This window comes from Nocardia acididurans (assembly GCF_016741815.1).
Lineage (GTDB): Bacteria > Actinomycetota > Actinomycetes > Mycobacteriales > Mycobacteriaceae > Nocardia > Nocardia acididurans.
In genome coordinates this window covers 1-461373 of sequence record NZ_JAERRJ010000001.1, presented here as the reverse complement: position 1 = coordinate 461373, position 461373 = coordinate 1, and the positions used below count along the sequence as shown (strand labels likewise).

The following is a 461373-nucleotide window of genomic DNA, read 5'->3' as shown; positions in this document are numbered from 1 at the left end:
TGTCGACACAGATGCTCGCCATCTTCTCGGCGCGGGCGGGGATGAAGCCCTGGAAGCCGAACCGCTTGCCGTCGCCGGAGAAGATGGGCAGCACCTGCACGCGCCGGGGCAGGTACGGATACAGGATCTCCAGGCCCGGAATCCGGATGCCGCGGAAGTAGACCGGCCAGAACAGCATGAGCACGCCGGTCCAGTTGGTGAGCAGGCCGGCGATCGCGCTGAAGACCGGAAATGTGATCAGATCTACGACGAGTTGCGGCTGTCCGGTGAGTTGTTCCCAGTCCAGGAACGTTCCCGACGCCACTGTCGTCATAGCTGGTCCCCCTGAGGCCGAACGATGGTGAGAAATAAGGCACCCTAATGTCTCATATCGTGCGCGGTTTCTCCCGAGCGGCAATACTGGTCAACCGACCAACATGGAAGGGTGAGGACATCCCGATGAACGTCGACCGCCGTGGCTTTCTCGCAGGTGCGGCAGCCGCCGCGAGCATCACGACCCTGGCCGCCGCCGGACCCGCATGGGCGCAGCCCGCGCCCGCCCCGGCCGTGCCGAAGTTCCCCTTCCCGAACACCGCGGATCTGCGCATCCTGGTGACCGGCGATGCGGGCACCGGCGCCCGCCCGCAGTGGGCGGTGGCCGACGCGGCCCGCGCCCTGCACGCCCAGCGCCCCTTCTCCCTCGCCGTCGGCCTCGGCGACAACGTCTACGAGTCCGGCCCCTGGGCCGACGACGACGCCCAGTTCAAGGCCAAGTTCGAAGACCCCAACAACGGCCTCGACTTCCCCTGGGTGATGGTCCAGGGCAACCACGACAACAGCTCGCTCTTCCCCGGCGACGGCGGCTGGCTGCTGCGCGGCGACCACGAGGTGGCCTACCACGCCCGCTCCGCCCGCTGGTGGATGCCGTCGCGCTACTACTCCGTCCGCATCCCGCACGAGCAGCCCCTCGTCGAGTTCTTCGTCCTCGACCTGAACCCGATCGCCGCCTACCTGCCGCCCCTGTTCAACGAATACTGGTCCGCCACCGGCACTTTCATGACCGAACAGGCCGCGTGGCTGGACCGTGCCATCGCCGAGTCCCCCGCCAAGTGGAAGATCGCCCTCACCCACCACCCCTACCTGAGCAACGGCCCGCACGGCAACGCCGGCGAATACGACGGCATCCCGGTGGATCTCGTCAACGGCAGTGAGGTGAAGAAGTTCCTGGAGGTCCACGTGCTGGGCAAGTGCCAGTTCCTGCTGTCCGGCCACGACCACAACCTCCAGGTCCTGGACCCCACCACCGACTGCAAGGGCACCCGCCAGATCATCTCCGGCGCGGCCGCCAAAACCACGAACAAGGGTGTGCCCGACCGCAATCCGGCCCAGTACCAGACCTACACCGACCTGGGCTTCATGGTCCTGGACCTGACCGCGTCCTCGGCCGACCTGGGGGTCTACACGGTGGACCCGTCGAACCCCCAGCCCGTCAACGTCTTCCAGCGCCGCCTGGCCTGAACCCGTTGCGCTGGTTGCTCAAGGCTTCAGGACGATCCGAATCGGATTGCCCTCCTTGGCATCCAGCGCATGCACCGCCTTCGCCGCGTCGGCCAACGGCATCACCGCGCTGACCGACCGCGAGAACTCCACCCGATGCAGCCCCTGCAACTTCACCAGCTGCGTCACATCCTCCGGCTGCGACCCGTAGTGCCCCCGCAACTGCTGCTGGAAGTAACTGAACGAGGTCCCCCCGGTAATGGTGATCGGCTTGTCCGTGAGCCCCACCAACACCAACCGCCCTTCCGGCGCGAGACACACGATGGCCTGTTCCCGCACAGCGGCCACCCCCGCGAAATCGAACGCGGCGGCCAACCCGCCACCCGTGGCCTTGAAAATCTTCTTCCGCAGATCCGGCTCGGCCGGATCGAACGCCAGATCCGCCCCGAACTCCAACGCCCGCTCCCGCGCCGCGGGCAGTGGATCGACGGCGATGATCGGCGCGGCCCCCACCATCCGCAGCAACTGCACCCCGTGCGCCCCGAGCCCGCCGACCCCCCAAACGCCCACAGCCTCACCAGCTTTCACCTGCCCGGTAGCCGTAATGGCAGCCCAGGGGGTGGACACCGCATCCGGAATGAAGCACGCCTGCTCGAACGGCAGATCATCCGGAATCGGCACCAGCGTGTCCACCCGGGCCAACGTGTACTCCGCCCACCCCCCGTCGTAATCCACCCCCCGCGTCAGCACCGCCCCGCCCGTGGTCTCCCCCGCCTGCAACACCACCCGATCCCCCACCTGCCACCCGGTAACCCCCGCCCCGAGCGCCTCGATGGTCCCCGCCACCTCATGCCCCAGCGTCACCACATCCCCCTTCAGGTACCGCGGCGTCAACGTCCCATCGATCAAATGCACATCCGACAGGCAAACCCCCGCCGCCTCCACCTTCACCAGCACATACCCGTCCCCCGGCTCCGGCACCGGCACCTCATCCAGTTCCAGTCGTCGTTCCGTCCCCAGATGCAGTCGCGCAGCCAGCATGTCCATCGACTCCTCACGGTATTCGGCACAGCCTTTTCCCCGCGCCATCGTATGTTCGCCCCCGGCGAACGGGGTCGCGGAATGAGATCAACGGGTCGAGGGTTGAGTGGGGAAAGCTCAACCTTGGAAGGGGTCGAAGAGTGACTACATCTCAGAACCTGCCGGTCCTGTTCCTGACCGATCCGATCGTGCTTCCGGGCATGGTGGTGCCGGTCGAACTGGACGAGTCCGCGCAGGCCGCTATCGATGCCGCGCGTGCCGGGAAGGTCAACCAGGTGTTGGTCGCGCCTCGGCTCGACGAGGGGTATGCCACCTACGGGGTGGTGGCCACCATTGATCAGGTCGGGCGGATGCGCGGTGGCGCGCCGGCGGCCGTGCTGAAGGCCGAGGAGCGCGCGAAGATCGGGCACGGGGTTACCGGGCCGGGTGCGGCGCTGTGGGTCGAGGCCGAGTCGGTGGAGGTTCCGCCTGCTGACGGGAAGACGAAAGAGCTTGCCGCGGAGTACAAGAAGCTGGTTGTCGCGGTGTTGCAGCGCCGGGAGGCGTGGCAGGTCATCGACGCGGTGAATCAGCTGCAGGATCCGTCCGCGCTGGCCGATGCGGCCGGGTGGGCGTCGTACCTGAGCAATACCGAGAAGCGGGAGCTGCTCGAAACCGTCGATACGGCAACCCGTTTGGGGAAGCTGATCGAGTGGACCAAGCAGCACATCGCCGAGACGGAGATCTCGGAGAAGATCAGTGAGGATGTGCGCGAGGGCGTCGAGAAGACGCAGCGGGAATTCCTGCTGCGCCAGCAGTTGAACGCCATTCGCAAGGAGCTGGGTGAGGACGAGCCCGACGGGGCCGAGGATTACCGCACCCGGGTCGAGAACGCCGATCTGCCCGACGACATCCGCGAGGCTGCCCTGCGTGAGGTCGGTCGCCTGGAGCGTTCCAGTGATCAGAGCCCGGAGTCCGGCTGGATCCGGACCTGGCTGGATACCGTCCTGGAACTGCCGTGGTCGGTGAAAACCGAGGACAGCACCGATGTTTCGGCCGCGCGAGCCGTGCTCGACGCCGATCACCACGGGCTGGACGAGGTGAAGGACCGCATGGTCGAGTACCTGGCCGTGCGTGCCCGCCGGGCCGCCCGCAACCTGGAGGTCGTGGGCGGGCGCGGTTCCGGCGCGGTGCTGGTGCTGGTCGGCCCGCCCGGTGTGGGCAAGACCTCGCTGGGCGAGTCCGTGGCGCGGGCGCTGGGCCGCAAGTTCGTTCGCGTCGCCCTGGGCGGCGTGCGCGACGAGGCCGAGATCCGCGGTCACCGGCGCACCTATGTGGGCGCGCTGCCGGGTCGTATCGTCCGCGCCATGAAGGAGGCGGGTTCGATGAATCCCGTTGTCCTGCTGGACGAGATCGACAAGGTGGGCTCCGATTTCCGCGGCGATCCGGCGGCGGCGCTGCTCGAGGTCCTGGATCCCGCGCAGAACCACACTTTCCGCGATCACTACCTGGATCTGGACCTGGATCTGTCGGATGTGCTGTTCATCGCGACCGCGAACGTCATGGAGACGATTCCCGGCCCGCTGCTGGACCGCATGGAGCTGATCACGGTCGACGGCTACACCGAGGACGACAAGGTGGCCATCGCCCGCGACTTCCTGGTCCCGCGTCAGCTGGAGCGCAATGCCCTGACCGCACAGGAGGTCTCGGTCACCGACGAGGCCCTGCGCGAGATCGCCGCCAACTACACCCGGGAAGCCGGGGTGCGGCAGATGGAGCGTCTGGTCGCGAAGGCGCTGCGCAAGGCGGCGACCAAGCTGTCGGAGCAGGCGACCCTCGGGTACGCGCCGGAGCTGGGCTACGACGAGGCGATCGAGTTCGACAAGCCCGCAACGGAATTGGTCATCGACAAGCCGGATCTGAAAGACTACCTGGGCCGTCCGCGGTTCACCCCGGATTCGGTGGAGCGCACCGCGGTCCCCGGTGTGGCGACGGGTTTGGCGGTGACGGGTGCCGGCGGTGACGTCCTCTACATCGAGGCCAATGCCGCCGAGGGTGATCGTTCCCTGACCCTGACCGGTCAGCTGGGCGATGTCATGAAGGAGTCGGCGCAGATCGCCCTGACCTACGTCCGCTCCCACCTGGAGGAGATCGGCCTCGAGCCGAAGGTGCTGGATCGCAATATCCACATCCACTTCCCGGCGGGCGCGGTGCCGAAGGATGGTCCGTCGGCGGGCGTCACCATGGTCACGGCGCTGGTGTCGCTGGCGCTGGGCCGGCAGGTCCGCTCGGATGTCGGCATGACCGGTGAGGTCACGCTGAACGGCCGGGTGCTGCCGATCGGCGGCGTGAAGCAGAAGCTGCTGGCCGCGCAGCGCGCGGGTTTGAAGACCGTGTTCATCCCCGCCCGCAACGAACCCGATCTGGACGAGGTGCCCGCCGAGGTGCTGGCGGCCCTGGATGTGCGTCCGGTCGCGGATGTGGCCGAGATCCTGGCCTACGCCATCGAGCCGGTCGCCGAACCGGCCTACGACGGCCCGGCCCTGAGCGCCACCGCCTGATCTCAGAGGTGGTCAGCAACTGAACAGCGAACGGACCGTGCATGTTTCACATGAAACGAAACATGCACGGTCCCTGCGTATCTCGTAGGGTGGCTATCGTGATCACCGTCGCCACCTGGAATGTTCTGCACAGAGTACATGCCGAGAAATGGTCCAGTGAGATCATCACGCACTGGCCCGACGAGTCGAAGCGCATCGCGGCCATCACCGCAGCAATCAGCCAGCGCACCGAGCGGGTGATCGCCCTGCAGGAGGTCAGCGGCGATCAGCTGATCAGCCTGCGGGACGCCCTGCCCGGCAAGACCTTCCATATGGTCGGTTACCCGCGCATCCCCGCGCCCCGGGTGCTGCCGCCCACCCTGAAGGACCGCACCGAACTGCTCGTCCTGATCATCGACGGCCCCGCCCGCGAGGTGACCGGCGGCGCGTTCCACAACGACAACGGCAACGGCGCGCTCGTCGTCGATGTGGACGGCATCGCGGTCATCGCCACCCATGTGAGCGGCGACGGCCGCCGCGGGGAACAGTTCATGCAGCTCTCGGGTCTGAGCGAATACCGCAGGCAGGCGGTGCTGCTCGGCGACTTCAACACCGACCGCGCCACGGTCGCCGCCGCACTGGGCCCGAATTTCACGGTGGGCCGCTTCGCCCCGGACGCTCTGCCCACCCGTCCGCGCGACTCGGCCGCCACCAAATCGCAGCACATCGATCACGTGGTGGGCAGGTCCATCGCCGTGCGCAATGTGGTGGTGGAGGATGTGGCCGGCCTGTCCGACCACAACCTGGTGCGCGCCGTCGTCGGCTAGAACTCGCCCGCGACACCCAGCACGGTGCGCCCGGAGTGCGTGCCCTCCAGGATCGACCGCAGCACCGCTTCCGCCTCGGTGATCGGCGCGTAGTTCTCCAGCAGCGAAAGATGCTGTGGTTTCAGGTCTTTGGCGAGCCGCGCCCACAGGTCGCGACGCCGCGCGATGGGGAAGTGCGCCGAGTCGATGCCGAGCAGCGAGACGCCGCGCAGGATGAACGGCATGACGGTGGTGGGCACCGTGGTTCCGCCGGTGAGCCCGGAAACCGCCACCGCGCCGCCGTATTTCACGGTGGACAGAATGTGCGCGAGCGATTCGCCGCCCACGCTGTCGACGGCCGCCGCCCACTGCGCCTTGCCGAGCGCGCGCGGTTTCTCGCCTTCGCCGGGCAGCCGCCCGATGACCGTTTTCGCGCCGAGGGTCTCCAGGAGTTCGGTCGCGCCGATCTTGCCGGTGGAGGCGACCACCTCGAAGCCGAGTCCGGCGAGGATGTCCACGGCGACGGTGCCGACGCCGCCGGTCGCTCCGGTGACCAGCACCGGCCCGTCGCCGGGGGTGACCTCGTGGTCGAGCAGGGCCTGCACGCTCATGGCCGCGGTGAATCCGGCGGTGCCGAGCGCGGCCGCCTCGCGCGGGGTCAGCCCGTCGAGTTTCACCACCCATTCCCCTGGGACCCTGGCGTATTCGGTGAATCCGCCGTGGTGCGCGACGCCGATGTCGTAGCCGTGCGCGACGACCAGGTCACCGGGTGCGAAGCCGGGGTCCTCGGAGCTCACCACCTCGCCGGTGAGGTCGATGCCGGGGATGATCGGGTATTCGCGCACCACGCCGCCGCGCGGGGTGATGGCGAGGCCGTCCTTGTAGTTGGCGCTCGAGAAGTGAACCTTGATCGTCACATTGCCGGGGCCGAGGAAGTCGTCGCCGACCGTCTCGCGGACGAGTGTGATCCCGTTGTCGGTTTCGTGTGCCACCATCGCCTGGAACTCCATGGACCGAGCATAGGTCTCGCATCGCTGGTCAGGGTCGTCTTCGCCGGTGCGCCGAGGCATTACCTCACGCGTAATCGCTTTCTTTCACCTCCGCTGCGAAGGTTGTTTCCAGCAGCGAAAAGCGAAGGAGCGCAGCGGATATGAGTACTTTCCGGACGAACGACGGCACCACTCTCGCCTACGAGGACTACGGCACCGGAGCCCCGATGGTGTTCGTGGCCGGCTGGTCGCTGAACGCCGATATGTGGGAGTACCAGGTGGCCTTCTTCCTGGACCAGGGCTTCCGCTGCGTCCTGCTGGACCGCCGCGGGCACGGCCGCTCGGATCGCCCGTCCACCGGCTACGACATCGACACCCGCGCCGACGATCTGGCCGCCCTGCTGGATCACCTGGATCTGCGGGACGTCACGCTGGTGGCGCATTCGGCGGGCGGCGGCGAGGCGGTCCGCTACCTGACCCGGCACGGCTCGGACCGGATCACCAGGATCGCTCTGCTGGCCCCGGCGATTCCGTTCCTGTGCCAGACCGAGGACAACCCGGTCGGGGTGCCGCTGTACCTGCTGGAAGCCTCACTGGCGCAGCTGAACACCGACAGCGCCAAGTGGTTCGCCGATCGCGCGCAGGGCTATTTCGCCACGCATCTGGGCACCGGCGTCTCCCCGGCGGCCATCGATCTGGAGATGCGCCGCTGCCTGTCGGCCTCCCCGTACGCGATCCGAGTGCTGCAGCGCGAGCTGTTCACCACCGATCACCGCGCCGACTGCGCGGCGCTGAAGATTCCGGTGCTGCTGCTGCACGGCATCCCGGATCAGTCGATCCCGATCGATGTCGCGAGCCGCCAGCTGATCACACTGGTGCCGCATGCCGTCTACAAGGAGTACCCGGACGCCGGGCACGGCCTCTACCTCAGTCATGCGGCCCAGGTGAACGCCGATATCCTGGAGTTCGTGAAGGGCTGAAACCCGTTCGCTCAGGCGAACTTCGGGGCCCGCTTGCCCACGAACGCGGCAATGCCCTCCTGCCCGTCGGCGGATTTCGCGCAGCCGGTGATGAAGGTGGCCTCGGTGTTGAGCTGCTCCTCCAGGGTGTGCTGGGAGGACACCAGGAGCAGCTTCTTCACATGGGCGTTGGACAGTTTCGGCCCGGCGGCGAACTGCTGGGCCAGGCCGTCCACGGTGGCGGCGAGGTCCGCGTCCGGCACGACGCGGTGCAGCAGTCCCCAGTCGAGGGCCTCGGCGGCGGTGAGCACGCGGTTGGTGAGCATGAGGTCCTGCGTCTTGCGCAGGCCGATGAGCCGCGGCAGGTAGTAGGACGCGCCGCCGTCGGGGTTCAGGCCGACCTTGGTGTAGGCCATGGTGAAGGAGGCGGATTCGGCCGCGACCACCAGGTCACCGGCCACCGCGAGGCTGAATCCGGCCCCGGCGGCGGTGCCGTTCACGCCCACGATGAGCAGGGCGTCCATCCGCGCCAGCGAGGACACGGCGTGGTGCAGGGTGCTCGCCAGCTTCTCGATGAACTCGCCGGTGTCGGGGCTCTCGGCCATGGCGCGCACGTCGCCGCCCGCGGAGAAGAACCGCCCGGCCCCGGTCAGCACGACCACCTTGATCGCCGGATCCTCGGAGCAGTACGCGGCGGCGCGCGCCAGTTCGTCGGCCAGCGCCTGGTCGATGCCGTTCGCGGCGGTGGGCCGGTTCAGGGTGATGCGGGCGATGGGCCCGTCGTGCTCGAACAGGATGTTCTCGTAGTCGCTCATCCGCGAGTGCCTTCCGTTGCGATGTCTCGCCCCACTGTGCCAAATTCCACCCGGACCCCGAGCAGCCGGATGGGCCGGTCGAGGTCGAAAGCGTGCAGCACGGTCAGCGCGGTCTGCACGATCTCGTCCACATCCGTGGTGGGCGCGGGCAGTTTCCTCTGTTTGGTGCGGGTGAAGAAGCTCTTGGTGCGCACGGTGACCCCGACCCGCCCGATGCTGCGCCCGTCGGCGAAGGTCTCCTCGGCGACCTGGGTGGCGAGCCGGACGATGGCGGCGTCGAGGTCGGCGCGTTCGGTGAGGTCGGCCGGAAAGGTCTCGGAGCGGCTGTGCCCCACCGGTTCTCGCGGTTCGGAGATATCGGTGTCGCCCGCGCCGTGCCCGAGTACCCACAGGTAGGGGCCGGTATTGGGGCCGAATTCGGCCGCCAGTACCTCCCGGTCGGCGGCGGCGAGGTCGCCGATGGTCTCGATTCCCAAGGCGCTCATACGTTTCGCGATGCGCGCGCCGACGCCCCATAACGCCGAGGTGGGCCGGTGCGCCATGAGTTCGGTCCAGTTGTCCTGGGTGAGCCGGAAGATTCCGGTGCCGCCGTCATCCTGTTCCGCGGCGTCGCCACTCTTGCCCACGGCTTTGGCGAAGCCGGTGGCCAGCTTGGCCCGGGTCTTGTTGTCTCCGATGCCGACCGCGCAGGTGAGATCCAATTCCGCGATGGCGCCACGGATCTCGCGTGCGAGCTGCTCGGGGTCGTCGGTGTCCACCGCCAGGAAGGCCTCGTCGAAGCCGAGCACCTCGACCCGTCCGGGGAAGGTGCGCAGCAGATCCATGATCTCCTCGGACGCATCGGCGTAGGTGGCGAGGTCCTGGGCGAGGAATACTCCGTCCGGACACACGCGGGCGGCCGTCCGCAGCGGCATGCCCGCGCGCACGCCGAAGGCGCGCGCCGGATACGACGCGCAGGACACGACCTTGCGGGGTTCGGTGGGGTCGCCGTTCCCGCCCACGATGACGGGCTGTCCGCGCAGCTCGGGATGCCGCCGGAATTCGACCGCGGCCTGGAATTGGTCGAGGTCGACGTGCAGCAGCCAGCGCGTCACCCCTCAGTCATACCGCATGGTCTGTGTTCGGTGTCGGATCTCAGCGGGAATGCGACCGGCGCAGCCAGGCCCACGGCGACCGGTACCGGTACCGCGCCTTGACCACCCCGGACTTCACCCGGCCCTCGACCCGCAGCACCGGTGCGCCCGGAAAATGCGGCAGCCGTACGCGATTCACCACGCTGCCGCTGCCGCACTTGACCCGGTCGAGGTCGACCCGCCACCCGCGCGGCACGATCAGCACCAGCGCGCCGGACCCGACGTCCGCGGTGATGGTGAGTTGCCGTCGCGCGCAGTAGGCATTGTTGAAGTCGATGTGAATGGTGCCGGAACCGCATTCGGCCGTGACCTTCTCCGGCACCTCCCACTGCCCGTCGACCCGCTTGGTACCGCTCCCCACGCGCAGTTCCAGGCTTTCGGTGGCGGTGTGATCGGGCAGATCGGCTGTGACGGCGGACAATTCGGCGCTGGTGCGGGCCGCGTAGACCGCGCCCAGCCGCCGATCCAGTTCCATGAGGTCCAGCCGGCCCTCACCGACCGCGTGCTGTAGTCGTCGTGCCGTGAGCGTCCGCTCGAGGTCGTCGATGCGCACGGCAGCCGTCGACCGCTTGTCCTTGGACTGGGACACCAGAGCTCCTCCCCTGAAAACAACCAGGCAATCAACGACAGGATTGCCACGGGGAGTTGAATTATGTCTGACCACAGGATAATTCGGACGTTCGCACTCTAACGGTACGGTCACATTTGGACACTCGGTCAGTGACGTCCCAGAAACACGGTGGTCGCGCCCAGCAGGTAAACGTCTTCGCGCGCACCGACATACGCGTCCGAGGACGGATCCAGCAACGTTTCGATCGCGGCCGCGTCGTCGGCGTCGAGCCGGTCGTGGGTGCGATCCTGCGCCCAGGTGAGCCATTTGGCAACTGCCGCGCGAACATCCGCCGATGCCGGGGCGGGATGGTCGATGAGCACGCTGAACGAGCTCACCTCGCGCAGCCCGGCCCGGGTCAGCGCGATATTCCAGCCGTAGCGCATGCGCACCGCGCCGTCGATCTCGGCGCGCATCTGCGCGAATCCGGCGTCCCGGGCGGCCATCAGGCGATCCTGCAGGCCCGGCTTGCCGATGCCGAGATCCCAAGGCAGGCAACGGGTCTGCAAACCGCCCTCGGCCAGGGCGAGCAGACCGCCCGGCCGGACCAGGGTGGCGAGCCGGGTGGTGCCCGCCTGCTCGTCGGGCAGGTGATGCACCATGCGCGAGGCCCACACCAGATCCGCCCGCGGCACCAGATCGAACACCTCGTCGGAGGCGGCATCCACGCGCACGGTCTCGACCTTCACCCGGTCGTCACCGGCGAGCGCGGTGAGTACTGCCTCCCGCGCCGCCTCGAACAGCTCGGGCACCGCGTCGGCGATGACGAGCCGCCCGCCGCCGCGCGCGGCCAGCTCCTTGGCGAAGGCCACGCTCTGACCCCCGGCTCCGGCTCCGATGTCCACGAGGACGGGCTGATCGATGTCGGCAGCCAGCAATCCGACCAGTCGTTGCGCGATCTGCGCATTGGTGGCCGCGCTGATGGCGTCGTCGCGGCGCAGGTGATCGATCATGGCCGCCCAGTCGACGCCGTCGTGCGTATGGCCGTGGCCGTGCCCATGGCTGTGGCCGTGACCGTGCTCGTGACCCTGCGACTGTCCGTGTTCGTGACCCTGCGACTGTCCGTGTTCGTGACCCTGCGACTGTCCGTGCGAGTGCGTTCCCATACTCACGAAGCTAGCCCGGCCCACCACCGTGCTGACAAGTTCTTTTGCCGGATCGGCAAACGTGTCGCCCTACTCGGCCTGCAGATGCCCGAGCAGCAGTTTCACCATCAGCACCGGAGTCACCCAGGCCAGCGCGAGCGGCAGCCCGACCGGAATCAGCAGGGCGAGGGTGACCCAAGCGAACGCCACCGGTTTGCGCATTCGCTGCGGCGCACCGAGCACGGCGACCGCGCCGGTGAGCGCCAGCCCGTACACGAGTGCCGCACTGCCCCAGCCGAATCCGGGAACCACCAGCGCGAGCACGAAGGGCTGCACGTGCACCGCGACGAAACCCAGGTGATGCCAGTGCGTCCGGCCCGGCCGATGGAAGTGCCGCTTGGCCGCCAGACTCGAATTCACCACCGCGCCACCACACAGGTCGAAGGCCACCAGCGCGATCACCGCCACAGCGAGCCCGGGGAACCCGGCGTCCAGCGCCAGCAGTACCGCCCCGGTCGACCCCGCGGCAGCCGTGAGATAGCAGAGCGCGCTCTCGGCCGCGGTGGCATCGGGTGCTACGAGGCGATCGTTGATGGTTCGGGCGTTCATGCTCGCTCCAGCAGCTGTCGAGGCAGATACTCGGAATCTGTTGCGCCAATACACCGATGAAGACGCCACAGCCGGCGTCTCCACCAATGTACTGTCCTCCGGTTCAGGCCGCCGCGGGCTCGCTGTCGTCGGCGAACTGGGTGCGGTACAGCTCCGCGTACCGGCCGCCCGCCGCCAGCAGTTGGGTGTGCGTGCCGCGCTCCACCACGCGCCCGTGCTCGAGCACCACGATCTGATCGGCGTTCCGGATGGTCGACAGCCGGTGTGCGATCACCAGGGCGGTCCGGCCGTCCAGGGCCTCGGCCAGCGCCTCCTGCACGGCCGCCTCCGACGTCGAGTCCAGCGAAGCCGTGGCCTCGTCCAGGATCACCACGCGCGGCTGCTTGAGCAGCAGGCGGGCGATGGTCAGCCGCTGGCGTTCACCACCGGAGAGCCGGTAGCCGCGCTCGCCGACCACGGTGTCCAACCCGTCGGGCAGCGAGGCGATGAGATCGCCGAGCCGGGCCCGGCGCAGCGCGTCCCACAGGTCGTCCTCGCTCGCCTCGGGGCGGGCCAGCAGCAGGTTGGCGCGAATGGTGTCGTGGAAGAGGTGGCCGTCCTGGGTGACCAGGCCGACGGTGTCCTGAATCGAGCGCCCGGTCAGCTCGCGTACGTCCTGGCCGCCGAGCCGTACCGACCCGGAATCCACGTCGTAGAGCCGCGAAACCAATTGGGCGATGGTCGATTTGCCCGCTCCGGAGGAGCCGACCAGGGCCACCAGCTGCCCGGGTTCGGCGCGCAGCGACACATTGTGCAGCACCTCCTCGCCGCCGCGGGTGTCCAGTGTCGCCACGTCCTCCAGCGAGGCCAGCGACACCTTGTCGGCGGAGGGGTAGCCGAAGCGCACATGGTCGAGCTCCACCGCGACCGGCCCGTCCGGCACGGCCTTCGCGTCGGGCGCGTCCTGGATGAGCGGGGTCAGGTCGAGGATCTCGAAGACCCGCTCGAAGCTCACCATGGCCGACATGATGTCGACCCGCGCACTGGCCAGCGCCGTCAGCGGCGAGTACAGCCGGGTCAGCAGCAGCGAAAGCGCCACCACCGCACCGGGATCCAGCTGCCCCCGCAGCGCCAGGTAGCCGCCCAGCCCGTACACCAGCGCCAGTGCCAGCGCCGACACCAGCGTGAGCGCGGTGACGAACACCGTCTGCAGCATGGCCGTGCGCACCCCGATATCGCGCACCCGCCCGGCCCGCGTACCGAATTCGGTGGATTCCTGCTGCGGCCGCCCGAACAGTTTCACCAGCGTCGCGCCCGGCGCGGAGAACCGCTCGGTCATCTGCGTGCTCATGGCCGCGTTCAGCCCGGCCGCCTCGCGCTGGATCCCCGCCAGCCGCTCGCCCATGCGCCGGGCGGGCACCACGAACACCGGCAGCAGCACCAGCGCGAGCAGCGTGATCTGCCACGACAACCGCATCATGACCACGAGCGTGAGCAGTAGCGTCACCACATTGGTGACCACACCCGAGAGGGTCGAACTGAATGCCCGCTGCGCCCCGATGACGTCATTGTTCAACCGGCTCACCAGTGCGCCGGTCCGGGTGCGCGTGAAGAACGCCACCGGCATCTTCTGCACATGATCGAAAACAGCCGTCCGTAGATCGAAGATCAACCCCTCGCCGATCCGCGACGACAACCACCGGATCACGATCCCCAGCAGGGCATCCAGCACCGCCACCACCGCGATGACCACCGCGAGCACCACCACGGTCCGCACCGGACCGCCCCCGACGATGGTGTCCACCACCCGCCCCGCGAGCACCGGCGTCGCCACCGCCAGCAGCGCCGACCCGATGCTCAGCACCAGAAACAGCCCCAGTCGCCGATGATGCGCGTGCGCGAACGCCAGAATCCGCTTGGCCGTGGCCAACCGCAGTGGACGCTGCTCGGTGGGCCCGTTCATCTGCCGGTACAGCTGACTCCACGCCACGGATTCCATACTCATCGCGTACTCCTCACCGTCGGAGTTCCATCGAACCCCACGCCACCGACACTAAGACCTCAACAAAGGTTCAGATCAAGCTCTTCCGGGCGGTCCATCGGTTCGCTGTCGGTGAACGATCGGTCCGCCGGCTGTGCGGGTCGGCTGATCCGGTGTCGCGGGCGCTGCGCCTAGGGTTGGGGGATGCGCGGGTCATGGGAGCGGGCGCTGCGCGGTGCGATCGAAGGTGAGGTCGATACCGACGCGCGCCGCCGGGCGGAGTACGCGTCGGATGCCTCGAACTATCGGGTGCTGCCGACCGCCGTCGTGTACCCGCGCACCGAAGCCGATGTGGCGGCGGCACTTTCGCTCGCGCGCGCCGAAGGTCTGGCGGTCACGGCCCGGGGCGCGGGCACCTCGGTGGCGGGCAATGCCATCGGCCCCGGGCTGGTGCTGGACTTCAGCCGCCATATGAACCGGATACTCGAGCTGGATCCGCGGCGCCGGATCGCGCGGGTCCAGCCGGGCGTCGTGCTGGGCGCGCTGCAGCGGGAGGCCGCGCCGCACGGGCTGCGCTTCGGCCCCGACCCGTCGACGCAGAACCGCTGCACGCTCGGCGGGATGATCGGCAACAACGCCTGCGGACCGCACGCGGTGGCCTGGGGACGAACCTCCGATACGGTGCGCGAACTGCGCATACTCGACGGCACCGGTGTCGAGCGGCGCCTGGGCGGCGACCCGGCGGCGGTACCCGGACTCGCCGAGTTCACCCGTGCGAATCTGGCCGTCCTCCGCACCGAGCTGGGTCGCTTCGAACGACAGGCGTCCGGCTACGCGCTGGAACATCTACTGCCGGAACGCGGTTCGAACGTGGCCAGGGCCTTCGTCGGCACCGAGGGCACCTGCGGGCTGCTGCTGGACGCGACGGTCGACCTGGTGCCGGTACCGGCCGCCACGCTGCTGGTGGTGCTCGGCTACCCCGATATGCCGACGGCCGCGGACGATATCAAGGCCATCATGGCCGCCGGGCCGATCGCGGTGGAGGGTATGGACGCCCGCCTGGTCGATGTGGTGCGCGCGCACCGGGGCCGGGTGCCGGAGTTGCCGCGCGGCGGTGGCTGGCTGCTGGTCGAGGTCGCGGCCGACACCGATGACCGGGCTCGCGACATCGCCGAATCGCTGCGCACCTCGGTGCGCGCACTCGAGTCCCGTGTCGTCACGAACAAGGCCGAGGCGCGGGCACTCTGGGCCATCCGTGCCGATGGAGCCGGCCTGTCCGGCCGTACCCCGGACGGCAATCCGGCCTGGCCGGGCTGGGAGGACGCCGCCGTCCCGCCCGACCGCTTGGGCGCGTACCTGCGCGAATTCACCGACCTCACCCGCGAGCACGGCGTCGACGGCCTGCTCTACGGCCACTTCGGCGACGGCTGCGTGCACGTCCGCCTCGATCTTCCGATAGCCGATGCGCCGCAACGCTTCCGCGCCTTCCTGGAGGACGCGGCTCGCCAGGTGGTCCGCTTCGGCGGCTCCCTCTCCGGCGAGCACGGTGACGGCCGCGCCCGCTCGGAACTGTTGCGCTACATGTACTCCGACCAGGCTCTGAAAGCCTTCGCAGCCTTCAAGACCCTCTTCGACCCCGGCGATGTCCTGAATCCCGGTGTGGCAGTGCGCCCGAGCCCCATCGACGCCGACCTGCGTCTGGCCGGACTGCGACCCCTCCCGCAGGCGGACGGCTTCGCCTTCCCCGAGGACGGCGACCTCGGCACCGCCGTCCACCGCTGCGTGGGCGTGGGCAAATGCCGCGCCGACACCCGCGCCTCCGGCGGCTTCATGTGCCCCTCCTACCTGGCCACCGCCGACGAGAAGGACAGCACCCGAGGCCGAGCCCGAGTCCTCCAGGAAGTGGTTCGCGGCGAACTGGATTGGCGCTCCGACGCCGTGGCCGAATCCCTGGACCTCTGCCTGTCCTGCAGGGCCTGCCACTCCGACTGCCCCGCGGGCGTCGACATGGCCACCTACAAATCCGAAACCCTGCACCGCCGCTACCGGAACCGGCTGCGCCCGCGCGACCATTACGCCCTGGGCCGCCTGCCGCAGTGGCTGTCGGTCGCGAGCAAAGCTCCCCGCCTTGCCAATGCGCTGGCGGCGATCGATCCGCTGCGGCGCATAGGGTTACGTGTGGCCGGGATGGATCCGCGCCGCCCGGTGCCGGTGCTGGCTGCCAGAAGCTTCCGCGATGCCTGGCGAGCCGGCCGCCGTCCTGCCGTGCCGGGGGCCGCCGAGCACGAGGCCGGCCGAGCTGGGTCTGAGCTTGTCGCGGATGACCTCCACCCTCGGAACCGGGAACGTGGGACGCGAAGTGACCACGGGGACGATTCAGCCGGAAGCGGCGCGGCGAGCGGTGCCGGGGTCCTGCTGTGGGTCGATACCTTCACCGACGCATTCGATCCTGAGATCGCCCGAGCAGCAGTCGAATTGATCGAATCGACCGGCCATGGAGTGCGCCTTCCGGGCCGCCGCGTGTGCTGCGGACTCACCTGGATCAGTACCGGCCAGTTGGATGGAGCGCGAAAGCGCCTACGCGCCACCGTGGATGCGCTGTCCGGTCACGTCCGTGCCGGTGGGGTGGTGGTGGGTATGGAACCGTCGTGCACCGCCGCTCTCCGCGATGATCTGCCGCGGCTTCTTCCGGACGACCCGCGCGCGGGCGAGGTGGCCCGCGCGGTGCGCACGCTCGCGGAGTTCCTCGACGCGCAGCCGAACTGGCAGCCACCGGACCGCACTGGAACCACGGTTCTGGTCCAGCCGCACTGCCACCAACACGCCGTGTTCGGTTTCGCCGCCGATCGCCGGATTCTCGAGCGCACCGGAGCGACGGTCACCGAGCTGGCGGGCTGCTGTGGGCTGGCGGGGAACTTCGGTATGCAGCGAGGCCACTATGAGACCTCGGTGGCGGTGGCGGAGACCAGCTTGCTCCCCGCGCTGCGCGCCACCTCGGCCGGCGTCGTTCTGCTCGCGGACGGGTTCTCCTGCCGAACCCAGGCCGAGCAGTTGGCCGGCCGCACCTTCCGCCACCTGGCGCAATTTCTGCTGGAACCCTGAGACCGGGGGGTACCGGTCACGCCGTGCTGCGATGGCAATCCTCAGGTCAGTGCGTGGCGTCGGCTCGATCCGGACCCTCGACAAATCGGGGTGACCGTGCGCGGGTGGGGGGCGAGGCGACGACCGGCCGGGTGTGGACGGCCACTTCCGTGCGGGCGCTGGACGGACCCGGGTGCTCGTCGAGCAGAATGTGGCGGGTGACCTCCGCTACGACCGCTGCCGCGCATTCGCGGACCGTGCGGTCCGAGCGGCCCGTCGATCTCGCCGCCACCGTCACGCCGCTGCGGCGTGGGTTCGGGGATCCCTGCCACCGGGAGACGGCGGACGGGGCGCACTGGCATGCGTCGCGGATGCGGAGCGGGGTCGTCACCTATCGGCTGCGGCAGGTGGACAGGTGTGCCGTCGAGGCGACGGCGTGGGGGCCGGGGGCGGAGGAGTTTCTCGCGGGGCTCGAGTCCATGCTGTGCCTGGACGAGGATCTAGGGGATTTCGCGCCGGAGCATCCCAAGGTGGTGGAGGCGCATCGGCGGAATCCGGGGTTGCGGATGTTGCGCACCGGGCTGGTGTGGGAGGCGCTGGTCCCTGCTGTGCTGGAGCAGAAGGTGCACACCCGCACCGCACATGCGTCCTGGCGGAAGTTGGTGTGGCAGTATGGTACTCCCGCACCCGGACCCGCACCGGACGGCTTGCGGGTGATGCCCGACGCGGAGACCTGGCGGCATATCCCGTCGTGGGCTTATCACCGCGCGAATGTGGGGCCGCAGCGGTCGAAAGCCATTGTGCTGGCGGCGCGGATCGCCCCGAAGCTGGAGGAAGCGGCGGAGTTGAGTCACGCGGACGCCGCGCGCCGATTGCAGACGGTGCCCGGGATCGGGGTGTGGACCGCGGCCGAGATCGCGCAGCGGGCATTCGGTGATCCGGATGCGTTGTCGGTCGGGGATTTTCACCTCGCCGCCGTGGTCGGCTGGACGTTGCTCGGCCGCCCCGTCGACGACGACGCCATGGTCGAGTATCTGGAACCCCTACGGCCGCACCGGTATCGGGCGGTGCGGTTGCTGGAGCTCGCGGGGTTCGCGCACAAGCCGAAGTTCGGCCCGCGCACGCCGTTCACCGATCACAGCCGCATCTGATCACCGCCGGTCGATGATCTCGTCGCCCACGGCCTGCGCGCGGTCGAGTGCCTCGTCTACCGGAACACGGCCGAGGAACATTTCGTCGAAGACGGGCAGGATCGCCCGGATGGCGGCCTGGAATCCGGCCCCGCCGCCGGCGGCGATCTGCCCGCCGCGCAGCACATCGAAGAACGGGGACACATCCACGCCGCGCCGCGCCCAGTAGTCGCGGTAGACCTGCTGCTCGGACACCACGGCGGGAATCGTGTTGCCGTCCGCCGCGAGATACCGATTGCCCGCCGCGCTGCCCAGCCAGGCCAGGACCCGGCGCACGGCCTCGGGGTGCCGGGCGGCGGTGTTCCCGGCCAGTCCGATCGCATTGCCGGCGCTCACCCGCCCCGCCGGGCCCGCGGGGATCATCGCCACGCCCCACCGGAATCCGGCGCTCTGCTGCACGGTGGCGAGGTTGAACGTGCCGGACTGGAACAGCGCCATCCGTCCCTGCAGGAAGGCGTTCTTCGCGAAGTCGCTGGAACCGCCGGTGTCGGCCGCCGACGGCGACAACCCGTCCGAGATCAACCGCACCAGATATCCGAAGGCCGTGCGCCCCTGCGCATTCGCGAAGTCGAATCGCCCGTCGCGCTGGAACTGTCCGCCCGCCGAGCCCAGATACGGCAGCAGCAGTGACTGAAAGTCGTTGGCCGCGTTGTACGGCCACGAGGCGACCCCGCCGAGCCGCTGGAGAATCGGCCGGAAGGTGTCGGTCGCATCGCCGCTCCATCGCGCGGCGGACAGCGTCTCGGGAGCGACCCCGGCTCGCTCCAGCAGCTCCCGGTTGTAGTACACCGCCGTCCCGCCGTCCACGAATTGCGGTACAGCCCAGAGTTTTCCATCCCGGGTGAACTGGGTGACCGCCGCCGGATCCCACGCGCGCATGGCGTCTCCGCCGAGCGCCGCGCCGATATCGGTCAGGTGCCCGCTGTCGGCGTAGTCCTCGTAGAGGCTGGTCCAGAACAGGTCGTCGGCGATCCCGCCCGCCACGTCCAGCCGCAGTTTGCGGGCGTAGGAAGCCCACGGCACCAGCGTGATTCGCACGTCGATATCCGGATTGGCGCGCTGGAACTCGTCCAGCGACGCCCGGTAGGCCGCCTCGAAACTCTGATCCCAGATCCGCATCCGCAGCACGGTGCGCCCGCTGTCGCCGCTGTCGCGCCCCAGCCACAGCGCCGCTCCGATCAGCAGCGCGAACGCCACCACGATCCCGAGTGCGGCCCGGGTCGATTCCTTGATCCTCATTTCAGCCCCGTCCACGCGATGGACCGCAGTACCTGCCGTTGGAACACCACGAACACCACCACCAGCGGTGCGATGGCCAGCGTGGTCGCCGCCATGATCAGCGGCCATTGCGCGTTGTACTGGGTCTGCATGGTCGCGGTGCCCACCGTGAGCACCTGCCATCGCGGCCCGCTGGCCGCGACGAGCGGCCACATGAAGCTGTTCCACTGCGTCACCACGGTGATCACGGTGAGCGTCGCCAGGATCGGCCTGCTCATGGGCACGACGACGTGCACCAGGATGTCGAGGGTGTTCGCGCCGTCCATCCGGGCCGCGTCGATCAGTTCACCGGGGATGGCCCGGAAGTACTGCCGCAGCAGGAACACCGCGTACGGCGACCCGAATACGAAGGGCAGCACCAGCGCCCAGAAGGTGTTGAGCCAGCCCAGTTTCGCGAACATCAGATACAGCGGGACGAGGGTCACCGCGGGCGGCACCATCATGGTCCCGAGGTACACCCAGAACAGCGTCTCGCGTCCGGGAAATTCGGTGCGCGCGAACGCGTACGCGGCGAGTATCGAGGTGAGCAGCTGTCCGCAGGTGATGAACACGGTCATGAGCGCGGTGACGGCCACGGCCCGCCCCAGCCCCTGCTCGAGCACGGTGCGGAAGTTGTCGACGGTGATGGGATGCGGTGGGGCGAGCGCGGATTCGCTTGCGAACTGCCCCGGAGTCTTGACCGCGGTGAACGCACTGAGCACCAGCGGCGCGACGGTGAGCAGCGCACCGGCCACCAGGATCAGGTAGGCGGCAGCGGAACGCCCTGTCCGCCCGAGTGTTCCGTTCTCAGTACTCATATGCGGTCCGATCCCGGAAGTACCGGTACTGCGCCACCGTGATCACGAACATCACCGCGAACACGACGACCGCCATGACGGCGGCCCGACCCGGCTGCGCGGCTTCGAACGCCTCCGAATACATCCGCATGGCAACGACATCCGTCCGATGATCCGGTCCGCCCCGGGTCAGCGCATACACGATGTCGAAGGTCTGGAACGCGCTCAGCACCCCCGTCACCAGCACGAAGAAGGTGGTCGGCCGCAGCAGCGGCAGGATCAGCCACCGCACCCGCCGCCACCCCGTGGCCCCGTCCAAGGCTCCCGCATCGAGTATTTCGCCCGGAATCGCCCGAATCCCCGCCACAAAGAACAGCGCGACATATCCGACATTCATCCACACGATGACCGCCACCACCGCCGGCAACGCCAGCCCCGGATCGCTCAGCCACTCGATCCGCCTCCCCAGCACCGCATTCAACGCCCCGTCGGTGGGCGCGAAGATCCACTGCCACACCACCCCCACCGCCACCGGCGCGCACATCCACGGCAGCGCGTACACCACCCGCAGCACACTCCCGCCGCGCCCGCGCCGGGCCAGCAGCGCCGCCACCGCGAACCCCAGCGCCGTCTGAATCGGCACCACCAGCGCCGTCAGCCCCAGCGTCACCAGGATCGAATGCCCGAACTCCCGGTCCGACAGCACCGACCGCCAGTTCGCCCATCCGGTGAATTCCATGGGGCCCAACAGATTCCAGCTGTGTACGCTCAGCCACAGGACGATCACGATGGGGACGAGAAGGAAGCCTCCGACACCCACGAGGCTCGGCAGCAGCAGGGCGTAACTGGTCGCGGCACGGCGAACCCTCCGGTTCATGAAATGCGACGCTACCGGCACTTCCGTTCCACTCGGCGCACCGACTGACGCATGATAGTTTGTGCCGCGCTTGTTCTTATCCATGCCGGTGGCCGGGGTCCCGGGCCGGCGAGGCGGCGACGATACGCAGGGACGGCATCGATGAGAATTCAGCCCCGGGAGCAGATTCTCGGCGTGTGGCGGTCGATGTTGACCGCCTGCTATCAGGGCGGTGAATGGAAGTGGGGCGGCACCGCCGGATCCAACTCCATCAGTGATGCCGAACAGCTGCTGTGCCTGCTGTATCCCTCCACCGAGATCGACGGTTTCGGGCTCGCCGATCCGGACAATATGGCCAAGGACATTCGCGAGGTGCTGGCCGCGCTGGGCGATCGGCCGGTGCGCATCACCACCGCCGTGCTGGGACTGATCGACGACTATCTCACCCGCTATACCGAATCCGTCGAGATCGACGGTGTGAAGCAGGACATTCCGGTCTTTTCGGCGGGCAGCTACTTCACCGGTATGGAGGACGCGGAACCGACCGCCGTCCAGCGCCGCCTCGATGTCGTCGACTCCTACTCCATGTCGCTGACCCTGTGCCTGTCCGCCCTGAAATTCCTTCGCTCCCTGGACATCTTCACCACCAAGCAGCCGATACGACAGCTCGTCGCCCGCAAGGAAGGCCTGGTGGAGCGGGTGAGCAGTCGCCTCACCGCCGCCATGGTCGGGCTGGTCCGCAGCTTCGTGGTGAATACCGTGAAACCCGAATCGGATTCGGGCCGCGCCATGCTGTCCATGCTCAATCAGACCGGCACGCCGAACGCCACCGTGGTGGACGCCGTGCTGACCAGGCTGGACCGGGTGCGCACCCGACTACTCAACGACGTGACCTTGAGCCAGACGCCGGGCGTCAAGCTCGAGGACGAGGGCATGCTGTTCGAATGCGGCTGGAGCTGGGGCCTGGTCCGCGGCGGCGCGCCCATCGAATTCGTGGAGCTGCCGATCGCCTCCGGCCCGGGTTTCGCCGTGGCACGCCCCTACCTGTATTTCACCGTCGTCGCCCTGGACGGCATCAACGACCTGACCTCGGTTCGCACCCGAGAGCTGGATCTGCTCAACCCGCAGCAGCGCCGCCTGGCCGAGGCCCTGCAGCTGCGCTGGGATCTGGCGCAGCGCTACTGGTCGGCCGTCGCGCGTTTCGGGCCGGGCCGCTGGCCGCTGGAGGACATCCCCTGGCGCACCTCCGACGGCGAGGAGTCGGAGTACTTCAGCCTCATCGTATCCGCGGCGCTCATCCAGGACCTGCTCAATCGGGAAGCAAACGACGACGATTTGAACAGGGCCGCACCGATTTTCGACGAGCTGGCGCGCCGCGGGCGGATCACCCGCCGCCTCACCGTGAACGATCCGGCGCGCGCCATGCACACCCCCGGTGTCGCCCTGCGCCTGTTCGGCAGCGAGGACGCGGATCCGGGTCCGCTGCTGGTGTGGACCGTATCCGATTACGCCACAGTGCTTTTGAAGCGGTCACTGCAGGCCGCGCGGGTCTCGGACACCATGGAGACCCGCGATCAGCTGATGCGGCTGGCCGAGGACGCCATGGAGCATCTGGATCAGCGCGCCTTCCGGATCGGCCCGGCCACCGGTCTGTGGGACGACCCCTCCCGGCTGTTCGGCGGCCCGGACCGCCGCGAGCCCTCCTGGTACCTCACCGAGCGCGTGGTGGAGTGCCTGGTCGCGGCCGCGGGCATGTATCGGGAACCGCCGCTGCGCTCGCCGAGCCTGGTGCAGCGGGCCATGGAGCTGCTCACCGAGGCCGAGCACCTGCTCAACCGCGAACTGCTGGAATCCGGCCTGGAGCTGGTGTCCCCCAACCGCGCCCGGCTCTCCCGCGCGGTGCAGCGGCTGGAGCGGGCGCGGCAGCTGATCGAGGAGCGTCCCGGCACCGCGCTCAGCCTCACCACCCAAACCCTGCTGGAACTGGACGAATTGGATTACGCCCGGTCCGACGCGACGAGAGGGGGCATGTGACGTGCTCGTCTTCGCCGCATCCGACAAGGGTGGCACCGGCCGCTCGGTGACCAGCTGCAATATGGCCTACTGGCTCAGCATGCGCGGCAAGAAGGTCGCCTACCTGGACTTCGACTTCGGATCACCCACCGCCGGAGGCACTTTCGAGATCAGCCGCGTCGATCGCGGCGTCACCGACGGCACCGGCCTGCACGAATACCTGCTGGGCCACAACGGCAGCGTGGAACGCCTGAGCGTGCGCTCGGAAACCGATCGGGTGGCGCTGCGCCAGTCCCGGCATCCGTCCGGCCGTCTGGTGATGTTCCCCGGCGACCGCGACGGGGGCGAGTTCACCAGTACGCCCGACCGGGCCATGGTCGGCCGGTGCGCCGCCCTGCTGGCCGCCTGCGAGCAGGAATTCGACGTCACCTTCGTGGATCTGAGCTCGGGCCGCTCGGTCGCGCTGGCCCTGGTGCTCGAGGCCACCCAGCGTCCGCAGCTGGCCCATGCCACCGCGCGCTGGCTGGTCTTCCACCGCTGGACCCGCCAGCATCTGATCGCCGCGCACGGCCTGGTGCGCGGCGACCACGGCATCATCAAGACCGGCGAGGCGTGTGGACACAAGCCCGACGACCTGCTGAACTCGCTGCGATACGTGCGGACCGCCGTGCCGAATATCGAGTCGGCCACGGGGATGCGTCCCGCGCAGGCGGAATGGTTGCAGGAACAGAACGACACCCTGCATCGCGCGGCCGTCCGATACCTGTTGGGCGACAGCGTGGTCATGGGCAGCACCCCGGTGGAGCCCATGCTGCAGTGCCGGGAACAGGTGATCCTGGATGTGGACGTCTCGGCCAGTATCGCCAATGTGGAAACCGTAGACGCTTTCCGCCAACTCGCGCTCCGGCTCACCACCGAGGCGTTCTGGGAAAGGCTGGACGACCAACCGTGACCACAACCGATTACAGCGAGGCCGGGGAACGGCACCGGGTGGCCGGGCAGGAGCTGTCGCATCTATCCATCGAGGTCGGCCACTTCTACATGGACCAGATCGCCAACGGCACCGTGCGCGAGGACCGCATCCGGGCCCAGTTCCAGCGCGTCGCGCCGCTGCTGCGCAAATTCACGGAGATCGCGCAGGAGGAACGCGACGGGCGGGCGCGGGTGAGCACCTGCTTCCTGGTCGACGACTATTTCAAGAGCGACACCGACCCCACCCGGGTGCTGGACAAGGTGCTCGAGCTGGCCGAGGAATGCGACGTCCGCATCGACTATCTCGCCCGCGAGGCCGGCTGCGCGGAGGTGCCGACCTTCATCGGCGAGGAGCCCGTGGGCGAACCGATCCGCCTGGCGGAGATGATGGTTTCGCGCCTGATCGCGCAGCCCGACGAGGAATCCAATGGCCGCAGGCCGCCGACCCTGGAGGGCGGCTGGCTGTGCAACGGCCGCCGCTCCTCCGACGACGAACGCGAGCAGGCCATGCGGGTCGGACCGTACCGCCCGCCGGAGGAATACAACGCCCGCAACCATTCGATCTTCCTGGATGTGCAGCTGTGGAGCACCGAGCGCCGCAACGGCGTCGACCGCACGCTGTGGTCCTGCCCGTTCCTGGCCTCGATCTGGCAGTTGTTGCGGCTGGGCATGATTCGCAACGACGGCGCGGTGGTGGCCGCCCCGCGCGAGCGCCCGGCACGCTGGCCCGACCACTGGAACAAGATGCCGGCGGTCATGCAGTTGAATCCGGATGCCGCGCCGTTCGCGGCCTACCGGGCGCTGTCGCTGCTGCCGTACCACTATCTCGGCATCGAGCACGCGGTGCGGGTGATCCTGGCGCATCTGCGGCCCGACGACGAGGTGTACGAGAAACTCGTGGAAAGGGCTGCGCGCGAACGGATCACCATGCCGCGCGAGGTCACGCAGCGGCTGAGCCACGTGTTCATCGGCGACGTGTGAGGCGGCCGTGAGCGATCCGCTGGTTCTGCTGGGGGAGGTGCGCACCACGCTGCTGCCGCATTCGGTCGCGCTCTCGGCGCGGGAGGTGGAGCGGCTGCTGGCGCTGCTGCCCGGTCAGCGCGTCTCGATGCGGGAAAGGCCACTGCCCCTGGGTGTTTCGCCCACGGCCGCGGAGGGCGTGGACTGCAATCTGGCCACCGTCTCGTCCTCGAAGAGCCGGGCCGTCGGAACCGTCGCCTCACATGCCGTGGTGACGGGCGGCCGGGTCGGGCAGAGTTCGGCGTGCACCCGGGTGGTGTGGGCGGAGAAGACCAATCGACTCGCCTGGTCGCACTATCTGGCCCGGCTGGGATCGGTCGAACTGATCCACCGGATCGGGGACGACACCGTGGCCGCGGTCGATCTGACCGAGGGCTTCCTGGAGGCGTCCAGCGCCACCACCCTCGATATGGGTTCGATCAGCGAACGCCTGCTCGCCCAGGTGCGCATGTCCGATCTGCTGGACCAGCAGCCGCGGCTGCGGACCGCGCCGACCAGACTGCGCTGGGCCGCGCGGGTGGCTCCGCCGGTGGCGGGCGAGGTGCGCGGGCGCACCCTGTTCGCCTTCCGGCTGGAGGACGAGGCCACCCGGTCCGTGCGGATCATGGTGCCGACCGTGCGGGATCTGGCTGGGGCGCAACGCTTCTGCGAGGATCTGGCACTGCACGACTGGCTGCTGACCACGCTCGGCAACGCCCTCGCCGACGCGGATGCGGCGGGACCGGAACGCGATACGGTGCCGGGCCTGTTGCCGTTGCTGGAAGACCTTGTGCACCTGTGGATGCCCGGGGCGTACACGCCACCACGCCTGCGCGAGTTGTGGATTCGGCTGGAAACCGATCCCGGCTTCACCAAGCAGTGGACCGCGCAGGTCGGCCGACTCCGGGACCGGCTGGCCGTGGCGACCCTGGAAGCCCTGCGGACAGCGAAGATCAGCACCGCGAAGTGGTGAATACCCACTCCCGGACCCTCAGGGGCTGACGCCCCTGAAACCCCTGGGTGTGGTGAATGCCCACTGCTGGGCGTAGGGCTGGTCAGAGCCGGAACCAGCGGCGCACGAGCAGCGCGAAGAACACCGACAGGGTGACCGTGCCGAGGATGGACTCGAGAACGAACAGCACCCGGCCGCCCTTGTCCAAACCCTCGGTGTCTCCCGGCCCGAGCGGATTCAGATAGCTGACCATCACCTTGTAGATCGTGGTGGCGACCGCCTCGTGCGACAGCAGGGCGATGGCGACGCTGAAGATGATCAGCTGCACGGCCATCACCGCCAGCATGCGGAACGGCCGGTACCCGTACCCGCACACCAGATCCGGGAACAGGCCGCCGACACGTTTCCACGCCACCGGCTGCGCGAGTCGGCGCGCACGGGCCAGCGCCAGGCCGCAGCGGTCCTCGGCGTCGGTGTCCTCGTCCATGCGGTACAGCCCGCTCGCGCGGCGCAGCGCGAGGGCGGCGTGGGCGGGCAGCCCGGCCGTCACGAGCGGTTTGCCCAGGCGCTCATAGGTTTCCGCGAGTTGCCGGTTCTGCGTGCGGCTCAACCGCAGCGGCCCGCGGAACTCCACCTCGGCGGCGAGCAGCGCGGTGAGCAGGTCCGTCGCCCGGGGTGCGGGCTGCCCGGCGGCGGGGCGCAGCACCGCCGTATAGATGTGTTCGAAGACCAGGCTGTCCCCGGCGCGCCGGATGCCGGGCGGATCGTAGGTGGCGACCACGGCTTCGACGTGATGGGTGAAGAGGTCGAGCAGTGGTTGTTCGGTGGCGTGCCGCCGGATGCGATGCGGCTGCTGGAGGAAGGTGTGGACATCCTGCTCGGCGTACACGGCGGCGTGGCGTTCGATGCGCATGCCCATGGCGGCGACGAACTCCGAGGACGGCGAGCTCTTTTCGAGCATGATCAATGATATAGCCTGCGCACCAGTACATCTCGGGGCTCGTTCGCGCCGAAGTACCGTTTGTCCTGATCGGCCCAGACGAAGCCGACCTCTTTGTACAGGTGGTAGGCGGCCTTGTTGTCGGGGCGCACGGTGACGAACACCTGGTCCACGCGGGCGCGGCGGCAGTGGTCGAGTGCGGCCTCGAGCAGTTTGCGGCCGAATCCGCGACCCCGGCAGTAGCGGGCGACCGCGATGCCCATGAACCACGCGCACCCGGTGGGGCCGATGGCGGTGAGGACGTATCCGCAGACCTCGCTCTGATATTCGGCGATCGTCCAGTCCGCGCCGTGCAGTTCGAACAGCTGCCGCAGTACGAAGTACGGATATCCCAGCTGCGCGAATTCGCTGGTCTCCAGTGCGTGGATGGCCTCGAGGTCGGCCAGTGACGCCGGACGGAATATCGGCACCGTCGAATCTCCGAAGGCTGCGAATACTGCCACGACGTCCCCTCGCCGGCGCGGGTGCGATAGCTCCAGGGTAGGCGTCGGAGAAGGAGGTTCGGGTGCGGTTCGGCCCGGCCGTCGTCTGTGGAACGGGCGGGCCGAACCGCGCTGCGGCACGCGGTTGGGACCGTGCCGCGGTACCCGGAGGGAGGTATCGCGGCACTCGAAGGCGCTGTGCGGCAGCCGTTCATCGGTCGAGGGGCCTTCCCCGGGTCGCCCTCCGGCCGTTTCCCGTCAGGGCAGCGCGCGCTCGTCGAGTACGCAGCGGCCCTCTTCCACCAGCGTGGTCCGCGCCTTGCGCCGCACCGAACATGTCTCCACCGTGCAATCGAGGTGCAATTGCATTGCGGCATGGGCTTGTTCGACTGTCAGCGCGCCCGGATCGTTGCGACACTGCAGCAAACCGGCCACGTGCATGTTCAGTGAAGTCAGTTGCATCTCAACGCCTCCCACGACATTCCTGAAGTGCCCGGAGGATTTCAGGAAAGGAAAGGGGCCTAGCAACACCTCTCCGGGCACACATCTAGCACACCATGGGCAGACGCCCGGCGGGCGAAAATCGGCGATGAGAACGCAAAATTGCGCGAATCCCCAGCAGCGAATCCGCCTGGGGGAGCAGGATTATCCAAGTTGGACGAACTACCCCTGATGAAGTGTGTACCGAGATGTGTGTCCGGGCGGGAGCCGGTGGATCGCAGCGTAGCGCACCGGTGCCGGTCGTCCCGCTCGCGCCGCGACCGAGAACGGAGCGCGCTGTGTCCGAAGTCCCCGGGTCGACACTCCCCCGCCGCCAGTTGGGGCGCTATTTGCGCGACTGGCGCATACAGGCGGGGTTGACCATCGCCGAGGCCGCCAAACTCATGGAATGGGGAGCCAGCACGCTACAGCGGCTCGAGAAGGGCAATGCCGATCGCATCCGCACCATCGACATCCAGGAGCTGTGCCGCATATACGGCATACCGGGCGAAATCGCCGACGGGCTCAAGGGTTTGGCGCAGCAGGCGGCCGTCAAGAGCTGGTGGCATTCCTACGGCGATCTCATTCCGGAGAACTTCGACGTCTATGTCGGGCTCGAGGCATCCGCGCAGCAGCTGTCCTGCTACCAGAGCGAACTCGTGCCCGGACTGCTGCAGACGCCCGACTACGCCAGGGCCCTGAACCGCCTCGGATATCCGGAAGACGGTCCGGCGGAACTGAATCGGCGCGTTCAGCTGCGTCTGCAGCGGCAGGCTTTGATCATGCGCCGCACTCGCCCGGCGACCGTCGCCATGGTGTTGCACGAATCGGTATTGCGCCGGTCGGTGGGAGGTGCAAGGGTGATGGCCACGCAGGTGCGGCACTTGGCGGAGCTCAGCACCCGACCCAATGTCGCTTTGCGCATCCTGCCCTTCGAAGCCGGTGTCCCCCTGGGACTTTCGACGGGCCCGTTCGTGATACTCGAGTTCGGGACCGACGGCAGAGGGCAACCGGTGGAGCCGCCCGTGGTCTACGTGGAGGGCTTCACGGGAGATCTGTATCTGGAAAGACAGGGCGATGTCCAGCGCTATCGCCAGGCTCAGGAGAGCCTGGAACGCTGTGCGCTGGATACCGATGACAGCAGAATCCTGCTGCGGCAGGTGTCGAAAGGGTACTCAGCATGAGCGTGGATCTGGCCGGAGCCGTGTGGTTCAAGAGCAGCCGCAGCGGCGCCGGCAAGGAGTGCGTGGAGGTGGCGTTCCTGTCCGGTGACGCAGTGGGCGTGCGGGACAGCAAGAATCCCGAGGGGCCCGCATTGGTGTTCGGGGCGCGGGAGTGGGATTCATTCACATCCGGTATCGAACGCGGCGCATTCGAACGGTGATCGATCGGCGCGGCGATTCTTCGCCGCGCCACCCTCCCCCTGGATATCCCTCGTGAGAGATCACGACTCGATCGCTGTTTCGCAACAAAAACATGTTTGCCCAGGCTAAGCATGGGTAACCCTGAATACGTGGACCGAGGATTGAGAAACTATCGTCCCCGGTACCGGAAAATGGGTCCCGACGACTGGGTGGAACGGCTGATCGTAGGGATGCTCTTCGCGGTATCGGCGATGGGCGTATACGTACTGACCGGAGCATTTCTGCCGGCACTCGCCGTGGGCGTGCTGGTGGGCGCGGTGGCGATCGGCGTGGTCGCCATCCTATGACGCCACGCCGACCGCCCGGTCGGATCAGCCGCTCTAGCGGCGGAAAAGCTTGTTACCCAACCAGACCAGCGGGTCGTACCTGTTGTCCACGACCCGCTCCTTCAACGGGATCAGGGCGTTGTCCGTGATCTTGATGTGCTCGGGGCACACCTCCGTGCAGCATTTGGTGATATTGCACAGGCCCAGACCCGCGTCGTCCTGCGCGAGTTCACGCCGATCCGCCACATCGAGCGGATGCATTTCCAGTTCCGCGATACGCATCAGGTATCGCGGACCCGAGAACGCTTCCTTGTTCTCGTCGTGATCACGCACCACGTGACAGGTGTTCTGGCACAGGAAGCATTCGATGCACTTGCGGAATTCCTGCGACCGTTCCACATCCGCCTGCTGCATCCGGTAATCACCCGGCTTCAGATCCACCGGCGGGGTGAAGGACGGGATCTCGCGCGCCTTCTGGTAATTGAAGGAAACGTCCGTGACCAGGTCACGGATCACCGGGAAGGTGCGCATCGGCGTCACCGTCACCACCTCGTCCGGCGTGAACGTCGACATGCGCGTCATGCACAGCAGCCGCGGCCGCCCGTTCACCTCCGCCGAGCACGAACCGCACTTGCCCGCCTTGCAGTTCCACCGCACCGCCAGATCCGGCGCCTGCGTGGCCTGCAGCCGGTGGATGATGTCGAGCACCACCTCGCCCTCGTTCACCTCCACGGTGAAGTCCTGCAGATCACCGCCGTCGGTGTCGCCACGCCACACCTTGAACTTCGCTTCGTAACCCATGGCTACGCGTTCCCTTCGATATCGGCCGAGCCGCTCGGCGGTGCGACGGTCTTCTCGGCCTCACCGTGCAGGGCTTCGAGATCAGCAGGGCCGTAATACTTTTCGAGTTCCGAGAGATCGAACAGCTCCAGCAGTTCGCGGCGCATGGGCGGCTGCTCCTCCGGCGTCACCGTCACCGACGGCACCGAGAAGCCGATCTCGTCCTGGTCGATGCGGCACACCAGCAGCTTGTTACGCCAGGTGGAGTCCATCATCGGGAAGTCGTCGCGGGTGTGGCCGCCGCGACTCTCGGTGCGCTGCAACGCCGCCTGCGCCACGCACTCGCTGATGAGCAGCATGTTCTTCAGGTCGATGGCCAGATGCCAGCCCGGGTTGAACTGGCGGTGCCCCTCGACCTGAACGTGGTCGTAGCGCTCGCGCAGTTCCGACAGCCGCTCGATGGCCTGCTTCAGCTCGTGTTCCTTGCGGATGATGCCGACCAGATCGTTCATGGTCTGCTGCAGATCCATGTGCAGCGTGTACGGATTCTCCGACGGGCCCTCCGAGGGTGGATCGAACGCCGCCACAGCGCTTTTCGCCGCCGCCGCCAGATCCGTGTCGGAGATCTTGGGCCGTCCCGGCAGCTGCTCCACATAGGTGGCCGCGCCCAATCCGGCCCGCCGCCCGAACACCAGCAGATCCGACAACGAGTTGCCGCCGAGCCGGTTGGAGCCGTGCATACCGCCGGAACACTCACCGGCGGCGAACAATCCTGGCACGGTGGCCGCACCGGTATCCGGATCCACCTCGATGCCGCCCATGACGTAGTGGCAGGTCGGCCCGACCTCCATGGGCTCCTTGGTGATGTCCACATCCGCCAGCTCCTTGAACTGGTGGTGCATGGACGGCAGCCGCTTCACGATCTCCGCGGCGGGCAGGCGCGAGGCGATGTCCAGGTACACGCCGCCGTGCGGGGTGCCGCGACCCGCCTTCACCTCCTCGTTGATGGCGCGGGCGACCTCGTCGCGCGGCAGCAGATCCGGTGTGCGCCTTGCGGAGTCGTTGTCCTTCAGCCACTGATCGGCTTCCTCGATGCTCTCGGCGTACTGGCCCTTGAACACCGCGGGGATGTAGTTGAACATGAACCGCTCGCCCTCGGAGTTCTTGAGCACTCCGCCGTCACCGCGCACGCCCTCGGTGACGAGAATGCCCTTCACGCTGGGCGGCCAGACCATGCCGGTCGGATGGAACTGCAGGAACTCCATATTGATGAGCGAGGCCCCGGCGCGCAGCGCCAGCGCGTGGCCGTCACCGGTGTACTCCCAGGAGTTGGAGGTGACCTTGTAGGACTTGCCGATTCCGCCCGTGGCCAGCACGACGGCGGGCGTCTCGAAGAGGATGAACCGCCCCGACTCGCGCCAGTAGCCGAACGCGCCGGAGATCTTGTCGCCGTCCTTGAGCAATTCGGTGATGGTGCACTCGGCGAACACCTTGATGCGCGCCTCGTAATCGCCGGTCTGCTGGAAATCCTCCTGCTGCAGCGACACGATCTTCTGCTGCATGGTGCGGATGATCTCCAGCCCCGTGCGGTCGCCGACGTGCGCGAGCCGCGGGTAGGTGTGACCACCGAAGTTGCGCTGGCTGATCCGGCCGTCCTTGGTCCGATCGAACAGCGCCCCATAGGTTTCCAGTTCCCACACCCGGTCGGGAGCCTCCTGCGCGTGCAGCTCGGCCATGCGCCAGTTGTTGAGGAACTTGCCGCCCCGCATGGTGTCCTTGAAGTGGGTCTGCCAGCTGTCCTTCTCGTTGGCATTGCCCATGGCGGCCGCGCAGCCGCCCTCCGCCATGACGGTGTGCGCCTTTCCGAACAACGACTTGCACACCACCGCCACCGACAGCCCGTGCTCCCGGGCCTCGATGACCGCACGCAGGCCGGCGCCACCGGCGCCGATCACGACCACGTCGTACTTGTGCCGCTCGACTTCAGGCATGGAACCGAATACTCCTGACAGACAGTGTTTCTCGAAACACGGGAATTGAGGGTCAGCCGATGAACCGGAGGTCGCTGAGCTTGCCCGCCGCGACCAGTGCCACGTAGAGGTCGGTGAGCATCAGCGTGGCGAGGGTGGTCCAGGCCAACTGCATGTGGCGCGTGTTCAGCTTCGACACCACGGTCCAGAACCGGTAGCGCACCGGATGCTGCGAGAAGTGCTTGAGCCGCCCGCCCGCGATATGCCGGCAGGAGTGGCACGACAGCGTGTAAGCCCACAGCAACAGGACGTTGACGGTGATGATCAGCGAGCCGAGACCCATGCCGAATCCGCCGTCCTTGGCGTGGAAGGTGAGCGCCGCGTCGTAGGTGTTGATCACCGCGATGACGCACGCCGCGTAGAAGAAGTACCGGTGCGCGTTCTGGATGATCAGCGGAAGTTTGGTCTCCCCGGTGTATTTCGCGTGCGGCTCGGCCACCGCGCAGGCCGGCGGCGAGAACCAGACCGACCGGTAGTAGGCCTTGCGGTAGTAGTAGCAGGTGAGCCGGAACAGCAGCAGGAACGGCAACACCAGGAAGCCCAGCGGAATCCAGCTGGGCAGCTTGGGAATCGGCGTGCCGAAATGGCTCGAACCCGGGACGCACGAATCGCTCAGGCAGGGCGAATAGAACGGCGTCAGATAGTGGTAGTCGTTCACCCAGTAGTAGTCGCGCTGAAAGGATCTGACGGTCGCGTAGATCACGAACACGGCCAGTCCCAGCACCGTGATCAGCGGTGGCACCCACCACCGATCGGTGCGCAGCGTCTTGGCCGCGATCGCCGCGCGGCTCTTGCTGAATACCCCTGTGGCACCCGATTCGGGAGCCCTGGTCGGTGCGGCGCTCACTGGATGCCTCGCTGCTCTTTTCCGTGGTACGTCATCGTTACCTCCGGCATCGAATGTGATGGTGAGCACCTTACGACAGGGCAGCTATTACCCGACCCCGGTACCGCATTTTCGTAATCCAGTGATTTGCGCCACATGTGCGGCGGGTTGCTGTCGTTTGGTTTCCGTGGCGTACGGCTGGCAACACTCGGCATTCGAGACAATTGGGAGTGTCTACGTCAATCCGCTTGTGATCGAACGTATTTGCGATACGTGTGGCTAGTATTCGGCGTCATGGTCCGAAGCGATGACAGCCAGGTTGTTCGCTACACCTACCGTCTGCGCTGCTCCGTCACGGCGAGGGCGCGGTTGCTGGCTGAGTGGGACCGGTGCCGGTGGGTGTGGAACCGATGTGTTGCTGAATCTCGCGAGGCGTACCTGGCGTGCCAGCCCTGTGGGCCTGCTGGCTTGGACAAGAAGCTGACCAACTGGCGTGGTGAGCACGAATGGTTGCGTGCGGGGGCGTCGGTGCCGCAACAGCAGGCCATCCGGGACTTTGCGAAGTCCCGGGCAAAAGCGCTGGCGGACATCAAGTCTCAGCGTCCGACGCAGCAACGCGCGGGAATGCCGAAGTTCAAGAAGAAGGACTTGGCACCGCCTAGTTTGAATTACACGAAGCGCGGATTCCGGATAACGAACGGCCGCCTTCACTTGGCTGGAGGAATCGAGTTGGGACCGATCTGGTCTCGGGCGCTTCCTGCCCACCCGTCAAGTGCGCGCGTATACCGTGACACGCTCGGGGACTGGTACGTGTCGTTTGTCATCTCGGTGTCTGCAGACCGGCTGCCGGAGACCGGACGTGCGATCGGGATCGACTGGGGCGTAACAGAAACCGCGACGACGACCAGTCATATGCACGATCTTCCGCACTCGGAGCACGGCAAGAAGGCTGCGGTGGAACTGGCCCGCTACCAGCGGATGATGGCGCGCCGACGACCACCCAAGGGCCGCCCAGCGTCTAACCGATACAAGTATGCCAAGCGCTGTGCCGCTCAGGCGTACGCAAAGGTCGCGCGACAGCGTGCAGACGATGCTCGCAAATGGGCGAAACGTGTCGTGCGCGACTTCGACCGGATCGCTGTTGAGGATTTTCGACCGAAGTTCCTGACCAAGACGACCATGGCACGAAAGGCAGCGGATGCGGCAATCGCAGTTACGAAGACCGCTCTGATCGCGATGGGGCGTAAGCACGCGCGCGAGGTGAAGCTCGTGCATCCTGCGCACACGACCATGGACTGCGGCAAGTGCCTCGCGAGAACCAAGCACCGCTTACCGCTGTCCCAGCGCATATACAGCTGCACCGCATGCGGTTTCGTGTCCCCAAGGGACAAGAACTCCGCGCATGTGGTTCTGGCCAGGGCTGGTTTCAACCCTGCTGGTGTTGATTGCGGAAGTCCTGACCGCTCGCCGAGCGGCCAGGCGGCATGAGCCAGAAATCCCGGACCTTGCGCCGGGAGGATTCAATGCTGGATGCCTCGCTATCAGATGGCGTGGATTGACCAGCAGCCGAGACGAATACGGCCTCGCCGCGCTCCTACCCACACGCACCCGCTTCCACGGCTCCCGCCCGCCCCGCCGCTTCGGCCGCCACCGCGCCTGAAACGCGACCCGCCCCTGAACATGGACGAGAGGACAGGTGGCCGGGCCACCCGCCCTCTCGGGGGTGTAGGAGCCGAAGCTCCTGAGTTCGTGGTGCGGGCCACCCGCCACCCTCCACGGGGTTCGGCGCGCCCGCCCTTCTCGCTGCTGGGGGTTCGGGGGCGAAGCCCCTGAGAACCCCACAGAGTCTGGAGTTCTTACTTGGTGCGCGGCTTCGAGTGGAAGCCGAGGCCCTCGTCCTGGGCGCCCATCCAGGCGGCCTCGTCGGACTTGGAGTCGGGGACGTAGATGGTCTGCTGCTGCTTGCCGGGGGCGGCGGGTGGCGGGGTGTTCTCGAACTCGTCGGCGTCGATGACGAGCCGTTCGAGGTCGTTCTCCAAGCGGCGGACCGAATTCGCCTCGCCGTAGTGCGACCGCAGTGCGCTGACGCACTGCCGGAGCTGGCCGACCGCGTAGCGGAGTTCCGCAATCTCGCTGCGTGTCATCGAAACCTCCTCGAGCCGTGTGACAGACCACACATCGTGATCTACAACACAGTACGTGATCAGATCGGATCCGTCTCGTCCGAAATGAAATTGCGCTGGTAGAGGGCCTGTCCCTCAGGCTACTCGCGAGTCTTGCGACCCGCTTCCGATGCGCTTCTAGCCCGCGATCGCGTACTCCGGACCGCAGTCCGGGTCATGCCCCCGCAATCGCGCCAGCGCCCGGTCGACGAGGGAAACCACGGCCGCCGCGACCTCCTCGGCACGTTCGGCGATGACGCTGTGCCCGGCCCCGTCCAGCCGCACCAGCTCGGCGTCGTCGAGCTGCGAGGCCAGCACCACCGAATGCGCGAACGGGATCACGATGTCGGCCGACCCGTGCAGCACCAGTGCCGGAATCGCGCCCAGCCGGTGCAGGGTCGCCATCTCGTCGAAGCGGATGAGCGAGTCCAGGAACATGGCCATGGTCAGCAGTGAGGTGTCGTTGAGCAGGGTGGTCGCCACCGCCGCCAGCCGCGGGCTCACCTTGCGGGTGCCCTCCTCCACCTCCCGCATGAGCGGTTCGAAGATGCGGCGGCTGAGGTGCTTCGAGGCCTGCATGGCCCGCGGTGCGCGCCGCACCGCCATTTGCAGCGAGGTCACCGCGGGTGCGCTGAGGAAACGCCCGAGCCCGACCCGGGTCACGCTGTTGGCCGCGCCCGCGAGCAGGCCGACGCCGATCACCCGGCAGCCGATGGTCTCGGGGAAGAGCCGCGCGTAGGCCAGGATGGTCATCGCGCCCATCGAATGCCCGATCAGCACAACGGGTCCGGTGGGTGCGACGGCCCGCAGTACGGCGTCCATATCGTGGGCGAGGTGGTCGATGGTGTAGGTGGCGGGGTCGGCCGCGCCCGAATCCCCGTGTCCGCGATGGTCGTAGAAGACCAGGTGGATGTCGTCGCCCCAGTACCGGGTGAGGTGCCGCCGCAGCAGCTCCCAGGACTCGGTGCGCAGGCAGTGGCCGTGTGCGAAAACCACCGTGAGAGGCGCTTCGGGGGAACCGAATTCGCGTACCGCGATGGGGACACCGTCGTCCGCGAGGACGGTCCGGTGGGGATCGTTGTGGTCGGCAGGTCGGCGCATAGGCGTGGACATGACGTGCTCCTAGGAGTCCGTTCTTGCCCGGTTGTCGATTGATATTGCCACCGCGTTAACACCTCACACCTGCTGTTATGCACAAGTTGCGTAACTGGTGCCGGTGATCGATGTGCGGATCGTCAGCGGATTCTCGGGATGTCTCGCCACGGGGCTAGATGCCGCTAGATGTTTACGACAACGCGGCCATCTCGGTATTTCTAGCGAAATCTAGCGATTAAGCTAGAGACAAATAGATGTTGCTGACAACGGCGTCACGACACGGATCTGCCCCTGTCTAGCGTGACAGCTAGACAGGGGCAGATTTCGTCAGAGGCTAATCGGCGCGGGTCGACGGCAGGAACGGCCGCAGCAGGTTGTCCTCCTTGGACGGCCCGAACTCCCACTCCGAGATCCACGGCCCGGTGCCCTCACTCGGATCGAGCGCACCCTCCTCCAGGAACCGGTACCGCCCGTCGAGCACGCCGCGCGTCAGCTGCGTGTCGTATTCATCGGTATTGGCCCACAATCCGTCGAACAGCTGCTGCACCCGCAGCCGCGACTGCCGGCAGAACACCTCGGCCAGCTCTTCGGCGGCGATGCCGTCCGGACCGCCCTCGACCCGAAGCTGTTGCGCCCGAACGCAGGTCGCGGCCATGGCGAACAACTCCGCGCCGATGTCCACGATGCGGCCCAGGAAGCCCTGCTTGTACTCCAGCTTGGCCTGCCAGCGCGCCATGCCGTACATGAGCGCCCGCGCCTGCTTGCGCGACATCCGCTCCACGTAGCGCATATGCCGTGCGAGCGGGCCGAATTCGCTGTAGGTGACGGGTGCGGTGCCCGCGCCGACGGTCAACTGCGGGAACCACTTGGCGTAGAAGCCACTCGCGCCGACCGCCGCCTTGGCCTTGTCCTTGAGTTCGGCATTGCGATCCACCAGCGCACCGGCCGCGGACATGTGGGCATCGGCCATCTCGCGCGCGATGAGCAGTCGCATGATCTCGCTGGAGCCCTCGAAGATGCGGTTGATCCGCAGATCCCGCACCATCTGCTCGGCGCCGACGGCCCGTTCGCCGCGCGCCGCCAGGGAGGCCGCCGTCTCGTAACCCCGGCCGCCGCGCACCTGCACCAGCTCGTCGGCGATGGCGCAGGCCATCTCCGAGGCCCACAGTTTCGCCAGGGCGGCCTCGATCCGGATGTCGTTGCGGTTCTCGTCGCACATGGTGGCGGAGAGATCCAGCACCGACTCCAGCGCGAAAGTCGTTGCGGCGATGAAGGACAGCTTCGCGGCGACGGCCCCGTGCTCGCCGACCGGACGTCCCCACTGCACGCGGGTCGCGCTCCACTCGCGGCCGATCTTGAGCGACCACTTGGCCGCCGCCGTGCACATGGCCGGAATCGCGAGGCGTCCGGCATTGAGGGTGGTGAGCGCGATCTTCAGGCCGTCCCCTTCACGGCCCACCAGATTGCGCTTGGGCACGCGCACGTTGTGCATGCGGGTGACGCCGTTCTCGATTCCGCGCAGACCCATGAAGGCATTGCGGCGCTCCACCGTGATGCCGGGACTGTCGGCCTCGACGATGAAGGCGGAGATGCCGCCGCGATGGCCCTCGCTCTTGGGCACCCGCGCCATGACGACGAGCAGTTCGGCGACCACGCCGTTGGTGGTCCACAGCTTCACGCCGTTGAGTTCGTAGGCCTCGCCGTCGGCGGTCGGTGTCGCGGTGGAGGCCATGCGCGCCGGATCGGAACCCACATCGGGTTCGGTGAGCAGGAAGGCGCTCACCGCGCCTTTCGCGCAGCGCGGCAGGAACTCTCGCTTCTGCTCCGCGGTGCCGGCCAGTTTGAGCGGTTCCGGGACGCCGATGGACTGGTGCGCCGACAGCAGTACGCCGAGGCTGGCGTGTGCGGAGCCGACCAGCATGAGCGCCTTGTTGTAGCCGACCTGGGACAGGCCCACGCCGCCGTATTCGGGCGGGATCTTCAGGCCGAAGCAGCCGAGTTCGGCCAGGCCCTTGACGTATTCGTCGGGGATGCGGCCCTCGGCCTCGATGCGCTGGCCGTCGATGGTCTCGCAGAAGGAGCGCAGCTGGGTCAGGTACGCCTCGGTTGTGGCGGCATCCTCGGCGCTGGGGCGTGGGAAGGGATGGATGAGGTCGAGCCGGAAGCGGCCGAGGAACATCTCCTTCGCGAAGGATGGCTTGGCCCAAGTGGTTTCGCGGGATTCCTCTACCAGTGCCCGGGCCTGCTCTTCGGTGGCGTCGACTTTCGCGGTGGTCGCCATGGTGCTCCTCCTCGGAGGTGATGAGAATCACATTCGAGTGTAGGAGTCTTTGTTACCCATCGGTAGATGCTGGTCAAGATCGAAAAACATTGACAGCCAATGATCTTGGACCCCGCGGGTGCGACAGAATGGGGTCATGACACTGTTGCCCGGAGACACATTCGCGGGGTACACGATCTTGGATCGGCTGGCTTCCGGCGGGCTGAGCACCGTGTACAAGGCAGAGCGCCCGCGCGCGTCCGAGCCCGTCGCCCTCGAGGTGCTCGGCGAGAAATACAGCGCCGACCCGGAGTACCGGAAATACTTCGAACAGGTCGCCGACCGCCTTCGCGAACTGTCGCACCCGAATATCGTCACCGTGACCGACGCCGGATACGAAGCCGGATCGCTGTGGCTGGAAATGCGGCTCGTGGACGGGACCGATGTGGCGAGCGTGCTCGCGGGCTCCGGGCACGGCATGCGGGTCGAACGCGCGGCGCGCATCGTCAGCGAGGCCGCGACCGCACTGCACCACCTGCACGAAATCGGCGTGCTGCACGGCAATCTGACGCCCGCGCACATCCTCGTCACCGGGTCCGGCCCGACCGAGCAGGTGCGCGTCACCGATATCGGAATGCTCGGCGGCGCGGTCGACGGGGTCGAAACCCACTGGGCCACCGAGAATTCCGGCTACACCGCGCCGGAGGTGCTGGCCGGTGCGCCGCTCAGCGCGCGTTCGGACGTGTACTCGCTGGGCGCGATCTTCCACGCCCTGCTCTCCGGCCGCACCCCGCCGCCGCCCGCGCCCCGGCCCGATGTCGCGCCGCCGCCTCCGCCGCCCGGCGCGCCCTCGGGTGATCCGCTCAGTGGCTACGCCCCGGTTATCGCCAGGGCGCAAGCCGAGGATCCCGCGCAGCGCTACGCCACCCCGCGCGACTTCTCCGAGGCGATCCGGCTCAGCCTGCCCGGCCAGGGCGCGCCCACGGGTGGAAAGAAGGCGGGCGGCAAGGGAATTCGCGGCTGGTTCAAGCGCTCCTAGCTGACGCTGCGCAGATAGCGGCCGAAATGCGGGACGGTGAAACCGATCGTCCCGCGTTCGGCCGAGTAGATCAGGCCCTTCTTGATCAGGCCGTCGCGCGCGGGTGAGAGCGACGCCGGTTTGCGGCCGAGTTCGTTCGCGACGGCGGAGGTGGCGACGGGTCCGTCGTCACCGGACAGATCCGCCATGGCGCGCATGTACTCGCGTTCGGCCGGGGTCGCGCGCTCGTAGCGGGAGCCGAAGAATCCGACAGCCAGCTCTTCTTCGGCAACCGGCGCGGCGAGCTCCACGTCCTCGACCGTGATGGGGCTCTGCGCCGCCATGTCCCAGGTCGCCTTCCCGTACGCCTGCACGAAATACGGGTAGCCGTCGGCCTTTCGGTAGAGCGCCTGCAGCGCCTCCTCGCTGTACTTCACGTTCTCCCGGTCGGCCGGGGCGATGAGCGCCTGATCCGCCGAGCCGCGATCCAGGCGGTCGATGCGGTGGTAGGAGAACAGCCGCTCGGAGTAGGACTTGGAGGCCGACAGCACGGCGGGCAGATGCGGCAGGCCCGCACCCACCACGATGAGCGGCGCGGCGTCCTGGCTGAGTTCGTGGCAGGCGCCGCAGATGGCCGAGATGTCGGCCGCGCCCAGATCCTGCATCTCGTCGATGAACAGCGCGATCCCGACGCCGCCGCCCCGCGCCACCTGCGCGGCCTCCATGAGCAGCTCCACCAGATCGATCTCGATATCGCCGGAGTCGGCGCGGCCGGTCACCGCGGGTACGTCGATACCCGGGTTCCAGCGCTCCCGCATGCCCTTGTCCGCGGTGGCGCGCAACGCGAAAGCCTTGAGGATCCCCAGGAAATCGTCCACCTGCTCCGGATTGCGGTGTGCCACAGCGAGGGAGCGCACCGCCATGTGCAGCGCCGAGGCCAGCGGACGGCGCAGGTCCTGATCCGGGCGCGCCTCCAGCTTCCCGGTGCCCCAGCCCGCCGACCGGGCCGCGGAGCGAAGCTGATTGAGCAGCACGGTCTTTCCGACGCCGCGCAGGCCGGTGAGCATGACGCTGCGTTCCGGGCGGCTGCGCGCGATCCGCTCCAGCACGATGTCGAACGCGTCGAGCTGCTTGTCGCGGCCCGCGAGTTCGGGCGGACGCTGGCCGGCGCCGGGGGCGTACGGATTCCTCACGGGGTCCATGCAGGACAACCGTAGCGGGAGAATCGGGGATTATCAGGGCATCTACCGAGAGCCCTAGACAGGGTTATGGACAGCAATCAGTGGGCATACATGTCTGTTGTGTCCCTTGGGTTCTCTACCCTTATGTCGGGTTCGCGATTGTCGCCAGCGGAGGAGGGTCATGTCGGAGGAAGCTGCTGTGCCCACCGTCGCGGAGGTGGTCGAATCCTGGAACGTGCCGGACGAGGCGATCGTCGCCGCACGGATTCGCAACAACATCCTCGTCGCGATAGAACGCGGCTACGACGATCCGCAATTGGTAGCAGACCTGGCGGTCGGTCCTTTGGTAATGGCCCTGGGCAAGCTCGAGGTCGAACTCGCCGATGCCCGGCGGCGCATCGAGGAGCTGGAGCGTACGGTCGCCGGACCCGCCTGATCAGGCATTACCGCCCCGGGCGGCCTGGCGTGCGCGGATGCGAAGGTCTGGTTTCATAACGCTGAGATCGCCCACGTATACCGTCTCGTGATCCACCGTGCGGGACCGGATTTCGAGGGTCTGCCGGGCAGTTTGTGCCACGCCGCGACACACCCGCGCTGTGGGGTGGACAACATAGCGCCGTAGCCGTAATCTTCTCGTGACTTAGCGGAGTCTGTTGCTTCATCGGAGAGGCAGCCCGCGACGTTACCGCCTAATCGGAAGTGAGCAGCAAACTCGCTCCGAGCCGGGGACCCACTGTTCGTTGGGGTGAATCTCCCACGGCCACCTGGTCGTTGGAGTAGGGCCTACTTCCTGGCCCGAACCCGTCAGCTAACCCGGTCGGTGGTCAGGACAGGAAGATGGAGATAGGCGCGGTGGGTAAGCACAGCTTGCAAAAGGAATCTCGGCTCCCGAATTCCGTGAAGGGCGCCATCGTCATGGGTGCGATGGCCGCAACGACGACAGGCGCGTTCCCGGCGGTCACCGCCACGGCCGCGACCGTCGACATCCCGGGCATCGGCAAGTTCGACGTGCCCGACCAGTTCGCCCCGCAGGTCGACCAGTTCAACCAGGCGGTCAAGAACGTCGCCCCCAACGGCTTCCAGGCCGGCAACCCGGGCAACCAGTGGCAGCTGCCGGAAATCCAGAACCCGTTCGAGCAGAAGCCCTCCGGCCCCGCCAACATCGCGCTCGCCGCCGCCGAGACCAAGGTCGGCGCACAGTACTCCTGGGGCGCCTCCGGCCCCTACTCCTTCGACTGCTCCGGCCTCGTTCAGTGGGCCTACAAGCAGGCCGGAGTCGAGTTGCCCCGCACCAGCTTCGAGCAGTCGCACGTGGGCGCTCCCGTCGCCTTCGAGGACCTGCAGCCCGGCGACATCGTCATCACCAACGGCGGCGGTCACGTCGGCATCTACGCCGGCGACAACCAGCTGCTGAACGCCGTCCAGTCCGGCACCCCCGTCTCCTACACCCCGCTCCGCCCCGACCAGGTCGTCACCGCCCGCCGCGTCGTGTAGTCAGGTCCGAGCGCGCCCTGCGAGGGGTTGCACCTATAGTTGGGCGGTGGCTTCCGCCCCGCAGAACTTCCCATCTTCCAGCCAACCGGCCCAGGCCCGCGTCGATTCGTGGGTGTGGGCCGTTCGGCTTTTCAAGACCAGATCCGCCGCCGCCACGGCCTGCCGGGCCGGACATGTGCGGGTCAACGGGGTCGCGGTGAAAGCCGCGCACAGTCTCAAGCCGGGTGACGAAATCCGGGTCCGCGTCAACGGATTGGAACGCATCGTCATCGTCGAGCGGCTGATCACCAAGCGCGTCGGCGCGCCCGTGGCCGCCCAGTGCATGATCGACAAGAGCCCGCCGCCACCCGACCCGCAGCTGGTCGCCGCGCAACCGCGGCGCGATCGCGGCTCGGGCCGCCCCACCAAACGCGAACGCCGCGAAACCGATCGCCTGCTGGGCCGTGACGGGGACTGAATCCGCGTCCTCGGCCGAATCCGGCACGCGCCGTGGATGATCCGGTCAGGCGTTCGCCTTCGCGGCCCGGGTCGTGGCCCAGGCCGTCGCCGCCACGGTGACCAGCGCGCCCAGCATAAGCGCCGCCGGTTCGCCCGGCTCCAGCACGTGCAGCTGGGTGCCCACGGTGACCGCCGCGACCGGAACGCCGATCTGCGCGGACGCCATGACACCGTAGGCAATCGGCTGTCGGGTGAACCGCATCAGGATGTGGGCCAGCACCGCCGCCGCACCGAGCGCCACGCCCAGCAGCATCAGCCACGGATGCTCGCCGAACTCGCGCAGGTTCAGCCGCGCGCCCAGCCACACGAAGAACAGCGGCGCGAGGAATCCGTCACTGATGGCGAACAGCTGCTTGGCCACCCGGCGCGGCTCCCCGACCGCCGCCACCGCCAGCCCGAAGGCGAAGCCCGCCAGCATGATCGACACATGGGTGGTGGTGGCCAACGCCACCAGGGCGAACAGCAGCGCGAGACTGATCCGCAGCTCCAGCGCGAAGTTCCGCTCCTCGGAGATCCGGTGCGCCCGCTGCCGCAAGCCGGACGAATTCAGGTAGTGCAGCACGAAATACAGTCCGGCCGCCGCGGCCGTGACGGCCACCGCGCCCAGCGCGGCCCGCGCCGCGTTGCCGGGATCGATCACCAGCGGCAGTGCCACCACACACGCGGTATCCGCGATCGCGACCTGAGCGGTCAACTGCAGCACGGACTTTCCGCTCAATCCCTGCCCGTCGATGATCGGCAGCACCAGCGCCGCCGACGACGAGGCGATCAGCACCGCGTACAGCGCCCCGTGCCCGGTTCCGAAGGCCACGGCCAGCGCCTGCCCCAGTACCATCGCCAGCACGCCCACCACCGCCGCGCGGATCGCCCCGATCCCCAGCGCCGCCCGGATCGACGCGTCCCGGATCGGCACGTGCGTGCCCGCCACGAACATGACCACCGCGAACCCGACATCCGCCAGAAAGGTGAACGTCGGATCCTCCGGATGCAGAATCCCGAATCCGGTGCTGCCGAACACGATTCCCGCAACCAGCTCACCCAGGATGACGGGCAGATGCCAGGACTGCCGCCAGGCCAGCAGCGGCCCGAGCAGTCCCAGCGCGACGATCAGCGCGAGCGTACCGAAACTCACGGCAGCGCAGCGATTTTCACCGGAATCTGAATGTTCTCATCCGCGTAGTGGATGGCGCACACCCGGTGGTACCCGTCCGCGATGGTCGCGGGCACCCCCGTCCGGAAATCGCCCCGCACCACCAGGATCGGCGACAGCGCCTTCCCCGCGACGATCTTCTCCAGATCCCGCCGCACATAGGGATTGTTCGCATCGGCGAGCGCCAGCCCCGAGGCCCGCAGAATATCCTTCGCCTTCTTCTTCACCACCGGAGCCTTCAACAGCTCCTCCACCACCGTATTCGCCACATCCGGCCCGGCGAGCAACTCCAGATAATCCTTGGCGGCCGGATAGTCGTGCGCGTCCGGCTCGTCCTTCCACTTCACCTCGACCTTGGGATCCGCCATCCCGCAAGCATGACCGCCCCGGCGGACCGCGCGGTCCCGACACGCGCACTCACGGCTCCACCACCGCGAAGTCCAGCGCATCGACCGAGGTCAGCTCGACGAGGGCGGCCGACGTCCCGGGTGACGGCTCGTCGTCGGCGTACACGACCCCTCGGATATCCGACCCGCAATCGCGAATATCCTGCAGCGCCTCGGCCAGATCGAGCGCATCGGCGATATCGCACCGCACCAGCACGATCCGATCCTCCATACCGTCCAGCGGCGGCGGCAGCGGCCGGAGCGTGCGCGTCAGCACCACGATGTCCTGCGCGCCCGCGTCGATCAGCCAGCGCACGGCGAGCGCGGCGCGCGAACCCAGATCTCCCGCGACCACGTAGGTGCACTCCGCGCGAATCGACACCTTCGGGAACTTCGGCAGCGGCAGGTCACGCCGCCAGCGCCGCGGCGGGGGCGCGGCGGTCAACGGGCCGAGCGCCGTCCAGTCGATGTCCCGCCCCGCCAGGTAGAGCCGCCCCACCGCGCGCAGGAAGGTCGCCGCCTCGTCGGTGCGGGAGGACGCCGCGCAGGTGGTTTCCCGGAAGCCGATGTGCTCGCGCACCATCCGGGTGAGGACCGGATGCGGGGCGATCTCCAGCACCGTCGAAATGCCTTCCACCGCAGCGAGTTCCAGGGCCGCCGACAACTCCACCGGTCCGGCCGCGTTCGCGCCCCAGTACGCCGCGTCGAACACCGTCGGCCGGTGTCCGTTGGTCGGCGGGCTCATCGGAGAATCACCGTTGCGGGCGGGTGCGAGCACCATGCTGCGGTGCGTGGTGGAGTAAACCGGAATATCCGGGGTGTCCGGTGAAATGCCCTGCAGCTCTTCGATCAATGTCGGCGCGAGGGCGCGAATCGTGGGGAGATGCGGCATCGTGGCGGTGGTCCCCGGGGCCGCGTCGGCTACCCGCTGGGCGAAGATGGCCCGGCGGTGCGCGCGGCGGACCAGGGCGTCGATGTAGCGGGGCTCGCCCGAGACCGTGACCGAGCGGGGCCCGTCGATGGCCGCCACGCCCACGGCGGACCGCATGGGTTCGACCAGTCGCATGGCCTCGGCCGGGGTGGCCTCCAGCACGGCGGCCGCGCCGCGTTCGCGCACCCGGGTGAGCATGACGCCGCGCGCCACCACGATTCGCGCGCCGTCGGCCGGCGACAGCGCGCCGCTCACGACCGCGCCCGCGATCTCGCCGACACCGTGGCCGGCGATTCCGTCGGGCCGGATCCCCCACGAACCCAGTAGCTCCGCCAGCGCCACCTGGAAGGCGAACAGCGCGGGCTGCGTGAAATCCGCGCCGCCGTCGAGCGGACCGAATCCGTTGCGGGGCGTCCAGACTCGCGGGCCGCCCGCCTCCGCGATCGCATCCGCCGCCGTTGTCAGTGCCGCCGCGAACACCGGATACCGTGCGGCCAGCGCACGCCCCATCCGCGGATGCTCCCCGCCGCCGGAGAACAGGAACAGCACCCGCCCGCCACCATTCGCGGTGACCACCTCGTCTGCCGACAGCGCACGCAATTGCCTTGCGGCGTCGGCACGATCGCGCGCCAGCACGGTGGCCCGCGCCGCCTCCGGCACCAGTCTGCCGACGGCCGCGGCGAACTCACGCAGGTTCCGAAACTCATGGAGCCGCCCGGCCCAGTCGGCCGCGAGTTCCCGCACCGCCCCGGCGTCGCGGCCGCTGATCGGGATCAGGACCGGCGGCTCGTCGCCACGGTCGCCCGGGGGGCCGACACCGCCCGCCCTGCCAGACCGATCGGTGGCACATGCGCCGCGCGCACCATTTCGCGACGGATCCGTTCCGTTCTGTTCGGCGCTCTCGCGATTCCGTGGTGAGTTCTGACCGGCCCATTCGGCGCTGTTGTCCGGATGTGCGCGATTGCCGGGATGTGGGTCCGCGGCGCGGCGGTCCGAGGTGGCGCGCAGCGGGATGTGGAGGTGGGCCGGGGTGCCGAAACCGAGGCCCTGGCCGTCGATTTCGGCGTAGGCGCGGGTGCGGGTGCGGGCGATGTCGGAGGTGCGCTGCAGGATGAGGATCGTGCAGGTGCCGTCGACGGCAGCCAGCTCGATGCCTGAAATGTCCGGGGGGAGAGTCAGATCGGCGCCACCGGCCAGGGCGAAGGGGATGGATCGGTCGGCCAGCAGGCGGACGGCGGTGTCCACCGCGGTCAGCGGGGAGGTGCGGCCGCTGTCCACCAGCAGGCTGGGGCCGTGCAGGTCGAGGGCGCGGGACAGATGCTGGGCGGGGTTCGCGGCGCCGGCGCCGGAGGCGGCGAAGACCACGGCCGCGTGCGAACCGCGGGCCAGGCAGCCCAGGCCGGAGTCGTCCAGGGCCTGCACCGCCAGTTCGAGACTGGTGCGCTGGCGGGTGTCCAGGTCGGCTGCCTGACGGTCGGTGAGACCGAACCAGGCGTTGTCGAAGACCGTCGCGCCCGGGTGGCGGCAGGCGGCACCGACGATCGACACACGCGGGAAGGGTGTGGGATCGGTCGATGAGGTCGTACTCTGCCGCACAGGAAAGCCCTCCCGTGTCCAGCGCCGCCGGTTCGCCGAGGTACCTCCGGCGATTCTGCCAAGATTTCGGCTCGGCCAGAAGGGCTTTCGCGCGGCGGGGTCGCGACCCGCCGCTCCGGGCTACGACGCGGCCGTGCGCGCGTGCAGCGGGACGTCGTAATCGGCGGAGGTCGCGTGCGCGGTGAAGAACCGCAATGCGAGATTCACTGCGTCCTGTTCGCTGTGAACTCCGGAGATGGCCATGGTCCGCCGCAGCGCCGCATCGTCGAGATAGATTCGAGTGATTGCCATTTCGGCCACCTCCGCCACGTTCTCGGTAGGGCAAGCATGACGGATGCGGCGCGGCGCGCGGGCGGAATCGATAACCGACCTCACAACTTCCGGACGAATACGGTGAAAACGCCCCGATACCAGAGGTATTGGGGCGCTTTACGTCCGGTTTACCGGAATTTGGCTTCTCAGACGAGCATGTCGCCCAGGCGCGACTTGATGATCGCCTCGGCCTCGGACACCATGCGCGACACCAGTTCCGCACAGGTCGGGATGTCGTCGATCAGACCCTGGACCTGACCCGCCGACCAGATGCCCGCGTCCAGATCGCCCTCTTCGAACACGCGGCGACCGCGCGCACCGGCGACCAGATCCTTCACGTCCTCGAACGTGCCGCCCGCCTTCTCGATCTCGACGACCTTGCGGCTGATCTCGTTGTCCGCCACGCGCGCCGTGTTGTGCAGGGTGCGGAAGATGAGCTGGGTGGCACGCTCGGTGTTCGCGACGATCTGCTCCTTGACCGTCTGGTGGATCGCCGACTCCTGGGTGCACATGAAGCGGGTGCCCATGTTCACGCCGTCCGCGCCCAGCGCCAGCGCGGCCACCAGGCCGCGCGCGTCGGCGATACCGCCGGAGGCGATCACCGGGATGTCGAGCACCTGGGTGGCGGCCGGGATCAGGATCAGGCCGGGGACGTCGTCCTCGCCCGGGTGGCCGGCGCATTCGAAGCCGTCGATGCTGACGCCGTCGACGCCGATCTTCTGCGCCTTCAGCGCGTGCCGGACCGAGGTGCACTTGTGCAGCACCTTGATTCCGGCCTCCTTGTAGTACGGGAGGAACGGCTCGGGGTTGCTGCCCGCGGTCTCGACGATCTTCACGCCGGAGTCGATGATCGCCTTGGCGTACTCCTGGTACGGCGGCGGGTTGATCGACGGCAGGATCGTCACGTTCACGCCGAACGGCTTGTCGGTGAGCTCGCGCGCCTTGTCGATCTCGCGGCGCAGATCGTCCGGGGTGGGCTGGGTGAGGGCGGTGATGATGCCCAGACCGCCGGCCTCGGAGACGGCGGCGGCGAGCTCGGCGCGGCCGACCCACATCATGCCGCCCTGCACGATCGGGTGCTCGACCCCGAACGCCTCGGTGAACCTGGTACGCAGCGCCATCGCCTGCCCCTTTCCCTTCCCTTGGAACTGGGCTCGATACTCGCATAGTTGCATATGGGGTTCAACCCTCATGTGAGCCGGAGTTTGCACCTGTGGGAGCGGCGTCACCACCGTTCTGGGGATAACTTCGCGTGGTCCGGACCAGTCGGAAGATCGTTTTGCGCCCTCTGAACTGGGATGTGAATGAATGACAAAAACTGGGCAGAACCTTCTCTGTAACCCTTGTCACCATAAAAAGTTAGTTGGTATTCTCGCGCTCAACCAGCATTGCCGCTCGAGAGGACACCGCATGTTCCAGCCGCTTGACGAGCCGATCCGCTCGCGGCGCAACCACTGGGTCAACCAGATCGCCACGCATGCGGCCATGCGGCCGGACACCGTCGCCTTCCGATACAAGGGCGTCGACACCACCTGGAAGCAGCTGCACGACCGCTCGGAGAAGTTCGCCGACGCGCTGTCCCGCCGAGGGGTCGGGTTCGGCGATCGGGTGGCGATTCTCGCGCTCAACCACGTCGAGTACATCGAGGCCGTCATGGGCGCGAACGCCCTCGGCGCCATCGCGGTCCCGGTGAACTTCCGGCTCACCCCGCCCGAGGTCGGCTACATCCTGACCGACTCCGGTGCGAAGGCGATCGTCACCGACTCGCTGCTGCAGCCGCTGGCCGTCGGCGTCTCCGCGCAGGTGCCGGGCCTGGACACCGTCATCGTCATCAACGGGCAGACCGGCGACGGCGTCCTCGGCTACGACGACCTCCTCGCCGAGGACGGCGAAGCCCATGCGCCGCTGGACATTCCGGAGGACACCCCCTGCCTGATCATGTACACCTCGGGCACCACCGGCAGCCCCAAGGGCGCGGTGCTCTCGCACGCGAACATGACCGCCCAGGGCCTCACCTGTATCCGCGCCATGGAGATCACCCCCGACTCCGTCGGCTTCTGCACCTCGCCGCTGTTCCACATCGCGGGCCTGGGCAGCCTCACCCCGTACTTCCTGCTCGGCGGCACCACCGTCCTGCATCCGCTGGGCGCGTTCAACGCCACCGAATGGCTCGACGCCGTGGAGGCCGAGCAGGCCACCACCGCGTTCTGCGTACCCGCGCAGTGGCAGATGATCTGCGAGGACCCGACCGTCAAGACCCGCAAGCTGGCCCTGCGCTCACTGTGCTGGGGTGCGGCCCCGGCCTCGGACAGCGTGCTGCGCGCCATGGCGGAGTGCTTCCCCGAGGCGTTCAACGTCGCCGTGTTCGGGCAGACCGAACTCTCGCCCATCACCTGCGTTCTGGAGGGCAAGGACGCGCTGGCCAAGCTCGGCTCGGTCGGCAAGCCCATCCCGACCCTGCAGGTGCGGGTCGTCGACGACGAGATGAACGATGTCGCGCCCGGCGAGGTCGGCGAGATCGTCTACCGCGGACCGACTCTCATGCAGGGCTACTGGAACAAGCCCGAGGCCACCGCGGAGGCTTTCGCGGGCGGCTGGTTCCACTCCGGCGACCTGGTGAAGCAGGATGCCGACGGCTTCGTGTGGGTGGTGGACCGCAAGAAGGACATGATCATCTCCGGCGGTGAGAACATCTACTGCGCCGAGGTGGAGAACGTGCTGTTCTCGCACCCCAAGATTCACGAGGCCGCCGTCATCGGCCGCGCGCACGAGAAGTGGGGCGAGGTCCCGGTCGCCGTGGTCGCGCTGCTGCCCGGCGAGGAGCTCACCCTCGCGGAGCTCGAACCGTTCCTCAACGAGAGCCTGGCCCGCTACAAGCACCCCAAGGAGCTGGTCGTGGTGAGCGAACTGCCGCGCAACGCCAGCGGCAAGGTGCTGAAGGTGGACCTGCGCAAGGACTTCGCCGTCTCCTGAACCGGTTCCCGCCGCGAAACCGCCCGTCGCACCCTGCATGCGGCGGGTGGTTTCGTCGAAATGCCGTGTGGGCGAGCGGTTCCAGAGCAGGATGAGGCCATGAGTTCCGAGCGCAGTGCCGTTCTCGCCTTGCACTGGCAGGTCAATGTCGTCCGGCCCGAAGGATTCTTCGGGCCCATGCTCGCCGCACCCGTCGCCGCGAGCGGCGTGGTGGGGCGAGCGGTCACGTTCCACGAGCAGATGCTGGCCGCCGGGGTGCCGGTGATCTTCACGCGCTTCACCGTCCCGGAGGGTGAGGGCGCACTGGTCCGCAATACCGGCTTCATGCGCGCGGTCGCCGAGTCGCAGGCCGCCTTCCGGCCGGATTCCCCCGGCGCGCAGATCATTCCGGAGATGGCCGGGCAGGCCGCGGCGGGTCTGGTGTTCGACAATCAGCGGCTGTCCGGTCTGGCCGGGTCGGCGCTGCCCGACTGGCTGCACGGGCACGGCATCGACACCCTGCTGATCACCGGGGTGGCCACCCATCTCACCGTCGAGCAGACCGCGCGCCACGGCACCGATCTCGGCTTCTACGTGCATCCGATCACCGACTGCGTGGCGACCGTCAGCGAGCAGGTGCAGGAAGCCGCCCTCGCCAACCTCGAATTGACCACCGAGGGTTGCCTTTTCGCGAAGCAGGCGGTCGAACGGCGGTAGCGCTCAGATCATGTCCTTGCGGGTCAGCCAGCGCATGATCGGCCAGCCGCAGAACACCGGCAGCCAGCAGGTCAGCACCCGGTAGAGCAGCACCGCGGGCACCGCGATGCTCGCGGCCACGCCGAACGCGGCCAGACCACCGATGAGCGCCGCCTCCACCGCGCCCACGCCACCCGGTGTCGGCGCGGCCGAGGCCAGCGTGCCGCCGATCATGGTGACAATGGTGACGGTCACGAAAGTCGCACTGCTGCCGAAGGCTTCGATACTCGCCCACAGCGCGAGGGCCTTGCCCAGGGTGGTGATGGCGCAGCCGCCGACGATCATGGCCAGCCGTCCCGGGCTGCGGCCCAGGTCCTTCAGCTGGCCGAGCACGTCGGCCAGCTGCGGGCGCACCTCGGTGAGCAGCCACTTGCGCACCTTCGGAATGAACATGGTCGCGCCCGCCAGACCGACCACCAGGCCCACGACGAGGTACAGCACGGTCGCATTCGGCACGAAATGCGACAGGTCGGTCGAAACACCCGCTGCCACACTGAAGAACAGCAGCAGCACCAGGTGCGTGACCACCTGCACCGTCTGCTGCAGCGCCACCGCCGCCGTGGCCCGCACCGCGCCCAGCCCCGACTTCTGCAGGAAGCGCACGCTCAGTGCCAGACCGCCGACGCCGGCCGGCGTGGTGGTCGCGGCGAAGGTGTTCGCCACCTGCATGTACAGCAGATTCTTGAAGTTCACCAACTCGGAGGCGCACGCCCACAACGCCATTGCCGCACCGACATACGTCAGTGCCGACACCGCCAGTCCGAGCAGCGCGTACCACCAGTTGGCGGTGCGCAATTCGGTGAAGAAGGTCGGCACCGCGCTGATGTACGGGTACGCCACGTACACCAGGCCGATCAGCAGCACCAGCTGGATGATCTGATTGCGCGAGAACCGGGTGATCTGCGCGGCCTCGATCTTGTCCTGACCGGTCTGCGCCGCCACCTCCGCGCGCGTGGCCTTCATCAGGTCGCCCGCGTCGGGCACCGAATTGCGCACGGCCGCGGGGATGGCCGATTTGGTGAGCCGCCGGGACGCGGCCAGCACCGACTGCCTCCCCAGGACCTCGATGGCCGTGCGCACCGCCGTCGACGTTCCGAACAGCGCCGCCGTCGACAGCAGCAACTGCGCGATATCGGACTCGAAACGCGTGTCGTAGGAACCGAATTCGGATTGGATGAACCCGCCGAACCGGGCCTCGCCGTCCACGATCCGAATCTCCTCGGCCCGCAGTTCGCCGTGCGAGATCTGCGCCTGGTGCATGGCGTGCACGGACCGCCACACCTGTTCCAGTTCCGGCTCGCCGTCCTGGGCCGACAGCGGCCGGCCCTGGGGCACGGTGTGCGCGTACAGCATCCAGCCGCGATTCAGCGCCGCGACGGTGAGCGGTTTGTTGCTGCTCAGCCCCAGATCACTGATGGCGATGCCCATCAGCGCGCGATGCTCCACCGCGCGGCGCATGGACGCGAACAGGGCCGGATACTCGCCGCTGCGAATGGTCAGCCAGCGCCGCAGGGCCTGCAGCGCACCGCGACTGCGCTGATTCGCGCCGTACAGTTCGACGATCAGCTCGTCCTCGGGCGGCGTGATGGGCGCGAGATCGATGGGGCCGGAAGGGTGTTCGGATTCCGGCGGCCCGCCGTCCCCGGTTTTCAGCAGCGCCACGGGCCGGGCCGAACCCGGCACGGGCTGCGCCTGTTTCGTTCCGGCCGAACCGCTCGCGCGTACCGCCGAGGCGGGGACGCTCGCGCCGACCGGTTCCCGGGCTCCGCCCCCGTTCGCCGTCCCGGCGGCGTGCTCCCGCGCCTTCGACGGCGCGGCGCCCGCTTCGGGATCCACCCGCTGCGTCGGGGTGGTGCTGGCCGAAAGGGTCAGCGGCCCACGGCCACCCGGGCGCACCACGCGGAAGGCATTGACCCGGTAGCCGCGCTTGGCCAGTACGCGCACCGCCGCGTCGAGCGGAACCTCCAGCGCGGGCGTGCCGACCACGAGCACGATGACCGCGCCCACGAACCAGCCCGCCACCAGGCCCAGCAGGGCGCGGGCGGGCACCACGAGACTCACCACGAGATGGATGGGCACGAAGGCCAGCAGCAGCGTCCACCACCAGCGTCGCCAGCGCGCGGGCAGCCACGGGCTGGCCACGGTCAGCATGGCCGCCAGCATGGCGATCCAGCGCGGATCGTCCAGGAACTGCGACAGAAAGGTGTTGACCTGCTGTGGCTCCGACAGATGCCAGCGCGGCGCGTTCAATCCGGCCGGGGTGATGGAGAACAGCAGCACGGCGATCAGGCCCGCCGCGAGGAAGCCGCCCAGCAGCTTCCACTGCCGCTCCCACACCGTGCGCACCAGGATGGCGAACGGCAGGGCCAGGATGCCGATGCCGTACAGGATGTACACCAGGTTGGACTGTTCGGGCGTCAGGAATCCGACGATGTCGGACACCGACTTCTCCAGGGCCTCCCACTGCGGGCGGGTGATCAGCGAACCGGCGATCACGATCGCGACCATGAGCGCGGACAGCACGACACGCAGAATGTCGCTGGTCCGCCTGATCCGCGGCTGCAGCAGACTGCCGGAGACGGGGATCTCCCGTCCGTCGACTCGCATGTCCTATGGGCGCTTTCGGATCGTGGGAACGGGAACGGTCCCATGCTCGGTTCGGAAGTGGTACGCCGGTTACCGTAACCCGTCTCGGCCGGACAGTGGGACGAGCCTGCCTCCGTGCGCTGTCCGGCGTGTCCTCCCATGATTGTGCGAGGATCGGAACGTGGTGCTCGATCTGCGTGTTTGCTTTCTGGGGGAGTCGTTCGTCGCGGGGGTGGGCGATCAGCAGTGTCTCGGCTGGGCCGGGCGGCTCGCTCAGCGGGCGGTGGCGGCCGGCCAGCCGATGAACTATTACAACCTGGGGATTCGCCGCGAGACCAGCACCGAGCTACGCGGGCGCTGGGAGGCCGAGTGCGCGCCCCGGCTGCCCGCGGGCGTCGACGGGCGGGTGGTGCTCTCGACCGGCGTCAACGACACCATGGTCGAGAACGACCGGCTCCGAGTGGAATCCGACCAGTCGGTGGAGAACCTGGCCGCCATCCTCGACGGCATCCGCGCCCGCGGCTGGACCGCCCTCGTGGTCTCCCCGCCCCCGAACATCCACGACGACCACAACCGGCGCATCGCCGACCTCGACGAACGCTTCGCCGAACTGTGCGACAAGACCGGCGTCCCCTACGTGCGGGCACACCGGGCCCTGCGCGAGAACAGCACCTGGATGCGCGATATCCGCGCCGGCGACGGCTACCACCCCAGCGCCGTCGGCTACGACGAATTCGCCGACTCGCTCGTCCCCAACTGGCTGCTCTGGCTGGTCGACCCCGGCGCGGATCTACCCGTCGTGCGCTGATCGGCCTTCGTCAGGCTCACCTTCGGCGGCGGCAGCAGCCAATCCACCATCGACGCGGTCCCCGGCTTGCGCGTATTCGTCAGTCCCGAACCCACCAGCACACCCAGCGCGATGGCCAGCACCGACAGCAGCACGTTCACCAGCACCTGTAAACCGTTGCCGCCCTTACTGGTCACCAGCTCCGACACCGCCGTCAACCCCATGCCGCCGGGCACCAGCATCCAGAACGCGGGCAGGAACGCCACCTGCGTCGGCGGCGCGTTCCTGTTGCGCTGCACCAGATACGCGGCGGGCACCGCTATCAGCCCGCCCAGGAACGCGCCCAGCAGCGCGCCGCCGGTCTGAATCCCGAACCGCTGCGCGGCATAGGTCACGTACAGCACCAGCAGCAGCCAGAACAGCGACTTCGGCGGCGCGCTCGATCGCCAGGAATGCCCGAATCCGATGAGCAGCACACCCACCAGCGGCGCCCACCAGCCCAAAACGCTCTGCGGCGCGGCATCCGGCGGCTGCGGACCCAGGAACTGCAATCCGACGAAGATCCCGAAGGCCAGCAGCAGCAGTTTGTTCAACCCCGCGATGGTGCGGCTCGCACCCGCCACCATCGATCCGGTCGCCAATTCGATCGAGCCGTTGGTGAGCATCGCGCCCGGCAGCAGACTCGCCACCGCCGGAACCAGCAGCTGTGAGGGCTGGCCGCCGCCGAGCGCGTGCGGAAAACCGAAGGCCAGCAACGTGACCACCGCGCCCGCGGTCACCGGCAGCGCCAGCGACAGCAGCGGAATCCGGTCCGCCAGCAGGATCAGCAGCTGCACCACCAGGCCCAGCACCGCGTACCCGACCAGGGCGTGCACGGACGGATTCAGCATCAGGCCCAGTCCGATGGTCAGCACCATGCTGCCCAGCAGCATGAGCCACACCGCGGTCGGCCGCTTCGACGCCACGATCCGTTCCAGTTCCTCGGTCACCTCGGTCGGCGGCGGCAGCTCGTGCTTCATGGTGTCGAGCACCCGATAGAGCGCCGCGATCTGATCCAGCCGCAGCGTGTCGGTGAACGCGGCCTGCAGATCCACCGCCGACCCCCGCGAATCCTGTACGCGCACGAACACTCCCGTGGGCAGCACGAAGAACTGCACCTCGGTCGCGCCGTAGCGGTGCGCGGTGTCGTCGAGGATCTCCTGCACCCGGCCCGTGGTCTCACCGGACCCGATGAGCATCACGCCCAGCAGGCGCAGCAGATTCAGCAGATCCGCGGAGACCGGCGGTTCCTCCGGCGGCGGCGGATCATGCGCCTCGGGCGCGCCGGTGCGATTCACCACACGCCGCACCAGCCAGTCGTCGAACACCCCGCTCGCTCGTCTGGCCGTATGGCTCAGACGTTTGCCGACCGAGGCCACACTCGCCCCCGCGGGCCGGGGCTGCGTGCGCAGATGCCGTGGTCCGGTCGTACTCATCGCGCCTCTCGCCTCCGTTCGCCCGCTTCCGTTCTACTCGCTCGCCGAGAAACAGCAACTGTGTGGCAACCCAAACCCTAATGTCCGACCAGCCCGATCCCGGGGCCGCGCGGCCAGTTTCCGCCACACCGGATCAGCGAACACACCCTCACATTCGTCCCGGCGACCGATCACAGCTATGCCTAGGGGTTGCGGCATTTCTAACCTGGTGGCATGGATATCGACACGCGACTGCTGCGTTACTTCCTGGCAGTCGCGGAAACCGAACATCTGCCGCTCGCGGCGCAACGGCTGCACGTGGCGCAGCCGGCGCTCGCGACGCAGATCAAACAGCTGGAACAGCAGCTGGGGGTGGAACTGTTCATCCGGTCCCGAGCCGGTATGACCCTCACCGCACCGGGCAAAGTACTGGCCGCCACCGTGCCCGGCCTGCTCGCCGCCTGGGACCGTATCCTGCGCGACACCAAGAGCGACGCCAGCCGCACCGCCCGCGTCCTGCGCCTGGGCTGCGTGCACAGCGCCGCCGACGACCACATCGCCGAACTCATCCGCGTCTTCCACCGCCTGCACCCCGACTGGCAGGTCGATATCCATCAGGGCGGCTGGACCGACCCCACCGCGGGCCTCGACGAAGGCGACGTGGACGTGGCGCTGCTGCGACTACCGTTCCCGCGTCAGGACGAATACCACGTGCGCGAGCTGTACGCCGAGCCACGCTGGATCGCCCTGCCCGCCGACCACCCCCTCGCCGAACGCGACGACATCGCCTTCCGCGAACTGTGGGACGAACCCTACGTCGCCTCCCCCGCCGAAACCGGCTGGTGGCGCGACTACTGGATGGGCCTGGACTCCCGCCCGGCCGACACCGCCATCATCGGGGCCATCGCCCGCAACACCGAGGAATGGCTGCGCGCCATCGCCAACGGCTTCGGCGTCAGCTTCACCCCCGTGTCGACGGCGCGCACCAACGCCTACCCGGGCGTGGTGTTCCGGCCCGTGCACGGCATCGGACCCACCCGGATCGCGCTGGTGTGGCCCGACGCCTCCGAATCCGACGCCGTACTGCGGTATTTCATCCGCTGCTGCACCGACATCATGGGCCATCAGACCGGCGACGGCCGGCGCACCTCGTAGCGTGACGGTATGGACACCCGTCGTAGCGTGACGGCATGGACATCGACACGCGACTACTGCGCTACTTCGTCGCCGTCGCCGAGGAGGGCCACCTCACCCGCGCCGCCCGACGCCTCTACGTGTCCCAGCCCGCGCTGACCAAACAGATCAAACTGCTGGAACAGCAACTGGGCGTGGAACTGTTCATCCGCTCCCGCACCGGCATGACCCTCACCGAACCCGGCCGCATCTTCGCCGCCCACGCCCCGCACCTGCTGACCGGCTGGGACCGCATGCTGCGCGAGACCAAGAGCGGGGCCAGCCACGCCGCTCGCGTGCTACGCGTCGGGTTCATCGCCAGCGCCGCAATCGAATTCACGCCGCGCATCGTCGAAGCCTTCCACGCCGCGCAGCCCGGCTGGCGACTCGAACTGCGCGAATTCGGCTGGCTCGACCCCACCGCCGGGCTGGCCGACGGCGACGTGGACGCCGCCCTGGTCCGCTACCCCTTCCCCGGGCACGAGAACTACCGCAGCGAAATACTTTTCACCGAACCCCGCTGGATCGCGCTACCGGAAACCCACCCCCTCGCCGGCCGCGCGGAAATCGAATTCCGCGACCTGTGGGACCAGCCCTTCGTCGCCGCACCCGCGGAAAGCGGCTGGTGGCGCGACTTCTGGATGGGACTCGACGAACGACCGGCCGACACCGCCGTCATCGGAGCCATCAGCCACAGCACCGACGAATGGCTCACCGCCATCGGCAACGGCTTCGGCATCAGCTTCACCCCCGCCTCCTCCGCGCGGTTCTACCCGCGACCCGGCATCGCGTACCGCCCGGTGCGCGGCATCGGCCCCAGCCGGGCGGCCGTCGCCTGGCCGTCCGGAAGCGAACCGGGCGCGGCCGTGCGCACCTTCATCGACTGCTGCCTGCGCGTCTGCGCCACCGGCCGCGACGAGGACACCTCCACCCGATGAGCATCGCGCCGGGGCGACGCCCTGCGGCTCGGGACGGCGACTTCGCCGCTGCTGCCCTAACTTTCGAGGACCGCCATGGCGGCATTGTGGCCGCCGACACCGCTGACGCCACCCCCGCGCACCGCACCCGCACCACACAGGAAGATGTTCGCGTGTGCGGTGGCGACGCCCCAGCGGGCGGCGGGGGTGCCGGAACCTTCCTCATCGCGATAGGGAAAAGCCAAGTCCGCGTGGAAGATATGGCCGCCGGGCATCCCCACCTCCGCCTCCAGGTCGACCGGCGACATGGCCTCCAGGCAGGGATTGCCGTCGGCATCGTGGGCCAGGCAGTCGCGGATGGGTGCGGACAGGACCGAATCCAGCTGGGCCAGTGTGGCATCGACGAGCCGGTCTTTCGCAGCTCGCGGATCATCGGTGAAAAGTCTTGCGGGAGTGTGTAAACCGAACAGGGTCAGGGTGTGCATGCCCGCGTCGATCAGCTCCGGAGCCAGGATCGAAGGATCGGTGAGCGTGTGGCAGTAGATCTCCGACGGAGGCGCGGCGGGGAGAACGCCTGATTCGGCCTCCCGGTAGGCGCGCTCGAGCTCGGTCGCGGATTCGGCGATGTGGAACGTGCCGGCGAATGCCGTACGCGGGTCCACCGACGTGTCGCGCAGGCCGGGCAGGCGGCGCAGCAGCATATTGATTTTCAGCTGGGAGCCTTCGGGTTTCGCCGTGGGCTCGCCCAGCAGCCCGGCCAGCACGTAGGGTGCCGCGTTCACCAGCACATGACCGGCCGCGACCCGGCCCGCGCCCGAACGGTCGTGGAAGGTGACTTCAGCTGTGCCGCCGTCGGTTTCGAGCTTCGTCACCGTGTGCCCGGTGCGCAGCTCCGCACCCGCCGCGCGCGCCGCCCCGGCCAATGCGTCGGTGAGCGCGCCCATACCGCCCACCGGGACATCCCAGTCGCCGGTGCCGCCGCCGATCACGTGATAGAGGAAGCAGCGGTTCTGCAGCAGCGACGGATCATGGGCGTGGGTGAAGGTGCCGATCAGCGCGTCGGTGAGCACCACGCCGCGCACGGTGTCGTCGGCGAACGCGGCCTCCACGGTTTCGCCGAGCGGGCGCTCGAAGACCGCCTCCCACACGGCCGGATCGTCCACGATGCCGCGCAGTTCCGCGCGCGACGGGAGCGGCTGGGTCAGGGTCGGGAACACGCGCTGCGCGAGACGGCCGGTGCGCTCGTAGAAGCGTTGCCAGGCAACGTAATCGCGCTCCGAACCGGTCACCCGCGCGAAGCTCGCCCGGGTTACCGGCTCGGAGGCGTTGTCCACCAGCAGGCCGTGATCAGCCACCGGCGTATACGAGGAGATCCGGCGCTTGCGCGTCGCGAACCGCAGGCCCAGATCCGCGACGATCCGATCCGGCAGCAGGCTCACCAGGTACGAGAACCGCGACAACCGCGCGTCCACCCCCGCGAACACCCGCTCCGACACCGCCGCGCCACCGGTGTGCGGCTCCCGCTCCAGCACCAGCACCGAGCGGCCCGCCCGCGCCAGATAGGCCGCCGCGACCAGGCCGTTGTGACCGCCGCCGACGATCACCACGTCGTAGCGGTCCCGGAGCAGATCGGCTCGACTCATGCACCGACTCTAGAAGCGAGCCGCCATATCCACTGCGGCGAGGTGGCTGAACAGGACCGATGCGCCGATCGGATTGCCACCGCCGGGATAGACGGTGCCGCTCACGGCGGCCATCGTATTGCCCGCCGCGTACAGGCCGGGAATGACATTGCCGTCCGCGTCGAGCACCCGGGCCGCGGTGTCGGTGCGCAGACCGCCCTTGGTGCCCAGATCCGAGATGCCGAAGGCGGCGGCGTGGAACGGGCCCTTCACGATCGGGGTGAGCGGCGATTCTCCGTTGGAGAAGGCACGGTCATAGGCTTCGTCGCCGCGGCCGAAATCCGGGTCGATCCCCGCGGCCGCGTGCTCGTTGAAGCGGGCGACGGTCGCCGTCAGCGCATCGGCCGGGACGCCGATCTTCGTCGCGAGCTCCGCCAGGGTGTCGGCGGAGTGCCGAAGCCCCGCCGCCACATACTCTTCCGCGTCGACCATGGGCACATTGCTGGCTTTGATCGGCGGCACCCCGCCCTCGGCGTCGTCGTAGATCATCCAGAACGGCAGGGAGACAGCGCCTTCCGTCATTCGATCGATGATGTCGCGGCCCAGGCGGTCATAGGCGGCCGACTCGTTGACGAAGCGCTCACCGGCCTGATTCACGAAAATTCCGCCGGTGAACCACAATGCGAACGCCGCCCGGCCGTCCGGATGGATCAGGCCCGGCGACCACCACGCCTGATCCATGAGATCCACCGCGGCTCCGGCGGCGATACCCGCCTCGTGCGCGCGTCCGGTATTTCCCCACGGCCCCATGGTGTCTCGCGCCCGACCGGGCACACCGTAGCGGGCGCGCAGCTCGTCATTGCCTTCGAAACCACCGGCCGCCAACAGCACTCCCCGGCGGGCGCGGATCGCCACCCGTTCACCGTCCCGCTCCACGATCGCCCCGGTGACCGCGCCGTCCGCCACGACCAGCTCCACCAGCGGAGCGTTCCGATACAGGGAAACGTCGGGGTACTTGGCAATTCCCAGCAGGAAACGGCCGATCAGCGCGCGCCCGCCGATCAGATACTCCGGCTGCGGTGCGCCCTGCCGATCGGTGCTCAACGGGCCGCGCACCGATCCGCTCAACTCACCGAGCGCGGCGGCAGGCAACGGCGTGGGGATGATGTGGCGCTTCCCGTCCAGCCGCGCCTTCGGAGCCCTACCGAAATAGTCCGGCCACGGGAACATCTGGAAGGAGAACGCCTCGTCCTGCTCCAGGTACTCGATCACCCGCGCGCCGCCGCGCACATAGGTTTCCTGCAGCTCGGCCGGAGTCCGATCACCCACCACCGCACGGAAATAGGTGAGCGCGTCCTCGAAACTGTCGTCCACCCCGGCGCGGGCCAGCACCGGATTGCACGGGAACCAGACACCGCCGCCACCCGAATACGCGGTGGTGCCGCCGAACAGGTCGGTGGCCTCCACCACCGCCACCGTCAAGCCCTCCCGTGCCGCCGTGTACGCACCGGCCAGGCCGCCGCCCGAACCGGCCACCAGCACATCGACTTCTTCGTTCCAGTCCGTCACCACAACTCCCTGAACTCGTCTGCGACCGACGGTAACCGCGCCGACTGCGGTTCGGGGGCGCAGTCCCGGTAACCAGGAAATACCCGGCGGCGGTCAGAGACGCTCCGCCAGCACCGCACCCTGCGGCGAGTTCTCCGAGTTCTCGCCCGTGCGCGCCTCCCGCGACAGCCGAGCCGTGGTGCGGAAACCATTGGCGTCCAACACCTCCGCCACCGCGTCGGCCGACCAGCGGTAGCCGGTCGTCACCTTGTGATCGAACCGCTGCACCGATACCGGCTCCGTGGGCGACTGGAAGGCCAGCAGCAGCTGACCGCCGGGCCGCAGCACCCGCGCGAATTCGGCGAACACCGCCGGAACCCGCTCCGGCGGCGTGTGAATGATGGAGTACCAGGCCACAATTCCCGCCAGCGAGGCATCGGCCAGCTCCAGTCGCTCCATCGAACCCACCTCGAAACCGATCTGCGGCAGATCCCGGCGCGCCAGGCGGATCATCTCCGGCGACAGATCGATCCCGGAGACCCGCAGCCCCGCCGCATGCAGATAGCCGGTGATCCGGCCCGGACCACAGCCGATATCCACGACCGCACCGGAATCACCCACCAGATCCGCGAAGATGTCCAGCATGGCGCGGTCGAACGGGTTCTCCGCCAGACTCCGCTTGAAAACATCGGTGTACAGCTCGGCCACCGCGTCGTAGCCCTCGCGCGTGGCGCGCACATCGTCAACCTCGGTCACCGCATCGACTGTAGGCGCGCGCACCCGCCCCGGAGGTCAGGGACCGCTCGCGCCGATCGACGGGGTGCGCAAACCCTGGTCCCAGCCGTCCACGCGCACATGCAGTTCCGTCTCCGGCGTCATCTCGGTGCGCAGCGGCCACAGCACCAACTCCATGAACCAGCGGAAGTCACGGCGCAGCGCGGGCAGGCGCAGGGCGTTGCGCCAGCGCGGGCGTTGCTCGTCGGGATGCCGCCAGCCGTCGCGCACCATCACCTCCGCCACCCGCGGCTGCGGTTGCGGGCCGGTCACACCCACCAGCTCCACGGCGAGTTCCCGCTCGGTGCGGTTCAGGCGGGCGAAGCCGTGCTCGCGACTGTCGATGATCAACTGCGCGCCCTCGGCCAGACCGGCGGCCACCGCCGCCAGATCATCGATGAACTGCCGCCACTCCCGATCCTCGGCGCGATGCGCGAAGCGCTGCTGCTCGATGATCAACCGGCGGGCCCGCTCGGCCGGATTCACCAGGAACAGATCGACCGTATCGGTATCGGCCACCAGACCGAGCATCAGATTCGGCGACGACCACACCGGACCGTGCGCGTGCCACAGCACACCGTGCACCGGCTGCCCCAGATCACTGCGGAAACCATCGGTGAGCCGGGCGAACGCGGCCGACAACTGCGCCCGCACATCCTCGGGCAGACCGTCCTCGTACAGATGGGATTCGATGCTGTCGCTGAGGGTTACGCAGATCGACTCCAGACGGTCGCCGTCGAATGTGCACACCGCGGTGGGAGTGTCCACGCGCATACCGGTCTGCACCCAGGTGGTGCGGCCGTCCGGTTTCGGGGCGCGCTGCGGCTTCCAGCCCGTCTGATCGGCGAACCGCTCGGCATCGGCGCGCGTCCACGACCACTCGAAAGCCTGTGCGGCACGGGCGATCTCGATACCGCCCGGCACATCGGTGCGCAGCGGCTCGGAATCGAAGGGATAGGCGGCATTGTGCAGCAGGTACTCGGCGCGCTTGGACCGCGACGTCGAATTCAACGGGATGCCCAGCGGCGCGATATCCAGATCGTCGCCGCCCTCCACCCAGGCATCGGCGAACAGGTCCGCGGGCGACTCCACGCCCAGCGCCCGCAGGCCCGCCACCGCGCACACCGCGAACCGACTCGCGGCCGGGGTGCCCGCGCGCCGGGGCTGCGTCCGCCACCAGTTCGATTCGCGCGGCGGAGTCCAGCCCGCCGCCATCAGCACCGACTCCACCTCCGGGCCGAAATGCCACAGCGGGTCCACGAATTCGCTGCGACTCAACTCGCCCAGCAGCTGCTCCTCCGTCGTGGCGAACTGGACATAGCGGCCGCCCAGCGCACCGAGCACCAGAATCGACTCATCCGGCAGCGTCTCCAGGAAATCCGCCAGATCCTCGGTGAACCGGCCCCACGGACCGGCATCCGTGCGCGCGCGAGCCGCATCGTATTTCCGGCCCCGCCAGTACGCCTGCTCCGCCGGGCTCACCAGCAGCAGATCCACCGTGGTCGGGCCCAGCGCCAAACCGGCCACCACACTCGGAAACACCCACGCCGGACCGGATTCCGGGCCCGCGCCGCCGCTCTCCGGCTCCCCCCATAGCTCGGTGAACCTGGCCGCCACCTTCGCCAGCGCGCCGTCGAGCAGCGGGGCCGAACCGAACTCGCCGGGGGCCAGGCAATCCGAAATGGTCACGCGCACATGGCCGAGACCGTCACCCGTCCCCCAGAACATCGCCGAATCCCACCACACGCCCAACCCGGTGCGCGAGAACAGCGCGCCCCGGCGCATGGTGCCCACCGGCTGCGGTGCGGCCCACCCCAGCTGCCGTGCGAAGCCCCGGACATCCTCGGAGTCCCACCGCCACCCGAATCTCGCCGCGGTCTTCACAATCCGGACCGCTCCCGCAATATCCACGCGCACCGCGAAACTCACTCCGCGACCCTAGCTCCACCCGGCGGGGCGGCGCGCCGCCTTCCGCGCGCGGAGTGCCGCTCAGGCCCCCGCGGCCTGCCGTTCGGCCAGGAACTCGCGGATCGCGGCCACCGTCTCGGCCGGTTTCTCCACATTCGGGGAATGGCCCGCGCCCTCGACAATCCGCACCATCGCGCCCGCGTCCCGGTAGCGGGCAGCGGTTTTCGCGCAGTCGTACATCTGATCGGCGGCGCCGTGGATCACCAGGGTCGGCAGGCCGGACTCGCGGATCCGGCGATCCAGCGGGCGGGCCGCCAGCGCCTTGCGGCGATCACCCGAAACCACCCGGTACACACCGGGATTCGTCAGGGCGTGATCCAGCATCGCCTGGCGTGGATCGTCGAAACCCCGCTCCATCGGGAAGCCGCGCGCGAATCCGGCGCGCAGGGCCTGCCGCACCGCGACCGCCGGCGCCATCCGATGCACCGCCTGCGCCACGAACGGCAGCGTGAACAGGGCATCCACCTTCGGCAGGTTCGCGTAGCTGTAATCGGGGGCCTGGCCGATGACCACCAGCTCCGATACCCGATCCGACACCCGGGACAGTTCGATGGCGATATCCGCGCCCATCGAATGACCCACTGCCACAGCGCTGTTCACTTCCAGGCGGGCCAGCACCGACTCCACCAGGCGGGCCTGGGCGTCCGGGTCGAAGCTGCCGCGGGAGCGGGTCAGGCCGTGCCCCGCCAAGTCGATACGGACCACTCGGTACTGGTCGATCAGCAGCGGCGTCATCCGCTCGAACCAGTGCACCGAACCGCAGAAACCGTGCAGCAGCACGAGCGCCTTCCGCGTCGGATCGCCCTCATCGCACACCCGCACCCGGGCACCGGGCACCACCACAAATTCGCTCATCCGCGCATCAGCTCCCGTCGGTCGATCGAGTTCACACCCAATCCTCCCCGACCGGGCCGTCAGCTCTCCGCGCGAGGGGAACGCGCCACCCAGGTCGCCATCGAACCGATCACCCGGATCTGAACGTCCGCGAACGCGTCCCGCAACGCCAGTTCCAAACCGGCCAGATCATCGTCCGCATTGTGGAAAGTCCCGGAACGGTTGTAGAAGCTGATCAGGCGGCGCGCCAGAAAGTTGTGCCGCACCCCGTGCGCCAGCACCGTACTGCCGAAGAACACGCCGTCCGCGGCCGTCACACCCGCGATGTGCTTGAACGCCGCACCCTTGTCCGTCCAGCCGCCGGGCACACAGTGCATGAGCAGATTCGCCGCCACCGACCCGAACCGGCGATCCACCTGCAGTGGCTGCAGCACACTCGCCACCCGGCACTGCGGTTCGACACCCCGGGCCAGCAGACGCTGCGTCGTCATCTCCAGCGACGCCGGATTCAGATCCACCAGCGTCACCCGCGGATCCGCCACCGGGAACCGGGTCGCCCGCAGGAACCAGCCCGAACCCGGACCGATATCGAGATGATCCGCCGACGTGTACGCGTCGTAATTCGCCAGCAGCTTCCGGGTGGAACACCGCCAGATCAGCGAATTCGACAGTCGCAGAACATAGAAGTCATAGAGGGGAAGCAACCGGGCGCTGTAGACCGCTGCACCGGCCTTCTCCGCCTCGGTAACGCTGGTGCTGGTCACGCTGTCCTTCTTCGGCACATTCGACGACGGGCGCGCCCTCGCCCCTCCCATCCGAGGCACCGCGACCCGCCAGGCTCTTACGCCAGCATGCTAGCCAATCCGGGCCCCGTGCCGCCCCTCCCGTCCGAGAACCGCGACGCAACTCACCCAACTGTCTTGACCTGCTGATCATCGGCAGCCGCCGACGCGCGGACGGCCTCGGCGACCGCACGGAAATCCTTGCGCAGCAGATGCGAATGATTGCTCGGCACCCGCGCGCTCACCACGATGCGCGGATTGTGCTCCAGCACCGGGTCCAGCGACGCCCGCACCGCCGCCATCACCTCCTCGCTGCCACCCAGATTCGAACCGGTGGCCAGCACATAGCGCACCGGGTGCGACGCCCGCTCCAGCAGCGGGGCCAGCGCGGCGTGCAGCTCGTTCGCCTCGATATTGATCTCGGCGTGCTGATCGGCGCTCATCCGCGCCGCCAAACCCAGCGGACGCGCCACCGGCATCAGGAAACGCATGCGGCGGAACAGCTTCCGGATCTGCTCGCGACCCTCCTCGCCCGTCAGGCCGTACGGCATCGCGCCGTCCACCGACACCACCCCGATCACCCGATCCGGATTGCGATCCGCCCAGTGCACCGCCAGCAGCGCGCCATAGGACCAGCCCACGATGATCGCCCGCCGCACACCGGTGGCCTCCAGCACGGCATCGATGTCGCGCAGGCAGGCTTCGAACGAGTAGTCCGCCGACTTCTTCGACTTGCCGCGGGCCCGCTCGTCGAACGTGATGTGCCGGAACTCCGGGCCCAGCTCGGCGATCACATGCCGCCAGTGCTTCGTATCGGCGTAGGAACCGTTCAGGTAGATCACCGGCGTGCCGGAGCCGCCGGTATCGGTGACGGCCAGGGCCGTGTCGTCCACGGGCAGCAGGTACGAGGTGGCGGTGTTGCGGGTCATGACTTCCTCCAAATTTCGTTCGCTAATGTCTGAAGCAATGACCAAAGACTAGATTGCGTTTAGAACTCTGTCAACAAATCGGATGCAAGAAAACTGGTCTCCAACTCGGAAGTATGTCGATTTTGCAATGACATTGAGAGTGAACGCAAAGCGCAATCCGTTCGATGCGTTGCAATGAGATGGGTTCCGGGGCATACTGTCGGGCACGGCCGCCAGGCCGCCGACCGACAGACTCAGGAGGGCCACCGCCGATGCCCGGAGGCAGACTGACCAGCGAGGACCGGCAACACATAGCCACCGGCCTGGCCCAAGGACTCGGCTACACCGAAATCGGCGACCGCCTCGGCCGCCCCGCCTCCACCATCATGCGAGAGGTCACCCGCAACGGCGGCCCCCACGACTACCACCCCGACCGAGCCCAGGAAGCCACCACCCAGCGCGCCCGCCGCACCAAACCCGACCGCCCCACCCCCCGGCCCCCCGCCGACCCCGGCACCGGCCGAGACCCGAAAGCCGTCCAGGACTTCACCGACACCTACACCGACCTCCTGGTCCAATCAGGTCTCCCCCACATGATGGCCAAGGTGATGGCAGCCCTCTTCATCACCGACTCCGGCGCCCTCACCGCCGCCGAACTCGTCCACCGCCTACAGGTCAGCCCCGCCTCCATCTCCCACGCCATCACCTTCCTCGAACAACAAGGCATGCTCACCCGCGACCGCCCCCCCGGCGAACGCCGCGAACGCTACATAGTCGACGACGGCATCTGGCTCCGCTCCACCCTCGCCGCCCGAGACATGAACAACATCCTCTCCGCCGCCTCCCACCGCGGCGCCACCCTCCTCGGCCCCACCACCCCCGCCGGCACCCGCCTCACCTCCACCGCCGAATTCTTCGACCTGGTCAGCGAACACCTCGGCCGAGCCATGGACGAATGGCGTCAACGCACCGCGGCCACCGACGAATCATGAACCAGCACACCATCGGCCACGTAGTTGTGCGTGCCGTCCACGGTCACGCTGTAGACGTCTTGCTCACCAGCAGAAGAGATTTCGACGATGCGATCCCAGAAGACATCGCTCCTGGCCAGCAGGATGAGTTCAGGCTCTTCCAGGATTGCCGCCGCTCGGGCAAGCCGGTAGCGGCTAGGCGAGTTCTTCCACATGGCGGAACCGCAGAAGCGACTTCCCATCGCGGACTGAAACTCTCGGAGGGGCATACTCTGGGCGGCAATCGAACTGCGGACCGTGTTCCACACTTCTTTGGGGACGGTGTCCACATTCGGGTTGGGCTCCAGTTGGACGATCTCGGCCAATACAGCTTCACCGGCGATCCCACGGGCTCCGTGCGCACTGATGTCTTCCAGGAATGTTCGCTGATTCTCGGATCCAGCGATTCTGAGGTGCCAGCAATCTCGGTAGCCGGGTTTGCGAGCCTGTGTGATACGTCCATGGACCTCCAGCCGAAGTAGCAACTGAGCTACGTCGCGGATGAGCTGGAGGCTGGTCGACGCGTAGTAGATCTGGGCTTGGCGGCCACGCACATCCCAGCGAATCGAGCCATCGGTCGCCCACAAATGGCGGAGGAACAGGGCAACCTGATCGGTGGGCATCGCGAAAACAGGCGCGGGAATGAACTTCTCGTAGCTCCGCAATCCGAAGAGCCCAAGCTCGTCGAGCCAAGCTGCGATGGGATTTCGCCGTCCATGTGTGAGCCGGTAAGGAGCCGGAAGCCGCAGTGTTGTCACCCTGGCGGCGGCATACTCGTCGCGGATTGCAGTAATACCGAAGTGCGCTGCTGCCTCCGTCACCGCAGCGAGGTTTGCTTCGTCAATGCTGGCATACCGAATCGGTTGTCGCTTCACGCATGAGCCATCGCCGATCATATGGGCCAGCATGACGATCTCGGCGTAATCGAGCTCCTTGCTGTGGGCGGGCGCTGGTATCCAGCGTGGCGTGGCAACGCGATCATCGATCGCGAGATCGTCCAGCGAGACCCAGCCACCAAGGGTCAGCAGCGGCGAGCTTCGGGCCAACCGGGTTTCGAGGCCCGAAGCGAGCCGCACCAGTAAGGTCTCCGCCCGGCCGACGTCTGACACCGCGACAGGTTGGGCAATTATCCGCATTCGGGTGTTCAGCGACCACGCCAAAGATCGCTCGCCACTGTTCGACAGTGTGTCGATGGTGACTTCATTTCCTGTGCTTGCCAGCAGAATTCGATTCGAAATCACATACTGAGAATAACAAGCGCCGCAAGCGATTTCGCTATCCTCGAGCCATATCGACGAATCGACTCAGATGCAGCTGATGCGCCACAGTAATCGTGGCGGTTGGTCCATTTCGATGCTTGCCTACAATAATGTCCGCTTCACCAGCGCGAGGATCATCTCTTTCAAAAGCATCAGGCCTATGAAGTAGAATGACCATATCAGCATCTTGTTCAAGCGATCCCGATTCGCGCAAATCGGACACCATAGGTCGCTTATCAGTTCGCTGCTCAGGACCACGGTTGAGCTGCGAAATCGCGATAACAGGAACCTCAAGCTCCTTAGCAAGCAGTTTCAAACTTCGAGAGAACTCCGAAACTTCCTGCTGACGCGATTCGACTTTCTTACCAGAGGTCATCAGCTGCAAGTAGTCAACCACCACAAGCCGCAAATCATGCCGCTGTTTCAACCTCCGGGCTTTTGCCCGAATTTCCATCATCGTAAGGTTAGGCGAGTCATCCACAAAAAGCGGAGCCTCACTGATCTCACTCATCCGACGGGCCAGTTTGCTCCAGTCATCATCACTCATCCGCCCCGACCGCATATCGCCCAGTTTGATTTTCGCCTCCGCTGATAGCAGACGCATGACAATTTCGGTCCGGCTCATTTCGAGAGAGAAGATGACGCTCGCGAGCCCATGCTTGATGGAGCAGCTGCGCATGAAATCCATACCAAGCGTGCTCTTTCCAACACCCGGTCGGGCCGCGACGATGATCATCTGGCCCGCGTGCAGACCGTTGGTGAGTTCGTCGAGTTCGGTGAAACCCGTTGGGACGCCGAGGGAGATGCCGCCTCGGGAGGCGATGGAGTCGAGTTCGTCCATGGTGGGCTGGAGGATTTCCTCCAGGGGGACGAAGTCTTCGCTGGAGCGGCGTTCGGTGACCTCGTAGATTTCGGCCTGGGCTCGGTCTACGACTTCGGCTACGTCTTGACCGTCCGCGCCCGCGTAGCCGAACTGGACGATTCGGGTTCCGGCTTCCACCAGGCGGCGGAGGATGGCTTTTTCGGCGACGATTTCGGCGTAGTAGCCGGCGTTGGCCGCGGTGGGGACCGTTTGGGTCAGGGTGACGAGGTAGGGCGGGCCGCCGATGCGCTTGAGTTCGCCCTTGCGATCCAGGGCGGCGGATACGGTGACCGGGTCGGCGGGCTCGCCGCGGCCGTAGAGGTCCAGGATGGCGTCGTAGACGGCCTGGTGGGCGGGGCGGTAGAAGTCGCCGGGGCGGACCACCTCGATGACGTCGGCGATGGCGTCCTTGGACAGCAGCATGCCGCCCAGCACCGATTGTTCGGCGGCCATGTCGTGCGGGGGTTGGCGGCCGAAGTCTTCGCCGGGGGCGTCGGGGTAGTCGGTGGGGCCTTGATCGTCGTGGCCGCGATCATCGATGACTGCCATCCGGCTCGACCGTCCTCTCTTCTCGCGCCCGGTCCGACGTTCTGTTTGTACGCCAGTGCACCGACAGGTTCGGGCAGCCACGCGGCGCGGAATCCGGTTGCGGCACAGGGGTCGGCAAACCCGTCATGCGAACCTAGGCGACGGTGCGAGGACCCGCCAAACCGTGCTGTGCACACATCTGTGGACAAACTGGGTGTTGTTCACCCACTGTTGTGCACCCCCTGTGAATAGCTTGGGGACAACAGTGGATTCGGTTCGTCGAGCAGCAGGTAGTGGGCTATTTCTCACTGTGCGTAACTGTGGATCAATCTGCTGCGGCGTGTCGCTGGACATGCCGGTTCCGGCGTGTTGGGTGAACGGGGCCGCACCAGCAGGTGACATCGCACACAGCGGGAGTGCTTGATCTACTTCGTAATCCACAACCCGCGGCCAACACTCCGGCAAACGCAAGCGGAGGCCATCCCCGCGGACGAGGACGGCCTCCGAGGCAACCGAATTACTCGGCCGCGTTGACCTGCAGGTCGAACTTGGCGACCACATCGGGGTGCAGATGCACCACGACACCGTGCTTGCCGGTGCTCTTGATGTGCGCCTTCGGCAGCTCGATGCTGCGCTTGTCGACGACCGGGCCGCCGGCAGCCTTGAGGGCGGCCGCGACGTCGGCGGTGGTGACGGAACCGAAGAGCTTGCCGGTGCCCGCGGTCTTCACCGACAGGGAGACCGACTCCAGGCCCTGGATGGCCTGCTTCAGCTCGTTGGCGTGGTCGAGGTCGCGCACCTTGCGGGCGTCCTGCGCCCGGCGGATGCCCTCGACCTGCTTCTGCGCGCCACGGGTGGCAACGATCGCCAGACCGCGGGGCAGCAGGAAGTTACGGCCGTAGCCGTCCTTGACCTCCACGGTGTCGCCGGGCGCACCGAGGTTGTCGACATCAGCGGTGAGGATGAGCTTCATTGCTGTGCCTTCCCTTCTCAGCGAGCGGTGGACACGTAGGGCAGCAGGGCCACCTCACGCGAGTTCTTGACGGCCACGGCGATGTCGCGCTGGTGCTGAACGCAGTTGCCGGTCACCCGGCGAGCGCGGATCTTGCCACGATCGGACACGTACTTACGCAGCAGCGTGGTGTCCTTGTAATCGATCTTGGCGCCAGCCGTGTTGTTCTTCTTGCCGGCCTTGTCTTCCTTGCAGAAGGTGCAGGCCTTCTTCTTGAGCACCTTTTCGCGTGCCGGTGCCTTGGGCATGGTCTTACTCCGTAATTTCGCGAGCCCAGCCTGGAGGAGAGCTCATATGAAAGCCGTTGTCTAGAACGGCGGTTCGTCGTCCATTTGGCCGCCCCCGAAGGAGCCGGCCGCGGGTGCGCTGCCCCACGGGTCGTCGCCGGCGCTCTGGCCGCCACGACCTCCGCCACTTCCGCCACCGGAGAAGTTGCCGCCGCCCTGCTGGGCGCCGCCACCACCGCCACCGCCGAAGCCTCCGCCGCCCCCACCGCCACGGGTGGTCTTGGCGATCTTCGCGGTCGCGTACTTCAGGGAGGGACCGACCTCGTCGACCTCGAGTTCGACGACCGTGCGCTTCTCACCCTCGCGGGTTTCGTAGGAGCGCTGCTTCAGTCGTCCGCTCACGATGACTCGCGAGCCCCGGGTCAGGCTTTCAGCGACATTCTCCGCAGCTTCTCGCCAGATGTTGCAGCGCAAGAAAAGCGCTTCGCCGTCTTTCCATTCATTCGAATTACGGTCGAACACACGGGGAGTGGATGCGACGGTGAAGTTCGCAACCGCTGCGCCCGCGGGCGTGAATCGAAGCTCGGGGTCGGCCGTCAAGTTTCCGATGACGGTGATGACCGTGTCGCCTGCTGCCATGGTTCCTCCTGCTACTCCGGTGCAGTCCGCAGTGCACGCGTCTGTTGCCAGTCAGCCTAGAGACAGGGACCGACGTTCGACGTGCGCACGTGCGGGAGAACTGGACTTACTTCTTGTCGAGGCGCAGCACCTTGGTGCGCAGCACCGACTCGTTCAGACCCAGCTGGCGATCGAGCTCGCTGACGGTCGCGGACTCGGCGGTCAGCGTGACGACCGCGTAGATGCCCTCGGCCTGCTTGTTGATCTCGTAAGCCAGACGACGGCGGCCCCAGATGTCGACGTTGTCGACCTTGCCGCCCTCGGTCCCGACAACACCAAGCATGTTGTTCAGGTTCGGGCCGACGGTGCGCTCGTCCAGGCTCGGATCGAGAATAACCATCACTTCATAATGACGCACGGACCTCATCACCTCCTGTGGACTGTGAACGGCCCACGGACGTTCCGTGGGCAGGAGGGTTCGTTGCGTCAGCAACCCGACAAGACTACCCGGGCCGGTGACCAGGGGTGAAAACGCCCCCACCCCAGGGCTGGAATCCGTCGACCGACCAGGCAAAGGCAGCCACGACTCGGGGATGCCGCCTAGGGTGGTGCGCATGCCGAACCGACCCGTCGCCAGCGAGCTGGTAGCGCAGCGGCGCGCGGGCACGGCGGCCGGATATGTGGCGATCTGCATCGTCACGCTGTTCCTCGCCTACGTGAACAAGGCGCGCTGCGCGGGCGCCCCGTTCGACAGCGACGGGCGCAGCCTGAAATTCGATGTCATCAAGGATTCCAGCGTCTGCTACTCGGATATCCAGTACCTCTGGCTGGGCCGCGGCATCAACGAGCACATCTTCCCGTACCTGACCGGCGGCATCACCCCCGACGGCTACCTGACCGGCGGCGTCGTCGAATATCCGGTGCTCAGTGGGCTTTTCATGTGGGTCGGCGCGCTCGGGGCGCACAACGACGCGGTCTTCCTCTTCAACTCGGCGCTGCTGCTGGCCCCGTTCGCGCTGCTGACCGCGTGGATGCTGGGAAAGATGGCGGGCCGGGCCGCGCTGCTGTGGGCGGCCGGACCGCCGCTGGTGCTCTACGCCTTCCACAACTGGGAGCTCCCCGTGGTCTGCACGGCGGTCGGCGCGTTCTACGTGATGACCGCGCTCACCCGATACTCGTTGCGCGCCAGGGGAATCGCCGCCGCGATCCTGCTGGGGATCGGTTTCTGCCTGAAGCTGTATCCGGGCATCTTCGTCCTCCCGCTGCTCGTCTACGTGTTCGTCGGCGAACAGCGCGAATATCCGCGTGCGGAACGGCGTTTCGATGCCGCCGGCGCGCTCGCGGTGCTGGCCGCGGCCTGCACCACGGTGGTGGCGATCAACCTGCCGTTCGCGATCGCCGGATACGACGGCTGGCGCGCGTCGATCACCTTCCAGCAGCTGCGGCAGGCCGACATCACCACGAATTCCATCTGGTACTGGGGTTTGCGGCCGATGTTCGACGCCTCCCAGAACGGCGAGAACGCCTTCCAGAGCACCGTGTCGCTGGCCTCGCCGCTGCTGGTGGTGGCCGCCTTCGCGCTGGCCGTCTGGCTCGGCTGGAAGCGCTGCACCGAGACCGGGACCTATCCGTGGATCGGCGTCAGCGGCGCCATGCTGTGTGGATTCCTGTTGTTCCACAAGGTGCATTCCCCGCAGTACACGCTGTGGCTGATCCCGTTCCTGGTGCTGCTGCGCGTGCGCTGGCCGCTGATCGCGGTCTACCTGCTGGCCGACGCCGCCATCGGCATCGGCGTGTTCCGGTACTTCTACGCCCTGGGTTCCGGCTATACCGCCGAGCTGGAGGAGAACATCGTGCTGTTCGGCGTGTGGGGCCGGGCCGCGCTGCTGGTGGTGTTCTACTTCGTGTTCCTGTGGGCGGAGCCGCGCCTGCGCGGATTCGGTACGCCGCGAACGGAATTCCACCCGATCTACCCGGAGAACGCGCTCGCGGGCATCGCCCGGGATGCGACATCAGCGCCCGTCGGCGGGCGATAGCGCTCCGGCGCGGCGCGGGCACGGCACACTTACCGGCATGCTGCACCTGCGGATCATGGCCCCGGACACGATGACCGAGGCCATCCTCGAAATTCTCGACTGTGAAGAGGCGGTATCCGGTCTCGCGGTATTCCGTGGCGTCGGCGTCTGTCCACCCGGAGACATGGTGACCGCGCAGGTCGCCCGGGAGGGCGCGAACGACATCGTGCAGAAGCTGCGCGCGATGCGGGTGCATCAGGTGGGCAGCATCGAACTCGAACAGGTGAACACCTGGTTGTCGCGCAGGGGTTTCCAGGCCGAGATCCGCACGCCGGGCAGCAGTGCGGATTCGGTGGTGTGGGCGGAGGTGGCGCAGCGCGCCTACGACGACACCGAACTCAATTGGACCTACCTGAGTTTCATGACGATGGCGACCATCATCGCGAGTATCGCCATCATCACCGACGCGCCGATCCTGGTGGTGGGCGCGATGGTGCTCGGCCCCGAGTTCGGGCCGATCGCCGCGCTGGGCGTGGCGCTGGTGCGGCGGCGATACAACCTGCTGCAACTGGCCTTGCGCACGCTGACACTGGGTTTCGTGATCGCCATCGCGATCACGCTGCTGCTGGCGATCGCCGGGCGGGCATTGGGGTGGATCACGCTGGAGGACATCGACGGACCGCGGCCGGGTACCGCGTTCATCTACACGCCGGACAAATGGTCGTTCATCGTCGCGGTGGTCGCGGGGGCGGCGGGCGTGCTGGCCATCACCTCGGCCAAAGCCCTGGGTCTCGCGGGCGTATTCATCTCGGTGACAACGGTGCCCGCCGCCGGCAATATCGCGCTCGGCGTGGCCTTCCTGGACGGCCACACCGTGTGGGGCAGCGTCGCGCAGCTGTTCCTGAACATCGCCGGTATGACGCTGGCGGGCTGGGGCACGCTGGCGCTGCAGCAGGCGGTGTGGTCGCGAGTGTCGGTGTGGCGGGCCAGGCACGCCGCCACGCCACGCCGCATGCTGTGAGCGGCTACTTGCGGCCGGGGGTCCAGTTCAACCCCCAGTTGTAGGCCTTGTCGATGGCGCTCTGACTGCCGTTGATGTACTGCACTTCGCGTCGCACCTGCAGCCCGCCGCCGATGTTCTCGAGGAGCGCGACCGCGCAGGAGCGGGCGTCGTTGACCGGTGAGTCCAGGCGCACCTCGACCTGCGGCCCGGCGGTCGGGTACAGCGTGACCACGCCGTCGGCCGACGCCCAGTTCGGTACGCCCTCATAGATGTAGGCGAAGATGAGCACGCGGCGGAAGATGCCGGGCTGATCCAGATTGATGTGCATGTTCTCGCCGCCGGCGGCCTGGCCGGTGCGGTCGTCGCCGTCGAGCAGGATGAACGGCGGCTGCTGCAGTTGCCCGAAACTGTTGCCCAGGGCCTGGATCACGCCCTTGCGGCCGTCGGTGAGCTCCCACAGACAGCCCAGATCCAGGTCGACGGCATTGGAGCGGCGGAACAGCCCGCGTTTGACGCCCTGGGACCAGTTCAGATTGACCCGCATAACCCCTTGCCGGTCACCGGGTTTCGTGAGGCTGACCGACGGTTCGGCTTTGGACAGCGTCACCTTGCCGAGATTCACGCCGCCACCGGGCTGCTGATAGGTCATGGTCGAACTCCCTCCCCAGGGTTCTGCGCGTACGTGCCGAAACGAACCGCGCCCGCCGCGAATTCTCGTGGCGGGCGCGGGAAGTCGGCGTATCTGCCGACCACACTACCGGGATGTTCAGCCGACCGGCGTGGTTTCCTTCTCCAGTGCGACCGGCTCGTCGTTGTCGCCCTCGCGCTTGTTGCGGATGATCGAGGTGATGAAGGCCGCGCCGATGAAGGCGACGCCCACCAGACCGGTGACGAGCTCGTTGACGTGTGGGCCGATCGACACCAGCAGGATGATGGCCAGCGCGCCGATGGCCCAGTGTGCGCCGTGCTCGAGGTACACGTACTCGTTGAGCGTGCCCTTGCGCACCAGGTAGACGGTGATGGACCGGACGAACATGGCGCCGATCAGGCCGAGGCCCAGCGCGATGATGATCGGGTCGGAGGTGATGGCGAACGCGCCGATGACACCGTCGAAGGAGAACGAGGCGTCGAGGACCTCGAGGTACAGGAACAGGAAGAAGCCCGCCTTACCGGTGGCCTTCGCGAGTTCCGACGGCCCGGTGTGCTCGGACTCCTCGATCATCTCCTCGGTGTGGAACAAGGATCCGAGACCGTCGACCACGACGTAGGTGACCAGGCCCAGGATGCCGGCGAGCAGCACGGTGGAGCGTTCGTCCTCGGAGGCGGCGAACTCGGCGGCCAGCACGATGCCGACCAGGGTGAGCACCACAGCCAGCATGTCCAGCTTGCCGAGCTTGGCCAGCGGCTTCTCCAGCCAGGTCAGCCACTTGATCTCGTGGTCTTCCAGGATGAAGTTCAGGAACAGCAGCAGCAGGAACGCGCCACCGAAGGCGGCGATCTGCGGGTGCGCCGCGGTGAGCAGGCTTTCGTAGGTCGGGCTGCCGTCGGTGGGCGGGTTCAGCGCCAGGTCGAGGGCTTCCTTCGGGTTCAGGCCCGCGGTGATCCACACGATGGCCAGCGGGAAGACCAGGCGCATACCGAAGACGGCGATCAGGATGCCGACGGTGAGGAAGATCTTCTGCCAGAACTCGCTCATCCGCTGCAGGACGGTCGCGTTGATGACTGCGTTGTCGAAGGACAGCGACACCTCGAGGATGCCCAGGATGGCGCACAGTGCGAGCGCCTTCAGTGCGCCCATGGAGCCTTGAGCGCCATACGCGAACGCCACGATCAAGGACATGATCGTGACGACTATGGAGAGGCCGAATATTCGCACCGGCTGTGGGCCTTTCATGAGTGTGTCGGGCGACGGTTGTCGGTGGTGAGTATGCCGAAGGGGGCCCGGTCGAACCGAGCCCCCTCGGTGTGGAGCGAAACTGCTAGACGTTCACGCCGTAGTCGCGTGCAATGCCCGACAGGCCGGAGGCGTAGCCCTGGCCGATGGCCCGGAACTTCCATTCGGCGCCGTTGCGGTACAGCTCGCCGAAGACCATGGCGGTCTCGGTGGAGGCGTCCTCCGAGAGGTCGTAGCGGGCGAGCTCGTTGCCGTTGGACGAGTCGACGACGCGGATGTACGCGTTGCGGACCTGGCCGAAGCTCTGGCTGCGCGACTCGGCGTCGTAGATCGAGACCGGGAAGAAGATGGACTCGATGGTCGGCGGCGTGTTGGCGAGGTTGACGTTGATGACCTCGTCGTCGCCTTCGCCCTCACCGGTGAGGTTGTCACCGGCGTGCACGATGCTGCCTTCCGGGGAGGACAGGTTGTTGAAGAAGACGAAATGCTTGTCCGACACGACCTTCTTGTCGGCGCCGGTGGCGATCGCGCTCGCGTCGAGGTCGAAGTCGGTTCCGGTGGTGGTCCGCACATCCCAGCCCAGACCGACCGCGACCGCCGTCAGGTTCGGGGCCGCCTTCGTCAGCGAGACATTGCCGCCCTTGGCCAAACTGACACCCATGCGGGATTCCCTTCCGTTGGAAAGTGGTTCAAAAACACTCTTGTATCGCGGCATGTCCGAATTGCCGGGGTCCGCTTACCACGACCCTAGTAGCTTTCGCGGACCTTGTGCAGGAACAAACCCAGGACATCCCCCGGCACAATCCTGTCACGCGACATGTCACCGGATGAATCGCCACAGTCGCCGAGCGCGTGAACAGTCTCCTAACATCGGGGCGTGGCAGGCCGTAGACGCGGATGGTTCCGGGGGAGCGCGCGGAACAACGAATGGGTGCAGCAGGCCCGGCAGACGCTGACGGCCGCATTCCTGGACATGGATACGCGGCAGAGCATCGCCGAGACTGCTGTGGCGGCCTCCGCTCAGATGTTTCCGGAGCGGGGGATGGCGGCGCAGTGGGAGCCGGTGCGGGCCCGCTGCTATGACGCCGCGGGGGCCTATCTGGCCTTGAACGAACGGCTGGACCAGGCCGAACGCGAGGGTGGCACGGTTCCGCAGCAGGAGATCGACACGCAGGTGCGGCGGCTCGCCGACGCGGCGTCGGGGGTGGACCGGTTCTATCGCGGTAATCAGGCGCACCTGGAGAACGCGGTCGCCGTGTACAACACGGTGCCGCAGCTGGTGGCCCAGGTGCGGGCCGCGGCGGGTGCGGCGCGGCAGGCGGCGAACGATTCGCCGCACGCGAGTTATCCGTCCATCCGGCGCGCGGCGGCGGCCGTGGATGAGGGACTGATCACACTCGAGGGTGCGGTCGCGGGGGGTGCGACGGGGGCGGTGCGGGACGCCGCGACCAAGCTCGAGGCGCATACCCGCGAGTTGTCAAGGGCCCTGGAAGACGCACCGGGCAAACAGCATTCGGCTACCACCGCGCTGGCCTCGGCGGCCACGCGACTATCGGCGGCGCGGCACCGCCTCGACCGCATCCCACCCGCCATGTCCACCCTGCTCCGGGAGTTCAACGCTGCGAGTTCGGCGGATTTGGCCAACAATGGGCGGGAAGCCCACCGAGCCGTGGACGCCGCCGACGCGGAGCTGTCCCGGGCCCGGGCCGCATTGCAGAACAACGACCCGGAGCAAACTCTCGAGCTGACCACATCCGCCCGCGCGCACCTCGCCGTCGCCGAGGAGCAGGCCGACGCCGTCACGGACCGGCTCAGCCTCCTGCGAGAGGTGCGCGACAAACCGCAAGACAAAGCCAAAGCCGTTCGATTCAAACTGCGCGACGCGCAGATGCTGGCCGTGAACAACGGCCTGGTCGCCGAATGGGGTTCGGTACTGGACGCCCAGGCCGAACGCCTCGACCGGGTGTCGGGCAGTCTCGGTGACGCCCGGCATCCGGACTACTGGGCCTACGTGTCCGAGCTGGACCTCATCGCGAATTTCGTCGCCGGTGTTGTCGATCGGATGCGCAATACAGATAGATAAACCGACCAACTAGTCAGGAAGGATGGGGGCCGATGACCGGAGTTATCACCACCGATCCGGGCCTCTTCGCCCCCGTATCGCTGCACAAGCGCCTACCCATGCGCCACCATCGGCACGTCACCGGCCCCGAACTACGCGAACTGTTCCACCGCGTCCCCGAACCCCTCTCCGACCTCACCGACCGCGATCTGGTCGCCATGGCGCTCGGCGCGACCCTGTACGTGCCCGCCACCCGCGACGACCTCACCGCCACCATCGTGCGCCGGGCGGAACGCGGCGTCTGCTCCATGGTCATCGACCTCGAGGACGCCGTCGCCGACCACGACCTCGAATTCGGAAAACGCCAGGCCGCAGCCACATTGAACGAACTCGGCGCGGGCACCGACCTGTACCCGCTGCTGTTCGTGCGCGTCCGCGACGCCGACACCATCGCCGAGATCATCGACTGGCTCGGCCCCGGCGGCCGCGTCCTCACCGGCTTCGTCTTCCCCAAATTCGACAGCGTCTCCGGCGCGAAATACCTCGACGCCCTCGACGCCGCCTCGGAACGCCTGGGCCGCACCGTCTTCGGCATGCCGGTGCTGGAATCGCCCTCGCTGGTGCACCGGCAGACCCGCGACCTGGAACTGCACCGCATCCAGGACATGCTCACCGAACGCCGCGACGCCATCCTGGCCGTGCGCATCGGCGCCACCGACATGTGCTCCACCTTCGGCATCCGCCGCGACCGCGACCTCACCATCTACGACGTGCGAGTGGTCGCCGACGTCATCGCCGACATCGTCAACTATCTGGGGCGCACCGACGGCACCGGCTTCACCATCACCGGCCCGGTCTGGGAGTACTTCGCCGACCACGAGCGCATGTTCCGGCCCATGCTGCGCGCCTCGCCGTTCGCCGAGTCGGACGCCGTGCCGTTTCGCGAATACCTGGTCAGCCGGGACCTCGACGGCCTGCTGCGCGAGATCGCCCTGGACCGGGCCAACGGCATCCAGGGCAAGACGGTCATCCACCCGTCACACGTCTCGGTCGTGCACGCCATGTCGGTGGTGACGCACGAGGAATACTCCGACGCCCTGGACATCCTGGGCGGGGAGGCCGGGGGCGTCGCAGCCTCCGAATACCGCAACAAGATGAACGAGATGAAGCCGCATCGCAGCTGGGCCCGGCAGACCATCCTGCGCGCAAGGGTTTTCGGTGTGACCAACAAGGGAGTGTCGTTCGTGGATCTGCTGAAAGCGCTGGTGGCGTCGTGACCGAATACCCGGGCGGCACGGCCGCGGGCTACGGGAACGACAGCGGCAGCGGTTCGGGCGGCACCGCGATCACCGAACCCTGGGCGACCCGGGAGCTGGGTCTCGGTCTCCGCCACGAGAATTCGTACGTGGGCGCGGACGAGTGGGATATCGCCGCCCTCATCGAACCCGGCCTGCGCCGCAACCCGCGCCGGGCGCACCTGCTGGTGTCCACGGTGCTCGGCAAACACCTGCCCACCGATCCGCACCGTGTGCTCGACGCGGGCAACCGCCTGGGCGATCTGGTGCGCGAGGTCGTGGCCGGTCCGGTCGTCGTCCTCGGATTCGCCGAGACCGCAACGGGACTCGGCCACTGTGTGGCCGCGCGCATCGCCGCCGAGTGCTACCTGCACTCGACGCGGCGCGACGTGCCCACCGCCGAAACCCTCACCGGATTCGAAGAGGGCCACTCGCACGCCACCTCGCACCTGCTGCAACCCGCGCCCGCCGCGATCTTCCTCAACGACCTGCCCATGGTGCTGGTCGATGACGAGATCTCCACCGGCGCAACAGCGATCGACGCCATCCGGGCTTTGAACGAGTTCATGCCCCGCTCGCACTACGTGCTGGCATCGCTGGTGGACATGCGCACCGAGGCGGACAAGGCGGCGTTCGACGCCGCCGCCGCCGAACTCGGCGCGCGCATCGACACCGTCTGCCTCGCCTCCGGTGCGACCCTGTTGCCCGAAGGTCTCGTGGATTCGGTTGCCGCACTGCCCGATCCGGAGCTGAACCCGGTCGCCGCCGTGCGCGGCGAGTTCGCGCGCATCGAACTCCCCTGGCCCGCCGATGTTCCCGAGGGCGGCCGCCACGGCATCCTGGACGCTGACGCGGCGGCCTTCGAGTCGGCGGTGGCACAGACCACCGAAGCCCTGTGGCGCGAACTCGACGCACTCCCCTGGGGCAGCGTCGCGGTGACGCGCGCGAACGGCTTCGAGTCCGGGCGCGCCGATGGCAATGCCCCGCACGCAGGGCGGTTCCCGGCCGCATCCGCTGTCGCGGACAGGTCTGCCGGCGCGGACGTATCCGGCAGTGCGGCCGCGAGCGATGTCGCGGATGGTCCGACCGTGCCGCGCCCGGTGATCGTGGTGGGGCACGAGGAGTTCATGTACCTGCCGCTGCGACTGGCCGCGGCGCTCGCGGACAGTGGCGTGGCGACGCGGTATCAGACCACGACCCGTTCCCCTGCCTACGTGCTGGACGAACCCGGGTACCCGCTGCGGCGCGGATTCCGTTTCACCGCACCGGAGTTCGATGACGAGGCCCCGCGCTTCGTCTACAACGCGCACTGGCCGGAGCCGAGCGCGGTCGATCCGATTCTGCTCGTCGTGGTGGACGAGCCCGCCGACACCGATCGGCTCACCGCCGCCGGTGGGCTCATCGACGTCCTGACCGCTTCCGGCGCGGACGTCGTGCTCGCCGTGCTGCCCGGCGCGGATCCCCGGGAACTCCACGCCGACCGCGCGGGCGCCGGTATCGCAAACAGGGGAGGAGCCGCCATGTCGCGGGATGAGAACGCGCCGCACCGCGCTGCGGATCTGCCCGCTCCGTTGCGCGGACCCGAATTCGGGTCGTACGCGCCGGACGAGGTGGCGTGGCTGCTGAAGGATCTCTCCTACGCGGACCTGGAAGCCGATGTGGCCGAACGGGAACAGCGGATCCAGGCCGGTGAGGCGCACTACGCGGAGTCGCTGCCGATCGAGTATCAGCCGGACGCGGCGTATCGCGAGCTGTTCGACAAGGTGCTCGCGGAGAGCGCCGAGCGGCTGGCGCTCGCGGTGGCCACGGTTTCCGAAATTGTTGTGGCCGAACGCGGTGAGAACGTCGTGCTGGTGTCGCTGGCGCGGGCCGGGACGCCGGTCGGCGTGCTCATGCGGCGATGGCTGGCCACCCGTGGGCTGGATGTGCCGCACTACGCGGTGTCCATCGTGCGGGATCGGGGCATCGATCCGGTGGCGCTCGATTACCTTGCGCGCCACCATGATGCGGCCGATATCGTGTTCGTGGACGGCTGGACCGGCAAGGGCGCGATCACCCGGGAGCTCACCGAGGCGCTCGACGCCTACCACGCCGCCGGCGGCGCACGCTTCAACGACGAGCTGGCGGTGCTGGCCGATCCGGGCAGTTGCGTGCGCGTCTACGGCACCCGCGACGATTTCCTGATCGCCTCGGCCTGCCTGAATTCCACTGTGTCCGGCCTGGTTTCGCGGACAGTGCTGAACGACACCCTGATCGGTCCGGGCGATTTCCACGGCGCGAAGTTCTACCGCGAGCTGGCCTCCGACGACGTCTCCGGCCGCCTGCTCGACGCGGTGCGCGACCGGTTCGACGCCGTCCGCCCGTTCGTCGCCGAACATGTTGCCGCCGTGCGGGATTCCGACCGCTCCCCCACCTGGGCGGGCTGGAAGTCGGTGGAGGCCGTGCGCGCCGAATACGGCATCTCCAGCGTGAACTTCGTGAAACCCGGTGTGGGCGAGACGACTCGCGTGCTGCTGCGCCGCGTGCCGTGGAAGGTGCTGGTGCGCGACGCCGACGCCCCCGAGCACGCCCACATCCGCATGCTGGCCGCCGCCCGCGGCGTGCCGGTGGAAGTCGTGCCCGACCTGGCCTACGCCTGCATGGGACTGATCAAGGACGTGAAGAACTGATGCTCGACCGAAGACGACTATCGCGAAGACGAACCCTCATCGCGACGGATCTCGACCGCACCATGATCTACTCCCGCAATGCCATCGGCGCCGACACCGAACTTCCCACGGTCTGCGTGGAACATCTCGAGGGCGCTCCCCTGTCGTTCATGACGACCATCGCGGCCGACCGCATGCGCTCGCTCACCGAGCCCGCCGCCGTCATCCCCACCACCACGCGAACCATCAAGCAGTTCAACCGGATCCGGCTACCCGGTGCGCCCTGGCGCTACGCCGTCACCAGCAATGGCGGCAATATCCTGGTCAACGGCATCCCGGATATGCGCTGGCGCATCGACCTCGACGCCGAGGTGCGCTCCACCTCCGCGACGCTGTCCGAGGTGAGCGCCGAACTCCGTTCCCGCATAGACGATTCCTTCGTCACCAAGTTCCGCATCGCCGATCACCTGTTCTGCTACCTGGTGGTCAAACCGAAGGCGGTCCCCGCCGACTTCCTCGCCGAATGGGATGCCTGGTGCCGCCCGCGCGGCTGGTCCGCCTCCCAGCAGGGCCGCAAGATCTACACCATGCCGCTCGCGGTCTGCAAATCCCGCGCGGTCGCCGAAGTCCGCCGCCGCCTGACGGATTCGGCCGAACTGGCCGCCGACGCGCGCCTGCTGGCCGCCGGTGACGGAGCCCTCGACGCGGAAATGCTCCGCACCGCCGACTCCGCCATCCGCCCCCGCCACGGCGAACTCGAACAGCTCAACTGGACCAGCCCCAACCTGACGATCACCCGCACCTCCGGCATCCTGGCCGGCGAGGAGATCATCGACTGGTTCATGCGATCCACCCCCGAATCGGACCAGGACTCAGCGCCGGTTCGCCCCTAATCCATCCGTCCCGACACGCCGTGCGGGACACACGACCATTCACCGTGCGAATTTTCAATCGCCCACCAGCGATAATACCGAGGTATTATGGTCACGACCCGTGGATTCCGGCATGTACGAATGGTGGTTCGGGTCGCGTGCTCTGCTCGACGAGGTAGGAATCGAGCGGTGGGAAGTGATGGAGGTGCTGTTCTCGCCGCGACGCTGGTCACGCCCGGCAACCAGCCGTGAGGGATTGGCCGTGCTGACCGTGTGGGGGCGCACCGACGAAGGTCGTGCGCTGCTCGTGCTGCTCCGCTGGCTGCGGGTTGTCGGCCGCTGGCAGATCCTCTTCGCCGCGCCGATGACTTCGATGCAGCTCGCCGAATACACCGCTTGGGAGGTAACCGGAGATGAATAGCCGACCGGACCAGAGCTACCCGCGTAGTGCTCAGGAGGCGAAGGTTTTCCTGGACGGGTTGACCTTCGATGATGCTGTGTCGATGCCGGCGTTGCCGCCCGCGACCGACGAGATCGAACGCGGGATGGTCACCACTTCGCTGAAACTGCCGCAGCAGACGCGCGACCGGGTGCGGGAGCTTGCCGCTGAACACGGCATCACGTCGTCGATGCTCATCCGCCAGTACATCGAGATGGGTCTTGCCAGTGAGGCTCCCGACAAGATGATCTCCCTGTCGGACGCGATCCGCGTGCTCTCCACACTGCGGCCCAGCGCCTGACCACACGCTGATTCCGCGTCGAGTGGGCGGTCGTGAGCGGCTCCGGTCAATGGTTGGTTGCCACTGTGCGGACGTATTCCACGGCGGCGGCGGAATCGGGGCCGGTGGCGGAGACCTCCAGCCGATGGCCGGGCAGGATGCCGAGGGTGAGGACCCGGGTGAGGCTGTTGCCGGGTACCGGTCCCGCGCCGGTGCTGGCATTGCGAAGCCGCACCTCGGCGTCGAGTTTGCCCAGGGCGGAAACCAATTCGGCGGCGGGCCGGGCGTGCAGGCCGTGCGCGTTCGTCACTTCGACGATGGCGGTCATCGGTTCGGGTCGACGGATTTCCGGGACATCGATTGGGGGAGCGGAGAGTTCGCTGACCGGGTGTGCTTCGGCCGGGGGAGTGTTGATTCCGGCGGCACCGGGCTCTTCCGTTGGAGGAGTGGCGATTACGGCGGTTGTGGGCTCATCCGGTGGGGGAGTGGGGGTTTCGCCGAGCTGGGCGCGTTTGCCGTCCAGGGCGTGGTCGGCCTCGTGGGCTGCCTTGTCCAGGTCCGCGCCACCGTCGGCGGCGGCCAGGGCGGCGACCAGTCCCTCCACCAGCGGTGCCGCGCACAGTCGCACCCGGTGCGGGGATTCGAGCAGGTCGAGGGCGGTTTCGGCGGACAGGACCGCGCTGCCGAGGTCCATCAGCACCAGCACGCCGTCACCGGAGTCGGCGGCCTGGATGGCGGTGGCCACCGCGACGGCGTCGGTGCCGTACTCGGTTTCGGTCAGGCCCGCGGCAATCACTATGCGGGCCTGTGGTTTCGGCAGCAGCGCGGTGGCCAGGTCCACGGCCGCGCTCGCCAGGGCGCGGCCGTGCGACACGACCACCAGGCCGATCAACGCAGCGCCTGCCGGGCCGCCCGGACCAGCAGGACGGCGCTCGTCGCGCCCGGATCTATATGGCCGATACTGCGTTCGCCCAGGTAGGAGGCGCGGCCCTTGCGGGCCTGCAGGGGTTGGGTGGCGCGGCGGCCCTTGTCGGCGGCGGCGACCGCGGCCTCCAGCGCGGTGACGGGGGAGGAGCCGACGGCCACCTGCCGGTCGAGGCAGGCCGCGGCGGGCAGCAGGGCGTCGATCATGGTCTTGTCGCCGGGGACGGCCCTACCGCGTTCGGCCACCGCCTCCACTCCGGTCCGGAACGCCTTCGCGAATGTGGCTATGTCCGTGCCGTTTTCGAGCAGCGGCGCGCAGCGCAGGAAGAATGTGCCGTAGAGCGGTCCGCTGGCCCCGCCGATGGTGCTGACCAGCACGGTGCCGGTCTGCTTGCAGATGGCAGCGGGCCCACCGGCGGTGGAATCCTTCAGCGCCGCGACGGCCGCGTCCAGGCCCCGCTTCATATTCGTGCCGTGGTCGGCGTCGCCGATGGCCGAATCGAGTGCGGTGAGCTCCGCGACGCGTTCGGTTACCAGGGCGGCGAAGGCGCGGATCCAGGCCGCGGCATCGATGGTCGTCATCACATTCCCCATCGCAGGGCCGGGGTACGCACGGGCGCGTCCCACAGCGTGGTCAGTTCTTCGTCGAGCCGGGTGAGAGTCACCGAGCAGCCGGCCATCTCCAGCGAGGTGATGTAGGGGCCGACCAGAGCGCGTTCGATCGCGACGCCGTGCCCGCGCAGGATGCGGGACACCTCGTCGACCATGAGATACAGCTCGAGCAGCGGGGTGCCGCCCATGCCGTTGAGGAAGCAGAGCACCCGATCCCCGTGGGAGAACGGCAGATCCGCGAGGATCGGTTCGACCAGCATGGCCGCCACCTCGTGCGCCGGGGCGAGCGGGACGCGCATGCGGCCGGGCTCGCCGTGGATGCCGATGCCGATCTCCATCTCGGATTCGCCCAGTTCGAAGGTGGGGTGTCCGGCCGCGGGCACGGTGCAGGAGGTGAGCGCCATGCCCATGCTGCGGGATTCGTCGTTCACCCTGGTGGCGATGCGGGCGACCGCGTCCAGCGGCATCCCGCGCTGGGCGGCCGCTCCGGCCATCTTCTCCAGGATCACTGTCGCGCCGACGCCGCGGCGGCCCGCCGTATACGTGCTGTCCTGTACCGCCACATCGTCGTTCACGATGACGGGCACGACTTCGACGCCGGTGTCGGCGGCCAGTTCCGCCGCCATCTCGAAGTTCATGACGTCGCCGGTGAAGTTCTTCACGATGTGCAGCACCCCCGCACCAGCGTCCACGGCGGTGGTCGCGGCGAGGATCTGATCCGGTACCGGGGAGGTGAAGATTTCTCCCGGGCAGGCGGCGTCCAGCATGCCGAATCCGACGAATCCGGCATGGAGGGGTTCGTGTCCGGAGCCGCCGCCGGACACCAGTCCGACCTTCCCCGCGACCGGTGCGTCGCCCCGCACGACGATCCGCGCTTTGGCGTCGACCCGCAGCTCGGGATGTGCCGCCGCCATGCCCGCCAGGGCGGCATCCACCACCTCGCCCGGATCGTTGATCAGCTTTTTCACCGAGAACTCCCCTCGCAAGGCCGTAAGGGTTCACAGGTCAGAGTCCCACTCCCGTCCCCGATCCGCCCTGGATTTCGGACTTTTCGGGTACGGCGGCCTGGTGAGCGCAGTGGAGTTCGGGCAACGCGGTCCCGGTGTTATTCGGGAGCGCCGTCCTCCAGGGATCGGGCCAATTCGATATCGGTGACGAGCTGAACCATGAGCTCCCGCAGCTCACCGTCGGGCAGATGCCCCGCCGCGAACTCGAACGGCTCGGAAATATCGAGGCCACCCTGCGTGGCCTCCAGAATCACCCACGGAATGCCCACATCGGCCACGCCGAGCCGCTCCCGCACCAGATCGGTCGTATCGTCGACGAGCTCGACCCGCCGGGTCACCGCGGCGGTCATCTGCTCGTCCAATTCGGCGCGCCGCAATTCCAGCGCGCCCAGATCCGCGCCCGCCTCCTGCATGGGCGTGGTCCGCACCGAGCCGTCGTCGAACACCTGGAAGCCCTCGTTGACAGCGGTTGTGCCCAGCGAGATCTCGGCCTCGGCCAGATCGGGCAGGGTGCGCAGGCAGTCCAGCACCGCGTCCAGCGCGGCCACCAGCCGGTCGCGAATCTCGCGGCGGTGCACCACCTCCCGGTCCGCGGCCTCCCGTTCGGCCAGCACCTGTTCGACGGCGCGCCCGATCTGGAAGGCCATGGCCGTGGACTCGGGCGCCCAGCCGCCGTTCGGGACGAACTCGCCCTCTTTGGGCGTGATGGTGTCGAGGAAGCCGTTGACCGCGTCGAGCAGGTGTTTCAGCTGGTCGCGGGACACGGCCGGATGCCGGAAGGCTCGAAGGTACTGTTCGTGCGCTTCCGCGGGATCGACCTCACCGTCGCTCACATCGCCGATCCTGCCACGGCCGCGGCGCGGACCGGCGAATCCCGGCCATCTGATGGCGTGCCCTGTGCAGTGGTGCCACTCAGTAGTTCTGTTGACCCTGCAACTGCTGCATGATCGTGGCCTGCAACCGCTGCAGACCCGACGGCGTGATGCCGGTCTGCAACTGGCCCTCGATGGTGCGCACCAGATGCGAATCGTCGAGCACCTTCTCACTCGACTGGATCAGCACCGTGCCCGCGCCGGTGAAATCGAACTGCCGCTCCTCACCGGAGTTCACGCCGAACCGGGCGGCGCCCGCCGCCAGGAAGCTCGACACCCAGCGCTGATCGAAATGATGGCTCGGCGACGGGCAATCCGCCCACCCCACCAGCGATTCCGGATCCACCCGCAGCGGCGGCTCGGCGAAGATGACCGGGCCGTTGGAGGAGGCCAGGAACTTGCCGGTGCCGATCAGCGTCAGAAAGCCGGGCACGATCGACTGCTTCAACGCCAGCTCCGGCTCGAACGCGAGCAGATTCGCCGCGCGCACGGTCAGATTGCCGTCGTCGAGATCGAAGGAGTTGATGTTGTAGCCGCGGTCGCCGATGATCAGCTTCCCCTGGCCCTCGGCCACCACGTAGTCACCGGAGAACAGCGGAGCCGAGAACTGCTGCGACACCATATGCATCAGCCCGCCGTGCAGCCCGTGCGACAGCGTATTGAACTGCATCTGCCCGTAGTAGGCGATCATCGCGCCCTTGCGCATGAACCACGGCTTCCGCAGGTCGATGCAGAACGCGTAGTCGTTGCCCGGAACATTGTCGCTGTCACCGAGATTCATCGGATTCAGGAGCTCGGTCACAGCTTCTCCTCGCTGGCCTGCACGTACACCACACCCTGACCGATACAGTGCAGCTGCATCGCCTCACCGGAGCCCTTGCCCACGGCGTCCCGCCAGCTCATGGCCGACTTCAGCTCGGTCTGCACATTCCCGTACGCGGCCACGAACGCCTGCGGATCGACGACCACCGGATATTGGCCGCCCACCTGCAACTCGATGAACCCGCCGTGCCCCAGCAGCACCGCACTGCCCTGCCCGGACAGCTGCGTGGTGAACATGCCCGCGCCCGTGAGCACTCCGGCCGCCGCGCCGCGCAGCGCGCCCATCAGGCCGCCGCCGCGTCCGCCCTGCCCGCCGCCCGAACTGGCGACGGACACGATCGAACTCTGCAGCTGCGCCGTATTGGCAAGCAGCCGTGAGGCTTCCACGCGCAGCACCGCGCCGGGCTGCATATGCACCACATGGGTCTCCAGACCCGCGAATCCGTAGTGCACCTCGCCCATGCCGGTGGCCAGCATGGTGGCCTCGTGCTCACCGGCCATCATGCGACCGGCCATGCGCGCCAGCCCGCCCATGCCGCCCATCTGCGACGCGCCCGGCACCTGATGCGGTGCGAAGGACACGTCACCGGTGTAGAAGAGCATCGCGCCGGTGCGTGCCACCACGCCGCCCGCGTGCCCCACGTTGATCTTGACGACCTTGCCGTTGACCTGCTCGAACACGCGCGCCCCTACCGTTCCGCCGGCTGGATGAGCACGACGCCCTGGCCGTCCCAGCGCAGCGAGAACGCCTCGCCCGCGCCCTGACCCATGGCGTCCCGCCACGAAACATCGGTCACGAAGGACTGATTCAGGTTGCCGCGCGCGGCCACGAACGCATCCGGGTCCACCACCAGCGGATACTGCGGCGACACCTCCAGATGGATCAGCGGCCCGCCCGCGGACAGCAACGCCACCTGCCCGACACCGGTCACCGTGGTGGTGAACAGGCCCGCACCCGTGGTCGCGCCGCGCAGACCCGCGAAAGTCACGCTGCTGCGCAGGTTTCCGGCGAAAGCCAGCAACTGCTGCGATTCGACCTGCAGGGTCTCGTTGTTCAGGTTCACCACGGTGACGTTCTGGCCGTTGACCGCGAAGTACACCTTGCCCTGGCCGCCGCACTCCATCAGCGACAGCGATTCACCGGTGGCGCGGCGCTTCAGCCCCGCCAGCACCCCGTCGCCCCCGCCGAAACCAGCGCTCTTGAACTGGACATTGCCTTCGTAGGCGACCATCGATCCGGAGATCGCGCGGACACTTGTCCCCGCGAGCTGGGCCTCGATCACCTTCTTCGATTTCTCGAACAGCTGCGCCATCTGTTCCCTTGTGCTCGAACTTTGCCGTCACCCTAACCGATGCGGGCGTCCGCTGCTGCCGTTGTTTTCTCGTAGAGTGGGCGGCGACAGCACCGGCGAGAGTGAAGGGTCAATCTTGTCCGCAGCACTGGTGAAGGGCCAGAACGGCCCGGTGAACGTCAACGACGTGGTGATCAGCGTGGAGATCGCCGCCCCGGCGGATATCTCGGCGCTTCTGGTCACGGAGAACGGCAAGGTTCGCTCGGACGCCGACTTCGTGTTCTTCAACCAGCCCAGCGGTCCGGGCGTGAACCTGCAGCCCGCGCCGGGCGGTCCGGCCGCACTGGCCATTTCGCTGCCCGCGGTGCCCGCCGAGATCGCGCAGATCCGCGCCGTCATCACCCTCGACGATCCGGGCAACAACTTCGGTCGCATCCCGGCCCCGACCGCACGTGTCTCCGACGCGGGCGGCAATGTGCTCTTCGAATACCGGGTCGAGGGTCTGAGCAGTGAATCCATCGTGATCGCGCTCGAGGTGTACCGGCGGCAGGGCGCCTGGAAGGTGCGCGCGGTCGGCCAGGGCTACGCGGGCGGATTCGCGGCCCTGGTCACCGACCACGGCGTCCGCGTGGACCAGCCCGCCCAGTCCGCCGCCCCGCAACAGGCCCCACCGCCCGCACCCCCGCAGCCGACCGGCGGCTACCCACCCCCGGGAGCCGGATATCCGCCGCCCGCACCGGGCCAGCAGTACGCACCGACCGGCGGCTACCCGCCCCCGAATCAGCCTGGCGGACAGGGTTATCCGCCGCCGCCCGGTGGCCAGTACCCGCCGCAGGCCGGATATCCGCCCGCCGGCGGCGGTTTCGCGCCGCCGGGGCCCGCGCCGGATCGGGATCTGCCCGCGAGCGGTCAGACGGTCAGCCTGCTCAAGGGACAGCGCGTCAATCTCCGCAAGGAGGACGGCAACCAGCTCACCTACGTGAAGATGGGCCTGGGCTGGGATCCGGTCAAGCGCGGCGGCATGTTCGGCAACCGCGCCGTGGACATCGACCTCGACGCCTCGGTGGCGATGTTCGCCGATATGAACCCGGTGGATGTCGTCTACTACGGCAGCCTTTCCTCCAAGGACGGCTCGGTCCGCCATCAGGGCGACAATCTGACCGGTGAGGGCGCGGGCGACGACGAGGTCATCCTCGTCGACCTCACCCGCATCCCCTCGCACGTCACGACCCTGCTGTTCATGGTCACCTCGTACAAGGGCCACACCTTCCAGCAGGTCGCCAACGCCTTCTGCCGCCTGGTCGACGGCGGCAGCAATGCCGAGCTGGCCCGCTACACCCTCGACGGTGGCACCCCCACCACCGCCATGGCGATGGCCAAGCTCTATCGCGACGGCCAGGGCGGCGTCTGGAAGATGGAGGCCCTGGGCGAGGGCTTCCAGGCCAAGCACCCCGGCGAGGCGCTACCCCAGCTCGGCCGCTTCGTCTGACCCGGTCCCGCCGGACGGAATTCTCGGACAGCGAACGGCCCCACACTCGAGAGAGTGTGGGGCCGTTCGACTTTCGCTATCAGGTGCCTGCGGTAGCCCGCGTGCGGGGGCGCAGCACGGCTGGGAGCCAAGGCTGTTCGGGATCAGGCGCGTGGTCGAGGACGCCACCGGAGGGATCGTCCTGGCCGTCGCGCCGCACCACGTCCTCGGCGGGCCGGTATATCTGCCGAATCACCAAGACGCACAAGGCGATCACCGCGATATCGCGCAGCACGACGGTGCCGGTGAACCACTGCTCCGGCACCCCCTTGCGGTCGGTGCCGAGGTAGTAGTACATGCGCGGCACCCACACCAGCGCGTCGATTGTCATCCACGCCAACAGGATTCGGCGCTGGGGGAGTGCCAGCACCGCCAGCGGCACCAGCCACAGCGAATACTGCGGGCTCCACACCTTGTTGGTGAGCAGGAATGCCGCCACGACCAGAAATGCCAACTGCGCCAGGCGCGGTCGTCGCGCGGCGGTCAGCCCGATCCAGCCGATTCCGGCGCAGGCGGCCAGGAACAGCAGCAGTGACACCAGGTTCAGCATGGACGGCGTCTGCCCGGTGGTCAGCGGCCCGTCGAAGCCGGTCCACCCGGTGAAGGAGGTGATCACGTTGTAGATGGAATCCGGGTCGGCGTGCCGTTCGGTGTTGAGCCGGAAGAACTCCCACCACCCGTTCGGGTACAGGATGGCGATGGGCGCGTTCACCGCCAGCCAGGTCAGTGCCGCCGCCCCGGCCGTCATGCCGAAGCTGCGCAGCGGCCCCGTCCGTCCGAACGTCCACCGGTCCTCGCCGAATCGCGCGGTGCGCAGGCACAGGATGAGGATCGGTCCGAGCAGCAGCAGCGGATACAGTTTCGCGGCCCCGCCCAACCCGAGCAGAATGCCCGCCAGCACCGGTTTGCGCCGCGCCCACGCCAGCAGCCCGCCGGCCGCGAAAGCCGTTGCGAGCGCGTCGAAGTTGGTGAAAGCGTGCACCGCGACCAGCGGCGACAGCGCGATGAGCGCGGCATCCCACACCCGCCGCCCGGCCAGCTGCGCGGACGCCCACACCGTCACCAGCCACGCCATGGCCAGACCGACGGCCACCACATTGAAGTAGATGACGACTTCGAGCCCGCCCGGCAGCGGAGAAGCCTTCCACGCCTTGGCGATTCCCATGGCCCCGTACTGGTAGAGCCCGGACAGCACCGGATACTCCATGTACCGGGCCTGCGGCCGGCCGTCGCCGTCCACGTCGAACCACTGCTTCTTGTACGGGAACGCGCCCTCGTTGAGGTGTTCGGCCCCGTACAGCGGCACCGTGTCCGAGTAGCACATGGCCACGTATTGGCGGCCGTTGTTCCAGTCCAGTCCGAGCAGTCCGTCCGCGTCGCGGGTCTGTTGGATGCAGCCCGCCTTGCCGAACCAGCCGAGGGCCAGGAACAGCAGTGCGAACACGAACATGACGCGCAGCGGCGTCCAGAATCGGACCCGTCCGATCAGGGCGTGATCGCCGACCGGCCCGCCGACGAGCGTGCACAGCTGTGCGGTGAGGGTGTCGGTGCGGCTGGGTTCGTCGCGGTCGTCGAGGGACCGCTGATCGGTCGCGAGCGGTGCGGGTGATTCGTAGAGTTCACCCGGATCGCGCCGTGCGCGAGCGTCTTCGGTCACGGGTTCCCCGCCTGTCCCCACCGTGGCACCGGCCGGCTCGCCCGAGGCGGCCGGCCGGTTGTCCAGTTCCTGCTCGATCACGGCAGAAGGCTACCGAGACCGTGTCGGCCCGGTGCCGTTGCCATTCCCGTTGCCGCCGCCGTTGCCTGTCCCGCCGCCGCTGTTCGCCGTGGTGGGCGCGCTGCGCGTGGTGGTCAGCGGGGAGCCGTCGGAGGGCGCGACCGGTTGTCCCGGCATCGGCCCGCTGTCGTTCTCCTCGGTCTGCTGGGAGCGCTGCTGGTTCTGCGGGTTGGGCGCGAGACCCGGTACCGGGATGGTGATACCCGGCAGGATCTCCACCTGGCTCTGCGTGATGACCGGCGGCGCGATGGGGTTGTCACTGGTCGACGGCGCGGTGTACGGCGCGGACCAGGACGGCACACCGGCCTGACCGGCGATGGCGCCCGGCTTCGGGAAGGACTCGTTCGGCGTGCCCGAGAGCGTGCCGTCCATGGTGCCCTTCCAGATGTCGGAGGGCAGGCCGGAACCGTAGATCATGCCGCCGTTGGCGTTTCGCAGTTTCTCGCCCTGTTCGGTGCCGACCCAGACCGCGGTGGCCAGCGACGGCGTGTAGCCGACCATCCAGGCGTCGCGGTTCTCGCCGGTGTCGCCGAGCTGGTTGGTGCCGGTCTTGGAGGCCGAGTCGCGGCCGCCCGCCAGGTTGTGGTTGCGCGACCAGGCGGCGATGGGCTTCATGGCGGCGGTGACGTTGTCGGCCACGGCGGCCGAGACGCGCTGCTCACCGGCGACGTCGCCGCGGTCCAGCAGCACGCTGCCGTCGGAGGCCACGACCTTGGTCACGAAGTGCGGCGCGTGATAGACGCCGGACGCCGCGAGGGTCGCGTACGCGGAGGCCATGTCGAGCACGCGCACCTGGTACTGGCCGAGCACGATGCCGTTGTTGGGGCCGGAGCCGTCCGGTTCGGTGAGCGTCTTGCCCACGCCCGGAATGGATTCCGGGATGCCCAGCTTGTGCGCCATGTCGGCGATCTTCTGCGGGCCGTTGCCCGGCATGTCCAGCATCATGCGGTAGAAGCTGGTGTTCAGCGACCGCTTGAGCGCCTCGGCGATGGTGCACATGCCGCACTGTTCGCCTTCGACGTTCGTGATCTTGATGCCGTTCACGGTGACCGGCGACGAGTCGTACAGAGTGGACAGCGACTTGCCCAGTTCCAGGTTCTCGGCCAGGCCGAACACTTTGAACGAGGAGCCCGCCGGCAGACCGGCATTGGCGAAGTCGAAGCCCTGGCCGTCGGTGCCGCCGTAGTAGGCGAGCACCGCGCCGTTCTTCGGATCCACCGAGACCACCGCGGTGCGCAGGTTCTCGGGTTCACCGTCCATGTACTTGTTCACCGAGTCGATGGCCGCCTGCTGGGCGACCGGATCGATGGTGGTGGTGATGGTCAGGCCCTCGGTGTTGAGCTGACGCTCGGAGATGCCCGCCGCCGTCAGCTCCTTGAGCACCTGCGACTTGATCAGACCCGCCGGGCCGTCGTCGGTGGTGTTCTCACCGGCGGCCTGCGCGGCCGGAATCACCGGCGGGAACTGGGTGCTCGCCTTTTCCTGCGAGGTCAGGTTGCCCATGTCCACCATGCCGGAGAGCACGTAGTCCCAGCGGGCTTTCGCGCCCGTCGGATTCTTCTCCGGGTCCAGGTTGGACGGCTGCTGGATGACCGCCGCGAGCACCGCGCCCTCGGCGGTGTTCAGCTCGGTGACCGGCTTGCCGAAGTAGGCCTTGGACGCCGCGTCGATGCCGTACGCGCCGCGACCGAAGTAGATGGTGTTCAGGTAGGCGGTGAGGATCTCGTCCTTGGACCACTGCCTGGCCATCTTCGCCGAGATCACCAGCTCCTTGAGCTTTCGGTTCAGCGAGTGCTCGTTGCCGACCATGGCGTTCTTGACGTACTGCTGGGTGATCGTCGAACCACCGCCCGCGTCCGCCACGCCGGTGGCATTGCGCCACAGCGCGCGGATGAAGCCGGTGATGGAGAAGCCCGGGTTGGTGTAGAAGGACCGGTCCTCGGCCGCGATCACGGCATTGCGCACCGTCGGCGGGATCTGGTCGATGGTGACGTCGGTCCGGTTGCCTTCCGGCGGAATGATTTTCGACAGCACGGTGCTGCCGTCGGCCGCCACGATGGTGGCCACCTGATTGGTCTTCAGGTCGCCCGGCTTCGGCACGGTGGCCGTCGAGTAGGCGATCAGGAACGCGGTGCTCGGCAGGATGACGAACAGCGCCAGCATGACGTAGCAGACCCGGCGGATGATCTTCCAGACCGAGCGCTTCTTCTTCGCGCCCGCGCCCCGGCCCGGACCGCCCGAGCCGCCGGAACCACCGGAGCCGGGACGGCGCGGCGGCGGACCCGACGGGGTGCCGCCGTTCTGCGCCCGCCGCGTGGCGGGCTGTGCGCCCGAGGGCGGGCGGGTGCGGTCGTCGGCCGGACGCGGTCGGGTCGCGGTGCCCGCGCGGCGGCCGGATTCGGCGGCGCGCTGGGCGCGGTCGGAGGTCGCGGCACGCTGGATGTGTTCCGGAACAGCCTGTCGCCCACCGGTATTCGCGGCCGGGTGGGGTAGCTTGCGGGTGCCGCCGGGGCCTACGCCACCGGCCGGATTGCCCTGCGGAGTGGGACGTCGCTGCGCATCCGCGCCGCGCGCGGGACCGCCCTGCGGCGCCGCCGGACCGCGGCCGGGCTGGGGGTTTCGCGGCGGCATCCCGCCGGGACCGCCGTTGGGTACCGGGCCGCGCCGCTGCGCGTTCCCCGGGCCGGGGCCCTGGGCGGGGCGGGGCTGGCCGTTCGGCTGCCGTGCGCCGGGCGGCGGGCCTGCCGGTCGAGGCGGCGGGTAGCCGCCGGGGCCGGGTTGCGAACCGCCACGGGGGCGGCCGCCGTGCGGTCCGTCGTCATAGGGCGATGTCACAGCCTGGCTCTCCAATAGCTACTCGAAATACGGTCCTGTGGCTCGATGCGGTCACGTTCACCGCGGCGGGCACGCTCGTGCCCGCGGATCAGCAGTCGGCGTGGCCTTTCATTCGGCGGCGCGCCGGGTCCCGGTGCGGCGGCGGCCCGAGGGCACCGGCGGGTGGCCCAGCACATAGGACTGCACCAAATGGTTCCAACTGCAGGTCCGGCACACCTCGACGACATGAACCGAGAACTCCTCACGAGCCTCGGCCATCCGTACCAATTCCTCCGGTGTGCGGGCGGAGCCGGCGGCGGGCCCCAGCCCGTCGCCGAAGACCCAGGATACGAGGGTCAGCTGCTCTTTCCTGCAGATCGGGCATGTGACCTCGCTCCCCCGCCCGTGAAACTTTGCCGCACGCAACAGGTAGGGATTCGCATCGCACACCTCGGCCACGGCTACCCGCCCCGCATAGACATCAGCCAGCAGCGACCGGCGCCGGAGCGCATAGTCCACCACCTGCCGCTGTATTCGCACGCGACCCAGAGTACTTGCGACGGCGCACCTGCCGCACTCCCCGGATGAACTCTCAGGGTTCACCTGGGTGATCGAAAGGCGACAACTGATTTCGTGCGGGCCGGGTAACTCGCCGGGGACGTCCAGAGTCGGAGCGGCTCTCAACCGGCGGCACGCGTGCTCGACGGTCGACGGCTCTCAGCCGGGCGCCGAAGATTCGGGGAGGCGGAATGGTGGCGCTTTTATATCGGGCCGATATAGTTTGGAGCTGCATCCATCGGTTAGGTCTGAAGAGAACAAGTCAGGGAGGTGAGGCCCGGTGCTCGAGTTGGCAATCCTCGGGCTGCTCCTCGAATCTCCGATGCACGGCTACGAACTGCGCAAACGCCTCACCGGCCTGCTCGGTCCGTTCCGTGCCTTCTCCTACGGGTCGCTGTATCCGACCCTGCGGCGCATGCAGGCCGACGGTCTCATCGCCGAAGAAGCCCCGCTCGGTCTGGCCACGCGCCGGGCACGGCGGGTCTACAACCTCACAGACACGGGCCGGGAGCGGTTCAACGAACTGCTCGCAGACACCGGCCCGCAGAACTACACCGACGACGGCTTCGGCGTTCATCTCGCCTTCTTCAGCCGCACCCCCGCGGAAGCGAGGATGCGAATCCTGGAGGGCAGGCGGCGACAGGTCGAGGAGCGCCGAGAAGGACTGCGGGAGGCGATCAAACGAGCCAGCGGGCAGCTGGATCGCTACACCCGCCAGCTCCATCAACTCGGTCTCGAATCAAGCGAGCGCGAAGTGCGCTGGCTCAACGAGTTGATTGCTGCGGAGCAATCGACGAAGGCGGCACCACAGAAAGAGGGAAATATCGGCCATGAGTGACATCAACACCGAAGTACGGGTGGCCATTGTCGGCGTTGGTAACTGCGCTTCTTCCCTGGTCCAGGGCGTGCAGTACTACAAGGACGCCGACGCTGACTCGACCGTACCGGGTCTCATGCACGTCAAGTTCGGTCCCTACCACGTCCGCGACGTCAAGTTCGTCGCCGCGTTCGACGTCGACGCCAAGAAGGTCGGTTTCGACCTGGCCGACGCGATCTTCGCCAGCGAGAACAACACCATCAAGATCTCCGACGTGCCGCCGTCGGGCATCTCCGTGCAGCGTGGTCCGACGCTGGACGGCATCGGCAAGTACTACGCGCAGACCATCGAGCTGTCGGATGCCGAGCCGGTCGACGTCGTGCAGGCGCTGAAGGATGCCAAGGTCGACGTGCTCGTGTCCTACCTGCCGGTGGGTTCCGAGGAGGCCGACAAGTTCTACGCGCAGTGCGCGATCGACGCGGGCGTGGCCTTCGTCAACGCGCTGCCGGTGTTCATCGCCTCGGATCCGGTGTGGGCGCAGAAGTTCGTCGACGCCGGTGTCCCGATCGTCGGTGACGACATCAAGTCGCAGGTCGGCGCGACCATCACGCACCGCGTGATGGCCAAGCTGTTCGAGGACCGCGGCGTCACGCTGGACCGCACCTACCAGCTGAACGTCGGCGGCAACATGGACTTCAAGAACATGCTCGAGCGTGATCGCCTGGAGTCCAAGAAGGTCTCCAAGACCCAGGCCGTGACCTCGAACCTCGAGGGTCCGCTGGCGGGCAAGGTGCACGACCGCAACGTGCACATCGGCCCGTCGGACTACGTCGAGTGGCTCGACGACCGCAAGTGGGCCTACGTCCGGCTGGAGGGTCGCGCCTTCGGTGACGTGCCGCTGAACCTGGAGTACAAGCTCGAGGTGTGGGACTCGCCGAACTCGGCCGGCATCATCATCGACGCGGTGCGCGCCGCGAAGATCGCCAAGGACCGCGGCATCGGCGGACCGGTCATCCCGGCCTCGGCGTACCTGATGAAGTCGCCGCCGAAGCAGATCGCCGACGATGTCGCCCGCGCGCAGCTGGAAGCGTTCATCATCGACGCCGAGTAATTCGGACGCAGCACAAGGGCGGCCCCGCAATTCGATTGCGGGGCCGCTCTTGGCAATTCGGGGGTCGGGCGCGCAGCCCGGCCCGTCAGTCGAGGGAGACGTACACCTCGACCGAGGTCGGCCCGGTGTAGCGCTCGATCTCCGCGGTGTGCGAGCGCGTGATGGTGCCCGCGTTCTCCGCCTTGGCGACCTTCGCCCACGCGGTGCGCAGCAGGTCGTAAGGCTTGTCGGACACAACGAATTTCGCGTAGCGCCCGGACGGAATCCGCGTCACCACGTCACCGGTGTCCAGATCGTCGAGTCCGGATAGTTCGTAGCCGAGCACCGCGACCGCGTGGTCGTTCTGCCCGATGTAGGCGGCCACCCGCTCGGCCTTCTTCTCCCGCGCCAGGTAGCGGTCCCAGGTGAAGTTGACCAGGTCGAGGTCACGCGCGGTGACCTCGCGCCCGGCGAGCGGGATGGTCAGGCCGCCGACCAGGAACGGATCCAGGGTGACGATTTCGAAGTCCACTGTGCCCCTACCCCTCCGCGCTCGTATCCAGCGCGACGAAAACCTCCACTGTCCGGGAATCCGGGTACCGCTCGAAATCCCCGGTGTAGGCGCGCCGCAGCGTGCCCGATGCCTCCAGATCCCACACCGTGCGCCAGATGGAGGCGATGGTGTCGCCCAGGTTGTCCCCGCTGCGGGTGAACAGGGCGAATCTTCCGGCCGGGATGCGCGCGAGCACGTCGCCCGGTTGCAGGTCGTCCAGCGTGCGGCAGCGGTACCCGACGATGTGGGTCAGGTATGAGCCGATCTCCGGTGCGTGATCGACGTACGCCGTCGCGGGTGGCCCGGGGAGGGTGCGCGACAGATTGCGCTTCCAGGCCTCCTCGACCTTCACGCGGCGTGGTCCTTCGACCGCGAGTGCCGGACTGCGTAGCACCGTTCCGGCCACCAGCGTCTCGTGGCGTTCAACGACATTGAAATCCACCGGCGTCGCCCCTAAGTCTCGTGCTGTCTCCGACCCCACCCTGCTCTCCACCCGCATCCTGCCACCGTTGCCCGGAGTCGCTGGCATCGGTGGCGGATTCCACAATATCCACAGCCGGGCGCGGATGGGTCGGGTAGTGCTGATTCATGATCAACAGCTCTCGTTCCGCTAACCCGGAACCGGAATGGAAAGGCCGGGGAAGATCTCCACCTGTTTCGGTTCGGGCGCGGGCGGAATCACCACGACGGGATCCTGCTGCGCGCCATTGCCGGGATTCAGTATGTCCCAATTCCCGTCGGCGGGCGGCGCCCCCGCAACCGGCGCCGGATTCGGGAACTGTTCCACCGGCGTGCCGTCCAGTGCGCCGTCCATGGTGGCCTTCCAGATATCCGCGGGCAGGCCGGATCCGTAGATGGCGGAGCCGCGCGATGTCGTAATCGGTTGGGACTGTTCGGTTCCCACCCATACGGCGGTGGACAGCGACGGCGTGAAGCCGACCATCCAGGCGTCCTTGTTGTCGCCGGTGTCGCTGAGCTGGGTGGTGCCGGTCTTGGCCGCCGACGGCCGGTTTCCGGCCAGCCCGTGCCCGTTGGAGTAGGCGGCGATGGGCTGCATGGCGGAGGTGACGGTATCGGCCACCGAGGATTGGATGCGCTGTTCGCCGGGCGGCGGATCGCCGCCCCGGTCGAGCAGCACCCGGCCGTCGCCGGTCACCACCTTCTGCACGAAATACGGTGCGTGATAGGTCCCGGACGCGGCAATGGTGGCATACGCCGAGGCCATGTCTATCGGCCGCACGGAATACGCGCCGAGCACGATGGCGGGCAGCGGCGGCCCGCCCTCTTCGGTGAGGGTCTCGCCGATGCCCGGAATCGATTCCGGGATTCCGGCCAGGTGCGCGGCGTTGGCGATGGCCTTGGGGCCTTCGAACAGGGCCTGGCTGAGGCGGTAGAAGCTGGTGTTGAGCGAGCGCTTGAACGCTTCGGACAGCGGGCAGGTGCCGCAGGTCTCGCCGCCGACGTTCTGGATCTTCTCGCCGTTGACGGTGATGGGCGCGCTGTCGATTCGATAGGACAGCGAGATGCCCTGCTGCAGTGCGGCCAGCACCGCGAAAGTCTTGAAGGCCGAACCGGTTTGCAAAGGGGCCTGGGCGAAGTCGAAGCCGATGCCGTCCGGTCCGCCGTAGTAGGCGCGCACCGCGCCGCTGCGCGGGTCGATGGACACCACGGCGGTGCGCAATTCGGACGGTTGCCCGTTCAGGCCATTGTTCACGGCGTCGAGCGCGGCCTGCTGGGCGCGGGCGTCGATGGTCGTGAAGATCTGCAGCGCACCGGTGTTGAGTTCGTGTTCGCTGATGCCGGAGGAGCGCAGTTCGCGCAGCACCTGGGCGCGGATGAGGCCCTCGGGGCCGCGCGGCGTGTCGTCGACCTCGGTGACGGGCACGATGACGGGGAACACGGTGGCGGCCCGCTCGCTGCGGTTGAGCACGCCCATCTGGATCATGCCGTCCAGCACGTAGTTCCAGCGGTCGGTGAGGGCGTCCAGGTGGGTTTCCGGGTCCAGGATGGACGGTGTGCGCACCACGGCGGCCAGGACCGCGCCCTCGGCGAGGGTGAGTTCGGGAACGCTCTTGGCGAAGTAGGCGCGCGCGGCGGCGGAGATGCCGTACGCGCCGCGCCCGTAGTAGATGGTGTTGAAGTAGGCCTCGAGGATCTCGTCCTTGCTCCACTGCCGCGCCATCTTCGCGGAGATGATGAGTTCGCGCATCTTGCGGCTCATGGTGCGTTCGGAGCTGAGGAAGGCGTTCTTCACGTACTGCTGCGTGATGGTGGAGCCGCCGCCGGCGTCTTCCTTGCCGAGCAGGTTGTCGCGCGCGGCGCGGACGAAGGCCGAGGCGGAGTAGCCGGGGTTGGTGTAGAAGTTGCGGTCCTCGGCCGACAGCATGGCCAGCCGCACCGGTTCGGGGACGTCGCTGAGCGGGACGGGGATCCGATTGCCCTCGGGCGGTACGACTTTCGCGATGACCGACTGCCCGTCGGCGGTGAGGATGGTGGCGATCTGATTGGTCTGCACGGCATTCGGGTCGGGAATTTCCGCGCTCCAGTACGCCAATCCGATGAGCAGTGAGGGGATCACCGCGAAGATCACGAACAGCGTGGTCAGCACGCGCAGGACGCGTCGCCCCCGGGAGGCGCGCGGTCGTCGCGAACTATCCTGCCGTTTCGGTGTTTTGGGCGGTTTGGCGCGGCGTCGGGGCCTGCTGTGCGACGGCTGCTGCCGCCGGAACTGGTCTGTCGGGAGCTCATTCCACCCGGCCATGGTGGCGTACGGCGGTGGTTCGCCACGGCGCCGCTTACGGGATGAGCTCACGAGCATCTCCTTCTGGAGCGTTCGATAAAGCTTTGCGTACAGGTGAATGCCGCGTCCCGAATGCGGCGTGGCCCATGCTAATGGACGCATGGGCCACGGCCGGAAATTTAGCTCTTTACGCCACCGGCGGTGAGACCGGAGATGATGCGGCGCTGGAAGAGCAACACCATGATCACCAGTGGAATGGTGACGATCGTTCCCGCCGCCATGATGGCCGCGTACGGCTGCACCAGCGGGTTGTTGCCGGAGAACCGCGCGACCGCGACGGTCACGGGCTCGGTCTTGTCACTGGAAAGCAGTCGCGCCAGCAGATATTCGTTCACCGACGCGATGAAAGCCAGAATGGCCGTGGTGAATACGGCCGGCGCGGCCAGCGGCAGCATGATCAGCCGGAAGGCCTGGAAGCGCGACGCGCCGTCGATGCGCGCGGCCTCCTCGAGTTCCCACGGCAGTTCGGTGAAGAACGAGGCCAGGATGTACACGGTCATGGGCAGCACGAACGAGATGTTCGGGATGATCATGGCCTGGTACTGCCCGATCCAGCCGAGGTTGGTGAACAGCTGGAACAGCGGCGTCACCAGCACGACCACCGGGAACATGGAGGCGCTCAGGATGAGCCCCGACACCACGTAGCGGCCCTTGAAGGTGAGCCGCGCCAGCGCGTACGCCGCCATGACGCCGATGAGCAGCGCCACGATCGTGGTGAGCGATCCGATGATGACGCTGTTGACCAGCGCCTTCCCGAAGTCGTTGCCGCGGCTGGTGTCGAAGGCGTTCTGGAAGTTCTCGAACGTGACGTGCGTGAACCACGGCGTGTTGTCGAACTGGTAGTCCGGATCGCGGAAGGCGGTGACGACCATCCAGTAGAACGGCCCGAGTCCCCAGACGAGCACGATCAGCGCGCCCAGGTAGACCCGGGCGCTCGCGAGCCGTTTGGTCCACGGAACCGCCTGCGGCACGACGTTTTTCGTCGGCTGCGCGGGCGGCGTCGGGCGAGCTTTGTCCATGTCGATACTCATCAGTGCGCCTCCCGCTGCTCTTCCTGGGTGCGAACGGCGTTGGCCCCCAGCACCTTCACCAGCAGGAACGCCACGGTGAAGATGAGCAGGAAGGTGATCACCGACAGTGCCGAGGCGCTGTTGGGTCCCTGCCGGACCTGATCGACGACCAGCATCGAGATGGTGCGGGTGTTCGGATTGGACTGCGTCATGATGGCCGGCAGGTCGTACATGCGCAGCGCGTCCATGGTGCGGAAGAGCACGGCCACCAGCAGCGCGGGTTTCAGCAGCGGCATGGTGATGTGCCAGAACCGCTGCCACGCGGACGCGCCGTCCACGCGCGCGGCTTCGTACACGTCGCCCGGAATCACCTGCAGCCCGGCCAGAATCAGCAGCGCCATGAACGGGGTGGTCTTCCACACGTCCGCGGCGATGACGGCGAAACGGGCGGGCCATTCGTCGGCGGTCCACAGGATGTGTGTGCCGAGCACCCGGTTCACGACGCCGTCGTACTGGAACATGAACTCCCACAGCCGCGCGGTGACGGCGGTGGGGATGGCCCACGGGATCAGTACGGCGGCGCGCAGCAGGGCGCGGCCCTTGAAGGTCTTGCCCATGATCACGGCCATGCCGAGGCCGATGGTGGCCTCCAGCGCGACCGTGATCACGGTGAAGAACAGGGTGACGCCGATGGCGAGCCAGAACTGCGAACCCAGGTTGCCGGTGGGGCAGCTGACGGTCTCACCGAGCGAGTTGGTGCACTGCTGCAGCAGCCAGTGCTTGAAGTTGTCGAACCCGGCGCTGCCGCCCTCGACGAACATGCCGGTGGCGGGGTCGAGTCCGGCGTCCTTCTGGAAGGACATGTACAGCGCTCGCGCGACCGGATATCCGATCACCACGGCCAGTGCGATGAGCACCGGCGTGACGAACAGCCAGCCCTTGGCCGTGTCGCTGAGGGGCGCACGGCGCTTGGCGGGCGAGGACTTCGGTTTCATGGCGGTCGGTTCGGGTGGCGCGAGCTCGGTCGCTCCCGAAGGACGTGACACCTTTTTCTCTCCTACGGGATGGACAACGGCGGGCGTTCCGTCGGGCTACGATCCGGCGGTTTCGATGCCCTTCTGCATCCCGACGATGGCGTCGTCGACGGACTTCGTGCCTGTCAGGGCAGCATAGGCGTTGTCCGTCACGGCTTTCGAGACGGCGTCGTAGAACGGGGTGACCGGTCGCGGCACCGCGGAGGCGATGGATTCCTTGAGCGCGGGCAGGTACGGCATCTTGGCGATCAGCGCGGGATCGTCGTAGACCGAGGCGCGGACCGACGGCAGCGCGCCGGAGGCGACGATGTGCTGGGCGTCTTCGCTGATCAGGAAGCGCAGGAAGTCCAGCGCGGTGGCCTTGTTCTTGGAGTAGGCGCTGATGGCCGCGTTGTAGCCACCGAGGGTGGACGCGCCGATGCCGTCCTTGCCGGGCAGCGGGGCCACGGCGAAACGGTCCTTGACCGCGGAGGCGTCGGATCCGGCGTCACCGTAGGAGGACGGCCAGCCGCGCATGAACATGAGCTTGCCGCTCACGAACGCGTTCTGCGACTCGGGCTCCTTGAAGGAAATGGCTTCCTTCGGGATGTCGCCGTTCTTGTAGGCGTCGACCAGCGTCGACAGGCCGGCGCGGGCCTGCGGCGAGTTCACGGTCGGGGTCTTGCCGTCGGGGCCGACGAAGCTGCCGCCGAAGGCGTTGATGACCTCGGCGGTGTTCACGGTCAGACCCTCGTAGGGCGCGAACTGGCCCGCGTAGCAGCCGATTCCGGCCTCGGTGGCCTTCGGGCACTGGGCAAGCAGCTCGGTCCAGGTCTTGGGGGCCTCGGTGACCAGGTCCTTGCGGTAGAACAGCAGGCCGCCGTTGGTGTTGCGCGGGGCGGCGTACAGCGTGCCGTTGTAGGTGGCGCTGGCGACCGGCGGGGACAGCAGGGTGGAGGTGTCCAGCGCGAAGGAGTCCTTCAGCGGCTGGATCCAGCCCTTGGCCGCGAATTCGGCGGTCCACGGGACGTCCATGGCGAACACGTCGTAGTCCGTGGACTTCGCGTTCAGGTGCTGTTTGAGGTCGTCGTACTGCTGGGAGGCGTCGTTGGACTGCTCCTTGAACGTGACCTTCTCATCCGGATGCGCGGCGTTCCACCGTTCGATGAGCTGTTTGACCGCACCGGTTTCGGTGGTGTCCTTGCCCTCGACGTAGGTGATCGGCCCGCGCCCGGTCAGGTTCTGCGAAATGGCATTGCTGCCACTGTCACTCGAACACGCGGTAGCGAACGTCGCTGTCAGCAGCGCCACGGAGGCGGCCGCGAAGGCCGCTCGCGGCACCAGCGACGATCGTAGGGACGACACCTTCTTCAAAGCCATCGCGGAAACTCCAGGGTCGAGACGTGAGCGGCGGCACACTCAGCCGTTTGCACACAGGAAGATACATGGTGGAAGTTCCCCGCGCCCCAACTACCTCGCCGAGTCCCGGCTAACCTCATGGTTCGCGGCCGGCTCGGTCTGGACTGACGGAGCGGGGGAGCGAAGCGGAGGAGCGGAGGAGGGAAGACCGAGCTTGCAGGCCGCGAACCCGCCCGGAGCGAAGCGGAGGGCAATTGAGCACAGACAAGATGCTGACCCGCATCGGGGGACTGCTGCGGCAGGCGGAGTCGACCGACAACGAGCACGAAGCCGAGGCGTTCCTGGCGGCCGCCCAGCGGCTGGCGACGCGATCCTCCGTCGATCTGGCGGTGGCGCGCTCGCACATAGCCAATCGGGAGAAACGCCCGGTTCCGGTGCAGCGTGTCGTTCCCATCGGCGAGCCCGGCAAGAAGGGCCTGCGCACCTACGTGCAGCTCTTCGTCGCCATCGCTTCCGCCAATGACGTCCGCTGCGATGTCGCCCGCACCTCCACGACGGTGTACGCCTACGGCTTCGACACCGATATCGACACCTGTGAGGCGTTGTACGCGAGCCTGCTCGTCCAGATGGTGCGAGCCTCGGATCACTACATCAAATCCGGTTCCTACAAATCGGCCACCACTCCGAAACTGGTGACCGAAACCCGCTGGGGTCGAAAGGTGGAGCGCAAGGTGCAGGCCCCGGTGGCCGCAGTGACCGCGCGCCTGAACTTCCAGATGGCGTTCGCCGCCCGCATCGGCACCCGTCTCGCCGAGGTCAAGGCCGATGTGGAGGCCGAGGCGGTGCGCACCGAATCCGGTGAGAACACCGCCACGGGAACAGCTCTCGCGCTGCGCGACAAGGAACTCGCGTTGAAGGATTTCTACACCAGTACTTCCGAAGCGCGCGGCACTTGGCGCGGCCCACAGGCCTCCGCGGGCTACTCCGCGGCCGCTCGCCGCGCCGGTGACCGCGCGGGCCGCAATGCCCGGCTCGGCAATTCTCCCGAATTGCCCGCCGCGCGTGGGAAGTTGACCGGATCCGGATCGTGACCCCGCGCGATACCCAACGCGCCAAGGTGTACGACGCCGAGGGGCTGGTGCGCGGAATGTTCGACCGCGCGGACGAATTGGGCGTGCGGACGGTCGAGGTGCACGGCTCCCGGCTGACGCTGCCGGTCGAACGCCGGTTCGCCTCGGTGGAGTCGGTGCAGACCTATGTGGACCGGGTGCTGGCCTTGAATTGGGTTCGCGCGCAGTGGAAAAAGGCGAGCAGTCCTGTTTCTGTGCGTTCCCGGGCCGGAGCGAAGGCCGCGCATTACGAATCCGAGGGCGCGGTGCTCGCCGTTCCCCTGCACGTGCGCGGAACCGCGTGGGCATTACGGGAATTGGTGATCCTGCACGAGATCGCGCATCATCTGGACCCCGCGCCGGCCGATTCCGCCCCGCACGGGCCGGAATTCTGCGAACGCTATCTGGAACTGCTCGACGGCGTGATCGGTCCCGAGGCGGCACTGCTCATGCGGACCACCATGTTCGGTTGCGGCGTCCGGACCGGATAACAGTTTCGAGGCACTGACCAGCGAGTTCCCCGGTATCGCCGAAGCCGTTGCCGGGCAGCGCCCCTAGCGTCGTCTTCGAAGCGACACGGGCAGCCGGCCCGAGTCCGGACGGGTGGGGAAACCGATGATCAAGAAAATTCTGCTGGCGACAGTGGTGCTCGGAACCGTGCTGGGGATCGTGGCCGGACCGGCGCGAGCCGATACCTTCAGCAGTTCCCGCTCCGGAAGTTGCTCCGGGACGGTGGGCAGCTGGGGCTATTTCTACGCCTACACCTATCAATACGCGTATATCGCCGGGCGCACCATAGAAAGCGAGAGCCACAGTTTCAGCTTCTCCGGATTCCTGTCCGGGGCCGAGAACGCCGAATTGCTGAAGGGTGAGGACCGCAAGTGGATCATCTACCGGTCGGGTGATTTCGACATCGCCGTGCCGTACGTCTCCGGCGCGGGTTTGTTCGTCCAGGACAACCGTCGCGTCGATCGTGACTGGATCAAGCTCTGCTCCTACTGAACCAGTCTGCGGACGCGATCGAGGCGCTGCCGCCACCAGGCGACGCGCTCCGGGTCGGGGTGCCGGTAGCGGTCGAGGAGTTCGGGGTCCGGGGTCGGAGGGGTCTTCGGGACCGGGAGCCCGCCGTCGACCGGACGGAGAGGTTCGGCGACGACGTCGCCGGTGAAGAGGGCGAGGGTGCCGAGGCCGCACGCATAGTCCAGTTCGGGAAGTGTTGCGGCCAAGGCGATCTGGGCTGAGAGACCGATGCTGGTTTCGAGGGCGGAGGAGACGACGCAGGGGAGTCCGGCGGCTTCGGCCACCTGAAGTGCACGGCGCACGCCACCGAGGGGAGTGCATTTCAGGATGGCGAGGTCGGCGGCTCCGGCGACGGCCACTCGCAGCGGATCCTCGGCGCGCCGGATGGATTCATCGGCGGCGATGGGCACATCCACCCGTCGCCGTACGGCGGCCAGTTCTTCGATGGTGCGGCAGGGTTGTTCGACGTATTGCAATCCGCCTGCGGCTCTGTCGATTCGCGTGATGCGGTCGACGGCGGTATCCACATCCCACACCGCGTTGGCGTCTACCCGGACGAATCCGTCGTTGCCCAGGGCGTCCCGCACGGCGGCCACCCGTTCGAGATCCTCGCCGAGCGAATCGGGATGGTCGGCGACCTTCACCTTGGCGGTGCGGCAGCCGGAGGCGGCGACGATCTCCCGTGCCCGTTCCGGGCCGACCGCGGGCACGATGCAGTTCACCGGTATCCGATCCCGCACGGGTCCCGGCCAACCGATGGTGGCCTGTTCGACGGCGGTGGCCAGCCAGCCCGCGGCTTCCCGATCGTCGTATTCGGGAAACGCGCAGAACTCTCCCCACCCCGCGGGTCCGGGAATGAGCATCCCCTCCCGCACGGTGATCCCCCGGAACCGCGTCCGCAGGGGAATGGCGTACACAACGGCGGATTCGTAGTCCGGGGCCTCGATGCGCTCGCTCACACCCGCGACCCTACTCACCAGCCGCCCGGTATTCGGAGTGGCAATGGATCTCGCACCCGGTCAGAATTCGGAGAAAGCACCGAACGATCCGGGGGGAGCCCAGCGCCATGAACTCGCAAGACCAACCCCGCCGCCCTGCCCTCGACCCCGATCGCCGCCCCGGCCCCCCGCAGCCCGCCGGCGGAATGACGCAGACCTGGAACATGGTGCCGCCGAACGATTCCGATGATGCCGCGCGGGCGGTTGGACAGGGGAGCACAGTGCCACCGGCACCCGACGATTCAGAAAAGCCCACCGTTTCCTCGGGCTCGAGCTCAGGCCAACTCCGCAACCCGATCCCCCCGCAGCGCCCCCCGGCTCCGCCCCAGGCGGCAGCCGGTGCCGGCCAGCCGCCTGCTCCGGGCGCCTCCGTGCCATCGCGAAATCCCACGCCACCACCGGGATCCGGTCCTCCGGGACAGTCACCGAACCTCGGAGCGCGGGCGGCTGGGCACGGGCAGCAGCTGCCACCGTCCCCCTCGGGCGAGTCGGAGAAACCCACCGTTTCCTCAGGCTCCAGTCGGCCGCCCACGCCACCCCCCATCCCTCCGCAACGCCCTCTCGCCCCTGCCGCTCCACCGGCGCCGAGTGGTGTCGGTCAGCCGCCCGCCTCGAACTCTCCGGCGCAATCCCGAAACCTCACGCCACCAACGGGATCCGGCCCGCCGAACGCCGGAGCTCCCCAGCCGCCGCGCGACGCCGGAGGCTCGCCGCAACCGCCGCGCGGCCCCGCTTCGCTGGGGCATCCCCAGGGGCCGGGTGGCCCACGCCATCCCCAGGGCGCGGGTGGTCCCGCGCACCCGCCGAGTTCGGGTGGTCCCGCACAGGGACAGGGTGGCCCGGCTCAGTCGTATGGTCCAGGCGGTCCGTCCCGTCCCGCCCCGGCCGCTCCGGGGCAGTCGCGAGATTCGGGTGGTCCCGCGCAGCCTCATGGGCCCGCACGCCCCGGGCAATCGCCCGGCTCCGCCGGTCCTGCGCAGCAATTCGGTTCCGGTGGGCCCGCGCAGTCGCCTGGTTCCGATGGTGCTCAGCACCCGTATGGACCAGGACCGGGTGGTCCCGGGCAGTCGCGTGATTCCGGATCGAATCGCCAGGCTGCGCCGTCCGGGCCGGGCAGGCCCGGGGGCGTTGATCAGCCGCCGCGTCCGGGCGCGCCGGGTCGATCGGCGGGGCCGATGACACCGCCGCCGTTCCCTCCGGGTTCACCTGGGCCACACTATGATTCGGGTGCCTCGGCATTGCCGGGGCAGGGGTGGTCGCCGGGTGCGCCGGAGCAGGTCGCGCCTGCCGGTGCGCCCAACACCGCGGGCAGGGGGATGCCCGCGCAGCCGTATCGGCCCGCGCCGCCCGGTCCGGGTGCACCGGCCCGGCCGTACGATTCGGGTGAATTCGGCGCGGTGGCACAGTCGTTCGGCCCGGACGGGTCGATGCGGTCCGTGGGGCTGGAGAAGCCGGGCGCGGCCGGTGTCGAGGGCACGTCGGTTCTGAGCGAGGACGAGGTGGAGACGGCGAAGCGGCCGCTGTCGTCGTTCGGTGATCTTGCCGCCGAGGGTGATTCGAGCCGGCAGTCCGCCGCTGGGCTGGGCGCTCTACCGCTGCGCCGGAAGAATGTGCTCATGGCGGCGGGCGTCTACGGCCTGGATATTGTGCTGGCCTTCGTATTCGGATATCTGCTGCTGGGCAAGCTGTCCGGGCTGATCTCCAATCGCTGCACGGCCAAGCGGGATTTCTCCGTGCAGTGCGATGTGATCCAGCCGCCGACCTCGGGTCTGCTCGGCCTGCTGCTCGCGGGCGGCGGAATCTCGCTCGCGCTCATGGGCGCGCTGATCCTGGCGTCGATCGCCGCGGTGACCCGTCGCAATGCCCTGTTGTGGACGGCCATCGCGCTGCCGGTGATCGTGGTGTCCGGATTCGGCGGCTATCTGCTGGTGAGCAGCGCGGCCGCCTGACCTCCGCGACGTGTGACCGGCGGCCGCCGTGGGCATTCCACCGATGTGGTGGAGTGGTGGCGGCCGCCGGGTCGCCCGTTGGATCTCGTACTCGCCGCACTGGTCTACGTGCTGGCGTGTGGCACAGCCTGGTTCGTCGCCCTGATCGTGCCCGAGTACGAGTTCTTGGTGAGCGACAGGGGCGGCAGCAGCTACCTTCCGCTGGCCTTCACCGTGGCCTGGTTCGGCCTCATCGCCACACTCATGTTCATACCGCTGTGGACCCTGCACGCAATCCGGCTCGGCCAGCGGGCCTGGCCCACCACTCTGTTGGCGTTCCCGCTGATCGCCCTGTCCTGGGTAGCGGGATTGCTCATCGCGATGGTGGGAGTGTCGTAGCTCCGGTCCACCGTCACCCGGCAGTTGTTCCGGTTCACAGTCGTTCGTAGATGGTGGCGTTGGCCAATCCGCCTGCCTCGCACATGGTTTGGAGTGCATAGCGCCCGCCGCGTTCCTGGAGGGCGTGGACGAGGGTGGTGGCCAGCCGGGCGCCGGATGCGCCGAGGGGGTGGCCCAGGGCGATCGCGCCGCCGTTGACATTCACCTTGGCGAGGTCGGCTCCGGTGTCGTGCGCCCAGGCCAGTACGACCGAGGAGAAGGCCTCGTTCACCTCGAAGAGATCGATGTCGGACAGCTGAAGTCCGGCGCGCTGCAATACTTTTCGAGTGGCGGGGATGACGGCGGTGAGCATGAGCAGCGGATCGTCTCCCGCTACCGCGAAGCTGTGTACTCGGGCCAGCGGGCGCAGGCCCAGTTGCGCGGCGCGTTCGCTGGTCATGATGAGGACGGCGGAGCTGCCGTCGTTGATCTGGCTGGCGTTGGCGGCGGTGATGTTCCAGCCGATCTGCGGGAAGCGGGCCGCCATCTCGTCGCTGTAGTAGGCGGGGCGCAGTCCGCCGAGGGTTTCCAGGGTGCTGCCGACGCGGATGCCCTCGTCGACGGTGACGCCCGCGAGGGGCGCGAGCTGCGCTTCGAACGACCCGTCTTTCGTTGCGCGGGCGGCCTTTTCGTGGCTGGACAGCGCGAACTCGTCGAGCTGGGTGCGGGTGAGATTCCATTTCGCCGCGATGAGTTCGGCGCTGATGCCCTGCGGGACGAGTCCGTCCGGATAGCGTTCGGCGAACCCGACCCCGGCGATGTCCTGAGCGCCGATCATGTTGGCTCCCATGGGAACCCGGCTCATGGATTCCACGCCCGCCGCGACCACGATGTCGTAGGCCCCGGCGATGACGCCCTGTGCGGCGAAGTGGATCGCCTGCTGGCTGCTGCCGCACTGCCGGTCCACGGTGGTGGCGGGCACGGATTCCGGGTATCCGGCGGCGAGGGCGGCGCGCCGGGTGAGGTTGCTGCCCTGTTCGCCGACGGCGGTGACGACTCCGCCGATCACGTCGTCGATGAGTGCGGCGTCGATCCCGCTGCGGCGCACGACTTCGCGCAGGCTGTGCGCGAGCAGGTCGGCGGGGTGGACGCCGTGCAGGGCGCCGGTGGGCTTGCCCTTGCCGATGGGGGTGCGGACGGCTTCGACGATGACTGCGTCTCTCATGACTGAACCCTTCTCGCTGCTGCCCACCCGATCGGGGGTTCGGGGGCGGAGCCCCTGAGGGTCCCGGGAGTGGGAACATCTGGCTTCGTTGCTCTGAAGCCAGGTTATGCCCTAGCCATAGTGGACGCAAGTCAGCATCTGTATGATTGTCGGCATGTCATTCGTGCTGGAAGGAACGCTCAGCGATCTGAGCTCGTGGAAGCCCGAGGGATGCTCGATCGCCAAGGCGATGGATATTGTCGGCACCCGCTCGGCGATCCTCGTCCTGCGCGAGGCCTACTACGGCACCACGCGCTTCGACGGTTTCGCCGCCCGCGTGGGCGTCACCGACGCCGCCGCCTCGAGCGCGCTACGCAAACTCACCGAAGCGGGCCTGCTGGAGAAACGCCCCTACCAGGAGGAGGGCAAGCGAACCCGCAACGAGTACATCCTCACCGAGATGGGCCGCGACCTGATCCCCGTGGTCGTCGGCCTCTGGCAGTGGGGCGACAAATACCTCCAGGACGGCGTCCCCCCGCTCGAGCGCCTGGAAGATTCGACCGGCGACCCGGTCCGCGTCGAACTCCGCAGTGCCTCCGGGGCCGAGGTCGCCCCGGAGAACCTGCGCGTCCGCGTCAACGACGACTGGCTGGACCGCAAACGCCGTCGCAAGAAGCCCTGAACCTCAGTTCAGCCGTCGCCCGTCCTCGGGCGCGAAGAAATAGATGTGCTCGGTATCGGCGGTGAGCGTCAACCGCGATCCCTTGGCCGGCGGGTTACGCCAATCCGCCCGCGCCACAATGGTTTCCTGCCCGCTCTTGTCCAGCGCCCGCCCGTACACGTACGCGTCGGACCCGAGCTCCTCCACCACGTCGACCTCCATGGTGATGCCGACCGGCTCCTTGCTGAGCCCGTTCCCGCCGGCATTCCCGGTGATCTCGAAGTGCTCCGGCCGAATGCCCACGACGACGGACCCGTTGCTCGCGTCCGCGACCGACCGCGGCAACGCCAGCCGGTACCCGCCGAGGTTCACGGCCCCCTGATCGACGGTGAGCGTGAACAGATTCATGGCAGGCGACCCCATGAACCCGGCCACGAACAGATTGGCCGGATTCCGATACAGATCCCGCGGCGACGCACACTGCTGCAGCAGCCCGTCCTTCAGCACCGCGACCCGATCACCCATGGTCATGGCCTCGACCTGATCGTGCGTCACATACACGGTGGTGGTCCCCAACCGCCGCTGCAACTGCGCGATCTGCGTCCGAGTCTGCACCCGCAGCTTCGCATCGAGATTCGACAGCGGCTCATCCATCAAAAACACCTGCGGCTGCCGCACGATCGCCCGCCCCATGGCCACGCGCTGCCGCTGTCCACCCGACAGCGCCTTGGGCTTGCGCTCCAAATACTGCTCGAGATCGAGCAGCTTCGCGGCCTCCCGCACCCGCTCCTCCCGCTCAGCCTTGGCCACCTTCGCCATCTTGAGCGCGAACCCCATATTCTCGGCCACGCTCATATGCGGGTACAGCGCATAGTTCTGGAACACCATCGCGATATCGCGTTCCTTGGGTTCCGCGTGCGTGACATCCTTGTCGCCGATGAGAATCCGCCCGGTGCTCACCTCCTCGAGCCCAGCGAGCATCCGCAGCGACGTGGACTTCCCACATCCGGAAGGTCCGACGAGGACCAAGAATTCGCCATCCTGAATCTCCAGATTCAGGGCATCGACAGCCGGTTTCACAGACCCCGGGTAAAGCCGGGTCGCACTGTCGAAAGTAACCGTAGCCATGCTGAATACATCCCTTCACCGGCAGGAACGTGCCGGACGATCCGAGTAGAGGGTTTCGCACATCCTAAGCAGGATGCGGCCACTCCGCAGCGCCCGGGTACACAGGGATCACCTCCACCCGCCGCCCCAGCCCCTCCGGCACCCGCCCACCCTCGAAATGCCCGAGCCCAGGAACGATGACGGCCTCCGCATCCAGCCGAGTGATCTGCGCCCGCAGCCTGGCCAACGGTGGCCGCCCCGACCCCGGGTCGTAAACCACCATCCCGGAAAAGTCATACCCCAGCCGCCCAGCCAACCGCCGAATCTCACTCTCGTCCCACAACTGCCCGATCCCGGAAACATCGGTCCGCAGATACCCGAGACACGTTGGCCGGTAACGCATGTCGTCCTCCCGATGTCCGTCTTGCTTCGGCTCGCCAGGTGGGCGGTACTCCAGGTAGATTCCCGGGCCGCCGTCGTCCTCGTCCCCATAGCCGTTCAGCTCCACCAGGCCACCGGGAAACTCCGCGATCCTTGTCCGCCTGGTCATTTCGCCCCTGTCAACGGTGGAGTGGTGCGCTTCCTTTCGACGCTAAGCGGGCGATCGGTGGCAACGCCATGAACTTGCTCGAGTTTGCGAGTTGAGGTCTGTTCTGGCCCGAAATGGTCGTGAGCGGAGGAACATTGCGACTGGGGGCAGGAAGCTCGCGCACAATTGTCAACAACTAGGACTGATCATGTTGGAGTCGTTGCGTTTGCTGGGCCGGAACGGATCACCATCTGGTGCGTGTCCAGCCCTGTACGAAGCTGGTCCCGATGTCTTCCTGATAGTGGGCTGGTTGACAGATACGGTGGCGACCGTCGAAATCCCGCACGGGTTGCTCGGATTCGCTGAGCACGACCGGTTCATCGGTGCCCCGCTTACCGATACGGGGCGAGGTACGTTCATCTTGAAGGGCGAGCCGGTGACCGATCAGGAGACCATCGCCGTACTCGCGCTCGAAGGGAACGAGACTGCGGTTGTGGTTCCCCGTTGCAAGAGGACGTATTTCGGTGCAGCTGCTTGATATCGAGGGTGTCAACAACCTGGTCGGCAATAGCGAGAAGGAGGCCTTCCATCTCGAACTGCTGGACGATTACGAATCGCCCGGGGGTGATGCGCCGTACCGCAACTGGCTTGCTGGAGGCCCGGAGGACGACTACGCCTGGTTTCAGGATTGGCTGAGTCTGGTGCGTGGGATGACCTCTCGAGGTGCGGTGATGCGACGGGTTCGTGTCGCCACGGTCCCCCTCAGCGACTACCAGCGATGGATGCTGGAAGTCACCTTCAACAACATCGATGCCGGTGAGGACATCAGGTATCTGCCGAGGCATCTGGCCGACGCGCATCGGCTCGGCACCGATGACTGGTGGTTGGTGGATGACGCGATTGTGTCGTTCACCCTGTTCGACCCGGCCGGAAACTGGGTCGGCGGGGCGGTGACCACCGACCCGCGAATCGTGGATCTCTGCAGGCAGACTCGGGACTACGTGTGGCCGATGGCCATCCGGTACGGCGAGTTCCAGAAGTCGGTTTCGGAGTGACTCACGGCGGCGCCGCGCACGAACAACGGCAGGCTCTCGGGGCGCGTCTCCGGGAGCTTCGCCGTGACGCCGGACTGACCGGCCGCAAGCTGGCCGAGTCGGCAGGCTGGCACGAGTCCAAGACAAGCAAAATCGAATACGGCAAACAAACTCCCTCGGAGGTCGACCTCCGAACCTGGTGCAGGCTTACCGGCCGCCTGGATCAGCTCCCGGATCTGATCGCCTCCCTGCGCAATATCGAGGCCGCGTACCTGGAATTCCGGAGGGTCCTGGGTACCGGAACGCGGCGTCGTCAGCGGATGATCTCCCATATCGAGCACGAGACCAAGGTCATGCGATGGTTCGAGCCTTTGCTCATCCCGGGACTCCTGCAGACCCCCGGTTACATCGCGTGGGTTCTGGGCAGGGTGATCCGGTTCTACGATGTCCCCGACGACCTCGAAGCAGGTATGACGGCGCGGATCGAGCGCCAGCAGGTGCTGTATCGCGGAACCCGCCGCTTCTCATTCTTGATCGCCGAGCAGGCGCTCTATACAACAGCCGGGGACGATTCGGTCATGGTCGAGCAACTCGATCGGCTTCTCACCGTAATGGCTTTGCCTCGAGTGCAATTGGGCATCATCCCGCGCACCGCCGTCTGGGAAACGGTGACGAACAACTTCGTCCTCTACGACAACCGGCTGGTCCTCGTCGAGACGACGACCGCCGAGCTCACTATCACTCAGCCGCGCGAGATCACCCTGTACGGAAGGCTTTTCGATGTTCTTGCGGGGCAGGCGCTTACCGGCGGCGCAGCGCGCGAGCTGATCGCTCGCGCGCTGGAATCACGCCGTAGCGGGTGATCAGGCTCCGGGGCGGGATTCGTGTTCTATGCCTTCGTGTTCGGCGCCGCGGCGGAAGCGGAGGAGGCGGAGGGCGTTGAAGACGACCAGGAGGGTGGAGCCTTCGTGGATGAAGACCGCGGGGCCGATGGGGAGGCCGAGGAGGGTGGCGGGGACCAGGCCCGCGACGATTATCAAAGCCACTGTGAGGTTTTGGCGGATGATCGTGGCGGTTCGACGGCTCAGGGCGACCGCGAAGGGGAGGCGGCCGATGTCGTCGGTCATGAGGGCTACGTCGGCGGTTTCGAGGGCTACGGCGGAACCGCTTGCGCCCATGGCGATTCCGACGGAGGAGTTGACCATGGCGGGGGCGTCGTTGACGCCGTCGCCGACCATGGCGGTGCCACCCTTGGCCGTCAGGCGGCCGATCATTTCGACTTTGTCTTCGGGGAGGAGGCTGCCGTGGGCGGCGTCGAGGCCGAGGCCGTCGGCTACCGCGTCGGCTACTCGTTGGTTGTCGCCGGAGATGACTACCAGGTCGGTGATGCCAAGGGCGCGTAGGCGTTCCATGACGGCGGCGGCTTCGGCGCGGGGGGTGTCCATGACGCCGACGACGCCGAGGTAGACGCCGCCGGAGCGGACGATCATGGTGGTGCGGCCCGCCGCGTGCAGGCGTTCGACGGTGGTGAGGATGCCGGTGGGGAGGCCGTCGGAGTCGAGTTCGTTGAACATGGTGGTGTTGCCGATTTCGGTGGGGACACCGTCGACCAGGGCGGTGACGCCTCGGCCGGTTACCGAATTGACCTGGGTGGCGGTGGTTTCCGTGTCGGCGGGGACCAGTAGAGCGAGGTCGCGGGTGATGGCCGAGGCCAGGGGGTGATCACTGTAGGACTCGACCGCGTAGAGCGTATCGATCAACTGTTCGCGCAGTTCGGGGCGGCTGGGTTCGATATCGGTGACGCGGGGCTGGCCCCAGGTGAGGGTGCCGGTTTTGTCGAAGGCGATGGATTTCACGCGGCCGAGGGATTCCAGTGGGCCGCCGCCCTTGGCGAGGATGCCGGCCTGGGCGGCACGGGCCACACCGGCGAGCACGGCGCTGGGGGTGGCGATGGCCAGCGCGCAGGGGCTGGCGGCGACCAGGACGACCATGCCGCGGTAGAAGCTGTCGGTGAAGGGTTCGGTGAGAACCCAGGTGCCGAAGGCGATTACGGCGAGCACGCCGAGGATGACGGCGGGGACGTAGAACAGCTGGAAGCGGTCGATGAAGCGCTGGGTGGGGGATTTCTGGGTTTCGGCGTCGCGGACCATGGCTATCACCCGGGCGAGGATGCTGTCCTCGGCGCGGTTGGTGACCATGACCTCCAGCACTCCGGAGCCGTTGAGCGTGCCCGCGAAGACGCGCTGTGATTCGGGGATCGGGGTGCGCGCGTTCAGTGCCGCGCTGGGATCGGCGACGGGTTGTTTCTCGACGGGGATGCTCTCGCCGGTGACGGCGGATTCGTCGACGGCGCTGACGCCCGCGACCACGACGCCGTCCGCGCTGAGCCGCGAATTGGGCCGCACCACAATGACATCGCCGATACGGAGGTCATCCACATCGACTTCGTCGATCTGATCGGGCCCGCGTCGCACGAGGGCGATGCGCGGGGCCAGTTCGGCGAGTGCCGCGATGGAGCGCTGCGCCCGGCCCATGGCGTATTCCTCCAGGGCGTGGCCGAGGCTGAACAGGAACAGCAGGACCGAGCCCTCGGCCCATTTGCCGACCGCCGCCGCGCCGACGGCGGCGACGAGCATGAGGAAGTCGACTTCGAAGCGTCCGCGCCGGACCGTGTCGATCGCGGTGCGCACGGTGAAGAAGCCGCCGAAGACGTAGGTGGCCAGGAAGAGTCCGGTGGACAGCCAGGACGGGCTGTCGAAGACGTAGCGCGCGAGCATGCCGCCCGCGTAGGTCACGCCGGAGGCGATGGCGAAGGCCATCTCGGCGCGGGGGCCGAGCAGGCCGCCGTGCCCATGTCCGTGTCCGTCGTCCGCGCTGTGGCGGGTGGGGCCCGCGCTGCCGGACCGTTCTTTCGCCGTTGTGCTCATACGGACACCGTAGCATCAATACATGCGAATGTATGCATGTGTTTCTTCGGGAGTGAACGCGACCGAGCCCCATCCGGCGGCGGTTCCTCCGGATCGGTAGCCTCGAATCGAGCCGGGAATCCCCTTCGTGCCGAGGAGCGCCAGATGAGCCGTCCCGTTCGCATCGGAGTTCAACTCCAGCCACAGCATGCCCCCGAGTACGGATTGATCCGTGACGCGGTGCGCCGCGCGGAGGACATCGGGGTGGACATCGTCTTCAACTGGGACCACTTCTATCCGCTCTACGGCGATCCCGAGGGCGCGCATTTCGAATCCTGGACCATGCTCGGCGCGATCGCCGAACAGACCGATCGCGTGGAACTCGGCGCGCTGGTGACCGGCGGCGGCTACCGCAATCCGGACCTGCTGGCCGATATGGCGCGCACGGTCGACCACATCAGCGGTGGCCGCCTGATCCTCGGTATCGGCGCGGGCTGGTTCCAGAAGGACTACGACCAGTACGGCTACGAATTCGGTACGCCCGGAAAGCGTTTGGCGCTGCTCAAGGAGTACATGGCGCGCATCACCGATCGCCTGGCGAAGCTGAATCCGCAACCGGTGCGGGATATTCCGATCCTCATCGGCGGTGGCGGCGAGCAGAAGACGCTGCGCCTGGTCGCCCAGTACGCCGACATCTGGCACAGCTTCGCCGATCTCGAAGTGCTGCAACGCAAGTCGGGCATTCTCGCCGATCACTGTGCGGAGGTGGGCACCGATCCGGCGGGTATCGAGAAGTCGGTGAGCTGGCCGGGCGCGGCCGAGGCTCCCGCCTTCGTCGCGGCGGGCGCGACCCTGTTCACCGTCGGCGTCGGCGGCCCGGACTACGACCTGAGCACCGTCGCCGAGGCGATCGCCTGGCGTGACAGCTTCAACCCGGAGTCGGTCGTCGGCATCTCCTGACCGCAAGTCCGGATCCGCGCACCCGTCCCATTAGGCTCATTTGCCATGGTTTGCTTGCGCACGGCCACGGCCCGCCGATCAGGGCGGCGACCCCGCTTTTCGGCCATCGCGGGGTTGTTGCTGGTCACCCTGGTGGGATCGCTGACCCTCGGAACGGGGGCGGCCGTCGCCGCACCCGACAGCGGTGATCAGTGTTCCCCGCCCGGCCTGTCGGCCACCTCCGCGCTGCCGCCGAATCTCGCGACCGGGAATTCGGCGGCCTCGTCGGACAAGTACACGACGGCCACCACCGAGCCCCTGGATCGCATCGACGCCGGCAAGCTCGGCCTCATCACGCCCGGCAAGCTCACCGTTGGCACGATCTCGGACGCCCCGCCGAGCATCTGCATCAATTCCAAGGGCGTGTTCACCGGTTTCGACAACGAGCTGCTGCGTGCCATGGCCGCGAAGCTCGGCCTGCAGATCGAATTCGTGGGCACCGAGTTCTCGGGCCTGCTGGCGCAGGTGGCCAACGGCCGCTTCGACGCCGGCTCGTCCAACATCACCACCACCGACGCGCGCCGTCAGCTGGTCGGCTTCACCAACGGCTACGACTTCGGCTATTTCTCGCTGGTCGTGCCGGACGGCAGTGCGATCGAGGGTTTCTCGGATCTGAACCGCGGCACCCGGATCGGCGTGGTGCAGGGCACCGTGCAGGACGACTACGTGGTCAACGAACTGCACCTGGATCCGGTGAAGTTCCCGGACTACAACACCGCCTACGCGAATCTGAAGACCGGTCAGATCGACGCCTGGGTGGCCCCGTCCGCGCAGGCGCAGGGCGCGATCAAGCCGGGTGACGGCACCTCGATCGTGCAGAACACCTTCAGCCTCAACAACTTCGTGGGTTACGCCACCCGCAAGGACAATCAGCCGCTCATCAACGCGCTGAACTCGGCGCTGGACGCGGTGATCGCGGACGGCACCTACGCGAAACTGTACGAGGACTGGGTGCCGCGGGAGGTCCCGCCGGGCTGGAAGCCGGGTTCGAAGGCCGCGCCCGCGCCGGTGTTCCCGGATTTCGCGCGGATCGCGGCGGAGAACGCCGCCAACCGTCCGGCGGAAGCCACTGTGGTGCAACCGAAATCGACGCTGCAGCAGTTGAAGGACACCTTCTTCGACTGGTCCCTGTACAAGAAGGCGTTCCCGGATCTGATCAAGACAGGTTTGCCGAATACCCTTGTCCTGGCGCTGGTCTCAGGTGTGCTGGGCACGATTCTCGGCATGCTGCTCGCGGTCGCGGGCATCTCCCGCACTCGCTGGTTGCGCTGGCCCGCACGGGTTTACACCGATATCTTCCGTGGTCTGCCCGCCGTGGTGATCATCCTGTTGATCGGCCTGGGCGTCGGCCCGGTGGTCAAGGGCATCACCGGCAACAACCCGTACTGGCTGGGCGCGGTGGCGCTGGCCCTGCTGGCGGCCGCCTACATCGGTGAGATCTTCCGTTCCGGCATCCAGTCCGTGGAGGCGGGGCAGCTGGAAGCGGCCCGCGCCATCGGCTTCGGCTACCGCCAGGCTATGACCCTGGTGGTCATTCCGCAGGGTGTGCGCCGGGTGCTGCCCGCACTCATGAACCAGTTCATCGCGCTCATCAAGGATTCCTCGCTCATCTACTTCCTGGGACTCCTCGCCACACAACGCGAATTGTTCGCGGTGGGCCGGGATCTCAACGCGCAGACCGGAAATCTGTCCCCGCTGGTGGCGGCGGGCCTGATGTACCTGCTGCTGACGGTGCCGCTCACGCACCTGGTGAACTACATCGACAAGCGGCTGCGCACGGGCCGCGAGGAGCGGCCGATCGACCCCGTCGAGCAGGCTGTGATCACGGAAGGTCGTGGCGCATGAGCGCATCACTCACCGGTACCGGACTGCATCTGACACTGGGCCGCAATCACGTACTGCGCGGCGTGGACATCCATGTGGACGCGGGTAGGACGACGACGGTGATCGGCCCGTCGGGTTCGGGAAAGTCCACGCTGCTGCGGGTTTTGAACCGCCTGCACGAACCCGACGAGGGTGACATCCTGCTGGACGGCACATCCGTGCGCACCGAGAATCCGGATGTGCTGCGGCAGCGCATCGGCATGGTGTTCCAGCACTTCAACCTGTTCCCGCATATGACGGTCGCGGACAATATCGCGCTGGGTCCGCGCAAGCTGCACAAGCTGTCGAAGGAGCAGGGCCGCACGCTCGCGCTGGAGCAGTTGGAGGCGGTGGGCCTGGCGGGCAAGGCCGATGCCCGGCCCGCGAATCTGTCCGGCGGGCAGCAGCAGCGGGTCGCGATCGCCCGCGCGCTGGCCATGAAGCCGCAGCTCATGTTCTTCGACGAGGCCACCTCGGCGCTGGATCCGGAGTTGGTGAAGGGCGTGCTGGCGCTTATGGCGGATCTGGCGAAGGGCGGTATGTCCATGATCGTCGTTACGCACGAAATGGGTTTCGCCCGTTCGGTTTCCGATCGAGTCGTGTTCATGGATCATGGGCAGGTGGTCGAAACCGGTACGCCCGACGCCCTGTTCGACAATGCGGAAACCCCGCGCCTGCGCCAGTTCCTCTCGCAGGTCCTGTGACCGAGCTACTGATTTCGTGAGATCCGGGTAACTCGCCGGGGACGTCCAGAATCGGGTCGGCTCCCCACCGCCGGCACGCGTCTGTGCCGGTCGACGGCTCTCAGCCGGGCGCAAAAGGCGCGGAGAGGCGGGTTAGCCGGATGTTCACCTCCAGCTTGCCTACGGCTTTCCTGAGCTGTTTACCGTGCGCCCGACGACCAGAAACGGGAGCATGCAGTGAGCCTCAAACCCCTCGCCCTCTTCGTGAAGCACGACGGCGCCTCGTCGCGCTCCGCCGTGACCTGCCAATACAAGTGCGGCAACGCGTGCTTCCACGAGGTGCCCAACACCTCCAAGGGCGAATACTTCGGCGATATCGTCGCCGCCATCTCGCGCCGTCGCCTGTTCCAGGGCAGCGCCGCCGTCGTGATCGGGGTCGGCGCGGGCAGCGTGCTCGCCGCCTGCGGTGACGACTCCACCGAGAACACCGCCGTCGAGAAGAACCCGGGCACCGGCGTCGGCACCACCTTCGACGTGGTCGCGCCGAACAAGGAAGACGCCCTGGTGGTTCCGAAGGGCTACGAGCAGAACGTGGTCATCCGCTGGGGCGACCCGGTGCTGCCGGACGCGCCGGCCTTCGATATCGCCAAGCAGTCGGCCGCCGCGCAGGCCAAGCAGTTCGGCTACAACAACGACTACGCGGCGCTGCTGCCCATCGCGGGCAAGGACAATGCCTTCCTGCTGGTGGTCAGCCACGAGTACACCACCGAGACGCACATGTTCCTGGGCTACAACCCGGACGCGCCGACCCGCGAGCAGTTCGAGACCGCCCTTGCCGCGCACGGCCTTTCGGTGGTCGAGCTGAAGGGCGAGCAGGGCACCGGCAAGCTCACCCCGGTCATGGGCCAGTACAACCGCCGCCTCACCGGCACCAGCGAGTTCAAGCTCACCGGTCCGGCCGCGGGCACCGACTTCGTGAAGACCTCGGTGGACCCGTCCGGCACCAAGGTGCTGGGCACCCTCAACAACTGCTCCGGCGGCGTGACCCCGTGGGGCACCGTGCTTTCCGGTGAGGAGAACTTCAACCAGTACTTCGCGGGCGTGCTCGCCGACCCGACCGCCCAGGAGCGCGGCAAGCGCTACGGCCTCGGCCACCCGGGCGCCGGCCAGGGCGAGGTCTCGCGGCGCTGGGAGACCTTCGACAAGCGTTTCGACGTCGCGCAGGAGCCGAACGAGTCCAACCGTTTCGGCTACATCGTCGAGGTCGACCCGTGGGATCCCACCGGCACGCCGGTGAAGCATTCGGCCATGGGCCGTTTCAAGCACGAGTCCGCGAACATCTACGTCACCTCCGACGGCACCGTCGTCGCGTACTCGGGTGACGACGAGCGGTTCGAGTACATGTACAAGTTCGTCTCCAGCAAGAAGATCCAGCCCGGCGACACCGCCGCGGCCCGCAAGGCGAACATGACCATCCTCGACGAGGGCACCCTCTACGTCGCGAAACTGACCGGGGATCACCCGGATCAGATCGACGGCACCGGAAAGCTCCCCTCCGACAAGGGTTTCACCGGTAAGGGTCAGTGGATTCCGCTGCTGGAGACCGCCGCCGACGGCAAGGGCCGCTCACTGGTGGACGGTATGACCGCCGCCGAGGTCGCGGTGTTCACTCGCCAGGCCGGTGACAAGGTCGGCGCGACCAAGATGGACCGTCCCGAGGACTTCGAGCCGAACCCGCTCACCGGCAAGGTGTACGTGGCGCTGACCAACAACAGCAACCGCGGCGCCGAGGGCAAGGCCGGCGTGGACGAGGCGAACCCGCGCAAGTCGAACAAGAACGGCCAGGTCCTCGAACTCGTCGACGATCACAAGGGCACCTCGTTCACCTGGTCCCTGCTGCTGGTCTGCGGTGACCCGGCCACCGCCGACACCTACTTCGCCGGTTACGACAAGACCAAGGTCAGCCCGATCTCCTGCCCCGACAACCTGGCCTTCGACCCGCACGGCAACCTGTGGATCTCCACCGACGGCAACGCCCTCAAATCCAATGACGGCCTGTTCGCGGTGGTGCTCGAGGGCGACAAGCGCGGCGAGACCAAGCAGTTCCTCACCGTCCCGCTCGGTGCGGAGACCTGCGGCCCGATCGTGACCAAGGACCGCGTCCTGGTAGCCGTCCAGCACCCGGGCGAACTGGAGGGCGCCAGCGCCGACAAGCCCGGCTCGCACTGGCCAGACGGCGGCGCCTCCGTCCCGCGCCCGGCCGTGGCCGTGGTGTGGAAGTCCGGCGGCGGCGAGATCGGCGTCTAGCCAACCGCTTTCGTGTGATGAGCCGACCCGGGACCAGGTCCCGGGTCGGCTTTCCTATCTCCGGTGGTGGTGAAGTGATCTGATCGGTGCTCGCCGAACAACTGCTCGAACTGGCCGGAAAGTGAATCAGCTGCTGCCCGCGCTGCCGGTGCTGGGCATATTGGCGAACCGGGCGAGATCGCCCTGGGCTCCGCTGTACACGTTGATGTCGGTCGCGCCGGGGATGCCGGGGATGCTGCCGGAGTCGGTGTACTGCCAGAACGTCCAGGCGGGCCAGCCGCCGGGAACCTCCGGGTCGTCATTCCCGCGATAGTCGGCGATCCACAGCGGGTAGCGGGTGAACTGGTCGGAGTTCGCCATGGCGGTCTTCCAGAAGTTCACGCCCGTGTAGATGATCGGAACGCGGCCGGTCAACGCCTGCACCGTATTCAGGTACCGATGGGTCCAGTCGATGAGCGCCGGAGCCGGTAGCCCGCCGGAGTCCTCCAGGTCCAGGACCGGTGGGAGGTCGAGCGGGCCGTTCTGGCCGAGCACGATCGCCGAATAGAAGGCGGCCTGCGCTTCGGGCAGCAGGCCGGGGCGCGCGAAATGGTATGTGCCCCGGGCGACTCCGGCCGCCCGCATGAGCAGGCTGTCCTGCACGAAGAACGGGTTGATGTAGTTGAGGCCCTCGGTGGCCTTGACCATGGCGAAGCGGTGGCCCGCGCCGCGCACCGCGAACCAGTTGATGCCGCTGCCGCCGGGATGCTGCCAGGAGGAGACATCCGGGCCCTCCTCGGCGACAGCCGTGCCGGTGCCGGTAGCGGTGAGGATGCCCACCGCCGCGACCGTCATGCCGATGAAATACCTGCGCCGAGCCTTCGATCCCGAAATCCCGCTTTGGTACATGTCATTGGACAGTAAGGGGGTTCGGGTGATCCGCGTTGCATTGGCGCAGTGGTGTTCGCTATGAAGTTGCAATCATTATGATGATGGTCATCCGAGCCAGTCCAGCACCGAGGCGGCCGTCCACGACTGCTGCATGCTGCCCAGCGGTTCACCGGTGAACGGCTCGTAGTACTCGGCGAAGGTGCCGTCACTGGCCTGCCGCAGGCCCTCCGCGCGCAGCATGAACGAACGCTCGGCCCAGCCGCGGCGCGCGAAAACCCAGGAGAACAGCCAGCTCATCACCGGCCACACCGGGCCGCGCCAGTACTCGCGCGGCCGGAAGTCCTTGGCGACGGGCGAGGTCGACGGCGGCAGCGCGTAGCGCAGATCCGGATGTCCGCACCAGCGCGGTCCCTCGAACAGCCGCAGCAGCCGGCGTTCGGCGTCGCGGGTGAGCCCGCCGCACAGCAGCGGCGCGAAACAGGCGAGGGTCTCGGTGTCGATCCACTTGTCCGCGCGCACATCGAAATCCCGCGCCGCGCCGCTGCGCGCGTCGGTCGTCGCGATGACGCCCGCGCGGAAGTAGTCGGCCCACTGGTACAGCTCGCGCACATCGGCCAGCGGTTGCTTGTAGTCCTCGCCGATATTGGCGAGCACATCGCACGCCAGCGCGAAGATGGCGGTGACGAAGACGTCCTCGACGGCGAAGCTCATGGTGGAGGCGAGCTGATAGTCGTCGTAGCCGGCGCGGCGCATCTGCTCGACCAGCCACATGTAGCGGTCGTATTCGCGGTCGCTGGGCCGCTGCGTGGCGTCACCGACCACGTGCAGATCCTCCCGCTCGTAGGGCGGCAGGTCGGGGCCGGGGATCACGTTCGCGTAGGCGCGATCCCAGCGCGGCGAATTGTCCATCCCGGATTCCCACCCGTGATAGAGGGTGATGCGCCCGTTCTGCTTGGGGTCGCGGGCGTAGGCGAGCCAGCGATGCCAGCGCATCAGGTCGGGCCAGCGGCGATTCAGGAAATCCTCGGCGACCGCACGCGTGGACCGGCCGTGCCGCCGGGAATGATCCAGAATCCGTTGCACCGCAATGGCGTGCACGGGCGGCTGGGTGATGCCGGAGGTGTCGGGTCCGTCGGGCGCGTCGGCGGCGAGGCGGCGACACTCCCAGCGCGACGGCCCGGGGAAGTACCCGTCCACGCCATTGGCGAACACGATGTGCGGGATCATCCCGTTGCGCCACTGCGCCGACAGCAGCGTGTCCAATTCCAGTGCGGCGCGTTCCACGCTCAGGGGCGCCAGGCCCACCGCCACGAATGCCGCGTCCCAGCTCCACATGTGCGGATACAGCTTGGGCGCGGCGCTGGTCATGGTCCCCAGATCGTTGCCGCGCAGCAGGTAGGCCGCGCGGGCCGCGAGCTGGGTGGGCGTGAATCCGGGTTGCGTCATCGCCCTATTTTGCGCCGGAACCGGAAGGTACGCGCGCTGGGCACGGCTGGTGGACCGCGTGATGATCGGCATGGTGGAGACGGTTCCGGCATAGCCGCCCGCGGTCAGCGGGTCGGTGGGTAACGGGTGCGGCGTGGCGAGACCGTGGTGTGTCTCGCAGGTGGAGGGCTCGGTGTAGCTGGGGGACGGCTCCTGGTCGCCAGATCGCACTCTGTTCGCCTTCTTCGTGAATCCGCTGTGTCGATAACCACGTACGTGCCTCGCCCGGAGCATCGCCGCGATACCGCGCCCGGTTACGGTGATCACATGCCGAATTCCGCGGAGTCCAGCAACGTTGCACCCACCGCGCTCGTCACGGGTGCGAGCCGTGGTCTCGGGGCCGCCATCGCGCGGGAACTCGCGCCTTCGCATCGCCTGCTGCTGGGGGCGCGCACACCGGAGGCGCTCGACCCGATTCTGGGTGAATTGCCCGGTGCCACAGGGTGGCCGGTGGAGCTGACCGACTACGCGGCGGTGGCCCGCGCGGTCGAGCCGATCGACCGATTGGACGTGTTGGTGCACAATGCCGGGATCGCCGACCTGGGCACCATAGCGGATTCCACCGTCGAACAGTGGCGGAATACCTTGGAAGCCAACCTGATAGCCGTGTCGGAGCTGACACGCCTGCTGCTGCCCGCCCTGCGCGCCGCCAACGGCCATGTGGTGCTGATCAATTCGGGTGCGGGACTGCGCGCCAACGCCGGGTGGGGCGTGTACGCGGCCAGCAAATTCGGTCTGCGCGCCTTCGCCGACGCGCTGCGCCTGGAGGAGCCGAGCCTGCGCGTCACCTCCGTGCACCCCGGCCGCATCGACACCGATATGCAGCGCGCCATCGTCGCCGACGAACAGCGCGACTACCAGCCGGATGAATTCCTCACCGCCGGCACCGTGGCCCGCGCCGTCCGCAACGCGGTGGAGACGCCGCGTGACGCCCACCCCACCGAGATTGTGCTGCGTCCCATCCCCCGCTGACCGCCGCGCGCAATTACGATCTTCTCCGGCAGCACGTCGCCTATTCGGAGTGAACGACACCCATGATGGACAGAAGAGGTCTGCTCACCCTGCTCGCGGCCGGCACCGCGGCGGTATTGACCGGTTGCAGCCAGGCGCACAGCGATCCGCTGGAGAGCGGCTCCGGCGGCGGCCAGCCGTTCGGGCTGCCGGACAACTTCCCGTCGGGTTCGGGCGCCGGCGCGAAGTCGCTGCCCGCGCCGCCGACCGGTCCGAAGACCCGCATTCCCGCCGGCACCATCACCGCGCTGCCGGGTGCGGGCAACAGCATGGCGCTCACCGTCGACGACGGGGCGAGCCCCGAGGTGGTCGGTGCGTACATCAAGTTCGCGAAGGACACCGGCGCGCGCTTCACCTTCTTCGTGACCGCGTACTACGACTCGTGGACCACGCACCGCGATGCGCTGCGGCCGCTGGTGGACTCGGGTCAGATCCAGCTGGCCAACCACACCTGGGATCACGCCGACCTGACGGCGATCTCCTCGGCGGCCGTCGCGGATCAGCTGAGCCGTTCGAAGACCTTCCTGCGCAACAACTTCGGCGTGGACGGCACACCGTATTTCCGTCCGCCGTTCGGCAGGCACAACGGCACGGTGGACAAGATCGCCGCCGATCAGGGGTACACGGTGCCGACCATGTGGTACGGCTCGCTCTCGGACTCCGGCGTCATCACCGAGGAATACCTGTTGCAGTGCGCGAGAGAGTATTTCAACCCGCAGACCATCGTCATCGGGCACGCCAACGCCCCGGCGGTCACGCACTGCTACGACCAGCTCGCCGACATCATCCGGGAACGCAACCTGTCGATGGTGACGCTCAACGACGTCCTGCTGCCGCCCGCCTAGCCGGATACACCCGGTCGCGCGGGCATGGAATGCTCTATCCCATGGCTGTGGACAGGGCGGAAGTGGCGGGTGGTCGCTGGGGCGATCACAATGCCGAACGCCGTCGCGCCGTCATCGCCGCGTACATCGAGCTGATCGAGGAATCCGAGCCGGGCGCGGACATCCCGCTGCAGTTGATCGCCGACCGTGCCGGGCTGAAGCGATCGGTCGTGTACCGGCATTTCAGTGACCGCGGGGATCTGGACGCCAAAACCCGCGAGTTCGCGGTGGACAGCGTGGTCGAGCTGGTGATGCCGGACTTCGATCCGGCGGAAAGCCTGTGGGACACCGTCTTCCGGATCGTCGATACCTATGTGGGGTGGGTGTCGGTGCACGCCCGGCTGCACGACTGGGTCGAACGCGGGCCCGGCAGCGGTGACCTCGCGGGCAGAGCCGTCGTGACGGGCACGAAAGCCGCTATCGGGCAGCGTGTTTCGGATCTGTTCACGATGGCGGCGGCGGTGGTGGATCTGGAGCACGCGGGTATCGACGCCGCCTCCTTCGGGATCGTCTCGCTGGTCGACGGGGCGGTGACCCGCTGGCTCGACACCAGGCCGCCGGGTCTGGACGCGGCCGAGGTGACGCGGGTGCTCACCGACTCGATCTGGTACCTGGTGGACGGGCACGCGCGCAGCCGGGGCTTCGTCGTCGATCCGAACCTGCCCATCGCGGAACTGCTGGCCGCGCCGCCCGCCCGATTCGACGCCTGATCTCCAGGTATCCCTTTGTTTGCGACATCGTGTCGCGATCACCCTTGTTTTCGCATGTCCACAGCTGTACCTTCGGCATGAGTGCGACATGATGTCGCGATCAAAGGTTAGGGAGAACCTGATGAAGGCACTCACGCCCTCCGACGACTACACCGAAACGCTGAGCACCCTCTCGTACGGATCCGTGCACAAGCGCTTCGACCCGTACATCGACATCGACTGGGACCATCCGGACTTCGCGGTACGGCGTGACGACGACCGCTGGATCCTGCCGCCCACCGACCCGTTCGGCGCCCACCCCTGGTACCAGGCCCTGCCGCGGGAACGGCAGATCCACATCGGCATGTGGCGACAGGCCAATGTGGCCAAGGTCGGCCTGCAATTCGAGAACCTGCTCATCCGCGGGCTCATGCAGTACGTGTTCGCGCTGCCCAACGGCTCACCCGAATTCCGGTACTGCACACACGAAGCCGTCGAAGAGTGCAACCACACCATGATGTTCCAGGAGGTCGTGAACCGCATGGGCATGGATACGCCCGGCATGCGGCCCTGGGTCCGGGTGGTCGGGCCGCTCGTGCCCTTCCTGGCGTCCTTCTTCCCGGAATGGTTCTTCGTCATGGTGCTGGCCGGTGAGGAACCCATCGACCACGCGCAGAAAACCGTCCTGCGCGGCGGCGAACGCACCCACCCCATGCTCGAGCGCGTCATGTCCATTCACGTCGCCGAGGAAGCCCGGCACATCAGCTTCGCGCACCGCTACCTCGAACAGCACGTGCCCGAACTCGGACCCGTTCACAAACTGATCCTGTCCGTGGTCTTCGCGCCGACCATGCGCATCATCTGCGACCTCATCGCCGTACCCACCCGCAGATTCCGGCAGGACTGCGACGTGCCCCGCTGGGTGGTCCGCGACGTCTTCTGGCGCAGCCCGGAAGCACGAAAGACGCTGCGCGGCTTCTTCGCCGACGTGCGCATGCTCGCCGGAGAACTGAAACTGATGAACCCGCCGGCCAAGCTGCTGTGGAAGATCTGCCGCATCGACGGCCCCGCCTCCCGCTACCGCAGCGAACCGGCCCGCGCTGTATGACGAACGATCGGGCCCGGTGCGTACCCGCGTACCGGGCCCGAATTCTGTTGTCGCGCAGTGTGGGTCAGTAGACGCGGGTGCCGCCGACGCCGTAGGAGAACCCGTGGCCCTTGGAGTCGCAGGTGATGCGGTATTCGGGGGCGGGGCTGTTGACGCAGGTGGCGCCCGCGTAGTTGATCATCGAGGTTTCGTTCATGGGCATGCCCTTGGCGCCGGGACGCGAGTAGCGGCCGAAAGCGCCGAAGGTGGGGTGCGCGGGGAGGAAGGCGACGTCGATGGCGAGATCTTTGACCGGGATGAAGTACCAGGTTCCGGTGCCGTTCAGATCGCAGCCGACATCACCGTTCGGTTTGATCGTGCAGCCGCCCATGGTGCCCGCGAAATACACGGTGTCGCCGACCAGGTATTCGGCGGGATCGACCCAGGTGGAGGCGGACGCGGTGCCGGAACCCGACACCACGGCCGCCGCGCTGAGCAGGGCCGCGCCGAGGAAAGTGCCTGCTTTTCTCATGTCTCCGAAGCTAATTCGCGCACCGGCGGACCACTATCGGGCGGGTGCCCTAATCTTCCGCCGGTGCGTAGCCGGATGGGTCAGGCGACGATGTTCACCAGGCGGCCGGGCACCACGATGATCTTGCGCGGGTCCTTGCCGCCCAGCAGTTCGGCGATCTTCTCGTCGGCCAGGGCGGCGGCCTGTACCGCGGCCTGGTCGGCGTCGGCGGGGACGCTCACCCGGCTGCGGACCTTGCCGTTGACCTGAATCGGGTACTCGACCGAATCCGCCACCAGCAGAGCCGGATCCGCGACCGGGAACGGGCCGTGGGCCAGGGCGGTGGTGTGGCCCAGGCGCTCCCACAGTTCCTCCGCGATATGCGGGGACATGGGGGCCAGCATCAGGACCAGCGGCTCCACCACCGAGCGCGGCGCGCCCGCCGGGTAGGCCTTGGTCAGGTGGTTGGTCAGCTCGATCAGCTTCGCGCCCGCGGTGTTGTCGCGCAGGTTGGCGTAGTCGTCGTCCACGCCGGCGATCGTCTTGTGCAGCAGGCGCAGGGTTTCCGGCGTGGGCTCCTCGTCGGTCACCTTGATCGCGCCGGACTCCTCGTCCACCGCCAGCCGCCAGGCCCGCTGCAGGAAGCGGTGCGCGCCCACGACATCCTTGGTGGACCACGGACGTGAGGTGTCCAGCGGGCCCATCGACATCTCGTAGAAGCGGAAGGTGTCCGCGCCGTACAGATCGCACATCTCGTCGGGGGAGATGGCGTTCTTCAGCGACTTGCCGATCTTGCCGTACTCCTGGAAGACCTCGATCTCCGTGCCGGAGGTGTTGGTCCAGAAGAACTTTCCGTCGCGCTCGACGACCTCGGCGGCCGGGATGTACGCGCCGCGCTCGTCGGTGTAGGCGAAGGCCTGGATGTAGCCCTGGTTGAACAGGCGGCGATACGGCTCGTAGCCGGACACGTCACCCAGGTCGAACAGGACCTTCTGCCAGAAGCGGGCGTACAGCAGGTGCAGCACCGCGTGCTCGACACCGCCGACGTACAGATCGACGCCGCCCGGATCCTTCGGGCCGTGCTCGGCCGGGCGCGGGCCCAGCCAGTACTGCTCGTTCTCCGGCGCGCAGAACGCCTCGGTATTGGTCGGATCCGCGTAGCGCAGCTGATACCAGGAGCTGCCCGCCCAGTTGGGCATGACATTGGTGTCGCGGCGGTACTTCTTGGGGCCGTCGCCCAGATCCAGTTCCACGTGCACCCAGTCGGTGGCCTTCGCCAGCGGCGGGGACGGCTCGGAGTTCGCGTCGTCCGGGTCGAAGGTGACCGGGGCGAAGTCCTCCATCTCCGGCAGCAGCACCGGCAGCATGGATTCGGGCAGGGCGTGCGGCGCGCCGTCCTCGTCGTAGACGATCGGGAAGGGCTCGCCCCAGTAGCGCTGGCGGGCGAACAGCCAGTCGCGCAGCTTGTACTGGATCTTGCCGAAACCGTGGCCGTCGGCTTCCAGCTGGGTGATGATGCGCGCCTTGGCGGCCTCGACATCCATGCCGTCCAGGAAACCGGAGTTCACCAGTGCGCCGTCGCCGGAGTAGGCGGACTCCGAGATGTCGCCGCCCGCGATGACTTCCACGATCGGCAGGCCGAAGGCGGTGGCGAACTCCCAGTCGCGCTGATCGTGACCGGGGACGGCCATGATCGCGCCGGTGCCGTAGCCGCTCAGCACGTAGTCGGCGATGAAGATGGGCAGGCGCGCGCCGTTGATCGGATTGGTGGCGTGGGAGCCCAGGAAGACGCCGGTCTTCTCCTTGCTCTCCTGGCGCTCCAGATCGGACTTGGCCGCGATCGACTTGCGGTAGGCCGCAACGGCTTCCGCCGGCGTGCCGCCCTCGCCGATCCAGCGGGCATCGGTGCCCGCCGCGTATTCGGCGGCGGTCAGCTTGTCGACCAGGTCGTGCTCGGGGGCCAGCACCACGTAGGTGGCGCCGAACAGGGTATCGGGGCGGGTGGTGAAGACCTCGATGGTGTCGCTGCCCGCCTCGAAGCGCACCTGCGCGCCGCGCGAACGGCCGATCCAGTTGCGCTGCATGGCCTTCACGTTCTCCGGCCAGTCCAGCTCGTCCAGGTCGTCGACCAGGCGGTCGGAGTAGGCGGTGATGCGCATCATCCACTGCCACAGGCGCTTGCGGAACACCGGGAAGTTGCCGCGCTCGGAGCGGCCGTCGGCGGTGACCTCCTCGTTGGACAGCACCGTGCCCAGCCCCGGGCACCAGTTGACCATCGAATCCGTCTGGTAGACCAGGCGATACGAGTCGATCAGCGTGGTGCGCTCGGAGGGGGACATCTCCGACCAGGCGCGGCCCTTGTCGCTGCGCTTGCCGGATTCGAACTCGCTGATCAGTTCGGTGATCGGCCGGGCCTTGCCCTGGCCCTCGTCGAACCAGGCGTTGTAGATGCGCAGGAAGATCCACTGCGTCCACCGGTAGTACTCGGGATCGGTGGTCGCGAAGGAGCGGCGGCGATCGTGGCCCAGGCCCAGACGATCCAGCTGCCGCTGCATGGTGGCGATATTCGACTCGGTGGTCACGCGCGGGTGCGCGCCGGTTTGCACCGCGTACTGCTCGGCGGGCAGGCCGAAGGCGTCATAACCCAGGGCGTGCAGCACATTTCGGCCGTGCATGCGGTGGTACCGCGCGAACACGTCGGTGGCGATATAGCCCAGCGGATGCCCGACGTGCAGGCCCGCGCCCGACGGGTACGGGAACATGTCCTGGATGAACAGCTTGTCGGCGGGCGTGGCACCGGCCAGCGGGCCGACCGGATTCGGCGCGTAGAACGTGCCGCGCTCCTGCCAGTTCCGCTGCCACTTCTGCTCGACGCGTCCGGCGAGGTCGGCGTTGTAGCGGTGTGCCGGGACATCATTGGCCCCCGCCGCGCCCGCGGTGGGTGTGTCGGTTGCACGAATGTCCTGCACGGTCCTGCCTTCTGCTTGCCGATCCCCGATAAGGTCGCTCACCAGGGTAAAGCGTCGCCCACCCAGGCCCCAAAAAGGGTCGGAACCTCGCACCCCCACCGCCGTCGTGTCGCCCGCGCGCCGCGCGCGGGTTGCCGCCGGCGGCGGATGCGCGGTGTGCCGCAGCCCACTTCGCGGGGCGGGGCCGGTCGGTCGCCGCCGGGCGGTGCAGTAGCTTGTAGGAGTGATCGTGGTGGCCTTGATTCTCTTCGCGCTGTCGGCGGTGGCCGTGGTCACCGGGGTACTCGGATTCACCGGGACGCTGCCGCCCAACCGCTTCGTGGGCGTGCACACCGACGACGTGATGCGCTCCGAGGAGTCCTACCGGCTAGCAAACAAGGTCGCCGCCCCGACCTCGATCGTCGCGGGCATCCTGCTGGCCGCCAGTGCCGCGGTCGCCCTGATCTCCTCCGGCTTCGTCGCCCTCCTCGTGCCCGCCCTGGCCGTCGTGGTCGCCGTCTTCACCCTCGGCGCGGGCGCGGCCGCGGCGGGCAACGCGGTGGCGAAGGCCTTCCCGGCCCCCGCCGCCGTCGGCGGTTGCGGCAGCGCCTGTGGCGGCTGCTCACTCCGCAGCACCTGCGAAACCCCCGCGCACTGATCTTTCAGTCGCCGTCGAGCGCCTTGCGCATCCAGATGTGCGGGATGCCCGCGTCCATGCCGATCTCCCCGTAGGCCGCGTAGCCGAGGCGTTCGTAGAAACCCTGGGCGTGGGTCTGCGAGTGCAGTTCGACGGTGGCCAGGCCCCGTTCGCGGACGCGATTCTCGATGGCGCGAACCAGCGCCACGCCGAGGCCGGTTCCGCGGGCTTCCTTCAGTACGGCCAGGCGGCCGAGGATTCCCACCTCGTCGCGGACGATCATGCGACCGGCTCCGGCGGGCTTGCCGTCCAGGCTGGCGAGGAAGTGGTCGGCGGTCGCGTCGAGGGCGTCGAGCTCCTCTTCCTCCGGGACGCCCTGCTCGTCCACGAAAACCCGCACGCGGACGGCGTAGGCGTCGGACAGTTCCTGTTCGGTGGTTACCGTGACGACCTCGATCATCAGGCCAGCATGCCTCAGCGGTCGGGGTCGCTCCTGCTCGGCTCGGCTGCGCACGGTGGCGGGGCGACCGGACGGGACAGTGGGCTGCCGGCCGGATTGACGTAGAAGACGGTCAGTGTCAAGGGTTTCCGGCCACTGTTGCGGGCCAGGTGGGCGTGCTCGCGGCCACGCGGCTCCCGGAAGATCCGCCACGGGCGCTTGACCACCGGCGCACAGTTCATGCCGGGGTGATCGAGGGCGCTTCCGGTGACCAGGACCCACAGCGTGCCGTCGTGAAAATGCCAGCCACTGTCGCCACCCGGTTCGATGACGGTCTGCCGGAGCACGAACTCACGCCCGGCGACGGTGAATCGGAACAGCACCCTACTCGCGGTACCCAGGGCGGGCGCGGCATTCGCGCGGAATCCGCGCTGCGGATCATGGCGGAGGAACGGCATATTCATATCCTCGCGTTCACGAACTCGCGCGGCGTAACCCGTCGCTCCGGCTCGCTTCGCGGCCCGGATCCGCCCCGTCGTTCCGGCCACAAGTATGCCGGAACGACAGGGCGGATCCGCCGGATCAGTGGTCGTCGTAGTGACCGTCGTGGGCGGCGTGGCGGTGGCCGTCGTGGATGTAGTCGACGTGGTCGCCGTGCTGGACAGCTACATGGCCGCAATCAGCGCCGTGGGTGTGGTCGGCGTGGTCGTGAGTGACGTGGCCGGTGGTCTCGCACTCGTCGAAGTGGCCGTCGTGCTCGCGGTGGATGTGGCCGTCGTGGATGTAGTCGGTGTGGTCGCCGTGGGTGAAGGCGTCGTGACCGCAGGACGGGCCGTGGATATGGTCGTGACCTGCGTGAACCCGGTGCTCGGTGGTCGTCATCGGACTTCCTTTCGAGTGGTCTGGAAACATCGCGGCAAACTCATCGCGACATTAGCACTCGCGCATGAATCGTCCGCCAGGCAACTGCGGAGTTACCGGGTTCGGGTCAGCGAAACAGGTCGCGCAGGCGGCGGCGCGGTCTGTGGGAAGCCAGATCGTGATCGGCGGCGAAGGCCTCGGCGTCGGCGGCCGTACTGATCTTCGGGCGAGCGTGCGCCCAGGCCGTGTACTTCGCGGCGAAGCCGGGCCCGCACTCGTGGGCCAGCAGGGGGTACCGGGCGGCGACCTCCTCGGCCCGCTTGTGCAGCAGCGCCTTCACGGTGGCCGTGATGTCGGCCCGGTCGAACCCGGGCGGAATCTCCCCGCCCGCCACCAGGGCTCGCACCAGCGCCGCCTGCTGCTGTGCCAGCATGCCCGGGGCCGTCGGGCCGGGAGGGTCGCTCATACCGGCGGCATCGCTGGTACCAATGGTGTCGCTCATGCCGATAGCGCACCTGCCCGCAGCGTCACCTCGGGCCGCCCCGCTGCCGCGGCGATGGCGGCCAACTCCGCCACGAGTTCGCCTGCGGGCGGATAGTTTCCATCCCGCTCCAGCATGAGCGGCACCGGATTGCGTGCCGTGAACTCCGAGACCAGCTCCAGTACCGCCGCGGGCACCGCGTGCACATGCGTGTCGTGATATCGCCCGCCTACCTCGCGGCCTCCGGCCACATGGCAGTACGCGATCCGCTCGGTCGGCAGGCTGAGCAACTCCGTCAGCGGATCACGAGACCTGTTGCGCGCGTTGGCGTACACGTTCGCGATATCGACCAGTAGATACACGCCGGTCCGATCCACCAGCTCCCGCAGGAACTCCGCCTCCGTGAACTCCGCGTCCGGCCACTCGAACAGCGCCGCGATGTTCTCGACCGCCAGCGGCACTTCGAGCTCCGCCTGCGTACGAGAGATGTTGCGCGCCAGCACATCCAGCGCCTCCCGGGTGCGCGGCACCGGCAGCAGATGCCCCGCCTCGATCCCGCCCGCCCGCACGAAGGCGATGTGCTCGCTCACCAGCGGCGACCCGAGCGCTCGCGCACAATCGGCCAAATGCTCGACCCGGTGCGCATCGACTCCTTCGGCTCCACCGAGTGACAGTGAAATTCCATGCGGCACAACAGCTACCCCGGTCGCACGCAGCGCCTCCAGTTCCTCCGGCACGGGTACGCCCGGCTGTCGTGGCGCGGATGCGTTGCGTCCGCGCGGCGTCCACCCGCTCGTCCGCCGGACGAGCGCGGACCAACCCTCCGATGGTCGGCGCCGTCCCGGCGCCCGCCCGGCATACGGCAGCGACTCCGCGATCACCTCGCAGAATCCGATGCCTTCCAAACCCGCTATGACGCCGCAGATTTCACGCCGCCAGCCGACACCGATCCCGCCGTTCGGCAGCAGGCCGCCGCCCATCAGCGGGCCGCCATCTGACAGCGAGCCGCCTGCTCCAGATTGTGGCGTGCCGGTCGAGCCGGGCTGCGGGGTCGCGCTCATCCGCCACAGCCTCCTCCACCGCCGCCACAGCCTCCGCCGCCTCCCCCTCCGCCACCGTCGCCCCCGCTGCCGCCGCCGGAGCAGCTGCTGCCGGAGCCGCTGTAACCGCCGGATCCGCTCGCGGAGATGGTTCCGGTGTTGCCCGCGAGTTCGGGATCGAGCTGCCAGATGACGGCGGCGCCGAAGAGGGCGGCGGCCAGCGCGGCGCTGTCCGTGCCGTAGGAGGTGTAGGCGGGCGAGTTGCCGGGGCGCAGATGGCTGTTGCGCTGCATGGTTTCCTGCCGGGTCCGGCGGCCCTGCTGGGTCAGGCGGACCGGGCGCATCACGAGCACGGTCAGGATGAAGACGCCGATCATGGCCAGAATCAGGAAGACGACCGGCTTGTGGTTGGCCGAGCCCGCCACGATCCGGATGATGCCGAGCACCAGCAGTGCGTCCAACGGCAGCGCGGCCAGGAACAGGCTCCGCTGTTGCGCGGGGCTGAGCAGGTAGCCGCGGTCGACCAGCGACTTGCGCAGGGTCTTCAGCGGACCGGTCGACGCGCCGGACATGGCCAGCACGTGTTTCTTGTGCCCGGTGCGCAGGTAGGCGAGCAGCGCCTTGGAGAAGCTGTCGAGCGGCTGTTCGGTGATGCGGTCGGGGCCGCGGGTGGGTGTGCCCGCCGAACTGATCAGGCCGTGCCCGCGCAGTTGCGCCAGCCCCGCGAGCACCGGCCGGCGGTCGTCGAACAGCATGGCCGTCTCGGTGACGGTGAGCGGATGCGCGTGCGGGCGGGTGTGCGAGGTGTCGCGAATGATTCTGGCCCGCTGGGTGAATCCGTACACCGCGGCGGCCAGGGCCGTGAGCAGGTAGAAGCCGAGAAATGCCGGTCCGGAAATCCCCCACGTGTCCGCGGCGGCCGGGACTGCGGCCTGGATGGTCACTGTGACCATGGCGATCCCCCCTCGGGAGTCGTCTGGACGTCGATCACCCCCAGTATCGCCGTCGTACGGGTCCGGTGTTAATCCAAATAAATTGGGGTGTTTAAGTTGGGCGGGTGCGATTTCTCAGCAAGTTCTATATCGACGGATTCATTCTGTCGATCATCGGCGCTGTCGTCGTGGCCAGCATTTTCCCGGCCCGGGGTGACGCGGCGACGGTGGTGGACTGGCTGACGAAAATAGCCATCGCATTGCTGTTTCTGCTGTACGGCACCCGGCTGTCCCCGCAGGAGGCGCTGGCGGGCCTGAAGCACTGGCGACTCCATCTCACCGTGCTGGCCTGCACATTCGTCCTGTTCCCGATCATCGGCCTGGCCGCGCGACTACTGGTGCCGCACGTGCTGACCGACGACCTGTACACCGGTGTGCTGTTCCTGTGCCTGATCCCGTCCACGGTGCAGTCCTCGATCGCGTTCACCTCCATCGCCAAGGGCAATGTGGCGGGCGCGATCGTGAGCGCCACGGTGTCGAATCTGCTGGGCGTCTTCCTGACTCCCGCCCTGGTGATCCTGTTGATGAACACCACCGGGCAGGCGAGGGTGGACCCCTCGGCCATCCTCGACATCGTGCTGCAGCTGCTGGTCCCGTTCTTCGTCGGACAGTTGCTGCGGCCCAAGGTGATCGGCTTCCTGCGCCGCTACGCGGAGCCGACGAAACTGGTGGATCGCGGATCCATCGTGCTGGTCGTGTACGCGGCGTTCAGCGCGGGCATGGTGGAGGGCATCTGGAACACCCTGTCGCCGTGGCGGATTCTGGCCGTGGTCGCCGTGTGCTGTGTAATCCTGGCCCTCGTGCTGGCCGCCACGGCCTTCCTCGGCGAGGCGCTGGGCTTCGAGCGGGCCGACCGGATCGTGGTGGTGTTCTGCGGATCCAAGAAGAGCCTCGCCACCGGCCTGCCCATGGCCACCGTGCTGTTCGCGGGCTCCCCGGTCGGCCTGATCGTGCTGCCGCTCATGATCTTCCATCAGATCCAGCTGATCACCTGTGCCGCGATCGCACAGCGCTGGGCTCGGACCGCACCGTGACGGACAGCATCCGGCTGTCCTCGCCCCGCAGCGCATCGTGCGGCCCGGCCAGGGCGCGCAGCACCGCGCGATCGGCATCCGGATCGCCGACCGCGATGCGCGCGCTCCCGTCGGGATAGCGTTTCACCGCGATCCCGGCATGTGTGAGCGTGGCCGCGATATCGCTGCCCGGCAGGAACAGGAAGTTGCCGCTGCTGCGCGGCACCCGGATACCGTGCCGCCGCAACGCGTTCCGCAGCAGCTCCCGCTGCGTGGTGATGCGCAGAATGCGTTCGCCCAGTTCGGCTTCCGCGGCATAGGAGGCGCGCACGGCCGCCACCGCCGTCTCCGGCATGCCGAACGGCAGTTGCAGCCGCCGCACCCGCGCCAGCAGTTCCGCCGACCCGAAGCCGTACCCGATGCGCAGCCCGGCCAGCCCGTACGCCTTGGAGAAGGTGCGCAGCACGATCACATTGGGGTGCCTGCGTACCAGCTCCACCACATCGAGAGTGTCACTCGCGCCGAGGAATTCGACGTACGCCTCATCCAGGATCACGGGGACGTGCGCGGGAATCGAATACAGGAAGCCCTTCAGCTCACTGGCCGGGACCACGGTGCCGGTCGGATTGTGCGGCCGGCACACCGCGATCAGCCCGGTGCGCTCGTCCACCGCCCGCGCCATGGACCACAGGTTCTGGCGGCCCGCCGAATCCAGTGGCACCTGAATTGTGCTCAGCCCCAGCTGATTCGCCATGATCGGATACCCGTCGAAGGTGGGCGTCGCGAAGATGAACCGATCACCCCGGGCGGGCAGCGTCTGCATGATCTGCATGGCCACCCCGGTCGCGCCGGAGCCCACCACGATCTGCTCGGCGTCCACCCCGAGATGATCGGCGACGACACGCGGCAGCACTCGCGGCAGGAACTCCGGATACCGGTTCGCCCGCGACAGGCATTCCTCCACCGCGTCGCTCACGGAAGGCAGTGGCGGAAACGGGTTTTCACTCAGCGTCAGGTCGAAGCGCACCGCGTCGAAGCGCGGTGCCTGCGAGAGTGACGCCTCCTGCGGTGCGGCGGGGTGCGCACTCATACCGCCGCGCCCCACCGTACGGCCGCCGCGCCCGCGAAGTCCCCGGCATGGGCGAAGGCCGACATCAGCACGATCGACCCGTTGCGCAACCGGCCCGCCCGGTTCTCGGTGTCGAGGGTGACGGGAATGCCTGCCGCGAACAGGTTTCCGCATTCGTCGAAGGTGTCGGGGTGTCGTTCGGCGGGCAGCTCCAGCGCATCGTGCCAGTTGCGCAGGAACAGCCGGTTGGGCTGATTGGTGACGAAGGTGTCGATGTCGCGGCCCTTCACGCCGATCCGATCGCAGACCGCCAGCGCGACCTCCGGCACCAGCCGGTTGCCGCGCGAGAACACCTTGGCCACTTTGGATTCGGTGAAGGAGACGCAGCCCTGGCCTTCGCCCGGCTCCCAGTACCTGCGCTCGGACCCGGTGCTGAACTCCATGTCGCCGGCGAACTCGGGATAGGTGCGGCATTCCACATCGAGAATGGGCGCGGCATTGTTCTTCACGAGAAGCCCTGCGCCACAACCATCCCCGGGCACGGGTGCCTGGGCGAGCCCGCGGATCTCGGACTGGGTGAACACCGGCCCCGCGCAGTTCTGCGTGGCCAAGATGAGCGCGGTGCGCGCGTCGGTGGAGCGCAGGATGGTGCGGGCCAGCTCCATCATGTGCACGAAGGCCGCGCAGCCGCCGTTGTGCACGTCGAACACCCAGCGCGGCCGCATGTTCAGCCGCCGGGCCACCTCCGCGCCGCAGCCCATCACCGGATTGTCCGGCAGCTGGGTGTGGGTCAGCAGCACATCGATGGTCGAAAGCTCCTGTGCGCCATGGCGGTCGATCAACGGTGCGACCGCACGCTCCACCATGTCGACCGCCGTCTCGTCACGCTGCACGTGGTGGCGAGCCTTCGGGGCGCGGAACATGACGTTCTTGGCCATCCGCTCGGAACGCGAGAACTGCGTGAAGTACTCCGTGCCCACCGGATCGCCGGGCAGATAGCTGGAGACGTCCACCAGGCTGACGGGTACGGTCCGCAGGTTCGGGTCGGTGAAATCCATGCTCTGTCCTCAGTCCATCCAGGCGGGCTTGACCGGCAGCCCGTGCGACACGCGGTATTCGGCAATGGCTTTGAGGTTGTCCAGCTCCAGCTGGTGCCCGGCCGAGAACATCTCCCAGAAGTCGCCGACCCACACCTTGCGACCCGCGGGCGCGGTGTCCGCGTACGGGTTCTTGTCGTAGAACGGGTGGTGACAGTTGTTCCACAGCACCACCGACCCGGGCTTGTCGAACACCACCTGCGCGTCCACCACCCGCATCAGGTAGATCATCCACAGGTGTTCGCCCTGATCCCAGGCGCAGTGGTAGTCCACCGTCATGGCCTCGGGATTGGCGACCGTGCGGGTGTAGATGCGGGTGTCGGTGCCCAGCCGGTCGTAGGCCAGCCACAGTCCCGGCTGCTCGGTCTCGTCGAAGCCGCGCAGGCTGTAGGTCCACTCCTCCAGAGACCTGGTGTCCGCGAGGTATTCGTACAGGTCACGCGGCGGCGCGTCGATATACCCCTGGACGGGGCAGAATTCGCCGAACACCTGATCGTGCGGATACACCGACCGCAGCATGTCGAGAATGATCGGGGTGGTGGCGTCGCGATCGGAATTCTCGATCCGCAGCACGCCGGGCACCACCTCCTCGGGAATGTCGCTGAGTGCGGGCAGGGCACTGGTGGTCACGGTTACCTCCTGGGGGCCGTCAGAAACGGTGTGAAGGGCGGGATCTCGTCGGGATCGCAGTCGATGGCGATGAACGACGGACCGGGACGGCCGACGCAGTGCCGCAGCGACGCGGACAGTTCGGCGAGGGTGGTGGGTGCGTGGGCGCACATATCCGGGAACATGGCGGCGACCCCGGCGCCCGGATACGCCGGCCGGAACCTGTTGAAGCTGTACCGATCTCCGTAAAAGATCTGTTCACGAGTTATGCACATGGCGTGGGCGTTGTTGTTGAAGACGAGGAACGTGATGGGCAGGTTGTGCTCGATCGCGGTGTGGATCTCCATGCCGTGCATGAAGAACGCGCCGTCACCGGCGATGACGAAGGTGCGGCGGGTGTCGCCGCCCGGCGGTCCGCAGCAGGCGAAGGCCGAGCCGATCCCGGCCCCGAAGGCGTAACCCATGCCGCCCATCCCCAGGGCCACGGTGAATCGGCCGTCGCGGGGGAGCCGCAGGTGATGCACCACCGCCGCGCCGGTGTTTCCCGCATCGGCGAAAACATCGGAGCCGTCCGGCAATTCGGCGTTGATCGTCTCGACGACCTCGCGATACCGCAGGCCGGGTCCGTTCGCGGCGGGCACATCGAGCGGTGTGAGGCTGTGGATACTCGGCGTGCGCTGCGGGGGGTGGGGTTCGGAAGTTCCTGTGGGAAGGGATGATTCGCTGACCATCTCGGTGAGCGTGGTCGCGAGGTCGGTCGTGTGCGCGTGGATCGAAGGCAGGAACGGCGACTCGGCCCCCACGCTGGCGATGGTCACCCCCGCCAGGGATTGCTCCAGCCCCGCCCGCGCGGTGACCGGCATGCGGGTGCCGACGAGCAGGCACAGCGCCGCATTGTGCAGGGCGTCGACCAGTTCGGGGTGCCCCATACTGCCGGCCACGCCGCAGAATCCGGGATCGGCGTGGTGGTAGGCGTCCTTGGCGTCAGGCGCGACGCCCACGGCGGCGTCCAGTACGGCCGCGAGTTCGGCCAGTTCGTCGCGGGCATCGTCGCGGGCCACCTGATCACCGGCGATGATCACGATCTTGCCGGTGGCGCGGGCCGTGCGGACGGTGTCGAGCACCCGCCACAGGCTCGCGATATCGCGGTGGTAGCGCCGCACCGGTGGCACGAAGGCCGGCGCGATCAGATCGGCCTGCTGAACATCCTTGGGCAGCAGCAGCACCGAGGGCCCGCCCCGGTAGGCCGCGGCGACCGCGCATTCCAGGTGAGCGGGCAGGCGGGAGGCGTTCTCCACGCGGGCGCAGTACTGCGAGATCGGCGAGAACAGCCGAACCGCGTCGAACGCGCCCGCCCGCCCGCTCGAGTCCTGGAAGGCGCCCTTGCCCTCCAGGACGGTCGGCGGCTGCCCGACGAGGGCCAGCACGGGCACCCGGGAGGCGAAGGATTCGGCGAGCCCGGCCACCAGATTCATGGCCCCGCCACCGGACGTGGCCACCACGACTCCGATTCCGGAGGTGGATCGCGCGTACCCGTCGGCCATCGTCGCGGCCGAGAATTCGTGTTTGGCCACCACCGCCGTGACGGTTTGCCGGTGGTCGAACGCGGCGTCGTAGAGATCTTCGATATTGGCGCCGTCCACGCCGAAGATGTGCCGTACGCCCAGTGCCGAAACGGCTCTGACCAGGTAGTCTGCTGCCCTAGAACTGCTGTGCATGGGCGGTCCTTCCGGTGCCTGACACAGGATTGCCCGAGTCTCGTTACCCGGGATACGAATGTGAGCAGTCGACGGTTCAACGACTCTCACGGACGCTGGATACCCGGGGGTTCGGGGGCGAAGCCCCTGCGAGTCCCGCGAGTTGGTCCCACACTCTTGCCATGTATGTATACGTCTACGTATAGTGGTGTCATGCCGAACAAGACGATCTACGTATCCGATGAAGACCTCAAGCTGTTTCAGCGCGCGCAGGAACTGGTGGGGGGAAATCTGTCGGGCGCGATCGTGACGGCGCTGCGGCGCTACATCGAGCTCGAAGAGGGCCGCATCGAGGGTTACGACGAGGTGATCCTCAAGGTCGGCAAGGACGGCGTGCGGCAGGTCCGCTTCTCCGGCAAACTCCTCGCCGAACTGCACGAAGTCACCGACAAGCAGGTCGAGGACTATCGCGTGTACCGCACCCGCAAAGGCGCGTATGCGGTACACACCCACTTCTCGCTGTGGTCGGAGTACCCGACCGACGGCTTCCTCAAGGACGTGAAGAACTGGCGCCGGATGTTCGGGCTCGGCGAACAGGAATGGGGCGACTACAAACTCGACGTCGTCGACAACCTCGAGGATGTGAAGGACCTGGTGCCGTCCCGCCTCTACGCCCGCGTCGCGGATATGGCCGGCGGCCCGAACATCGAAGATCTCGATATCTGACATTCCGATAGCACTGCCGCGCAACTGAATACATAACTCGCTTCGACCACCGCCTCGGGTCGACGCCTTGATAAGTCATGCATACATGCATATTCATTGATGAGAGGGACTCATGAACCCCGACTACCGCCAGTCGGCCATCTCGGTCACCGGCCTCAACAAATCCTTCGGCGAGCAGATCGTCCTCGACCGCATCGACTTCGAAGTCAAAGAGGGCAGCATCTTCTCGCTGCTGGGCCCCAACGGCGCGGGCAAAACCACCACCGTGCAGATCCTTTCGACCCTGCTACGCCCGGACGGCGGTGAAATAACCGTCGGCGGTTACGATCTCGCCACCGCGCCGGAGGGCGTGCGCTCCTCGATCGGCGTCACCGGCCAGTTCTCCGCGGTGGACGAACTGCTCACCGGCCGCGAGAACCTCATCCTCATGGGCGACCTGCACCACCTTCCGCGCCGCGAAAGCGTCGCTCTCGCCACGGATCTGCTGGAGAAGTTCGACCTGGTCGACGCCGCCGACAAGCCCGCGAGCAGCTACTCCGGCGGTATGACCCGCCGCCTCGACCTGGCCATGACCCTGGTCGGCGGCCCGCGCATCATCTTCCTCGACGAGCCCACCACCGGCCTCGACCCGCGCAGCCGCCGCGTGGTCTGGGACATCGTCCGCGACCTGGTCGCGGGCGGGGTCACCATCTTCCTCACCACCCAGTATCTGGAGGAGGCCGATCAGCTGGCCGACCACATCGCGGTCCTCCACGGCGGCCGCATCGTCGCCGAAGGCACCGCCGACCAGCTGAAACGACTCGTCCCCGGCGGTTACATCCGCCTCGACTTCATCGAGCGCGACACGCTTGCCGCCGCCGCGACGGCGTTCGGCGGGGCCGCGCAGGTCAACGGCGACCTGACGCTGGCCATCCCCAGCGACGGCGGCGTGCACGCCGTCCGCGACGTGCTCGACCGCCTCGACAGCCTGCGCATCGAGCCCGCCGGGCTGTCCGTGCACACCCCCGACCTGGATGACGTATTCCTCGCCCTCACCGGTGGCGAGACCGTGAAGGAGACCGTGCGATGAGCACCCTGACCCACTCGTTCGCCGACTCGAAGACGATGCTGCGGCGAAACCTGTTGCACGCCAAGCGGTATCCGGCCATGACCTTCGGGCTCATCATCATGCCGATCCTGCTGCTCCTGCTGTTCAACTACGTGTTCGGCGGCGCGCTCGGCGGATCCACAGGCGAGAAGTACATCAACTACCTGACGCCCGGCATGATGCTCATGATCCCGGCGTACATGGTTGCGGGCGTAGCGGTTTCGATCTCCTCGGATATGACCAAGGGCATCGTCAACCGGTTCCGCACCATGCACATCGCACAGTCCGCCATGCTGACCGGCGAGGTGCTCGGCGCCTGGATCCAGGGCATGCTCGGCGTGACCGCCATGACCCTGGTGGCCGTGCTGGTCGGCTTCCGGCCCGACGCCAACGCGCTGGAGTGGCTGGCCGCCTTCGGCCTCATCGGCCTGGTGATCTTCGCGCTGACCTGGCTCGGCGTCGCCTTCGGCCTGATCGCGCAGTCGCCGGAGAGCGCCAGCAACCTGCCCACCCCGATCATCTTCCTGCCCTTCCTGGGCAGCGGCCTGGTGCCCACCGACACCATGTCCGCGGGTGTGAAGCAGTTCGCCGAATACCAGCCCTTCACGCCCATCACCGAAACCCTGCGCGGGCTGCTGATGGGCACCGAGATCGGGAACAACGGAGTCCTCGCCCTCGTCTGGTGCCTGGCCATCGCGATCGTCGGATACGTCTGGTCGAATTCGCTGTTCCGCAAGAAGGTCAAGTAGTCCCTGCGAGAGAACGGCGCACCCGCCACCGGGTGCGCCGTTTTCGTGTCTCAAAGTCCCGCTGTCAGAACGACTTTCCCGGCCGCATTGCGGACCTCGACCACCTTCAGATCCTCCGGCGGGGCGGAGGTGGTGCCGTCCGGGGTGTACACCTCGCCCGGTTTCGCCGTCCATTCCGCGAGTTTCGACTGCGTGCCGTCCTGCCGGACCACCCACATCGACAGTTGCCAGGCGTAGATGCTGTCCGACGGCGGATAGCTGCACCACATGTCGACGCGCGTCTGACCGTCCACCACAAGGACTTTGAACGTGGCCACGATGGTCGTGTCGACCTGCGGCGCGAAGGAGCCCTCCGCCACCACCTCCTGCGCGGGCGGGCGGTGACTCACGATCTCGGCGGTCACCGGCACCGCGATGGCCACCGCGGCGGCCACGGCCGCGACCGCGCCGCCGAGCGCGGTCAGCCGACTGCGTCGCCGCTTGCGGTCGGCCCGGTCGGCCAGTGCGGGCAGCAGCCGTTCCGGGGGCGGCGGCACATTCGCCGGGGGATCCTCCTGTGCGGCAAGCGAATCCGCGGTCTCGGCGTCCACCAGCGCGAGCAGGCCCGGCAGGCCCGCCAGTTCCGTCACCTCCGACCGGCAGCGTTCGCAACCGGCCAGATGGTCCTCGTACTCTCGGCGCTCGTCGCGGGCGAGAGCGCCGAGCACGTACGCACCGTCCCACGTCGCATAGGCGTCGCAGAGCTCCTGGCTTTCGGTCACTTCGTCACCCCCATCTCCTGCAGCACCAAACGCAAGGCCCGCATGCCGTAGTGCATCCGGGATTTCACCGTGCCCTCCGGGATATCCAGTTCCGCCGCGATCTGATGCGTGGACAGGCCCCGGTAGTAGGCGCGGACGATGACAGCGCGGTGATCCATGCTCAGCCGCGCGAGCGCGTCCGCGACCAGCCAGCCGTCCAACGCCCGATCGGCCTGATCGGGTTGCGGTTGTTCGGGCGGATGGTCGGTACGGTATTCGCGACGGTTGCGCGCACTGCGATGTTCGTCCACCGCCAGGTTACGGGCGACCGTGAACAGCCACGCCCGCGCGGAGGTCGTCGACTGATCCAGGATGGCCGGACGCTGCCAGGCCCGCAGCAGGGTCTCCTGCACGATGTCCTCCGCCCGGCCCGGATCACCCACCAGCCCGAACGTATAGCGCCACAGTGCGGCCGCATGCTCCTCGTAGATCGCGCGGAGCAAGGCCGCCTGATCATCCGGCATCGGTCACCTCCGCATCACTTCACGACACAGAGCGTGCCGCGGTTCAGTTTCGTTCGAGTTCGATCGGATGCGTCGCGAGCAGGGACAACGGGAGCGGTTGGCGGCGCAGCACGGCGGCCCAGAGATCGGCGCGGCCGGCCAGGGGGTCGGTGGGGAGGGCGGACAGGACGATCCAGTCGCCGCGGTCCAGTTCGCCCTCGAGCTGGCCGAAGGTCCAGCCGGCGTAGCCGGCGAAGATGCGCAGGCCCTCGACGAGGGGTTCGATGGTGTCGGGGTCGGAGTCCAGATCGACCAGGGCGACTCTGCCGTCGACCCGTCTGAGGCCGGGGACTCCGTCGAAGGAGGCGCCCACCTTGACGGTCGCGAGGCACAGGGCCGCATCACGTTTCACCGGGCCGCCGATGTAGAGCGCACGGGGTGCGGCGGCCAGATCGGCCCAGTTGGGGAGCACGTCGTGGACGGCGGTGTCACTGGGACGGTTCAGTACCACGCCCAGGCTGCCCGCGTCGTTGTGCTCGATGATGTACACGACGGTGCGCCGGAAAGAGGGTTCCGTGAGATCGGTTGCGGACACCAGCAGAGTTCCAGGACGTACCACCTGGTCCTCGCGCCGGAATTCGCGTCGAGAACGGTCACCGTGTTCCTCTGCGCGTGCCACTCCGCCATCATCGCACTGGCACAAGCCATTTGCTGTACTTAATTGGTCATGCTGCTCAATTGCGCCGTTTGCGTGGTGAGCACACGGGGGACTCGGGCGAGTGCCGCCCGAACCGAACTGTCCCAGACGGACTGGATTCGGCCGCGCGGAAGGTTAGCGGCGGGGTTAGGGTGGCGTCATGGAACCGCCCGAGGTGATCCTCGAGAACAACGAAGCCGTGTACGACTTCTACCGCGACCATCAGCAGAACCAGGTGAAGGCCAAGGCCGCCTACTGGTTGCTGAGCCGCCGATTCCAGCCGCGGATCGGCTACGCGCCCGGCGCGCGGGAGAAGCTGCGGGAGTACATCTCTCAGGGGCGGGCCCTGCTCATCTCCATCAACCATCTGTCCCAGCAGGACCCCTACACCGTCGCGGCCGCCGCCTGGCGCAGCGCGCTGCGGCCCGCCATCGGCCGCACCCGGGTACTCGCCAAGGACGAGCTGTTCCTCGAACCCGAACAGCGCCGCAAGATCGACATGATGGGCGGGATCCCGGTCTTCCGCGGCAAGGACCACGGCATTCGCGCGGTCAACGCGGCCGGGCAGCGCATGATCGACATCTGCGCCGAACGCATGGCGCGCGGCGACGGGGTCGCGGTGTTCCCCGAGGGTACCTGCAACGACGTCGACCCCACCCAGGTGCAGACCGTGGGAACGGGTATCGGGCACATCGCCTTCCGCGCCAAGAAGCTCGGCGCGGACCCGGTGCTGGTGAGCCTCGGCCTCAGCTACGGGCCGCGCCCGGACCCGAAGGTCGAGCCCACCAAGGAGGAGGCCAAGTCGGCCAGCTTCTACTTCGGCGTGCCCGTGGGCGAACTGCCGCTGAAGCCCGCCGAGATCACCCGCGTGGTGCGCGACGAACTCCAGGTCGCGCTCGACGGGGCGGTAGCCGCCTACTAGCCGATCACTGCTGCGGCAGGTTCAACCGCTCTCTCGACCAGTTCGGCACCAGCGCGAGGTATTCGGGCCGGGATTCCACGAAGTGATGCACCATCGGGCACATCGGCAGGATCCCGAGCCCCTCGTCGCGGGTCTGGTCGAGCGCGCCCTGCACCAGCTTGCGGCCGTAGCCCCGGCCCTCGTGCTGGGGATAGATCTCGGTGTGCACGAAGGCCCGCTCGTTCGCGGTGTCCTGATACGAGGCGACCCCGGCCTGATAGCCGTCGACGTACAGCTCGAACCGATCGAGAGCGGAGTTCTTGCGGACCTCAATCGTTTCACTCGACATGCCCACGACGCTAACGCTCTGACGACGGCTAATTGTCCGTATTGCCGAAGGAATCACCCGGCGTGTCGTTCTTGCGCGTCAAGGCCGGTCGGCCGTCGAGTTGCCGCCCGGCGGACTGCGCTCACACTGGGTGGATGACCGCCGCGCAACCCCGCCGAGTGATCCTCGCCCCGGACAAGTTCAAGGGCTCGCTGACCGCCGCCCAGGTGGCCGCCGCGCTCGCCGCCGGAATCACCCGCGCCGCACCCGGAACCGAGGTGCGCCAACTGCCCGTCGCCGACGGGGGAGACGGGACGGTGGACGCCTTCCTCGCGGCAGGCTGGGAGCGCGTCGAGGTGGCCGCGGTCGGCCCGACCCTCGCACCCGTCACCACCGCGTACGCGGTGCGCGGGGACACCGCCGTCATCGAACTCGCGGCCGTGGTCGGGCTCGTGAAACTGCCCGGTGGACAACCGGATCCGCTGCACGCCTGCACCTACGGCCTGGGGACGGTCATCGCCCACGCGCTGGATCGCGGTATCCGCGCGATCGTGCTCGGCCTCGGCGGCAGCGCATCCACCGACGGCGGCGCGGGACTGCTGCAGGCGCTGGGGCTACGGATCTACGACGCGGACGGCGGCGAACTCGGCCGGGCGATTCCGGGTTCCGGTGAATTCGCCTGCGGCGGAGCGGATCTGGCGGACGCTGCCCGCATCGACCGCACCGGGCTGCACCCGGCGCTCGCGGAGACCACCTTCACCCTCGCCAGCGATGTGGACAACCCCCTCCTCGGCCCCGAAGGCGCGGCGGCCGTCTACGCGCCGCAGAAGGGCGCGACACCCGGCGATATCGCGACACTCGAAGCGGCCCTGAAGAACTGGGCCGCCCTGATCGGCCCGGAATGGGCGGACGAACCCGGCGCCGGCGCGGCGGGCGGCACCGGCTTCGGCGCGATGGCGGTACTCGGCGCGGTCGAACGCTCCGGTATCGACGTGGTCCTCGACCTCGTCGGCTTTCCGGCCCAGCTCGCGGGCGCGGACCTGGTGGTCACCGGCGAAGGCTCGATGGACACCCAGAGTCTGAACGGCAAGGCCCCCATGGGCGTTGCCGCCGCAGCACACGACGCGGGCATTCCGGTGGTGGCCGTGGTGGGGCGACTCCAGCTCACGCCCGAGCAGCTCCATGCGGCCGGATTCGCCGGTGCCTACGCGCTCGCCGACCTCGAGCCGGACCCGGCGCGCAGCATCGCCGATGCCGCCACGCTGCTGGAGCGGATCGGCGAGCAACTGCCGACCCGTTTCTGACGCACCGCCCACGCCGGAATGACGGGTTTCAGCTCGCGACGGCGGCCAGGTGGGTCAGGACCTGGCGGCGGTTGCGGTCGCCCCAGCGCTCCAATGGGGCCAGCGCCACATTGAGCTCCTCGCCCAGCGGGGTGAGCGAATACTCCACGCGCGGCGGCACTTCCGGGTAGATCTCGCGGTGCACGACGCCGCTGGCCTCCAGTTGGCGCAGGTTCTCGGCCAGCACCTTCTCGCTGACGCCGTCCAGCAGGCGGCGGATCTGGCTGAACCGCTGCGGGCCCTCGCCCAGCACCCACATCAGGTGCAGTTTCCACTTCCCGCCGACCACGTCGATGGCGACGGACATGCCGCACACGTCGTGATCCGCGTCACTGCCGAACTCCATCGCGGCCTCCTGACCATTTTCCAAACCTCGAGGTAAGCAACCCCACGCGAACGTGCGGTCTTCCCCGAATCTACCGATCGGAGCACTCTCGTATCCGGCGCCGCAATCGAAAACCCACGATCAACAGCAAGGACGAAACATGTCTCAGCAGAAGCGTTCCGTATCCGTCATCGGTCTCGGCCCGATGGGACAGTCGATGGTGAAGGCTTTCCTGAAGGCAGGCGTCGAGGTCACGGTGTGGAACCGCAGCGCCGACAAGGCCGACGCCATGGTGGAACTCGGAGCCAAGAAGGCGGCTACCGTCGCCGAGGCGTTGAACGCCAACGAGGTGACCGTACTCAGCCTCACCCATTACGCCGCCATGTACAGCGTGCTGGAGCAGGCCGCCGATCAGCTGAACGGGAAGGTGATCTTCAACCTCTCCTCCGATTCGCCGGAGAAGGCGCGGGCGGGCGGCAAGTGGGTGCGTGAGCACGGGGCCGAATTCGTCTCCGGCGGAGTGATGTCCGCGGGAGACAATATCGAGCACCCGGCCTCGTACATCTTCTACAGCGGTCCGAAGGAGATCTTCGAGGCGCACGCCGAACTGCTGCGGCCGCTCTCCCCGCAGGAGTACCTGGGCGTGGACGACGGTCTGGCGCAGGTCTTCTACCAGGCGCTGCTCACCACCTTCCATCCCTGGCTGCTGGCCTTCGACCAGGCGACGGCGATGATCAGCAAGGCCGGGCACGATATCGCGCAGTTCGTTCCGTTCGCGATCCGTTCCAGTCAGGCGTACCCCTACTTCATGGAGGAGTTCTCGGTCGCCAACCAGAACGGCGGCTGGGCCGACCTGGCCTCCCTGAAGATGATGGTCGCCGGTGCGCAGCACATCATCGACGCCAGCGAGGAGGTCGGTGTCGACGCCACCCTCTCGCATGCTTCGCAGGAGTTCTGGAACAAGGCCGTCGCCGCCAGCGAGGAGGCGGGTCGCGCCGTCTCCACCTACGAACTGATGCGCGGCGCCGCGGAATCGAAGTAGGCACAACAGAATACGAGTAAGCGCAAGGCTCCGCTGTCGACGAGGACGGCGGAGCCTGCTCGCGTTCTACGCGGTTTCGGAGCCGATGCGCGGGAACGGCGCGGTGGAGAAGATCACCTCGACGGTCACCTCGAAGTACTGCGCGATCCGCAGTGCCAGATGCAGGCTCGGGCTGTACTCGCCCCGCTCCAGGTAGCCGATGGTCTGATAGTGCACGCCCAGCGCCTCGGCCAGTTCCCGGCGCGAGATGCCGCGCTCGGCGCGCAGCATCGCGATCCGGTTGTAGATGACCTCAGTAGGCACGCTGCATCGCCTTCTCGCGGCGCACCGCCAGATTCGCCCCGGATTCCCGACGTGCCATGCGCCGCAACACGATCGGCGCGATCACCAGCCCGATGACGGTCCAGACACCCAGCACCGCAACGGTTTCCAGCTGCCGCCAGGATCCCTCGAGCTCCACCGCGACCGCCGAATCGGGCAGCATGGCCGAACGCATCCCGAGCCCCAGCCAGTAGATCGGGAACACCTGCGCCAGACCCTGCAACCAGCCCGGCATGGAGGTGATCGGATAGAAGATGCCGGAGATCGCCACCAGGCCCATGATCGGGAAGGAGATGAACCCCATGGTGCGCGGGCTCTCGAACACCGATCCGATGATCGCGCCCAGCGGCAGGGTGGCCAGCGTGCCCAGCACAAGCACCCAGAGGAAGGTCGTCCAGGCCGTCACCGAATCCAGGTGCACGCCGCCCACCAGGAGCGCGCCGCCGCCCAGCACCAGCACCACCTGGATCCCGATCAGTCCGGCGGTGGTGGTGATCTTGCCGACCAGGTAGCCCACCATGCCGTTGGGGGTCGCCTTGGCGCGCAACAGGGTTCCGTCCTCCCGATCCAGGGCCAGGTACTGGGCGATGCCGAACATGCCGGTGAAGGCGATCAGCATACCGACCACGCCCGGCAGGGCCAGGGAACCCAGGCCCACACCGCTGGCCTCGAAGGTGCCGTTGCGCATGAAGAACAGCGCTACCAGCGTGAGCAGCGGCCAGAAGAACTGGCCGAACAGGTCCATGCCGTTGGTGAGCGACTGCCGCAGTTCGATCCAGCCGCGCCGGAACCCGGCCTGCACGGCCACACTCATCGGATTCATCGGGTCACCTCCTCGAGGGTGTGGAAATCGGTTTCGCCCTGGCCGGATTCGAAGCGCTGCACGAGCGTCATGTAGGTGTCCTCGAGGGAGGCGCGGTGCACCTCCAGTTCGCCGATCTCCGTGCCGTGCTGCTGGAAGAGTTCGTAGACGAACTTGGTGGATTCGGGTGTGGTGTGCACGAATCGCTGTCCGTCGCGGGTCCACTTCACCTCGGCCTCACCGGCGATGCGGCGGGAGAGTTGATCGGCGGAACCGTCGGCGATGATGCGGCCGCCGGCCAGGATGAGGATGCGGTCGGCCAGTTTCTCGGCCTCGTCGAGATCGTGCGTGGTGAGCAGGATCGTGGTGTGGTCGTCGTCGGCGAGCCGGTGCACCAGATCGTGGAATTCGCGGCGGGCCTGCGGATCGAAGCCCGCAGTGGGCTCGTCCAGGAACAGCAGCTCCGGGCGGCCGACGATGCCGATGGCCACGTCGAGGCGACGGCGCTGACCGCCGGACAGGGTGAGCACCTTGGCATCGGCGTGCTCGGTGAGCCCGACCGCCGCGATGAGTTCGTCTGTGTCCCAGGGCCGCCGGATATCGGCCGTCGAGTAGGGCGCGTAGAACCTGCCCAGGTAGTCGAGCAGTTCGCGCACCCGCCATTTGCTGTGGTCGCGCCAGGACTGCAGGACCACGCCGAGCCGGGCCCGCCAGGCTTCGTCGCCGTGCGCCGGATCCGCGCCGAGTACTTCGACCCGGCCCGCCGAGCGCATGCGGAAGCCCTCGAGGATTTCGATGGTGGTGGTCTTGCCCGCGCCGTTGGGGCCGAGCAGGACCAGAACTTCGCCCCGGTGGGCCTGAAAGGTGACGTCTCGCAGGACGTCCCGGGTGCCGTAGCGCATTCGTAGTTGGTCGACGTCGAGTACGACGCCGTCGCCGGAAGCCATGTCGCCCCTCCGTAGTAAGAACCGGATGATATGTAGCATACCTACTACATTTCGAGGCGGACAAGCTATTTGTCGACCATAGAAAAGGCCCGGCTCCGCCGGAGCCGGGCCTTTGATCTCAAGCGTGACAACTGATTTCGGGCGGGCCGGGTAACTCGCCGGGTACGACCGTGATCGGGTTGGCGCCCGACCGGCGGCACGCGTGCCCAGCGGTCGACGGCTCTCAGCCGTGCGCCGAAGTCGCGGAGAGGCGGCAGCAGTACTCGACCGCGGCCGCGTAGCCCTGGATGCCCATCCCCGCCACGACGGCGGTCGCGATCGGCGAGACGAAGGAGTGGTGCCGGAACTCCTCGCGGGCATGCACATTGCTGATGTGCACCTCCACGATCGGCACCTCCGGGATCACCAGGGCATCACGCAGCGCCACCGAGGTGTGCGTGAGGCCGCCCGGGTTGATCACGATGGCGGAGTTGACGCCGCGCGCCGCGTGGATCCGGTCGATCAGCGCGCCTTCGTGATTGGACTGGAACGCCTCGACCTCGCGGCCGAACCGCGCCGCGGACTTGCGGCACAGTTCGACCACGTCGTCGAGGGTGTCCGCGCCGTACACCTCCGGCTGGCGGGTGCCGAGCATGTTCAGGTTCGGGCCGTTGAGGACGAGGATCGGACCTGCGGTGTCAGCCATGGGGCCAACTGTATTAGAGCCCGCGCGGGCCCTCCGAGCGCAGGTCGTCGACTTTCCGCATGGCCGAGCGCAATTCCTCGAGCCATTCCTCGGCGTGTTTGCCGGCCAGCTTCACCGTCCAGGCCAGGGCGTCGGAGCGGGAGCGCGCCACGCCCGCGTCGATCAGCGTGTCGAGCACCTTGCGTTCCGGCTGGCGCAGTCGCGTCATGACCGGAACGGCCAGGTGGGTGAACATGATTCGCTCACCGGCCACCGACACGCCCCAGGCCACATTGCGCCCGTAGCGTCCCTGCGCCTCCTGGGCGATCTGCATGCGGGCGGGCCGGGTGGATTCGCGGAAGCGGGCGACGAGGCCCTCGCGGGTGGCCTTGGGGACCTCGCCGGGGGTGGCGTCCTGGGGTTCGCCGGACTCCTCGGCGGGGGCGGGTTCGGGTGCGGGGAGGGGGAGTTCGCCGACCACGACGATTTCGTCGCGATCGATCTCGAGGGTTGCCGGGCCGGTGAACCAGTCGGCGGGCAATCTTCCGGCGAACCAGTCGTCGGCGTCGGCGGCGTCGGGGAGGTCGGCCTGCTGCCAGCCTCCGGGGCGGCCGAATTGGCGTCCGTGATGTCCGTGTCGCATGGCGGTCACACTCACTTACTGCATGGAGTTGTAATACTGATTACAACGTTACGGCCTTTTGGGGCGGATGGATTGTGCTCTGGGAGAACAGGGTTGGCCGGGCTGGCGACGGGTACGGCGCAGGGACGCCACCGGTACGGACTGGACGGTTCTAAACCTTCTCGAATGCGCCAGGGGATGTAACCGACCGGTGATCATGTAACTGTCCACTCCGGGCCGAAACGGGCACTATGGTGGGTCTCGGATGGAGTACGCCTGGTGGAAAGGTGGAACCGCGGGCAATTGATTCGCGGTACCGTGGTCCTGTTGCTGATGTGGCAAGAGTGAAGAGTGGGCGATATGGATGTGTGGGGATCCCGCCGCTTCCGGGTACGGGGCGCAATCGCGCTCGCTGGGGTGGCAGCCCTCGCGATTGCGATGGGATCATGCGCGTTTCGAGAACGCGCGAACAGTGCTGAGTCGATCGTCGAACGGTTCACGAACCTGCTCGACGAACGGGACTACGAGGGCGCCGCGCGCCTCACGTCCTACCCGAACGGTGCCTCGGCAACGTTGAAGCAAGTCTTCAGCGGACTCGAACCCGGAAAACCCGACTACGAACTCACCCAGTTCATCGGCCTCGACGGCAGCACCGGTCTGTTCAGCATGACCGGATCCTGGAACTTCGGCGAGAACAAGAACTGGAAATACGACCTGCAGGGCACCGTCCGCAAACTCAGTGTCGGATGGCGCATCTCGTGGGATCCCACCCTGGTCATGCCGCAGCTCGACAGCACCCGCAGCGCCAAACTCGTACGCACGTACGCCGCACCGTCACCGCGGGTCAACGACATCGTCGGCGCGCCGCTCATGACCGAGCAGACCATCAACGTCATCAAGGTCGACCCGGCCAAGACCGGCGACCTCGTCGGCACCACCAACGCGCTCGCCGACGCCATCGAACCCGTCGCGCCGCTCATCACCGGCGACACCCTGCGGCAACAGCTTTCGACCTCACAGGGCAAGCCGATCGTCGCCGTGCAGCTGCGCGACGGCGACTTCAACATCCTGGAACCGCGGATGGCCGTCATCCCCGGCGTGGTGATGGTGAAGGAGAACCGGCTGATCTCCGCCGACCGGCGGGTCTGGTCGCCCATGCTGGACGCGCTACGCAAGGTCTGGCAGGACAGCAACGACCAGCACTCCGGCTGGGGCGTGCAATTGTTCGGGCCGGAAGGCGGATTCATCACCCAGCTCGCCGGCGAACAGGGTCCACCCGGACCCGACATCCCCGCCACCATGGACCAGCGGCTGCAGCGCGCCGCCGAGGACGCCGTCGTGAGCGTCGGCACGCCCGCCTCCATCGTGGCCATCCAACCCTCCAGCGGCGCGCTGGTCGCGGTCGCGCAGAACAGTCAGGCCAGTGCGCACGGTGCGGTCGCCTTCACCGGGCTGTACCCGGTCGGCGGCATGATCGAGCTGTTCAAGAACCTTGCCGCCGTCACCAAGGGCAAAGCGCCCCAGGACGTCTCGGTCAACGACGCGGCCGAGGCCGCCACCCGGCTCGGCGTCGGCATCGACTTCACCGTGCCCGGCCTCGACGAGACCACCGGCCGCCTGCCCACCGGCAAGAACGGCGCGGAGAACGTCGGCCGCGGCGGAGCAGCCGACAACCTGCTCGCCAGCCCATGGGGGATGGCCATCGCGGCCGCCGCCATCGCGCACGGCCAGGTGCCCAAGCCGATGATCGCCATCGGCAGCCCCGCCACCACCGAGGCCGACCTGTCGGCGCTGCCCGGCGAGGCCACCGAGAAACTGCGCGCCATGCTCCGCGACGGCTCCGCCGCCCCGGAACTGGTGACCCTCAACCGGTATCGCGATGTCAGCGCGTACGCCTCCACCTCCGGCAGCAACGGCTGGCTCATCGCCACCATGGGTGACCTCGCGTTCGCCATCCACATCGACGACGTGGACAGCGGCGACGCCACCGCCCGCATGGCGGCGCGCATGCTCCAGTCCCTCTCCAGCCCGGACGACTGACCCGTGAAAACGCCCGGCCCCCGTCCCTTCGGACGGGGGCCGGGCTGTTTAGTGGTGGCGGGTTCAGCGGATGAAACGCAGGGCGGCACGCCAGCCGACCAGGAACAGACCCAGGAAACCGGTCGCCACCAGAATGAAGCTGAACGCGGTCCCCTGACCGCTCACCCCCCGCAGCAGCATGCCGCCCACCAGGGTGCTCACCCAGATGATCACGCCGGTGGGCCACGCCGCCCGCGCATCGAAACGCTTTGCCGCACTCGCGCCTTCACGACCCGAGGCCACCGCCACCGCGATCACCCACCCCAGCAGCAGCCCGGTGCCGAACGGCCAGAACGTCCGCCCCAGCCCCGCCAGCACGGACTCCCCGTGACTGTTGCGACCCAGCATGCAGAACACGACCACCAGAACGACGTCGACGGCGAACGGCACCAGTTTCTTCACGTGCCACAGGGTATCGACCGGGACGAACCCGACCGCGCAGGCACACCCGGGCGAGCTTGCGAGGCCGCCTGATGGGCGAAGGCATGAGAGTCCCGAGTGGCTGCTCCTGGGGGTTCGGGGGCGAAGCCCCTGAGAAGCCCCCTGGCAGTGGGGGCCTCCCTCAGTTCTCCTGGGCCGTGGGCGGATTGGGGCGACGCCGCTCGGCCAGGGGCGGGGCGATGCGGCTCTCCTCGAACTCCTGCTCGTATTTGGCGTCATCGGCCTGCGGCTTGCGGTACAGGAACAGGAAGACGATCCAGCCGACGATGGCCACCAGGATGAAGCTCACCAGGCGGTAGACGAAGGCCGCCGCGACGGCCTGCGAGAAGGGCAGGCCCGCGAAGGTCGCGAGGCTCGCCCAGAGCGTCGCGTCCACATAGACGATGCCGCCCGGCGCGAAAGGTATGGTGCCCACGGCTTTTCCGGCCGCGAACGCCAGCATGAGCCCGGTCAGCCGGGGCTCCGCGCCCACCGCGTAGCAGGCCGCGCCCAGGCACGCGACATCGGAGAGCCGGTGCACCACCGCCCACACCGTGACCCACGCGCCGTCCCGCTTACCCAGGTCGACGGACTCCAGCTGGCCCAGGAGCTCGGCCACCTTGTCCATTCCCGCGTCCACCGGCTTGTGCCGAATCCTGTTGACCAGCCGCAGAATTCGCCGCACCAGCCCCTCGATGGCCCCGGGATGCGAGGACACGTGGTTGCCCGCCCACACCAGCAGCACCACCGCGCCCAGCGACAGGATCACCTTCCCCGGCCCGATCCGATCCCCCGCCAGCACCGCGCCGAACACGCCCAGCAGCGCCAGCCCGGCCGCCGCGACCACACCCGACATCACCAGCTGCCAGGACGCCACGATCGGGCTCGCGCCCCACCGCCGCGTCTGCCGGTAGGTGAACGCCGTCGAGAACACCTGTCCGGCGGGCAGCGTCAACGCCATTCCGGTGGACCCGTACACCACGGAAACGGATTTCCGCTGACTGACTTCCACACCCCCGGCCCGCAGCAGCTGTTTCTGGATGCGGCCGTATCCGCTCATGGAAATCGCCTGCATCCAGATGCAGGCGACAACCCACCCCCAATGGATTTCGGTGAGGTTCTTCCAGGAATCGTGCAGACGCGGATATAGATACGCGCCCTCGGCGATCAGCAGCGCCAGCAGTCCGACACCGAGAACCCATTTGGCCCACCAGAATCTGCTACGGCGCGAGTTCTCCGCAGGCGGCGCGGGTTCGCCGGCCAGGTCGCGATGGGCCTTCACGTTGGTCAGCCTAACGAACTCGCCTCGGCCTCGTCTGCATCCGCTGGGTCACCGCTTTCTTTCGGCCAGGCCAGGCGGGTTTTCCGGCGCCGTCCACGCAGCTGGACCTCCTCGCCGGTGGCCCAATGCAGCTGCTCGGATTCATCGGCGAAAAATAGTGCGCTGCTCGATGTCAGCACGCGTTCCGGGCGTTCCTTCGCCAGTTCGGTGAGCCGGGCCGCCTCGTTCACCGGATCGCCGATCACGGTGTACTCGAAACGATTCGCGCCGCCGATATTCCCGGCGACCGCCAGGCCCGCCGAGACGCCGATTCCGATATCCAGCCCGGGCACGTCGCGCAGGGCTTCGCGCAGCTCACGGGCGGCGGTGAGGGCCGCGGTGGGCGCGTCCGGGCGGTCCAGGGGCGCGCCGAAGATCGCCAATGCGGCATCGCCCATGAATTTGTTGATCAAACCGTGGTGGCGGTCGATCACATCCACCACGATGCGGAAGAACTCGTTGAGCAGCGAGACGACTTCGGTGGGCGGGCGTTCCGCGGCGGTCGCGGTGGAACCGACCATATCCACGAACAACACCGCCACGAATCGGGTTTCACCACCGAGTTCCGTGCCGTACTCGAGAGCCCGCCGCGCCACATCCTCGCCGACGTGCTGACCGAACAATTCCTGAAGTTCCCGGCGTTTGGCCGCTTCATCCATCATTCGGTTGAAGCCAACCTGCAGCAGACCGATTTCCGAACCGTCGAAAACCTCGACCTGAACATCGCGCGCACCCTCCTGCACGCGATCGATCGCCTGGCTGAGCTGGCGCACCGGATCCGAGATACTGGACGCCGTAAGCATGGAAAGCGCCAGCGCTTGCATGATCACCACACCGCACAGCAGCAGAATCGACACCGCCAGCGACTGCGCGGAAAACTGAACGCGCGAAGAAATCTGGGTGACGCACAGCAGCACAATGGCGATGGTCGGGGCGAAAGTGCCCATTCCCCACGTCATCGCCATCCGGGTGCCGACGCCCGGGGTCAGGGTGTGGTCGAACGCGCCGACGGTCAGCGCCTCCGCCGCGACCGGCCGCAGAATCCGCTCGCCCAGCATGTAGGTGAAGCCGAAAACGATGGTGGCGGCCATACATTCGGTGACGATCACCGCCGCCGCCAGCTCCGGCGCGCGGATGATGATCAGCGAGGCCAGCACGCCGCCACCCAGCAGCCACAGGATCAGGTGCACGATGGCCTGCCGCAGCGGTGCGTGCAGCGCCGCCATCTGCTCCTGCCGGCTCGGCGGGCCGCCGCGCATCTGCCAGCGCATGACCGGCCGCAGCATGAGCGCCGACGCCGTCACGCTCAGCATGCCCGCGACGGCGATGACGACCAGCGGAATCAGCAGCCCGGTCTGCCGCGTCGCACTCGTGCTGCCCTCCGGAACGGGCAGCCCGTACTGGATGAACGCCCACACGAGCACAGCGCCGAACGCATTGGCCGCCAGCATCGAAGCGAGGTACAGCGGCCAGCGGGTTCGCATGGTCTGTTTGACCGCTTCCAGTGGCGCTGACACACCAAACAATCTAGCGGTCCGATCATGAACACAGCGTTGCGGAGTTCGACGCGAAGGGGGTGCGAGGCCGCGCGGAGCACGACGACGGCATATTCCACACAGTAGGCTCGCGGAGGTGAGTCAGGCGCAGGCTGGGGAGACACCGAACTCGACGCCGAAGAAGGCACGTGGGCGCGATGCCGAGGCGGTGCATCCCCTCGTCCGTGAGGCCGCGGAGTGGTCGTGGCGGCTGCTGCTGATTCTGGCCGCGATCCTGGCGGTCGCCTATGTCGCGCACCGGTTGTCGGCGGTGATGATCCCGCTGTCCATCGCGCTGCTGGCGGCGGCGCTGCTCAACCCGCTGGTCGACATGATGCAGCGGTTCGGGGTGCCGCGCTCGCTCAGCGTGTTCGTGGCGCTGGTGGGATCCATCGGGTTGATGGCCGGGATCATGACCTTCGTCGTGGAACAGTTCGTGGTCGGCGTGCCGCAGCTGTCCGACGAGTTCAAGACCAGCGTGCACGAGATCCAGGACTGGCTGATCAACGGCCCGCTGCACATGAGCAACGAGCAGATCCGCAACGCCGGCGACACCATCGTCAAGACCATCGAGTCGAATCAGGACACGCTCACCAGCGGGGCGCTCACCACCGCCACCGTGATCGGCGAGTTCTTCACCGGCACCTTCCTGACGCTGTTCATCCTCATCTTCTTCCTCTACGGCGGCGACCAGATCTGGGAGTTCATCACCCGGATCATCCCCACCCAGAAGCGTGAACAGGTGCGCGTCGCCGGGCGGCTCGGCTTCGGCACCCTCACCGGGTTCGTGCGCGCCACCGTGATGGTGGCCGCCGTCGACGCCATCGGCATCGGCGCGGGCCTGGCGATCCTGAGCGTGCCGCTGGCGCTACCCCTGGCCTCACTGGTGTTCATCGGCGCGTTCATCCCGATCATCGGCTCCTTCATCGCCGGCTCGGTCGCGGTGTTCATCGCGCTCATGACCAAGGGCCTGGTGACGGCACTCATCGTGCTCGGCATCACCGTCGCGGTCATGCAGTTGGAAGGCCATGTGCTGCAACCGCTTCTGATGGGCCGCGCGGTGCGCATCCATCCGCTGGCCGTGGTGCTCGCCATCGCCGCGGGCGTGGTGCTTGCCGGTATCGCGGGCGGCCTGCTCGCCGTGCCGTTCGTGGCGGTGCTCAATACCGCCATCCGTTCCTTGCTGGCCGACACGCCCGAAGAGCTGTACCAGGATCTGCACACCGACGATCCGAGCAAACCCATGTACAGCGCCCGGCCCGACGACCCGGACGACGACTTCGACGAGGTCGCCTACCTGGCGGGCCGCCCGCAACCGGTCGGAAACGCGAAGTCGCCCGGTGCGTCCGGCGCGACCGAGCCCACCGGGAACGCCGCGCCCGACACCACGAAGCACGCCGGTGACGACACGGACTGAACCCGACCCCGCCACCATCGCGACCGCGCCGCTGTGGCGGGCCGCGCAGGCGCTGCGGCTGGTCACCCTGCTCTACGCGCTCGGGCAGCAGATCGCCTCGGTGCAGTACTACACCAATCAGCGTTTGAGCTGGGCGCTCATCGCGGTCATGGCGGTGTGGTCGGGGGCCTCGGCGATCCTGTTGTCGCAGTGGAACATCCGGCAGCATCCGTGGCTGCGGGTGTGCGTGGTCATCGGCGACCACATGGTCACCATCGCGCTCATCTTCGCCACCCGGCTCGTCGCCGACTACGAGTGGTATCACGGGCATCAGACGCTGCCGACCACCCTGTGGTGCGCGAACGCCGTCATCTCCGCGGCGATCCTGTGGGGGCCGTTCGGGGGCATCGGCTCCGGGCTGCTCATCTCCATGGCCATCATCACCGCGAGATCCCAATGGGAACTGGATGTCTGGCGCGACGCCACCCTGCCGGTGCTGCTGTCCGTCGGATTGGCGCTCGGCCTGGCCACCAACACCGCCAAGCGCGCACAGGAGCAGCTGCAACGGGCCGTGCGGCTCACGGCCGCCGCCGAGGAACGCGAACGCCTCGCACGCGAGGTGCACGACGGGGTACTCCAGGTGCTCAGCTACATCAAACGGCGCGGCAACGAAATCGGCGGTCCCACCGCCGAACTGGCGCAGCGGGCCGGGGAGCAGGAGGTCGCGCTGCGGGTGCTCATCTCCGAACAGGGCACTCGTACCGACACCGACGCCGGGGGAGCCGAGGAAGATCTGCGCCCGCTGCTCACCGCACAGGCCACCCCCTCGGTCTTCGTCTCCACGCCCGGTGAGCCCGTCCTCATCGGGCGCTTCGAAGCCCGCGAGATCACCGCCGCCGTCGCCGCCGCCCTCGTCAATGTCGCCCTGCACGCCGGTCCGGGCGCGAAAGCCTATGTGCTGCTGGAGGATACCGGCGACGAACTCATCGTCAGCGTGCGCGACGACGGCCCCGGCATCCCGCCCGGCCGCCTCGAACAGGCCGAACAGCAAGGGCGCATGGGAGTCTCACGCTCCATCATCGGCCGTATCGCCGCCATCGGCGGCACCGCCCACCTGCTGTTCGAAGCCGCCGCCGCCGACAACGACGAGGAGAACCCCGGGGCGGAATGGGAATTCCGGATCCCGCGCGAGACGTGACAATGGTGAGGATGCGGGCGCGACCCGCCCCGGAACGACGATGGCAGGCGACACGGGAGGTGGAGATGGCCGACAGTGCGGCCGAACGGATCTCGATCATGGTGGTCGACGACCATCCGATCTGGCGGGACGGCGTCGCCCGTGACCTCCAGGAACAGGGTTTCGACGTGGTCGCCACCGCCGACAGCGTCGCCGCCGCGGGCCGCCGGGCCGCGGCCGTGCAGCCCGCCGTCGTCCTGATGGATATGCAGCTCCCGGACGGGAACGGCGCGGACGCCACCGCCGAGGTGCTGCGCGTCTCCCCGCGCACGCACGTGCTGGTGCTGTCCGCCTCCGCCGAACGGGACGACGTACTCGAGGCCATCAAGGCCGGGGCCATCGGCTACCTGGTGAAAAGCGCCTCCGCCACCGAACTGCTGGAGGCCGTGCGGGCCACCGCCGCCGGGCAGGCCGTGTTCACGCCCGGACTCGCGGGGCTCGTACTCGGGGAGTACCGGCGCATCGCCAACACGCCGCCCGACCGCGACGAACCACACCGGCCCGCCCTCACCGACCGGGAGACCGAGGTGCTGCGCATGGTCGCGAAGGGCCTGTCCGCCAAGCAGATCGCCACCCGGCTCAGCCTCTCGCATCGCACGGTGGAGAACCATGTGCAGTCCACGCTGCGCAAACTGCAGCTGGGTAATCGGGTCGAGCTCACCCGCTACGCCATCGAACAGGGCCTCGACGGCGACGAATAGGGGCGGATTCAGGGATTGCCCTGATGCGGGAGCCGGTGCCCGCTGGCTAGCCTCGGAGTATGGGGTCTGAAGCTATGTCCGGCGCCGAACCCGCGCCCGTGGTCGGTGAGCGCGATCTACGGGTGTCCGACAGCGAACGCGAGCACGTGGGACGGCTGCTGCAGCGCGCGGTCGGACTCGGCATGCTCTCCCTCGGCGAATTCACCGAACGCATGGATACCGCGCTCGCCGCCAAAACCCGCGGTGAACTGAACGCGGTCCTCGTCGACCTGCCCGGCATCCGGCTGGTGGGGCAGCCCGCGCAGCCGCAGCAGGCGCCGCCGCGCTACGTGCACACGCCGCAGCAGCCGCGCATGCCGCAGTTCGCGCCAAGCTCGGTGCATCCGGTCATGCCCGGCAATGTGATTCGCACACGCATGTCGGCGGTGACCCGCAAGGGCAAGTGGCAGGTGCCGCCGGTGCTGATCATCGACAGCAATATGGCCGCCGTGGAGCTGGACTTCACTCAGGCCATCATGTCCACCCAGGTGGTGGAGATCCGGGTGCGCCATCAGCTCGGCTCGCTCGAGCTGATCGTGCCGTCCGAGGCCACCGTGGATATGAACGGGCTGCAACTGCTCGGCGCGAGCGTCAACAACAAGGTGCGCACCGGGCCGCCGCTGGGCCCGCTGCACCTGATCATCCACGGGCAGATGCGGTTGGGATCGATCACCGCGCGGCATCCCTTCAGTGCGCACTGGAAGCGGTTCCTGGAAGGGTTCTGACGGATCGGGCTGTCCCGCAGCGGGTTCCGCCCCCGCCGCCGAAAACCGCTCCGGCAGCGGTCCCGCGCGATCGGTATCGTCACCTGCATGGTGCAAGTCGTTCCCACCGGATCCACTCCGGAACCCCAGCTCCGGACCGGTCGCGGCGAACCGCTCCTGCTCCTGCACGGCGCGCTGCTCACCTGGGAATCCTGGATCCCGGCGCTCGACGACCTGGCCGCTGATCACGACCTGCTCGCCCTCACCCTGCCCGGCCATCACGGCGGACCCGACGCCGCACGGCCCGCCACCATCGTCTCCCTCGCCGACCACGCCGAACGGGCCCTGGACGCCGCGGGCTGGGACACCGCGCACCTGGCCGGAAACTCGCTGGGCGGCTGGCTCGCCCTCGAACTCGCAGCTCGCGGCCGTGCCCGCACCGTCACCGCCATCGCACCGGCCGGACTCTGGCGCACCCCCGACGCCGCCGACTCCCTGCTCCGCAAATTCCGCACCTTCGGACCACTCATCGGTCTCGACACCGACGCCCCGCCCGCGCGCCCCTCGCTCATCCGCAGCCTGCTGCTACCCCTACTGGCGCATCGCCCGGGCACCGTCCCCAATCACGTCGCCAAGGCCATGGCCGCCGCCCCCGCCAACTGCACCATCGTCGAGGAGATCGCCGAAGACCCGGATCTACCAACGGGATTCACCGGCTTGGACACCCTCACCGTCCCCGTCACGATCCTGCTCCCCGAACACGACCGCGTCCTGCCGCCCCACATCTACGCACCTCTCGCGCCGACCCCTACCCGCGAAATCCGCCACCTCCCCGGTGTGGGTCACATCCCCATGCTCGAAGCCCCCGCCCTCATCACCGCCGAAATCCGCGCCACCGTCACCCGCGCCGCCGCCGCCCGAACCGCCTGACCTGCACGAGCGGACCACTACCCGCCCGAATTCGGGTAGGAATCGACCATCGCCCCGGGTGTTTCTACTCATGCCCCGCCCCGCGCCCGGCCGAGAGTATGACTGGCATGAACACCGCCATCGATCCCCGGCTGATCGCACGACTGTCGAGTGAGTTCGCGGCGCTCGGACAGCACATGGGTGTCCTCGGCCGAGACCTCGAAACCCTGCACTGCCAGGTCCTCGCCGAGCACCGGCAGCACACCGCCCCCATCCCCGACCCGCCCGTCACCGCGCAGGTGCCGGGCGCTTCTTCGCGCGCGGCAGACCTATCGGAGCGGCAAGCCGCAGCCCCCGGTACACCCCACCGCGCAGCGGAAGTTCCCGGCGCAGCGCCGATCTCGCCGCCCGGCACCGCCCCGGTCGAAGGCTCCACCGGTGCGGTCCATCCGGCAGCGCAAACCGCAGACCCAAGCGGCGGAGCGGGTTCACCTGCGGAGCACGGAGATTCGCCGATCCGCGCGGCGGTGCACGCCCCGTCCACACCGCCGGTAGTCGTTCCGCCTGCCGGAGTGCTTCCGCACCAGATGCCCGGCGCGTTCCCGGGCGGATACGCCGCCGCTGCCGGATCGGTACCTCCCGGTGCGCACGGTACTTCTGCCGCAGGGCAGGGCTATGCGTCGCCGTGGGCGGCTGCCGCCGCCGCGGACACCTCCTCCCCGAGTGTGGCTCAGGGGTCGGAGGCGGCGTTCATTCCGCCTGCGGCGCAGGGCTATTCGCAGTCGGCCGGTGGCGGTGCGCCGGGTGGGATGCGACCGGGGTGGCAGGGGGTTGCGCCGTATCAGGGCTACCCCGCGATGCCGGGGCCGCAGCGGGTGCGGAATCGGGAGCCGCGGACGCCGTGGTGGCAGCGGGAAGGTGTGATCAGCCGGGTGCTGGCGGTGGCCGGGGTGGGGGTCACGCTGATCGGCGTGATGATGCTGCTGGTGCTGGCGGCGCAGGCGGGGTTCTTCGGGCCGGTGCCGAGAGTTGTTGCGGGAGCTGTGTTCTCGGGAGCGCTCGTGGCCGCGGCCGTGCGGGTGCACGGGCGGGCCGGAGGATATGTGGGGGCGGTGGCGCTGGCGGCTACGGGTATCGCAGGGGGATATCTGGATGTCGTCGCGGTGACCAGTGTTTACGACTGGTTGCACCCGGTGGTGGGATACCTGGCCGCGTTCGGGATCGCGGCGGGCGGCGTGGCGCTGGCGGTGCAGTGGCGGTCGCAGGCGCTGGCCGTGCTGGTGGTGGCGGGGGCGGCTGTGCTGTCGCCGTTCATCACCACCGAGATCGCTCTGCTCGTCTTCCTCATCGTGCTGCAAATCGCCGCTGTGCCGGTGCAATTGGTGCGGGACTGGCCGTATCTGCACATTGTGCGGACACTGCCGGCGGCGTTCGCGACGCTGATCGCGGTCACCCTGCAGGGGATCGACGCGGCCGACGGGCATCGGGGACAGCTGCTCGTCGCGGCCGTGGCCGTTGCCACCACGGGGCTGATCGGGGCGGTGCTCGTGGTGCGACGCCGGGCCGGTGACGTCACCGCGAGCATGACCTTCGCGGTCGCCGCCATTACGCTGCTCGTGGCTCCGGCCATGTTCTCGCGGCCGCTGTCGACCATGGTGGCGGTGGGATTCGCGGTGGTGCTGTACGCGGTGGCCGTGACACCCTGGCTGCCGAAACTCGCTGCGCGAGTTCCCGTTCCGGGCCATCTCGCGGCGGTGTCGGCGGTGGCGGGCGCGTGCGCGCTGTTCGTGGCGGCCTTCTCGGCCACCACCGTGAAGACGTTGCCGGTGGTGCTGTTCATGATGGCGCTGGGCTTCCTCGCGGTCGGTGGTCAGCAGCGGTCGAAGTTCGCCGCCTGGATCGGCGCGGTGTTCGCCGGGCTCGGTGCGGCCGTGTTCATCGATATCGCGGCCCCGCGCATGCTGTCCTCGCAGCGTTCCGCCGAACTGCACCTCGGCATTTCGACCGCACTCGCGGCCGTCGTCGCGCTGGGCGTGGTGGCCATGGCGCTGTGGTGCGCCCGCCGGGTGGGGCTGCTCGGCAGTGAGAACACCACCTCCACGGCGGCCGTCCTCGCCGGACTGCTCGGCCTCTACGCGGTCACCGTGCTCACGGTCTCGCTCGGCGTCGCCACCGGCAACCCCGACGGGTTCCTGGCCGGGCACGGTATCGCCACCATCGTCTGGATGGTGACCGCCACCGCCGCCCTGCTGTTCGGCCTGCGCCGCCTCGCACACACCCCGCAGCAGGCGAAGGTCGCGCTGGCGGGCGGGCTGCTGGTCACCGCCGCGGCGCTGGCCAAACTGTTCCTCTTCGACCTGGCCACGCTGGACGGCCTGGTGCGGGCGGCGGCCTTCCTGGCAGTCGGCGTCCTGCTGCTGCTGGTGGGCACGCGGTACGCGCGCACCTTTGCTGAAGCGGCCGACCGGGGAGCGCCGTCGCACTGACATCGACGGTTGGCGGCCCCGCATCCGACAGGATGCGGGGCCCACCGCTGTCGTCCGAATCAGTGTGCGGTGAACCGGGTTTCGCCGGAAATGCGGAAGGCCCGGCCGGATGATGTCCGGCCGGGCCTTCGCGTGTTCGGTCAGTCGCGGTTCTGGCGGCGTAGTAGTTCGTTGACGCTCACCGTGCGGCCCTCGCCGCCGCGGTGTTTGCCCTCGTCGTCCTGCTCGCCACCACGTCGGCGCGCGGAGCGGAGGTCGGACATCCACTGCTCGATGCTGTTGCGGCCATCGCCCTGGGCCTCGTCATCCGCCGCGTGGTGGGTCGGATGCGGTTCCGTGGCAGCGGTTTCCGCGGGCTGCGCCGGTTCGGGGGGCTGGGGCTGGTACAGCTGGGCGCGGGTCGCCGGGTGCGGCGGCACCTTGAGCGACGGCGGCGGGAGCACCCGCTCCGCACCCGCGACCGGTTGCGCCGGAGGCTGCGGATCCGACTGCGGCGCAGCCGAATCCGGCCTGCCGGTCGCGGCGCCCGCCTGCAGCATCTCCGAGAAGGTCAGCGACCCGCCGGAACCTGCCTGCGGTGCGGCCGAACCTGCCTGCGGCGGAACGGAACCCGCTGCTGGTGGCACCGAACCTGCTGCCGGTGGGATCGAACCCGCTGCCGGTGGGATCGAACCCGCTGCCGGTGGCACCGAACCTGCTGCTGGTGGCACCGAACCTGCTGCTGGTCGGATCGAGCCTGCCGGGGGCGGGACCGAACCCTGTTGCGGCGCATCCGGACCCGGCTGCGACACCGACGGGACCGATCCGGCCGTGCCCGGCTTCTGCGCGAACGCCCCGTCCTGGCCGCGGGACGCGGCCTGCTCGGTCACGCCGGTACCGGGCCGCGCGCCGGAGTTTCCGGGCGCGTTGAAGGCCGACTGCGTGAACGAGCCGTCGGCGGTGCGATCCGACTGCGAAGCCGCACCCGCGGCCGAATTGCCCTTGCCCGGCGTACCGGGTTGCGCAGGGGCGGAAGGCGTTCCGGGCTTTGCGGTGCCTGCCGACGGCTGCACGGCGACGGGTTTGGTCGCCACCTCGTCGAGGGCCTGGGTGGGCGCCTCGCTGTCGACGTCGATCGTGCGGGCCGTGCGGCGCGGCTTGCGCGGGGAGCGCGGGAGCGAGCCGTCGGCCAGCGCCGGGATCTGCATGGTGACCGGGTCGGTGATGGGCGTGGTCTTGACCAGGTCGACCACTTCCTCACCGCCGGGGCGCTCGTCGTCGAGGATGGGTTCGCCCAGGCCGATCTTCTGCTGGATCTTCTTCATCCAGGCCGGAGCCCACCAGCAGTCGTCACCGAGCAGCTTCATGGTGGCGGGCACCAGCAGCATGCGCAGCACGGTGGCGTCGATGAGCAGCGCCGCCACCATGCCGTAGGCGATGTACTGCATCATCACCAGGTCGGAGAAGGCGAACGCACCTGTCACCACGAGCAGGATCAGTGCCGCCGCGGTGATGATGCGGCCGGTCTGCGCGGTGCCGATGCGGACGGCCTCGGTGGTCGACGCGCCCTGGGTGCGCGCTTCGACCATGCGGGACAGCAGGAATACCTCGTAGTCGATGGACAGGCCGTAGATGATCGCGATGATCAGCACCAGCACCGGCGACATGATCGGCTGTGGCGTGAAGTTCAGCAGTGACGCGCCGTGCCCGTCGATGAAGATCCACGTCAGGATGCCCAGTGTGGAGCCGAGGCCGAGCGCGCTCATGAGCGCGGCCTTCAGCGGCAGCACGAGTGACCCGAAGGTCAGGAACATCAGCACGGTGGTGATCAGCAGGACCAGTGCGATCATGATCGGCATCCGGTCCAGCAGCGAGTTGACGCTGTCCATCATCAGCACCGGTTGCCCGGTGACGAAGACCTCCGCGTCCTCGGGCACCTCCATGGACCGCAGATAGTCGACGGTGTCCTCGGGATGCGCGCTGTCCTCGACGGTCGCCTCGGTGACCCACACGTTGGAACCGTTGGGCGGCTTGGACGGAACGCCGAACACCGAGTTCTTCACCAGTCCGGGCGCCTGATTCGCCTGCGAGAGAATCTGCCCGATATTGCGCGAGTTGTCGGTGACGATCACCAGCTGCACCGGGTCGGCCTTGCGCAGCGGGAAGATCTCGTCGAAGTGCTCCTGCGCCACACGCGTCGGATTGTCCGGCGGCAGATAGGTTTCCGAGATACCGCCGAACTGCAGGTTCTTCACCGGAATGATGAGCAGCAGCAGCACGATCACCAGCGGGATCGCGACCTTGAGCGGATGCTTCATCACCCATGCGGTGAGCTTGCCCCAGAAGCCGTTCTCGATCTCGTCCGCGGTCTTGGTCTTGTTGATCCACTTCAGGCTCAGGCTGTCCACGCGCCGGCCGAGGATGGCGAGGATGGCGGGCAGCACGGTGAGCGAGGACACCATGGCCAGCAGTACGGCGGCGATGGTTCCGTAGGCGACCGATTTCAGGAAGCCCTGTGGGAACAGCAGCATGCCCGCACTGGCCGCGATGATCATGGTCGCCGAGGAGGTGACGGTGCGCCCGGCCGTCATCACCGTCCGGCGCACGGCGGCCTTGGTGTCGTAGCCCTCGGCCAGCTCCTCACGGAAGCGGCTCACGATGAACAGGCCGTAGTCGATGGCCAGGCCGAGGCCGATCATCGACACCACGGCGCTGACGAACGAGTTCACCTCGGCGAACTTGGTCAGCGCCATGACGATGCCGTTGGCGGCGATGATGGTCAGACCGCCGATGATGAGCGGCAGCGAGGCCGCGACGACACCGCCGAAGATGAAGAACAGCAGTACCGCGACCGCGGGCAGCGCGATCAACTCCATGCGCTTCACATCGCTGGCGATGGTGTCGTTCAGCGTGAAGGCCACCGGCTGCAGACCGGCGACCTCGGTCTTGATGCCCGGAACAGCGAAGACGTTCTGAACCGCCTTGTAGTTGTTCAGCATCTCGGTGTCGCTGTTGCCGTTCAGCGCGATGGACGCGAAGGCGTACTTCTTGTCCTTGCTGCCGAACACATTCGGGGCCCACTCGCCGGTATCGGTTTTGTAGTAGGCGCCGTTGATCTTCGCGATCTGCGGATACTTCTCCGGCAGGCTGTTGAGGCTGTCGGTGATTTCCTTGCTGACCTGCGGATCGTCGATGGTCTTGCCGTCGGGTGCGGTGTACAGCACCAGGACGTCGGCATTGTGGTCGCGACCGTATGCCTGATCCTTGACGACGGCGGCCTTGACCGATTCCGAGGTGGGGTCGAACCATCCGCTGGAGCTGAGATGATCTGCCAGCCCAAGCCCGTAGCCACCGAGGGCGAGGAACGCGGCGACGGCGACACCTAGAACAGTGAAGCGCAGCTTGTAGACCAGGTCGCCCCAGCGGGTGAACACTAAGCGACTCCTTGAGCGGGGCGGGAGGTGAGCAGCGCGGACAGCGGCCGGAACGGCTGCAGCCAGGCTCCCTCGTCGGGCAGCGAGTCGAGGCTGACCCTGGGCAGCGGTTCACGGAACACGCCCGGGATGTCCTCGAGGTCGATGAACTCGAGAATATCCGACGTGACGGCCCAACTCGCGTGCTCGCGGAATCCCAGTACTTGGACAGGGACGCCGCTGTGCGCGATTTCCTCCAGGGGCGCGCGGAAGGCCTGGCCATCGGCCGAGGCCACCATGATGCCCGCGAGTCCCGCGCCGCGACGGCGTAGCTCGATGTGTCCGAGCATGTCGCTGTCGACATCGGAATCTTCGTCGATCTTGGGTTTGGCGAAGACGGCGTAGCCGACATTGCGCAGCGCCTCGACCCACGGTCGCACCACGTCGGCGGTGCCGGGGGCGATATTGGTGAAGACGGTGGCCTCGGGTTCGACCCGGGTCGGGCTGCCGACGGACAGTTCGGCGGTGCGGGCCAGCAGCCAGCGGCCGAGCGCGTCGAAGCGCGGGCGGTACGCGGCCGTGGGCCGGCCGCCGAGTATCGCGCCCAGACCCATATCGAGGTTGGGTGCGTCCCACACCAGCAGTACCCGGCGCACATCCGGGACGCTACTGGACAAGCTCGTGGTGCCCGTTAGTTCGGTCGACGAGGTGCCGTGCATTATTTCGGCAACATCCGCGACGTCGCGGGCCATCTCACTGACGCTCATGATTCGATCTTCCCCCAGATGAACTCCGTGATGGCGCTACCCGCGCTGAGTCCTTTGTTTTCGAATTTGGTAATCGGGCGTTCAAAACCGATCGGTGCGGTTTCTCGCCAGTCCTCCGAACGCCCCCCGGTCGTTTCATTCAGGCCGATGAGCTGGGGTTCTCCCGCTCCGACCTCCGCAATCTGTTCCGCGTAATCGGCGTGATCAGTTGCGACATGCAGCACACCGCCCGGCTTCAGGCGACTTGCGATAAGTGTCAGGGTCGCGGGCTGCAACAGCCGTCGCTTGTGATGGCGCGCCTTCGGCCACGGGTCCGGAAAGAACACGCGAACACCGGTCAGCGATTCGGGAGCAACCATATTTTCCAGAACATCCACCGCATCACCGCGCAGCAACCGGAGATTGGTGATGTTCTCGCGCTCGATGCGCTGCACCAGCTGGGCCAGGCCCGGCTTGTACACCTCGATGCCGATCAGATTGAACTGCGGCTCGGCCTGCGCCATGGCCGCGGTGGCCGTGCCGGTGCCGCAGCCGATCTCGATGATCAGCGGTGCGGACCGGCCGAACCACGCGTCGGCGTTCAGCGGCTCGTCGGCGACGTCACGGCCGATTTCCGGCCACAGCCGATCCCAGGCGTCCTGCCGCGTCGGGGAGATGGCCCCGCGGCGCATGCGGAAGCTGGTCACCCGGGGGTACAGACGGTTGCCGCTGGGACGGGCTGCATCGGCGTCGTTCACGGCGTCCATTGTCCAGTATTGGATGATTAGCGCAGCAATCGGTTACGCCTACCGGTCCGGGCGCTCGGTCAGGCCGCCAGGCCGGCCGCGGTATCGGCGGGCTGCTCGGCCTGCCTGGTCAGGGGCAGTCCGAGCGTGACTCGCATTGCGGCAGTTGCCATTTCCACCATGCTGCGCCAGTGCGCCGAGGCAAATGCGACCGACCAGACGGTCTTTGTCGTGGGGGCTTGCAGCGGCTTGCCGTCGATCCGGTCGGCCAGCCAATCCAGGCTGATCGGCGTCGACAGCGGCAGCAGCGAGAAATGCTCACTCAGGCGATCCCGGACGTACCAGACCGCCGCGCCGGAATCCCGGTAGCGGCCCACCTGACCATCGATGCCGTCGATATGAATGACCTGGTCGTTCACCGGCGTCACCACCAGCACCGGACAGGCCGGGGCCGAATTGCCCAGGCGGATATCGTCGAAGACGTCCTCCAGCTGCGGCAGGATCTCGTCGAGCGGGCGGTGCAGGAAGCGATCCATCGGACGGCCCACCAGCAACGGCAGCGCCGCGATCGGTCCCAGACCGGCCATCCGATCGAGCATGCGGCGGCCGTCGGGGGTGAGATCGTTGTCCACCACCTCCGCCAGCGCGGGATACACATTGCGCAGCGCCGCGAACACGATCGCCGGGAAACCCGAGAACAGGCCGCCGTTCAGACGCAGCAGCACCTGTTTGGGATCGCCGACCGGCGCGCCCAGCACCGCGCCGACGATATGCAGTTCCGGCGCGTACTCAGGTGCCATCTCGATCGCCCAGGAACTGGCCATGCCGCCGCCCGAATAGCCCCACACCGCCACCTTGGTGTCGGAACGCAGGCCCATCGGGGCGAAGCGCAGGGCCGCGCGCACGCCGTCCAGGGCGCGGTAGCCGGGTTCGCGGGCCGCGCCGAAGGCGCCCTGCGGGCCCTCGTGATCGGCGATGCTCACCGCCCAGCCGCGCCGCAGCGCATTGGCCACCAGCAGCCACTCCAGCTGCGTGATCGAGCCCGGCGCGACCGCGCCCCTGCGCAGCGCGTAGGAGGGCGCACAGCGGTCGGTCACCGCGTCCATGGCGGACTGGAAGGCCAGCAGTGGCCGATCACCGTCCGGCGCAGCGCCTTTCGGCAGCAGCACGGTGGTGACGGCGACCTCGGGCTGTCCGTTGAGATCGGTGCTGCGGTAGAGCAGCTGCCAGGCCGTCACCTGCTGCGGGATGATCCCGAACAGGGCGAGTTCGACCGTGCGGCTGCGCAGGATCGTGCCCGGCGTGTGCATGGCGAACCCGGAGGGCGCGCGGAAGAAGGGATCCCGGCTCGGTGGCACCGGCCGGTCCGCGGCGGCCGGTCTGCCGCTGGGCTCCGCATTTCCGATGACGTCGGCGGTGACGGCCATCGCAACCTCCTCACGAGTTCCGGCACGGGGCCGGACCCGATCGAGTCGCACCACCACACCGCACAATCGACCGCATGGTCGACCGGATCGAAACAGTAGGTGAATGACGAGTTCCTGTGAAGAGGAGTCGCACCGAATTGTGCTGTGGCACAGGTAGACCCAAATACCGGGGGCACGGTCGATCCCGCTCACCGGACACCGTGGCGGTGGCGTGCCCGAACTTCCGGCGCCCTACCGGGCCGCGCACTAGGCTGCCCCTGTGTCGGCAGGGCGACCCCCGCGCATCCAGATCACCGGCCGCTCCCGGGCCGGCAAATCCACCCTGCGAAATGCATTGTCGCTCTTGACGGCCGAGGAAACCCGACCGGTCGATCACCCCTGGCAAACCACCCCGGTCCTCCACGGTGACCTGGTCGTCTATGTACTCACCGGACCTCCCGGGCCAACGGACAGACAACTCACAGCGGCGTTAACACCCCGGCGAACAATTGTGGTTCTCAACAAGGCCGAAACCATAGGGACCCGTTGGTCCGATGCGGCGGCAGAGGCGGACCGCAGCGCCGAGGTTCTCGGCCTGCCCGTCTTCCCGGTCGTGGCCGCGCTCGCCGCGCGCACCCGCACCACCACGATCACACCGGCCGACCTCGACACCCTGCGACGTCATCGGCATCGCACGGATCCGGCCTGCACACTCCTCGCCGACCGCTTCCTCTCCGCCGAACTCGGGGCCGACATCGCCGATCGCCGCGCCCTGCTGGAGCGCTGGGATCTCTACGGTGTGGCCTGCGCACTCACCGCCCTTCGCCATGATCCGGCGCTGACGGCTCGGCAACTGCTGCAGATCCTGCACTGCGCCAGTGGAATCGACCCGCTCCACCACGAAATCCACCGCCGCTATCGGCGGCTGTAGGACGGGCGACGGGCTCATCTACGGCCGCGAGCACGCCCTCGGACCCGAGCACCCCGACACCCTTCGGAGGAGCGTGCCCGTCGCCGCGATGCGGAAGCGACCGCTTCGAATTCCCCTTCGGCCCAGCCGTTCCCATGCTCGGAAACGAATGATCAGTGGTGGACAACGAAGACCCGCTCGCATCGCGCCCGGTCGCCGCTCCCGCGGCCGGGTCCGGCGAGCCACGCAAGACGGCCGTGCCGCAACAGATTTCGACGACGCAGGACGCCGAGGATGTGAGAGCGCGGGCAGCGAGACCTGGATCCACCCTGCGATTGCCCGAGGTCGAGCGCTGCGCGATCAGTTCGACCGTTCCACCCGCGCCGGGGGATGACCCGCGAACGATCGCCCTTTCCCCCGATGCGGAAGCTGTTGTCACCCGCTGGAATCCACACGGCCTGGCGCTGCTGCGCGCCATGCGATGGGACGGCGCAGCGCCACCGCGCACGGTGGCACTGATCAGCGCGGGCGACATCAACAGCGTCATGCTGCGGGTGGAGCTGGCCCGCTTCGAACCGCATGTAGATGTAGAGGAGCGTGCGGCACAGCGGAATCCGCACGACGGCCCGGTCGATCCCGGCGGCGGCGCGCCCTGCTGCCCCGCCGCGGGCGAGGCCCACGGCACGGCGGAGCGACCGGTGCCGGTGGCGCTCGTGGTCCTGGACGCCGGATCACCTATAGGTGGCGACATGCTGCGCGTGGTGCGGGAACTGTGGGCGGACGGAACCCGGATCGTATTCGCGCTGGACGGGATTCACGCCCACCGGGAATGGCGGATGATTCTGCGGCAGGACGCCGAGCTGCTGAGCGCACTGCGCCGGGAGCTGGAAGCCGCCGTCCCACCGGAGGCCGAAGCGACCACTGCCGCACCGCAGAACAGCCCGGCCGCCGCCGCGTCCGAGGTCGAGATCGTGCCGGTGTCGGCGCGGGTGGCGGCGGTGGCGCGCGCGGGTTCGGATGCGGCGCTGCTGGATCGGTCGGGGCTGGGGTGGTTGCACGCGCTGTTGGTGGCGGCGGCGGGGGCGGGGCCGGAGGGGGATCAGGCGGCGATCGTGCGGGACCGGGTGGTGGGCGAGACGCGGGTGCGGATCGAGCGGCAGTTGGCCAAGCTGCGCGGCGGCGGCGATGTGACCGCGCTGCGGGAGGAGCGGGCGACGCTGCTCGCGGTGAGCGACGGCGGGCGCGGGACCGCTATGGCCACGCTGCGCAATCGCATGCAGTTGGCCCGTGTGGATCTCGTGCACGAGGTGGGTTCGCGGGTGCGCGCCTTGAACGCGGGCATCCGCGCGGAGATAGAAGGTCTGCCGTGCACCGCGGAGGCCGACACGCCGGAGCGGTTGGCCGGCGCAGTGGAAGATCTCACACGTGAGATGGATCGCGCGGTGCGGAATCGGCTGCTGGAGCTGACCTCTCAGGTGGAGCAGGCGGCCGGGGCCGCGGATTGGGAGGTCGCGGAGGCCGCGGTGAAGGCGGCTCGGGCGGTGCCGGTGCGGCCGGGTTCGGGGCCGGAGCGGCGGCGGCGCGGTCTGGAGGATCGGCTGATGCTGTTGGTGGGCGCGTCGGCGGGGTTCGGTCTGGGCCGTTTCGTGGTCGCGCCGCTGGCGGTGTGGGAGTCGTTCGAGTGGGCGATCGTGCCGGTCGGCCTGGTGCTGGGGTTGGCCGTGGCGGCGTGGGTGGTGCGTGCGCGCGGGCAGCTCGCTGAGCGCGCTCATCTTCAGCAGTGGGTGTCGGACACGCTGGTGAATGTGAAGGCGCAGTCGGAGCAGCGGGTGGCGACGGCGCTGGTGGAGGCGGAGGAGCGGCTCGCGGAAGAGGTGGTGGGTGCCACGACCGAGCGCATGGTCGAAACAGACCGTCGGGTAGGGGAATTGGAGGCGCAGTTGCGTCAGGCGGCGCACCGGCGACCCGCCTTGACGGCCGCCTGTGAACGTGACCTTGCCGTGCTCGCCGACCGATAGTCGCAGGTCCGGCGTTTCAACCCGGTACCGACTGGACAACCCGATTCCATACGTCGGGATATATGGCGTTAACCTCTATGGCAGGAACCTGGGCGTCCGCTTGGTCCTTGTACGCCGTCCAGCCGGGACGTGCTAACGGCAAGCCGGGTGGGTGCCTTGCCGCATATTGGTGGCACCCGGTGTCGCGAGCCGCCGAGAGCCACCCACATCAGGAGAGTTTTCATGACCTCAGCGACCATTCCTGGTCTTCACGATGGCACCGCGCCCACCGAGCACAAGGAACTGCTTGCCTGGGTGCAGGAGGTCGCAGAACTGACCCAGCCCGACCGCGTGGTCTGGGCCGACGGGTCGGACGAGGAATGGGACCGCCTCACCGAGCAGCTGGTCGCCGCGGGCACCTTCCGAAAGCTCAACGAGCAGAAGAAGCCCAACTCGTTCCTGGCTCTCTCCGATCCCTCCGACGTCGCTCGCGTCGAGTCTCGCACCTACATCTGCTCGCGCTCCGAGGCCGACGCCGGCCCCACCAACAACTGGGTCGATCCGGCCGAGATGCGCGCCACCATGACCGACCTGTACCGCGGTTCCATGAAGGGCCGCACCATGTACGTGGTGCCCTTCTGCATGGGCCCGCTCGGCGCGGCCGACCCCAAGCTGGGCGTCGAGCTCACCGACTCCGAGTACGTGGTCGTCTCCATGCGCGTCATGACCCGCATGGGCAAGGCCGCCCTGGAGAAGCTCGGCACCGACCGCGCCTTCGTGAAGTGCCTGCACTCCGTCGGCGCGCCGCTCGCCGAGGGCCAGGCCGACGTGCCGTGGCCGTGCAACGACACCAAGTACATCACCCACTTCCCCGAGGATCGTGAGATCTGGTCCTACGGTTCGGGTTACGGCGGCAACGCGCTGCTGGGCAAGAAGTGCTACTCGCTGCGTATCGCCTCCGCGATGGCGCACGACGAGGGCTGGCTGGCCGAGCACATGCTGATCCTCAAGCTGATCTCGCCGGAGAACAAGAACTACTACGTGGCCGCCGCCTTCCCGTCGGCCTGCGGCAAGACCAACCTCGCCATGATCCAGCCGACCATCCCGGGCTGGCGCGCCGAAACCCTCGGCGACGACATCGCGTGGATGCGCTTCGGTGAAGACGGCCGCCTCTACGCCGTGAACCCCGAGTTCGGTTTCTTCGGCGTCGCGCCGGGCACCAACCACAGCTCCAACCCGAACGCGATGGCCACCATCGACGCCGGAAACACCGTGTACACCAACGTCGCCCGCACCGACGACAACGATGTGTGGTGGGAGGGCCTGGAGGGCCAGCCCGACCACCTCATCGACTGGAAGGGCAACGACTGGTACGAGCGCGAGTCGGAAACGCTTGCCGCGCACCCGAACTCCCGCTACTGCACGCCGATGTCGCAGTGCCCCACCCTGGCTCCCGAATGGGACGACCCGCAGGGCGTGCCGATCTCGGCCATCCTGTTCGGCGGTCGCCGCAAGACCACCGTCCCGCTGGTGACCGAGTCCTTCGACTGGCAGCACGGCGTCTTCATGGGCGCGACCATGTCGTCCGAGCAGACCGCCGCCGCCGAGGGCAAGGTCGGCACCGTGCGCCGCGACCCGATGGCCATGCTGCCGTTCCTGGGCTACCACGTGGGCGACTACATGAACCACTGGATCTCGCTCGGCAAGAACGCCGACGCGGACAAGCTGCCGAAGATCTTCTACGTCAACTGGTTTCGTCGCGGCGAGGACGGCCGCTTCCTGTGGCCCGGATTCGGTGAGAACTCCCGCGTGCTGGAGTGGATCGTCGGCCGCATCGAAGGCACCGCCGAGGGCGAGGCCACCCCGATCGGCACCGTCCCGCACGCCGCCAACCTCGACCTCGAGGGCCTGGACGTGAACCCCGCCGACGTCGACGAGGCGCTCGTGGTGAACGTCGAGGAGTGGAAGCGCGAGATCCCGATGATCGAGGAGTGGTTCGAGTTCGTCGGCGACAAGCTGCCCTCCGGCGTGCGCGACGAGTTCGAGGCCCTCAAGGAGCGCCTGGGCTAGCCCGCCTCTCCGCGCCTTTTGCGCACGGCTGAGAGCCGTCGCGGGTTGTGCACGCGTGCCGACGGTCGTGTGCACAACCGATTTCGGTCGTACCCGGTGAGTTACCCGGACCTCACGAAATCAGTTGTTCTGTCTCGCAACAACGGCCCGCCCGCACCTGAAATCGGTGTGGGCGGGCCTTTCGTGTGCTCAGGCCAGGGTCGTGCTCAGGATGCGCAGGCCCTCAACGGTTTCGGTGGTCTCGGAGCCCATGGCCGAGGCGACGCCGACGATGACGCCGATGACCGTCCAGATCACGGCGATCACCATGCCCCAGATCGCCATGCCGCGCCCCTTCTCGCCGGACTTCTTGATCTGGCCCAGCGAGATGAACCCCAGAATCCACGGGATCAGGCAGAGCCCGAGGATTCCGGTGACCAGGGTGACGATGGCCAGAGTGTTCGTCTTCTGCTGCGGGGCGGCGTGGTACGCGTTCATGGCGAACAGGGTCGCCGACGGATCATGAACGAATGATGATGCGGGCGAGCCTTGTTCGCTCGCGGGTGTCAACTCCCCATGGGCATGAGGACGGATTTCTGCTCGCAGTAGGCGTCCAGTCCCTCGGGGCCGTTCTCGCGGCCGATGCCGGAGGTCTTGTAGCCGCCGAACGGTGCGCACGGGTCGAAGGCGTACCAGTTGATGGCGTAGGTGCCGGTGCGCACCCGGGAGGCGATGGTCAGGCCGCGGTCGATGTCGGTGGTCCAGACGGAGCCGGCGAGGCCGTAGTCGCTGTCGTTGGCGATGGCGACGGCTTCGTCCTCGGTGTCGTAGGGGAGGACCGACAGCACCGGGCCGAAGATCTCCTCGCGCGCGATGGTCATGGTGTTCGAGACGTCCGCGAAGACGGTCGGGTTCACGTACCAGCCGGGCAGTCCGTCGGGGCGGTCGCCGCCCGTGATCAGCCGTGCCCCTTCGGCTTTGCCCTGCTCGATGTAGCCTTCGACCCGCTCGCGCTGGCGTTCGGAGATGAGCGGTCCGAGTTGTGCGGCCGGATCGCTGGGGAGTCCCACGGGCAGTGTGCCGATGGATTCGGTGAGCGCGCCGAGGATTTCGTCATAGCGCGAGCGCGGGGCGAGTATGCGGGTTTGGGCCACGCATGCTTGGCCGCTGTTCATCAGGCCGGAGAATGCGAGCTTCGGGATATCCGCGATGTCCATATCCGGAAGCAGGATTGCTGCGGACTTGCCACCCAATTCGAGAGAGCAGCGTTTCAGTTGAGTTCCGGCAATGGCGGCGATCTTGCGGCCCACCGCCGTACTACCTGTGAACGTCACCTTGTCCACATCGGGATGCGAGATGAGATATTCCGACACTTCGGCATCCGCGGGCAATACCGACAGCACGCCCTCGGGCAGGCCCGCCTCCGCGAACAACTCCGCGACCAGGTTCGCCGACAGCGGTGTCAGCGGCGCGGGCTTGAGCACCACGGTGCACCCGGCCAGCAGCGCGGGCGCGAGCTTGTTGACGGCCAGGAACAAAGGAACGTTCCAGGCGATCACCGCGGCCACCACGCCCACGGGTTCGCGCGACACCCGCGAGGTGCCGAACATGCCCGCGCGGGTCTCGGTCCAGGGGAAGGATTTTCCTAGCCCGGCGAAGAAGTCGAGCGTCGCCTTCGCGGGGAAGTAGTTGAGGGTGTTGGCGGCCAGGGCGGGCGCGCCCATCTCCGCGGACAGGGCCGCGACCAGGTCGCCGACCTTCTGGTCGAGCAGCTGGGAGACGCGGCCGAGGACTTCGGCGCGTTCCTCCGGCGGGGTGGACGGCCAGGGTCCGCGGTCGAAGGCGTGCCGGGCGGCGGCCACCGCGGCGTCCACGTCGGCGTGCGTCACGGCGGGCACGCTGCCGACGGTTTCGAGGGTGGCGGGTGAGACGACGGTGACGCGGTCGGCGCTCGCGGGCGCGGTCCAGCGGCCGCCGATGAACAGGCTCGGGTACTCCATGAGAACACGTTACAGTTTTGGCCCCGGCCCGTTCGTGGCATCTTCCGGACAGATCCCGGCCAACGGGACCCGGATGGAAACCGGACTCATCGGTTTGCAATGTGCTTCGCAGATCCCGCATTCGGGAACGCGGTTCGCAATTCGGTTTGCCTATCGGTGGCCTATGCTCGGCATGGTTTCGTCTCACCGCCGATCTCGGCTGGTTGCTCTGAGTTAGCTGTTGGTATGTTAATGATCGCGGCCACTGCTTCGCGTTTTTCCGGCCGACGGTCGACGTGCTGGTTCGAAACGCGAAAGGCAGGCGAATGGCATGACCGAGGTGGACCTCGACGCCTTCATTCTCCCGGAGTTGACCGAACTCGGGCCCATGCCCGTCAGTACTCCCATGCGCCGGGCTGCGAGCCAGTTGCAGAAGGTGCTCCCGCCCGGCTGGCGGGTGGAGGTCGTCGCCGTGCCGCCGCGCCCCGGCCGAGGTGATCTGCCGGCCCTGCGTCTGGTCGTGCCGGAACTCTGAGCGTGCCGGATATGCGGGGCCGCAAGCGATTCCGCATACCGGTGGCTATCCTCGGGCATTCTGGAAAATCGAATTCCAACCTGTCGGTTCGCTTTTCGCGGAACGCACTATTGCATTCGGCACCCGTAGCGAGCATGCTTTATAGCTACCGTGGATAGCTCGCTCGATAATTGAATCCGTTCCGCACAGGGGAGTCAGAGTCATGGCGGTGCAAGTGGTCGGTCTGTCGCTGATAACCAGCGATCTCACCCCGCATCAGGCGAAAAGCGTTGGCACAGGCGGTTGGGTGGTCTCCTTCCTGCCGGGCCGCACCCTCACCACCGAGCAGGCGACAGCCGCCATCCAGGCCGCGGAAGCGGTAGCTGCGGTGAATGCTCTGTCCATTCAAGTCGGACTGACCGCAATGGAGACCGTCGGGTTGGCTACCCAGGAGTCACCCTGGAGCGACCCCGTGCGCTCCAACGGATTGCTCACCCGCCTCTCCGCGTTTTTGGCGGGCGGCTGAGAGCCGTCACCGACAAGCACTCGTGCCGCCGGTTGGGAGCCGATCCGATTCTGGTCGTCCCCGACGAGTTACCCGGCCCTCACGAAATCAGTTGTCTCGCAAGCGCTGTGCGGAGTTCGCTTGGTAGCGACCACGACGAGGTTGCTCACCAGCAGCTCCCGCAGCCCCGGCACCCGCACCAGCCACCACGCCCAGCGCGGGTGATAGCGCGGAAAAACCGCCAGCACCTCGACATTCTCCGGCGTCCGCCGCGCCCACTCCAGACCGTCCGCCGCCCGCACCGCGAACAACGACTTCCCGAATCGGTTCTTCGGCTCCCGGCCCTGCTTGCGCCGATACCGGCGGGCGGCGTATTCGCCACCCAGGTAATGCCACGGCCCGGTCTCGTGCCCGCCGAACGGGCCCAGCCACACCGTGTACGAAAACACCATCAGGCCACCGGGTTTCGTGACACGCAGCATTTCGTCGGCCATCACCCACGGGCGCGGCACATGCTCGGCCACGTTCGACGAGATGCAGACGTCGACCGCGTCGTCGCGGAACGGCAGGGCCATACCCGACCCGCGCACCGCGCCCGCGACCTTCAACCCGGCCGCGTGCATTTCCGACGGGTCCGGTTCGACCGGGAGATAGCGCGAATCGAGTTTTCCGAACTCGTCGGCGAAATAACCGGGGCCGCCACCCACATCGAGCACGATGGTGCCGCGCAGCGACCGACCGGTCAGGTCGCGATAGAAGTCCTTGACCAGATCGGCGGTATCCGCGGCCACCCCGCCGTAGAAGATCGCCGGATCGGTCTGCTCGTACTTGAAGCTGCCCAACAGCCGTAGCGACCGTCGCAACGTGGCACGACGGGCGAATCGCGGGCGGTTCACCGCCCGGCGTGAAGGGGTCTGCTCGGCTCGAAGCACGGGCGAAAGTCTTACACAGTGCTTGATCCGCCTCCGCTTCGCTCCGGCTGTTCGCGGCCCTGTGACCCCGATTCTTCCCTCCTTCCCTCCTCCGATTCGCTCCCCCGCTCCGTCAGTCCAGAATCGGGGGCGGGCCGCGAACCTGGGGGTTGTGGAGCAGGTCATGTGACCACTGCTGGCCCCGGAACGGGGTTCTGCCTATATGGTGGAGCCCATTGTCCGCCCGCCCCTGTTTGTGAACCTTTGGAGATCCGCCCGTGCGTGAAGTGCTGCTGCTGTGCTGGCGCGACACCGGGCATCCGCAGGGCGGGGGCAGTGAGCGGTATCTGGAGCAGGTCGGCGCGCAGCTGGCCGCCCGGGGCGTGAAGGTCACCCTGCGGACCGCGCGGTATCCGGGAGCGGCCCGGCGGGAACGCATCGACGGCATCGACATCAGCCGGGCGGGTGGGCGCTACACGGTCTACCCGCGGGCGCTGGCGGCCATCGCCCTCGGCCGGCTCGGTCTCGGACCGCTCAGGGGCATCCGGCCCGACGCGGTGATCGACACCCAGAACGGCATCCCCTTCTTCGCGCGCGCCGCCGCGGACGCACCGACCGTCGTGCTGGTGCACCACGGGCATCGCGAGCAGTGGCCCGTGGCCGGACGGCTCGTCGGGCGCATCGGCTGGTGGATCGAATCCCGGCTGTCCCCGCGCGTGCACCGCGACAACCAGTACCTGACGGTCTCGCTGCCGTCCGCCGAGGAACTCACCGCGCTCGGGGTGGAGGGCGCGCGCATCGCCGTCGTCCGCAACGGCGCCGAGTCCGTGCCCGCGCGGGTGCCCGCGGGCGACGACAGCACCCGCACCGCACACCCCAGCATCGTGGTGCTCTCCCGCCTGGTGCCGCACAAGCAGATCGAGGACGCCATGGCGGTGGCCGCCGGACTGCGCGCCCGCATCCCCGGCCTGCACCTGGACGTGATCGGCGACGGCTGGTGGGCCGACAACCTGCGCGCCCACGCGGACGAACTCGGCATCGCCGACGCCGTCACCTTCCACGGCCACGTCGACGAACACCGCAAACACGAACTGCTCTCCCGCGCCTGGGTGCACGTCATGCCCTCCCGCAAGGAAGGTTGGGGGCTCGCTGTCATCGAGGCCGCCCAGCACGGCGTGCCCACCGTCGGCTACCGCAGCTCGCGAGGTCTCACGGACTCCATCGTCGACGGCGTCACCGGCCTGCTCGTGGATGATCCGGTCCAGCTGGTCGAAGCCGTCGGCGATCTTCTCGCCGACCACGAGGCCCGCACCGTTCTCGGCGAGAAGGCCCGCGCGCGCTCCCGCGAATTCTCCTGGGAGCAGACCGGAAACGGTGTGTACGAGGTGCTTTCGGCCGTCGCCCGCGGGGAACGCGTCTCCGGCCTGGTCGCCCCCGCCCTGGTCGAACCGTAGTCGGCAGCCGCCCGGCGGAACAGCAGAAAATCTCCGGGCTCAATTGCCGCACAAGCCTTTTCACATCATCGTAGGCTCACCGCATGTGGATCATCGCGGTCATCTCCGTCGTCAGCATCATCCCTATCGCGTACGGATTCGCCGTCGGCTTCCCGAAGGAATGACCCCGCTCGCGCTCACTGCGGCGAGGATCAATCCACCGAAAAGCACTGCTCCCCACAGTAAGTGAGCCATCCCGGCAATCCGCCGGCTGCCCGCCGACGCATCGTGCCCCACGATATCCCCAGGCACCCGGTACAACTCGAGATCCGCGTCCGAATAGACGGAACTCAACTGCTCCAGGCTGGTCTTCGAATCACCGACGGGCCCCGGCGTGCGCTTCTCCACCAGCACCCACCCCACCCCCAGCCCGGCCAGCTCCGGCGCCGAACCACCGTGCAGCAGTAGCAGTTCCACCGCGCGCGCCCGAGTCCCCTCCCCGGCCACGCTCCCGCCTCTGACTGGAAGCTCGCCCGTCTGCAACACATCCCGGGGCAGCACCCGAGGCGCTGGATCCAACACCGGATCACTCCCCGCCCACCGGAACTTCCGGAACATCCCACCCGGCAACACAGCCACATCCCCGGGCCCTTCGACCAAGCCCGCCACCCGCTCCCACCCAGCCGGATACCGCACCGCCCGAACCTGATTCCCCACACCCCACGCCAGATCCGGCAGAGCCACCACCAGCAGCGCGATGAAAACCGCTGCGACACCGGCACTCCACCGCCGGCCGGCGGCCGCACCGTCGGGCGTCCCCGCTGCCCCGCGCGCACCCACCGCCCGCAGGCGCGCCGCCACCACACCGCATCCCGCCGCCGCACACAGCGCATACGCGGGCAACGCCAGCGCGACGAACTTCTGCGTATCCCGCAGCAGCCCCGCCCCCGGCACCGTTTCGACCAGCCACTCACCCACCGAAATTCCCCACCCGGTAGCCCCGAGCGCGGGCCACACCACAGCCACCACCGCGAGTCCCAGCAGCGCCCGACGGGCATGCCGCGCAACAACTTCGACATGGTCGCCACCCTCGGAGTCCGCCGGTCCCTCGTGATCGCCGGGGCGGCCGATCACCGCGCGAATGCCGGTGGCGACGAGGGTCAGCAGGATCGCGGTGCCGATCACCGCGAAGAACGTTGTGCGCGTTCCGGGTACGGCGGTGCTGTTCCAGATGCCACCCGAACCGGCCAGGCTGCCGAGGGTTCCGAGGCCGGGTTCGGCGCGGGCCGCGAAAGCTGCCACGCCCGCGGGGTCCGAGGTGGCGGAGCCCGCACCGGAGAGGGCGGTGGCGACCAACCAGGGGGCCGAGGTCAACAGCCAAAGGGCCGCTACCGCAGGGAGTTTCCGCAAACCCACGAGAAGGGCCGCGACGCATCCCGCGAGGAGGGATCCGGTGGGCGTGAGGCCCGCCGCGGCGAGGCAGGCGGCCAGGGCCGCCCAAGTTCCCAGCGCGGCAGGCAATGCCCTTCGGGATGCGGCTGACGGTGTCCTGAGCGACGGTGCGCTCGCTGTGGATGAGTCCGGCTCGGCGGCAGGCCATGGTGAATTCGCGTCGGGTCCGGCCGAAGTCGTTGTGGATGGCGGTGCTGTGGATGGGGCAGCCGCTGCGACGCCGTGAGGCGCTGTGGGGGCGTGCGGCGTTGCGGTGGCGTGAGACGGTGCGGGGGAGGCGGGTGAAGGGTGGCTCGCGGCGCGTAAGCGGGTGGCCAGCACGGCGATCCAGGGCAGGGCCGCGTAGCCGGTGAGCAGGCTCCAGTGGCCTTGCAGGAGGCGTTCGGCGATGTAGGGGTTCCAGATCGCCACCGTCGCGGCGACGAGCTGCGGGGCGGTAGAGGCGTGCAGGAGTTCCCGGGCCAGTGCGGCCGCACCCCAACCCGCGAGCCAGATCGCCGCCACCAGAATGGTTTTGACGAGTATTCCGCCGTCGATGATCGGCGAGAGGGTGGCGATCAGGGCGTCCTGGGGGACGGCACGCGGGGCCGCGTCGCCGAGGCCGAGCGCCGAATCCGTCAGATACGAGCGCGGGGTGCTGACCGCATCGCGCAGCAGCAGGTAGCCGGAACCCAGGAGTGGCCCGGCCACCAGAAGTGCCAGCAGCAGGCTGTATCCGGCGGGCACCATGCCGATCCACCGGCGCTTCCGAACGTCCGCGCTCACCCGGGCACCCTACGTTCCATCCGGTGTGGAACCGGGGATGCTCGATTTGCTGTTGTCGCTGCTGCCGCCGTTGCTGTCGTCGCGGGCCGTGCGGACCGCGATCGCCGCGATCACGGCCGTGGTGACGGCGGATGTGGCGGTCGCGATGGCGATCAGGCCGAGGACCGTGTGGGCGCAGGCGAGCATGACGCCTACACCCACGGCCAGTCCGATCCAGGTGACGGCCGCCGGCGCGGTGCGGTCGGCGGCGATGGCCGAGAGCAGGGCACCCTGCAGGACCGCGAGCAGCGCGCCGTTCAGCGCGAAGAGCCACAGGAGTTCCTGCACCGGCGCGTAGTCCTGCCCGGCCAGCAGCGGCGCGAGCGGTGCGGCCAGGGCTGCCACGGCTACCGCCGTCGCTCCCACGCCGGTCAGCACCGCGAGCGCGGCCCGCACCGCCCTGGCCGAATGCCGCACCTGCGCCATCTGCGGGTACAGCACCATCCCGACGGCCTGCGGCAGCCAGAACGCGATCTTCGCCGCGATGGAGCCCAGCGCGTACAGCCCGGCATCGTTCTCGCTGAGCACGATTCGCGACACGATCAGATCGGCCGAGGACAGTGCGATCAGCGCCGCCTGCACCTGCCCGGCGCGCGCCACCGGCCCCACGCTCGCCGCGATCTCCCGGATCCGGTCGGCGACCCCTCCGCCCGGCGTGCGCGCCGTCGCGGAGATCGCTTCGTCGGCAAGGGAATCGAATCCGCGCGGAAGGGGTGCGGTCCCGTCCGGCGCCGGGACCGCGCTGTCATCGGCAGGCGCGGACCCTGCTGCGGCGCCGGAGACCTTCCGGCCGACCGCGTCCGCCGTGCGGCGGGCCGCGAAGGTGGCGGCGGCCAAACCGGCTGCGGCGGCGGTCAGGGCCGGGGTGATTCCGAGTCCTGCGGCGAGCAGCGCGACAGCGGGTGTCACGCGCGCGATGGTCGCGCCGCCGAGGACCCAGGCGAGTTCGCGGAAGTGGCTGCGGCCCTGCAGGACTCCCTGTTCACCGGAGAGCAGGACCAGGATGGGCGCGACGCAGAGGGCGGCGGCCGCGGGCGCGACGCCGACCTCGAGGATTGCCGCGACCGCCGGAATCAAGAGCGCCGCCACCACGGTCACCAGGGCCGCGCAGCGGAGGGTGAGCTGCCGTGCCGCCGCGACGGTCGCACCACGCACGAGTTCGCGGGCGACCACGTTCTGTAGCGCGATGGCGGGCACGGTGCACAGGGACTGCACCGCCATGAGGCTCGCGAATTCGCTGTACCCCGCGACGCCGAGCCAGCGGCTGGCGAGCAGTTGCAGCAGGTAGCCCGCGACGTTCGCGGTCATGGCCCCGGCCGTCACCAGCGTCAGATCCGCGACAACTGGCAGACGGCGTACAACGGACACGCCGCAATGCTCCCACCCCGTGCGAGCGGCGGACCGCGCACCCCTCGGGTGGGGCGGGCCGCCGCCTTCGTTCCCCGGAAACGCGAGCGGCCCCGCACCTCGAAAGGTGCGGGGCCGCTTGTCGACCGGGTGGACTACTTGTCCTTGCCCATGTCGATCTGCTGTGTCTTGCTGATGTCGATCTGCTCGGTGGGAGCGTCGGCATTACCGGGCCGGGGCGCGCCGCCCTCGGGCCGGTACGGGGCGCCGCCCGCCGGAGCCACGCGACGGACCGGGGCGTCGCCGCCGCGGCCGCCGAGGATGCCGAGCACGACACCGGCGATCAGGGCGATGGCGCCCAGCACGCCGAGGATGATCGGCATGATGCGGCCGTACAGCGACAGCTTGTCGATGTTCTCCTTGGCGACCGCGATCTGCGACTCGATGGTGTTCTCGTCGAAGACGATGTTCGCCTTGAGCGCGGTCACGTCGGGCTTGCTGCCCTCGCGGGCGTAGTACAGGTGAATCTGCTCGCCGCCCTTGATGACCGTGCCGGTCTCCGGCTCCACCCACACGTCGCGGGTGTTGGTGTAGAAGCGGGTCATGGTGACGGTCTCGTCGCCTTCCAGACCCCACTTGGCGGCCGGCAGGGCCAGCTTGTTGGTGGGGGTGTTGACGACGGCCGACATGTCGGTGACCGGGATCGACTGCTGGAAGTGGTAGACCTTCATGCTGTTGATTTCGGTCTCTTCGACAAAGTTGATGTCGTAGGTCTTGCGCGCGTTGAGATCGAAGTACGGGTACGACTTCTTCTCGGTGCCGATCGGGAAGCGGTACTGCAGGCCGGTGTGCTGCACCGGATCCATGACCGTCTGACCCTGCTTGTCGACGGTGACGGCGATGGAGCCGTTCGGGCCGCCGTCGACCTCGTCGACCGGCTCGCCGGTCTTGCGGTCGATGGTCACGCGGTCGATGGTGGCGGTGAGCAGACCGGTGTCGCCCTGCTTGTCGGTGCGCCGCAGGGTCTGACCGGCTTGCACGGTCATCTCCTCGGCGTTCGCCGGGTTCTCGACGGTGAGGAAGCGCTGCGAGACGAGCGGGACATTCTGATCGACCTTCGCCGAACCGGTCGGAGAGGTCAGCGACTTGCTGTCCAGCACCTCACTGGGCGTACCCGGGGTGTTGGTCGCGATGGTCGTGATCTCCAGGTCCAGCGGGGTCTTCGCGAGTCTGCCCACCGTGTAGGTGGGGATCAGGATCGCGGCGACGAGCAGCATCGCACCAAGCCCCACGAGCAGGCAGGCCACCGTCCTTCTGGTACCGGCACTGAGTGCCATGCAAGTTCTCCTCGTCGTCGAACAGGTAGTTCCGTTGAGTGCTGCGGTCGCCGCGCCGCACTCGTGAGCCCCGACACTAACAGTCCAGGCCCGTGAAGCGTCTCGCTGAGGCAGGAAAACATCGCGAAACGCCCGTAAGTCAAACATGGAATGCTCACTTCGGGGAGGTGCAAGGCACACTGGATCCGATGACAACGACCGTGCAACCGCCCATCGACCCGGCTTCCGAGCCCAGGTCGGACGCGTCACCGGCGGCTCGACTCGGCCGTTTCGTGCCCTCCCTCGAAGGGATGCGAGCCCTCGCGGCACTCGGCGTCGTCCTCACCCACGTGGCCTTCCAAACCGGCGCCACCGGCCACCCCGTCCTCGGCCGGGTGTGGGAGCGATTCGATATGGCCGTCGCCGTGTTCTTCGCGCTCTCCGGATTCCTGCTGTGGCGACCGCACGCCGCCGCCGCACGCGGCCTCGGCACCGCGCCGACGGCCCGCCGCTATCTGCTGCACCGCGCCGCCCGCATCCTGCCGGCGTACTGGGTGGTGGTGTGCGCGGTGCTGATCCTGCTCCCGAGCGCGGCCAATACGGCGGGCCTGCGCGTGTGGCTCGCGAATCTCGGCCTGGCGCAGGTGTTCGTGTCGTACACGCTCACCGACGGGCTCACGCAAATGTGGAGCCTGTCGGTGGAAGTCGCCTTCTACCTTGTGCTTCCGCTGCTGGCCTTCGCGTTCGTGTGGCTGCGCGGGGAGCGGGCCCGCTGGCGGGTGCCCGCCGTGCTGACGCTCGGACTGGTGTTCCTCACCTGGAATTTCCTGCCCGTGCCGACCCCGGAGGCCACGCACGCCGACAACTGGCTGCCCGGTTATCTGCCGTGGTTCGCGATGGGCATGCTGCTGGCCGAACTCGCGGATCTGGAAGCGCCGCGGGTCCGGCGTATCGCGGGCAACCAGTGGCTGATGTGGCCGATCGCGCTGACGGCCATGCTGCTGTCGGCCACGAATCTGGCCGGGCTGCCCGGTCTCACGCGCGGCGAACCGTGGCAGTACGTCATGAAGATGGTGTTCGGCGCGATCATCGGATTCACCCTGCTGGCCCCGCTGGTGCTGCGGCCGGAGACCCGGCACCGCTTCCTGGAGAGCCGCGTCGCAGCGACCCTGGGCCGCTGGTCCTACGGAATCTTCATCTGGCACCTGGCCGTGCTGTCGATCATCTTCCCGGTATTCGGCATCGTCCCGTTCCGCGGGCACTTCGTGATCGTCTACCTCCTGACGATCGCCTTCACCCTCCCGCTGGCCGCGGCGAGCTTCGCCCTCATCGAGGAACCGATCCGGCAGTGGACGCGCCGCCGCTTCGGCTGAGCGCGTCAGGGGTCGCTTAGGGGGTGTGGCCGCTTTCGTTCCACCGGGGTCAGCGTGTGCGGCGGGGCAACGCTGCGATGCCGACCGCGACGATCGCCACCAGCGCCGGGAACTGCACCCACAGCGACCCGCCCAGATATCCCGCCGGGGATCGCCACGGGCCGGTGGACAGCGCCGCCGCGCAGACCGAGGTGCCGATCCCGGCGGTCCAGACGAAGAGGCGGGACCAGGCGGGCGGACGGAAGTGATCGGCCAGCAATCCCGCTGCCGTCAGGGCGAGCCCGACCGGACCGGCGATCAACCCCGCCGCGGCGGCCAGCCCGGCCGCGCCCAAGGTCCGGCTCCGCCACGTGCGCGGCGCGGGGCCGGGATCGCCGGTCGGGCGCAGCGCACCCCGGATCGCAAGCGCCACCAGCGGGATCAACAGCAGCAGGCCGCCGAAGATGGCCAGCCGGTACCAGCGGTCGGCCGGGAACGAGATGGTGACCGGCCCCTTGGCGTCCGCGGGTACCAGCCACGCCTGCTGCCACCCGTCGATCACGACCGGCTCGAGTTGATGCCCGTCGGCTGTCTCCGCCCGCCACCCGACGTTGGTGCTCAGCGGCAGCACCAGCAGCTGGGTGCCCGCCGGTGCTTGGACGGCTGCGGGGGAGAGTGTCGCGAGCTGCGAATTCGCCTGCGCGTCTGTCGTGGAATCGCTCTGTGCGGGGCCGATATTCGTATCCGCCGCCGGGTCGGCGGTGGGGCGCCGCAGGCGGAGTTCGTCGACGGAGAACAGCTCGGTGGGTGCGACCGTGACATCGATTCGGCCGGACGGCATATCGAACGCGGCGTCGGCGGGGATCGCGGCGCTGCCGGCCGGACTCGCGGTGTCACCCCGCGTCTCGCACACCGTCGCGGGTAGGGGTGCGCCGGAACGGAATTCGGCGGCGGTGGCGGTGACCGTGGTGCGGAGGGTGCGGCCGGCGGCGGCGATGGTGGGGCCGTGCGCGCAGTCGATGGTGATCAGGCGGTCGGGGGCGGCGGGGACCGGATAGTCGGGGCCGAGGACGTTGATCTCGGCGAGGCCGGGCGGCTGATCCTGGGCGAAACCCAGTGCGGTGCGGTCGAGTACGGCTTTCCAGGATTCGATGCTGAGCTCGATGCGGTCCGTGACGTGGGGGTACAGCTCGATGCGGGTGGGTTTGCCCGACTCGGTGTCGACTTCGCGGACTTGCGGGCCCGCACCGAGGTTCACCATGACCGAGGTGGGGTGCGCGGGGAGGTCGCCCAGGGACGGTGTGAGTTCGAGGCCGGTGACCAGTGTCGGCTCCGGGAGTTCGATGACCAGGGTGGGTTTGCCCGCAGCGGGGTTGCGGACGGTGGTCTCGGGGGCGGTCCAGGTGGTGCGCGGGTCTCCGTCGGTGGCGGCGAGAGCGGAGCCGCGCGGGTCGGCGGTGTCGGCCTGGCCGCGGGCGATCGGACGATCCGGGTCGGTGATCAGTGCTTCCAGCGCGGGGCCGGGACGGGCGCGCACGGTGAGCTCGGGGGTGACGGTAACCGGCTGCGGCACCGACAGGGTGCGTTCGAAGACACCCGGCTCCTCGGCGGACAGCGCCAGGGCCTTGCTGCATCGCACGCGATCGGGTGCGTCGAAACACGCACTGCGCCCGGGGAATTCCTGCCCGAGATCCCAGCCGAGCACCTGCGCGCCCGCAGGGGTGGGTGGAAGTACGGTGCGATGCCGGATATCCACCGGCACCGGATTCTCGCGGTCGGCGTAGTCGAAAACCTGCAGTTCGCTGATTCCGAACTGTCCACCGGCGCTGCCGTTCTCGGTGCGCGACGCGGTGATCTTGATCCACCTGGTGGACCCCGGCGGCAGCGAGATCGACACCGGCTTACCGGGTTCCGCGATCCGCGCCGACACCGTGCCCTTGGAGGTCTCCACCTCCACCCACTTCACCGGAGTGCCGATGGCGGCGGCGCTGGTGGTCAGCGACAGCACCGCCGAGGTGACCGGCTTGTCGAGATCCAGCCGAAGCCATTGTCCGCGCGCATATTCCGTGCCGTTGCTGATCCACGCCGTCGACGGATCACCGTCCACCACCGCTGCGGTGGAGCTGCCGGGTGCGGCCCCGCCGAGCTGGGTGGCGTCGCCCGCCGCACTGGAAACGGTGACAGTCGCCCCGGACCATTCACCCTCGACCAGCTGCGCCCCGGGCACCGGATAGTCGGGCACCAGATTGTGCGTCCGCCGGGCGTCGCTGGGTGCCCGCAGCGCCGAATTGTGATTGTCCACCCGCCCGAAATCGGCCTCCCGATCCATGGGAGTGTCGGTGACGGTGAGCGATTCGACCGGCAACCCGGCCGCCGCCGCATCCGCCGCCAGCAGCGTCGGCCCACTCGAAGCACCCGCGCCGCGCCGCAGTCGCTCCAGCACCTCCGGACCGCCTTCGACCACCGGCACGCTGTCGAGCGGCACCGTGTACGCGCCGGGGAAGGACGCGGGCGCACCGACGCCGCTGCGCACCTCGAGCGCGCTGGTGGAGCCGCCGTCGGTTCCCGCCGCGCTCCCGTCTGTGCTGGGCGAGCCCTCGCGATCCGTGGCGTCGTCAGGTCTGCCGACTGCACCGTCGCCGACCGGTGTGCCGGGCGACGCCGCATCGACGCGGTAGATCTCGATCGCCGGATACGCGGGTCGCAGGTCGCCGTCGGAGACGAGCCCTTCGACCTGACCGATCTCCACGGGCTCGCCGAATTCGGTGACCTTGGTCAGCCCCGGTGATCCTTCGATCGCCCGGTGCGCCAGCATCGGGCGCGTGGAGCGGGAGGTGTCCGGGTCGAGGTCATTGCGCAGCACCAGGATTCCGATGCCCTGTGCGGCGAGCGTCGGCGCGAGTCCCGTGGAGGGGCGCCCGTCGGCGATGAGCCGCTGCACGGAATCCATGGCCCGGATCGCGCCGGGCGGGTTGAGCGGCACGGCGTCTCGCACGGCCCACGGCGTGCTCGCCAGCGCCTGCAGCGGTTCGTCGCGGGTGAGTCCCCACACCTGACTGCCGAACGGCGCACCCGGCACGATCAACGCGCGGGTATCGGATGCGTTGTGCTCCAGCCATTCCGCCGTCTGATGCCAGTAGTCCGGCACCTTGTCGTAATCGCCGCGCGGCGCGAGCTTCCCCGTCCAGGCGAGCGAGGTGGACAGCGCCAGCGCGGTCAGGATCAGCGCGGCGGCGGCCACCATGCGATCACGTTCGGGATGCGCGAATGCCCTGCGCCACTGCGGCATCGGCACCGAGGCGGGCAGGGGAACCCGGCTCAGCAGCTGTGCGAGACCGAGCACGAGCGGCAGCCGGATGAGCGGTTCGAGCTTGTGCACATTGCGCAGGGGCGCGCCGCCGGAGTCCAGGAACAGTCGCACCTGTTCGGCGAACGGCCCGCCGAGTTGTCCCGCGTATCCGGCGCAGATGCCCACGAGCCCGACGCACAGGATCAGCACGAGCCGCCCCCGGCACGGCATGGACCGCATGGCCAGCCCCGCCATGCCCGCTGCCGCCAGCATTCCGGTGGCCAGCACGGCGGCGGGCTGGGTTACCAGCACCGCGCCCGCGATGCGTTCCGGCGATACGAACGGCGTCCAGCTGTCGGTCCCGCGCAGCACCTCACCGAGGGAGGCCCACTGCGTGGTCACCCCCGACGATTCGATGAAGTCCAGGAACGGCGGGCTCACCTTGCCGAGCAGCAGCAGCGGCACCACCCACCAGAACGTGGCGAGCACGAGCAGCGGAATCCAGGCCCGGGTGAACTGCCACCAGCGCCGGTTGGGTCGCATCGAGATCCACCACAGCGCGGCGGGCAGGAAGGCGGCCGCGGTGGCGACCGCGTTCACCGACCCCATCAGCGCGAGCGCGAGCGCGCTCCCGGCAGGGGTCGCCATGCCCCAGCGGCGTGCGGGGCTCGTGGCGTCGCATCCCGCTTCGCCGGAATTCGTGCCGTCCGCGGTGGAATCCGAGTCGTCGGAGTGAGAGGCGGAATTCGCGTCGTGGTCGTCGCCGGTGTCCTGGTCGGCCTCCCCGGTTCGCCGCCGTCGCAGCGCGATCCCGAGTGCGGCGGGTCCGAGCAGCACCCAGGGCGCCAGCATCATCGGCAGTGTCTCGGAGGAGATCGATCCGAGGGTGGTGAGCACGCGCGGGGAGAGCGCGAAGGCGGTGGCGGCGATGATGCGTGAGCCGCGGCTTCCGATGCCGAGGACTTCGCAGAGCCGGATGATGCCCCACCAGCCGGCGAGCAGCAGTAGCGCCCACCAGATGCGCTGGGTCGCCCAGGCGGGCAATCCGAGGACGTGCCCGAGCGAGAAGAACGCGCCGTGCGGAAAGAAGTACCCGTACGCCTGGTTCTGCACCTGCCCCATGGGAGCCTGGCTGCTCCACAGGTGCGACGCCCGTTCGAGGAATCCGAGCGGATTCTGCGCGAGGTCGTATTTGGTGTCGGCGACGGTGCGGCCGGGCGCCTGCAGGAAGGTCAGCAGGAATGCGGCCAGGATGCTGCCGAGCAGCCAGCGGCGGCCCAGCGGTTCAGTGTTCGGCGACCGGTCCACCGGACCGGTCGCGGCGTGTGGATCCTTGGTCAGCCGGTCAGCGGGCGCCGTACTCAACGTTGTTCAGCAGCGACGAGTCCGCGTCGCCGCTGCGGTCGATGTCGGGTCGCTTGTCCTGCGACGCCGCCATCGTGATGACCAGGACTGCGGCCAGCCCGACCAAGGCTCCACCGACAGCACTCGCTGCACCGGGGACGGCAAACTTCATCGCGGAACTCCCATACATCGACGCCTATGCGTAACTCGAGCCAACCTAGCAGGTCTCGGGCCGCAACGTGATCATGCACATACCGATTGCCCGGTAGAACCCCCGTAACCTCCCCGAATAGGGGGAAGATCGCGGGGGTTCCACCGGGCGGGGGAGCGGTTCTGGTTCTCACATCTGCGACTTGATCTCCCTGGTGAGGAACGCGGTGACCATCGGCGCGAGCAGTTCGGGCCGGTGCATCACGGTGACGTGCGAGGCTCCCGGCACGATGGCCAGTTCCGAGTTGGGCAGTCCGGCCGGGGTGTCGCCCATGATGCCGCCGCCGAGCAGCCGGAAGACCTCCACGGCGTGCTCGGGCGTCACGATGTCGGAGTCGCCGATGATGGTCAGCGCCGGAATCGTCATGGCGGCGACCGCGGCGTTCGGGACCGTCGGCAGGTTCTGGTCCATGTCCTTGATCTTGGACACCAGGGTGGCGAAATCCTCCGGGCGCGGCGCGTTCTTCAGGTAGCTCTCGTGGAAGGGGCTGCCGTACAGCATTTCCGGCTGCAGTTCGCCCAGATCCTCGACCAGGCCCGGGTGCATGGCGTGCGGTCCGAGTCCGCCGGACAGCAGCACCAGTTTGCGCACCAGGTTCGGATGCCGCAGCCCGATGTCGAGGGCGACGCCGGCGCCCATGCTGTAGCCGAACACGTCGGCCTGCGTGACGCCGAGCTGTCCGAGCAGGGCGACGGTGTCGTCGGTCATGGTGTCGGTGCGCAGTTTCCGGCCCGCGACGTCGGCGGTGTGGCCGTGCGCCTGCTGTTCCACCGCGATGATCTGGCGGTCCTTGGACAGCACCGGAATCAGTTCGCCGAAATCGGTGTCGATGCCCGACAGCGCGCCGTGCAGCAGCACCAGCGGCGGCTGTCCCTTGGCATCGCCGTGCACCTCGTAGTACATGTGCACACCGTTCACATCGGCGTATCTGCCGGTTTGCTGTGCGGCGGTAGCGTTTTCGGCGGTGTCGGCCGGGCTGCTGTCACCACAGGCCGCCAGGGTGGCGGCGGTCAGGACGGTGAGCAGGGCGAGGACGGTCTTCTTCATGGCGGTCTCTTCTCGGATGCGTTGTGAGGCGAGGCCGCGGTTCCTCGCTGGTTCATCCGTAGAGACGGGGCGTGTTCGGGAAATTCATCGGCTGCCCCGAATTTGCCCGGGGGACAGCCGAATCGGTGCTACCGGTCGGGCAGTGCGCAGCCGAGGACGTTGAGGAAGGTGCGCAGTTTGGCGGTGGTTTCCACCAGTTCGATCGGTGGTTCGGAGGCCGCGACGATGCCGCCGCCGCCGAAGGCGCGCAGGGAGCGGCCGTCCGCGGCGAGTTCGGCGGAGCGGATGGCCACCACCCATTCCCCGTCGCCGCGGTTGTCGCACCAGCCGACCGCGCCGCCGTAGAAGCCGCGATCCTCCTCGATATCGAGGATGGTCTCGAGCGCGAGCGTGGTGGGCGTACCGCAGACGGCGGGCGTGGGATGCAGCAGGACGGCGAGATCGAGGGCGGTGACGTCCGGATCGCGCAGGGTGCCGCGGATGGGTGTGGCCAGATGCCAGACTTCGGGCGTGCTCAGCAATTCCGGCCCGTCGGGGACGGACAGTTCCGCGCAGATCGGCGTGAGCAGTTCCCGGATCCAGTCGATGACGTAGGCGTGCTCGTCGCGATTCTTGGTGCTGGACAGCAGTTCCCGCGCCTGCGCCGCATCGGCGTCCGGGTCCGCGAGGCGGGGCAGCGTGCCCGCGAGCGGCCGCAGGGTGACGGTGCGGCCGTGCCGGGCCACCAGTACCTCGGGGGTCGCGCCGAGCAGTGTGTCGCCCGGTCGCCCGGCCGGTGTCAGATCGACGGCGAACACGTTGGCGCGCGGATGCCGGGTGACCAGATGCGCCGCGACCACCTCGGGATCGAGCGCCGCGTCCGCCTCCGCCAGCAGGGAGCGGGCCGCGACGACCTTGCGCAGCGGCTGCGCCGGATCGCCCAGCTGTTCCACGAGTTTCGTCACCCGCGCCACATGTTCTGCGGCGCTGGGCATTTCGGAGACCACCCGCACGGCGGGCAGTTCGGGCACGGCGGCCGGTCGCCACGGTCCGGCAGTGTGCAGGGCGTGCGACGGCGCGCACAAGGCGGCCGGTCGCCCGGGTACGAAGGGCAGCGCACCGACGATCAGTTCGGTGTCGTCGCGCAGGGCGGCGGCCGCCGCGGCCGCCGTGTCGTAGGCGGTGCGGGTGCCGGTGGTCCGCAGCACCCCGTCCGGTGTCGCGAGCAGAAATCCGTCCATGGTCTTTCCGACCATAGTCCGCTCGCCGGAGCCTGGGTTCGGGGAGCGACGCATCTCTCAGTCGCCCTCGTCACCCGGTCGGACCTGCGTTTTCAATGATGTTGCGGGGTCAGTGTTTCGAGTCCGGTTCGCGTCCGGGCGGCACCATGAGCACGGGCCGGTGGCAATGTTTCAGCACCGCGTCGGCGACGCTGGAATGCATGAGCGCCCGGATGCCGGTGGCGCCGCGGGTGCCCGCGACGATGATGTCCACATCGAGTTCGTCGGCGACCTCCACGATGGCGTTCCAGATGGTGGTGGTGCATTCGACGGTGCGCGCCTCGGCGTTCAGCCCGGCGAGTTTGGCCAGCCGCACGCCCTCGGAATTGATGGTTTTCGCGTCCACGTACGCGACGTCCTCGATCTCCTCGTCGGTGACCCATTCGGGCTGCATGACCCCGGAGAGGCCGGACAGGCGGGCGGCCTGGCGCACCATGGGCTCCCAGGCCGTGAGCACCACGGCCTTGTCGGCGGCGAGGAACCGCCCGGCGTACTCGACGGCGCGCCGAGCGTTCTCGGACCCGTCGTACGCGATCAGCATCACGTCGCAAGGCATGACGAAACCTCCTGGTCGGAGTGTCAGTCTCGCTATCGAGGTTACCCCCGTGGCAGCCGGAATCACGCGACCGCGACACGCACGGCCGCGATCGACAACAGCTTCTCGACAGTTTGCGAACGATTCACCCAAAACGATGGCGTCTCTGTCATGTCCGGTCTTCACTTGATGTTGTCGGCTCTCGCCGACGATCGACATCGCCGTCGTTGGAGCTGGGCCCGAACGAGGGGTGGATTGTGCGGTTGGACGAGCTGACTACCCCACAGGAATGGGCACGGGTGTACCGGTCCCTGTTCGGGTTACCGCATGTGCACGTGACCACACCCGGATTCGTCGTATTACCGCTGCTCGACACGGTCTGCGCTTTGAATACTCCGGAACCGTTGGGCGCCTTGATACTCGGTGAACTGACGGTGCGCGGGGTGCCCGGTCCGGTGCTGGTGCGGGACAAGCCGCCGCGCCGCACGTTCCTGGCGGTGTTCGACGGGTACCCCTCCGACGACTGCATCGAACGTCTGGAACGCAACAGCGTCGATCTCGGCCCGCATCGCAGCAATGTCATCCTGCCCACCGGTTTCGGGCGTCACACGCACGAGGGCCGCTGGTGGGCGCGAGCGCCGCAGCGCGACGAGTCCATGCCGCTGTTGTCCGAGGTGGTGGCCGCCACGATGGCGGTCCTGTGAGGATCAGGTGGGAACGATAGAGACGGCGTTCTTCGGCCACCACGAGGCCGATCCGCGCGCCCTGCTGTTCTACGAATGGTGCCAACGACGCGAATCCGGTTACGCGGTGGATGATTTCGCCGAGGAGGTGCACGAGCTCAGCCGCATGGAGCGGCCGCTGGAGAAAGCCTGCTGGCGGCTGCTGGACCGCATCGAATCGGCCGAACGCCTACCGGAATGGCGCTATCTCGAGTGGGACGATGTGAACGGTGCTGCGGGAGAGCCTGATTCGGCCGCGGTGTCCGCCGAAGCAACGGCGGCGCGGGAGGCCGGACCGCTGCCGCCGGAGGAACTGTTCGATCGTGTCCACGGCGGCTGGCTGGGCCGCGCCGCCGGCTGCACACTCGGAAAACCGTTGGAGAACGGCTTCCTCTGGACCCCGAGCCGCATCCGCGCCTACCTGGAGCCGGTCGACGCCTACCCGCTGACCGACTACGTCCCCGTGCGCGACCCGATGCCGGACGGCGTCGAATTGCATTGGACCTGGCCGGAATCCACCCGCGACCACATCGACGGCTGCCCCCGCGACGACGATCTCGACTACACCGTCCTCGGCCTGCACCTGCTCGAACAGCGAGGCCCCGACTTCACCACCGACGATGTGGCGGCCCTCTGGCTGGAACGCCTCCCGTTCCTGCAGACCTACACCGCCGAACGCGTCGCCTACCGCAACCTCATCGACGGCTTCACCCCACCGGACACCGCCACCTTCCGAAACCCCTACCGCGAGTGGATAGGCGCGCTCATCCGCGCCGACATCTACGGCTACATCAGCCCCGGCGATCCCACCCGCGCCGCCGCCCTGGCCGCCCGCGATGCCTCGATCTCCCACGTGGGCAACGGATTATGGGCCGCACAATGGGCGGCCGCACTGGTGGCGGCCGCCTTCACCGCCGACTCCCCGCACACCGCCCTGACGGCGGCGCAGACGGTCGTCCCCGCGCGTTCCCGCCTGGGAGTCGCCCTGTCGGAGGTCATGGAGGACCACCGCCGCGGCTTCCCCTGGGACCATTCGAACGCCGCCATCCGAGCCCGCCACGGCCGCTACAACTGGGTCCACGCCATCGGCAACGCCTGCTGCATCGCCGCCGGACTGCTCTGGGGCGAAGGCGATTTCACCCGCACCATCGGCCTGACCGTGCAGGCGGGCTGGGACACCGACTCGAACGGCGCGACGGCGGGCTCGGTCGCGGGCATCCTCGCCGGAGCCGCGAGCCTACCCGCACACTGGACCGCCCCGTTGCACGACCGATTACGCAGCTCCGTCGCCGGTTACGACGGCAGCAGCATCGCCGACCTCGCCCGCCGGGCGAACGACGTGGCGGTGCGATTCGCACACTAGGTGGCCTCGACAGTAGGCGGCTGTGAAGGCGGGAATCGGACCCGCGACCTTTCCGCTCGTCGCCTGGATGCTCTACCGACTGAGCTACTCCGCAGCCGAAGTCAGGCTAGCGCGCGAGACCTGCTGAGCCTAAGGGGGTTTTCAGCATGCCGGGTGGTGGTATTCGGACAGGTGGTCATGGAGGTGGGAATCGAACCCACGGCCCCCGCCGTGCATGCGGGCGCTCTACCGCCTGAGCTACTCCATGTGCGGTCGCGGAGGCGGGAATCGAACCCGCGACTTCCACACTGCGTGTAAGGCGCTCTACCAACTGAGCTACTCCGCGACCGCTGTCGAGACTATGCCGTGGATGATCCAACCCGCCAAGGGTTTTCGCCGGTCGCCGAAATGCCGGAGGGCGGTGCCCTGCCCGATGTTCGGGACCGGGGCACCGCCCTCGTACTGACTCGCGCTTGCTTCCGGGCGCGAAAACCGTTGCCCGCCTGGGGCGTCGAACGACTAGCGTTCGACGATCGCCACGACGCCCTGGCCGCCCGCGGCACAGATGGAGATGAGGGCGCGGCCGCCGCCCTTCTCCGCGAGCTGCTTGGCGGTCTGGGCGATGATGCGGCCGCCGGTGGCGGCGAACGGGTGGCCTGCGGCGAGCGAAGAGCCGTTCACGTTCAGCTTGGCGCGGTCGATGGAGCCCAGTGCGCCGTCCAGGCCCAGGCGCTCCTTGCAGTACTGGTCCGACTCCCACGCCTGCAGGGTGGCGAGCACGACGGAGGCGAAGGCCTCGTGGATCTCGTAGTAGTCGAAGTCCTGCAGGGTCAGGCCGTTGCGGGCGAGCATGCGCGGCACCGCGTAGGTGGGGGCCATGAGCAGGCCGTCGGGGCCGTGGATGTAGTCGACGGCGGCGACCTCGGAGTCGACCAGGTAGGCCAGCGGCGACAGGTTGCGCGAGGCCGCCCACTCGTCGGAGCCCAGCAGCACCGCGGACGCGCCGTCGGTGAGCGGGGTGGAGTTGCCCGCGGTCATGGTCGCGCCACCGGCCTTGACGCCGAAGACCGGCTTCAGGGTGGACAGCTTCTCGATGGTCGAGCCGGGACGCAGGTTGTCGTCGCGGGTCAGGCCGAGGAACGGGGTGATGAGGTCGTCCATGAAACCGCGGTCGTAGGCGGCGGCCATGTTCCGGTGCGACAGGTAGGCCAGCTCGTCCTGCGCCTCACGGGAGACGCCGAACTCCTTGGCGGTGATGGCGGCGTGCTCGCCCATGGACAGCCCGGTGCGCGGTTCGGCGTTGCGCGGGATCTCGATGCCCACCATGGACGGCCGCAGCCGGCCGACCAGCTTGACGTAGTCCTTGTTGTTCTTGGCGCGGTTGGCGTCGAGCATCCACTCGCGCATGCTCTCGCTCACGCCGATGGGCGCGTCGGAGGTGGTGTCGACGCCGCCGCCGATGCCGTTCTCCAGGCGGCCCAGCGCGATGCCGTCGGCCACGGTCACGATGGACTGCAGGCCGGTGCCGCAGGCGAGCTGCAGGTCGTGCGCGGGGGTGTAGGGCGACAGGGTGGAGCCGAGGACGCTCTCGCGGATCATGCCGTGCTCGCCGACGCGCTTGAGCACCGCGCCGCCGACGACCATGCCCAGACGCTCGCCCTGCAGGCCGAAACGGCTGACGAGGCCGTTCAGGGCGGCGGTGAACATGTCCTGGTTGGAGGCGTGCGCGTACTTGCCGTCGGAGCGGGCGAACGGAATGCGGTTACCGCCGAGGATGGCAACCGGGCGGGCCTGCTTGGTGTTCTTGGCCGCGGTCTTCGCCGAACGGGCTTTGGTGGTCACTCGAGTCTCCAGTGTCTCGTCGGTGGCGGTGTGTTTCACGATTGCCGGCTTTGGGATGGTCCCGCGGGACCCGCATCAGTCGGTTTACATTAAACTTACTCTGGAGTAAGTTCATTTGTCGACACCGTACCCCGCAGATGTGCGCAACACCGCCCTGGGGATGGCAGAGAAACGCAACCCGACTCAGAGAAGGTAGGAACAGTGGCAGCCAGCAAGAGCAAGGGTGCTCCGAACCTGTACGGATCGTTCATCCACTCCGCCCCCGGCGCGTTCCTGGCGAGCAAGCTCGGCCTGCCGCAGCCGGAAACCCTGCGGCGCTACCAAGCCGGCGAGCCCGCTCTGCCCGGCCCCGTGCTCGTCGGTGGCAAGGGCCGTGTAGCTGATTCGGTGCGGAACCTGCTGTCGGACTACACCTTCGTGGATTCCGTCACCCCGGGTGTGAAGTTCGGCGCACTCGTGTTCGACGCCACCGGCATCAAGACCATCGAAGAGCTCGAGCAGCTGTTCCAGTTCTTCCAGCCCGCCATGCGCAGCATCGCCCCCTCGGGCCGCGTGCTCGTCATCGGCACCACCCCCGAGCTGTCCGCGTCGGTCGACGAGCAGATCGCGCAGCGCGCGCTCGAGGGCTTCTCCCGCTCGGTCGGCAAGGAGCTGCTGCGCGGCGCCACCGCCAACCTGGTCTACCTGCACCCCGAGGCCGCTTCCGCCGCAACGGGTCTGGAGTCCACCCTGCGCTTCATCCTCTCCGGCAAGTCGGCCTTCGTCGACGGCCAGGTGTTCCGGGTCGGCAAGGACGACTCGACCGCCCCGGCCTCGTGGGACAAGCCGCTCGAGGGCAAGGTCGCCGTGGTGACCGGTGCCGCCCGCGGTATCGGCGCCACCATCGCCGAGGTCTTCGCCCGCGACGGCGCGACCGTCATCGTCGCCGATATCCCGGCCGCCGGTGAGGCGCTGTCCGAGACCGCCAACAAGGTCGGCGCGACCGCCCTGGCCCTCGACGTCACCGCCGCCGACGCCGCGCAGAAGCTGGCCGAATTCGCCACCGAGCGTTTCGGCGGCATCGACATCATCGTGCACAACGCCGGCATCACCCGCGACAAGCTGCTCGCCAATATGGACGAGGGCCGCTGGAACTCGGTCATCAACGTGAACCTGGCCGCGCCGCACCGCATCACCGAGGGCCTGGTCGCCGGCGGCGCGCTGAAGGCCGGCGGCCGTGTCATCGACGTGTCCTCCATCGCCGGTGTCGCCGGTAACCGCGGCCAGACCAACTACGGCGCCTCCAAGGCCGGTGTCATCGGCATGGTGAACGCCGAGGCCCCGAAGCTGGGCGAGAAGGGCATCACCATCAACGCGGTGGCTCCCGGCTTCATCGAGACCGCCATGACCGCCGCCATCCCGCTGGGCACCCGTGAGGCCGGCCGCCTGCTGTCCTCGCTGCTGCAGGGCGGACAGACCGTGGACGTCGCGGAGACCATCGCCTACTTCGCCTCCCCGGCGTCGAACGCGGTGTCCGGCAACGTGGTTCGCGTCTGCGGCCAGGCCCTGATCGGAGCATGATGTCGCAGACCATCAACCTCACCGAGGTGCCCAAGAACACCGGGCTGTTCGTGAAGGCCGCGCTGGGCGCGGTGCCGGTGCCGGGCGCGCTCTCGGCCCGCGGCTCCAAGATTCCGGACCGCACGGTCCGGCTGGAGGGGTTCAAGGTCGATCCGGATCACCTGGCCGCGTACTGCCGCGCGACCGGGCTGCGATTCAGCGACTCGCTGCCGCTGACCTACCCGTTCGTACTCAGCTTCCCGCTCGCCATGCAGCTGGTCGTCGCCCGCGACTTCCCGTTCGTGGCCGTCGGCGCGGTGCACGCGGAGAACGTCATCGAGCGCACCCGTGCCATCTCGGTGTCGGAGCCCCTCGATTTCGAGACCCACATCGAGAACCTGCGTGAGCACTCGAAGGGCCTGCTCGTGGACGCGATCACCGAGGTGAGCGTGGGCCGGGAGCTGGTGTGGCGGCAGGTCACCACCTTCCTGCACCAGCAGCGCACCTCGCTGTCGGGCGGGCCGAAGCCGGAGCCCAAGCCGGACGAGGTGCCGCCGCCCCCGCTGCGTCAGCTGCGCGTCGATCAGAAGATGATCAACCGCTACGCGGCCGCGTCGGGCGACCACAACCCGATCCACACCTCCGCGCTGGGCGCGAAGGCTTTCGGCTTCCCGAAGCCGATCGCGCACGGCATGTGGTCGGCGGCCACGATTCTCGGTTCGCTCGAGGGTCGCATCCCCGATCAGGCCACCTACACGGTCAAATTCGGCAAGCCGATCTTCCTGCCGTCGACCGTGAACGTGTACGCCGATCAGGTCGCGGGCGGCTGGGACCTGTCGCTCAAGCACCCGAAGAAGGGCTTCCCGCACTTCACCGCGACCATCCGCTAGCGGATGTGAGCCGCGCACCGATTCGCCGTATGTGGCTTGGCAGGGGTCTCGACATCCGGCCGGATCGGGAGCGCGGCTCTTTCGTTTCTGCGAGTAATCGTCTGGGTGATTTGCGAGATTTGTAGGTCGCAGCCCGCCTGCTGACTGACGAGGATTGCCATTTTCCGCCGGATAGGTTCCCGTCTGACTGGGACACCGGTACCGTGCATCTAGCTACTCGCGCACTCGGCCTCACCGCCGGGTGCCCTGTAGCGACGATCCCCGGGTGGGTGGGACCAGGGTCGCGCACCGATCCCACGCCGTATGTGGCTTGGCAGGGGTTTCGACATCCGGCTCGGTTCGGAGCGCGACCCTGTCGTCGTCCGCACCCGATTCTCAGCAGTCGCAGCAGCACCCATCGCAGCAGCAGCCGTCACCACAGCACTTGCCATCGCAGCCACTGCAGCAGTCACACCCGCAATCCGCGCATCCGCGCTTGGTCCAGGACTCCTTGCGCTTCCCGCTGCACGGCCGCGTGTGCTCGGCGCAGCAGGCATACCCGGTGCAGTACTGCGTGAGAACGATCCCGATCCCCTCGAGAATGCTGGGCTTGTGCGACCGCGGCGACTTCACGGTGTCGATATCGAGGAGCGCCGGTTCCGAGAGCCGGATTCCACCGTGCGCTCCGCCCGCATGAGGTGCCTCGTCCGCGTGGTCGGACCGGCACGCATGGGCGGTACAGGCGCGCACGCCACCGGCAGCCCGCCCGATCCGCTTCACCACACCGTGCAGCGGATCCAGCAGCATCCACCGCACCGTCGGCGCCTGCTCCAGCGCCACCCGGCTCAATGCCGCGCGCAATGCCGAATTCGATTCACGCAGCAGCGCATACGCGACTTCGACCGTGGTCCCGGTAGCCGCCAGCGGATTGAACCGGCCCCGCTCGCGATCATCCTCGAAATCCTCGATGGCATCGGCCAGATGCGCGATCCGCCCGAAATGCCACCCGGCTTCCCGCAGCGCATCAGCGTTCTCCGGCCTCCCGGCCAGAATCGCCGTGTGCGCGAACAACTCCGCCGCACACACCTGCGTGGGCTCCGTCAGCCGATCCAGCGTCTCCGCCGCACGGCCCTCCCCGCTGTCGGATCTCGGGGTATCGGGCCGCGGCGAATCTTCTTCGCTGTCGGGGGTTCGGGGGCGAAGCCCCTGAGAATCCCCAGAGAGTTGAGGATCCGCCGTGCCGACGGCGACGGCGTGCTCCAGCCGAGCCTGGGATTCGATTGCGGCGATGAGGGGTTCGATGTCGAGGCCGATCGGGGCGGCGGCGGCTCGGGCCTGGGCGTGCCAGCGGGTGGAGACCCGGGCCATCGGGCGGGTGGTGAGGCGGCCGGTCTGGCCGTCGTCCACGTGATCGCGAATCTTGGCCGCGCCCAACAGGAGTGAGGCGGTGGCGGCCAACTGGACGCCGGGGGAGTCCGCGGTGGCGACCGCTGCGCGACGCATCCCGCGCAGCGGGCAGGGGGCGGCGGTGGTGCGGGCGGGGGAGTGTTGCTGCTGGGCTTCGGTGAGGATGCCGAGCACCAGGGCATCGGTATTGGTGGCGGCCCGGGCGAGTTGGCCGTGGCCGTCGCGCAGGCCCAGGCAGAGGCCGCACAGGTGGGTTTGCCAGGCGGTGGCTTCGATCCCGTAGGCGGCGGCGCCGTGGGCGCACGGTTTGAGCATGCCGAACAACTGCGGTCCCCGTTCCCCGGCCGGGGCGAACCGGCCGTCCTGCAACACAATCCAGGTGGATTGTGGCAGCAAGATCGGCCGACGGGAAGCCGAGCGCCGGGTCTAGGCTTCCTTCTTCTTGCCGGAAAGACCGCGCCAGGCGAGGTTGTCGAGCAGGTCGACAGCCTCGGCCATTTCGATCTGACCGCTGGCGACCCGGTCGGCGATGGCCTCGCCCGCACCGATCACCGCCACCGACACCACCTCGAAATTGGTGCCGGGTTCGGCGTACTTCGCACTGGATTCGAGCAGTTTGGCGGTGAGCTCGATGATCCGGTCGCGGCTGTTGGCGATCTCTGAGGCGAACGGTTGCTGCCCGAGCGCCTGCCGGTAGAGCACCTGCCATGACAGCCGGTTCTGATCCACGTACGACAGGAACGCCTCGAGCCCGGCGCGCAGCTGTTCGTGCGGGGTCAGCTTGGGGTTGCCTGCCACCGCGACGGCCTCGATGAACCGAATGCTCTCGCGGTGGATGCAGGCGCGGAAGAGTTCGTCCTTGGAGCCGTAGTACAGGTACAGCATGGGCTTGGAGATGCTCGCCTCGGCGGCGATGGCATCCATCGAGGTGTCGTGATACCCCTTGCGCGAGAAGACCTCCACGGCGGCGTCGAGCATCTGCTGCTCGCGCACCGCGCGAGGAAGCCGTTTCGTTCCGCCTGCCATTCACTCTCCCTAGGACATGTCGAAGCCCTTATCTTACTCCAAGGTAAGTTCCGCGACTGCGAATTGCCCGGCGAATGCTCGGCACGGTGGCGCGGAAGAACTCAGCACTGTGGTGCGGTGCCCTTGAACCTTGCCATGCGCAGCACCGAGGCATCCACCTGGCTACCCGGTAGGCGGCCCGCCTCCACCGCGGACACCAACCTGTCGAGCACGCTCGACAGCGCGTCGGTGGTGATCCACAGGGCGTTGTCCGCACCCGCGACCAGGGCGGCTTCCACCGCCTCCGCGATTCCCATGCGGCTGGTGATGGCCGCCATGCCGCTCAGATCATCGGTGAAGATCACACCGTCGAAGGGCGCCGCACCGTAGCCGGTGCCCTGCCGCAGCAGCTGCATCACCTCGGGGCTGATACTCGCGGGTTCGTCCGGCTTGGTGAGCCCGGGGACATCCAGATGCCCGACCATCACCGCGGCCCCCGAACCGATGAGCGCGCGGTACGGGACCAGGTCCTTGTCCTGCAGCTGCTCGAGCGGCGGTGTGCGCACCGCGCCCGTGTGCGAGTCGCCGGAGCCCGAGCCGTGCCCCGGGAAATGTTTCATGACCGCCCCGAGCCCCGCGTCCTGCAGCGCCCGGATCTGCGCGTCCGCGTACTGCACGACCTTGTCCGGATCATCGGAGTAGGAGCGGTCACCGATCACGCTGTCATCGGGCTGGCTGCTGACATCCACGTCCGGTGCGAAGTCGACGGTGAGGCCGAGCATCTTCATCTTCTGCGCCCGGCCCAGGCTGAACCGGTAGTACTCGTCGACGCTCATGGTCGCCGCGGCCACCCGGGCCGAGGGCGCGGCGCCGATGAGGTCGCGCAGGCGCGAGACCCGCCCGCCCTCCTCGTCGATGGTCACCATGAGCGGCGTCCTGGAAGCCTTGGTGACATCGTCGATCAGGCCGTTGGCGAGCAGTGCCTTATCGGTCCAGCCGCCGATGAAGATGCCGCCCACCTGCTCGTTCTTCACCACGTTCGCGGCATCGTCGGCCCCGGTGACGCCGACCGTCAGCAACTGCGCCAGCTTCTGCCGCAGCGTGAACTGCGCCAGGTAGCCGGCCTTGCAATCCTGTTGTGCCGGTTGCGTAGTCGTCGGCGCGGCGGCACTGCTCGAATCGGTGCCGCTCGGCCCGGATTCCTTGGCCGGTCCGCTGCTGCCACCCGAGCAAGCGGTCAGCACGACCGCTGTCACTGCTAGCACTATCCCCGGAACAATGCGCATGGCACCGACGGTAGCCGCCGCGGCAAACCCAGCCCACAACGACACCGACTTCGCACCCCCGCGACCGGAAAGTCGTCCGGATCCGGCCGTGAAACCGCCCGGGGCTCCCGGCATTTCGGACGGGAACCCCGGATTCCGAACGCGCGCTTACTTCTTCGGTAGCTCGTGATGCCCGCCGAACGCCTGACGCATGGCGGACAACGCTTTATCCGCGTACAGCGATTCGCCCCGCGACGAGAACCGCTGGAACAGCGCCGCCGACAGCACCGGCGCGGGCACGCCCTCGTCGATGGCGGCGTCGAGGGTCCACCGCCCCTCGCCCGAGTCGGAGACCCGCCCGCCGAAGGAATCCAGGTTCGGGTCCGCGTAGAGAGCCTCCGCGGTCAGATCCAGCAACCAGGAGGCGACCACCGACCCGCGCCGCCACACCTCGGTGACCTCGGGGATGTCGATGTCGTACCGATAGAACTCGGGATGCTCCAGCGGCGTGACCTCGGCGGAGTGCTCATCGTCCTGCTGGTTGCCCACATTCGCCTTGTGCAGGATGTTCATGCCCTCGGCGTAGGCGGCCATGGCCCCGTACTCGATGCCGTTGTGCACCATCTTCACGAAGTGCCCCGCCCCGGCCGGTCCGCAGTGCAGGTATCCCTGCTCGGCCGCCGACGGCTCCCCGGTGCGCCCGGGTGTGCGCGGTGCGGCGTCGACGCCGGGCGCGATGGACTTCAGCAGCGGTTCGATGTGCGCGACCTGTGCGGCTTCGCCGCCGATCATCAGGCAGTAGCCGCGTTCCAGCCCCCACACGCCGCCGGAGGTGCCGATGTCCAGGTAGTGAATGCCCTTGGGCGCCAGGGTCTTCGCCCGCGCGATGTCCTCGTGGTACCGGCTGTTGCCGCCGTCGATGACGATGTCGCCCGGTTCCAGCAGTTCGCCGAGCTGGTCCACGACCGCCCCGGTGGCTCCGGCCGGGATCATGACCCAGACGACACGCGGCGTCTCCAGTGCCGCCACGAATTTGCTCAGATCCGTGGTGCCGCTGAAGCTGCCGCCGCAGTCGGCGCTGAGATCGTCGATGTTCTGCTGATGGCGTTCGTAGCCGACCGCGGTGTGCCCATCGCGGATGATGCGTCGCACGATATTGGCGCCCATCCGGCCGAGTCCGATCATCCCGAGCTGCATGTGCTCTTCCGCCTCTCTGTGTATTCAGCGGGCGGCCGAGTGCCGTTCTCCGTCGGGCACCCGCGCTATCGGTTGGGAGCCGAGCCGATTCTGGCCGTACCCGGGGAGTTACCCGCATCTCACGAGATCAGATGTCGCGTTCACTGCCTACGACGATAGCTTGCCCGGAGATCTTTCCGGTTTCTTGGACGAGGTGTGTAACGCCTCGCCGAACCACCCGATAGACGGGGTGGCTCCGTGCTGTTGCCAGACCCCCGACCCGGCAACCGCACGGAGCTCTCTTCGTATCCGGGCGACCTGTTGCACAGGGTTTGCTGTCGGCCTGGGCAAGCAATCGATGTCGGTGTGGCCCACTATGGTGGGCGGTGGATTCGCGCCGTGTGAATCCACGATCAGCCATTGGGAGGATGGTTCGTGACCAGCGGTAGTCCCGGGCGTCACACACGCGCGCGTCACTCCACCGAGAATCCGGCACCCGCACCGCAGTTCCTGAACTCCGCGACGGCACGTCGCGCGGGAATCGCGGCGGGCCTGCTGATGGCCGCGGGTGGCCTGGCTTTCGCGGCGGACTGGTCGCTATCGTCCGGCCACGTGCCGCGCGGCGTGCAGGTCGCCGGTATCGACATCGGCGGCATGGAGCGCTCCGACGCACAGTCCCGGCTGGAGTCCGCGCTGAATCAGCGTGTGACACAACCGGTGACGGTCCGCATCGGCGATGTGCAGGCCACCGTGGTGCCGCGCGACGCGGGCCTGTCGGTGGACTGGGACGGCACCTGGGACCGCATCGGCTCGCAGCCGGTGAACCCGGTCACCCGCCTGACATCGTTCTTCAGCACCCGAAATGTGGAGCCCGCGGCCACAATCGACGATTCCGCCATGACGGCCCAGCTGGCCGCGCTGAGCTCACACGATCGCCAACCCGTCGAGGGCGGTGTGGTTTTCGACGGCGCGAGACCCGTGGCGGTGCAGCCGGTGCCCGGTCGCGTCCTGGATGTGCCCGCCGCGCGCACCGTGCTGGCCGAGCACTGGGCCGACGGCCCGACGCTGGAACTGCCCGCCGTGGAAACCCAGGCGCAGGTCACCTCCGCCGCCGTGGACCGCACCCTGCGCGAGGTCGCGCAGCCCGCCGTGCGCGCCGCGGTCACCTTCACCGGTAAGGGCGGCAACGGCACGCTGGAGCCCGCGCAGATCGCGGGCGCGCTCACCTTCGCGCCGAACGGTCAAGGCGGCCTTACCCCTTCGTACGACAACGAGGCGATCATCGCGGCGCTGGAGCCGCAGCTGAAGTCCACCGAGATCGAGCCCAAGGACGCCACCTTCGAGGTCGGCGGCAGCCGCGCCACCGTGGTGCCCGCCGTCGTCGGCGACACCATCAACTGGGACAAGACCCTGGAAGGTCTTCCCGCCCTGCTGGTTTCACCGTCGGACCGCTCCAAGGTCGTCGTCTACGAGCAGGTGAAGCCGAAACTCTCCACCGAGGACGCCGAGAAGATGGGCGTGGTGCAGTCGGTCGGCTCCTTCACCACCGGCGGCTTCAGCGGCCCGTCCGGCGTGAACATCCGCACCGTCGCCGAGAAGGTGAACGGCGCGGTGGTGAAGCCCGGAGAAACCTTCTCCCTCAACGATTTCACCGGCCCCCGCGGCGCCGAACAGGGCTACGTCGAATCCGGCATCATCAACCAGGGCCGCCCCAGCACGGCGGTGGGCGGTGGCATCAGCCAGTTCGCCACCACCCTCTACAACGCCGCCTATTTCGCCGGCATGGAAGACGCCGGCCACACCGAGCACAGCTACTACATCTCCCGCTATCCCGCGGCCCGCGAGGCCACCGTCTTCGACGGCGCGATCGACCTCAAGTTCCGCAACAACACCCCCTACGGCATCTTCATCGAGGCCAACGCCAACAGCTCCGAGGTGACGGTTCGCCTGTGGAGCACCAAAACCGTTGAGGTGGAGTCGATCACCGGCGAGCGCACCAAGCCCACCGACCCCAAGGAGATCACCCTCCCCAAAGGCAAGGAGTGCATCGCCTCCGAGGGCGCACCGGGTTTCACCACCTCCGACACCCGGGTGATCCGAGATTCCAAGACCGGCAAGGAAATCTCCCGCACCACCCGCACCGTCAAATACGACCCGATTCCCGTCGTGAAGTGCGAGTGATCCGCCGCTGCCGGTAACTGTCCCAACACTATCCACAGCCGGTGGATAGATTGTGGGGAAACTGTGGACAACTCGTCACGCTGTCCGCGACTGCTCCTGCGGCACAGTGCATCTCACCCCTGAATACAGCAGAACGGCCCGGGATCACCGGGCCGTTCTGCTGTTTCTTCCGGTATGGAAGTTGTTGCGTGCCTTAGAACGCGGCCTCGTCGAGCTCCATGATGTCGTTGTCCAGGTTCGACAGGATGGCGCGGGTCGCGGTCAGCTCGGGGAGCACGTTGCGGGCGAAGAACTGCGCGGTGGCGATCTTGCCCTGGTAGAACGCCTCGGTCGAGCCGTTGTCGAGCGCCTTGATGGCGACCTCGGCCTGCGCGAGCAGCTGCCAGCCGATGAGCAGGTCGCCGACGGCCATCAGAAAGCGGACCGAACCCAGGCCGACCTTGTACAGCTCCTTGGCGTCTTCCTGCGCGCCCATGAGGTGGCCGGTCAGCGTGGCGGCCATGCCCTGCACGTCCTCCAGCGCGGTGGCGAGCAGCTTGCGCTCGGCCTTCAGGCGACCGTTGCCGCCCTCACGCTCGATGAACTTCTGCACCTGGCTGGCCACGTGGGCCAGCGCCACGCCGCGGTCGCGGGCGATCTTGCGGAAGAAGAAGTCCTGCGCCTGGATGGCGGTGGTGCCCTCGTACAGCGAGTCGATCTTGGCGTCGCGGATGTACTGCTCGATCGGGTAGTCCTGCAGGAAGCCGGAGCCACCGAAGGTCTGCAGCGAATCGGTCAGGTACTGGTAGGCGCGCTCGGAGCCGACACCCTTGACGATCGGCAGCAGCAGATCGTTGACGCGGAACGCCAGGTCCTTGTCCGCACCCGAAACCAGTTCGGCCACATCGGCGTTCTGGTGCGCGGCGGTGTACAGGTAGATGGCGCGCAGGCCCTCGGCGTACGCCTTCTGCATGGCCAGCGAGCGGCGCACGTCCGGGTGGTGGGTGATGGTGACGCGCGGCGCGGTCTTGTCGGTCATCTGGGTCAGGTCGGCGCCCTGCACGCGGATCTTGGCGTACTCCAGCGCGTTCAGGTAACCGGTCGACAGGGTGGCGATGGCCTTGGTGCCCACCATCATTCGAGCGTTCTCGATGACGTCGAACATCTGCGCGATGCCGTTGTGGACCTCGCCGACCAGCCAGCCCTTGGCGGGCACGCCGTGGCCGCCGAAGGTGACCTCACAGGTGGCCGAGACCTTGATGCCCATCTTGTGCTCGACGTTGGTGACGAACACGCCGTTGCGCTCACCGAGGGTGTCGGTCTCGAAGTCGAAGTGCCACTTCGGAACATAGAACAGCGACAGGCCCTTGGTGCCCGGTCCGGCGCCCTCGGGGCGGGCCAGCACCAGGTGCATGATGTTCTCGAACAGGTCGTCGGAGTCACCCGAGGTGATGAAGCGCTTGACGCCCTCGATGTGCCAGGAGCCGTCTTCCTGCTGGATCGCCTTGGTGCGGCCGGCGCCGACGTCGGAGCCCGCGTCGGGCTCGGTCAGCACCATGGTGGCGCCCCAGTTGCGGTCGGCGATCTTCTGAGCCCACTTCTTCTGCTCATCGGTGCCGTTGTTGTAGAAGACCTGCGCGAATCCCGCACCGGCGGCGTACATCTGGGCCGGGGGGTTGGAGCCGAGGATCATTTCGCCCAGCGCCCAGCCGATGACGGAGGGGGCGCCCAGGCCGCCGAGCTCCTCGCGCACCGGAACCTTCGACCAGCCACCGTCTTCGAGCGCCTTGTAGGACTTCTTGAAGGAGGCCGGGAGGGTGACGGTGTGGGTCTCGGGGTCGAAGGTCGGCGGGTTGCGGTCGCCGTCCTCGAAGGAGTCCGCGAGCGGGCCCTCGGCGAGGCGACGCACCTCGGAGAGCATTTCCTTCACGGTTTCGGTGTCGAGATCGCCGTAGGCGCCGCCGTCGAGCAGGCTGCCGAGGCCGAGTACCTCGAAGAGGTTGAACTCGAGATCGCGAACGTTGGCCTTGTAGTGACCCATGGTCGTACTCACTCTCCATTGAGGATGGGTGCGGTTCGGTGTGTGCCGTTCCCGCCCGTCAGGTCTCCACCGTGTAGACACCGTAAAGCTGCGCCTACTGGCGGGTAACTTAAGCGCCATGTTACCGAGCGGTAGGACGGTCGCCAAGGCGATCAGGTCCTAATGTGACCGAAAGCACCAAGGTCAGCGCCCGGTTGCGAACCCTTTGCGGGCGAGATGATCTCGCTATGACCGATACCGGCCGTTCTCACAATCTCCGACCTGCCGCGATGAGGTTTCCGGCCGGATCGGCCACGCCCACCCGAATGTGGTGTGGGTCACTCGAAATTCCCGCGCCCGCGCCGATTAATTCCGGCGCGGCCCGCCGTCCTATCCCGTGAACGCCGATGACGGCACATTCGGTTGGTACGGAAGGAAATTGATCGTGGAGACCATCACCACCCCTGCGGGAAACACCCTCGCCTTCGATCGGATCGCAGGCGGTGACGCCGGAACGGTCATCCTCGTCGGCGGTGCCTTCAGCTATCGGAAATTCCCGAAAATGGTCGAGCTCGCGGAGAAACTCGCCGCCGAATACCGGCTCACGGTCGTCAACTACGACCGGCGCGGGCGCGGCGACAGCACCGATACCCCCGGCGTCTACGACGTGGAGAACGAGATCGACGATCTGGCCGCACTGGTGGCCGCGGTCGGCCCGGCCGCACTGTACGGCTGGTCCTCGGGCGCGGGACTGGCGCTGCGCGCCGCGCAATCCGGCCGCATCCCGGATGTCACCGGCGTGGTGGCATTCGAGCCGCCGTTCGTGGTCAACCATGAGAACTTCGTTCCCGCAACGGATCTGGCGATCGAGCTGCACCGCCTGATCGACTCCGGAGACCGTTCCAAGACCGTGCGCTTCTACATGAAGAAGGCCATGGGCATCCCCGGGTTCTTCGTCGAGACCATGCGGTTCACCCCGTTCTGGAAGAACCTGCAGGCCACCGCCGCCGCCACCGCGCACGACTGGGCGGTCATGGCTCCGTTCATGCGCGGCGAGGCCCTGCGCGCCGAGGATTGGTCCGGTGTGAAAGTCCCGACCCTGGTAGCCGCCGGCGCCAAGAGCGACGCACTGCTGCGCACCGGCGCCCGCGCCATCGCCGAAGTGCTCCCGAATGCCCGCCACATCGAACTGGCGAAGCTCAGCCACAATCCGAATATCGCGATCCTGACCCCGCCGACCGGTGAATTCCTCTCCGGTACCGGTGAATACGCGGACTTCTCGCCCGTAACCCACTGACCAGCTCACCACAATTCCCAGGAGTAATCCGATGCGCACCATCACCGCCGGCCTTTTCATTTCCCTCGACGGCGTCATCGAAGACCCGCAGGACTGGCACTTCCCCTACTTCGACGACGATATGGGCGAGGCGGTCGGCGCCCAGCTCGGCTCGGCCGACACCCTGCTGCTCGGCCGCGCCACCTACGACAGCTTCGCCGGAGCGTGGCCCGAGCGCGAGGCCGCGGGCGGCGAGGACGCCGTCTTCGCCAAGCAGCTCGGCGATGCCCGCAAGATCGTTGTCTCGCACCAGGATCTGGAATTCAGCTGGCGCAACTCCGAACAGCTCCAGGGTGATCTGCTGGAGGCCGTCGCCGAGCTGAAGCGGCAGCCCGGCGCGACCTCGATCGCGATGAGCGGTTCCCCATCGGTGGTCCGCCAGCTGCTGGCCGCCGGACTGCTCGACGAACTGCACCTGTTCGTGCACCCCATCGTGGTCCGCAAGGGCGCGAAGCTGTTCGACGAGGGCGAGGCCGCCATCCCGCTGCGCCTGGTGTCCTCGAAGTCGTTCTCCTCGGGTGTGATGCACCTGGTCTACACCTCCGCCGAGCCTGCGGCCGCCGCCGGTTACGACGAGGCCAAGACCCACCTGCCGGGCTGAGCCGCGCCGACGCTCCGACAGGCGGGGCCGAGCTCGGCCGGGTGTCCTGCGGGCCCGTGGACCGGACTCGGCCATAGGATCGCCCGGTGACGTACACCGCGAGCGCTGTGCGCATCGAGACCGAAGCCGGACCCGCCGAGGTGGAGATCGACCGGCGTGGCCGGGCGAAGCCGAAGTTCCTGCTGGTGCTGACACACGGCTCCGGCGGTGGTGTCGACGCGAAAGACATCCTGGCTGTTCGCGATTCGGCGATCGATCACGGCGGCGCGGTCGCGCTGGTGACCCAGCCGTACCGGGTCGCCGGGCGGCGCGCGCCGGGTAAGGCCGAGGTGCAGGACGCGGCCTGGCTGGAGATCATCGCCGCGCTGCGCAAGAAGGTCGGCAAGGTGCCGTTGATCCAGGGCGGCCGCAGCAACGGCGCGCGGGTGGCGTGCCGCACCGCCCGCGCTGTCGGTGCGAGCGGTGTGCTGGCGCTGTCGTTCCCGCTGCATCCGCCCGGCAAGCCGGAGAAATCCCGGCGCGACGAGTTGCTCGCGCCCGGGGATATCGAGGTGCTGGTCATCAATGGGGCCCGCGATCCGTTCGGCATCCCGGACGCGGCCGATGCCGCCGAGGTACATGTCGTCGCGGGCCAAGCCCATTCCTACCGTGCGGGTTTCGACGAGATCGCCGCCACCGCGACACCGTGGGTGTTGCGGTGGGCGGGTCTGGCCTGACCGGAGTTCACACCCCGCTGGTCTGCGGTTCGCGCGTGACGGCCTGCGGGGCGGCGCGCCGGTCGGCCGCGAGCAGCAGGCCGACCGCGATCCACGCCACCAGCCAGGGCGCGGGTTCGGCGATAGCCGCGGCCACCGCGATCCACAGCCCGACGGTCCAGGCGATGAACGGCGGCGGCACCAGGCCGCGGTTGTCCATCCACAGCACGATCGCGCCGACGAGTGCGAGCGGAACACCGAAGCTGCCCACGCTCATCCAGAACGCGCCGGTGCTCGCGTTCATCTCGGCGATGCTGTCGCTCACCGTCCACAGTTCGAAGCGCAACCACGAATCGGCGTGATGCGGGGCCGTCAATGCGAGCCCGAGCACGGTGTGCGCGACTCCCAGGAATACGAGGATGCGACCTGCCCACTTGACCATCGGAACTCCTAATACGGAACTGGCAGTTTCGATACTGCTGGTTCCGTATAGTAGTCCGGGTGCCGCAACCGAAACAAGCAGTCGGACGCCCCCGGAACAGTCGGGTGGATCACGCCATCACCAGCGCCACCCGCGAGATCCTGGCCGAACGCGGCTACGCCGGACTCACCGTCGACGCCGTGGCCACCCGCGCCGGCATCGGCAAGGCCGCCATCTACCGCCGGTTCGCGACCAAGCAGGAAATGATCTTCTCGGTCGTCATCCACGACATGCGGGAGACCGCACCGCCGGACACCGGCTCCCTGCGCACCGACCTCGCCGCACTCGCGCGCACCGTCGCCGGACAGCTGAGCAGCGCGCCGACCGATGTGCTCACCGGACTACTCGCCGACATCTACGCGGATTCCACACTCGCCGAACGGTTTTCCGGCACCTTCCTGGAACGACAGCGGCAGGTGATCACGGAACTGCTCGAACGCGCCGGGGCCCGAGGCGAACTGGCGTCGAGACCGGACCCCGCCACCGTGCACGCACTCGTGCTCGGCCCGATCTTCGTCTGGCTGCTGGTGCTGGATGGTGATCCCGGCACGGTGGACGGTCTGATCGAAACCGTCGCCGAATCAGCTACCGCCGCACTGCTTTCCGCCGCAGCTCACAGCTGCGGCCCGAGCGCCGGCGGTTCGATGGGCGTCTCCAGTCCGAGGGGTGGCGCGGGCGGCGTCGGCGGCGCGGGTTTGTAGGCGACCACCAGTGCGTCGATGGCATCCCTATCCTCGGTGGGGCGCTGCACCCGCCCGGCCGTCCGGATCGAGAGCTCGTCGAGGGCGGGCCCCAGATCGGCGACGATGTCATCGGGTGTGAAGGTCAGCGCCGGATCCTGTTCGCCCCCATACCCTTCAGCGGTGTTGAGCGGGTCGTTGCCCAGCACCACGAGAGTGCCTTCCGGCGAGAGCATCTCGGCCGCGCGCAGCAGCAGCGCCCGCCGCTGCTGCGCCGGAAGATGAACGTGCGCAAGCAGAATCAACTCGAACGGCCCGGTGATCCCCGCGGCGTCGAGCGCGGTGACATCGGCGCACTGCCAGTGGATCCGCCCCCGCACGGACCGCGACAACCGCGAGGCCACGGTCCGCCCCTTGTCGATCCCCGTCTGCGCGAAATCCACCGCCGTCACCTGCCACCCGTGCGTGGCCAGCCACAGCGCGTTGCGCCCTTCCCCGCAGCCGAGGTCGAGCGCCCGCGGCAGTTCCGGTCGCTCCTCCCCGACCCCGAACCCGCCGAGCGGCAACTTCCGCTCCAGCCCGAACACCTGCTCCACGACGGTGTCGTTCGGCGGCGCACCCCACACCAATTCGGTGCGCGCGTAGTGCTCGTCCCATTCGGCGGCGTCCATGCCCCCGAGTCTATGAGCTCCCGGGAAACGCGAATCGGCCGCGAACACAATCCGTGTTCGCGGCCGATCCGCCAGAGGTTCGGGGCGCGGGCCTCGGCAGCCACACCGCGGTTCGAAGGACCAGCCCCCGGCAGCCACACCGCGGTTCGAAGGACCAGCCCCCGGCAGCCACACCGCGGTTCGAAGGACCAGCCCCCGGCAGCCACACGGCGGTTCGAAGGACCGGCCCCGGCAATCTCAGGGGTTCGGGGGCGAAGCCCCTGAGAGCCCAGGAGAGTTCTTTTCCTACAACGTGGTCTTCATCAGGATCACGTTGTACTGGCTGTGCACGGTAGTGAGGAAGTACAGGTCACGCCCGGTCTGATACGGGAAGATCGACGGCGCGTAGGCGGTGGGCAGTTCGCGGGTATCGATCAGCACGGACGGCGCACTCCACGGCCCCTCGGGGCTCGGCGAGGTGTACATGACCACCGAGTTCCACGGATCCGTGGTGAGCATGATGTATTGCCCGAGGTAGTCGTTCCACATCACCGACATCTCGGATACTCCGCCGCCGATGACCGGCGCGGCCGCGTTCACATCGTCCTTGACCCACTTGTCGCCGTTCCAGTACTCGTACTCGGCGAGGTCCCCGATGGCCGGTTCGGGGACCCGGGCGAGGAAGGCGGCGTTGTTGCGCCCCGATGGCGTCCCGTACTCGTAGACGAACCCGCCGGCCTTGAGGAAGGCGTTCATCTGGAAGTTCCCGTTGCCGCCGTCGTCGGGCCGGCGGGTGGCGGGCAGTTCGACCCAGTTCTCCCCGTTGTCGCCGGAGACGGCGAGCCCGGAGAAGTTGGTGGTCCACTGGCCGACGTCGTCCCAGGTCTTCACCGACATGAGGCTCATGTACTGGGTGTCGCCGACGGAGATGGCCGCGGTGGGAATCCGGCTGATCTCCAGGAACGGAATCTTCGGGCTGGGGATCAGATCCCGCGCCTGCCCGAACACGTCGCGGACCACGCTGTCGAAGTAGATCCCGTTGGCCGGATCCTTGGTGTGCGAGCGGACCAGGATGTTGGACCGCCACGCCCAGGTGCTGCCGACCAGCAGGTTGGGGAAGCCGAGCCCGGCGGTGTCACCGAAGGTGGTGAGCATTTCGCCGCGCCCGTTGTCCCACATGATGCCGAGGTCGGTGCCCAGCACGTTGTAGTTCTGGGTGTTGTTGGGGCTCTGCATGCCGGTGACCTGGAAGACGGCCTTGCTGCGTCCCGGCAGTTGCGGCAGGCCGTTGGTGCCGTTGAGCACCGGAATCGGATTGATGGCGTTGGGGTTCGCTGATGCCGGTGTGGTCACGGTAAGGAGCAAGGCCGAGGCTCCTGCGAATGCGGACAGCAGCAGGGATGCGGACTTGTGCAATGCGTGGGCCCTCCGGTTCGCGCCGACTTAATGAGCGGACCACACGGTATGTGACGGGCCGCACAAAGTGTTCAGCTCGCTGGCAAAGTGTGAAAATGCTAACAGCGCAGCGGACACCGCGGGGGCATCGAACCGGATTGTTTGCAGTGAATTGGCTTACTTTGCCGAATTGGTACCGCGACCCATGGCCTGCCGCACGATGAGCGGAAACTGGGTCGCCCGCTCCACTGCGAGGGTCCGTCGCACCGAGGCCTGCCAGGTGCGATCGAACAGTTTCTTGGCGCTGGCCACGGCATGCGCGGGCCGGGCGGCGATCCGATCGGCCAGCTTCTCGGCGGCCGCGCGGGGATCCGCGTCGACCTCGGTGACCAGGCCGATCTTCTCGGCGTAGGTCGCGTCGACGGGGTCCGCGGTCATGGTCAGCAGCAGTGCTTTGTCGACGCCGATAAGTCGCGACAAAGTGGCCGCGCCCGTCATATCTGGAATGAGGCCGTGCTTGGCCTCCATCACCGAGAATTCCGAATCCGGCGTGACGAATCTGAAGTCGGCGGCAAGTGCGAGTTGCAGTCCGCCGCCGTAGCAACGCCCGTGCACGACCGCGATCACCGGCTGTGGCAGCCGCCGCCACGCCCAGCACGCCTCCTGGAAGACGTTGGTGCCCTTCCACGGCAGCGGCAGGAAGGCGAGCGCCACGTCGAGCGGATTGCTCATGGCCTTGGCGACATCGAGTCCGCTGAAGAAGCTGGGCCCGTTGCCGGACAGGATCACCACGCGGATGTCGGCACGCTTACCGATGACCCCGGCGACCTTCGCCAGTTCGCGCAGCATCTCGATGGTGAGGCCGTTGTGCTTGTCCGGCCGGTCCAGGGCCACGTAGGCGCGGTCGCCGTCGAAGCTGAGGGAGACGTTGTTGTTGCTCACTGCGTACTTCCTTGTTGCTCAACCCAGCTGGTCCAGCAGGAGCCGGGCGCAGCCGGCCGGGTCGTCGTAGTACGGCGTGTGGCCGCTACCGTGCAGGGTCACATGTCGGGCGCCGGTCAGGACCTCGCGGGCGCGCCGGGCCTGGGTGGCGTATGTGAGCAGTATGTCGCGGTTGCCCCAGGCGATGGTGACCGGGATGGTGTCGACGGCGCTGCGGTCGGGGAGCCGGAAGTCGGTGAAGGAGGCCAGTGCGTCGTCGAAGCCGGTGGCGCCGAGCAGGCCCTCGGCGGTGGCGACGGCGACCTCGGGGGTGATGTCCCACGGCCTGCCGAACACCAGCCCGGTGAAGGCGGTTCGGCCGGCGACGCTGCTCAGGATGCTGTGCGAAACTTTCGGACCCAGCAGTCGCACAAGGTCTTTCGCGCGTCCCAGGGCCTGCTGGCACCACACGCGTCCGGGTGTGTCCCAGAATCCGATGGGGGAGTAGGCGGTCACGGACCGGGCGAGCACGCGCGCCGCCAGGTCGAGCACGATGCCGCCGCCCATGGAATTGCCTGCCAGGTGCGGTCTTTCGACGCCCTCCTCGGCCAGGAACTCCACCAGTGCGTCGGCCAGGGTGGAAACGGTTGTGCGCGAGAGGGGTTCGCTGGCGCCGAAACCGGGTAGGTCGACTGCGATGACATCGAAGTGTTCGGCGAGTGCGGGGATGATCGGCTCCCACACCTGCCACAGACTGCCGACCCCGTGCACCAGCACGAGCGGCTCCCCGCGGCCCGACCTGTGGTGGTTCAACTTGGTCACCGGGCCACCGTAGCAATGGTTGACGTATCGCCAATAGGGCAAATCGGCCAATCCGAACGGTAGGATAAAAGGTATGGCTACCAGGAAGGTGACCTTGTCGCTCGATGCGGCGGCCTGGTCGTATGCCGAACAAGCCGCGGCCCGTGCGGGCATGTCGCCCTCGGCGTGGATATCCCGCGCCGCCCGGCGCGAAGCCATCCGGACCGGGTGCGGTCCGAGCTTCGACGAGACAGCGCGCGCCGAAACGGAAGAGGCGGAGCTGGCCGCCGCTGAGGAGGAGATGCGTGCGCAAGGGTGAAGTCTGGCTCTACCACCCGCACGGCGACGCTCCCCGGCTTCGCAACATCATTCTCATCAGCAGCGACGGCATCAACGAGTCGCCGCGCCCGTGGTTGATCGCCGCGGAGGTGCTCGACGACGACCCGCAGGACATTCTGGCGGTGTCGATTCCGGGTCACGGCTGGATTCACGCCGGCAATCTGGGCCGCATCTATCGCGGCTGGCTGACGCACCATATCGGCACCGTGGACATCGATACCGCGGAACGTATCGACACAGCGCTGCGCGCGGCCATGGATCTGTGAGATCGTTCCTGGCGGCATCACGCCGTCGTCTGTCTGCCGAGAATAGAGGAACCAGTGAGGATTTCCCTGATCGCCGCCGCGCTCGTCGCGCTCCCCCTGCTGACCGCCTGTGGTGGTTCGGACTCCGAGTCGAACATCACCGCGGCCGATGTATCGAAGGCTCTGCAGGACGGCGGTCTGAAGGACACCAAGCTGGCCGACTGCGCCGCCGACATCTATGTCTCCGAGGGCATTTCGCAGGACGGCCTGCGCCTGATGATCAAGAACGACATCAAGTCGGCCACCGCCACCGACCCCGAATCCCTGGGCATGACCAAGGAGGATTCGGAGAAGGCGAAGAACGCCACCAACCGCATCGTCGGCGAGTGCCTCAAGTAGGCCTTGTCCACCAGGGCTTTTGGTATTCGCCAACCACTTCGTAAGCGGTGCTCCCCATTCTGTTGTGTGACGGTGATCGTTCCGTCCCACAACGGATTCGAGGATGTGCGATGAGGAAACCCCTGATAGCGGCAGCCCTGCTGATGCTGCCGCTCCTGGCCGCCTGCAGCAACGACCAGGAATCGGCCCCGCCCGGCACCACGGCCGCCGCCTCGGTAGCCGCGACCACCACCGCGACAGCCCCCGGCCCCACCTCCCCCTCCGCCACCACCTCGGTGCAAGCCGGCGCGACCACCACCTCCGGCACCACCGTCTCCGGCCCGCCCCTCACCGCCGCCGAAATCTCGGAATCCTTGCAGGACAAGGGCAAACTCGACGCCAAGACAGCCGACTGCATCGCCGCCGTCTACATCGACGAGGGCATCTCCCAGCCCGGCCTCCGCAAAATCCTCGACAGCGACTACAACTCGGCCGCGATCAGCCCCACCGACCTCGGCCTGACCACCTCCGACATCCCCAAGGTCGCCAAGGCCACCACCCGAGTCGTCTCCGAGTGCATCTGAGCGTCTCGGGAACCATTCGCAACGAAAAGACCCTCCGCCAGACGTGCTGGTCGGAGGGTCTTTCTGTGGAGAGCCGGTGACGGGAATCGAACCCGCAATTCGACCTTGGGAAGGTAGCGTGTTGCCACTACACCACACCGGCAGTGCGCTAGGCGCGATCGCGACTCTATCAGACGGCGGGCGCGGGGGCGCAAATATTTACCGGGGTGCGGGAAGGTGGGGTTTCGGGGTGTCGGGGCGGCGCGCCGAAGATCGCCGGGGATCTTTCGCCGAAGCAGGGGGTTCGTTCTACGGGCGGTCGTAGACTGTGCCGCAGGGTCGAAAACCCGTCCACCACAGGGAATTTGGATGCGCTGAACGTTAGCTGGCGCGCGGTTCGGTGCTTCCTGCCGGGGGTCGAGGAGGACTTATGACCGCGGTGCCCGCCAAGGAGGTTCCGCAGCTGCAGGCTGCGCGGCCTTATCCACGCCGGATGGGGCCCAAGGGGTCCTTCTTCTGGAAAGCGCTGACCACCACCGATCCCAAGGTGCTCGGGATCATGTACATGTTCACGGCCATCACGTTCTTCCTGATCGGCGGGCTGATGGCGCTGCTGATGCGGGTGGAGCTGGCGCGGCCGGGGCTGCAGGTGCTGTCGGCGGAGCAGTTCAATCAGCTGTTCACCATGCACGGCACGATCATGTTGCTCTTCTATGCGACACCGATCGTCTTCGGATTTGCCAATGCTGTGCTACCCCTGCAGATCGGGGCGCCGGATGTGGCTTTCCCCCGCCTGAACGCCCTTAGTTACTGGCTCTATCTGTTCGGGGCCAGCATGGCCACGGCCGGATTCATCACCCCCGGCGGCGCCGCCGACTTCGGCTGGACGGCCTACGTGCCCCTCGCCGACGGCGTGCACTCGCCCGGCGTCGGCGGCGACCTGTGGATCATGGGCCTGGCCGTCTCCGGTCTGGGCACCATCCTCAGCGGCGTCAACTTCATCACCACCATCGTGTGCCTGCGCGCACCCGGTATGACGCTGTTCCGCATGCCCATCTTCACCTGGAACATCCTGGTGACGAGTGTGCTTGTGCTGCTTGCCTTCCCGATCCTCACCTCGGCGCTGCTGGTGCTGGAGATCGACCGGCGGCTGGGCGGCCTCGTCTTCTCGGCAGCCAATGGCGGCGCCATCACCTGGCAGCATCTGTTCTGGTTCTTCGGCCATCCCGAGGTGTACATCATCGCGCTGCCGTTCTTCGGCATCGTGTCGGAGATATTCCCGGTGTTCAGCCGCAAACCGATCTTCGGCTACACGACGCTGATCTACGCGACGCTGGCCATCGGCGGCCTGTCGGTGGCGGTGTGGGCGCACCACATGTACGCGACGGGAGCCGTTCTGCTGCCGTTCTTCTCGATCATGACGTTCTTGATCGCGGTCCCGACGGGCGTGAAGTTCTTCAACTGGATCGGCACCATGTGGCGCGGCCAGCTGACCTTCGAAACCCCGATGCTGTGGTCGGTCGGGTTCCTCATCACGTTCCTCTTCGGCGGCCTGTCCGGCGTCGTGCTGGCCTCGCCGCCGCTGGACTTCCACGTGTCGGACTCGTATTTCGTTGTGGCGCACTTCCATTACGTCCTGTTCGGCACCATCGTGTTCGCCACCTTCGCGGGCATCTACTTCTGGTTCCCGAAGATGACGGGCCGGCTGCTCGACGAACGCCTGGGCAAACTGCACTTCTGGACCACGTTCTGCGGTTTCCACCTGACATTCCTGGTGCAGCACTGGGTGGGTAACGAGGGCATGCCGCGCCGGTACGCCGACTACCTGCCGCAGGACGGATTCACCACGCTGAACACGATCTCCACCATCGGCTCGTTCGTGCTCGGATTCTCGATGATCACGTTCGTCTGGAATGTGTTCAAGAGCTACCGCTACGGCGAAGTGGTGACCGTCGACGACCCGTGGGGCTACGGCAACTCGCTCGAATGGGCCACCAGCTGCCCACCGCCGCGGCACAACTTCTACGAACTACCGCGCATCCGCTCCGAACGCCCGGCCTTCGAACTGCACTATCCGCACATGGTCGAGCGGATGCGCACCGAAGCCGAAGCGGGTTGGGGACGTCACAAACCGAAGGCGGTGGAATCACCGGAGCCGGTCTCGATCGAGAAGGAATCCGGCCCGAAGTAATTCTGCGACCGGCTGCCACTACGCTCTTGCCCGTGCTGCTTTCCGATCGCGATATCCGTGCGGAGATCGCCGCTGGGCGTCTTTCGCTCGAACCCTTCGACGAAAAACTGGTTCAGCCCTCGAGTATCGATGTGCGGTTGGACAACTTGTTCCGGGTGTTCAACAACACCCGGTACACCCATATCGATCCTGCTCAGCGGCAGGACGAGCTGACCACCCTGGTGGAGCCGAAGCCTGACGAACCGTTCGTGCTGCACCCGGGCGAATTCGTGCTGGGCTCCACCCTCGAGGTGTGCAGTCTGCCCGATGACCTGGCCGGACGCCTGGAAGGCAAATCCAGTCTGGGTCGCCTCGGCCTGCTCACGCATTCCACCGCCGGTTTCATCGATCCGGGTTTCAGTGGTCACATCACGCTGGAACTGTCGAATGTCGCCAATCTGCCCATCACGCTGTGGCCGGGTATGAAGATCGGCCAGCTCTGTCTGTTCCGGCTGAGCAGTCCGGCCGAACATCCGTACGGTTCCGCCGCCGCCGGTTCCAAGTACCAGGGTCAGCGGGGTCCGACGCCGTCGCGCGCGTACTTGAATTTTCCGTTGGACAACGCGAACTGAGCCGTTCGCCAACTGTGCGCTCGCAGTGTCGCTTTCGAGAGATGTCCGTAATGGCGTGAATGTGTCGCTCGATGAGCGGATGCTCGGGTGTACGGAACGCGTGTCAGGCCGTATGGTGACGGCGTGAGTTCGGTATTGGGAGTATCGGTGGGGGCGGGCGCGGTTCGCGTCGCACGCCCGCACGCCGGGAATCCCGCCGAGCCTGTTCGCGCCGGATTCCACGGTGCGCCGGACGCATTCGATGTGCAGGCGATTCCGGTGGCGGAACGGCGTGTGGAGGAATTGGCCGCGGACGCGATCGGGGCGATGCTGGCGGCCGATCCGCGGATTCCGGCGACGGCCATCGCGTATCGCGACGAACAGCACGCCCGCGGGATTCGCGCCGAGCTGGCGCGCCGGCAGTTCACCGATTACGAGCTGGTGCCGGATGTGATCGCGGCGCTGGAGTTTCTCGAATACTCCGGGGAGCTACAGGGTTTCGGCACGGTGGCGCTCTACGATCTGGGCGCTTCGGGCCTTTCGGTCACGGTGCTGGATACCGCCACGCGGCAGATCTGCACCAGTGAACGCACCAGCGATATCAGCGGCGAATACCTGGATTCGCTGATCCGCGAACAGCAGATCGCATCCGGGCGAATCGCCCATCCTGCCGATCCGTCCGGCCTCGCGGCGCTGGATGCCCTGTGTCGCACCGCGAAAGAGCAGCTCTCCACTAGCAGCGCCGTCGCGCTCCCCTCCACCGAGGGCCTGGTCCTGCTCTCCCAGGAGAACTTCGAAGCCCTGATCATGCTGGCCGTGGAGTCCTCCGCCCGCATGACGCGAGATGTCATCCTGCGCTCCGAGCAGCCCGTGCAGGCGGTCGCCCTGATCGGCGGCTGCGCGCAGATCCCGCTGGTCTCCCGGGTGCTGCGCCGCTGGCTGGGCGTCCCCGTGGTGGTGCCCGCCGACCCCGACACCGTCGCCGCCCGCGGCGCGGCCATGCTGGCCCGCCCCGTCGCACACCGCCCCAAGGCGGCCGCCCCCTTCCCCTCGGCCTTCCGCGACGACCACCACCCCGCCCCCGCGCACCCCGATCCGGAACCGGCGTGGCTCGCCAATCAAGGTGAGAGCGAAGGCTTCTCCCGCCGCCGCGAGATCAGCGTCGCGGGCGTGGCCGTCGGCGCCCTCGTCGTGGTGGCCGCCATCGGCGTCACCCTGGGCTGGGGACCCCAAGTCCTGGAACACGATTCGCAGAGCCAGGACGTCGCCACCACCACCGAGACCGCCACGACCACCACCTCGGCACCCCCGCCCACCACCGAGGCCGCCCCCACCACGGACCCCACCAACGACGCCCTGGCGGTCCCGCAGCCCCGCTACCAGACCACCACCACGGAGCCCCCACCCCCGCAGGGCGGCCCCAACACCATCACCGTGATCCCCGGCCTACCCCCCATCGTCGTCCCGACGATCCCCCCACTCTTCGAGGCGCCGGCACCCTGATGCCCTAGCCGCCGCGAGTCAGCTCTCCGACTCGCAGCCGCTGGCTGGCGGGGAGGTTCGTCTCCGCCGCGGTCGCTGTTGGTTCAGGAGTCCACCTTCCTCGCCACCGCCCCTGGGGGTTCGGGGGCGAAGCCCCTGAGAAGTTCGAAGAGTTCGTTTTCTCCGAATCCGAGTCCGCCCCGTCGACTGCCAGAAAGGGGCGGACTCGGTGGGCCGGCGTGGGCGCCGGTGCGAGGGCGTGCTGCAGTTCAGCCCTCGCTTTCGATTCCCACCGCCAGAGCTGTCGTGATGAGGGACGACAGGGGTGGGAGTTCGAGGTTTCGGGTGGGTGGGACAACCCAGTGGCAGCCTTCACGAGTCCAGCGGCCGAGGCCGGTGGGCAGCATGACGGCGCTGCCGATGGCGGGTATGCCGATGTCGAGCCGATTGAGTTCCTCCAGGATCTGGTCGCCGGGCCGGCTGTCGGGGTCGACGAGGAAGCTCCAGCGGATCTGCCGGGCGAGGGCGGGCGCGACCTGACGCTGGTGTTGCATTGCGTCCCGGACTTTTTCGGCCCGCGCCACGGGTAGATGCACGACGCCGATTCGTCCGGTGACCGGCAGCATGACGAAGCCTCCGCGTTCGGCCACCGGGAGCCCGAACTCGTGCCGGTAGTAGGCCACCCAGTCCTCTACCGTCCGAAGCTTGTCCGCGTTCACCACCCGCTCCTCGAGCTCCCGAGAATGGTGGGGAGCCTCCCGATTTCAAGGGTCGCGCCTACGAGGGCAGTGTGAATACGCCCGCTCGCTCGCCTTACGCTGCCCTTCCGCTGCCTCTGCTACCGGCGCGTACCCGACTGATACCAGCTATGTTTCGGCTGTGGCCGCGGTCACGATGCGCTCGTACCCTGGACATCGGAGTTCGTTCGGAAGGGATGACATCGTGGTCCGGCAGTGGTCAGGTAAAGAGGCCCGTGCCCTCCGCGATGCCAAAAGGATGAGTATCCGGGAGTTCGCAGCGCATTTGGGTGTGCACGAGCGCCTGGTCTCGAAGTGGGAAGCCGGTGGCGTCAGGGTGCATCCCCGTCCCATCAATCAGGCCGCCCTCGATACCTCCCTCGCCAGGTCCGACGATGTTGTGCGGGCACGGTTCGCGAGTTTGATCGATCAACCTCTGATCGACCGGCCCACCGTACCCGGTTTCGATGTGCGCCAGAGCGCTGCCTTTCAAACCAATGGCTTTGAGCGGCAGACCATTCCGGTGCAGGCCAGTTATTCCAGCGACGCGGAACTGCTGGCACTCGTCGACACGGGTGCGATGAGAGGCGATGCGTTAGCGGCGATTTCGGAGAGGGATCTGATCATGGCGGCTGCCCATGAAGCGAGTGAGCATGCCGGGCGTGCTGAGACCTCCAATGTGGGTGCGACCACGTTGGAGCAGCTGGACGCCGATGTCATGCGCATCGCGAACGATTACGTGCATGTGCCACCGGTGCCGATGATGGTGGAGATGCTGCGGGTGCGGCGTCGCGTGTACCGGTTGCTCGAGGGCAGGCAACGTCCGGCCGATACGTCGCATCTGTACCTGCTCGCCGGCACTCTGTCCGGGCTGCTCGCCAATGCCAGCACCGATCTCGGATATTTCGATGCCGCGGGCGAACAGGGAAGGGCCGCTTGGGCTTACGCGGAACTGTGCGAGCACAACGGCTTGCGCGCCTGGACCCGCGGCATGCAGGCGCTCATCGAGTACTGGTCCGAGCGTCCGCGCCGCGCGGTGCTGTTGGCGCAGAGCGGTCAGCAGTACGCGGAGTCGGCGACCGCGCGGGTGCGGCTGCTGAATATCGAGGCCCGCATCTGGTCGCGCCTGGGCAGCACACAGGACACCGAACGCTGCATCCGCGCCGCCGACGACGCCCGTAGCGGTGATGTCAGCGACACCCTGCACGACGAGGTGGGCGGCGTCTTCGGTTTCAAGGAGCCGAAGAGCCAGTACTACGCGGGCGCCACCTACATCCATCTCGGCCAGGCCGAGCCGGCGCTGGAGGCGACCAGCCGCGCCATCGACCTGTACGCGAACGGCCCGACCGAGCAGCGCTCCTACGGCGCGGAGGCCCTGGCCCGGGTGGACAGCGCCGCCGCGCATCTGATCAACGGCAGTCTGGACGGCGCTTCGGAGGCGCTGCAGCCGGTGCTGCAACTGGACGAGGACAAGCGCATCGCCCAGCTCGAGGAGCGCCTGACCGGCCTACGCCAGCGCCTGGCCACCCCCGAGTTCCGGGATGCGGTGGAGGCTCGTCACCTGGACGAAAGGATCGAGGAGTTCTGCGGGGCGACCGCCGCGAAGGGCATCATGCCGCCCGATACCGCGCGGGGATAAAAGCTGGTTGCGGGCTGATGGCACCATTGGACGGGTGAGCCCTTCCAGTCACCTACCGCATCGGCCCCCGCGCACCCTGGAGCAGTCGACCAAGCTCCAGAACGTTCTCTACGAGATCCGGGGGCCGGTACACGCGCACGCGGCACGGCTGGAATCCGAGGGTCATCGCATTCTGAAGCTGAATATCGGCAATCCCGCGCCGTTCGGTTTCGAGGCCCCCGATGTGATCATGCGTGACATGATCGCGGCGCTGCCGTACGCGCAGGGCTACTCGGAGTCGAAGGGCATCCTGCCCGCGCGGCGTGCCATCTTCACCCGCTACGAGCTGGTTCCGGGTTTCCCGCAGTTCGATGTGGACGACGTGTATCTGGGCAACGGTGTGTCCGAGCTGATCACCATCACCATGCAGGCGCTGCTGAACAATGGTGACGAGGTGCTGATCCCGGCGCCGGACTATCCGCTGTGGACGGCCATGACGTCGCTGGCGGGTGGCACGCCGGTGCACTACCTGTGCGACGAGTCCAACGACTGGCAGCCCGATATCGCCGATATCGAATCGAAGATCACCGAGAAGACCAAGGCGATCGTCGTCATCAACCCGAACAATCCGACGGGTGCGGTGTATTCGGCCGAGGTGCTGCAGCAGGTGGTGGATCTGGCGCGCAAGCATCAGCTGCTGCTGCTCGCGGACGAGATCTACGACAAGATCCTCTACGACGATGCCAAGCATGTGTCGCTGGCGACGCTGGCCCCGGATCTGCTGTGCCTGACCTTCAATGGTCTGTCGAAGGCGTATCGGGTGGCGGGTTACCGGTCGGGCTGGCTGGTGATCACGGGTCCGAAGGAGCACGCGGAGGGTTTCATCGAGGGCATCGATCTGCTGGCCTCGACCCGTCTGTGCCCGAATGTGCCTGCGCAGCATGCGATTCAGGTGGCGCTGGGTGGTCATCAGTCGATCGAGGATCTGGTGCTGCCGGGTGGCAGGCTGCTGGAGCAGCGGGATGTGGCCTGGGAGAAGCTGAATACGATTCCGGGCGTCTCGTGTGTGAAGCCGAAGGGCGCGCTGTACGCGTTTCCGCGTTTGGACCCGGAAGTCCATGAGATCCACGATGATTCGAAGCTGGTACTGGATCTGCTGCTGCAGGAGAAGATCCTGATGGTGCAGGGCACGGGTTTCAACTGGCCGCATCATGATCATCTGCGGATCGTGACGCTGCCGTGGGCGCGGGATCTGTCGGTCGCGATCGAGCGATTCGGCAACTTCCTCGCGAGCTATCGGCAGTGACGGACGGCACATTCAGTCATCCGGAGTCATGCTGGTCGCTTGACCAGCTCTTTTCCCGGGAATCGGTTCAAAAACAAACCGCTGGTACGAAAAAGTTGGGTTTTTAGAGACTTAGCTAGCGCAAAGAACCGTCTTTTGTGTACAGTGGTCCTCGGCACTTCAAGTGCCCCGGCTGGACCACCTACCCCCCCTGGGTCGTCCAGCCCTGGGTCCGGCAGGCCTACCCCCCCTGGGCCGCCGACCCCCGGGCGGCGGAGACATCCCCCTGCTCTCCGCCGCCCCCTCCCACTTCTTTCACCTGATCACGGGCAGTTGCGCGAGGCGACAACTGATTTCGTGAGATCCGGGTAACTCGTCGGGGACGTCCAAAATTGTTGTGGCACCTGGCCGCAAGCACGCGTGCACGGCGGTCGGCGGCACCACGCCGGGCGCAGAAGACACGGGGAGGCGGATCAGGAATGGTTTTCGTTTAGGCTGCCCGGGTGAGCGATCACCACCACCATTCCCACGATCATTCGGGCCCCATCGCCATCAGCGCGACGGCGGCCCGCGTCGTCATCGGCCTGCTGACCGTCATCGGCATCGCGGTGATGATCGGGCTGGTGTGGCTGTGGCCCAGCAAGCAGTCCATCGACATCCCGCTGCCCATGCAGAACGCCACCGGCGGCGCATGGGAAACCGAAGCGGGAACAGTGGTTTCGCAGAGCCTGGGGCCGTGCGGCAGCCCATCGCAGGGCAAGGTGTTCGCCGATGAACCGCAGCCGCCGCGCACCGCCGCCTACGAGTGCACGCGCAGCATTGTCGGCATCGACTCCGGGCCGGACGAGGGCAACCGGACCCTCTTCGAGATCGCGGAGGGACCGGGGCAGCCGAAACTCCATGTGGGCGACCACATTCGAATAGTCCGGCAGACCGACCCCACCGGCCAGACCATGTACGGCTTCGACGACTTCGCGCGCGGATTCCCGCTGGCCGTCATCGCCATCGTATTCGCGGTGGTGATCATCGCGGTGGCGCGGTGGCGCGGCCTGCGCGCGCTGGTCGGACTCGTCTTCGCCTTCGGCGTGCTGGTGGTGTTCATGCTGCCGGCGCTGCTCGACGGAAAGCCCGCCATCCCAGTGGCATTGGTGGCGGGCTCGCTGATCCTCTACGCCGTGCTGTACCTGGCGCACGGGGTGAACCTGCGCACCAGCTCCGCGCTGCTGGGCACGCTCGCGTCGATGGTGCTGGCCGCGGTGCTGTCCTGGGTGACGCTGGAGATGACGCATCTGACCGGGCTGTCGGAGGAGCAGAACACCACCGTCGCCACCTACCTCCAGCACGTGAGCATCACCGGTCTGCTGCTGGCCGGATTCATCATCGGCTCGCTCGGCGTGCTCAACGATGTCACCATCACGCAGGCCTCAGCCGCGTTCGAATTGGCGGCGCTGGATGAAAACGCCACCCGCCGAGGCATTTTCGCCGCCGCCATGCGGGTCGGCCGTGACCATATCGCGAGTACCGTCTACACCCTCGTGCTCGCCTACGCCGGTGGCGCGCTGCCCCTGCTGCTGTTGTTCAGCGTCGCCAACCGGCCCATTCGCGATGTGCTGGTCGGCGACGCGGTCGGCATCGAGATCGCTCGTTCGGCCGTCGGCGGCATCTGCCTCGCGCTGTCCGTACCGCTGACCACGGCCATCGCGGTCATGCTGGCGCGCCCGTTCGGCGGCAGGGCAGCGGCCAAGCCCGCTCCCGAGAAGCGTGCGGCGGCGTCGTCGCGGGCGGCCAAGTCCGGCGCGATCGTGGGCGGAGCTCGTGCGGGAACGCCGCGTCCCAAGACCGGCCTCGCCGCGAACGCGCCTCGAACCGGTGAAACACCGCGGATGCCAAGGACTTCCAGGGCGGGGGAGACACCCCGGTCTCGGAAGGACGGCGACCTGCTCGCTGCCGGTGAGACGCCGCAGAGCGGGCGGATGGACGACGACCGGTTCGCTACCGGTGAGACGCCCCGGGGCGCGTGGATGGACGACGACAGCGATGCCGGTGCGCCACAGCGGGGTTCGAGGTCCGGCGGCGTGCCCGATTCGGGCCAGAGTCCGTGGGGTTCGCCGAGGGCCTCGGGCCGGCCGGGATCGGCTGAGGCACAGGGCCTTCCGGGTGCCCATCGGACCGGCGAGATCCCGTCGTCCGCGTCCAATGCGCCCCGGCCGGGCGAGGATTCGTACACGACCGGATCGTGGGATGCCTTCTCGCTGCCGGAGCCGGACTGGGACGACGACGCGACCCCGCCGACCGGGATGCCGATCGTGCCGCCCGAGGACACCGATCCGCCCCGGCACGGACGGCATTCGCGGGACTGACCGCTGGTGGTTCGGGGGTCGGTTCCGGACACGCTGGGCGCGTGGAATCCGGTGGTGAGCGGCTGATTCCGAGTACGGTGACCGCACGCCCTGAATTTGCTGCAGGGTTGCGATTTCCCGTCTAGCGTCGCATGTTTTCGGCTAAGGAGCGTTGTCCGGATGCTGCTCGCCAAGTTCAAGACGATGCTGCTCGCCGGCCTGGCCGGTGCGCTGGCCGCCACCCTTGCCATCCCCGGAACCGCGTCGGCGGCCGACCTTCCGGTGGTGTGGGGGATGGGCCCGTTCATCGACTCCTCGCTGAACGCCAAACCGCCGTACGACCCGCCGGGCGGCAACGACTGGACCTGCAAGCCGACCGCCGCGCATCCGCTGCCGGTGGTGCTAGTGCACGGCGCGTTCGGCAATGGCGAGAACAGCTGGCAGGCGGTCTCCCCGCTGCTGAAGAACGAGGGGCACTGCGTCTTCGCGCTCAGCTACGGCACCTACCCCGGCGACAGCGGACTGCTGGGCGGCGTCGGCGGCCGCATCCCGATCATGGACTCGGTGCCGGAACTGGCCCGCTTCGTCGATCAGGTGCTGGCCGCGACGGGCGCGCCGAAGGTGAAACTCCTGACCTGGTCGGAGGGCACCCTGGTGAGCGCCGCGTACATCCAGTTCCTGGGCGGCGATCAGACCGTGGACGCCCAGGTGTCGCTGGCGCCCATCTGGAAGGGCACCCATGTCGCCCAGAGCCTGGTGAACACCGTCAATGCCCTAGGCATCTACAACAGCGTGTACACCGCCATGAACCCGCCGTGCGCGGCCTGCGCCGATCTGCTCGCCGGGTCGGCCTTCATAGACAAATTGCAGGCCAGCGGCGTCTACTCGGACAAGGTCCGCTACTACTCGGTGCTCACCGAGACCGACGGCCAGGTCGTGCCGTACACCCAGGGGTTGAAGGACGCCCCCAATGCCACGAATGTCATTCTGCAGCACGGGTGTTCGGAGGACCTGACCGGTCATCTGTTCCTCACCAGCGATCCGCGGGCGGTGCATCTGGCGGTGCAGGGGCTGGATCCGGAACTGCCGCGAACCATCCCCTGCGCCCCCAACGCGACTCCGGCCGGAATCTAGCGCCGCGTCACAGCCGTTGCCACAGCGCGGGTGTCGCGGTCGGCGTCCAGTTCGGATCGTGCACGGTGTGCGCCTGCAGGCAGCGGTAGCGGCCGCCCTGATAGGTCACCACCTCGCCGATCGCGTACTGTGCGTGGACCTTCCATTCACCGGCGGGTGTCGGTCCGGCCGTCGTGGTGGGTGGCCGGGTGCCCGGGGGTCGCGTGGTGACGGGCGGGTTGGTGGTGACCGGTGGCCGGGTGGTGGTGGCAGGCGGAGTCGTGGTGGTCATCGGTGGCGCGGTGGTCGTGGATCCAGCACCGCCGATCTGCAGATCGATACACGAGTAGAACGCATTGGCTGTGTCGCCGATATTCCAGACGGCCAGCAGCTTCTGCCGGCCGGTGAAGCTCCCGAGATCGACCGTGTGCGAGACGGATTGCGCGGGCTGCTGATTGTTCCCGTCGACCACCCCCACCCGGGTGTCCCCGATGTAGTACTCCCAGTTCTGGGTTCGATGCTGCGCGGTGAACGTCCAGTTGAATGTCACTGTGCGCCCGACGCTCTGCACCTGCCACGCTTTGCTGTCGTCGTCGAGATCGGCGAACCGCGCGACCCCGCCACTGCAGCTGCGTAGCCCTTTCGGCCCCTCCGCGCTCTGCGGCTCGTACCGGATCTCCCCGCAGCCGACGAGGCCCTGCGCGCACTGGGCCTGCCTGCTCATCGGCCCGGATACGTACCCGTGTGCGTGGGCATCGCCCGGCATGAGCGCCACGAGTGCGATGACCGCGCCCGCCGTGCCCCCGACAGCGCACAGTCTTCTACTAGCTACCACCTGAAACTCCTTGCGAGAGTGGGGCAGCGGGGGCCGGCATGCTGTCCCGTGACGGATCTGAGATGTGATCCGGGCCACTTTGAAGCAAAATCGTGCTCCAAAAGATATGCCCCAGCAACGCTTTGGTCAAGCGTCCTATCTCGCAAATCGAAAACTACTGCGCCGCCAGCAAACTCGACCCCTCCGCCAGCAAATGTGACTCACCAGTACCTGCGGAAACGCGCCTCACCCCATCGCCCGCACGGCCTCACACAGTGCCGCCACCCCGGACGCGTCCGTCTGGAAATGATCGAACCCGCTCGGCACCCCCACTTCGGAGAAGGAGACCTCCCCCTCGGGATCCGACATCCCCTTCACCGGAATCCGCACGGCCGCATGCAGATCCCGTACCCCGGTCAGCTCGAGCACCCGCCGGGCATTGTCGGCCCGCAGCCCGCCGCAGGCCATCACCTGGATTCGTCCGTCGGCCAGATTCTCGAGCCGCCCGATCAGCGCGGCTCCGTCGAGCACCGAAACCTGCCGCCCCGAGGTGAGCAGTCGCGTGAACCCCAGTTCCAGCAGCAGATCGAACCCCGCGAACGGATCCGTGCAGACGTCGAACGCCCGATGGAAGGTGACCTCCATGCCCTCGGCCGCCGCCAGCAGTTCGGTGTTGAACTCGCGATGGACATTCCCGTCGGTGTCGAGCACCCCGATCACCACCCCGTGCGCGCCGAGCTCCCGCGCCCGCGCGATATCGGACCGCATGATCGCCACCTCGTCCGCCGCGTACCGGAAATCCCCGGGCCGCGGCCGGACCAGTACATGCACCTCGGTCTCCCCGGCGCCCGCGACGGCCGCCTCGATCAATCCGGCCCCGGGGGTCAGACCCCCGACCGACAGCCCCGACCCCAGCTCCACCCGTTTCGCCCCCGCCTCCGCCGCAACCCGAACTCCCCTCAGTGATTCCACCGCGATCTCGACCCGAACCGCCCGCGCATCCGTCATACCTTGCAGTATGGGCGAAAACCGCGATGAATGATTGCCGAGAAATAGCAGTCGGCGCAGAACGTCGGTATCGGTGAACCGATGGCAACCGGCGGATGAACCAGGGTTCCCACCCGGCCGACCGGTCGCTATGGTCTGGGGCAGCTCTGTCAGTCGCTCCACCCGGGGGAAATTCCATGCCGCTGTCGCGCCGCCGCTTCCTGGCCGCATCCGCCGCCGGCAGCGCGGCCACCGTGCTGGGCCTCCCCGCCGCCCACGCGGACGAACCAGCAGTGATCCGTCCGGGCGACCGGGACTACGCGGCCCTTGCCGAACGCGGCTACAACCGCCGCTTCACCGCCCGCCCGCAGCGGATCGTGCTGCCGTCCACCGCCGACGAGGTTGCGACGGCCCTCGAACATGCGGTAGCCGACGGATTGCGACCCGCCGTGCGCTCGGGCGGGCACGGCTTCGAGGACTTCGTCGACAACGACCGCACCCAGGCGATCATCGATCTGCGGCGACTGTCCGAGGTCCGCTGGGACGACACCCACCGCGCGTTCTCCCTCGGCGCCGGAACGCAATTGGGCGCGGTGTACGACCGGCTCGACCGCGGCTGGGGTGTGACCCTGCCGGCGGGCATCTGCAAGGGCGTCGGCGCGGGCGGCCACATCAGCGGCGGCGGTTACGGTCCGCTGTCCCGTCGCGACGGTCTGGTCGTCGATCACCTGTACGGCGTGGAGGTCGTCACGATCGACGCCGCGGGCAAGGCTACGACCATTCTGGCCACCAGGGACGGCCCGCACGCCGACCTGTGGTGGGCGCACACCGGGGGCGGCGGCGGCAATTTCGGCGTGGTGACGCGCTACCTGATGCGCTCCCCGAATTCCGACGGCGCCGACCCGTCCCGCGCGCTTCCGAAGCCGCCCGGCAGCATGCTGAGCGCCCGTCTGATAGTGCCTTTCGCCGCCGAGGAATCCTTCGTCCGCTTTGTCGGCAACTATCTGGCTTTCTTCGAAAAGCACAGCGCCCCGGGCGATCTCGATACCGGTCTGTACGCCCCGCTGCACTTGCGTCCGGGCGCTGTCGGATCCGACATCCTGATCCTGATGGACGCCGACGCCCCGGATGCCCGCACGCGTTTCGACGCTTTCGTGGCCGCGGTGTCCGACGGCGTGAACCCGGCCCCGATTCTGCTGCCGGTAACCCGATCCGCTTACGCGGAAACGGTTTCGAACGTCTACTACGCCGCGGAGATGCCCGGTTTCCGCGTCAAGACGAAGGCCGCCTACCTGCGCCGGGCCTATTCCCCGGACCAGCTGCGCACCCTGTACCGCTATCTGGCCGATATCCGCTTCCTCGGCGAATCCCAGGTCGAATTCCTGCCGTTCGGCGGCGCGATCAATACCGTCGCCCCCGATGCCACCGCGGTCCCCGCGCGGGACTCCTTCATGAAGATGCTCATCCACGCCGCCTGGCGGCTGCCGGGTGACGACGACCGCTTCATCGCCTGGACCAGGCAGATGTACCGCGACATCTACGCCGATACCGGCGGCGTCCCCGTCCCCGGCGACCGTCATGCGGGCAGCTACATCAACTACCCCGACCCGGACCTGGGCGATCCCCGCTGGAACACCTCGGGCGTCCCCTGGCATGCCCTCTACTACGGCGCCAACCATCCGCGCCTGCGCCGCATCAAATCCGAGTGGGATCCGAAAACCGTTTTCCAGCACAGTCTTTCACTGGACCGCCCGGACTGGTGAGCTCAGCTCAACGCCAGCACCCGGCACGGTCCACCGGTGCCGCCCGCGTGCTTGGGCGCGCCGACCACCACCGTGGCCCCTACCGCGGGCACCCGCCCGAGATTCGCCAGCATCTCCACCCCGTACCGCCCGGCTCCGAGGATCGCGCTGTGCGCCCTGTACTCGCCGGTGGCCGCCTGATCCAGGCTCAGCGTATCCACTCCCGCCGCAACGATATTCCGCTGCGTGACGAGGAATTCAGCGGCCTCCCCGGCGAATCCGGGAGCGTGTGGCCGGCCCTGACCGTCCAGATTCAGGAACGAGCCCGGATTCACCAGCCGCCGCTCCCATCCGGAATACATGGCCACCAATGCCCGTTCGGGAATCCGCCCGTGCCTGCCCTCCCACTTCTCGATATCCGAAATATCAAGCGTCGCATCTGGATTCATATCGGCCCTGGCGGAGATATCGATGACGACCAGGGGCGCGACGAGGTCCTCGGCGGCGATCCGCTCCACCGACGCCGCACCCCGCACCCGGTGGACGGGTGCGTCCACATGCGTCCCGGTGTGCTCCCAGTACCCCACCGCGTTCTGCCCGAATCCCCCGTTCTCGTGCCATGCGACCTGCACCATCGCGAATGCCGGATTCCCCGGCCACACAGGCAGTTCCGGACTGAGAGTGTGCGTGAGGTCGACCACGCCGGTGGCCGGAACCAGTACGGCCCGCGCCATCCCGCCGCCTGCCACGGCCGCCAGGGCGCCGAGCCCCGCCGCGCCGAGCCAGGTCCGCCGGCTCGATCGCGCTGATTCCGTGGTGGTTTCGTGTGCGATGCGGACAATCCGCGGTGAACACATCTCGAACGTTCCCCAATACCTCTAGCAACCGGATGCGGAGTCCCAAAGAATTCCGTTCGGTCTATTTTCATTTTCTCCCACCGGTCGGCCCCACTCCGGTGCGGTGTGTTGCCCAACCGCATTCGGCCGAGTTGTGAAGTGGAACAAGTCGAAGTAACCACCAAGGGCGCGAAGGGAATTCGGGATTATAGAGGCGAACCCCCAAGCGCTGCACCTGTCCATTCGTCCAATCCCGGACCAGGAGGTGTTCACCGCCGGCCGGTTCCGACGAGTTGTCATTCCACAGCTCTTCCCACTCCTGTGACTTGCGGCAATTGGCGATGACCCGTTCGATGCCCGGGTCGGAGACGGTGATCGGCGAGAACATGCGCAGCGCGTGCACGAGGCGGAGCGCCTCCTGTCGCCACTCGACCACGACCGTACGGGCAATGGGTTCGAGGAACATCCATTCCACGAAATTCCCGCCGGCGTCGATGCCCGGAAATGTCCGCTGATAGGCCGCATTGACCGAGACAATCGTATAGGTCGGCATGCGGTAGAAGCTCGCGGGATGGTCGATGCTGGCCAGGTCCGCGAGGTCATGGGCGGTAGGGACGGTCACCGACCGCGGATCCCGGCCGAACGCCTCGGGCAGGCTCAGCTCGAGGATGTGACGCCTGTATACGGGTGGGACGTCGAGCTGGTCCAGCAGCGCCTGGAGGGTGTGCACCGTGGTGGATCGGGTGCCGAGTTCGACCTTCTCGATGAGCGAGGTGGAGACGCTGGCCCGTTCGGCGAGCTGCTTCCGGGTGAGCCCGGCGTCGAGCCGCCGCTGCCGCAGGAATTCGCCAAACATGTTGTTGACCAACGGATCTCACCTTCCAGGGCGATATGGTTTCGGTTCTGCTGTGGGCTCTCCCACGGATTGTGCGGACGACGTCCGTTGAAACGCCTTCTCTTCATCTTGGATAATAGAACATATGTTCGAACCGTGACTTGTTCGGCGGTGTGACCTGCGTGTCGGGAGGGTCATAACGCTGCTGCACTCGGGGTGGAAGGCGGTCTTGTGGGCTGGATGGAAAAGCGTGTCGGGAATGGAGTCGTGGCGGCAATGACCGATGCGGGGGTGGGTGCGGGGGAGTTGGCGGAGATGATCGGGCTTTCGGGTGACCTTTTAGCAGAACGGCTGGTGGCCCCGTCCACCTTCACGGTCACCGAATTGATCCTGATCGCAACGGTGTTGGGTTGTGATGTCGGCGGATTCCTTCCCGATGCCGATGGGTTCCCGATGGGGAGTACGAATTGGGTTGTCGCAGTGGTGCTTTTAGGCCCTGCTGCTAACAATCGGCAATCGTCCGACGCACCTATACCTTCCGGTAAGCGCGCGAATATCACTGCTACTGAGAGTCTTTGGGGATCTGCTCGTCCGGGTGATGCGATATAACTAGCCGTGGTTCTGGTACGCGAGTGTTGGTTTGTCCCGGGACCGCGCTCGACGACGAGCACTGGAGTTAAAAGGGGAAGGTGGTCGTGGACCAAATCGGCTCGGTAACTGAGTTGGTGACAGGCCAGGGCGTAGGCGCTGTGGCTACCCTCGGGGCGGTGATCGGGGACGATGCCGCATTCCGGCTGCTGCACGGGCGCGGGACGCTCTGCGATGTCGTGCTCGCCTCACGGGCACTCGGGGTCGACACGGTGCAGGCCGTGCTCGAATACGCCCAGGCCATCCTCGGGGGCGGCGTGGACGGGACTGTCGGCGAGGGGGAGGCGGGTTCGCGGTGTGCGTAGCTGTGTGCGATCCGCGAGCGGTTGTGCTCGCGGATCGATAAGTCCCTTTTCTTCGGTCGCTCTAGTCCTGCGGTCTCTCCATATTCCGCATGGCCATGGCGACGAACTCACGCATGGGGATCTCGAGCGCTTCACACAGCGCGAAGAGCTGATTCATATCCGGTGATCGCTCACCGTTCTCGAAGCGTTGAATCGTACTGACGGCCAGGCCGGTCAGCTCGGATAGCTGCGGACGCGTCAGCCGTCGGCGAGCCCGCGCCGCCGACAGTTCAGCCCCCACTGCACGGTCGATGTCCGAGGCCATCTCTTTCATGCCCATATGGACCATTCTGAGGTCCAAACGGATTTTCGGCAACGACGCGTCGCGTGTCGATCTTGCAGGCGTTTTGCTGCCCCGAAGGTCCTTTTTGTTCCATTCGGGCTTGCAACAGGTCCAAATGGACCTTAGTGTATGCCGTATGGAACGGCTCGATCTGATGGTTGCGGACAGTGTGCGACGTGTCATGGTGCGGGCGGGTGTCGGCCTCGACGACCTTGTCGCACGCACCGGCGTCCCATCTGACGTACTGCATGGGCGATTAGCTGGGGAGAGCTCATTTACTGTCACCGAGTTGGCATGTCTCGCCCTTGTGCTGGGCTGCTCTCTGGAGGTACTGATCCCGGAATTTGGGATTCGACCGTGATTGATCGCGTGTCAACGGGGTTTCCCGGCCTATGGAGTCCAGCCGAATCGCTGCAATCTGTGATGCGAATCACATCTTAGGTGCGCTTGGAATCGGCCCCCGGAGCGACCGACCAGTTATCTCGCCGTCGGGTCTGCGCCGTCCCTGAAATCAGTTGCAAGTAATTCGAATACGTGAGTACGCCGTGCTGCGCAGGACGCGCGCACGGCCGTGGAAGGACCCCGAGCATGACCGGATTCGAGCAGGCCCTCGAGCGCGAGATCATCGACGTACTGATCATGGGCGGAACCTGGAACCCCAACGGCGAGGGCGTCACCGCATCCTTCGTCGACGGCCTCGACCGCACCCGCTTTCGCACCCGCATGATTCCGTATCCCGCCGACTACGGCAGCCAGGTCCCTTTCGCTGAAAGCCTCGCCGCCGGCCGCCAGGCCCTGCTGAACGCCATTGAAGCGACCCCGAATCGTGTTGTCCTCGCGGGCTATTCGCAGGGTGCGGCCATCGCCGGTGATGTGGCCGCCGAGATCGGCCGCGGCCTGTGGCCGCATCTGGAGATCGCCGCCTGCGCCCTCATCGCCGACCCGCTGCGCCCCGTGGGCCAATGCCTCGGCGAGGACCCCGGCGGCTATGGCGTCGCAGGCCAGCGCTGGATCCCGTTCGTCCCCACCTACTGGGTGGCGGCGGCCGGCGACCCGATCACCGCCCTCCCGCCCGGCAACGCCCTGCGCCTGATCGCAGACCTCTCCGCCTACTTCTGCATGAAATCCCCGGCGGCCATGACCCGCTGGGGCCAGAGCCTCATCGAGGTCGCCACCCACAACCGGCTCCAGCGCTGGTGGTCCCCCCGCAACTGGTCCACCTGGGCCGGCGTCCTCGCCTACGCCCGCGGCTACCTCTTCGACGGCCGCCACACCCACGACTACGTCCGCCTCGGCCACACTGCCCGCTTGGCCGAAACCATCAACCGAGAGGTCGCCTGATGCCGCAGGACACCCCGCCCGAGATGTACCTTGACTACGAAGCACTCCGCGCTCTGGGGCTGATGCTTCGCGAGATCCCAAGCCTTGCAGAGGATCTCGATGACGCGGTAGCCTGCCGCGCCCGCCTCTCCGGCCCCAATATCCGTCTGCACTCCCGCACCAGCGACCAACCGCTGCCCTTCAGCACGACGGCGGCCGCGGTCCGCGACCACCTGCACGCGACTCTGGTCTCCTGGGTTCGTCTCATCTGCGAGCAGCGCGCGATCGACTACACCGGCCCCACCTCCACTACGGGCCTGGCCCGCTGGCTCGAGCGAAACCTGTTGGCCTTCGCCATGACCGAAGGTGTCGAATCGGCCCCTGACGACATCCGTGCCGCGGTCGCGGACGCCGAGCGCATCGTCTGCCCACCGACCGAACGCCCCGAGGTCGACACCCAAGCCCTGGCGACCGCCCGTGCCGCGCGCCTCAACGCTAACGGAATCGCCACGCTGGCAAAGCAATTGGGCGACCCATTCCAAAGCGTGACGGCCCGCCGTGTGCGCACGCTGCGCGATGCGGGAAAGGTCAGGCCGGTTCCCGGCCCGTGGGCGCCGGATTGGCCGGAGCTGTTCGTGGTCGGCGAAGTTCTGGACGCCCATCTGGCCTATCCCATGCGCCGCCGCGCGCTGGCCAGTTGACCCATCCCACCATCCACTTCGAAGGCCGGCGAGTCACCGCACTCGCCGGCCTTCGTCATTCTCGAAATCGGAGACCTCCATGAAGTACACCCTGAACCGTTTGATCGAGATGGCTGCGCACGCCGCTCCGGACAGGGCGCTGCCCGTCGACGACGCGCACGAGCTCATGCGCCTGCATCGCGAGTGCTCCTCGTACAGCTGCCCACGCAAATTGGCCGCCTTCGACACGCTGATCGCCGCCGGTCGTATCGTCCCGGACTCGTCGCGCCGCTACTGACCGCTTCCGCATTCTTGCGAAAACAGCTGTCTACCAGCATCTTCGGTGATACCTGATCTTGGGTGTTGACAATCGAATCGGCTTAAGCCAAACTTTGTGCAGCGCCACAGTTGCGCCTTCACCCCGAATCTCCGGGGAAACAACCTCCCAGACAACGAGTTTCGATCTCGTAGTCGTCCATACGTGCCCAGATCCCTCGATCCCATCCCGGGATCGGGGGTTCTGTTGTTGCGGCACGTCTTCACTCCCGAAAGAGGAGAACTGCCAATGATTCTCGGTCTCACCACAGATCAGTGGATCACCATCGCCAGCCTCATCGCCCAGGTGCTGGCCGCCGCTGTCGCGATCCTCGCGTAGCCCGCCCACGGTCCCTGCCATCCCAAGTCCCACCCGGGGGCCGTGGAGTCGCAGAAAGGAAACATCATGCGAATCAACAAGGTTCCCGAACCGGCCCTGGTGAGATCGGTCCTGGTCGCCGTCACCGGCGTCGCCGCCTACCTCCTGGGTCGCCAGGTCGGCACCGACTGGATCGAGGCCGTCCTCACCCTGTACGGCATGCTCACCCCGGTCATCGCCGGCATCCTGATCCGTCCCGCCGTCACCCCGGTGGCCGCACAGGACGGTGAAGCCTGAATGCAATCCTGGCTGAACCCAGACCTGGTGCAGGCGTTCGGAATCGCGATCGCCACGGTCATCGGCGCTGTCACCGCCTGGCAGGCTCGCGAGGTGGCCAAACTGCGTGAACGCGTTGCCGCGCTGGAAGATCAAGCGGTCACTGACCAGCGCCGCTTTCGCGATGCCATCCGGCTGATACGCGCCTTGCAACGCCATATCGACGAGCTGCTGTCCTTTCTGAGACTGCACGTGCCCGGCCAAGAGCCGCCTCCGGCGCGTTACTCCATCCCAGCCGCTCTCGAAGAAGAGATCTGACGGCACCGAGTCGTCACCAGCCCATGCGGCGCTCCCCCGAAAAACCTCCACAGGTTCGCAACGCGGGTCGAGAGCTCGCCGCATGCCCGCCCCCTACGCTCCCCTCTCTCCCGCAGGTGGAACCGCGGTCGCAGAGACCGGTCGAAGTGTAAGGGGCGCAACGGATCCCGCCTTCGGCGCGTCCCCCTCCGAGGGCGGGATCCGTATTTCCACCGTGGTCGAACCAGCAACGAATCAGGAGACTCTATGCGCGAACCCCACACTGCGGAGGCGCCGGCGGTGGCCGTCGCCTCCGAAGGCGAAGTTGTCCAGTCGGTGAGCTTCGGCAATCACCAGCCGCCACCGAATTTCGTGCAGACCGACGCGGGCCAATATGTGTCGCCGGAATTCTTGGCCTTCGTGCAACAGGCACTCGCTGGAAAGCTCGCTGCGCCGGAGCAAGTCGACGAGCTGGATCCCGAAGTTCGGGCGCTCGCGGAGGAACTGTCGGTCATTCATCTGCCCGAATGGCATGACAAGACCGGTCGCCGCCGCGCGGAACCCACCGTCACGAGCATCAAGCAGGCCACCCGTGTTGCCGAGTACCTGGTGCGCCGGGGCGTTCGCCGACACCCGGAGCTCGAGGAGATCCGGTGGATGCCCACGCCGGCGGGGCCGCCCGGCGCCTTCGACATCGGCGTGCACGTGACCAAGGACGAGCACGGCGCCTGGCCCGCCGTCGATCCGGAGGAGTTCTACAACCTCGACGACATCGAGGTCAAACAGACCGACGACGGCATGTGGAGCGCTGTCCATCCGCGCGGGCTCGCGGTCGAGGCCGGTACGAGGACCGACGCCTATGCCGGCATCGTCGACCAGCTCCGCCGCCGCATCGAGCAGTCGCGGGGCACGCAGTGATCAGAGATCTCGTACGAAAGGGGTGGTAGCGCGATGCCCGAACGGATCGTGTTCCCCGATATCGAAGCAGTACTTGTCGGCTACCTCACCACCGAACTGTCCGAATTGGCGGACACCGCGCAGGTAGTCACCCAGGTTCCCGACCCGAGACCTGCACGCCTGGTGCGCATCGTCCGAGACGACCGCAGCCCGCGGCTGGATCGGGAAGACCGCGAAGGCCGACGCGGATCGCTGTTGATCCTGGATCGGCCGCGAGTTCGGCTCGAATGCTCGGACGACACCGGCGATGCCGCCGGCCTGGCGGGCCTGGTTCGCGCGATTCTCGCCGGTGCCGCGCCCGGCTACCTGGGCGCGGTGTGGTGTGACGGCATCGCCGACGCGGGCCTCGAGAACGACACCGACCCGGCCACTTGCACACCTCGGCAGGTGATCACTGCCGACCTGTTCGTGCGAGGCACCGTCCTCGCCTGACTCCCGTCCGGGGGTCCCAACTGAATAACCAATCTGGTCTGCGCACGAATTCCGAAGGGAAACAATCCATCATGGCTCTGCCCTCTACCAAGTACCTCGGTGCCGGCACCCCGAACATCGACGTTACCGGGGGCGTTCTCGCCGCCCCGACCGGCAGCACGCTGCCGGCCTCCGCGTCCGCCGCGATCGACGCCGCGTTCAAGCCGCTCGGCTACGTCTCCGAGGACGGCATCGAGTCCAAGGGTGAACGCAAGGTCGTCTCGGTCAAGGACTGGAACGCCGACATCATCGCCCAGCTGCAGACCGAGCATTCGGTGCGCTTCGGCCTCACCCTTTACGCGGTGTGGGACCAGGACGTGCTGAGCGAGGTCTTCGGTCCGGACAACCTGACCGTGACCCCGGCCGACGCCACCAACGGCACCCGTATCGCCATCACCGAGACCGGTCTGGTGCTCCCGCACCGCTCGTGGGTGTTCGACATGAAGCACGAGGACAAGAAGATGCGCATCGTGCTGCCGAACGCCAAGATCTCCGAGGTCATGGAGAAGAAGTTCGTCTCCAGCGAGCTGGCCGGCTTCACCATCAATATCGAAGCCTTCAAGGACACCAACGGCGTCAAGGCGTACCGCTACCTGGACGACGGCGTCAAGGCGGTCTGATGACCCCCAGCGGCGGTGGGATTCAACCCGCGCAGGCCGCCCCCGCCGCTGGGCCCTCACCATCCGAGCCTGCGCAAGCCATCTCATACTGAAAGGGCCTGCGACCCAATGACTTCCGCCAATTCTGTCGATACCCGGGTGAAGGACGAGTTCGTCTACCGAGTAGGCGAGATCGACGTGCGACTGCCCTCGCTCTCCTACCTCAAGCCCGGCCTGGTTCGCCGGATCCGGCGACTCAACGACGTCGACGCGCTGTACACGCTCATGGAACTGAGCCTGTCCGCGCCGGTGCTCAGTGCTGTCGACGATATGGATCCCGACGACTACAAGGAGTTCCTGTCCGCCTGGCGCCGACACTCGGGGATCAGCCTGGGGGAATCCTGAGCCTCGATGCTCTGATCGAAGAGCATTGCGAGGCAATCGAATACGACCTGATCACCCTCGGTCTCCGGCTGCGCAACCTCGGCACCGAATCGATGACCTGGAATGACCTCAAGGCCGTGATCAGATGGTCACCGGCGAGTTCGGCGCTCACCCTCGCGACCCGCCCCGAAGACCATCGCTGGCAACTGGACCAGCACCTGCTCGCCGACATCGCCGACTCCCTGCGCTGGCTGGCGTGGTCGAAGACCACCGACGCCCGCAACGGCCGCAACATGCCCCAACGCATCCAGCGGCCAGGCGTGAAACCCACCACCGAACGCATCGGCAGCGCAACGAAACTCGCCGATATGCAGGAATTCCTAGGCTGGTGAGGGGCGGAGGGGCGGGAATCCCTGCCCCTCCGCGGCCTGTGGCGAACCGGAATGCTGGTCCCGCAACCCGGTTGGTAGGCAAGATCACTCCTGCGCTGAACTGACTTGGCGCGACATGAACAGTTTTCGGCGGATAGTAAAACTAGGTGGTGTCAGCATCGCAGAAACCTCTGCGGCATTCAGGTGAGGTATGCGAGTCGGATCCTGGAGGAGGAAACCAGCCATCGAAAGCGCCGAATTGGTGTTGATGCCGAGTAGGCCGGTTGGAATTACGGGAACCTCGACGTCGTTACTTGTGCTCCGAGTAATTGCTATTGCGAACGGGGATTTGGAACGTCGTTTGACGGTTACACCGTTTGCAGTCGGAAGTATCTCGATGCCCCCATGGCCGATAGCAGCTCCTCTTAACCTGAGAACGGATGTCCACGGGCATTCCCAATCAATCCAGGGTGTGGTGACCTGCAGCCCTTCCTCGGTAATCAATAGTTGGGTTTCTCGATTGTTTCGAATAATTGCAAGCAGGGCGTAAGTGAGAATTGGAATAGCTATGATTCCAATTCCAGCCAGGCGATACTCCCCCGATGGCCACGCCAGCGCAAACGAAAGAATCATCAAGATAACCCCGCTGATCCTGGCTGGAGTTGCCAACGCCAGCTGTGATCTCGAAACTGTAATTTCGCGCGGATCTGAGAGCACGTAGATTGTTGGAGGCTTGCTCTGCAACCTCTCTGTCGCTGTCGCGCCTGCGAGTATGCCGAGTGAGAGAAATATTCCACTGAGCGGCCACCAGGTGTGACTGAACTCAATGCTGAAGAAGCACAGGAGGGCTGTCAGGAGAAGACATACAGTCGACACCGCCATGTCCTTCACCGGCGAAACCTCGGTGCACACGCTGTGCCATCGAAAACCATGTGGAGCGCCTGGAATCGTGATTGCCGGAATAGGCTTCTGCCCCTCTGGTTAAGGCGGGCTTCCTGTCGATGACAACGTCTTAGTGATGTGTGTAGTCGGCAGCGCCTAACCGAGGCCTGCGGCGATCAGTGCCGCAGCCACCCCGGTCGCGCCGATCGCCGCGCTGATCCATGCCGCGCTGCGGCAGGCTCGCAGAACGGAGTGGCGTGGAATGAGTAGGATGACGAATCCTGCTGCCATGAAGAGCCCGAGTGCGCCGAATATCGCTGCCCAGGCGTAGCCCTCGGCTGCGACGGCGGGCTCGGTCCTGGTGATTCCGGAACCGGTGATGATGTCGCCTTCGCCGTATCTGACGGGTATCCGAGTACCTTGGGGGTGTGGTCCGTCGCCGATCCACGTATTGACTGGGTGCGTGGAGGATTCGTCCGGTACGAACTGTCCGCGGCAAGTCCAATTCGCCCCCGAGCGTCCGCTCCGGGACTTGCAGTTGTCGACGACGAAGTCACCTGGGGTGCCGGCCAGTCCGAGTGCACGCGCGAACATCCCGCCGCCAGCGATGACAGGGAACGCCGTGAGCAGAGCGATACTGCACGAGGCCAACATGAGAACAACTCGAAAAGCCTTGTCTCGCGGGCGAGATGGTCTTGCATATTTCGGCACGATTCGAATCCTACTGGGATTCGGCCCATTTGGGAGAGCGCCTGCGCGATTGTGGCTGCGCTTGGTGATCCCGATGGACTCAGGGATTGTCCACTTGGAATCGGAACTCTGGCGTCCTTGCTCCGGAGCCGGCCGTCGAACTCACCTGCCGGCGGACGCGTGCTGGCGGTGGCTTCAGCATGGCGCGCAACTGGGCATGGCTCAGTGTATTACGGGCTTCATCGTGTGTACGCAGATATATGAGAACCGATATCAGGGAGTTTGGAGATGCTCCCCATGAAGCCGGGGTAATAGCCCATGGTCCGTTATCGGAAGATCGTGGAGGTATCGAACTTTCCGGTGTGCGGAATCGGGATCGACGTGAAATCATCGCAGTGCGAGCACAATGGATTTTTATGGTTGCCAAGCCTTCTCTGTCATCGCCGGTCTCGAGGGCGGTAACGGCATCCCACGGGAACTCCCAGTCGTATGTGGGAGTGACAGCGCGGAAGCTATTCGGAGAAAGGATTAACTGCGCACTGCGCCGGGACCAAATCGCTAGTACAAGGGCTGGCACAACGATGGCGATGCCAATCATGCTGTACAGGATGACTTCGGACTCGTCGGTAGAATTTCCCAATAGCGCTAATGTGGCAAATATCGGCAGGAAGCTGGCTACGAAAATCGTGTACAGCCATGGCTGTCGGAGCGTTGCCGCCGTTGACTGGTCCAATTCGAGGGGACTGATCTGTGGATGTCGGCTGAGGGCGATCCGCGAGGCCGATCCCGCCGCGATGCCTACGGATGCGAAGTACGCTGCAGGCAATATCCAGGGTGAAAGCGAGAATCCCGTCAGCGGAGGCCAAATCGCTACCGCGAAGGCCGTTCCCCCGGCGATCCAGAATCCGACCTTGAGGGATTCCCGCCAGACGCAATGCCATCGGAAGTCCTGCGGTGCGTCAGGGGATTCGAGAGTAGAGGGGGCTTCACCCGAACCCTCAGGTGGCGGTGAATGTTGGTTCCACGTCATGTGAATTCTCCTGAAAGTTGTTGCTCCGACAGCCGGGATCCAGTGCTACTCGGAGGTTTCCGAGATTCAGCGCATAGAACCATCTGATTGAGTCGAAGGCATCAGCATGGCTGTGAGTTCGCCAGCGCTCAGCGTCGTTCGGTGCTTCGGATGAGTGTGCAGGTGATTGAGCGTCGATAACAATGAATTCGGATTGACGCCCCACATGGCCGGCACGATCTTCCAGGGTCCATCGTCTGATTTCAGTGGCGTCCACCAATCCAACGGTTTATGCGACGTTGGTCGGGAGGTCATCGCCTTGGCGGGGCACCTCACATCGATCGCGCCACCATCACGCGAAGTGACATCTGCTGCGAAACTGGTGGTCGCTGTCCATGGGAATTCCCAGTCGCAACGGTGGGTCTTGACGCGGATATGGTCCGGGGATAGTACTAGTCTGCCGAAATATGCACATCGAATAGCATGGGGCAGTACGCCGAATCCAAATACTGCGATCAGACCTCCAATGCAGACAGCGGGCACGACTTGTTGATATCTCCAACTCAAAAATATGCCTGATGTGAATGTGGATGTTATGCAGAGCATGGTGAACAGATGGCGCGGAGTGAAGAACGGATACCGTAGGATGAACGTATGAGGGTGGTTTGTAGTGACCACCTGAGGAATCCTCCAGGCTGGGGCGAAAAGTGGGCTAGAAATTCCCATCGCACCGATCGATATGATTGCCAGTACGGTAGCCAGTCTGACGGAAAGTTCCTGTATCTCAAACCCGCCGAGCGCCAGAATTGCGGCTATCGCAAGGAATAGTATTCCAATAATCACACCACCGATTCCGCGCCCCTCGTGCCAAGCGTAGATTCTTTCGTATCCCTCGGGCGGCTCGGTGGTTCCCGTAGTGTTTGGAATTCTCAATTCGTCCTCGAATTATGACATCGATAGATTTGCCAATAATTGCACGCCGATTTCGGCGCTCTCGCATCAGCCAGCCTGATGACAATCCGTTCCAGTCATTTTCTAGTGAACATTGAAGGAGTAGCACGTTGTCGGATGATGAATTCACTGGCAGTATCACGGACATCCTGAAAGTTGTCAATGAGGGGAAGGGGCGAAACGATGGCCCGCCGAGCGTAATGACCGGGACCGATGAAGAGGTCGTGAACATCCTGGTTCCGCAGTTGCAGGCTCAGCCGAGCGGTCCCAATCTGGCTCAGGATCTCCCCTATCTTGTTGGTGGTGGACCCGAGTTGGGCCCCGGGGAATCAGCGACGCTACCCGGAGGGACGCAGGTGCAGAACGGGTCTGCGGGGGATTTGACGCAAACCTGGACCGTTCCTGGGCAGTCGCCCGTTACCGTGGATCGGAACCCTACGCTCGTTGACCAGGTTGTGGCTGCACAGCAGCCGCGGCAGGAAGATCCGCCGCCGACCGGCGGCATCGAAGATTTCGTTGGTCTGCTGAATGTCGGCTCTCTGACGGAAACCGGGGGCTCTGCGGTCCTGCCCTCGGGGGTCGTCGTCGGTCGGTCGTCGTCGGCCGTGGAAATCGACGGCGTTACGTATACCACCGTTGTCACGGACCTGTCGATACCGGGAATGGATCCGACGTCCTACACGAATAGAATCGTCAGCGGACCGGGTGCGTTCATGGGTTACGGCACATCGTATAAGGGGATATACGGATCGGACGGGCTTCTTCAGAGCGTGCTCATCTATGGCTCCCCCTCTGTCAAGGAAGTGCGATTCCATCCCGAGAACGGGATGGAATTGGTTCCCGTCGATCCGAAGGCAGATCCGTTCAGTCTGAGTTATATGAAACCTGGAGAGCTGGATCTCGGTTTTATGGGCTATGGGTCTTCTTCGGGCGCTTTGGCGGAACTTGGTATGCAACTTGCCGACGATCCTGCCCGTGAAATTCCAGGATATATGGGGGAGTACCGGGTAAATATCGGACGATTCCCGCTAATCGGAACGCGGGCGGGTGGAATGGCCGGTCTGGTTACTTTGCCGATCGCGATTCTCGCCGATGTCCAGCAAGATGGCAACACTCTTGGTGAAGCAGTGCTTCGCGAGGGCACAGGCGCAATTGTGGGCACTGCGGCCGGCGCGTTGTTCTCATCGGCGGTCGCCTTTGCGGCCACGGGAGGTGCGGCCGGCGCTACGGTCGGCCCAGCCGGAGTTGCTGTGGGTGCGATCGGAGGGGCTGTCGTAGGTGCCGTCACGGCCTATTTGACGTCGAAGGCAATTCAGAGTCAATTGGATGATTACAAGGATCCGCCACCCGATTGGCTGCTGCCAGATGATCCGGGTTATCTCCGCGACTACATCGAATCGATGAAAGGCCGGGAACCGTATGTGCCGGATCTGCCTGCGCCAATGCTTCGTGACGGCGGGTCTGTGGAGGAGCAGCAGCAGTACCGCGAACAGGTCGAAGCACACGCCGCTTGGGCGGACAGGCTGCGGGCAGCGGAATTTAAACTATCCGAGATCGATGGCTACGCCAACGGCGGCTACTTCTCAGGCCAAGGTACCAGCGTCAGTGATTCCAATCTCGCGTTCATTTCGGATGGCGAGTTCATCGTCAATGCTGCGGCGACAGACAAGTTCCTGCCGCTGCTGGAGATGATCAACTCGGGATGGGTGCCGTCACCGGAGTTCTTGTACGGGTTGCTGTTCGGCGACGGCGACAGCGGTGGTGGTGGCTGGAATTTCCAGGCACCGATCGGGACGCTGGCCGAGGCGCTCGGTGGCGGATTGTCCGCGCGGACGCTGGAGTTGCCGCTGTCCGAGCCGGTAGTTGCGGAGCCGGCCGGTACGACGCCGGATCTGACGAGTTCGCTCGCGAATGACCTCGGTGACCTGTTCGGTGGTGACGACGGGATGAATCCCGCGACGGGGGCCGCGCTGGCCCAGGGAGGGTTGCAGGGGTTTTTGTCGGGTGCTGCCAATGGTGGTCTGGTCAAGGGAATCACCGGGGGCATCTCCGGTCTCGCTTCCGCCGCGGGTGGGCAGATCGGGTCGGCGATCGGTGCCGCACTGGGATCCGCGGCCGGGCCGTTGGGCACGGCGGTCGGGTCCGTGCTCGGGTCGACCGTGGGGTCGATGATCGGGCAGACCGCGTCGGAGATCGTGACGAAACCGATCGAGTATGTCGCCAGTACGGCCAAGGAGTTGATCGGCGGTGGGTTCGGGCTGATCGATCTGGCGAACGGGCCGGGTGCGGATACGGCCAAGGGCGATATCTACAACTTCAACGGGTTGGATCCGAAGTCCGCGGCGATCGCGGTGGAGCGGGTGAATCGCCGGCGCACTCTGGCGCAGCAGCGCGGCGGTGGGTTCGGACGCTGACCTCAGACTGCTCCGAAAAGGAGCCGGCCACCAGTCGTAAACACATTTTCTTATTGAACGGAATGTTGAGATGACCAAGATTTATCGAATCCCGATCGTGCCCACCGATGCGTGGACCTCCATTCAGGTGCCGGCCGGCAGCGAGCTTCTCTGGGCGGCGTACTCGGGCGGCGAGGAAGAACAAACCCTCGTGACGTACTGGAGTGGAAGCGAGACCTTCTTCGGCGAGCAGCGGTGCCTGATTCGTACCGACAATCTGCCTGCCCCGCCAGGACCGGACCCGTCGGCCGCAGGTGAGTCACGACTCCCGAACGCGGTTCCGTTCATCTCCGAGAGTGTCTTCCTGTGGTGGTTGAAGACACAGTTCGGTGACTATCCAGCGAATTCGATCTACGGCGTGTAGCCGTAACGCCGAGAAGGGTTCGAAGAATGACCCACCAACTATTGGATGTATACGACACGAAGGTGGTCGTATGGGATGTGAACGGCAGAGTGTGGCATCTGTCCGGCAGCAACGCGGGTCGCGAGGGAGTGCGGTTGTCTCAGCAGACCGGATTCATGTTCGCGCCGACGCAGCTGCTGGTTTCGGAAGGCGCACGGCAGGACGGGGCTACCTTTCATCGATCCGTGCGGTCGAAGAAGGAGTGGGATTTCATCGTCATGATCTCCGGCACCGGGAAAACCGGTGCGGTCAACCGGGTTCGGGACTTCCACGCCGTGCATGACGCCTGGTTCCGGGGATGGACCACCGATAAACCCGTCACCGTAGGCTATTTCACCCGGCACCAGGGCTGGCGCTTCCAACAGGCGCAACTGGATGCCGCCCCCGAGTTCGTCGGGGACGTCGATCCCGCGCGCAATGCCGCTGTGGCGTACAAGATGTCGGCGACCGCGATGGATCCGCTGGAGCGGCATTTCGAGGAGACCGCGGTGTGGACCAATACCGCCGGGCTCGACGAAGGGACCGTCCGCGCGCGCAATGCCGCCGACCAGCCGGCATGGCCGCGATACACCATGAACGGTCCGGGCCGCTGGGCCATCCTGGACCCGTTTGCCGGAGGTGAGCAGCCGAGGCTGGTGCAGACACCCAGGTTGGAAGCCGGGCAGACGCTGCGGATCGACACTCATCCTCGGCACCGCACCGCACGCGTCTACTCCTCGGGCAATACCGCGGGCAGCAATGTGTGGGGCCAGCTCGCCGGCCGCCGCTGGCTGGCGGCGCTGCCGCCGTGGAGTTCCACCGAGATTCTTGTGCAGGTGGACGGCGGCACCACGGCGTCGAGCCTGGTCGTCTCGGTCACGCCGCGATCCTCGAGGCCGTTCTGATGAGCGCGCCGGTCTGGGATCCGCACGGCGAGACACGACGCATGGACGAGGCATATCTGATCGAGCGCGAGGAGCGCCGCGATCCCGATGTGCTCGTCCGGTATTGGGACAAGTACCTCCAGGAGGTAGGCGAGGAGCGACAGTACCTCTCACTGGAGTTCACCTATCCGCGCAACGCGGCAGGCGGTCTGAAGATGATCTGCCCGCGCGACATGGTGCACTTCGACCATCTCTTCAACAATCCCGACGGCGAGGACGCCACGATCCCGATCACGGTGAACACCAAGGGATTCCGCTGGGACGGCTACATCACCAAGGCATCGATCGTACGTGACGAGCACGGCGTGGAGACCATCGACATCGAGGCCATCCACTGCTGGAATCACATCGCCACCATCTGCTGCTGGGCCAGCCCGTTCGCACCGGTGCTGGCGCAGTTCCCGCGGCACATGATCCTGTTCGGCCCGGTGCGCACGCTGATCACCACCTACCTGACCGCGAACCTCATGCGGCTCCAGGCTCCGGGGTGGGTGCCGCCGGACAAGTTCGACGACCCGCGCTGGGGCGGAATCGGTGACACTCTGTTCCCCATCGCGGTGGTGCCGGTGAATCCGCTCACCGATACGAGCATGTGGAGCGCCGCGTCCGCGCGATTCGACATGGCAGACAAGCTGTTCGCGCCCATGCTCGACGATGCCGGTGTCATGCTCACCGCGCGTTTCTACCTTCCCGGCGAAGACGAGCAGCCTGCGCCTGAGTGGTTCTATCTGGACAAGCCCACCGTGGTGCTGGAGACGGTCGACAAATCCGGCGTGACCGGTCCCACCGGGACCCTGCTCGACGGAATCGTTTCGTGGATAGAGGAATTCACCGATGATGGCACCACACCGGTGCGGTATCCGAGATTCGATTCCACTTCCGAATACGAGGCTGTCTACGGTCATCCGGGCCGGCTGGGCACCTTCCGCAACTTTCCGTGGGTCTGGTACTTCGAAGGCGAGTACTCCGGTATCGGCCCGTCGGAAGTGGCGTTGCACAAGCCGACCGCGACCGACATCATCATCGGTGGTAGATCACCAGGATGGGTGAACGCGGGTATCGAGCTCGTGATCAAGGGCTTGCTGTCGTTCATCGGCCTGGGCTGGCTCTACCGCGGTCAACTTGACGACGTGTTCCTCGCTTGGATGGTCTACCGGGACATGGGCCGGGTGCGCCGTGCGGGCCCGTACGCGTTCCGGGAGCTGTACATCAGCGGTAGTGACAAGGCATTCAATCTGGATGGCCTGGTCGCCGCCCGGCAGGGCCTGCATCTGACCCGCGGCTACACCAGTAAGCGGGTGACCATCGAAGACGGTGCCCCGTACATCCTGGGCAAGGATTTCGAACTCGGTGACCAAATCGGATTCGCCCTGAGCGGACAGGTTTTCACCGACTACGTCACCGAACTGACCTTCCTCGACGATCGCGAGAACTCCGCGAAATGGGAGATCACAGTTGGCGACGGTTCCGACGAGGAAGACGCCGTGGTGAAGGCGTGGCAGCGTCTGGGCCGGGTGGCCAATGCGATCAAAGATCTGGCCACCGACGTCGGCGCGGATCTCGACCTGCTCATCTTCTGACCCTCGCATGTGGAGGAGAAACCATGGCGGACATCGCCTTTCCCGCTCATATCACCGTGCATCGCGAGCACGACGTGGATGGGCTGCCGATCCTGACAGCTGAAGTGACGCTTCCCGATGATGTCGCGGACATGCCGCTGCCCGCGGGCCCGCCCGGTTCGCCCGGCCGGCTCGGCAGACCACGCACCACCTTCCAGAAGATGGGTGAGATCGCGGACTCCGGCTCTCGCCCAGCCGGTCTCGGTCCCGAAGATCGAGGAAAGTGGTGGCACCGGCTGGATGACGACGGAATGGACGTGTGGACCGGCAACCAGTGGCGGCACTCTCCGTCCGCGGTGGGGCCGCAGGGTCCGGTCGCGGCAGCGGCCCAGATCGTAGGCATCGAAACCGTGCACGACGAGAAGCTGACCAATCCGGCCGTCGAATTCATCGGCGCGGGTGGTCAATCGCGACTGCGGGTGACTGTTCCGGCCGGTCTGCAAGGTCCGAAAGGGCCACCTGGCGAGTCGGGCACGATCACCGAGGCCGACGACTACGACAAGTCCATCGCGCCGATGCCCGGGGGTGTCTTCGCCTTCCACAGCGCAGGGCGCAAGTTCCGCTCTGCCCCACCGCCGTTGGGTGCCGGTCCCTGGTCCTGGTATGAAACTGACTTCTCGGAAGACCAGCAGGCCAATACCTCTCGCCTGACGGTGGGAACCTTCACGGTGCCCGCGCAACCGTTCGCCTGGCGTCCTCGTGTGAGCGGGCACATATACCAGTACTCGCCTTTCGGTGGCGGTGCCATGGCGATGGTGCGGTTGCATCATTCCGAAGGCGAAGTGCTCGCTACAACCAGTCCATCGGGTGGGGACTGGCTCTATCTTCCGTTGATTCCCTCTTACGGGGAGGGCAGGGCCACCAAAACGCTGGCTCCGAATTCGACTTTCGCCGCCGTGCCGGCCGGGCAGCCCGCGAATCTGGTCGTTCTCATCGAACGCTTGGCGGACAGCGGCGATATCGCGTTCGACAACGCGCGCGCGTCCCTGGTCGTCCATGCGCATCCGATCGGAGCAAGCTGAAATGTCTACTGTTGGTGAATACTTCGACTCCACCAACCTGCGCGGAATCGATGAAGGTCTCGGGTCGTCCGGGGTGGTGCAGTCGTTGCACGGCACCCCCCGCTCCGGTGAGCTCGAGTTGATGACCGGCGTTCCCGGAGATCGCGGACCGGTGGGAGAATCGGCCAGGCCGTTCCGCTGGGAGGGGGATATCGCCGATCAGGCGGCTCTTTCGGCGATGTCGACGAAACTTGGTGCGGCACAGGCTGGTAAAGCCTGGCGGGTGGTGTCATCGGACACGTTGGTGTACTGGAACGGCACGGGTTTCGATACCTTCGCCGACGCCTTCGGTGCGGCCGGACCGGATGGTTCGCCCTGCGTTGTCTCCCTTGGCTCGGTCGACACCGGCGAGGTTGGAGCGCCACTGCAAGCGACTATCGTCGGTACCCCGCCGAATCTTGTTCTCCACCTGACGGTTCCGCGTGGCGTGCGAGGCCGAGAGGGGGAAATCGGCGGGCCGGGACCGATCCGTCAGGCCGCGGACTACGCTGATGGCCCGCATCCGGACGGGTCCGTTCCCACCTGGAACGGGACGGCCGGAAAGTGGGAACCACGGCCCTTCCCCGGTCTCCGCGGTCCGTGGTCCATCAGTGAAACACAGGCATGGGATGGCAGCGCAGGTTTCGGGGCATCCCAAACCAATGTCGGTACATCGCCGAATGTCATCGCACAGCTCGCGATTCCCGCGCAGGATTCGGCCTGGCGCCCCGTGGTGTCGGGCGGGGTGATGCTGCGCACCACCTCCACCGATGCCAGCACGAGGATTGACGCCGAGGTCCGCATCGGGTCGGCGGACGGCCAGATCGTCGCTCTCGGTTCGGGTTTCGTGATGGCAATGGATTCCTTCTGTGACTTCCAGCCCTTCTTCGCCGCGTCGAGCATGACTCCCGGCAGTGCCGTCGGCGTTGTTCCGGCCGGGCAGCCGGTGAGCCTGTATGTGGTGCTGCGCCGAAACAGGGGCGGCGCCAACTACACCTACACCCGATCCGGCGCACAAATCATGTGCTGGGCGCGCCCGGTGACCACGCTTTGAGAACCGAGCCAAGAAGAGCACGGAGCTGACATGACAAACGAACAGACTGTCGTCTACGACGAAGACGTGATGATCGCCATGCGTGGCGTCTCCGATTCCGTCGGGTTGCCGTACACGGTCAACCCCCTGGAGATCGTCGATCGCGAGGCGCTCATCGAGATCCGGGAGGGGCCCGAGGGGGAAATCGGGCCGGAAGGCGCAGCGGCCTGGCCGTGGTTCTGGCAGGGCGATATCACTGATCCGGACGCACTGCGAAGTCTCATGCTGACCACCGCGGATGCTCGGAAGGCCTGGCGGGTGGTTTCCGAGAATGCCATCTACTACTGGACAGGTCTCGAATTCATTGCCTTCGAAGCGGCTTTCGGACGCAGTGGACGGCAGGGGTCGCCGAATCGCTTCTCCGGTTCGGGAGTGGCAGCGCCCGCGGGCTCCACGGCGATCGCGGAGCTCACCGGTACCGCGCCCGCGCAACATCTCATGATCACAATCCCGCGCGGCGAAACGGGCCCGCCCGGGGGGCCTGGCGAGGCCGGCCGTATCCAGGACGCCGCTGATGTCCTGGTCGATGACGCGCATCCACTGGGCGGCGATTACCTGCTCGCGTGGGACGCTGCAGCCGATCGGTTCGTACCCAGGCCCAGCCCTCGCCTCGGTGGTCCGTGGACCATCGGCCAGGGACAGTTCCAAGGTGGCGCGAACATCCGTGATCGGACCAAAGTCGTCGCCAGCCTGACGATTCCGGGGCAGCCGGTGGCATGGCGTCCGCATGTCACCGGTGACCTCAAAGTGAGTGCGGCCAACGGCAACCGCTGCGATGTCGAGGTGCGTCTCGGCGGCCCGGCAGGTGAGCTTGTAGCCGGTGGTTACGGGCCCAACAAAAATAACTGGGACTGGATTCTGATCGCCCCCAGATTCCAGCATCCGCTCGGTCCCGCCTCCACCGCCGGCGTCGTGCCCGCAAACCAGACCGTGACGTTGTACATCATCGTGCAACGCACTCAGGGCGAGGCCGCTTACACCGTGCTCCCCGAGGAAGCCCAGCTCATCGTCGAGGCACGGGCGGTGTGAACCGCGGTGTATTTCAACAACTCCGATCGCAGATGAGGTGTCCCCGTGGCGAAATCCATCGCGGATGTCAACTCCGATGACATCAAGAGCCTGGTCGACCTGATCGGGCCGTACCTGACCGCAGCGCTCGACCAGGTGCCTGGCGAGCTGGTGAGTGCGGGTCGTGCGGTACTGGACCAGGCGGCCATCGATCAGCTGTCGGTGTGGTCGCCGCTCGCCGGTGAGCTCGCCGCAGCGGTCTCCACCGGCGAATCCGGCCCGAAGCGGCCCGGGCGAGTGTTCAACATGAATGGGATGAACTCGACCGCCACGGCCCGCATGATCGACCGGCTCAACCGCAGTCAGCGGCTCGTCGACTCCTTCGAACGCGAGCAGACGATCACGACCGGCGCCGACACTGCGGCAACGCCCGTCCGTCCCGGATTGTCGTTCGTCTCAGGTCCGGCGCGGACCGAAGTGCCTCCACGACAGCAGGTTCCGCCCACGGACACGTCGGAGCTTCCGTTCCCGTTCAACGTCACGCTGAGCGAGAACCCTGAGTCGAATGTCGTTACCGATCCAGCGCAGCTCGGGATCTCGCCCCTGGGCGTGATTCTCGCCCAGCAAGAGGGTGTGCCTGTCCGAGAAACGGGCCCGGATGGAACCACGGTCACCGTGGCACCGAACCCCAGTGGCGTCCCCAGCGTCATCACCTCGCGTCCGGGCCCAGACAACAGTGTGCAGACGACCGTCCGAAATCCAACTGGTACCCAGAGTAGTTCGGTGTCGACACCACGCAGCGACGGCTCCGGCATCGTCGACACCAGGATTACGAACCCTGATGGCAGCACCCTGACGCTCGAATCCGTTCCCCGCCCCGACGGGAGCATCGGGCTCTACTCGATCGGCAGTGATGGGACTCGGACGCCGATGGGCAATTCCGTGCCCCTACCGGACGGGGCCGGGATCATCACCGAGATTCCTGGGGCCAACGGCATCACCAGCAGGGCAGTCACCGATTCGCGCGGTGCAACCCAGTTCGAAACGTATACCGTTGCGCCCGATGGCAAGGAAGAACTCGTCGCCTTCTCGAATACTACGGGGGCTCAGATGGCCCGGCGTCCGGACGGAAGCATCGAGTACGACAACGGCGATGGCCTCAGCGGCGTCGTCATCCGTAAGCCCGACGGGTCCGTCGCCGTCGAGTTCAAGGATGGATCGGTCCTCACCGTAGACGCGCCGGCCGACGGCGAACCGGAGTTGAATCCGCTGGATGTAGCAGCGGAGCTGGTGCTGCCGGGCCAGATCGAATTGGCGATGGACTTTCTCAACTCGACGATCGACGGAGCTGTACAGCATCCCTATATCAACAGTTCCGGCGTGCTGGCCAGCGGCATTTTCCAAGGGCTGGACGAACTCGGCGAGGGCTTGGACATCAAGTCGATGAACATGGCGCAGCGTGCGGCGCTCCTGAAGGAGCTATCGCTGGACAACCTCAAGAACCGCACGGGTCAGCCCGGTGCGAACCTGTCGAAGTGGCTGTTCACGGAGAGCCTCGAAGCAACAGATGAAGCCAGCCGGTTGGCCAACGCCGGCAATATTCTCAGCAAGCTCGGCAAAGTGGGTGGACCGCTGGCGACCGCAGGAATCTCCACCTACGCGTCGATCGATGCCTATAACAATGGCGAAAAGGATCTGGACGAAGCCATTTCCTCGGGCGTCGGGGCGACAGTCGGCGGAATCGGCGGCTCATACGCGGGAGCGGCCCTCGGATTCGCGGTTGGTGGGCCTGCGGGTGCCATTGTCGGTGCGATGGTCGGCGGCTACCTGGGAGGCGCCATCGGCGGATGGGCGGCCGAGAAACCGTTCAAGTAGTGGGGGCTCACGGGTTTGCGTGAAAGCCAGGTTGTTTACGCGGACAGCCTTCGCGCTACCTGTAGGGCGGCCTTCTTCCCGCTGTCTCGTTGGGCCAGTGGTGCTTTGGCGACTCCTCGGACTCGGGCTGTGCTGTTGGTCGAATCGACCGACAGCACAGCCACGGTTATGACGGCTGGGTTCGAGTATCGACGGCCCGATCTGAACACGAAACGGAATACGCGCCGTGACTCCGTTCGCCAGCCCCTCAGTTCGTGTAGTGGCCCACCTTCGTTTTCCAGCCGGGTCTGCACGTGGCGGACAGCTGCATCGTGCGGCATGGGCAACGGCACATCGAGTTCGTGCACGTTTTTCGACAGCAATCGCGCCCCGCGTCGCGCGCCTGCTCCGAAGCGTTTGATCTCTCGATCGAGGATGGTGTCTTCGTCGTCCGTTCCGTTGTCCATCGCATCCTGGGCGATGCGGTTCGAGCGTTTGCGAGCGATATGGACGACCCCTGCGAACCACGCCCCGAGGAGGACCAGGAACAGGGCACTCGTCCATAACCTTCCGGAAAAGGCATCTTTGTAGCCTGGAATGTAGACCGAGTTCTCCCAGCCATCGGTATCGATGGCGCGATAGCGGGATCCGATCGGCGCTTCCCGCGCTCCGGTCAAGCCGATGTCCGTCCGTATCGTTCCGCCTCTGTCGGGGTGGAAGTCGCCCACAGTCCGGCAGGTGCGGTACTCACAGATGGACCTGGTCGCGACCCAGGTGCCGTATGTTCCGTTGCCCTCACGCACCGCCCAGGTCGCCGGCAGCTGTGTGGCTGCCAAAGCGAACATGATGAGAAAACTAGCGCCCACCCCCCACAGCCACAGGGGTACCGCCTTCAGCAGAGCTCCACGCACATCGAGATCGTAGGTGAATCTCGGCGAAGGAGCTTCACCTTCAGGGCGGCCGATCCGAGCTGATCTCGGTCCGTCGCTCTTTCGAACTTCCAAGCGCGCCTGCGAAATCAAATCGCGGTCTGTATCAAACCCACTTCGGGGCGGGTTGAAAACCGCCTGCCTCGGCTCCCGAAAGGACATGGCTCATGGCCGAATTGCCTCCGCTGAAATACGGCAAGGTCGTCGGACGCTTCCTCGCGAATGTCGCCGACGGGCCGGACATCGAAGACCTACCGGAGTTCCCGCCGCTGAGCGGTACGGTCACCTTTACCGCTGACGCGCCGAAGATCCTGGTCGCGGGCGCACAGCCGGTGCCGGCGACATATGTGCAACTGCCCGAGCACTACGAGTGCCAGCTGGACGAATTCGGTTATCTCACCTGGCGGGGAAGGCGTGGAGTTCGACTGGTCGCACCGGGTGACGAGACCAATCCGAGGGACTGGACCTGGCGTGTCTCGTTCGAGCTGAACTACGACGGCCGACCAGTTCCCCTGGAGTCGTTCAGCTTCGATGTGGCCGAATACTTCGCAGGTCCGAATCCCGAGCAGCCGGATGAAGGCTCCACTGGACTGGTCGATCTCACCTTGGCCGCGCCGGTTCCCGCCAGCGCGGGTAACGCGGTGGTGCGCGGCGAACGTGGGACGGGCATCCAGATCGATGGTCAGGCAGCCACGTACGTACAGTTGCCTGCCGCACCCCCTGAGGGCGCGCAATATGTCGTCAAAGCCGATGGCCTGCTGTACATCTACCGCGCCGCGGCCGGCGGCTGGACGCCGAACGGGCAGGGCACCGTCATCCGCGGGCCCGCGGGCACCACCGACTGGGCCGGGATCACGGGCAAGCCCGCGACCTTCGCGCCGACAATCGGCGGCACAGCCACCACAGCGGTCGCCGGTGACGATCCGCGCCTCGCGGATCCGCGACCCCCGACCACACATACGCACACGGCCGCACAGATTTCCGACTCGAGCGCCTTCGGTCGGTCCCTGCTGGCCGCAGCCGATGCCGCAGCCGGGCGCGCCGCCCTCGCTGCTGTCGCGAACACCGATTCGCGCCTGAGCGACTCTCGCACACCGACTTCCGCTGGTCAGGTCTACGACATCGCGTTCAAGTCTCACACTGGAAACCGGGCAACCGGTCCGGGAACGGTAATGCCCGAGGGCCTGCGCATCGAACGCAACCTCAGCATCACATCCATCACCTACCGTGGTGAAACTGCGGGGACCGGCAACCTGGTGGTCGAATTGCGTCGCAACGGTACTGCGATCGCGGGCACCGCGGCAACCATCGCCGCCGCCAACCACGCCCTGGACACGACGGTAACCGCCGGTGGCCCTTGGGCTTTCACCGCGGGTGAGCGGATCACTGTCCACATCACCAGCGCAGACAGTCCCGCCGGCAAGGGGCTTCAGGCGAGTCTCAAAGGTGTGACCGCCTGATGTCGCTCCTTGTCATCGGCGGCGGAGAATCCTTTGCACCCTCGGCGATGAGGAAATCCGGCGCGGCCTGGGCGGGTCTGGACGAATCCTGGCGGCTCATCCCCACATGGATCGCCGACCCGGACTATCCCGGGTCGGAGGTCTCGGTATCCGGGGACGGTCTGGTCGTGCAGGAAGGCAAGATCGGCGCCACCCTGGCGGCATCCGTGGCGTTCACGGGCCATTCCAGCCTCGGCGCCGACGTGACGCTGCGGCTGCGGGTCAACGACAGCACCGTGGCCGTCACCGGAGTCGCGAAAACCTGCCCCGAGAAAGTCACGACGACGGTCACGGTATCCGGCACATACACCGTGGCGACCGGCGATGTCATCACCCTGCAGGCTCTGGGTGATTGGGCGTTCAACAACCAGAATCCGTCCATCGCCGCTGGTGCCGCTGCCTTTGTCCGCGTCACCTGATCATTCGTGACCAACCACCGAAAGGAACGCCTGATGCCCTTCACGGTCATTGCTCCCAGTGCTGGGCCTGCGCCGATGGGAATGGACAAAAGCGGCAACCAGCTCGTCCCCGCTGACACCGCCAACTTGAAACTGGCCGATTGGGTTGCCCGCACCGGATATGGCAACACCACGATCGTCAACCACGAGCTGGTCTCCGGCGGCGACGCGACGGTCATGGTGCAGTGCAGCGTCAAACTCACCGCGGCATGGAGCTCGCAGTGGGGCGTACTGCGAGCAGCGGTCATGCGCAACGACACCGAGGTCCTCAAGACCGCCGACTTCGTCAACTCCACGTCGACACTGACTCTTTCCGGTACCCAGGTCTCGCTGCTGGCCGGCGACCGCTTGTGGGTGCGTATGACGAATACGACCAGCGGTCCGTTCAGTTCTTCCGCGACCGTAACGAGCGGCGCGACAACATACCTCAGCTTCGACCTGATCTAGGAGGCGAACAACCTTGTCCTGGAGGGGAGATCCTGTCTGGCTGGCGGATGTTCTGCGCGATGCCGGGCTACGGGTTCTCGAACATGACGGCTGGCGCGACCGCGGCCACGGCGACTTCGCCGACATCCGCGGCGTGCTCTGCCACCACACCGCCGGTGGCGGTCGCAACGACTGGCGCATAGTCCAGAACGGTCGCCCCGACCTGCCCGGTCCCCTGGCTCAACTTGTCCTCGAAAAGGACGGCACCTACCGGGTCATCGCCGCCGGAGTCTGCTGGCACGCCGGCCGCGGCTCCTGGCCGGGCTGGCCCACCAACAACGCCAACTACCACACCATCGGCATCGAAGCCGTCTCGCGCGGCGACGGATCCGATTGGACCCCAGCACAATTGGATGCCTACAAGCGCGGTTGCGCGGCCATTCTGCGCCGCATCGGCCGCACCGCCTCCGACTGTGTAGCCCACCGCGAGTACTCGCACGAGGGCAAGATCGACCCCGCCGGGATAGACATGGACGAATTCCGTGCCGAAGTCCAGGCCCTCATCGACGGAGAGGACGCGCCCATGAGCGCAGCCGAAGTCAAACAGATCCAGGATTTCATCACCGGTTTCTGCGGCCCGATCGGCAGCGATGTCAAAGACATTCGCGAACAGCTGTGCGGGCTCAACGAGCGCGATGCCAATCAGTACGGCGGCTGGCCCCAGTTGGGCGGCCGCACCGTTGTCGACGCGCTCGCAGAGGTTCTCTCCCGACTGGAGAAGCTCGAAGCCTAGGGCGCGGGTCCCTGCCCGCCCACGGTGAATCTGATGATCGCCCCGGCACCCAGGCCGACCACGGCTGTGACCGGCATGAGGAGCCCGAGGGTGAACACCCCCGCCACCAGACCCAGCATGCCGATCATCGCACCGCCGACAAATCCGGCCAGCGCCCCTACGGGGTTGGCCAGTCCGTCCTGATGGCCCTCACCGTTGATCGGTGCGGCTGTCAGCGTGCGTCCATCAGAGCCGATCTGTGGGTCCCACGCGACAGCTTCACCCTTGATGTTCAATGCGAGGGGAGCGCTGCCGATCACGGTCCTGTTGTTGTCGGCGATGGTGAGAATTCCGTCGGTCACCGTGAACAATCTATTCGCCAGTGTCGCGGTGATCGTGCCCTGCTCACTCTGGAAAAACGTGTATTCGACCCTTTCCGTGTGGTCAGTACCAGGTTCGACGCTCGGCTGAAGGGTTCAGCGAATTGACAATCGAATACACCGCCAAGGGTTGGCGCCGCTGCGTTCAGTGTCGTCTCGATGCTCACCATGTACCGAAGTTCGGCCACGAGTACGTGATCGACCCGGATTGCCGGACGTCAGCCCGTCGATGCTTCATCTGCCGCCAAGTCGAAACACTCTGTGCCACAGGGTTGCCCAGCAGGTGATGAGTTCACGTCAGAGAACACGATCCTAAAGCGCGGGTGGCGCAACTGCCGGGCATGTGGGCGCAATAGGGGGCACCGTAAGCTCTTCGACCATGATTTCGTCGCCGATCCAAACAGCGGCAAACGTGCGCCAACTTGAGATCGTCGGCATAGCACTGATCGAAGCGCCGAGCCTGGACCTCAGTATGGGCGTCCCGGTCGGCCGACGGATGCGAGCAGATTCTGTCATGCGAAGTTTTCATGCCCTGTGATATGAAACACTTTTAGCGCGAAAGGGCTTGTCGGCCTGTGACATTCAACTTGATCTTGGTACCGCCGATCGGATACAAATCGGTTGTCCAATTCGCGGCCGATATCGTTCGGCGCATTCGGGGTCGGGGAGTCTGGGGAATGAATCATGTTCACGCTCAATAATGCTGGCCGCAAGCTGGTTGTCGGCGCGCTGCCGGTGGCGGTTGCGGTGACCTTCGTCGGGGCCGGGTCGGCTTCGGCGGAGGTTGTGGAGCCGGGTGTTGCGCAGCCGGTTGTGGCTGCGCCGGTGGCCGATGGGGTGCCGCTGGATATCGCTACGAATCCTGATGCGCGCAACAGTGATCCGCTGGCCAATGGTGCGGCCGCGGGTGCTGCCGCCGGTGCGGTGGGGTCGGCTGCGACCAATGCCGCGATGTGTGCGGCTACCGGTGTGGGCATTCTGGCCGCGCCGTTCTGCGCGATCGGTGGCGCCATTCATGGCGCTATCGTCGGAACCGTGGTCGGTGTGCTGGTCGGTGCCATCGCGCCGGATGTCGTGCCGCAGGTGCTTCCCTGATCTCTTGTAGATCGGTAGTCGGATAGGAAAGGGCCCCGGATCCTGATGGATCCGGGGCCCTTTCTTCGTGTTTCGGTCAGCTCTTGCGGCCGGGGGCCTTGGCGCCGCCCTTGAAACCGAGGCCGCCGGGCTTGGCGGCCGGGGGCTTGGCTGCGGTGCCGTTGCTTTCGCCGTTGCCCTCCGGGCTCGCCGGTGCCGGAGCCGGTTGGGCCGGAGCCTCGGCGGCGGGAGCCGGATCAGCCTGCGGGGCAGGGGCTTCGGTGGCCGGGGCGGCTGCGGCGGGCTTGCCGGGGGCCTTCGGGCCGGGGCGCTTGAGGCCGGACTTCATGGCCAGGCCCTTGGGGGCGATGGACGGCTTGGCCTCGGCGGCCTCGACCGGAGCCGATGTCGCGGGAGCCTCGGCCGGGGCCGAAGTGGCTTCCGCCGGAGCCGATTCCGCCGGAGCGGACTCGGCCGCGGCGGACTCGGCCGCGGCGGGCTTGGCGCCAGGCGCTTTGGCCGCACCCTTCATCTGCAGGCCCTTGCCGCCGGGAGCCTTGAGGCCGCCCTTCATGCCCAGGCCGCCGGGCTTGGCCACCGGGGTGGCCGGAGCCGCGGCGGGGGCTTCGGTGGAAGCCTCTGCCGCAGGGGCGGATTCGGCCGGAGCGGCCTTCGCGCCGGGTGCCTTGGCAGCACCCTTCATGGCGAGACCCTTGCCGCCCGGCGCCTTGAGGCCACCCTTCATGCCGAGGCCGCCCGGCTTGGCTGTCGGCGCCGCCGGTGCGTCGGTGGAAGCGGAAGCCTCTGCCGGAGCAGCGGATTCGGCCGGGGCCGCATTGCCGGGGGCCTTCGCGCCCGGAGCCTTCAGGCCGCCCTTCATGGCCAGGCCCTTGCCGCCGCCGGGCGGCTTGAGGCCACCCTTCATGCCCAGGCCGCCGCCGGCCGGAGCGGCCTTCGGGGCTGCCTCGGCGGGAGCTTCGGCCTTGACCGGCTCGGGCTCGGGCTCGGAAACCGGTTCCGGCTCTTCGACCTTCGGCTGCTGGATGACCTTAAGGTTCTCCGTCAGCTGCGCGGACTCGATGCGGTCGATGGACTGCAGCATGAGCTGGGCGACATCGACGACCTCGACGCCCTGGCCGACCTCGCCGCCGTCCTTACGGGCGGTGACGCCGTCGGTGAGCATGACGCGGCAGAAGGGGCAGCCGGTCGCGATCATCGAGGGCTCGTTGCCACCCTTGAGGGTGTCCAGCGCCTCGTCGACGCGGTCGACGTTGATGCGCTTGCCGAGCTGCTCTTCCATCCACATGCGCGCGCCACCGGCGCCACAGCACATGGAACGCTCACCGTGGCGGGGCATTTCGACCAGGGTCGAGCCCGACGCCGCCATGAGTTCACGCGGGGCGTTGTAGATCTTGTTGTGGCGGCCCAGGTAGCAGGGGTCGTGGTAGGTCACGTTCTGCGCGACGGGGGACACCGGAATCAGCGACTTGGCCCGCACCAGGCGGTTCAGCAGCTGGGTGTGGTGCACGACCTCGTAGGTGCCGCCGACCTGCGGGTACTCGTTGTTCAGCGCGTTGAAGCAGTGGGCGCAGGTGACGACGATCTTCTTCTTCGACTGTTCGACACCCTCGAACACCGAGTTCAGCAGTTCGATGTTCTGCATGGCCAGCTGCTGGAACAGGAACTCGTTGCCCGCGCGGCGGGCCGAGTCACCGGTGCAGGTCTCTTCCTGACCCAGGACCATGAACTTCACACCGGCGGTTGCCAACAGCTCGGCGACGGCCTTGGTGGTCTTCTTGGCGCGGTCCTCGTAGGCGCCGGCGCAGCCGACCCAGAACAGGTATTCGTAGCCGTCGAAGGAATCAGCGTCCTGACCGAACACCGGAATCTCGAAGTCCAGCTCGGAGATCCAGTTCAGACGGTCCTTGGAGTTCTGGCCCCAGGGGTTGCCCTTGTTCTCCAGGTTCTTGAACAGGCCCGCGAGCTCGGAGGGGAACTCCGACTCGATGAGCACCTGGTAGCGGCGCATGTCGATGATGTGGTCGACGTGCTCGATATCGACCGGGCACTGCTCGACGCACGCGCCACAGGTGGTGCAGGACCACAGCACCTCGGGGTCGATGATGCCGTTGACATCCTCGCCGCCGACCAGCGGACGCTCGGCCTCGGCGCGGGCGGCCTCCGAAATCTGGTTCAGCGCACGCTCGTTCGGCTTGCCCTCGGCGTCCACGAGACCGATCTCGTCGCCGCCCATATCCTTGCGGCCACCCGCGAGCAGGTAGGGGGCCTTGGCGTAGCCGTGGTCGCGCAGCGACATGATCAGCAGCTTGGGCGACAGCGGCTTACCGGTGTTCCAGGCGGGGCACTGGGACTGGCAGCGGCCACATTCGGTACAGGTGGTGACGTCGAGGATGTCCTTCCAGGAGAAGTCCTCGAACTTGCCCACACCGAAGGTGTCGTTGTCGGGGTCGGCCGTCTCCATGTCGATCGGCTTGCCCTTGGAGAGCATGGGCTTGAGCGCACCCAGGGCGACGTCGCCGTCGGCCTCACGCTTGAAGTAGATGTTGGGGAACGCGGCGAAGCGGTGCCAGGCCACGCCCCAGGTGACATTGCGGCCGACCAGCAGCAGGAACAGCGCGCCGGAGCACAGCTTGATCAGAGCGAAGATCGACACCATGGTCGGGCTCGCGGGCAGCAGCTTGGCGACCTGCAGGGTGAAGAAGTCGCTCCAGGTGTGGCCGCCGCCGTAGGTGGCGAGCTTGCCGGCCTTCACGAAGACCATGCCGAGGCCCTCGACGAGAACGATGGACTCGATCACGTAGGCGGGGGCGAACTTCGAACCGCTGAAGCGAGACAGCCGTGCCGGGATGCGGGGGTGATTCAGCTGACGGATGACGATCAGCACCACGATGCCGACAACCGTTCCGATGCCGAGGATTTCGTCCATCAGGTGGTAGATGCCCCAGTTGCCGATGATCGGCCAGTGGAACGAACCGTCGAAAACCTGCCCGTACGCCTCGAACCACAGAATGAAGCCGGCGAGGAAGCCGATCATCACGAGCCAGTGCGCCCAGCCGACGGTGCGGAACTTGTTCATTCGCGTATGGGCGATGAACTCGACCATCATCGTCTTGAAGCGGGGGATGAACGGACGCCACCGGTCAGGTGCGGACTGGCCGACCATGACGGTGCGAGTGATGTTTCGCACGCCTCCGATGAACGATGCCCAACAGAAGACTGTGAACACCGCTCCAATCGTGCCCAGCGTCACTGTCAGGGCATTCATGTCGCGACCTCTCTTACGGGTTCTACGAGCTGTGGCAAGGCAGCTGGTTCGCCTCGGGTTGCACGTATCCTAACGGACAGTAAGTTACCCGCCGGTAACTTAAGTGTCCAGAGCTTTCCCGCACTGTAAATCCCGGCATATCGGGATTCCAACGAAGGGCAGGCTTACTTGTCGAGGTGTGCGACATTCCGCTTGAAAGGAATCTCGCATATCAAGGTTGCTTGGACTAAGCTCACGCTGTCCGAATTGCTGTGTGCGCCTTCACATGCTCGGGGAGGAACCGTTCGCGCGTGGCTGGCCTGAGGGAAGCCTTGGCCTCGCGTGTCGGGGGCGTAACAGTGGATACCTGATGATGATGGATTGGAAAACCGAATGAAGTTTCGCAGCACCACTGCGGCGGCTGCCCTGGTCATCGGCGCAATGACCATCGGGACGACGGTCGCCAACGCTGAACCTGCTGCTCCCGTCGAGCCCGCGGGTATCGACTACTCCGTGAAGCTGGTCGACAAGACGGTCGTCACCAAACTGCGCAACGGCACGTTCGAGCTGACCCAGCAGGACGCCGTCGTCGAAGAGGGCGCTGTCGCTCCCGAAGAGCCCAAGAAGGTCGACGTCGCGACCATCAAGGACATCAGCGGCAATGTCGTGATGACCCTTCCGATGAACTTCAGCGTCTCCGGCGTCGCGGTGCCGGTGAAGCCGGTTGTTTCGCAGGACGGCACCACCCTCGAACTGACCCCGGAACGTCCGGCGGACCTGCCGCAGAGCGCCGAGCCGATCAACTCCGTCGCGGTCAAGCCGATCGCGTCCCCGGTCGAGAACCAGCGGGCGATGAACGAGTTCACCACGCAGTTCGGCCTGGCCACCGCCGTGGGCGGCTTCGTCGGCACCGCTGTCGGCGTGATCGTCGGCGGCGCGGCGGGCATCGCACTGGGCGCCATCCAGTGCGCGACCGTCATCCTGTGCATCGCGGCCATCCCGACCTTCGTCGCGCTGGCCGGCATCGGTGGCGTCCTCGGCACCATCGCGTTCGGTGCGCCGGCGCTGGGCGTCGCGGGCCTGGATCTGCTCAGCACGCTGCAGGCCCCCGCGGGCACCAGCAAGTGGAGCGACGCCAACCAGAACGGCCCGAAGTAACCACTGCTCGAACGAACGGACCGTCCTCGGTGAGGGCGGTCCGTTTTCGCGTTTCCGGACCGGCTACTACGGCAGGTCCATCCGGCCCTCGAGGATCACGGTCCCCTGTGCTCGGCCCAGCCTGCCGAACGTACGTTCCGCCATTCGGTACGAGCCGTCCTCGCGAACGAGAAGCACCGTACTGCAACGGGTCCCGTGGATGACATCGGAGATGAAGCGTGACGAGGCTTGGCGCTCACGGCGTTTGCTGAGGCCGGTGCTGGGCAGTTCGACGTCACCCGCGCGGGTGCGATCGGCCAGAACTGCCAGATAGCTCTCCGGATCCTCCGGGTCGGCCGCGACCGCCGCCCGCAGCGCGAGGATGCCGCCGCGGACCTTCGGCCAGGCCGCCGTCGCGGTGCCCGTGTGGATTTCGTCACCGTCGGGCTCGAGCGACGCCACCACACTGCCATTCGACACGCCGTGGAACCCCGGTGCGAGTTCCCGCGGCGCGACCTCACTGCGATTGCTGTGCCACCACAGCGTCTCCAGATCCGAGGTCAGCAGGTTGTAGCCGTTGTAGTCGTCCGGCTCGGCGACGGTGTCGCGCACGAACTTCTCCGGGCTCATCTCACCCCGCAGGAAATCCATGAGCAGCGCGCCCCGCGAGCGAGCGTTCCCGCGATTCTCGTAGGGTCCGCGCACATTCGTGACGGTGGCGAAGCGATGCGCACCCGAGGCCAGGCCCAGCCAGGTGCCGGGGATCGCACCGCCCGCACCCAGGTCCCGGCCCGCCAGCAACCCCGGCTCCTCCGGCCATTCCCGCAGCGATTCGGTTGGGCGCGTGTAGAACTCGTCCCGATTGGCGGCGATGATCAAGCGGTACTCCGGATGCGCCCGCCACCCGGTCAACACCAAACACATACCCCCAGCATGCCGGATCGCCTGAGGTCCGGCCCATGCCCGTTTCCGCCCGTCCGATGTCCGCTCGCCGCCCCAGCGCTGCCGTAGCCGGAATGTGGTGTCCCAGGTTGCCGGAATACGAGAAAGGCCGGTAGCTGTTGAGCTACCGGCCTTTTCAGGCGTTTCTAGATCACCTGGATCAGTTGGTGCGGACCCGCAGACCCGGGTTGTCCGACAGCACCACGCTCACCGGCTGCGCGAACAGCTGCGGGGTGTTGCCGGTCAGCAGGCCGATCAGGTTGGGGATCTCGCAGATCGGGTAGTCGGCCACCGACGAGGCGCTGGAGATGCCCAGGGCCAGGGTGCCGGTCACGATCGGGCCGCCCGAGTCGCCGGGCAGGGCGCAGATGTTCGCCGAGAAGGACTGGGTGAGCAGACGGTCACCGACCTGGACGGTCTGATCGACGGCATTCACCGTGCCGCAGGAGAACCCGGTGCGCGAACCCGACTTGCAGACGGGCGCACCGACCACCGGCACCGCGACGCCGGTGACGGCGATCGGGGCGGCATTCGGGACGCGAACCAGGTTGTTGGAGAAGCGATCCCGGAAGGCGTTGTCGATCGACACGATCGAGTAGTCCTGGTTGCCCAGGATCGACTTCTCGAAGGTGCCCATCTGGTTGCCCGCGCGATCGTTGACCAGCTCGTACACGCCAGGCGAGTTGCCGCCGCCGGTGGCCGCGATATTCGGGTTGCAGTGGCCGGCGGTGATGTTCACGACCGCACCGCTGCCGTCGGTGCCGTTGAAGCCGGTCGAGCAGCGCAGCGACATACGGCCCGCGATGGAGGCGTAGGCGTCGCCGGCGGCGATCGGGCCGGTGCCGGTGCTGGCGATATCGGCGGCGCGCTGCACCTCGGTGTCCTCACCGGCGACCGGCGGGGCGGCCATCACGATGACGCGCGCCGACTCGGCGAAACCGGGAAGCTGCAGTCCGCCCTGATCCACGCGCACCGCGATGGCGTTGTTGACGGTGTCGACGGCCACGCCGCGCACCTGGCTCGCCACCGACGCGGGCTGACCCTCGAGCCACTTGGCGAAGGCGTTCTTCTCACCGCGTAGCGCGGTCTCGCTCTTGGCGACGTCCTTGACGGTGTATCCGGCGTCCTGCACTGCCTTGCGCGCCGCGTCGATACCCGGGCCGCCCGCCAAGGCCACGATGGCCTGGCCGGACTCGTCCAGCCAGGCGCCGGCGAACAGATCCGGGTACTGGCGCTGCGCGGTGGCGGAGAAGGCCGCCACCTGCTGGGCCAGATCGGAACGCTGCAGGTACTGCTCGGGGGAGATGCGCAGATCGCGGGTGATCGCCGCGATCAACTCGGCGGGCAGGCCGGGCGCCGCGGGCTCCGCCTGCGCACTCGCCGCCATAGGACCCGCGACCAGCAGCGCGGCCGCCGCGATCGCTGCTCTACGGACAAGGGACCGCGGACCGGCCGCGGTCGGCGAGGTATTGCGCATACGTGGCAGGAGCATGCCCAGACTATATGGTGTCGAGCCCGTTATGCCTACTTATTGCGGGGTGACGATTGGGTATTCCCTGCGCAAACAATCGGCGTGTCGGGTTCAAGATCGAATCGTGTCGCGCGGCGCCTGTCCGCGCGTCCACTCATCCCGCGTTCGGCTTGGTCCGCACCTGGATCCCACTGCCCAGTCCGCCACCGGAGTTGGCGTCGATATCGGACAGGATCGCGGTGATCGGAATTCCGAGTGTCGCCGTCCCACCGTACTGCGCCAGCGCGGCATTGGCCTCGTTGCAATTCGGCGCGTCGGCCGCATTCGATCCACTCGTGATGCCGAGGGCGAGGGTGCCCGACACGATCGCGCCACCCGAATCGCCGCCCAGGGTGCACGCGCTGGAGGCGAATCCGCGCACCGTCTTGGACTGGCCCTCCGTCGTGTACAGCTGGGTCTCCACCCGATCGGCCACCACGAAACCGCAAGTGAATGTGGAGGATTGCCCCGACTTGCACACCGGCGCGCCCGTCACCGGATTCGCGATACCGGTGATGGTGAGCGTGGTGCCGTTCGCGCCACGCACATTCGGCTGATCCATGCCATTGCCGACCGCCGCGTCATTGAGCTTGATGACCGAGTAATCCAGCGCCGCGGCGCCGCCCAGCTGCGAGGTCACGAAGGTGCCGACCTGCGGGCTCGACGCCAGCGCCCGCACATTCGGGAGATAGACATCGGCGCGGTCATTGGCCTTGCCCAGGTTCGGATTGCAATGCCCGGCACTGATATTCAGGGCATTGCCCGCATTGTCGGTCGCGTTGAAGCCGAACGAGCACACATCGACGCTCTGCAGCGAGCTGTCATCGAGCGAGGTAGGGGCGCTGATATAGGTGTCGCCACCCATCGGACGCCGCTCCACCGGGCCGCCGTTGTTCGGCGACAGCATCACCTTGATATTCGCGAGCAGCGTCGGCAGATTCAGCAGATGCCCGGCCGGGGTGTTGGCGACACTCAGCACCAGCTGGCTGTTGAGGAAGTCGATCGCCACCGAATTGATCACGCTGGACAGATCGAACGGCTGCTCGGCGATCCACGAATTCAACTGGGTCAGCGAGAATTCCAGATTGTCGGCGCTGATCGGGGCCAGCCGCGTCTGGTAGCCGTCCTCCGCGGCGATGCGGGCGGCGTCCAGGGACGTCACGGCCATGACCGGCTTACCGTCGTTGCCCAGCCACGCACCCGCGAAATCCTCGGGCCGTTCGGTGCGGAATTCGCTTGCGTACTGACGCAATTGCTGGGCCTTCGCCGCCCGGTCCAGGTATTCGGCGGGTGACATGTGCAGATCGCGCTGAATAGCCGCCACCAGTTCGGCGGGCAGGGTGTCGGCCGCGAGCTGCGCCGGATCGGCGGACGCGGAAACCGTTGGTAGCAGGGGACTCACAACGACGGCCGAAGCGAAAGCGACGGTGGCTGCCTTGACCGCGGCGCGGCGCGCCATGAACTTGCGCATGGAGTCCCTTCGTAGTGCACCCAGCAGACCGACGGTCCGGTTACTTTGCGGAACATCGGTCAGCGCATCACTTTAGGGCAAGAACGACCGAAGGTCTCTACGAAATCAGAACGGGAAGTCGTCTTCCCACTGCTCGTCCACATCAGGCGATGTCGTCCGGGAGTTCCTCGGGTTTCGCCGGTTCGTCGTCGTCGGCTCACTCGACGTCGACGGGGGTGGCGTGGTCGTCTGCGGTGTGGTCGTGGGCGGCGGTTCGGTCGTGGTCGGTGCGGGGACCACGATGATGGTGGTGATGACCGTCGGCGGCTCGGTCGTCGGTTCCGGCTCGACAGGCGGCGGGACCTCGGCCGGTGTCGGATCCGCCGTGGACGACGGTTGCGAGCGCACTTCGCCGCGCGGCGTCGGCGTCGAATCGCTCGGCCGCAAAACCGCGGCCACACCCAGGCCACCCAGCAGCAAACCGATGACGGCCGTGGCGGCGGCGATGATGTAGAGGCCGCGATTGGAGCGCGTCGAGGAGGCCGGTGTGGACTGCCCGGTCGTGGACTCGGCACTGGTCGCGGCGGGAATGGCGGCCGAATAGGCGTACGCCTGCGCGGCCGGCTCGGCGGTGGTCACGGCCGGGAGCACATCGGTGACGGCCGCGGCGTTCTCGGTCGAGGCCGTCGGATCGGGCGGGGTCAGACCGGCGGGCGTGGACAGCACCGCAGCCAGGGCCGCGCGGGCCGCGTGATGCGCGTAGAACCTGCCGATATCCTCGTCCGGCTGGGGAAGATCGCGTTCGCTGACCAGCACCACGGACTTCAGGCCGAGGTAGTCCATGGCCTCGCGTAGCGCGCGCACATAGGCTTCCGGCCAGGTGTCCGGGTGCGTGGCGTAGAACTCCGCCGGACCGCTCAGCCGATCGGCGGCCAGGTTGATCAGGCAGAACGCGGCCGTGGCCATGAGGTCCTCGGCGCGGTAGGCCTCGCCGTCGTCCACCCGCATGCCCGCGGTATCGCCGACGGCGGAGACGAAACCGCTGATGGAGTGCGAGTACTCGGGCGGTTTCGGGCCGCCCAGTTCGGCGTCGCCGTCCTCGGACATGTGCAGGATGGACTCGCGAACGACGAAGTGCACCTCAGGTTCGGCATCGTCGCTGGTCACGATGGCCACGACGCATTCGTCGTCGGCCATCCGCAGGCCCACGCCAGTGGCCATCCTCGTTACCTCACTCGGTGCGTCATGGTCCTCCGCACCGAATGATCACACGAGCAGGGAGCCGTGGCCCATGGCGCGGAGCATTGACAATAACTCCGAACGTGAGCCCGCACCGATTCGACGTCGTATCCGCGCCACGTGATGCTCCACGGTTTTCGCGGATATGTAGAGCCGAGCCCCGATTTCCCGGTAGGTCAAGCCCAGTAGCACCAGCTCGGCCACCTCACGCTCACGCTCACTGAGCACGGTCTCGATGACCGGCTCCGGACGAGGCGCCGGATCCGCCGGAACCGGAGGCCGGATGGCCGCGCCCTCCGGGGGACGGGCCTGCGCGCGGATCGTGCGCGCCAGCTTCAACAGGGCCGTCGCGGTCGCCGAATCATCGGCGGCGAGAGCGGCCTCGCTGGCGAGCCTGGCCGCATCCCAGATGAGACCGAGCGCGGCCAGCCGATGCACGGCAGCCTCCACCGGGCCGCGCGCCACCTGCCCGCGCAGCACCAGCACCCAGGTGCGGCCGGCGTCCGCCAGCGCGGCGGCCTGCGGGTCACCGGCCTCGGCGGCAGCCTTCAACCGATGTGCGTGCGGCAGTAGCTCATTCGGATTCTCATGGGCGATGGCGGCCTGAATCGCGTACCAGTGGAACGCATTCGCCCACGCGGGCGGCTCCCCGAGTCGCGCCAGCACCTCGGCCGCCGCGCCCACCAGCGCGCTCACCCGGCCCTCGTCCCGCAGCCGGATACTCGCCAGCCACAGTTCACCGATGGGCAACAGCCCCAGCAGATCCGCGCCCACCTCGTCGAACAGCGGATACGCCGCCTGCCAGGCCAGTGTCAGCGCGGTGTGATCCCCGCTGCGCCGCGCCAACCCGACGATCACGCCGTGCGCCAGCAGCCGATCCCGCGGATCCAACTGCGCCACATCGAGATCCGCGATGATCGCGGCGGCCGACTGCTCATCGCCGCCGAGCATCGCGACCCAGGCCCCCAGCACCCGATGCTGCGGATCCTGGCCCGCACCACGCAGGGCATCCGCGGCCCGGCGCGGTTCACCCATGCTCAAGCACAGCAGCGTCGCGATGGACACCGCCGAACAAGGCAGGAACCTGTCGCCGGGGGCCGAGCTGTAATGCGCGGCCCCGATGAGCGCCGAGGCTGCCGCCACCGCCGCCGTGCGACGGGCGTCGGAAACCGCCGGAAGCTGTGTCCGCCGATGCTCGCCCGGTGTCGCCGACTCCGGTGTGATGGCCGGAATACCTTGCGGTGCAGTCATGTCGAGTGCGTTCGGCGGCGTGGGCACAGTCAGCGCAGGCACTACCCGCACGCCCGGCTCGAAGCCCGCACCCGGCAGTGCATGACTGAAAGTGCCTGCGGACGAGGCTGATTCGACCTCGACGCTGTTCCGCACTGTCGGCCCGGAACCGCGCGCGGTCACCGTGTGGTCGGCGGTGTCGTCACCGCCGTTGGACCGATCGAATCCGGCAGCGGATGCGGTGGGTCCGGAACTGCGCCCATCCCGAGAGCTCGGAGCGAGACCGGGCGCGGTTGCCGCGCGGCCGAATGAGTCGTCATCGTGCGCGCCTGGAGCTCCGCCGCGAGCGATTGTCGCGTGGCCTGAGGAATTGCGGCCGTTCGCGGTGGGAGCGAAGCCGAACGTCGTTGCACTGGGGGCAGCCGAAGTGGTTGCGGATTCGACTGTCGCCCTCGAGGAACCGTTGGCTCGGGGGGCACGGTCCGAGTCGGGCGCGGTTGCCTCTCGAGGGGCGGAGTCGATGCCGAAGGTGCTCCCAATGGAATTGGATGCGGGTGACGACTGGCCGAGCGGGCTGACGCCGGTGACATCGGGAAGGGGGCCAGGTGGGGCGGTCGGTCGGCTGAACGAACCGGGGGCGGTGACGGGCGCGTTCGTGGCTGTAACCGGGACCGTCGCGGCGGTGGTGTGGTCGCCTCTACGACCGGTGGGTGCGGACGCGGCGGGAAGGCCATTGCTCGGTGGTGTTTCGGTGGAGCCCGCCAGGGCCTCCGCGATGAGGGCGGCGCGAGCGTTGGCCTCGGTCGGTGGCCAGTGCGCGGATGAGGAGGAGAGGGCTCGGGCGGCTTCGGCGTCGCCCGCGAGGTAGAGCACGGCCGCGCCGATCGCCCAGTCGGCGCCTACGCGGTGGGCGCCGAGCCAGGTGTAGAGCTGGGCGGCGCGGGTGGTGAGGCCGCGACGGGCCCAGACACCCGCGCAGATGCGGACGGCGGCGGTGAGGTCGGCGGGCGGGGTTTCGGGGCGGGCCAGGGCCGGTTCGGCCAGGCGGATGGCGGCGTCGCAGTCGCCGGCGCGGGCGGCGGCGTCGGCCCAGCGGACGGCGATGGCGGTGGAGTCCGCACCGGCCGCTGCCGCGGCGGCGTAGTAGCGGACTGCTTCGTCTCCCGCCTTTTCCGCTGCGGTGCAGAGGAATTCGGCCAGACGGGGATCGCGGACCCCGGCTTCTGCTAGGAGGAGCGCGGTGTGGTCGCGCAGCAGTCCCGCGTCCAGGCGTGCCTGGAGTAGTTTGCGCTGCACCGCGAGGAAACGGCGGTCGCCGACCAGGGTGCGCAGGGGAGCCACGGCGGGGGAGAGGAGGAGATCCGCGTCCGTGATCAGCGCCCCGGCCCGCGCTCTATCCACGAGATCCTGTGCTACCGAAGGGGATACGTCGAGGACCTCGATGAGCTCGCTCGCATCCAGGCCCGCGCCGAGCGCGGCCACCACGAAGGTGTCCAGGAGGTCGGGGTCCGCGTCGTCGAGGCGGGTGCGGGCCCAGGCGGTGACGGCTTTGTCGACCGCGGCAACCCCGGCATCCAGGCGGGTGGCGCAGGCCGCCGACAGTGCGGCGACCACGCCGCCGTGGATGCCGTCGGTCTGGCGGTGGATGTGCTGGGCCAGACCGCGCGGCACCATCATGCCCAATTCGCGTGCGAACGGGGCGATCTCGGTGACGCCGAGTGCCCGCAGATCGACCACCCGGCCCCGGCGCGACACCAGATCCGCGAAGGCGCGTGTGCGCGTGTCGTGCGGGCGGGGACGACTCGCGACGATCACCGCGCACGCAGCGGAATCGGCGGCCGTGTAGAGCAATTCGAGTTCATCCGCGGTGAGCCCGTGGGCGTCGTCCACGACCAGCGCGTAGCTGTGCCGGAGAGCGTCCGCGCCGTTGGACGTGGACGCGGCGCCCGCGACGGCCGCGACCACGAGTTGATCGACGGCTGATCTGTTGCGCGGCTGCGTCGTACCGTCGCGACGGCCGGCCGGACTCGGCTCCGCCGCGGTGGGGTCCGCGTCGGAGGTGGACCCGGTGACCGTGTCGCGGCTGTTGTCCGGGGTCGCGGCCACGTCGCCCGCGCGGTCGTTGGTGAGGCCGCGCAGCTGGGGGACCACGTCGCCGGGACGGTCGGTGACGGTGATGCCGCGCAGCTGGAGCCGGGCGCGGATAGCCGACAGCAGGGTGGATTTGCCGGTGCCGGAGCGGCCCCGGATGAGGTAGAGCGGGGGCGTGGAGTCAGCGGAGTCCAGGTCCCGGAGGATTTCTCGTGCGCACGGGAGCGAATCGAGTGCGACTGGGGTGTTGCCTATCAACTGGAATCCAACTCTCAGCCGCCGGTGCGGGGAAGGACTTGTGTCGGGAGCGCCGGGACGGCGTCGCCGAGCTGATCGACGGTGCCGTTGAGGACACCGGGCACGCTGGGCAGGGACGGTACCGTCGGAACCTTCAGCTCGGGCTGCGGCAGGGACGGAAGTTGCGGCTGCTGCGCGGCTGGAAGTTGCGGCGGGGCAGTGGTTTCCGGTTGCCCGGCGGGGGCGGCCGGTTCGGTGGCCGCCGCGCCCGCCGTGGTGGGCGCGGCGCCGGGAGACGGATTGCCCGCTCCCGCTGCGGGATTCGATCCGGCCGGACGCCCGGCGGTGGTCGGTCCCACTCCGGCGATGGGTGCGGCCTGGCCGGTGGTTCCCGCCTGGTCGCTGCCACCGGTCTGCGGATCGGCATTGTCCAGGGCCGCCACGGTCGTCGAAGGTGCTTGCGGCCCGGACGATTCCGGTGGGGCCGATTGCACACCGGTGCCCATGGCCAGCGTGCCCGTGGCCAGCGCGGCGATGGCCACGGCCACCGCGCCCATGACCGCGACCCGCTTCCAATGCGCGAATCCGGTGGGCTGTTCGTCGTCGGTGGGGAGGGTGGGCAGAGCGCGCGGTTTGTCCGACACGGATTCCTCGGCGGCGGGGGTGCGCTCGGCGCTGTGGCTCACGGGGAGTTCGCGTGCGCCGGGCCCGTCGTCGGAGTTCCGGTCGGTGCGGGGGAACGCGCCGCTCGGGTGTCCGGGTAGCCCCGCGCCGGGTGTTCCGCTCTCTGCGGCTGAGTATTCGAAACTGTTGGAGCGCAGGTCATTTGCGCGTTCGGAGCCGGGATCACGACGGGCCGGGATACCGGGGCGGGCCAGCCCGGCCAGGGGGCTGGCGATGCTCGGGTGCGGTTCGGTCGGGGTGGTGTCGGTGAGCAGGTCGGCGGCGAGCAGTGCCGCGCCGTGTGCGCTGAGGTGGGCGGGGTCGGCGGCCGTGGCCACCGGGATGCCGAATTCGGTGGAGAGGAGTTCGGTGACCAGTGGGATGGCCGCGCCGCCGCCGGTGAGGAGGATGCCGTCGAGTTCGGCGACGGTCAGTCCGGCGCGGCGGACGGCCTCGCGGACCAGATCGGTGGAGGTGAGCAGGGGGTTGCGGACGAGGTCTTCGAATTCGTCGCGGACCAGGCGCACGTCCACCGGGCCGAGGTCGGGTAGGCGGACCGGGACCACCGTGGCCGTTTGTTTGGAAAGTGTTTCTTTCGCAATTTTGCAGCGAACGCGGAGATCCGCCAATTCTTGTTCCACTCGCGGATCGAATGGATCGAAATCATTTTCGCCGACCGCAAACGCGAGGACGTAGCGCATGGCGAGCAGATCGAATTCCGCACCTGCCACTGTGGTGGAACGAACCGGTTCGCCCAGAAGTCCCGACATGGCGCCCGTGCGCGCCACCGAAACGGTCAAACCCGTTGTGCCCAGGTCGTATACGACCATCGCGCCGTCGTGGGTGGACTCGTGTACCTCCTGCAGCCAGCGCATGGCCGCGGCCGGCTCCGGAACCAGTGCCACACCGTCCAGTCCGGCGGCGGCGAGCGCGTCGCGCTGCACCTCCACCGTGTGCTGCGACCACCACGCCGGATAGCAGGCGATCGTGGCCGCGGCGGCGTCGAGGTCGTCCACTACCCGGCCGATCGCCGCGGCCACGAGATCCGCCGCGCGAACAGCGGATCCGTCTCTGGTCCGGATGTCCACGGGATCCCCGACCCGGGACAGGAAGCTCTCCGGCAATTCCTGCTCCGGCACGAGCGCGCTCGGCCGGATGTGTGTGGTGCTGTGTCCCCCCGAAGTCGTCACGGCGACGGTATTGGACGACCCGACGGTGATGCCGAGCGCCAGCCCCTGACTCATTCGAGATCCCCTGTCATTCGAAACACGCGGTGGTTGCGGTCCGCGTGTCGCGCGAAAGCTCGTTTGTCCGATTTGTGGAAATGGACGTGTGGGCCGGTTGACCCATGGTTCCTGTCGGTTGCTGGGGGTTCGTCGTTACCGGTTCTCCGGCACGTTGGGGGAAATTCCCCTAATGCCCGGCCTGCCCCCAATCCCGCCGCGTTGCGACACGGGGGAGTTCACCCCGTTTCGGCGTAACGGGTCGCGTTCCTAACGTGAAAGGCAATTCGAGCAGCGCGGGTCAACGGGGCCCGCCCATCCAGGAGATGATTTGCCATGAGCCCCAACGCAATTCTCGAGTTCATCCTCAACCTGCTGCGGGATCAGGACGCCGCCGCCGACTACTGCGTCAACCCCGGCCAGGCGCTCGCCGACGCCGGACTCGGCGCGGTGACCCCCGAGGACATCGCCGCCGTCGCACCCATGGTCGCCGAATCCGCCCTGGTAGCGGGAGGTTCGCAACTGTCCGCCATCATCGCCGCGGGCCACGCCGGCGCCGCCGCCGGAGTGGACGCGGCCGTCAACGGCGCCGCCGGTGTGAACGGGGCCGCGGGCCTCAACGGCGCCGCCGCCGTGAACGGCGCGGTCAACGCGGCGACCGGCGCGGCCGTCAACGTCGGTGCGGCCACCGGCGCTGAGGTCGGCCTCGGCGCCCAGCTCGGAACCGGCGTGGAACTGGGCCTGGCCACCGGCATCGGCGCGGTGGCAGGAGCCGCCGCCAACCTCGGCACCGACCTGGCCGCCAACCTCGGCACCAACCTCGGCACCGACCTCGCCGCAGGCATCGGTGCGGGCGTCTCCGCTGCGGTGGACGCCGCCACCGGCCTGGAAGGCAATATCGGCGCGAACCTCGGCGCCGTCCTCGATTCGGCACTGCACACCAACCTGGGCGTGAACACCGACCTCGGCCTGAACGGCGGAGTGAACCTCGGCACCGGCCTCGACGCCGCCGTGAACGCCGGCACCCAGGTGGGCGCAGGCCTCGAATCCGCACTGCACGGCGGAATCAACGCCGCCCTCGGCGCGGGTGCACAAGCCGGAACCGACCTCGCCGCAGGCCTTTCCGGCGGATTGAACGCGGCTGTGGATGCCGGTACCCAGGCCGGCGCGGGTCTGGGTACCGACCTTTCAGGCGCGCTCAACGGCGCGGCGGGCCTCGGCACCCAGGTGGGCGCGAACCTCGGCACCGGCCTCTCGGGCGCACTCAATGGCGCGGCAGGGATGGGTGCGGAGCTCGGAACCGGTTTGGAGGCAGGGCTTTCCGGTGCACTGAACGGCGCGGCGGGCCTCGGTGCCCAGGTCGGCGCGGGGCTCGACACCGGTCTTTCCGGCGGGATCAACGCCGCCACCGATCTGACTGCGGGTTTGGGAACCGAACTGGCAGGCCAGGTTTCGAGCGGGATCGATGCGGGGCTTTCGGGCGGTGTCGACGCCGCCACCGGATTGGTTGCGGGTCTGGGAACCGAACTGACGGGCGAGGTTTCGAGCGGTATCGATGGTGCGCTCGGTGTTGGCGGGCAGGTCGGGGCGGGGCTCGACACCGGTCTGGCGGGCGCGCTTGCTGGTGCGGCCGGGCTCGGTGGCCAGGTGGGGACGGGGCTCGAAGCAGGTCTTTCCGGTGGGATCGATGCTGCCACCGGTGTGACCGCCGGCCTGGGAACTGAACTGGCGGGCCAGGTTTCGACTGGTGTCGATGGGGCGCTCGGGGTCGGCGGGCAGGTCGGGGCCGGGCTGGATGCCGGGCTGTCCGGGGCGCTCGATGGTGCCGCGGGTGTGGGTACTGAGCTGGGTGCGGGAGTTACGGGTGCTGTCGATGGGACCTTGGGTGCGGGGGCTCAGGTCGGAAGTGGTTTGGAGACCGGGCTTTCCGGGGTGGTTGATGGGGCCGTCGGGGTGGGGACGCAGGTCGGGACCGGGCTGGAGGCCGGGCTCGGTGGCGCCGTGGGTGGTGGGATCGATGCTGCCACCGGGCTCGGGATCGATGCCGGTGCCGGGCTCGGGGGTGCCGTTGGTGGTGGGGTTGATGCCGCTACGGGGCTCGGTGCGCAGGTTGGGGGCGGGTTGGGGGCTGGGCTCACCGGGGTGGGCGAGGCTGTCACCGGGGGTGTGGATGTGGGGGTGCATGGGTCGAATGGGGTCGAGGTGGGGCTCGGGTCCGGGGCGGGTGCGCAGGTCGGGGGCGGGGTGGATGCCTCGGCGGGGATCGGTGGTGCGGCGAATCCGTGGGCGGGAGTGGATGTTTCGCAGGCGTTCGGGGCCGGGGTGCAGGGTGGCGGGTTGGACGGCGGGGTGTTCGGGGAGAGCGGCGTGAGCGGTGGGGTCGAGCTGGGGAGTTACCCCGGCGGCGATGTCATCGGGGACATGCTGCACTCCTGAGCTGGATGAAGGTTGGTGAGAGCTGTGTCGGGGAACTCGGCGGGACATCCGCTGCTGGCGATACTGTCGGAAACCATTGCGGTGGCGCGGGCTTCGGACCGTGGTGATCTCGTGGGGCGGTTGGAGACGCTCGCGGGGAAGGTGCGGGATCCGCGCCGTCGTATCGTGGTCGCCGGGCTGGGGAATCAGGGCAAGAGTCAGTTCGTGAACGCCCTGATCAACCAGGACGTGTGCGCGGTGGGCGACGATGTGACCACCACCGTCACCACGGTGCTCGCCCACGCGGTCGAGCAGCGGGCGGCGCTCGTTGTCGCCGGGGGTGACGGTGAAATCTCGCGGGTGGCAGTGGGATTCGCGGAGGCGGGAGGCGTCACCGGGCGCGCGCCCGAAGCGCAGGGACGGCCCGTGCTGCGGGTGGAGATCGAGATGCCCAACCGGCTGCTCGCCGACGGGCTCGTGGTGGTGGACACCCCGGGCGTCGGCACGCACGGGAGCACCAGTGGCGCGGGCGTGCTCGGGAATGTGCCCGCCGCCGACGCGGTACTGCTGCTCACCGACGCGTCGACCGAACTCACCGATCCGGAGGTGGAGTTCCTGCGGCAGGTGCGGGAACTGTGCCCGGCGGTGGCGGTGCTGCTCACCAAGGTGGACCTGTATCCGCACTGGCGGCAGGTGTTCGACGCAAACCAGATCCACCTGCGCGACGCGGGAATCGAGGTGCCGATCATCCCGGTGTCCGCGCTGCTGCGCACCCACGCGATGCGCCTGCAGGACGAGCAGCTCGGCCGGGAGTCCGGGTTCGGGCTGGTGTTCCAGTTCCTGCGCGAGCAGGTGGTGGCGCGTGACCAGGCCGAGGTGGCGCGCACCGTCGCCCTCGACATCAGTTCGGCGGCAGAGCATTTGGCGCTGGCGCTGGGCAGTGAACTGGTGGCCCTGCGGGATCCCGAGCGCGGCGCGGCCGCCATCCGGGAACTGCGGGCGGCGAAAACCGCTGCGGAGCAACTGCATCGGCGTACCGCCGTCTGGCAGCAGACCCTCGGCGACGGTGTCACCGATCTCGCGGGCGATGTCGACCACGACCTGCGCAACCGGCTGCGCACCATCTCGCACGAGGCGGAGGAGTGGATCGACGACCATGATCCCGGCCGGCACTGGGAGAGCATCGAGGAATGGCTGACCACCCAGGTCGGCACCGCCGTCGGCGACAACCTGCTGTGGACCCGCAACCGCGCGGTGAAACTCGCCGAACAGGTCGCCACCCACTTCACCGAACTGGGCACCGTAGACCTGCCGGATGTGCGAGAAGCCCTGGACGGCAATACCTCTCGCGCGGGCTCCTGCACGCTCGCCGATCTCGAACCCGATCTCGGCTTCGGCCACAAGATCCTGGTGGGCGTGCGCGGCTCCTACGGCGGCGTCGTCATGGTCGGCCTGATGGGCACCATGGCGGGCATGGCCCTGGTCAACCCGCTCTCCCTCGGCGCGGGACTCCTGCTGGGCGGCAAGGCTTTCCGTGACGACAAGCAGGCCCGCCTGGCCAAACGCCGCTCCGACGCGAAGGTGTCGGTCCGCCGCTACGTGGACGACGTCGCCTTCCACACCGGCAAGGAGACCAAGGACCGCCTGCACCGCATCCACCGCCTGCTCCGCGACCATTTCACCGCCGTCGCCGAGCGCACCCTGCGTTCCCTCGACGACTCGCTCCGCGCCGCCCAGGAAGCCGCCAACCTCGAGTCCACCCACCGCACCCAGCGCGCCACCGAACTCGAACGCCGCCTGCACGTGGTAGCCCAACTGCGCCGCCACGCCGACGCCATGCTCGGCATCGAAGGCGCCCGCGGTCAAGCCCTGGCCGCCCGCCCACCCCAGCCCGAACCCGGCAGCTTCCCGGCGATCCGCGTGGCGGTGGATCGCACCGGTCCTGCCCCGAGCTGACACCGCCTGGCGCGCCCGTGGCCTGCGGTGTGGCGGTGGATCGCAGCCGTCCCGCCCGGAGCTGGCACCGCCTGGCGCGCCCGTGGCCTGCGGTGTGGCGGTGGATCGCAGCCGTCCCGCCCGGAGCTGGCACCGCCTGGCGCGCCCGTGGCCTGCGGTGTGGCGGTGGATCGCAGCCGTCTTGCCCCGAGCTGGCACCGCCCGCCGCGCCCGTGGCCTGCGGGCGCGGTGTGCGTGCTGTCTCCTGTTGCTAACGCGATGCCTGGTCGGCGCGAATGCCATGCGACGCATGGAGGTGTTTGGGTGCTGCGGAACAGCGAGCCGATGAGGTACGACTCGGCGGGATACGGGCTGGTGCCGGAGACTCGCGGGCTGGTCGCGGCGGCTCGGCGCGCCTTCGAGGGCCGGCCGCGCGTGCGGGCGCAGCTCGACGAATGCGCGCGGCGACTGGATCAGCCGCTGCGGGTCGCGCTGGCCGGGCAGCTCAAAGCGGGGAAGTCGACGCTGTTGAACGCGCTGGTGGGGCAGGACATCGCACCCACCGACGCGACCGAGTGCACGCGGCTGGTGACCTGGTATCGCAATGGCGCCGCACCCCGGGTGACCGCGTACTCCGGGGACGGGGCACGGGCCGATGTGGTGGTGCGGCGTGGTCGCGGCGCCGACGGGCTGCCGGGCGCGCACGGGCTCACGTTCGATCTGTCCGGGTTGCGCTGGAATTCGGGCGCGCCGCGTGAGGTCGATCGCCTCGAGGTGGAATGGCCCTCGGCCGAGCTGGCGCAGACCACGATCATCGACACCCCGGGCATCTCCTCGCTGTCGCGGGACGTGTCCGCGCGGACCTCCCGGCTCCTGACCCCGCAGGGCGGGGATGCCGCCCTGCCGAGCGCGGATGCCGTCGTCTATCTGCTGCGCCGACTGGATGCGGCGGATGTGGATTTTCTCGAGCGGATCGGGTCTGGTGCGGACCGAAGCGGCGCGGACGCGACGCGGCCGAATCCCGCCGGGCCGCTGGGTGTGATCGGCGTGGTGTCGCGGGCGGATGAGATCGGGGCGGGGCGGATCGACGCCCTGCATTCGGCGCGGGATGTGGCGGCGCGGTTTTCGGGCGAGCTGGAGCGAACCGGCCTGTGCCAGTCGGTGATTCCGGTGGCGGGGTTGCTGGCGTTCGCGGCGGCCACGCTGCGGCAGCGGGAGTACGCGGCGTTCGAGGCGTTGGCGACCGTGCCCGTGGACGAGTTGAGCGCCGCGCTGCTGTCGGCGGATCGGTTCGCTCGGCCGGATCTGCCACTGCCGGTGCCGCCGGAGCTCCGCGCGCATCTCGCCGGCCGATTCGGATTGTTCGGAATCCGGTTGGCGGTCACCCTGATTCGGCTGGGTGTGCGTGACGCCGACTCCCTGGCCAGAGAACTCACGCAGCGCAGTGGTCTCGACGAATTGCGCACCGTGCTCGACGTTCAGTTCGCACAGCGCGCGGATGAATTGAAGGCGCACTCGGCGCTGACGGCGCTCGCCCGGATCCTCGCCACCAACCCGGGCACCTCCGCCGACACCCTGCTGCCACGGGTCCGGACCCTGCTCGCCGATGTGCACAGCTTCGCCGAACTCCGCCTGCTCGGCCATCTCCGCTCCGACGAACTACCGCTCCCCACAACAGATCTCAACGAACTGCATCGCCTGATCGGCGGCGCGGGCGTCGCCACCCACCTGCGTCTCGGGCTCTCCGCGCACACGGATATCGCCACCCAGCGCGAGGAAGCCCTTGCCGCCGTGCACAAATGGCGTTCCCGCGCCCGCCACCCCCTGGCGGATCAATCCACCGCGAACGCCTGCCTCACCGCCGCCCGCAGCGCCGAGGGCCTGCTGGAAATCCTGCACGCGCCCCCGACCACCCCGTTCGCGCGGATCAGCCTGCCGCGCACCGGCAATACACAGAGCTAGCGCTCCTCGGCAAGGCTCACGGCAGGTTGTCAGGGTGCGGTTTTCGAACTGTGCGGATCCACGAGGATCTTGGCGTGCTGTTCCGGTGAGCCGAGGGCGGTGAAGGCGGCGTCGATGCCTTCGAGGCCGACTGTGCCCGTGATCAAGGGGGAGGGGTCGACCTTGCCGTCGGCGAGCATGTGCAGGGTGTCGCGGAATTCGCCGGGGTCGTAGCCGAGGACGAAGCGGAGTTCGAGCTGTTTGTTGATGGCTACGGCGGGGCGGATGGTGTCGGGTTGCATGCAGACGCCGACCACGACCACGCGGGACATGGCGGGGGCGGCAGCGAGGATTTGGTCGAGAATGCCTGGGACGCCGACGCATTCGAAGATGACGGGGGCCGGCGGGCGGATGTCGAAGGTGTGGGCGGCGCGGAAGAGGTACCACCAGGGCACATTCGGGATTCGGCGCAGCTTGGCCATGGCGTCGAAGCCGGAATTGATGAGGTCGATGGGGTCGCGGTTCATGATCGACTTCTTGGGCGCCGCCTTCCACGGCGAGTCGACGGCGGGGTCCACGACCACATCCGCGCCGCAGCGGGTGGCGAGTTCGCGGCGGCGCGGGGAGAGGTCGCTGGCCACCACGGTGCGGACCCCGGCGGCCTTCAGCATGCTGATGACCGCCAGGCCGATGGGTCCGCAGCCGATGACGAAGGCGGTGCGGCCCTTGCTCACCCGTCCGGTGCGCACGGCGTGCCAGGCCACGGCCATCGGTTCGGTCAGTGCGGCATGGTCGGGGGACAGTCCGTTGGGGACGTCGAAGGTCATGGATTCCTGCACCAGGACCTGTTCGGCGTAGCCGCCGGGCGCGGCGGCCGAGAGCCCGGTGAGGTGGGCTTCGCGGCCGTGCCGCAGGATCGGCAGCGCCACCACGGGCGTGCCGGGCTTCCAGCGGCGGCGGGTGTTCACGCCGTATTCGACCACCTCGCCGGTGAATTCGTGGCCGAGCACCACGCTCTGATCCGAGCGCATGAAGTGCTGGTAGCCGGTGGTCGCGCCGGTGAGGTCGGCCATGTCGTCGCCGTGCACACGGGCGTGCAGGTCGGAGCCGCAGATGCCGCAGCGGGTGACGTTCACCAGGATCTGGCCCGGCCCGGGTACGAGGTCGGGAATCTCCTCGACCCGGAATTCACCCTTGCGGACCACGGTTGCGCGCATGACCGACTCCTACCCCTGCTCTGGCGTCCTGCTCCGGATTCTTCCCGTCCGAGCGGCCGGGGGACAGCGAATCGGCCCGTTACCGCGAATAGCATCAGTGATGCACGTCACACCGTAGTGCGGTCACAGCGGTCGCGATCCCGTGTCCAACCCAGGTGAAAGCAGTTCACACGGAAGGACACCGGCCATGCCGACCATCGACATCCTCGACTCCTACCTCAACTACACCGACACCGGCGCGGGCGACATCCCCGTGGTGTTCCTGCACGGCAACCCCACCTCGTCCTACATCTGGCGCAATGTGATTCCGCACGTGTCCGGCGAAACCCGGGTGCTGGCACCGGATCTCATCGGCATGGGCGACTCCGGCAAGCCCGACAGCGAGTACCGGTTCGTCGATCACGCCCGCTACCTGGATGCCTGGTTCGACGCACTCGGCCTGGACCAGGTCGTCATCGTCGGCCACGACTGGGGCGGTGCGCTCGGAATGCACTGGGCGGCACGGCATCCCGAACGAGTGCGCGGCATCGCCGTGGTGGAGACCTTCCTGCGTCCGATGGACTGGTCGGAGATGCCGCCGCAGGGCGCGGAACTGTTCCGGCGCTTCCGCTCCGACGAAGGCGAGAAGCTGGTGCTGGAACAGAACATGTTCATCGAATTCAACCTGCCCGCCTCCACCCGCAGCCTGTCGCTGACCGCCCTCGAGGAGTACCGCCGGTACTACCCGACCCCGGAATCCCGCCTGCCGATGCTGGTGTGGCCGCGCGAATTCCCGCTCGGCGGGGAACCGGCCGACGTGGTCGCCATCATCGAGAACTACGACCGGTGGATGTCGGAGTCGCCGGAGGTGCCCAAGCTGGTCATGGCCGTCGAGAACGGCGTCGGACTCGGCTCGCCGGAGATGATCGACTGGGCGGCAACCACATTCGCCGCCTGCGAGACCGCCTCCATCGGTCCCGCCGGGCATCACAGCCCGGAGGATCAGCCGGACGCCATCGGCGCGGCGGTCGCCGACTGGATCCAGCGGCACGCGCTGCTCGGCGCCAAGGTCGGGTGAGCGAGTTTCGGGCGGTACGCGCTCGGCGGCGGCACGGCCGGTAATCTGAAACGGCCGTGGCAGGGCTGATCGGGGGCGAGGTGCACACCTCGCCCCCGATCCCTTTCCCGGGGGTGCCGCGGGCCCGGCGGATTTCCGCTTGCGTAGCGCGGAATTCGCGTCGAAGCTGGGCGGAGTGGAAAACGAAGCGGCCGAACCGTACTCGTCCGGTGTGGCGACAGCGCCCGAGGTACTCGATCCGGAAGCCCTCGCGGCCGAGCGGGACCTGGTGGCGCGGGCGGTGGCGGGCGACCGCACCGCCGTCGGGGAAGTCGTTCTGCTGCTGCAGGATCCGATCTACCGGCTGGCCCTGCGCATGGTGTGGCGACCCGCCGACGCGGAGGACGCCACCCAGGAGATCCTGCTGCGCGTGGTCGAGAACCTGAACAGCTGGCGGGCCGAGGCGCGGCTGCTGACCTGGGCCTACCGGGTGGGAGTCAACTTCCTGCTGAATCTGCGCCGCAGGACCCCGCAGGAGACGAACCAGCTCAGCCTCGACGATTTCAGCGAAGGGCTGAAAGACGGTCTGGCCGAACAGGATTACCGCGGCCCGGAAGCCACCCTGCTCACCCACGAGGTCAGGTTGAACTGCAGCCAGGCCATGCTGCAGTGCCTGGCGCGCGACGAGCGGGTCGCCTTCGTACTCTCCGATGTGTTCGAAGTGAGTTCCGCCGAGGCCGCCTGGATCACCGGCGCGACCCCGGCGGCATATCGAAAGCGCGTGGAGCGAGCCAAGAAGCGGCTCGGCAGCTTCCTCACCAGGACCTGCGGATTGTCGAATCCGGACGCCTTCTGCCGCTGTTCGCGTCGCGTCGAGAAGGCCCTCGAACTGGGCCGCGTCGACCCGCGCCGACCCGCCTTCGCCGCCCACCCGGTCACACCCGGTGGGCGCAGCGTCGAAGAGGCGGAGAAGCAGATGGTCCGGCTGCACGATGCCGCCGCCGTCATCGGCGCGCACCCCGATTACGCCGCTCCGCGGGACAGAATGGCCGCCATCGCCGGAGTGCTCGGCTCCGGGCGCTTCCCGCTTCTCGAATGAGGGCCGAACCAGCGCCCTGAAATCAGGGTTGGACACCGCCGCACCGGGTACGCGCACCATGTCCGAAGGGCAGGTGCCACATGACACGACAGGACATCGTCCACGCACTACTCGAACGCGCCGGAACCAGTTACGCGGCGGAGGCGGGCATCCGCCTGGCCGACAAACCCGCACCCCTGTTCCAGCTGCTGGTGCTCGCTCAACTCCTGAGCACCCGCATCTCCGCCGGCCTGGCGGTGGCCGCCGCCAGAGAACTGGTCACCTCCGGCTACACCACCCCGCACCGCATCGCCGACGCCGACTGGCAGGAACTCGTCGACGCCCTCGGTCGTGCCCGCTACCGCCGCTACGACGAATCCACCGCCACCCGCCTCGGCGCGAACGCCGCCCTGCTGATCGACCGCTACCACGGCGACCTGCGTGAACTCGCCGCCGAATCCGATGAGAAACCCTGCCGCCTGGTCGAACTCCTGCAACAGTTCCAGGGCATCGGCCCCACCGGTGCGAGCATCTTCCTGCGCGAAATCCAGGACATCTGGCCGTGGATCCGCCCGCACTTCGACGAACGCGCACGGCAGGGCGCCGAACAACTCGACCTGCCCACCGACCCGGCCGAACTGGCCCGCCTCAACCCGGACGGCCACGACGCCGACCTCGCCGCCGCTCTCGTCCGGGTGACCCTCGACCACGATCTGGCCGAAGAGGTCCGCACTGCCGCGCACTGACCTCGCGTCCCGGCGATCGGGGTGGAGTGGGGCATGAGAAACCGGTCGGGCGCTTACGATCCGTATGTGGTTTCGAAGTCGCCCGGATCGGCGGGACTCTCGGGTGCGGCCGGGCAGATGCGAGCCCGGGACATCGACCGGGTGAACACCCGGGCGCGGCTGGATGCCGCGTACGAGGAGGGCCAGCTCGGCAACGAGGAGTATCACTCGCGATCGGAGCGAGCGGCGAAGGCCGAGACGCTCGGGCAACTGCATCGGCTGGTCGCTGATCTCCAGGAATCGGCGGGGACAGCGGATCTCGCTCTGCCGCAGCCGGATTCCGGGAAAGGGCGGGCAGCACGCGGGGCATACCCGGGCGAGGTGCGGGCACGGGACAAGGATCGGTCGGCGGCGTGCGCGCTGCTGGACGCCGCACGCGGAGACGGGCAGCTGTCGCAGGACGATCATCGTGCGCTGACCGAACTCGCCGGTGCGGCCAAGACTTTGGGGGAACTGGCCGACCTCACGGCCGATCTGCAGCGGCCCGCGGACGCGCCCGCCGCGCCTCGGCCGCCCCGCGCACGGCGGAAGAACTGGTTCACCGCCGTGGTGGCGGTGGCTGCGACGGCGGCGGCGATCGGCGCGTTCGTCGCGGTGGATTCCACCGGGTCGACATCGGAGGTGCGGCCCGCCGCGGATCTCGGCGTGATCGAGCCGCGCGTCGTACCCATGCCGAATCTGCTCAGCGAGGAAGGGATTTCGTACTTCCGGGACCTCTACCGGACCAAGTTCGGGGATGGTCTCGTCGACGAGCTCAGCTTTCACGACGGCTACGCCTCGTTGCGGCGGCCGGTGTCCGGCCAGCCCAATCGCCAGGAGGATTACAGCTTCCGGGGCGGCTTCGAGCGCAGTGGTGCGCCGGTCACCCGCAAGACCGATACGCCGGTGTTCGATCTGGCGACCCTCGAGGTGGCCGCGCTGGGGCGGCTGATCACGGGCGCGCCTGCGACTGTGAAGGTGCCGGACGGCGTGGTCACCCACCTCGTCTTCGATATCGAGGGCATGGCGCGGGCGCGCAGTGGCGACAAGACGGTGATCGTGCGCATCTACGTGAGCAATGCCGCCGAGGAGCGAGGCTATATCGAAATGAGCGCGACGGGGGACGTCGTGCGGGTCTCGGAATTCAAAGGGTAGGGCAGCGTCATGGCCGAGTTCCGGAACCGAATCGACAATCGGCACAGCGGTATTCGAGTACGAGATACCGATCGGGTCGATGCCTGCGCGCTGCTCGACGCCGCCCGCGCCGAAGGCGAGCTGACCGAGGCCGAGCACGCGCAGCGCAGCGAGGCCGCCATGCGCGCGAACACCTTCGGCGACCTGGACAAGCTCCTGCGGGATCTGCAGATTCCGCGCAATCTGGCCGACGCGCCGGTGGTCCGGCCGGATCGCCGGGCGCCGTCGCGCAAGTGGCAGGCGGCGGCCGCGCTCATCGTCGTCGCCGCCCTGATCGGTGCGCTCGGCGGATGCGTGAGCCGGGCGGCCGCACCCGGCGCGTCACTGCCGGATCCGACCACCGGCCCCGGACTGGCCGCGTTCATCCAGGCCTACCGGGATCACTACGGCGACACCGTGGTCGACGAGGTCTCGCTCTATCCGGGATATGTGCTGGTCGAACGCGCTTCCGGGGCGGACAGCGAGCGAATCCGCTACGACCGCAAGGGTTTCAGCGCCTACACGAGCTCCTCACGCTCCACCGACGCGGTCGCGCTCGATCTCGCCGAACTCGATGTGCCTGCCCTGGCGCGCCTGATGGCCGGTGCGGGCGAAACAGTCGGTGCTCCCGGCCATAGGATCAGCCACATCACCATCGAGCACGAAAAGGATGAGGACGCGGTGGTCCGCATCTACGTGGAGGACACGCGCAACGGCGGCTACCTCGAGGTGAGCCCGGCGGGCGAGCCGCTGACCGTCTATCCATCGCACGACTGAGTCTCGTCGAAAAAAGTTTCCCGGTTCTGGAATAGATCTCCGACCTGGCTAGTTGGTCTGGTCAGCGCAAGGTTGAGTGGAAGCGGCTCAAGTTCAAGTTGCACTCGAGGCAAAGCGGGTGCAGGATTGAGCCGACCACGCTCAGTGTTGCTGAGGACCGTGCTCCATGCAGAGTCAGGAGCGCAGGGTCCTGACACATCAGCAGGTAAGTCAACTAGGAGGATTCACCATGGCTCGTGCGGTCGGTATCGACCTCGGGACCACGAACTCGGTTATCGCCGTTCTCGAAGGCGGAGAGCCGGTCGTCGTCGCCAACTCGGAAGGATCGCGCACCACCCCGTCCGTCGTCGCGTTCGCGAAGAACGGAGAGGTGCTCGTCGGTCAGCCGGCGAAGAACCAGGCCGTCACCAACGTCGACCGCACCATCAAGTCGGTCAAGCGGCACATGGGTGAGGACTGGAACGTCGAGATCGACGGCAAGAAGTACACCCCGCAGGAAATCTCCGCGCGCACGCTCATGAAGCTGAAGCGCGACGCCAAGGCGTACCTCGGTGAGGAGATCACCGACGCGGTCATCACCGTCCCCGCCTACTTCGAGGACGCGCAGCGCCAGGCCACCAAGGAGGCCGGGCAGATCGCGGGCCTGAACGTGCTCCGCATCGTCAACGAGCCCACCGCGGCCGCGCTGGCGTACGGCCTCGACAAGGGCGACAAAGAGCAGACCATCCTCGTCTTCGACCTCGGCGGCGGCACCTTCGACGTGTCCCTGCTGGAGATCGGCGAGGGCGTCGTCGAGGTCCGCGCGACCTCCGGCGACAACCACCTCGGCGGCGACGACTGGGACGAGCGTGTGGTCTCGTGGCTGGTCGACAAGTTCAAGGCGTCCTCGGGCATCGACCTGACCAAGGACAAGATGGCCATGCAGCGTCTGCGCGAGGCCGCGGAGAAGGCCAAGATCGAACTGTCGTCCTCGCAGTCGACCTCGATCAACCTGCCCTACATCACCGTGGACGCGGACAAGAACCCGCTGTTCCTCGACGAGCAGCTGACCCGGGCCGAGTTCCAGAAGATCACCTCCGATCTGCTGGACCGCACCCGCAAGCCGTTCCAGTCGGTCATCAAGGACGCCGGCATCTCCGTCGGCGAGATCGACCACGTCGTGCTGGTCGGTGGCTCCACCCGTATGCCCGCCGTCTCCGAGCTGGTCAAGGAACTGACCGGCGGCCGTGAGCCGAACAAGGGCGTGAACCCGGACGAGGTCGTCGCCGTCGGCGCCGCGCTGCAGGCCGGTGTGCTCAAGGGTGAGGTCAAGGACGTCCTGCTGCTCGATGTCACCCCGCTGTCGCTGGGTATCGAGACCAAGGGTGGCGTGATGACCAAGCTCATCGAGCGCAACACCACCATTCCGACCAAGCGGTCGGAGACCTTCACCACGGCCGACGACAACCAGCCGTCCGTGCAGATCCAGGTCTTCCAGGGTGAGCGCGAGATCGCCTCGCACAACAAGCTGCTCGGCTCCTTCGAGCTGACCGGCATCCCGCCGGCCCCGCGCGGCGTGCCGCAGATCGAGGTCACCTTCGACATCGACGCCAACGGCATCGTCCACGTGACGGCCAAGGACAAGGGCACCGGCAAGGAGAACACGATCAAGATCCAGGACGGCTCCGGCCTGTCCAAGGAGGAGATCGACCGGATGATCAAGGACGCCGAGGCGCACGCCTCGGAGGACAAGACCCGCCGGGAAGAGGCCGAGACCCGCAACCAGGCCGAGTCGCTGGTGCACCAGACCGAGAAGTTCATCAAGGACAACGAGGACAAGGTCCCGGCCGACATCAAGGAGAAGGTCGAGGCGGCCATCGCCGAGGCCAACGAGGCGCTCAAGGGCACCGACATCGCGGCCATCAAGGCGGCGGTGGAGAAGCTCGCCACCGAGTCGCAGGCGCTGGGCCAGGCCATCTACGACGCGTCGGCCGCGGCCGACGGCCAGTCCGCGAACGGCTCTGCCGCACCGGATTCCGATGACACCGTGGTGGACGCCGAGGTCGTCGAGGAGCCTGAGAAGAAGTGACGAACCAGAACCCGGAACAGGAACCGGTCATCGATCCGGCTGCGTTCGAGGGGCGCTTCGAGCCCACGGGTGAGGTTTTCGAGGCCGCGGCGGAGGACACCGCCGCGGCCCTCGGGCCTGATGGGGCTCCCGAGAGCGTGGACGCCATCGCCGACACGATCAGCGCCGAATTGGCCGAGCGCACCGCGGATCTGCAGCGTCTGACCGCGGAGTACGCCAACTACCGGCGGCGCGTCGAACGGGACCGCAAGGCCACCATCGACACCGCCAAGGCGCAGATCGTCAGCGAACTGCTGCCCGTGCTCGACGATCTCGACCGTGCCCGCACCCACGGTGACCTCGATGCCGGACCGCTCAAGGGCGTCGCCGACAAGCTGGTCACCGCACTGCAGAAGCAGGGCCTCGAGGAGTTCGGACTCGAAGGCGAGGCCTTCGACCCGACCCTGCACGAGGCCGTGCAGCACGAGGGCTCCGGCCACAACCCGGTACTCGGGATGGTCATGCGCAAGGGTTACCGATTCGGTGATCGCGTCCTGCGTCACGCGCTGGTCGGCGTCACCGACGGGGTAGCGGATTCGGTTGCGGGGCAATCGGATTCTTCGAACGCTGGCCCGGATGCCAGTAACAACGGATAACACCGCGAGAGGAGGAGATGCCCGGTGAATCGGGAGTGGCTCGAGAAGGACTTCTACAAGGAGCTGGGCATCGCCTCCAGCGCGACGCAGGACGAGGTCAAGAAGGCATACCGCAAACTGGCCCGCGACCTGCATCCGGACAAGAATCCGGGCGACACCAAGGCCGAGGAACGGTTCAAGGCGGTCAGCGAAGCGCATTCCGTGCTCTCCGATCCGGAGAAGCGCAAGGAATACGACGAGGCCCGAAGGCTTTTCGCCAGTGGCGGATTCGGGCGCGGCGGGTTCTCGCCGGGCGGCGGATACGGCCAGGCCGGGGGCTTCAGCCAGGACTTCAACCTGGGTGACATCTTCGGCGGCGGCACCGCCAACGCCTCCGACGGCGGTCTCGGCGACCTGCTCGGCGGACTGTTCAACCGGGGCGGCACGCGCACCTCGTCGCGGCCGCGGCGCGGCAGCGATGTGGAAACCGAGACGACCCTCGGCTTCCGTGAGGCCGCCCAGGGCGTGACGGTTCCGCTGCGCATGACCAGCCCGGCCGCGTGCACCACCTGCCACGGCAGTGGTGCCAAGCCGGGTACGTCTCCGCGAGTCTGCCCGCACTGCAACGGATCCGGCGTCGTCAGCCGGAACCAGGGTGCGTTCGGATTCAGTGAGCCGTGCGACGACTGCCGCGGCACCGGATCGATCATCGACGATCCGTGCCCGGACTGCCGGGGCACCGGCATCCAGAACCGGACCCGCACCATCACCGTGCGCATTCCCCCGGGAGTGCGTGACGGGCAACGGATTCGGCTCGCCGGTCAGGGCGAGGCGGGCCTACGCGGCGCACCGCCCGGCGACCTGTTCGTCACGGTGCACGTCAGTCAGGACAAGGTCTTCGGCCGCAACGGCGACGACCTGACCCTGGTGCTGCCCGTCAGCTACAGCGAATTGGTTTTGGGCACAACGGTTTCCGTGCCCACCCTGGACGGTCGTGTCGGCGTCAAGGTGCCCCCGGGCACCGCCGACGGCCGCACCCTGCGCGTCCGCGGCCGCGGTGTCGCCAAGCGTGACGGCGGTGCGGGCGACCTCCTGGTCACCGTGAAAGTCGCGGTCCCGCAGAAGCTGGACGACAATGCTTCCGAGGCGCTGCGGCGCTACTCGGAGGCGGAGAAGGCCAGTGGCTTCGATCCGCGTGCAGGATGGGCAGGTGCGTAAATGAGTTCCGATCCCAAGAAGGCCGAGGCGCAATACTTCCTGATCTCGGTGGCCGCACAGCTCGCGGGCATGCACGCCCAAACGCTGCGCACCTACGACCGCCTGGGTCTGGTCTCGCCCCAACGTACTTCCGGCGGCGGCCGACGCTACTCCAACCGAGACGTCGAACTCCTCCGTGAAGTACAGCGCCTCTCTCAGGACGAGGGCGTCAACCTCGCCGGCATCAAACGGATCATCGAACTCACCAACCAGGTGGAAGAACTCCAGCAGCAGGTAGCCGAACTGGCCTCCGAGGTAGACCGCCTCCGAGCCGCCGGCTACCGCCCGGACTTCACCCCACCCCAGCGCAGTACCGCCCTGGTGGTCTGGCAACCCCGCAACCGTCGGCAGTAATCGGCCGAACACGAAGGCAGCGACCCGAATCCGGGTCGCTGCCTTCGTGTTTTCCGCAGAGTGTGGGCGGGGCTGGGTGCTGGGTAATTGCGGAACGGGTAAAAGTAAGGCGAGCCTGATATATACGAACCGGATGGTATTTAGAAAAATGGTTTCGGTGGTTTTGTCCGTATAGCGCAGGGGAATTCGGTAGCGGGCGAGGTTGCGGTGAGGTCGCTGCTTTACTGAGTCTTGCAAAACGAATGTGGCAGAGGTCAGGGCTGTAAACCCGTGTCGTGCGGCGTGTTTCAGGGGAACAGTTGGTTTTCGGTCGGCTTTGCCTGGCTTTGGCTGGTTTTGGGGGAATTACAGGCGTGTTGTTGAAACGAGCCGTTCCGTAGCTGGCTAACCTCGCCTACACTTGCTGAGCAACGGCTGCTGTCGAGTGTCCCGCAGCACTGCACTCGACAGCCTTGCCTGTGTTCGAGTGCGAAATGGGGTTGTGACACAAATGGATTCGCGGACCGTCGCATTGATTAGAACGACGTTCAAGGCGGTTGCTGCGGAGGACGGTGGCCCCGAGAAACTCGCACGGTCGTTCTACGCCATCCTCTTCACCGATTACCCACAGGTTCGCGATTTCTTTCCCGCAGCCCTCGACGCGCAGCGCGATCGGCTCGTCAAAGCCATCGCCTATGTGGTGGACCGGCTCGAGGAGCCGGACAAGCTGCTGCCTTTCCTCGCCCAGCTCGGGCGTGACCATCGCAAATACGGTGTGGTCGCGGAACATTATGCGGCAGTGGGTAAATCACTGAAGTCCGCACTGCAGGCCTACGCCGGCACCGAACTGTGGACCGACGAGGTCGATCGCGCCTGGGACGAAGGCATCGGCGTCATCGCCGAAACCATGATGACCGCGGCCGAGAAGGAAAGCACCCCGCCGGTGTGGACAGGCACCGTCATCGAACACCGCGAGGTCCTGCGCAATCTGGCGATCGTCCGTCTGAAACTCGATCAGCCCATCCAATACGCTGCGGGCCAATACATGTCGGTGCAGATACCGTCGCGCCCCCGCATGTGGCGCTACCTCTCCCCGGCCATCCCGGCCAACTCCACCGGTGAGATCGAATTCCATATCCGCGGCGTCACCGGCGGCTGGGTCTCCCCGGCCATGGTCGGCCACACCCGCGTCGGCGAACAGTGGCTCATCGGCTCCCCGCTCGGCGGTCTCGGCGTCCCCCGCAATACCCGCCGCAAACTCCTCATGATCGGCTGCGGCACCGGAATCGCCCCGCTCCGTGCGCAATTGATGGCCATGACCCAGCGCCGCTCCAACCCCAAGGTCGACCTGTTCGTCGGCGGCCACTACCCGTGCGACCTCTACGACCTCGAGGTCTTGAGCCAGCTCGCGCAGGCCAACAAGTGGCTCACCGTGCACCCGGTCACCGAATCCAACGAAAACCCTTGGTGGCACTTCGAAGACCCGGCCGAACCGGCCCGGGACTACCCGAACCTACAATCCCGCCAGGTCGGTCAGATCGGCAAAATCGTTGCCGCCCACGGCTCCTGGGCGGACCGCGACGTCCAGATAGTCGGCGCGCCCTCCATGGTGCAGACCACCAAGTTCCGCCTCATGGCCGCCGGCACTCCCACCAAGAATATCCGCCACGACCCCCTCTTCTGATCAGAAGCCCTCGTAGCGAATGGAATCCAGCGGCGTGCCGGAGGCGACCAGCCGCTCCACCGTGGCCTGAACCGGCCCGGAGTTGCCGCACACCAGAACCTGATGATGGTCCAGCGGCCCGAAACGCATGGGGATGTCGGCGATGGTGCCGGGCAGCATCTCGTCCTGCTGGAAGCCGATGTCGACGCGGCAGGACTCGTACCAGGTGTCTGTCCACGCGGGATCCTGCTCGTCCTGCACGACGGGAATCACTGTGAGCCAGGGTAGTTCGCCGGTGAGCAGGTAGAGCATGTCGGAGGCGTACAGGTCGCGCGGGTAGCGGCCGCCGACGAACAGGTGGGTGGTCGGCGGTTCGGCGCGGCGGGAGAGATCCAGCAGCAGGGCGCGCAGCGGGGCCAGGCCGACACCGTCGGCGATCATGACCACGTCGGTGGCGTCCTCCTCGACCGCCAGCCAGCCCGCAGGCGCGGTGATGCGCCACTCGTCGCCGGGATGGGTGTCCGAGACCAGGGAGCCACTGCACCAGCCGCCCGGCACCGTGCGCACGTGGAATTCGAGCTTGCCGTCCAGCGACGGTGGCAGCGCCGGGTAGAGGCGGCGAATCATGGTGGGGTGCTGCGGTGTTCGCACCTCCACCGACTGCCCGGGAGCGAAGGGCACGAAATCGCCGATCAGCCGGACCACGGCCAGATCCTCGCGCAGGCGGTGTGCGCCCACCACCGTGGCGGTCCATTCCGTGGCCTCGCCCAGGGCGATGGGGCCGGTGTCGTCCGGGCCGATCGTCACCGCTCACTCCTTCGAAGAAAACTGTGCTGCAAGAACTTTCGCGCGCTACACCGGATCGGACTGGATGGCCGACTCCGGAGTGCCGACGGCCAGCAGCGCCCGCCGGGTGTCGGCGATCATGCGCGCCGAACCGGCGATCTGGATCTGGCGGTCGGCCCACGCGCCGAAGCTGGCCACCACCGCGCCCAGGTTACCGATCAGCCGCCGGTGCATGCCGAACGGCGGATCGGCCGGCGGATACGGATGCCACCACGGATTGGATTCGTTCTCGCACACCGGCACCACGGTCAGCCACGGATTGGATTGCGAGAGCTGCCACATGTTTTCGACGTCGTACAGGTCGCACGGGTAGCGGCCGCCCATGAACAGGTGCACGCGCGGATTGATGCCGCGCCGCCCCATCTCGATCAGCTGCGCGCGAATCGGCGCGATCCCGGTGCCGGAACTGATCATCAGCACATCGCGGCGGCTGCGCAGATCCACGTGCAGGCCACCCAGCGGCGCGGCGATCATCCATCGATCGCCCACCTTGGTCTCGTTCACGATGGCGGGCGACACCCAGCCGGTGCGCACCTTGCGCACATGGAATTCGATCTCGCCGTACGGGTTCGTGGGGATCGCGGGCGACAGGTAGCGCCACATCTTCGGCCGCTGCGGAATCGCCACCGGCACGTACTGTCCCGCCTGATACGGGATCGGCGTATCGGACTGCAGGCGCACGATGGCCAGATCGTCCACCACCCGCCGGTGGCCCACCACCGTGGCCTCCCAATACGGCTGGGATTTATCGGAATTCGCGCCGATCGCCATGGACGCCGATATCAGGATGGTGATGTCGCGCCACCCGTACTCCAGGCCCCGGTTCCAGTGCACCCCGTTGTAGCTGCGGAACGCCGCCAGCAGGGCGCGCCCGGCCATGTCGTAGTGCGCGGCCTCCACGCCGTATTTGCGGTGATCGCGCGCCAACTGTTCCAGGAAGCGTTGCGCCCGGTCCCAGTCCTCCAGATTGTCGAGCACGAACTGGATGGCTGTGACCAGCCGCTTGGGTTGCATATCCATGGCGGACGGGAACAGCTCCCGCAGTGCCGGAATCTCTGCGAACAGGTGACCGTAGAACGCGCTGATCAGCCGTTCGGGCCCGTGCGGGGCCTCGACGACTGTCCGGAAGTTTGCGCGGACCAGCGCTGCCGAACGCGCATCCACGACGTCGAGCATTCCTTTCAACTCAGCGGGCACGGTGTGCGCCGCTACCAGGGACGAAACCGGTACCGGGCCGTCCTCCGCGTCAAGTATCCCTGAAAAACCGGTGGTCGCACGGATATAGCCGAGGTGGATCGATTTCCGTAACTCCGGGTTCAGATGACCAGCACTGTTTTGCCGCGCGCACCCCGCGCGCCCAGGGCCGCCGCCGCGCCGTCGAGGGGCGGGGTGGAATCCAGCGGAACCACCAGGTCGCCATTGCCCACCTTGCGCAGCAGATCACGCAATTCGGCTGCGCCGCCGGAGGATACGAAGTTTCCGCCGGTGATGCCACGGGTTTGCAGATCGGCTTCCACGGCCGATCCGACCGTGCTGAAGGCCCCGCCGCCGTCCCGCACCAGGGTGAGATTCTCGGCGAAACCCGGCGGCGGCGAGACCAGATCGAAGAGCACGTCGATCTGGGCGCGGGTCATGCGCACGGAGTCGGCGATGGACAGCTGGGTGTCCTCCGGCCGCGTCGGCGAGTCGGTGACCGGGACCCGCCCGTAGTTCACCACCTCGGTCGCGCCCAGCCGGATCATCCGGTCGGTGTCGTCGGGCCGGGCCGTGGCGATCACCTCCGCGCCGGTCAGCGCGGCCAGCTGCACCAGGTAGGAGCCGACGCCGCCCGACGCCCCGACCACCAGGGCGGTCTGCCCGGCCCGCAGGCCCGAGGCATTGACCAGATCGAGTGCGGTGATGCCCGCCGTGGGCAGCGCGGCGGCCTGGATCGCGGTGATCTCGTCGGGCACCTTGGCGATGGCGGTATCCGGCGGCACCACGATGAATTCGGCGAAGGTGCCGTGCCCGAGCGGCGGTACGAAGAACTTGCCGACCACCCGCTCGCCGATCTCGTAGCCGTCCACGCCCGCGCCGATCTGCGAGATCGTGCCCGCGCCGTCGAGACCGGGTACGAACGGGAAGTCGTAGGGGACCTGGCCTTTCAGCGCGCCCTCGATGAGTTTCTGGTCGTAGGGGTTGACCCCGGCCGCCTCCAGCGCGATGCGCAGCTGACCGGGACCGGCCTCGGGAGTCGGCACCTCGCCGGGCTCCGGACGGCCGCCGAAGTCTCGAACCACGATCGCGCGCATGGGTTGCTCCATTCGTCGGGTATCCGGACTGGTGACGCATCAACGAACGATCGTGGTCATCGTAAGCATCCGGTCCCGGGCGCGTAATTTGGATGGTGACTTTTTGCCTCTGGTCGAATCTTCGGAAACTCGTCAGACTTGAGCGGAACAGACTCAACTCTTGCCGCGTTGGACTGAGCAACGACTAGTAGGAAGGTGCATGTGGACTCGTTCAATCCCACCACCAAGACCCAGGCGGCCCTGACCGCCGCACTGCAGGCGGCCTCCGCCGCGGGCAATCCGGAGATTCGTCCGGCGCACTTGCTGGTGGCGTTGCTGGATCAGACCGACGGCATCGCCGCCCCCCTGCTCAAGGCCGTCGCAGTCGATCCGGCGACGGTCCGGCGCGAGGCCCAGGACATCGTCGACCGGCTGCCCAAGGCCTCCGGCGCGAGCAGCACCCCGCAGCTCGGGCGCGAAGCCCTCGCCGCGGTCACCGCCGCCCAGCGGCTCGCCACCGAGATGGGAGACGAATACGTCTCCACCGAGCACATGATGGTCGGGCTCGCCTCCGGCGACTCCGATATCTCGCAGCTGCTCCTGAAGTACGGGGCCACCGCCGACGCGCTGCGCGACGCCTTCACCACCGTCCGCGGCAACACCCGGGTCACCACCGCCGACCCGGAGGGCAGCTACCAGGCGCTGGAGAAGTACTCCACCGATCTGACCGCCGCCGCCCGCGACGGCAAACTCGATCCCGTCATCGGACGCGACACCGAAATCCGCCGTGTCGTACAGGTTCTCAGCCGCCGCACCAAGAACAACCCGGTGCTCATCGGCGAACCCGGCGTGGGCAAGACCGCCATCGTCGAGGGCCTGGCTCAGCGCATCATCGCCGGGGACGTCCCGGAATCGTTGCGCGGCAAGCGACTCGTCTCGCTCGACCTCGGCGCGATGGTGGCGGGCGCGAAGTACCGCGGCGAGTTCGAGGAGCGGTTGAAGGCCGTCCTGGAGGAGATCAAATCCAGTGCGGGGCAGATCATCACGTTCATCGACGAACTGCACACCATTGTCGGCGCGGGTGCGACCGGCGAATCCGCCATGGACGCCGGCAACATGATCAAGCCGATGCTGGCGCGCGGTGAACTGCGGCTCGTCGGCGCGACCACCCTCGACGAATACCGCCAGCACATCGAGAAGGATCCGGCCCTGGAGCGCCGCTTCCAGCAGGTGCTGGTCGGCGAACCGTCCGTGGAGGACACCGTCGGCATCCTGCGCGGGCTCAAGGAGCGCTACGAGGTGCACCACGGCGTGCGCATCACCGACTCCGCGCTGGTGGCCGCCGCGACCCTGTCCGACCGGTACATCACCTCGCGGTTCCTGCCCGACAAGGCCATCGACCTGGTGGACGAGTCGGCGTCCCGGCTGCGCATGGAAATCGATTCCCGCCCAGTGGAAATCGACCAGGTCGAGCGGTCCGTGCGACGGCTCGAGATCGAGGAGATGGCGCTAGCCAAGGAAACCGACGACGCCTCCAAGCAGCGACTGGAGAAACTGCGCGCCGAACTCGCCGACGACCGCGAGAAGCTGAACCAGCTGCTCGCCCGCTGGCAGAACGAGAAGCAGGCCATCGACTCCGTGCGTGACGTCAAGGAACAGTTGGAGGCGCTCAAGGGCGAATCCGAGCGGGCCGAACGCGACGGCGATCTCGGCAAGGCCGCCGAACTCCGCTACGGGCGCATCCCGCAGTTGGAGAAGGAGCTCGCCCTCGCCGAGCAGAAGGCGGGCGGCGCGGCCGACGGCGAGGTCATGCTCAAGGAGGAGGTCGGACCCGACGACATCGCGGAAGTGGTGGCGGCGTGGACCGGAATCCCCGTGGGCCGCTTGATGGAAGGCGAAACCCAGAAGCTGCTGCGCATGGAGGAGGAACTCGGTAGGCGCGTGATCGGGCAGCAGGAGCCGATCGCGGCGGTGTCGGACGCCGTGCGGCGGGCGCGGGCCGGCGTGGCCGACCCGAACCGGCCGACCGGATCGTTCATGTTCGTCGGCCCCACCGGCGTCGGTAAGACCGAGCTGGCAAAGGCGTTGGCGGACTTCCTGTTCGACGACGAACGCGCCATGGTGCGCATCGATATGAGCGAATACTCCGAGAAGCACTCGGTGGCCCGCCTGGTCGGCGCGCCGCCCGGATACGTCGGCTACGACCAGGGCGGCCAGCTCACCGAGGCGGTGCGGCGACGCCCGTACACGGTGGTGCTGTTCGACGAGATCGAGAAGGCGCATCCGGACGTGTTCGACATCCTGCTGCAGGTGCTCGACGAGGGTCGACTCACCGACAGCCAGGGCCGCACGGTCGACTTCCGCAACGCCATCCTCATCCTGACCTCGAATCTGGGTGCGGGCGGCGACAAGGACTTCGTCATGAACGCGGTCCGCTCGGCCTTCAAGCCGGAGTTCCTCAACCGCCTCGACGACGTGGTCATGTTCCACGCCCTCGACGAGGAGGAACTGGAGTCGATCGTCGACATCCAGCTGAACCAGCTGCAGAAGCGCCTGGCCCAGCGTCGCCTGACGCTGGACGTCAGCGACTCGGCCCGGTTCTGGCTCGCGGTCCGCGGCTACGACCCGGCCTACGGTGCGCGGCCGTTGCGGCGGCTCATCCAGCAGTCCATCGGCGACACCCTCGCCAAGGAACTGCTGGCGGGCGAGGTGCAGGACGGCGACACCGTGAAGGTGAACGTCAGCCCGAACGGCGACGCCCTCATCGTCGGTCGCTGAGCGCGGCGGATACGAGACGCGGCCCCGGGAAGTGCGCACTTCCCGGGGCCGCGGCCGTGCGAGCGGCGTGTTCCGGACTCGGGTGCGGAGTGTCTTGCGAAGACCTCGAATCCACACCGCTCGGTCGAGTTCGCGGTCTCGGTGCAGTGAGCGGCCTAATCTGGAGGCCATGACTAATCCGAGCGATCCTTGGTCGCGGCGGCCCGAACCGGAACCCACGGACGGGCCGACCGAGCAGGTGGGTGGTTCCGGTCAGGCGGCCGGGCACACTTCGGATGCAGGTCAGGCCTATGGGCCGACCGAGGCGATGAACTACGGCGAGGCCGCCCTGCACGGGGCGGAGTCGCCGACCGAGTACTTCGGGCAGCCGCCGGGGGAGCACGCCACGCGGGTCATTCCGCCGCCGGATTCGAGCTGGGGCGGGTACGAGAACGGTGGCGGGTACGCGCCGCCGACACAGCAGTACGGCGGATATCAGCCGACTGCTCAGTACGAGAGCGGTGCGGGGTATCAGCCCACCGCGACCTACGGGCAATCCGGGTCCTATGCCGCCGGTGCGGCCGCGGGCGGCTACCCGGCGGGCGGATATCCGGGCGGTGCTCCCGGCGGACCGGGCGGACCGGGCGGTCCCGGTGGTTACGGACCCGGTGGTCCGGGCGGATACCCGCCGGGGCAGCCGGGCGGGCAGCCGCCGAAACGGAACACCACCATGTACGTGGTGCTCGGGCTGGTGGCGGTGGCCGTGGTCGCCGGGATCGGCGTGCTGGTGGGAGGTCTACTGGCGGACAAGGATTCGTCGGACACCGCGTCCTCGTCGACCACCGCGCAGACCACCTTCGTCATGCCGAACTTCCCGAACGACTCCTCGCAGCCACTACCCAGCGGGATCCCGGAGATCCCCGGCCTCGGTGAAATCGATTCGCTCGGTGCGACTCTCGGCACCATCGACGCCAATGACGGCAAGACCATCACCCTCACCACGCTGTCCGGAACCACCGTCACGGTGAAAACCGACGACACCACCCAGGTGATCTCACTCGGCAGTACCAAGGTGGCCGATCTGCCCGTAGGTGAGATGGTTATGGTCCAGGGCGACAAAGCAACCGACGGATCCATCCAGGCCAAGATCATCATCAGTACTTCGCTGCCCGGTGGAACCCGATGAACAGCAACGGTGCGTACCGGGCAATCAGCAGCCCGGCTCGATAGGGTAGGCGGCGATGACGGGAATCTGGTTCGGGTTGGCGGCGATCGCGCTCGTGGGTGCGATCGTGCTGCTCTATTTCGATCGGCTGCAACGGCAGCGCACCGGGCATGTGCGCCAGGTCTGGGCGAAGTCCCAGGGGTACACCTATGTCTCGGTGGAGCCCGCGCTGGCCTCCACCTGGCGGCGCGGCGCGCTGGCCAAGCTCGGCTACCTCTCGGCGGTCGACGTGGTGTCCGGCAACCGCAAGGGCGAGAAGTTCGTGCTCTTCGACCTGGAGGACGCGGCGACCCTGGTCGCGGTGCGCCGCCAGATCGGCTCGGACATCGATATCGACCTGCGGCTGAAAACCGCCGCGCCGCCGAAGGACCACGATCTGGAACTGCTCGGCGCGATCGGCGATCGGGTGGTGTTCGCGACCAATCCGGATATCGCCAGGCACGCCGTCGATCAGCGCATGGTCGCCTTCATCGAATCGCTGCCGGACGAGGTGCAGCAGCTGTGGAGTGAAGGCAACTGGACGCTCGGCATGCTGCCCGTCGGCGCCACCTCCAAGGACTGGGAGACGGCCATCGACGCCGTGCTGCGGCTGTCCGGCCTGCTGCACGTGCTGCCGCCGGTCATCTCCGCCGAACGAGCCCGCGACGAACTGCCCGAACCCGGCAGCTCCCGCCCGGTGCCCGAAGACGACGACTACGACGGCTACGACGAACCCGGCGACTACACCGAAACCGAAGGCCGCCAGGCCGGTTCGCAGGTCCCGCCGCGCCGCGCCGACGACGAGGACGACGACTACCGCCCGCTGGTCGACGACATCGCCGGCGGCGGTGAGGGCGAGGGCGCCGACGGTGAACCCGAATCCTGGCGTCCCGCACTGAAAGTCGTCCCCGACCCGCGCAACCGGCCGCGCCGCAACTGGCCGCCCGCCCCGGAGGAGGACTGGGCCGACGACGAATCGCCCCGCCCCGCCGACGCCGAGTGGGACGACGACCGCACCCGTCCCGTCCGCGACGAGGACTGGCGCGACGACGACCCCGGCTTCCGCGACGACGACCCCGACCGCGAACCCGAGGAGGGCTGGCGCAAGGACCAGGGCCGCAGCGCCCCGCCCGGCGGCCCCTTCCATCCGGGCTTCCGCCCCTACCAGGGGCCGACGCCCCGCTGACATGCCTGGACGCTCCAGCTCCCGTGCCCCGCTGCCTTTTCGGCAGCGGGGCACGGTCGTTCGGAGGGCGGGACGCGACGCCCCCGCCGCCCCTGGGCCGGGCACGACCGGGCTTCCGGAGCGGAATATGCTGCCCCGCTTCGCCTCTCCGCCGGGAGCGGCACGGCTTTCGCGGGGTTCGGTCGCCGTTGTCACGTCGGGGGTTTCGGCGCGACGTAGAGTAGGCCGTCCCATGTTCGGCGAGGGTTAGGTAGTCGATCTATGACCGAGAGTTCTCCAGTTTCACGCCTGCCCGGTGCGCATCGGCCCGTGGCGTTGGTCACGGGACCCACCTCGGGGATAGGCAAGGCCTATGCGACGCGGCTCGCGTCCCTCGGCTACGACCTGGTGCTGGTGGCTCGGAACAAGGAGCGACTGGAGGCTCTGGCGCACGATGTCGAGGTGCGGTTCGGGGCGCGGGCGGAGATCCTGCGCGCCGATCTGGCCGAACCGGACGATCGCGACGAGGTTGCCGCACGCGCGGCGCAGGGCGTCGAATTCCTGGTCAACAACGCGGGATTCGGAACTTCCGGTGAATTCTGGACCCTCGAGCCCGGAGAGCTCCAAGCCCAGCTCGACGTCAACGTAACCTCTGTCGTGCAGCTCACCCGGGCCGCGCTGCCACCCATGGTGCATGCCGCCAAGGGCACCATCGTGAATGTGGCCAGCATGGCCGGGCTCGTCTCCGGTCGGGGATCGACCTACTCGGCCTCCAAGGCGTACGTCGTATCCTTTTCCGAAGGGCTGGCGGGCGGGCTGGCCGGGACCGGTGTTCGGGTGCAGGCTCTGTGCCCCGGATTGGTCCGCACCGAATTCCATGAGCGAGCCGGAATCGAGATGGATTCGCTGCCGAAGCCACTGTGGCTCACCGTGGACGAGGTGGTGGCCGGATCGCTCAAAGATCTGGACAAAGGCCGGGTGATCAGCGTGCCCGGCCTGCAGTACAAAGCGATTGCCGCGGTCGCCGGACTCATCCCCAGGTCCGTCGTGACCCGCCTCAACAGGGGCCTGTTCAACGCACGTGGAAGGACGTAAGAGACAGACATGACCCAGGTATCCACGACCGACCGGGACAGATTGGCCGAACTGGTGCGCGCGCTCGCCGTGGTGCACGGCCGCGTCACCCTGTCCTCGGGCAAGGAAGCCGACTACTACGTGGACCTGCGCCGGGCCACCCTGCACCACGAGGCCGCGCCGCTCATCGGGAAGTTGCTACGCGAACTCGTCGCCGACTGGGATTTCGACGCCGTGGGTGGACTCACCATGGGCGCGGATCCGGTCGCGGCGGCGGTCCTGCACGCGCCCGGCCGGCCCGTCGACGCCTTCGTGGTGCGCAAGGCCGCCAAGACGCACGGTATGCAGCGTCAGATCGAGGGCCCGGACATCGTGGGCAAGCGGGTGCTGGTCGTGGAGGACACCACCACCACCGGCAACTCGCCGGTCACGGCCGTGCGCGCGCTGCGCGAAGCGGGCGCGATCGTGGTCGGTGTGGCGACCGTGGTGGATCGGGAGACCGGGGCCGACGGCGTCATCGCGGCCGAGGGCCTGGAGTACCGTTCCATTCTCGGGCTCAAGGATCTGGCGCTGAGCTGACGTCGGGCACGTCGTCCGGCGAGTCGCAGAATTACTCCGAGGTAAAGGACAAGTGACCCTACGCTGAATCCTTGCCCTGGGTTAGCCTGGTGCTGGTCTTACGTCCGACAAAGGTGTTGTGAAGGGTCGTGTGAGTCACCTGTGGTGAGCATTGCAATCAACAAGGGCATTCAGAATATTGCGATGCTCGGCATCGGGGCCTACCGGCCGCAGCGCGTCGTCAGCAATGCCGAGGTCTGCGAGGTCCTCGACTCCACCCCCGAGTGGATCTACGACCGCACCGGAATCAACAACCGGCGCTGGATCAGTGGCGACGAGACGCTGCGCTCGATGGCCGTCGCCGCGGGTGACCGCGCCCTGCGCAACACCGGCATCGATCGCTCCAAGATCGGCGCGCTCATCCTGTGCACGTCCAGCTGGCTCAAGCTGACCCCGCACGGCGCACCCACCGTCGCCTCGGATCTGGGCATGAACGGCATCCCCGCCTTCGACCTCACCTCCGGCTGCGGCGGCTTCGGCTACGGCCTGGGTGTGGCCGTCGACATGATCCGCTCCGGCTCGGCCGAGTACATCCTGGTCATCGGCGCGGAAACCATGACCGTCGGCCTCGACCCGACCGACCGCGGCACCGCCATGATCTTTGGCGACGGCGCGGGCGCGGTCGTGGTCGGGCCGAGCGAGGAGAACGGCATCTCGCCGACCGTCTGGGGTTCCGACGGCGAGAACGCCGAGGCCATCGCCCAGGACGTCGACTTCCTGGAATTCATGAACAAGGCGCAGCGCCTGCAGGGCACCGACCCGGAGATCGAGAAGGTCGGCCGCATGTCGCTGCACATGGAGGGCCCCAAGGTCTTCCGCTGGGCCGCGGTCACCCTGCCCCGCGCGCTGTCCTCGGCCATCGAGCAGTCCGGTGTGGCCAAGGAGGACATCGAGGTGTTCATCCCGCACCAGGCCAACGCCCGCATCAACGAACTCATGAAGAAGAACCTGGGCCTCGCCGACGAGATCCCCATGGCCAACGACATCGAGAACACCGGCAACACCTCCGCCGCCTCGATCCCGCTGGCCATGGAGGAGATGCTCGCCACCGGCAAGGCCAAGGGCGGGCAGGTCGCCCTGCTGCTCGGCTTCGGCGCAGGTCTGTCCTACGCCGGACAGGTCGTGGTGCTGCCCCCGGCTCCGGCCGAGCCCAGCTTCTGATCTTCGACAGGGGAATGGAATCGTGAAGCGGCCCAGGCCCTTTCGAGCTGCCTTCGTCGGCGCGGCGGCGGTGACGGTGTTCGGCGCCGTCACCGGGCGCGACAAACTCCAGTGGGTCGCCAAGCCGCTGATGATGCCGCTGCTGGCGGCGGATGTCGCGGTCAACGGCACGGATCTCGCGCCCGCCGACCGCACCGTGCTGCTCGGCTCGCTGGCCGCGGCCACCGTCGGCGACGTGCTGCTCATCGAGCCGGACAACGATCGCCGATTGGTCGCGGGCGCAACCTCTTTCGCCGTCATGCAGAGCGGGTACTCGTGGCTGTGGTGGCGGCGCGGCGCGCGGCCGCAACCGGCCATCGCGGGGCAGCGCCTGGCGGCGTGGCTCGGCGCGGCCACCCTGATGCGTTTCAAGGCCCCGACCGTGGCGCTGCCGCTCACCGCCTACGGCGCGACGCTCGGCGCCGCCGCCACCCTGGCCTCCGACCCGGGGCTGGCTCCGGACGCGAAAAACGTTGCGGGCCTGAACATCCCGAACTCGGATGCGAAGAGCCGGCTCGGCCTCGGCGCACTGCTGTTCACGGTGTCGGACGGGCTGATCGTGCTGCGCCGCATCTTCGCTCGCGGGGAGCGGTCCCGCCGGGTCACCGAGGGCGTCATCCTCGGCACCTACGCCGCGGCCCAGTACCTGCTCACGGACGCACGCGCCCACCGGTAGGTCAGCGCGTCCGTAGGTGGTCGATGAGTGCTCGGCCGCCGGTGGACCACCATTCGGTATGACCGAGAAAGTAATGGCGGTAGGCGATCTCGGCATTCTCCTGATTGCCGCCGGGAACGACGCCCAGGAAATAGTCGATCTCGGACAGCTCGTACTCGGCGTGCACGAGCGGCACCAGTTCCGGTAGCGCCAGCGCTTCCAGATCCGTCAGCGGGCGCACCGATTCGTAGCCCCGCAGCAGGGCGTCCACCTGCTCGACCTGGATGTGCGCCGGGCCGCCGGTGCGCAGCGAGATCCAGTCGACGGCGCTGCGTTCGATCGCCATCGCCACGTCGTGAACGGCGGTGGTGCGGTCGCAGAGGCCGAAATCGATGACCGCCGAGGGTTTCTCGCCCTGCCACAGCAGATTGGTGCCGTGCCAGTCGTTGTGCGTCCACAGCGGGTCCAGATCGTCGACGAAGCCGTACAGGCCCGCCAGCACCGGCATGTGCACGCGCTCGATATCGCCGCGCCAATCCCGTTCGGTGAGGAACAGCGCGAGGGCCGGACGCACCGCGGCCAGCCGTTCCACCGCCGAGATGGGGTCGGTGGAGGAGAAGACGGTGAAACTCGCGAGCAGCGGATGCGGCGGGCGCGCGGGCGCCTCGAAGCCGGCCGCCGCGAGATGCAGGCGGCCCAGCATGCGACCCGCCGATTCGGCCTGCGCCACCGATCGATACGGCGACCACGAGAACGAACCCCGGTACAGGTCCTCGCCCGCGCCGAGTTCCTGTACCTCGTAGGCGAATTCACCGGACTCGCGGGTGTGCAGTACCTGCGGTATCGGAATCCCGTTGTGGCGCAGGTGATTCATGAAGGCATGCTCCTCGCCCAGCGCCGCCGCATCGCGCAGCGCGCGGGGGAGCCGCTTCACGATCACCGGTTCCCTGCCGGGCAGCCGCACCCGTGCGGTGGCGGAAAGCGGTCGCGGACTGCGCCATTCGACAGCGAGGGCGCCGTCCCCGGGCACCGCGCGGTCGGCCGCCGCCGTGCCCGGATCCAGGAGATCGTGGCCGAGGACATCGGTGAGCTCGGCCACCGACAGGGGCGGCCAGTCCGGCTGGACCAGCTCGTCGGACCCCATTCCGAAGACGCGGTCCTCCGCCACGGTCAGCCCCTCCGGCGCTCGATGAGCACCAGCACCGCGGTGATCGTCGCGGCCACCAGGAAGGCGAACAGTGACGCGGAGGACCACCAGCCCGGCTCCAGGCCGACGGCGTCGCGGACCTGCAGCCAGAAGTCCTTCCACCAGCTGATGTAACCCGGGTTGAACAGCTGATATGTCACGAACCCGCAGGCCCACGGCAGCAGCATCACCCAGCGTGCCGGTGCGTCCTGGGTGAGGTCCCAGCCGCGCCGGCCCCGGCCGAAGAAGTAGTCGACGATGAGCACGGCGGCCAGCGGCACGAACACCGAACCGATCAGCACCAGGAAGTTCGCGTAGCCGCTGAAATCCCGGACGGGCAGGGCCAGCGCGGTGACCAGGACGCCCACCGCGCCCGCCAGCAGCCGCCGGTCCACCCGGGGCAGCAGGTTCTGGATCGACATGGCCGTCGAATAGACGTTGGCGAAGGACTGATCCGTTTCCCGCAGCACCAGGACCGCGAAGAACACCCAGCCCGCCGTCACGCCCAGGAACGTGTCGAAGATGCGATCGACGCTGCCCGCCTGCAGGATTGCGACGATTCCCAGGAAATAGCACCAGAATTGGGCCACCGAGTAGCCGGCCATGGTCGCGCCCGCCGCCGTCCGCGCCGAGCGGGAGTGCCGCGTGTAGTCGGCGGCCAGCGGCACGAACGACACCGACACCGCCAGCGTGGAGTCGACGGCCGGGAAGAATTGGCTCCAGTCGGTGCCCACCGGCTCCGGCACGGGCTGGCGCAGCAGCTGAATCGTGAAGTACACCAGCGCGATTCCGACCGCCACCGAGATGTACTTGCGCAGGATGTGCAGGACGCGCAGCGGCCAGATGGACATCACCGTGGTCAGCACGCCGGCCGCGATGATCACCACCGCGTGCGGCACCCGGTCGTCGGTGAGCGCCGAAACGCCCAGGGCGATAACGGTGAGCTCGTAGACGCCCCAGCCGACACACTGCACGATATTGGCGACCGTCGGCAGATAGGACAGCCGCGTTCCGAACAATCCGCGCAGTACCGCCATCGCGGGTGCGCCGGTTCTCGCGCCGACCGCTCCGGTGCCCGCGACCATGGCGATACCGGCGACGGTACCGACCAGGGTGGCCAGCAAAGCGCCTGCGATCGGCAGACCGGGCGGCTCGCCCGAGGGCATGAGCACCACCGCGGCACCGCTGAATCCGATCAGGCTGACGCCGAGATTCAGCCAGAACGCCGCCTGGTCGCTGAAGCTCAGAGTGCGCGGCGGCTCGGTGTCGAGCAGCAGCGGCGCCTCTTTGCGTTCGTCCGGCGTCACATCAGCGGTGGTCATGACCAGTGATGGTACTGAAACTTCGCCTTTCACCCGGGTGCGCGCCGCGGCACCGCGCAGCGCACCCGGGTGTCGGCGAGCGCCTAGAGGCAGAGGATGATGCGGTCGCGGTTGTGCGGGTCGACGCGGATCGAGAGTGTCTGGCCCACAGCGAACTTCTGGCGTTGCATGGGTTCGACTTCGAACCGGATGCTGCCGTGGAAGGTTTCCGAGCCCGGAACGACCAGTTCGAGGTCGATTTCGGTGAGTTCGGTGCAGTGGTCGGTGCGGTGCAGCGGGTGAACCGCTTCGATGTTCGCCCAGCCTTCGCGCCCGTATCGGAGTAGTCGGCGGTCCGACAGCGTGGGCCCCTGACCGAGCATCAGTCCGATACCCATGAAGCTGCCGAACAGTCCGACCAGGACGATGAGTTGCAGGGGAATCGTGCCGGGCGGCGTGTGCGGGACGATCAGCAGCACCCACAGACAGAGTGCGATCACGTACGCGATGATCACTCCGAGCACGGTATGGGCGGTGCGCGCGTGGTTCATACAGACCCTCCACCACGGCTTTTCAGACTTCCAGGATAGGCCGGAATGCCGTGCGGGGTGGCCGGTTCAGACGCTCGAGCGCAATGCGGTGAGCGCGTTGAGGTCGAGCGCCACCGCGGTCCCGTTCAGATCCAGGGAGACCGTGCCGGTGTACTCACCGGTCGGTTCGTATCGTGTCCCGTCGAGCCGATTCGTGGTGAGCCGCACCGGATCATCCAGATCCAATAACCAGTAGTGCTCGATCCCGGCCTCGGCGTACTCGGCGAACTTCATGATCCGATCCGTCCGCCGCGATCCGGGCGCCACCAGCTCGATCGCCGCCACCACATCCGCGGGCCGCACCCGGCTCGCATGCGCGGCCCCGGCCGCACCACCCACGACCAGCACATCCGGCACCCGCACGGTCGGCGGCGTGCCGTCGTCCACCACCAGTTCGATCCGCGCCAGCGCCGCCAGCGGCGGGGGTAGCGCGGGTTCCAGCTGCGCCGCCAGCCGCCACACCGCCAGCTGATGCCGCGGCGGCTGCGGCACCACCAGCAGCACGCCGTCGACCAGCTCCCGGCAGCACCTGCCGTCCTCCGGCAGCTGCGACCATTCGGACAGCGTCAAGAGGTGATCAGGCCGGGGTACAACCGAATTCGGCGCATCCGCGATTCTCGTCCGACGCATACACCCAGTCTTCCACGGCCCGCAACCGCACAGCGACGTTTCAACCCTTGAGTCGCAGAACGGCCAGCACCCGGCGATGGTGCAGATCCGAGGGCGGCAGATCGAGTTTGGTGAAGATATTGCCGATGTGCTTCTCCACCGCGCGCTCGGTGACGCTGAGTGCTTCCGCCAGCGCGGAATTCGACAGTCCCTGCGCCATCAGTTCGAGCACCTCGCGCTCGCGCGGGGTGAGCCGGGTGAGTGAATCCTGTTGCCGCGCCGCGCCCATCAGCTGGCTCACCACCTCCGGGTCGAGGGCCGTGCCGCCGGTGGCGACGCGCTGCAGGGCATCCACGAAATCGGCGATATCGGCGACGCGGTCCTTGAGCAGATAGCCGACGCCGCCCGCGCCGGAAGCGAGAAGCTCTGTGGCGTAGCGGGTTTCGATCCACTGCGAGAAGACCAGCACGCCGGTGCCGGGATGGCTGCGGCGCAGTTCGAGGGCGGCGATCAGGCCCTCGTCGGTGAAGGTCGGCGGCATGCGCACATCCACCACGGCGACATCGGGGCGGTGCTCGGCCACCACGGCGGACAGACCGGTCGCATCGCTCACCGTGGCCACCACCTCGTGCCCGCGTTCGACCAGCAACGAGGTGAGACCGTCCCGCAGGATCGCATTGTCCTCGGCGATCACCACGCGCAACACCGGGGCCGCCGGAGGGGCCGAGGCCGCCGAGCCGGTGGGATTCCGGTCGGCCACCGGGCGGTCCGCCATCGCGTCGGCGGGATTCGAGTCGGGCATGGGGGACATCATTTCGGACCGGCGATCGGCAGGATCAGGGTGACCACCGTGGGGCCGCCGAACGGGCTGTCCACGGTGAGTGTGCCGTCCACCGCGCGCGCCCGCGCCGCCAGCCCCGAAAGACCGCCCGCCACAACGGTTTCACCGTTCGGCGTGATCGGCTGCAGCGCCCCGCCGTGCCCGTTGTCGCGCACGCTCACCGCGATCGAATCCGAACCGGACGGCAGCACCGCCACCCACACCCGATTCGCGCCCGAATGCTTGACCACATTGGTGAGCAGTTCGGCGACCGAGAAGTACGCGATGCCCTCGATGGCCTGACTCGGCCGGTTCGGCAGCAGCACCCGCAGCTCCACCGGGACCGCGCAGCGCGCCGCCAGGGTCTCCAGCGCGGGTTCGAGACCGAGATCCAGCGCGGGCGGATGAATCCCGCGCACCAGCTCCCGCAACTCGGTCAACGCCTCCTTGGATCCCGACCGCGCCTGCGCGATCAGCTCACTCGCATCGCCGCCGGTCGCGATCCGTTCCTCGGCGCGGCCCAGTGCCATGGCGATGCTGACCAGCCGTGCCTGCGTCCCGTCGTGCAGATCGCGCTCCAGCCGGCGCAGGGTCGACGCGGAATCCTCGACGGCGGCGCGGCGGCTCTCCTGCAGTTCGATCATGCGCCGATCCCGATTCGTCGGGGTGAGCAGCATCGCCGACAGCGCCAGATGCACCATGCACAGTCCGCGGATCAGCCACGGCAGCGTGAAGCACAGCACCAGACCCACCGCCGACATCATGAGCGCGCGCGGCCAGGTGTCGATGTAGAAGCTGCCGAACTGGAACATCGAATGCCGTTCCACCCCATCGGCATCCACATTCATCGGACGGAAGATCGCCCACGGGATGACAGAGATCGCGGTGAACGCGGTCATCGCCACGAACACCAGCGCGATGTAGCCGATCACCGCGCCGACCAGCACCTGGATCACCAGATAGGCCATGGCTCGCCAGGACGCCAGATCGGTGAACGCGCTGCGCAGCCAGCCGAAGAATCCGCGCCGCGGCGTGAACGGCGGCGGCTCGGGCAGATTCGTGTCCAGCAGACCGCGGGTCAGCGCCCGGTAGACGCGCCCCCATATCCGCCCGCCCAGCAGCGTCAGCGCCAGCACGGGGATACCGATGAGGAACACCGAGATATAGAGGCCGCCACCGAAGACGAACAGCACATAGCCGAATGCCATCGAGCCCAGCACCAGCGCCGCGAACAGGTACGCGAGTTCCTTCCATGTGCGCGCCTGGAAGGGCGCCAGCAGAATCGTGCGCCACACTCCCTGCGTGCCACGGCGCTCTTCGACTGGTCCCTGATACAGCGGTTCCTGGTGTGACATCACAGCTTCCTGATCGGGCATCGGGAGCACGAGGGTCGGTTCGCCTGCCGGTTCGCTCATGCTTCCATCGTCGCCGGTGGCGGGGGCGCGCCGGAATCGGGCAGCCCGGTGGATCGGGGGTGTGGCTGGCCCCACCATGATCGCGGATGCACAGGGGAAACCGGCTCGCCGCCGTGGACCGTGCGAAATAGCATGGTGGCGTGAGCTATCCGCCGCAGGACAATCCCTTCGATAAGGGGCACCCCGCTGATCCGGGCTATCCGGGAGCCACCGGCATGTCTGGCGACCAGGGCTATCCGGGAGCCACCGGCATGCCTGGTGGCCAGGGGTATCCGGCAGGTCCGGGCCTGCACGGCGATCAGGGTTACGGCGGCTATCAAGGCCCCGGCCAGCAGGCGTTCTCCGGTCCGCAGGGGTATCCGCAGCAGGCGTACCCCGGCTATCCCGTCTACCCGGTGCGGCCGCCGGACCATCCCAGCGCGACCACGATCATGGTGCTCGGCATCGTCAGCCTGGTCGGCGCGTTCACCTGCGCGCTGCCGCTGCTGCTCGGGCCGTTCGCGTGGAACATGGGTGCGAAGGCGCGGCGCGAGATCGCCGAGGCCAACGGCGCGCTCGGCGGCTACGGACAGGTGCAGGCCGGATACATCTGCGGCATCATCTCCACGGTGCTGCTCGGGCTCACCATCGTGGGGTTCGTCATCTTCTTCATCGTGCTGATGATCGGCGGGCTGGCGAGCACGGCCGCCTACTGATCGGGCGGCCCGCGGCCCGCCACTACGATGACCCGGGTGAGTTCCGCGCCCGCCGACGACCAGCTCGACCCCGGCCCCACCGAATGGGGTGAGCATCCGCACGGTGTCGGGCCCTGGCGGGACGAGTTCGGGACCGAACCGCCGGAGGATCCGCGCCTGGATCCGGAACTGCTCGCGCACGGCGATCGGCGCAATGTGGTCGACGCCTACCGGTATTGGAGGCGGGAGGCGATCGTCGCCGATATCGACGCCCGGCGGCATCCGTTCCATGTGGCGATCGAGAATTTCGGGCACGACGCGAATATCGGAACCGTCGTGCGAACCGCGAACGCCTTCGCCGCCGCGGCCGTGCACATCGTCGGCCGCAAGCGCTGGAATCGGCGCGGCGCGATGGTCACCGACCGCTATCAGCACATCGTGCACCACCCGGATATCGCCGATCTGCTCGACTACGCGGCGGCACACGGGTTGACGGTCGTCGCGGTGGACAACGTCCCGGGGTCGGTGCCGCTGGAGACCGCTACCCTCCCGCGCGACTGCCTGCTGCTGTTCGGTCAGGAGGGTCCGGGCGTTACCGAGGCCGCGAAGAACGCCGCGCTGCAGACGGTGTCGATCGCCCAGTTCGGTTCCACCCGCAGCATCAACGCCGGTGTCGCGGCGGGTATCGCGATGCACGCCTGGATCCGCCAGCACGCGGATCTGCATACCGCCTGGTGAGCGGATCGCGGCCGGAACACACACATTCCGTCGGACACGGGAACCGCTAGAGGTAACAAATCAGCCACTTCGGACCCGGCTTGTGGGGCACGATGGTTTCCATGACATCGCGGACCGGGCGCAATATCGAGCCGACGGCTGCGCTCTGGTCGGAGCGGGCCGATCTGGCGGAATCCGCGATCGTGTCCCGGCATCTGCGGGCGTTGTGGGCGCTGCCGGGTACCGCGCTGGGAGTGCCCGGCTGGCCGCCGACCAAGCGGGAGCGAACCTTCGCGTCCTGGCACTACTGGTGGCAGGCGCATCTGGTGGACTGCGCGGTGGACGCCGCGAACCGGGAGCCGACCCCCGCGCGCCGGCGGCGACTCGCCGCGATCGTGCGGTCCATCCGGCTGCGCAACATCACCGGCTGGACCAACCGCTACTACGACGACATGGCCTGGCTGGCAATCTCATTGGAGCGGGCCGAGCGGACGCAGGGCATCGAGGAGGCTCGCGGCGGGCTGGTCGCCCTCGACAAGGAGCTGTACGCGGGGTGGGCCCCGCAGGTCGGCGGTGGCGTGCCGTGGCGCAAGGGCTCGGACTTCTACAACGCGCCCGCGAACGGTCCGGTCGGTATCGCCATGGCCCGGCTCGGCCGCTACACCCGCGCCCAGGAGATCGCCGACTGGCTCGACGACACCCTGCGGGACAAGGAAACCGGGCTCATCTTCGACGGCATCCACCTGCCCGCCGGGGAAATCGAAAGGCCCGTCTACAGCTACTGCCAGGGCGTCGTCCTCGGCCTGGAAACCGAACTCGCCGTGCACACCGGCGAGATCCGGCACGCCGAACGCGCCCTGCGCCTGCTCGAGGCCATCGAGGAGCACATGATCAGCGGCGGCGTGGTCGTCGGCGGCGGCGGTGGCGACGGCGGCCTGTTCAATGGCATCCTCATCCGCTACCTGGCGCTCGCGGCCGTCATGCTGCCGGGCGAGACCCACGAGCACGTGCAGGCCCGCAAACGCGCGGCCGCCATCGTCCGCAATTCCGCCAAGGCCGCCTGGGAGAACCGGCTGGAGGTCGAGGGCGAGCCGCTGTTCGGCCCGGACTGGCGGCAACCCGCCCGATTACCGGGCATCTCCGGTGCGGGTCACGCCACCGGAGGCGGTTCGGTGTCCGCATCCCGCACCCCGGAACGCGATCTGTCCGTTCAGCTTTCGGGCTGGAAGCTCATGGAGGCGGCGCACACCGTCACCGCCGCCGGGCTCTGAGAATCAGCGCTGCTGATTCGCCGAACCCGCGGTCTCGGAGACCTCGACGTCGAAATCCTCGGTGGGACGCGACATTTCCAGCCGGTACTGGCGGATCCCGACGATGGTGCCCAGCACCAGGCCCACGATGAGCGTGCCGATGACCGCGGGCATCAGCCACGACATGTCCTCGATGAAACTGCCCGCGTAGTACCCGATCAGCAGCAGCACCGGCGCCCAGATGATCGCGCCGATGGTGGAGGCGATCGTGTACCTGCGGTGATCCATCCCCGCCGCGCCCGCCACCAGCGGGCACAGCGTGCGCACCCACGGAATCCAGCGCGCCACCAGCACGGCCAGGAACCCGTGCCGCTGCAGCAGTTCCGTCACCCGGGCCAGGTTCTGGGTATTGATGTATTTGCCGTTCTTGCGCGCGACCAGATGATGGCCGGTGCGTTCACCGACGACATAGCCCACCTGATTACCCGCGATGGCGGCGATCATGGTGCCCAGCGACAGCGCCCACACATGCCCCTCGCCGTTGACCTGCGAGGCCAGCACGACACCGGCGGTGATGAGCATGGAATCCCCGGGCAGGAACAGCCCGATGATGAACGCGCACTCCAGGAACACGAAGGTGAGCACGACCGTCCAGACCAGGACCGGTCCGGCGGTCTCCAGCGGGCCGAAGCTGCTGAAGGCGAGATTTAGCGGGCGGGCGGACACCGGCGACTCAGCGATTCGGCTCGTTCGACGAGGCCACGTACTCCGCCTGCTCGGGCTCCGGCTTGGTGCCGCGCTGCAGCATGTTCTTCGCGACGGTGATGATGCCGGGCAGGATCGAGACGAACACGATCAGCAGGAAGATCGCCTCGACATTGGTCTTGATGAATTCGACATTGCCGAGGAAGTAGCCGAGCACGGTCACGCCGCCGCCCCACAGGATCGCGCCGACGATGTCGAAGGAGACGTACTTCTTGTAGTCCATCGCGGACACACCGGCCAGCACCGGCACGAAGGTACGGGCGATCGGCACGAAGCGGGCCAGGATGATCGCGGCCGGACCCCACTTCTCGAAGAAGGCGTGCGATTCGGTGATGTATTTCTTCTTGAAGAAGCGCCCGTCCTCACGGTGATAGAGCGCCGCGCCGAATGCCTTGCGGCCGATCCAATAGGCGCACTGGTCACCGGCGAACGCGGTGAACGCGACCGCGGGGGCGAGCACCCAGATGGATACCGGCGGATTCGCCTGCGCCGCCAGCAGACCGCCGGTGAACAACAGCGAATCGCCGGGCAGCAGGGGGAACAGCAAACCGGTCTCGATGAAGACGATGACCAAGATCGCAGGCAATACCGCGTTCTTCAACCATGACTCCGTAAGGAGATACATGGGGTCCAAGAACTGGGGCATTGACAGGGTTGTCACGGTATCGGTGGCAGCCAGCAAGGTCACGGCCACCACAGTACCGCCCCTTCCCACATCACACCGAACGTCGAAGCAAGCTCACAATGTTGTCAGGGATCCGAGGGCATCGTTCGTAGAAAAACCGGCCTGCCCTATGGTGTGGGCTGACAGAATTTTGTCGTACACAAAGCACACACAACGTGGAGGTCATTGTGCCCATCGCGACTCCGGAGATCTACGCCGAGATGATTGCTCGGGCCAAGGAGAACTCCTTCGCGTTCCCCGCGATCAACGTCACCTCGTCGGAGACCATCAACGCGGCCATCAAGGGTTTCGCGGACGCGGGTAGCGACGGCATCATCCAGTTCTCCACCGGCGGCGCCGAATTCGGTTCCGGTCTGGGCGTGAAGGACATGGTCACCGGCGCGGTCGCGCTCGCCGAGTTCGCCTATGTCGTCGCCGCCAAGTACGACGTCACCATCGCGCTGCACACCGACCACTGCCCGAAGGACAAGCTCGACACCTTCGTGCGCCCGCTGCTGGCCATCTCGGCCGAGCGCGTGAAGAACGGCGGCCTGCCGCTGTTCCAGTCGCACATGTGGGACGGCTCCGCGATCCCGATCGACGAGAACCTCGAGATCGCCAAGGAACTGCTGAAGCAGGCGCACGCCGCCAACATCATCCTCGAGGTCGAGATCGGCGTCGTCGGCGGTGAAGAGGACGGCGTCGAGGCCGAGATCAACGACAAGCTCTACACCTCGCCCGAGGACTTCGAGAAGACCATCGACGCGCTCGGCGCGGGCGAGAACGGCAAGTACCTGCTCGCCGCCACCTTCGGCAATGTGCACGGCGTGTACAAGCCGGGCAACGTGGTGCTCAAGCCCGAGGTGCTCGCCGAGGGCCAGCGCGTCGCGGCCGCCAAGCTGGGCCTGGCCGCCGGTGCGCAGCCGTTCGACTTCGTCTTCCACGGCGGCTCCGGCTCGCTGAAGTCCGAGATCGACGACTCGCTGCGGTTCGGCGTGGTCAAGATGAACGTCGACACCGACACCCAGTACGCCTTCACCCGCCCGGTCGCCGGCCACATGTTCGGCAACTACGACGGCGTCCTGAAGATCGACGGCGAGGTCGGCAACAAGAAGGTCTACGACCCGCGCTCCTACCTGAAGAAGGCCGAGACCTCCATGGCCGCGCGCGTCGTCGAGGCCTGCAACGACCTGAAGTCTGCGGGACGTTCGATCAGCGCCAAGTAAGCTCGTACACCGGGATCCTGAGAGAAGCCTTGGGATCCCCGGTGAAGAGTTGCGGTGGTGCGCGCCGCCAAGTGTCCTCGAGGTGGCCATGAGTGTCGATGTACGGGTCCTCGGCCCCGTGCAATTGCTGGTCGCGGGCCGGTCTGTGCCGGTCGGCGGCCCCAAGCCGCGCGCCCTGCTGGCCGCGCTGACCGTGAATCGGCGGCGCGCCGTGTCCTCACAGGCGCTCGCCGACATCGTCTGGAACGACGATCCGCCGGATTCGTATCAGGCCAGCCTGCAGGTGTTCGTCTCGAACATCCGGCGCACGCTGCGCACCGCCGGGATCGACCCGGTGGCGCTGCTGCGCACCGAATCCTCCGGCTACCGCCTCGAAATCGACGACGCCGGTTGCGATCTCGGGCGCTTCGAATCCATCCGCCGATCCGGGCAGGAAGCCGCCGCGATCGGCAATCACGAAGGGGCCGCCCGGCTCTACGGTGACGCGCTCGCCGAATGGAGCGGCCGGGCGCTCGACGACCTGTCCGGGCTGACCTTCGCCGAAACCTTCGCCACCGCCATGGACGAGGAGCGGCTGCTCGTCGCCTCCGCCCGTATCGACGCCGAAATCGCCTGCGGGCGGGCTTCTTCCGTGGTGGGCGAGCTGGTGTCGATGACCAACGCGCATCCGCTGCGGGAACCGCTGTGGGTGCAGCTCATCACCGCGCTGTACCTGTCCGGGCGGCAGGCCGACGCGCTGGACGCGTGCCGCCGGGTGCGCACCGTGCTCGCCGATCAGCTCGGCATCGACCCCGGGCCCGCGCTGATCGCGCTCGAAGGCCGGGTACTGCGGCAGGAGTCGCTGCAGACCCATCAGATCGCCGAGGTCGAGCGGATCGCCAAGGCCATGACCGAGACCGTCACCGAGATGCCGCGCGCCGTCCGCGCCGGGCAACTGCGCCTGGCCGACGGCCGGACCGTGCCGATCGCGGTGGGCGGCTTGAAGATCGGCCGCATGACCGACAACGACCTGGTGCTCGACGATCCCAAGGCCAGCCGGTACCACGCGCACATCACGCCCAGCCGGGCCGGACTGCTCATCAAGGATCTGCACTCCGCCAACGGCGTGTTCATCAACGAGGAGCCCATCGAGAGCGGGGCCGTGCTCGCCGACGGTGACGCCATCCGCATCGGCTCGACACTTTTGATCTTCCAAGCCCTGCGCTGAGCTATCGATTCGTACCGAATTCGGCGAGTGCCGACGGTTTGCCGTGCACCGGGGGTAGGGTTCCCGCCGGATGTGTCCGATGAGCCCGATTATCGAGAGGGTTGATGCATGGCCAAGCGGCTGCTGGCAGCTGCGGGAGTGGCGGTGTTCGGAGCAGGCGTACTGGTGGGCGCGGACGGCGCGATCGCGATCGCGGATCCCGTGCCCGGCACAGGGATTCCAGGAATCGGACCCTGCCTCACGGACCCGGAACCCGTCCACGAATCACTGATCCCCAAAACGCTCGAGGTGCCGATCAACTATCCGGCCGTGACGGTGGATCCCGGACCGGCCAAGGTGAACCCCACCCGGGTGAAGATGGAGCTGCCGTCCGACCCGTGCGTCAACCCGTGCCCGGACCTCACCGACGGCCCGCCCACACCGCCCAGCGTGTTCGAGCAGCTGGGGATCCCACGGCTCATCCTGCGGCCGCAACCGTTCAATTTCGCGTTCCCCAACCCGAATCCGGAACAGCAGCCGCCCGCGCCCGAACCCGCGGACCCGGTCACCGAACCCGCGCCGCAGTCACCCGCCCGGCCCGCGCCGGTGGTGTCACAGGTCCGCGAGGTCGCCAAGCTCACCGGGGCGCACTCCATCAACCGCACCGACAAACGCTGGCAGGTGCAGGGCACCGACCTGGGCATCTTCTGGGAATCCAAACCCGGTGAGGTGGCCATCGCCTTCGGTGACACGGTCGGGGCCAACTTCCATCCGCCGGGCGGGTTCGGCGACGACTGGCGCTCCAACCTGCTCGCCTTCAGCAGCGACCGCGATCTGACCGACGGCGTCACCTTCGACCGCATGGTCACCGACAGTCGTTGCCACGCAGCGGAACTGCTGGGCAGCAAGAAGCTGGACAATGTCGAGATCACCACGATCCCGACCTCCGGCTTCGCGCTCGGCGACCGGCAGTACATGAGCTACATGTCGATTCGCACCTGGAACAGCGTGCCGGGCACCTTCTTCACCAACTACGGCGGCATCGCGTACTCCGACGACGGCGGCGAGCACTGGATCAAGGACGCGCACGCCAAGTGGGACAACATCTTCGGGCTCAGCTCGTTCCAGGTGAGCGCCATGGTGCCGCAGGGCGACTACGTGTACATGTTCGGGACGCCGAGCACCAGGCTGGCGGCTGTCGGCCTGGCCCGCGTGCCCAAGGACCAGGTGCTCAACCCCACCGCCTACCAGTACTGGAGCGACGGCACCTGGACCTCGGTGGGCGGGCACAAATCCGCGACACCGGTCGTGGAAGGACCCGCCGGGGAACTCTCCGTACGCTACGACGCGGCCCGGAACCGTTGGCAGATGAGCTATCTCGACACCTCCAAGGCGGCCATCGTTGTGCGCGAATCGGATTCGCCACAGGGCGTGTGGTCGCCGGGGACGCCGACGGTCAGCGCACTCCAATTCCCGGAACTGTACGGCGGATTCATCCACCCGTGGTCTGAGGGCAACGACATGTACTTCACCATGTCGACCTGGAACGACTACAACGTCTACCTCATGGGCGCACGCGTGGAGTGAACCCGGGGCCGGGTCGACGCCCAGACGGCCAGCGCGGCAAGGGAATAGGCCGCGCCGGACCAGCACGCGGCGGCCCAGCCCCACGCGCTGTACAGCCAGGTGGTGGTGAGCGCGCCGAGCGCCGAACCGAGTGAGTAGCACGCCATGTACGCGGCGATCACACTGCTCGTCCGGTTCGGATGCGCGGTGGTCAGCAGATGCTGACTGCTCACATGCACGGCCTGGACAGCGAAATCCAGTGCCACGATGCCGATCACGAGCGGCCACAGGCTGGTGTCGATCCAGGCGATCAGCAGCCACGAGACGGTCAGCAGCACCAGCCCGGCAGCCGAAACCTCCTGGGCTCGACCACGATCGGCCCACCGCCCGGTGCGGGCCGCACCGAGCGCACCGGCCAGTCCCGCGAGCCCGAACAGCCCGATCTCCGTGGTTCCGAGACGCCACGGCGCTGCGCTCAGCGGCAGCGCCAGGCCGCTCCACAGGGTTCCGAACGCGGCGAACAGGAACAGCGCGATCAATCCGCGGCTCCGCACCAGGCTGTCACCACGAGCCAGTGCGGCCATGGTCGCCACGACGTGTAGATATCGCGCGCCGACAGCGGCGGTTCGGATGTCGGGGGTGAGGGTTGCCCGGACGATGCAGGCCAGCGCCGCGCAGAGCACGGCCGCTACCACGTAGACGGCACGCCAGCTCACCGTATCGCCGAGTGCGCCGGCGAGAATGCGGACGCCGAGGATGCCGAGCACCACGCCCGAGGTGACCGCGCCGATATTGCGGCCGCGCTCCCGCGGTGGGGAGACCGCCGCGACGTAGGCGACCGTCACCTGCACCACCACCGCGAACAGGCCCGCGACCGCCAGCCCGGCCACCGCGACCACGCCGTTCGGAGCGAGCGCCGTGGTGGTCGCTCCCGCGGCGGTGAGCAGCAGATAGGTGATGATCAGCCGCCGTCGGTTCAGCAGGTCGCCCAGCGGCACGAGCAGGACGAGTCCCGCGAAGTAGCCGATCTGGCCTGCCGCGACCAGTACGCCCAGGGTCTGGCTTGCCAAGCCCAGTTCCGCACCGGCCTTTTCGAGTACCGGTTGGATCGCGTAGATCGTCGAGACGGCCACCGCGCAGACCAGCGCCAGCACGAACCGCTGTGCTGTCGAGATCGCCGTGCCCGCCGCAGAGATCGCTGTTCCCACCACGCCTCCAATTGGTAGCAAAACAAAACCAATTCAACGTAAGGCATAATGGTTTCGAATTGCAACCGATTGTGGAGGTGCGCATGACCGCGACGCCCGGGTCCGCCCGCGAATGGACCGACCCCACCTGCCCGGTCGCGCGCACCGTCGACCTGGTCGGCGACCGCTGGAGCCTGCTCATCGTGCGCGACGCCATGGACGGAGCCGCCAGCTTCACCGACTTCCAGCAGCGACTCGGGATCGCCCGCAACATCCTCACCGACCGACTGCGCAAACTCGTCGACCACGGCATCCTCGCCACGACCACGCCCCCGGGCGGCAAACGGCACAGCTACGAACTCACCGACGCCGGGCGGGACCTGTTCACAGTTGTTGTGGCACTGCGGCAATGGGGCGAACGGCATGCTTTCGCCGAAGCGGAACCCCGCTCGACACTCGTCGACAGAGACGGGAAGCCGATCGCCCGGCTGCGCGCGGAGAGCCGTGGTGGGCACCGCGTCAGCGCGGCGACCACGCGGGTGCTGAAGGTGTAGCGAGCGGGCCGCGCCGGGTTCGATTCGACTGCTGTCCTTGCGGTTTCACGAAAAGGGGCGGTCGTGCGCATCGCACGACCGCCCTCAGTCTCGGAGCAGGTGGCTCAGGACAGCCGCACCTCGGCGACCGCCCGGCCGAAGAGCTTCTTGCCCTCCGAGGTCGCGCCGAGAACCACAGTGGCCGTGCCCTTTTCGGTATCGGCTGACTTCACCTTGCCGGTGAACTCCACGATGGTCGGCGCGGTCGGCTCGACCGGCACGAAACCGGAGAACCGCACGCTGAACTTGGTGAGCGCGGTCGGGTCGCCCAGCCAGTCGATCAGGTAGCCGGCGGTCAAGCCCATGGTGAGCATGCCGTGCGCCACCACGGTCGGCAGGCCGACCAGCTTGGCCGCCACATCGCTGAAATGGATCGGGTTCGGGTCGCCGGACACGCCCGCGTAGTTCACCAGGTCGCCGCGCGTCACCGGCACCTGCGCGGCGGGCAACTCGGTACCGGCGGCCACCGCGGCCGCGGCGGGCACCGTGTGTACCGGCTTCGGCGTGGCGGGAGCCGCGAGCTCCGCGACCTCCTCCGGCGCGAGCAGCACCAGGCCGCTCGGATCGGCGATATCGGAGTCGCTGGTGACATGGCCGTGCATGACCACGCCCGACACCGTCTCCACGGTCGCCGGATCGATCTCGACGCCCTTGCGGGCCACGATCGTGGTGGTCGACACCAGCACCGGCACGCCCAGCACATCGGCGAGCGTCACCTTCACGGTGATGAAGTCGTTGTCGCCGAACGAGCGGATCTGCTCGACGGTGACATCCACCGAGAGCCGGTCGCCGGCGACCACCGGGCGCAGGAACTCGAACACCTGATCCGTCTGCAGGATCTGCGACACGTCGTACTCGGTGAGCACGCTGCCGATGAGCGACCGGGTGGTGGCCGCGCCGATCACCGACGCGAAGGTCGGCGAGGCGATCAGGCCGTCGTAGCCGAGCTTCTGCGCGTCGGCCTCGTGGTGGTGGCCCGGGTGGTTGTTGCGCACGGCGCGCGCGAATTCGCGGATCTTCTCGCGACCCACGTCGTAGTAGTCGCGGACACGGAAGTGCCGTCCGACCAGTTCGGTGGCGGTGGCCGTGGCCGCCTCTGCCGTTTCCGGCATGGTGTTCAGCTCCCTGCAATCGAAACCTGGTGGGCTCGAGCCACATTCGCGTCGACGCGACAACAGCGGCGTGGAGCCGCCCCGGCATCGACGAGCCGTCGTGGCTGGCCCAGACAATCCGCGCCATGCTACCGGCGTGTCGGACCGTTGACCAGGTATATGTGATGTTCATCGCGGGGCGAGCGTGAACAACTTCCCCCCGGCTACTGAATCGCAGCCGGGAGCGCGACCGTTTACTGACCGGAGGTCACCGGATCACAAACCTTCCAGCCGCCATCGGTGTTCCGCAGGTCGAACGTGCGCGCCGACTGCTTCCCCGGATCGGCTTCGGTATACACGGTGGCCTGCGCCAACGCCGTATCCCCGGTGATCTGGACGGCGTCCACACTCTTCACCACGGGAATGCTCTTCTGCTCCTTCGAGGTCTGATAAACCCCGGCGAACTGCTCCGCGGAAATATTCTGATAGAAGTCGTGCTGCGTGCCACAGGTGATTCCCCGCAACCCGTCGAGATCCCCGGCCGACAACGCATCGGTATACGTCGAAATGGCCTTCTTCACCTGAGCCTGCGGCGAATTGTCGCTCTGATTCTTCAGCACGGCGAACAGCACCCCACCGATGACCAGCACCGCCACCACGGCCGCGGCGGCAATCACCAACGCCCTCTTGCTCTTCGGCTCCTTCGCCACCGCGGCCTCACCGCCGCCGGACTCCCCGGCGGCCGGAACCCGCTGCGGCTGCGCCATCGCCCGCGGCGGCGCCACCCGCGCCGCATCCGCGACCCCACCCTGGGCAGCGTCACCCGCCCCGGCAACACCCCCACCCGGCACCCCCGCCTGCCCGGCCTTCCCCAGCACCGGCCCAGCCGCCGAACCAGCCTGCGCCCCAGCCTTTCCGAGCGCAGCACCACCCACGGCACCCCCCTGCCCGACACCCGGCCCCTGCGGGCCACCCTGTCCGGCGTTTGCGGGTCCGCCCTTACCGAGCCCCGGACCTTGTGGCGTGCCTTGCCCAGCGCCTGCGGGCCCGCCTTTACCGAGGCCCGGACCTTGCGGCGTGCCTTGCCCAGCGCCTGCCGGCCCGCTCTGGCCGAGGCCCGGCCCCTGCGGGCCACCTTGCCCGGCGTTTGCGGATCCGCCCTTGCCCAGCCCCTGCGGGCCGCCCGGGCCCGCTGGACCCTGGGGTCCGCGAGGACCCTGCTGAACAGGCCCGGGACCCTGCGGTCCGCTCTTGCCCGCCCCGGCGGGGCCGGTCATTCCAGCGCCCTGCGGCCTCCCGGGACCACCGGGTGTCTGCGAACCATCCGCGCCCGGCTGTCCTGGACGACCCGGCCCACCCGGAGCTCCCGGCCCGCCCGGCTGGACCGCGCGCGGCCCGCGCATCGACTGTCCGGGCATGGTCGGCTGCACGTCGGCAGGAGAATGCGCCGTGCCAGGACGACGCGGCGGCACCGGCGGCCGAGGCGGCGACGGCCGCGTCTCCTCGACACCCCCGTCGACACTCTGTCCACCCGGTCCCTGCGGCGATCCACCGGGACGCCCCGGCGCGCCACCTCGGCCCGGTCCACCCGGAGCCCCGGGGGCACCCGGTCCGCCTGGCCCTGCTTGACCGCCAGGGGCACCCGGCCCTGCGGGACCGCCGGGGGCACCCGGTCCATCCGGCCCTACGGGACCGCCTGCGGCACCTGGGCCTGCTTGACCGGCAGCGGCACCCGACCCGCCCGGCCGTGCGGGACCACCGGGGGCACCCGGTCCTGCGGTACCCGCGGCTCCGCCCGGAGCTCCGGCTCCGCCCGGCCCATGTCCGGCAGCGCCGGGTCCGGCCGGTCCCTGTCCGGGCCGACCCGGTCCACCCGCGCCCTGTCCGGGCCCACCCGGGGCGACATTGCGTGGCCCGGCATTGACCCGCGGCGTCACCGGCGGCTTGCTCATCGGCCGCGCACCCTGCTGCGGCGAGGTCCGAAGCTTCTCCGTCGCCGTGTCCGGCGAAACCACCGGCATCACGGTCGTCGCGTCACCCGCGCCCGGAACCTGCTGCATGGCAACGGTTTTTGTCTCATCGGCAGCACTGTCCGGTGAGGTATCGTCGGGCTGTCCGCCGCTGGAATTCGCTGCGGCCTCGCTCTGTGCCGAGCCGCTGCCGGAGCCTGCGCCCGTCGTGGGCGAGGCGGGTTTTCCGGCGGATCCCGAAGGGGCTGAGTCGTTTTCGGGTGCGGCTGCGCCACCGGGGGAAGGCGCGAAGGCACCGGCCGCGTCGCGTTTGGCGGCATCCGGGGCGGTGATATCCGTGGGCGAAGCGCCGGATCCGCTGGGGGCGGCCGCTTTTCCGGCGGCCGGTCCGCTGCCCACCGGAGCGGTCGCGTCCGGTGCCGGGTTCGCCGACTGAGCGGCGCGGGAAACCGAGGGGACCGCTTGGAATTTGGTGGTGGCCGCGTTGTCGGGGGCGGGCTGTGCCGCCTCGGCCGGCGGGTTCTGGCCGGCTGCGGAACCCGTGCCGTAGCGGACCGTCGATTCGAAGGCGTTGGCATCCGCGCCGCCCGCCTGCTGCGCACCGCCGCCGGGTTGTTGCGCACCGCCGCCGGATTGCTGCGCACCGCTGCCCGGACGCTGCGTGCCACCGCCCGGCTGCTGCGCGCCGCCGCCCGGCGCGGGTGCGGAACCTGTTGCGCCGCGCTGCGCCTCGCCTGGCTGCTGTGGAGCGTTGCCGCTCGATCCGGGCGTGGCGTTCGTACCGCGTGCCGCGCCACCGGGCTGCTGCGCGCCTCCCTGCGCGCCGCTGCCCTGCGCGCCGCCGGAACCCGGGCCGCGCTGGCCCGGCTGCGGGGGTTCGTAGCTGATGGTGGCGAAGCCCGGGCGTGGCGGGTTGGGCTGAGGGGGTGCGGGATTGGCTGCGGCGCCGGGGCGGATGACCTCGGTGGCGGCGGTGGGGCTGGGGTCGGGCGACTCGGCAGGGGTGCGCGACGAGTCCGGGGTGCCCGGAGCAGCCGGGTGGGCAGGGTTCTGTGGCTGCTGGTCGTCGTTCGAGTCGGACACGCGCTACCCCTCGCTTCGGCGGAACTGTGATTCGACCAGTCAGCCTACTGAGCAATTGCGGACTCGGTGCACAATGATCGGCATGACCTCCTTCGGCGATCTGCTCGGACCGCAGCCGGTACTGCTCCCGGAAAACATCGACGCCGAAGAGGCGCTGCTCAACAAGCAGGATCCGGTCCAGGTCGCGGCCGCGCATCCGACCGCCTCCATCGCCTGGGCCTACCTCGCCGAGGGCGCGCTGGAGCGCGGCGACGCCGCCGAAGGCGACGTGAACGCCGACATCATCGCCGCCTACGCCTTCGCCCGCACCGGCTACCACCGCGGCCTGGATCTGTTGCGCCGCAACGGCTGGAAGGGTTTCGGCCCGGTCCCGTGGAGCCACGAACCGAACCAGGGTTTCCTGCGCAGCGTCGGCGCGCTGGCCAAGGCCGCCCGCGCCATCGGCGAGAGCGACGAGTTCGCCCGCTGCCTGGACCTGCTCGAGGACTGCGACCCGCGCGCCGCCGCCGAACTCGGCCTCGACTGATTTGACCAGTGGCCTAGCCGACACCTTCGACGCCGCCAAGGACAGCGTCGGCACCCGAGTGCGCCGTGCCTCCAAACGGGTCCGGTCGTCGCTGCTGCCGATCCTGCAGTGTTCGGTGGGCGCGGGCCTGGCGTGGTTCATCGCGCATCACGTGATCGGTCACGCGCAGCCGTTCTTCGCGCCGATGGCCGCCATGATCTCCATCGGCGTCTCGTTCGGTGCGCGTCTGCGCCGTGCGGTGGAGTTGATCGTCGGCGTCGCGGTCGGCATCGGTATCGGCGACCTGTTCGTCTCCCAGGTGGGGACGGGCTGGTGGCAGATCATGGTGCTGGTCGTGGTGGCCATGAGCACCGCGGTGTTCCTGGACGGCGGCCCGGTGATCACCATGCAGGCGGCCAGTTCCGCGGTCCTGGTGGCGACCCTGCTGCCCCCGCATTCCGGTGGTTCGGGCCTGCGCATGGTGGACGCCCTGGTCGGCGGTCTGGTGGGAATCGTTGTGGTGGCGGCGCTTCCCCTGCATCCGGTGCGCCGGGCCAGGCAGCAGGCGGCCGACATCCTCGCCGTGATGGGCGCGGCGCTCACCGAATGCGCGGACGGCCTGCTCGAGCACGACGCCGCCAAGATAAAGCAGGCCCTGGAATCGGTGCGCGGCACCCAGCCCGCCATCGACGCGCTGCGCAATTCCCTGGCGGGTGGTTCGGAGATCATCCTGATCTCCCCGATGTACTGGAATTCCCGTAAACGCCTGGCACGCCTGCAGGCCGCCGCCGATCCGCTCGACAACGCGATCCGCAATACGCGGGTGCTGCTGCGCCGCGCCCTGAGCTCGGTGCGGGACGACGAGGTGCTTGATCCGCGTCTGATCCAGGAGGTGGAGAAGCTGGGTCAGGCCGTGGACGTGGTGCGCCGCATGATGCTCGCCGACCCGGACGAACAACCCGATCCGGCCGAGGCGTCGCGGGTACTGCGCACGGTCGGCAAGGGCGCGACGAAGGATCTGGTGACCGGTGCGGGTATCTCCGCGCACGTGGTGTTCGCGCAGCTGCGGTCGATCGTGGTCGATCTGATGCAGGTGTGCGGCGTCCGCCGACTCTCGGCAATGGCCCTGCTACCGCCGACCGTCGACAACCCCTATGTGACGCCCATCGATTGAGCCGATCCCCCCGTGGGATTCTTCGATCTTCGAGTAGTCCGCTACTCGGGTGTATCCCCTTGTACGCCTCTACCGTTCACGACAAGGCCGGGTTCGCGAGGGGTAAACCCGGCCTTCACCTGTCCGGGGACGCTCAGCTCCAGAACCGCACCAGCGTGCTGCCCAGCGCCGACCACCACGACGGCACCCCCGACAGATCGAACAGCGCGTAGATGCCTTCGAAGAACGCCCGATTCACCTGCGGAATGAAGAACAGCACGGCGACCAGCAGCAGCACGCCGTACGGCTTGATCTGATCCATGGACCGCCGCGTCTCGTAGCTCAGCGACGGCTCCAGGATCCCGTACCCGTCCGTCCCGGGCACCGGGATCAGATTCAGCACGGTGGCCGTGATCTGAAGGAACGCAAGGAAACTCAGCCCGAACCAGAACGCCTCGTGCTCGTTCACGCTCCCGAAGATCCGGATGATCACCAGCAGCACGATCGCGAACACCGCGTTCACCGCGGGCCCCGCGCCACTCAGGATCCGCTGCGTGCGCGGGCTGAAATTGTGTGCGTGCACGTACACCGCGCCACCCGGCAGCGCGAAGCCGCCGAGCGCGATGAACACGATCGGCAGGCCGATGGACAGCAGCGGATGCGAGTACTTGATCGGGTTGAGCGTCAGGTACCCGCGCGATTCCACATCCCGGTCCCCGGCCCGCCACGCCACATACGCGTGCGCGAACTCGTGCAGGCAGATGGACACGATCCATCCCGCCACCACGAGGATGAACACGCCCACCTTGGCCTGCACCGAATCCCATTCGGGTGCGTCCCAGGCGACGGCCCCGCCCAGCACGGTGATCAGGACGACGGCCAGGAAGACCGGACTCGGCCGCACGGCTCCGTGCGCACGGCCCACCTGCGGGTAGTTCATCGGACTCCTAGTGTGGGACTCCGGTTTTCGATCCGGAAGCGGTTCAGCGGACCAGCAGCCACGGTTCGTGATGCCGGTAGAACGTGGAGCGCCGCACCGGTTTGTCGGTGGTGACGCCGTCGCGGGTGACGATGCCGCCGCGCGTGCCCAACTGCATGGCGCGGCCTTCGACCCACTTCTTCTTGCGCAGCCCGCGCACCACGGTGGCGTGCAGGCCCGGCATCTCCAGTGTGGGCGAAACGTGCAGGGCCGCCACTTTTCCGGTGAACAGCCGCGTGTCGTCCACGTACGCTTCGCCTTCGAGCTTCTCCCCGCGCGGCCCGGTGAGGGTGGCGCGGCCGATGAGCACCTTGCCGGTGTCGTCGCGGATGAGCGGGGTTTCCATGGCCTTGCCCTCGAGCGCGCGTTTGGCGGCGGCATTGCCGGTGCCGGTCTCGTAGGCGCGCGACCCGTAGGTGCGGTCGACGGGGACGAACCCGATTTCGACGTTGAGCCGTTCGGTGCGCATGAGGTGGGTGAGTACGGCCGCGAGTCCGGCGTCCTCACCGAGCACGATGAGGCGCGGCAAACTGTCGGCGGCCATGACGGGCAGCAGCTCGTCCAGATCTGCCGGGTCCGGGATGGCGGCGGTCTGGGTGGTGGGCAGTGAGGCCAATGCGATGGGAACGGGCGCACCGTCGCAGCGGAGAACATGGGTACTCAACTGCGGTACACCCTCCTCTGACCTGACAACACGATCGCCTCGCTGCGTCTGTTCCGGCGGACCCTGCCCGGTCCGACTCCCCGTGCCACCATAGCTCTGTCTTATTTGCCGCGCTTCCGCCGATGCACAGCCGTTACGCCGCATTCGTCCCGTACCGGGTGGCAAACCTGGTGGTATTCGAGCATCTACTAGACTGTGCCTCCGGCCACCGCCTTCTGACGGCGGGTAGCTGCAGCATCACCGGTGCTGCGCGTCGAACCCGTAGGAGACTCCAAGATGCCGGCAATCGTGCTGATCGGCGCCCAGTGGGGCGACGAGGGCAAGGGCAAAGCAACCGACCTGCTCGGTGACCGAGTCCAATGGGTTGTCCGCTACCAGGGCGGCAACAACGCGGGTCACACCGTGGTGCTGCCCAATGGCGACAAGTTCGCGCTGCACCTGATCCCGTCGGGCATCCTCACGCCCGATGTGACCAACGTCATCGGCAACGGTGTCGTGGTGGATCCGGGTGTGCTGCTCGCCGAGCTGGGCGGACTGGAAGAGCGCGGCGTGGACACCTCCCGCCTGCTGCTGTCCGCCGACGCGCACCTGATCATGCCGTACCACGTGGCCATCGATAAGGTCACCGAACGCTTCCTCGGCAACAAGAAGATCGGCACCACGGGCCGCGGCATCGGCCCGTGCTACCAGGACAAGGTGGCGCGTGTCGGCGTCCGCGTCGCCGATGTGCTGGACGAGAAGATCCTCACCCAGAAGGTCGAGGCCGCACTGGAATTCAAGAACCAGGTGCTGGTGAAGATCTACAACCGCCGCGCGCTGGACCCGCAGCAGGTGGTGGACGAGGTGCTCGAGAAGGCCGAAGGCTTCAAGCATCGCATCGCCGACTCCCGCCTGCTGCTCAACCAGGCGCTGGAGCGCGACGAGATCGTGCTGCTCGAGGGTTCGCAGGGCACCCTGCTCGACGTCGACCACGGCACCTATCCCTACGTGACCTCCTCCAACCCGACTTCGGGTGGCGCGGCGGTCGGCGCGGGCGTCGGCCCCAACAAGATCACCACCGTGCTCGGCATCCTCAAGGCGTACACCACCCGCGTCGGCTCCGGCCCCTTCCCGACCGAGCTGTTCGACAGCTCGGGCGAGTACCTGGCCAAGACCGGCGGCGAGGTCGGCGTCACTACCGGCCGCGCCCGCCGCACCGGCTGGTTCGACGCCGTGATCGGCCGCTACGCCACCCGCGTCAACGGCATCACCGACTACTTCCTCACCAAGCTGGACGTCCTCTCCAGCCTGGACACCATCCCGATCTGCGTCGCCTACGAGATCGACGGTGAGCGCGTCGAGGAAATGCCCACCACCCAAACCGATTTCCACCACGCCAAGCCCATCTACGAAGAGATGCCGGGCTGGTGGGAAGACATCTCGGGTGCCCGCACCTTCGAAGACCTCCCCGCCAACGCACAGGCGTACGTCAAGCGGCTGGAAGAGCTTTCGGGTGCGCGGGTGTCCTGCATCGGCGTCGGCCCGGGCCGCGACCAGACCATCGTCCGCCACGAGATCCTGGCGAAGTAGTTCGCGAGACCTGCACCGGTTCGCCCCCGCTACATAGGCGTAGCGGGGGCGAATTCGTTTGTGCGGCAGGAAGATACTGCTGCGATGAGGGGCGGGGGGACTCGTTTCCCCGAGTGGAACGCGGCGGGCCGTCAGTACAACGGTGCGAGTGGTGCCAATGGGTCGGCGGCGTGCGGAGTGAGTGCCGCGTACGCGGCCGCGATGGATTTCACCGCGACGCGGATGTCCGACTCCTCGTGGGTGAAGGGGAGGCGGATGAAGCGTTCGAAGGCGCCTTGGACGCCGAAACGTGGTCCGGCGGCGAGTAGTACGCCGTGGTTGGGGGCGGTGGCGGCGAGGGCTGTCGAGACCGGGGCGGGGAGTTGGGCCCAGAGGGACATGCCGCCTGCGCCGGGGGAGACGCGCCAGTCGGGGAGTTCTTCGGCGATGGCTTCCAGGAGGGCGGTGCGGCGGGAGCGGAGTTGTTGCCTTCTGGTGGTGAGGATTTCGTCGGCGTGCTGGAGCAGGTAGACGGTGGCCAGCTGGTCCATGACGGGGGTGCCGAGGTCTACGGTGGAGCGGGTGCCGAGCAGTTTGGTGATGAGGGACTGGTTGGCGCGGATCCAGCCGACCCGCAGGCCGCCCCAGAAGGATTTGGAGGCGGAGCCGATGGTGACGATTTCGGCGTTGCGCGCGAAAGAAGCTGCGGGGGGCATGATTTCGCCGTCGGTGAGGTGCAGGTCCACCATGGATTCGTCGACGATGACCGTCATGCGGGTGTCGCGGGCGATGGCGGCCAGTTCGGCGCGTTCGTCGGCGGTCATGAGCAGGCCGGTGGGGTTGTTGTAGTCGGGCACCATGTAGGCGACGCTCGCCGCGGTTTGCCGTGCGGCGCTGCGGATTCCGGCCATGTCCCAGCCGTCGGGGAGCATGGGGACGGGGACCGGGCGGGCGCCCACGTCGCGGATGGCCTCGATGGCGTTGGGGTAGGTGGGGTGTTCGATGAGCACCCGTTCGGCCGGGGTGGTGAGCACGTTCAGTAGTAGCCGAAGTCCGTGCTGCGCACCGAGTGTCACCAGGATCTGCTCGGGATCGGTGGGCAGGCCGCGCTCGGTGTAGCGGCGGGCCAGGGCCTCGCGCAGCATGAGCATGCCGACGGGGTCCATGCCGTGTGTGCCCAGGTATGTCGGAAGTCCCTGGAGCGCAAAGGAATACGCGTCGGTCATCTCGGCGGGCGCGGACATGGCTGCGAAGGTCATGTCGATGGTCGGCACTTCGGGCTGCGCCATCATGGCGAGCAGGCTGCGGGCCGGTTTGGTGCCGTCGTGCACGACGGTGGGCGGCAGCGCCACCGTGCTGCGCGACCCCTGCCTGCTGATCAGATACCCGTGTTCGCGCAGCAGCGCGTACGCGGAGGTCACGGTGGTGCGGCTGACGGCGAGGCTGGTGGCCAGATCGCGTTCGCTCGGCAGGGCCACGCCGAGGGGTGCGCGCCCGTCGTGGATCAGCAGCCGGATGCTCTCCGCGAGAGCCACATAGGCGGGCCGTGAGGGCCGCTTGGCGCTGTCCGCCGGGGTGCCGGGTTCGTCGTGCCGCCATCGGCCCAGGTCGCGGGTCAGGCTGGCCGCGCCGATCACTCGTATCGCCATACAGTCCAGTATCGGGGCACTGGATATTTTCTTCAAGTACTGGACCGGGCCACTATTGGTCCATGATCGCTCTGCTAGCCTCCCTCGTGATCGTCGCCGGCTTCGCCGGGATCGTCTACGTCTTCGCCCCCGCCCCCGGGGAACGCTGGGGCATGCTGCTGGAGCGCTACCGCCCGCACGCCCCCATGTCGGACTGGTCGGTCGCGGATTATGAAGCGTCCCGCCAATATTCGGACCTGGCCGCCGTCCAGGCGCGCCAGGAGCCCGGCCTCCCGGCGCCCGCTCCGACCCCCGTTCGGAGCAAACCGGCCCGCTTCCCCGACCTGGCCAATATCCCGTGCCGCGAGGAAACAGTCCAGTTCTGAGAAACTGGCCTGAATCGACGAGACTTGTCGGACCCAGAGTGCACACTGGCCTTATGTCAGCCCCGCCCCGCCCGCACGCCTCGGCGGCGCTCTTCGGCACCGCGATCGGCGCCTGCGCCATCGCCTGGAGCGCCTCCGGGGTGCTGCGTTTCGCCCTCCCCGAGCCCTCCGAGTCCGCCACGCGCAGCTACATCCTGCGCAAACATCGCATGCTCGAGATCCGCGAGACCCTGCCCACCCCCGCGATCACCCGAGCCATCGAGAAGATCCAGGCCCACCTGGCAGGCGATCTCGACGACCTGCGCTGGATTCCCTTGGACACCACCGCGATCAACGATTTCGACCGCGCCGTCTACACCATCGCCCGCGCCATCCCGCCCGGCCACACCCTCAGCTACGGCCAGGTGGCCGACCGCATCGGCGCCCCCGGCGCGGCCCAGGCCGTCGGACAATCCCTGGGCCGCAACCCGATTCCCCTGATCGTCCCCTGCCACCGCGTGCTCGCCGCGGACCACGCCCTGCACGGCTTCTCCGCCCCCGGCGGTATCAACACCAAACAGCGACTACTCGAGATCGAACGCACCCCGGGCTTCGGTGAACCGACCCTCTTCTGATCGGCGTGTGCCCCGATCTCCGATCGTCGTGTGCTCGGATCGGCCCGGGGTGACATAAAATTCGTGGGGTCATCGGGAGGGGCGCGGTGCGCACCGCGTTTTACAGGGAGGACCGAGCGTGACCGACCCGTACTTCAACAAACCCACGGACGGCTCACCCCAGTACGGTCCCCAGGGCACCTGGCCCGGCAGCGGCCCCTACGGCTACCCCGCCCAGGATTCCGGCGCCTACCCCCAACCCGCCTACCAGCAGGGCTTTCCCCAACAAGCCTTCCCCCAGCCAGGTTTCGACCAGCCCGGCTACGCCGCGGCCCCGCCCGGCTTCCTCGCGGCCATCGGCGACATCGCCGTCACCGACACCTCGATCATCACCCCCTCGGGCACCTTCCCCCTGAAGGGCGCCATCTGGACAGCCACCGACATGTCCCACGCCAGCGAGCGCATGCCCCCCTACGCCGTCATCCTCGCGATCGTCTTCTCCCTCGCGTGCGGCCTGGGCCTGCTCTTCCTGCTCATCAAGGAACGAGTCATCTCCGGCTACATCCAGGTGACGGTAGCCAACGAGGGCCGCTTCCACTCGGCGATGATCCCCGTCCAGAACCAGCACACCTTCCCCATGGTCATGCAGCAGGTCAACTACGCCCGCTCCCTCAGCGCCATGTGACCGGAACCGAAAAGGCGTCCACACCAACAACTTCGGTGTGGACGCCCTGCGAATCAGGGGCCGGACTATTCTCCGGCTCGGACGATCGGGCCCCAGTAGTTGAACGGAAGACTGGTGCCGGTGCAGAACACCCACACGTCGGCGCCGGGTGCGAAGCGCAGGTAGAGGGGTCGGCCCGTGGAGAGGCCCGTCATCGGATCGGATCCGACGAACGGCGCCTGCAGACTCCAGCCGCCGCAGTTCCACCACTCACCGGGCGCGGTGTCCATACGAATCACGCCACCCGGTTCCGGTGTGGGAACCGGCGGTGTGGCCGACGCGCTCGGCGCACCGATGATTCCGGCCAGGGCAGCCGCTCCGCCCAGCAGCGCGGCGCGAATCATTGTCGACATACGAGCTTTATCCTTGATCACAGGGCTCCTCCGAGGAATGCGCCACCGGCGAAGCCTGCGGCGCCACCGACGGCGCCACCGACCACCGCGGCAGGAATGCCGAGCGCGGCAGCACCTACGGCCGCACCGACACCCGCACCGATGAGCGCGCCACCGATCCCGCCACCGATGACATCGATGGGAGCGAGCCACGGTGCGACGACGGCGCCCACCGAGCCGAGTCCGACACCGACGGCGGTGCCGATCGGCAGGCCGACCGCCGCGCCGACAGCACCGCCCACGACAGCGGCGGGTACGCCCGCGACGACCGCCCCGCCGACCACACCGGCCGCGGTGCCCGCGATGGTGCCCGCGGCTATCTTGTCCGAGCGACTCGGATTCACGCCGATCGAGTTGAGACCGGTGGCGAGCGCGGCCTCACCGTTCGCAGCGGTGACGTTCACCGTGTCGAGCACGTTGTCCGGCACGTCATCGGGAACTTCGGAGGTGTAGTTGCCGAGTCGCAGCGTGCGCGGCGGCGGCGCGATGGGCGCGACCGGCGTCACGATGGTCGGCGCGTGCAGGTTGTTGAAGTCGACGGCCGGAGCCACTTCGGCATTCGGAATCGGCCGGAAGTTCGGCGGCACAACATAATCCGGCTTGGGTGCGGCTGGTGTGGTCACACCCGGCTGGGTGGGGCCGTGCTGCTGGGCGGCCGGCTGGTCACGAGGAGTCGTGGCGACACCGGGCTGGACCGTGGTACCGGGCTGCGCGGCAACCGGGCCGTTCGGCGCGGAAGGCGCGTCGGGTGCGATGCCGGGCGCGGGCGGGGCGGCGTGATCCGCCGCCGGCGGGTTGGCCGGGGCCGGTGTGGCCGGGGAGCCCGGAGTCTGCGGACTGCCGCTCGAAACGGGAGCCGTGGTGGGTGCGGCGCTCTGCTGCTCGGTCGCGTTGGAGCAGGCGACGGCGAGCGCGAGCGGAATGGCCCCCAGGACGATGGCACGCCGTGGCGAGCCGGTTTTCAGTTCTCGATGCCGACGACCCACGTCGAAACACCACCCTCATCAGATTGGACTGTCGATCCCCCGGACCTCGGCGGTCCTACTGGCAGGGATGTTAACTGACAGGAAGCTATTACTAACAAGTCGTTGTGAGATGGTGCACATTTCCGCCGCCGACAATGAGTTGGCTCAGGTATGCGCAGTTGAAACGCGCTTCGTAGTTAATCGCCCTAATTCGGGTGATAGTTGCTGAATCATCGCTACAGTGGGGAGAAGGTATCCGCGCCAAGCGATTTCGCCTGGCGCGGAGGCTCCTCCGGCCCGAGGAATCATGCAGATGATTCGAGCTGAAGCCGATCTTGGATGACTCCCTTCACGGCGGTCGCGATGCCGTGCTACCGAAGAGCAACCGTTCCGTTGCGGCAGAACATGTCTCGGTAACGCCGGATGCGGGTTCCGTTGCGGCCGTGTGATTTCGGATCAGTGGTTCGCGTCGGTCCAGACGGCGGCGCCGATGCCACCGGCGAGGCCGCCTATCGCGGCGCCGGTAGCCGCTCCCGCGAGACCAACGGCTGCCGCGCCGATCGCGAGCCCGGCGATTCCGCCGATCAGAGCTCCGGCGGGTGCGCCGATGGCCCACGCCGGAGCCATGGTCGCCACGAACGCCGGAATGGCGGCAGCGACGCCGGGGATTGCGCCCGGCCCGCCCGTGGCCGCGCCCGCGACGCCCGCGCCGATCAGGGCGGCCGCGGCTCCGGCGGCGACCGGGACGGTCGAGGCGACCACGGTGCCGACGACAGCGCCGACGCCCGCCCCGATGGCGGCACCCGCGACTCCGCCCACGATCGCGGCCGGAATTCCCACTACGGCCGCGCCCGCCAGCGCGCCCGCCACCGCGCCGCCCGCGATCATGTCGGAGCGACTCGGGTTGATGCCGATGGACTTTCCTTGCGTCGCGATCACGGCTTCGGCGTTGGCCGCGAAATCGTTCACCGGGTTGAGCACCGCGTCGGGGACTTCATTCGGGACGTCCTGCATGAAGTTGCCGACGCGCAGGGTGCGCGGCGGGGGAGCGATCGGGACGACCGGCTCGACCGGTTCGGGGAGGTGCAGGGTTTGGACGTCGATCGCGGGAGCCGGTTCGGGATCGGCCGGGATCGGGCGACGGTTCTCCGGGACCGCGTACTCGACCTGTGGGGCCGAGGGGGTCGTGGTGGTGCCGGGCTGGCGGGGCGAGACGGCGTTGTCGCTCGGGGCGACTGCGCTGGGGGCGTCGGTGACGCCGGGCTGCGGGGTCGCGTGGGCGACCGCGGCGCAGGCGATGGCGAGGGCCAGGGGCAGGGCGCCGATGGCGGGCCGGAGGGCGCGTCGGGATACGCCGGTATTCGAATTTTCGTGCCGACGGGTCAAGCCGGAAACACCACCCTCATCAGGATTGAAACTGTTCTTCCCCCCGAGCCGTCGGCTCTGAGCAGGGATGTTAGCTGAAAAGAAGCTATCAATCTCAAGTCGATGTGATGGGGTGCACAGACACTGGATGGGTCAGTCCATCCGGGGGCGACTTATCAGTTCGGGACGGTGGCGAGACCTCGCCCCGGTCAGTTCTCGGATTTGCCGGAAGTTGACCCGCCGCGCATCAATTCGGCGAGCGCCTCCCGGTCGGTGACGTCGAGCTTGATGCACGCACGGTAGAGATGCCCCTCGACCGTGCGGACCGAGACGGTGAGGCGATCGGCGATCTGCCGGTTGGACAGTCCGGCCGCCACCAGGCTGGCGATCTCCCGTTCACGTGAGGTGAGCGGAAGTGGCTGCGCGGACTGGCGCAGCGCCGGGGTGCTCGCGCCACCGCAGGCCGCGGCGAGCCGGTTCGCGGTCGCGGCGGATTCCAGCAGACGGCGGCGGTCACCGGCGCGCTCGTGTGCGGAGGCGGCCTGCGCGGCAGCGTCGGCGGCCGAAAGGAGGACGCCGATCTCTTCGAATTCCGCTGCGGCGGCATCCAATCCGGGTCCGTCGTGGGCGGCGACCGCGACGGCGTGCCTGGCCTGCACCTGCACCAGCCGCCCGTCGACGCGCGCGGCCAGATCGGCCAGCCGCCCCGCCACGTTCTGATCGCCGAACCGTGCGGCGGAGTGCAGGGCCATGGCCTCGATGGCGTGCTGATGTGACCGTGCGGCCGCGTCGGCCGCGCCCAGGGCCAGCCGGATGGCGGGGCTCACCGTGCCCTCGGACGCCGCCTGCCACGCCTTGGCGATCTCCAGCTGCGGCTCGTAGACGGCGCTGTGCCGTCCGCCCCGCTCCACCGCCGCCGCAATGGATTCGGCGGCGTCGGCGGACCGTCCGACAGCCGAATACGCTTCCGCCAGACGGAGTCTCGCGGGAATCATCCACGCGGCCGCGCCTTCGGCGGTGAGTGCGGCGAGCGCCTGTTCCAGGTTGTCGATCCCCTGCGGGAACCGTCCCTGCGATACATCGACCGTGCCGTGCAGGATCTTGTTCATCCCCCACGCCAGATACTGTCCCGGCGACGAGTACGCGTAAGGCCCACTGGCACAATGCCGTGCGGCCTCCAGATCCCCGGTGAAGGTCAGCGCCAGCACTTCCGCGTGCGTCGACATGAACCGGTTGAGCCCGTCGATATGCGATTCCACCCTGTGTCCGCGTTCGGCGTACTGCCGGGCCGCTTCGCCACGTCCCATGAGCGCCAACGCGAGTCCGCCGCCGAAGGCCGCCCACCACACCGCCCAGGGCGGTGCGTCCTTGGTCTCCATGACAGGTTCGGCGAGTGCGAAGGCGTCTTCGAGCCGGTTCTCGTGCACGGCGGTCGCGGAGGCCAGGCCGTCGAGCGTGGTGACGATCTTGGGGTGCTGCACCCGGGTGCGCACCGACTCCAGCACCTCGTCCGCGCGATCCGAATCACCCATGGACCAAAAGAGATTCGATACCCGTGTGCTGCCCCAGCGCGCCAGCTGCACCTCGTTCATCTGGTCCGGGTCGAAGACGGCCAGGGTTCGTTCGGCTTCGATGCGATGCCCCTGCCACAGCAGCGCCCGGGAGAGCAGATCGGCTGCTTCCACGCCCCCGCGCCGCTCCACGGCCGCGCGGGCGAACCGTTCTCCCAGTGGCAGATTCGCCAGTCCGATGGCATCGGAGGCGGCGGCCTCGAACAGCTCCAGATCCGCGGATTTGTCACTGTCCAAAGCCAATTCGGCCAGTCGGATGCGGTCGGAGGCGGAGTTGATGCGCCGTTCCTTCAACGACGAGTACAACCGCCCGCGCAGCCGCCGCGCCGACGCGATACCCAGCCGTCGCCGGATCACCTCACCGAACAGCGGATGGTTGTACCGCACCAGCAGCTGGTGGCTGTTCTCCACAATCCTTATGACGCCGCGTGTTTCGGCTGCCTCGACCGCTTCCTCACCCGCCAGTTCGGACAGCACGTCCAGGTCGATGGGTTCGCAGAAGGTGAGCAGTTCCAGCACCCGCAGTACGGGTTCGGGCAGCTGCTCCACCCGATCCTCCAGCAGCGCAGCCAATTCCGAGGTGACCGCGGCCCGGCCGCGCAGCTGCCACACCCCGTTGACCTGCCGCAGCGTTCCCGCTTCGAGCGCTCCTTCGACGAGGTGCCGCAGGAAAAGCGCGTTCCCCCCGGAGGATTCCCACATCAGATTGGCGGTGAAGCCCTCCAGCTGCCCGCCGAGCATGGATTCGACCAGCTCCACACTCTGCCGTTGTGTGAAGGGGGACAGGTCGATTCGCAGCAGATGCCCGTCTTTCCACAGCGAGGTCACCGCGTCGGGCACCTGCACGCCGCTGCGTACGGTGGCGACGATGTGCGCGGCCTTGTCGATGGCCAGCTGCAGCAGCAGGGTCGCCGACAGCTGGTCGAGCAGGTGGGCGTCGTCCACGCCGATGATGGTGTGCCCGTCCGCGAGCAGGGCTTCGCGGGCGGCGGCCATGAAGGTCACCGGATCGTGGGCCGTATACACCCCGACCATGTGCGCGAACACCCCCAGCGGGATGCTGCGCGCGGATTCGGTGCCCGCCACCCAGCGGATGCTGCCCCCGACGGCGGCGGTCGCCTGGCGGGCGAGGGTGGTCTTGCCGACCCCCGCGTCGCCGGTGAGGACGGCGCCGACGCACTCGTTTCCGGTCAATGCCGCCCTGATCGATTCGAGCTCGTTCTCCCGTTCGACCATCGGCCAATTCCGAGCCATGGTCTAACAATAGTTCTGTCACCCCTCGTGAGCAGGGGAAACGAAAGGCCCATGATTCAGGGGCGCAGAATGATTGCTACTCGTTCACCAGTCGTGGCTGATCGTTGACCAGCCGCAGTCCGGGCTGGCGTGCTGCGCGCCGGTCCACCAGCCACACCATGACGCTCTGGTCGGCGGCCGGATCCAGCGTCTCGACCTCCACCTCGACTTCTCCCCGGACCGGGTGGGCGATGCGGAAGGTGGCGGTGCGGTAGTCGGTGAGCCGGTGCTGCTGCCACAGGCGTGCGAAGCTTGTCATTTGCTGGAGCACCCCGATTTGGCTGTCGAGGGTGCGGTCGTCGAAGAACCGGGTCTGTGCCGCGCGGAGCGCCGACGTGGCCATATCGGCGGCATCGTCCCAGTTCAGGAAGTACTGCCTGGCATCCGGACGGGCGAACAGGTAGTAGGCGAAGTTCCCGTGCGCCAACTCGTCGAACAGGCCGAGCGGTTCGGCGAAATCCCGCCAGGCGGCGTTCCAGGCGAGGATGTTCATCCACCGTCCGACCACGAACGCGGGTGTCGGATGCAGGGCGTCGATGACGGCGCGCAGGGTGTCGCCGACCTCTTCGCGGGCCTGTCCCGCGGACGGGCAGTTACTGGCCTCGGCCATGCCGAGGGCGAGCTTTCCGAAGTGGTGGCGCTCGATCTCGTTGAGCCGCAACGCATCCGCGAGTGCGGCCAGTACGGCGGTGGAGGGGTTGGTGTCCCGCCCCTGTTCGAGCCGGGCCAGATAGTCGACGCTCACCCCGGCCAGCGCCGCCACTTCTTCCCGGCGCAGTCCGGGCGTGCGCCGCCGGCGTCCGGCGGGCAGCCCGACATCCTCCGGCTGCAACCGCCCCCGCCTGGCAACCAGGAACTCGGCGAATTCGGATCGTGACACCCCACCATGGTGCCCTGTCCCGGCCCCGTTATCCGCGCCCTGCCAGTACCAGGATCAAGACGGTGTGGTTAACCGGACTGAAGTCCACTTACCGTTCTCGGTATGACGACTTCCACCCAGACCATCGCTCCCGGCGCCTGGACCCTCGACGCCGCCCACTCCTCGGTCAACTTCACCGTCAAGCACCTCGGCATCTCCAAGGTTCGCGGCCGCTTCAACCGCTTCGAAACCGCCTTCGTCGTGAACGAGTCCGGCCGAGCCGCCATCGAAGCCACCATCTACTTCGACTCCTTCGACACCGGCAACGAGGCCCGCGACAACCACGTCCGCTCCGCCGACATCCTCGACGTGGCCTTCCGCCCCCACCTCACCTTCCGAGTCCCCGAACCCGTCACCCTCGCCGAAGAATTCGAAGTCACCGGCGAGGCCACCATCGCCGGCATCACCAAGCCCGTCACCCTCTCCGTCGAATGGGGCGGCGTCCAACTCTTCCCCGGCGACAACAAGAACCACGCCGGCTTCAACGCCACCGGCACGATCAAGCGCAGCGACTTCGACGTAGCCCCCGGCCTCCCCTCCGCCATGCTCTCCGACAAGATCGCCATCGAACTCGACATCCAACTCATCGAACCCGACGCCTGAACTCATGAGCGGCGGTGCCCGACCGGTCGCCGCCGCCGCTTCGTCCGCCGCTCAAATCTCGAACCGTGACCAGACCTCGGAGGGAGCGCCGTCCGGGTCGTGTGGTTGTCGACGCCGGCCTCGTTCGGCATGCCGAAGTATGTGGCGCCGCCAGGATCCACATCGGTGCTCATTCGGGCAGTTCAGATGGTTCCGCGCCGTCCTCGTAGAGGTAGGCGTACAGCTGCTGCAGAAAGGTGTAGAGGTGGTTCTCGTCGTCGAATTCGACATAGGTGAGGCGATACCACTCATCTGTATCGAGGCTTCGCTCGCGGAGCAGCTGGGCGAATTCTGAGCGGATCTGGTCGGCCCGATCGTCTCTACGCCCCAGGGCCAGTTCGCGAACTGTCGGGAAATCGGAGATTGTCTCGGTGTGAAGCGCACCGCTGATGAACTTGCGGAACTGATCGTCCACGCTTGTCGGCTCCTGTTCCAAGCACGACGCCTGCGGTCGAATCGGTCTACTCGGCGTCGACGGGAACGGGCGATTTGCCGAGGATCAGAGACTCGAGCGCATCCGGAATCTTGCCGAACGAAGCGAGCCAATCGGCAACCAGATACAGATCCCCCGACTCGGACATTCCGAGGAAATAGCGGCCCGAGTCGAGTTCGCCGACGGGTGCGATCGACTCACCTATAACATCCGCCCACTCGGCGAATCTGTCATCCTCGCCATCTGCCAGCATGGGGTCCAACTCGAAAGGCTCACGGGCGGAGGTGATCCCGGGGCCGGAGATGTCCACGACCAACCCGCCGAACTCCATGAGAAACCGGTCCGCAACTGCGTTCCATTGGAATCCATTGCGTTCCAAGGCTTCTCGCCAAGGGCCGGTGTCGATCTGCCGCCCCGGCGACCATCCCGAAGCGCGCAGGACTTCTTCGGTCTCCTTCGTGAACAGTGTCATTGTCATTTCCCGTCGTCGGTGATGAAGTCCAGCGAATAATGGTCCCGCAGAGGCTTACAGCTCTTGCAGGGCCCAACCGGATAGCCATGCCTCGGGTGGCGCCGTGAAAACCTCCCCGGTCGCCAGTCGGATTCCCGCGGCAACGGCTGGGCGATTCTTCGAAGGCGTCCACGGCACGCACTCGTCCACTTCCCGCTGTGTCGCGTCGAGGAGTTCGCTGTCAGCGAGCTCATTCCAGCGTCCATCCGATTCGCTGACCGGCGTCTCATGCTCCGTGGACGTCTCGGCCGTAGCGTCGAGGGGCTACTCCTGGAACGTCCCCTGGGTCGGCCAGGTCCCGTCCTGGGACCGGCGCCAATCGGTCCAGGACACCACTCTGGCCATCATCGACCCGGTGGGCTGGTAGGCCAGGGTGTTCTTGTCGATTGTCAGCGAGGTCTCGGTGGCTGGGGTCGGGGGTTGGGTCAGAGTTTCGGTCCGGACCAGGTATTGGATCGTGTCCGAGTTCTCCTGTGCGAGTTGAACTGTGACCGTGGTTCGGGGTGGATGGATCTGTCGACCCGTCGGTGGCAGGCCGGAGTGTTTGGTTCGGATGTAGTCCTCCGCCACCATTTTCGTCGACCAACTCGGGTACTCGATGACCACGCCCGTCGAGGAATCGATCACCAGGTTCGTGAGACCCAGTCCCTGACCCGAGTCGATCTGATCCTGAGTGAGTTTCGGCTGGCAGATCCAGCCCTCGGGGAATGGATGGATCCACCATTCCTGGCGAGTGGGGAAGAGTTGCTCCAGGTACTGCTGGGTTTGTTCCCGGGTGTCCAGCGGGGGCATGCGCGGCTCCTGCCTCGGAGGGGTTGGTCATGAACATCAGCCGGCTTGAACCCTCGACCAGTGATTTCGGCGGATGAGCGGAATACGTTCCGGCTTGCGGATCCCACCACACCGGGCCTGCGGCATCGTGCGGGAACACGATGACGGTCGCGTGGGTGCTGGAGATGACCGGTGTCCCATCGGGGTGGAACAGTGGCTGACCGGTGGCCGGATCGGTGGCATGCCAGCCGTTGACTACCAGCGCTGATGAGCCGGGACCAAGGTCCTGAACCCAGTCGTGCAGGGCGGTGAACTGCTTGTCCACCGGCAGGCCGTGCTGGTTGAAGTTCTCCCAGCTGCCACCGAGGAAATCCGCGGCGCGTTGCAGACCTGCGTGCTCGCCGGTTTGCGTGTCGAACCGGCCGTCGGGCAACTGGTCCGGCCAGCGCGCCAGTCCCACCTGCGGATCGCCGTGGAATGACGAAATCGCCGCCAAAGAACTGACCAGGCAATTGTTTCCACGACCCAGTTGGCCCGGACCGCCGTCGTTGATCAGCTGTCCGTACGGGTTGAACCGAGGATCGGCGCCGACACGGAATTGGTTGCCATCGCGCAGCGCATCCTCGACGGAGTGCTGATAGGCAGGGTCCTCGAGACTCTGCAACCGGCCTCGGCCGAACCGGTGGCCGTTCTCCAGCCCCTCGAATCGAGCGGGTGTGTTGGCCTTGGCGATGTCATTGCTGAGCTGGCGAATTTCCCCAGGGGAGAAACCGTTTCGCGCAGGCTCTCCGGACAGGCCGAGGTGTTCGCGAAGCCGCTGGGCCATCGCGTCGGGATGATTGGCCGGGTGCCAGGGGCCCGGAGCGTCGGTGACGTGGATGTTCAGGTTGGCTGCCGCCGGATCCTGGGTGTGGACGAGGTCTACGAGGATGCGGTCGCCGGAGAGCAGGGGCTGGCCGTGGTTGAAGGCCAGATCTGTTGCCAGTTGGGCCTTTTCCCAGACCTGCGCGACGTGTTCGGGGGTGACGGAGCCGTCGAAGGTGACGTGCACCTTGATGGAGGTCACGGCTACGGGGCCGCCCGGAGCGTCGGGGTAGCGGCGGAAGTCGTAGGCGGGCTTGGCATTCGGGGTGCGGTCGGTGGGTACGGGGGTGGTGCGGCCGTGTTCGGGTGGTTGGGTGCGGTACCACTCTCGGGCCTGGCGGACCTGCTGAGCCTGATGCAGTTCGCGCGGGGAAGGGGCGGGCGGCTGGTGGGAAGTCTGTTGGGTGACGGGGATATCGGGGTGGGGGGTTGCCCGAGGGGCCGCACTGTCGACCGGCGCACGGTCCTGTGGCGCGGGCCGGGCCTCGTGCGGCGTGGGCTGCTGAGGATGCGGCGACGGTTGTTGCGCGTGCGGTATGGGTTGCTGGGCGTGCGGGCCTGGTTGTTGCGCGTGCGGTGGGGGCTGTTGGGGGTGCGGATTCGATTGCACCGGTTGCGGATCCGGTGCGGTGGTGCGGGCCTCGGGTGCGCGTGCATCCTGCGGGGGCGGTACGTGCTCCACGGGGTGGGTGTGCGGTGCGGGCAAATTCAGGGAGATGTTCGTGGGGGGTTTCTGCGCGACCGGGGCCGTGTCGGGAGTGTGCGGTGTCGACTGCACTGGGGATGCATCCGAATGCACGGGAGCCGGGTCAGGGAGGTGCGGGACCGTTTGCACCGGAGGGGTTTCGGCGTGCGGCAGCGGTGATACCGGTGCGGCACCGTTGTTTTCGGTGTGAGTGTCGCTTCGTAGCGGGTTCGGTGTGTCCGGGATCGGATGCGAGGAAACGGGTGCGGACTCGTTCGCGGGCCGGTCGAGGTGGGGCGCGTTCGAGGCGAAGGAGTCGTGGACGCCGAAGCGGGGATTCTCCAGATGGGCGAAGTTCGGGTTGTAGACGGGTTCGCCGACCCGGGTCGACAGGACGCCGCCGTTGGCGTCGTACATGGTCTCGCGCGGCCAGACGCGGTAGACGGAATCTCCGGAAATACCTCCGGGAGCGAGGATTTCGGCTTCCTGATGGCTGCCGGTGTTGTATCGGCTGTGCGCGGTCGCGTCGTGGTAGGTGGCATCGACGTCGATGCCGTGCGGGGTGTACAGCTCATTGGGGCACCATCCCTTCTGCAACCCGAACAGATAGGGTTGTTGTCTCTCGGTTCCGGTGGGTGCATGGCCTTGTCCGCGTGCCATCAGATGGCCAGCATGAGTTCTGCCAGCCCCGCCGGACCGAGGGCCGCAGACCGGCATCAGGGACATGCCCCGCAGACGCAGAGGGCCGATCAATGAGCTTCCGGCGACGGCCCTCGCTTCCGACGAGGCAGCGCATCGACCTCGAAGGAGATTGTTGGTGTTCGCCGGCTGGGATTGGGGCACTGCCGCCCATGACGTGACCGTGATCGATGACGCTGGCGGGAAGGTCGAGCGATTCGCGCTGCCTCACACCGAAGACGGCATCGCGCGAGCGTTGATGCGACTGGCCGCTCACGGTGATCCCGGCCAGTTGCCGGTCGCCATCGAGACCAGCCGAGGGCTTGTCGTGGATCGGTTGCTGGCCGCCGGGCATCCGGTGATCCCTGTGCATCCCAATGCTTTCCACGCTGTCCGGCCCCGCTGGGGCGCTGCCCGCGCCAAGAACGACCCCGGCGATTCGTTCAAGCTGGCCGACTACATCCGCACCGATATCCACCGCCTGCCGATCCTGGCCCCGACACTGCCCGAAACCCTGGAACTGCAGGCGCTGACCCGCCAACGCGGCGATCAGCTGGGGATGCGCATTGCTGCGGTCAACCGGCTCGCCGCGCTGCTGGACGCCCACTGGCCCGGCGGCAAAACCATCTTCGCCAAGCTGCACTCGCCGATCGCCCTGAACTTCCTCGACCGATACCCCAATCCTGACGCCGCCGCGGCAATCACCGCGGCCCGCCTCGAAACGTTCTGCCGCCGCCACAGCTACACCGGCCGGCGCACCGGCAACGAGCTCCTGGCCCGGCTCAACGCCGCACCACGCCCCGCCAGCCGCCTCGGGCAACCGGTCATCGCTCAGCTGATCCGGTCCCAGGTCGCCGTGGTGCGTTCGCTGCAGACCAGCCTCGACCACCTCGATGCCGTGATCGCAGACGCTGTCGCTACCCACCCCTATGCCCAGTTGTTTGCCGGACTTCCCCGCGTCGGCGTGCTCAACCTGGCCCAGATCATCGGTGAGGTCGGCCCAATCCTGGAGCGCGCCAACAGTTTCGACCAGCTCACCGCCGAGACCGGTATCGCTCCGGTCACCCGATCTTCCGGCAAAACCCACACCGTCGCGTTCCGGCACGCCAGCAACCACCACGCCCGCCAAGCACTGATCAGCTGGATCGACAACAGCCGCCGCGCGAGCCCGTGGGCCGAACAGCGCTACACCGCCGCCCGCCAACGCGGTCAACGACACCCCCACGCCATCCGCACCCTCGGCCGCGCCTGGCTGCGCATCATCTGGGCCTGCTGGCGCACCAAAACCCCCTACAGACCCACCGAACACCAACCGGCCCAACAACCCATCGCCGCATGAAGGTTGACTCAGGGAACTCATGCATGAACCGGGTCTGCCGGTAGCCACCGCCGGGGAGTCGTTCCACCTCGCCCGCGTCGGCCATTCGTGCCAGAGTTTCGCCCGATACCTGGTGCTGGTCGCGCAGGATCGTGTGTTCGGGACTTCGTGACAGTGATACGAAGCCGTCTTTCGTGGCATTGCCGACGTGAGCGCCGATGTTCAGATTGCTGGGATCGCGGGGGGCGAAACCGCCACCGAACATTTCGGGGCCACGCGAATCCATCCGGAACAGAGCGTTGTTGGATGCCAGGTAGGCGTCATCGGGACTCTGGTCCCGCCACATCGGCACCAGGCCGTCGCCGTCGTAGTTGACCACGATCTTGTCGGGGTCGATGGGCGACACCGCCTCGTTCAGCGCGTGCTCGGGCATGGAACGGGTGAGAGTGCTCGGCAATTCGGCGTCGGGGCTGCCCGCGCGGAACGGTTGAGGTTCGATGCTTTCGTAATTCGCCCGGTTGAAGGGGTTGGCGTTGTGTCCTTCGAGAACCTCGTTCAGGTAGTTCGAGGTGAGCTTTTTCGGAGTCGGAGCAAGTTCCGGATCATCCGGAACAGCGCGGTGCTGGCCGGGGACGCCCGGATCGTGCGTGACGGGTCCGGTGGCCGGCGCGTTTTCGAGGTGCGGTTCATTGCCCGGCTGCTCGCTGTCCGCTGGCTGTCTCGGATCATGTTCCGGGGCAGCGGGTTCCGGCATCCGGTCGGTTGAGGGTTCCGGGGCACGGTCCGCTGCCGGTCTCGGATTGGCTTGTGGTGCTTCGGTGCGTGGCGGAGTCTCGGCCCGATTGTTCACCGGGGCTTGGGTTTCCGGCCTGGTCGAGGTGTCGGGCAGGGTCCGGGCCGGTGCCGTCGGAACCTGTCGATCGGCTATCGGCGAGGCGTTGCCGTGTGTCGAAGTACCCGGTGCGGATGCTGGTCCGCGATCGACCACGGTTGCCCCGGGCTGGCTCGTGGCCGGGTTGCCGCCGCTAAGGGTCGCACCGGCAGGTGCGGCGGTGACAGGTGCCGCACCTGCCGGTGCGGCACTCGCGGGCGCCGGGCCGGCGGGCGAGGCACTCACGGGCGCGGCGGCAGCCGGTGCGGATGAACCCGGCGCGGATGAACCCGGCTGCGGCGCCTGAACCGAATCAGGTTGGGCCACAACCTGGTTGCCGTGGTTCGCCGCAACTGTCGTGGTCGGTGCGGCCTCGGCTATCGGTGCGGTGGCCGCAACCGAAACGGTATCGCCGGCATCCGGGTGCGGACCTGCGGCAGGCTGTGCGCCATCGCTGGCCGCGCCGCCGGAGTCCTTGACGGGCCCCGCCTGTGAAGCCGCATCGATCACCGAATCACCGTGCGCGGCAACGGGTTTTCCGATGAATCCGCCGCCTACGCCGTGTGACACGGCGGTGAGGTCGATGGGTCTGTCGGTGGTGATGCCGATCGCGGTCGCCGCGGCGGCATTACCGAGCAGATTGCCCGGGATCTGTGCCGCGCCGACCGTCGCGACCTGCGTGAGACCGCTCGAGTTGGTCAATCCCGGTGCGAGGCCGACTGCTACGCGCTCGCCGAGCGTGCCCGCGATCGAACCGGCGACAGCACCCGCGCCCGTGGACAGGAACAGTGAACCGACATTGAAGTTCTCACGGCCGTTGCTCGCCAACTGAATGCCCTGAACGCCCGCGTCGAGACCGCCGCCGATGCCCGCACCGATCAGAGCCTGTTTGACGATTGTCTGCGCGATCGTCTGGTCGACGACCTTCTCGCCCATCTTGACCGTCGACCACAGGGTCGCGCGCTCCAGCGCGAAAGCCGCGCCCCGTACACCGAGTTTGGCGATCAACTTCTGCACCGCCATCCGGATCGCGAAACGAACCGCGTTCAACGCCACCATATCGACGACGGCACCGACCGGCGTGAAGGCCATGGCTGCGATCACCAGTATCGACCCGTAGATGGTGAGCTTGGTGTACTCGATATCGGTGGCACCCTGTTTCAGCTGACCCTCGTAGGATCTGCAGAGGGTGATCAGCTTGTGCAGTTCGCTGTTCTCACCGCCGGCCGTCTGGGCCCAGAACGAGGCCATGGCAACGCTGATCCGGCCGTCGATGTTGGTCTGCGCGGCGAGCATCGCCTGATTCGCCGGGTCCTGCAGCTGCTCCAGCGCATCGGCCATATCGGCCCAGTGCCCGGCGGCTCGGCGCATGGCGTCTTCGTCGCCCTCGGGCCAATGGCCGACGAGGAAGTCGGCCAGGAAGCCCAGCGGCCCTGGCAGATCCGGGAACCACAGTGTCATTCGTCGGACTCCGGGTTACTTCGGGATCTGGTCGGCGTTGTGCCGGTCCTGATTCTGCAGAGCATCGGCGGTGGTCGTGATGTTGTCGCCGGTGGTCCTCATGAGGGTTTCGAACGCGGCCAGTCTGGTGAGGACAATGTCGACTTCGTTCGGTTTGTAATGCTCTTCGAACTTCTCGCCGGGATGATCCGAACCCCAGCACTTCCCCTCGGACTCGAGGCCCGGTTTCAGACTTCCCAGCGCGGTGTGCATGGCATCACCCAATTGCGCGAACAACGGCGACACCGAACGCAACCCGTCGGGATCGACCCACAGACTCGTCACCGCTGCTGTCCTCCTTCGGTGAATTCGGCACGCAGCAGCCGCAGGCTCGGCGCACCGGGCATCATCTCGTCCAGGTCAGGCATGCCTTCGACAATCGACGTGAGCGGAGCCAGCATCCGCTGGCGGACTGTCGCCACGGCCTCCATCGCACCGTGAATCGCGGAGCCGAGTTCGGCCGCAAGCTGTTTCGGCGTGCATCGTGCGAAAGCGTCATCGGTGATGGTGACTTCGACAACCTGCCCATCCGAATTCACCGTCACCCGAGCCAGGTCGCTCGGTGTCGTCGCATGCACCTTCAACGCGGCGAGATCGCGATTGATATCCGCCAATTCGGCCACCCCCCGGTCGAAGTCGGCCTGCAGGCCGTCGACCACCGTGCGCAGATGAGCATTGGCTTCTTGAACCTGATCCCTCTCCCACTGTTCCATGCCGGCTACGCCTTATCCGGTGGTGCGTCGCCGGTGCGCTGGGCTTCGCGGTACTGCTCCCACCAATCTGCGAGATGCTCGCTGCGGAGCTCATAGCCATCCCTCGTGTAGAGGTTGATCAGTAGGTCCCAGCCCTGTGCGCAGACTTGCTCAAGGACTTCGCGACCGGAAACCGTGCGGCGCAGCCAGGGATTGGTGTCCGGGGGCAGATGCCCGGCGGATGTGTAGACCACTACGGCGGTGCTGGTGGGCACATGCTTCAGCGGCCAGCCGCGTGCACCGGTGGGATCGTCCTCCGGCAGCACGATGATGAGCTCGCTGCGCAGGAACGAGTCCATGAACTGCCCGAGATTGGCGAAACCGTAGTCCAAGCGCCAAATCGTCAGCTCGAATCCGGTGGTGATGTCGCGCTTCGAATAGGCTCGCGTCGGGACGAATTCGGGATTCAGCCAGGTTTCCGCAATATCGCCTGCCTCCCCGGCCCGCCAGCCACCGATCACATTCGCCTTGCCGAGCTTCGACTCGTCGACGGTAGGGTCGACAAAGTACTCCCAACGGCCGGGATTCGCCGCCGCCCACTCGTATGTGCTCGCTTCAGGTTTCGGCAGCACCGGAATGTCCTCGCCCGGTACATCGGACAGGTACAACTTCCGCCGCTTGGCCAGGTTGCTCAGGTTCACCGCTGTTCCTTCCCGTGCTCGGCGGCCATGACTGCGCGCGATCCGCGGACCATCACCGTCCACCCAAATCGATTTCGATCTTCACGCCGTTGGTGGATGGGGCCGGTGGTGTCGAGTTCTCCGAAGTGATGCTGAACGCCATCTCGGTCGCCACCTCCTCCGTGTTCGGGGCCGGTGTGGTCCCACCGCTGTCCGCAGCCGTGTCCCACAACGGTTTCGGCGGCATGATGCTGCTCGCCCGATGCTCGGACTCCGCGGCGCCGCCACCGCCTGCCGCGCCCATGCCGCCCATGGCGGGCATGCCGCCCATCGCCATGCCGGACGAACTCGACGCGACCGTCGAGGCGGCGCTCGTGGATGAATCACTCGAGGTGCTCACGCCTGCGGCCGTCGTATTGTGTGAATCTGTCGCTGCCGCAACGGTTTCAGCGGGTGCGTCCGTGGTCTCGTCGCTGTGGGTCAGATACGGTAGGCCGTTCTGGATGCCCAGCGTGTACTTCTGCGCCTTGCCGTCGGTGCCCGTGACCGTCGCGGTCAACGCGCCGTTGGTTGTCTGCGCCAGGGACAACGTGTTACCGCCCACCGTGAACGTGACCGGATTCGAGGTGGTCCCGATTCCGGTTCCGGTGCCTGCGTTCGTCGTGAGCTGGGTCAGATTCTGTTGCAGCGCGGTACTTGCCGCCTGCACGGTCTCCGCGCCTTTGCTGAGCAGGCTCGACACACCAGACAGCAGCGTGGACACATTCGTGGTCGAGGGGTTCGTGGTCACCGGGTTGCCGGTGTTCGGGTTGTTGGTGACCGGGTTGTTGTCGGCGGGGGCAGCGGCGACCGGATTCACACTTGCCGCGGTGGTGTCCGCCGGTGTGGTTCCGGCCGGGGACGTCCCGCCCGGAGACGCCGGAACGTAGCCCGGGTTCTCGTCGTTCGGAACTGGTGCTTTGTCGATCTCGCCCACGCTGGCCAGCTTGTCGGAGAGGGTCGCCAGATATGCCTTGACGGCTGTGTCGGTATCGCTGCACAGAGTGCCGTACGCGCTGAAGTAGCCTTCCGCGCTTTCCCGGAAGTGCTGGGTCCATTCGATGCACAGGCCCTGTGCGACCTGGTCGAACAGTGTCTTCCCCAGACCATCGTCGCCGCGGTAGACGTTCCCCTTGTGCGGAAGGTAATGCGGCAGCCGCTCGCGGGCTCCCAATACGCCTTGGTCGGCCAGGATTTGGATGCGCATTCGCACGGTGTCGCCGATACCGCGCGCGGCCGCGTAGTTGATGATCATCGACACGTCGTCGGTGTCTTCCGCGCCATCGTTCCCGCCGCTGTTGGCCGCGCCGAGGAAGGTGCCGTTGCTCATGTCGACGCCGTTGATGCGGGTGACACCGTTCAATGTGCCGAAGGCGTTCGCCTTCTGCTGCAGACAGATTTTTATCCCGTCGACCGCCGCGGTGATGATCGCGGGCAGCGAGTTCAGCTCGCTCAGCGCCGACGCCGACCAGGTTCCGAATTCGGTCAAGCTGTCCTGTGCCGCGGTACCGGATGGTCCCTGCCAGTACCCGGCGAGCTGCCGGGTGGCCTGCTGCTGACCGTCGTACGCCTGCTGCATGGTGCCCTGTGCGCCCGCGATGGACTGACCGGCGGCGTAGAGCTTGTTCAGATTCATATCGGACTGCTGCATGTACAGCCGACCGATTTCGCTCTTCGACTGCAGGGCACCGGTTTTGACGGCCCCGTCGGCGAGCACATAGCGGTCGTAGACGAGGTGGAACCAGTCCAGCGCACCCTTCTGGGCCTCGAGTATGTCGCTTGCGTTCTGCGTGAGATCGAAGTTTCCGGCGGTCGCCGCGATATGGGTACCGGCGGGCATCCCGCTCTTGCCATAGCCGCCCCATACGGCGGAACGGTTGTCGCCGCTGCCCGCGACATCCATCCAGCCCGCACCGGCGGTGTCACCCAAGCCGATCTTGGTGTTCTCGGCCATGCGCTCAGCCTTCGTTGGTCGGCTGGTGCCCCAGCACCAGACCACCCTGATCAGTCACCGTGATCGCGCTGATCTCGGTCGAGAAATTCGCATCCGTGTACTGGATGTCGGTCGCGCACTTCCGGAGGATGCTCTCGTAGGTCGCGCAGGCCCGGTACCAGCTGTTGACCGTCTCGACCACATGCTGATCGAAACCGTCGGCGATGGACTGCCCCTCGACCCGGTATTCGGCACCGAGGTCAGCCGCTTCGAACAGTTTCGGATTCCGCCACGGCTGGAAGACGCCCTTCAGTGCATCGCCGGCGGTCTGGAACGAATTCGCCTGTTGCTGAACACCTTCCGTGTCCATACTCAGCCAGTCGGTCATTCCAGCCACCTCGCCTCGTCCGCCTCGGTCCAGTCGGTGGGCAGCACATACGTGTCCCTGTTCCCGGCACGGAGAGACGCTGCCCGGGCGGCGGCATCCTGGAGCAGCAGGCGTTCACGCTCCGCCTGGGCTCGTTGTTCCTCCGGATCCTGCCGAGTCCCCTCGAACGCATCGGTTCCCGCTGATTCGCCGGGTTCGTCCATCGCCGCGCGCGCCCGCTCGTCGATTTCGATGATTCGGTTTTCCAGGCGCTGGACGGCCGAGCTGTGTTCCTCGGTGATCGCCTCGATTCGGGCAGCCCAGTTCACGATGCCCCCTCCCGTGGATACGTTCCGACCTTGGAGGCTATCTGCCGTGAGTTTGCTCCTCAAGCTCGAAAGCCTGCTCGCACCGTGTGATTGCGCATACCCACGGCTGACCGGGGGCGGAAACGGCGGCGGCGGCATCCGATCGGATGCCGCCGCAGTGGAGTGTGGGTGTCAGTCCGCCCAGACCTGGTCGATCGGGGTGCCCTCGTTGGGGGGTGGGGTCGGGGTGCCCGCCGGGGTGCGGGAGAAGCGGGGGGCGGGGGCGTGCTGGATGACGCCGTCGATGTCGATGAGGCCGGTGCGGGCTTGGATGTGGGGGTTTTGTTCGGCCTCGGTGAAGGTGAGGACGGGGGTGGTGCAGGCGTCGGTGTGTTCGAAGATGGTCCACCACTCGTCGCGGGTCTTGGTTTTGATCTTGTCGGCGAAGAGTTTGCGGAGCTGGTCCTGGCCGTTGGGGTCGAGTTGGTGGGGGAGGCCCTCGGGGGAGATTTCGAGGCCCTGCAGGAATTCGGCGTAGAACTGGGGCTCGATGCAGCCGACTGCCAGGTATTTGCCGTCGGAGGTTTCGTAGGTGTCGTAGAAGGCCATGCCGGTGTCGAGCAGGTTGGTGCCGCGCTCGTCGGACCACAGGCCCATGCCCTTCATGCCCCAGATCATGTGGGAGAGGGCCAATGCGCCGTCGATCATGGCGGCGTCGATGACCTGACCCTTGCCCGAGGACTGACGCTCGACCAGGGCGGCGAGGATGCCGAAGACCAGGAACATGGAGCCGCCGCCGAAGTCGCCGACCATGTTCAGGGGCGGGACGGGGCGTTCGCCCTTGCGGCCGATGGCGTTCAGGACACCGGTCAGGGAGATGTAGTTGATGTCGTGGCCGGCGCGGTCGGACAGCGGGCCGAACTGCCCCCAGCCCGTCATGCGGCCGTAGACCAGCTTCGGATTGCGTTCCAGCGCGACGTCCGGGCCGAGACCCATGCGCTCGGTGACGCCGGGACGGAAGCCCTCCAGCAGCACGTCGGCCTTTTCGATGAGGCCGAGCACCTTCTCGATGTCGGCGGGATCCTTCAGGTTCGCCTCGACGATGGTGCGCCCACGCCACTGCGGCCGCTCCATGAAGCCCGGGAACTGTCCGGCCCGCTGCACCCGCACCACATCCGCGCCGAGATCGGCGAGCAGCAGCGCCGCGTGCGGCCCGGGGCCGATACCGGCCAATTCGACTACACGAATGCCCGCGAGCGGGCCCTGCTTGGCGGTGGATGGAGTGCTCACGCCCTACCTCGGTTCATCGTCGATCCTGCGCACCGGGTCACATGCCGGTGTTGACAGTATGACAATAACTGCGGGCGGGGTGCCCTCACACCCCCGGGCTCGGTGCCGCGCCGGGACCGTCAGCGGGCACCGACACCGGTGTGCGAGACCACCTCCCCGGTGCGGCCGGTTACGCGAGAATCGTGGGAACCGAGTGGAGGAGTCGAAGTGAGCGCAACGGGTGAGGTTCTGGTCGGCCTCGCGATTCTGATCGGGCTGGTGGGGGTCATCGTGCCTGTGCTGCCCGGGGTGCTGTTGATCCTCGCCGCGATCGGGGTGTGGGCGTTCGTCACCGGCGGGACCACCGCGTGGACCGTATTCGCGGTCTGCGCAACGCTTCTCGTGATCACCGGGGTGGTCAAATACACCTGGCCGGGGCGGAAGATGCAGGTGGCGGGGGTGCCGACGCGGTCGATCGTGCTCGGCGCGGTGCTCGGCATCGTCGGGTTCTTCGTGATACCGGTGATCGGGCTGCTGCTGGGATTCGTTCTCGGAGTATATGTTTCGGAACTGCAGCGGCTCGGGAACCATCAGCGGGCGTGGCCGTCGACCATCGAGGCGCTCAAGGGCGTCGGGCTGTCGATTCTGGTCGAACTGTTCGGCGCGCTGCTGGCGGCCGGCATCTGGCTGGCCGCCGCGATCGTGGTCTAGCGGCGGTCGATACGCGGCAGCGGGAGCGTCGGCGGAGGCGGCAGCGGTAGTTCCGAACGGCGCAGCCGCAGCGTCGGCGCTTGCGAAGCATCAAGGCGCAGAGTCGGATTCGGGTCTTCGAAGTGGCGTTCCTTGGCGGGCAGGCCGTAGAAGGCGCGGGCGTTGTCCTCGAGGACGCGGTGCAGATCCGGGCCCACGGCGTCGGCGATCAGGTCGACGTCGGAGTCCAGGAACGGCCGCCCGGCGCGGGTGCCCGGCAGGTCGGTGCCGAACATGAGCGCTTCGGGATTCACGGTGTGGATCTTGTGCAGCGCGGACCCGACATCCATGGACACCCGGCCGAAGCCGGACGCCTTCACCTTGGCGCCGCGATCGACCAGATTCAGCAGGTAGGGCAGGCATTCGTCGGACATGCCCATATGGTCGATGGACAGCTTCGGCAGTTTGGTGATCACCGGCTCCAGCGACCCGAGCATGGAGCCGTCGATGTAGAGCTCCACATGCCAGCGCGCGATCTCCCAGGCCCGCAGCGCCAGCATGGTGAGGCCGACGATGTCGCCGCCCGCTCGTTTCAGGTTGAACCGGATGGCCCGGACGCCCGCGAAGTTGAGATCCACGATCTCGTCGTCCTCGGCGTCCGGCGACAGGTTGGTGACTCCGATCCACCCGTCACCGAGCTCGGCCAGCGCCGCGCGCAGGTAGGTCTGATCCGTGCCCTGGAAGGACCCGCTGACCACGGCACCACCGTCGATGTCGAAGCGCGACATGCGCCGCTTGTAATCGGCGATGGTGTACGGGTCGGGCAGGTAGCCCTCGTTCTCGATCAGCGGGAACCGCGGATCGATCAGATGGACATGGGCATCGAACACGTGATCAGCATGCCTCAGAACGGTGACAAGTGCGGAAGTCCTTGTCCGCCTGGTGGATTACTCCCAGGTCAGACCCTACTTGGAAACCTTGTCCGGTTCGGAAGCGCGCAGCATGTCCTCGCGCTCCACGACCTTGACGCGCTCGCGGCCCTCCGGCTCGCCCAGCGCCCGCTCGTGGGCGTCGAGGCGGTACCAGCCGGCCCACGTGGTGAACGGGATGCCCTTGCCCTCCAGGAACCCGGTGACGGCCTCCAACTCCGGCTCGGGGGCCGCGGTGAAGGAGGCGACGTCGTCGAGCAGGCAGGCGATGGTCTCGTTGGCGTCGCCCTTGGTGTGGCCGATGAGGCCGACCGGGCCGCGCTTGATCCAGCCGGTGACGTAGGTCTGCGGCAGGTAGCGGGCCGAACCGTCGGCGTCCTCGTCGATCAGCACGCGACCGGCCTCGTTGGGCACGGTGCCGGCCTGATCGTCGAACGGCAGCGCCGGAATGTTCTGCGATAGGTAGCCGACCGCGCGGTACACGGCCTGGATGTCCCAGTCCTTGAACTCGCCGGTGCCCTTGCAGTTGCCGGTGCCGTCGAGCGAGGTGCGCTCGGTGCGCAGGCCGACGACCTTGCCGTCAGCGTCGCCGAGCACCTCGGCGGGGGACTCGAAGAAGTGCAGGTAGAGCTTGTGCGGGCGGTCGCCGATATCGCGGATGGCCCACTGCTCCAAGGTATTGCAGATCATGTCGACCTGCTTGGAGTGGCGGCGCGCGGCCTCGGAGCCCTCGTCGTAGTCGATGTCCTCGGGATCGACGATGACCTCGATGGTCGGCGAATGATCCAGCTCGCGCAGCTCCAGCGGCGTGAACTTGGCCTGGGCGGGACCGCGGCGGCCGAACACGTGCACCTCGAGGGCCTGGTTGTTCTTCAACCCCTCGTAGACGTTCGGCGGGATCTCGGTGGGCAGCAGTTCGTCACCGGTCTTGGCCAGCACGCGCGCCACGTCCAGGGCGACGTTGCCGACACCGAGGACCGCGACCTTCTTCGCGTCCAGGGGCCAGGTGCGCGGCACGTCGGGGTGCCCGTCGTACCAGGACACGAAGTCCGCGGCGCCGTAGGAGCCGTCGAGCTCGATGCCGGGGATCTCGAGTGCGCGGTCGGCGTTGGCGCCGGTGGAGAAGATGATGGCGTCGTAGAACCGCTGCAGGTCCTCGAGGGTGATGTCGACGCCGTAGTCGATATTGCCGAGCAGGCGGACCTGCGGCTTGTCGAGCACCTTGTGCAGGGCGGTGATGATGCCCTTGATCCGCGGGTGGTCCGGCGCGACGCCGTAGCGGATCAGGCCGAACGGGGCGGGCATCCGCTCGTACAGGTCGATGCTCACGTCGTCGAACCCGGCGGGGGTGTCGGACTTCATCAACGCGTCGGCGGCGTAGATGCCGGCCGGGCCCGCGCCCACGATCGCAATGCGGAGCGGGCGGGTCGCTGCACTCTGTTCGGTCATTCTTACGCGCACCCTTTGGGTCGAAACTATCTTGCCGTCAGCCGTCTTTCTTAGCTTAGGCTAAGTTGACGCCCTGTCTCGGGTGGTGCCTTTCTCTCCGGTACCCCCGACGCTGCAGCGTTGCTGCGTTGGTCTTGCTATTTCCGCTTTCGTGCGGGAATTGTGCCGATTCTATCGGTGAGGCGGACCACCCCTGTTGCGTGGTGTGCGCAATCACGTGCGCGGCCATCCGGTGCCAGAACCGGTGTCGTGGCCCGGACACCCATGTCGAGCAGGCATGATCTACCCATGAGCGACGTCGATGACCAGCCGGTACGGATCGATCAGGGTGAGACCCGGACACTGCTGCCGTTCCTGCTGGCGGCCGGGGTCATCATGGTTGTAATCATCGGAATTGTTATTGCGGCGCTGGTGTCGCCGGCTGAGAAGAATGTCACAGATTCCGATCGGCTGGCCGTCGCGGCCCGCAACTACACCGCATCCCGCACCGGCACCGACGTGCTGGATCCCACCGTCACCTGTCCGGGATTCGACCCGAACCGCGCCCCGCTGAAGGTCCCCACCGGCGAGATGTCGGCGACCTTCGACCTACTGAAGCTGGACGCCGCCGAGGTGAACGGCGATCAGGCCACCGCGCAGGTCACCGTCCGCACCAACGGTGTCGAGTCCACCTCGACCTGGCATTTCGCCCGCACCGACAGGGTCTGGCTGGTCTGCAACAGCTAGCCGGCCGGGCACCGTTTGACAGCCGGGCACCGGTCCGGGCAATCTCAATCGCAGGTCATGAGTACCAGCGCCAAGCCCCGGCTGGCTGGTCGGCAACCCTCCTCCGCGGTGGGGTGCTCCGGGTGACGACCTGGCCCGCATCATCCGTGGTGCGGCAAGTGCGGATTCACAGGAGGTTCGAGTGAGCTACGCGGGTGACATCACGCCGAAGCAGGCGTGGGAACTGTTGCGCGACAATCCGGATGCGGTGCTGGTCGATGTGCGCACCGAGGCCGAATGGCGGTTCGTCGGCGTGCCCGACACCAGCGGCATCGGCCGCCCGACCGCCCTGATCGAGTGGGTGGACTTCTCCGGCACCCGCAATCCGCGGTTCGTGGACCAGCTGAAACAGGCTCTCGCCGACCGGAATTCGGAGTCCGACGCACCGGTCATCTTCATCTGTCGTTCGGGGCAGCGGTCCATCGGTGCGGCCACCACGGCCACCGCCCTGGGTTTCGCGCCGTCCTTCAACGTGGTCGAGGGTTTCGAAGGCGCGCTCGACGCGCAGGGGCACCGCGGTCAGAACGGCTGGCGTGCCGACGGTTTGCCGTGGCGGCAGTCGTGAGCGCGGTCCCGAACTTCCTGGATTGGAGGCAGTCGTGATCACTGGTGGCGCATTCGACAAGCCGCTGCCCGAGGGTGTCGGCCCGGCCACGCTCGGCGTGCGCGGCGGTGTGCGGCGTTCCGGTTTCGAGGAGACCTCGGAGGCGCTGTTCCTGTCCTCCGGGTTCGTCTACGAGAGCGCCGAGGCCGCGGAAGCCTCCTTCACCGGCGATATCGAGCATTTCGTCTACTCCCGCTACGGCAATCCCACGGTCGCCATGTTCGAGGAGCGGCTGCGCCTGATCGACGGCGCGGAAGCGGCCTTCGCGACAGCGTCGGGCATGTCCGCGGTGTTCACCGCACTGGGCGCGCTGCTCGGCGCGGGCGACCGGCTGGTCGCCGCCCGCAGCCTGTTCGGTTCCTGCTTCGTGGTGTGCAACGAGATCCTGCCGCGCTGGGGCGTGGAAACGGTTTTCGTCGACGGCGAAGACCTGGATCAGTGGGAAGAGGCGCTGTCGGTGCCCACCCAGGCCGTCTTCTTCGAGACCCCCTCGAACCCCATGCAGTCGCTGGTGGATGTCCGCCGCGTCACCGAACTCGCGCACGCCGCGGGCGCGAAGGTGGTGCTGGACAACGTTTTCGCCACCCCGCTGCTGCAGCGCGGTTTCGAACTGGGCGCGGATGTCCTCGTCTACTCCGGCACCAAGCACATCGACGGCCAGGGCCGCGTGCTCGGCGGTGCGATCCTCGGCTCGCAGGAGTACATCGACGGCCCGGTGAAAAACCTGATGCGCCACACGGGTCCGGCCCTGAGCCCCTTCAATGCCTGGACCCTGCTCAAGGGCCTGGAGACCATGCCCCTGCGCGTCCGTCAGTCCAACGCCTCGGCGCTGCGCATCGCCGAGTTCCTGGAGCAGCACCCGGCCGTGGCCTGGGTGAAGTACCCGTTCCTGAAGTCGCACCCGCAGTACGACCTGGCTCAGGCGCAGATGTCCGGCGGCGGCACCGTGGTCACCTTCGAGCTGAAAGCCCCTGAGGGCGAAGGCAAGAAGCGCGCCTTCGAGGTGCTCAACGGTCTGCGCATCATCGACATCTCCAACAATCTCGGTGACGCCAAGACCCTGATCACCCACCCCGCCACCACCACCCATCGTGCGATGGGCCCGGAAGGCCGTGCGGCCGTGGGCATCACCGACGGCGTCGTCCGAATCTCGGTCGGCCTGGAGGACATCGAGGATCTCCTCGGCGACCTCGAACACGCCCTGAGCTGATTTCGCTCGATCCGTAAGCCCCGGCGACCACGGCCTGATCGGCCCGGTCTCCGGGGTTTTCGCATGTCCTGACCTGCATGTACGCATCTTTGACAGGATGCTGTCAGAAAAGTATTGACAGTGTGCTGTCAAAGATGACAGAATACTGTCATGACCACGAAGACAGTGCACATGGCCGTTTACAACACCTTCGCCGACTGGGAGGTCGGGCACGCCACCGCCCACATCAACCGGCCGCTGTGGCATCGGGAGCCGGGCAACTGGCGGGTTGTCACCGTCGGGCTGAGCGCGGAGCCGGTCGTTTCGGCGGGCGGTATGCGGGTGGTACCGGATGTCGTGCTGAGCGAACTGTCGCCTGCCGACAGCGCCATGCTGATCCTGCCGGGCGCGGACACCTGGGAGAGCGGCGAATTGAAGGCGTTCGCGGAGAAGGCGGGCGAGTTCCTCGCGGCCGGGGTGCCGGTGGCGGCGATCTGCGGGGCCACGTTCGGGCTGGCGTCGGCGGGGCTGCTGGACGCGCGGCCGCACACCAGCAACGACCCGAATTACCTTGGTTTCAGCGGGTATTCGGGCGGCGAGCACTACGTGACCGAGCCCGCGGTGCGGGACGGGGATCTGATCACCGCCACGGGAACGCGGCCGGTGGATTTCGCGCGAGAGATCTTCGCGCGCTTGGACGTCTACGAGCCGCACATCCTGGAGGCGTGGTACCGGCTCTACGGTGAGAACGATCCGGCCGGGTTCTACGCGCTGGCCGAATACGAAGAGTCGCGGGCATGACGCGGTCCGAACAGGATCTGTTCAGCGAGGCCGCCATCACCTCGTTCAAGCTGAACGGCCAATTCCTCGCCATCGCAGAGGAATTGGCCCGTCCGGCCGGGATCACCGCCGCGTGGTGGCAGGTGCTGGGCGCGGTGCTGCGCGAGCCGCTGCCGGTGGCCGGGATCGCGCGCGCGATGGGTATCACCCGGCAGAGCGTGCAGCGCATCGCGGATCTGCTGGTGGACAAGGGACTTGCCGAGTATCGGCCGAATCCCGCCCACCGCCGCGCCAAGCTCGTGGCCGTCACCGACGCCGGATACGAAGCGGTGCGGCGCATCGACCCGCAGCATGCCGAGGTCTCGGCCAAGCTCGCCGCCGAACTCGGCCTCGAACAATTCGCGCAGATCGTCGAGTCGCTGACGAGGCTCTCGGCCGCGCTGGAGGCGATCGAAGTGCGGTAGCCCACTGGTCATCCCAGCGTGCTTTGGCTGGGATCCACAGCGGCTGTGTGGATTCCGGCCAAAAGCACGCCCGGAATGACGAGGTGGCTCCGTCGAGGGTCAGAGGTCGAACGGTGCCCGGGTGTGGCCGACCAGGTCCGCCACCGAGTCGATGGTCAGGGTGGGGCGGAAGGGGAAGTTCTCGGCGGTGGTGCGGCCGGAGATGCCCGAGGTGACCAGGATGGTGCGCAGGCCCGCTTCCAGACCGGAGATGACGTCGGTGTCCATGCGGTCGCCGATCATGACGGTGGACTGGGAGTGCGCGCCGATGCGGCGCAGGGCCGAGCGCATCATGAGCGGGTTGGGTTTGCCGACGTAGTAGGGCTCGCGGCCGGTGGCACGGGTGATGAGGGCGGCGACCGAGCCGGTGGCGGGCAGGATGCCTTCGCGCGACGGGCCGGTGGCGTCGGGGTTGGTGGCGATGAAGCGCGCGCCCGCGGTGATCAGCCGGATGGCGGTGGTGATGGCTTCGAAGGAGTACGTGCGGGTTTCGCCGAGGACCACGTAGTCGGGGTCGCTGTCGGTGAGCACGTAGCCGATCTCGTGCAGCGCGGTGGTGAGGCCGGATTCGCCTACGACATAGGCGGTTCCGCCGGGTCGCTGGTCGTTGAGGAAGGTAGCGGTCGCCAGCGCCGAGGTCCAGATGGATTCGACGGGGATGTCGAGTCCGGTGTGCCGCAGGCGGGCCTGCAGGTCGCGGGCGGTGTAGATGGAGTTGTTGGTGAGCACCAGGAACGGGATGTCGTTGGTGCGCAGTTCGGCGAGGAATTTGTCGGCGCCCGGGATCAGGTGGTTCTCGTGCACCAGCACGCCATCCATGTCGGTCAGATACGAGAGGATCGGCTCATTGGTGTTGGTCACGGTGTCCGAGTCTAGTTTGCTGTCGCGTGGCTCGTGGGTGTGTGAACCCATCCGGTCGGTTCTGTATGCGACCCCCACCACACCCGCCCGCGCTTCGGGCATATGGTGCGAAGTAGTACGACACAAGCGCAGAACAGGCGACAGGAGTGGCGCAGGTGAAGGACCTCAAGCTCGGATACAAGGCGTCGGCGGAACAGTTCGGTCCCCGCGAACTGGTGGAGATCGCGGTGCTGGCCGAGGAACACGGCATGGACAGCGCCACCGTGAGCGACCACTTCCAGCCCTGGCGGCACAACGGCGGCCACGCCCCGTTCTCGCTGGCCTGGATGGCCGCGGTGGGCGAGCGCACGCAGCGCATCCAGCTCGGCACCTCGGTGCTGACCCCGACCTTCCGCTACAACCCGGCGGTCATCGCCCAGGCCTTCGCGACCATGGGCTGCCTGTACCCCGAGCGCATCATGCTCGGCGTCGGCACCGGCGAGGCGCTGAACGAGATCGCCACCGGCTACCAGGGCGAATGGCCGGAGTTCAAGGAGCGTTTCGCGCGCCTGCGCGAATCCGTGGACCTCATGCGCGCCCTGTGGACCGGCGACCGCGTGGACTTCGACGGCCAGTACTACAAGACCGTCGGCGCTTCCATCTACGACGTCCCGAAGGGCGGCATCCCGGTCTACATCGCCGCGGGCGGCCCGCTGGTGGCCCGCTACGCCGGACGCGCCGGTGACGGTTTCATCTGCACCTCCGGCAAGGGCATGGACCTCTACACCGAGAAGCTCATGCCCGCCGTGGCCGAGGGCGCGGCCAAGGTCGGCCGCACCGTCGACGATATCGACCGCATGATCGAGATCAAGATCTCCTACGACACCGATCCCGAACTGGCGCTGGAGAATACGCGCTTCTGGGCCCCGCTGTCGCTGACCGCCGAGCAGAAGCACTCCATCACCGACCCGATCGAGATGGAGGCCGCCGCCGACGCCCTGCCCATCGAGCAGATCGCCAAGCGCTGGATCGTGGCGAGCGACCCGGATCAGGCCGTCGAGCAGATCAAGCAGTACACCGACGCGGGCCTGAACCACCTCGTGTTCCACGCGCCCGGCCACGACCAGAAGCGGTTCCTGGAGCTGTTCGAGCGGGACCTCGCGCCCCGCCTGCGCGCGCTCTGATCACGCCGAAACCCGCAGGGGCGTCAGCGTCCACGCGCCCGCGCCTTCCAATTGGAGGCGCTGGGTGTGATGCCGATCCACCGTGCTGCGATGCGCCACGCTGACCAGCACGGTGTCCGGCGATTGCGTGCGCACCAGGTGGTAGAGGGTGTACTCGAGACCCTCGTCCACCGACGAGGTGGCCTCGTCGAGGAAGGCCAGCTTGGGTTTCAGCAGCAGGATGCGGGCGAACCCGACGCGCTGCTGTTCACCCGGGGAAAGCGTTGACGCCCAATCGGTTTCCTCGTCCAGCCGGTCGGCGAGGTGGCCGAGGTTGACCTCGAGCAGGATCGCCCGCACCGTGTCGTCGTCCTGGGCGCCGGCGGCCCCCGGATAGGCGATGGCGCTGCGCAGATCCCCCAGCGGCAGATACGGTCGCTGCGACAGGAACAGGGTGTCGTTCCCGAGCGGTCGTCGCACGGATCCCGTTGTATAAGGCCACAATTCGCCGATGCTGCGGAGCAGCGTGGTTTTGCCGACACCGGAATCGCCCTTGATCACGAGTGCGTCCCCGGGTTCCAGCCGCAGTGCCAGATCGTCGACGAGCACTGTCCCATCCGGCTTGCACACCCGCACCGCTTCGAGTTCCAGGCCCTCGGTGACCGAATCCGTTGCCAGGGCAGGCAATTCCCGCGCCTTGTGATCGGCCTCCCGCAGCCCGTCGAGTCGGATGAGCGTGGCCCGGTAGTAGGTGAACGCCGCATACGACATCTGCGGCATCGACAGCGCGTTCTGCACCTGCGTGAACGCGCTCGTGGCCTGCTGCAGGTCGCCGAGGGTCGTGGTGCCGGCGAACACGCGCGGCCCGAGCAGCAGGACGGTGAAGATGCCGCCCACCTGCTGCGTCACCAGATTCCAGCCGAAGAAGCGCAGCAGCCGGTACACCCGCGCCCAGGCATTGGCGATGACCGCCGAGAACCGCAGGTTGAGCCCGCTGCGCTCCTGTCGCTCCCCGTTGTAGAAGGCCACGTTCTCGGCGTTCTCGCGCAGCCGCACGAGCGCGAACCGGTAGTCGGCGGACCGCCGCTGGAACAGGAAGTTCAGTTTGATCAGCGGATTCGCCACCCAGAACGCGACCACGGTGGCCAGTGCGATCCAGATGAACGCCGCGAACACCAGCGCCTTGGGCACGGTCGTGCCGAACACGTCCAGCGGCCCGGACAGCCGCCACAGGATCGGTGTGAACGACACCAGCGTGAGCCCGCTGCCGATCACGCCGTTGGCGCTGACCGAGTACGGGCCGATCGACCCGCCGAAGATCAGCGCGTACGACCCCTCGACGAAGTCGTACACGTCCTGCTGGATGCGCTGGTCGGCATTGTCGATGCTCTTGTCGATGAACCGGGTCCGGTAGTACGCCTTACCGGCCATCCAGTCGTCGAGGTAGCGCGTGTTCAGCCAAGTCCACCAATGGATTTGGAAGGCCTGCTGCAGCCAGTAGCTGACCACGCCCATGGTGACGGTGATGGTGGACAGGATCCCGAATACGGTGAGCGCCCGCCAGAACAGCTCGCGTGCGTGCGCGGTGTCCGGTCCCGCGCCGCCGTCCACGAGCGCCTGCACGCCGAACTGCAGCGAGGTGAACAGGTCGTTGTACACGTAGGTGACCAGCACCGTCATCCGCACGCTGTACACGGCCAGCAGCAGCACCACCGCGAACAGTCCCCACGCGGGCCAGCTCTGCCGTCCGGTGAAGTAGCCGCCCGTGATGCGCCAGAACATCCGCCCCCACTCGGTGAACCGGACGAGTGCGGCGGTGCCCGCGAGGAAGATGACCGCGGTGATGGCGAAGGCCTTGGCGATCCACCAGAGGCTGCGCAGCGCCTCGTGTCCCCAATCGAGTCCGGAGGCTCCGATCATGCCGGGAGCCTATGGCAGACGCCCGGCGAACCCTGTGATGAAACGCGCATCGGTGAGCTGCGCGCAGTGGGACGTTTGTCCTGTCGGTACGCTTTCGATCATGGCTGCCACCCCGGTTTCCAGCGTGTACATCGCGTCCTCAGAGGGCGACACCGGCAAGTCGACGGTGGCGCTCGGCGTCCTTCAGATGCTGGCCGCCACCACCCCGCGGGTCGGCGTGTTCCGGCCCATAACCCGCTCGGCCACCGAGCGCGACTACATCCTGGAACTGCTGCTGGAGCATTCCACCGCGGATGTGGACTACGACCAGGCCATCGGCGTCAACTACGAACAGGTGCACGCCGATCCGGACGCGGCCATCAGCGAGATCGTGATGCGGTACCACGACATGGCCAAGCACTGCGATGCCGTGCTGATCCTGGGCAGCGACTACACCGATGTCGCCAGCCCGAGCGAGCTGCGCTACAACGCGCGCATCGCCGTGAACCTGGGCGCGCCGGTGTTGCTGGTGGTGCGCGGGGCCGGGCGTTCGCCCAATGACCTGAGCCATCTGGTCGAGCTGTGCGCCAACGAACTCAACGCCGAACACGCCAAGCTGGTGGCCGTCATCGCCAACCGCTGCGAACCCGCCCTGCTGGACGAGGACGCCGACGCATTGAAGGTGGGCGGTGTTCCGGCGTGGGCGCTGCCCGAGGTGCCGCTGCTCACCGCGCCCACCATGGAGGAGCTGTGCCAGGCCATCCACGGTGACATCTACAGCGGCGACCCGGAACTCATGCAGCGCGAGGCGCTCGAGGTGATCGTCGGGTCCATGACCATCGAGCACATTCTGGAACGCCTGGGCGAGGGCATGGCCGTCATCACGCCCGGCGACCGCTCGGACGTGCTGCTGGCGCTGGTGAATGCCCATGAGGCGGCGGGTTTTCCGTCGCTGGCGGGCATCATCATGAACGGCGGTATGCGGCCGAAGCCGACCATCGAGCGGTTGATGGAGGGGTTGAAGCCGAAGCTGCCGATCCTGTCCACCAACCTCGGCACCTTCGAGACGGCGAAGGCCGTGTCGCGCACCCGGGGCCGGGTGTCGCTGTCGAGTATCCGCAAGGTGGATACCGCGCTCGCTCTCATGGAGGAGCGGGTGGACGCGCGAGAACTGCTGCGGCAGATCGAAGTTCCCATTCCGAGCGTGGTCACGCCGCAGATGTTCGAGTACCAGCTGATCGAGCGCGCGCGCAACGATCGCAAGCGCATCGTGCTGCCTGAGGGCGACGACGACCGTATTCTGCGGGCCGCCGGACGCGTGCTGCAGCGCAAGATCGCGGATCTCACCATCCTGGGTGACGAGGCCGCCGTGCGCGGTCGCGCCGCCGAACTCGGCGTCAACATCGACGCCGCCGAGGTGCTCGATCCCCGAACCTGCCCGCTGCGTGACGAATTCGCCGAAGAGTACGCGCGGCTGCGCGCCCACAAGGGCATGACGGTCGACCGGGCCCGCGAATTCATGGCCGACATCTCGTATTTCGGCACCATGATGGTGCAGATGGGCGTCGCGGACGGCATGGTGTCGGGTGCGGCGCACACCACCGCGCACACCATCCGGCCGTCCTTCGAGATCATCAAGACCGAGCCCGGTGTCTCCACGGTGTCGAGCGTGTTCCTCATGTGCCTCGCGGATCGTGTTCTGGTGTACGGCGATTGCGCCGTCGTACCGGATCCGACCTCGGAGCAGCTGGCCGATATCGCCATCTCCTCGGCGCGCACCGCCGCCCAGTTCGGCATCGATCAGCGAGTGGCCATGCTGTCCTACTCGACCGGCGAATCCGGGTCCGGCGCGGACGTGGACAAGGTGCGCACCGCCACCAAACTGGTGCACGAGCGGGCGCCGGAACTGCTGGTGGAGGGGCCGATTCAGTACGACGCCGCGATCGAGCCGACGGTGGCGAGCACCAAGCTGCCCAATTCCGAAGTGGCGGGCAAAGCGACGGTGTTCATCTTCCCGGACCTGAATACGGGTAACAACACCTACAAGGCGGTGCAGCGCAGCGCCGGTGCGGTCGCCATCGGCCCGGTGCTGCAGGGCCTGCGCAAGCCGGTCAACGACCTGTCGCGGGGCGCGCTGGTCGCCGACATCGTGAACACCGTGGCCATCACCGCCATTCAGGCGCAGCAGGAGGCGAAGTCGTGAAGGTTCTGGTGATCAACTCGGGATCATCGTCGATCAAATATCAGCTGCTGGACGCGGATTCGGCGGAGGTCGTGGCCTCCGGCGTGGTGCAGCGCATCGGCGAACCCGTCGGCGACGGCTCGCCCACCATCGAGCACAAGTGCGGCGGAACGACTTTCACGCACGACGGCGCGGTGCCCGATCACGCCACGGGCCTGCGGCTGGTGTTCGACCTGTTCACCTCCAGCGGACACGATCTGGCCGACGAGAACCTGGGCGCGGTCGGGCACCGGGTGGTGCACGGCGGCGAGGTGTTCTACGAGCCGACGCTCATCACCGACGCGGTCGTCGAGACCATCTCGGATCTGTCCTCCCTTGCGCCGCTGCACAATCCGGCGAACGTGGTGGGCATCGAGAGCGCTCGCGCGCTGCTGCCCGACATCCCGCAGGTGGCGGTGTTCGACACCGCGTTCTTCCATCACCTGCCGGATGCCGCGAAGACCTATGCGATCGACGCGAAAGTCGCTGCCGCGCACGGCGTCCGCAAGTACGGCTTCCACGGCACCTCGCACGACTACGTGTCCGGGCGGGTGGCGGAGTTCCTGGGGCGCGATCGCTCCGAACTGAATCAGATCGTGCTGCACCTGGGCAACGGCGCGTCCGCCTCCGCCATTCGCGGTGGCCGCGCGGTGGACACCACCATGGGGCTCACCCCGCTGGAGGGCCTGGTCATGGGTACCCGCTCGGGAGATCTGGACCCCGGCATCCTGTTCCATCTCATCCGCACCGCCGATATGAACGTCGACGACGTCGACGCGCTGCTCAACCGCAACTCCGGAATCAAGGGCATCTCCGGTGTGAACGACTTCCGCGAGCTCGGCAGCCTCATCGAAACCGGTGACGGTGCGGCACAACTCGCCTTCGACGTGTACATCCACCGCCTGCGCCGCTACCTCGGCGCGTACCTGGTGGAACTGGGCCGGGTGGACGCCATCACCTTCACCGCCGGGGTCGGCGAGAACGACGCCAAGGTCCGCGCCGCGGCCCTGAAAGACCTGGAGCGCTTCGGCATTCAGGTGGATCCGGCTCGCAACACCGCGAAAGACCGCTCCGCGCGCCGCATCTCACCCGACGACTCCGAGGTGGCCGTCCTGGTGGTCCCCACCAACGAGGAGCTCGCCATCGCCCGCGCCTCGGCCGCCCTGGTGGGCTGAGCAGCCTTCACGAAAACATCACGATCACTCGGGCATCGTGTTCCCCGGGCCAGTTCCTCCGGTCCACCGAAACCCGTGTCGCGATACGCACAGCTGTGGTTGGGGCTGACCTTCCCTCGCCGGTCCCGCAGGCATTTCGGCTGCCCCTGAATGCCTCCACAGCCGCGGCACGGGTTTTTGTGTGCTGTATTTGATTGCCTCCGCTTCGCTGCGGCGGGTTCGCGGCCCTGTTACCTCGATTCTTCCCTCCTCCGCTCCTCCGCTTCGCTCCCCCGCTCCGTCAGTCCAGAATCGAGGCGGGTCGCGAACACCCAGTCGTGCACTGGTGATGGTGGCTTGGTTAGAACCAGGTTTTGGCGCGGACGGCGTTGGCCAGGTCGACCAAGGCGTAGCGGTGCGTGCGGTCGGGAGCCGAACGGGCCAGGCCGCGCAGGCCGATTTCGATGCCGTGCCGGATGTCGCGGTCGGTGAAGGGCGCGCCGAAGATCTCGGCGGAGGCCGTTTTCGGGGTGTTCCCCGCCTGCAGCCAGCCCAGGGCGGAGCCGAGAACCAGGACGCGGAGCTGGGCGGCGCGGGTCTCGCCGGGCGGCAGCGTCTGCACGCGGGCGGCGGCCAGGTGGAGGGTGGATTCGTCGAGTTCGGCGACCGGGGCCTGGTTGAGCAGCATGAGGATGGCGGTCATGCGGGCCTCGGAGTAGTGGCGGGAGGCCGGGGGCACCTCGTCGAGAGCGTGCACCGCGGCGGTGGTGTCGTGCGCTGCGGCCAGCTGGCGGGCCAGGCCGAAGGCGGCGCTGACCACGCCGCGGTCGGTGCGCCAGACGGTGGCGTAGTAGTTCTCGGCGTAGCCGCGCCACTGTTCGGGATCGGGTGAATCCCAGTAGCGCAGAATGAGTTCCGCGGTGGCGGCGAGGGCGAGTTTGGGCGCGATCTCGCCGGGGACGCAGCCCAGCACGGCGTCGAAGCGGGTGAAGGCGCGTTCGTATTCGTGCTCCAGGAGTTCGGTCATGCCGAGGTACCAGTCTATGCGCCAGTCCGGGGCGGGCGGTTCCGGGCCGTCGGTGCGGCGCTCCAGCATCACGCGCGCGGCGGCCGGTTCGTCCAGATCGAGGTGGGCGCGGGCTTCGGCCAGGATCACCTCGAGTTCGAAAGTCTCCGGCGCACCACCGGGTTCGGCCGCGGCGCGCTGGCGGGCGTGGCGGAGCTCGTCCAGGACGTGGCGGGGTTCGGGGTGGGCGGCGCCGGCCAGCAGCGGCGCGGACGGGTCGGCCGAGTCGATGATCGGGACCGGCAGCGCGGCCACCACCGCGCGCGGATCCAGCAGGGTGTCGCGGGCGATGCCGTCGATGAGGCCGTCGGTCTGCGCGACCAGTTCCTCGGTGCCGAAGCTGGTGCGCGGCGGGCTGAAAAGTGTTGAGAGCTGCGGATGTTCGTTGCCCGTCTCCACGGCCAGCACCTCGCGCAGAACGCCGGTGAGCTGGTTGGCGAAGAAGCGCGCGGTGGGGAAGCGGCGGTCCGGATCCGGGTCGGTGGCGGTGAGCAGCAGGCGGTGGAAGAACTCGTGCCGCGCCAGCACCGGCTGGGCGGCCGGGTCCGGGATGCCGTCGACGTACGCGCCGCGTTCCATCGGCATGTCGAGGGTCAGCACCGCGAGGGTGCGGCCGACGGTGTAGATGTCGGAGGCGATGGTGGGGCCGGTGCGGGCGACCTCCGGGGCCTGAAATCCCCTGGTGCCGTACAGATTTCCGTATGCTTCGAACTGGGCGACCGCGCCGAGGTCGATGAGCTCGACGCGGTCGGCGGTCACCATGATGTTGTCGGGTTTGAGATCGTTGTAGGCCAGCTCCACCGAGTGCAGGTACTCCAGGGCGGGCAGGATCTCGAGCATGTAGGCGATGGCCTCGGTGACGGGCATGCGCTCGGGACGCGGGTAGTGGTCCAGCATTTCGCGCAGCGAGTGCCCGCCGACGTACTCCATCACGATGTAGCCGATGGGTGTGCCGTCCGGTCCGGGATGCTCCACGAAATTGTGGATCTTCACGATGCTCGGATGGACCACCTCGGCGAGGAACTGCCGCTCCGCCAGCGCGACCGCCTGCGCCTCGGCGTCACCGGCGTGGAGCAGGCCCTTGAGCACCACCCACCGGTCGCTCACATTCCGGTCGACGGCCAGGTAGATCCAGCCCAGCCCGCCGTGCGCGATACAGCCCTGGATCTCGTACTGCCCCGCCACCTGATCGCCCGGCGACAGTGATGGCCGGAAATCGTAAGGCGCACCGCAGGTTTCGCAGACGCCGGTGGTGCTGGCCGCCCGCGTCGCCGTGGCCCGCCCCACCGGCTTCCCGCAGCGCCAGCAGAACCGCCGCCCCTCCGACACCACCGGATCGACCAGCACGGCCTGCTCCGGATCCACCGGCTCCACCGTCGGAATCGACACCAGCCCGGCTCCCAGCCGTCGCACCAGCGCGCGCGACCGCGCCATCCGCGCGGTCCGCTGTGACGGGCGGGTGGGCGTGCCGGGCTCGGAACCCGAACCGCCCCCGGCGGTTTCCTCTCGACCGGCTGCCCCCGCATGCGGAACCCATTCGCGCGGAAGCGATCCGGTGTCCCCGAGCGCCTCGCCGCGCGGCAGCCGCCCGGTGCCCTCCGCGGCCTGGTCGCGCAGGAAAGGTTGCGTGCCACCGTCATCCGGCTGCCGGGTGAAGTACGCCGTGGCATCACCCGATTCCGGGCGGACCTGGTACGCCGTCGCGTCGTTGCTCGGCGGTGGTGCGGCGCGGTAGAACGAGGTCGTCGGTTCCGGGCGGGTGTGGTCGGCGGGCTTTACCCGCTGGGTGGCCGGGCTCGCGTCGCCGAAGTCCGGCGTTTCCCGGAACCAGGCCGAAGTAGCCTCGGGCGCAGGGGGATTCGCGGGCGGCTCGGCCTGCTCGTCGGGGTCCGCGGTCCGGCGCGGCTCCGGGTCGGAGTCTCGGTTCATGGTCAGTCCTGGTACCTGGCTGGTGGCGGGACGGCGGCGCCGAGGGCGGCGGCCAGCCACCGCTGGTAGAGGCGGTTCCAGGTGCCGTCGGTGCGGATGCGTTCGAGCACCCCGTTGACGAAGCGGACCAGATTGTCGGAGCCCTGGGAGATTCCGATGCCGTACTGCTCGTTGCTGAGGTTGGGGCCGACCACCTCGGTCAGCGGATCCTGCACGGCCAGGCCCGCCAGCACGGCGTCGTCGGTGCTGACCGCGTCGACCTGCCGCTGCTGCAGCACCACCAGGCAGTCCGCCCAACTGGGGACGGTGAGAATCGAGGCGGCGGGCTGTTCGCGCCGGATGCGGTCCAGGGAGGTGGTGCCGCGCACCACGCACACCCGCTTGCCCGCCAGATCCGCGAGCCCGGTGATGCCGGAGTCGCGCACGGTCAGCACCCGCTGATGCGCCTCCAGGTAGGGGGTGGAGAACGTAACCCGTTGCCGCCGTTCACAGGTGATGGTCATGGTCTTCACGACCACGTCGACGGTGCGCTCCTGCAGCGCGCGCTCCCGGTCCGCGGAGCCGAGGATCCGGTACTCGATGGCGTCCGGATTGCCGAGCAGATCGCGGGCGATCTCCTTGGCGATGTCCACGTCGAATCCGGCGAGCGTGCCGGTGATCGGATCGCGGAAGCTGAACAGATTACTGCCGGGGTCGAGACCGACGATCAGACGTCCGCGCGCCTTGATCGCGTCGAGTTCGGCTCCGCTGCGACTCCCGTCGGGGCGCAGGCTGGCGGTCGGATCCGAGCAGGTGGGAGCTTCCGGCGGCAGCGACGAATGCGTCTGCGCCGCAATGGCTCCCGAGGGTAGCGGCGGTTCGATGTAGCTGGGCACCCGGGTGGACGGCGCGGGCGGCGGCGAGGTGTCGCCGCATCCGGCGCTCAGCGTCACCGCCAGAACCGCCAGCGCCGCCGGTAGCAGGCGTCTGCGGAGCGGCCTGCGCGCCGTCGGGCGAGAGCCGCCGCTCATCCACGGTGCGGAGTCCGCAAACGGCTTCGGTCGAGAGCCGCCGCGTGTCCACGGTGCGGAGTCCGCACCCGGCTTCGGGCGAGAGCTGCTGCTCATCCACGGTGCGGAGTCTTTCCGCGGCGTCGGTCCAGGGCCGCCGCGTGTCCACGGTGCGGAGTCTGTGCGCGGTGTCGGTTCCGGGGCGGTGCCGTTCATCGGTACTCCCTCAACCGCGGCCACAGGCCCACCCCGACGAGTACCGCGGCGGCCGTGCTCAGCACCAGCGCGCCCGGCGCGAGTAGATCCAGCGTCCGCGCCGCGTGAGAAGTATTGGCGCGCAATTCGTATCGTGTATCGCCGATCCCGTCCGCGAGGGCCCGGTCCAGTGCGTCGACCTGGGCGGTGGCCTCATTGGCCCCGTTCCCGGTGGCGACCGCGCCCGCCCCGATGAAATCGCCCCGTGAGAGCGCGTCGTTCATGCGCTGATGCGCGCCCCGCCACCGGTCCAGGGCCGCGGTTGCGGTGGAGACTTCGCGGTGGCCCGGCGCGTCGCTCGGATAGTTGCCGAGGATCTCGCTCAACCGGGTGGTGGCCTCGTCGAAGGTGCGGTCGTATTCGACGCCCATATCCCGTCGCACCAGTTTGAGCGTTTCCGCGGTGCGCGCCTGCTGCACCAGGATTCGGCTCTCGGTGAGCGCGGAGGTCGGCACGCTGCCGTCGTCGCGGGCGTGCGTGGTGTCCACCGCCGAGATGAATCCGGCGACCACCGTCCAGGACAGCAGCACCACCATGGTCGCGGTGGCCAGCAGCAGCCCGGCATTGAGCACCCGGTGCCAGCGCCGGAACAGGAACACCTGCGCCACCGTCAGCGCGCCCACCGCGAGCAGCGGCAGCACGATCGCCGGCCACGGCGGCCGCACGTGATTGCGCTGGGTTTCGGTGATGGCCGAGGCCCGATGCTCCTGGAGCTCCTGCGCCATCGGCAGCATGGTCGACTGCATCAGGTTGGAGGCTTCGCTGAGGTAGGCGGCCCCGACCGGTTCGCCGAGCCGGTTGTTGGCGCGTGCGGTCTCGACCAGTCCGGCGTACACGGGCAGTCCGGTGGCGATGCCGGTCCGCAGGTGGGTGTCCGCGCCGCCGCTGCGGTCGGACTGCGTCACCAGTTCCGCCGACGCCTCCCCGAGCGCCTGCGTGTAGCGGTCGCGCACGGCCTTGGGTTCCAGTCCGCCCGAGATGAACGCCGTCCCGGCCGACGCGTCCGCGATGGACAGCGAGGTGTACAGCCGCTGCGCCGAGTACGCGTCCGGCTCGGCCTGATCCAGCAGCACGTCGAGGGCGTGTTGCCGGTCGGTGACCGCCGTCGCGGTGACCGCGCCCGCCGCGACGCACAGCCCCAGCAGGACGAGTCCCATCACGATCAGTTTGGCCGGTGACGAGCGCGCGAACAGCCGCATCTCGGCGGTGTCGAAGCGTTCGCGGAGGGAGGCGGCCGCGGCGCGCGGGGACAACTCCTCGAGCCGCAACTCCTCGGTGCGAGCCATGCTCACCTCCCACTGACCAGAACCGAACGACCGACTAGTTGTATTCGGTTGAGCTTATTGTGGACGTACCGAGGCCGTGACGCGGGAACACCCGCCGGGGGCGCGGCGGGGTCCGAGGATGGGATGCGAAGTATGCGTGGTGACGGGGACGGCTGGTCGGAGAGTCCCGACGGCACCCGCCAGTGGGGTCGATTCGGTGCTGCCGGTTTGTTGCTGCGTGCCCCGCTGATCGGCGGCGGGTCGGCCGTGCTGCTGCAGCATCGGGCCGCGTGGAGTCATCAGGGCGGTACCTGGGCGCTGCCGGGCGGCGCGCGCGACTCCCACGAGACCACCGTGCACGCGGCCGTCCGGGAGGCCGAGGAGGAGGCCGGGATCGTCGCCGGATCCATTCGGGTGCGCGGATCCCGGGTCACCGCGACCGCGCCCAGCGGGTGGACGTACACCACGGTCATCGCCGATGCGGCCGATCGGCTGCGCACCCGCGGGAATCTGGAGAGCAAGGAATTGGCGTGGGTGCCCGAGGACGAGGTGGACGGCCGCCCGCTGCATCCCGGATTCGCGCTCGCCTGGCCGGCGCTGCGCGCGGTGCCCACGAATGTGGCCCTGGACGGCCTGGCCGATCCGACGGCGGTGGCGGCCGCATTGCCGCGCACCCTGGATCTGGCCGATCGGGGGTTCGTGTGGTTGCAGGCGAGCGGCAACGGAAACGGGCACACGGCCCGCTTCGCAGCCGGCGAATCCGGTTCGGAACAGACCGAATTGGCCGGAAATGTGTTGTTGCTCACTCTGGAGCAGGTGTTGTCTTGAGGGCGTGAGCCAGCGCGAGATTCCCACGTACTGCCGGATCTGCGAGCCGCTGTGCGGCCTGATCGCCACGGTCGAGGACGGCAGGCTGGTGCGCCTGCGGGCCGACAAGGAGCATCCGCTGTCGCAGGGGAACGCGTGCCCGAAGGGGATCGCGTTCACCGAGATCCAGAACGATCCGGATCGGGTGCTGTATCCGCTGCGGCGCACCGGCGACGGATTCGAGCGGGTGTCCTGGGACGAGGCGCTCGATGACATCGGAGGGCGACTGCGGGCGCTCATCCGTGATCACGGAAGGGAAAGCCTCGGCTGGTATTTCGGCAATCCGTCCTCCTTCTCTTATTCACATACCCTGTGGATAGTCGGATTTCAGCTGGCAGCGGGGCTGCGGCATGTGTATTCCGCCGGATCGCAGGACGTGAACAACCGGTTCGTCGCCAGTCAGCTGCTGTACGGGTCACTGATCTCCGTGCCGGTGCCGGATCTGGACCGCACCGACTTCCTGCTCATGCTGGGCGCGAATCCCGTTGTGTCGCACGGCAGTGTGATGAGCGTGCCGCGAATCCGGGAGAAGCTCACCGCGATTCCCCGGCGCGGCGGGCGCGTGGTGGTGGTCGATCCACGGCGCACCGAGACCGCGCGGCTGTTCGAACACGTCGGCATCCGGCCCGACGCCGACGCCTGGCTGCTCGCCGCGATGTTGCAGGTGATCTTCGAGGAAGGGTTGGCGGACGAGCAGGCCCTGCGGCGGCAGGCCTCCGGTGCGAGCGAATTGCGCGGCGCGGTAGCGCGATTCACTCCCGAGGCCACCGCCGAGGTGACCGGCCTGGAACCCGACCGCGTCCGCGCCCTGGCCCGGGATCTGGCCCGCGCCGACTCCGCCGCCGTCTACGGCCGCACCGGCACCTGCCTGGGGCGGCACGCCACCCTGGTCGCCTTCCTCATCGACGCGCTGGCCCTGGTCACCGGCAACCTCGATGCCCCCGGCGGCGTGGTGTTCGGCAAGGAACTGGTCGCCGTCTCCGAGCTCAACGCCCGCCTCGGCCTCATCGGCTACGGCAAGAACCGTTCCCGCATCGGCGATTTCCCCGATGTGCTGGGCACATTCCCGGCCGCCATCATGGCCAAGGAGATGACCACCCCCGGCCCCGGCCGCCTGCGCGCCCTGTTCACCTCGGCCGGAAACCCGGTCTCCTCGGTTCCCAACCCGCGCGAATTGGCTTCCGCCATCAAGCAATTGGACCTGCACGTTTCCATCGATCTGTACATCAACGAAACCAATCGCGGCGCCGACTACATTCTCCCCGCCACGACCTTCCTGGAACGTGACGACATCCCGCTTCCGTTCACAGCCCTGTCCCCGACTCCGTACACCCAGTACACCGAGCGCGTGGTGCGACCGTACGGCGAGGCCCGCGAGGAATGGCAGATCATCGACGCCATCGCCACCCGAATCGGCGTGCAGCCCTTCGCCTTCGGCCCCGCCCGCACTCCGGCCCGCCTGCTCGGCGCGCTCCGCCGCAACCTCCCCGGCGGCTCCAAGGTCCGCCCCACCCCGCCGCTGCTGGTCGACCTGGCCCTGCGCACCGGCCCCTATGGTGACCTCTTCGGCCTCCGCCGCGGCGGCCTGAGCCTGCGCAAGCTCCGCCGCCACCCGCACGGCCTGGTCCTCGCCGACGCCATCGCCACCGGCGTCCTTCGAGACGTGGTGCAGCACAAGGACAATCGAGTCCATCTGGCCCCCGCCGAAATCCTCGCCGAACTCCGCTTCCTGACCGCCATCCCCACCGACCCCGCCTACCCCCTGCGCGTCATCGGCATGCGCGAACTGAAATCCCACAACTCCTGGATGCACAATGCCGAACCCCTCATGCGCGGCAACCGCGAACACGCCGCCCGCATCAACCCCGAAGACGCGGCCTCAGTAGGCATCTCCACCGGCGACCGCTGCCGCGTGACCTCCCCGCACGGCTCCATCGAGGTCACCGCCCAGCTGACCGACGACATGACCCCCGGCACCGTCGCCATCCCCCACGGCTGGGGTCACCGCGGCGGCTGGCGCCGGGCCAACGCCGCGGGCGGCGCCAACCCCAACGACCTCATGTCCACCGCCACCGCCGACATAGAACATCTGGCGGGCATGTCCAATCTCAACGGCATCCCCATCCGCCTGGATCCCGCCTGACGGCGACTACGGCCCGACGTGGTCCAGAATGCGCTGCTTGAGTGCGCGTGCCGCCGCCTCCGGATCGTTGGCGGCGGTGATGGCGCGGACCACTACGACGCGAGTTGCCCCGGCGGACAAGACTTCCGGTAGCCGTTCGTCGTCGATGCCGCCGATGGCGAACCAGGGGCGTTTGGTGTGGGCGTCGGCCGTCGAGCGCACCAGATCGAGGCCCGCGGCTTGGCGGCCGGGTTTGGTGGGGGTGGCCCAGATGGGGCCGGTGCAGAAGTAGTCGATGTGCTCGTCGATGGCGGCGAGACCGGCCTGGGCGCGGTTGTGGGTGGAGCGGCCGATGACGACGTCGGGGCCGAGGATGCGCCGGGCGTACCAGGGCGGGAGATCGTTCTGGCCGAGGTGCAGGACGTCGGCTCCGGCGGCCAGGGCGATATCGGCCCGGTCGTTCACCGCGACCAGGGCGCCGTGCCTGCGGGCGGCGGCCTTCAGTTCGGCCAGCGCGCCCAGTTCGGCTTTGGGCTCGAGGGGCCCGAATTCCTTCTCACCGGCCGAGCCCTTGTCGCGCAGCTGGATGATGTCGACGCCACCGGCGAGGGCGGCTTCGGCGAAGGCGGCGAGGTCGCCCTTCTCCCGGCGCGCGTCGGTGCACAGGTACAGGCGCGCGGTGGCCAGGCGCTCCCGCGGGGGTACGGGCCGGTTCGGGTGGGAGAGTTGCACCCTTTCGACCGTAGTCGCGCCGACGGGCCGCGCCAATCCGAGGCGTCCGGCGGATGACCGGGATCTGCACCCCGGGCCGCGCCGCATAGACGGACTGCGCGGGTGGCCGGTGCTGCGATCCGGTTGGCGCGGGACGTCGGCGGTCCGCGCTGCGGGGACGGACTGCGCCGGTGGCTGGTGCTGCGATCCGGGTTGGCGCGGGACCTCTGCGGCCACCGCGCTACCGTGGAGAGTCGAATGAGCTGCGGGGCGCGAGCCATGCGGCGGTGCGAGGTCTTTCCTGCTCGGAGCGAACTTCGCGCGGTGTCTACGCGGGTCGCGGTGATCCGGACTGGTGAGGTGGAAGTAATGCGGACTCTGGCCGTCGTCGGCGGCGGTGTGATCGGGCTGTCGGTGGCTTGGCGGGCCGCCGAATCGGGCTGGGCGGTCACGCTGTTCGATCCGGCGGTGGGGTCGGGGGCCTCGTGGGTGGCGGGCGGGATGCTCGCGCCGCTGTCGGAGGGGTGGCCGGGGGAGGAGGACGCCCTCGCGTTCGGGGCCGCGTCGCTGGCCCGCTGGCCCGAGTTCGCGACCCGGCTGCGGGTGCTCACCGGCACCGAACTCGTCACCGCCGATCAGACTCTCACTGTCGCGCTGGACGGGGCCGACGCCGCTGATCTGCGCACGATCGCCGACTTCGTCAATCCGAAGACGCGGGCGCAGCCGGATCGCGGCCACGACCAAGCGCGACCGCGGGTCGGAGGCCCCGATTCCGTTGAGTCCGTTCAGCCGCATGCCGTCGGTGCGGGTCCGGACGAGCGCGAGCTGCGGTTGCTGGATCGGGCCGGGGTGCGGGAGGTTGAGCCGGGGCTGGGCCGGGGGATTCGCGCGGGATTGCTGTCTCCGGCGGAACCGGCCGTCGACAACCGTGCGCTGGTGAGCGCACTGCGTGCTGCCGCTGCCGGGGCAGGGGTGGAATTCCGGGACGAGAAGGTTTCCGCGCTGGGTGCCTTGACTCAGGATCGGATCGTGCTGGCCGCGGGTGCGGCGTCGGCCGAGCTGTGGCCGGGATTGCCGGTGCGGCCGGTGAAGGGGGAGATTCTGCGATTGCGACGGCGGCCGAGCGCCCCGCCGCCACCGCACCGGGTGATCCGGGCGCGGGTGCACGGCCGTCCTATATATCTTGTGCCGCGGCGTGACGGGATCGTGCTGGGTGCAACACAATACGAGGCGGGGTTCGACACCGCCGTCACCGTGGCCGGGGTGCGCGACCTGATCACCGATGCCGAGACGGTGTTCCCGGGCATCGGCGAATACGAGTTCGCCGAGGCGATCGCCGGTTCGCGGCCGGGGTCGCCGGACAATCTGCCGCTGATCGGCCACCTCGACGAGCGGGTGATCGCGGCTACCGGGCACGGGCGCAACGGCATTCTCGGCGTCCCGGTAACGGCCGACGCCGTGCTGGCGTTGCTGTCGGGCAGTGCGCTGCCCGAGGCCCGTGCGGCCGACCCCGGGCGCTTTGGCGGCGAGCACAGTCGTAGCGAGCACAGTCGTTCCACCGCACCGATTTCCGCAGGAGGAGTTCGATGACCATCCCGATCGGCATCACCGTGAACGGTGTCGACCACAGTTTCACCGAACCGCCCACCGTGCGCGAGGTGCTGGAGCAGCTGAACCTGCCCTGTCAGGGTGTCGCGGTGGCGGTGGACGGCGCGCTGTTCCCCAAGTCCCGCTGGGACGAGCAGGTGGGTCGCGGCTGGGAGATCGAGGTGCTGACGGCGGTGCAGGGTGGATAACTCGGCATTCCCCGACGAGCAGCTGGTCATCGCGGGCCGCGCCTTCGGCTCCCGCCTGATCATGGGAACCGGTGGCGCGGAAAGCCTTTCGATCCTCGAGGAGGCCCTGGTCGCCTCGGGTACCGAGCTCACCACGGTCGCCATGCGCCGGGTGGACGCCGCGGGCGGCACCGGTGTCCTCGATCTGCTCAAACGTCTGGAGATCGCACCGCTCCCCAATACCGCGGGCTGTCGCACCGCCGCCGAGGCCGTGCTCACCGCGCAGCTGGCTCGCGAGGCGCTCGAAACCGACTGGGTGAAGCTGGAAGTCATCGCCGACGAGCGCACCCTGCTCCCCGATGCCATCGAATTGGTGAGCGCCGCAGAGCAATTGGTGGACGACGGTTTCACCGTCCTGCCGTACACCACCGACGATCCGGTGCTGGCCCGCCGCCTCGAGGACGCCGGCTGTGCCGCCGTCATGCCCCTGGGTTCTCCCATCGGCACCGGCCTGGGCATCTCCAATCCGCACAATATCGAGATGATCGTGGCCGCGGCGCAGGTCCCGGTGATCTTGGACGCGGGTATCGGCACTGCCAGCGACGCGGCGCTGGCCATGGAGCTCGGCTGCTCGGCCGTGTTGCTCGCCACGGCCGTGACCCGGGCCCGGCAGCCCGCGCTCATGGCCTCGGCCATGGCGCACGCCGTCCAGGCGGGTTGGCTGGCGAGGCAGGCGGGCCGGATTCCGAAGCGCTTCTGGGCGCAGGCGTCGTCTCCGGCGCTCTGACCTCGCCTCGGGGTCATCGGCCCGGTGTCCCCGAGTGAACCCAGAGCCGCCCTGCACCGTTTGTCAGGGGTGGGTAATCCTGTGGGATGACCCAAACCGCGACCTGTGAGTGATAGTGCCCGGTCCGTTCTCGAGGAAGACTGGTGCCCATGATCGAACTGAGGGGCCTGACCAAACATTACGGCCAGACCGTCGCGGTGTCGGATCTGTCGTTCACGGTCCGTCCGGGGCAGGTGACCGGCTTTCTCGGCCCGAACGGCGCCGGGAAGTCCACCACCATGCGCATGATCCTGGGGCTGGACACGCCGACCGCCGGTACCGCGCTCATCGACGGCAAGCCGTACCACGAACTGGACAAACCGCTCACCAAGGTGGGCGCGCTACTGGATGCCAAATGGGTGCATCCGAATCGTTCGGCGCGTTCGCATCTACGGTGGCTGGCCGCGTCCAACGACATTCCCGCCTCCCGCGTGGAGGAGGTGCTGCGCCTGGTCGGCCTCTCCGAGGTGGCCGGTAAGAACGCGGGCGGTTTCTCGCTCGGCATGTCGCAGCGTCTCGGCCTGGCGGGCGCACTGCTCGGCGATCCGGACGTGCTGCTGTTCGACGAGCCGGTGAACGGCCTGGACCCGGAGGGCATCCTCTGGATCCGCCGCTTCATGCAGCGGCTGGCCGCGGAGGGCCGCACCGTGCTGGTGTCGAGTCATCTGCTGTCGGAGATGGCACAGACCGCCGAGCATCTGGTCGTCATCGGCCGGGGCCGGTTGATCGCCGACACCACCACCAAGGATTTCATCGAGCGCGCCTCGGAACAGTCTGTGCGCGTGCGCAGTCCGCAGCTGGATCAGCTGCGCAGCCTGCTGACCTCCAACGGGATGACCGTGCGCGAGGACGGCGCGGACCCCGACGGCCGTCAGGCCCTGGTGGTCGCCGGTGTCACCAGTGACGCGGTCGGAAAACTGGCCGGCGCCAACGACATCACCCTGTTCGAACTGTCGCCGCAGCGCGCGTCGCTGGAGGAGGCGTTCATGCGGATGACCGGTGGCGCGGTCCAATACCACGGCGCCGGAGCCGGTTACGACGACGTGATGGGAGGTGCGCTCTGATGGGAGTGCTCGCATCGGAACGAATCAAACTCACCTCGACCCGGTCCCCGTGGTGGTGCTCGATCATCGTGGTGGTGCTGGCCCTGGGTCTGTCGGCGCTCATCGCGGCGACCTCCAAGCCGGGTTCCGGCGAGGGCCCCTCCTCGAGTTTCGACATCTCCACCGCGGTGGTCAGTGTCAGCGGCTTCGGCGTGCTGGTGCTGATGATCATGGCGACGCTGTCGGTGACCAGCGAATACCGCTTCGGCATCATCCGGTCGACCTTCCTCGCCACCCCGCAGCGGACCAAGGTGATCAGCGTGAAGGCGGGCCTGGTCGGCGTGTACGCCACCGTGCTGACCGCGGTGCTGGCCGTGGTCGCCTACGGGATCTCGCGCGCCATCGTCGGGTCGACGCCGGGGCTTGAGCTCTCCGCGGACGGCGCGTGGCGCGCCCTGCTGGGCGTGCCGGTGTACGCCCTGCTGAGCATGATCTTCGCGGTCGGCGTGGGTGTGCTGCTGCGGCAGTCGGCGGCGGCCATCTCCTTCATCGTGCTGTGGCCGCTGGTGCTGGAGACCCTGCTGAGCAGCTTCGGCAGCTTCGGCCGAAATGTGGGGCCGTTCATGCCCTTCCAGAACGCCAACCGGTTCTTCACCATGGGTGAGATGGGCGGCAACTGGCACTGGGGTCCGGTCGGCAGCCTGATCTACTTCACGGTGTTCGTCGCGATCGTTTTCGGAGCCGCGTTGTTCGTGGTGAACAAGCGCGACGCATAGACCCTGCCCGGGGAGCCGCCGGCCACTGCCCGGACGGCGGCGCACATCGGCCCGATACGGAATCTTCCGTATCGGGCCGATGCCATGTTCGCGCCAAACCCGGATATGAGAACTTCCTGTGAACAAAGTCGCTTCCCCTTGAAGGGGTGTGGCCGACCTTTCCGGGCGTCGGTAGCATCTACCCAGCAACCAAAACACTCAAACATCGGCGGGCCCAACGATGTGGCCGCTCGGACCGATCGAGAAGGTGTCAGGTGGCAACAATTCATCCATCCGTGGATCAAGAGCTGGGATACGCTCTGGGCGTGAGCGAACGACCCTCTGACGGCGGTGAGCGTGCGTCCGACGCCGGCCGAACAGAAGGGCTGGGGAACGATCGCAACCGGTCGCGCAACGCGAACGGCAGCCGTTCGCGTGACGCGCACGCCGACCGTGAGTCCCGGGCTGAACGAGAGCAACCCCGTATCGATCCGGATGTCGTCATCCCGTTGACGCCCGCCGAGCTCGAACCCGAGCTCGACGAGGGGCGTCGCCGGGGGCGTTTCCCGGGTCAGCTGTCGGCCATCGTCTCCGCCGCCAATCAGCGCGGCGATCTCATCGGCGCGATCCGCAAGGCGCGCGAGAACCTGCCCGGCGATCCGGCGTTCGGTGATCCGCTGTCGGTGTCCGGCCCCGGCGGGGTGCGCGCGGTCGCGCGCGCCGCCGACAAGCTGGTGGGTGATTCCCCGAGCGCCGCACGCGAATTGGGCCTGGGCGCACTGCAGGTGTGGCAGGCCATGCTGGAGCGGGTCGGCAAGGGCCGCGGCACCCAGGAGATCACCATCATGTTCACCGATCTGGTGGCGTTCTCCAGCTGGTCCCTCGCCGCCGGTGACGAGGCGACGCTGGAACTGCTGCGCCGGGTCGCCAAGGCCATCGAACCGCCGATCGTGGATCGCGGCGGCCAGGTGGTGAAACGTATGGGCGACGGCGTCATGGCCGTGTTCCCCTCCGCCGACCGCGCGGTTCGTGCGGCGGTCGCGGCCAAAGAGAACCTGACCGGCGTCTCCCTCGACGGTTACCGCCCGCAGATGCGCATGGGCCTGCACACCGGCAGCCCGCGGGAGATCGGCGGCGACTGGCTGGGCGTGGACGTCACGATCGCGGCCCGCATGATGGAGGCCGGCGGCAACGGCAACACCATGCTCTCCGGTGCGACGCTGGACTCCTTGAAGCCCGACACCCTCGATGAGCTGGGCTTCGGTGTTCGGCCCTACCGCCGCAGCTTCTTCGCGAGCCCGCTCAGCGGCGTCCCGGAAGACCTGCGCATCTTCCGTCTCGAGGCCGAATAGCTACTTCCACCAGAGGAAGGCGCCGACGGCTGCGAGTACGCCGCAGACGAGCAGGACGATGGCCATGGGCCGCGACGTCTTCCACGTCGAGTAGGCCCCGCCGAGCAGGAATCCGGCGAGGGCCAGCAGCAGGATGATCGAGACATCGGACACGAGGCCATTGTGCCTGCCCGGCTCTCGGGGGGATCCGCAGGGGCTTCGCCCCGAATTAGTACAAATCGGACTCACGCATCATTAGCTAGAAGATTGCCAGAAGTGGTTCAGAAGGCAATAAACAAGCGCGCAGGCTTGATTTTTTTCGGGCGCGATGTGACCCTGTATGCGACCGCAGCGCTGCATAGGGAGGCCCAGGGATGAGTCAGCTCGCCGAGGACCCGGACGTCATCCGGATCGGCAACTGTTCGGGCTTTTACGGTGACCGGCTGAGCGCCATGCGCGAGATGCTCGAAGGCGGGCAGCTCGACATCCTCACCGGCGATTATCTGGCCGAACTCACCATGCTGATCCTCGGGCGGGATCGCATGAAGGACGTGAACCTCGGCTACGCCAAGACCTTCGTGAAGCAGGTGGAGGACTGCCTCGCCCTCGCGCTGGAGAAGAAGGTGCGGATCGTCACCAATGCGGGCGGGCTGAATCCGGCCGGATTGGCCGAGCGGCTCACCCAGGTGGCCGAAAAGCTCGGTCTCCCAGCGAAAATCGCGTACGTCACCGGCGACGATCTGCTGCCGCGTGCGGCCGAACTCGGTCTCGGCCGGCCGCTGACGGCCAATGCCTACCTGGGCGCCTGGGGTATCGCGGAATGCCTGAACGCGGGCGCGGACATCGTGGTGACCGGCCGGGTCACCGACGCCGCCCTGGTGGCCGGCCCCGCGGCCGCCCATTTCGGTTGGGGCCGTACGGATTACGACGCGCTCGCGGGCGCGGTGGTGGCGGGCCACGTCATCGAATGCTCCACCCAGGCCACAGGCGGCAACTTCGCCTTCTTCACCGAGATCGCCGATATGGGCCGCCCCGGCTTCCCGATCGCCGAGGTGCGCCGCGACGGCAGCAGCGTCATCACCAAGCACGCGGGCACCGGGGGCGCGGTCACCGTGGACACGGTGGAAGCCCAGCTCATGTACGAGATCCAGAGCGCGCGCTACGCGGGCCCGGATGTGACCACGCGCCTGGACACCATCGCGCTCACCCAGGAGGGCCCCGATCGCGTCCTCGTCTCCGGCGTGCGCGGTGAAGCGCCGCCGTCGCGGGTGAAGGTGTCGCTGAACACCATCGGCGGCTTCCGCAACGAGATGACGTTCATTCTCACCGGCCTGGATATCGAGGCGAAAGCGCAACTGGCGCAACGGCAGCTGGAATCCTGGCTGAAAGTGCGCCCCGCCGAACTGGAGTGGACGCTGTCCCGGCTGGACCGTCCGGACGCCGATACCGAGGAGCAGGCGAGCGCCCTGCTCAAATGCGTGGTGCGGGATCCGGACCCGAACCTGGTGGGTCGCGGATTCTCCAGCGTGGCAGTGGAATTGGCGCTGGCCAGCTACGCGGGCTTCTCGCTGACCGCGCCGCCCGGAAACGGCGGGCCCTACGGCGTCTTCACGCCCGGCTACGTCGCCGCCGACCAGGTGCCGCACACGGCGGTTCTGCCGGACGGCAGCCGGGTGGCCATCGCTCCCGCGAGCGAGACCCTCGAACTGGCCGAGGTCGCCGAACCCGAACTGCCGCAGCCGCTTCCGCAGAGCGAGACCAAGCGTGTCCCGCTGGGAACCATCGCGCTGGCCCGCAGCGGCGACAAGGGCGGCAACGCCAATATCGGCGTCTGGGTGCGCACCGAGGAGCAGTGGCGCTGGCTGGTGCACGCCCTCACCACCGATGAACTGCGGCTGCTGCTGCCGGAGACGGCCGAGCTGCCGATCACCCGGCACGTGCTGCCGAACCTGAAGGCGATCAACTTCATTGTCGAAGGTCTGCTGGGGCAGGGCGTGGCCTATCAGGCGCGTTTCGATCCGCAGGCCAAGGGGCTCGGAGAGTGGCTGCGGGCCCGGCACGTCGATATCCCTGTGGAGCTTCTGGGCGTGGACAGTCAGGGGCCGGAGGCGGCAGCGCAGCGTAACCACGGAGGCACCCTGTCCATGCCCGAGAGGACACAGTCATGAGCACTGGGTACGTGAACCCCTGGACCACGCCGGAGCGGCGCGAATTGCGCGCCACCGTGCGCGGTTTCGTCGACCGCGAGGTGCTGCCGTACCTCGACGACTGGGAGCGCGGCGGTGAACTCCCGCGTGAACTGCACAAGAAGGCGGGCGCGCTGGGGCTCTTGGGAATTCAGTTCCCCGAGGCCGTCGGCGGTTCCGGCGGTGACGGTATCGACGCCGCCATCGTGTGCGAGGAGATGCACTACGCGGGCGGTTCCGGTGGCCTGTTCGCCTCCCTGTTCACCTGTGGCATCGCGGTCCCGCACATTGTGGCCTCGGGCAATCCCGAGCACATCGAACGCTGGGTGAAGCCGACGCTGGCGGGCGAGAAGATCGGTTCGCTGGCCATCACAGAGCCGGGCGGCGGTTCGGATGTCGGTCACCTCACCACCAGTGCGGTGCGTGACGGTGACGAGTTCATCGTGAACGGCGCGAAGACCTTCATCACCTCGGGCGTGCGCGCTGACTACGTGGTGACGGCCGTACGCACGGGCGGCCCCGGCGCGGCCGGTGTTTCGCTGCTCGTGGTGGAGAAGGGCGCGCCCGGTTTCACGGTCAGCCGCAAGCTGGAGAAGATGGGCTGGCTGTGCTCCGACACCGCCGAGCTCTCGTATGTCGATGTGCGCGTGCCGGTCTCGAACCTGGTCGGTCCGGAGAACTCCGGATTCGCGCAGATCGCACAGGCTTTCGTGAGCGAGCGGGTCGGTCTGGCCGCGCAGGCGTACGGGCACGCGCAGCGCTGCCTGGACCTGACCCTGCGGTGGTGCCGTGACCGCGAGACCTTCGGCCGCCCGCTCATCAGCAGGCAGGCCGTCCAGAACACGCTGTCGGAGATGGCGCGTCGCATCGATGTGGCCCGCGTCTACACCCATCATGTGGTGGAGCGCGCCGCACACGGTGAGACCGATCTGATCGCCGAGGTGTGCTTCGCCAAGAACACCGCCGTCGAAACCGCCGAATGGGTTGCGCACCAGGCCGTTCAGCTGTTCGGCGGCCTGGGCTACATGCGTGAGTCCGAGGTCGAGCGCCACTACCGGGATGTCCGCATCCTCGGTATCGGCGGCGGCACCAACGAGATCCTGACCAGCCTTGCTGCCAAGCGATTGGGGTTCCAGTCTTGAGTATTCTGCGCACCACCGTGGACCCGAATTCGGCGGACTATCAGGCCGCCGCGGCGGCCATGACGACCAAACTGGCCGAGGTCGAGGCCGAGTACGCCAAGAACATCGCCGGTGGCGGCCCGGACAAGATGGCGCGGCATCGCAAGCGCGGCAAGCTGACCGCGCGCGAGCGCATCGAACTGCTCATCGACGAGGATTCACCGTTCCTGGAGCTCGCGCCATTGGCGGCCTGGGGCAGTGACTTCCATGTCGGCGGCAGCGTGATCGCCGGTATCGGCATCGTCGAGGGCGTCGAATGCATGATCGTCGCCCCGGATCCGACCGTGCGCGGCGGCACCTCGAACCCGTGGACGCTGCGCAAGAACCTGCGCATGAACGATATCGCGCTGGAGAACCGGCTCCCGGTGATCGGCCTTGTCGAGTCGGGTGGCGCGGATCTTCCGACGCAGAAAGAGGTCTTCGTTCCCGGCGGGCGCATGTTCCGGGATCTCACCAGGCTCTCGGCGGCCGGAATCCCTACCATCGCACTGGTTTTCGGCAACTCCACAGCGGGCGGCGCGTACATCCCCGGCATGTCCGACTACACGGTCATGATCAAGGAGCGCTCCAAGGTGTTCCTGGGCGGCCCGCCGCTGGTGAAGATGGCCACCGGCGAGGAGTCCGACGACGAATCCCTCGGCGGCGCGGAAATGCACGCGCGCACTTCGGGTCTCGCCGATTACCTGGCCGTGGACGAGCAGGACGCCATCCGGCTCGGCCGCTCCATCGTGCGCCGGTTGAACTGGCGCAAGCAGGGTCCGGCCCCGCGTCCGCTCACCGAGGTGATCGAGCCGCTGTACGACCAGGAAGAACTGGTCGGCATCGTGCCCACCGATCTGAAGATCCCGTTCGATCCGCGCGAGGTCATCGCCCGCGTGGTGGACGGCTCCGACTTCGACGAGTTCAAGCCGCTCTACGGCTCCAGCCTCGTCACGGGATGGGCTGAGCTGCACGGTTATCCGGTCGGCATCCTCGCCAACGCGCGCGGTGTGCTGTTCTCGGAGGAGGCGCAGAAGGCGGCCCAGTTCATCCAGCTGGCCAATCAGAAGAACACGCCACTTCTGTTCCTGCACAACACCACCGGCTACATGGTCGGCAAGGAGTACGAGCAGAAGGGCATCATCAAGCACGGCGCGATGATGATCAACGCGGTGTCGAATTCGAAGGTGCCGCACATCTCGCTGCTCATGGGTGCGTCCTACGGCGCGGGTCACTACGGCATGTGCGGTCGCGCCTACGACCCGCGGTTCGTCTTCGCCTGGCCCAGTGCGAAATCCGCCGTAATGGGCGGCGCGCAGCTGGCGGGCGTCATCTCCATCGTGGGCCGGGCCGCCGCCGAATCGCGCGGCATGCCGTTCAACGAGGAGGCCGACGCCGGGATGCGCGCCATGATCGAGGCGCAGATCGAGGCCGAGTCGCTGCCCATGTTCATGTCGGGCCGCCTGTACGACGACGGCGTCATCGACCCGCGTGACACCCGCACGGTGTTGGGAATGGCGTTGTCCGCCATCCACAATTCCCCGATCAAGGGCGCCGAGGGCTTCGGCGTCTTCCGGATGTGAGGCACGCTGTGACTGTTTCCACCCACCCACCCCGGCCGATCACGAACGTTCTGGTCGCCAATCGTGGCGAGATCGCGCGACGGGTGTTCGCCACCTGCCGTCGCATGGGAATCGGTACGACGGCGGTGTATTCGGACGCGGACGCGAACGCGCCGCATGTCGCGGAAGCCGACGCCGCGATCCGGCTGCCCGGCAATACGCCCGGTGAGACCTACCTGCGCAGTGAGCTGATCATCGAAGCGGCGCTGGCCGCCGGTGCCGACGCCATCCACCCCGGTTACGGATTCCTTTCCGAGAACGCCGAATTCGCCAAGGCCGTGCAGGACGCCGGGCTGATCTGGATCGGCCCGCCGGTGAGCGCCATCGAGCAGATGGGCTCCAAAGTCGAATCCAAGAAGATGATGGACGCCGCCGGTGTCCCCGTGCTGAAGCAACTGGATCCGGCCGAGGTCACCGCCGATATGCTGCCGGTGCTGATCAAGGCGTCCGCCGGTGGCGGCGGTCGCGGTATGCGCGTGGTGCACGACGTCGCCGACCTGTCCGATCAGATCGAGGCCGCGCAGCGTGAAGCCGCCTCGGCCTTCGGCGATCCGACCGTGTTCTGTGAGCGCTATCTGGAGACCGGCCGCCATATCGAGGTGCAGGTCATGGCCGACACCCAGGGCACGGTGTGGGCGGTCGGCGAGCGTGAGTGCTCGATTCAGCGCCGGCATCAGAAGGTCGTGGAGGAAGCGCCGTCGCCGCTGGTGGAGCGGGTCGACGGTATGCGGGAGCGGCTGTTCGAAGCCGCCCGCCTGGCGTCGGAGGCCATCGGGTACGAGGGTGCGGGCACCGTCGAATTCCTGGCCGACGAGAAGGGCGACTTCTTCTTCCTGGAGATGAATACCCGGCTGCAGGTGGAGCATCCGGTCACCGAGCAGGTCACCGGACTGGATCTGGTGCGGTTGCAGTTGCAGGTGGCCGCCGGTCGCCCGCTGCCCGCGACGCAGCCGGAGATGCGTGGTCACTCCATCGAGGTGCGGCTCTACGCGGAGGATCCCGCGCACGACTGGCAGCCGCAGAGCGGGGCCGTGCACAAGCTCGACATCCCGGGCACGCTGGGTGAATTCACGGTGCTGACCGAGCCGGGCGTGCGCCTGGACACCGGTGTCGTGGACGGTTCCGTGGTCGGCGTGCACTACGACCCGATGCTGTCGAAGGTCATCTCCTTCGCCGAAACCCGGGACGAGGCAGCGCATCTGCTGGCTTCGGCCTTGCAGCGCGCCAAGATTCACGGTCTGGTCACCAACCGGGATCTGCTGGTGCACGTGCTGCGGCATCCGGCGTTCCTCGCCGGTGAGACCGATACGGCGTTCTTCGCCACGCATGGTCTGGAAAAGCTCTCCGCCCCACTGGTTTCCGAGGACGGCGAGAAGCTGTCCCTGGTGGCGGCGGCCCTGTCCGACGCGGCGACCAATCGCGCGCGGGCCCGGGTGGGCGCGGGCCTGCCCAGCGGCTGGCGCAATCTGCCCTCGCAGGCGCAGAGCAAGTCGTACGAGAGCAAGGTGAGCGGTAAGCACGACGTGCGGTACCGGCTCACGCGCGCCGGGCTGGAGGTCGAATCGCCCGCGGGCCTGGACGGTCTCGAATTGCTCGAAGCCACACCGGCTTCCGTCACCCTGCTGGTGCCCGGCGAGCGCGGCAAGGTGCGCCGCCGCTTCGAGGTGGCCCGCTACGGCGATCACGTCGCGGTGGATTCCCCGCTCGGCCCGGTGGCACTGCGCCGGCTGCCGCGGTTCGAGGATCCCGCCGATCAGGTGGCCGAGGGCTCCCTGCTGGCCCCCATGCCCGGTGCGGTCATCCGGCTGGGCGCGGAGGTCGGCTCCCGCGTGGAGAAGGGGCAGCCGATTCTCTGGCTGGAAGCAATGAAGATGGAGCACACCATCGCCGCCCCCGCCGCGGGCGTGCTCACCGAACTCAATGTGACAGCCGGGCAGCAGGTCGACGTCGGCGCCGTGCTCGCCGTGGTCCACACCGATGACAGCGAAGGTCAGGAGTAAGAACAGATGAGCTTCATCGAAACCGAGGAACAGAAGGCGCTGCGGGAGGCCGTCGCCAAGCTGGCCGCCAAGTACAACTTCAAGGATTACGCCGGGCCGAAGGCGCGCCGCAACGAGCCGTTCGACGAATTGTGGAACGAGGCGGGCAAACTCGGCTTCCTGGGCGTGAACCTGCCCGAGGAGTACGGCGGTGGCGGCGCGGGCATCTACGAGCTCGCCCTGGTGCAGGAGGAACTGGCCGCGCAGGGCTGCGGCCTGCTGCTCATGGTGGTGTCCCCGGCCATCTGCGGCACCATCATCACCAAATACGGCACCGAGGCGCAGAAGCAGCAGTGGCTGACGAAGCTGGCCGACGGCTCCGCCAAGATGGTCTTCGGTATCACCGAACCGGATGCGGGCTCCAACTCGCACAAGATCACCACCACCGCGCGCCGCGACGGCGACGACTGGATCCTCAACGGCCGCAAGATCTTCATCTCCGGTGTGGACCAGGCCGATGCGGTGCTGATCGTGGGCCGCACCGAGAACGCCAAGACCGGCAACCTGCAGCCCGCGCTGTTCATCGTGCCGGTGGACACCCCCGGCTTCGTGAAGACGAAGCAGGAGATGGACATCATCGAGCCGGACAACCAGTTCACGCTGTTCCTCGACGATGTGCGCCTGCCCGCGGATGCCCTTGTGGGACAGGAGGATGCGGCCATCGCGCAGCTGTTCGCGGGCCTCAACCCCGAGCGCATCATGGGTGCGGCCATGGCGGTCGGCATGGGCCGCTACGCCATCGACCGCGCGGTGGCCTACGCCAAGGAGCGTGCCGTGTGGAAGGGTGTGCCGATCGGTGCGCACCAGGGCATCTCGCATCCGCTGGCGCAGGTGAAGATCGAACTGGAACTGGCCAAGGTCATGATGCAGAAGGCCGCGTTCCTCTACGACTCGGGTGACGACTTCGGCGCGGCCGAGGCCGCCAATATGGCGAAATACGCTGCGGCGGAAGCCAGTATCAAGGCCCTCGACCAGGCGATCCAGACGCACGGCGGCTCCGGCCTCACCTCCGATGTCGGCCTGGCGGGCATGCTCGCCGCCGCCCGCATCGGCCGGGTTGCCCCGGTCAGCCGCGAGATGGTGCTCAACTTCGTCGCACAGCATTCGCTGGGCCTGCCCCGGTCGTACTGATTCAGCAGGAGTATTCGATGAGCGACAACATCACCGACGCACCGTTCGTGCGCTACGAGGTGCGGGACGGGTTCGCGGTCCTGACCCTGGACTCGCCGCACAACCGCAACGCGCTGTCGTCGCGGTTGGTGACCGAGCTGTTGGCGGGCCTGGAGCAGGCGGCCGCGGATCCGGCGGTGCGGGCGGTGGTGCTCACCCACACCGGCAACACCTTCTGCGCCGGTGCGGACCTGCGCGAAGCCGTCGCCGCCGATCCGGCCGCGGCGGCTGATATCCGCACCGGCTGGATGGTGCAGACCCTGCGGCAGATCCTGGAACTGCCGAAACCCGTTGTGGCACAGATCGACGGCAATGTCCGCGCCGGCGGCATGGGCATCGTCGCCGCCTGCGATATCGCGGTGGCGGGGCGTGGCAGCAGCTTCGCGCTCACCGAGGCGCGCCTGGGCCTGGCCCCGTTCGTGATCTCGCTGACCCTGCTGCCGCGCATGGACAGCCGCTCCGCCGCGCGCTACTTCCAGACCGGCGAGACCTTCGACGCGGCCGAGGCCGAACGCACCGGGCTCATCACCGTCGCCACCGACGACCCGGCCGCCGAGGTCGCCCGGCTGCGCGCCGAACTGCGCAAGGGCTCCCCGCAGGGGTTGGCGGAGAGCAAGAAACTGGTCAACGCGGCCATCCTCGCCCAGGTGGATCAGCACGCCGAGACCCTGGCCAAACGGTCCGGCAGCTTCTTCGGCACCGCCGAGGTGATCGAGGGTATGACGGCCTTCCTGCAGAAGCGTCCACCGAGCTGGGCAGAATAGCCACCATGGCGACACCCAACGAACCCAAGCAGGACCGCAGCCGGGCCACCCGGCAGCGGCTGCTGGAGGCGACCATCGACTGCCTGGCCGAGATGGGCTGGGCAGCCGCCACGGTCGCCGTCGTCGCCGAACGCGCGGGGGTGTCGCGCGGCGCGGCCCAGCATCACTTCCCGACCCGGGAGGATCTGATCACGGCCGCGCTCGAGTACATGTTCGAAACCCGGATGGCGCAGTCGAAGAGCGAGGCCACCGCCCTCGGCGAGGTCGCCGAGGGCGTGGGCCGCACCCAGGCGGTGGTGACCTCGCTGGTCGAGTCGTACACGAGTCCACTGTTCAAGGCGGCGCTGCAGGTGTGGACGCACGCCGCCGCCGATCCGGTACTGCGGGAACGCATTCTGCCGATGGAGGCCCGCTTCGGACGCGTCTCCCACCGCATGGCCGTCGAGGCCCTCGGCGTGGACGACACCGATCCGGTCACCCACCACCTCGTACAGGCCACGCTCGACCTGGCCCGCGGGCTCGGCCTGGCCGACGTGCTCACCGACGACTCGCTGCGCCGCAAGGAGATCGTGCAGCAGTGGGCGGCCACGCTGCACACGGCGCTGCACGCGCGCGCCTAGAACCCGAAAACCTCTGCCAGCTGGATGGATTCGTCATCCCAGCAGCGCTCTATCGCTTCCCGTTCCTGATCCGGGAGATCGGGTCGCCACCCGACACTGCGCCAGAAGCCTTCTCGGTGTTCATCGCTGAGCGGATGCGGCTTGTCCATGGGCTTTCCCTGAAATGCACTGCTGGAGAATGGTTTCAGGGTAGAGCCGCAACCCCGTGATCAGGTCGATTTCGCGGCGGCGCGGGCGAGACCGGTCGCCGGGGGTGTGACGCACTTCACTGACGAGACGAACCGTCTCGTCTTGACGAGAACAAGGATGGTGCTGCAGAGTAGTACTCATCTACGAGACGAACCGTCTCGTCTCGAAAGTGGAGGAGTGCACATGACCCGCGCATGCGTCGGCAATATCCACCCGGCCTCGACGTCCACCCACCCCGCCTACCCCCGGAGCGCCTCCATGACCACCACCCCCACTGCCTGGACCGGAATGGTCTCCGTCGACGACACCGCCCTCGCGGTGACCGACACCGGCGGCAACGGCCGAACCATCGTCTACCTCAACGGCGCGTACGCCGATCAGTCGCACTGGAAGCCGGTGATCGCCGAACTCGGCGCCGGCTTCCGGCACATCACCTTCGACGAACGCGCCCGCGGCAAGTCGAAGACCTCGGCCGACTACTCCTTCGAGGGGACCGTCCGCGATGTCGACGCCATCCTGGCCGCTCGCGGCGTGACCGACCGGCCGATCCTGGTGGGCTGGTCCTACGGCGCGACCACCGCGGTGCACTGGGCGCGGCGCAATCCCGGCCGAGCCCTGGGCGTGGTGTGTGTGGACGGCGCGATGCCTTACGGCCTCACCGGCGAGGAGGGCCGCGAACGCATCCGGAAGCTGTTCCGCCGCATGCGATTCATTCTCCCGCTGGCCCGCCCTTTCGGCATGGCCGCGAAGATGAGCGCCGACGAGCACGCCGAGGTCAATATCGAGATCAACGAACTGGTCGCCGCCATCGCACCGGTGCTCGACAAGGTCGTCGACCCGGTGCGCTACGTGCTGGCCACCGGCGCGAATCTCGGTGCGGGCCAGGAAGAGATGGAGGCCGTGCGCCGCTCCCTCACCCCGGTTCTCGACCGCAATCCCAACATCACGGTCTACGCCCAGGTGGAGAGCAACCACTCCAAGATCCTGCGCAAGGACTTCCGCGCCGTCGCCGACGCCGTCCGGGAAACCGTGCTCGAAGCCGAGACGAAATAGCCTCAGCAGCAAGACCCGTGATGCCCCCGGAACGATATCCGGGGGCATCACGGTGTCAGGACTTCGGCTGCGTGAGGTCGTAGAGGGTTACGCCGTCCACTTCCTGTGCGGTGTAGTGCTCCTTGACCCAGTTGGTGATCAGGGTGCTCTGCAGGGTGCCGGTGTCCGCGCCCGGACGCATGCCACCCTGGTCGCCGCCGATGAAGTAGTGGATCCTGCCCTCCTCCACGTACTTCTGGAACTGGGCCAGGGTCGGGGACGGGTCGGTGCCGTTGAAGCCGCCGATCGGCATGACCGGGAGTTCGGTGGCCAGCTGGAAGCCGGCGGCGCTGTTGGCGCTGATGGTGGCCGCTACCCAGGTGTAGCGGTCGCCCTCCGCGAGCAGCAGGGCGTTCACCCGGTCGCTCGGGCGGCTCGCCATCATCACGCCGCCGGCGTTGTTGCCCTTGCCGTCGCCGCGGCCGCCCTGTGCGGGCGCGCCGGTGTTCGTGGTGGGGGCGGTCGTCTCCGGAGCGGCCGGAGCCGTGGTCTCGGGAGCCGCTGTGGCACCGCCGTTTCCGGGCTGCCCACTCGGATTGCCGCCACCGGGAACACAATTCGCTGGGAGGCCACCTGGCGGGCCACCGTTGGGCGGTGCGCCGTTGGATCCATCGGGGGGTGCGCCGCTGGGGAGACCATTCGGCGGTGCGTCATTGGGACCTCCGCTCGGCGGTGGGCCGGGCGGGCAGTTCGGCTGGTTGGCTGGTGCGGACGTGGTCGGTGGGGTCGCCGGGGCGGTGGTGGCCGGGCTCCCGCCGCTCGGCTGCCCGGTGCCACCGTCGGTGGTCCCGCCCGCGGTCTCGTTGTTCGCGCCGCCGAATCCGCCGAACTCCCCGAATCCACCAGGACGCATGCCGTGCACGCTTGGGCCCGCAGAGGGGATCGGGCCCTCGTGCGCGGTGCGCAGGGTTTCGACGGTGTAGGCGGCCGGGCCCGCCAAGCCCACGGCCACCGCGAGAACACCGGTGGCGAGGGCGAATTTGTGTGCGGTGTGCACCAGCAGCGCCACCGTGGCGGCGATACCCGCCACCAGCACCAGCCAGCGCAGCCACGGCAGGAAGGATTCGCTGCGGGACAGCAGCATCCAGGCGATGCCCGTGGTCGTTCCCATGGCCACGGCCAGAGCCAGCCGGACCCAGAGCTTTTCGCGTTCCCGCCACAGGACCGCGCCGCCCGCCGCCACGAGGACCGCGACGGCCGGGGCCAGGGCCACCGTGTAGTACTGGTGGAAGATGCCCTTCATATAGCTGAAGACCACACCGGTCACGATCAGCCAGCCGCCCCACATCAGCAGGGACGCGCGCTGCTGATCGGTACGAGCGGCCCTGCCGCGCACCAGAAGCGCGGTCGCCAGGAGGATCAGCGCGGCCGGGATGAGCCACGCGATCTGACCGCCCTGGGCGGGCTCGAACAATCGCCCGGCACCGGCCTTACCCCACAGGATGTTGTTGCCCCCGCCACCACCGGCGGGCGCGTCGTGCGACGGGCCTACGCTGCCCGTCTCATTGCCGGTGAGCCGCCCGAACCCGTTGTAGCCGAGAGTGAGCTCGATGATCGAATTATGCTGGGAGCCACCGAAGTACGGGCGGTCATCCACCGGCCACAGGGTGGCGACGAGCACCCACCACCCCGCGCCTACGAGTACCGAGGCTCCGGCCGCCAACAGTTGCGCGATCCGCTTGCCCAGCGTGGGCGGCCCGGCGAGCAGGTAGGTTCCGGCCAGCGCGGGCACCACCAGCAGCACCTGCAATTGCTTTGCCAGGAAACCCAATCCGATGAACAGGCCGGTGAGGATCAGCCATCGCCAGCGCCCGTCGGCGAGCGCGCGGGTCATGGCCCACGCCGCCGCCACCATGAACAGCACCAGCATGGCGTCCGGATTGTTGAACCGGAACATCAGCGCCGCAACGGGAGTCAGCGCGAGGAACAGCCCGGCGAGCAGGCCCGCCGCCGCACCGAAATTGCGCCGCACCGTGGCCCACAGCAGGGCAACCGAGCCCACACCCATCAGCACCTGCGGGGCCAGCATGCTCCAGCTGTGCAGGCCGAATGCCCGCACCGACAACGCCATCGGCCACAGCGACAGCGGCGTCTTGTCGACGGTGATGGAGTTCCCGGCATCCGAGGAGCCGAAGAAGAACGCCTTCCACGACACCGAACCCGCCTGCACGGCAGCCGAATAGAACGGATTCGCCCAGTGGCTCGCGGACAGGTTCCAGAAGTAGGCGGCGGCGGTGCCGAGCAGCAGCACGGCCAGGGCGAGGTACTCCCAGCGCGCGGAGCGGGGCTCCGGGTCCGGCGGCGCGGGCGAGACCGGTCGCGGGTCGGCCAGGGTCGCGGTCATCGGGTACCTCCTGTGGCGGCGAGTTCGCCGCGTCCGGCTCCGGCGTCGCGGAACACCCAGCGCAGGCCGACGAATCGCATGAGGGTGGTGACCAGGTTGGCGATCACCAGCACCACCAGTTGCAGATGCACTTCCGCGCTCGGCCACCAGTGGTGCAGCGCGTACAGCGAGCCGCTGGTGAGCAGCAGTCCGAAGCCGAAGATGAGCAGGCCCTGGAAGTGGTGCGACACCGCCTGCGCGGTGCCGCGCACGCCGAAGGTGAAGGCGCGGTTGGCCGCCGTGTTCACGACGGCGGTGATCAGCAGGGCCAGGAAGTTGGCGGCCTGCGGGCCCGTGAACGGTTGCAGCGCAACATACAGCGCGAGATAGGCCAGGGTGCAGCCGACGCCGACGATGCCGAAGCGCACCAGCTGCCCGACCATGCCCAGCGGTACGCCCTCCACCAGCGGTTCACGCCCGATGGCGGCGCGCAGTTCGTTGATGGGCAGCTGCCCGGTGGTGAGCGCGCGGCCGACCCGCCAGATGCCGCGCAGATCCTTGCGCGCGGTGTCGACGATGTCGACGCGGCTGTCCGGATCGTCGATCCAGTCCACCGGCACCTCATGGATGCGCAGGCCGATGCGTTCGGCGAGCACCAGCAGTTCGGTGTCGAAGAACCATTCGCCGTCCTGCACCAGCGGCAGCAGCACGCGGGCCACATCGGTGCGCACGGCCTTGAATCCGCATTGCGCGTCGGAGAACTTGGCCTGCAGCGAGGTGCGCAGGATGAGGTTGTAGCCGCGCGAGATGAGCTCGCGCTTGAGCCCGCGCACCACCCGCGAGGAGCTTGCCAGGCGTGTGCCGATGGCCAGGTCGGAATGTCCGGAGACCAGCGGAGCGATCAAGGGCAGCAGGGCGTTCAGGTCGGTGGACAGGTCGACGTCCATATAGGCGACGACCTGCGCGTCGGAGTCCTGCCACACGGCGCGCAGGGCGCGGCCGCGGCCCTTGCGGTCCAGGTGAACGACCCGCACCCCGTCGAGCTCGGCCGCCAGCCCCTCGGCGACGAGCATGGTGGTGTCGGTGGATGCGTTGTCGGCGATGGTGATTCGCGCGCTGAACGGGAAGTTCGCGTGCAGGAAGGCATGCAATCGCCGGACGCACGGACCGAGGTCGCGTTCCTCGTTGTAGACGGGCACGACCACGTCGACGACGGGCGCGATCACGGCATCAGCTGGATTCGCCGCCAGGCCGGCGGTCGCGGTGTCGATCATGTCCCCCACGGTCGTGCAATTTTCTGGGCCGTCCCTGCGTCGACGCTGGGAGGTTCCTGGGAGCCGAGGCTAGGCGCTCCCCGGCCCGGTCCGCAATCGCCACAGCGGCGAGACGGGACCGTGCCCTGCCCCCAGGTCGTACGCGGCCGCGAGGCAGCGATACGTCCATTCTTTGGCAAAGGCCACGGCATCCGGTACCGAATATCCATGTGCCAGAGCGCAGGCGATGGCCGCCGCGAGGGTGTCGCCGCCGCCGTGATCGTTGCCGGTGGCCAGGCGGGGCGCGGGCAGTTCGTGGAAGGTGTCGCCGTCGTAGAGCAGGTCGGTGCTCTGCTCCGACGTGCGCAGATGCCCGCCCTTCACGATGGCCCAGCGCGGGCCCAGCGCGTGCAGCGCCTCGGCGGCCTTACGCGCGGACTGCTCGTTGTTAACGTCGATCCCGGTGAGAAGTCGCACTTCGTCGAGATTCGGCGTGACCACGGTGGCGAGCGGAATCAGCGTGTGCCGCACCGCATCCAGGGCCTCGGCGTGCAGTAGCGGATCACCGTGCATGGATGCCGCGACCGGATCCACAACCAGCGGAATGCTCCCGTCGCGCCCGATCCCGACCTCGCGGCACACCCCCGCCACGGCCTCGATGATCGCGGTGGACGCCAGCATTCCCGTCTTCGCGGCTCCGATTCCGATGTCGCTCACCACGGTTCGCACCTGATCGGCCACGATCTGCGGCGGGATCTCGTGAAAACCGCTGACGCCCACGGTGTTCTGCACGGTCACGGCGGCGACCGCGACGCAGGCGTGCACGCCGCACATGGCCATGGTGCGCGAGTCGGCCTGGATGCCCGCGCCGCCGCCGGAGTCGGTGCCCGCGATGGTGAGGGCGCGCACTGGCGTCTGGCCGTTCGGGGCAAGCGGTAGGTACTGCACGGTGTCTATCTTGCCCTCCGCTTCGCTCCGGGCGGGTTCGAGGCCTGCTAGCTCGACGGTGTCTATTTGCCCTCCGCTTCGCTCCGGGCGTGTTCGCGGCCCTGCTAGCTCGGTCTTCCCTCCTCCGCTCCTCCGCTTCGCTCCCCCGCTCCGTCAGTCCAGACCGAGCCGGCTTCGAACCTTGGAGTCATGGGCAGGGGTGGTTCGGCTGTCTAAATGAAAACGGTTATCATTAGCTTGTGACTTCGGATCTGGACGATGCCCGCCTGCCTGTGACCGTGCTGTCCGGGTTTCTCGGTGCCGGCAAGACGACACTGCTCAACCACATCCTCGCCAACCGGGACGGCCGCCGGGTGGCGGTGATCGTCAACGACATGAGCGAGGTGAATATCGACGCCGCGCTCGTGGCGGGGCAGGGGCACCTGGACCGGACCGAGGAGAAGCTCGTCGAGCTGACCAACGGGTGCATCTGCTGCACGCTGCGCGAGGACCTCATCGAATCGGTGGGGAAGCTGGCGCGGGAGGGGCGGTTCGACCAGCTGGTCATCGAGTCGACGGGGATCTCCGAGCCGATGCCGGTGGCGGCCACCTTCGAGTGGCAGTTCGAGGACGGGTTCGTCCTCGGCGATGTGGCGAAGCTCGACACCATGGTGACCGTGGTGGACGCCTCGACCTTCCTGGTGGAGGTGGTGAAGGGGCAGGCCCTCGCCGAACGGAACATGCAGGCGGCGGACGGGGACGCGCGCACCATCGCCGATCTGCTGATCGATCAGGTGGAGTTCGCGAATGTGCTGGTGCTCAACAAGACCGATCTGGTGAGTGAGAATGCCGTCGGGAGCGTGGAGGCCACGATCCGGCGATTGAATCCGACCGCGAAGATCGTGCGATCCGCGCACGGTGTGGTCGATTTGAGCGAGGTGCTCGGCACCGGTCTCTACAGCCCGGAGATCGCCGCCCAGTTCGACGGCTGGGAGGACGAACTCACCGGCGGCCACACCCCCGAGACCGAGGAATACGGCATCAGCAGCCTGACCTTCACCGCCGACCGCCCCTTCCATCCCGAACGACTGGAATCGGCTCTGGCGCAACTACAGAGGCTGCTGCGCAGCAAGGGATTCTTCTGGCTGGCGAGCCGGCCCGACCTGGCGGCCATCTGGTCGCAGGCCGGTCCCAACCTGACTTTCGAAGCGGGCGCGTACTGGACCGCCCTGGATATGCCGCCGGGACAGGAGATCGTCTTCATCGGTGTGAAGCTGGATCGCCCACATGTGCGGGATCTGCTGAATTCCGCCCTGCTCACCGATGCGGAGATGGAAGCCGGGCCGCAGTCCTGGCTGCGGTACCCGGATCCCTTCCCGTCCTGGGGTGAGATGCACGAACACGCCTGAGGGGCAACTCAATTCGAGATGCCGGGCGTGCGGTGCACATAGCGGGGGTCGGTCAGCTGCTCGAGCAGGAAGGCCGCGATGTCCGCACGGGAGATCTTCAGCTTCAAGCCCTTCGCGTCCGGCGCGACATCGCGCTGGAACGTGCCGGTGGCCGGATCGTCGGTGAAGGCGGCGGGCCGCACGACGGTCCAGTCCAGGTCGCTCGCCAGCACGTACCGCTCCTGCTGCTCGTGGTCGGCGTAGGCCGTGCGCAGCAGCATGCCGAACAGCACGTACTTCCACAGGAAGTTGAGGTTGCCGCGGGAGCTGCCGACACCCAGCGAGGACATGACGATCAGCCGCTTCACACCCATGCGGTTCATGGCCTCCATGACCGTGCGGGTGCCCTCGGCGCGGATGACGCCCTTACGGCCGTTGCCCAGGGTCACGATGACCGCGTCCTGGCCTGAGACCGCGCGCTCCACCGAATTCGGGTCCAGCACATCACCCTGCACGATCCGCAGGCGGTCGTGGGCGATGGCCAGATTGGCGGCGGAACGGGTGAGCGCGGTGACCTCGTGGCCCTGGGCGAGCGCCTGCTCGACCACCTGACGGCCGACGGTTCCGGTGGCTCCGAAGATCGCGATACGCATTGCATTTCTCCTAGCTGATCTGCTGAAACTTGTTGTTTCGAAGGTGATTTCAGTGTGTCAGCGGGGAGTGTCCGCAACCATCGCTGTGCGTCTCGCGGACATGCGCGAGACGCACAGTGGGGGAGCCTTATGGAACAGATTATTCCGTTCAAATGCTATGCTGAAATCATGAGCAAGACAGCCGCAACCCCAGCTCAGCGCGCGCTGCCCGGCCGCAAGGCGCAGGCCGCCCGCAATGACGAACTCATCCTGGCCGCCGCGCGGGACGTGTTCCTGGCCGATCCGAAGGCTCCGATCTCCGCCGTCGCCGAACGGGCCGGTGTGGGCATCAGCGCCCTCTACCGGCGCTATCCGAGCAAGGAGGTGCTGCTGCGCACCCTCTGCTACGACGGGCTGCACCGATACAACGTGGAAACCGAAGCGGCCCTGGAGAATCCGGACGACTGGCAGGCGCTGGTGGAATTCCTGCGCCGGGTCGTGGACGCCGACGTGCACTCGCTCACCGTCCACCTGGCAGGCACCTTCACCCCCGACGATTCGATCCTGCCGGAGGTCCTGAAGGCCGGTGAACTCAACGACGAAATCCTGCGCCGCGCACAACGATCCGGACGCCTCCGCGAATCCGTCACCACCCAGGACTTCAGCCTCATCCTCGAATCCTGCGCCGCCATCCTGCTCCCCGACCCCACCCGCACCGCCGAACTGCGCCGCCGCGTCCTGGCCCTGCTCATCGACGGCCTCGCCGCCGACGGGGAGCTGCCGGGCCCTCCTCCGGCCCCGGACGAGTTCGCCTACCGCTGGCAGCCCCGGGGACAGTAGTCGCTGGATATCTCCGCCGAAGGACGCGTCACGGCAAAAGCTTTCGACCCGCTGCGGGCGGCTGAGTTAGGGTTTGTGCCGTGACGCCCGAGGCGAATGAGGCGGGGGCTCACGGTCACGCCGTCAGCCCCCTGAACCATTGAGTTCCTGATCCGCATCCCGGCAGCTGTGCTGCGCGGGACGATCGCGTGCACCCGGGCGCTGACCGCGGTGACCAGACATCCCCCTGTCTGCTCTCACCTCGGAGTTCTTCATGCCTGTTCCGCTCTATCTGTTGGCTGTGGCCGTATTCGCCATGGGCACTTCGGAATTCATGCTGGCCGGCCTGGTGCCGGATATCGCCGCCGCCTTCGGCGTGTCCGTCGGGACGGCCGGACTGCTCACCTCGGCCTTCGCCGTCGGCATGGTCGTGGGCGCACCGTTGATGGCGGTGTCGGCGCGCCGGTGGCCCGCCCGCACCACCCTGTTGTTCTTCGTCCTGCTCTTCGCGGCCACCCATATCGTGGGCGCGCTCACCACGAATTTCGCCGTGCTGCTGGGGAGCCGGGTGATCGCGGCCCTGGCCGACGCGGGATTCCTGGCGGTCGCCCTCGGCGCGGCGGCCGCCCTCGCACCGGCGGATCGGACGGGACGCGCCCTGGCCGTCCTGCTCTCCGGAACCACCGCGGCCACCATCGCCGGCGCACCCGGCGGGGCGCTGCTCGGCACCCTGCTCGGCTACCGCTCGACCTTCTGGGCGATCGCGCTGCTCTGCCTGCCCGCCGCGCTCGGTATCGCCGCGGGTATCCCGGCCGTCGCGACCGCCTCGGGCGCCGGTGTGCCGCTGCGGCGTGAGATCGCCGAACTGGCAAGGCCCGCACTGGTTCTGGTGATCGTGCTCGCGGCCCTGGTCAATGCCGCCACCTTCGCCGCGTTCACATTCCTGGCCCCGATCGTGACCGAGACGGCCGGGCTGGGGGAGTTCTGGGTGCCCGTCGCCCTCATGCTGTTCGGCGTCGGCTCCTTCGCCGGTGTCACGGTGGCGGGACGGTTCTCCGACCGCCGGCCCGGGGCGCTCCTCGCGGTGTGCGGCCCGGCCTGCCTGCTCGGCTGGGTCGCGCTGGCGCTCGTCGCCGGGCACCCGGCGGCACTGCTGTTCCTGGTGTTCACGCAGGGCGTCCTGGCTTTCGCACTCGGCGGCACCCTGATCACCCGGGTGCTCTACGAGGCCGGGGGCGCACCCAGCATGCGCGGGTCGTACGCCACCGCCGCGCTCAATCTCGGAGCAGCCGGTGGACCCGCCCTCGCCGCGCTGACGCTCGGGACCGGCGCCGGAAACCTCGGACCGGTGTGGCTCAGCAGTCTGCTGATCGCACTCGCACTGGCAGTCCGGTACGGCACGATGAATTTCGCGGTCTCCGGCCGTCTCGATTGACGAGGTGCGTGAACAACCGGAAGGAAGCGCTGTGAACTGGACTCTCGAAGTGGTCATCGTCCCCGTCACCGACATCGACCGCGCCAAGGATTTCTACAGCAGGCAGCTCGGATTCAACGTCGACCACGACACCGTGATCGGAGAGGAGATCCGCATCGTGCAGCTGACGCCGCCGGGCTCGGGCTGCTCGATCGTCATCGGCAAGGGTGCCGTGCCCCACATGGAGCCCGGCTCCATCAAGGGCCTGCAACTCGTCGTCCCCGATATCCGCCAGGCCCACAAGGAGCTCGTGGAACGCGGCGTCCAGGTCACCGACGTCCAGGTCCTCGGCGAAAATCCCTCGCCCACAGCGGATCCGCTCGACAACGTCGGGTTCGTCTTCTTCGACGACCCCGACGGCAACAGCTGGGGCGTGCAGCAGATCTCCGCGCGCGGCTGAGCCTCCGCTCGGGATCGCGGGTTACGGCGCGAGTTCGCCCACCCGCGCGACCAGGTCGAGGATGCGCTCGACATTGTCGAGGGTCTGCATGGATTCGGGGATCCGGTGCCACAGGCGCCGCCACTTGCTGGTGACCTGTGGCAGATCCGGTTCCGGCTGTTCGAGTTCGCCGATGAGTTCGGTGACCTCGTCCGGGTGCGCGTGCGGTCCGTCGACGGCGGGCAGGGCCGCACGCAGTGTCGCTAGTTCGGCGCGCAGGTCGGCCAGGGTGGCGGCCAGCGCGTCGGACTCCGCGCCCACGGTGAAATTCACCGGGCCGGTGACCGCGCCCTGGTTACCGCTGCCGCCGATATTTCCGGCTACCACATTGCCGCCGCTGATATTCGTTCCGCCCGTGGGGTTTTCCGGCATGGCTTCTCCTTATCTGGTGCCGCCCGGGTTGACCGAGGACATGGTTGCGCTGGACATGACACCTCGATTGCCGACGCCGCCGACATTGCCCGCCTGGACATTCGAGTTGTAGATGTAGGTCGCGCCGTTGATCTGCGTGACCGCGCTGTCGAAGCCCACGGTGGACAGTCCGCGTTCGGCGAGGAAGCGGCGCACCGCGTCGAAGGTGCGATCCCGCAGGATCTGCAGATAGCGCTCGGTATCGGTGACCTCGAAGAAACTGGTGAACTCGTCGCCCGCGCCGATCTCGCGCACACTGTATTCGGACCCGAAGGCGTAGGCGGCGCGGGTGGGCGACTCCCACGGGCCGTCGCCGAACTCCAGTTGATCGCGCACCCATCGCCACAGCACGCCCAATCGTGTCGGAACCGTGGTCGGAAGAAGCGCGAATTCGCAGAGCGCACGCCATATTTCGGGCAGGACGGGGACGCGGTGCACATCTGCGCCGCGGTAGGCGAAATCGATCGGCGGCAGGACGAACGCCTGCCATTCGAGCACCAGGGTGCGCTGCTGGCAGCCGACGTGCAGATAGGTGGACACGGCCAGTTGCCGCTCCCACGCCTCCACCCGATAGCACCGGAAGTAGCGCAGCCATTCGGGTGAGCTGTCCATCAGCGTCGCCCAGTCCTCGGGCTTCAACTGTGGGTTGGCGCCCGATTCCAGCTGCCGGAGCAGCGGTTCGGCCGACGGGTAGTGCAGCAGGTAGGCGGAGGCGAGCAGCGCCCAGTGCGAGACGTGCAGCTCACCGAAGCGCCAGCCGGGGGTCAGGGTCGGCGTCTGCTTCAGGGCCATCAGGTCCTTGGTGATGTAGTCCTGCAGCTCGATCGGCCGGAACTCGGGGATCGTGGCCTTCGCGTTCGGATCGGCGGGGTACAGCTCGAGCGTGGTCGACCACGACCACTTGTCCAGATGCAGGCCCGCGCCCACGAACGGATTGTGGCCGCGATAGACCACGAGCTCGGCGGGGCCGTACTGCGCCACCCGCTCGTCCTGTTCGGCGATCCGGTGTAGTCGATCCGCGTACGGTTTGCAGGCTCGTACCACGGAATCCCTTGGGGGAGTGCCGGGTATGTAGTTGCGGAAGCGGTACCACCGGTCCACCACGTTGCGGCGCAGCAATTCACCGGTGAGCAGGATGCCCAGCAGTGTCAGCTGGATGAGCACCGCGACCGCGGTCAGACCCTCGGACTCGACGGCCGGAGCCGAGTTCGCACCCGTGAGTTCGACCGTTCCGAGCGCGGCCGTCACCAGGACCCCGGAAACGATGCCCCAGAGGAAAAAGGTGAGAATCCAGTGCAGCCAGCGCGGAAACCGGCCGGGCGCACCGAAATCGCCGAGTAGTCGTACCGCGCCGAAGGTGACGAGGGCGGCGCTCACCCGCCACGCGAGACCCGCGGCCAGCCACGCGACCGCCAGGGGCAGGGCGAGCGCGGCGAGGACGCCGAGCAGCACGATCGCCGCGGCGGATACGATGACCCGTCGCAATCGGGCCGCAACCGCTTCCCGGAGAACGACTTCCGCTCGGACTCCCGGTGCGGGCGGAATCGCCCGGCGGGGTTCGGCGAGGAATTCGACGATCAGATCCTCGGCGAGTTGATCGTCGAGGTGAACCGCGGCGGCGAGGTAGCGCGTGGCTTCGTCCGCGGCGGCGGCGACGGGGCGAGTCATGATCGCCGAATGCGAATACGTGCGGAAATGTCGCCCATGGATCCCCCTCCAGCGGCGTTGATCTTCGTTTCGCGCTTCACGCTAGCAATGCGCGCGATCAGGTGCCGGGGAATCGGCGTATTCGCACCCGCTCGGGCGGGCACCGTAATCGGTGCCCGCCCAAGCGAATTGGATTTCTAGGACACGACGGGCAAATAGACCTTGCCGCCCGCGTCGGCGAACTCGGCGGACTTCTCCGCCATGCCCGCTTCGATCGCCTGCACGTCGGTGAGGCCCTGCTTCTCGGCGTACTCGCGCACGTCGGCGGAGATGCGCATGGAGCAGAACTTCGGGCCGCACATGGAGCAGAAGTGTGCGGTCTTGGCCGGTTCGGCGGGGAGGGTCTCGTCGTGGTACTCGCGGGCCGTGTCGGGGTCCAGCGAGAGGTTGAACTGGTCCACCCAGCGGAATTCGAAGCGCGCCTTGGAGAGTGCGTTGTCCCGCTCCTGGGCGCGCGGGTGCTGCTTGGCCAGATCGGCGGAATGCGCGGCGATCTTGTAGGTGATCACGCCGACCTTCACGTCGTCGCGGTTGGGCAGGCCCAGGTGCTCCTTGGGAGTGACGTAGCAGAGCATGGCCGTACCGGCCTGGGCGATGATGGCCGCGCCGATCGCCGAGGTGATGTGGTCGTAGGCCGGTGCGATATCGGTGGCCAGGGGGCCGAGGGTGTAGAAGGGGGCCTCCTCGCAGAGCTCCTCCTCCAGCCGCACGTTCTCGACGATCTTGTGCATCGGTACGTGACCGGGACCCTCGATCATCACCTGCACGCCATAGGATTTCGCGATCTTCGTGAGCTCGCCGAGGGTGCGCAGTTCGGCGAACTGGGCCTCGTCGTTGGCGTCCGCGATGGAACCCGGGCGCAGGCCGTCACCGAGGGAGAAGGTGATGTCGTACTTCGCCAGGATCTCGCAGAGTTCGCGGAAGTTGGTGTACAGGAACGATTCCTGATGATGCGCCAGACACCAGGCCGCCATGATCGAACCGCCGCGCGAGACGATGCCGGTGACGCGCTTGGCCGTCAGCGGGATGTAGCGCAGCAGCACGCCCGCGTGCACGGTCATGTAGTCGACGCCCTGCTCGGCCTGCTCGATCACGGTGTCGCGGTAGATCTCCCAGGTGAGCTTGGTGGGATCGCCGTTCACCTTCTCCAGGGCCTGGTACATCGGCACGGTGCCGACCGGGACCGGGGAGTTGCGCAGGATCCATTCGCGGGTCTCATGAATGTTCTTGCCGGTGGACAGGTCCATGATGGTGTCCGCGCCCCAGCGGGTGGCCCACACCATCTTCTCCACCTCCTCCGCGATGGAGGAGCTCACGGCCGAGTTGCCGATATTCGCGTTGATCTTCACCGCGAACTTCTTGCCGATGATCATCGGCTCCGACTCCGGATGCTTGTGGTTGGCGGGGATCACGGCGCGACCGGCCGCCACCTCCTCGCGCACCAGCTCCGGCGACACTCCCTCGCGGGCGGCGATGTAGTGCATCTCCTTGGTGACGATGCCCGCCCGCGCCCACGCCAACTGCGTCGGCGGACCCTCGACCTGCGGCTTCTCCCAGGAGTCGCGCAGCTTCGGCAGCCCGCCCTCCAGGTCGATCACCGCGGTGTCGTCGGTGTACGGGCCCGACGTGTCGTACACGTCGAAATGCTCGCCATTGGTGAGATTGATGCGCCGCACCGGAATTCGCAGGGCCGTGCCGTCGGCCTCGACCTGCTCGTAGTGCTTGACGCTGCCCTGAATGGGGCCTGTTGTCACGGTGTCTACCGGGGCGGAACCGCCATTGGACACGACACGGCTCGATGACATTGTGAATCCTCCCTACGCCGGCATTACCCGGTCCAGGTTCATACGGTCGACGACCCTGCTCCGCCCGGTAGGGCTAGTCGTCCTCTCAGCCCGCTGGTGCGAGCCCCCGTTGGCATTGATGTGATTACCGCCGCCGACTGTACCGGGTGTCCGGATTCCGCGAAGCCGAGCCGCAGAAAACCGGCGGATACCCGCGCAAACCGAACGGAAGATTCTCGAAGTCCCCTTCGCGCCCGGTTCGGCGGGTACGACCGTCCTACTTCTCGCGCGGACCGATGGGCCAGCCGAGCGCGCCGAAGATCGCGTTGAACTGGATCTCGGTGTAGGTGGCCAGGGCGTCCACGCTGCCGAGCATGGTGATCACGTTCTCGGTGCGGCAGCCCGCGGGCGCGGGACCGGAGTCGTTGAAACGGCCCTTGATCCAGTTGAACGCGTCGGCCATGCCGAAGGTGGTGAGCGTCAGATGCTCGCTCAGGTGATCGCGCTTGTAGTAGACGGACGTGCCGCCGTCGCACCAGCGCTGCACCAGGCGATCGTTCGTGAACCACGGCACCGCCTCATCGAAAACGCCCTGGTAGACCATGACCGGCGCGGTCGGCGGAGTACTGCCCAGCACCGTCGCGTCGAAGACCTCCTTGATCTCCGGGAGCTCCAGGAACTCCGCGATCGGAATGGTCAGCATGCGCTGATAGTCGGTGAACATCAGGTTCAGCACATTGCGCACCAGGCACTGGCTCTCGGTGCGCTCCATGATCGCCCGGCCCTCCGGGGTCAGGTAGCGGTCGGTGGTCTCCGCGAACTTCGGGTACGCGTTGCGCAGTGACGCGATGCCCACGCCGATCAGGCTCGCGAACATCGAACCGTTCACGTGCAGCAGCGATTCCACATCCGAGACGGGCGCGCCCATGGCGATGCCCTTGATGTTCAGTTCGGGCGCGTAGGTGGGCTGCATCTCCGCGGCCCAGCCGCTGCCCATCCCGCCGCCGGAGTAACCCCACAGTGCCACCGGCGTATTCGCGCCATCCAGGCCGAGCGGTTCGAAGCTCTCGGCCGCGCGGATGCTGTCCAGGATCATGTAGCCGGGTTCCTTGGCGACCGCCAGATTCCCGTTGAGGCCCTCGTAGTCGGGCACATTGACGGCATAGCCCTGACTGATCGAGGCCGCCAGCTCCAGGTACTCGACCGTCGAGTGGATGCCTTCGAGCGCCTGCAGACCGCCGCCCTGCTGCAGCACGTACGAGGGCGCGCAGTGCGGGGCGGTGCTGTCGTAGAAGAACTGGTGCGAGACCAGCGGGCGGCTGCGCGAGGTGTCCGCGCCCTGCGGGACGGCCACCGTGGTGGCGGCGACCGTCGGCTGCCCGAACAGGTCGGTGGTGCGATACAGCAGCTGCCACGAATTCACGCGCACCGGAAGTACGGTCAGCACCGCCAGCTGTACTTCGCGCGTGCGCAGAATCGTGCCGGGCTCGGTGGATTCGAAACCCTCCGGCGCGCTGTAGAACGGATCGACATTCAGAGGCTGCGGCGCGGCGGTCGCGGGCGCGGCACTCACCCCTCCGAGAAATACGGCGGCCGAAGCCGCCAGAGCCGTCGCGAGACCGGCGGCGGTGAACCGCCGCAATCCCCGCCGTCGGCGATCCCCATTGATAGCCACGTCTGTTCCCTTCCTCATCGACGTGACAGCGATTACAACACGGCCTCCGATTGCCAACAAGGTGCCTTTTTACAAACGGCTTCGCTAAGGTCGTGGCATGACCCGCAGCAAACCAGCCGCGGCGCCAGATCGGACTCCCGTGCGGCGCAGGATCCGCGGCCTCGACGCGGACGAACGCAGCGCCCAGCGTCGCCGTCAACTCCTCGCCGCGGCGACCGAACTCTTTGCCCAGCAGAGCTATTCGGGAACATCCATCGAGCAGATCTGCCAGCACGCGTATGTCGGGACCAAGGGGTTCTACGACCACTTCGAGAGCAAGGAAGCCTGCTACACGGCCCTGCTCACGCAGATCACGGAGGGCATCCAGCAACGGGTCGCCGAAGTCGCCGGGCAGACCGCCGGGCAGGAGTGGCCGCAGCGCATGCGCGCCCTGGTGGCCGCCTTCGTCCACGCCATCGCCGACGACGCGCGACTGGCCAAGGTCACCTTCGGTGAGGCCGGCGGCATCTCACCCGCCGTGGAAGCCCAGCGCCGCAGTAACCGCCGGTGGGCCGCCGCCTTCCTGAATCAGCAATGGCCGCAACCGGATCCGAGCGGTGACGAGCGAAAAGGGCTGGCGCTCAGCCTCGCCACCATCGGCGGCATGTTCGAACTCGTCGCCGACTGGCTCTACCGCAACGAGGAGCCCGGGGATCAGGACGTGGTGGACACCCTCGTCGAGGATCTCCACCACTTCCTCACCGTGGTCATCGCGGGCCGCCGCGACCTGTCGGACCAGCCCGCGCCGCTCACTTGGTGAGCAGTACCGGTTCCGAATCCGTTGCCGCACCGGGCTTCTCGGCTGGTTCCTCCTCCAGTCCGATCCGCTTGTGCAGGGCGGCAAGCGGTTTCGGGGCCCACCAGTTTCCGGTGCTCATCAGCTTCATGAGCGCCGGGGCCAGCAGGCCGCGGATGACGGTCGCATCCGCGACCACCGCGAGCGCCAGACCGATGCCGAAGAGTTTCATGGCGGTCACTGCCGAGGTGGCCACGGCCAGCAGGACCACCGCCATCAGTCCGGCGGCGGCGGTGAAGATGCGGCCGGTGCGGGCGACGCCCAGGGCGACCGACCGGGTGTTGGCCTCCGCGCTGCGATCCGAGGCCAGCCACTCCTCGCGAATGCGGGAGAGCAGGAACACCTCGTAGTCCATGGACATGCCGAAGGCCAGGCAGAACATGAGGATCGGCATGAACAGGTCGATGCTGCCGGTCGGGGTGAAGTTCAGCAGGCCGTCGAGGTTGCCCTCCTGGAAGATCCAGATCATCGCGCCGAAGGTGGCCGTCAGCGACAGCACATTGAGGATCAGCGCCTTGATCGGCAGGATCACGCTGCCGGTGAACAGGAACAGCAGGATCAGGGTGATGACCGCGATCAGCGCCGCCGCGATCGGCAGCCGGGAGATGACCGACTCGTTGGTGTCCTGATTCAGGGCCGCCGCACCACCGAAGAGGGTGTCGCCGGGGGCGTGCACCGCGCGCAGGGCGGCCAGCTGGGCCTTGCCCTCGTCGGTGAACGGAGCCTCCTTGGTGCCCACGGAGAGGTAGGCCCCGTCCGCGCCGGCCATCTGCGGAACGCCCACGGCCACCTTGCGCACGCCGTCCGGGGTGTTCGCGTACACGCCTTCGCTCGACAGCACGGCGGGTACGCCCGGCACCTGCGCCAGCGCCGACGCGTATTCGCCGATCTCCCCTGGCGCACCGTCGAATCCGGGCAGCACGATCACGGCGCTCGATCCCATATTGGCGTCGAAGTCCGCGCGCAGCGCGTCACCCACCTGACGGCTGGAGGCGAACGTGCCGATCATCCGATCGTCCGGCGTGCCGAAATGCGCTGACAGGAACGGGGTTCCGAGCAGCAGCAGGATCGCGGTGGTCACGAACGCCACCGGGATCGGCCGCTTCATCACCCAGGTGACGAGCCGATACCAGCCGCTGTCCTCCGGGCGCACCGCCTTCGGCTCGCCGCGACCCAGTATGCGGCGCAACGGTTTCCGCAGATCCCAGGCGTTCACGCGGTCACCGAGCAGGATCAGCGCGGCGGGCAGCAGCAGAATCGACGCGCCCACGGCGGCGGCCACCACGGCCACCCCGGCGTAGGCGAAGGATTTGAAGAACGGCTGCGGGAACACCGCCAGCGCGGCCAGCGCCAGCGCCACCGTCAGACCCGAGAACACGACGGTGCGGCCCGCCGTCTGGATCGAGCGCAGGATCGCGGCCCGCGGGTCCAGGCCATTGCCCAGCTCCTCGCGGTAGCGGCTCACGATGAACAGGCTGTAGTCGATGGCCAGCGCCAGGCCCAGGGCACTGGTCATGTTCAACGCGAAGATGGACACGTCCATGAAAAGCGTCATCAACCGCAGGATGCCGAGCGTGGCGGCAATCGCGAAGAGCCCCACCATGAGCGGCAGCGACGCCGCGATCACGCTGCCGAACACCAGTACCAGCAGAATGCCGGAGATCGGCACCGCGATCGCCTCGGCCAGGATCAGATCCTTCTCGACCTGATGGTTGATATCGGCGAAGGTGCCCGCCATTCCGCCGACCCGCGTCTGCACGCCGTCACGGTCGCCGTTGATGTCCGCGCTGAGCACGACGGCCCGGTTCTGCACCTGGTTGTCGTCGCCGAGGATGGTGGCCATGATCAGCCCGCGCTGCGAATCCTTGCTGCGCAGCGCTGTCGCCAGATCGGGCCGGGCGGTGACGCTGGTCCAATAGGACTGCACCCCCGTCACATTCGGATCCTCGCCCAGCAGATCGGTGACCCGCTGCGCCTCGGCCCGCGCCGCCGGGGAGTTCACCCCGGCAGCCGAGCTGATCATGACGATGAAATTCGGATTCCCGCCCGGAAAGTGTTCTTCGATGAAGTCATTGGCCTGCACCGACTCCAGATCCGACGTCAGGTAGCCGCCGCCGACCATATGCGACTTGGCGGTGGCCCCGAATCCGCCGAAAACGAGCATCAGCAATAGCGCGGCGACCAGGACGACGCGGGGACGCGCCATCGAGAACTGGGCAAGTCTGGGCAGCATCGACCAAAACCCTCCGAACTTCTAGGAACTTCGGACGGTATCGGCTCGAGTCTCCTGGTCGGCTGCACAGTGATCACCGTCATGGAGATACCTATCGGCTATTGCCGGGCGAACCTGCCCCGGATCAATTGACCCAGGGCGGATTCACGATGGTTCCGTCGGCCAGTTCGCCGGTGAACCCGACAGTCGTGGTGACGAGAACGGTGGCCGGGGCATCGGCCGGGTTGGCGAGCCGGATGGTGGAGCCGGCGGGGGCCACCGCGGCATCGCCCGGGGTGAGCGTGCCGGTTTCCCCGTCGATGGTGACGGCTACGGTGCCGGACAGCAGGACGAATGCTTCCTCGCGATGGATGCGGTGTGGAACGCCGTCCGTCGCGGGCGCGACCTCGAGCCGCCACACGCAGAGCTCGGAGCTCCCGGTGGCGGGCCGCACGAGCGGAGTGAAGGTGGACCCGTGCATCTGGTGCGATGCCACGTCGGCGGTACGGATTACAGGCATGGGCAACTCTCATTCAGTCAAGCAGGTTGACTATATTGTCAAGCGGCTTGACCATTCTGTCAAGTGTCATGATGCACGCATGCCCGCTCAGGATTTGCCGCTGCTGCTGCTCGCGGCAGCCGCCGAGGTCACCGACGTCATCCACCGGGGAGTGGTCGCCGCGGGATTCACCGACATCCGCCCCACCCACGGTTTCGCCTTCGTCCGCATGGCGCCCGACGGCGCGACGGTCGGCGAAATCGCCGACCACCTGGGCGTCACCAAACAAGCCGCCAGCCAGCTGATCGAAGAACTGGTCAAAAAGGGCTACGCCCAACGCAACCCACACCCCACCGACGCCCGCGCCCGCCTGATCACCCTCACCGACCGCGGCTGGGCCGCCACCCGAGCCGCCGACGCCGCCGTCGCCCACTTCACCGCCACCTGGTCCCAATCCCTCGGCCCCGCCGCCCTCACCCAACTCCGCAATGCCCTCGCCCAGGTCGTCACCCCCGGCCGAGTGCGCCCCGCCACCTGGTAGCGCCGGGCCGCTTCACCGCGCCGACGATCCCGGGCACTCGAAAGCTCCCCGCCCCGCAGGGGACGCACGAAAAGCCGCCTCGGACAAGGGAGTTGAAGTCGGTGGGTTATCGGGCTATGCGGCCGTGGACCTCGCCCAGGGTGAGGCGGCCGCCGCCTACTGCGGGGGCGGAGGCGGTGATGGTTATCTCGTCGCCGTTCTCGAGGAAGGTGCGTTTGTCGCCGTCGAGGTCTACGGGTTCGGTTCCGGCCCAGGTCAATTCCATGAGGGAGCCGCGTTCGTGGCGCTCGGGGCCGGAGATGGTGCCGGAGGCGAAGAGGTCGCCGGTGCGGGTGGACGCGCCGTTCACGGTCATGTGGGCGAGCATCTGCGCGGGGGACCAGTACATGCGGCGGAAGGGGGGAGTGGTGACGGTGTGGCCGTTCCACTCGACGGTCAGGTCGATGTCCAGACCCCAGGGGGCGCTGTCCTGGAGGTAGGGGAGGGGGGCCGGATCCTGGGGCGGCAGCGGGATGCGGGCTTCGGTCAGGGCATCGAGCGGGGTGATCCAGGCGGAGAGGGTGGTGGCGAAGGACTTGCCCAGAAACGGGCCGAGGGGCTGGCCCTCCCAGCCCTGGATATCGCGGGCGGACCAGTCGTTGACCAGGGCTACGCCGAAGACGTGGTCGGCGAAGTCGCCGGTGCGCAGCGGGGTGCCCATGGCGGAGCCGGAGCCGATCAGGAAGCCGAGTTCGGCTTCGATGTCGAGGCGGCGGGTGGGGCCGAATTCCGGTGCGCCGGAAGCGGTTCGGAGTTGGCCGTGCGGGCGTCGGATTTCGGTGCCGGATACCACGACCGTGCCTGCCCGGCCGTGATAGCCGACCGGGAGGTGCCGCCAGTTGGGGAGCAGTGGTTCGCCGTCGGGGCGGAGCATGCGGCCCATGGCGGTGGCGTGATCGATGCTGGCGTAGAAGTCGACGTAGTCGCCGATCTCCACGGGCAGGGCCAGGTGGACGGCCCGCACCGAATGCACGGCGGTGGCGGGCAATTCGGTTTCCGCGGCCGCGTGCACCAGTTCGCGGACCTCGCGCCAGCACTGCGGACCCTGGGTCATGAAGGCGTTCAGGCTGGGTTGCGCGAACATCGGATCGTCCAGGGCCACCGCCAGATCGATGATGCTGTCGCCCAGGCGTGCGCCCACCCGCGGTTCGCCGCCGCGCGGGCGGAAAACACAGTAGGGGAGATGTGTGGGGCCGAATCCGGAATTCTCGGGGACTTCGATATGCACCCGGCTGCTCATACCCATCCTTCGGAAGGACCACGACCCGACCATGTCCACGCGTAATTGCCGTCCTCGCAGGCCAGCGCGCCCTCACCCAGCTGCAGCGGGTGGAAGGTGTCGACCATGACCGCGAGTTCATCGAAGTATTCGAGGCCGATACTGCGTTCGTATGCCCCCGGCTGCGGGCCGTGCGCGTATCCGCCCGGATGCACCGACACCGAACCCTGGCCGATACCGGAACCCTTGCGGGCCTCGTAGTTTCCGCCGCAGTAGAACATGATCTCGTCGGAGTCCACGTTCGAGTGGTAGTAGGGGACCGGGATCGACAGCGGGTGGTAGTCCACCTTGCGCGGCACGAAATTGCAGACCACGAAGTTGTTGCCCTCGAACGCCTGATGCGCGGGCGGCGGCTGATGCACGCGGCCGGTGATGGGTTCGAAATCGGCGATATCGAAGGTGAACGGGTACAGGCAGCCGTCCCAGCCCACCACATCGAAGGGGTGGGTGGCGTAAACCATGCTGGTGCCGACGATTTCACCGGCGGGACGATGCTTCACCAGCACCTCGACGTCCTCGCCCTCGGCCTGGAACGGTTCGGCCGGGCCGTGCAGATCTCGCTCGCAGTACGGCGAATGCTCCAGGAGCTGACCGTATTTCGAGAGATACCGCTTCGGCGGCGTGATATGGCCGGAGCCCTCGATGATGTAGGCGCGCAACGGTTCCGGGCTATCGGGTAGCCAGCGGTGGGTGGTGGCGCGCGGCAGCAGCACCTGATGACCTTGATGTACAGAAAGCACACCGAAGACCGTCTCCACGCGGCCCGAACCTGACTCGATGTACACCAATTCGTCGCCGATGGCATTGCGGTACAACGGCGAAGGCTTGCCAGCTACCACGTAGGAAATTCTCACGTCGGAATTTCCGAGGAGCAGGCGACGGCCCGTCACCACGTCGGTCTCCTGGAAACGCTCGCCCGGGAACAGTTCGTGCAGCTTCAAATGCCGGTGTCGCAGTGGATGATTCGGATGCGTCCGCTGCTCGGGCAGTACCCACACCGATGAATCCACAATGGCCGGAGGCAATCCCCGGTGATAGAGCAGCGAGGAGTCCCCGGAGAAACCCTCTTCTCCCATCAGCTCTTCGTAATAGAGCTGTCCTTGCTGGTCACGGTGCTGAGTGTGCCGCTTGGGCGGCACCGCCCCCACCTGTCGATAGAACGTCATCGCCGGCCTCCCGCTGACCTGATGGGCTCATTTCCCATCGTAGCCATCGGATAACCGATGAGGGGGCTATTACGCGTGCCGCAGTGCCCGATAGACGGCCGCGCCCACGAACTCCCCGAGATCGTCCGGCGTCCACTCGCCCTCGCCCGACAGCAGGGTGCGGGCCGCGCCCTCTCCGGCCGACACCCACATCTCCACGAGGGCGGGCAGTTTGCGTTCGGCGTCCACCGTGCCCCAGGCGTGCAGCGTGGGCCGCAGGCGGCGGGTGCACAGTTCCACGGCCAGTTTCCGGCCCCGGCCGAACGAATCCGCCACGGCGGGATCGGGATTGCCGTACAGCAGTCGCCAGGTGTCGGGACGATCGGTGACCGTGTGCAGCAGCGCCCGGAAGCCTTCGACGAAGACGGCCTCGTCGGCTTCCACGCGACGGCGCGGCAGGGTTTCGAAGACGCCCTTGATCATGTGCTCCTCTTCGCGCCGCAGCAGGGCGTCGATGAGTTCCACGCGATCGGCGAAGCAGGCGTACACGACCGGGCGGGTGACCTTCATGCGGTCGGCCACGGCGGCGATGGTGATGGCCGCGATGCCGTCCTCGACCGCGATCCGGAGCGCGGTGTCGAGCACCTGCGGGCGACGGCGTTCGGGACCGAGATGTCGTGCGCGCTGCCGGGGTCGTACAGCCGAATCGGTGCCCATGCGCACCGACGATAGCAGCGCATCCGGCGGGGTACACGGCAGGCCGAAGCGGACGGCCCGGTATGTGAACTTCCTGCTCCGGGCACGTTGCAAGATCATTTCCTGCGCATGTGAATGAAAATGCTACGCTCACGAATGAAATGCCCGGTGGTGCCACCGAGAAGCCCCCGGCCGGAGGAGACACGAGCGCGATGACCAACACCCTGTTCAATCCCAAGACCTGTGAGTTCGCCGAATTCGACGACGAGACGCGGCGACTGCTGCGCGCCACCGTCAACTGGTTCGAGAGTCACGGCAAGCAGCGGCTGCTGGCCGAGAGCCGCGACCGGGTCTGGTACGCGGAATTCCTCGACTTCATCAAGGCCGAACGGGTCTTCGCGACCTTCCTGACCCCGGCCGCCGAAGCCAACGGCGATCCCAACAAGCGCTGGGACACCGCCCGCATCGCCATGATGAGCAAGATCCTCGGCTTCTACGGCATGCAGTACTGGTACGTCTGGCAGGTCACCATCCTCGGCCTCGGGCCGATCTGGCAGAGCCACAACAAGGCCGCCAAGCAGCGCGCGGCCGCCGCCCTCGACTCCGGCGAGATCTTCGCGTTCGGCCTCTCCGAGCAGGCGCACGGCGCGGACATCTACTCCACCGACATGATCCTCGAGCCCAAGGCGCGCGGCGGCGGCTTCACCGCCACCGGCGGCAAGTACTACATCGGCAACGGCAACCAGGCCGCCATGGTCTCGGTCTTCGGCCGCCGCGCCGACAAGCCGATCATCGACTCCGCCGACTTCCAGCGGAAGATGGCCGAGGAGGAGTACTCCGGCTACCTGTTCTTCGCCGCCGACTCGCGGCACAAGAACTACAAGCTGCGCAAGAACGTCGTCGACTCCCAGATGTACGTCGCCGCATTCGATCTCGACAAGTACCCGGTCGCGGAAGAAGACATCCTGCACACCGGCCGCGCCGCCTTCGACGCCGCCATGAACACCGTCAACGTCGGCAAGTTCAACCTCGGCTTCGGCGCGGTCGGCGCGTGCGAGCACGCCATGTACGAGGCCGTCACGCACGCCGAGAACCGAGTCCTGTTCGGGCACAAGGTGACCGAGTTCCCGCAGGTGCGCACCCTGCTCGCGGACTGTTACGCGCGGCTCATCGGCATGAAGCTCTACAGCGAGCGCGCCATCGACTACATGCGCTCCGCCAACGAGAACGACCGCCGCTACCTGCTGGTCAGCGCCATCGAGAAGATGTCGGTCACCCGGCAGGGACAGAAGATCTACGAGGACCTCGCCGATGTCATCGCGGCGCGCGGCTTCGAGAACGACATGTACTTCCCGATGGCCATGGTCGGCATGTTCGGTCTGCCGCGCCTCGAGGGCACCGTGCACGTGAACATGGCGCTGTCGCTGAAGTTCATGCCCAACTACATGTTCCATCCCTCGGACGCCGGACTGGCGGCGTTGCGCTACCTGCCCGGCGGGACGCCCGCGAGCGCGGTCAAGGCCGCATCCGGCGCGCTGGGCTGGACCAGCCGCCGCCTGGTGCCCCGCGCGGGCTCGGCCGTGCCCAAGCTGCGTAGCGAATTGGCAAGCGCCACTTACGAACCCGTGCCCACCCGGCGCGACGCCGCAGACGACTCCTTCCTGTTCCGGCAGGGGCCGACCAGCGGTCTCGGCCGCATCCGATTCGAGGACTGGCGGCCGGTGTTCGAGCGGTTCGCGCACATCCCGAACGTGGCGGTCTTCCTGGAGCAGGCGCTCGGCCTCAAGACCCTGCTCGCCGCGGCCACCCCGACCAGGGCGCAGCAGCAGGACGTCGACTTCCTCTTCGGGCTGGGCGAGCTGTTCACGCTGCTGCCCTACGCGCAGCTGATCCTGGAGCAGGCCGAGAAGGACGGCACCGAAACCGCCGTTCTGGATCAGCTCTTCGACATCTTCGTGCGCGAGTTCTCCAAGCACGCGCTGGGCCTCAACGCCAAGCCCACGGCGTCCAAGGCGCAGCAGTCCCTCGCTCTGGAACTGGTCCGCCGCCCGGTCGCCGACGCCAAGCGCGTCGAGCGGGTCATCTCGCAGGTTCGCGGTCTCGCGGGCGGCTACGAGATGAACCCCTGATCCAGCTGTCGGCGAGTCCTCGGGCGGGGGTCGACACCCCCGCCCGCCAGGGCTTCCGTGGCCGCCGTGCCAGCGGAAACCGCAAATGCTACATTCGTGAATGAAAGGGCTTTCCGGCCCAACGGCATCACTGCAAAGGAGCAGACGATGACGGCAGCAACCTCGCGCCCCCAGTTCGGCGCGCCTGCCCGCACCATCCGCCAGGTCGATTACGGCTTCTTCGGGCCGGACTCACCCACCTGGAAGGTCTGGACCGCGCCCACCGCGCTCATCGGATTCCAGCGCTCGGTCACCCTCGAGCACTTCGACCCGGATCTCACCGCGGCCGTCGCCGATGTCGGTGGCATCTACAGTGATCCGCGCGGCCGGCTCGACCACACCTTCGCGTACTTCCTCATCGCCGCCGTCGCCGACAGCCGCATGGCCATCGAGGCGTCCGAACATCTGATGACGGTGCACGCCAAGGCCACCGGCATCGAGCCGATCAGCGGAAAGCGGTACAGCGCGAACAATCCCGACTCGCAGCTGTGGATCCACGTCACCGGCTGGCATTCGGTGCTCAAGTGCTACGAGATGTACGGCCCCGGACCGCTCACGCCCGCCGAGGAACAGCGGTACTGGGAGGAGTGCGTGATCGCGGCCGAACTGCAGACCTGCAAGCCCGGCACGGTACCGCGCAATCGCGCCGAGGTGCGCGAGTACTTCGCGGCCATGCGGCCGAAACTCTGTGTGTCCGAACGGGCCCGGGAGGGCATGCACTACCTGTTCTTCACGCCGTCGGAGAAGGGCCGCGATCTGTGGGCGGGCAGTCGCCTGGTGGCTCCGGCCGCCATCGCCACGCTGCCCGAATGGATGCGCGTGATGGGCGGATTCGATCAGCCCGGCTTCCTGGACGCGGCCTACCCGCCCGCCGTGCGCGCGGCCATGGCGGTGCTGAAGCGGGAGAAGCTGACGCTGAAGGTGGCCAAGCGGTTCATCGGCCCGATGACCGGTCGCCTGCTGCAGCAGCACCTGGAGGCCGGGATTCCCGACAATCCGGTCACGGTGACTCCGGCGGAGGCCAAGCAACGGTACGGTCGCGCCGCGCGAACGGTGAGCGGCGAAGGCGTGGCTACCGCGTAAAGTGAGACCGGCGCGACCAGAATCGCCGTTAACTTTACACCAGACAGTTATGTGGTCAGGCGACCGAATGTGGTTTTGGCACCCCTGACCGGCAGCGCCCGTGCCTACGGTGGCGTAACGGGACGCGCGTACGGCAAACTCCAGTTGATCACACGACCTAGCTGAGGAGGCCCCTCCGTGTCCCATTACAAGGCGAACTTGCGAGATATCGAGTTCAACCTTTTCGAAGTACTGGGAATCGGGGCGCTGCTGGACCAGGGCGCCTACGGCGATCTCGACAGTGAGACCGCCCGCGAGATGCTCTCCGAGGCCCTGCGCCTCGCCGAGGGCCCCATCGCCGCCTCGTTCGTCGAAGGCGACCGCACCCCGGTCGAATTCGACCCGGCCACCTACAGCATCAGCGTCCCGCCGCTGCTGAAGAAGACCGTCGCCGCGGTCAACGAGGCCGGCTACTCGGGCCTCGGCATGCCGGAGGAGATGGGCGGCGTCTCCGCGCCCAACGCGCTCATCTGGGCCATCCAGGAAATGCTCGTCGCCGCGAACAACTCGGCCTCCTTCTTCAACATGGGCCCGCTCATGCACAAGGTGCTCTTCGAGCAGGGCACCGACGAGCAGAAGCGCTGGGCCGCGCACGCCTGGGAGAACCGCTGGGGCGGCACCATGGTGCTCACCGAGCCCGACGCCGGCTCCGACGTCGGCATGGGCCGCACCAAGGCCGTGCAGCAGCCCAACGGCGACTGGCACATCGACGGCGTGAAGCGCTTCATCTCCGGCGGCGACGTCGGCGACACCGCCGACAACATCATCCACCTGGTACTGGCCCGCCCCGAGGGCGCGGGACCGGGCACCAAGGGCCTGTCGCTGTTCGCCGTGCCGAAGTACCTCTTCGATTCCGAGACCATGGAGATCGGCGAGCGCAACGGCGCGTACGTGACCGGCGTCGAGCACAAGATGGGCATCAAGTCCTCGCCCACCTGTGAGATCACCTTCGGCGGCGAGCAGCCCGCCATCGGCTACCTGGTCGGCGAGGTGCACAACGGCATCGCGCAGATGTTCCGCGTCATCGAGAACGCGCGAATGATGGTGGGCACCAAGGCCACCGGCTCGCTGTCCACCGGCTACCTGAACGCCCTCGAGTACGCCAAGCAGCGCGTGCAGGGTGCGGACCTGACCCAGATGACCGACAAGTCGGCCCCGCGCGTCACCATCACCCACCACCCGGACGTGCGCCGCTCGCTCGCGCAGCAGAAGGCGTACGCCGAGGGTCTGCGCGCGCTCTACATGTACTGCGCCGCCTACCAGAACGCCGATGTGGCCCAGGCCGCCTTCGGCGCGGACGCCGAACTGGCGGAGAAGGTCAACGACCTGCTGCTGCCGCTGGTCAAGGGCTGCGGCTCGGACCGCGCCTACGAGAACCTGACCGAGTCGCTGCAGACCCTGGGCGGCTCCGGCTATCTGCAGGACTACCCGATCGAGCAGTACATCCGCGACTGCAAGATCGACTCGCTGTACGAGGGCACCACCGCCATCCAGGCGCAGGACTTCTTCTTCCGCAAGATCATTCGCGACAAGGGCGTGGCCCTGGGTCACGTCGCGGGCCTGATCAACAAGTTCGTCGAGACCGGTGACGACCGCCTCAAGGCCGAGCGCGAGCTGCTCGGCACCGCGCTCGCGGACGTGCAGGCCATGGCCGCCGCGCTCACCGGCTACCTGATGGCCTCGCAGCAGAATGTCGAGGAGCTCTACAAGGTCGGCCTCGGTTCGGTCCGATTCCTGTACGCCACCGGCGATCTCGTCATCGCCTGGCGTCTGCTGGAGCAGTCCGCCATCGCCCTGCGGGCGCTCGAGGGCACCGTGTCCGACAAGGACCGCTCCTTCTACACCGGCAAGGTCGCGGTCTCCTCCTGGTTCGCCAAGAACAAGCTGCCGCTCATCACCGGCGTGCGCTCGGTCGTCGAGAACCTCGACAACGACATCATGAAGCTGGACGAAGCCGCGTTCTAGCTCTCCGGAATCTCCCGGGCCCCCGCACCTTTGGTGCGGGGGCCCGGACCGTATACGGGGCGGGGGCCGGACCCGCCCCGGCGTGCGCGCCCGCGGATGTCGAAAAGACACGCCCGGCGAGTACGCGACCTGCGGTGTTGTACACGTCACACCGGGTACAACTACCGCATGGTTTTCCCGGTGACATTCGGCTGGATCCAAGTGGTGCTCATCGCGCTCGGCGTCATCGCGCTCGCACTGCTGGTGACCGCTGTGCTCAAGGCACGCAAAGTGGGTTGGCGCGTGATCGCCGGTCGTGGCACGGCCGCAATCTCGCTCGTCCTGGTGGCGGTGGTGATCCTATGGGTGACCACGCTGCTGCAGACCTTCCTCGGACTCACCGGGGAGGTGAAGGCCGCGCATATCGTCGTGACTCCCGTTGCGGGGCAGGAACATATGCTCGATGTCGAGCTGACCCTCTTCGGCGACAAGAACCACGACGAACAGAAGCTGAAGCATCTGGTCGAAGGCGATCTGTGGGTGCTGCAGGCCAATATCGTGGAGCTCGAGCCCTGGGTGAACGCGCTCGGATTCAACTCCGGGTACAAGATCACCCGGCTGTACGGGCAGCGCCTGGACGGCATCGCCACCAAGCAGAACCACATCTTCCTCAACGGCGGCGACGGCGACTTCTTCGACGATATGAAGAACGAGACCTGGTACACCAAACCGTTCGTGCGATCCGCGTACGGGAACGCGGTGATCGCCACGGCGGGCAGCTATGACGTGTTCATCTCACGGGACGCTATAAAGACCCGTCCCGCTTAGCTTTTGGCCTGCTCGCGCAGCCCGCTGTCGAGGAAGTGCAGCATCCAGGCGAAGCTGTCCTCCGGATCGCCCGCCCATTGGAAGCCGCGCGCGGCCTGCAGGCCCGCGAAGCCGTGGATCATGGCACGCAGGGCGCGCAGGGCGTGCAGCGTGTCGGCCTCGGGGATGCCGTAGCCGCGCACCACCGCTATCAGCGATTCCGTCATGCGCGCACCGGGTTCGACCAGTGGATCCTCCGGGCCGATCGCGGACGTGCCCACGGTGGCCGTGTAACGGCCGGGGTGGGCGAGCACGTAGTCGCGGAAGGCACGGACGAAGGCATCCAGCGCCGGCTGACCCGAAAGCCCGTGCATGGCATCACGAGTCACGCGATCCAGTTCGGTCAGGGCCAGCACGGCGATGCCGTGCTGCAGGTCGGCCAGGCTCGCCACATGCTTGTACAGCGAGGGGGTCTTCACCCCCAGGCGCTGTGCCAGCGGGGCCATGGCCAGGCCGTCGTACCCCATGTGGTCGGCCAGTTCCGCGCCCACGCGGATCACCTCCGCCTTGGTCAGTCCGGCCCTAGGCAACGGCGTGCTCCTTCAGGAAGGCCAGCGCCAATTCGGCGACACGGTCCGGGGATTCGGCATGGGGGTAGTGGCCCGCACCCTCGACCAGGGCCACGCTGCCGATACCCGCGGGCATGAGCGCCACGGCGGCCTCCGCCTCGGCCTTCGGATCCGGGAAGTCCGGATCCTCGGTGCCCATGACGATCAGCGCCGGGCGGGTCAGCTTCGGCAGGTGTGCTTCGGCATCGGCCGGGGTCGACTTGCCGGTCTTCAGGAATTCCGCGAAACGGCCGGGCTCCCTGAGCTTTTCGGCCAGGGCCGCCATGTACTCGGGGTAGTCGGCGGGCTTGATCGGGTAGGCGACATCCAGGTACTTCTGCCACTGGCCGAGGCTCTTGAAGGCGAGCGCGCCCATCAGGTGCGTCATGCCCCTGCGGTAGCGCGGCGTGGTGAAAAGCGCTCCGGCGGCGAACTTCTGGGTCTTGGTGAAGGGGCCGAGTTCGATGACGCCGGAGACCAGTTCGGGGGCCTGCGCGGCGGCGATGGTGGCCGCGCCGCCGGACAGCGAATGGCCGATGATGACGGCCGGGCCGCCCAAGTGGCGGATCAGCGCGAGCAGATCGCCCGCCACATCGGTGCGCGAAATCGCTTCACTGCCGTCGTGGGAGGTCCAGTTCATGCTGGATTCGCCGTGGCCGCGCATATCCGCCGCGGCGACCCGGTAGCCGGCCGCGGCGAGTGCCGGGGCCAGGAAGCGGAAGGCCGCGCGGCTGTCGCCGATGCCGTGCGAGAGCACCACCAGCGGGCCCTCGCCGGTCACGTCGTAGGCGATCTGTCCACCGTCGATGGTCAGGTACTCGGTCATGTCGCACTCCCGTGAATCGCTAAGCTAATTCCTATAGCTCAAAGGCTAATGGCATTAGCTTTGTGGGTCAACGGTCAGTCGGCGAGTACCGCCACCACCGGTGCGTGATCGCTCGCGCCCTTGCCCTTGCGCTCCTCGCGGTCCACATTCGCGTCGGTCACGCGGGCGGCCAGCGCGGGGGAGCCGAGAATGAAGTCGATGCGCATGCCCTCTTTGCGGGGGAAGCGGAGCTGCGTGTAATCCCAGTAGGTGTAGACACCCGGGCCGGGGTGCAGCGGCCGCATGACATCGGTGAAACCGGCCTTCTCGAAGGCTTCGAAGGCATCCCGCTCCGGTTGCGAGACATGGGTTTTGCCCTCGAAGAACTCGGGGGACCAGACATCCGCGTCGGTGGGGGCGATATTCCAGTCCCCGACCAGGGCGATCTGCGCGTTCGGGTCCTGCGCCAGCCAGTCGGTGCCCGCCGTGCGCAGGTTCGCCAGCCACTCCAGCTTGTAGGCGTAGTGCGGATCCGCCAGCGCCCGGCCGTTCGGCACGTACAGACTCCACACCCGCACGCCACCGCAGGTCGCGCCGAGCGCGCGAGCCTCCACGACCGGCGTGCTCAGCAGCGTCTCACCGGCGTTCTTGTCGAAGCCGGGCTGCTCCGGGAACGCCACCTCGACATCGGCGATGCCCACCCGCGACGCGATGGCCACGCCGTTCCACTGGTTGTGCCCCACATGCGCGACCTCGTAGCCCGCCGCCTCGAACGCCTCGAACGGGAACTGCTCGTCCTTGCACTTGGTCTCCTGCATGGCGAGCACGTCGATATCGGCGCGATCCAGCCAGGCCAGCACCCGATCCTGCCGGGTGCGAATCGAATTCACGTTCCAGGTGGCGAGACGCACGGGAAAACCTTTCGCGATCAGTGATATTCGGAGAGCTCGGATTGCTACGGGGCGGCGTAGCGGTAGCCGTGGTGCTCCAGGAAACCCATCTCCCGGTACATCTCCACCGCCGCCTCGTTACCGGACTCCACCTGAACATAGGTGTGCGTCGCGCCGTGCGTGCGGCCCCAGCGGATCATCTCCGCGCACACCAGCGAACCCAGGCCGTGCCTGCGATGCCCGGTGCGCACCGCCACACAGCTCAGGCCCACCCAGCGGCGGCCGTCCGGCGCGGTGGTGACCGCGGCCCGGCCGATGGCCAGGGGGGTGGGCAAACCCACTGTGGCGAACGCCAATTCGCCGTCGCGAATCGACATCAGCACATCGACGTCCGGGGTGGAACCGATCTCGGTGTCGCCGCCGCGATGCCGGTGCAGCGACAACCACGCGCCGTCCGGCTCGTCGGCGAAACGCACCATGGGCGGGCCGTCCGGCAAGGGCAGCGACTCGATTTCCGCTGCCAGCACCAGGGTTTCGTTCCAGGTGCGCCAGCCCTGCGGCACCGGCGCGAGCCGATCCGGCAGCGCCAGCTGCAGCGGCAGGCCGCGCTCGGTGTACCACTCGCCGATGCTGTGCAGGGTGTCCCCGGTGCACAGCGCCGGGCCCTCCGAACCGCCCAGCGGCACAGCGGAATTCGCGCGGCCGGTGTAGCCGGATCCGGCGCGCAGCAGCCAGCCGTCGATCCAGGCGCGCTGCACGCCCGGCCAGCCGTCGGCGGCCGCGGCCTCCAGGGCGCGGATCTCGCTGGTGCGAATCGGCCTGGGGCCCAGCGCTTTCCAGGCGACCACGCGATCGCGGGCGATGGACACCACCTGGCCGTCGGCGGTGCGCACGGTCAGCGGATCGGTGTCCACGAGTTCGCCGATCACATCGGTGAGCGGTTGCGGGTAGCCCTCGGGCAGGCGGTAGCGCACCACCACGCGGCGTCCGAGCGGCGGCAGGGCCGCGCCCGTGTCGTCGGGGTCAGTCGTCATGCCCGAACGGATCCGGGACGGTGCCCGGCACCCAGCTCAAACCGGGTGTGCCCCAGCCGTTGCGCTTGATGGCCTTCTTGGCGGCGCGGGCATTGCGGCCCACCAGCACGTCGGTGTACAGGAAGCCGTCCAGGTGCCCGGTCTCGTGCTGCAGCATGCGGGCGAAGAATCCCTTGCCCTCGATGTCGACCGGTGCGCCGTGCTCGTCGGTGCCGGTGACGCGGGCCCAGTCGGCGCGGCCGGTGGGGTACTGCTCGCCCGGGACCGATAGACAGCCCTCTTCGTCGTCGTCCGGGTCGGGCATGGTCTCGGGGATCGGGCCGGTCTCGAGCACCGGATTGATCACGCAGCCGCGGCGGCGCACCATGCCGCCGTCGGGGGTCTCGTCCGGGCAGTCGTACACGAACAGGCGCAGCGGCACGCCCACCTGGTTGGCGGCCAGGCCCACCCCGTGTGCGGCGTCCATGGTTTCGTACATGTCCGCGATCAGCGTCGCCAGCTTCTCCGACTCGGGGGAGTCCGTCACGGGATTCGTCGGGTTGTGCAGAACCGGGTCGCCGACGATGACGATCGGGAGAATAGCCATGGTCAAGAGCCTACTGGGTGGTTGCCCACGGCCCGTCGGCTGCCCTTTGTCGGTGTCATCAGGCAGGCTTTCCACGCAAACCGGACGTTTGGATCCGCTGGGCGACACGCCGGGTGGATTCGGAAAACACGCCGAGCGGTACGCGATCGGAAGTCTCCGGCGCGTGGTTGAATGATCGGCGGACGCACAAGCACCATCATCGTCTGGTTCCAACTCGGCGAGGGAGCACTATGGACAGCGCAGCGGCACGGAACATTTCCGCAAGCGAGGACGGCCCTGCCGACGTGAATACGGTGGTCCCGGACGGAAATGCCACCGCGCCCGACGCTGCCGCCCCCGAAGGGGAAGGCGCGCACGGCCTCTCCCGTCGCGAACTGGACATCCTCGACTTCGAACGCAAATGGTGGAAGTACGCCGGCGCCAAGGAAGAGGCCATCCGCGAACTCTTCGACCTGTCGCCCACGCGCTACTACCAGGTCCTCAACGCCGTCGTCGACAAGCCCGAAGCACTGGCCGCCGACCCCATGCTCGTCAAGCGTCTGCGCCGCCTGCGCGCGAGCCGCCAGAAGACCAGGGCCGCACGCCGTCTCGGATTCCAGGTCTGAGCAGTAGGCTCGAGCCCGTGAGCAACCCGAATTCGCCTGCCGGAGGCCCGCCACTGCGTGCGCTGGCGATGGTCCTCATCGCCCTGGCCATCGTCTTCGCCGGCCTGGGCGCGATGTCGCTGTCGAGTTCGGACTCCTCCGGCGCACAGGCGGAATCCGATACCGCCACCGCCACCACCACCGTCAAACCTGTGACGAGCGCCACTGTGGCGCAACCGATTACACCCCCTCCGGCGACCACCACACCCCCGGAGACCACGACGCCGCCGACCACCACGACGCCGCCCGCGACCACCGGAAACGTCGACAAATCGGTTGCCGTAAGGGTTTACAACAACAGCAACGTCGGCGGATTGGCCGCCAAGACCGCGAGTCAACTCACCGCGAACGGGTACAACGTCACCGAGTCCGGTAACTACAGCACCGGGGTCATCCCGAAAACCACGGTGTACTACGGCAGTTCACCCAAAGAGCAGGCGCTGGCCGTCGCCATCGCCAACGAGCTCGGTTGCAACGCCGAACCCCGGTTCCCCGGAATCGCGGACTCCCCGGCGGGCGTGATCGTCATTCTCGCGGGCGAATAGAACACCCGGTCGGCCCCTCCGCGAGACAGGGTTGTGCCTCTGGCATCATCTTGACCGAGTAGTAACCATGTCCACTCGGCTTGCCCGTTAACCTGGACTCGTAAAGGAGTTCTCCGAATGGCCCCGTCCACAACTCGTCGCCCGTCCTGGCGGACTGTGACCCCGTTGCTCGCGGTCGCGGCCCTCGGCCTCGCAGGCTGCTCCAACAGCCAGGAATCGAGTGACGTCAAGGGGACGACCCCGCCGGTCTTCACGAGTTCCCCCGCCCCCGCCGGCTTCACCACCGGTCACGGCGGCGAGCAGGGTCTCACCACGCCGCCCACCGAATCCGTCAGCGCGCAGCTGAAGGACTCCAACGGCAAGCTCGTCGGCACCGCGACGATCGGCAAGGTGGGCGACCACCTGCAGATCACCGTCGAGGCCCACGGCCTGACCCCCGGCTTCCACGGCCTGCACTTCCACCAGCAGGGCAAGTGCGAACCGAACTCCGTCGCGCCCACCGGTGGCAACCCCGGCGACTTCCTCTCCGCGGGCGGCCACCTGCAGGTCGGTGCCCAGGCGCATCCGGCCGCCGGCGACCTCACCTCCCTGCAGGTGCGGTCCGACGGCAACGCCAACTTGGTGACCACCACCAGCACCGTGTCGCTGGAGGATGTCAAGGGCAAGGCCCTGATCATCCACTCGAGCGCCGACAACTTCGGCAATATCCCCAGCCGCTACTCGCAGCCCGGCGGCACCACCGGGCCGGACGCCGACACCCTGGCGACCGGTGACGCTGGCACCCGGGTTGCCTGCGGCGTCGTCTCCTAACCCACAAGGTGAGCCATGGCCGGGGCAGGCATCCAGAAGGTCCCCTTCAACAGTTCGCCCCGGCCCACGCTCGGCGTGGAATGGGAAGTCGCGCTGGTCGACAAGACCACGCGCGACCTGTCCAACACTGCCGCAGCGGTTTTCGAAGCCTGTGAGGATCTGCACGCCCAGGACGGCACCCCGCAGATCACCAAGGAACTGCTGAGGAACACCGTCGAACTCGTCTCCGGCGTCCACGACACCGCGAGCGAGGTCGTCGACGAACTGCACGCCACCATGGACCGGGTGCGGCGCGCCGCCGACCCGCTCGGCGTCGACTTGTTCTGTGCCGGAACACATCCCTTCGCGCAATGGTCCACCCAGCAGCTCACCCGCAGCGCCCACTACGACGAACTCATCGAACGCACCCAGTGGTGGGGCCGCCAGATGCTCATCTGGGGCGTGCACGTGCACGTCGGAATCTCCCACCCGGAGAAGGTCTTTCCCATTCTCAACGGGCTGCTGCCGTTCTACCCGCACCTGCTCGCGCTGTCCGCCTCCTCGCCCATGTGGGCCGGGGTCGACACCGGCTACGCCAGCAACCGGGCCCTCATGTTCCAGCAATTGCCCACCGCCGGACTGCCTTTCCAGTTCGACAACTGGACCCAGTTCGAGGCCTACGTCCACGATCAGACGAAAACCGGTGTGTTCGAACAACTCGGCGGCATGCACTGGGACATCCGGCCCGCGCCCAAATGGGGCACCATCGAGGTCCGCATCTGCGACGGCACCCCGACCCGCACCGAACTCTCCGCGCTGGTCGCGCTGATCCACTGCCTGATGGTCGACCTCGACCACCGCGTCGAGAGCGGGGAGCAACTGCCGCCGCCGCTGCCGCCCTGGCACGTCCAGGAGAACAAGTGGCGGGCCGCGCGGTACGGGCTCGACGCCATCATCATCACCGACGCCGACAGCAACGAACGCCTGGTCACCGACGACCTCACCGATCTGCTCAACCGGCTCGAACCCACCGCCAAGGCACTGGGCTGCGAGAACGAACTCGCGCTCGTCGCCGAGATTCCCAAACGGGGCGCGTCCTATCAGCGGCAGCGCCGGGTCGCCGCCGCCTCCCAGGGCGATCTCGTGTCGGTGGTGGACTCGCTGGTCAAAGAGCTCGACCAGTAACCTCGCGGCGACCGGGGGCTGTTCAACCGAGACGCGGGTCACGTTCAACTCGCCACAGGGGTGGCGTTCATACGCCGTTTACTATGGCTGAGTGCTCCTCGACAACCGGCGACCCGAACTAGAAGGTGAGACGAGCCGGGTCAGGGACCTGGTGACGTCTCGTGCGGTACGGGTGGGGGCCGCCGTCGCGGCAGTGCCGGTGCTGCTGCTCGCACTGCAGATCTTCGCCTCCCGCAACGGATTCGAAGGACCCCTCGAAAGCACCTGGCACGACTTCACCGGCACGCCCAAATCGGTGACCGTGCCGTGGGCGGGCCTCGCGCTCGCCCTCGTCGGACTCACCTGGCGGTGGCGGTTCATCACCCTCGGCGCGGCCCTCGGCATCGACGCCGTATTCGCGGGCGTGCGACTGCTGCGGGACGGGACGCCGACCCTCGGCAGCGGGCCGACCATCGCAATAACCGGCATCGCCCTCTGGGCAGCCTTCCGCTGGACGGGCACCCAGCGGCGCAACGCCCTGCACGCCGCCGCATTGGGCGCACTGCTCATCCTCGCCACCAAGGTCGGCGACGTGTGGCTGCACATCACCGTGATCGCGCGGCCCACCGTGCTCGACGAATACGTCCTGCTCGCCGACCACGCCCTCGGCGAACCGTCCTGGCTGGTCGGCCGGGCCGTCGACTGGGCCGGGCCGGTCGTCTACAACATCCTGCACTGGGTCTACATCGAGCTGCCCGTCATGGCCATGATCGTCGCGGTGTGGCAGCTGCGCGGCGTCGTCACCCGCGGACAGTGGCCGAGCCACTACCTGATCCGCACCTTCCTGGTGCTCGGTCTGCTCGGGCCCGTCGTGTACGTGATCTTCCCCGTGGTCGGCCCCATGTTCGCGTTCGGCCCCGACGGGCACGGGCTGCAGGTCGGCGACTACTGGCCGCAGATCATCCCGCCGCTCGACACCCATCCCGCCGCACTGCCTTTCGACAATGTGACCCCGCGCAACTGCATGCCGTCCATGCACACCGCGTGGGCGCTCACCGTATTCATCCACTCCCGGCGCGACAACAACGGCGACCCCGCACCCCGGCTGCTGCGCTGGGCGGGCACCTTCTGGCTGCTCGCAACCCTCACCGCCACACTCGGATTCGGCTACCACTACGGCGTCGACCTGGTCGCGGGCGCGGTGCTGTGCCTGACCGTCGAATCCGCGCTGCGCGCACCCGAACGCGGCTGGGACCGCACCCGCATCCAGCTCGTCGCCTCCGGCTTCGCGCTGCTGACCGCGCTGCTGCTGTCCTACCGGTACCTGGCCGTCGAAATGGCCGAATTCCCGGTTCCCGCAGGCATTGTCGTCGTCGGACTGCTAATCGCCTACGTGACCGCCTTCTACCGCACCTGGTTCACTCCCCAGCCGGCGTCTCGGGATCCGCAACCGGCTTGACCGGCTTCGCCGGGCGGCTGCGCCGCAGAATGTACAGCCCGGCAGCACAACCCAGCGCGATGAACACCGCCGTCCACGCGGGCGCGGAGGTGTCGTGCGTCGTCACCGTGCACACGATCGCCGTGTTCCCGTCCTGCATCGCGTAGTGCCCGCGCGCCACGTAATCGCGCAGACCCAGCACCGCCGACGGCACGAACAGCAGCATGGTGCCCAGCACCCGGCTCGGCACATAACGCGGCCGGGCCGCCATCAGGCCGTACCCGGCCAGCCACGCCAGCAGCGCACCGCCGCCCACCACCACTGCGGCCCAATCGGATTCGGCGGTGAGCGCGGTGAGCACACCCAGCACGACCAGCAGCAGCACACACGCCATCGGCGCGGGCCGCCGCTCGCCGTACCACATACCCGCCGCCGCCACCGCGACCATCAGCGGAATAGACCAGGCCGGCAGCTCCGCCGCGATCGACGCCGAACCCACCGCGCTGATGGCCACCGCCACCAGCACCAGCTCACCGTCCCGGCGCGGCAGCAGCATGGCGGCGATGAGCGCGGTCGTCACCGCCGTCACCACCGCCAGGCCCACACCCGCGAAGCTGTCCCCGTGCCGCGCCAGCCATTCCGCGCTCACCAGGGTCACCAGCACGACCACCACGCCCGCGAGAATCGGTGTCAGCGGCAGTTCGATGGAGGGCCGCGCGGCCGGACGGCGATTGCGGTTCAGCAGTACGCCGACGCCCACCAGGATCACCGCCAGCCACAGCATCCACATGGGCGGCATATCCGCGGCCCGCCAGGAATCGGAATAGCCGCCGAGCAGATCACCCACCGTCGGCAGCGGATTCACCGAACCCAGCAGCAGGCTCGTCAGCGCGCCCAGCGTCCAGCCGTAGGCGGGCAGCCGATGATGCAGCACCGCCGCGCCCAGCGCGCCCATGGCCGCGCCGCCCGACAGCGAATCGATGAAGTTCATCGTCGCCAGCGAATCGCCGACCGCCGCCGTATGCCCGACCGTGTGGTTCACGACCAGCACCAGCATGGCGACCAGCGCCGTACCCCACGCGGCGACGACACTGCCGAGCGTGGTGAGCAGGACGGCCACGATCATGGCGACGAGCACGCCCGCGGCGACGGCGCGCGGCAGGCTGTAGGCGAGCAGATCCAGTTGCAGGGCGGAGGTCTGGGATGTCCAGCCGAAGTCGATCGGCATGGCCAGCGACAGTCCCGCAACGGTTGTCGCGACCAGTGCCGTGATCGTTTCGAGGGCTACTTGATACGACCTCACCTGGGTGAAACTACCGGCGATAGTGGGTCCGATCGGTCCGACTCGCCTGACTTATTTTGTTTGCGAGGATGTCGCCGGAAGCGAACCAGAAGTGTCGGCGCGCGACCCCCGCGACTTTCGGGCTTATCCTGTCCGCCGGCTCCCGGCCGGATATCCGTCAGACGTAGCCGGAGGCCGTCCCGTTCTGACCCGACCCGGCGCGCTGGGCGGCGTAGCGGCGCAACGACTCCACCTGGACCGGGTCCAGCGACGGACGCACCACCTTGCGGGCGGCGGCAACGTCGGCGGCCGTCACCAGCTCGGCGTCGATGTCATTGCGCAGCGCGGCCAAGGCGGCCTCGCGGAGCAGCGCCGAGCAGTCCGCAGCCGAATAGCCCTCCAGCTCGGCGGCCAGCTGGCGCAGCCGCACGTTCTTGGCCAGCTGCACGGATTTGGCTGCGGTGCGCAGGATCTCGGCCCGCGCCGCCGCATCCGGCGGCGGGACGAAGACCAGGCGCTCCAGGCGACCCGGGCGGGTCAGCGCCGGGTCGATCAGGTCGGGGCGGTTCGTCGCGCCCACGACGACCACGTCGCGCAGCGGCTCCACGCCGTCCATCTCGGTCAGCAGGGTCGCCACCACGCGGTCGGTCACGCCGGAGTCGTGCGACTGCCCGCGGCGCGGGGCGAGCGCGTCGATCTCGTCCAGGAAGATCAGCGACGGGGCCGAATCGCGGGCGCGCTGGAACAGTTCGCGCACCGCCCGCTCGGACGAGCCCACCCACTTGTCCATGAGCTCCGCGCCCTTCACCGCGTGCACGCTCAGGTGCCCGGTGCCGGCCAGCGCCCGCACCAGATACGTTTTTCCGCAGCCGGGCGGCCCGTACAGCAGCACCCCGCGCGGCGGGTCGATCCCGAGCCGCTGGAAGGAATCCGGATGCTGCAGCGGCCACAGCACCGCCTCGGTGAGCGCCTGCTTGGTCTCCACCATGTCGCCGACATCGTCGAGACTCACACTGCCGATGGCCAATTCCTCGGACCCCGAACGCGACAGCGGCCGGATCACCTCCAGCGCACCCACCAGATCGTCCTGGGTGAGCACCGTGCGACTGCGGCGCTGCTCCTCGGTGAGCTCCGGATCGTCCTTGGCCTGCTTGGCGCGCAGCGCGGCCCGCAATGCCGCCTCCCGCACCAGCGCCGCCAGATCCGACACCACGAAACCCGGCGTGCGCGAAGCGATCTCGTCCAGTCTCAAACCCTCGGTCGGTGCCTGTCGCAGCAGCGTCTCCAACAGCGCGGTCCGCACCGCCGCCGTCGGCAGCGGCAGCGACACCTCGCGATCACACAGATCCGGGCCACGCAGCCGGGTGTCGACCCCGGCCGGATTCGAGGTGGTCACCAACATGGCCACCGCCGGATGCGCCACCGCCGCCCGCAATTGATCGAGGATGAGCGTCGCGACCGGCTCCGCGTCGGCGGGCAGCAGCGCATCGACATCGGTGATCAGCAGGACGCCGCGCGCCCCCGAACAGATATCGGCGACCGCCTCCGCCACCATGCGCAGCCGGGTACCGCTCTCGGTCGCGCCGACCGACGGGCCGTCCAGTTCGACCAGGTGCCGTGACCCGGCCACGGCCCGCGCCAGCGTCGTCTTGCCAACCCCCGAGGGGCCGGTGATCATCACCCCGAGATGGGAGGGCGCGCCCAACGTTTTCAGCAGATCCGGTTCGTCCAGAACGAGATTCAGCCATTCGGTGAGCTTGGCGGCCTGCGTCTGCACACCCGCCAGATCGGCCACCGCCACCGTGGTGGCAGGTGCGGGCGAGCGATCCGGCAGCGGAGCCGGAACCCCACCGGATACGACGGCCCCTTCGGGCGCACCGGCGACTCCGCCCACCGGTGTGCCGCCGAGCCGTGCGAGGCCCCCGAGCCCGTTCCCTTCCGGCACCGGGGACTCGCCGGAAGGCACACCCACGCCCCACTCGACCATCGTGTTCGGCTTCACGCTCACCGGGCCGGGCGGATCGGTCATGGTCACCTGGAGTTGCTCGGCGGTCCACCCGAATCCGAAGCTGCGCGAGAGCTCCTGCGCCACAGCCGAACTGCTCGCCGCGGGCTCTACATCCTGCGGCGACAGCGATACCCGGTCGCTCACGGTGACGATCTTGCGCAACAGTGCCCGCCGCAGTGTCGGCACCGGCACCGACCGCATGGCCATCGCCGACCCGATCACCGAAATCCGCCGCGCGTCACTCACCACAGCGGGCGAGACCAGCACCGTCGCATCCGGCCGCACCCCCGCATTGGTCAGCGTCAACTCGTCGAGCAGCACCTCGCCCGGCTGGATCTTGCGGGATTCGACGGCCACCACCACGGTGGTCGCCCGATTCCCCCGCAGCGTGACCCCGTCCTGCTTGCGCAACCCCAGCGCGGTCAGCGTCTCCGGATGCAACCGCACCACGCCCCGCCGGGCATCGGCGGCCGAAGTGTTCAGTCGAGCGGTCAACGCGAGTTCCGGCACGTTCCCATTGTGCCCGCAGCGACCCCCACGCCGACCCGACTAAGCGCGAGAACGGCCAACCTTCTCACTCGCGCACCCGGCCGTCGTCATCAGCGGGTGTCCTCTCTCGTCATCCCGGCATGCTCTTGGCCGGGATCCACACTGGCCGCTGTGGATTCCGGCCAAAAGCGCGCCGGAATGACGGGGTGAGGCCCGCTGAATACAGCTGGAGCCGCGCGGTTTCGATGACCGCGCGGCTCCAGCCGGGTAATTCGAGGTGGTGTTACCGACCGCCGGGGCGGCGCAGCCGCAGGCGGGCCGTGGAGACCCGGGGCATGCGGCCGATGGGACGCTGACGACGCTGTTCGCGGCGCTGGGCGCGGCGTTCGGCGGGCTTGTGGTTCCAGGTCTCCGGGCGAGCCGCCACCCAGCGGGCCGAGTGCACCGCGAAGGGGATGTGGACCAGGTAGATGCCGACCAGGGCCATCATCAGGATGAGCGGGTAGGTGACCAGCAGCGCGGCGGCCAGCGCCACCAGGACCAGCAGGATCGGGGCGGTGCGCGGGGCCACCGACACCGACTTGATGGCCAGGGTCGGCAGGGTGCTCACACAGAGCAGGCCGGTGAGGACCGTCCACACCGCGACCATCGGGAAGCTGACCCACCAGCCGTCGTGGAACTGCTCCGACAGCGCGATGGGCAGCAGCACGATGAGCGCGCCCGCCGGAGCGGGGACGCCGACGAAATACTCACGCTGCCAATCGGGCCGGGAGTCGTCGTCCATCAGGGTGTTGAAGCGGGCCAGCCGCAGCACCATGCACACCGCGAACATGAGGGCGATGATCCAGCCCACGCTGTCCTGGTGCAGGAAGGTCACATACAGCACCAGCGCCGGCGTCACGCCGAAGGCGATGGCGTCGGACAGCGAATCCAGTTCCGCGCCCATCTTGGTGGTGGCGTCCAGCATGCGGGCGATGCGGCCGTCGAGCATGTCGAAGACGGCCGCCGCGCCGACCAGCGCCAGCGCCATGCCGAGCTGGTTCTCCATGGCGAACTTGACCGCCGAGAGCCCCGAGCACAGCCCGAGGATCGTCACCATGCTGGGCAGCAGCCGGATGGTCCGGTTGCGTTTGCGGCCTGCGACGGGAGCGGGCGCGAGTTGCTCCATCATGAATCCAGTTCGGCCAGCACCGTTTCCGCGCCGATGGTCCGCTGCCCCGGGTTGACCAGGAGCTTCGTCCCGGCCGGGAAGTAGGTGTCCACGCGGGAGCCGAACCGGATGAGACCGTAGGTGTCGCCGATGGTGAGCTTGTCGCCCACCTTGGCCTCGCAGATGATGCGCCGCGCCAGCAGGCCCGCGATCTGCACGACCGCGAACTTCCGGCCGTCCTCGGTCTCGATGACCATGGTGTTGCGCTCGTTGGCGTCGCTGGCCTCGGGCAGATCCGCGGACAGGAACTGGCCCTTCTTGTAGATCACCTCGGTGACCAGGCCGCTCACCGGCACGCGCTGGACGTGCACGTCGAGCACGGACAGGAAGATGCTCACGCGCGGCAGCGGCTGATCGCCCAGGCCGAGTTCGGCGGGCGGCACGGCGGTGTCGACGAGTGCGACCTCGCCGTCGGCGGGCGCGACGACCACGCCGGGCCGGTTCGGCGGCACCCGGTGCGGGTGGCGGAAGAAGGTGGCGCAGGCCGCGGCCGCGAACAATCCCGTGCGGCGCAGCCACTTCCGCCGATAGCCCAGCGCGGCGACGGCGAGCGGCGCCGCGACGAACGGCAGGCCGGCCGGATGCAGCGGCGGGATGGCGGAGCGAACCAGGTCGGCGACATGGCCGAGACCGGTTTGTTCGGGGGTGCCGGGCGGGGTGGGACGGCGGGCCACAAGCTCCTCTTTCATGCGCGGGCAGGTGTGGTCGGGGACCGCGTCACACCTTACGGGAACTCGGTGTCGCACTCGCGGTCTCGGTTGGCTTGCGCGCATGTGAACCGCGCGGCACCGATAGGCGTAGTGAAGGTGACCAAACGGGCAATACGCCCAGATTGTGAGCGAACACACACGCGTGAGACACTTTACGCCCTAATATGAGGGTTCCTCATGTCTGCGGCGTCATCGGGCCGCAGGGGGGTGAGGACCCGATGAAGGCCACGTTCGGCGCGCAGTACATAGGAGAAGCACCATGGCTGCTCGAATTGCCTCGGTAAACGGGGCAGAGCACACAGCAATCCTCGGGCTCGGCGTGTACCGCCCGACCCGAATAGTCACCAATGATGAGGTCGCCGGGCCCATCGACTCCAGCGACGAATGGATCCGGACGCGTTCCGGCATCCGCACCCGTCGCTTCGCGGGCAAGGACGAGACGATCATCAGCATGAGCGCCGCGGCCGCCCGCGACGCCATCGAAGCGGCCGAGATCGACGCCGAACAGATCGACTGCGTCATCGTCGCCACCTCCACCTGGCTGCTGCTCACACCCGCTGGCGCCCCGCAGATCGCCACCGAACTCGGCCTGAACGGCGTCGCCGCCTTCGACATCTCCGCGGGCTGCGCCGGCTTCTGCCACGCCCTCGCGCTCGCCTCCGACCTGGTGAAGGGCGGCACCGCCCGGCACGTCCTGGTCATCGGCGTCGAAAAGCTCACCGACACCTTCAATCCCAAGGACCGCGGCACCGCGTTCCTGTTCGCCGACGGCGCGGGCGCGGTGGTGGTCGGACCCTCCGAGGAACCCGGCATCGGTCCCACGGTCTGGGGTTCGGACGGCACCCAGCACCACGCCATCCGCCAGGACAAGGACTGGGTGCAGTTCTTCGAGGAGATCGAGGAGAAGGGCCTCGACGCGGTCCGCCCCTACCTGGCCATGGAGGGCACGGCCGTATTCCGCTGGGCCGCACACTCCCTGGAGAAAGTCTGCCGCGACGCCATCGAGGTCGCCGGGCTCACCCCTGACGATCTCGACGCCATGGTTCCGCACCAGGCCAACGGCCGCATCATCGAGATCATGGCCCGGGTGCTGAAGCTCCCGGAGCACTGCGCGCTCGCCAATGACATCGAGGAGACGGGCAATACCTCGGCCGCCTCGATTCCGCTGGCCATGGAGGCCATGATGCGCAAGGGCGATGCCAAACCCGGCGGCACCGCCCTGCTCATCGCCTTCGGCGCGGGCCTGTCCTACGCGGCCCAGGTGGTCACGCTGCCGAACTTCAAGAGCTAGTTCAGATTCCAGACGGCGTTGACGGTGAAGGTCACCGTCTGCTGTCCGGGTTCGAGGGCGAAATCGGCTGCTGCGGGCGCGGATTCCCGCAGCAGCGGTGAGCTGCCGCCGTCCGAGGATTCACTGATGGTCTTGACGCTGCCCAGCTTCAGCCCCGCCAGGTCGGCGTACTGCTGAGCCCGGTTCTTGGCGTCCTCGAAGGCCCGCGCGCGAGCGTCGGAGAGCAGTTTCGTGTTGTCCTCCAGGGAGAACGACACGGAACTGATCCGGGTGTCGTTGCCGCCCGCCTTGACGGCCGCGTCGAGAATGCTCGACGCCTTGGGCAGATCCCGCACCACCACATGCACCGAGTTCGAGGCCTTGTACCCGGTGATGTTGTTCCCGTCCGGCCCGTAGCTCGGATACACGGATACATCGGTGGTGCGAATGTCCTCCTTCTTCGCGCCCGCCGTGACCATGGCCTCGGTGATGGCCTTGGCCTTGGCGTTCGCACCGTCGACGGCGGTGGACACATCGGCCGCCGTCACCTCGGCCCCGAGGTCGGCATTGAGCACATCGGGTGTGCCCTGCACTTTTCCGGTGCCGACCACCGAAACGGTCCGGTCGGAATCGGAATCGGAACTACCGCAGCCGGTGAGCAGCAGCGCGACACCGGCGGCCGCGGCACAGATACCTGTAAGTCGTCGCATGACAGCGAACCTACTTACCGGTCGGCGCGCCCGCCCGTGAACACGCGAGATCAGCGCTCTACCGCGGTCTTGATCTTCCCGAGGGTTTCGTTCATGCCCTGCACGAGCCCGTCCTCGAAGTTCACCTCGCCGCCGAGGGTGGTGTCGATCATCTTGCGGATCACCCACGGCACATTGCCGACCACGTCACGACGCTGAGTGACCTTGGTGCCGTTGGCCGTCGGTTCGAGGGTGAAGCTCCAGATGGTGCGGTTCTCGGTCATGCGGAACGCGATGGCCCTGTTCGGCTCGAACCGCACGACGCGCGAGGTGGTCGGCCACACCTTCGCGCCGTCCTTGTTGAGGTTGATGGTCCAGGTGCCGGTGCGCACCGAGCCGAGCGGCTGCATCCGGATGCACTGCGGGCTGAACTCCGGCATGCGCTTGAGATCGGAGACGACGTTCCAGACCTGCTCGGGCGCCGCGGCGATATCGATGGTGGCTTCCAGATTCTTCGGCAACGTCGCCTCCGGTGATGTGACTATCGGTACCAGGCAATCCTAGGTCGCACCCGCCACTGAAAATCATCTAGATCACATTCCGGTGGTGTCACGCCGCCGAATGTAATGGCCGGAGCACAATGGCTGATAGACGTAGCAACAGACACTGCCACCAGCTTCCGAGCGAAACGTGAGGTGATCGGCCGTGAAACTGCGCTCGCTCCTGCATCGCAAAACCTCGGCGATGCCGCTCCTCCCCTCCGATGAGACCGGCAACGGTGCGCCGCCGCCCGCCCGGACCATTCGGGCCGGACGGAAGGCGAAAGGCGCCGACGAGGAACGCCTCGAACGGCTCCTCACCCCGAGTGAGCTGGATCTGGTTGAACATCACCGGATTTGAGCCCGTGGCGAACAAGCGCGGTGGAGACGCAGCGCGGCGCCGAGCATTTGCCCAGCGGGCTCATACTCGTTAGGTGACTTCACCTGTTGCCGCCAAGCCGGCCATCCTCAGCGTCGACGACGATCCCGGTGTGTCACGCGCCGTGGTTCGCGACCTGCGCCGCCGCTACGGGGCGGACTACCGGATTCTGCGGGCGGAGTCCGGTGCGGATGCGTTGGAGACGCTCCGCGAGATGAAACTGCGGGGTCAGCCCGTCGCTGTTCTCATCGCCGACTACCGGATGCCCGGTATGAACGGCGTCGAATTCCTCGAGCAGGCCATGGACCTGCACCCGTACGCCCGGCGGGTACTGCTCACCGCCTACGCCGACACCGATGCCGCCATCGAGGCCATCAATGTCGTCGACCTCGACCACTACCTGCTCAAGCCGTGGGATCCGCCGGAGGAGAAGCTGTACCCGGTCGTCGACGCCCTGCTCGACGCGTGGAAGAGCGACGAGCACCGGCCCGTGCACGAAACCAAGGTGGTCGGTCACCGCTGGTCGGCCCGCTGCTCCGAGGTGCGCGAATTCCTGGCCCGCAATCAGCTGCCCTACCGCTGGTACCAGTTCGACGAGCCCGAGGGCGCGCGCCTGCTCACTGCCGCCGGCGCGACCGAGGACCAGTGCCCGGTCATCATCAACCCGTCCGGTGAGGTGCTCATCGGACCGAGCGATTCGGAACTGGCCGAGGGCGTCGGCCTCTCCACCGCACCGACCGGCGACTTCTACGACCTGATCGTGGTCGGCGGCGGTCCCGCCGGTTTGGGCGCGGCGGTTTACGGCGCGTCGGAGGGTTTGCGCACGGTGCTGGTGGAACGCACCGCCACCGGCGGCCAGGCCGGACAGAGCTCGCGCATCGAGAACTACCTGGGCTTCCCGGATGGGCTCTCCGGCGCGCAGCTGGCCGACCGGGCCCGCCGCCAGGCCGTGAAATTCGGGGCCGAGCTGATCACCGCGCGTGAGGTCGTGGCCCTGGAAGCCTGCGGTTCCGCCCGCGTCGTGAAGTTCGCGGACGGCGGCAGCATCGCCGCGCACTCGGTGCTCATCGCGACCGGCGTCAACTACCGCCACCACCCCGCGCCCGGCATCGACGATTTCACCGGTCGCGGCGTCTACTACGGCTCGGCCATGACCGAGGCCTCCGACTGCGCCGACCGCGACGTCTACATCGTCGGCGGCGCGAACTCGGCGGGCCAGGCCGCGGTGTTCCTGTCCCGGCAGGCCAAGACCGTGCACATTCTGGTGCGCGCGGGCTCGCTGGTGGATTCCATGTCGCACTACCTGATCCAGCAGATCGAGCAGATCCCGAACATCAAGGTGCACACCCGCACCGAGGTGGTCTCCGCCGACGGCGACGATCACCTGGAACGCATCGTGCTGCGCAACAACGACACCGGCCAGGAAGAAAAGGTCGACGCCGAGCGTTTGTTCCTGTTCATCGGCGCCGCCCCGGAAACCGACTGGCTCGACGGCCTGGTCATTCGCGACGACGCCGGATACGTGCTCGCCGGCCCCGACCTCATGGTCGACGGTGAGCGCCCGGCGGGCTGGGAACTGCCCCGGCCCCCGCAGCATCTCGAGACCAGCGTGCCCGGCGTCTTCGTGGCCGGTGACGTCCGTGCGGAATCCGCGAAACGAGTGGCCTCGGCCGTCGGCGAAGGCGCCATGGCAGTGATGCTCGTCCACCGCTACCTGGCCAAGCAGTAGTAGGGAGTACGTCAATGGGCGGACAGCTCATCTGTAATCCGGAGGAACTGCGCACCCTGTTCCTCTTCGAGAAGCTCGACGACGAACAGCTCGCGTGGCTGTGCCGCGACGGCCGGGTCGAGCACTTCGAACCCGGCCTCGTCTTCCGCGAGGGCGAGCCGGCCACCTGCTTCTACGTCCTCATGGAGGGCGAATGCCGGTTGACCAAACTGTCGGCGGGTGAGGAGATCGAACTCGTCCGCACCAGCCAGCACGGCGTGTATTCCGGCGCGTGGACGGCGTATCTGGGCGACAAGGTCGAACAGACCTATTCGAGCTCGTTCTACGTGACCAAGCCGTCCCGGTTCTTCGTCCTGGACGCCGCCTGCTTCGCGGAGATGATGGCGGCCTGGTTCCCGATGGCGCTGCATCTGCTGGAGGGTGCGTTCTTCGGCAACCGCAATATCAACGAGCGGGTGAACCAGCGGGAACGGCTGCTCGCGCTGGGTTCGCTGTCGGCGGGCCTGACACACGAGCTCAACAACCCGGCGGCGGCTGCTTCCCGTGCCACCTCGTCGCTGCGCGAACGGGTCGCGGGCATGCGGCACAAGCTGAAGATGATGGCGCACGGCAAATTCGACTCCAAGACCCTCGAGGTCATGGTGCAGTTCCAGGAGGAGGCGGCCGATCAGGTCGCCAAGGCTCCGGCGCTCACCTCGCTGGAAGCCGCCGACCGCGAGGACGAACTCGGCGACTGGCTGGAGACCCACGATATCCGCAACGGCTGGGATATCGCCCCGACCTTCGTGCAGGCGGGCCTGGACATCGACTGGCTGGAGAAGGTGCACGGCACGCTCTCCGGTTGCGGCGGAGACGTTTTCGAGGGCGCGATCCGCTGGCTCAACTACACGGTCGAGACCGAGCTGCTCATGAACGAGATCACCGACTCCACCACGCGGATCTCGTCGCTGGTGAACGCCGCCAAGCAGTACTCGCAGATGGATCGCGCACCCTTCCAGGTGGTGGACATCCACGAACTGCTCGACAGCACGCTGGTCATGCTGGGCCGCAAGATCGGTGACGACATCCAGATCGTCAAGGAGTACGACCGCACGCTGCCGACCGTGCCCTGCTACGCGGCCGAGCTGAACCAGGTGTGGACCAACCTGATCGACAACGCCATCGCCGCCATGCACGGCCGCGGCACGCTGACCGTCCGCACCTACCAGGAAAACGACTGCGTCGCAGTGGAAATCTGCGATACCGGCGCGGGCGTGCCCGAGGAGATCCGCACCCGCATCTTCGAACCCTTCTTCACCACCAAACCGGTGGGCGAGGGCACGGGCCTGGGCCTGGACATCTCTTTCCGCATCGTGGTGAACAAGCATCACGGTGACATCCGCGTGGAATCCGAGCCGGGCAACACCCGGTTCATCGTCCGGCTGCCGCTGGACAGCACCGAAAACGCAAGTGCGACCAACTGATACGGGAGGCGAGTGATGGCGGAGCAGATCCCCGGAATCGATCCGGCCGTGGCCCCGAGCGGCCCCGGCTGCCTGGAATGCGAAGCGGCGCAGGGCTGGTGGGTGCACCTGCGGCGGTGCGCCGAGTGCGGGCACGTCGGCTGCTGCGACACCTCGCCGTCGCAGCACGCCACCCATCACGCCAAGGACACCGGCCACCCGTTCATCCAGAGTTACGAGCCGGGGGAGTCCTGGTTCTTCAACTTCGAGACCGGCGAAATGTACGGTGACGGACCGGAATTGGCCGCACCCCATCATCATCCGCTGGATCAGTCGGTGCCGGGACCGCGGGACCGGGTGCCCGCGGATTGGCAGCAGCACATCCACTGAACGCCGCGACGCTGTACGGCTCCGGGGGCCATGTCCGTGGGCCGTACAGCGTCCGAGGGGTACGCCGGTGCTCGTTCCGAGAGGTGCGATCCGGCGGGGGGTCGACGCCACCGCGGCGGCTCATTGCTACGGCAGTATCGCCGTTCTCCACCGTAGCGGTCGTGCGCCCAGCAGAATGTGCTGTGCGTGCACTGCTGTGTTCCGACAGTGCGCGGCTGGGTTGCCAAGGGATCTCATGGGTTTCGAGTGCTCCGGGAACGGAGGGCGGTATGGCACTCGTCTTCGACACCGAGCTGATCGATCCGCGCGATCGAGCGGACGCGGTGGCCACCGCGGTGGCGCAGATGTCCGCGCCCGCGCACATGGTCTGCGACGGCGACGGTGAGCGGATCGAATCACGGATCGAGGCTTGGGATTTCGGCGCCGTCAATGTGGTGCGCGCGCGGATAACGGGTTTCGATCTCACCCGCACGACGAAGCTGGTGCGTACCGCACCGGCGGGCGCGATGGAGATCCTCGCCATGCACACGGGGACCATCCGCCATCGACAGGGTGACGAGCAGCGCGAATGCGTCGGCGGCGGTCTGTTCGGCCTGGATTTCGACGCGCCGTACCGGGTCGGCGCACCGCATTCCGGTGAGATGACCGCGGTGGTGGTGCCGGTGGAGCGGCTGGGGCTGCCGATGGAGACGGTGCGCGTCGGCGCGGCGCAGGCCGATCTCAGCCCGCTTTCGGCTCTGGTCGCGAATCAGGTTGTGCTGCTGGGCGATTCGGCGGAACGGTTGGCGGCCGACACCGCCGCGCCGCTGCTCGGCGAGGTGTGCGTGGACATGGTGCGCGCGCTGCTGGTCTCGGCGGCGAGCGGTGGCCGGGACGGCGCGATGCTGCCCGCGGATCTGCTGCTCACCCAGATCCGCGAATATGTGCGCCGCCGACTGGCCGATCCGGATCTGACGCCGGCGCGCATCGCGCGGGCGCACAGTGTGTCCGTGCGGCAGCTGTACAAGCTGTGCGCCGAGTCGGGTTTCCGATTGGAGCAGTGGATCATCGGGCAGCGGCTGGAGCGGGTGCGGGAGGAGTTGCGGCTGCCGCGGAATCGGTCGCGGTCCATCGCCGCGGTGGCGCAGCGCTGGGGATTCCGGGATTCCTCGCATTTCGCTCGCCGATTCCGTGCGGAGTACGGCATGTCGCCGCGGGAATGGCGCAATACGTAGCGACCGTCCTGTTTGCCGGTCGCCGTCCACCGCCCGCCCGCGCCCGGTACAGTGCTGCGAGCGCTGGGACTCCTCCGGCGCTCGGACACACTCGGAAGCTCGGAAAGCACGGTATGCAGCGAATTTCGATCGTCGCCATCGCCGCGGGTGCGATGGTGCTGGCGCTCGCGGGTTGCGGGCAGGATGATTCCGGGTCGGCGCACGCCTCGCATCAGTCGACCACCACGGCGGCCGCCCCGGCCACCTCGAAGGTTTCCACCACGGCCGCGGCGCCCATAGAACCGCCCTCCGAAGCCCCGGCCGCCGACACCGCGCCCAAGCGCACCACCGCCCCCGAGGGCGCGAAGACCACCTGTGGCGACTTCCGCGAACTCGACGAGACCACCGAGCGCGCCGTCATCGACCAGGTGCTCGCCGCCCACCCGGGCTCCATACTGGAGGGCAACCCGAACGCCGCCCTGGGCACCGCCAAACTGGTCTGCCTGTCCGCCAGCTACACCGATACTCCTGTCGCGGTGGCGATTCGAGTCGCGGACAAGTAAGCACGGCCCGGCCGGGGCCGTTGGGGAATCCATCGGCCCGCCACGGGATCCACACCGCATCGTGAGGCCGTGTGGACAGCGAACGCTGTCCGTGCAGCGCGCAGGCGTAATGTCGCCGGACGACAATATTGCGTGAGGGCGGGTGGACGAATGGACGCGGACGGTCTATCGGAATTCGAACGGCACAGGCCGCGATTGTTCGCGCTCGCCTACCGCATGCTCGGTTCCGCGAGCGAGGCCGAGGACGCCGTCCAGGAGTCCTACCTGCGCTGGGATGCCGCGGACCGCGACGAAATCCGTTCCGCCGAAGCCTGGTTGACCACCGTCGTGGTGAATCAGTGCCGCACCTGGCTGGATTCGGCCCGTGCCCGCCGCGAAGCCTACGTCGGCTCCTGGCTGCCCGAACCGGTCCCCACCGGACACGGTGAACTCGGGCCGCTCGACTCGGCCGAACAGCGCGAAATGGTGTCCATCGCCTTCCTGGCCATGATGGAGCGCCTCAGCCCCGCCGAGCGCGCGGTGTTCGTGCTGCGGGAGGCTTTCGGCTACGCGCACAAGGAAATCGCCGACATGCTCGACCTCACCGAGGCCAACTCGCAGCAGCTGTTCAAGCGTGCGGGGCAGCATGTGCGCACCGGCCGCACGCGTTACGACACGCCCGCCGCGCACACCCGTGAGCTCCTCGAAAAGTTCCTGGCCGCAGCCGGTTCCGGCGATGTGGCGGGGCTGGAGTCCCTGCTCGCGGCCGATATCGCCTCCCGGGCCGACGGCGGCGACAAGGTGCGTGCGGCACGCCGCGATGTGGTCGGCGCGGCCAAGGTGGCCCGCTACCTCGTCAAGCTGTTCACCACCCCGCTGGAGGATCTGACCGTCGAGATCGAGGAGGTCAACGGTGCGCTCGCCTTCGTCGCCCGCACCGCGGGGGTGCCCATCCTGGTCGGTGCCGTCGAGACGAACGACGATCTGATCAGTGGCCTCCAACTGGTCGTGAACCCCGACAAGCTGGGCCTTTTCCAGCGCGCCGACTGAGCATCGCCCCTGGTGCCCGCCCTGTGACACGGCACACAGCGCGGTTCTGTCAGGGATCCGGGGGCTGTCCGGTCTAGAGGGTGTCGAGCTAGCGAAAAGGAGCCACTCTCATGACCGGTGAACATCGAATCGTCGTACTGGGCGCGGGCTACGCGGGCATGTCGGCTGCCAAGAAGGCCGCCAAGGCGCGCGGCGCGCGGGTCACCGTGGTGAACGCGCGGGCCGAGTTCACCCAGCGGGTGCGCCTGCACCAGGTCGCCGCCGGGCAGCGGATCGAGGCGTGGGATCTGCGGGAGGCGCTGCAGGCCAAGGGCATCGACTTCGTGCAGGCCCACGTCACGAATATCGACGCCGAGGCGCGGCAGGTGCGGCTCGACGACGGCCGGGCGCTGCCCTACGACACGCTGATCTACGCGCTGGGCAGCATCGCCGACCTGAGCGGCGTGCCCGGTGCGGCCGAACACGCCCACTCGGTCGCCACGCCGGAGCTGGTGCGTCGCATCCCCGAGCTCACCGGCCGGGTGGCCGTGGTCGGCAGCGGCTCGACCGGCATCGAGACCGCCACCGAACTCGCCGAGGCGCGGCCGGACCTGACCGTGCTGCTGGTGGGCTCGGAGGAGCCCGGCTCCTGGCTGTCGGACAAGGCGCGCAAGCACATTCGCGCGGCGCTGGACCGGAAGGGCGTGCAGGTGCTGGTCGGCAAGGTCGGCGCCGTGCACGCGGACGGCCTGGAACTCGTCGACGGGGCCTGGATCGCCGCCGAAACCGTGCTCTGGACAACCGGTTTCGCGGTGCCCGATGTGGCGGCCCGCTCGGGTCTGGCCGTGGACGCCCGCGGCCGCGTCCTGGTCGACGACGCGCTGCGCTCGCAGTCGCACCCCGAGGTGTACGCCGTCGGCGACGCCGCGGTCATGCCGAGCCCCGATGGCCGCGAGATGCGCATGTCCTGCGCCACCGCCATGCCCGCCGGCGAATACGTGGGTCACGCGGTGGCCGACCGGCTGCGCGGCAAGCAGCCCGCGGCGTACGCGGGCCGCTATGTCGCGCAGTGCATCAGCCTGGGCCGTCGTGATGCGGTGTTCCAGCTCGTGAAGGCCGACGACACCATGACCGGCACGGTGGTGACCGGCCGTCCGGGGTCGTGGATCAAGGAGCTGATCGTGCGCGGCACCAACTGGGGTTCGCGTCCGTGATCGATTCCGCGAGCGGGTTCGGGAATGATCGGTGGGGACCGGTCCTCCCGGCCCGGTCTCGTGGAGTCGAGGAGGTTGGCATGGCAGCGGTGACCATCGACGGACGGAATCTGGTGGTCGAGATGCCGGGGTGGGAGAAGGTGTGGGCGCTGAAGGGGCGGCTGGAGGTGCCGCTGCGGCAGGTGCGCGGGATCAAGGTGGACAGTGCGTACGCGGAGCGGCCCAAGGGGATTCGCTTCCCGGGCACGTACATCCCCAAGGTGATCACCGCGGGCACGTATCTGCATCAGGGCGAGAAGATCTTCTGGGATGTGCGGGATCCGCAGCAGTCGGTGGTGATCGATTTGTCCGGTGGGAAGTATTCGAAGCTGGTGTTGCAGGTGGAGCACCCGGATCAGGTGGTGTCGGAGGTCCGGGCGGCGATCGGCAAGTAGCCGTTCGCTGTCGGCGGACGACACGATCGTCAACCAACGGTTGACCACACCGGAATGGTCAACCTATCGTTGACGCATGACGAATTCGATCCGCCTCGACGATCTGATCGAAGGCATCAAGAAGGCCCGTCCCGACAACGTGCTCGAGCAGCTCTCCGACGCGGTGGTGGTCGGCGGGCACCTCAGTGAACTCGCCGACCATCTGATCGGCCACTTCGTGGACCAGGCCCGCCGCTCCGGCGCGTCCTGGACCGAGATCGGCAGCAGCATGGGCGTCACCAAGCAGGCCGCGCAGAAGCGGTTCGTGCCCAAGGCCCCCGCCGACGCCGAGGCCGCCGCGCTCGATCCGAACGCCGGTTTCGCGCGCTTCACCCCGCGGGCGCGCGCGGTGGTCGTGGGCTCGCAGGAGGAGGCGCGCAACCGCAGCCACGCCGAGATCACCCCCGCGCACCTGATCCTCGGCCTGCTCGCCGACCCGGATTCGGTTGCGGTGCATATCATTTCCGGGAAGGGCGTCACCCCGGACGCGGTCCGCCGGGTGGCCGAAGCGGCCCTGCCCGCCGCATCCTCCGAGATTCCGGCGCTGATCCCGTTCGACGCCCAGGCGCGCAAGGTCCTGGAACTCACCTTCCGTGAGGCGCTGCGCCTCGGGCACAACTACATCGGCACCGAGCACATGCTCCTGGCTTTGCTCGATCAGGAGAACGGCTCCGGCGTGCTGACCGGTCTCGGTCTCGACAAGGAGTCCGTGTCGTCCGATATTGCGGACCTCTTGGCCGCTCTGACCTCGACATCTGCGGACCCGCAGTAGTTTTGCGGGACCGGGTCCACTAAAGCCGACCATATGACCGATACGATGACCGCATGGCGGGTGCCGAGGGTTCCGACCTGGTAGCGGGGGAAACGCGCGCAGATCTGCTGCGCGCGCTGTCCTATGTCTCCACCGAGGACGCACCGGACGGTGGCTTCATCGTCAACGGCGACCTCCCACCCGACGTGGCCCCGCCGTTCGTCCGCGCCATCATGCGCATCGAGGCCGAACTCCTCCTCCAAGACGCTGAAATGGTCAATATCGACCACGGCGAGCCCAGGACTCCGGAAGAACGCCGCACCGACGCGTTGATAGCTCTCCTGCTCCGCGTCGACGACCGGCTCGTCCGCTGAAAATTGGGGGTTCGGGGGCGAAGCCCCCGTAAACCCCCTTTTCCTTGTCGGGGCGCAGCCCCGACCTTGCACTCGGTATCCCTGAGTGCTAAAAAGGGCTTTGGCACTCCAGACCTGTGAGTGCTAGGTCAGAACGGTGAGGCCGGGAGCCACACACCCCTGGTCGTCCGTCGCGGGCACCGAGCCTGGCCAGATCGTGTCAACCCTGATCTGGAGGATCTCAACGCAATGGCCAAGACAATTGCGTACGACGAAGAGGCCCGCCGCGGTCTCGAGCGGGGTCTCAACGCCCTCGCCGACGCTGTCAAGGTGACGCTGGGCCCCAAGGGCCGCAACGTCGTGCTGGAGAAGAAGTGGGGCGCCCCCACCATCACCAACGATGGTGTCTCCATCGCCAAGGAGATCGAGCTCGAGGATCCGTACGAGAAGATCGGCGCCGAGCTCGTCAAGGAAGTTGCCAAGAAGACCGACGACGTCGCGGGCGACGGCACCACCACCGCCACCGTGCTGGCGCAGGCGCTGGTCCGTGAGGGCCTGCGCAACGTTGCCGCCGGCGCGAACCCGCTGGGTCTGAAGCGCGGCATCGAGAAGGCCGTCGAGGCCGTCACCGCCAAGCTGCTCGACACCGCCAAGGAGGTCGAGACCAAGGAGCAGATCGCTGCCACCGCCGGTATCTCGGCCGGCGACTCGTCCATCGGTGAGCTGATCGCCGAGGCCATGGACAAGGTCGGCAAGGAAGGCGTCATCACCGTCGAGGAGAGCAACACCTTCGGTCTCCAGCTGGAGCTCACCGAGGGCATGCGCTTCGACAAGGGCTACATCTCCGGTTACTTCGTGACCGACCCGGAGCGTCAGGAAGCGGTTCTCGAGGATCCGTACATCCTGCTCGTCGGTTCGAAGATCTCGACCGTCAAGGACCTGCTGCCGCTGCTGGAGAAGGTCATTCAGGCCGGCAAGCCGCTGCTGATCATCGCCGAGGACGTCGAGGGCGAGGCCCTGTCGACCCTGGTCGTGAACAAGATCCGCGGCACCTTCAAGTCCATCGCCGTGAAGGCGCCGGGCTTCGGTGACCGTCGCAAGGCCATGCTGGCCGACATCGCCATCCTGACCGGTGGCGAGGTCATCAGCGAAGAGGTCGGCCTCTCCCTGGAGACCGCCGGTCTGGAGCTGCTGGGCACCGCCCGCAAGGTCGTCATCACCAAGGACGAGACCACCATCGTCGAGGGCGCAGGCGACGCGGAGGCCATCAAGGGCCGCGTGCAGCAGATCCGCACCGAGATCGAGAACTCGGACTCGGACTACGACCGGGAGAAGCTGCAGGAGCGTCTGGCCAAGCTGGCCGGCGGTGTCGCGGTCATCAAGGCCGGCGCCGCGACCGAGGTCGAGCTCAAGGAGCGCAAGCACCGCATCGAGGACGCCGTCCGCAACGCGAAGGCTGCCGTCGAAGAGGGCATCGTCGCCGGTGGTGGCGTGGCCCTGCTGCAGTCGGCTCCGGCCCTGGACGCCCTGTCCCTGACCGGTGACGAGGCCACCGGCGCGAACATCGTCCGCGTCGCGCTGTCCGCCCCGCTGAAGCAGATCGCCTTCAACGCCGGCCTCGAGCCCGGCGTCGTCGCCGAGAAGGTCTCGAACCTTCCCGCCGGCCACGGCCTGAACGCCGACTCGGGCGAGTACGTCGACCTCCTGGCCGCGGGCGTCGCCGACCCGGTCAAGGTCACCCGCTCCGCCCTGCAGAACGCCGCCTCCATCGCGGCGCTCTTCCTCACCACCGAGGCCGTCGTCGCCGACAAGCCGGAGAAGGCCGCCCCCGCGGGCGACCCGACCGGCGGCATGGGCGGCATGGACTTCTGAGTCCTGCCTCCAGGCAACCTGTCTCGAACCGGAAGCCGGTCCACCTTCGGGTGGGCCGGCTTCCGGCGTTTCCGGGGGCGCGCGCTGTCCGGTCCGGATGCCGCTTTACCCATGGTGACCAGCTGTTCCGCGAATCGCCCACGCTCGCTCGGGAATCGCTTCTCCTAGCGTGGCGGGCAGATGCGGCGGGTACCGAACCCGCCGTCGAAGTGGTTGGGGGAAACCATGATTCGACTCGGCTATATCGCCTTGTGCATAGCGATCATCATTCTGCTGGGCTACGGCGTCCTGGCGACCGACTCCACGAATCCGGGCGCCGGCCCGTGCTCGACCTGTCAGGAGGCGTGCCCGCGCTAGGCTCGCGGCTTGTGAGCCGGACTCTTTCGCTCGGCTATCGGGACAGTCCGACGAGGTCGGCCATGAGGGTCATGTGGTGGGTGAAGTAGTCGGCGCGGGCTTCGATGGTGCCTTCGAGGCGGCCGAAGATCTCGAAGGAGACGAGGCCGAAAAGCTGTGTCCAGGCGGCGAATACGCGGTCCAGGACTTCCTCCGGTAGGGCTGCGGCGCTCTGTTCGGCCCGCGCGCGCTGGTCGATGAGGGCGCGCAGGTCCGCGCGGACGGGTGCGGGGAGTGGGGTGGAGAGCGGCGGCGGGTCGAGTCGTCCGGCGGTCGTGGCGGCGGTTGCGATGTCGGCGAGGAGGAGGACCACGGCCGAGGCGGGGGCGATGGTGTCCTGCGGGGCGGCGTAGCCGGGGACGGGATTGCCGTAGAGGAGGCCGTATTCGGTGGTGTGGGCGAGGGCCCACTCGCGGACTGCGGCGCAGGCGGCCAGCCATTTGGCGCGGTCCTCGGTGCCGGGGACGGCCTCGGCGGCGGAAGTCGCTGCGGCGCCGAGGGATCGGTAGGCGTCGAGGATGAGGGCGGTGAGCAGGTCGTCGCGGCTGGGGAAGTAGCGGTAGAGGGCGGAGGCGACGATGCCCATGTCGCGGGCGACGCCGCGCAGCGAGAGGTTTGCTCCGTCCACCGCCAGGCGTTTGCGGGCCGTCGATTTGATCTCTTCGACCATTTCGGTGCGGACGCGGGCGCGCAGGGAGGAGGCGGACATGGTCGAAGTGTAGAGAACAAGTAATCGATTCGAGAACAGTGACTCGTGACAAGAACACTGTTCTTGACAGCCCTCCGCCTCGGGATCTACTGTCGAAGCGTCGCGAGAACACTGTTCTCGAAGCGGAACACCTGACAGGATCGAGGTCCTCATGTCCCTGCACGTCGTCATCGGAGCCGGACCCGTCGGAACGGCCACCGCACTTCTCCTGGCCGAGCGGGGCGACGACGTCCGCCTCCTCACCCGCAGCGGATCCGGACCGGACCACGCCCGCATCACCCGCCGCGCCGTCGACGCCACCGACGCGGCGGCCCTCGCGGAGCACTCGGCGGGCGCGACCGTCATCCACCAGTGCGCCGGACTGCCCTACAACCGCTGGGCCACCGGCTTCCCGCCGCTCATCCGCGCCGCGATCCGCGCTGCCGAAACCTCCGGCGCCGCACTGCTCACCGTCGGAAACCTGTATGGCTACGGAGAATTCGAGGGATCTGTCACCGAATCTACTGCGTTGCAGCCGACTTCGGCGAAAGGCCGAGTGCGTTCCAGTCTCTGGACCGAGGCCCTGACCGCCCACGAAGCCGGTCGCATCCGCACCGCCGAGGTCCGCGGCTCCGACTATCTCGGCGCCGGCGCGAACTCGACCTTCACCGCCACCGTCCTGCCCGCCGTCGCCGCCGGAAAGGCCGCCCTCTACCCCGGTGACCCGGACGTGCCGCACAGCTGGACCTCCATCGAGGACGTGGCCCGCACCCTGCTGGCCGTCGCCGACGACGACTCGTCGTGGGGCCGGGCCTGGCACGTCCCCACCCCGCCCCCGATGTCGGTGCGCGCCCTCGCCGAACTGACCGCGAAGCTCGCCGACGCGAAACCCGCCCAGGTGAAGCGCATGCCGTCGGCACTGCTGTGGGCGGCCGGCCTCGTCAATGCGGATGCCCGCGAAATCCGCGAGCTCCGCTACCAATTCGACCGCCCCTTCGTCGTCGACTCGACGGCCGCCAGGGACCGTTTCGGTATCGAGCCCACCTCCACCGAGGATGCCGTGCGCGCCACCCTCGTCGCACGCCGATAGGACGACACGGCCATGACCTCGAATCCTTCGGTGTCCGGCGCGGTAGCGCCCGCCTCGGCTCGGACCGCGCGAACGACATCGACGTCGGTCGGCGCCACAGCGGTTCTGCTGATTGCGGCCGTAGTCCTGATGAACGCCGGTCTTTCGGGTCTGGGCAGCGTTTTCGACTACCCCGATGTCCTGTCCCGCCCGGCGGCCGAGGTGCTGGCCATGTTCCGTGCGGACCAGACCGGCGTCGTCACCTGGTTCACCCTGCTGGCTCTGGGCGCGGCATTGTTCGTGCCGATCGCGATCCTGATCGGCCGCCTGGACAATTCGGCGTGGATGCGCCGGGCCGTGTGGCTCGGCGTGGCGGCAGGTCTGGTGCAGGTCGTCGGTCTCCTGCGCTGGCCGCTGTTGGTCCCGGCGCTGGCCGACCGTGCCGCCCGGGAGGGCGAGACCTCCTCCGCCACTTCGACATTCGAATCACTGAACCGCCTGCTCGGCACGGCACTCGGCGAGATGGGCGGTTATCTGCTCACTGCGGCATGGACCGCGATAGTGGCCTACTGCCTGCTGCGGCGCGGCTTCCCCCGCTGGTTCGGCGCGCTGGGCGCGGTCTCCGCCCTCGCGATCCTCACCGGCCTGCTCACCCCACTGCATGTCCCGGCCACCCAGCAGATCAACTTCTTCGGCTACATCCTGTGGAGCTGCTGGCTCCTCGCCCTGGCCCCGCTTCTGCTCCTGCGGTCCCGCGCAATCGCCGGTACGCCGATTGCCCGGACGAAAGTACGTGCCGATGCCCTGGACGAAAGTATGTGATGCGTTCCGCGGCGGAGGGTACGGGATGAATACTCCGCAACCGGTCGGTACGCTCACCGGCGCGGGCCGTTCCGGGGAGTGCGGCTCGACCGTTCCAGGGGAGTGATCCATGACCAATCCGCCACAGTCCGGTGCGGGCGTCCCGCCGCAACAGCCGCACAACCCGCAGGGCCACGGTTTCGACCCGGCCGCACCACCGGATGGGGATCCGCACCCGACCCTGAAACTCCCCCCGCATACCCCGGCTCCCCGCCAGCAGCATCCGGATCAGCCCGGCGGCAATCAGCCGTTCGCTCCTCCGCAAGCCCAGCAGCCGTTCTCTCAGCCGCAAAGCGGTGCGCCGTACGCCCAGCCGCAGGGCAATCAGCCGTTCGCGCCGTCCTACGGGAGTCAGCCCTACCCGCCCCCGCAAGGCAGTCAGCCGTTCGCTCCGCCGCAGCCTCCGCAGGGCGGCCGCCCTTTCTCGCCGCCTTCGGGCCCCCGGAATCAGCAAGTGCCGCAGGGTTTTTCGCCCCAGGGTGGGCAGTCGGTGCCGCCACCGGGGCAGCCGTGGCAGTCCCAGCAGCCGCACCCGGGTCAGCCGCAGTTCGGTCAATCGCAGCCTGCGCAGTCGCAGTTCGGTCAGTTCCAGCCCGGTCAGCCGGGGCAGCCCGGTTTCGGTCAGCAAGCTGTGCCGCAGTCGGCCGGTGCGCCGCACCCGCAGTGGGGTGGGCAGTCGCCGGTTCCTCCGGGTAAGCCGGGATGGCAGTCGCCCCTCGTGCTCGGTGGTGTCGCGGTGGCGCTGGTCCTGGTGGTGGTGATCGGGCTCGTGGTCGCGCTCGGTGGTGGTGATGATCCGGCTCCGGCGGCCGCCACCTCGGCGAATGCGACGCAGCTCGTCCCGGCGACCGGGGCGGCCACGACCAGCAGTGCACCGTCGTCCACGAAGTCGACGACGAAGACCACGGCCCCCGCGTCGACCACGCCGATTCCGGCGGATGCGAAGCCGATCGTGGACGCGATGCCCGCCGCGCTGCGCCAGGCGGTCTCGCCGTACTTCGCCCGGACCAAGGCGCCGGGTTACACCGATGACGATTCCTTCACCACGAGCGCCGAGTTCGCCATCGCCTCCTCGGATGCCCTGGTCTCGGGCCTGCTCGACCGCGCGAAGGATCCCCTGGTGATGGCCCACATCAGCACCGACCCGAGCAAGCTGCCGAGCATCTGGCGCAGCAAGTTCCCGAACCGTCTCACCGAGAAGGGCGGCAAGCTGATCCGTTTCGAGGAGGGCAGCATCAGCGGCACGGTCGAGTACTTCAACCCGGACACCAAGCTGTACGTGGCGGTGACCAACATGAAGGACAAGGCGTCCGCCCTCGCCTTCATTGAACGCGCCGGTTTGTGAGGCGAATCCGATGACCTACCCACCGCAGCCGGGCCCGGGTCACAAGGGCTACGGCGATCCCCCGCAGCAGGGTTACGGCGCTCCCCAGCCGGGTCACGGAGTTCTACCGCACCCGGGATACGCTGCGCCCCAGCAGAATTACGCCCCGCAGCCCAACTTCGGCGCCCCGCAGCAGCCTGGTTACAGCGCCCCGCAGCAGCCCGGATACGGTGCCCCGCAGCAGTGGCCGGGCCAGCCGCTGCCGCCGAACAAGCCGGCGTGGCAGCAGCCGCCCGTGCTGGTGCTGGGCGCGGTGATCCTGGTTCTCGTGCTGGTCCTGGGTGTCATCCTGGCCACCCGCGGCGGGGATTCCGAGGAGTCCGCGCAGGTGATCGCGTCGAGCTCCACTGCCGCCGAGGCGAGTTCGCCGCAGTCCACGACTTCCTCCTCGGCCGCGAAGCCGACCACGACCACGAAGACGCAGGCCGCCCCGGTTCCGGCGGCGGTCCAGCCGATCATCGACGCCTTGCCGGCCCCGCTGCGGCAGGAAGCGGTGAAGAACCAGGTGAGGCAGCGTGCCGGTGACTCGGGCCTGGGCTACGACGTCGCCGCCGGTCTCACCATCAAGGGCCAGGATCCGCTCCTGAAGGGTCTGGGTCGCTACCCGGACAACGACTATTTCCCGACCGCCTACATCACCACGAATCCCGATCGGCTGCTGCGTATCTGGAACAGTCAGCACCCCGATTGGCTGTCGGACGAGGGTTCGCGCATGGTCCGGATCGACCCGGGCAACCAGAATTCGAAGGGCACCGCCACGCTGGAGGTCTACCTTCCACAGAGCAAGCTGTACTTCAGTGTCTCGGGCTTCGAGAATGCCGATGCCGCGAAGCAGTTCGTGCAGCGCGCCGGTTTCTGATCGGTTTCACCGGTTGGGATGTCGTTCGGACAGGATGGCCGCGGCGTCTATCGGCCGGATCCCGACAGCCCTCGCGGCCTCGGCGACAGCGGCCTGGGTGCCGGGTTCGTTGTTGCGGGCGGGGTCGTAGAGCAGTTCGACCAGTTCCATGGCGGCGAGGGCCTGGTCGCGGGTGAGTGGTCGGCCGGGCAGCCAGCTGACTCGCCAGTCGGTGTGGTGTTCCCCGGGAATCCGCTCCGCGAACTCGTCGACGACGCCGCTAGTGATGGACCAACCGCAGACGTACATGCCCCCTAGGGTGCGGCATGGAACAGGACGAGTCGGTCGAGTCGGCAGAAGCCGGACGAACTAATCGGTGAAAACAGCGATTCATACCG

Annotated in this window: 418 protein-coding genes, 3 tRNA genes, 5 pseudogenes and 3 riboswitches (1 of these 429 only partly in view); of the genes and pseudogenes, 215 read left to right on the top strand and 211 right to left on the bottom strand. The window is 67.7% G+C overall.

The window, feature by feature from the left end; translation table 11 throughout:
* Nucleotides 1–313, bottom strand: the 5' portion of a protein-coding gene (locus tag JK358_RS02120) for a DUF445 domain-containing protein (RefSeq protein ID WP_201942779.1). Its footprint begins 1043 nt before the window's first position; 313 of the gene's 1356 nt are visible here — the first part of the coding sequence; it begins with the start codon at nt 311–313; its stop codon lies beyond the left edge, outside the window.
* 125 nt (nt 314–438) lie between these two features.
* On the opposite strand from JK358_RS02120, the gene JK358_RS02115 reads away from it, so the two are divergent.
* The gene (locus tag JK358_RS02115; protein ID WP_201942776.1) at nt 439–1497 is read left to right on the top strand and encodes a metallophosphoesterase; all 1059 of its coding nucleotides are present in this window, start codon (nt 439–441) and stop codon (nt 1495–1497) included.
* An 18-nt stretch (nt 1498–1515) separates the two neighbouring features.
* On the opposite strand, the gene JK358_RS02110 is transcribed toward JK358_RS02115, so the two are convergent.
* The gene (locus JK358_RS02110) at nt 1516–2523 is read right to left on the bottom strand and encodes a zinc-binding dehydrogenase (RefSeq protein WP_201942773.1); all 1008 of its coding nucleotides are present in this window, start codon (nt 2521–2523) and stop codon (nt 1516–1518) included.
* 194 nt (nt 2524–2717) lie between these two features.
* Between JK358_RS02110 and lon the strand changes: the two genes are divergently transcribed.
* On the top strand, nt 2718–5057 hold the full coding sequence (lon, locus tag JK358_RS02105; protein WP_232850686.1) for an endopeptidase La: 2340 nt from the start codon (nt 2718–2720) through the stop codon (nt 5055–5057).
* 98 nt (nt 5058–5155) lie between these two features.
* Nucleotides 5156–5863 carry an endonuclease/exonuclease/phosphatase family protein gene (locus JK358_RS02100; protein ID WP_201942767.1) on the top strand — a complete coding sequence of 236 codons (708 nt, stop codon included), beginning with the start codon at nt 5156–5158 and terminating at the stop codon, nt 5861–5863.
* Here JK358_RS02100 and JK358_RS02095 read toward each other — a convergent pair.
* Nucleotides 5860–6852: an acrylyl-CoA reductase family protein gene (locus JK358_RS02095; RefSeq protein ID WP_201942764.1), complete on the bottom strand. Its 993-nt coding sequence runs from the start codon at nt 6850–6852 to the stop codon at nt 5860–5862. The two genes, JK358_RS02100 and JK358_RS02095, sit on opposite strands and share 4 nt — an antisense overlap.
* Nucleotides 6853–6992: 140 nt before the next feature.
* On the opposite strand from JK358_RS02095, the gene JK358_RS02090 reads away from it, so the two are divergent.
* Nucleotides 6993–7811, top strand: a complete 819-nt coding sequence (locus tag JK358_RS02090; protein ID WP_201942762.1) for an alpha/beta fold hydrolase — start codon at nt 6993–6995, stop codon at nt 7809–7811.
* Nucleotides 7812–7822: 11 nt separating this feature from the next.
* Here JK358_RS02090 and JK358_RS02085 read toward each other — a convergent pair whose 3' ends face one another.
* The 6 genes from JK358_RS02085 to JK358_RS02060 form a co-directional block, all read right to left on the bottom strand.
* Entirely contained in the window at nt 7823–8605 is a 783-nt protein-coding gene (locus tag JK358_RS02085; RefSeq protein WP_201942759.1) for an enoyl-CoA hydratase/isomerase family protein, read from the bottom strand.
* On the bottom strand, nt 8602–9699 hold the full coding sequence (locus JK358_RS02080; protein ID WP_201942756.1) for a DNA polymerase IV: 1098 nt from the start codon (nt 9697–9699) through the stop codon (nt 8602–8604). The genes JK358_RS02085 and JK358_RS02080 overlap by 4 nt, the downstream gene beginning before the upstream one ends.
* A 40-nt stretch (nt 9700–9739) precedes the next feature.
* A complete protein-coding gene (locus JK358_RS02075; protein ID WP_201942752.1) occupies nt 9740–10327 on the bottom strand; it encodes a DUF1707 SHOCT-like domain-containing protein in 588 nt (195 codons plus the stop codon).
* 128 nt (nt 10328–10455) lie between these two features.
* Nucleotides 10456–11454 carry a class I SAM-dependent methyltransferase gene (locus JK358_RS02070; protein ID WP_201942749.1) on the bottom strand — a complete coding sequence of 333 codons (999 nt, stop codon included), beginning with the start codon at nt 11452–11454 and terminating at the stop codon, nt 10456–10458.
* Nucleotides 11455–11523: 69 nt separating this feature from the next.
* A complete protein-coding gene (locus tag JK358_RS02065) occupies nt 11524–12042 on the bottom strand; it encodes a hypothetical protein (RefSeq protein ID WP_201942747.1) in 519 nt (172 codons plus the stop codon).
* 103 nt (nt 12043–12145) lie between these two features.
* On the bottom strand, nt 12146–14026 hold the full coding sequence (locus JK358_RS02060; protein ID WP_201942745.1) for an ABC transporter ATP-binding protein: 1881 nt from the start codon (nt 14024–14026) through the stop codon (nt 12146–12148).
* A gap of 180 nt (nt 14027–14206) precedes the next feature.
* Between JK358_RS02060 and JK358_RS02055 the strand changes: the two genes are divergently transcribed.
* Together JK358_RS02055 and JK358_RS02050 are read left to right on the top strand one after the other, a co-directional pair.
* On the top strand, nt 14207–17104 hold the full coding sequence (locus JK358_RS02055) for an FAD-binding and (Fe-S)-binding domain-containing protein (protein ID WP_201942743.1): 2898 nt from the start codon (nt 14207–14209) through the stop codon (nt 17102–17104).
* A gap of 188 nt (nt 17105–17292) precedes the next feature.
* On the top strand, nt 17293–18234 hold the full coding sequence (locus JK358_RS02050) for a DNA-3-methyladenine glycosylase family protein (protein ID WP_201943774.1): 942 nt from the start codon (nt 17293–17295) through the stop codon (nt 18232–18234).
* On the opposite strand, the gene JK358_RS02045 is transcribed toward JK358_RS02050, so the two are convergent.
* From JK358_RS02045 to JK358_RS02035, 3 genes are read right to left on the bottom strand one after another with little or no spacing between them, the layout of a single operon-like run.
* A complete protein-coding gene (locus tag JK358_RS02045) occupies nt 18235–19506 on the bottom strand; it encodes an ABC transporter substrate-binding protein (RefSeq protein ID WP_307817283.1) in 1272 nt (423 codons plus the stop codon).
* Between the two features lie 2 nt (nt 19507–19508).
* Complete coding sequence (locus JK358_RS02040; protein WP_201942739.1) at nt 19509–20348, bottom strand: carbohydrate ABC transporter permease; 840 nt, start codon at nt 20346–20348, stop codon at nt 19509–19511.
* Nucleotides 20338–21204 carry a carbohydrate ABC transporter permease gene (locus JK358_RS02035; protein ID WP_201942737.1) on the bottom strand — a complete coding sequence of 289 codons (867 nt, stop codon included), beginning with the start codon at nt 21202–21204 and terminating at the stop codon, nt 20338–20340. The genes JK358_RS02040 and JK358_RS02035 overlap by 11 nt, the downstream gene beginning before the upstream one ends.
* Nucleotides 21205–21345: 141 nt before the next feature.
* On the opposite strand from JK358_RS02035, the gene JK358_RS02030 reads away from it, so the two are divergent.
* The 4 genes from JK358_RS02030 to JK358_RS02015 are packed head-to-tail and all read left to right on the top strand — an operon-like array spanning nt 21346 to nt 26140.
* The gene (locus JK358_RS02030) at nt 21346–23217 is read left to right on the top strand and encodes an SCO2524 family protein (protein ID WP_201942735.1); all 1872 of its coding nucleotides are present in this window, start codon (nt 21346–21348) and stop codon (nt 23215–23217) included.
* 1 nt (nt 23218) lies between these two features.
* The gene (locus tag JK358_RS02025; protein ID WP_201942732.1) at nt 23219–24148 is read left to right on the top strand and encodes an SCO2523 family variant P-loop protein; all 930 of its coding nucleotides are present in this window, start codon (nt 23219–23221) and stop codon (nt 24146–24148) included.
* Nucleotides 24145–25149 carry an SCO2522 family protein gene (locus tag JK358_RS02020; RefSeq protein ID WP_201942729.1) on the top strand — a complete coding sequence of 335 codons (1005 nt, stop codon included), beginning with the start codon at nt 24145–24147 and terminating at the stop codon, nt 25147–25149. The genes JK358_RS02025 and JK358_RS02020 overlap by 4 nt, the downstream gene beginning before the upstream one ends.
* A 7-nt stretch (nt 25150–25156) precedes the next feature.
* On the top strand, nt 25157–26140 hold the full coding sequence (locus tag JK358_RS02015) for an SCO2521 family protein (RefSeq protein ID WP_201942726.1): 984 nt from the start codon (nt 25157–25159) through the stop codon (nt 26138–26140).
* A gap of 82 nt (nt 26141–26222) precedes the next feature.
* Here JK358_RS02015 and JK358_RS02010 read toward each other — a convergent pair whose 3' ends face one another.
* The 3 genes from JK358_RS02010 to JK358_RS02000 form a co-directional block, all read right to left on the bottom strand.
* Complete coding sequence (locus JK358_RS02010; protein WP_201942724.1) at nt 26223–27080, bottom strand: hypothetical protein; 858 nt, start codon at nt 27078–27080, stop codon at nt 26223–26225.
* Between the two features lie 2 nt (nt 27081–27082).
* The gene (locus tag JK358_RS02005; RefSeq protein ID WP_201942722.1) at nt 27083–27562 is read right to left on the bottom strand and encodes a GNAT family N-acetyltransferase; all 480 of its coding nucleotides are present in this window, start codon (nt 27560–27562) and stop codon (nt 27083–27085) included.
* Between the two features lie 237 nt (nt 27563–27799).
* Complete coding sequence (locus tag JK358_RS02000) at nt 27800–28003, bottom strand: hypothetical protein (RefSeq protein WP_201942719.1); 204 nt, start codon at nt 28001–28003, stop codon at nt 27800–27802.
* A gap of 317 nt (nt 28004–28320) precedes the next feature.
* Between JK358_RS02000 and JK358_RS01995 the strand changes: the two genes are divergently transcribed.
* The 3 genes from JK358_RS01995 (at nt 28321) to JK358_RS01985 (ending at nt 29732) form a co-directional block, all read left to right on the top strand.
* On the top strand, nt 28321–29205 hold the full coding sequence (locus tag JK358_RS01995; RefSeq protein ID WP_307817233.1) for a helix-turn-helix domain-containing protein: 885 nt from the start codon (nt 28321–28323) through the stop codon (nt 29203–29205).
* Entirely contained in the window at nt 29202–29405 is a 204-nt protein-coding gene (locus JK358_RS01990) for a DUF397 domain-containing protein (RefSeq protein ID WP_201942714.1), read from the top strand. The genes JK358_RS01995 and JK358_RS01990 overlap by 4 nt, the downstream gene beginning before the upstream one ends.
* A gap of 111 nt (nt 29406–29516) precedes the next feature.
* Nucleotides 29517–29732, top strand: a complete 216-nt coding sequence (locus JK358_RS01985; RefSeq protein ID WP_232850579.1) for a hypothetical protein — start codon at nt 29517–29519, stop codon at nt 29730–29732.
* A 33-nt stretch (nt 29733–29765) separates the two neighbouring features.
* Here the strand turns inward: JK358_RS01985 and JK358_RS01980 are convergent, their stop codons facing one another.
* From JK358_RS01980 to sdhC, 3 genes are read right to left on the bottom strand one after another with little or no spacing between them, the layout of a single operon-like run.
* Nucleotides 29766–30512, bottom strand: a complete 747-nt coding sequence (locus tag JK358_RS01980; RefSeq protein ID WP_201942712.1) for a succinate dehydrogenase/fumarate reductase iron-sulfur subunit — start codon at nt 30510–30512, stop codon at nt 29766–29768.
* A gap of 2 nt (nt 30513–30514) precedes the next feature.
* A complete protein-coding gene (locus tag JK358_RS01975) occupies nt 30515–32482 on the bottom strand; it encodes a fumarate reductase/succinate dehydrogenase flavoprotein subunit (protein ID WP_201942710.1) in 1968 nt (655 codons plus the stop codon).
* Between the two features lie 52 nt (nt 32483–32534).
* Complete coding sequence (gene sdhC / locus JK358_RS01970) at nt 32535–33368, bottom strand: succinate dehydrogenase subunit SdhC (protein WP_201942707.1); 834 nt, start codon at nt 33366–33368, stop codon at nt 32535–32537.
* A gap of 273 nt (nt 33369–33641) precedes the next feature.
* Between sdhC and JK358_RS01965 the strand changes: the two genes are divergently transcribed.
* Nucleotides 33642–34835 (top strand): RNA-guided endonuclease InsQ/TnpB family protein, encoded by a 1194-nt coding sequence (locus tag JK358_RS01965; RefSeq protein WP_232850578.1) that lies wholly within the window; start codon nt 33642–33644, stop codon nt 34833–34835.
* A gap of 368 nt (nt 34836–35203) precedes the next feature.
* Here the strand turns inward: JK358_RS01965 and JK358_RS01960 are convergent, their stop codons facing one another.
* The 3 genes from JK358_RS01960 to JK358_RS01950 form a co-directional block, all read right to left on the bottom strand.
* Entirely contained in the window at nt 35204–35491 is a 288-nt protein-coding gene (locus JK358_RS01960) for an Rv0250c family protein (RefSeq protein WP_201942701.1), read from the bottom strand.
* Between the two features lie 156 nt (nt 35492–35647).
* Entirely contained in the window at nt 35648–36622 is a 975-nt protein-coding gene (locus JK358_RS01955; protein WP_201942698.1) for an alpha/beta fold hydrolase, read from the bottom strand.
* A gap of 316 nt (nt 36623–36938) precedes the next feature.
* A complete protein-coding gene (locus JK358_RS01950) occupies nt 36939–38885 on the bottom strand; it encodes an acyl-CoA dehydrogenase family protein (RefSeq protein ID WP_201942693.1) in 1947 nt (648 codons plus the stop codon).
* Between the two features lie 136 nt (nt 38886–39021).
* On the opposite strand from JK358_RS01950, the gene JK358_RS01945 reads away from it, so the two are divergent.
* Nucleotides 39022–39903, top strand: coding sequence for a serine/threonine-protein kinase (locus JK358_RS01945; RefSeq protein ID WP_201942691.1), 882 nt, complete (start codon nt 39022–39024; stop codon nt 39901–39903).
* Here the strand turns inward: JK358_RS01945 and JK358_RS01940 are convergent.
* On the bottom strand, nt 39900–41084 hold the full coding sequence (locus tag JK358_RS01940; protein ID WP_201942688.1) for an ATP-binding protein: 1185 nt from the start codon (nt 41082–41084) through the stop codon (nt 39900–39902). The two genes, JK358_RS01945 and JK358_RS01940, sit on opposite strands and share 4 nt — an antisense overlap.
* 160 nt (nt 41085–41244) lie before the next feature.
* On the opposite strand from JK358_RS01940, the gene JK358_RS01935 reads away from it, so the two are divergent.
* From JK358_RS01935 to JK358_RS01925, 3 genes are all read left to right on the top strand, one after another.
* Nucleotides 41245–41499 carry a hypothetical protein gene (locus tag JK358_RS01935; protein WP_201942685.1) on the top strand — a complete coding sequence of 85 codons (255 nt, stop codon included), beginning with the start codon at nt 41245–41247 and terminating at the stop codon, nt 41497–41499.
* 240 nt (nt 41500–41739) lie between these two features.
* Nucleotides 41740–41901, top strand: a riboswitch (cyclic di-AMP (ydaO/yuaA leader).
* 14 nt (nt 41902–41915) lie between these two features.
* Complete coding sequence (locus JK358_RS01930) at nt 41916–42557, top strand: C40 family peptidase (protein ID WP_307817230.1); 642 nt, start codon at nt 41916–41918, stop codon at nt 42555–42557.
* 46 nt (nt 42558–42603) lie between these two features.
* Nucleotides 42604–43014 carry an RNA-binding S4 domain-containing protein gene (locus JK358_RS01925; RefSeq protein ID WP_201942683.1) on the top strand — a complete coding sequence of 137 codons (411 nt, stop codon included), beginning with the start codon at nt 42604–42606 and terminating at the stop codon, nt 43012–43014.
* Nucleotides 43015–43059: 45 nt separating this feature from the next.
* Here the strand turns inward: JK358_RS01925 and JK358_RS01920 are convergent, their stop codons facing one another.
* The 5 genes from JK358_RS01920 to JK358_RS01900 form a co-directional block, all read right to left on the bottom strand.
* The gene (locus JK358_RS01920) at nt 43060–44187 is read right to left on the bottom strand and encodes a cation:proton antiporter (RefSeq protein ID WP_201942680.1); all 1128 of its coding nucleotides are present in this window, start codon (nt 44185–44187) and stop codon (nt 43060–43062) included.
* The gene (locus JK358_RS01915) at nt 44184–44573 is read right to left on the bottom strand and encodes a hypothetical protein (protein ID WP_201942677.1); all 390 of its coding nucleotides are present in this window, start codon (nt 44571–44573) and stop codon (nt 44184–44186) included. The genes JK358_RS01920 and JK358_RS01915 overlap by 4 nt, the downstream gene beginning before the upstream one ends.
* 49 nt (nt 44574–44622) lie before the next feature.
* Nucleotides 44623–47070 (bottom strand): acyltransferase domain-containing protein, encoded by a 2448-nt coding sequence (locus JK358_RS01910; protein ID WP_201942673.1) that lies wholly within the window; start codon nt 47068–47070, stop codon nt 44623–44625.
* A 168-nt stretch (nt 47071–47238) separates the two neighbouring features.
* Nucleotides 47239–47409, bottom strand: a complete 171-nt coding sequence (locus tag JK358_RS01905; RefSeq protein WP_201942670.1) for a type II toxin-antitoxin system VapB family antitoxin — start codon at nt 47407–47409, stop codon at nt 47239–47241.
* A gap of 167 nt (nt 47410–47576) precedes the next feature.
* Complete coding sequence (locus JK358_RS01900; RefSeq protein ID WP_201942667.1) at nt 47577–48551, bottom strand: NAD(P)H-dependent flavin oxidoreductase; 975 nt, start codon at nt 48549–48551, stop codon at nt 47577–47579.
* Nucleotides 48552–48840: 289 nt separating this feature from the next.
* On the opposite strand from JK358_RS01900, the gene fadD5 reads away from it, so the two are divergent.
* Complete coding sequence (gene fadD5, locus JK358_RS01895) at nt 48841–50403, top strand: fatty-acid--CoA ligase FadD5 (RefSeq protein ID WP_201942664.1); 1563 nt, start codon at nt 48841–48843, stop codon at nt 50401–50403.
* Nucleotides 50404–50502: 99 nt separating this feature from the next.
* Complete coding sequence (locus tag JK358_RS01890; protein WP_201942661.1) at nt 50503–51099, top strand: cysteine hydrolase family protein; 597 nt, start codon at nt 50503–50505, stop codon at nt 51097–51099.
* A gap of 3 nt (nt 51100–51102) precedes the next feature.
* On the opposite strand, the gene JK358_RS01885 is transcribed toward JK358_RS01890, so the two are convergent.
* A complete protein-coding gene (locus tag JK358_RS01885) occupies nt 51103–53745 on the bottom strand; it encodes a lysylphosphatidylglycerol synthase transmembrane domain-containing protein (protein WP_232850577.1) in 2643 nt (880 codons plus the stop codon).
* A 160-nt stretch (nt 53746–53905) separates the two neighbouring features.
* Between JK358_RS01885 and JK358_RS01880 the strand changes: the two genes are divergently transcribed.
* Nucleotides 53906–54532 carry a GDSL-type esterase/lipase family protein gene (locus JK358_RS01880; protein ID WP_201942658.1) on the top strand — a complete coding sequence of 209 codons (627 nt, stop codon included), beginning with the start codon at nt 53906–53908 and terminating at the stop codon, nt 54530–54532.
* On the opposite strand, the gene JK358_RS01875 is transcribed toward JK358_RS01880, so the two are convergent.
* A complete protein-coding gene (locus JK358_RS01875; RefSeq protein WP_201942655.1) occupies nt 54448–55986 on the bottom strand; it encodes a threonine/serine exporter family protein in 1539 nt (512 codons plus the stop codon). The two genes, JK358_RS01880 and JK358_RS01875, sit on opposite strands and share 85 nt — an antisense overlap.
* A 213-nt stretch (nt 55987–56199) precedes the next feature.
* On the opposite strand from JK358_RS01875, the gene JK358_RS01870 reads away from it, so the two are divergent.
* Both JK358_RS01870 and JK358_RS01865 read left to right on the top strand, forming a co-directional pair.
* Nucleotides 56200–57120, top strand: coding sequence for a LysR family transcriptional regulator (locus JK358_RS01870; protein ID WP_201942651.1), 921 nt, complete (start codon nt 56200–56202; stop codon nt 57118–57120).
* A 35-nt stretch (nt 57121–57155) separates the two neighbouring features.
* Nucleotides 57156–58076: a LysR family transcriptional regulator gene (locus JK358_RS01865; protein ID WP_201942649.1), complete on the top strand. Its 921-nt coding sequence runs from the start codon at nt 57156–57158 to the stop codon at nt 58074–58076.
* Nucleotides 58077–58132: 56 nt separating this feature from the next.
* Here JK358_RS01865 and JK358_RS01860 read toward each other — a convergent pair whose 3' ends face one another.
* The 7 genes from JK358_RS01860 to JK358_RS01830 form a co-directional block, all read right to left on the bottom strand.
* Nucleotides 58133–59698 carry a phytoene desaturase family protein gene (locus tag JK358_RS01860; RefSeq protein WP_201942646.1) on the bottom strand — a complete coding sequence of 522 codons (1566 nt, stop codon included), beginning with the start codon at nt 59696–59698 and terminating at the stop codon, nt 58133–58135.
* Between the two features lie 9 nt (nt 59699–59707).
* Nucleotides 59708–61246 (bottom strand): FAD-binding protein, encoded by a 1539-nt coding sequence (locus JK358_RS01855; RefSeq protein ID WP_201942641.1) that lies wholly within the window; start codon nt 61244–61246, stop codon nt 59708–59710.
* A 93-nt stretch (nt 61247–61339) separates the two neighbouring features.
* Entirely contained in the window at nt 61340–61981 is a 642-nt protein-coding gene (locus tag JK358_RS01850) for a class I SAM-dependent methyltransferase (protein WP_307817228.1), read from the bottom strand.
* Between the two features lie 36 nt (nt 61982–62017).
* Nucleotides 62018–63928, bottom strand: a complete 1911-nt coding sequence (locus JK358_RS40245) for a DUF6301 family protein (RefSeq protein WP_201942638.1) — start codon at nt 63926–63928, stop codon at nt 62018–62020.
* A gap of 60 nt (nt 63929–63988) precedes the next feature.
* Nucleotides 63989–64822 (bottom strand): alpha/beta fold hydrolase, encoded by an 834-nt coding sequence (locus tag JK358_RS01840; RefSeq protein WP_201942635.1) that lies wholly within the window; start codon nt 64820–64822, stop codon nt 63989–63991.
* Nucleotides 64823–64881: 59 nt separating this feature from the next.
* Complete coding sequence (locus tag JK358_RS01835; RefSeq protein WP_201942632.1) at nt 64882–65565, bottom strand: class I SAM-dependent methyltransferase; 684 nt, start codon at nt 65563–65565, stop codon at nt 64882–64884.
* 143 nt (nt 65566–65708) lie between these two features.
* The gene (locus JK358_RS01830; protein WP_201942630.1) at nt 65709–66512 is read right to left on the bottom strand and encodes an alpha/beta fold hydrolase; all 804 of its coding nucleotides are present in this window, start codon (nt 66510–66512) and stop codon (nt 65709–65711) included.
* Nucleotides 66513–66763: 251 nt separating this feature from the next.
* On the opposite strand from JK358_RS01830, the gene JK358_RS01825 reads away from it, so the two are divergent.
* On the top strand, nt 66764–67483 hold the full coding sequence (locus JK358_RS01825; protein ID WP_201942628.1) for a GbsR/MarR family transcriptional regulator: 720 nt from the start codon (nt 66764–66766) through the stop codon (nt 67481–67483).
* On the opposite strand, the gene JK358_RS01820 is transcribed toward JK358_RS01825, so the two are convergent.
* The 6 genes from JK358_RS01820 to rpsF form a co-directional block, all read right to left on the bottom strand.
* On the bottom strand, nt 67453–68742 hold the full coding sequence (locus JK358_RS01820; protein WP_307817226.1) for an LAGLIDADG family homing endonuclease: 1290 nt from the start codon (nt 68740–68742) through the stop codon (nt 67453–67455). The genes JK358_RS01825 and JK358_RS01820 overlap by 31 nt on opposite strands.
* A gap of 34 nt (nt 68743–68776) precedes the next feature.
* A complete protein-coding gene (dnaB, locus tag JK358_RS01815; RefSeq protein ID WP_201942626.1) occupies nt 68777–70171 on the bottom strand; it encodes a replicative DNA helicase in 1395 nt (464 codons plus the stop codon).
* A 496-nt stretch (nt 70172–70667) separates the two neighbouring features.
* Nucleotides 70668–71123, bottom strand: coding sequence for a 50S ribosomal protein L9 (gene rplI, locus JK358_RS01810; protein ID WP_201942624.1), 456 nt, complete (start codon nt 71121–71123; stop codon nt 70668–70670).
* A 17-nt stretch (nt 71124–71140) separates the two neighbouring features.
* Nucleotides 71141–71410, bottom strand: a complete 270-nt coding sequence (gene rpsR, locus JK358_RS01805) for a 30S ribosomal protein S18 (RefSeq protein ID WP_181582164.1) — start codon at nt 71408–71410, stop codon at nt 71141–71143.
* Nucleotides 71411–71470: 60 nt separating this feature from the next.
* Nucleotides 71471–72028 carry a single-stranded DNA-binding protein gene (locus JK358_RS01800; protein ID WP_201942622.1) on the bottom strand — a complete coding sequence of 186 codons (558 nt, stop codon included), beginning with the start codon at nt 72026–72028 and terminating at the stop codon, nt 71471–71473.
* A 106-nt stretch (nt 72029–72134) separates the two neighbouring features.
* A complete protein-coding gene (gene rpsF / locus JK358_RS01795; protein ID WP_201942620.1) occupies nt 72135–72425 on the bottom strand; it encodes a 30S ribosomal protein S6 in 291 nt (96 codons plus the stop codon).
* A 196-nt stretch (nt 72426–72621) separates the two neighbouring features.
* On the opposite strand from rpsF, the gene JK358_RS01790 reads away from it, so the two are divergent.
* Nucleotides 72622–74043 (top strand): glycosyltransferase family 87 protein, encoded by a 1422-nt coding sequence (locus tag JK358_RS01790; protein ID WP_201942618.1) that lies wholly within the window; start codon nt 72622–72624, stop codon nt 74041–74043.
* Nucleotides 74044–74080: 37 nt separating this feature from the next.
* Nucleotides 74081–75043, top strand: a complete 963-nt coding sequence (locus JK358_RS01785) for a DUF389 domain-containing protein (protein ID WP_201942614.1) — start codon at nt 74081–74083, stop codon at nt 75041–75043.
* A 4-nt stretch (nt 75044–75047) separates the two neighbouring features.
* On the opposite strand, the gene JK358_RS01780 is transcribed toward JK358_RS01785, so the two are convergent.
* The 3 genes from JK358_RS01780 to JK358_RS01770 form a co-directional block, all read right to left on the bottom strand.
* Nucleotides 75048–75674: a TerD family protein gene (locus tag JK358_RS01780; RefSeq protein WP_201942611.1), complete on the bottom strand. Its 627-nt coding sequence runs from the start codon at nt 75672–75674 to the stop codon at nt 75048–75050.
* A 117-nt stretch (nt 75675–75791) separates the two neighbouring features.
* Entirely contained in the window at nt 75792–76919 is a 1128-nt protein-coding gene (locus JK358_RS01775; RefSeq protein WP_201942608.1) for a DUF475 domain-containing protein, read from the bottom strand.
* A gap of 85 nt (nt 76920–77004) precedes the next feature.
* Entirely contained in the window at nt 77005–77580 is a 576-nt protein-coding gene (locus JK358_RS01770) for a TerD family protein (RefSeq protein WP_201942605.1), read from the bottom strand.
* A gap of 216 nt (nt 77581–77796) precedes the next feature.
* On the opposite strand from JK358_RS01770, the gene JK358_RS01765 reads away from it, so the two are divergent.
* The 6 genes from JK358_RS01765 to JK358_RS01740 all read left to right on the top strand — a co-directional run bounded on the left by JK358_RS01765 (nt 77797) and on the right by JK358_RS01740 (nt 84536).
* Entirely contained in the window at nt 77797–79002 is a 1206-nt protein-coding gene (locus JK358_RS01765) for a hypothetical protein (protein WP_201942602.1), read from the top strand.
* Nucleotides 79003–79100: 98 nt separating this feature from the next.
* On the top strand, nt 79101–80258 hold the full coding sequence (locus tag JK358_RS01760) for an HpcH/HpaI aldolase/citrate lyase family protein (protein WP_201943763.1): 1158 nt from the start codon (nt 79101–79103) through the stop codon (nt 80256–80258).
* A complete protein-coding gene (locus JK358_RS01755; protein ID WP_372440580.1) occupies nt 80255–82945 on the top strand; it encodes a phosphoribosyltransferase domain-containing protein in 2691 nt (896 codons plus the stop codon). The genes JK358_RS01760 and JK358_RS01755 overlap by 4 nt, the downstream gene beginning before the upstream one ends.
* On the top strand, nt 82945–83817 hold the full coding sequence (locus JK358_RS01750; RefSeq protein ID WP_201942599.1) for an HAD family hydrolase: 873 nt from the start codon (nt 82945–82947) through the stop codon (nt 83815–83817). Before JK358_RS01755 ends, JK358_RS01750 begins: the two co-directional genes overlap by 1 nt.
* Nucleotides 83818–83917: 100 nt before the next feature.
* Nucleotides 83918–84217 (top strand): hypothetical protein, encoded by a 300-nt coding sequence (locus tag JK358_RS01745; RefSeq protein WP_201942596.1) that lies wholly within the window; start codon nt 83918–83920, stop codon nt 84215–84217.
* The gene (locus tag JK358_RS01740; RefSeq protein WP_201942592.1) at nt 84210–84536 is read left to right on the top strand and encodes a YlcI/YnfO family protein; all 327 of its coding nucleotides are present in this window, start codon (nt 84210–84212) and stop codon (nt 84534–84536) included. The genes JK358_RS01745 and JK358_RS01740 overlap by 8 nt, the downstream gene beginning before the upstream one ends.
* A 46-nt stretch (nt 84537–84582) precedes the next feature.
* Here the strand turns inward: JK358_RS01740 and dhaM are convergent, their stop codons facing one another.
* The 7 genes from dhaM to JK358_RS01705 form a co-directional block, all read right to left on the bottom strand.
* Nucleotides 84583–85407, bottom strand: coding sequence for a dihydroxyacetone kinase phosphoryl donor subunit DhaM (gene dhaM / locus JK358_RS01735; protein ID WP_201942589.1), 825 nt, complete (start codon nt 85405–85407; stop codon nt 84583–84585).
* Nucleotides 85404–86021 carry a dihydroxyacetone kinase subunit DhaL gene (gene dhaL / locus JK358_RS01730; protein ID WP_201942586.1) on the bottom strand — a complete coding sequence of 206 codons (618 nt, stop codon included), beginning with the start codon at nt 86019–86021 and terminating at the stop codon, nt 85404–85406. The genes dhaM and dhaL overlap by 4 nt, the downstream gene beginning before the upstream one ends.
* Nucleotides 86021–87019 carry a dihydroxyacetone kinase subunit DhaK gene (dhaK, locus tag JK358_RS01725; protein WP_201942583.1) on the bottom strand — a complete coding sequence of 333 codons (999 nt, stop codon included), beginning with the start codon at nt 87017–87019 and terminating at the stop codon, nt 86021–86023. The genes dhaL and dhaK overlap by 1 nt, the downstream gene beginning before the upstream one ends.
* Nucleotides 87020–87156: 137 nt before the next feature.
* Nucleotides 87157–87891 carry a hypothetical protein gene (locus JK358_RS01720; RefSeq protein WP_201942580.1) on the bottom strand — a complete coding sequence of 245 codons (735 nt, stop codon included), beginning with the start codon at nt 87889–87891 and terminating at the stop codon, nt 87157–87159.
* A 79-nt stretch (nt 87892–87970) separates the two neighbouring features.
* Nucleotides 87971–88732 carry an AIM24 family protein gene (locus JK358_RS01715; RefSeq protein ID WP_201942577.1) on the bottom strand — a complete coding sequence of 254 codons (762 nt, stop codon included), beginning with the start codon at nt 88730–88732 and terminating at the stop codon, nt 87971–87973.
* Nucleotides 88729–89433, bottom strand: coding sequence for an AIM24 family protein (locus tag JK358_RS01710; RefSeq protein ID WP_201942574.1), 705 nt, complete (start codon nt 89431–89433; stop codon nt 88729–88731). Before JK358_RS01710 ends, JK358_RS01715 begins: the two co-directional genes overlap by 4 nt.
* A gap of 8 nt (nt 89434–89441) precedes the next feature.
* Complete coding sequence (locus JK358_RS01705) at nt 89442–90065, bottom strand: AIM24 family protein (RefSeq protein ID WP_201942570.1); 624 nt, start codon at nt 90063–90065, stop codon at nt 89442–89444.
* Between the two features lie 115 nt (nt 90066–90180).
* On the opposite strand from JK358_RS01705, the gene JK358_RS01700 reads away from it, so the two are divergent.
* Nucleotides 90181–91533, top strand: coding sequence for a TerD family protein (locus JK358_RS01700; RefSeq protein WP_201942567.1), 1353 nt, complete (start codon nt 90181–90183; stop codon nt 91531–91533).
* Nucleotides 91534–91612: 79 nt separating this feature from the next.
* Here the strand turns inward: JK358_RS01700 and JK358_RS01695 are convergent, their stop codons facing one another.
* From JK358_RS01695 to JK358_RS01685, 3 genes are all read right to left on the bottom strand, one after another.
* Nucleotides 91613–93229: a glycosyltransferase family 87 protein gene (locus JK358_RS01695; RefSeq protein WP_201943759.1), complete on the bottom strand. Its 1617-nt coding sequence runs from the start codon at nt 93227–93229 to the stop codon at nt 91613–91615.
* A gap of 90 nt (nt 93230–93319) precedes the next feature.
* Nucleotides 93320–95512, bottom strand: a complete 2193-nt coding sequence (locus JK358_RS01690; RefSeq protein WP_232850663.1) for a transglycosylase domain-containing protein — start codon at nt 95510–95512, stop codon at nt 93320–93322.
* Between the two features lie 780 nt (nt 95513–96292).
* A complete protein-coding gene (locus JK358_RS01685) occupies nt 96293–96703 on the bottom strand; it encodes a DUF5318 domain-containing protein (RefSeq protein WP_372440579.1) in 411 nt (136 codons plus the stop codon).
* Between the two features lie 298 nt (nt 96704–97001).
* Here JK358_RS01685 and JK358_RS01680 point away from each other — a divergent pair, with 298 nt between their 5' ends.
* Together JK358_RS01680 and JK358_RS01675 are read left to right on the top strand one after the other, a co-directional pair.
* On the top strand, nt 97002–97559 hold the full coding sequence (locus JK358_RS01680) for a PadR family transcriptional regulator (RefSeq protein WP_181582143.1): 558 nt from the start codon (nt 97002–97004) through the stop codon (nt 97557–97559).
* Complete coding sequence (locus JK358_RS01675; protein ID WP_201942564.1) at nt 97552–98649, top strand: inositol-3-phosphate synthase; 1098 nt, start codon at nt 97552–97554, stop codon at nt 98647–98649. Before JK358_RS01680 ends, JK358_RS01675 begins: the two co-directional genes overlap by 8 nt.
* A gap of 85 nt (nt 98650–98734) precedes the next feature.
* Here JK358_RS01675 and JK358_RS01670 read toward each other — a convergent pair whose 3' ends face one another.
* From JK358_RS01670 to JK358_RS01645, 6 genes are all read right to left on the bottom strand, one after another.
* Nucleotides 98735–99160, bottom strand: a complete 426-nt coding sequence (locus JK358_RS01670) for a GyrI-like domain-containing protein (protein ID WP_201942562.1) — start codon at nt 99158–99160, stop codon at nt 98735–98737.
* 7 nt (nt 99161–99167) lie between these two features.
* The gene (locus JK358_RS01665) at nt 99168–99623 is read right to left on the bottom strand and encodes a GyrI-like domain-containing protein (protein ID WP_201942559.1); all 456 of its coding nucleotides are present in this window, start codon (nt 99621–99623) and stop codon (nt 99168–99170) included.
* 168 nt (nt 99624–99791) lie between these two features.
* Entirely contained in the window at nt 99792–101999 is a 2208-nt protein-coding gene (locus tag JK358_RS01660) for a transglycosylase domain-containing protein (protein WP_201942556.1), read from the bottom strand.
* Between the two features lie 101 nt (nt 102000–102100).
* On the bottom strand, nt 102101–103012 hold the full coding sequence (locus JK358_RS01655) for a carbohydrate ABC transporter permease (RefSeq protein WP_201942553.1): 912 nt from the start codon (nt 103010–103012) through the stop codon (nt 102101–102103).
* A complete protein-coding gene (locus tag JK358_RS01650) occupies nt 103012–103986 on the bottom strand; it encodes a carbohydrate ABC transporter permease (RefSeq protein WP_201943753.1) in 975 nt (324 codons plus the stop codon). Before JK358_RS01650 ends, JK358_RS01655 begins: the two co-directional genes overlap by 1 nt.
* 96 nt (nt 103987–104082) lie before the next feature.
* The gene (locus JK358_RS01645) at nt 104083–105384 is read right to left on the bottom strand and encodes an ABC transporter substrate-binding protein (protein ID WP_201942549.1); all 1302 of its coding nucleotides are present in this window, start codon (nt 105382–105384) and stop codon (nt 104083–104085) included.
* Between the two features lie 233 nt (nt 105385–105617).
* Here JK358_RS01645 and JK358_RS01640 point away from each other — a divergent pair, with 233 nt between their 5' ends.
* From JK358_RS01640 to JK358_RS01630, 3 genes are all read left to right on the top strand, one after another.
* On the top strand, nt 105618–106454 hold the full coding sequence (locus tag JK358_RS01640; RefSeq protein ID WP_201942546.1) for a DUF2786 domain-containing protein: 837 nt from the start codon (nt 105618–105620) through the stop codon (nt 106452–106454).
* Complete coding sequence (locus tag JK358_RS01635; RefSeq protein ID WP_201943750.1) at nt 106448–106963, top strand: TIGR04338 family metallohydrolase; 516 nt, start codon at nt 106448–106450, stop codon at nt 106961–106963. The genes JK358_RS01640 and JK358_RS01635 overlap by 7 nt, the downstream gene beginning before the upstream one ends.
* A gap of 124 nt (nt 106964–107087) precedes the next feature.
* Nucleotides 107088–107474, top strand: coding sequence for a hypothetical protein (locus JK358_RS01630; RefSeq protein ID WP_201942544.1), 387 nt, complete (start codon nt 107088–107090; stop codon nt 107472–107474).
* Here the strand turns inward: JK358_RS01630 and JK358_RS01625 are convergent.
* A complete protein-coding gene (locus tag JK358_RS01625) occupies nt 107468–108451 on the bottom strand; it encodes an o-succinylbenzoate synthase (RefSeq protein ID WP_307817224.1) in 984 nt (327 codons plus the stop codon). The two genes, JK358_RS01630 and JK358_RS01625, sit on opposite strands and share 7 nt — an antisense overlap.
* Nucleotides 108452–109728: 1277 nt before the next feature.
* Between JK358_RS01625 and JK358_RS01620 the strand changes: the two genes are divergently transcribed.
* Nucleotides 109729–110439, top strand: coding sequence for a hypothetical protein (locus JK358_RS01620; RefSeq protein WP_201942542.1), 711 nt, complete (start codon nt 109729–109731; stop codon nt 110437–110439).
* Between the two features lie 12 nt (nt 110440–110451).
* Complete coding sequence (locus tag JK358_RS01615) at nt 110452–110817, top strand: hypothetical protein (protein WP_201942540.1); 366 nt, start codon at nt 110452–110454, stop codon at nt 110815–110817.
* Nucleotides 110818–110851: 34 nt separating this feature from the next.
* Here JK358_RS01615 and JK358_RS01610 read toward each other — a convergent pair whose 3' ends face one another.
* The gene (locus tag JK358_RS01610) at nt 110852–112021 is read right to left on the bottom strand and encodes an acetyl-CoA C-acyltransferase (RefSeq protein ID WP_201942538.1); all 1170 of its coding nucleotides are present in this window, start codon (nt 112019–112021) and stop codon (nt 110852–110854) included.
* A gap of 154 nt (nt 112022–112175) precedes the next feature.
* On the opposite strand from JK358_RS01610, the gene JK358_RS01605 reads away from it, so the two are divergent.
* Nucleotides 112176–112682 carry a winged helix-turn-helix transcriptional regulator gene (locus JK358_RS01605; RefSeq protein ID WP_232850573.1) on the top strand — a complete coding sequence of 169 codons (507 nt, stop codon included), beginning with the start codon at nt 112176–112178 and terminating at the stop codon, nt 112680–112682.
* A gap of 3 nt (nt 112683–112685) precedes the next feature.
* Here the strand turns inward: JK358_RS01605 and JK358_RS01600 are convergent, their stop codons facing one another.
* Together JK358_RS01600 and JK358_RS01595 are read right to left on the bottom strand one after the other, a co-directional pair.
* The gene (locus tag JK358_RS01600) at nt 112686–113789 is read right to left on the bottom strand and encodes an ABC transporter ATP-binding protein (protein ID WP_201942534.1); all 1104 of its coding nucleotides are present in this window, start codon (nt 113787–113789) and stop codon (nt 112686–112688) included.
* Nucleotides 113790–113853: 64 nt separating this feature from the next.
* The gene (locus JK358_RS01595) at nt 113854–114318 is read right to left on the bottom strand and encodes a hypothetical protein (protein ID WP_232850572.1); all 465 of its coding nucleotides are present in this window, start codon (nt 114316–114318) and stop codon (nt 113854–113856) included.
* 187 nt (nt 114319–114505) lie between these two features.
* Between JK358_RS01595 and JK358_RS01590 the strand changes: the two genes are divergently transcribed.
* From JK358_RS01590 to JK358_RS01580, 3 genes are read left to right on the top strand one after another with little or no spacing between them, the layout of a single operon-like run.
* The gene (locus JK358_RS01590) at nt 114506–114835 is read left to right on the top strand and encodes a hypothetical protein (RefSeq protein ID WP_201942532.1); all 330 of its coding nucleotides are present in this window, start codon (nt 114506–114508) and stop codon (nt 114833–114835) included.
* A complete protein-coding gene (locus JK358_RS01585; protein ID WP_201942530.1) occupies nt 114822–115352 on the top strand; it encodes a DUF6879 family protein in 531 nt (176 codons plus the stop codon). Before JK358_RS01590 ends, JK358_RS01585 begins: the two co-directional genes overlap by 14 nt.
* On the top strand, nt 115349–116194 hold the full coding sequence (locus JK358_RS01580; protein ID WP_201942529.1) for a helix-turn-helix domain-containing protein: 846 nt from the start codon (nt 115349–115351) through the stop codon (nt 116192–116194). Before JK358_RS01585 ends, JK358_RS01580 begins: the two co-directional genes overlap by 4 nt.
* On the opposite strand, the gene JK358_RS01575 is transcribed toward JK358_RS01580, so the two are convergent.
* Complete coding sequence (locus JK358_RS01575; RefSeq protein WP_201942527.1) at nt 116195–118258, bottom strand: heavy metal translocating P-type ATPase; 2064 nt, start codon at nt 118256–118258, stop codon at nt 116195–116197.
* Between the two features lie 144 nt (nt 118259–118402).
* Between JK358_RS01575 and JK358_RS01570 the strand changes: the two genes are divergently transcribed.
* The 4 genes from JK358_RS01570 to JK358_RS01555 all read left to right on the top strand — a co-directional run bounded on the left by JK358_RS01570 (nt 118403) and on the right by JK358_RS01555 (nt 124089).
* On the top strand, nt 118403–119197 hold the full coding sequence (locus JK358_RS01570; RefSeq protein WP_201942525.1) for an LLM class F420-dependent oxidoreductase: 795 nt from the start codon (nt 118403–118405) through the stop codon (nt 119195–119197).
* A 45-nt stretch (nt 119198–119242) separates the two neighbouring features.
* A complete protein-coding gene (locus tag JK358_RS01565) occupies nt 119243–121081 on the top strand; it encodes an ABC transporter substrate-binding protein/permease (RefSeq protein WP_201942523.1) in 1839 nt (612 codons plus the stop codon).
* Nucleotides 121078–121803 carry an amino acid ABC transporter ATP-binding protein gene (locus JK358_RS01560; protein ID WP_201942521.1) on the top strand — a complete coding sequence of 242 codons (726 nt, stop codon included), beginning with the start codon at nt 121078–121080 and terminating at the stop codon, nt 121801–121803. Before JK358_RS01565 ends, JK358_RS01560 begins: the two co-directional genes overlap by 4 nt.
* A 216-nt stretch (nt 121804–122019) precedes the next feature.
* The gene (locus JK358_RS01555) at nt 122020–124089 is read left to right on the top strand and encodes a PhoX family protein (protein ID WP_201942520.1); all 2070 of its coding nucleotides are present in this window, start codon (nt 122020–122022) and stop codon (nt 124087–124089) included.
* A gap of 126 nt (nt 124090–124215) precedes the next feature.
* Here the strand turns inward: JK358_RS01555 and JK358_RS01550 are convergent, their stop codons facing one another.
* Together JK358_RS01550 and ggh are read right to left on the bottom strand one after the other, a co-directional pair.
* The gene (locus JK358_RS01550; RefSeq protein WP_232850571.1) at nt 124216–124923 is read right to left on the bottom strand and encodes a glycoside hydrolase family 25 protein; all 708 of its coding nucleotides are present in this window, start codon (nt 124921–124923) and stop codon (nt 124216–124218) included.
* Between the two features lie 141 nt (nt 124924–125064).
* Nucleotides 125065–126405, bottom strand: a complete 1341-nt coding sequence (gene ggh / locus JK358_RS01545) for a glucosylglycerate hydrolase (protein ID WP_201943745.1) — start codon at nt 126403–126405, stop codon at nt 125065–125067.
* A 306-nt stretch (nt 126406–126711) separates the two neighbouring features.
* Between ggh and JK358_RS01540 the strand changes: the two genes are divergently transcribed.
* The 4 genes from JK358_RS01540 (at nt 126712) to JK358_RS01525 (ending at nt 130136) form a co-directional block, all read left to right on the top strand.
* Nucleotides 126712–127416: an SDR family oxidoreductase gene (locus JK358_RS01540; RefSeq protein ID WP_201942514.1), complete on the top strand. Its 705-nt coding sequence runs from the start codon at nt 126712–126714 to the stop codon at nt 127414–127416.
* Between the two features lie 65 nt (nt 127417–127481).
* Nucleotides 127482–128300 carry a polysaccharide deacetylase family protein gene (locus tag JK358_RS01535; RefSeq protein ID WP_201943744.1) on the top strand — a complete coding sequence of 273 codons (819 nt, stop codon included), beginning with the start codon at nt 127482–127484 and terminating at the stop codon, nt 128298–128300.
* Nucleotides 128301–128341: 41 nt separating this feature from the next.
* Nucleotides 128342–129049, top strand: a complete 708-nt coding sequence (locus JK358_RS01530) for a TetR/AcrR family transcriptional regulator (protein WP_201942511.1) — start codon at nt 128342–128344, stop codon at nt 129047–129049.
* A gap of 91 nt (nt 129050–129140) precedes the next feature.
* Nucleotides 129141–130136, top strand: a complete 996-nt coding sequence (locus JK358_RS01525) for an AurF N-oxygenase family protein (RefSeq protein WP_201943742.1) — start codon at nt 129141–129143, stop codon at nt 130134–130136.
* Nucleotides 130137–130200: 64 nt separating this feature from the next.
* Here JK358_RS01525 and JK358_RS01520 read toward each other — a convergent pair whose 3' ends face one another.
* Both JK358_RS01520 and leuS read right to left on the bottom strand, forming a co-directional pair.
* Entirely contained in the window at nt 130201–130647 is a 447-nt protein-coding gene (locus JK358_RS01520) for a hypothetical protein (RefSeq protein ID WP_201942508.1), read from the bottom strand.
* 80 nt (nt 130648–130727) lie between these two features.
* Complete coding sequence (gene leuS, locus JK358_RS01515; RefSeq protein WP_201942505.1) at nt 130728–133595, bottom strand: leucine--tRNA ligase; 2868 nt, start codon at nt 133593–133595, stop codon at nt 130728–130730.
* Nucleotides 133596–133824: 229 nt separating this feature from the next.
* On the opposite strand from leuS, the gene JK358_RS01510 reads away from it, so the two are divergent.
* On the top strand, nt 133825–134232 hold the full coding sequence (locus JK358_RS01510) for an SdpI family protein (protein WP_307817223.1): 408 nt from the start codon (nt 133825–133827) through the stop codon (nt 134230–134232).
* 4 nt (nt 134233–134236) lie between these two features.
* Here JK358_RS01510 and JK358_RS01505 read toward each other — a convergent pair whose 3' ends face one another.
* The 6 genes from JK358_RS01505 to JK358_RS01480 all read right to left on the bottom strand — a co-directional run bounded on the left by JK358_RS01505 (nt 134237) and on the right by JK358_RS01480 (nt 137985).
* Nucleotides 134237–134671, bottom strand: a complete 435-nt coding sequence (locus tag JK358_RS01505) for a GNAT family N-acetyltransferase (protein WP_201942499.1) — start codon at nt 134669–134671, stop codon at nt 134237–134239.
* Nucleotides 134672–134685: 14 nt separating this feature from the next.
* Nucleotides 134686–135108 (bottom strand): cupin domain-containing protein, encoded by a 423-nt coding sequence (locus JK358_RS01500; RefSeq protein ID WP_201942496.1) that lies wholly within the window; start codon nt 135106–135108, stop codon nt 134686–134688.
* Between the two features lie 124 nt (nt 135109–135232).
* The gene (locus JK358_RS01495) at nt 135233–135532 is read right to left on the bottom strand and encodes a hypothetical protein (RefSeq protein WP_201942493.1); all 300 of its coding nucleotides are present in this window, start codon (nt 135530–135532) and stop codon (nt 135233–135235) included.
* A gap of 106 nt (nt 135533–135638) precedes the next feature.
* Complete coding sequence (locus JK358_RS01490; RefSeq protein ID WP_201942490.1) at nt 135639–136013, bottom strand: SCO6045 C-terminal-like domain-containing protein; 375 nt, start codon at nt 136011–136013, stop codon at nt 135639–135641.
* Nucleotides 136010–136972: an MbnB/TglH/ChrH family RiPP precursor modification enzyme gene (locus JK358_RS01485; RefSeq protein ID WP_201943740.1), complete on the bottom strand. Its 963-nt coding sequence runs from the start codon at nt 136970–136972 to the stop codon at nt 136010–136012. Before JK358_RS01485 ends, JK358_RS01490 begins: the two co-directional genes overlap by 4 nt.
* Before the next feature lie 77 nt (nt 136973–137049).
* Nucleotides 137050–137985, bottom strand: coding sequence for a TIGR04222 domain-containing membrane protein (locus JK358_RS01480; protein WP_201942487.1), 936 nt, complete (start codon nt 137983–137985; stop codon nt 137050–137052).
* A 104-nt stretch (nt 137986–138089) separates the two neighbouring features.
* Here JK358_RS01480 and JK358_RS01475 point away from each other — a divergent pair, with 104 nt between their 5' ends.
* Nucleotides 138090–139058, top strand: a complete 969-nt coding sequence (locus JK358_RS01475; protein ID WP_201942484.1) for a bile acid:sodium symporter family protein — start codon at nt 138090–138092, stop codon at nt 139056–139058.
* Here JK358_RS01475 and JK358_RS01470 read toward each other — a convergent pair.
* The 4 genes from JK358_RS01470 to JK358_RS01455 are packed head-to-tail and all read right to left on the bottom strand — an operon-like array spanning nt 139012 to nt 143530.
* Nucleotides 139012–140127: an aminotransferase class I/II-fold pyridoxal phosphate-dependent enzyme gene (locus JK358_RS01470; RefSeq protein ID WP_201942481.1), complete on the bottom strand. Its 1116-nt coding sequence runs from the start codon at nt 140125–140127 to the stop codon at nt 139012–139014. The two genes, JK358_RS01475 and JK358_RS01470, sit on opposite strands and share 47 nt — an antisense overlap.
* Nucleotides 140124–141164, bottom strand: a complete 1041-nt coding sequence (locus JK358_RS01465) for a 3-oxoacyl-ACP synthase III family protein (protein ID WP_201942478.1) — start codon at nt 141162–141164, stop codon at nt 140124–140126. The genes JK358_RS01470 and JK358_RS01465 overlap by 4 nt, the downstream gene beginning before the upstream one ends.
* A 9-nt stretch (nt 141165–141173) precedes the next feature.
* A complete protein-coding gene (locus JK358_RS01460) occupies nt 141174–141833 on the bottom strand; it encodes an SRPBCC family protein (RefSeq protein WP_201942475.1) in 660 nt (219 codons plus the stop codon).
* Nucleotides 141834–141835: 2 nt separating this feature from the next.
* On the bottom strand, nt 141836–143530 hold the full coding sequence (locus JK358_RS01455; RefSeq protein WP_201942473.1) for a thiamine pyrophosphate-binding protein: 1695 nt from the start codon (nt 143528–143530) through the stop codon (nt 141836–141838).
* A 192-nt stretch (nt 143531–143722) separates the two neighbouring features.
* On the opposite strand from JK358_RS01455, the gene JK358_RS01450 reads away from it, so the two are divergent.
* The 3 genes from JK358_RS01450 to JK358_RS01440 all read left to right on the top strand — a co-directional run bounded on the left by JK358_RS01450 (nt 143723) and on the right by JK358_RS01440 (nt 146071).
* A complete protein-coding gene (locus JK358_RS01450; protein ID WP_201942470.1) occupies nt 143723–144235 on the top strand; it encodes an EXLDI protein in 513 nt (170 codons plus the stop codon).
* A 112-nt stretch (nt 144236–144347) separates the two neighbouring features.
* Nucleotides 144348–145304: an ATP-binding cassette domain-containing protein gene (locus JK358_RS01445; RefSeq protein WP_201942467.1), complete on the top strand. Its 957-nt coding sequence runs from the start codon at nt 144348–144350 to the stop codon at nt 145302–145304.
* The gene (locus JK358_RS01440) at nt 145301–146071 is read left to right on the top strand and encodes an ABC transporter permease (RefSeq protein WP_201942464.1); all 771 of its coding nucleotides are present in this window, start codon (nt 145301–145303) and stop codon (nt 146069–146071) included. Before JK358_RS01445 ends, JK358_RS01440 begins: the two co-directional genes overlap by 4 nt.
* Nucleotides 146072–146121: 50 nt before the next feature.
* On the opposite strand, the gene JK358_RS01435 is transcribed toward JK358_RS01440, so the two are convergent.
* The 3 genes from JK358_RS01435 to JK358_RS01425 are packed head-to-tail and all read right to left on the bottom strand — an operon-like array spanning nt 146122 to nt 147993.
* Entirely contained in the window at nt 146122–146832 is a 711-nt protein-coding gene (locus JK358_RS01435) for an anti-sigma factor family protein (protein ID WP_201942461.1), read from the bottom strand.
* Complete coding sequence (locus JK358_RS01430) at nt 146829–147335, bottom strand: sigma-70 family RNA polymerase sigma factor (RefSeq protein WP_201942459.1); 507 nt, start codon at nt 147333–147335, stop codon at nt 146829–146831. The genes JK358_RS01435 and JK358_RS01430 overlap by 4 nt, the downstream gene beginning before the upstream one ends.
* A gap of 43 nt (nt 147336–147378) precedes the next feature.
* Entirely contained in the window at nt 147379–147993 is a 615-nt protein-coding gene (locus tag JK358_RS01425) for a YqgE/AlgH family protein (RefSeq protein WP_201942456.1), read from the bottom strand.
* Between the two features lie 178 nt (nt 147994–148171).
* Here JK358_RS01425 and JK358_RS01420 point away from each other — a divergent pair, with 178 nt between their 5' ends.
* The gene (locus tag JK358_RS01420) at nt 148172–148933 is read left to right on the top strand and encodes a lysophospholipid acyltransferase family protein (RefSeq protein WP_201942454.1); all 762 of its coding nucleotides are present in this window, start codon (nt 148172–148174) and stop codon (nt 148931–148933) included.
* A gap of 4 nt (nt 148934–148937) precedes the next feature.
* Here JK358_RS01420 and JK358_RS01415 read toward each other — a convergent pair whose 3' ends face one another.
* A complete protein-coding gene (locus tag JK358_RS01415) occupies nt 148938–149261 on the bottom strand; it encodes a GNAT family N-acetyltransferase (RefSeq protein WP_201942451.1) in 324 nt (107 codons plus the stop codon).
* 134 nt (nt 149262–149395) lie between these two features.
* On the opposite strand from JK358_RS01415, the gene JK358_RS01410 reads away from it, so the two are divergent.
* A complete protein-coding gene (locus JK358_RS01410) occupies nt 149396–150544 on the top strand; it encodes a glycerate kinase (protein WP_201942447.1) in 1149 nt (382 codons plus the stop codon).
* 28 nt (nt 150545–150572) lie between these two features.
* Here the strand turns inward: JK358_RS01410 and JK358_RS01405 are convergent, their stop codons facing one another.
* Nucleotides 150573–150929 (bottom strand): winged helix-turn-helix transcriptional regulator, encoded by a 357-nt coding sequence (locus JK358_RS01405; RefSeq protein WP_201942445.1) that lies wholly within the window; start codon nt 150927–150929, stop codon nt 150573–150575.
* A 52-nt stretch (nt 150930–150981) separates the two neighbouring features.
* On the opposite strand from JK358_RS01405, the gene JK358_RS01400 reads away from it, so the two are divergent.
* Nucleotides 150982–151950 carry an NAD(P)-dependent oxidoreductase gene (locus tag JK358_RS01400; protein WP_307817221.1) on the top strand — a complete coding sequence of 323 codons (969 nt, stop codon included), beginning with the start codon at nt 150982–150984 and terminating at the stop codon, nt 151948–151950.
* 66 nt (nt 151951–152016) lie between these two features.
* Here JK358_RS01400 and JK358_RS01395 read toward each other — a convergent pair whose 3' ends face one another.
* From JK358_RS01395 to abmR, 5 genes are all read right to left on the bottom strand, one after another.
* Nucleotides 152017–152253: a helix-turn-helix transcriptional regulator gene (locus tag JK358_RS01395; RefSeq protein ID WP_307817219.1), complete on the bottom strand. Its 237-nt coding sequence runs from the start codon at nt 152251–152253 to the stop codon at nt 152017–152019.
* Nucleotides 152243–153094, bottom strand: a complete 852-nt coding sequence (locus tag JK358_RS01390; RefSeq protein WP_201942438.1) for an ABC transporter permease — start codon at nt 153092–153094, stop codon at nt 152243–152245. Before JK358_RS01390 ends, JK358_RS01395 begins: the two co-directional genes overlap by 11 nt.
* Nucleotides 153091–154020, bottom strand: a complete 930-nt coding sequence (locus tag JK358_RS01385; RefSeq protein ID WP_201942434.1) for an ABC transporter ATP-binding protein — start codon at nt 154018–154020, stop codon at nt 153091–153093. Before JK358_RS01385 ends, JK358_RS01390 begins: the two co-directional genes overlap by 4 nt.
* A 223-nt stretch (nt 154021–154243) precedes the next feature.
* Nucleotides 154244–154705, bottom strand: a complete 462-nt coding sequence (aroQ, locus tag JK358_RS01380; protein ID WP_201942431.1) for a type II 3-dehydroquinate dehydratase — start codon at nt 154703–154705, stop codon at nt 154244–154246.
* A 13-nt stretch (nt 154706–154718) separates the two neighbouring features.
* Nucleotides 154719–155327 carry an ATP-binding transcription factor AbmR gene (abmR, locus tag JK358_RS01375; protein ID WP_201943736.1) on the bottom strand — a complete coding sequence of 203 codons (609 nt, stop codon included), beginning with the start codon at nt 155325–155327 and terminating at the stop codon, nt 154719–154721.
* A 339-nt stretch (nt 155328–155666) separates the two neighbouring features.
* Here abmR and JK358_RS01370 point away from each other — a divergent pair, with 339 nt between their 5' ends.
* Complete coding sequence (locus JK358_RS01370; protein ID WP_232850569.1) at nt 155667–157346, top strand: NTF2-like N-terminal transpeptidase domain-containing protein; 1680 nt, start codon at nt 155667–155669, stop codon at nt 157344–157346.
* 63 nt (nt 157347–157409) lie between these two features.
* Here JK358_RS01370 and JK358_RS01365 read toward each other — a convergent pair whose 3' ends face one another.
* From JK358_RS01365 to JK358_RS01355, 3 genes are all read right to left on the bottom strand, one after another.
* Complete coding sequence (locus JK358_RS01365; RefSeq protein ID WP_201942429.1) at nt 157410–157787, bottom strand: DUF3054 domain-containing protein; 378 nt, start codon at nt 157785–157787, stop codon at nt 157410–157412.
* Between the two features lie 160 nt (nt 157788–157947).
* The gene (locus tag JK358_RS01360) at nt 157948–159087 is read right to left on the bottom strand and encodes a lysylphosphatidylglycerol synthase transmembrane domain-containing protein (protein WP_201942426.1); all 1140 of its coding nucleotides are present in this window, start codon (nt 159085–159087) and stop codon (nt 157948–157950) included.
* Between the two features lie 5 nt (nt 159088–159092).
* Entirely contained in the window at nt 159093–160610 is a 1518-nt protein-coding gene (locus JK358_RS01355) for an adenylate/guanylate cyclase domain-containing protein (protein ID WP_201943732.1), read from the bottom strand.
* A 220-nt stretch (nt 160611–160830) separates the two neighbouring features.
* On the opposite strand from JK358_RS01355, the gene JK358_RS01350 reads away from it, so the two are divergent.
* The 6 genes from JK358_RS01350 (at nt 160831) to JK358_RS01325 (ending at nt 168133) form a co-directional block, all read left to right on the top strand.
* Complete coding sequence (locus tag JK358_RS01350) at nt 160831–162078, top strand: AI-2E family transporter (RefSeq protein WP_201943730.1); 1248 nt, start codon at nt 160831–160833, stop codon at nt 162076–162078.
* Complete coding sequence (gene macS / locus JK358_RS01345; protein ID WP_201942423.1) at nt 162062–163255, top strand: MacS family sensor histidine kinase; 1194 nt, start codon at nt 162062–162064, stop codon at nt 163253–163255. Before JK358_RS01350 ends, macS begins: the two co-directional genes overlap by 17 nt.
* 65 nt (nt 163256–163320) lie before the next feature.
* On the top strand, nt 163321–163995 hold the full coding sequence (locus JK358_RS01340) for a response regulator (protein WP_201943727.1): 675 nt from the start codon (nt 163321–163323) through the stop codon (nt 163993–163995).
* Between the two features lie 59 nt (nt 163996–164054).
* Entirely contained in the window at nt 164055–164759 is a 705-nt protein-coding gene (locus JK358_RS01335; RefSeq protein WP_232850568.1) for a DUF1707 SHOCT-like domain-containing protein, read from the top strand.
* A gap of 87 nt (nt 164760–164846) precedes the next feature.
* Complete coding sequence (locus JK358_RS01330) at nt 164847–165668, top strand: alpha/beta fold hydrolase (RefSeq protein ID WP_201942420.1); 822 nt, start codon at nt 164847–164849, stop codon at nt 165666–165668.
* Nucleotides 165669–166456: 788 nt separating this feature from the next.
* Nucleotides 166457–168133, top strand: coding sequence for a DUF2339 domain-containing protein (locus tag JK358_RS01325; protein WP_201943723.1), 1677 nt, complete (start codon nt 166457–166459; stop codon nt 168131–168133).
* 140 nt (nt 168134–168273) lie between these two features.
* Here the strand turns inward: JK358_RS01325 and JK358_RS01320 are convergent, their stop codons facing one another.
* From JK358_RS01320 to JK358_RS01305, 4 genes are read right to left on the bottom strand one after another with little or no spacing between them, the layout of a single operon-like run.
* Nucleotides 168274–171546, bottom strand: coding sequence for an MMPL family transporter (locus tag JK358_RS01320; RefSeq protein ID WP_201942416.1), 3273 nt, complete (start codon nt 171544–171546; stop codon nt 168274–168276).
* On the bottom strand, nt 171546–172292 hold the full coding sequence (locus tag JK358_RS01315) for an NYN domain-containing protein (RefSeq protein WP_372440576.1): 747 nt from the start codon (nt 172290–172292) through the stop codon (nt 171546–171548). The genes JK358_RS01320 and JK358_RS01315 overlap by 1 nt, the downstream gene beginning before the upstream one ends.
* The gene (gene trmB / locus JK358_RS01310) at nt 172289–173038 is read right to left on the bottom strand and encodes a tRNA (guanosine(46)-N7)-methyltransferase TrmB (protein WP_201942413.1); all 750 of its coding nucleotides are present in this window, start codon (nt 173036–173038) and stop codon (nt 172289–172291) included. Before trmB ends, JK358_RS01315 begins: the two co-directional genes overlap by 4 nt.
* A 59-nt stretch (nt 173039–173097) precedes the next feature.
* The gene (locus JK358_RS01305; RefSeq protein ID WP_201942410.1) at nt 173098–174444 is read right to left on the bottom strand and encodes a lipase family protein; all 1347 of its coding nucleotides are present in this window, start codon (nt 174442–174444) and stop codon (nt 173098–173100) included.
* A gap of 490 nt (nt 174445–174934) precedes the next feature.
* Here JK358_RS01305 and JK358_RS01300 point away from each other — a divergent pair, with 490 nt between their 5' ends.
* The 3 genes from JK358_RS01300 to JK358_RS01290 all read left to right on the top strand — a co-directional run bounded on the left by JK358_RS01300 (nt 174935) and on the right by JK358_RS01290 (nt 179400).
* Complete coding sequence (locus JK358_RS01300) at nt 174935–175354, top strand: hypothetical protein (RefSeq protein WP_201942409.1); 420 nt, start codon at nt 174935–174937, stop codon at nt 175352–175354.
* Nucleotides 175355–175512: 158 nt separating this feature from the next.
* A complete protein-coding gene (locus tag JK358_RS01295) occupies nt 175513–177351 on the top strand; it encodes a hypothetical protein (RefSeq protein WP_307817218.1) in 1839 nt (612 codons plus the stop codon).
* A gap of 222 nt (nt 177352–177573) precedes the next feature.
* Entirely contained in the window at nt 177574–179400 is a 1827-nt protein-coding gene (locus tag JK358_RS01290) for a phosphoenolpyruvate carboxykinase (GTP) (protein WP_201942406.1), read from the top strand.
* A 189-nt stretch (nt 179401–179589) separates the two neighbouring features.
* Here the strand turns inward: JK358_RS01290 and JK358_RS01285 are convergent, their stop codons facing one another.
* Nucleotides 179590–179877, bottom strand: a complete 288-nt coding sequence (locus JK358_RS01285) for a DUF4190 domain-containing protein (RefSeq protein ID WP_201942402.1) — start codon at nt 179875–179877, stop codon at nt 179590–179592.
* 68 nt (nt 179878–179945) lie between these two features.
* Complete coding sequence (locus JK358_RS01280) at nt 179946–181379, bottom strand: aldehyde dehydrogenase (RefSeq protein WP_201942399.1); 1434 nt, start codon at nt 181377–181379, stop codon at nt 179946–179948.
* 310 nt (nt 181380–181689) lie between these two features.
* Between JK358_RS01280 and JK358_RS01275 the strand changes: the two genes are divergently transcribed.
* Together JK358_RS01275 and JK358_RS01270 are read left to right on the top strand one after the other, a co-directional pair.
* On the top strand, nt 181690–181893 hold the full coding sequence (locus JK358_RS01275; RefSeq protein ID WP_201942395.1) for a hypothetical protein: 204 nt from the start codon (nt 181690–181692) through the stop codon (nt 181891–181893).
* A 202-nt stretch (nt 181894–182095) separates the two neighbouring features.
* On the top strand, nt 182096–182398 hold the full coding sequence (locus tag JK358_RS01270) for a hypothetical protein (protein ID WP_201942392.1): 303 nt from the start codon (nt 182096–182098) through the stop codon (nt 182396–182398).
* A 68-nt stretch (nt 182399–182466) separates the two neighbouring features.
* Here JK358_RS01270 and JK358_RS01265 read toward each other — a convergent pair whose 3' ends face one another.
* Nucleotides 182467–183309 (bottom strand): class I SAM-dependent methyltransferase, encoded by an 843-nt coding sequence (locus JK358_RS01265; RefSeq protein ID WP_201942389.1) that lies wholly within the window; start codon nt 183307–183309, stop codon nt 182467–182469.
* A gap of 257 nt (nt 183310–183566) precedes the next feature.
* On the opposite strand from JK358_RS01265, the gene JK358_RS01260 reads away from it, so the two are divergent.
* Entirely contained in the window at nt 183567–184742 is a 1176-nt protein-coding gene (locus JK358_RS01260; protein WP_201942386.1) for a glycosyltransferase family 4 protein, read from the top strand.
* 123 nt (nt 184743–184865) lie between these two features.
* On the opposite strand, the gene JK358_RS38885 is transcribed toward JK358_RS01260, so the two are convergent.
* From JK358_RS38885 to pgfA, 3 genes are all read right to left on the bottom strand, one after another.
* Complete coding sequence (locus tag JK358_RS38885; RefSeq protein WP_232850643.1) at nt 184866–186902, bottom strand: MmpA family trehalose lipid delivery protein; 2037 nt, start codon at nt 186900–186902, stop codon at nt 184866–184868.
* 45 nt (nt 186903–186947) lie between these two features.
* Entirely contained in the window at nt 186948–188345 is a 1398-nt protein-coding gene (locus JK358_RS01250; protein WP_307817216.1) for a polysaccharide biosynthesis protein, read from the bottom strand.
* A gap of 134 nt (nt 188346–188479) precedes the next feature.
* Nucleotides 188480–189661, bottom strand: coding sequence for a cell envelope lipid trafficking protein PgfA (gene pgfA, locus JK358_RS01245; protein ID WP_201942383.1), 1182 nt, complete (start codon nt 189659–189661; stop codon nt 188480–188482).
* 188 nt (nt 189662–189849) lie between these two features.
* Here pgfA and JK358_RS01240 point away from each other — a divergent pair, with 188 nt between their 5' ends.
* Nucleotides 189850–191013 carry an acyltransferase family protein gene (locus tag JK358_RS01240; protein WP_201942378.1) on the top strand — a complete coding sequence of 388 codons (1164 nt, stop codon included), beginning with the start codon at nt 189850–189852 and terminating at the stop codon, nt 191011–191013.
* A gap of 49 nt (nt 191014–191062) precedes the next feature.
* On the opposite strand, the gene JK358_RS01235 is transcribed toward JK358_RS01240, so the two are convergent.
* The 5 genes from JK358_RS01235 to JK358_RS01215 all read right to left on the bottom strand — a co-directional run bounded on the left by JK358_RS01235 (nt 191063) and on the right by JK358_RS01215 (nt 198698).
* A complete protein-coding gene (locus tag JK358_RS01235) occupies nt 191063–195622 on the bottom strand; it encodes an alpha-(1->3)-arabinofuranosyltransferase domain-containing protein (RefSeq protein WP_232850641.1) in 4560 nt (1519 codons plus the stop codon).
* Between the two features lie 4 nt (nt 195623–195626).
* Nucleotides 195627–195797, bottom strand: a complete 171-nt coding sequence (locus tag JK358_RS01230; protein WP_201942375.1) for a DUF2613 domain-containing protein — start codon at nt 195795–195797, stop codon at nt 195627–195629.
* A gap of 168 nt (nt 195798–195965) precedes the next feature.
* The gene (locus JK358_RS01225) at nt 195966–196883 is read right to left on the bottom strand and encodes an alpha/beta fold hydrolase (RefSeq protein ID WP_201942372.1); all 918 of its coding nucleotides are present in this window, start codon (nt 196881–196883) and stop codon (nt 195966–195968) included.
* 128 nt (nt 196884–197011) lie between these two features.
* A complete protein-coding gene (locus tag JK358_RS01220) occupies nt 197012–198103 on the bottom strand; it encodes an isochorismate synthase (RefSeq protein ID WP_201943718.1) in 1092 nt (363 codons plus the stop codon).
* A gap of 109 nt (nt 198104–198212) precedes the next feature.
* On the bottom strand, nt 198213–198698 hold the full coding sequence (locus tag JK358_RS01215; RefSeq protein ID WP_201942369.1) for a universal stress protein: 486 nt from the start codon (nt 198696–198698) through the stop codon (nt 198213–198215).
* Between the two features lie 242 nt (nt 198699–198940).
* Here JK358_RS01215 and JK358_RS01210 point away from each other — a divergent pair, with 242 nt between their 5' ends.
* Both JK358_RS01210 and JK358_RS01205 read left to right on the top strand, forming a co-directional pair.
* Nucleotides 198941–199381: a hypothetical protein gene (locus JK358_RS01210; RefSeq protein WP_201942366.1), complete on the top strand. Its 441-nt coding sequence runs from the start codon at nt 198941–198943 to the stop codon at nt 199379–199381.
* 7 nt (nt 199382–199388) lie between these two features.
* Entirely contained in the window at nt 199389–200762 is a 1374-nt protein-coding gene (locus tag JK358_RS01205; RefSeq protein WP_201942364.1) for an ADP-ribosylglycohydrolase family protein, read from the top strand.
* A 172-nt stretch (nt 200763–200934) separates the two neighbouring features.
* Here the strand turns inward: JK358_RS01205 and JK358_RS01200 are convergent.
* The 3 genes from JK358_RS01200 to JK358_RS01190 form a co-directional block, all read right to left on the bottom strand.
* Nucleotides 200935–201009: transfer RNA gene (locus tag JK358_RS01200), tRNA-Cys, on the bottom strand.
* A gap of 5 nt (nt 201010–201014) precedes the next feature.
* A tRNA-Ala gene (locus tag JK358_RS01195) sits at nt 201015–201087 on the bottom strand.
* 173 nt (nt 201088–201260) lie between these two features.
* Nucleotides 201261–202583 (bottom strand): acetyl-CoA C-acetyltransferase, encoded by a 1323-nt coding sequence (locus JK358_RS01190; RefSeq protein ID WP_201942361.1) that lies wholly within the window; start codon nt 202581–202583, stop codon nt 201261–201263.
* Between the two features lie 201 nt (nt 202584–202784).
* Between JK358_RS01190 and JK358_RS01185 the strand changes: the two genes are divergently transcribed.
* Nucleotides 202785–204143 (top strand): 3-oxoacyl-ACP reductase, encoded by a 1359-nt coding sequence (locus tag JK358_RS01185; RefSeq protein WP_201942357.1) that lies wholly within the window; start codon nt 202785–202787, stop codon nt 204141–204143.
* Nucleotides 204140–205012, top strand: coding sequence for a MaoC family dehydratase (locus JK358_RS01180; protein WP_201942355.1), 873 nt, complete (start codon nt 204140–204142; stop codon nt 205010–205012). The genes JK358_RS01185 and JK358_RS01180 overlap by 4 nt, the downstream gene beginning before the upstream one ends.
* A gap of 375 nt (nt 205013–205387) precedes the next feature.
* Here JK358_RS01180 and JK358_RS01175 read toward each other — a convergent pair whose 3' ends face one another.
* From JK358_RS01175 to gnd, 4 genes are all read right to left on the bottom strand, one after another.
* A complete protein-coding gene (locus tag JK358_RS01175; RefSeq protein ID WP_269811707.1) occupies nt 205388–206767 on the bottom strand; it encodes a DUF5685 family protein in 1380 nt (459 codons plus the stop codon).
* Between the two features lie 57 nt (nt 206768–206824).
* Entirely contained in the window at nt 206825–207424 is a 600-nt protein-coding gene (locus tag JK358_RS01170) for a TetR/AcrR family transcriptional regulator (protein ID WP_201942352.1), read from the bottom strand.
* Nucleotides 207425–207525: 101 nt separating this feature from the next.
* Entirely contained in the window at nt 207526–208689 is a 1164-nt protein-coding gene (locus JK358_RS01165) for a glycoside hydrolase family 3 N-terminal domain-containing protein (protein ID WP_201942349.1), read from the bottom strand.
* 147 nt (nt 208690–208836) lie between these two features.
* On the bottom strand, nt 208837–209865 hold the full coding sequence (gene gnd, locus JK358_RS01160) for a phosphogluconate dehydrogenase (NAD(+)-dependent, decarboxylating) (RefSeq protein WP_201942346.1): 1029 nt from the start codon (nt 209863–209865) through the stop codon (nt 208837–208839).
* A 414-nt stretch (nt 209866–210279) separates the two neighbouring features.
* Between gnd and JK358_RS01155 the strand changes: the two genes are divergently transcribed.
* On the top strand, nt 210280–212025 hold the full coding sequence (locus JK358_RS01155; RefSeq protein WP_307817214.1) for a VanW family protein: 1746 nt from the start codon (nt 210280–210282) through the stop codon (nt 212023–212025).
* A gap of 193 nt (nt 212026–212218) precedes the next feature.
* On the opposite strand, the gene JK358_RS01150 is transcribed toward JK358_RS01155, so the two are convergent.
* Nucleotides 212219–214045 (bottom strand): acyl-CoA dehydrogenase, encoded by a 1827-nt coding sequence (locus JK358_RS01150; RefSeq protein WP_201943715.1) that lies wholly within the window; start codon nt 214043–214045, stop codon nt 212219–212221.
* A 424-nt stretch (nt 214046–214469) separates the two neighbouring features.
* Between JK358_RS01150 and JK358_RS01145 the strand changes: the two genes are divergently transcribed.
* The 3 genes from JK358_RS01145 to JK358_RS01135 all read left to right on the top strand — a co-directional run bounded on the left by JK358_RS01145 (nt 214470) and on the right by JK358_RS01135 (nt 216677).
* Nucleotides 214470–215321 carry an alpha/beta fold hydrolase gene (locus JK358_RS01145; RefSeq protein ID WP_201942342.1) on the top strand — a complete coding sequence of 284 codons (852 nt, stop codon included), beginning with the start codon at nt 214470–214472 and terminating at the stop codon, nt 215319–215321.
* Between the two features lie 31 nt (nt 215322–215352).
* Entirely contained in the window at nt 215353–215961 is a 609-nt protein-coding gene (locus tag JK358_RS01140) for a dihydrofolate reductase family protein (RefSeq protein WP_201942338.1), read from the top strand.
* Nucleotides 215962–216047: 86 nt separating this feature from the next.
* Entirely contained in the window at nt 216048–216677 is a 630-nt protein-coding gene (locus JK358_RS01135) for an alpha/beta hydrolase family protein (RefSeq protein ID WP_307817213.1), read from the top strand.
* Nucleotides 216678–216684: 7 nt separating this feature from the next.
* Here JK358_RS01135 and JK358_RS01130 read toward each other — a convergent pair whose 3' ends face one another.
* Nucleotides 216685–217098, bottom strand: coding sequence for a DUF6463 family protein (locus JK358_RS01130; RefSeq protein WP_201942335.1), 414 nt, complete (start codon nt 217096–217098; stop codon nt 216685–216687).
* Nucleotides 217099–217202: 104 nt separating this feature from the next.
* Between JK358_RS01130 and JK358_RS01125 the strand changes: the two genes are divergently transcribed.
* On the top strand, nt 217203–217838 hold the full coding sequence (locus JK358_RS01125; RefSeq protein ID WP_201942332.1) for a TetR/AcrR family transcriptional regulator: 636 nt from the start codon (nt 217203–217205) through the stop codon (nt 217836–217838).
* Here the strand turns inward: JK358_RS01125 and JK358_RS01120 are convergent.
* From JK358_RS01120 to JK358_RS01105, 4 genes are all read right to left on the bottom strand, one after another.
* Nucleotides 217751–218488, bottom strand: a complete 738-nt coding sequence (locus JK358_RS01120; RefSeq protein WP_201942329.1) for a class I SAM-dependent methyltransferase — start codon at nt 218486–218488, stop codon at nt 217751–217753. The genes JK358_RS01125 and JK358_RS01120 overlap by 88 nt on opposite strands.
* Before the next feature lie 285 nt (nt 218489–218773).
* Nucleotides 218774–219865, bottom strand: coding sequence for a glycoside hydrolase family 183 protein (locus JK358_RS01115; protein ID WP_372440603.1), 1092 nt, complete (start codon nt 219863–219865; stop codon nt 218774–218776).
* A 174-nt stretch (nt 219866–220039) separates the two neighbouring features.
* Nucleotides 220040–220804: a crotonase/enoyl-CoA hydratase family protein gene (locus tag JK358_RS01110; protein WP_201942323.1), complete on the bottom strand. Its 765-nt coding sequence runs from the start codon at nt 220802–220804 to the stop codon at nt 220040–220042.
* Nucleotides 220805–220822: 18 nt separating this feature from the next.
* The gene (locus tag JK358_RS01105; RefSeq protein WP_201942320.1) at nt 220823–221605 is read right to left on the bottom strand and encodes an alpha/beta fold hydrolase; all 783 of its coding nucleotides are present in this window, start codon (nt 221603–221605) and stop codon (nt 220823–220825) included.
* Nucleotides 221606–221678: 73 nt separating this feature from the next.
* Between JK358_RS01105 and JK358_RS01100 the strand changes: the two genes are divergently transcribed.
* The 4 genes from JK358_RS01100 to JK358_RS01085 all read left to right on the top strand — a co-directional run bounded on the left by JK358_RS01100 (nt 221679) and on the right by JK358_RS01085 (nt 223130).
* A complete protein-coding gene (locus JK358_RS01100) occupies nt 221679–221903 on the top strand; it encodes a hypothetical protein (RefSeq protein WP_201942317.1) in 225 nt (74 codons plus the stop codon).
* A complete protein-coding gene (locus JK358_RS01095) occupies nt 221890–222189 on the top strand; it encodes a hypothetical protein (protein ID WP_201942314.1) in 300 nt (99 codons plus the stop codon). The genes JK358_RS01100 and JK358_RS01095 overlap by 14 nt, the downstream gene beginning before the upstream one ends.
* A gap of 54 nt (nt 222190–222243) precedes the next feature.
* Nucleotides 222244–222567 carry a hypothetical protein gene (locus JK358_RS01090; RefSeq protein WP_201942311.1) on the top strand — a complete coding sequence of 108 codons (324 nt, stop codon included), beginning with the start codon at nt 222244–222246 and terminating at the stop codon, nt 222565–222567.
* Nucleotides 222568–222677: 110 nt separating this feature from the next.
* A complete protein-coding gene (locus JK358_RS01085; RefSeq protein WP_201942308.1) occupies nt 222678–223130 on the top strand; it encodes a hypothetical protein in 453 nt (150 codons plus the stop codon).
* A 71-nt stretch (nt 223131–223201) separates the two neighbouring features.
* Here the strand turns inward: JK358_RS01085 and JK358_RS01080 are convergent.
* Nucleotides 223202–223272, bottom strand: a tRNA-Gly gene (locus JK358_RS01080).
* A gap of 267 nt (nt 223273–223539) precedes the next feature.
* Between JK358_RS01080 and ctaD the strand changes: the two genes are divergently transcribed.
* The 3 genes from ctaD (at nt 223540) to JK358_RS01065 (ending at nt 227393) form a co-directional block, all read left to right on the top strand.
* Nucleotides 223540–225300, top strand: coding sequence for an aa3-type cytochrome oxidase subunit I (ctaD, locus tag JK358_RS01075; protein WP_201942305.1), 1761 nt, complete (start codon nt 223540–223542; stop codon nt 225298–225300).
* Nucleotides 225301–225332: 32 nt separating this feature from the next.
* On the top strand, nt 225333–225911 hold the full coding sequence (gene dcd / locus JK358_RS01070) for a dCTP deaminase (protein ID WP_201942302.1): 579 nt from the start codon (nt 225333–225335) through the stop codon (nt 225909–225911).
* Nucleotides 225912–226034: 123 nt separating this feature from the next.
* On the top strand, nt 226035–227393 hold the full coding sequence (locus tag JK358_RS01065; RefSeq protein WP_307817212.1) for an Hsp70 family protein: 1359 nt from the start codon (nt 226035–226037) through the stop codon (nt 227391–227393).
* Nucleotides 227394–227641: 248 nt separating this feature from the next.
* On the opposite strand, the gene JK358_RS01060 is transcribed toward JK358_RS01065, so the two are convergent.
* Nucleotides 227642–228091, bottom strand: coding sequence for a hypothetical protein (locus JK358_RS01060; RefSeq protein ID WP_201942299.1), 450 nt, complete (start codon nt 228089–228091; stop codon nt 227642–227644).
* A 223-nt stretch (nt 228092–228314) separates the two neighbouring features.
* Between JK358_RS01060 and JK358_RS01055 the strand changes: the two genes are divergently transcribed.
* From JK358_RS01055 to JK358_RS01040, 4 genes and pseudogenes are all read left to right on the top strand, one after another.
* The gene (locus tag JK358_RS01055) at nt 228315–229748 is read left to right on the top strand and encodes a helix-turn-helix domain-containing protein (RefSeq protein ID WP_307817211.1); all 1434 of its coding nucleotides are present in this window, start codon (nt 228315–228317) and stop codon (nt 229746–229748) included.
* Nucleotides 229749–229773: 25 nt separating this feature from the next.
* Nucleotides 229774–231033: a pyridoxal phosphate-dependent aminotransferase gene (locus JK358_RS01050; RefSeq protein ID WP_201943709.1), complete on the top strand. Its 1260-nt coding sequence runs from the start codon at nt 229774–229776 to the stop codon at nt 231031–231033.
* Nucleotides 231034–231515: 482 nt separating this feature from the next.
* Nucleotides 231516–232775, top strand: a pseudogene (locus JK358_RS01045) (YibE/F family protein); the annotation flags it as partial.
* Between the two features lie 756 nt (nt 232776–233531).
* On the top strand, nt 233532–234485 hold the full coding sequence (locus JK358_RS01040) for an esterase/lipase family protein (RefSeq protein ID WP_201942297.1): 954 nt from the start codon (nt 233532–233534) through the stop codon (nt 234483–234485).
* 7 nt (nt 234486–234492) lie between these two features.
* Here the strand turns inward: JK358_RS01040 and JK358_RS01035 are convergent, their stop codons facing one another.
* Both JK358_RS01035 and JK358_RS01030 read right to left on the bottom strand, forming a co-directional pair.
* Nucleotides 234493–235299 (bottom strand): lytic polysaccharide monooxygenase, encoded by an 807-nt coding sequence (locus tag JK358_RS01035; RefSeq protein WP_307817210.1) that lies wholly within the window; start codon nt 235297–235299, stop codon nt 234493–234495.
* A gap of 225 nt (nt 235300–235524) precedes the next feature.
* Nucleotides 235525–236286: a copper homeostasis protein CutC gene (locus JK358_RS01030; protein WP_201942294.1), complete on the bottom strand. Its 762-nt coding sequence runs from the start codon at nt 236284–236286 to the stop codon at nt 235525–235527.
* A 176-nt stretch (nt 236287–236462) separates the two neighbouring features.
* Here JK358_RS01030 and JK358_RS01025 point away from each other — a divergent pair, with 176 nt between their 5' ends.
* The gene (locus JK358_RS01025; protein WP_201942291.1) at nt 236463–238028 is read left to right on the top strand and encodes an FAD-binding oxidoreductase; all 1566 of its coding nucleotides are present in this window, start codon (nt 236463–236465) and stop codon (nt 238026–238028) included.
* A gap of 2 nt (nt 238029–238030) precedes the next feature.
* On the opposite strand, the gene JK358_RS01020 is transcribed toward JK358_RS01025, so the two are convergent.
* Entirely contained in the window at nt 238031–238864 is an 834-nt protein-coding gene (locus tag JK358_RS01020; protein ID WP_201942288.1) for a cyclase family protein, read from the bottom strand.
* A 67-nt stretch (nt 238865–238931) separates the two neighbouring features.
* Nucleotides 238932–239711, bottom strand: coding sequence for a helix-turn-helix domain-containing protein (locus tag JK358_RS01015; RefSeq protein WP_201942282.1), 780 nt, complete (start codon nt 239709–239711; stop codon nt 238932–238934).
* A gap of 198 nt (nt 239712–239909) precedes the next feature.
* On the opposite strand from JK358_RS01015, the gene JK358_RS01010 reads away from it, so the two are divergent.
* Together JK358_RS01010 and JK358_RS01005 are read left to right on the top strand one after the other, a co-directional pair.
* Nucleotides 239910–240287, top strand: coding sequence for a hypothetical protein (locus JK358_RS01010; RefSeq protein WP_201942279.1), 378 nt, complete (start codon nt 239910–239912; stop codon nt 240285–240287).
* A 158-nt stretch (nt 240288–240445) separates the two neighbouring features.
* On the top strand, nt 240446–240631 hold the full coding sequence (locus tag JK358_RS01005; RefSeq protein ID WP_201942276.1) for a hypothetical protein: 186 nt from the start codon (nt 240446–240448) through the stop codon (nt 240629–240631).
* A gap of 61 nt (nt 240632–240692) precedes the next feature.
* Here the strand turns inward: JK358_RS01005 and JK358_RS01000 are convergent, their stop codons facing one another.
* Nucleotides 240693–240950: a helix-turn-helix domain-containing protein gene (locus JK358_RS01000; protein WP_201942274.1), complete on the bottom strand. Its 258-nt coding sequence runs from the start codon at nt 240948–240950 to the stop codon at nt 240693–240695.
* A gap of 591 nt (nt 240951–241541) precedes the next feature.
* Between JK358_RS01000 and JK358_RS00995 the strand changes: the two genes are divergently transcribed.
* The 10 genes from JK358_RS00995 (at nt 241542) to JK358_RS00950 (ending at nt 246963) form a co-directional block, all read left to right on the top strand.
* Entirely contained in the window at nt 241542–242294 is a 753-nt protein-coding gene (locus JK358_RS00995; RefSeq protein WP_201942270.1) for a PE-PPE domain-containing protein, read from the top strand.
* Nucleotides 242294–242974 carry a hypothetical protein gene (locus JK358_RS00990; RefSeq protein ID WP_201942268.1) on the top strand — a complete coding sequence of 227 codons (681 nt, stop codon included), beginning with the start codon at nt 242294–242296 and terminating at the stop codon, nt 242972–242974. The genes JK358_RS00995 and JK358_RS00990 overlap by 1 nt, the downstream gene beginning before the upstream one ends.
* A 79-nt stretch (nt 242975–243053) precedes the next feature.
* Entirely contained in the window at nt 243054–243251 is a 198-nt protein-coding gene (locus JK358_RS00985) for a hypothetical protein (RefSeq protein ID WP_201942266.1), read from the top strand.
* Nucleotides 243252–243674: 423 nt separating this feature from the next.
* Nucleotides 243675–243884, top strand: coding sequence for a hypothetical protein (locus JK358_RS00980; RefSeq protein WP_201942263.1), 210 nt, complete (start codon nt 243675–243677; stop codon nt 243882–243884).
* Entirely contained in the window at nt 243885–244181 is a 297-nt protein-coding gene (locus tag JK358_RS00975; RefSeq protein ID WP_201942259.1) for a hypothetical protein, read from the top strand.
* 246 nt (nt 244182–244427) lie between these two features.
* A complete protein-coding gene (locus tag JK358_RS00970) occupies nt 244428–245078 on the top strand; it encodes a hypothetical protein (RefSeq protein WP_201942255.1) in 651 nt (216 codons plus the stop codon).
* A gap of 33 nt (nt 245079–245111) precedes the next feature.
* A complete protein-coding gene (locus tag JK358_RS00965) occupies nt 245112–245549 on the top strand; it encodes a hypothetical protein (RefSeq protein WP_201942253.1) in 438 nt (145 codons plus the stop codon).
* Nucleotides 245550–245620: 71 nt separating this feature from the next.
* Nucleotides 245621–246208, top strand: a complete 588-nt coding sequence (locus JK358_RS00960) for a phage tail tube protein (RefSeq protein WP_201942250.1) — start codon at nt 245621–245623, stop codon at nt 246206–246208.
* 108 nt (nt 246209–246316) lie between these two features.
* Nucleotides 246317–246592, top strand: coding sequence for a hypothetical protein (locus JK358_RS00955; protein WP_201942248.1), 276 nt, complete (start codon nt 246317–246319; stop codon nt 246590–246592).
* A gap of 92 nt (nt 246593–246684) precedes the next feature.
* Nucleotides 246685–246963 carry a DUF5361 domain-containing protein gene (locus JK358_RS00950; protein WP_201942244.1) on the top strand — a complete coding sequence of 93 codons (279 nt, stop codon included), beginning with the start codon at nt 246685–246687 and terminating at the stop codon, nt 246961–246963.
* Nucleotides 246964–247047: 84 nt separating this feature from the next.
* Here the strand turns inward: JK358_RS00950 and JK358_RS00945 are convergent, their stop codons facing one another.
* Both JK358_RS00945 and JK358_RS00940 read right to left on the bottom strand, forming a co-directional pair.
* Nucleotides 247048–247833 (bottom strand): hypothetical protein, encoded by a 786-nt coding sequence (locus JK358_RS00945; RefSeq protein WP_201942241.1) that lies wholly within the window; start codon nt 247831–247833, stop codon nt 247048–247050.
* 1777 nt (nt 247834–249610) lie between these two features.
* On the bottom strand, nt 249611–250366 hold the full coding sequence (locus JK358_RS00940; RefSeq protein WP_201942238.1) for a hypothetical protein: 756 nt from the start codon (nt 250364–250366) through the stop codon (nt 249611–249613).
* Between the two features lie 218 nt (nt 250367–250584).
* On the opposite strand from JK358_RS00940, the gene JK358_RS00935 reads away from it, so the two are divergent.
* The 8 genes from JK358_RS00935 to JK358_RS00900 all read left to right on the top strand — a co-directional run bounded on the left by JK358_RS00935 (nt 250585) and on the right by JK358_RS00900 (nt 260888).
* A complete protein-coding gene (locus JK358_RS00935) occupies nt 250585–252888 on the top strand; it encodes a glycine zipper domain-containing protein (RefSeq protein WP_201942234.1) in 2304 nt (767 codons plus the stop codon).
* 97 nt (nt 252889–252985) lie between these two features.
* A complete protein-coding gene (locus tag JK358_RS00930) occupies nt 252986–253291 on the top strand; it encodes a hypothetical protein (protein WP_201942231.1) in 306 nt (101 codons plus the stop codon).
* A gap of 26 nt (nt 253292–253317) precedes the next feature.
* Nucleotides 253318–254214, top strand: a complete 897-nt coding sequence (locus tag JK358_RS00925) for a phage tail protein (protein ID WP_201942228.1) — start codon at nt 253318–253320, stop codon at nt 254212–254214.
* Complete coding sequence (locus JK358_RS00920) at nt 254214–255833, top strand: Gp37-like protein (RefSeq protein ID WP_232850565.1); 1620 nt, start codon at nt 254214–254216, stop codon at nt 255831–255833. The genes JK358_RS00925 and JK358_RS00920 overlap by 1 nt, the downstream gene beginning before the upstream one ends.
* A 23-nt stretch (nt 255834–255856) precedes the next feature.
* Nucleotides 255857–256894 carry a hypothetical protein gene (locus JK358_RS00915; RefSeq protein ID WP_201942225.1) on the top strand — a complete coding sequence of 346 codons (1038 nt, stop codon included), beginning with the start codon at nt 255857–255859 and terminating at the stop codon, nt 256892–256894.
* On the top strand, nt 256869–257966 hold the full coding sequence (locus tag JK358_RS00910; RefSeq protein WP_201942222.1) for a hypothetical protein: 1098 nt from the start codon (nt 256869–256871) through the stop codon (nt 257964–257966). The genes JK358_RS00915 and JK358_RS00910 overlap by 26 nt, the downstream gene beginning before the upstream one ends.
* A gap of 66 nt (nt 257967–258032) precedes the next feature.
* Nucleotides 258033–259034 (top strand): hypothetical protein, encoded by a 1002-nt coding sequence (locus tag JK358_RS00905; protein ID WP_201942220.1) that lies wholly within the window; start codon nt 258033–258035, stop codon nt 259032–259034.
* A 45-nt stretch (nt 259035–259079) separates the two neighbouring features.
* Nucleotides 259080–260888: a hypothetical protein gene (locus JK358_RS00900; protein WP_201942217.1), complete on the top strand. Its 1809-nt coding sequence runs from the start codon at nt 259080–259082 to the stop codon at nt 260886–260888.
* A 35-nt stretch (nt 260889–260923) separates the two neighbouring features.
* Here JK358_RS00900 and JK358_RS00895 read toward each other — a convergent pair whose 3' ends face one another.
* Nucleotides 260924–261778 carry a hypothetical protein gene (locus JK358_RS00895; RefSeq protein WP_201942215.1) on the bottom strand — a complete coding sequence of 285 codons (855 nt, stop codon included), beginning with the start codon at nt 261776–261778 and terminating at the stop codon, nt 260924–260926.
* A 365-nt stretch (nt 261779–262143) separates the two neighbouring features.
* Here JK358_RS00895 and JK358_RS00890 point away from each other — a divergent pair, with 365 nt between their 5' ends.
* Genes JK358_RS00890 through JK358_RS00875 form a run of 4 tightly spaced genes read left to right on the top strand, consistent with a single transcriptional unit; the run spans nt 262144 to nt 264972 of the window.
* Complete coding sequence (locus JK358_RS00890) at nt 262144–263256, top strand: hypothetical protein (RefSeq protein WP_201942212.1); 1113 nt, start codon at nt 262144–262146, stop codon at nt 263254–263256.
* A complete protein-coding gene (locus tag JK358_RS00885; protein WP_201942209.1) occupies nt 263256–263714 on the top strand; it encodes a hypothetical protein in 459 nt (152 codons plus the stop codon). Before JK358_RS00890 ends, JK358_RS00885 begins: the two co-directional genes overlap by 1 nt.
* Before the next feature lie 33 nt (nt 263715–263747).
* Nucleotides 263748–264200, top strand: a complete 453-nt coding sequence (locus JK358_RS00880; protein ID WP_201942206.1) for a complement C1q domain-containing protein — start codon at nt 263748–263750, stop codon at nt 264198–264200.
* 13 nt (nt 264201–264213) lie between these two features.
* On the top strand, nt 264214–264972 hold the full coding sequence (locus tag JK358_RS00875; RefSeq protein ID WP_232850564.1) for a peptidoglycan recognition protein family protein: 759 nt from the start codon (nt 264214–264216) through the stop codon (nt 264970–264972).
* Here JK358_RS00875 and JK358_RS00870 read toward each other — a convergent pair.
* Nucleotides 264969–265370: pseudogene (locus tag JK358_RS00870) on the bottom strand (DUF8020 domain-containing protein); the annotation flags it as partial. The gene JK358_RS00875 and the pseudogene JK358_RS00870 overlap by 4 nt on opposite strands.
* A gap of 645 nt (nt 265371–266015) precedes the next feature.
* Between JK358_RS00870 and JK358_RS00865 the strand changes: the two are divergent.
* The gene (locus JK358_RS00865; protein WP_201942198.1) at nt 266016–266426 is read left to right on the top strand and encodes a hypothetical protein; all 411 of its coding nucleotides are present in this window, start codon (nt 266016–266018) and stop codon (nt 266424–266426) included.
* A gap of 76 nt (nt 266427–266502) precedes the next feature.
* On the opposite strand, the gene JK358_RS00860 is transcribed toward JK358_RS00865, so the two are convergent.
* Nucleotides 266503–269691, bottom strand: a complete 3189-nt coding sequence (locus JK358_RS00860) for a (Fe-S)-binding protein (RefSeq protein ID WP_201942196.1) — start codon at nt 269689–269691, stop codon at nt 266503–266505.
* A 372-nt stretch (nt 269692–270063) separates the two neighbouring features.
* On the opposite strand from JK358_RS00860, the gene JK358_RS00855 reads away from it, so the two are divergent.
* Nucleotides 270064–270828 carry a DUF8020 domain-containing protein gene (locus tag JK358_RS00855; RefSeq protein ID WP_201942193.1) on the top strand — a complete coding sequence of 255 codons (765 nt, stop codon included), beginning with the start codon at nt 270064–270066 and terminating at the stop codon, nt 270826–270828.
* Between the two features lie 66 nt (nt 270829–270894).
* On the opposite strand, the gene JK358_RS00850 is transcribed toward JK358_RS00855, so the two are convergent.
* The 7 genes and pseudogenes from JK358_RS00850 to JK358_RS00825 all read right to left on the bottom strand — a co-directional run bounded on the left by JK358_RS00850 (nt 270895) and on the right by JK358_RS00825 (nt 281413).
* Nucleotides 270895–271731, bottom strand: coding sequence for an NRDE family protein (locus tag JK358_RS00850; RefSeq protein WP_201942191.1), 837 nt, complete (start codon nt 271729–271731; stop codon nt 270895–270897).
* 178 nt (nt 271732–271909) lie between these two features.
* Nucleotides 271910–273241 carry a S1 family peptidase gene (locus JK358_RS00845; protein ID WP_201942188.1) on the bottom strand — a complete coding sequence of 444 codons (1332 nt, stop codon included), beginning with the start codon at nt 273239–273241 and terminating at the stop codon, nt 271910–271912.
* A gap of 133 nt (nt 273242–273374) precedes the next feature.
* The gene (locus JK358_RS00840; RefSeq protein ID WP_201942185.1) at nt 273375–274730 is read right to left on the bottom strand and encodes a S1 family peptidase; all 1356 of its coding nucleotides are present in this window, start codon (nt 274728–274730) and stop codon (nt 273375–273377) included.
* A 105-nt stretch (nt 274731–274835) separates the two neighbouring features.
* Nucleotides 274836–275930, bottom strand: a complete 1095-nt coding sequence (locus tag JK358_RS00835; protein WP_201942182.1) for a hypothetical protein — start codon at nt 275928–275930, stop codon at nt 274836–274838.
* A 45-nt stretch (nt 275931–275975) separates the two neighbouring features.
* A pseudogene (locus tag JK358_RS40740) lies at nt 275976–276179 on the bottom strand (response regulator transcription factor); the annotation flags it as partial.
* A gap of 2886 nt (nt 276180–279065) precedes the next feature.
* Nucleotides 279066–279527 (bottom strand): annotated as a pseudogene (locus JK358_RS40735) (hypothetical protein); the annotation flags it as partial.
* A 14-nt stretch (nt 279528–279541) separates the two neighbouring features.
* A complete protein-coding gene (locus tag JK358_RS00825) occupies nt 279542–281413 on the bottom strand; it encodes an Hsp70 family protein (protein ID WP_201942178.1) in 1872 nt (623 codons plus the stop codon).
* Between the two features lie 315 nt (nt 281414–281728).
* Here JK358_RS00825 and JK358_RS00820 point away from each other — a divergent pair, with 315 nt between their 5' ends.
* The 3 genes from JK358_RS00820 to JK358_RS00810 all read left to right on the top strand — a co-directional run bounded on the left by JK358_RS00820 (nt 281729) and on the right by JK358_RS00810 (nt 287704).
* Nucleotides 281729–283828, top strand: a complete 2100-nt coding sequence (locus JK358_RS00820; protein ID WP_201942175.1) for an IniB N-terminal domain-containing protein — start codon at nt 281729–281731, stop codon at nt 283826–283828.
* A 15-nt stretch (nt 283829–283843) separates the two neighbouring features.
* Nucleotides 283844–285763: a dynamin family protein gene (locus JK358_RS00815; protein WP_372440573.1), complete on the top strand. Its 1920-nt coding sequence runs from the start codon at nt 283844–283846 to the stop codon at nt 285761–285763.
* A 324-nt stretch (nt 285764–286087) separates the two neighbouring features.
* Nucleotides 286088–287704: a dynamin family protein gene (locus JK358_RS00810; RefSeq protein ID WP_201942169.1), complete on the top strand. Its 1617-nt coding sequence runs from the start codon at nt 286088–286090 to the stop codon at nt 287702–287704.
* Between the two features lie 29 nt (nt 287705–287733).
* Here the strand turns inward: JK358_RS00810 and JK358_RS00805 are convergent, their stop codons facing one another.
* Complete coding sequence (locus JK358_RS00805; protein WP_201942166.1) at nt 287734–288900, bottom strand: zinc-binding dehydrogenase; 1167 nt, start codon at nt 288898–288900, stop codon at nt 287734–287736.
* Nucleotides 288901–289087: 187 nt separating this feature from the next.
* On the opposite strand from JK358_RS00805, the gene JK358_RS00800 reads away from it, so the two are divergent.
* The 10 genes from JK358_RS00800 (at nt 289088) to JK358_RS00755 (ending at nt 299684) form a co-directional block, all read left to right on the top strand.
* Nucleotides 289088–289957, top strand: a complete 870-nt coding sequence (locus tag JK358_RS00800) for a haloalkane dehalogenase (protein WP_201942163.1) — start codon at nt 289088–289090, stop codon at nt 289955–289957.
* 175 nt (nt 289958–290132) lie between these two features.
* Complete coding sequence (locus JK358_RS00795) at nt 290133–291035, top strand: RNA polymerase sigma factor (RefSeq protein WP_307817208.1); 903 nt, start codon at nt 290133–290135, stop codon at nt 291033–291035.
* A gap of 80 nt (nt 291036–291115) precedes the next feature.
* Complete coding sequence (locus JK358_RS00790; RefSeq protein WP_201942160.1) at nt 291116–291760, top strand: HhH-GDP family DNA glycosylase; 645 nt, start codon at nt 291116–291118, stop codon at nt 291758–291760.
* Between the two features lie 66 nt (nt 291761–291826).
* On the top strand, nt 291827–292933 hold the full coding sequence (locus JK358_RS00785) for a DUF1707 SHOCT-like domain-containing protein (RefSeq protein WP_201942157.1): 1107 nt from the start codon (nt 291827–291829) through the stop codon (nt 292931–292933).
* A gap of 9 nt (nt 292934–292942) precedes the next feature.
* On the top strand, nt 292943–293728 hold the full coding sequence (locus tag JK358_RS00780; protein ID WP_201942154.1) for a DUF1707 SHOCT-like domain-containing protein: 786 nt from the start codon (nt 292943–292945) through the stop codon (nt 293726–293728).
* 229 nt (nt 293729–293957) lie between these two features.
* Nucleotides 293958–295796, top strand: coding sequence for a molecular chaperone DnaK (dnaK, locus tag JK358_RS00775; RefSeq protein ID WP_201942151.1), 1839 nt, complete (start codon nt 293958–293960; stop codon nt 295794–295796).
* Nucleotides 295793–296431: a nucleotide exchange factor GrpE gene (grpE, locus tag JK358_RS00770; RefSeq protein WP_201942148.1), complete on the top strand. Its 639-nt coding sequence runs from the start codon at nt 295793–295795 to the stop codon at nt 296429–296431. Before dnaK ends, grpE begins: the two co-directional genes overlap by 4 nt.
* Nucleotides 296432–296455: 24 nt before the next feature.
* Nucleotides 296456–297628 (top strand): molecular chaperone DnaJ, encoded by a 1173-nt coding sequence (gene dnaJ, locus JK358_RS00765; RefSeq protein WP_201942145.1) that lies wholly within the window; start codon nt 296456–296458, stop codon nt 297626–297628.
* Nucleotides 297629–298021, top strand: coding sequence for a heat shock protein transcriptional repressor HspR (locus JK358_RS00760; protein WP_201942142.1), 393 nt, complete (start codon nt 297629–297631; stop codon nt 298019–298021).
* 490 nt (nt 298022–298511) lie between these two features.
* On the top strand, nt 298512–299684 hold the full coding sequence (locus tag JK358_RS00755) for a globin domain-containing protein (protein WP_201942139.1): 1173 nt from the start codon (nt 298512–298514) through the stop codon (nt 299682–299684).
* On the opposite strand, the gene JK358_RS00750 is transcribed toward JK358_RS00755, so the two are convergent.
* The 3 genes from JK358_RS00750 to JK358_RS00740 form a co-directional block, all read right to left on the bottom strand.
* On the bottom strand, nt 299685–300470 hold the full coding sequence (locus JK358_RS00750) for an FAD-binding oxidoreductase (protein ID WP_307817206.1): 786 nt from the start codon (nt 300468–300470) through the stop codon (nt 299685–299687).
* A gap of 45 nt (nt 300471–300515) precedes the next feature.
* Nucleotides 300516–301673, bottom strand: coding sequence for an FAD-binding oxidoreductase (locus JK358_RS00745; protein WP_201943701.1), 1158 nt, complete (start codon nt 301671–301673; stop codon nt 300516–300518).
* A gap of 152 nt (nt 301674–301825) precedes the next feature.
* On the bottom strand, nt 301826–302800 hold the full coding sequence (locus JK358_RS00740) for an NADP-dependent oxidoreductase (RefSeq protein ID WP_201942137.1): 975 nt from the start codon (nt 302798–302800) through the stop codon (nt 301826–301828).
* A 201-nt stretch (nt 302801–303001) separates the two neighbouring features.
* Between JK358_RS00740 and clpB the strand changes: the two genes are divergently transcribed.
* The 7 genes from clpB (at nt 303002) to JK358_RS00705 (ending at nt 311473) form a co-directional block, all read left to right on the top strand.
* Complete coding sequence (gene clpB, locus JK358_RS00735) at nt 303002–305557, top strand: ATP-dependent chaperone ClpB (protein ID WP_201942134.1); 2556 nt, start codon at nt 303002–303004, stop codon at nt 305555–305557.
* Nucleotides 305558–305726: 169 nt separating this feature from the next.
* Nucleotides 305727–306722 carry a DUF5666 domain-containing protein gene (locus tag JK358_RS00730; protein WP_201942131.1) on the top strand — a complete coding sequence of 332 codons (996 nt, stop codon included), beginning with the start codon at nt 305727–305729 and terminating at the stop codon, nt 306720–306722.
* A 55-nt stretch (nt 306723–306777) separates the two neighbouring features.
* Nucleotides 306778–307926, top strand: coding sequence for a TtfA family protein (locus tag JK358_RS00725; RefSeq protein ID WP_232850562.1), 1149 nt, complete (start codon nt 306778–306780; stop codon nt 307924–307926).
* A gap of 261 nt (nt 307927–308187) precedes the next feature.
* Nucleotides 308188–309000, top strand: coding sequence for an SDR family NAD(P)-dependent oxidoreductase (locus JK358_RS00720; protein WP_201942128.1), 813 nt, complete (start codon nt 308188–308190; stop codon nt 308998–309000).
* Nucleotides 309001–309009: 9 nt separating this feature from the next.
* Nucleotides 309010–309558: an orotate phosphoribosyltransferase gene (gene pyrE, locus JK358_RS00715; protein WP_201942125.1), complete on the top strand. Its 549-nt coding sequence runs from the start codon at nt 309010–309012 to the stop codon at nt 309556–309558.
* Nucleotides 309559–309699: 141 nt separating this feature from the next.
* The gene (locus tag JK358_RS00710; protein ID WP_201942122.1) at nt 309700–310758 is read left to right on the top strand and encodes a beta-ketoacyl-ACP synthase 3; all 1059 of its coding nucleotides are present in this window, start codon (nt 309700–309702) and stop codon (nt 310756–310758) included.
* A 22-nt stretch (nt 310759–310780) separates the two neighbouring features.
* Nucleotides 310781–311473, top strand: a complete 693-nt coding sequence (locus tag JK358_RS00705; protein ID WP_201942120.1) for a lysoplasmalogenase family protein — start codon at nt 310781–310783, stop codon at nt 311471–311473.
* Nucleotide 311474: 1 nt separating this feature from the next.
* Here the strand turns inward: JK358_RS00705 and JK358_RS00700 are convergent, their stop codons facing one another.
* From JK358_RS00700 to JK358_RS00675, 6 genes are all read right to left on the bottom strand, one after another.
* A complete protein-coding gene (locus JK358_RS00700; RefSeq protein WP_201942117.1) occupies nt 311475–312620 on the bottom strand; it encodes a phosphotransferase enzyme family protein in 1146 nt (381 codons plus the stop codon).
* 2 nt (nt 312621–312622) lie between these two features.
* Nucleotides 312623–313960: a purine-cytosine permease family protein gene (locus JK358_RS00695; protein ID WP_201942114.1), complete on the bottom strand. Its 1338-nt coding sequence runs from the start codon at nt 313958–313960 to the stop codon at nt 312623–312625.
* Between the two features lie 83 nt (nt 313961–314043).
* Complete coding sequence (locus JK358_RS00690) at nt 314044–314490, bottom strand: hypothetical protein (protein WP_201942111.1); 447 nt, start codon at nt 314488–314490, stop codon at nt 314044–314046.
* Between the two features lie 66 nt (nt 314491–314556).
* Nucleotides 314557–315099: a Uma2 family endonuclease gene (locus tag JK358_RS00685; RefSeq protein ID WP_201942108.1), complete on the bottom strand. Its 543-nt coding sequence runs from the start codon at nt 315097–315099 to the stop codon at nt 314557–314559.
* Between the two features lie 100 nt (nt 315100–315199).
* Nucleotides 315200–315844: a response regulator gene (locus JK358_RS00680; RefSeq protein WP_443677898.1), complete on the bottom strand. Its 645-nt coding sequence runs from the start codon at nt 315842–315844 to the stop codon at nt 315200–315202.
* 104 nt (nt 315845–315948) lie between these two features.
* On the bottom strand, nt 315949–317373 hold the full coding sequence (locus tag JK358_RS00675) for a sensor histidine kinase (protein ID WP_201942105.1): 1425 nt from the start codon (nt 317371–317373) through the stop codon (nt 315949–315951).
* Nucleotides 317374–317513: 140 nt separating this feature from the next.
* On the opposite strand from JK358_RS00675, the gene JK358_RS38875 reads away from it, so the two are divergent.
* From JK358_RS38875 to JK358_RS00660, 3 genes are all read left to right on the top strand, one after another.
* Nucleotides 317514–318068, top strand: a complete 555-nt coding sequence (locus JK358_RS38875) for a DUF4190 domain-containing protein (protein WP_232850560.1) — start codon at nt 317514–317516, stop codon at nt 318066–318068.
* A 27-nt stretch (nt 318069–318095) separates the two neighbouring features.
* Nucleotides 318096–318785 (top strand): TrmH family RNA methyltransferase, encoded by a 690-nt coding sequence (locus JK358_RS00665; RefSeq protein ID WP_201942103.1) that lies wholly within the window; start codon nt 318096–318098, stop codon nt 318783–318785.
* A 101-nt stretch (nt 318786–318886) separates the two neighbouring features.
* Nucleotides 318887–320035 (top strand): glycoside hydrolase family 76 protein, encoded by a 1149-nt coding sequence (locus tag JK358_RS00660; protein ID WP_201942100.1) that lies wholly within the window; start codon nt 318887–318889, stop codon nt 320033–320035.
* A 3-nt stretch (nt 320036–320038) separates the two neighbouring features.
* Here the strand turns inward: JK358_RS00660 and JK358_RS00655 are convergent, their stop codons facing one another.
* On the bottom strand, nt 320039–320740 hold the full coding sequence (locus tag JK358_RS00655; RefSeq protein ID WP_201942096.1) for a DedA family protein: 702 nt from the start codon (nt 320738–320740) through the stop codon (nt 320039–320041).
* Nucleotides 320741–320747: 7 nt separating this feature from the next.
* Nucleotides 320748–321425 (bottom strand): DedA family protein, encoded by a 678-nt coding sequence (locus JK358_RS00650; protein WP_201943695.1) that lies wholly within the window; start codon nt 321423–321425, stop codon nt 320748–320750.
* Between the two features lie 206 nt (nt 321426–321631).
* Here JK358_RS00650 and fbaA point away from each other — a divergent pair, with 206 nt between their 5' ends.
* The 3 genes from fbaA to JK358_RS00635 all read left to right on the top strand — a co-directional run bounded on the left by fbaA (nt 321632) and on the right by JK358_RS00635 (nt 325442).
* Nucleotides 321632–322669, top strand: a complete 1038-nt coding sequence (gene fbaA, locus JK358_RS00645) for a class II fructose-bisphosphate aldolase (RefSeq protein ID WP_201942092.1) — start codon at nt 321632–321634, stop codon at nt 322667–322669.
* Nucleotides 322670–322757: 88 nt separating this feature from the next.
* Nucleotides 322758–323876 carry a BTAD domain-containing putative transcriptional regulator gene (locus tag JK358_RS00640; protein ID WP_201942089.1) on the top strand — a complete coding sequence of 373 codons (1119 nt, stop codon included), beginning with the start codon at nt 322758–322760 and terminating at the stop codon, nt 323874–323876.
* Nucleotides 323877–323984: 108 nt separating this feature from the next.
* On the top strand, nt 323985–325442 hold the full coding sequence (locus JK358_RS00635) for a glycoside hydrolase family 183 protein (protein WP_201942086.1): 1458 nt from the start codon (nt 323985–323987) through the stop codon (nt 325440–325442).
* On the opposite strand, the gene JK358_RS00630 is transcribed toward JK358_RS00635, so the two are convergent.
* Nucleotides 325415–326629, bottom strand: a complete 1215-nt coding sequence (locus JK358_RS00630) for an MFS transporter (protein ID WP_307817204.1) — start codon at nt 326627–326629, stop codon at nt 325415–325417. The two genes, JK358_RS00635 and JK358_RS00630, sit on opposite strands and share 28 nt — an antisense overlap.
* An 83-nt stretch (nt 326630–326712) precedes the next feature.
* Here JK358_RS00630 and JK358_RS00625 point away from each other — a divergent pair, with 83 nt between their 5' ends.
* Nucleotides 326713–327162 (top strand): winged helix-turn-helix transcriptional regulator, encoded by a 450-nt coding sequence (locus JK358_RS00625; protein ID WP_201942083.1) that lies wholly within the window; start codon nt 326713–326715, stop codon nt 327160–327162.
* Nucleotides 327163–327266: 104 nt separating this feature from the next.
* On the opposite strand, the gene JK358_RS00620 is transcribed toward JK358_RS00625, so the two are convergent.
* The 3 genes from JK358_RS00620 to JK358_RS39805 all read right to left on the bottom strand — a co-directional run bounded on the left by JK358_RS00620 (nt 327267) and on the right by JK358_RS39805 (nt 330186).
* Nucleotides 327267–328313, bottom strand: a complete 1047-nt coding sequence (locus tag JK358_RS00620) for a fused (3R)-hydroxyacyl-ACP dehydratase subunits HadA/HadB (protein WP_201942080.1) — start codon at nt 328311–328313, stop codon at nt 327267–327269.
* A 233-nt stretch (nt 328314–328546) separates the two neighbouring features.
* Nucleotides 328547–329227, bottom strand: coding sequence for an Rv0361 family membrane protein (locus tag JK358_RS00615; RefSeq protein WP_232850786.1), 681 nt, complete (start codon nt 329225–329227; stop codon nt 328547–328549).
* Between the two features lie 749 nt (nt 329228–329976).
* On the bottom strand, nt 329977–330186 hold the full coding sequence (locus JK358_RS39805; RefSeq protein ID WP_201942073.1) for a hypothetical protein: 210 nt from the start codon (nt 330184–330186) through the stop codon (nt 329977–329979).
* A 26-nt stretch (nt 330187–330212) separates the two neighbouring features.
* On the opposite strand from JK358_RS39805, the gene JK358_RS00605 reads away from it, so the two are divergent.
* The 4 genes from JK358_RS00605 to JK358_RS00590 are packed head-to-tail and all read left to right on the top strand — an operon-like array spanning nt 330213 to nt 333024.
* Entirely contained in the window at nt 330213–330698 is a 486-nt protein-coding gene (locus JK358_RS00605; RefSeq protein WP_201942070.1) for a hypothetical protein, read from the top strand.
* A 26-nt stretch (nt 330699–330724) separates the two neighbouring features.
* Nucleotides 330725–331375: a hypothetical protein gene (locus tag JK358_RS00600; RefSeq protein ID WP_201942068.1), complete on the top strand. Its 651-nt coding sequence runs from the start codon at nt 330725–330727 to the stop codon at nt 331373–331375.
* A gap of 52 nt (nt 331376–331427) precedes the next feature.
* Entirely contained in the window at nt 331428–331871 is a 444-nt protein-coding gene (locus tag JK358_RS00595; RefSeq protein WP_201942064.1) for a DUF3151 domain-containing protein, read from the top strand.
* A 1-nt stretch (nt 331872) separates the two neighbouring features.
* Nucleotides 331873–333024 carry an FUSC family protein gene (locus JK358_RS00590; protein WP_201942060.1) on the top strand — a complete coding sequence of 384 codons (1152 nt, stop codon included), beginning with the start codon at nt 331873–331875 and terminating at the stop codon, nt 333022–333024.
* Nucleotides 333025–333157: 133 nt separating this feature from the next.
* Here JK358_RS00590 and JK358_RS00585 read toward each other — a convergent pair whose 3' ends face one another.
* Together JK358_RS00585 and JK358_RS00580 are read right to left on the bottom strand one after the other, a co-directional pair.
* Nucleotides 333158–333943, bottom strand: a complete 786-nt coding sequence (locus tag JK358_RS00585; protein ID WP_201942057.1) for a site-2 protease family protein — start codon at nt 333941–333943, stop codon at nt 333158–333160.
* A 43-nt stretch (nt 333944–333986) separates the two neighbouring features.
* A complete protein-coding gene (locus tag JK358_RS00580) occupies nt 333987–334646 on the bottom strand; it encodes a hypothetical protein (RefSeq protein WP_201942054.1) in 660 nt (219 codons plus the stop codon).
* A 276-nt stretch (nt 334647–334922) separates the two neighbouring features.
* Here JK358_RS00580 and JK358_RS00575 point away from each other — a divergent pair, with 276 nt between their 5' ends.
* On the top strand, nt 334923–336215 hold the full coding sequence (locus JK358_RS00575; protein WP_201942051.1) for an adenylosuccinate synthase: 1293 nt from the start codon (nt 334923–334925) through the stop codon (nt 336213–336215).
* A gap of 131 nt (nt 336216–336346) precedes the next feature.
* Here JK358_RS00575 and yczR read toward each other — a convergent pair whose 3' ends face one another.
* The gene (yczR, locus tag JK358_RS00570; protein ID WP_201942048.1) at nt 336347–337843 is read right to left on the bottom strand and encodes a MocR-like transcription factor YczR; all 1497 of its coding nucleotides are present in this window, start codon (nt 337841–337843) and stop codon (nt 336347–336349) included.
* A 62-nt stretch (nt 337844–337905) separates the two neighbouring features.
* Between yczR and JK358_RS00565 the strand changes: the two genes are divergently transcribed.
* The 3 genes from JK358_RS00565 (at nt 337906) to JK358_RS38865 (ending at nt 339486) form a co-directional block, all read left to right on the top strand.
* A complete protein-coding gene (locus JK358_RS00565) occupies nt 337906–338208 on the top strand; it encodes a hypothetical protein (RefSeq protein WP_201942046.1) in 303 nt (100 codons plus the stop codon).
* Nucleotides 338209–338261: 53 nt separating this feature from the next.
* Nucleotides 338262–338822: a methylated-DNA--[protein]-cysteine S-methyltransferase gene (locus JK358_RS00560; RefSeq protein ID WP_201942043.1), complete on the top strand. Its 561-nt coding sequence runs from the start codon at nt 338262–338264 to the stop codon at nt 338820–338822.
* A 118-nt stretch (nt 338823–338940) separates the two neighbouring features.
* The gene (locus tag JK358_RS38865) at nt 338941–339486 is read left to right on the top strand and encodes a DUF2076 domain-containing protein (RefSeq protein ID WP_232850559.1); all 546 of its coding nucleotides are present in this window, start codon (nt 338941–338943) and stop codon (nt 339484–339486) included.
* A gap of 65 nt (nt 339487–339551) precedes the next feature.
* On the opposite strand, the gene JK358_RS00550 is transcribed toward JK358_RS38865, so the two are convergent.
* From JK358_RS00550 to JK358_RS00530, 5 genes are all read right to left on the bottom strand, one after another.
* Entirely contained in the window at nt 339552–339878 is a 327-nt protein-coding gene (locus JK358_RS00550) for a hypothetical protein (RefSeq protein ID WP_201942040.1), read from the bottom strand.
* Nucleotides 339879–339895: 17 nt separating this feature from the next.
* Nucleotides 339896–340903, bottom strand: a complete 1008-nt coding sequence (locus tag JK358_RS00545) for a hypothetical protein (protein WP_201942037.1) — start codon at nt 340901–340903, stop codon at nt 339896–339898.
* A 435-nt stretch (nt 340904–341338) separates the two neighbouring features.
* Complete coding sequence (locus tag JK358_RS00540; protein WP_201942034.1) at nt 341339–342268, bottom strand: hypothetical protein; 930 nt, start codon at nt 342266–342268, stop codon at nt 341339–341341.
* A gap of 188 nt (nt 342269–342456) precedes the next feature.
* Entirely contained in the window at nt 342457–345072 is a 2616-nt protein-coding gene (locus JK358_RS00535) for a helix-turn-helix transcriptional regulator (RefSeq protein WP_201942031.1), read from the bottom strand.
* A gap of 76 nt (nt 345073–345148) precedes the next feature.
* Nucleotides 345149–345991, bottom strand: a complete 843-nt coding sequence (locus tag JK358_RS00530) for an MmyB family transcriptional regulator (RefSeq protein WP_201942027.1) — start codon at nt 345989–345991, stop codon at nt 345149–345151.
* A gap of 102 nt (nt 345992–346093) precedes the next feature.
* On the opposite strand from JK358_RS00530, the gene JK358_RS00525 reads away from it, so the two are divergent.
* Nucleotides 346094–346633: a YceI family protein gene (locus tag JK358_RS00525; RefSeq protein WP_201942024.1), complete on the top strand. Its 540-nt coding sequence runs from the start codon at nt 346094–346096 to the stop codon at nt 346631–346633.
* A gap of 169 nt (nt 346634–346802) precedes the next feature.
* Here the strand turns inward: JK358_RS00525 and JK358_RS00520 are convergent, their stop codons facing one another.
* From JK358_RS00520 to JK358_RS40750, 4 genes and pseudogenes are all read right to left on the bottom strand, one after another.
* Entirely contained in the window at nt 346803–347108 is a 306-nt protein-coding gene (locus JK358_RS00520) for a hypothetical protein (RefSeq protein WP_201942021.1), read from the bottom strand.
* 25 nt (nt 347109–347133) lie between these two features.
* Nucleotides 347134–347577 carry an SUKH-3 domain-containing protein gene (locus JK358_RS00515; protein WP_201942018.1) on the bottom strand — a complete coding sequence of 148 codons (444 nt, stop codon included), beginning with the start codon at nt 347575–347577 and terminating at the stop codon, nt 347134–347136.
* 303 nt (nt 347578–347880) lie between these two features.
* The gene (locus tag JK358_RS40755; protein WP_504739699.1) at nt 347881–348408 is read right to left on the bottom strand and encodes an SUKH-4 family immunity protein; all 528 of its coding nucleotides are present in this window, start codon (nt 348406–348408) and stop codon (nt 347881–347883) included.
* 97 nt (nt 348409–348505) lie between these two features.
* Nucleotides 348506–349213: pseudogene (locus JK358_RS40750) on the bottom strand (toxin glutamine deamidase domain-containing protein); the annotation flags it as partial.
* Nucleotides 349214–350753: 1540 nt separating this feature from the next.
* On the opposite strand from JK358_RS40750, the gene JK358_RS00505 reads away from it, so the two are divergent.
* Entirely contained in the window at nt 350754–351953 is a 1200-nt protein-coding gene (locus tag JK358_RS00505; RefSeq protein ID WP_201942012.1) for an IS110 family RNA-guided transposase, read from the top strand.
* Here JK358_RS00505 and JK358_RS00500 read toward each other — a convergent pair.
* From JK358_RS00500 to JK358_RS00465, 8 genes are all read right to left on the bottom strand, one after another.
* Nucleotides 351874–354264, bottom strand: a complete 2391-nt coding sequence (locus JK358_RS00500) for a WXG100-like domain-containing protein (RefSeq protein WP_201942008.1) — start codon at nt 354262–354264, stop codon at nt 351874–351876. The genes JK358_RS00505 and JK358_RS00500 overlap by 80 nt on opposite strands.
* A gap of 15 nt (nt 354265–354279) precedes the next feature.
* Nucleotides 354280–354588, bottom strand: a complete 309-nt coding sequence (locus JK358_RS00495) for a WXG100 family type VII secretion target (protein ID WP_201942004.1) — start codon at nt 354586–354588, stop codon at nt 354280–354282.
* Nucleotides 354585–355016 (bottom strand): YbaB/EbfC family nucleoid-associated protein, encoded by a 432-nt coding sequence (locus JK358_RS00490; protein ID WP_201942003.1) that lies wholly within the window; start codon nt 355014–355016, stop codon nt 354585–354587. Before JK358_RS00490 ends, JK358_RS00495 begins: the two co-directional genes overlap by 4 nt.
* Before the next feature lie 5 nt (nt 355017–355021).
* Nucleotides 355022–355696, bottom strand: coding sequence for a hypothetical protein (locus JK358_RS00485; RefSeq protein WP_201942000.1), 675 nt, complete (start codon nt 355694–355696; stop codon nt 355022–355024).
* A gap of 52 nt (nt 355697–355748) precedes the next feature.
* Nucleotides 355749–357668 carry a hypothetical protein gene (locus JK358_RS00480; RefSeq protein WP_201941997.1) on the bottom strand — a complete coding sequence of 640 codons (1920 nt, stop codon included), beginning with the start codon at nt 357666–357668 and terminating at the stop codon, nt 355749–355751.
* 4 nt (nt 357669–357672) lie between these two features.
* Nucleotides 357673–358035 carry a hypothetical protein gene (locus JK358_RS00475; RefSeq protein ID WP_201941993.1) on the bottom strand — a complete coding sequence of 121 codons (363 nt, stop codon included), beginning with the start codon at nt 358033–358035 and terminating at the stop codon, nt 357673–357675.
* Nucleotides 358032–358343, bottom strand: a complete 312-nt coding sequence (locus tag JK358_RS00470; RefSeq protein WP_201941989.1) for a hypothetical protein — start codon at nt 358341–358343, stop codon at nt 358032–358034. The genes JK358_RS00475 and JK358_RS00470 overlap by 4 nt, the downstream gene beginning before the upstream one ends.
* 171 nt (nt 358344–358514) lie before the next feature.
* Nucleotides 358515–359612 carry a CaiB/BaiF CoA transferase family protein gene (locus JK358_RS00465; RefSeq protein WP_201941986.1) on the bottom strand — a complete coding sequence of 366 codons (1098 nt, stop codon included), beginning with the start codon at nt 359610–359612 and terminating at the stop codon, nt 358515–358517.
* A 207-nt stretch (nt 359613–359819) separates the two neighbouring features.
* On the opposite strand from JK358_RS00465, the gene JK358_RS00460 reads away from it, so the two are divergent.
* Complete coding sequence (locus JK358_RS00460; RefSeq protein ID WP_201941983.1) at nt 359820–360302, top strand: DUF456 domain-containing protein; 483 nt, start codon at nt 359820–359822, stop codon at nt 360300–360302.
* On the opposite strand, the gene JK358_RS00455 is transcribed toward JK358_RS00460, so the two are convergent.
* Together JK358_RS00455 and JK358_RS00450 are read right to left on the bottom strand one after the other, a co-directional pair.
* A complete protein-coding gene (locus tag JK358_RS00455; RefSeq protein WP_201941980.1) occupies nt 360299–361171 on the bottom strand; it encodes an amidohydrolase family protein in 873 nt (290 codons plus the stop codon). The genes JK358_RS00460 and JK358_RS00455 overlap by 4 nt on opposite strands.
* A 75-nt stretch (nt 361172–361246) precedes the next feature.
* A complete protein-coding gene (locus tag JK358_RS00450) occupies nt 361247–362659 on the bottom strand; it encodes an FAD-dependent oxidoreductase (RefSeq protein ID WP_201941977.1) in 1413 nt (470 codons plus the stop codon).
* Nucleotides 362660–362947: 288 nt separating this feature from the next.
* On the opposite strand from JK358_RS00450, the gene JK358_RS00445 reads away from it, so the two are divergent.
* The 5 genes from JK358_RS00445 (at nt 362948) to JK358_RS00425 (ending at nt 366461) form a co-directional block, all read left to right on the top strand.
* The gene (locus JK358_RS00445; protein WP_201941974.1) at nt 362948–363385 is read left to right on the top strand and encodes an Rv0361 family membrane protein; all 438 of its coding nucleotides are present in this window, start codon (nt 362948–362950) and stop codon (nt 363383–363385) included.
* 53 nt (nt 363386–363438) lie between these two features.
* Nucleotides 363439–363552: riboswitch (SAM riboswitch) on the top strand.
* Nucleotides 363553–363566: 14 nt separating this feature from the next.
* Nucleotides 363567–363989, top strand: coding sequence for a rhodanese-like domain-containing protein (locus tag JK358_RS00440; protein WP_201941971.1), 423 nt, complete (start codon nt 363567–363569; stop codon nt 363987–363989).
* Nucleotides 363990–364023: 34 nt separating this feature from the next.
* Nucleotides 364024–365238 (top strand): O-succinylhomoserine sulfhydrylase, encoded by a 1215-nt coding sequence (locus JK358_RS00435; RefSeq protein ID WP_201941969.1) that lies wholly within the window; start codon nt 364024–364026, stop codon nt 365236–365238.
* A gap of 150 nt (nt 365239–365388) precedes the next feature.
* Nucleotides 365389–366018 (top strand): type 1 glutamine amidotransferase family protein, encoded by a 630-nt coding sequence (locus tag JK358_RS00430; RefSeq protein ID WP_201941966.1) that lies wholly within the window; start codon nt 365389–365391, stop codon nt 366016–366018.
* A complete protein-coding gene (locus tag JK358_RS00425) occupies nt 366015–366461 on the top strand; it encodes a MarR family winged helix-turn-helix transcriptional regulator (protein WP_201941963.1) in 447 nt (148 codons plus the stop codon). The genes JK358_RS00430 and JK358_RS00425 overlap by 4 nt, the downstream gene beginning before the upstream one ends.
* Before the next feature lie 99 nt (nt 366462–366560).
* Here JK358_RS00425 and JK358_RS00420 read toward each other — a convergent pair whose 3' ends face one another.
* Entirely contained in the window at nt 366561–367319 is a 759-nt protein-coding gene (locus JK358_RS00420) for an HAD-IIA family hydrolase (RefSeq protein ID WP_232850614.1), read from the bottom strand.
* A 197-nt stretch (nt 367320–367516) separates the two neighbouring features.
* On the opposite strand from JK358_RS00420, the gene fgd reads away from it, so the two are divergent.
* On the top strand, nt 367517–368524 hold the full coding sequence (fgd, locus tag JK358_RS00415) for a glucose-6-phosphate dehydrogenase (coenzyme-F420) (RefSeq protein WP_201941957.1): 1008 nt from the start codon (nt 367517–367519) through the stop codon (nt 368522–368524).
* Here the strand turns inward: fgd and JK358_RS00410 are convergent, their stop codons facing one another.
* Nucleotides 368525–370423, bottom strand: coding sequence for an ABC transporter ATP-binding protein/permease (locus JK358_RS00410; RefSeq protein WP_201941954.1), 1899 nt, complete (start codon nt 370421–370423; stop codon nt 368525–368527).
* A 100-nt stretch (nt 370424–370523) separates the two neighbouring features.
* Here JK358_RS00410 and pta point away from each other — a divergent pair, with 100 nt between their 5' ends.
* Nucleotides 370524–372605, top strand: a complete 2082-nt coding sequence (pta, locus tag JK358_RS00405) for a phosphate acetyltransferase (RefSeq protein ID WP_201941951.1) — start codon at nt 370524–370526, stop codon at nt 372603–372605.
* Nucleotides 372602–373798, top strand: a complete 1197-nt coding sequence (locus JK358_RS00400; RefSeq protein ID WP_201941947.1) for an acetate kinase — start codon at nt 372602–372604, stop codon at nt 373796–373798. The genes pta and JK358_RS00400 overlap by 4 nt, the downstream gene beginning before the upstream one ends.
* A gap of 340 nt (nt 373799–374138) precedes the next feature.
* On the opposite strand, the gene JK358_RS00395 is transcribed toward JK358_RS00400, so the two are convergent.
* The 3 genes from JK358_RS00395 to JK358_RS00385 all read right to left on the bottom strand — a co-directional run bounded on the left by JK358_RS00395 (nt 374139) and on the right by JK358_RS00385 (nt 379302).
* Nucleotides 374139–376772, bottom strand: a complete 2634-nt coding sequence (locus tag JK358_RS00395) for a serine/threonine-protein kinase (protein ID WP_201941944.1) — start codon at nt 376770–376772, stop codon at nt 374139–374141.
* A 2-nt stretch (nt 376773–376774) separates the two neighbouring features.
* On the bottom strand, nt 376775–377782 hold the full coding sequence (locus tag JK358_RS00390) for a glutamate ABC transporter substrate-binding protein (protein ID WP_201941941.1): 1008 nt from the start codon (nt 377780–377782) through the stop codon (nt 376775–376777).
* A gap of 191 nt (nt 377783–377973) precedes the next feature.
* Nucleotides 377974–379302: a GlnX family signal transduction membrane protein gene (locus tag JK358_RS00385; RefSeq protein WP_201941938.1), complete on the bottom strand. Its 1329-nt coding sequence runs from the start codon at nt 379300–379302 to the stop codon at nt 377974–377976.
* A gap of 132 nt (nt 379303–379434) precedes the next feature.
* On the opposite strand from JK358_RS00385, the gene JK358_RS00380 reads away from it, so the two are divergent.
* A complete protein-coding gene (locus tag JK358_RS00380; RefSeq protein ID WP_201943688.1) occupies nt 379435–380109 on the top strand; it encodes an NUDIX domain-containing protein in 675 nt (224 codons plus the stop codon).
* A gap of 4 nt (nt 380110–380113) precedes the next feature.
* Nucleotides 380114–382291 carry a molybdopterin-containing oxidoreductase family protein gene (locus JK358_RS00375; protein ID WP_307817201.1) on the top strand — a complete coding sequence of 726 codons (2178 nt, stop codon included), beginning with the start codon at nt 380114–380116 and terminating at the stop codon, nt 382289–382291.
* A gap of 6 nt (nt 382292–382297) precedes the next feature.
* Here JK358_RS00375 and thiE read toward each other — a convergent pair whose 3' ends face one another.
* Complete coding sequence (thiE, locus tag JK358_RS00370) at nt 382298–383002, bottom strand: thiamine phosphate synthase (RefSeq protein WP_201941932.1); 705 nt, start codon at nt 383000–383002, stop codon at nt 382298–382300.
* Nucleotides 383003–383350: 348 nt separating this feature from the next.
* Here thiE and JK358_RS00365 point away from each other — a divergent pair, with 348 nt between their 5' ends.
* The 6 genes from JK358_RS00365 (at nt 383351) to JK358_RS00340 (ending at nt 388732) form a co-directional block, all read left to right on the top strand.
* Nucleotides 383351–384571 carry an FAD-dependent oxidoreductase gene (locus tag JK358_RS00365; protein ID WP_201941929.1) on the top strand — a complete coding sequence of 407 codons (1221 nt, stop codon included), beginning with the start codon at nt 383351–383353 and terminating at the stop codon, nt 384569–384571.
* A complete protein-coding gene (gene thiS / locus JK358_RS00360) occupies nt 384568–384777 on the top strand; it encodes a sulfur carrier protein ThiS (protein ID WP_201941926.1) in 210 nt (69 codons plus the stop codon). Before JK358_RS00365 ends, thiS begins: the two co-directional genes overlap by 4 nt.
* Entirely contained in the window at nt 384770–385543 is a 774-nt protein-coding gene (locus JK358_RS00355; RefSeq protein WP_201941923.1) for a thiazole synthase, read from the top strand. Before thiS ends, JK358_RS00355 begins: the two co-directional genes overlap by 8 nt.
* A 149-nt stretch (nt 385544–385692) precedes the next feature.
* Nucleotides 385693–386646: an ABC transporter ATP-binding protein gene (locus tag JK358_RS00350; RefSeq protein WP_201941920.1), complete on the top strand. Its 954-nt coding sequence runs from the start codon at nt 385693–385695 to the stop codon at nt 386644–386646.
* The gene (locus JK358_RS00345) at nt 386646–387401 is read left to right on the top strand and encodes an ABC transporter permease (protein ID WP_201941917.1); all 756 of its coding nucleotides are present in this window, start codon (nt 386646–386648) and stop codon (nt 387399–387401) included. The genes JK358_RS00350 and JK358_RS00345 overlap by 1 nt, the downstream gene beginning before the upstream one ends.
* A gap of 563 nt (nt 387402–387964) precedes the next feature.
* Entirely contained in the window at nt 387965–388732 is a 768-nt protein-coding gene (locus tag JK358_RS00340; RefSeq protein ID WP_443677897.1) for an adenylate/guanylate cyclase domain-containing protein, read from the top strand.
* Here JK358_RS00340 and JK358_RS00335 read toward each other — a convergent pair whose 3' ends face one another.
* A complete protein-coding gene (locus tag JK358_RS00335; RefSeq protein WP_201941914.1) occupies nt 388733–388885 on the bottom strand; it encodes a CG2302 family histidine operon protein in 153 nt (50 codons plus the stop codon).
* Between the two features lie 200 nt (nt 388886–389085).
* Between JK358_RS00335 and JK358_RS00330 the strand changes: the two genes are divergently transcribed.
* The 8 genes from JK358_RS00330 to JK358_RS00295 all read left to right on the top strand — a co-directional run bounded on the left by JK358_RS00330 (nt 389086) and on the right by JK358_RS00295 (nt 399514).
* Nucleotides 389086–390879: an acyclic terpene utilization AtuA family protein gene (locus JK358_RS00330; RefSeq protein WP_201941911.1), complete on the top strand. Its 1794-nt coding sequence runs from the start codon at nt 389086–389088 to the stop codon at nt 390877–390879.
* Nucleotides 390876–392039 carry an acyl-CoA dehydrogenase family protein gene (locus JK358_RS00325; RefSeq protein WP_232850556.1) on the top strand — a complete coding sequence of 388 codons (1164 nt, stop codon included), beginning with the start codon at nt 390876–390878 and terminating at the stop codon, nt 392037–392039. Before JK358_RS00330 ends, JK358_RS00325 begins: the two co-directional genes overlap by 4 nt.
* Entirely contained in the window at nt 392036–393640 is a 1605-nt protein-coding gene (locus JK358_RS00320) for an acyl-CoA carboxylase subunit beta (RefSeq protein ID WP_201941908.1), read from the top strand. The genes JK358_RS00325 and JK358_RS00320 overlap by 4 nt, the downstream gene beginning before the upstream one ends.
* 8 nt (nt 393641–393648) lie before the next feature.
* The gene (locus JK358_RS00315) at nt 393649–395679 is read left to right on the top strand and encodes an ATP-binding protein (protein ID WP_307817200.1); all 2031 of its coding nucleotides are present in this window, start codon (nt 393649–393651) and stop codon (nt 395677–395679) included.
* Between the two features lie 6 nt (nt 395680–395685).
* Nucleotides 395686–396849 carry an acyl-CoA dehydrogenase family protein gene (locus JK358_RS00310; protein WP_201941901.1) on the top strand — a complete coding sequence of 388 codons (1164 nt, stop codon included), beginning with the start codon at nt 395686–395688 and terminating at the stop codon, nt 396847–396849.
* A 17-nt stretch (nt 396850–396866) separates the two neighbouring features.
* Nucleotides 396867–397652: an enoyl-CoA hydratase family protein gene (locus JK358_RS00305; protein ID WP_201941899.1), complete on the top strand. Its 786-nt coding sequence runs from the start codon at nt 396867–396869 to the stop codon at nt 397650–397652.
* 5 nt (nt 397653–397657) lie between these two features.
* Nucleotides 397658–398272: a TetR/AcrR family transcriptional regulator gene (locus JK358_RS00300; RefSeq protein WP_201941897.1), complete on the top strand. Its 615-nt coding sequence runs from the start codon at nt 397658–397660 to the stop codon at nt 398270–398272.
* Between the two features lie 372 nt (nt 398273–398644).
* Nucleotides 398645–399514 (top strand): alpha/beta fold hydrolase, encoded by an 870-nt coding sequence (locus tag JK358_RS00295; RefSeq protein WP_307817198.1) that lies wholly within the window; start codon nt 398645–398647, stop codon nt 399512–399514.
* Nucleotides 399515–399569: 55 nt separating this feature from the next.
* Here the strand turns inward: JK358_RS00295 and JK358_RS00290 are convergent, their stop codons facing one another.
* From JK358_RS00290 to thiD, 3 genes are all read right to left on the bottom strand, one after another.
* Nucleotides 399570–401897, bottom strand: a complete 2328-nt coding sequence (locus tag JK358_RS00290; protein ID WP_232850555.1) for an ArnT family glycosyltransferase — start codon at nt 401895–401897, stop codon at nt 399570–399572.
* Entirely contained in the window at nt 401894–403150 is a 1257-nt protein-coding gene (locus tag JK358_RS00285; RefSeq protein WP_201941894.1) for a bifunctional glycosyltransferase family 2/GtrA family protein, read from the bottom strand. The genes JK358_RS00290 and JK358_RS00285 overlap by 4 nt, the downstream gene beginning before the upstream one ends.
* 69 nt (nt 403151–403219) lie before the next feature.
* Entirely contained in the window at nt 403220–404077 is an 858-nt protein-coding gene (gene thiD / locus JK358_RS00280; protein WP_201941891.1) for a bifunctional hydroxymethylpyrimidine kinase/phosphomethylpyrimidine kinase, read from the bottom strand.
* A gap of 239 nt (nt 404078–404316) precedes the next feature.
* Between thiD and JK358_RS00275 the strand changes: the two genes are divergently transcribed.
* On the top strand, nt 404317–405465 hold the full coding sequence (locus JK358_RS00275; RefSeq protein WP_307817197.1) for a GTP-binding protein: 1149 nt from the start codon (nt 404317–404319) through the stop codon (nt 405463–405465).
* Nucleotides 405466–405473: 8 nt separating this feature from the next.
* On the opposite strand, the gene JK358_RS00270 is transcribed toward JK358_RS00275, so the two are convergent.
* The gene (locus JK358_RS00270) at nt 405474–406097 is read right to left on the bottom strand and encodes an NAD(P)-dependent oxidoreductase (protein ID WP_201941890.1); all 624 of its coding nucleotides are present in this window, start codon (nt 406095–406097) and stop codon (nt 405474–405476) included.
* Between the two features lie 168 nt (nt 406098–406265).
* On the opposite strand from JK358_RS00270, the gene JK358_RS00265 reads away from it, so the two are divergent.
* The 3 genes from JK358_RS00265 (at nt 406266) to JK358_RS00255 (ending at nt 408769) form a co-directional block, all read left to right on the top strand.
* Complete coding sequence (locus JK358_RS00265) at nt 406266–406916, top strand: TetR/AcrR family transcriptional regulator (protein ID WP_201941886.1); 651 nt, start codon at nt 406266–406268, stop codon at nt 406914–406916.
* Between the two features lie 253 nt (nt 406917–407169).
* Complete coding sequence (locus JK358_RS00260; RefSeq protein WP_201941883.1) at nt 407170–408330, top strand: Cmx/CmrA family chloramphenicol efflux MFS transporter; 1161 nt, start codon at nt 407170–407172, stop codon at nt 408328–408330.
* 31 nt (nt 408331–408361) lie between these two features.
* A complete protein-coding gene (locus JK358_RS00255) occupies nt 408362–408769 on the top strand; it encodes a VOC family protein (protein WP_201941880.1) in 408 nt (135 codons plus the stop codon).
* 21 nt (nt 408770–408790) lie between these two features.
* Here the strand turns inward: JK358_RS00255 and JK358_RS00250 are convergent, their stop codons facing one another.
* From JK358_RS00250 to JK358_RS00235, 4 genes are all read right to left on the bottom strand, one after another.
* Nucleotides 408791–409180, bottom strand: a complete 390-nt coding sequence (locus JK358_RS00250; protein ID WP_201941877.1) for a hypothetical protein — start codon at nt 409178–409180, stop codon at nt 408791–408793.
* A 9-nt stretch (nt 409181–409189) separates the two neighbouring features.
* Nucleotides 409190–410887 (bottom strand): AbeC-like domain-containing protein, encoded by a 1698-nt coding sequence (locus tag JK358_RS00245; RefSeq protein WP_201941874.1) that lies wholly within the window; start codon nt 410885–410887, stop codon nt 409190–409192.
* A gap of 176 nt (nt 410888–411063) precedes the next feature.
* Nucleotides 411064–412731: a phosphomethylpyrimidine synthase ThiC gene (gene thiC / locus JK358_RS00240; RefSeq protein WP_201941872.1), complete on the bottom strand. Its 1668-nt coding sequence runs from the start codon at nt 412729–412731 to the stop codon at nt 411064–411066.
* Nucleotides 412724–412851, bottom strand: a riboswitch (TPP riboswitch). It overlaps the preceding gene by 8 nt.
* A 136-nt stretch (nt 412852–412987) precedes the next feature.
* On the bottom strand, nt 412988–414385 hold the full coding sequence (locus JK358_RS00235) for a lipase family protein (RefSeq protein WP_201941869.1): 1398 nt from the start codon (nt 414383–414385) through the stop codon (nt 412988–412990).
* Between the two features lie 97 nt (nt 414386–414482).
* Between JK358_RS00235 and JK358_RS00230 the strand changes: the two genes are divergently transcribed.
* Nucleotides 414483–415184: a TetR/AcrR family transcriptional regulator gene (locus tag JK358_RS00230; RefSeq protein ID WP_201941867.1), complete on the top strand. Its 702-nt coding sequence runs from the start codon at nt 414483–414485 to the stop codon at nt 415182–415184.
* On the opposite strand, the gene JK358_RS00225 is transcribed toward JK358_RS00230, so the two are convergent.
* Together JK358_RS00225 and JK358_RS00220 are read right to left on the bottom strand one after the other, a co-directional pair.
* Complete coding sequence (locus tag JK358_RS00225; RefSeq protein WP_201941865.1) at nt 415174–417453, bottom strand: MMPL family transporter; 2280 nt, start codon at nt 417451–417453, stop codon at nt 415174–415176. The genes JK358_RS00230 and JK358_RS00225 overlap by 11 nt on opposite strands.
* Nucleotides 417454–417577: 124 nt before the next feature.
* Complete coding sequence (locus tag JK358_RS00220) at nt 417578–417952, bottom strand: cupin domain-containing protein (RefSeq protein WP_201941863.1); 375 nt, start codon at nt 417950–417952, stop codon at nt 417578–417580.
* A 79-nt stretch (nt 417953–418031) separates the two neighbouring features.
* Here JK358_RS00220 and JK358_RS00215 point away from each other — a divergent pair, with 79 nt between their 5' ends.
* Nucleotides 418032–418472 carry a MarR family winged helix-turn-helix transcriptional regulator gene (locus JK358_RS00215; RefSeq protein ID WP_201941861.1) on the top strand — a complete coding sequence of 147 codons (441 nt, stop codon included), beginning with the start codon at nt 418032–418034 and terminating at the stop codon, nt 418470–418472.
* A 106-nt stretch (nt 418473–418578) separates the two neighbouring features.
* Here JK358_RS00215 and fahA read toward each other — a convergent pair whose 3' ends face one another.
* From fahA to JK358_RS00200, 3 genes are all read right to left on the bottom strand, one after another.
* Nucleotides 418579–419751 (bottom strand): fumarylacetoacetase, encoded by a 1173-nt coding sequence (fahA, locus tag JK358_RS00210; RefSeq protein ID WP_201941859.1) that lies wholly within the window; start codon nt 419749–419751, stop codon nt 418579–418581.
* The gene (locus JK358_RS00205) at nt 419748–420956 is read right to left on the bottom strand and encodes a homogentisate 1,2-dioxygenase (RefSeq protein WP_201941856.1); all 1209 of its coding nucleotides are present in this window, start codon (nt 420954–420956) and stop codon (nt 419748–419750) included. Before JK358_RS00205 ends, fahA begins: the two co-directional genes overlap by 4 nt.
* A gap of 69 nt (nt 420957–421025) precedes the next feature.
* Nucleotides 421026–421652, bottom strand: coding sequence for a TetR/AcrR family transcriptional regulator (locus JK358_RS00200; protein ID WP_201941853.1), 627 nt, complete (start codon nt 421650–421652; stop codon nt 421026–421028).
* A gap of 191 nt (nt 421653–421843) precedes the next feature.
* Between JK358_RS00200 and JK358_RS00195 the strand changes: the two genes are divergently transcribed.
* The 4 genes from JK358_RS00195 (at nt 421844) to JK358_RS00180 (ending at nt 427693) form a co-directional block, all read left to right on the top strand.
* Nucleotides 421844–423760, top strand: a complete 1917-nt coding sequence (locus JK358_RS00195; protein ID WP_201941850.1) for an acyl-CoA dehydrogenase family protein — start codon at nt 421844–421846, stop codon at nt 423758–423760.
* 147 nt (nt 423761–423907) lie between these two features.
* On the top strand, nt 423908–424882 hold the full coding sequence (locus tag JK358_RS00190; protein ID WP_201941847.1) for an oxygenase MpaB family protein: 975 nt from the start codon (nt 423908–423910) through the stop codon (nt 424880–424882).
* A 177-nt stretch (nt 424883–425059) separates the two neighbouring features.
* Nucleotides 425060–426886: an acyl-CoA dehydrogenase gene (locus JK358_RS00185; RefSeq protein WP_201941844.1), complete on the top strand. Its 1827-nt coding sequence runs from the start codon at nt 425060–425062 to the stop codon at nt 426884–426886.
* 168 nt (nt 426887–427054) lie between these two features.
* Complete coding sequence (locus tag JK358_RS00180) at nt 427055–427693, top strand: hypothetical protein (protein WP_201941841.1); 639 nt, start codon at nt 427055–427057, stop codon at nt 427691–427693.
* Here the strand turns inward: JK358_RS00180 and JK358_RS00175 are convergent.
* From JK358_RS00175 to JK358_RS00155, 5 genes are all read right to left on the bottom strand, one after another.
* Nucleotides 427690–428262: a TetR/AcrR family transcriptional regulator gene (locus tag JK358_RS00175; RefSeq protein ID WP_201941838.1), complete on the bottom strand. Its 573-nt coding sequence runs from the start codon at nt 428260–428262 to the stop codon at nt 427690–427692. The two genes, JK358_RS00180 and JK358_RS00175, sit on opposite strands and share 4 nt — an antisense overlap.
* On the bottom strand, nt 428255–429106 hold the full coding sequence (locus tag JK358_RS00170) for an alpha/beta fold hydrolase (protein ID WP_201941834.1): 852 nt from the start codon (nt 429104–429106) through the stop codon (nt 428255–428257). Before JK358_RS00170 ends, JK358_RS00175 begins: the two co-directional genes overlap by 8 nt.
* 74 nt (nt 429107–429180) lie before the next feature.
* Nucleotides 429181–429996, bottom strand: a complete 816-nt coding sequence (locus JK358_RS00165) for an exodeoxyribonuclease III (protein ID WP_201941831.1) — start codon at nt 429994–429996, stop codon at nt 429181–429183.
* A gap of 44 nt (nt 429997–430040) precedes the next feature.
* Nucleotides 430041–431009 carry an N-acetylglutamate synthase, CG3035 family gene (locus JK358_RS00160; protein WP_201941828.1) on the bottom strand — a complete coding sequence of 323 codons (969 nt, stop codon included), beginning with the start codon at nt 431007–431009 and terminating at the stop codon, nt 430041–430043.
* Entirely contained in the window at nt 430999–431595 is a 597-nt protein-coding gene (locus tag JK358_RS00155; RefSeq protein ID WP_201941825.1) for a peptide deformylase, read from the bottom strand. Before JK358_RS00155 ends, JK358_RS00160 begins: the two co-directional genes overlap by 11 nt.
* A 230-nt stretch (nt 431596–431825) precedes the next feature.
* Between JK358_RS00155 and napA the strand changes: the two genes are divergently transcribed.
* The 5 genes from napA (at nt 431826) to JK358_RS00130 (ending at nt 436196) form a co-directional block, all read left to right on the top strand.
* Nucleotides 431826–432200: a nucleoid-associated protein NapA gene (gene napA, locus JK358_RS00150; RefSeq protein ID WP_201941823.1), complete on the top strand. Its 375-nt coding sequence runs from the start codon at nt 431826–431828 to the stop codon at nt 432198–432200.
* 17 nt (nt 432201–432217) lie between these two features.
* On the top strand, nt 432218–432784 hold the full coding sequence (locus JK358_RS00145; RefSeq protein WP_372440570.1) for a LytR C-terminal domain-containing protein: 567 nt from the start codon (nt 432218–432220) through the stop codon (nt 432782–432784).
* Between the two features lie 117 nt (nt 432785–432901).
* Nucleotides 432902–433594 carry a superoxide dismutase[Cu-Zn] gene (gene sodC, locus JK358_RS00140; protein ID WP_201941821.1) on the top strand — a complete coding sequence of 231 codons (693 nt, stop codon included), beginning with the start codon at nt 432902–432904 and terminating at the stop codon, nt 433592–433594.
* A 15-nt stretch (nt 433595–433609) separates the two neighbouring features.
* On the top strand, nt 433610–434758 hold the full coding sequence (locus JK358_RS00135) for a glutamate--cysteine ligase (RefSeq protein ID WP_201941819.1): 1149 nt from the start codon (nt 433610–433612) through the stop codon (nt 434756–434758).
* A 151-nt stretch (nt 434759–434909) separates the two neighbouring features.
* Nucleotides 434910–436196, top strand: a complete 1287-nt coding sequence (locus tag JK358_RS00130) for a phosphatase PAP2 family protein (RefSeq protein ID WP_201941816.1) — start codon at nt 434910–434912, stop codon at nt 436194–436196.
* On the opposite strand, the gene JK358_RS00125 is transcribed toward JK358_RS00130, so the two are convergent.
* The 4 genes from JK358_RS00125 to JK358_RS00110 all read right to left on the bottom strand — a co-directional run bounded on the left by JK358_RS00125 (nt 436156) and on the right by JK358_RS00110 (nt 441838).
* Entirely contained in the window at nt 436156–437478 is a 1323-nt protein-coding gene (locus tag JK358_RS00125; protein WP_201941814.1) for a hypothetical protein, read from the bottom strand. The genes JK358_RS00130 and JK358_RS00125 overlap by 41 nt on opposite strands.
* A 157-nt stretch (nt 437479–437635) precedes the next feature.
* Nucleotides 437636–439975, bottom strand: a complete 2340-nt coding sequence (locus JK358_RS00120; RefSeq protein WP_201941811.1) for an AAA family ATPase — start codon at nt 439973–439975, stop codon at nt 437636–437638.
* Nucleotides 439976–440237: 262 nt separating this feature from the next.
* Nucleotides 440238–441122, bottom strand: coding sequence for a CDP-diacylglycerol--serine O-phosphatidyltransferase (gene pssA, locus JK358_RS00115; RefSeq protein ID WP_372440601.1), 885 nt, complete (start codon nt 441120–441122; stop codon nt 440238–440240).
* Complete coding sequence (locus JK358_RS00110) at nt 441122–441838, bottom strand: phosphatidylserine decarboxylase (protein ID WP_201943677.1); 717 nt, start codon at nt 441836–441838, stop codon at nt 441122–441124. The genes pssA and JK358_RS00110 overlap by 1 nt, the downstream gene beginning before the upstream one ends.
* A 295-nt stretch (nt 441839–442133) precedes the next feature.
* Between JK358_RS00110 and JK358_RS00105 the strand changes: the two genes are divergently transcribed.
* On the top strand, nt 442134–443165 hold the full coding sequence (locus JK358_RS00105) for a beta-ketoacyl-ACP synthase III (protein WP_201941805.1): 1032 nt from the start codon (nt 442134–442136) through the stop codon (nt 443163–443165).
* Here JK358_RS00105 and JK358_RS00100 read toward each other — a convergent pair.
* On the bottom strand, nt 443162–443854 hold the full coding sequence (locus tag JK358_RS00100) for an SIMPL domain-containing protein (protein ID WP_201941802.1): 693 nt from the start codon (nt 443852–443854) through the stop codon (nt 443162–443164). The two genes, JK358_RS00105 and JK358_RS00100, sit on opposite strands and share 4 nt — an antisense overlap.
* Nucleotides 443855–443904: 50 nt before the next feature.
* A complete protein-coding gene (locus tag JK358_RS00095; protein ID WP_201941799.1) occupies nt 443905–444354 on the bottom strand; it encodes an SRPBCC family protein in 450 nt (149 codons plus the stop codon).
* Between the two features lie 184 nt (nt 444355–444538).
* Here JK358_RS00095 and JK358_RS00090 point away from each other — a divergent pair, with 184 nt between their 5' ends.
* From JK358_RS00090 to groL, 12 genes are all read left to right on the top strand, one after another.
* On the top strand, nt 444539–444733 hold the full coding sequence (locus JK358_RS00090) for a hypothetical protein (RefSeq protein ID WP_201941795.1): 195 nt from the start codon (nt 444539–444541) through the stop codon (nt 444731–444733).
* 73 nt (nt 444734–444806) lie between these two features.
* A complete protein-coding gene (locus JK358_RS00085; protein WP_201941792.1) occupies nt 444807–446480 on the top strand; it encodes an NAD(P)/FAD-dependent oxidoreductase in 1674 nt (557 codons plus the stop codon).
* A 14-nt stretch (nt 446481–446494) separates the two neighbouring features.
* The gene (locus JK358_RS00080; RefSeq protein ID WP_201941789.1) at nt 446495–447943 is read left to right on the top strand and encodes an ATP-binding protein; all 1449 of its coding nucleotides are present in this window, start codon (nt 446495–446497) and stop codon (nt 447941–447943) included.
* Nucleotides 447944–447958: 15 nt separating this feature from the next.
* Nucleotides 447959–448312 (top strand): UBP-type zinc finger domain-containing protein, encoded by a 354-nt coding sequence (locus JK358_RS00075; protein ID WP_201941786.1) that lies wholly within the window; start codon nt 447959–447961, stop codon nt 448310–448312.
* Between the two features lie 269 nt (nt 448313–448581).
* Complete coding sequence (locus tag JK358_RS00070) at nt 448582–449526, top strand: helix-turn-helix domain-containing protein (protein WP_201941783.1); 945 nt, start codon at nt 448582–448584, stop codon at nt 449524–449526.
* A 113-nt stretch (nt 449527–449639) separates the two neighbouring features.
* Nucleotides 449640–450068 (top strand): hypothetical protein, encoded by a 429-nt coding sequence (locus tag JK358_RS00065; RefSeq protein ID WP_201941779.1) that lies wholly within the window; start codon nt 449640–449642, stop codon nt 450066–450068.
* Nucleotides 450069–450218: 150 nt separating this feature from the next.
* Complete coding sequence (locus JK358_RS00060; protein WP_201941777.1) at nt 450219–451097, top strand: RNA polymerase sigma-70 factor; 879 nt, start codon at nt 450219–450221, stop codon at nt 451095–451097.
* Between the two features lie 110 nt (nt 451098–451207).
* Entirely contained in the window at nt 451208–452290 is a 1083-nt protein-coding gene (locus tag JK358_RS00055; protein WP_201941773.1) for an NAD(P)/FAD-dependent oxidoreductase, read from the top strand.
* An 80-nt stretch (nt 452291–452370) separates the two neighbouring features.
* The gene (locus JK358_RS00050; protein WP_201941770.1) at nt 452371–452724 is read left to right on the top strand and encodes a hypothetical protein; all 354 of its coding nucleotides are present in this window, start codon (nt 452371–452373) and stop codon (nt 452722–452724) included.
* 76 nt (nt 452725–452800) lie between these two features.
* Nucleotides 452801–453535 (top strand): Clp protease N-terminal domain-containing protein, encoded by a 735-nt coding sequence (locus JK358_RS00045; protein ID WP_201941767.1) that lies wholly within the window; start codon nt 452801–452803, stop codon nt 453533–453535.
* Nucleotides 453536–453588: 53 nt separating this feature from the next.
* Complete coding sequence (locus tag JK358_RS00040) at nt 453589–453888, top strand: hypothetical protein (protein WP_201941764.1); 300 nt, start codon at nt 453589–453591, stop codon at nt 453886–453888.
* Between the two features lie 228 nt (nt 453889–454116).
* Nucleotides 454117–455739 (top strand): chaperonin GroEL, encoded by a 1623-nt coding sequence (gene groL / locus JK358_RS00035; protein ID WP_201941759.1) that lies wholly within the window; start codon nt 454117–454119, stop codon nt 455737–455739.
* 391 nt (nt 455740–456130) lie between these two features.
* Here groL and JK358_RS00030 read toward each other — a convergent pair whose 3' ends face one another.
* Nucleotides 456131–456844, bottom strand: a complete 714-nt coding sequence (locus JK358_RS00030) for a TetR/AcrR family transcriptional regulator (protein ID WP_201941756.1) — start codon at nt 456842–456844, stop codon at nt 456131–456133.
* Between the two features lie 151 nt (nt 456845–456995).
* Between JK358_RS00030 and JK358_RS00025 the strand changes: the two genes are divergently transcribed.
* The 4 genes from JK358_RS00025 to JK358_RS00010 all read left to right on the top strand — a co-directional run bounded on the left by JK358_RS00025 (nt 456996) and on the right by JK358_RS00010 (nt 460996).
* Nucleotides 456996–457913 (top strand): NAD-dependent epimerase/dehydratase family protein, encoded by a 918-nt coding sequence (locus JK358_RS00025; protein WP_201941754.1) that lies wholly within the window; start codon nt 456996–456998, stop codon nt 457911–457913.
* A gap of 12 nt (nt 457914–457925) precedes the next feature.
* Nucleotides 457926–458714, top strand: a complete 789-nt coding sequence (locus JK358_RS00020; protein ID WP_201941750.1) for a DUF4386 domain-containing protein — start codon at nt 457926–457928, stop codon at nt 458712–458714.
* 109 nt (nt 458715–458823) lie between these two features.
* On the top strand, nt 458824–460098 hold the full coding sequence (locus JK358_RS00015; RefSeq protein WP_201941747.1) for a hypothetical protein: 1275 nt from the start codon (nt 458824–458826) through the stop codon (nt 460096–460098).
* A 10-nt stretch (nt 460099–460108) separates the two neighbouring features.
* Nucleotides 460109–460996 (top strand): hypothetical protein, encoded by an 888-nt coding sequence (locus JK358_RS00010; RefSeq protein ID WP_201941744.1) that lies wholly within the window; start codon nt 460109–460111, stop codon nt 460994–460996.
* A 6-nt stretch (nt 460997–461002) separates the two neighbouring features.
* Here the strand turns inward: JK358_RS00010 and JK358_RS00005 are convergent, their stop codons facing one another.
* Complete coding sequence (locus tag JK358_RS00005; RefSeq protein ID WP_201941741.1) at nt 461003–461284, bottom strand: hypothetical protein; 282 nt, start codon at nt 461282–461284, stop codon at nt 461003–461005.
* Between the last annotated feature and the right edge of the window lie 89 nt (nt 461285–461373).

Bases quoted from the DNA above. Each gene is read 5' to 3' on its own strand.
- JK358_RS02115 (WP_201942776.1), top strand. From the start codon at position 439: ATGAACGTCGACCGCCGTGGCTTTCTCGCAGGTGCGGCAGCCGCCGCG.
- JK358_RS02110 (WP_201942773.1), bottom strand. From the start codon at position 2,523: ATGGACATGCTGGCTGCGCGACTGCATCTGGGGACGGAACGACGACTG.
- lon (WP_232850686.1), top strand. From the start codon at position 2,718: ATGGTGGTGCCGGTCGAACTGGACGAGTCCGCGCAGGCCGCTATCGAT.
- JK358_RS02095 (WP_201942764.1), bottom strand. From the start codon at position 6,852: ATGGAGTTCCAGGCGATGGTGGCACACGAAACCGACAACGGGATCACA.
- JK358_RS02090 (WP_201942762.1), top strand. From the start codon at position 6,993: ATGAGTACTTTCCGGACGAACGACGGCACCACTCTCGCCTACGAGGAC.
- JK358_RS02085 (WP_201942759.1), bottom strand. From the start codon at position 8,605: ATGAGCGACTACGAGAACATCCTGTTCGAGCACGACGGGCCCATCGCC.
- JK358_RS02070 (WP_201942749.1), bottom strand. From the start codon at position 11,454: ATGGGAACGCACTCGCACGGACAGTCGCAGGGTCACGAACACGGACAG.
- JK358_RS02065 (WP_201942747.1), bottom strand. From the start codon at position 12,042: ATGAACGCCCGAACCATCAACGATCGCCTCGTAGCACCCGATGCCACC.
- JK358_RS02060 (WP_201942745.1), bottom strand. From the start codon at position 14,026: ATGAGTATGGAATCCGTGGCGTGGAGTCAGCTGTACCGGCAGATGAAC.
- JK358_RS02055 (WP_201942743.1), top strand. From the start codon at position 14,207: ATGCGCGGGTCATGGGAGCGGGCGCTGCGCGGTGCGATCGAAGGTGAG.
- JK358_RS02050 (WP_201943774.1), top strand. From the start codon at position 17,293: ATGTGGCGGGTGACCTCCGCTACGACCGCTGCCGCGCATTCGCGGACC.
- JK358_RS02040 (WP_201942739.1), bottom strand. From the start codon at position 20,348: ATGAGTACTGAGAACGGAACACTCGGGCGGACAGGGCGTTCCGCTGCC.
- JK358_RS02035 (WP_201942737.1), bottom strand. From the start codon at position 21,204: ATGAACCGGAGGGTTCGCCGTGCCGCGACCAGTTACGCCCTGCTGCTG.
- JK358_RS02030 (WP_201942735.1), top strand. From the start codon at position 21,346: ATGAGAATTCAGCCCCGGGAGCAGATTCTCGGCGTGTGGCGGTCGATG.
- JK358_RS02010 (WP_201942724.1), bottom strand. From the start codon at position 27,080: ATGCTCGAAAAGAGCTCGCCGTCCTCGGAGTTCGTCGCCGCCATGGGC.
- JK358_RS02000 (WP_201942719.1), bottom strand. From the start codon at position 28,003: ATGCAACTGACTTCACTGAACATGCACGTGGCCGGTTTGCTGCAGTGT.
- JK358_RS01990 (WP_201942714.1), top strand. From the start codon at position 29,202: ATGAGCGTGGATCTGGCCGGAGCCGTGTGGTTCAAGAGCAGCCGCAGC.
- JK358_RS01985 (WP_232850579.1), top strand. From the start codon at position 29,517: ATGGGTAACCCTGAATACGTGGACCGAGGATTGAGAAACTATCGTCCC.
- JK358_RS01980 (WP_201942712.1), bottom strand. From the start codon at position 30,512: ATGGGTTACGAAGCGAAGTTCAAGGTGTGGCGTGGCGACACCGACGGC.
- JK358_RS01975 (WP_201942710.1), bottom strand. From the start codon at position 32,482: ATGCCTGAAGTCGAGCGGCACAAGTACGACGTGGTCGTGATCGGCGCC.
- JK358_RS01965 (WP_232850578.1), top strand. From the start codon at position 33,642: ATGGTCCGAAGCGATGACAGCCAGGTTGTTCGCTACACCTACCGTCTG.
- JK358_RS01960 (WP_201942701.1), bottom strand. From the start codon at position 35,491: ATGACACGCAGCGAGATTGCGGAACTCCGCTACGCGGTCGGCCAGCTC.
- JK358_RS01955 (WP_201942698.1), bottom strand. From the start codon at position 36,622: ATGTCCACGCCTATGCGCCGACCTGCCGACCACAACGATCCCCACCGG.
- JK358_RS01950 (WP_201942693.1), bottom strand. From the start codon at position 38,885: ATGGCGACCACCGCGAAAGTCGACGCCACCGAAGAGCAGGCCCGGGCA.
- JK358_RS01945 (WP_201942691.1), top strand. From the start codon at position 39,022: ATGACACTGTTGCCCGGAGACACATTCGCGGGGTACACGATCTTGGAT.
- JK358_RS01940 (WP_201942688.1), bottom strand. From the start codon at position 41,084: ATGGACCCCGTGAGGAATCCGTACGCCCCCGGCGCCGGCCAGCGTCCG.
- JK358_RS01935 (WP_201942685.1), top strand. From the start codon at position 41,245: ATGTCGGAGGAAGCTGCTGTGCCCACCGTCGCGGAGGTGGTCGAATCC.
- JK358_RS01915 (WP_201942677.1), bottom strand. From the start codon at position 44,573: ATGGCGGATCCCAAGGTCGAGGTGAAGTGGAAGGACGAGCCGGACGCG.
- JK358_RS01905 (WP_201942670.1), bottom strand. From the start codon at position 47,409: ATGGCAATCACTCGAATCTATCTCGACGATGCGGCGCTGCGGCGGACC.
- JK358_RS01900 (WP_201942667.1), bottom strand. From the start codon at position 48,551: ATGGCGCTGCGTACCAGGTTCACCGAGGCGTTCGGGGTCGAGCACCCG.
- fadD5 (WP_201942664.1), top strand. From the start codon at position 48,841: ATGTTCCAGCCGCTTGACGAGCCGATCCGCTCGCGGCGCAACCACTGG.
- JK358_RS01890 (WP_201942661.1), top strand. From the start codon at position 50,503: ATGAGTTCCGAGCGCAGTGCCGTTCTCGCCTTGCACTGGCAGGTCAAT.
- JK358_RS01885 (WP_232850577.1), bottom strand. From the start codon at position 53,745: ATGCGAGTCGACGGACGGGAGATCCCCGTCTCCGGCAGTCTGCTGCAG.
- JK358_RS01875 (WP_201942655.1), bottom strand. From the start codon at position 55,986: ATGAGTACGACCGGACCACGGCATCTGCGCACGCAGCCCCGGCCCGCG.
- JK358_RS01870 (WP_201942651.1), top strand. From the start codon at position 56,200: ATGGATATCGACACGCGACTGCTGCGTTACTTCCTGGCAGTCGCGGAA.
- JK358_RS01865 (WP_201942649.1), top strand. From the start codon at position 57,156: ATGGACATCGACACGCGACTACTGCGCTACTTCGTCGCCGTCGCCGAG.
- JK358_RS01860 (WP_201942646.1), bottom strand. From the start codon at position 59,698: ATGAGTCGAGCCGATCTGCTCCGGGACCGCTACGACGTGGTGATCGTC.
- JK358_RS01840 (WP_201942635.1), bottom strand. From the start codon at position 64,822: ATGAGCGAATTTGTGGTGGTGCCCGGTGCCCGGGTGCGGGTGTGCGAT.
- JK358_RS01830 (WP_201942630.1), bottom strand. From the start codon at position 66,512: ATGACCCGCAACACCGCCACCTCGTACCTGCTGCCCGTGGACGACACG.
- JK358_RS01825 (WP_201942628.1), top strand. From the start codon at position 66,764: ATGCCCGGAGGCAGACTGACCAGCGAGGACCGGCAACACATAGCCACC.
- dnaB (WP_201942626.1), bottom strand. From the start codon at position 70,171: ATGGCAGTCATCGATGATCGCGGCCACGACGATCAAGGCCCCACCGAC.
- rplI (WP_201942624.1), bottom strand. From the start codon at position 71,123: ATGAAGCTCATCCTCACCGCTGATGTCGACAACCTCGGTGCGCCCGGC.
- rpsR (WP_181582164.1), bottom strand. From the start codon at position 71,410: ATGCCCAAGGCACCGGCACGCGAAAAGGTGCTCAAGAAGAAGGCCTGC.
- JK358_RS01800 (WP_201942622.1), bottom strand. From the start codon at position 72,028: ATGGCAGCAGGCGACACGGTCATCACCGTCATCGGAAACTTGACGGCC.
- JK358_RS01790 (WP_201942618.1), top strand. From the start codon at position 72,622: ATGCCGAACCGACCCGTCGCCAGCGAGCTGGTAGCGCAGCGGCGCGCG.
- JK358_RS01785 (WP_201942614.1), top strand. From the start codon at position 74,081: ATGCTGCACCTGCGGATCATGGCCCCGGACACGATGACCGAGGCCATC.
- JK358_RS01780 (WP_201942611.1), bottom strand. From the start codon at position 75,674: ATGACCTATCAGCAGCCCGGTGGCGGCGTGAATCTCGGCAAGGTGACG.
- JK358_RS01775 (WP_201942608.1), bottom strand. From the start codon at position 76,919: ATGAAAGGCCCACAGCCGGTGCGAATATTCGGCCTCTCCATAGTCGTC.
- JK358_RS01770 (WP_201942605.1), bottom strand. From the start codon at position 77,580: ATGGGTGTCAGTTTGGCCAAGGGCGGCAATGTCTCGCTGACGAAGGCG.
- JK358_RS01760 (WP_201943763.1), top strand. From the start codon at position 79,101: ATGCGCCACCATCGGCACGTCACCGGCCCCGAACTACGCGAACTGTTC.
- JK358_RS01750 (WP_201942599.1), top strand. From the start codon at position 82,945: ATGCTCGACCGAAGACGACTATCGCGAAGACGAACCCTCATCGCGACG.
- JK358_RS01740 (WP_201942592.1), top strand. From the start codon at position 84,210: ATGAATAGCCGACCGGACCAGAGCTACCCGCGTAGTGCTCAGGAGGCG.
- dhaL (WP_201942586.1), bottom strand. From the start codon at position 86,021: ATGACGACCATCGATGCCGCGGCCTGGATCCGCGCCTTCGCCGCCCTG.
- JK358_RS01705 (WP_201942570.1), bottom strand. From the start codon at position 90,065: ATGGCGCAGCTGTTCGAGAAATCGAAGAAGGTGATCGAGGCCCAGCTC.
- JK358_RS01690 (WP_232850663.1), bottom strand. From the start codon at position 95,512: ATGCTGGCGCTGTTCGTCATCCTGCCGAGCACCGCGTTCCTGATCGCC.
- JK358_RS01675 (WP_201942564.1), top strand. From the start codon at position 97,552: ATGAGTGACATCAACACCGAAGTACGGGTGGCCATTGTCGGCGTTGGT.
- JK358_RS01660 (WP_201942556.1), bottom strand. From the start codon at position 101,999: ATGCTCGTGAGCTCATCCCGTAAGCGGCGCCGTGGCGAACCACCGCCG.
- JK358_RS01655 (WP_201942553.1), bottom strand. From the start codon at position 103,012: ATGAGTATCGACATGGACAAAGCTCGCCCGACGCCGCCCGCGCAGCCG.
- JK358_RS01650 (WP_201943753.1), bottom strand. From the start codon at position 103,986: ATGAAACCGAAGTCCTCGCCCGCCAAGCGCCGTGCGCCCCTCAGCGAC.
- JK358_RS01645 (WP_201942549.1), bottom strand. From the start codon at position 105,384: ATGGCTTTGAAGAAGGTGTCGTCCCTACGATCGTCGCTGGTGCCGCGA.
- JK358_RS01630 (WP_201942544.1), top strand. From the start codon at position 107,088: ATGATCAAGAAAATTCTGCTGGCGACAGTGGTGCTCGGAACCGTGCTG.
- JK358_RS01610 (WP_201942538.1), bottom strand. From the start codon at position 112,021: ATGAGAGACGCAGTCATCGTCGAAGCCGTCCGCACCCCCATCGGCAAG.
- JK358_RS01605 (WP_232850573.1), top strand. From the start codon at position 112,176: ATGTCATTCGTGCTGGAAGGAACGCTCAGCGATCTGAGCTCGTGGAAG.
- JK358_RS01600 (WP_201942534.1), bottom strand. From the start codon at position 113,789: ATGGCTACGGTTACTTTCGACAGTGCGACCCGGCTTTACCCGGGGTCT.
- JK358_RS01595 (WP_232850572.1), bottom strand. From the start codon at position 114,318: ATGACCAGGCGGACAAGGATCGCGGAGTTTCCCGGTGGCCTGGTGGAG.
- JK358_RS01590 (WP_201942532.1), top strand. From the start codon at position 114,506: ATGTTGGAGTCGTTGCGTTTGCTGGGCCGGAACGGATCACCATCTGGT.
- JK358_RS01575 (WP_201942527.1), bottom strand. From the start codon at position 118,258: ATGAGCACAACGGCGAAAGAACGGTCCGGCAGCGCGGGCCCCACCCGC.
- JK358_RS01570 (WP_201942525.1), top strand. From the start codon at position 118,403: ATGAGCCGTCCCGTTCGCATCGGAGTTCAACTCCAGCCACAGCATGCC.
- JK358_RS01565 (WP_201942523.1), top strand. From the start codon at position 119,243: ATGGTTTGCTTGCGCACGGCCACGGCCCGCCGATCAGGGCGGCGACCC.
- JK358_RS01560 (WP_201942521.1), top strand. From the start codon at position 121,078: ATGAGCGCATCACTCACCGGTACCGGACTGCATCTGACACTGGGCCGC.
- JK358_RS01550 (WP_232850571.1), bottom strand. From the start codon at position 124,923: ATGACGGTCGCGGCGGTGGGCATCCTCACCGCTACCGGCACCGGCACG.
- ggh (WP_201943745.1), bottom strand. From the start codon at position 126,405: ATGACGCAACCCGGATTCACGCCCACCCAGCTCGCGGCCCGCGCGGCC.
- JK358_RS01540 (WP_201942514.1), top strand. From the start codon at position 126,712: ATGCCGAATTCCGCGGAGTCCAGCAACGTTGCACCCACCGCGCTCGTC.
- JK358_RS01535 (WP_201943744.1), top strand. From the start codon at position 127,482: ATGGACAGAAGAGGTCTGCTCACCCTGCTCGCGGCCGGCACCGCGGCG.
- JK358_RS01530 (WP_201942511.1), top strand. From the start codon at position 128,342: ATGGCTGTGGACAGGGCGGAAGTGGCGGGTGGTCGCTGGGGCGATCAC.
- JK358_RS01525 (WP_201943742.1), top strand. From the start codon at position 129,141: ATGTCGCGATCAAAGGTTAGGGAGAACCTGATGAAGGCACTCACGCCC.
- JK358_RS01520 (WP_201942508.1), bottom strand. From the start codon at position 130,647: ATGAGAAAAGCAGGCACTTTCCTCGGCGCGGCCCTGCTCAGCGCGGCG.
- JK358_RS01505 (WP_201942499.1), bottom strand. From the start codon at position 134,671: ATGATCGAGGTCGTCACGGTAACCACCGAACAGGAACTGTCCGACGCC.
- JK358_RS01500 (WP_201942496.1), bottom strand. From the start codon at position 135,108: ATGCCGTTCCTCCGCCATGATCCGCAGCGCGGATTCCGCGCGAATGCC.
- JK358_RS01495 (WP_201942493.1), bottom strand. From the start codon at position 135,532: ATGACGACCACCGAGCACCGGGTTCACGCAGGTCACGACCATATCCAC.
- JK358_RS01490 (WP_201942490.1), bottom strand. From the start codon at position 136,013: ATGAGCGACACCATTGGTACCAGCGATGCCGCCGGTATGAGCGACCCT.
- JK358_RS01485 (WP_201943740.1), bottom strand. From the start codon at position 136,972: ATGGGCGGCGGCCTGCTGCCGAACGGCGGGATCGGTGTCGGCTGGCGG.
- JK358_RS01480 (WP_201942487.1), bottom strand. From the start codon at position 137,985: ATGGTCACAGTGACCATCCAGGCCGCAGTCCCGGCCGCCGCGGACACG.
- JK358_RS01470 (WP_201942481.1), bottom strand. From the start codon at position 140,127: ATGAGTGCGCACCCCGCCGCACCGCAGGAGGCGTCACTCTCGCAGGCA.
- JK358_RS01465 (WP_201942478.1), bottom strand. From the start codon at position 141,164: ATGGATTTCACCGACCCGAACCTGCGGACCGTACCCGTCAGCCTGGTG.
- JK358_RS01455 (WP_201942473.1), bottom strand. From the start codon at position 143,530: ATGCACAGCAGTTCTAGGGCAGCAGACTACCTGGTCAGAGCCGTTTCG.
- JK358_RS01450 (WP_201942470.1), top strand. From the start codon at position 143,723: ATGCCGAACAAGACGATCTACGTATCCGATGAAGACCTCAAGCTGTTT.
- JK358_RS01445 (WP_201942467.1), top strand. From the start codon at position 144,348: ATGAACCCCGACTACCGCCAGTCGGCCATCTCGGTCACCGGCCTCAAC.
- JK358_RS01440 (WP_201942464.1), top strand. From the start codon at position 145,301: ATGAGCACCCTGACCCACTCGTTCGCCGACTCGAAGACGATGCTGCGG.
- JK358_RS01430 (WP_201942459.1), bottom strand. From the start codon at position 147,335: ATGCCGGATGATCAGGCGGCCTTGCTCCGCGCGATCTACGAGGAGCAT.
- JK358_RS01420 (WP_201942454.1), top strand. From the start codon at position 148,172: ATGGAACCGCCCGAGGTGATCCTCGAGAACAACGAAGCCGTGTACGAC.
- JK358_RS01415 (WP_201942451.1), bottom strand. From the start codon at position 149,261: ATGTCGAGTGAAACGATTGAGGTCCGCAAGAACTCCGCTCTCGATCGG.
- JK358_RS01410 (WP_201942447.1), top strand. From the start codon at position 149,396: ATGACCGCCGCGCAACCCCGCCGAGTGATCCTCGCCCCGGACAAGTTC.
- JK358_RS01405 (WP_201942445.1), bottom strand. From the start codon at position 150,929: ATGGAGTTCGGCAGTGACGCGGATCACGACGTGTGCGGCATGTCCGTC.
- JK358_RS01390 (WP_201942438.1), bottom strand. From the start codon at position 153,094: ATGAATCCGATGAGTGTGGCCGTGCAGGCCGGGTTCCGGCGCGGCTGG.
- JK358_RS01385 (WP_201942434.1), bottom strand. From the start codon at position 154,020: ATGGCTTCCGGCGACGGCGTCGTACTCGACGTCGACCAACTACGAATG.
- aroQ (WP_201942431.1), bottom strand. From the start codon at position 154,705: ATGGCTGACACCGCAGGTCCGATCCTCGTCCTCAACGGCCCGAACCTG.
- abmR (WP_201943736.1), bottom strand. From the start codon at position 155,327: ATGCGACACGGACATCACGGACGCCAATTCGGCCGCCCCGGAGGCTGG.
- JK358_RS01370 (WP_232850569.1), top strand. From the start codon at position 155,667: ATGGATGTGTGGGGATCCCGCCGCTTCCGGGTACGGGGCGCAATCGCG.
- JK358_RS01355 (WP_201943732.1), bottom strand. From the start codon at position 160,610: ATGCGAACCCGCTGGCCGCTGTACCTCGCTTCGATGCTGGCGGCCAAT.
- JK358_RS01340 (WP_201943727.1), top strand. From the start codon at position 163,321: ATGGCCGACAGTGCGGCCGAACGGATCTCGATCATGGTGGTCGACGAC.
- JK358_RS01335 (WP_232850568.1), top strand. From the start codon at position 164,055: ATGGGGTCTGAAGCTATGTCCGGCGCCGAACCCGCGCCCGTGGTCGGT.
- JK358_RS01330 (WP_201942420.1), top strand. From the start codon at position 164,847: ATGGTGCAAGTCGTTCCCACCGGATCCACTCCGGAACCCCAGCTCCGG.
- JK358_RS01325 (WP_201943723.1), top strand. From the start codon at position 166,457: ATGCGACCGGGGTGGCAGGGGGTTGCGCCGTATCAGGGCTACCCCGCG.
- JK358_RS01315 (WP_372440576.1), bottom strand. From the start codon at position 172,292: ATGAGCGTCAGTGAGATGGCCCGCGACGTCGCGGATGTTGCCGAAATA.
- trmB (WP_201942413.1), bottom strand. From the start codon at position 173,038: ATGGACGCCGTGAACGACGCCGATGCAGCCCGTCCCAGCGGCAACCGT.
- JK358_RS01305 (WP_201942410.1), bottom strand. From the start codon at position 174,444: ATGGCCGTCACCGCCGACGTCATCGGAAATGCGGAGCCCAGCGGCAGA.
- JK358_RS01290 (WP_201942406.1), top strand. From the start codon at position 177,574: ATGACCTCAGCGACCATTCCTGGTCTTCACGATGGCACCGCGCCCACC.
- JK358_RS01285 (WP_201942402.1), bottom strand. From the start codon at position 179,877: ATGAACGCGTACCACGCCGCCCCGCAGCAGAAGACGAACACTCTGGCC.
- JK358_RS01280 (WP_201942399.1), bottom strand. From the start codon at position 181,379: ATGGAGTACCCGAGCCTGTTCATCGGCGGCCGCTGGACCGCGCCCGCG.
- JK358_RS01275 (WP_201942395.1), top strand. From the start codon at position 181,690: ATGACCGAGGTGGACCTCGACGCCTTCATTCTCCCGGAGTTGACCGAA.
- JK358_RS01270 (WP_201942392.1), top strand. From the start codon at position 182,096: ATGGCGGTGCAAGTGGTCGGTCTGTCGCTGATAACCAGCGATCTCACC.
- JK358_RS38885 (WP_232850643.1), bottom strand. From the start codon at position 186,902: ATGGTGCCCGCCGGATACAGCCTGCTGCTGGCACTTCTGGTGGCCGGG.
- pgfA (WP_201942383.1), bottom strand. From the start codon at position 189,661: ATGGCACTCAGTGCCGGTACCAGAAGGACGGTGGCCTGCCTGCTCGTG.
- JK358_RS01240 (WP_201942378.1), top strand. From the start codon at position 189,850: ATGACAACGACCGTGCAACCGCCCATCGACCCGGCTTCCGAGCCCAGG.
- JK358_RS01230 (WP_201942375.1), bottom strand. From the start codon at position 195,797: ATGAAGTTTGCCGTCCCCGGTGCAGCGAGTGCTGTCGGTGGAGCCTTG.
- JK358_RS01225 (WP_201942372.1), bottom strand. From the start codon at position 196,883: ATGAAGAAGACCGTCCTCGCCCTGCTCACCGTCCTGACCGCCGCCACC.
- JK358_RS01220 (WP_201943718.1), bottom strand. From the start codon at position 198,103: ATGGACGGATTTCTGCTCGCGACACCGGACGGGGTGCTGCGGACCACC.
- JK358_RS01215 (WP_201942369.1), bottom strand. From the start codon at position 198,698: ATGCCTTGCGACGTGATGCTGATCGCGTACGACGGGTCCGAGAACGCT.
- JK358_RS01180 (WP_201942355.1), top strand. From the start codon at position 204,140: ATGATGTCGCAGACCATCAACCTCACCGAGGTGCCCAAGAACACCGGG.
- JK358_RS01170 (WP_201942352.1), bottom strand. From the start codon at position 207,424: ATGGCAGGCGGAACGAAACGGCTTCCTCGCGCGGTGCGCGAGCAGCAG.
- JK358_RS01165 (WP_201942349.1), bottom strand. From the start codon at position 208,689: ATGCGCATTGTTCCGGGGATAGTGCTAGCAGTGACAGCGGTCGTGCTG.
- gnd (WP_201942346.1), bottom strand. From the start codon at position 209,865: ATGCAGCTCGGGATGATCGGACTCGGCCGGATGGGCGCCAATATCGTG.
- JK358_RS01150 (WP_201943715.1), bottom strand. From the start codon at position 214,045: ATGGGTCACTACAAGGCCAACGTTCGCGATCTCGAGTTCAACCTCTTC.
- JK358_RS01140 (WP_201942338.1), top strand. From the start codon at position 215,353: ATGCGCACCATCACCGCCGGCCTTTTCATTTCCCTCGACGGCGTCATC.
- JK358_RS01130 (WP_201942335.1), bottom strand. From the start codon at position 217,098: ATGGTCAAGTGGGCAGGTCGCATCCTCGTATTCCTGGGAGTCGCGCAC.
- JK358_RS01120 (WP_201942329.1), bottom strand. From the start codon at position 218,488: ATGGACGCCGCCGAATGGGACGAGCACTACGCGCGCACCGAATTGGTG.
- JK358_RS01100 (WP_201942317.1), top strand. From the start codon at position 221,679: ATGGCTACCAGGAAGGTGACCTTGTCGCTCGATGCGGCGGCCTGGTCG.
- JK358_RS01085 (WP_201942308.1), top strand. From the start codon at position 222,678: ATGAGGAAACCCCTGATAGCGGCAGCCCTGCTGATGCTGCCGCTCCTG.
- ctaD (WP_201942305.1), top strand. From the start codon at position 223,540: ATGACCGCGGTGCCCGCCAAGGAGGTTCCGCAGCTGCAGGCTGCGCGG.
- JK358_RS01040 (WP_201942297.1), top strand. From the start codon at position 233,532: ATGCTGCTCGCCAAGTTCAAGACGATGCTGCTCGCCGGCCTGGCCGGT.
- JK358_RS01030 (WP_201942294.1), bottom strand. From the start codon at position 236,286: ATGACGGATGCGCGGGCGGTTCGGGTCGAGATCGCGGTGGAATCACTG.
- JK358_RS01025 (WP_201942291.1), top strand. From the start codon at position 236,463: ATGCCGCTGTCGCGCCGCCGCTTCCTGGCCGCATCCGCCGCCGGCAGC.
- JK358_RS01020 (WP_201942288.1), bottom strand. From the start codon at position 238,864: ATGTGTTCACCGCGGATTGTCCGCATCGCACACGAAACCACCACGGAA.
- JK358_RS01000 (WP_201942274.1), bottom strand. From the start codon at position 240,950: ATGGGCATGAAAGAGATGGCCTCGGACATCGACCGTGCAGTGGGGGCT.
- JK358_RS00995 (WP_201942270.1), top strand. From the start codon at position 241,542: ATGACCGGATTCGAGCAGGCCCTCGAGCGCGAGATCATCGACGTACTG.
- JK358_RS00990 (WP_201942268.1), top strand. From the start codon at position 242,294: ATGCCGCAGGACACCCCGCCCGAGATGTACCTTGACTACGAAGCACTC.
- JK358_RS00985 (WP_201942266.1), top strand. From the start codon at position 243,054: ATGAAGTACACCCTGAACCGTTTGATCGAGATGGCTGCGCACGCCGCT.
- JK358_RS00980 (WP_201942263.1), top strand. From the start codon at position 243,675: ATGCGAATCAACAAGGTTCCCGAACCGGCCCTGGTGAGATCGGTCCTG.
- JK358_RS00975 (WP_201942259.1), top strand. From the start codon at position 243,885: ATGCAATCCTGGCTGAACCCAGACCTGGTGCAGGCGTTCGGAATCGCG.
- JK358_RS00970 (WP_201942255.1), top strand. From the start codon at position 244,428: ATGCGCGAACCCCACACTGCGGAGGCGCCGGCGGTGGCCGTCGCCTCC.
- JK358_RS00965 (WP_201942253.1), top strand. From the start codon at position 245,112: ATGCCCGAACGGATCGTGTTCCCCGATATCGAAGCAGTACTTGTCGGC.
- JK358_RS00960 (WP_201942250.1), top strand. From the start codon at position 245,621: ATGGCTCTGCCCTCTACCAAGTACCTCGGTGCCGGCACCCCGAACATC.
- JK358_RS00955 (WP_201942248.1), top strand. From the start codon at position 246,317: ATGACTTCCGCCAATTCTGTCGATACCCGGGTGAAGGACGAGTTCGTC.
- JK358_RS00950 (WP_201942244.1), top strand. From the start codon at position 246,685: ATGACCTGGAATGACCTCAAGGCCGTGATCAGATGGTCACCGGCGAGT.
- JK358_RS00925 (WP_201942228.1), top strand. From the start codon at position 253,318: ATGACCCACCAACTATTGGATGTATACGACACGAAGGTGGTCGTATGG.
- JK358_RS00920 (WP_232850565.1), top strand. From the start codon at position 254,214: ATGAGCGCGCCGGTCTGGGATCCGCACGGCGAGACACGACGCATGGAC.
- JK358_RS00915 (WP_201942225.1), top strand. From the start codon at position 255,857: ATGGCGGACATCGCCTTTCCCGCTCATATCACCGTGCATCGCGAGCAC.
- JK358_RS00910 (WP_201942222.1), top strand. From the start codon at position 256,869: ATGCGCATCCGATCGGAGCAAGCTGAAATGTCTACTGTTGGTGAATAC.
- JK358_RS00885 (WP_201942209.1), top strand. From the start codon at position 263,256: ATGTCGCTCCTTGTCATCGGCGGCGGAGAATCCTTTGCACCCTCGGCG.
- JK358_RS00880 (WP_201942206.1), top strand. From the start codon at position 263,748: ATGCCCTTCACGGTCATTGCTCCCAGTGCTGGGCCTGCGCCGATGGGA.
- JK358_RS00865 (WP_201942198.1), top strand. From the start codon at position 266,016: ATGTTCACGCTCAATAATGCTGGCCGCAAGCTGGTTGTCGGCGCGCTG.
- JK358_RS00860 (WP_201942196.1), bottom strand. From the start codon at position 269,691: ATGAATGCCCTGACAGTGACGCTGGGCACGATTGGAGCGGTGTTCACA.
- JK358_RS00855 (WP_201942193.1), top strand. From the start codon at position 270,064: ATGAAGTTTCGCAGCACCACTGCGGCGGCTGCCCTGGTCATCGGCGCA.
- JK358_RS00850 (WP_201942191.1), bottom strand. From the start codon at position 271,731: ATGTGTTTGGTGTTGACCGGGTGGCGGGCGCATCCGGAGTACCGCTTG.
- JK358_RS00845 (WP_201942188.1), bottom strand. From the start codon at position 273,241: ATGCTCCTGCCACGTATGCGCAATACCTCGCCGACCGCGGCCGGTCCG.
- JK358_RS00840 (WP_201942185.1), bottom strand. From the start codon at position 274,730: ATGCGCAAGTTCATGGCGCGCCGCGCCGCGGTCAAGGCAGCCACCGTC.
- JK358_RS00835 (WP_201942182.1), bottom strand. From the start codon at position 275,930: ATGGCCACTGGCGTGGGCCTGCGGATGGCCGACGACGAATGCGTCGTG.
- JK358_RS00825 (WP_201942178.1), bottom strand. From the start codon at position 281,413: ATGAGTCAGGGGCTGGCGCTCGGCATCACCGTCGGGTCGTCCAATACC.
- JK358_RS00820 (WP_201942175.1), top strand. From the start codon at position 281,729: ATGAGCCCCAACGCAATTCTCGAGTTCATCCTCAACCTGCTGCGGGAT.
- JK358_RS00810 (WP_201942169.1), top strand. From the start codon at position 286,088: ATGAGGTACGACTCGGCGGGATACGGGCTGGTGCCGGAGACTCGCGGG.
- JK358_RS00805 (WP_201942166.1), bottom strand. From the start codon at position 288,900: ATGCGCGCAACCGTGGTCCGCAAGGGTGAATTCCGGGTCGAGGAGATT.
- JK358_RS00800 (WP_201942163.1), top strand. From the start codon at position 289,088: ATGCCGACCATCGACATCCTCGACTCCTACCTCAACTACACCGACACC.
- JK358_RS00790 (WP_201942160.1), top strand. From the start codon at position 291,116: ATGACACGACAGGACATCGTCCACGCACTACTCGAACGCGCCGGAACC.
- JK358_RS00780 (WP_201942154.1), top strand. From the start codon at position 292,943: ATGGCCGAGTTCCGGAACCGAATCGACAATCGGCACAGCGGTATTCGA.
- dnaK (WP_201942151.1), top strand. From the start codon at position 293,958: ATGGCTCGTGCGGTCGGTATCGACCTCGGGACCACGAACTCGGTTATC.
- JK358_RS00760 (WP_201942142.1), top strand. From the start codon at position 297,629: ATGAGTTCCGATCCCAAGAAGGCCGAGGCGCAATACTTCCTGATCTCG.
- JK358_RS00755 (WP_201942139.1), top strand. From the start codon at position 298,512: ATGGATTCGCGGACCGTCGCATTGATTAGAACGACGTTCAAGGCGGTT.
- JK358_RS00740 (WP_201942137.1), bottom strand. From the start codon at position 302,800: ATGCGCGCGATCGTGGTTCGAGACTTCGGCGGCCGTCCGGAGCCCGGC.
- JK358_RS00730 (WP_201942131.1), top strand. From the start codon at position 305,727: ATGACTAATCCGAGCGATCCTTGGTCGCGGCGGCCCGAACCGGAACCC.
- JK358_RS00725 (WP_232850562.1), top strand. From the start codon at position 306,778: ATGACGGGAATCTGGTTCGGGTTGGCGGCGATCGCGCTCGTGGGTGCG.
- JK358_RS00720 (WP_201942128.1), top strand. From the start codon at position 308,188: ATGACCGAGAGTTCTCCAGTTTCACGCCTGCCCGGTGCGCATCGGCCC.
- pyrE (WP_201942125.1), top strand. From the start codon at position 309,010: ATGACCCAGGTATCCACGACCGACCGGGACAGATTGGCCGAACTGGTG.
- JK358_RS00695 (WP_201942114.1), bottom strand. From the start codon at position 313,960: ATGACCACCGCTGATGTGACGCCGGACGAACGCAAAGAGGCGCCGCTG.
- JK358_RS00690 (WP_201942111.1), bottom strand. From the start codon at position 314,490: ATGAACCACGCGCGCACCGCCCATACCGTGCTCGGAGTGATCATCGCG.
- JK358_RS00675 (WP_201942105.1), bottom strand. From the start codon at position 317,373: ATGAGCGAACCGGCAGGCGAACCGACCCTCGTGCTCCCGATGCCCGAT.
- JK358_RS00665 (WP_201942103.1), top strand. From the start codon at position 318,096: ATGACCCGGGTGAGTTCCGCGCCCGCCGACGACCAGCTCGACCCCGGC.
- JK358_RS00660 (WP_201942100.1), top strand. From the start codon at position 318,887: ATGACATCGCGGACCGGGCGCAATATCGAGCCGACGGCTGCGCTCTGG.
- JK358_RS00650 (WP_201943695.1), bottom strand. From the start codon at position 321,425: ATGCCCCAGTTCTTGGACCCCATGTATCTCCTTACGGAGTCATGGTTG.
- JK358_RS00640 (WP_201942089.1), top strand. From the start codon at position 322,758: ATGAGTGTCGATGTACGGGTCCTCGGCCCCGTGCAATTGCTGGTCGCG.
- JK358_RS00635 (WP_201942086.1), top strand. From the start codon at position 323,985: ATGGCCAAGCGGCTGCTGGCAGCTGCGGGAGTGGCGGTGTTCGGAGCA.
- JK358_RS00625 (WP_201942083.1), top strand. From the start codon at position 326,713: ATGACCGCGACGCCCGGGTCCGCCCGCGAATGGACCGACCCCACCTGC.
- JK358_RS00620 (WP_201942080.1), bottom strand. From the start codon at position 328,313: ATGCCGGAAACGGCAGAGGCGGCCACGGCCACCGCCACCGAACTGGTC.
- JK358_RS00595 (WP_201942064.1), top strand. From the start codon at position 331,428: ATGACCTCCTTCGGCGATCTGCTCGGACCGCAGCCGGTACTGCTCCCG.
- JK358_RS00585 (WP_201942057.1), bottom strand. From the start codon at position 333,943: ATGAACTACCCGCAGGTGGGCCGTGCGCACGGAGCCGTGCGGCCGAGT.
- JK358_RS00575 (WP_201942051.1), top strand. From the start codon at position 334,923: ATGCCGGCAATCGTGCTGATCGGCGCCCAGTGGGGCGACGAGGGCAAG.
- yczR (WP_201942048.1), bottom strand. From the start codon at position 337,843: ATGGCGATACGAGTGATCGGCGCGGCCAGCCTGACCCGCGACCTGGGC.
- JK358_RS00565 (WP_201942046.1), top strand. From the start codon at position 337,906: ATGATCGCTCTGCTAGCCTCCCTCGTGATCGTCGCCGGCTTCGCCGGG.
- JK358_RS00560 (WP_201942043.1), top strand. From the start codon at position 338,262: ATGTCAGCCCCGCCCCGCCCGCACGCCTCGGCGGCGCTCTTCGGCACC.
- JK358_RS00550 (WP_201942040.1), bottom strand. From the start codon at position 339,878: ATGTCGACAATGATTCGCGCCGCGCTGCTGGGCGGAGCGGCTGCCCTG.
- JK358_RS00535 (WP_201942031.1), bottom strand. From the start codon at position 345,072: ATGGCTCGGAATTGGCCGATGGTCGAACGGGAGAACGAGCTCGAATCG.
- JK358_RS00525 (WP_201942024.1), top strand. From the start codon at position 346,094: ATGACGACTTCCACCCAGACCATCGCTCCCGGCGCCTGGACCCTCGAC.
- JK358_RS00515 (WP_201942018.1), bottom strand. From the start codon at position 347,577: ATGACACTGTTCACGAAGGAGACCGAAGAAGTCCTGCGCGCTTCGGGA.
- JK358_RS40755 (WP_504739699.1), bottom strand. From the start codon at position 348,408: ATGCCCCCGCTGGACACCCGGGAACAAACCCAGCAGTACCTGGAGCAA.
- JK358_RS00500 (WP_201942008.1), bottom strand. From the start codon at position 354,264: ATGACACTGTGGTTCCCGGATCTGCCAGGGCCGCTGGGCTTCCTGGCC.
- JK358_RS00490 (WP_201942003.1), bottom strand. From the start codon at position 355,016: ATGGAACAGTGGGAGAGGGATCAGGTTCAAGAAGCCAATGCTCATCTG.
- JK358_RS00480 (WP_201941997.1), bottom strand. From the start codon at position 357,668: ATGGCCGAGAACACCAAGATCGGCTTGGGTGACACCGCCGGTGCGGGC.
- JK358_RS00475 (WP_201941993.1), bottom strand. From the start codon at position 358,035: ATGACCGACTGGCTGAGTATGGACACGGAAGGTGTTCAGCAACAGGCG.
- JK358_RS00450 (WP_201941977.1), bottom strand. From the start codon at position 362,659: ATGACCGAACAGAGTGCAGCGACCCGCCCGCTCCGCATTGCGATCGTG.
- JK358_RS00445 (WP_201941974.1), top strand. From the start codon at position 362,948: ATGAGCGACGTCGATGACCAGCCGGTACGGATCGATCAGGGTGAGACC.
- JK358_RS00430 (WP_201941966.1), top strand. From the start codon at position 365,389: ATGACCACGAAGACAGTGCACATGGCCGTTTACAACACCTTCGCCGAC.
- JK358_RS00425 (WP_201941963.1), top strand. From the start codon at position 366,015: ATGACGCGGTCCGAACAGGATCTGTTCAGCGAGGCCGCCATCACCTCG.
- JK358_RS00420 (WP_232850614.1), bottom strand. From the start codon at position 367,319: ATGGATGGCGTGCTGGTGCACGAGAACCACCTGATCCCGGGCGCCGAC.
- JK358_RS00410 (WP_201941954.1), bottom strand. From the start codon at position 370,423: ATGATCGGAGCCTCCGGACTCGATTGGGGACACGAGGCGCTGCGCAGC.
- pta (WP_201941951.1), top strand. From the start codon at position 370,524: ATGGCTGCCACCCCGGTTTCCAGCGTGTACATCGCGTCCTCAGAGGGC.
- JK358_RS00395 (WP_201941944.1), bottom strand. From the start codon at position 376,772: ATGAACCGAGACTCCGACCCGGAGCCGCGCCGGACCGCGGACCCCGAC.
- JK358_RS00390 (WP_201941941.1), bottom strand. From the start codon at position 377,782: ATGAGCGGCGGCTCTCGCCCGACGGCGCGCAGGCCGCTCCGCAGACGC.
- JK358_RS00385 (WP_201941938.1), bottom strand. From the start codon at position 379,302: ATGGCTCGCACCGAGGAGTTGCGGCTCGAGGAGTTGTCCCCGCGCGCC.
- JK358_RS00380 (WP_201943688.1), top strand. From the start codon at position 379,435: ATGCGTGGTGACGGGGACGGCTGGTCGGAGAGTCCCGACGGCACCCGC.
- JK358_RS00365 (WP_201941929.1), top strand. From the start codon at position 383,351: ATGCGGACTCTGGCCGTCGTCGGCGGCGGTGTGATCGGGCTGTCGGTG.
- thiS (WP_201941926.1), top strand. From the start codon at position 384,568: ATGACCATCCCGATCGGCATCACCGTGAACGGTGTCGACCACAGTTTC.
- JK358_RS00350 (WP_201941920.1), top strand. From the start codon at position 385,693: ATGATCGAACTGAGGGGCCTGACCAAACATTACGGCCAGACCGTCGCG.
- JK358_RS00345 (WP_201941917.1), top strand. From the start codon at position 386,646: ATGGGAGTGCTCGCATCGGAACGAATCAAACTCACCTCGACCCGGTCC.
- JK358_RS00330 (WP_201941911.1), top strand. From the start codon at position 389,086: ATGAGTCAGCTCGCCGAGGACCCGGACGTCATCCGGATCGGCAACTGT.
- JK358_RS00325 (WP_232850556.1), top strand. From the start codon at position 390,876: ATGAGCACTGGGTACGTGAACCCCTGGACCACGCCGGAGCGGCGCGAA.
- JK358_RS00310 (WP_201941901.1), top strand. From the start codon at position 395,686: ATGAGCTTCATCGAAACCGAGGAACAGAAGGCGCTGCGGGAGGCCGTC.
- JK358_RS00305 (WP_201941899.1), top strand. From the start codon at position 396,867: ATGAGCGACAACATCACCGACGCACCGTTCGTGCGCTACGAGGTGCGG.
- JK358_RS00300 (WP_201941897.1), top strand. From the start codon at position 397,658: ATGGCGACACCCAACGAACCCAAGCAGGACCGCAGCCGGGCCACCCGG.
- JK358_RS00295 (WP_307817198.1), top strand. From the start codon at position 398,645: ATGACCCGCGCATGCGTCGGCAATATCCACCCGGCCTCGACGTCCACC.
- JK358_RS00290 (WP_232850555.1), bottom strand. From the start codon at position 401,897: ATGACCGCGACCCTGGCCGACCCGCGACCGGTCTCGCCCGCGCCGCCG.
- JK358_RS00285 (WP_201941894.1), bottom strand. From the start codon at position 403,150: ATGATCGACACCGCGACCGCCGGCCTGGCGGCGAATCCAGCTGATGCC.
- JK358_RS00270 (WP_201941890.1), bottom strand. From the start codon at position 406,097: ATGCGTATCGCGATCTTCGGAGCCACCGGAACCGTCGGCCGTCAGGTG.
- JK358_RS00265 (WP_201941886.1), top strand. From the start codon at position 406,266: ATGAGCAAGACAGCCGCAACCCCAGCTCAGCGCGCGCTGCCCGGCCGC.
- JK358_RS00260 (WP_201941883.1), top strand. From the start codon at position 407,170: ATGCCTGTTCCGCTCTATCTGTTGGCTGTGGCCGTATTCGCCATGGGC.
- JK358_RS00250 (WP_201941877.1), bottom strand. From the start codon at position 409,180: ATGCCGGAAAACCCCACGGGCGGAACGAATATCAGCGGCGGCAATGTG.
- JK358_RS00245 (WP_201941874.1), bottom strand. From the start codon at position 410,887: ATGACTCGCCCCGTCGCCGCCGCCGCGGACGAAGCCACGCGCTACCTC.
- thiC (WP_201941872.1), bottom strand. From the start codon at position 412,731: ATGTCATCGAGCCGTGTCGTGTCCAATGGCGGTTCCGCCCCGGTAGAC.
- JK358_RS00230 (WP_201941867.1), top strand. From the start codon at position 414,483: ATGACCCGCAGCAAACCAGCCGCGGCGCCAGATCGGACTCCCGTGCGG.
- JK358_RS00225 (WP_201941865.1), bottom strand. From the start codon at position 417,453: ATGCTGCCCAGACTTGCCCAGTTCTCGATGGCGCGTCCCCGCGTCGTC.
- JK358_RS00220 (WP_201941863.1), bottom strand. From the start codon at position 417,952: ATGCCTGTAATCCGTACCGCCGACGTGGCATCGCACCAGATGCACGGG.
- JK358_RS00215 (WP_201941861.1), top strand. From the start codon at position 418,032: ATGCCCGCTCAGGATTTGCCGCTGCTGCTGCTCGCGGCAGCCGCCGAG.
- fahA (WP_201941859.1), bottom strand. From the start codon at position 419,751: ATGAGCAGCCGGGTGCATATCGAAGTCCCCGAGAATTCCGGATTCGGC.
- JK358_RS00205 (WP_201941856.1), bottom strand. From the start codon at position 420,956: ATGACGTTCTATCGACAGGTGGGGGCGGTGCCGCCCAAGCGGCACACT.
- JK358_RS00200 (WP_201941853.1), bottom strand. From the start codon at position 421,652: ATGGGCACCGATTCGGCTGTACGACCCCGGCAGCGCGCACGACATCTC.
- JK358_RS00195 (WP_201941850.1), top strand. From the start codon at position 421,844: ATGACCAACACCCTGTTCAATCCCAAGACCTGTGAGTTCGCCGAATTC.
- JK358_RS00190 (WP_201941847.1), top strand. From the start codon at position 423,908: ATGACGGCAGCAACCTCGCGCCCCCAGTTCGGCGCGCCTGCCCGCACC.
- JK358_RS00180 (WP_201941841.1), top strand. From the start codon at position 427,055: ATGGTTTTCCCGGTGACATTCGGCTGGATCCAAGTGGTGCTCATCGCG.
- JK358_RS00170 (WP_201941834.1), bottom strand. From the start codon at position 429,106: ATGACCGAGTACCTGACCATCGACGGTGGACAGATCGCCTACGACGTG.
- JK358_RS00160 (WP_201941828.1), bottom strand. From the start codon at position 431,009: ATGACGACTGACCCCGACGACACGGGCGCGGCCCTGCCGCCGCTCGGA.
- JK358_RS00155 (WP_201941825.1), bottom strand. From the start codon at position 431,595: ATGGCTATTCTCCCGATCGTCATCGTCGGCGACCCGGTTCTGCACAAC.
- napA (WP_201941823.1), top strand. From the start codon at position 431,826: ATGGACAGCGCAGCGGCACGGAACATTTCCGCAAGCGAGGACGGCCCT.
- sodC (WP_201941821.1), top strand. From the start codon at position 432,902: ATGGCCCCGTCCACAACTCGTCGCCCGTCCTGGCGGACTGTGACCCCG.
- JK358_RS00135 (WP_201941819.1), top strand. From the start codon at position 433,610: ATGGCCGGGGCAGGCATCCAGAAGGTCCCCTTCAACAGTTCGCCCCGG.
- pssA (WP_372440601.1), bottom strand. From the start codon at position 441,122: ATGGAGCAACTCGCGCCCGCTCCCGTCGCAGGCCGCAAACGCAACCGG.
- JK358_RS00105 (WP_201941805.1), top strand. From the start codon at position 442,134: ATGGCTGCTCGAATTGCCTCGGTAAACGGGGCAGAGCACACAGCAATC.
- JK358_RS00100 (WP_201941802.1), bottom strand. From the start codon at position 443,854: ATGCGACGACTTACAGGTATCTGTGCCGCGGCCGCCGGTGTCGCGCTG.
- JK358_RS00080 (WP_201941789.1), top strand. From the start codon at position 446,495: ATGGGCGGACAGCTCATCTGTAATCCGGAGGAACTGCGCACCCTGTTC.
- JK358_RS00075 (WP_201941786.1), top strand. From the start codon at position 447,959: ATGGCGGAGCAGATCCCCGGAATCGATCCGGCCGTGGCCCCGAGCGGC.
- JK358_RS00070 (WP_201941783.1), top strand. From the start codon at position 448,582: ATGGCACTCGTCTTCGACACCGAGCTGATCGATCCGCGCGATCGAGCG.
- JK358_RS00065 (WP_201941779.1), top strand. From the start codon at position 449,640: ATGCAGCGAATTTCGATCGTCGCCATCGCCGCGGGTGCGATGGTGCTG.
- JK358_RS00060 (WP_201941777.1), top strand. From the start codon at position 450,219: ATGGACGCGGACGGTCTATCGGAATTCGAACGGCACAGGCCGCGATTG.
- JK358_RS00055 (WP_201941773.1), top strand. From the start codon at position 451,208: ATGACCGGTGAACATCGAATCGTCGTACTGGGCGCGGGCTACGCGGGC.
- JK358_RS00050 (WP_201941770.1), top strand. From the start codon at position 452,371: ATGGCAGCGGTGACCATCGACGGACGGAATCTGGTGGTCGAGATGCCG.
- JK358_RS00045 (WP_201941767.1), top strand. From the start codon at position 452,801: ATGACGAATTCGATCCGCCTCGACGATCTGATCGAAGGCATCAAGAAG.
- JK358_RS00040 (WP_201941764.1), top strand. From the start codon at position 453,589: ATGGCGGGTGCCGAGGGTTCCGACCTGGTAGCGGGGGAAACGCGCGCA.
- groL (WP_201941759.1), top strand. From the start codon at position 454,117: ATGGCCAAGACAATTGCGTACGACGAAGAGGCCCGCCGCGGTCTCGAG.
- JK358_RS00030 (WP_201941756.1), bottom strand. From the start codon at position 456,844: ATGTCCGCCTCCTCCCTGCGCGCCCGCGTCCGCACCGAAATGGTCGAA.
- JK358_RS00025 (WP_201941754.1), top strand. From the start codon at position 456,996: ATGTCCCTGCACGTCGTCATCGGAGCCGGACCCGTCGGAACGGCCACC.
- JK358_RS00020 (WP_201941750.1), top strand. From the start codon at position 457,926: ATGACCTCGAATCCTTCGGTGTCCGGCGCGGTAGCGCCCGCCTCGGCT.
- JK358_RS00015 (WP_201941747.1), top strand. From the start codon at position 458,824: ATGACCAATCCGCCACAGTCCGGTGCGGGCGTCCCGCCGCAACAGCCG.
- JK358_RS00010 (WP_201941744.1), top strand. From the start codon at position 460,109: ATGACCTACCCACCGCAGCCGGGCCCGGGTCACAAGGGCTACGGCGAT.
- JK358_RS00005 (WP_201941741.1), bottom strand. From the start codon at position 461,284: ATGTACGTCTGCGGTTGGTCCATCACTAGCGGCGTCGTCGACGAGTTC.